Annotated in this window: 440 protein-coding genes, 7 tRNA genes, 3 rRNA genes and 6 pseudogenes (2 of these 456 only partly in view); 234 read left to right on the plus strand and 222 right to left on the minus strand. The window is 59.4% G+C overall.

Features of this window, described 5'->3' with window-relative positions:
* The 3 genes in view from SynPROSU1_RS10255 to SynPROSU1_RS10265 are tightly spaced (at most 56 nt apart) and all read right to left on the minus strand, a layout consistent with a single transcriptional unit that may run on beyond the window.
* A protein-coding gene (locus tag SynPROSU1_RS10255; RefSeq protein WP_186570417.1) for an NAD(P)H-binding protein crosses the window boundary here: on the minus strand, position 1 shows a 1-nt sliver of it. The gene continues 962 nt to the left of window position 1, outside the view; a 1-nt sliver of its 963-nt coding sequence is all that appears in the window; the start codon is cut by the window's left edge — 1 of its three bases falls inside, at position 1; the stop codon falls past the left edge of the window.
* Positions 2–57: 56 nt separating this feature from the next.
* Complete coding sequence (petM, locus tag SynPROSU1_RS10260; RefSeq protein WP_038553686.1) at positions 58–159, minus strand: cytochrome b6-f complex subunit PetM; 102 nt, start codon at positions 157–159, stop codon at positions 58–60.
* Positions 160–187: 28 nt separating this feature from the next.
* On the minus strand, positions 188–1,258 hold the full coding sequence (locus SynPROSU1_RS10265) for a N2,N2-dimethylguanosine tRNA methyltransferase (RefSeq protein WP_370586221.1): 1,071 nt from the start codon (positions 1,256–1,258) through the stop codon (positions 188–190).
* Between the two features lie 97 nt (positions 1,259–1,355).
* On the opposite strand from SynPROSU1_RS10265, the gene SynPROSU1_RS10270 reads away from it, so the two are divergent.
* Both SynPROSU1_RS10270 and ilvN read left to right on the plus strand, forming a co-directional pair.
* The gene (locus SynPROSU1_RS10270; RefSeq protein WP_186570419.1) at positions 1,356–2,321 is read left to right on the plus strand and encodes an alpha/beta fold hydrolase; all 966 of its coding nucleotides are present in this window, start codon (positions 1,356–1,358) and stop codon (positions 2,319–2,321) included.
* The gene (gene ilvN, locus SynPROSU1_RS10275) at positions 2,293–2,823 is read left to right on the plus strand and encodes an acetolactate synthase small subunit (protein ID WP_186570420.1); all 531 of its coding nucleotides are present in this window, start codon (positions 2,293–2,295) and stop codon (positions 2,821–2,823) included. Before SynPROSU1_RS10270 ends, ilvN begins: the two co-directional genes overlap by 29 nt.
* Before the next feature lie 2 nt (positions 2,824–2,825).
* Here the strand turns inward: ilvN and SynPROSU1_RS10280 are convergent, their stop codons facing one another.
* On the minus strand, positions 2,826–3,497 hold the full coding sequence (locus SynPROSU1_RS10280) for a peptidylprolyl isomerase (RefSeq protein ID WP_186570421.1): 672 nt from the start codon (positions 3,495–3,497) through the stop codon (positions 2,826–2,828).
* 4 nt (positions 3,498–3,501) lie between these two features.
* Positions 3,502–4,038, minus strand: a complete 537-nt coding sequence (locus SynPROSU1_RS10285; protein WP_186570422.1) for a photosystem I assembly protein Ycf4 — start codon at positions 4,036–4,038, stop codon at positions 3,502–3,504.
* A gap of 188 nt (positions 4,039–4,226) precedes the next feature.
* Here SynPROSU1_RS10285 and psbD (SynPROSU1_RS10290) point away from each other — a divergent pair, with 188 nt between their 5' ends.
* The 5 genes from psbD (SynPROSU1_RS10290) to cysK (SynPROSU1_RS10310) all read left to right on the plus strand — a co-directional run bounded on the left by psbD (SynPROSU1_RS10290) (position 4,227) and on the right by cysK (SynPROSU1_RS10310) (position 10,450).
* Positions 4,227–5,282 carry a photosystem II D2 protein (photosystem q(a) protein) gene (gene psbD, locus SynPROSU1_RS10290; protein WP_006851499.1) on the plus strand — a complete coding sequence of 352 codons (1,056 nt, stop codon included), beginning with the start codon at positions 4,227–4,229 and terminating at the stop codon, positions 5,280–5,282.
* The gene (gene psbC, locus SynPROSU1_RS10295; protein ID WP_186570423.1) at positions 5,266–6,654 is read left to right on the plus strand and encodes a photosystem II reaction center protein CP43; all 1,389 of its coding nucleotides are present in this window, start codon (positions 5,266–5,268) and stop codon (positions 6,652–6,654) included. Before psbD (SynPROSU1_RS10290) ends, psbC begins: the two co-directional genes overlap by 17 nt.
* Positions 6,655–6,769: 115 nt before the next feature.
* Positions 6,770–7,912, plus strand: a complete 1,143-nt coding sequence (locus tag SynPROSU1_RS10300) for a PLP-dependent aspartate aminotransferase family protein (protein ID WP_186570424.1) — start codon at positions 6,770–6,772, stop codon at positions 7,910–7,912.
* Positions 7,909–9,363 carry a PLP-dependent transferase gene (locus tag SynPROSU1_RS10305; RefSeq protein ID WP_186570425.1) on the plus strand — a complete coding sequence of 485 codons (1,455 nt, stop codon included), beginning with the start codon at positions 7,909–7,911 and terminating at the stop codon, positions 9,361–9,363. The genes SynPROSU1_RS10300 and SynPROSU1_RS10305 overlap by 4 nt, the downstream gene beginning before the upstream one ends.
* 100 nt (positions 9,364–9,463) lie before the next feature.
* A complete protein-coding gene (gene cysK / locus SynPROSU1_RS10310) occupies positions 9,464–10,450 on the plus strand; it encodes a cysteine synthase A (RefSeq protein ID WP_186570426.1) in 987 nt (328 codons plus the stop codon).
* Between the two features lie 140 nt (positions 10,451–10,590).
* Here the strand turns inward: cysK (SynPROSU1_RS10310) and SynPROSU1_RS10315 are convergent, their stop codons facing one another.
* The 6 genes from SynPROSU1_RS10315 to lipB form a co-directional block, all read right to left on the minus strand.
* A complete protein-coding gene (locus tag SynPROSU1_RS10315; RefSeq protein ID WP_186570427.1) occupies positions 10,591–11,280 on the minus strand; it encodes a DUF1345 domain-containing protein in 690 nt (229 codons plus the stop codon).
* A gap of 64 nt (positions 11,281–11,344) precedes the next feature.
* Positions 11,345–12,451, minus strand: a complete 1,107-nt coding sequence (queA, locus tag SynPROSU1_RS10320; RefSeq protein ID WP_186570428.1) for a tRNA preQ1(34) S-adenosylmethionine ribosyltransferase-isomerase QueA — start codon at positions 12,449–12,451, stop codon at positions 11,345–11,347.
* 12 nt (positions 12,452–12,463) lie between these two features.
* A complete protein-coding gene (locus tag SynPROSU1_RS10325; protein WP_186570429.1) occupies positions 12,464–13,783 on the minus strand; it encodes a dihydrolipoamide acetyltransferase family protein in 1,320 nt (439 codons plus the stop codon).
* A 56-nt stretch (positions 13,784–13,839) separates the two neighbouring features.
* Positions 13,840–14,283 carry a YlqD family protein gene (locus tag SynPROSU1_RS10330; RefSeq protein WP_186570430.1) on the minus strand — a complete coding sequence of 148 codons (444 nt, stop codon included), beginning with the start codon at positions 14,281–14,283 and terminating at the stop codon, positions 13,840–13,842.
* A 92-nt stretch (positions 14,284–14,375) separates the two neighbouring features.
* Complete coding sequence (locus SynPROSU1_RS10335) at positions 14,376–16,289, minus strand: AMP-binding protein (protein ID WP_186570431.1); 1,914 nt, start codon at positions 16,287–16,289, stop codon at positions 14,376–14,378.
* Positions 16,290–16,320: 31 nt separating this feature from the next.
* Positions 16,321–17,016 carry a lipoyl(octanoyl) transferase LipB gene (gene lipB, locus SynPROSU1_RS10340; protein ID WP_186570432.1) on the minus strand — a complete coding sequence of 232 codons (696 nt, stop codon included), beginning with the start codon at positions 17,014–17,016 and terminating at the stop codon, positions 16,321–16,323.
* 11 nt (positions 17,017–17,027) lie between these two features.
* Here lipB and hpf point away from each other — a divergent pair, with 11 nt between their 5' ends.
* Genes hpf through SynPROSU1_RS10365 form a run of 5 tightly spaced genes read left to right on the plus strand, consistent with a single transcriptional unit; the run spans position 17,028 to position 21,694 of the window.
* Positions 17,028–17,615, plus strand: a complete 588-nt coding sequence (gene hpf / locus SynPROSU1_RS10345; RefSeq protein WP_186570433.1) for a ribosome hibernation-promoting factor, HPF/YfiA family — start codon at positions 17,028–17,030, stop codon at positions 17,613–17,615.
* 14 nt (positions 17,616–17,629) lie between these two features.
* Entirely contained in the window at positions 17,630–18,310 is a 681-nt protein-coding gene (locus tag SynPROSU1_RS10350; protein ID WP_186570434.1) for a deoxyribose-phosphate aldolase, read from the plus strand.
* A complete protein-coding gene (recO, locus tag SynPROSU1_RS10355) occupies positions 18,311–19,084 on the plus strand; it encodes a DNA repair protein RecO (protein ID WP_186570435.1) in 774 nt (257 codons plus the stop codon). It begins immediately after the preceding gene.
* Positions 19,085–19,112: 28 nt separating this feature from the next.
* Positions 19,113–20,492 (plus strand): MFS transporter, encoded by a 1,380-nt coding sequence (locus SynPROSU1_RS10360; protein WP_186570436.1) that lies wholly within the window; start codon positions 19,113–19,115, stop codon positions 20,490–20,492.
* Positions 20,493–20,524: 32 nt separating this feature from the next.
* On the plus strand, positions 20,525–21,694 hold the full coding sequence (locus SynPROSU1_RS10365) for a glycosyltransferase family 4 protein (RefSeq protein ID WP_186570437.1): 1,170 nt from the start codon (positions 20,525–20,527) through the stop codon (positions 21,692–21,694).
* 180 nt (positions 21,695–21,874) lie between these two features.
* Here the strand turns inward: SynPROSU1_RS10365 and SynPROSU1_RS10370 are convergent, their stop codons facing one another.
* The 5 genes from SynPROSU1_RS10370 to SynPROSU1_RS10390 form a co-directional block, all read right to left on the minus strand.
* Positions 21,875–22,738, minus strand: a complete 864-nt coding sequence (locus tag SynPROSU1_RS10370; protein ID WP_186570438.1) for a hypothetical protein — start codon at positions 22,736–22,738, stop codon at positions 21,875–21,877.
* Positions 22,739–23,247: 509 nt separating this feature from the next.
* A complete protein-coding gene (locus tag SynPROSU1_RS10375) occupies positions 23,248–23,766 on the minus strand; it encodes an isoprenylcysteine carboxylmethyltransferase family protein (RefSeq protein WP_186570439.1) in 519 nt (172 codons plus the stop codon).
* Positions 23,767–24,252, minus strand: coding sequence for a L,D-transpeptidase (locus SynPROSU1_RS10380; RefSeq protein ID WP_255444637.1), 486 nt, complete (start codon positions 24,250–24,252; stop codon positions 23,767–23,769). It lies immediately after the preceding gene.
* Between the two features lie 175 nt (positions 24,253–24,427).
* Positions 24,428–24,817 (minus strand): hypothetical protein, encoded by a 390-nt coding sequence (locus SynPROSU1_RS10385; RefSeq protein ID WP_255444638.1) that lies wholly within the window; start codon positions 24,815–24,817, stop codon positions 24,428–24,430.
* A gap of 15 nt (positions 24,818–24,832) precedes the next feature.
* Entirely contained in the window at positions 24,833–25,393 is a 561-nt protein-coding gene (locus SynPROSU1_RS10390) for an acireductone dioxygenase (RefSeq protein WP_186570441.1), read from the minus strand.
* 68 nt (positions 25,394–25,461) lie between these two features.
* Between SynPROSU1_RS10390 and cobI the strand changes: the two genes are divergently transcribed.
* On the plus strand, positions 25,462–26,172 hold the full coding sequence (cobI, locus tag SynPROSU1_RS10395) for a precorrin-2 C(20)-methyltransferase (RefSeq protein ID WP_186570442.1): 711 nt from the start codon (positions 25,462–25,464) through the stop codon (positions 26,170–26,172).
* Here the strand turns inward: cobI and proC are convergent.
* From proC to der, 6 genes are all read right to left on the minus strand, one after another.
* Positions 26,169–26,945 (minus strand): pyrroline-5-carboxylate reductase, encoded by a 777-nt coding sequence (proC, locus tag SynPROSU1_RS10400; RefSeq protein ID WP_370586283.1) that lies wholly within the window; start codon positions 26,943–26,945, stop codon positions 26,169–26,171. The genes cobI and proC overlap by 4 nt on opposite strands.
* 44 nt (positions 26,946–26,989) lie before the next feature.
* Positions 26,990–27,556 (minus strand): cell division protein SepF, encoded by a 567-nt coding sequence (locus tag SynPROSU1_RS10405; RefSeq protein WP_186570444.1) that lies wholly within the window; start codon positions 27,554–27,556, stop codon positions 26,990–26,992.
* 75 nt (positions 27,557–27,631) lie between these two features.
* Positions 27,632–28,294, minus strand: a complete 663-nt coding sequence (locus tag SynPROSU1_RS10410) for a YggS family pyridoxal phosphate-dependent enzyme (protein ID WP_255444640.1) — start codon at positions 28,292–28,294, stop codon at positions 27,632–27,634.
* Positions 28,295–28,298: 4 nt separating this feature from the next.
* The gene (locus SynPROSU1_RS10415; protein WP_186570446.1) at positions 28,299–28,565 is read right to left on the minus strand and encodes a PipX family protein; all 267 of its coding nucleotides are present in this window, start codon (positions 28,563–28,565) and stop codon (positions 28,299–28,301) included.
* A gap of 24 nt (positions 28,566–28,589) precedes the next feature.
* Positions 28,590–29,498 carry an energy-coupling factor transporter transmembrane protein EcfT gene (locus SynPROSU1_RS10420; protein ID WP_186570447.1) on the minus strand — a complete coding sequence of 303 codons (909 nt, stop codon included), beginning with the start codon at positions 29,496–29,498 and terminating at the stop codon, positions 28,590–28,592.
* A gap of 3 nt (positions 29,499–29,501) precedes the next feature.
* Positions 29,502–30,869, minus strand: coding sequence for a ribosome biogenesis GTPase Der (der, locus tag SynPROSU1_RS10425; RefSeq protein WP_186570448.1), 1,368 nt, complete (start codon positions 30,867–30,869; stop codon positions 29,502–29,504).
* A 48-nt stretch (positions 30,870–30,917) separates the two neighbouring features.
* Between der and SynPROSU1_RS10430 the strand changes: the two genes are divergently transcribed.
* A complete protein-coding gene (locus tag SynPROSU1_RS10430) occupies positions 30,918–32,921 on the plus strand; it encodes a glycosyltransferase (protein ID WP_186570449.1) in 2,004 nt (667 codons plus the stop codon).
* A 45-nt stretch (positions 32,922–32,966) separates the two neighbouring features.
* Positions 32,967–33,350: a L,D-transpeptidase gene (locus tag SynPROSU1_RS10435; protein ID WP_186570450.1), complete on the plus strand. Its 384-nt coding sequence runs from the start codon at positions 32,967–32,969 to the stop codon at positions 33,348–33,350.
* Position 33,351: 1 nt separating this feature from the next.
* Here the strand turns inward: SynPROSU1_RS10435 and SynPROSU1_RS10440 are convergent, their stop codons facing one another.
* Positions 33,352–33,819 (minus strand): DUF1823 family protein, encoded by a 468-nt coding sequence (locus SynPROSU1_RS10440; protein WP_186570451.1) that lies wholly within the window; start codon positions 33,817–33,819, stop codon positions 33,352–33,354.
* Positions 33,820–33,825: 6 nt separating this feature from the next.
* Here SynPROSU1_RS10440 and dusB point away from each other — a divergent pair, with 6 nt between their 5' ends.
* The 7 genes from dusB to SynPROSU1_RS10475 are packed head-to-tail and all read left to right on the plus strand — an operon-like array spanning position 33,826 to position 44,905.
* The gene (gene dusB, locus SynPROSU1_RS10445; RefSeq protein ID WP_186570452.1) at positions 33,826–34,827 is read left to right on the plus strand and encodes a tRNA dihydrouridine synthase DusB; all 1,002 of its coding nucleotides are present in this window, start codon (positions 33,826–33,828) and stop codon (positions 34,825–34,827) included.
* The gene (locus SynPROSU1_RS10450; RefSeq protein WP_186570453.1) at positions 34,824–37,829 is read left to right on the plus strand and encodes a rhamnan synthesis F family protein; all 3,006 of its coding nucleotides are present in this window, start codon (positions 34,824–34,826) and stop codon (positions 37,827–37,829) included. Before dusB ends, SynPROSU1_RS10450 begins: the two co-directional genes overlap by 4 nt.
* A gap of 8 nt (positions 37,830–37,837) precedes the next feature.
* Positions 37,838–38,776, plus strand: coding sequence for a glucose-1-phosphate thymidylyltransferase RfbA (gene rfbA, locus SynPROSU1_RS10455; RefSeq protein ID WP_186570454.1), 939 nt, complete (start codon positions 37,838–37,840; stop codon positions 38,774–38,776).
* Positions 38,766–39,356, plus strand: a complete 591-nt coding sequence (gene rfbC, locus SynPROSU1_RS10460; protein ID WP_186570455.1) for a dTDP-4-dehydrorhamnose 3,5-epimerase — start codon at positions 38,766–38,768, stop codon at positions 39,354–39,356. The genes rfbA and rfbC overlap by 11 nt, the downstream gene beginning before the upstream one ends.
* The gene (gene rfbD, locus SynPROSU1_RS10465; protein WP_186570456.1) at positions 39,353–40,237 is read left to right on the plus strand and encodes a dTDP-4-dehydrorhamnose reductase; all 885 of its coding nucleotides are present in this window, start codon (positions 39,353–39,355) and stop codon (positions 40,235–40,237) included. Before rfbC ends, rfbD begins: the two co-directional genes overlap by 4 nt.
* Before the next feature lie 56 nt (positions 40,238–40,293).
* Positions 40,294–41,436 (plus strand): dTDP-glucose 4,6-dehydratase, encoded by a 1,143-nt coding sequence (gene rfbB / locus SynPROSU1_RS10470; RefSeq protein WP_186570457.1) that lies wholly within the window; start codon positions 40,294–40,296, stop codon positions 41,434–41,436.
* Entirely contained in the window at positions 41,429–44,905 is a 3,477-nt protein-coding gene (locus SynPROSU1_RS10475; RefSeq protein ID WP_255444641.1) for a rhamnan synthesis F family protein, read from the plus strand. Before rfbB ends, SynPROSU1_RS10475 begins: the two co-directional genes overlap by 8 nt.
* 28 nt (positions 44,906–44,933) lie before the next feature.
* On the opposite strand, the gene SynPROSU1_RS10480 is transcribed toward SynPROSU1_RS10475, so the two are convergent.
* The 4 genes from SynPROSU1_RS10480 to SynPROSU1_RS10495 form a co-directional block, all read right to left on the minus strand.
* Positions 44,934–46,187: a sugar ABC transporter gene (locus SynPROSU1_RS10480; RefSeq protein WP_255444642.1), complete on the minus strand. Its 1,254-nt coding sequence runs from the start codon at positions 46,185–46,187 to the stop codon at positions 44,934–44,936.
* A 3-nt stretch (positions 46,188–46,190) separates the two neighbouring features.
* Positions 46,191–46,949 (minus strand): ABC transporter permease, encoded by a 759-nt coding sequence (locus tag SynPROSU1_RS10485; protein ID WP_255444643.1) that lies wholly within the window; start codon positions 46,947–46,949, stop codon positions 46,191–46,193.
* Between the two features lie 90 nt (positions 46,950–47,039).
* The gene (locus SynPROSU1_RS10490) at positions 47,040–47,903 is read right to left on the minus strand and encodes a hypothetical protein (RefSeq protein WP_186570459.1); all 864 of its coding nucleotides are present in this window, start codon (positions 47,901–47,903) and stop codon (positions 47,040–47,042) included.
* A complete protein-coding gene (locus SynPROSU1_RS10495) occupies positions 47,887–48,411 on the minus strand; it encodes a DUF1997 domain-containing protein (RefSeq protein WP_255444644.1) in 525 nt (174 codons plus the stop codon). Before SynPROSU1_RS10495 ends, SynPROSU1_RS10490 begins: the two co-directional genes overlap by 17 nt.
* Before the next feature lie 50 nt (positions 48,412–48,461).
* Here SynPROSU1_RS10495 and SynPROSU1_RS10500 point away from each other — a divergent pair, with 50 nt between their 5' ends.
* Complete coding sequence (locus SynPROSU1_RS10500; protein ID WP_255444645.1) at positions 48,462–49,895, plus strand: class II fumarate hydratase; 1,434 nt, start codon at positions 48,462–48,464, stop codon at positions 49,893–49,895.
* Between the two features lie 2 nt (positions 49,896–49,897).
* Here the strand turns inward: SynPROSU1_RS10500 and SynPROSU1_RS10505 are convergent, their stop codons facing one another.
* On the minus strand, positions 49,898–52,672 hold the full coding sequence (locus SynPROSU1_RS10505; RefSeq protein ID WP_186570460.1) for an RNA helicase: 2,775 nt from the start codon (positions 52,670–52,672) through the stop codon (positions 49,898–49,900).
* A 246-nt stretch (positions 52,673–52,918) separates the two neighbouring features.
* Between SynPROSU1_RS10505 and SynPROSU1_RS10515 the strand changes: the two genes are divergently transcribed.
* Positions 52,919–53,149 (plus strand): hypothetical protein, encoded by a 231-nt coding sequence (locus tag SynPROSU1_RS10515; RefSeq protein ID WP_186570462.1) that lies wholly within the window; start codon positions 52,919–52,921, stop codon positions 53,147–53,149.
* Here SynPROSU1_RS10515 and SynPROSU1_RS10520 read toward each other — a convergent pair.
* On the minus strand, positions 53,146–54,087 hold the full coding sequence (locus tag SynPROSU1_RS10520) for a bile acid:sodium symporter family protein (RefSeq protein ID WP_186570463.1): 942 nt from the start codon (positions 54,085–54,087) through the stop codon (positions 53,146–53,148). The genes SynPROSU1_RS10515 and SynPROSU1_RS10520 overlap by 4 nt on opposite strands.
* Before the next feature lie 54 nt (positions 54,088–54,141).
* Between SynPROSU1_RS10520 and SynPROSU1_RS10525 the strand changes: the two genes are divergently transcribed.
* Genes SynPROSU1_RS10525 through SynPROSU1_RS10545 form a run of 5 tightly spaced genes read left to right on the plus strand, consistent with a single transcriptional unit; the run spans position 54,142 to position 57,533 of the window.
* Entirely contained in the window at positions 54,142–55,293 is a 1,152-nt protein-coding gene (locus tag SynPROSU1_RS10525; RefSeq protein ID WP_186570464.1) for an 8-amino-7-oxononanoate synthase, read from the plus strand.
* A complete protein-coding gene (locus SynPROSU1_RS10530; protein WP_186570465.1) occupies positions 55,290–55,979 on the plus strand; it encodes an alpha/beta hydrolase in 690 nt (229 codons plus the stop codon). The genes SynPROSU1_RS10525 and SynPROSU1_RS10530 overlap by 4 nt, the downstream gene beginning before the upstream one ends.
* On the plus strand, positions 55,961–56,725 hold the full coding sequence (locus tag SynPROSU1_RS10535) for a methyltransferase domain-containing protein (RefSeq protein WP_186570466.1): 765 nt from the start codon (positions 55,961–55,963) through the stop codon (positions 56,723–56,725). The genes SynPROSU1_RS10530 and SynPROSU1_RS10535 overlap by 19 nt, the downstream gene beginning before the upstream one ends.
* On the plus strand, positions 56,722–57,381 hold the full coding sequence (gene bioD, locus SynPROSU1_RS10540) for a dethiobiotin synthase (RefSeq protein ID WP_186570467.1): 660 nt from the start codon (positions 56,722–56,724) through the stop codon (positions 57,379–57,381). Before SynPROSU1_RS10535 ends, bioD begins: the two co-directional genes overlap by 4 nt.
* Positions 57,378–57,533 (plus strand): hypothetical protein, encoded by a 156-nt coding sequence (locus tag SynPROSU1_RS10545; RefSeq protein WP_186570468.1) that lies wholly within the window; start codon positions 57,378–57,380, stop codon positions 57,531–57,533. Before bioD ends, SynPROSU1_RS10545 begins: the two co-directional genes overlap by 4 nt.
* A 5-nt stretch (positions 57,534–57,538) precedes the next feature.
* On the opposite strand, the gene SynPROSU1_RS10550 is transcribed toward SynPROSU1_RS10545, so the two are convergent.
* Positions 57,539–57,823, minus strand: a complete 285-nt coding sequence (locus tag SynPROSU1_RS10550) for a hypothetical protein (protein WP_186570469.1) — start codon at positions 57,821–57,823, stop codon at positions 57,539–57,541.
* Between the two features lie 22 nt (positions 57,824–57,845).
* On the opposite strand from SynPROSU1_RS10550, the gene bioA reads away from it, so the two are divergent.
* Positions 57,846–59,144 (plus strand): adenosylmethionine--8-amino-7-oxononanoate transaminase, encoded by a 1,299-nt coding sequence (gene bioA, locus SynPROSU1_RS10555; RefSeq protein WP_186570470.1) that lies wholly within the window; start codon positions 57,846–57,848, stop codon positions 59,142–59,144.
* 12 nt (positions 59,145–59,156) lie between these two features.
* Here bioA and SynPROSU1_RS10560 read toward each other — a convergent pair whose 3' ends face one another.
* Positions 59,157–59,429, minus strand: a complete 273-nt coding sequence (locus SynPROSU1_RS10560) for a DUF3143 domain-containing protein (protein ID WP_255444646.1) — start codon at positions 59,427–59,429, stop codon at positions 59,157–59,159.
* On the minus strand, positions 59,371–59,904 hold the full coding sequence (locus SynPROSU1_RS10565) for a J domain-containing protein (protein WP_186570471.1): 534 nt from the start codon (positions 59,902–59,904) through the stop codon (positions 59,371–59,373). The genes SynPROSU1_RS10560 and SynPROSU1_RS10565 overlap by 59 nt, the downstream gene beginning before the upstream one ends.
* A gap of 25 nt (positions 59,905–59,929) precedes the next feature.
* Here SynPROSU1_RS10565 and rsmG point away from each other — a divergent pair, with 25 nt between their 5' ends.
* Positions 59,930–60,661: a 16S rRNA (guanine(527)-N(7))-methyltransferase RsmG gene (gene rsmG, locus SynPROSU1_RS10570; RefSeq protein WP_186570472.1), complete on the plus strand. Its 732-nt coding sequence runs from the start codon at positions 59,930–59,932 to the stop codon at positions 60,659–60,661.
* 9 nt (positions 60,662–60,670) lie between these two features.
* Here rsmG and SynPROSU1_RS10575 read toward each other — a convergent pair whose 3' ends face one another.
* From SynPROSU1_RS10575 to rpsT, 14 genes are all read right to left on the minus strand, one after another.
* Positions 60,671–61,870 carry an aldo/keto reductase gene (locus tag SynPROSU1_RS10575; protein WP_186570473.1) on the minus strand — a complete coding sequence of 400 codons (1,200 nt, stop codon included), beginning with the start codon at positions 61,868–61,870 and terminating at the stop codon, positions 60,671–60,673.
* Entirely contained in the window at positions 61,870–62,220 is a 351-nt protein-coding gene (locus tag SynPROSU1_RS10580; protein ID WP_255444907.1) for a ferredoxin, read from the minus strand. Before SynPROSU1_RS10580 ends, SynPROSU1_RS10575 begins: the two co-directional genes overlap by 1 nt.
* A 3-nt stretch (positions 62,221–62,223) precedes the next feature.
* Positions 62,224–62,616 (minus strand): DUF1257 domain-containing protein, encoded by a 393-nt coding sequence (locus SynPROSU1_RS10585; protein WP_186570475.1) that lies wholly within the window; start codon positions 62,614–62,616, stop codon positions 62,224–62,226.
* Positions 62,616–62,819, minus strand: coding sequence for a DUF2997 domain-containing protein (locus SynPROSU1_RS10590; RefSeq protein ID WP_186570476.1), 204 nt, complete (start codon positions 62,817–62,819; stop codon positions 62,616–62,618). Before SynPROSU1_RS10590 ends, SynPROSU1_RS10585 begins: the two co-directional genes overlap by 1 nt.
* A 74-nt stretch (positions 62,820–62,893) precedes the next feature.
* Positions 62,894–63,706 carry a HEAT repeat domain-containing protein gene (locus tag SynPROSU1_RS10595; protein ID WP_186570477.1) on the minus strand — a complete coding sequence of 271 codons (813 nt, stop codon included), beginning with the start codon at positions 63,704–63,706 and terminating at the stop codon, positions 62,894–62,896.
* A 30-nt stretch (positions 63,707–63,736) separates the two neighbouring features.
* On the minus strand, positions 63,737–63,862 hold the full coding sequence (locus SynPROSU1_RS14030; protein WP_255444647.1) for a hypothetical protein: 126 nt from the start codon (positions 63,860–63,862) through the stop codon (positions 63,737–63,739).
* Positions 63,863–63,892: 30 nt separating this feature from the next.
* A complete protein-coding gene (locus tag SynPROSU1_RS10600; protein ID WP_186570478.1) occupies positions 63,893–65,647 on the minus strand; it encodes a sodium:solute symporter family protein in 1,755 nt (584 codons plus the stop codon).
* Positions 65,648–65,701: 54 nt separating this feature from the next.
* A complete protein-coding gene (rlmN, locus tag SynPROSU1_RS10605) occupies positions 65,702–66,760 on the minus strand; it encodes a 23S rRNA (adenine(2503)-C(2))-methyltransferase RlmN (protein ID WP_186570479.1) in 1,059 nt (352 codons plus the stop codon).
* Positions 66,757–66,909 carry a high light inducible protein gene (locus tag SynPROSU1_RS10610; protein WP_186572360.1) on the minus strand — a complete coding sequence of 51 codons (153 nt, stop codon included), beginning with the start codon at positions 66,907–66,909 and terminating at the stop codon, positions 66,757–66,759. The genes rlmN and SynPROSU1_RS10610 overlap by 4 nt, the downstream gene beginning before the upstream one ends.
* A gap of 35 nt (positions 66,910–66,944) precedes the next feature.
* Complete coding sequence (locus tag SynPROSU1_RS10615) at positions 66,945–71,033, minus strand: DNA-directed RNA polymerase subunit beta' (RefSeq protein ID WP_186570480.1); 4,089 nt, start codon at positions 71,031–71,033, stop codon at positions 66,945–66,947.
* A gap of 46 nt (positions 71,034–71,079) precedes the next feature.
* Positions 71,080–72,984 (minus strand): DNA-directed RNA polymerase subunit gamma, encoded by a 1,905-nt coding sequence (locus SynPROSU1_RS10620; protein ID WP_186570481.1) that lies wholly within the window; start codon positions 72,982–72,984, stop codon positions 71,080–71,082.
* Between the two features lie 48 nt (positions 72,985–73,032).
* Positions 73,033–76,326 (minus strand): DNA-directed RNA polymerase subunit beta, encoded by a 3,294-nt coding sequence (gene rpoB / locus SynPROSU1_RS10625; protein WP_186570482.1) that lies wholly within the window; start codon positions 76,324–76,326, stop codon positions 73,033–73,035.
* Positions 76,327–76,607: 281 nt separating this feature from the next.
* Positions 76,608–77,396: a TatD family hydrolase gene (locus tag SynPROSU1_RS10630; protein ID WP_186570483.1), complete on the minus strand. Its 789-nt coding sequence runs from the start codon at positions 77,394–77,396 to the stop codon at positions 76,608–76,610.
* A 48-nt stretch (positions 77,397–77,444) separates the two neighbouring features.
* On the minus strand, positions 77,445–77,741 hold the full coding sequence (gene rpsT / locus SynPROSU1_RS10635) for a 30S ribosomal protein S20 (protein ID WP_115022238.1): 297 nt from the start codon (positions 77,739–77,741) through the stop codon (positions 77,445–77,447).
* A gap of 106 nt (positions 77,742–77,847) precedes the next feature.
* Here rpsT and hisD point away from each other — a divergent pair, with 106 nt between their 5' ends.
* A complete protein-coding gene (gene hisD / locus SynPROSU1_RS10640) occupies positions 77,848–79,155 on the plus strand; it encodes a histidinol dehydrogenase (RefSeq protein WP_186572361.1) in 1,308 nt (435 codons plus the stop codon).
* On the opposite strand, the gene rpiA is transcribed toward hisD, so the two are convergent.
* Positions 79,148–79,867 (minus strand): ribose-5-phosphate isomerase RpiA, encoded by a 720-nt coding sequence (rpiA, locus tag SynPROSU1_RS10645; protein ID WP_186570484.1) that lies wholly within the window; start codon positions 79,865–79,867, stop codon positions 79,148–79,150. The genes hisD and rpiA overlap by 8 nt on opposite strands.
* 38 nt (positions 79,868–79,905) lie before the next feature.
* Positions 79,906–80,964 carry a trypsin-like peptidase domain-containing protein gene (locus SynPROSU1_RS10650; RefSeq protein ID WP_186572362.1) on the minus strand — a complete coding sequence of 353 codons (1,059 nt, stop codon included), beginning with the start codon at positions 80,962–80,964 and terminating at the stop codon, positions 79,906–79,908.
* 190 nt (positions 80,965–81,154) lie between these two features.
* On the opposite strand from SynPROSU1_RS10650, the gene grrP reads away from it, so the two are divergent.
* The 5 genes and pseudogenes from grrP (at position 81,155) to SynPROSU1_RS10675 (ending at position 85,427) form a co-directional block, all read left to right on the plus strand.
* Positions 81,155–82,015, plus strand: a complete 861-nt coding sequence (gene grrP / locus SynPROSU1_RS10655) for an extracellular substrate binding-like orphan protein GrrP (protein ID WP_186570485.1) — start codon at positions 81,155–81,157, stop codon at positions 82,013–82,015.
* 40 nt (positions 82,016–82,055) lie between these two features.
* A complete protein-coding gene (gene grrA, locus SynPROSU1_RS10660; protein WP_186570486.1) occupies positions 82,056–82,457 on the plus strand; it encodes a GrrA/OscA1 family cyclophane-containing rSAM-modified RiPP in 402 nt (133 codons plus the stop codon).
* Positions 82,454–83,641 carry a cyclophane-forming radical SAM/SPASM peptide maturase GrrM/OscB gene (gene grrM / locus SynPROSU1_RS10665; RefSeq protein ID WP_186570487.1) on the plus strand — a complete coding sequence of 396 codons (1,188 nt, stop codon included), beginning with the start codon at positions 82,454–82,456 and terminating at the stop codon, positions 83,639–83,641. Before grrA ends, grrM begins: the two co-directional genes overlap by 4 nt.
* A 149-nt stretch (positions 83,642–83,790) precedes the next feature.
* Positions 83,791–83,964, plus strand: a pseudogene (locus SynPROSU1_RS10670) (glutaredoxin); the annotation flags it as partial.
* Complete coding sequence (locus SynPROSU1_RS10675) at positions 83,961–85,427, plus strand: multicopper oxidase family protein (protein ID WP_370586223.1); 1,467 nt, start codon at positions 83,961–83,963, stop codon at positions 85,425–85,427. The pseudogene SynPROSU1_RS10670 and the gene SynPROSU1_RS10675, both read left to right, overlap by 4 nt.
* Positions 85,428–85,451: 24 nt before the next feature.
* Here the strand turns inward: SynPROSU1_RS10675 and SynPROSU1_RS14035 are convergent, their stop codons facing one another.
* From SynPROSU1_RS14035 to SynPROSU1_RS10695, 5 genes and pseudogenes are all read right to left on the minus strand, one after another.
* Positions 85,452–85,643 carry a MerR family DNA-binding protein gene (locus tag SynPROSU1_RS14035; protein WP_255442426.1) on the minus strand — a complete coding sequence of 64 codons (192 nt, stop codon included), beginning with the start codon at positions 85,641–85,643 and terminating at the stop codon, positions 85,452–85,454.
* A gap of 224 nt (positions 85,644–85,867) precedes the next feature.
* Positions 85,868–86,281, minus strand: a pseudogene (locus SynPROSU1_RS14040) (EamA family transporter); the annotation flags it as partial.
* Positions 86,282–86,308: 27 nt separating this feature from the next.
* On the minus strand, positions 86,309–87,478 hold the full coding sequence (locus SynPROSU1_RS10685) for an efflux RND transporter periplasmic adaptor subunit (protein WP_115070378.1): 1,170 nt from the start codon (positions 87,476–87,478) through the stop codon (positions 86,309–86,311).
* A complete protein-coding gene (locus tag SynPROSU1_RS10690; protein ID WP_186515170.1) occupies positions 87,475–90,606 on the minus strand; it encodes an efflux RND transporter permease subunit in 3,132 nt (1,043 codons plus the stop codon). The genes SynPROSU1_RS10685 and SynPROSU1_RS10690 overlap by 4 nt, the downstream gene beginning before the upstream one ends.
* Positions 90,599–91,174, minus strand: a complete 576-nt coding sequence (locus tag SynPROSU1_RS10695; RefSeq protein WP_226424080.1) for a hypothetical protein — start codon at positions 91,172–91,174, stop codon at positions 90,599–90,601. The genes SynPROSU1_RS10690 and SynPROSU1_RS10695 overlap by 8 nt, the downstream gene beginning before the upstream one ends.
* 107 nt (positions 91,175–91,281) lie before the next feature.
* Between SynPROSU1_RS10695 and rppA the strand changes: the two genes are divergently transcribed.
* The 11 genes and pseudogenes from rppA to SynPROSU1_RS14055 all read left to right on the plus strand — a co-directional run.
* The gene (rppA, locus tag SynPROSU1_RS10700; protein ID WP_370586224.1) at positions 91,282–91,992 is read left to right on the plus strand and encodes a two-component system response regulator RppA; all 711 of its coding nucleotides are present in this window, start codon (positions 91,282–91,284) and stop codon (positions 91,990–91,992) included.
* The gene (locus SynPROSU1_RS10705) at positions 91,992–93,320 is read left to right on the plus strand and encodes a cell wall metabolism sensor histidine kinase WalK (RefSeq protein ID WP_186473046.1); all 1,329 of its coding nucleotides are present in this window, start codon (positions 91,992–91,994) and stop codon (positions 93,318–93,320) included. Before rppA ends, SynPROSU1_RS10705 begins: the two co-directional genes overlap by 1 nt.
* Positions 93,321–93,380: 60 nt before the next feature.
* Positions 93,381–93,791 (plus strand): DUF411 domain-containing protein, encoded by a 411-nt coding sequence (locus SynPROSU1_RS10710; RefSeq protein WP_115070381.1) that lies wholly within the window; start codon positions 93,381–93,383, stop codon positions 93,789–93,791.
* 31 nt (positions 93,792–93,822) lie between these two features.
* Positions 93,823–93,981 (plus strand): annotated as a pseudogene (locus SynPROSU1_RS14045) (glutaredoxin family protein); the annotation flags it as partial.
* A gap of 384 nt (positions 93,982–94,365) precedes the next feature.
* Positions 94,366–94,689 (plus strand): annotated as a pseudogene (locus SynPROSU1_RS14050) (hypothetical protein); the annotation flags it as partial.
* 58 nt (positions 94,690–94,747) lie between these two features.
* Positions 94,748–95,005: a hypothetical protein gene (locus SynPROSU1_RS10720; protein ID WP_370586225.1), complete on the plus strand. Its 258-nt coding sequence runs from the start codon at positions 94,748–94,750 to the stop codon at positions 95,003–95,005.
* Between the two features lie 109 nt (positions 95,006–95,114).
* Positions 95,115–95,582: a ribosome maturation factor RimP gene (gene rimP, locus SynPROSU1_RS10725; protein WP_186570489.1), complete on the plus strand. Its 468-nt coding sequence runs from the start codon at positions 95,115–95,117 to the stop codon at positions 95,580–95,582.
* A 53-nt stretch (positions 95,583–95,635) separates the two neighbouring features.
* Positions 95,636–97,126 (plus strand): transcription termination factor NusA, encoded by a 1,491-nt coding sequence (nusA, locus tag SynPROSU1_RS10730; protein WP_186570490.1) that lies wholly within the window; start codon positions 95,636–95,638, stop codon positions 97,124–97,126.
* Positions 97,123–97,401, plus strand: a complete 279-nt coding sequence (locus SynPROSU1_RS10735; RefSeq protein ID WP_186570491.1) for a YlxR family protein — start codon at positions 97,123–97,125, stop codon at positions 97,399–97,401. The genes nusA and SynPROSU1_RS10735 overlap by 4 nt, the downstream gene beginning before the upstream one ends.
* Positions 97,402–97,470: 69 nt before the next feature.
* Entirely contained in the window at positions 97,471–100,848 is a 3,378-nt protein-coding gene (gene infB, locus SynPROSU1_RS10740; protein WP_186570492.1) for a translation initiation factor IF-2, read from the plus strand.
* 14 nt (positions 100,849–100,862) lie between these two features.
* A pseudogene (locus SynPROSU1_RS14055) lies at positions 100,863–101,423 on the plus strand (low-complexity tail membrane protein); the annotation flags it as partial.
* A gap of 528 nt (positions 101,424–101,951) precedes the next feature.
* On the opposite strand, the gene SynPROSU1_RS10745 reads toward SynPROSU1_RS14055, so the two are convergent.
* Entirely contained in the window at positions 101,952–102,224 is a 273-nt protein-coding gene (locus SynPROSU1_RS10745; RefSeq protein WP_186570493.1) for a DUF3493 domain-containing protein, read from the minus strand.
* Positions 102,225–102,267: 43 nt separating this feature from the next.
* Between SynPROSU1_RS10745 and SynPROSU1_RS10750 the strand changes: the two genes are divergently transcribed.
* Positions 102,268–102,340 (plus strand) — tRNA-Thr (locus tag SynPROSU1_RS10750).
* A gap of 114 nt (positions 102,341–102,454) precedes the next feature.
* Here the strand turns inward: SynPROSU1_RS10750 and SynPROSU1_RS10755 are convergent.
* The gene (locus SynPROSU1_RS10755) at positions 102,455–103,513 is read right to left on the minus strand and encodes a hypothetical protein (RefSeq protein ID WP_186570494.1); all 1,059 of its coding nucleotides are present in this window, start codon (positions 103,511–103,513) and stop codon (positions 102,455–102,457) included.
* On the minus strand, positions 103,513–104,544 hold the full coding sequence (locus SynPROSU1_RS10760; RefSeq protein WP_255444650.1) for a hypothetical protein: 1,032 nt from the start codon (positions 104,542–104,544) through the stop codon (positions 103,513–103,515). Before SynPROSU1_RS10760 ends, SynPROSU1_RS10755 begins: the two co-directional genes overlap by 1 nt.
* Before the next feature lie 69 nt (positions 104,545–104,613).
* Here SynPROSU1_RS10760 and SynPROSU1_RS10765 point away from each other — a divergent pair, with 69 nt between their 5' ends.
* The 6 genes from SynPROSU1_RS10765 (at position 104,614) to SynPROSU1_RS10790 (ending at position 110,011) form a co-directional block, all read left to right on the plus strand.
* Positions 104,614–105,603, plus strand: a complete 990-nt coding sequence (locus SynPROSU1_RS10765; RefSeq protein WP_186570495.1) for a bestrophin family ion channel — start codon at positions 104,614–104,616, stop codon at positions 105,601–105,603.
* Positions 105,603–106,229 (plus strand): succinate dehydrogenase cytochrome b subunit, encoded by a 627-nt coding sequence (locus SynPROSU1_RS10770; protein WP_186570496.1) that lies wholly within the window; start codon positions 105,603–105,605, stop codon positions 106,227–106,229. The genes SynPROSU1_RS10765 and SynPROSU1_RS10770 overlap by 1 nt, the downstream gene beginning before the upstream one ends.
* Positions 106,226–108,145 (plus strand): fumarate reductase/succinate dehydrogenase flavoprotein subunit, encoded by a 1,920-nt coding sequence (locus tag SynPROSU1_RS10775; protein ID WP_186570497.1) that lies wholly within the window; start codon positions 106,226–106,228, stop codon positions 108,143–108,145. Before SynPROSU1_RS10770 ends, SynPROSU1_RS10775 begins: the two co-directional genes overlap by 4 nt.
* Positions 108,142–108,870, plus strand: a complete 729-nt coding sequence (locus SynPROSU1_RS10780) for a succinate dehydrogenase/fumarate reductase iron-sulfur subunit (RefSeq protein WP_186570498.1) — start codon at positions 108,142–108,144, stop codon at positions 108,868–108,870. The genes SynPROSU1_RS10775 and SynPROSU1_RS10780 overlap by 4 nt, the downstream gene beginning before the upstream one ends.
* 6 nt (positions 108,871–108,876) lie before the next feature.
* Positions 108,877–109,053 carry a hypothetical protein gene (locus SynPROSU1_RS10785; protein ID WP_186570499.1) on the plus strand — a complete coding sequence of 59 codons (177 nt, stop codon included), beginning with the start codon at positions 108,877–108,879 and terminating at the stop codon, positions 109,051–109,053.
* Between the two features lie 178 nt (positions 109,054–109,231).
* Entirely contained in the window at positions 109,232–110,011 is a 780-nt protein-coding gene (locus SynPROSU1_RS10790; protein ID WP_186570500.1) for a prohibitin family protein, read from the plus strand.
* A 9-nt stretch (positions 110,012–110,020) separates the two neighbouring features.
* On the opposite strand, the gene SynPROSU1_RS10795 is transcribed toward SynPROSU1_RS10790, so the two are convergent.
* The 4 genes from SynPROSU1_RS10795 to SynPROSU1_RS10810 form a co-directional block, all read right to left on the minus strand.
* Entirely contained in the window at positions 110,021–110,293 is a 273-nt protein-coding gene (locus SynPROSU1_RS10795) for a hypothetical protein (RefSeq protein ID WP_186570501.1), read from the minus strand.
* Between the two features lie 487 nt (positions 110,294–110,780).
* A complete protein-coding gene (gene gluQRS / locus SynPROSU1_RS10800; protein WP_186570502.1) occupies positions 110,781–111,662 on the minus strand; it encodes a tRNA glutamyl-Q(34) synthetase GluQRS in 882 nt (293 codons plus the stop codon).
* A gap of 50 nt (positions 111,663–111,712) precedes the next feature.
* Complete coding sequence (locus SynPROSU1_RS10805) at positions 111,713–111,988, minus strand: HU family DNA-binding protein (RefSeq protein ID WP_006850925.1); 276 nt, start codon at positions 111,986–111,988, stop codon at positions 111,713–111,715.
* 133 nt (positions 111,989–112,121) lie between these two features.
* Positions 112,122–112,781: an MBL fold metallo-hydrolase gene (locus SynPROSU1_RS10810; RefSeq protein WP_186570503.1), complete on the minus strand. Its 660-nt coding sequence runs from the start codon at positions 112,779–112,781 to the stop codon at positions 112,122–112,124.
* Between the two features lie 40 nt (positions 112,782–112,821).
* On the opposite strand from SynPROSU1_RS10810, the gene SynPROSU1_RS10815 reads away from it, so the two are divergent.
* Entirely contained in the window at positions 112,822–114,915 is a 2,094-nt protein-coding gene (locus tag SynPROSU1_RS10815; RefSeq protein ID WP_186570504.1) for a glycogen-debranching protein, read from the plus strand.
* Positions 114,916–114,919: 4 nt separating this feature from the next.
* On the opposite strand, the gene SynPROSU1_RS10820 is transcribed toward SynPROSU1_RS10815, so the two are convergent.
* Positions 114,920–114,990, minus strand: a tRNA-Gly gene (locus SynPROSU1_RS10820).
* Positions 114,991–115,232: 242 nt separating this feature from the next.
* On the opposite strand from SynPROSU1_RS10820, the gene SynPROSU1_RS10825 reads away from it, so the two are divergent.
* The 6 genes from SynPROSU1_RS10825 (at position 115,233) to plsY (ending at position 134,928) form a co-directional block, all read left to right on the plus strand.
* Positions 115,233–130,532 (plus strand): DUF4347 domain-containing protein, encoded by a 15,300-nt coding sequence (locus SynPROSU1_RS10825; protein ID WP_186570505.1) that lies wholly within the window; start codon positions 115,233–115,235, stop codon positions 130,530–130,532.
* A 197-nt stretch (positions 130,533–130,729) separates the two neighbouring features.
* On the plus strand, positions 130,730–132,058 hold the full coding sequence (locus SynPROSU1_RS10830) for an MFS transporter (RefSeq protein WP_186570506.1): 1,329 nt from the start codon (positions 130,730–130,732) through the stop codon (positions 132,056–132,058).
* Positions 132,055–132,804: an ABC transporter permease gene (locus tag SynPROSU1_RS10835; protein WP_186570507.1), complete on the plus strand. Its 750-nt coding sequence runs from the start codon at positions 132,055–132,057 to the stop codon at positions 132,802–132,804. The genes SynPROSU1_RS10830 and SynPROSU1_RS10835 overlap by 4 nt, the downstream gene beginning before the upstream one ends.
* Entirely contained in the window at positions 132,801–133,214 is a 414-nt protein-coding gene (locus tag SynPROSU1_RS10840; RefSeq protein ID WP_186570508.1) for a DUF3119 family protein, read from the plus strand. The genes SynPROSU1_RS10835 and SynPROSU1_RS10840 overlap by 4 nt, the downstream gene beginning before the upstream one ends.
* Positions 133,215–133,321: 107 nt before the next feature.
* Positions 133,322–134,329 (plus strand): DUF3086 domain-containing protein, encoded by a 1,008-nt coding sequence (locus SynPROSU1_RS10845; protein WP_186570509.1) that lies wholly within the window; start codon positions 133,322–133,324, stop codon positions 134,327–134,329.
* On the plus strand, positions 134,326–134,928 hold the full coding sequence (plsY, locus tag SynPROSU1_RS10850) for a glycerol-3-phosphate 1-O-acyltransferase PlsY (RefSeq protein WP_186570510.1): 603 nt from the start codon (positions 134,326–134,328) through the stop codon (positions 134,926–134,928). Before SynPROSU1_RS10845 ends, plsY begins: the two co-directional genes overlap by 4 nt.
* A gap of 4 nt (positions 134,929–134,932) precedes the next feature.
* Here plsY and SynPROSU1_RS10855 read toward each other — a convergent pair whose 3' ends face one another.
* A complete protein-coding gene (locus SynPROSU1_RS10855; RefSeq protein WP_186570511.1) occupies positions 134,933–141,040 on the minus strand; it encodes a DUF4347 domain-containing protein in 6,108 nt (2,035 codons plus the stop codon).
* 61 nt (positions 141,041–141,101) lie between these two features.
* Positions 141,102–152,006 (minus strand): DUF4347 domain-containing protein, encoded by a 10,905-nt coding sequence (locus SynPROSU1_RS10860; RefSeq protein WP_186570512.1) that lies wholly within the window; start codon positions 152,004–152,006, stop codon positions 141,102–141,104.
* Between the two features lie 282 nt (positions 152,007–152,288).
* Here SynPROSU1_RS10860 and SynPROSU1_RS10865 point away from each other — a divergent pair, with 282 nt between their 5' ends.
* Positions 152,289–153,737: an autotransporter outer membrane beta-barrel domain-containing protein gene (locus tag SynPROSU1_RS10865; protein ID WP_186570513.1), complete on the plus strand. Its 1,449-nt coding sequence runs from the start codon at positions 152,289–152,291 to the stop codon at positions 153,735–153,737.
* Here SynPROSU1_RS10865 and pyrF read toward each other — a convergent pair.
* Complete coding sequence (gene pyrF, locus SynPROSU1_RS10870) at positions 153,721–154,458, minus strand: orotidine-5'-phosphate decarboxylase (RefSeq protein ID WP_186570514.1); 738 nt, start codon at positions 154,456–154,458, stop codon at positions 153,721–153,723. The two genes, SynPROSU1_RS10865 and pyrF, sit on opposite strands and share 17 nt — an antisense overlap.
* A gap of 79 nt (positions 154,459–154,537) precedes the next feature.
* Here pyrF and SynPROSU1_RS10875 point away from each other — a divergent pair, with 79 nt between their 5' ends.
* Both SynPROSU1_RS10875 and SynPROSU1_RS10880 read left to right on the plus strand, forming a co-directional pair.
* Entirely contained in the window at positions 154,538–154,765 is a 228-nt protein-coding gene (locus SynPROSU1_RS10875) for a type II toxin-antitoxin system Phd/YefM family antitoxin (RefSeq protein WP_186570515.1), read from the plus strand.
* On the plus strand, positions 154,765–155,175 hold the full coding sequence (locus SynPROSU1_RS10880) for a type II toxin-antitoxin system VapC family toxin (protein WP_186570516.1): 411 nt from the start codon (positions 154,765–154,767) through the stop codon (positions 155,173–155,175). Before SynPROSU1_RS10875 ends, SynPROSU1_RS10880 begins: the two co-directional genes overlap by 1 nt.
* Here the strand turns inward: SynPROSU1_RS10880 and SynPROSU1_RS14060 are convergent.
* The 5 genes from SynPROSU1_RS14060 to SynPROSU1_RS10900 all read right to left on the minus strand — a co-directional run bounded on the left by SynPROSU1_RS14060 (position 155,164) and on the right by SynPROSU1_RS10900 (position 158,698).
* Positions 155,164–155,631 (minus strand): phosphotransferase, encoded by a 468-nt coding sequence (locus tag SynPROSU1_RS14060; RefSeq protein WP_255444653.1) that lies wholly within the window; start codon positions 155,629–155,631, stop codon positions 155,164–155,166. The two genes, SynPROSU1_RS10880 and SynPROSU1_RS14060, sit on opposite strands and share 12 nt — an antisense overlap.
* Positions 155,598–156,173, minus strand: coding sequence for a phosphotransferase family protein (locus SynPROSU1_RS14065; protein WP_255444654.1), 576 nt, complete (start codon positions 156,171–156,173; stop codon positions 155,598–155,600). Before SynPROSU1_RS14065 ends, SynPROSU1_RS14060 begins: the two co-directional genes overlap by 34 nt.
* Positions 156,174–156,223: 50 nt before the next feature.
* A complete protein-coding gene (gene tyrS / locus SynPROSU1_RS10890) occupies positions 156,224–157,471 on the minus strand; it encodes a tyrosine--tRNA ligase (protein ID WP_186570517.1) in 1,248 nt (415 codons plus the stop codon).
* Between the two features lie 59 nt (positions 157,472–157,530).
* Complete coding sequence (locus SynPROSU1_RS10895; protein ID WP_186570518.1) at positions 157,531–157,860, minus strand: DUF1825 family protein; 330 nt, start codon at positions 157,858–157,860, stop codon at positions 157,531–157,533.
* 109 nt (positions 157,861–157,969) lie between these two features.
* Entirely contained in the window at positions 157,970–158,698 is a 729-nt protein-coding gene (locus SynPROSU1_RS10900; RefSeq protein ID WP_186570519.1) for a sulfotransferase family 2 domain-containing protein, read from the minus strand.
* A 294-nt stretch (positions 158,699–158,992) separates the two neighbouring features.
* Between SynPROSU1_RS10900 and SynPROSU1_RS10905 the strand changes: the two genes are divergently transcribed.
* From SynPROSU1_RS10905 to SynPROSU1_RS10945, 9 genes are all read left to right on the plus strand, one after another.
* Complete coding sequence (locus SynPROSU1_RS10905; RefSeq protein ID WP_186570520.1) at positions 158,993–159,760, plus strand: hypothetical protein; 768 nt, start codon at positions 158,993–158,995, stop codon at positions 159,758–159,760.
* A gap of 57 nt (positions 159,761–159,817) precedes the next feature.
* Positions 159,818–160,510, plus strand: coding sequence for a sulfotransferase (locus tag SynPROSU1_RS10910; RefSeq protein ID WP_186570521.1), 693 nt, complete (start codon positions 159,818–159,820; stop codon positions 160,508–160,510).
* Positions 160,511–160,655: 145 nt separating this feature from the next.
* Positions 160,656–161,357, plus strand: coding sequence for a response regulator transcription factor (locus SynPROSU1_RS10915; protein ID WP_186570522.1), 702 nt, complete (start codon positions 160,656–160,658; stop codon positions 161,355–161,357).
* 44 nt (positions 161,358–161,401) lie between these two features.
* A complete protein-coding gene (locus tag SynPROSU1_RS10920; protein WP_186570523.1) occupies positions 161,402–161,716 on the plus strand; it encodes a hypothetical protein in 315 nt (104 codons plus the stop codon).
* 48 nt (positions 161,717–161,764) lie between these two features.
* A complete protein-coding gene (locus SynPROSU1_RS10925) occupies positions 161,765–162,334 on the plus strand; it encodes a hypothetical protein (RefSeq protein ID WP_186570524.1) in 570 nt (189 codons plus the stop codon).
* The gene (locus tag SynPROSU1_RS10930; protein WP_186570525.1) at positions 162,334–162,906 is read left to right on the plus strand and encodes a GIY-YIG nuclease family protein; all 573 of its coding nucleotides are present in this window, start codon (positions 162,334–162,336) and stop codon (positions 162,904–162,906) included. Before SynPROSU1_RS10925 ends, SynPROSU1_RS10930 begins: the two co-directional genes overlap by 1 nt.
* Positions 162,903–163,346 (plus strand): hypothetical protein, encoded by a 444-nt coding sequence (locus tag SynPROSU1_RS10935; protein ID WP_186570526.1) that lies wholly within the window; start codon positions 162,903–162,905, stop codon positions 163,344–163,346. The genes SynPROSU1_RS10930 and SynPROSU1_RS10935 overlap by 4 nt, the downstream gene beginning before the upstream one ends.
* A gap of 63 nt (positions 163,347–163,409) precedes the next feature.
* Positions 163,410–164,879, plus strand: a complete 1,470-nt coding sequence (locus SynPROSU1_RS10940; protein WP_186570527.1) for a leucyl aminopeptidase — start codon at positions 163,410–163,412, stop codon at positions 164,877–164,879.
* Complete coding sequence (locus SynPROSU1_RS10945; protein ID WP_186570528.1) at positions 164,876–165,112, plus strand: hypothetical protein; 237 nt, start codon at positions 164,876–164,878, stop codon at positions 165,110–165,112. Before SynPROSU1_RS10940 ends, SynPROSU1_RS10945 begins: the two co-directional genes overlap by 4 nt.
* 15 nt (positions 165,113–165,127) lie before the next feature.
* Here SynPROSU1_RS10945 and SynPROSU1_RS10950 read toward each other — a convergent pair whose 3' ends face one another.
* The 9 genes from SynPROSU1_RS10950 to SynPROSU1_RS10990 form a co-directional block, all read right to left on the minus strand.
* Complete coding sequence (locus SynPROSU1_RS10950; protein WP_186570529.1) at positions 165,128–165,310, minus strand: hypothetical protein; 183 nt, start codon at positions 165,308–165,310, stop codon at positions 165,128–165,130.
* Positions 165,311–165,475: 165 nt separating this feature from the next.
* On the minus strand, positions 165,476–166,096 hold the full coding sequence (msrA, locus tag SynPROSU1_RS10955) for a peptide-methionine (S)-S-oxide reductase MsrA (RefSeq protein WP_186570530.1): 621 nt from the start codon (positions 166,094–166,096) through the stop codon (positions 165,476–165,478).
* The gene (lpxB, locus tag SynPROSU1_RS10960) at positions 166,096–167,274 is read right to left on the minus strand and encodes a lipid-A-disaccharide synthase (protein WP_186570531.1); all 1,179 of its coding nucleotides are present in this window, start codon (positions 167,272–167,274) and stop codon (positions 166,096–166,098) included. The genes msrA and lpxB overlap by 1 nt, the downstream gene beginning before the upstream one ends.
* Positions 167,274–168,098, minus strand: a complete 825-nt coding sequence (lpxA, locus tag SynPROSU1_RS10965; RefSeq protein ID WP_186570532.1) for an acyl-ACP--UDP-N-acetylglucosamine O-acyltransferase — start codon at positions 168,096–168,098, stop codon at positions 167,274–167,276. Before lpxA ends, lpxB begins: the two co-directional genes overlap by 1 nt.
* Positions 168,099–168,103: 5 nt before the next feature.
* Positions 168,104–168,559 (minus strand): 3-hydroxyacyl-ACP dehydratase FabZ, encoded by a 456-nt coding sequence (gene fabZ, locus SynPROSU1_RS10970; RefSeq protein WP_186570533.1) that lies wholly within the window; start codon positions 168,557–168,559, stop codon positions 168,104–168,106.
* Positions 168,556–169,383: a UDP-3-O-acyl-N-acetylglucosamine deacetylase gene (gene lpxC / locus SynPROSU1_RS10975; protein WP_186570534.1), complete on the minus strand. Its 828-nt coding sequence runs from the start codon at positions 169,381–169,383 to the stop codon at positions 168,556–168,558. Before lpxC ends, fabZ begins: the two co-directional genes overlap by 4 nt.
* A complete protein-coding gene (locus SynPROSU1_RS10980; protein ID WP_186570535.1) occupies positions 169,383–171,593 on the minus strand; it encodes a BamA/TamA family outer membrane protein in 2,211 nt (736 codons plus the stop codon). Before SynPROSU1_RS10980 ends, lpxC begins: the two co-directional genes overlap by 1 nt.
* Before the next feature lie 43 nt (positions 171,594–171,636).
* Positions 171,637–172,389, minus strand: coding sequence for a phosphoribosylaminoimidazolesuccinocarboxamide synthase (gene purC, locus SynPROSU1_RS10985; protein WP_186570536.1), 753 nt, complete (start codon positions 172,387–172,389; stop codon positions 171,637–171,639).
* Entirely contained in the window at positions 172,386–173,279 is an 894-nt protein-coding gene (locus SynPROSU1_RS10990) for a hypothetical protein (RefSeq protein ID WP_186570537.1), read from the minus strand. Before SynPROSU1_RS10990 ends, purC begins: the two co-directional genes overlap by 4 nt.
* Positions 173,280–173,337: 58 nt before the next feature.
* Between SynPROSU1_RS10990 and purD the strand changes: the two genes are divergently transcribed.
* Entirely contained in the window at positions 173,338–174,645 is a 1,308-nt protein-coding gene (gene purD, locus SynPROSU1_RS10995; protein WP_186570538.1) for a phosphoribosylamine--glycine ligase, read from the plus strand.
* Positions 174,642–176,708, plus strand: a complete 2,067-nt coding sequence (locus SynPROSU1_RS11000) for an ATP-binding protein (RefSeq protein WP_186570539.1) — start codon at positions 174,642–174,644, stop codon at positions 176,706–176,708. Before purD ends, SynPROSU1_RS11000 begins: the two co-directional genes overlap by 4 nt.
* 1 nt (position 176,709) lies before the next feature.
* Here SynPROSU1_RS11000 and kaiC read toward each other — a convergent pair whose 3' ends face one another.
* The 3 genes from kaiC to SynPROSU1_RS11015 all read right to left on the minus strand — a co-directional run bounded on the left by kaiC (position 176,710) and on the right by SynPROSU1_RS11015 (position 179,560).
* Positions 176,710–178,248, minus strand: a complete 1,539-nt coding sequence (gene kaiC, locus SynPROSU1_RS11005) for a circadian clock protein KaiC (protein ID WP_186570540.1) — start codon at positions 178,246–178,248, stop codon at positions 176,710–176,712.
* 65 nt (positions 178,249–178,313) lie between these two features.
* Positions 178,314–178,679 (minus strand): circadian clock protein KaiB, encoded by a 366-nt coding sequence (gene kaiB / locus SynPROSU1_RS11010; protein ID WP_186570541.1) that lies wholly within the window; start codon positions 178,677–178,679, stop codon positions 178,314–178,316.
* Positions 178,676–179,560, minus strand: coding sequence for a circadian clock protein KaiA (locus tag SynPROSU1_RS11015; RefSeq protein WP_186570542.1), 885 nt, complete (start codon positions 179,558–179,560; stop codon positions 178,676–178,678). Before SynPROSU1_RS11015 ends, kaiB begins: the two co-directional genes overlap by 4 nt.
* 132 nt (positions 179,561–179,692) lie before the next feature.
* On the opposite strand from SynPROSU1_RS11015, the gene rplU reads away from it, so the two are divergent.
* Both rplU and rpmA read left to right on the plus strand, forming a co-directional pair.
* Positions 179,693–180,058 carry a 50S ribosomal protein L21 gene (gene rplU / locus SynPROSU1_RS11020; protein ID WP_186570543.1) on the plus strand — a complete coding sequence of 122 codons (366 nt, stop codon included), beginning with the start codon at positions 179,693–179,695 and terminating at the stop codon, positions 180,056–180,058.
* A gap of 46 nt (positions 180,059–180,104) precedes the next feature.
* The gene (gene rpmA, locus SynPROSU1_RS11025) at positions 180,105–180,371 is read left to right on the plus strand and encodes a 50S ribosomal protein L27 (protein ID WP_115022352.1); all 267 of its coding nucleotides are present in this window, start codon (positions 180,105–180,107) and stop codon (positions 180,369–180,371) included.
* A gap of 73 nt (positions 180,372–180,444) precedes the next feature.
* Here rpmA and SynPROSU1_RS11030 read toward each other — a convergent pair whose 3' ends face one another.
* A complete protein-coding gene (locus tag SynPROSU1_RS11030) occupies positions 180,445–181,197 on the minus strand; it encodes a bifunctional 2-polyprenyl-6-hydroxyphenol methylase/3-demethylubiquinol 3-O-methyltransferase UbiG (protein WP_186570544.1) in 753 nt (250 codons plus the stop codon).
* 41 nt (positions 181,198–181,238) lie between these two features.
* Here SynPROSU1_RS11030 and truB point away from each other — a divergent pair, with 41 nt between their 5' ends.
* The 7 genes from truB (at position 181,239) to SynPROSU1_RS11065 (ending at position 187,100) form a co-directional block, all read left to right on the plus strand.
* Complete coding sequence (gene truB, locus SynPROSU1_RS11035; RefSeq protein ID WP_186572367.1) at positions 181,239–182,147, plus strand: tRNA pseudouridine(55) synthase TruB; 909 nt, start codon at positions 181,239–181,241, stop codon at positions 182,145–182,147.
* 53 nt (positions 182,148–182,200) lie between these two features.
* Positions 182,201–182,953, plus strand: a complete 753-nt coding sequence (locus SynPROSU1_RS11040; RefSeq protein ID WP_186570545.1) for a YebC/PmpR family DNA-binding transcriptional regulator — start codon at positions 182,201–182,203, stop codon at positions 182,951–182,953.
* Between the two features lie 157 nt (positions 182,954–183,110).
* A complete protein-coding gene (locus SynPROSU1_RS11045; protein WP_186570546.1) occupies positions 183,111–183,317 on the plus strand; it encodes a hypothetical protein in 207 nt (68 codons plus the stop codon).
* A complete protein-coding gene (locus SynPROSU1_RS11050; RefSeq protein WP_186570547.1) occupies positions 183,318–184,724 on the plus strand; it encodes an MBL fold metallo-hydrolase in 1,407 nt (468 codons plus the stop codon).
* Positions 184,725–185,066: 342 nt separating this feature from the next.
* A complete protein-coding gene (locus tag SynPROSU1_RS11055) occupies positions 185,067–185,669 on the plus strand; it encodes a VOC family protein (RefSeq protein WP_186570548.1) in 603 nt (200 codons plus the stop codon).
* Between the two features lie 159 nt (positions 185,670–185,828).
* Positions 185,829–186,725 carry an SGNH/GDSL hydrolase family protein gene (locus SynPROSU1_RS11060; protein WP_186570549.1) on the plus strand — a complete coding sequence of 299 codons (897 nt, stop codon included), beginning with the start codon at positions 185,829–185,831 and terminating at the stop codon, positions 186,723–186,725.
* A gap of 204 nt (positions 186,726–186,929) precedes the next feature.
* Positions 186,930–187,100 (plus strand): Nif11 family protein, encoded by a 171-nt coding sequence (locus SynPROSU1_RS11065; RefSeq protein ID WP_115022356.1) that lies wholly within the window; start codon positions 186,930–186,932, stop codon positions 187,098–187,100.
* Positions 187,101–187,132: 32 nt separating this feature from the next.
* Here SynPROSU1_RS11065 and SynPROSU1_RS11070 read toward each other — a convergent pair whose 3' ends face one another.
* Genes SynPROSU1_RS11070 through SynPROSU1_RS11080 form a run of 3 tightly spaced genes read right to left on the minus strand, consistent with a single transcriptional unit; the run spans position 187,133 to position 189,648 of the window.
* Positions 187,133–187,396, minus strand: a complete 264-nt coding sequence (locus SynPROSU1_RS11070) for a hypothetical protein (protein WP_186570550.1) — start codon at positions 187,394–187,396, stop codon at positions 187,133–187,135.
* A gap of 37 nt (positions 187,397–187,433) precedes the next feature.
* Entirely contained in the window at positions 187,434–188,201 is a 768-nt protein-coding gene (locus SynPROSU1_RS11075; protein ID WP_186570551.1) for a glucosamine-6-phosphate deaminase, read from the minus strand.
* The gene (locus SynPROSU1_RS11080) at positions 188,161–189,648 is read right to left on the minus strand and encodes a SpoIID/LytB domain-containing protein (RefSeq protein WP_186570552.1); all 1,488 of its coding nucleotides are present in this window, start codon (positions 189,646–189,648) and stop codon (positions 188,161–188,163) included. Before SynPROSU1_RS11080 ends, SynPROSU1_RS11075 begins: the two co-directional genes overlap by 41 nt.
* Before the next feature lie 5 nt (positions 189,649–189,653).
* Between SynPROSU1_RS11080 and SynPROSU1_RS11085 the strand changes: the two genes are divergently transcribed.
* Positions 189,654–190,613 carry a ribonuclease Z gene (locus tag SynPROSU1_RS11085; protein ID WP_186570553.1) on the plus strand — a complete coding sequence of 320 codons (960 nt, stop codon included), beginning with the start codon at positions 189,654–189,656 and terminating at the stop codon, positions 190,611–190,613.
* 74 nt (positions 190,614–190,687) lie between these two features.
* Positions 190,688–191,200, plus strand: coding sequence for a photosystem II cytochrome c-550 (psbV, locus tag SynPROSU1_RS11090; protein WP_186570554.1), 513 nt, complete (start codon positions 190,688–190,690; stop codon positions 191,198–191,200).
* 51 nt (positions 191,201–191,251) lie between these two features.
* On the opposite strand, the gene SynPROSU1_RS11095 is transcribed toward psbV, so the two are convergent.
* The 4 genes from SynPROSU1_RS11095 to serA all read right to left on the minus strand — a co-directional run bounded on the left by SynPROSU1_RS11095 (position 191,252) and on the right by serA (position 194,667).
* The gene (locus tag SynPROSU1_RS11095) at positions 191,252–191,638 is read right to left on the minus strand and encodes a hypothetical protein (protein ID WP_186570555.1); all 387 of its coding nucleotides are present in this window, start codon (positions 191,636–191,638) and stop codon (positions 191,252–191,254) included.
* A 99-nt stretch (positions 191,639–191,737) separates the two neighbouring features.
* A complete protein-coding gene (locus SynPROSU1_RS11100; RefSeq protein ID WP_006043345.1) occupies positions 191,738–192,037 on the minus strand; it encodes a ferredoxin in 300 nt (99 codons plus the stop codon).
* A 150-nt stretch (positions 192,038–192,187) separates the two neighbouring features.
* Positions 192,188–193,081 (minus strand): 50S ribosomal protein L11 methyltransferase, encoded by an 894-nt coding sequence (gene prmA / locus SynPROSU1_RS11105; protein ID WP_186570556.1) that lies wholly within the window; start codon positions 193,079–193,081, stop codon positions 192,188–192,190.
* Complete coding sequence (serA, locus tag SynPROSU1_RS11110) at positions 193,081–194,667, minus strand: phosphoglycerate dehydrogenase (RefSeq protein WP_186570557.1); 1,587 nt, start codon at positions 194,665–194,667, stop codon at positions 193,081–193,083. The genes prmA and serA overlap by 1 nt, the downstream gene beginning before the upstream one ends.
* Before the next feature lie 106 nt (positions 194,668–194,773).
* Here serA and SynPROSU1_RS11115 point away from each other — a divergent pair, with 106 nt between their 5' ends.
* From SynPROSU1_RS11115 to SynPROSU1_RS11140, 6 genes are all read left to right on the plus strand, one after another.
* Positions 194,774–195,274, plus strand: coding sequence for a hypothetical protein (locus tag SynPROSU1_RS11115; RefSeq protein WP_186570558.1), 501 nt, complete (start codon positions 194,774–194,776; stop codon positions 195,272–195,274).
* Complete coding sequence (locus SynPROSU1_RS11120) at positions 195,274–196,050, plus strand: photosystem II S4 domain protein (RefSeq protein WP_186570559.1); 777 nt, start codon at positions 195,274–195,276, stop codon at positions 196,048–196,050. The genes SynPROSU1_RS11115 and SynPROSU1_RS11120 overlap by 1 nt, the downstream gene beginning before the upstream one ends.
* Before the next feature lie 76 nt (positions 196,051–196,126).
* Positions 196,127–196,198 (plus strand) — tRNA-Val (locus tag SynPROSU1_RS11125).
* Between the two features lie 42 nt (positions 196,199–196,240).
* On the plus strand, positions 196,241–197,626 hold the full coding sequence (gene murD / locus SynPROSU1_RS11130; RefSeq protein ID WP_186570560.1) for a UDP-N-acetylmuramoyl-L-alanine--D-glutamate ligase: 1,386 nt from the start codon (positions 196,241–196,243) through the stop codon (positions 197,624–197,626).
* A gap of 85 nt (positions 197,627–197,711) precedes the next feature.
* Positions 197,712–198,158 (plus strand): EVE domain-containing protein, encoded by a 447-nt coding sequence (locus SynPROSU1_RS11135; RefSeq protein ID WP_186570561.1) that lies wholly within the window; start codon positions 197,712–197,714, stop codon positions 198,156–198,158.
* On the plus strand, positions 198,142–198,870 hold the full coding sequence (locus SynPROSU1_RS11140) for a hypothetical protein (RefSeq protein ID WP_186570562.1): 729 nt from the start codon (positions 198,142–198,144) through the stop codon (positions 198,868–198,870). The genes SynPROSU1_RS11135 and SynPROSU1_RS11140 overlap by 17 nt, the downstream gene beginning before the upstream one ends.
* Here SynPROSU1_RS11140 and SynPROSU1_RS11145 read toward each other — a convergent pair.
* The 4 genes from SynPROSU1_RS11145 to SynPROSU1_RS11160 all read right to left on the minus strand — a co-directional run bounded on the left by SynPROSU1_RS11145 (position 198,822) and on the right by SynPROSU1_RS11160 (position 200,320).
* Complete coding sequence (locus SynPROSU1_RS11145) at positions 198,822–199,070, minus strand: DUF2811 domain-containing protein (RefSeq protein ID WP_186572368.1); 249 nt, start codon at positions 199,068–199,070, stop codon at positions 198,822–198,824. The genes SynPROSU1_RS11140 and SynPROSU1_RS11145 overlap by 49 nt on opposite strands.
* A 313-nt stretch (positions 199,071–199,383) precedes the next feature.
* The gene (locus SynPROSU1_RS11150; RefSeq protein ID WP_186570563.1) at positions 199,384–199,755 is read right to left on the minus strand and encodes a DUF1818 family protein; all 372 of its coding nucleotides are present in this window, start codon (positions 199,753–199,755) and stop codon (positions 199,384–199,386) included.
* Between the two features lie 10 nt (positions 199,756–199,765).
* On the minus strand, positions 199,766–199,993 hold the full coding sequence (locus SynPROSU1_RS11155; protein WP_186570564.1) for a DNA-directed RNA polymerase subunit omega: 228 nt from the start codon (positions 199,991–199,993) through the stop codon (positions 199,766–199,768).
* Positions 199,994–200,035: 42 nt separating this feature from the next.
* On the minus strand, positions 200,036–200,320 hold the full coding sequence (locus SynPROSU1_RS11160; protein ID WP_186570565.1) for a hypothetical protein: 285 nt from the start codon (positions 200,318–200,320) through the stop codon (positions 200,036–200,038).
* A 62-nt stretch (positions 200,321–200,382) separates the two neighbouring features.
* Here SynPROSU1_RS11160 and SynPROSU1_RS11165 point away from each other — a divergent pair, with 62 nt between their 5' ends.
* The 3 genes from SynPROSU1_RS11165 to SynPROSU1_RS11175 all read left to right on the plus strand — a co-directional run bounded on the left by SynPROSU1_RS11165 (position 200,383) and on the right by SynPROSU1_RS11175 (position 203,129).
* A complete protein-coding gene (locus tag SynPROSU1_RS11165; protein ID WP_186570566.1) occupies positions 200,383–201,957 on the plus strand; it encodes an Hsp70 family protein in 1,575 nt (524 codons plus the stop codon).
* Positions 201,958–202,031: 74 nt separating this feature from the next.
* Positions 202,032–202,877, plus strand: coding sequence for a hypothetical protein (locus SynPROSU1_RS11170; RefSeq protein WP_186570567.1), 846 nt, complete (start codon positions 202,032–202,034; stop codon positions 202,875–202,877).
* A 30-nt stretch (positions 202,878–202,907) separates the two neighbouring features.
* Complete coding sequence (locus SynPROSU1_RS11175; protein WP_186572369.1) at positions 202,908–203,129, plus strand: ferredoxin-thioredoxin reductase variable chain; 222 nt, start codon at positions 202,908–202,910, stop codon at positions 203,127–203,129.
* Here the strand turns inward: SynPROSU1_RS11175 and pyrR are convergent.
* Positions 203,113–203,664 carry a bifunctional pyr operon transcriptional regulator/uracil phosphoribosyltransferase PyrR gene (pyrR, locus tag SynPROSU1_RS11180; RefSeq protein WP_186570568.1) on the minus strand — a complete coding sequence of 184 codons (552 nt, stop codon included), beginning with the start codon at positions 203,662–203,664 and terminating at the stop codon, positions 203,113–203,115. The genes SynPROSU1_RS11175 and pyrR overlap by 17 nt on opposite strands.
* Before the next feature lie 113 nt (positions 203,665–203,777).
* On the opposite strand from pyrR, the gene gpmI reads away from it, so the two are divergent.
* Together gpmI and secG are read left to right on the plus strand one after the other, a co-directional pair.
* Complete coding sequence (gpmI, locus tag SynPROSU1_RS11185; protein ID WP_186570569.1) at positions 203,778–205,409, plus strand: 2,3-bisphosphoglycerate-independent phosphoglycerate mutase; 1,632 nt, start codon at positions 203,778–203,780, stop codon at positions 205,407–205,409.
* The gene (gene secG, locus SynPROSU1_RS11190; RefSeq protein ID WP_186570570.1) at positions 205,409–205,639 is read left to right on the plus strand and encodes a preprotein translocase subunit SecG; all 231 of its coding nucleotides are present in this window, start codon (positions 205,409–205,411) and stop codon (positions 205,637–205,639) included. The genes gpmI and secG overlap by 1 nt, the downstream gene beginning before the upstream one ends.
* Here the strand turns inward: secG and SynPROSU1_RS11195 are convergent.
* The gene (locus tag SynPROSU1_RS11195; RefSeq protein ID WP_186570571.1) at positions 205,636–206,604 is read right to left on the minus strand and encodes a hypothetical protein; all 969 of its coding nucleotides are present in this window, start codon (positions 206,602–206,604) and stop codon (positions 205,636–205,638) included. The two genes, secG and SynPROSU1_RS11195, sit on opposite strands and share 4 nt — an antisense overlap.
* A 297-nt stretch (positions 206,605–206,901) precedes the next feature.
* Here SynPROSU1_RS11195 and SynPROSU1_RS11200 point away from each other — a divergent pair, with 297 nt between their 5' ends.
* A complete protein-coding gene (locus tag SynPROSU1_RS11200; protein WP_186570572.1) occupies positions 206,902–208,062 on the plus strand; it encodes a hypothetical protein in 1,161 nt (386 codons plus the stop codon).
* Here the strand turns inward: SynPROSU1_RS11200 and SynPROSU1_RS11205 are convergent.
* Entirely contained in the window at positions 208,043–209,035 is a 993-nt protein-coding gene (locus tag SynPROSU1_RS11205; protein WP_222929881.1) for a hypothetical protein, read from the minus strand. The two genes, SynPROSU1_RS11200 and SynPROSU1_RS11205, sit on opposite strands and share 20 nt — an antisense overlap.
* 465 nt (positions 209,036–209,500) lie before the next feature.
* On the opposite strand from SynPROSU1_RS11205, the gene SynPROSU1_RS11210 reads away from it, so the two are divergent.
* Together SynPROSU1_RS11210 and SynPROSU1_RS11215 are read left to right on the plus strand one after the other, a co-directional pair.
* Positions 209,501–209,731: a hypothetical protein gene (locus SynPROSU1_RS11210; protein ID WP_222929882.1), complete on the plus strand. Its 231-nt coding sequence runs from the start codon at positions 209,501–209,503 to the stop codon at positions 209,729–209,731.
* 746 nt (positions 209,732–210,477) lie between these two features.
* Entirely contained in the window at positions 210,478–211,515 is a 1,038-nt protein-coding gene (locus tag SynPROSU1_RS11215) for a hypothetical protein (RefSeq protein ID WP_222929883.1), read from the plus strand.
* A 29-nt stretch (positions 211,516–211,544) separates the two neighbouring features.
* Here SynPROSU1_RS11215 and SynPROSU1_RS11220 read toward each other — a convergent pair whose 3' ends face one another.
* The 3 genes from SynPROSU1_RS11220 to groES form a co-directional block, all read right to left on the minus strand.
* Positions 211,545–211,997 carry a hypothetical protein gene (locus SynPROSU1_RS11220; protein WP_255444657.1) on the minus strand — a complete coding sequence of 151 codons (453 nt, stop codon included), beginning with the start codon at positions 211,995–211,997 and terminating at the stop codon, positions 211,545–211,547.
* Positions 211,998–212,135: 138 nt separating this feature from the next.
* Positions 212,136–213,770, minus strand: a complete 1,635-nt coding sequence (groL, locus tag SynPROSU1_RS11225; RefSeq protein ID WP_186570576.1) for a chaperonin GroEL — start codon at positions 213,768–213,770, stop codon at positions 212,136–212,138.
* A gap of 80 nt (positions 213,771–213,850) precedes the next feature.
* Positions 213,851–214,162 carry a co-chaperone GroES gene (gene groES, locus SynPROSU1_RS11230; protein WP_186570577.1) on the minus strand — a complete coding sequence of 104 codons (312 nt, stop codon included), beginning with the start codon at positions 214,160–214,162 and terminating at the stop codon, positions 213,851–213,853.
* Between the two features lie 243 nt (positions 214,163–214,405).
* Here groES and atpD point away from each other — a divergent pair, with 243 nt between their 5' ends.
* Entirely contained in the window at positions 214,406–215,869 is a 1,464-nt protein-coding gene (gene atpD, locus SynPROSU1_RS11235; protein ID WP_186570578.1) for a F0F1 ATP synthase subunit beta, read from the plus strand.
* Positions 215,870–215,943: 74 nt separating this feature from the next.
* Entirely contained in the window at positions 215,944–216,354 is a 411-nt protein-coding gene (atpC, locus tag SynPROSU1_RS11240; protein ID WP_186570579.1) for an ATP synthase F1 subunit epsilon, read from the plus strand.
* Between the two features lie 161 nt (positions 216,355–216,515).
* Here atpC and SynPROSU1_RS11245 read toward each other — a convergent pair whose 3' ends face one another.
* Positions 216,516–217,067 carry a 30S ribosomal protein PSRP-3 gene (locus tag SynPROSU1_RS11245; protein ID WP_186570580.1) on the minus strand — a complete coding sequence of 184 codons (552 nt, stop codon included), beginning with the start codon at positions 217,065–217,067 and terminating at the stop codon, positions 216,516–216,518.
* Positions 217,068–217,169: 102 nt separating this feature from the next.
* Between SynPROSU1_RS11245 and SynPROSU1_RS11250 the strand changes: the two genes are divergently transcribed.
* On the plus strand, positions 217,170–217,892 hold the full coding sequence (locus SynPROSU1_RS11250) for a TIGR01548 family HAD-type hydrolase (protein ID WP_255444658.1): 723 nt from the start codon (positions 217,170–217,172) through the stop codon (positions 217,890–217,892).
* Positions 217,889–219,052, plus strand: coding sequence for a calcium:proton antiporter (locus SynPROSU1_RS11255; protein WP_186570581.1), 1,164 nt, complete (start codon positions 217,889–217,891; stop codon positions 219,050–219,052). Before SynPROSU1_RS11250 ends, SynPROSU1_RS11255 begins: the two co-directional genes overlap by 4 nt.
* A 5-nt stretch (positions 219,053–219,057) precedes the next feature.
* Here SynPROSU1_RS11255 and SynPROSU1_RS11260 read toward each other — a convergent pair whose 3' ends face one another.
* Genes SynPROSU1_RS11260 through gmd form a run of 4 tightly spaced genes read right to left on the minus strand, consistent with a single transcriptional unit; the run spans position 219,058 to position 223,804 of the window.
* Complete coding sequence (locus SynPROSU1_RS11260) at positions 219,058–220,383, minus strand: aminopeptidase P N-terminal domain-containing protein (protein WP_186570582.1); 1,326 nt, start codon at positions 220,381–220,383, stop codon at positions 219,058–219,060.
* A gap of 55 nt (positions 220,384–220,438) precedes the next feature.
* Complete coding sequence (locus tag SynPROSU1_RS11265) at positions 220,439–221,713, minus strand: sulfotransferase (protein ID WP_186570583.1); 1,275 nt, start codon at positions 221,711–221,713, stop codon at positions 220,439–220,441.
* Positions 221,706–222,701, minus strand: a complete 996-nt coding sequence (locus tag SynPROSU1_RS11270) for a GDP-L-fucose synthase (protein WP_186570584.1) — start codon at positions 222,699–222,701, stop codon at positions 221,706–221,708. Before SynPROSU1_RS11270 ends, SynPROSU1_RS11265 begins: the two co-directional genes overlap by 8 nt.
* Entirely contained in the window at positions 222,698–223,804 is a 1,107-nt protein-coding gene (gmd, locus tag SynPROSU1_RS11275) for a GDP-mannose 4,6-dehydratase (RefSeq protein WP_255444659.1), read from the minus strand. The genes SynPROSU1_RS11270 and gmd overlap by 4 nt, the downstream gene beginning before the upstream one ends.
* A gap of 37 nt (positions 223,805–223,841) precedes the next feature.
* On the opposite strand from gmd, the gene SynPROSU1_RS11280 reads away from it, so the two are divergent.
* The 5 genes from SynPROSU1_RS11280 to ald all read left to right on the plus strand — a co-directional run bounded on the left by SynPROSU1_RS11280 (position 223,842) and on the right by ald (position 229,607).
* Positions 223,842–224,846 (plus strand): CNNM domain-containing protein, encoded by a 1,005-nt coding sequence (locus tag SynPROSU1_RS11280; RefSeq protein ID WP_186570585.1) that lies wholly within the window; start codon positions 223,842–223,844, stop codon positions 224,844–224,846.
* Complete coding sequence (locus SynPROSU1_RS11285) at positions 224,843–226,138, plus strand: GTP-binding protein (RefSeq protein WP_186572373.1); 1,296 nt, start codon at positions 224,843–224,845, stop codon at positions 226,136–226,138. The genes SynPROSU1_RS11280 and SynPROSU1_RS11285 overlap by 4 nt, the downstream gene beginning before the upstream one ends.
* Before the next feature lies 1 nt (position 226,139).
* Positions 226,140–226,721, plus strand: a complete 582-nt coding sequence (locus SynPROSU1_RS11290) for a nicotinate-nucleotide adenylyltransferase (RefSeq protein WP_186570586.1) — start codon at positions 226,140–226,142, stop codon at positions 226,719–226,721.
* Positions 226,721–228,394, plus strand: a complete 1,674-nt coding sequence (locus SynPROSU1_RS11295) for an NAD+ synthase (protein ID WP_186570587.1) — start codon at positions 226,721–226,723, stop codon at positions 228,392–228,394. The genes SynPROSU1_RS11290 and SynPROSU1_RS11295 overlap by 1 nt, the downstream gene beginning before the upstream one ends.
* Before the next feature lie 73 nt (positions 228,395–228,467).
* On the plus strand, positions 228,468–229,607 hold the full coding sequence (gene ald, locus SynPROSU1_RS11300; protein ID WP_186570588.1) for an alanine dehydrogenase: 1,140 nt from the start codon (positions 228,468–228,470) through the stop codon (positions 229,605–229,607).
* Here the strand turns inward: ald and SynPROSU1_RS11305 are convergent.
* The 5 genes from SynPROSU1_RS11305 to SynPROSU1_RS11325 are packed head-to-tail and all read right to left on the minus strand — an operon-like array spanning position 229,604 to position 232,331.
* Positions 229,604–230,032, minus strand: a complete 429-nt coding sequence (locus tag SynPROSU1_RS11305) for a YchJ family protein (RefSeq protein WP_186570589.1) — start codon at positions 230,030–230,032, stop codon at positions 229,604–229,606. The two genes, ald and SynPROSU1_RS11305, sit on opposite strands and share 4 nt — an antisense overlap.
* Entirely contained in the window at positions 230,032–231,084 is a 1,053-nt protein-coding gene (locus tag SynPROSU1_RS11310) for a DUF3326 domain-containing protein (RefSeq protein ID WP_186570590.1), read from the minus strand. The genes SynPROSU1_RS11305 and SynPROSU1_RS11310 overlap by 1 nt, the downstream gene beginning before the upstream one ends.
* Positions 231,081–231,221 (minus strand): hypothetical protein, encoded by a 141-nt coding sequence (locus SynPROSU1_RS11315; protein ID WP_255444660.1) that lies wholly within the window; start codon positions 231,219–231,221, stop codon positions 231,081–231,083. The genes SynPROSU1_RS11310 and SynPROSU1_RS11315 overlap by 4 nt, the downstream gene beginning before the upstream one ends.
* Before the next feature lie 41 nt (positions 231,222–231,262).
* Positions 231,263–231,592, minus strand: a complete 330-nt coding sequence (locus SynPROSU1_RS11320; protein ID WP_304623044.1) for a 2Fe-2S iron-sulfur cluster-binding protein — start codon at positions 231,590–231,592, stop codon at positions 231,263–231,265.
* Between the two features lie 49 nt (positions 231,593–231,641).
* Complete coding sequence (locus SynPROSU1_RS11325) at positions 231,642–232,331, minus strand: TIGR02466 family protein (RefSeq protein ID WP_186570592.1); 690 nt, start codon at positions 232,329–232,331, stop codon at positions 231,642–231,644.
* 154 nt (positions 232,332–232,485) lie between these two features.
* Between SynPROSU1_RS11325 and SynPROSU1_RS11330 the strand changes: the two genes are divergently transcribed.
* The gene (locus SynPROSU1_RS11330) at positions 232,486–234,876 is read left to right on the plus strand and encodes a DUF1254 domain-containing protein (protein ID WP_186570593.1); all 2,391 of its coding nucleotides are present in this window, start codon (positions 232,486–232,488) and stop codon (positions 234,874–234,876) included.
* A gap of 181 nt (positions 234,877–235,057) precedes the next feature.
* On the opposite strand, the gene SynPROSU1_RS11335 is transcribed toward SynPROSU1_RS11330, so the two are convergent.
* Positions 235,058–235,747, minus strand: coding sequence for a TIGR02466 family protein (locus tag SynPROSU1_RS11335; RefSeq protein WP_186570592.1), 690 nt, complete (start codon positions 235,745–235,747; stop codon positions 235,058–235,060).
* Positions 235,748–235,828: 81 nt separating this feature from the next.
* Here SynPROSU1_RS11335 and SynPROSU1_RS11340 point away from each other — a divergent pair, with 81 nt between their 5' ends.
* Positions 235,829–236,512: a hypothetical protein gene (locus tag SynPROSU1_RS11340; RefSeq protein ID WP_186570594.1), complete on the plus strand. Its 684-nt coding sequence runs from the start codon at positions 235,829–235,831 to the stop codon at positions 236,510–236,512.
* Positions 236,513–236,577: 65 nt separating this feature from the next.
* Here the strand turns inward: SynPROSU1_RS11340 and SynPROSU1_RS11345 are convergent, their stop codons facing one another.
* From SynPROSU1_RS11345 to SynPROSU1_RS11385, 9 genes are all read right to left on the minus strand, one after another.
* Positions 236,578–237,528, minus strand: coding sequence for a F0F1 ATP synthase subunit gamma (locus SynPROSU1_RS11345; RefSeq protein ID WP_186570595.1), 951 nt, complete (start codon positions 237,526–237,528; stop codon positions 236,578–236,580).
* A gap of 13 nt (positions 237,529–237,541) precedes the next feature.
* Positions 237,542–239,062, minus strand: a complete 1,521-nt coding sequence (atpA, locus tag SynPROSU1_RS11350) for a F0F1 ATP synthase subunit alpha (protein ID WP_186570596.1) — start codon at positions 239,060–239,062, stop codon at positions 237,542–237,544.
* 57 nt (positions 239,063–239,119) lie between these two features.
* Positions 239,120–239,668, minus strand: a complete 549-nt coding sequence (gene atpH, locus SynPROSU1_RS11355; protein WP_115093156.1) for an ATP synthase F1 subunit delta — start codon at positions 239,666–239,668, stop codon at positions 239,120–239,122.
* Positions 239,668–240,150: a F0F1 ATP synthase subunit B gene (locus tag SynPROSU1_RS11360; protein ID WP_186570597.1), complete on the minus strand. Its 483-nt coding sequence runs from the start codon at positions 240,148–240,150 to the stop codon at positions 239,668–239,670. The genes atpH and SynPROSU1_RS11360 overlap by 1 nt, the downstream gene beginning before the upstream one ends.
* A complete protein-coding gene (locus SynPROSU1_RS11365; protein ID WP_186570598.1) occupies positions 240,150–240,614 on the minus strand; it encodes a F0F1 ATP synthase subunit B' in 465 nt (154 codons plus the stop codon). Before SynPROSU1_RS11365 ends, SynPROSU1_RS11360 begins: the two co-directional genes overlap by 1 nt.
* 70 nt (positions 240,615–240,684) lie before the next feature.
* A complete protein-coding gene (atpE, locus tag SynPROSU1_RS11370; RefSeq protein WP_006851467.1) occupies positions 240,685–240,933 on the minus strand; it encodes an ATP synthase F0 subunit C in 249 nt (82 codons plus the stop codon).
* Between the two features lie 169 nt (positions 240,934–241,102).
* Positions 241,103–241,828, minus strand: a complete 726-nt coding sequence (gene atpB / locus SynPROSU1_RS11375) for a F0F1 ATP synthase subunit A (RefSeq protein WP_115022428.1) — start codon at positions 241,826–241,828, stop codon at positions 241,103–241,105.
* Between the two features lie 24 nt (positions 241,829–241,852).
* Entirely contained in the window at positions 241,853–242,191 is a 339-nt protein-coding gene (locus tag SynPROSU1_RS11380; protein ID WP_186570599.1) for a hypothetical protein, read from the minus strand.
* A gap of 43 nt (positions 242,192–242,234) precedes the next feature.
* Positions 242,235–243,404, minus strand: coding sequence for a bifunctional 2-polyprenyl-6-hydroxyphenol methylase/3-demethylubiquinol 3-O-methyltransferase UbiG (locus SynPROSU1_RS11385; RefSeq protein WP_186570600.1), 1,170 nt, complete (start codon positions 243,402–243,404; stop codon positions 242,235–242,237).
* A gap of 146 nt (positions 243,405–243,550) precedes the next feature.
* Here SynPROSU1_RS11385 and SynPROSU1_RS11390 point away from each other — a divergent pair, with 146 nt between their 5' ends.
* From SynPROSU1_RS11390 to SynPROSU1_RS11405, 4 genes are all read left to right on the plus strand, one after another.
* Positions 243,551–246,502: a phycobilisome rod-core linker polypeptide gene (locus tag SynPROSU1_RS11390; RefSeq protein ID WP_186570601.1), complete on the plus strand. Its 2,952-nt coding sequence runs from the start codon at positions 243,551–243,553 to the stop codon at positions 246,500–246,502.
* Positions 246,503–246,908: 406 nt separating this feature from the next.
* Positions 246,909–247,394, plus strand: coding sequence for an allophycocyanin subunit alpha (locus SynPROSU1_RS11395; RefSeq protein WP_006849995.1), 486 nt, complete (start codon positions 246,909–246,911; stop codon positions 247,392–247,394).
* A gap of 39 nt (positions 247,395–247,433) precedes the next feature.
* Positions 247,434–247,922 carry an allophycocyanin subunit beta gene (apcB, locus tag SynPROSU1_RS11400; RefSeq protein WP_006849956.1) on the plus strand — a complete coding sequence of 163 codons (489 nt, stop codon included), beginning with the start codon at positions 247,434–247,436 and terminating at the stop codon, positions 247,920–247,922.
* A gap of 5 nt (positions 247,923–247,927) precedes the next feature.
* Positions 247,928–248,128, plus strand: coding sequence for a phycobilisome linker polypeptide (locus SynPROSU1_RS11405; RefSeq protein WP_006851140.1), 201 nt, complete (start codon positions 247,928–247,930; stop codon positions 248,126–248,128).
* 56 nt (positions 248,129–248,184) lie between these two features.
* On the opposite strand, the gene SynPROSU1_RS11410 is transcribed toward SynPROSU1_RS11405, so the two are convergent.
* Positions 248,185–248,991: a TlyA family RNA methyltransferase gene (locus SynPROSU1_RS11410; protein ID WP_186570602.1), complete on the minus strand. Its 807-nt coding sequence runs from the start codon at positions 248,989–248,991 to the stop codon at positions 248,185–248,187.
* A 97-nt stretch (positions 248,992–249,088) separates the two neighbouring features.
* On the opposite strand from SynPROSU1_RS11410, the gene SynPROSU1_RS11415 reads away from it, so the two are divergent.
* From SynPROSU1_RS11415 to SynPROSU1_RS11430, 4 genes are all read left to right on the plus strand, one after another.
* Entirely contained in the window at positions 249,089–249,289 is a 201-nt protein-coding gene (locus SynPROSU1_RS11415) for a hypothetical protein (protein WP_186570603.1), read from the plus strand.
* 77 nt (positions 249,290–249,366) lie between these two features.
* A complete protein-coding gene (locus SynPROSU1_RS11420) occupies positions 249,367–250,590 on the plus strand; it encodes an FtsW/RodA/SpoVE family cell cycle protein (protein ID WP_370586226.1) in 1,224 nt (407 codons plus the stop codon).
* 54 nt (positions 250,591–250,644) lie between these two features.
* Positions 250,645–251,358 (plus strand): cytochrome c biogenesis CcdA family protein, encoded by a 714-nt coding sequence (locus tag SynPROSU1_RS11425; RefSeq protein ID WP_186570604.1) that lies wholly within the window; start codon positions 250,645–250,647, stop codon positions 251,356–251,358.
* Positions 251,359–251,363: 5 nt separating this feature from the next.
* Positions 251,364–252,677, plus strand: coding sequence for a cytochrome c biogenesis protein ResB (locus tag SynPROSU1_RS11430; protein ID WP_186572376.1), 1,314 nt, complete (start codon positions 251,364–251,366; stop codon positions 252,675–252,677).
* Here SynPROSU1_RS11430 and queF read toward each other — a convergent pair.
* Positions 252,665–253,054 (minus strand): preQ(1) synthase, encoded by a 390-nt coding sequence (gene queF / locus SynPROSU1_RS11435; protein ID WP_186570605.1) that lies wholly within the window; start codon positions 253,052–253,054, stop codon positions 252,665–252,667. The two genes, SynPROSU1_RS11430 and queF, sit on opposite strands and share 13 nt — an antisense overlap.
* A gap of 125 nt (positions 253,055–253,179) precedes the next feature.
* On the opposite strand from queF, the gene SynPROSU1_RS11440 reads away from it, so the two are divergent.
* On the plus strand, positions 253,180–253,518 hold the full coding sequence (locus tag SynPROSU1_RS11440) for a P-II family nitrogen regulator (RefSeq protein ID WP_006851285.1): 339 nt from the start codon (positions 253,180–253,182) through the stop codon (positions 253,516–253,518).
* 22 nt (positions 253,519–253,540) lie between these two features.
* On the opposite strand, the gene SynPROSU1_RS11445 is transcribed toward SynPROSU1_RS11440, so the two are convergent.
* The gene (locus tag SynPROSU1_RS11445) at positions 253,541–254,440 is read right to left on the minus strand and encodes an N-acetylmuramoyl-L-alanine amidase (RefSeq protein WP_186570606.1); all 900 of its coding nucleotides are present in this window, start codon (positions 254,438–254,440) and stop codon (positions 253,541–253,543) included.
* 107 nt (positions 254,441–254,547) lie between these two features.
* Between SynPROSU1_RS11445 and purB the strand changes: the two genes are divergently transcribed.
* The gene (purB, locus tag SynPROSU1_RS11450) at positions 254,548–255,843 is read left to right on the plus strand and encodes an adenylosuccinate lyase (protein ID WP_186570607.1); all 1,296 of its coding nucleotides are present in this window, start codon (positions 254,548–254,550) and stop codon (positions 255,841–255,843) included.
* Here purB and SynPROSU1_RS11455 read toward each other — a convergent pair whose 3' ends face one another.
* Positions 255,844–256,989: a polysaccharide biosynthesis/export family protein gene (locus SynPROSU1_RS11455; RefSeq protein ID WP_255444661.1), complete on the minus strand. Its 1,146-nt coding sequence runs from the start codon at positions 256,987–256,989 to the stop codon at positions 255,844–255,846.
* Between the two features lie 117 nt (positions 256,990–257,106).
* Here SynPROSU1_RS11455 and SynPROSU1_RS11460 point away from each other — a divergent pair, with 117 nt between their 5' ends.
* From SynPROSU1_RS11460 to SynPROSU1_RS11470, 3 genes are read left to right on the plus strand one after another with little or no spacing between them, the layout of a single operon-like run.
* Positions 257,107–258,048, plus strand: coding sequence for a GNAT family N-acyltransferase (locus tag SynPROSU1_RS11460; protein ID WP_186570609.1), 942 nt, complete (start codon positions 257,107–257,109; stop codon positions 258,046–258,048).
* Positions 258,049–258,090: 42 nt separating this feature from the next.
* Positions 258,091–258,375 (plus strand): acyl carrier protein, encoded by a 285-nt coding sequence (locus SynPROSU1_RS11465; protein ID WP_255444662.1) that lies wholly within the window; start codon positions 258,091–258,093, stop codon positions 258,373–258,375.
* A 2-nt stretch (positions 258,376–258,377) separates the two neighbouring features.
* On the plus strand, positions 258,378–259,658 hold the full coding sequence (locus tag SynPROSU1_RS11470) for a beta-ketoacyl-[acyl-carrier-protein] synthase family protein (protein ID WP_186570611.1): 1,281 nt from the start codon (positions 258,378–258,380) through the stop codon (positions 259,656–259,658).
* Here the strand turns inward: SynPROSU1_RS11470 and SynPROSU1_RS11475 are convergent.
* Together SynPROSU1_RS11475 and SynPROSU1_RS11480 are read right to left on the minus strand one after the other, a co-directional pair.
* A complete protein-coding gene (locus tag SynPROSU1_RS11475) occupies positions 259,609–261,759 on the minus strand; it encodes a capsular biosynthesis protein (RefSeq protein WP_186570612.1) in 2,151 nt (716 codons plus the stop codon). The two genes, SynPROSU1_RS11470 and SynPROSU1_RS11475, sit on opposite strands and share 50 nt — an antisense overlap.
* A complete protein-coding gene (locus tag SynPROSU1_RS11480; protein WP_186570613.1) occupies positions 261,668–263,665 on the minus strand; it encodes a capsular polysaccharide biosynthesis protein in 1,998 nt (665 codons plus the stop codon). The genes SynPROSU1_RS11475 and SynPROSU1_RS11480 overlap by 92 nt, the downstream gene beginning before the upstream one ends.
* Positions 263,666–263,697: 32 nt before the next feature.
* Here SynPROSU1_RS11480 and SynPROSU1_RS11485 point away from each other — a divergent pair, with 32 nt between their 5' ends.
* The 8 genes from SynPROSU1_RS11485 to SynPROSU1_RS11520 are packed head-to-tail and all read left to right on the plus strand — an operon-like array spanning position 263,698 to position 272,907.
* On the plus strand, positions 263,698–264,378 hold the full coding sequence (locus SynPROSU1_RS11485; protein ID WP_186570614.1) for a cytidylyltransferase domain-containing protein: 681 nt from the start codon (positions 263,698–263,700) through the stop codon (positions 264,376–264,378).
* A gap of 26 nt (positions 264,379–264,404) precedes the next feature.
* Positions 264,405–265,712 (plus strand): DUF6716 putative glycosyltransferase, encoded by a 1,308-nt coding sequence (locus SynPROSU1_RS11490; protein ID WP_186570615.1) that lies wholly within the window; start codon positions 264,405–264,407, stop codon positions 265,710–265,712.
* Positions 265,709–266,737: a DUF6716 putative glycosyltransferase gene (locus tag SynPROSU1_RS11495; RefSeq protein WP_186570616.1), complete on the plus strand. Its 1,029-nt coding sequence runs from the start codon at positions 265,709–265,711 to the stop codon at positions 266,735–266,737. Before SynPROSU1_RS11490 ends, SynPROSU1_RS11495 begins: the two co-directional genes overlap by 4 nt.
* The gene (locus SynPROSU1_RS11500; RefSeq protein WP_186570617.1) at positions 266,734–268,053 is read left to right on the plus strand and encodes a DUF6716 putative glycosyltransferase; all 1,320 of its coding nucleotides are present in this window, start codon (positions 266,734–266,736) and stop codon (positions 268,051–268,053) included. The genes SynPROSU1_RS11495 and SynPROSU1_RS11500 overlap by 4 nt, the downstream gene beginning before the upstream one ends.
* A gap of 39 nt (positions 268,054–268,092) precedes the next feature.
* On the plus strand, positions 268,093–270,378 hold the full coding sequence (locus tag SynPROSU1_RS11505; RefSeq protein ID WP_186570618.1) for an N-acetylneuraminate synthase family protein: 2,286 nt from the start codon (positions 268,093–268,095) through the stop codon (positions 270,376–270,378).
* A complete protein-coding gene (locus SynPROSU1_RS11510) occupies positions 270,375–271,292 on the plus strand; it encodes a hypothetical protein (protein ID WP_186570619.1) in 918 nt (305 codons plus the stop codon). The genes SynPROSU1_RS11505 and SynPROSU1_RS11510 overlap by 4 nt, the downstream gene beginning before the upstream one ends.
* Before the next feature lie 3 nt (positions 271,293–271,295).
* On the plus strand, positions 271,296–272,072 hold the full coding sequence (locus SynPROSU1_RS11515; RefSeq protein ID WP_186570620.1) for a sulfotransferase family protein: 777 nt from the start codon (positions 271,296–271,298) through the stop codon (positions 272,070–272,072).
* Positions 272,056–272,907 carry a sulfotransferase gene (locus SynPROSU1_RS11520; protein WP_186570621.1) on the plus strand — a complete coding sequence of 284 codons (852 nt, stop codon included), beginning with the start codon at positions 272,056–272,058 and terminating at the stop codon, positions 272,905–272,907. The genes SynPROSU1_RS11515 and SynPROSU1_RS11520 overlap by 17 nt, the downstream gene beginning before the upstream one ends.
* Before the next feature lie 12 nt (positions 272,908–272,919).
* Here the strand turns inward: SynPROSU1_RS11520 and SynPROSU1_RS11525 are convergent, their stop codons facing one another.
* A complete protein-coding gene (locus SynPROSU1_RS11525; protein WP_186570622.1) occupies positions 272,920–273,606 on the minus strand; it encodes an SDR family oxidoreductase in 687 nt (228 codons plus the stop codon).
* A gap of 83 nt (positions 273,607–273,689) precedes the next feature.
* Between SynPROSU1_RS11525 and SynPROSU1_RS11530 the strand changes: the two genes are divergently transcribed.
* The 3 genes from SynPROSU1_RS11530 to SynPROSU1_RS14070 all read left to right on the plus strand — a co-directional run bounded on the left by SynPROSU1_RS11530 (position 273,690) and on the right by SynPROSU1_RS14070 (position 274,672).
* Positions 273,690–273,905, plus strand: coding sequence for a Nif11-like leader peptide family natural product precursor (locus SynPROSU1_RS11530; RefSeq protein WP_186570623.1), 216 nt, complete (start codon positions 273,690–273,692; stop codon positions 273,903–273,905).
* Between the two features lie 51 nt (positions 273,906–273,956).
* Positions 273,957–274,469, plus strand: a complete 513-nt coding sequence (locus SynPROSU1_RS11535) for a PAP/fibrillin family protein (protein ID WP_186570624.1) — start codon at positions 273,957–273,959, stop codon at positions 274,467–274,469.
* A 68-nt stretch (positions 274,470–274,537) separates the two neighbouring features.
* On the plus strand, positions 274,538–274,672 hold the full coding sequence (locus SynPROSU1_RS14070; protein WP_255444663.1) for a hypothetical protein: 135 nt from the start codon (positions 274,538–274,540) through the stop codon (positions 274,670–274,672).
* 10 nt (positions 274,673–274,682) lie between these two features.
* On the opposite strand, the gene SynPROSU1_RS11540 is transcribed toward SynPROSU1_RS14070, so the two are convergent.
* On the minus strand, positions 274,683–275,183 hold the full coding sequence (locus tag SynPROSU1_RS11540) for a DUF2808 domain-containing protein (RefSeq protein ID WP_186570625.1): 501 nt from the start codon (positions 275,181–275,183) through the stop codon (positions 274,683–274,685).
* 108 nt (positions 275,184–275,291) lie between these two features.
* Here SynPROSU1_RS11540 and SynPROSU1_RS14075 point away from each other — a divergent pair, with 108 nt between their 5' ends.
* A complete protein-coding gene (locus SynPROSU1_RS14075; protein ID WP_255444664.1) occupies positions 275,292–275,414 on the plus strand; it encodes a hypothetical protein in 123 nt (40 codons plus the stop codon).
* Positions 275,415–275,447: 33 nt separating this feature from the next.
* On the opposite strand, the gene SynPROSU1_RS11545 is transcribed toward SynPROSU1_RS14075, so the two are convergent.
* The gene (locus SynPROSU1_RS11545) at positions 275,448–275,768 is read right to left on the minus strand and encodes a hypothetical protein (protein WP_186570626.1); all 321 of its coding nucleotides are present in this window, start codon (positions 275,766–275,768) and stop codon (positions 275,448–275,450) included.
* Between the two features lie 268 nt (positions 275,769–276,036).
* Here SynPROSU1_RS11545 and SynPROSU1_RS11550 point away from each other — a divergent pair, with 268 nt between their 5' ends.
* The gene (locus SynPROSU1_RS11550; RefSeq protein WP_186570627.1) at positions 276,037–276,522 is read left to right on the plus strand and encodes a hypothetical protein; all 486 of its coding nucleotides are present in this window, start codon (positions 276,037–276,039) and stop codon (positions 276,520–276,522) included.
* Between the two features lie 220 nt (positions 276,523–276,742).
* On the opposite strand, the gene SynPROSU1_RS11555 is transcribed toward SynPROSU1_RS11550, so the two are convergent.
* From SynPROSU1_RS11555 to SynPROSU1_RS11565, 3 genes are all read right to left on the minus strand, one after another.
* Positions 276,743–277,015 (minus strand): DUF3303 domain-containing protein, encoded by a 273-nt coding sequence (locus SynPROSU1_RS11555; RefSeq protein ID WP_186572377.1) that lies wholly within the window; start codon positions 277,013–277,015, stop codon positions 276,743–276,745.
* 859 nt (positions 277,016–277,874) lie between these two features.
* A complete protein-coding gene (locus SynPROSU1_RS11560; protein ID WP_370586227.1) occupies positions 277,875–278,192 on the minus strand; it encodes a ferredoxin in 318 nt (105 codons plus the stop codon).
* A 21-nt stretch (positions 278,193–278,213) separates the two neighbouring features.
* A complete protein-coding gene (locus tag SynPROSU1_RS11565; RefSeq protein ID WP_255444665.1) occupies positions 278,214–278,936 on the minus strand; it encodes a phycobilisome rod-core linker polypeptide in 723 nt (240 codons plus the stop codon).
* A gap of 229 nt (positions 278,937–279,165) precedes the next feature.
* Between SynPROSU1_RS11565 and SynPROSU1_RS11570 the strand changes: the two genes are divergently transcribed.
* On the plus strand, positions 279,166–279,504 hold the full coding sequence (locus tag SynPROSU1_RS11570; protein ID WP_186570629.1) for a hypothetical protein: 339 nt from the start codon (positions 279,166–279,168) through the stop codon (positions 279,502–279,504).
* A 284-nt stretch (positions 279,505–279,788) separates the two neighbouring features.
* Positions 279,789–280,157, plus strand: coding sequence for a hypothetical protein (locus SynPROSU1_RS11575; protein ID WP_186570630.1), 369 nt, complete (start codon positions 279,789–279,791; stop codon positions 280,155–280,157).
* Between the two features lie 547 nt (positions 280,158–280,704).
* Here the strand turns inward: SynPROSU1_RS11575 and SynPROSU1_RS11580 are convergent.
* The 3 genes from SynPROSU1_RS11580 to SynPROSU1_RS11595 form a co-directional block, all read right to left on the minus strand.
* Positions 280,705–280,863 carry a metallothionein gene (locus tag SynPROSU1_RS11580; RefSeq protein ID WP_186572379.1) on the minus strand — a complete coding sequence of 53 codons (159 nt, stop codon included), beginning with the start codon at positions 280,861–280,863 and terminating at the stop codon, positions 280,705–280,707.
* Positions 280,864–282,679: 1,816 nt separating this feature from the next.
* A complete protein-coding gene (locus SynPROSU1_RS11590; protein ID WP_186570632.1) occupies positions 282,680–284,086 on the minus strand; it encodes a hypothetical protein in 1,407 nt (468 codons plus the stop codon).
* Between the two features lie 168 nt (positions 284,087–284,254).
* Positions 284,255–285,340: a tyrosine-type recombinase/integrase gene (locus SynPROSU1_RS11595; protein ID WP_255444666.1), complete on the minus strand. Its 1,086-nt coding sequence runs from the start codon at positions 285,338–285,340 to the stop codon at positions 284,255–284,257.
* 287 nt (positions 285,341–285,627) lie between these two features.
* On the opposite strand from SynPROSU1_RS11595, the gene SynPROSU1_RS11605 reads away from it, so the two are divergent.
* Entirely contained in the window at positions 285,628–286,770 is a 1,143-nt protein-coding gene (locus SynPROSU1_RS11605; protein ID WP_186570633.1) for a class I SAM-dependent RNA methyltransferase, read from the plus strand.
* A 24-nt stretch (positions 286,771–286,794) separates the two neighbouring features.
* On the opposite strand, the gene SynPROSU1_RS11610 is transcribed toward SynPROSU1_RS11605, so the two are convergent.
* The 4 genes from SynPROSU1_RS11610 to SynPROSU1_RS11625 form a co-directional block, all read right to left on the minus strand.
* Positions 286,795–287,478: a hypothetical protein gene (locus tag SynPROSU1_RS11610; RefSeq protein ID WP_186570634.1), complete on the minus strand. Its 684-nt coding sequence runs from the start codon at positions 287,476–287,478 to the stop codon at positions 286,795–286,797.
* 208 nt (positions 287,479–287,686) lie between these two features.
* Positions 287,687–288,073, minus strand: a complete 387-nt coding sequence (locus SynPROSU1_RS11615) for a phage holin family protein (RefSeq protein ID WP_186570635.1) — start codon at positions 288,071–288,073, stop codon at positions 287,687–287,689.
* Positions 288,073–288,495: a YqjD family protein gene (locus SynPROSU1_RS11620; protein ID WP_186570636.1), complete on the minus strand. Its 423-nt coding sequence runs from the start codon at positions 288,493–288,495 to the stop codon at positions 288,073–288,075. Before SynPROSU1_RS11620 ends, SynPROSU1_RS11615 begins: the two co-directional genes overlap by 1 nt.
* Before the next feature lie 149 nt (positions 288,496–288,644).
* Positions 288,645–288,944, minus strand: a complete 300-nt coding sequence (locus SynPROSU1_RS11625; protein ID WP_186570637.1) for a hypothetical protein — start codon at positions 288,942–288,944, stop codon at positions 288,645–288,647.
* A gap of 163 nt (positions 288,945–289,107) precedes the next feature.
* Here SynPROSU1_RS11625 and SynPROSU1_RS11630 point away from each other — a divergent pair, with 163 nt between their 5' ends.
* The 4 genes from SynPROSU1_RS11630 (at position 289,108) to SynPROSU1_RS11645 (ending at position 294,964) form a co-directional block, all read left to right on the plus strand.
* Entirely contained in the window at positions 289,108–289,722 is a 615-nt protein-coding gene (locus SynPROSU1_RS11630; protein WP_186570638.1) for a hypothetical protein, read from the plus strand.
* A gap of 2 nt (positions 289,723–289,724) precedes the next feature.
* Positions 289,725–290,081: a hypothetical protein gene (locus SynPROSU1_RS11635; RefSeq protein WP_186570639.1), complete on the plus strand. Its 357-nt coding sequence runs from the start codon at positions 289,725–289,727 to the stop codon at positions 290,079–290,081.
* 50 nt (positions 290,082–290,131) lie between these two features.
* Positions 290,132–293,737 carry a chromosome segregation protein SMC gene (gene smc, locus SynPROSU1_RS11640; protein ID WP_186570640.1) on the plus strand — a complete coding sequence of 1,202 codons (3,606 nt, stop codon included), beginning with the start codon at positions 290,132–290,134 and terminating at the stop codon, positions 293,735–293,737.
* Between the two features lie 90 nt (positions 293,738–293,827).
* The gene (locus tag SynPROSU1_RS11645) at positions 293,828–294,964 is read left to right on the plus strand and encodes a PRC-barrel domain-containing protein (protein WP_186572381.1); all 1,137 of its coding nucleotides are present in this window, start codon (positions 293,828–293,830) and stop codon (positions 294,962–294,964) included.
* A gap of 12 nt (positions 294,965–294,976) precedes the next feature.
* Here the strand turns inward: SynPROSU1_RS11645 and msrB are convergent, their stop codons facing one another.
* From msrB to SynPROSU1_RS11660, 3 genes are all read right to left on the minus strand, one after another.
* Positions 294,977–295,378 (minus strand): peptide-methionine (R)-S-oxide reductase MsrB, encoded by a 402-nt coding sequence (msrB, locus tag SynPROSU1_RS11650; RefSeq protein WP_186570641.1) that lies wholly within the window; start codon positions 295,376–295,378, stop codon positions 294,977–294,979.
* A gap of 26 nt (positions 295,379–295,404) precedes the next feature.
* Complete coding sequence (locus SynPROSU1_RS11655; protein WP_186570642.1) at positions 295,405–296,688, minus strand: glycosyl transferase; 1,284 nt, start codon at positions 296,686–296,688, stop codon at positions 295,405–295,407.
* Between the two features lie 10 nt (positions 296,689–296,698).
* A tRNA-Leu gene (locus SynPROSU1_RS11660) sits at positions 296,699–296,780 on the minus strand.
* A 119-nt stretch (positions 296,781–296,899) separates the two neighbouring features.
* On the opposite strand from SynPROSU1_RS11660, the gene accC reads away from it, so the two are divergent.
* Positions 296,900–298,246: an acetyl-CoA carboxylase biotin carboxylase subunit gene (gene accC, locus SynPROSU1_RS11665; protein ID WP_186570643.1), complete on the plus strand. Its 1,347-nt coding sequence runs from the start codon at positions 296,900–296,902 to the stop codon at positions 298,244–298,246.
* Between the two features lie 27 nt (positions 298,247–298,273).
* Here the strand turns inward: accC and SynPROSU1_RS11670 are convergent, their stop codons facing one another.
* Positions 298,274–298,594 carry a YggT family protein gene (locus tag SynPROSU1_RS11670; protein ID WP_255444667.1) on the minus strand — a complete coding sequence of 107 codons (321 nt, stop codon included), beginning with the start codon at positions 298,592–298,594 and terminating at the stop codon, positions 298,274–298,276.
* An 89-nt stretch (positions 298,595–298,683) separates the two neighbouring features.
* Between SynPROSU1_RS11670 and psbX the strand changes: the two genes are divergently transcribed.
* The 4 genes from psbX to SynPROSU1_RS11690 are packed head-to-tail and all read left to right on the plus strand — an operon-like array spanning position 298,684 to position 300,794.
* The gene (psbX, locus tag SynPROSU1_RS11675; protein ID WP_115022502.1) at positions 298,684–298,806 is read left to right on the plus strand and encodes a photosystem II reaction center X protein; all 123 of its coding nucleotides are present in this window, start codon (positions 298,684–298,686) and stop codon (positions 298,804–298,806) included.
* A gap of 49 nt (positions 298,807–298,855) precedes the next feature.
* A complete protein-coding gene (locus SynPROSU1_RS11680; protein ID WP_186570645.1) occupies positions 298,856–299,782 on the plus strand; it encodes a Ycf66 family protein in 927 nt (308 codons plus the stop codon).
* A 5-nt stretch (positions 299,783–299,787) separates the two neighbouring features.
* Entirely contained in the window at positions 299,788–300,321 is a 534-nt protein-coding gene (locus SynPROSU1_RS11685) for a hypothetical protein (protein ID WP_186570646.1), read from the plus strand.
* Positions 300,318–300,794 carry a hypothetical protein gene (locus SynPROSU1_RS11690; protein ID WP_186570647.1) on the plus strand — a complete coding sequence of 159 codons (477 nt, stop codon included), beginning with the start codon at positions 300,318–300,320 and terminating at the stop codon, positions 300,792–300,794. The genes SynPROSU1_RS11685 and SynPROSU1_RS11690 overlap by 4 nt, the downstream gene beginning before the upstream one ends.
* Here SynPROSU1_RS11690 and SynPROSU1_RS11695 read toward each other — a convergent pair whose 3' ends face one another.
* From SynPROSU1_RS11695 to SynPROSU1_RS11705, 3 genes are read right to left on the minus strand one after another with little or no spacing between them, the layout of a single operon-like run.
* Positions 300,795–300,995, minus strand: coding sequence for a chlorophyll a/b-binding protein (locus SynPROSU1_RS11695; RefSeq protein WP_186570648.1), 201 nt, complete (start codon positions 300,993–300,995; stop codon positions 300,795–300,797). It lies immediately after the preceding gene.
* A gap of 9 nt (positions 300,996–301,004) precedes the next feature.
* Entirely contained in the window at positions 301,005–302,981 is a 1,977-nt protein-coding gene (locus SynPROSU1_RS11700; protein WP_186570649.1) for an ABC transporter ATP-binding protein/permease, read from the minus strand.
* 55 nt (positions 302,982–303,036) lie between these two features.
* On the minus strand, positions 303,037–303,378 hold the full coding sequence (locus SynPROSU1_RS11705) for a histidine triad nucleotide-binding protein (protein ID WP_115022512.1): 342 nt from the start codon (positions 303,376–303,378) through the stop codon (positions 303,037–303,039).
* 75 nt (positions 303,379–303,453) lie between these two features.
* Between SynPROSU1_RS11705 and SynPROSU1_RS11710 the strand changes: the two genes are divergently transcribed.
* Complete coding sequence (locus tag SynPROSU1_RS11710; RefSeq protein ID WP_186570650.1) at positions 303,454–305,001, plus strand: YifB family Mg chelatase-like AAA ATPase; 1,548 nt, start codon at positions 303,454–303,456, stop codon at positions 304,999–305,001.
* Here the strand turns inward: SynPROSU1_RS11710 and SynPROSU1_RS11715 are convergent.
* The 4 genes from SynPROSU1_RS11715 to def all read right to left on the minus strand — a co-directional run bounded on the left by SynPROSU1_RS11715 (position 304,995) and on the right by def (position 306,727).
* Entirely contained in the window at positions 304,995–305,144 is a 150-nt protein-coding gene (locus SynPROSU1_RS11715; protein WP_186570651.1) for a hypothetical protein, read from the minus strand. The two genes, SynPROSU1_RS11710 and SynPROSU1_RS11715, sit on opposite strands and share 7 nt — an antisense overlap.
* A gap of 81 nt (positions 305,145–305,225) precedes the next feature.
* A complete protein-coding gene (locus tag SynPROSU1_RS11720) occupies positions 305,226–305,870 on the minus strand; it encodes a DUF3747 domain-containing protein (protein ID WP_186570652.1) in 645 nt (214 codons plus the stop codon).
* A gap of 50 nt (positions 305,871–305,920) precedes the next feature.
* On the minus strand, positions 305,921–306,118 hold the full coding sequence (locus SynPROSU1_RS11725) for a hypothetical protein (RefSeq protein ID WP_186570653.1): 198 nt from the start codon (positions 306,116–306,118) through the stop codon (positions 305,921–305,923).
* A 3-nt stretch (positions 306,119–306,121) separates the two neighbouring features.
* Positions 306,122–306,727 carry a peptide deformylase gene (gene def / locus SynPROSU1_RS11730; RefSeq protein ID WP_186572382.1) on the minus strand — a complete coding sequence of 202 codons (606 nt, stop codon included), beginning with the start codon at positions 306,725–306,727 and terminating at the stop codon, positions 306,122–306,124.
* Between the two features lie 49 nt (positions 306,728–306,776).
* Here def and SynPROSU1_RS11735 point away from each other — a divergent pair, with 49 nt between their 5' ends.
* From SynPROSU1_RS11735 to SynPROSU1_RS11745, 3 genes are all read left to right on the plus strand, one after another.
* The gene (locus SynPROSU1_RS11735; protein ID WP_186570654.1) at positions 306,777–308,690 is read left to right on the plus strand and encodes a prolyl oligopeptidase family serine peptidase; all 1,914 of its coding nucleotides are present in this window, start codon (positions 306,777–306,779) and stop codon (positions 308,688–308,690) included.
* 95 nt (positions 308,691–308,785) lie between these two features.
* Positions 308,786–309,121 carry a large conductance mechanosensitive channel protein MscL gene (gene mscL / locus SynPROSU1_RS11740; RefSeq protein ID WP_186570655.1) on the plus strand — a complete coding sequence of 112 codons (336 nt, stop codon included), beginning with the start codon at positions 308,786–308,788 and terminating at the stop codon, positions 309,119–309,121.
* Positions 309,122–309,268: 147 nt separating this feature from the next.
* Positions 309,269–309,442, plus strand: a complete 174-nt coding sequence (locus SynPROSU1_RS11745; RefSeq protein WP_186570656.1) for a hypothetical protein — start codon at positions 309,269–309,271, stop codon at positions 309,440–309,442.
* Positions 309,443–309,448: 6 nt separating this feature from the next.
* Here the strand turns inward: SynPROSU1_RS11745 and SynPROSU1_RS11750 are convergent, their stop codons facing one another.
* From SynPROSU1_RS11750 to SynPROSU1_RS11770, 5 genes are read right to left on the minus strand one after another with little or no spacing between them, the layout of a single operon-like run.
* Entirely contained in the window at positions 309,449–310,729 is a 1,281-nt protein-coding gene (locus tag SynPROSU1_RS11750; RefSeq protein WP_186570657.1) for a SufS family cysteine desulfurase, read from the minus strand.
* Positions 310,726–311,904, minus strand: a complete 1,179-nt coding sequence (sufD, locus tag SynPROSU1_RS11755) for a Fe-S cluster assembly protein SufD (RefSeq protein ID WP_186570658.1) — start codon at positions 311,902–311,904, stop codon at positions 310,726–310,728. Before sufD ends, SynPROSU1_RS11750 begins: the two co-directional genes overlap by 4 nt.
* Before the next feature lie 2 nt (positions 311,905–311,906).
* On the minus strand, positions 311,907–312,695 hold the full coding sequence (gene sufC, locus SynPROSU1_RS11760; RefSeq protein ID WP_186570659.1) for a Fe-S cluster assembly ATPase SufC: 789 nt from the start codon (positions 312,693–312,695) through the stop codon (positions 311,907–311,909).
* Positions 312,696–312,737: 42 nt separating this feature from the next.
* The gene (gene sufB, locus SynPROSU1_RS11765) at positions 312,738–314,177 is read right to left on the minus strand and encodes a Fe-S cluster assembly protein SufB (RefSeq protein WP_186570660.1); all 1,440 of its coding nucleotides are present in this window, start codon (positions 314,175–314,177) and stop codon (positions 312,738–312,740) included.
* A 5-nt stretch (positions 314,178–314,182) separates the two neighbouring features.
* Positions 314,183–314,539 carry a ferredoxin-thioredoxin reductase catalytic domain-containing protein gene (locus tag SynPROSU1_RS11770; RefSeq protein ID WP_115022527.1) on the minus strand — a complete coding sequence of 119 codons (357 nt, stop codon included), beginning with the start codon at positions 314,537–314,539 and terminating at the stop codon, positions 314,183–314,185.
* A 158-nt stretch (positions 314,540–314,697) separates the two neighbouring features.
* On the opposite strand from SynPROSU1_RS11770, the gene SynPROSU1_RS11775 reads away from it, so the two are divergent.
* The 10 genes from SynPROSU1_RS11775 to SynPROSU1_RS11820 all read left to right on the plus strand — a co-directional run bounded on the left by SynPROSU1_RS11775 (position 314,698) and on the right by SynPROSU1_RS11820 (position 324,136).
* The gene (locus SynPROSU1_RS11775; protein WP_186570661.1) at positions 314,698–315,342 is read left to right on the plus strand and encodes a metalloregulator ArsR/SmtB family transcription factor; all 645 of its coding nucleotides are present in this window, start codon (positions 314,698–314,700) and stop codon (positions 315,340–315,342) included.
* Positions 315,342–315,680, plus strand: coding sequence for a hypothetical protein (locus SynPROSU1_RS11780; protein ID WP_186570662.1), 339 nt, complete (start codon positions 315,342–315,344; stop codon positions 315,678–315,680). Before SynPROSU1_RS11775 ends, SynPROSU1_RS11780 begins: the two co-directional genes overlap by 1 nt.
* A gap of 62 nt (positions 315,681–315,742) precedes the next feature.
* Positions 315,743–316,342, plus strand: coding sequence for a phycobiliprotein lyase (locus tag SynPROSU1_RS11785; protein WP_186570663.1), 600 nt, complete (start codon positions 315,743–315,745; stop codon positions 316,340–316,342).
* A gap of 108 nt (positions 316,343–316,450) precedes the next feature.
* Positions 316,451–317,221, plus strand: a complete 771-nt coding sequence (locus SynPROSU1_RS11790) for a phycobilisome rod-core linker polypeptide (protein WP_370586228.1) — start codon at positions 316,451–316,453, stop codon at positions 317,219–317,221.
* Between the two features lie 184 nt (positions 317,222–317,405).
* Positions 317,406–318,482 (plus strand): DUF4912 domain-containing protein, encoded by a 1,077-nt coding sequence (locus SynPROSU1_RS11795; protein ID WP_186570665.1) that lies wholly within the window; start codon positions 317,406–317,408, stop codon positions 318,480–318,482.
* On the plus strand, positions 318,473–318,679 hold the full coding sequence (locus SynPROSU1_RS11800) for a hypothetical protein (protein ID WP_186570666.1): 207 nt from the start codon (positions 318,473–318,475) through the stop codon (positions 318,677–318,679). The genes SynPROSU1_RS11795 and SynPROSU1_RS11800 overlap by 10 nt, the downstream gene beginning before the upstream one ends.
* Positions 318,680–318,791: 112 nt before the next feature.
* Positions 318,792–320,129, plus strand: coding sequence for a phosphatidylserine/phosphatidylglycerophosphate/cardiolipin synthase family protein (locus tag SynPROSU1_RS11805; protein ID WP_370586229.1), 1,338 nt, complete (start codon positions 318,792–318,794; stop codon positions 320,127–320,129).
* 100 nt (positions 320,130–320,229) lie between these two features.
* Positions 320,230–321,363, plus strand: coding sequence for a hypothetical protein (locus SynPROSU1_RS11810; protein ID WP_186570668.1), 1,134 nt, complete (start codon positions 320,230–320,232; stop codon positions 321,361–321,363).
* 65 nt (positions 321,364–321,428) lie between these two features.
* Entirely contained in the window at positions 321,429–323,552 is a 2,124-nt protein-coding gene (locus tag SynPROSU1_RS11815; RefSeq protein WP_255444670.1) for a class I SAM-dependent methyltransferase, read from the plus strand.
* Between the two features lie 212 nt (positions 323,553–323,764).
* The gene (locus SynPROSU1_RS11820; RefSeq protein WP_186570669.1) at positions 323,765–324,136 is read left to right on the plus strand and encodes a hypothetical protein; all 372 of its coding nucleotides are present in this window, start codon (positions 323,765–323,767) and stop codon (positions 324,134–324,136) included.
* A 9-nt stretch (positions 324,137–324,145) separates the two neighbouring features.
* Here SynPROSU1_RS11820 and SynPROSU1_RS11825 read toward each other — a convergent pair whose 3' ends face one another.
* Positions 324,146–324,385 (minus strand): hypothetical protein, encoded by a 240-nt coding sequence (locus tag SynPROSU1_RS11825; RefSeq protein ID WP_186570670.1) that lies wholly within the window; start codon positions 324,383–324,385, stop codon positions 324,146–324,148.
* Positions 324,386–324,402: 17 nt separating this feature from the next.
* On the minus strand, positions 324,403–324,753 hold the full coding sequence (locus tag SynPROSU1_RS11830) for a hypothetical protein (protein ID WP_186570671.1): 351 nt from the start codon (positions 324,751–324,753) through the stop codon (positions 324,403–324,405).
* 111 nt (positions 324,754–324,864) lie between these two features.
* Here SynPROSU1_RS11830 and SynPROSU1_RS11835 point away from each other — a divergent pair, with 111 nt between their 5' ends.
* The gene (locus SynPROSU1_RS11835) at positions 324,865–326,523 is read left to right on the plus strand and encodes an alpha-D-glucose phosphate-specific phosphoglucomutase (protein WP_186570672.1); all 1,659 of its coding nucleotides are present in this window, start codon (positions 324,865–324,867) and stop codon (positions 326,521–326,523) included.
* Between the two features lie 87 nt (positions 326,524–326,610).
* On the opposite strand, the gene SynPROSU1_RS11840 is transcribed toward SynPROSU1_RS11835, so the two are convergent.
* The 3 genes from SynPROSU1_RS11840 to SynPROSU1_RS11850 are packed head-to-tail and all read right to left on the minus strand — an operon-like array spanning position 326,611 to position 331,460.
* Complete coding sequence (locus SynPROSU1_RS11840) at positions 326,611–326,904, minus strand: hypothetical protein (RefSeq protein WP_186570673.1); 294 nt, start codon at positions 326,902–326,904, stop codon at positions 326,611–326,613.
* Positions 326,904–330,335 (minus strand): efflux RND transporter permease subunit, encoded by a 3,432-nt coding sequence (locus SynPROSU1_RS11845; protein WP_186570674.1) that lies wholly within the window; start codon positions 330,333–330,335, stop codon positions 326,904–326,906. Before SynPROSU1_RS11845 ends, SynPROSU1_RS11840 begins: the two co-directional genes overlap by 1 nt.
* A 9-nt stretch (positions 330,336–330,344) precedes the next feature.
* The gene (locus SynPROSU1_RS11850; protein ID WP_186570675.1) at positions 330,345–331,460 is read right to left on the minus strand and encodes an efflux RND transporter periplasmic adaptor subunit; all 1,116 of its coding nucleotides are present in this window, start codon (positions 331,458–331,460) and stop codon (positions 330,345–330,347) included.
* Positions 331,461–331,618: 158 nt separating this feature from the next.
* Between SynPROSU1_RS11850 and SynPROSU1_RS11855 the strand changes: the two genes are divergently transcribed.
* Positions 331,619–333,784 carry an AAA family ATPase gene (locus SynPROSU1_RS11855; RefSeq protein ID WP_186570676.1) on the plus strand — a complete coding sequence of 722 codons (2,166 nt, stop codon included), beginning with the start codon at positions 331,619–331,621 and terminating at the stop codon, positions 333,782–333,784.
* 49 nt (positions 333,785–333,833) lie between these two features.
* Here SynPROSU1_RS11855 and SynPROSU1_RS11860 read toward each other — a convergent pair whose 3' ends face one another.
* Positions 333,834–334,475 carry an alpha/beta hydrolase gene (locus SynPROSU1_RS11860; RefSeq protein WP_186570677.1) on the minus strand — a complete coding sequence of 214 codons (642 nt, stop codon included), beginning with the start codon at positions 334,473–334,475 and terminating at the stop codon, positions 333,834–333,836.
* 186 nt (positions 334,476–334,661) lie between these two features.
* Positions 334,662–335,159: a thymidylate synthase gene (locus SynPROSU1_RS11865; protein WP_186570678.1), complete on the minus strand. Its 498-nt coding sequence runs from the start codon at positions 335,157–335,159 to the stop codon at positions 334,662–334,664.
* A 108-nt stretch (positions 335,160–335,267) separates the two neighbouring features.
* Here SynPROSU1_RS11865 and bcp point away from each other — a divergent pair, with 108 nt between their 5' ends.
* Positions 335,268–335,735, plus strand: coding sequence for a thioredoxin-dependent thiol peroxidase (gene bcp / locus SynPROSU1_RS11870; RefSeq protein ID WP_186570679.1), 468 nt, complete (start codon positions 335,268–335,270; stop codon positions 335,733–335,735).
* On the opposite strand, the gene SynPROSU1_RS11875 is transcribed toward bcp, so the two are convergent.
* Together SynPROSU1_RS11875 and SynPROSU1_RS11880 are read right to left on the minus strand one after the other, a co-directional pair.
* Positions 335,722–336,432, minus strand: a complete 711-nt coding sequence (locus SynPROSU1_RS11875; protein WP_255444671.1) for a type III pantothenate kinase — start codon at positions 336,430–336,432, stop codon at positions 335,722–335,724. The two genes, bcp and SynPROSU1_RS11875, sit on opposite strands and share 14 nt — an antisense overlap.
* Before the next feature lie 6 nt (positions 336,433–336,438).
* Positions 336,439–337,206 carry a phosphoadenylyl-sulfate reductase gene (locus SynPROSU1_RS11880; protein WP_186572384.1) on the minus strand — a complete coding sequence of 256 codons (768 nt, stop codon included), beginning with the start codon at positions 337,204–337,206 and terminating at the stop codon, positions 336,439–336,441.
* Between the two features lie 67 nt (positions 337,207–337,273).
* On the opposite strand from SynPROSU1_RS11880, the gene SynPROSU1_RS11885 reads away from it, so the two are divergent.
* Genes SynPROSU1_RS11885 through SynPROSU1_RS11910 form a run of 6 tightly spaced genes read left to right on the plus strand, consistent with a single transcriptional unit; the run spans position 337,274 to position 345,215 of the window.
* A complete protein-coding gene (locus SynPROSU1_RS11885; RefSeq protein ID WP_186570681.1) occupies positions 337,274–338,419 on the plus strand; it encodes an NAD(P)/FAD-dependent oxidoreductase in 1,146 nt (381 codons plus the stop codon).
* Complete coding sequence (gene hflX, locus SynPROSU1_RS11890) at positions 338,416–340,092, plus strand: GTPase HflX (protein WP_186570682.1); 1,677 nt, start codon at positions 338,416–338,418, stop codon at positions 340,090–340,092. Before SynPROSU1_RS11885 ends, hflX begins: the two co-directional genes overlap by 4 nt.
* Positions 340,080–341,897, plus strand: coding sequence for an SLC13 family permease (locus tag SynPROSU1_RS11895; protein ID WP_186570683.1), 1,818 nt, complete (start codon positions 340,080–340,082; stop codon positions 341,895–341,897). The genes hflX and SynPROSU1_RS11895 overlap by 13 nt, the downstream gene beginning before the upstream one ends.
* A gap of 29 nt (positions 341,898–341,926) precedes the next feature.
* Positions 341,927–343,342 carry a TrkH family potassium uptake protein gene (locus SynPROSU1_RS11900; RefSeq protein ID WP_186570684.1) on the plus strand — a complete coding sequence of 472 codons (1,416 nt, stop codon included), beginning with the start codon at positions 341,927–341,929 and terminating at the stop codon, positions 343,340–343,342.
* Between the two features lie 24 nt (positions 343,343–343,366).
* Positions 343,367–344,071 carry a TrkA family potassium uptake protein gene (locus SynPROSU1_RS11905; protein ID WP_115022567.1) on the plus strand — a complete coding sequence of 235 codons (705 nt, stop codon included), beginning with the start codon at positions 343,367–343,369 and terminating at the stop codon, positions 344,069–344,071.
* A gap of 4 nt (positions 344,072–344,075) precedes the next feature.
* Positions 344,076–345,215 (plus strand): anhydro-N-acetylmuramic acid kinase, encoded by a 1,140-nt coding sequence (locus tag SynPROSU1_RS11910; protein ID WP_186570685.1) that lies wholly within the window; start codon positions 344,076–344,078, stop codon positions 345,213–345,215.
* Positions 345,216–345,231: 16 nt separating this feature from the next.
* On the opposite strand, the gene SynPROSU1_RS11915 is transcribed toward SynPROSU1_RS11910, so the two are convergent.
* Positions 345,232–345,525, minus strand: coding sequence for a hypothetical protein (locus SynPROSU1_RS11915; protein WP_186570686.1), 294 nt, complete (start codon positions 345,523–345,525; stop codon positions 345,232–345,234).
* Between the two features lie 105 nt (positions 345,526–345,630).
* On the opposite strand from SynPROSU1_RS11915, the gene SynPROSU1_RS11920 reads away from it, so the two are divergent.
* Both SynPROSU1_RS11920 and SynPROSU1_RS11925 read left to right on the plus strand, forming a co-directional pair.
* Positions 345,631–345,930 (plus strand): hypothetical protein, encoded by a 300-nt coding sequence (locus SynPROSU1_RS11920; RefSeq protein ID WP_186570687.1) that lies wholly within the window; start codon positions 345,631–345,633, stop codon positions 345,928–345,930.
* A gap of 47 nt (positions 345,931–345,977) precedes the next feature.
* Positions 345,978–346,208, plus strand: a complete 231-nt coding sequence (locus SynPROSU1_RS11925) for a hypothetical protein (protein WP_186570688.1) — start codon at positions 345,978–345,980, stop codon at positions 346,206–346,208.
* Here SynPROSU1_RS11925 and SynPROSU1_RS11930 read toward each other — a convergent pair.
* On the minus strand, positions 346,186–346,362 hold the full coding sequence (locus SynPROSU1_RS11930) for a hypothetical protein (protein ID WP_186570689.1): 177 nt from the start codon (positions 346,360–346,362) through the stop codon (positions 346,186–346,188). The genes SynPROSU1_RS11925 and SynPROSU1_RS11930 overlap by 23 nt on opposite strands.
* Positions 346,363–346,431: 69 nt before the next feature.
* Between SynPROSU1_RS11930 and SynPROSU1_RS11935 the strand changes: the two genes are divergently transcribed.
* Together SynPROSU1_RS11935 and SynPROSU1_RS11940 are read left to right on the plus strand one after the other, a co-directional pair.
* Positions 346,432–348,156 (plus strand): ABC-F family ATP-binding cassette domain-containing protein, encoded by a 1,725-nt coding sequence (locus SynPROSU1_RS11935; protein WP_186570690.1) that lies wholly within the window; start codon positions 346,432–346,434, stop codon positions 348,154–348,156.
* Positions 348,157–348,269: 113 nt separating this feature from the next.
* Positions 348,270–348,458: a hypothetical protein gene (locus SynPROSU1_RS11940; protein ID WP_186570691.1), complete on the plus strand. Its 189-nt coding sequence runs from the start codon at positions 348,270–348,272 to the stop codon at positions 348,456–348,458.
* 24 nt (positions 348,459–348,482) lie between these two features.
* Here SynPROSU1_RS11940 and SynPROSU1_RS11945 read toward each other — a convergent pair whose 3' ends face one another.
* Positions 348,483–349,616, minus strand: a complete 1,134-nt coding sequence (locus tag SynPROSU1_RS11945; protein ID WP_186570692.1) for a trypsin-like peptidase domain-containing protein — start codon at positions 349,614–349,616, stop codon at positions 348,483–348,485.
* 141 nt (positions 349,617–349,757) lie between these two features.
* Here SynPROSU1_RS11945 and SynPROSU1_RS11950 point away from each other — a divergent pair, with 141 nt between their 5' ends.
* The 8 genes from SynPROSU1_RS11950 to SynPROSU1_RS11985 all read left to right on the plus strand — a co-directional run bounded on the left by SynPROSU1_RS11950 (position 349,758) and on the right by SynPROSU1_RS11985 (position 355,465).
* Positions 349,758–350,030: a DUF2973 domain-containing protein gene (locus tag SynPROSU1_RS11950; protein ID WP_186570693.1), complete on the plus strand. Its 273-nt coding sequence runs from the start codon at positions 349,758–349,760 to the stop codon at positions 350,028–350,030.
* Between the two features lie 33 nt (positions 350,031–350,063).
* Entirely contained in the window at positions 350,064–350,447 is a 384-nt protein-coding gene (locus tag SynPROSU1_RS11955) for a hypothetical protein (RefSeq protein ID WP_115022581.1), read from the plus strand.
* A gap of 220 nt (positions 350,448–350,667) precedes the next feature.
* Positions 350,668–353,172 (plus strand): ATP-dependent helicase HrpB, encoded by a 2,505-nt coding sequence (gene hrpB, locus SynPROSU1_RS11960; RefSeq protein WP_186570694.1) that lies wholly within the window; start codon positions 350,668–350,670, stop codon positions 353,170–353,172.
* A gap of 96 nt (positions 353,173–353,268) precedes the next feature.
* On the plus strand, positions 353,269–353,409 hold the full coding sequence (locus tag SynPROSU1_RS11965; protein ID WP_011365253.1) for a chlorophyll a/b-binding protein: 141 nt from the start codon (positions 353,269–353,271) through the stop codon (positions 353,407–353,409).
* 111 nt (positions 353,410–353,520) lie between these two features.
* Positions 353,521–353,697 (plus strand): hypothetical protein, encoded by a 177-nt coding sequence (locus tag SynPROSU1_RS11970; protein ID WP_186570695.1) that lies wholly within the window; start codon positions 353,521–353,523, stop codon positions 353,695–353,697.
* Positions 353,687–354,850 carry an exodeoxyribonuclease VII large subunit gene (xseA, locus tag SynPROSU1_RS11975; protein ID WP_186570696.1) on the plus strand — a complete coding sequence of 388 codons (1,164 nt, stop codon included), beginning with the start codon at positions 353,687–353,689 and terminating at the stop codon, positions 354,848–354,850. Before SynPROSU1_RS11970 ends, xseA begins: the two co-directional genes overlap by 11 nt.
* Positions 354,850–355,119 carry an exodeoxyribonuclease VII small subunit gene (xseB, locus tag SynPROSU1_RS11980; RefSeq protein ID WP_186570697.1) on the plus strand — a complete coding sequence of 90 codons (270 nt, stop codon included), beginning with the start codon at positions 354,850–354,852 and terminating at the stop codon, positions 355,117–355,119. The genes xseA and xseB overlap by 1 nt, the downstream gene beginning before the upstream one ends.
* Complete coding sequence (locus tag SynPROSU1_RS11985) at positions 355,112–355,465, plus strand: DUF2834 domain-containing protein (protein ID WP_186570698.1); 354 nt, start codon at positions 355,112–355,114, stop codon at positions 355,463–355,465. Before xseB ends, SynPROSU1_RS11985 begins: the two co-directional genes overlap by 8 nt.
* Here SynPROSU1_RS11985 and SynPROSU1_RS11990 read toward each other — a convergent pair.
* The 11 genes from SynPROSU1_RS11990 to SynPROSU1_RS12040 all read right to left on the minus strand — a co-directional run bounded on the left by SynPROSU1_RS11990 (position 355,441) and on the right by SynPROSU1_RS12040 (position 367,808).
* Entirely contained in the window at positions 355,441–355,791 is a 351-nt protein-coding gene (locus SynPROSU1_RS11990; RefSeq protein WP_186570699.1) for a hypothetical protein, read from the minus strand. The two genes, SynPROSU1_RS11985 and SynPROSU1_RS11990, sit on opposite strands and share 25 nt — an antisense overlap.
* Before the next feature lie 53 nt (positions 355,792–355,844).
* A complete protein-coding gene (locus SynPROSU1_RS11995; protein WP_186572385.1) occupies positions 355,845–356,777 on the minus strand; it encodes a YihY/virulence factor BrkB family protein in 933 nt (310 codons plus the stop codon).
* A gap of 129 nt (positions 356,778–356,906) precedes the next feature.
* Positions 356,907–357,023 (minus strand): 5S ribosomal RNA (rrf, locus tag SynPROSU1_RS12000).
* Positions 357,024–357,134: 111 nt separating this feature from the next.
* Positions 357,135–360,002, minus strand: a 23S ribosomal RNA gene (locus SynPROSU1_RS12005).
* A gap of 451 nt (positions 360,003–360,453) precedes the next feature.
* Positions 360,454–360,526, minus strand: a tRNA-Ala gene (locus SynPROSU1_RS12010).
* Positions 360,527–360,535: 9 nt separating this feature from the next.
* Positions 360,536–360,609: transfer RNA gene (locus SynPROSU1_RS12015), tRNA-Ile, on the minus strand.
* 184 nt (positions 360,610–360,793) lie between these two features.
* Positions 360,794–362,279, minus strand: a 16S ribosomal RNA gene (locus tag SynPROSU1_RS12020).
* Together the 16S, 23S and 5S rRNA genes with 2 tRNA genes alongside form the textbook arrangement of a ribosomal RNA operon.
* A 608-nt stretch (positions 362,280–362,887) precedes the next feature.
* Positions 362,888–363,691 (minus strand): inositol monophosphatase family protein, encoded by an 804-nt coding sequence (locus tag SynPROSU1_RS12025; protein ID WP_186570700.1) that lies wholly within the window; start codon positions 363,689–363,691, stop codon positions 362,888–362,890.
* Positions 363,685–365,502 carry a TolC family protein gene (locus tag SynPROSU1_RS12030; RefSeq protein ID WP_186570701.1) on the minus strand — a complete coding sequence of 606 codons (1,818 nt, stop codon included), beginning with the start codon at positions 365,500–365,502 and terminating at the stop codon, positions 363,685–363,687. The genes SynPROSU1_RS12025 and SynPROSU1_RS12030 overlap by 7 nt, the downstream gene beginning before the upstream one ends.
* A 25-nt stretch (positions 365,503–365,527) precedes the next feature.
* The gene (locus SynPROSU1_RS12035) at positions 365,528–366,925 is read right to left on the minus strand and encodes a TIGR03279 family radical SAM protein (protein WP_186570702.1); all 1,398 of its coding nucleotides are present in this window, start codon (positions 366,923–366,925) and stop codon (positions 365,528–365,530) included.
* 19 nt (positions 366,926–366,944) lie between these two features.
* On the minus strand, positions 366,945–367,808 hold the full coding sequence (locus SynPROSU1_RS12040; RefSeq protein WP_186570703.1) for an undecaprenyl-diphosphate phosphatase: 864 nt from the start codon (positions 367,806–367,808) through the stop codon (positions 366,945–366,947).
* A 111-nt stretch (positions 367,809–367,919) separates the two neighbouring features.
* Between SynPROSU1_RS12040 and SynPROSU1_RS12045 the strand changes: the two genes are divergently transcribed.
* The 3 genes from SynPROSU1_RS12045 to nadB all read left to right on the plus strand — a co-directional run bounded on the left by SynPROSU1_RS12045 (position 367,920) and on the right by nadB (position 370,888).
* Complete coding sequence (locus tag SynPROSU1_RS12045) at positions 367,920–368,630, plus strand: DUF3120 domain-containing protein (protein WP_186570704.1); 711 nt, start codon at positions 367,920–367,922, stop codon at positions 368,628–368,630.
* Positions 368,631–368,751: 121 nt separating this feature from the next.
* The gene (gene psbU / locus SynPROSU1_RS12050; RefSeq protein WP_186570705.1) at positions 368,752–369,159 is read left to right on the plus strand and encodes a photosystem II complex extrinsic protein PsbU; all 408 of its coding nucleotides are present in this window, start codon (positions 368,752–368,754) and stop codon (positions 369,157–369,159) included.
* A gap of 70 nt (positions 369,160–369,229) precedes the next feature.
* A complete protein-coding gene (nadB, locus tag SynPROSU1_RS12055; protein WP_186570706.1) occupies positions 369,230–370,888 on the plus strand; it encodes an L-aspartate oxidase in 1,659 nt (552 codons plus the stop codon).
* A 1-nt stretch (position 370,889) separates the two neighbouring features.
* On the opposite strand, the gene SynPROSU1_RS12060 is transcribed toward nadB, so the two are convergent.
* Positions 370,890–371,816, minus strand: coding sequence for a vitamin K epoxide reductase family protein (locus SynPROSU1_RS12060; RefSeq protein WP_186570707.1), 927 nt, complete (start codon positions 371,814–371,816; stop codon positions 370,890–370,892).
* Positions 371,817–371,901: 85 nt separating this feature from the next.
* Between SynPROSU1_RS12060 and rimO the strand changes: the two genes are divergently transcribed.
* A complete protein-coding gene (gene rimO / locus SynPROSU1_RS12065; protein ID WP_186570708.1) occupies positions 371,902–373,278 on the plus strand; it encodes a 30S ribosomal protein S12 methylthiotransferase RimO in 1,377 nt (458 codons plus the stop codon).
* Positions 373,275–374,498: an MFS transporter gene (locus SynPROSU1_RS12070; RefSeq protein WP_186570709.1), complete on the plus strand. Its 1,224-nt coding sequence runs from the start codon at positions 373,275–373,277 to the stop codon at positions 374,496–374,498. Before rimO ends, SynPROSU1_RS12070 begins: the two co-directional genes overlap by 4 nt.
* On the opposite strand, the gene SynPROSU1_RS12075 is transcribed toward SynPROSU1_RS12070, so the two are convergent.
* Positions 374,491–374,583, minus strand: coding sequence for a cytochrome B6 (locus SynPROSU1_RS12075; RefSeq protein ID WP_115025429.1), 93 nt, complete (start codon positions 374,581–374,583; stop codon positions 374,491–374,493). The two genes, SynPROSU1_RS12070 and SynPROSU1_RS12075, sit on opposite strands and share 8 nt — an antisense overlap.
* A gap of 144 nt (positions 374,584–374,727) precedes the next feature.
* Here SynPROSU1_RS12075 and SynPROSU1_RS12080 point away from each other — a divergent pair, with 144 nt between their 5' ends.
* Positions 374,728–376,302 carry a B12-binding domain-containing radical SAM protein gene (locus SynPROSU1_RS12080; RefSeq protein ID WP_186570710.1) on the plus strand — a complete coding sequence of 525 codons (1,575 nt, stop codon included), beginning with the start codon at positions 374,728–374,730 and terminating at the stop codon, positions 376,300–376,302.
* 3 nt (positions 376,303–376,305) lie between these two features.
* Here the strand turns inward: SynPROSU1_RS12080 and SynPROSU1_RS12085 are convergent, their stop codons facing one another.
* From SynPROSU1_RS12085 to SynPROSU1_RS12105, 5 genes are all read right to left on the minus strand, one after another.
* Positions 376,306–376,713 carry a DUF4346 domain-containing protein gene (locus SynPROSU1_RS12085; protein ID WP_186570711.1) on the minus strand — a complete coding sequence of 136 codons (408 nt, stop codon included), beginning with the start codon at positions 376,711–376,713 and terminating at the stop codon, positions 376,306–376,308.
* Positions 376,714–376,722: 9 nt separating this feature from the next.
* Positions 376,723–377,898: a GNAT family N-acetyltransferase gene (locus SynPROSU1_RS12090; protein WP_186570712.1), complete on the minus strand. Its 1,176-nt coding sequence runs from the start codon at positions 377,896–377,898 to the stop codon at positions 376,723–376,725.
* A 49-nt stretch (positions 377,899–377,947) separates the two neighbouring features.
* A complete protein-coding gene (locus tag SynPROSU1_RS12095; protein ID WP_255444672.1) occupies positions 377,948–378,337 on the minus strand; it encodes a hypothetical protein in 390 nt (129 codons plus the stop codon).
* Positions 378,338–378,408: 71 nt separating this feature from the next.
* The gene (locus tag SynPROSU1_RS12100) at positions 378,409–379,092 is read right to left on the minus strand and encodes a RibD family protein (protein WP_186570713.1); all 684 of its coding nucleotides are present in this window, start codon (positions 379,090–379,092) and stop codon (positions 378,409–378,411) included.
* Positions 379,093–379,103: 11 nt separating this feature from the next.
* Positions 379,104–380,024 carry a 6-carboxytetrahydropterin synthase gene (locus SynPROSU1_RS12105; RefSeq protein ID WP_186570714.1) on the minus strand — a complete coding sequence of 307 codons (921 nt, stop codon included), beginning with the start codon at positions 380,022–380,024 and terminating at the stop codon, positions 379,104–379,106.
* 51 nt (positions 380,025–380,075) lie between these two features.
* Here SynPROSU1_RS12105 and SynPROSU1_RS12110 point away from each other — a divergent pair, with 51 nt between their 5' ends.
* A complete protein-coding gene (locus tag SynPROSU1_RS12110) occupies positions 380,076–380,651 on the plus strand; it encodes a shikimate kinase (RefSeq protein WP_186570715.1) in 576 nt (191 codons plus the stop codon).
* 2 nt (positions 380,652–380,653) lie between these two features.
* Here SynPROSU1_RS12110 and SynPROSU1_RS12115 read toward each other — a convergent pair whose 3' ends face one another.
* Positions 380,654–380,917, minus strand: a complete 264-nt coding sequence (locus SynPROSU1_RS12115) for a chlororespiratory reduction protein 7 (protein ID WP_115009308.1) — start codon at positions 380,915–380,917, stop codon at positions 380,654–380,656.
* On the opposite strand from SynPROSU1_RS12115, the gene SynPROSU1_RS12120 reads away from it, so the two are divergent.
* The gene (locus SynPROSU1_RS12120; protein ID WP_186570716.1) at positions 380,916–381,593 is read left to right on the plus strand and encodes a DUF6816 family protein; all 678 of its coding nucleotides are present in this window, start codon (positions 380,916–380,918) and stop codon (positions 381,591–381,593) included. The two genes, SynPROSU1_RS12115 and SynPROSU1_RS12120, sit on opposite strands and share 2 nt — an antisense overlap.
* Here the strand turns inward: SynPROSU1_RS12120 and SynPROSU1_RS12125 are convergent.
* A complete protein-coding gene (locus tag SynPROSU1_RS12125; RefSeq protein WP_186572387.1) occupies positions 381,559–382,284 on the minus strand; it encodes a glutathione S-transferase family protein in 726 nt (241 codons plus the stop codon). The two genes, SynPROSU1_RS12120 and SynPROSU1_RS12125, sit on opposite strands and share 35 nt — an antisense overlap.
* A 59-nt stretch (positions 382,285–382,343) precedes the next feature.
* Here SynPROSU1_RS12125 and SynPROSU1_RS12130 point away from each other — a divergent pair, with 59 nt between their 5' ends.
* The 5 genes from SynPROSU1_RS12130 (at position 382,344) to SynPROSU1_RS12150 (ending at position 386,649) form a co-directional block, all read left to right on the plus strand.
* Complete coding sequence (locus SynPROSU1_RS12130; RefSeq protein ID WP_186495423.1) at positions 382,344–382,550, plus strand: DUF751 family protein; 207 nt, start codon at positions 382,344–382,346, stop codon at positions 382,548–382,550.
* Positions 382,550–382,990: a 30S ribosome-binding factor RbfA gene (rbfA, locus tag SynPROSU1_RS12135; protein ID WP_186570717.1), complete on the plus strand. Its 441-nt coding sequence runs from the start codon at positions 382,550–382,552 to the stop codon at positions 382,988–382,990. Before SynPROSU1_RS12130 ends, rbfA begins: the two co-directional genes overlap by 1 nt.
* Positions 382,971–384,587: a glycoside hydrolase family 3 N-terminal domain-containing protein gene (locus SynPROSU1_RS12140; protein ID WP_186570718.1), complete on the plus strand. Its 1,617-nt coding sequence runs from the start codon at positions 382,971–382,973 to the stop codon at positions 384,585–384,587. The genes rbfA and SynPROSU1_RS12140 overlap by 20 nt, the downstream gene beginning before the upstream one ends.
* 65 nt (positions 384,588–384,652) lie before the next feature.
* The gene (locus SynPROSU1_RS12145; RefSeq protein ID WP_186570719.1) at positions 384,653–385,855 is read left to right on the plus strand and encodes a glycosyltransferase; all 1,203 of its coding nucleotides are present in this window, start codon (positions 384,653–384,655) and stop codon (positions 385,853–385,855) included.
* Positions 385,852–386,649, plus strand: a complete 798-nt coding sequence (locus tag SynPROSU1_RS12150) for a uroporphyrinogen-III synthase (RefSeq protein ID WP_186570720.1) — start codon at positions 385,852–385,854, stop codon at positions 386,647–386,649. Before SynPROSU1_RS12145 ends, SynPROSU1_RS12150 begins: the two co-directional genes overlap by 4 nt.
* Here the strand turns inward: SynPROSU1_RS12150 and SynPROSU1_RS12155 are convergent.
* The 3 genes from SynPROSU1_RS12155 to zds are packed head-to-tail and all read right to left on the minus strand — an operon-like array spanning position 386,625 to position 389,000.
* The gene (locus tag SynPROSU1_RS12155; RefSeq protein ID WP_222929884.1) at positions 386,625–387,122 is read right to left on the minus strand and encodes a hypothetical protein; all 498 of its coding nucleotides are present in this window, start codon (positions 387,120–387,122) and stop codon (positions 386,625–386,627) included. The two genes, SynPROSU1_RS12150 and SynPROSU1_RS12155, sit on opposite strands and share 25 nt — an antisense overlap.
* The gene (locus tag SynPROSU1_RS12160) at positions 387,097–387,534 is read right to left on the minus strand and encodes an SRPBCC family protein (protein ID WP_186570722.1); all 438 of its coding nucleotides are present in this window, start codon (positions 387,532–387,534) and stop codon (positions 387,097–387,099) included. Before SynPROSU1_RS12160 ends, SynPROSU1_RS12155 begins: the two co-directional genes overlap by 26 nt.
* Complete coding sequence (gene zds, locus SynPROSU1_RS12165) at positions 387,534–389,000, minus strand: 9,9'-di-cis-zeta-carotene desaturase (protein ID WP_186570723.1); 1,467 nt, start codon at positions 388,998–389,000, stop codon at positions 387,534–387,536. Before zds ends, SynPROSU1_RS12160 begins: the two co-directional genes overlap by 1 nt.
* Positions 389,001–389,070: 70 nt before the next feature.
* On the opposite strand from zds, the gene SynPROSU1_RS12170 reads away from it, so the two are divergent.
* Genes SynPROSU1_RS12170 through SynPROSU1_RS12190 form a run of 5 tightly spaced genes read left to right on the plus strand, consistent with a single transcriptional unit; the run spans position 389,071 to position 391,575 of the window.
* Positions 389,071–389,463, plus strand: a complete 393-nt coding sequence (locus SynPROSU1_RS12170) for an iron-sulfur cluster assembly accessory protein (protein ID WP_186570724.1) — start codon at positions 389,071–389,073, stop codon at positions 389,461–389,463.
* 49 nt (positions 389,464–389,512) lie between these two features.
* Positions 389,513–389,932 (plus strand): hypothetical protein, encoded by a 420-nt coding sequence (locus SynPROSU1_RS12175; RefSeq protein ID WP_186570725.1) that lies wholly within the window; start codon positions 389,513–389,515, stop codon positions 389,930–389,932.
* On the plus strand, positions 389,922–390,122 hold the full coding sequence (locus SynPROSU1_RS12180; protein WP_222929913.1) for a hypothetical protein: 201 nt from the start codon (positions 389,922–389,924) through the stop codon (positions 390,120–390,122). Before SynPROSU1_RS12175 ends, SynPROSU1_RS12180 begins: the two co-directional genes overlap by 11 nt.
* Positions 390,123–390,136: 14 nt before the next feature.
* A complete protein-coding gene (locus tag SynPROSU1_RS12185) occupies positions 390,137–391,306 on the plus strand; it encodes a lipid-A-disaccharide synthase-related protein (RefSeq protein WP_186570727.1) in 1,170 nt (389 codons plus the stop codon).
* Positions 391,303–391,575 (plus strand): hypothetical protein, encoded by a 273-nt coding sequence (locus SynPROSU1_RS12190; protein WP_186570728.1) that lies wholly within the window; start codon positions 391,303–391,305, stop codon positions 391,573–391,575. The genes SynPROSU1_RS12185 and SynPROSU1_RS12190 overlap by 4 nt, the downstream gene beginning before the upstream one ends.
* Here the strand turns inward: SynPROSU1_RS12190 and SynPROSU1_RS12195 are convergent.
* Entirely contained in the window at positions 391,523–392,452 is a 930-nt protein-coding gene (locus SynPROSU1_RS12195; RefSeq protein ID WP_186570729.1) for a TIGR01777 family oxidoreductase, read from the minus strand. The two genes, SynPROSU1_RS12190 and SynPROSU1_RS12195, sit on opposite strands and share 53 nt — an antisense overlap.
* 81 nt (positions 392,453–392,533) lie before the next feature.
* Here SynPROSU1_RS12195 and SynPROSU1_RS12200 point away from each other — a divergent pair, with 81 nt between their 5' ends.
* Positions 392,534–392,788 carry an NAD(P)H-quinone oxidoreductase subunit O gene (locus SynPROSU1_RS12200; protein ID WP_186570730.1) on the plus strand — a complete coding sequence of 85 codons (255 nt, stop codon included), beginning with the start codon at positions 392,534–392,536 and terminating at the stop codon, positions 392,786–392,788.
* On the opposite strand, the gene SynPROSU1_RS12205 is transcribed toward SynPROSU1_RS12200, so the two are convergent.
* The 5 genes from SynPROSU1_RS12205 to SynPROSU1_RS12225 form a co-directional block, all read right to left on the minus strand.
* Positions 392,767–394,833 (minus strand): glycosyltransferase family 39 protein, encoded by a 2,067-nt coding sequence (locus SynPROSU1_RS12205; protein ID WP_186570731.1) that lies wholly within the window; start codon positions 394,831–394,833, stop codon positions 392,767–392,769. The two genes, SynPROSU1_RS12200 and SynPROSU1_RS12205, sit on opposite strands and share 22 nt — an antisense overlap.
* Entirely contained in the window at positions 394,830–395,498 is a 669-nt protein-coding gene (locus tag SynPROSU1_RS12210) for a J domain-containing protein (protein ID WP_186570732.1), read from the minus strand. Before SynPROSU1_RS12210 ends, SynPROSU1_RS12205 begins: the two co-directional genes overlap by 4 nt.
* On the minus strand, positions 395,495–396,463 hold the full coding sequence (gene cysK, locus SynPROSU1_RS12215) for a cysteine synthase A (protein WP_186570733.1): 969 nt from the start codon (positions 396,461–396,463) through the stop codon (positions 395,495–395,497). The genes SynPROSU1_RS12210 and cysK (SynPROSU1_RS12215) overlap by 4 nt, the downstream gene beginning before the upstream one ends.
* A 109-nt stretch (positions 396,464–396,572) precedes the next feature.
* The gene (locus tag SynPROSU1_RS12220; protein WP_186570734.1) at positions 396,573–398,216 is read right to left on the minus strand and encodes an iron uptake porin; all 1,644 of its coding nucleotides are present in this window, start codon (positions 398,214–398,216) and stop codon (positions 396,573–396,575) included.
* Between the two features lie 221 nt (positions 398,217–398,437).
* Positions 398,438–399,937: an iron uptake porin gene (locus SynPROSU1_RS12225; protein ID WP_186570735.1), complete on the minus strand. Its 1,500-nt coding sequence runs from the start codon at positions 399,935–399,937 to the stop codon at positions 398,438–398,440.
* A 430-nt stretch (positions 399,938–400,367) separates the two neighbouring features.
* Here SynPROSU1_RS12225 and SynPROSU1_RS12230 point away from each other — a divergent pair, with 430 nt between their 5' ends.
* From SynPROSU1_RS12230 to SynPROSU1_RS12245, 4 genes are read left to right on the plus strand one after another with little or no spacing between them, the layout of a single operon-like run.
* A complete protein-coding gene (locus SynPROSU1_RS12230; RefSeq protein ID WP_186570736.1) occupies positions 400,368–401,969 on the plus strand; it encodes a glycosyltransferase family 39 protein in 1,602 nt (533 codons plus the stop codon).
* Positions 401,970–401,992: 23 nt separating this feature from the next.
* Positions 401,993–403,123 carry a glycosyltransferase family 2 protein gene (locus SynPROSU1_RS12235; RefSeq protein WP_186570737.1) on the plus strand — a complete coding sequence of 377 codons (1,131 nt, stop codon included), beginning with the start codon at positions 401,993–401,995 and terminating at the stop codon, positions 403,121–403,123.
* Entirely contained in the window at positions 403,086–404,621 is a 1,536-nt protein-coding gene (locus SynPROSU1_RS12240) for a glycosyltransferase family 39 protein (RefSeq protein ID WP_255444676.1), read from the plus strand. The genes SynPROSU1_RS12235 and SynPROSU1_RS12240 overlap by 38 nt, the downstream gene beginning before the upstream one ends.
* Positions 404,599–406,047, plus strand: a complete 1,449-nt coding sequence (locus tag SynPROSU1_RS12245; RefSeq protein ID WP_186570738.1) for a DUF2079 domain-containing protein — start codon at positions 404,599–404,601, stop codon at positions 406,045–406,047. The genes SynPROSU1_RS12240 and SynPROSU1_RS12245 overlap by 23 nt, the downstream gene beginning before the upstream one ends.
* A gap of 7 nt (positions 406,048–406,054) precedes the next feature.
* Here SynPROSU1_RS12245 and SynPROSU1_RS12250 read toward each other — a convergent pair.
* Together SynPROSU1_RS12250 and SynPROSU1_RS12255 are read right to left on the minus strand one after the other, a co-directional pair.
* Positions 406,055–407,545 (minus strand): annotated as a pseudogene (locus SynPROSU1_RS12250) (DUF2079 domain-containing protein); the annotation flags it as partial.
* 29 nt (positions 407,546–407,574) lie between these two features.
* Positions 407,575–408,510 carry a hypothetical protein gene (locus tag SynPROSU1_RS12255; RefSeq protein ID WP_186570739.1) on the minus strand — a complete coding sequence of 312 codons (936 nt, stop codon included), beginning with the start codon at positions 408,508–408,510 and terminating at the stop codon, positions 407,575–407,577.
* Between the two features lie 87 nt (positions 408,511–408,597).
* On the opposite strand from SynPROSU1_RS12255, the gene SynPROSU1_RS12260 reads away from it, so the two are divergent.
* Positions 408,598–409,338, plus strand: a complete 741-nt coding sequence (locus SynPROSU1_RS12260) for a hypothetical protein (protein ID WP_255444677.1) — start codon at positions 408,598–408,600, stop codon at positions 409,336–409,338.
* 48 nt (positions 409,339–409,386) lie between these two features.
* Here the strand turns inward: SynPROSU1_RS12260 and psbD (SynPROSU1_RS12265) are convergent, their stop codons facing one another.
* Positions 409,387–410,442: a photosystem II D2 protein (photosystem q(a) protein) gene (psbD, locus tag SynPROSU1_RS12265; protein WP_006851499.1), complete on the minus strand. Its 1,056-nt coding sequence runs from the start codon at positions 410,440–410,442 to the stop codon at positions 409,387–409,389.
* A 164-nt stretch (positions 410,443–410,606) separates the two neighbouring features.
* Between psbD (SynPROSU1_RS12265) and SynPROSU1_RS12270 the strand changes: the two genes are divergently transcribed.
* The 4 genes from SynPROSU1_RS12270 (at position 410,607) to SynPROSU1_RS12285 (ending at position 412,706) form a co-directional block, all read left to right on the plus strand.
* A complete protein-coding gene (locus SynPROSU1_RS12270) occupies positions 410,607–410,870 on the plus strand; it encodes a hypothetical protein (RefSeq protein WP_186572390.1) in 264 nt (87 codons plus the stop codon).
* Positions 410,860–411,549 carry an ABC transporter ATP-binding protein gene (locus tag SynPROSU1_RS12275; protein ID WP_255444913.1) on the plus strand — a complete coding sequence of 230 codons (690 nt, stop codon included), beginning with the start codon at positions 410,860–410,862 and terminating at the stop codon, positions 411,547–411,549. The genes SynPROSU1_RS12270 and SynPROSU1_RS12275 overlap by 11 nt, the downstream gene beginning before the upstream one ends.
* 16 nt (positions 411,550–411,565) lie before the next feature.
* A tRNA-Asn gene (locus SynPROSU1_RS12280) sits at positions 411,566–411,637 on the plus strand.
* Positions 411,638–411,917: 280 nt separating this feature from the next.
* A complete protein-coding gene (locus tag SynPROSU1_RS12285) occupies positions 411,918–412,706 on the plus strand; it encodes a response regulator transcription factor (protein WP_186570741.1) in 789 nt (262 codons plus the stop codon).
* An 8-nt stretch (positions 412,707–412,714) separates the two neighbouring features.
* Here the strand turns inward: SynPROSU1_RS12285 and holB are convergent, their stop codons facing one another.
* From holB to SynPROSU1_RS12300, 3 genes are read right to left on the minus strand one after another with little or no spacing between them, the layout of a single operon-like run.
* Positions 412,715–413,668, minus strand: coding sequence for a DNA polymerase III subunit delta' (gene holB / locus SynPROSU1_RS12290; RefSeq protein WP_186570742.1), 954 nt, complete (start codon positions 413,666–413,668; stop codon positions 412,715–412,717).
* Entirely contained in the window at positions 413,665–414,294 is a 630-nt protein-coding gene (tmk, locus tag SynPROSU1_RS12295) for a dTMP kinase (protein WP_186570743.1), read from the minus strand. Before tmk ends, holB begins: the two co-directional genes overlap by 4 nt.
* Positions 414,291–416,618: a cation-translocating P-type ATPase gene (locus SynPROSU1_RS12300; protein WP_186570744.1), complete on the minus strand. Its 2,328-nt coding sequence runs from the start codon at positions 416,616–416,618 to the stop codon at positions 414,291–414,293. Before SynPROSU1_RS12300 ends, tmk begins: the two co-directional genes overlap by 4 nt.
* An 85-nt stretch (positions 416,619–416,703) precedes the next feature.
* On the opposite strand from SynPROSU1_RS12300, the gene SynPROSU1_RS12305 reads away from it, so the two are divergent.
* Positions 416,704–417,225: a photosystem I assembly protein Ycf3 gene (locus tag SynPROSU1_RS12305; RefSeq protein ID WP_186570745.1), complete on the plus strand. Its 522-nt coding sequence runs from the start codon at positions 416,704–416,706 to the stop codon at positions 417,223–417,225.
* 1 nt (position 417,226) lies between these two features.
* Here the strand turns inward: SynPROSU1_RS12305 and radA are convergent, their stop codons facing one another.
* The gene (radA, locus tag SynPROSU1_RS12310) at positions 417,227–418,624 is read right to left on the minus strand and encodes a DNA repair protein RadA (RefSeq protein WP_186570746.1); all 1,398 of its coding nucleotides are present in this window, start codon (positions 418,622–418,624) and stop codon (positions 417,227–417,229) included.
* Between the two features lie 90 nt (positions 418,625–418,714).
* On the opposite strand from radA, the gene rpaB reads away from it, so the two are divergent.
* The 5 genes from rpaB to SynPROSU1_RS12335 are packed head-to-tail and all read left to right on the plus strand — an operon-like array spanning position 418,715 to position 423,385.
* The gene (gene rpaB / locus SynPROSU1_RS12315; protein WP_186570747.1) at positions 418,715–419,461 is read left to right on the plus strand and encodes a response regulator transcription factor RpaB; all 747 of its coding nucleotides are present in this window, start codon (positions 418,715–418,717) and stop codon (positions 419,459–419,461) included.
* Complete coding sequence (gene plsX, locus SynPROSU1_RS12320; protein ID WP_186570748.1) at positions 419,442–420,761, plus strand: phosphate acyltransferase PlsX; 1,320 nt, start codon at positions 419,442–419,444, stop codon at positions 420,759–420,761. The genes rpaB and plsX overlap by 20 nt, the downstream gene beginning before the upstream one ends.
* 29 nt (positions 420,762–420,790) lie before the next feature.
* Positions 420,791–421,810, plus strand: a complete 1,020-nt coding sequence (locus SynPROSU1_RS12325; RefSeq protein ID WP_186570749.1) for a beta-ketoacyl-ACP synthase III — start codon at positions 420,791–420,793, stop codon at positions 421,808–421,810.
* A gap of 28 nt (positions 421,811–421,838) precedes the next feature.
* Positions 421,839–422,735: an ACP S-malonyltransferase gene (gene fabD / locus SynPROSU1_RS12330; protein ID WP_186570750.1), complete on the plus strand. Its 897-nt coding sequence runs from the start codon at positions 421,839–421,841 to the stop codon at positions 422,733–422,735.
* A complete protein-coding gene (locus tag SynPROSU1_RS12335) occupies positions 422,732–423,385 on the plus strand; it encodes a 1-acyl-sn-glycerol-3-phosphate acyltransferase (protein WP_186570751.1) in 654 nt (217 codons plus the stop codon). The genes fabD and SynPROSU1_RS12335 overlap by 4 nt, the downstream gene beginning before the upstream one ends.
* On the opposite strand, the gene SynPROSU1_RS12340 is transcribed toward SynPROSU1_RS12335, so the two are convergent.
* From SynPROSU1_RS12340 to SynPROSU1_RS12350, 3 genes are read right to left on the minus strand one after another with little or no spacing between them, the layout of a single operon-like run.
* Positions 423,348–423,923, minus strand: a complete 576-nt coding sequence (locus SynPROSU1_RS12340) for a YdcF family protein (protein WP_186570752.1) — start codon at positions 423,921–423,923, stop codon at positions 423,348–423,350. The genes SynPROSU1_RS12335 and SynPROSU1_RS12340 overlap by 38 nt on opposite strands.
* On the minus strand, positions 423,923–424,582 hold the full coding sequence (gene tsaB / locus SynPROSU1_RS12345) for a tRNA (adenosine(37)-N6)-threonylcarbamoyltransferase complex dimerization subunit type 1 TsaB (protein WP_255444678.1): 660 nt from the start codon (positions 424,580–424,582) through the stop codon (positions 423,923–423,925). The genes SynPROSU1_RS12340 and tsaB overlap by 1 nt, the downstream gene beginning before the upstream one ends.
* Positions 424,543–424,794 (minus strand): Ycf34 family protein, encoded by a 252-nt coding sequence (locus SynPROSU1_RS12350; RefSeq protein ID WP_186572392.1) that lies wholly within the window; start codon positions 424,792–424,794, stop codon positions 424,543–424,545. Before SynPROSU1_RS12350 ends, tsaB begins: the two co-directional genes overlap by 40 nt.
* Positions 424,795–424,825: 31 nt before the next feature.
* Between SynPROSU1_RS12350 and SynPROSU1_RS12355 the strand changes: the two genes are divergently transcribed.
* On the plus strand, positions 424,826–426,019 hold the full coding sequence (locus SynPROSU1_RS12355) for a CCA tRNA nucleotidyltransferase (RefSeq protein WP_186570753.1): 1,194 nt from the start codon (positions 424,826–424,828) through the stop codon (positions 426,017–426,019).
* 61 nt (positions 426,020–426,080) lie between these two features.
* Positions 426,081–426,512 carry an RNA-binding protein gene (locus tag SynPROSU1_RS12360; protein ID WP_186570754.1) on the plus strand — a complete coding sequence of 144 codons (432 nt, stop codon included), beginning with the start codon at positions 426,081–426,083 and terminating at the stop codon, positions 426,510–426,512.
* Positions 426,513–426,593: 81 nt separating this feature from the next.
* Here SynPROSU1_RS12360 and SynPROSU1_RS12365 read toward each other — a convergent pair whose 3' ends face one another.
* Positions 426,594–427,502, minus strand: a complete 909-nt coding sequence (locus SynPROSU1_RS12365; protein WP_186570755.1) for a phytoene synthase — start codon at positions 427,500–427,502, stop codon at positions 426,594–426,596.
* A gap of 3 nt (positions 427,503–427,505) precedes the next feature.
* Positions 427,506–428,924 carry a 15-cis-phytoene desaturase gene (gene pds / locus SynPROSU1_RS12370; RefSeq protein WP_186570756.1) on the minus strand — a complete coding sequence of 473 codons (1,419 nt, stop codon included), beginning with the start codon at positions 428,922–428,924 and terminating at the stop codon, positions 427,506–427,508.
* 88 nt (positions 428,925–429,012) lie between these two features.
* Between pds and SynPROSU1_RS12375 the strand changes: the two genes are divergently transcribed.
* Together SynPROSU1_RS12375 and SynPROSU1_RS12380 are read left to right on the plus strand one after the other, a co-directional pair.
* A complete protein-coding gene (locus SynPROSU1_RS12375; protein ID WP_186570757.1) occupies positions 429,013–429,360 on the plus strand; it encodes an NAD(P)H-quinone oxidoreductase subunit M in 348 nt (115 codons plus the stop codon).
* Positions 429,357–429,995 carry a DUF3172 domain-containing protein gene (locus SynPROSU1_RS12380; protein ID WP_186570758.1) on the plus strand — a complete coding sequence of 213 codons (639 nt, stop codon included), beginning with the start codon at positions 429,357–429,359 and terminating at the stop codon, positions 429,993–429,995. Before SynPROSU1_RS12375 ends, SynPROSU1_RS12380 begins: the two co-directional genes overlap by 4 nt.
* Here the strand turns inward: SynPROSU1_RS12380 and SynPROSU1_RS12385 are convergent.
* The gene (locus tag SynPROSU1_RS12385; protein ID WP_186570759.1) at positions 429,986–430,975 is read right to left on the minus strand and encodes a LysR family transcriptional regulator; all 990 of its coding nucleotides are present in this window, start codon (positions 430,973–430,975) and stop codon (positions 429,986–429,988) included. The two genes, SynPROSU1_RS12380 and SynPROSU1_RS12385, sit on opposite strands and share 10 nt — an antisense overlap.
* Positions 430,976–431,056: 81 nt before the next feature.
* Here SynPROSU1_RS12385 and SynPROSU1_RS12390 point away from each other — a divergent pair, with 81 nt between their 5' ends.
* The 6 genes from SynPROSU1_RS12390 (at position 431,057) to SynPROSU1_RS12415 (ending at position 438,219) form a co-directional block, all read left to right on the plus strand.
* Positions 431,057–431,788: an NnrU family protein gene (locus tag SynPROSU1_RS12390; protein ID WP_186570760.1), complete on the plus strand. Its 732-nt coding sequence runs from the start codon at positions 431,057–431,059 to the stop codon at positions 431,786–431,788.
* A 34-nt stretch (positions 431,789–431,822) separates the two neighbouring features.
* Entirely contained in the window at positions 431,823–433,832 is a 2,010-nt protein-coding gene (locus SynPROSU1_RS12395) for an NAD(P)H-quinone oxidoreductase subunit 5 (RefSeq protein WP_186570761.1), read from the plus strand.
* Positions 433,833–433,925: 93 nt separating this feature from the next.
* A complete protein-coding gene (locus tag SynPROSU1_RS12400; RefSeq protein WP_186570762.1) occupies positions 433,926–435,563 on the plus strand; it encodes an NAD(P)H-quinone oxidoreductase subunit 4 in 1,638 nt (545 codons plus the stop codon).
* Positions 435,564–435,630: 67 nt separating this feature from the next.
* Entirely contained in the window at positions 435,631–436,032 is a 402-nt protein-coding gene (locus SynPROSU1_RS12405; RefSeq protein WP_186570763.1) for a lipopolysaccharide assembly protein LapA domain-containing protein, read from the plus strand.
* A 58-nt stretch (positions 436,033–436,090) separates the two neighbouring features.
* A complete protein-coding gene (locus tag SynPROSU1_RS12410) occupies positions 436,091–436,993 on the plus strand; it encodes a segregation/condensation protein A (RefSeq protein WP_186570764.1) in 903 nt (300 codons plus the stop codon).
* 47 nt (positions 436,994–437,040) lie between these two features.
* Positions 437,041–438,219 (plus strand): NDP-sugar synthase, encoded by a 1,179-nt coding sequence (locus SynPROSU1_RS12415; protein WP_186570765.1) that lies wholly within the window; start codon positions 437,041–437,043, stop codon positions 438,217–438,219.
* Here the strand turns inward: SynPROSU1_RS12415 and SynPROSU1_RS12420 are convergent.
* A complete protein-coding gene (locus SynPROSU1_RS12420; RefSeq protein WP_186570766.1) occupies positions 438,200–439,093 on the minus strand; it encodes a methylenetetrahydrofolate reductase in 894 nt (297 codons plus the stop codon). The two genes, SynPROSU1_RS12415 and SynPROSU1_RS12420, sit on opposite strands and share 20 nt — an antisense overlap.
* A gap of 79 nt (positions 439,094–439,172) precedes the next feature.
* Here SynPROSU1_RS12420 and SynPROSU1_RS12425 point away from each other — a divergent pair, with 79 nt between their 5' ends.
* Positions 439,173–439,451, plus strand: coding sequence for a helix-turn-helix transcriptional regulator (locus tag SynPROSU1_RS12425; RefSeq protein ID WP_186570767.1), 279 nt, complete (start codon positions 439,173–439,175; stop codon positions 439,449–439,451).
* Positions 439,452–439,659: 208 nt separating this feature from the next.
* On the opposite strand, the gene SynPROSU1_RS12430 is transcribed toward SynPROSU1_RS12425, so the two are convergent.
* Genes SynPROSU1_RS12430 through SynPROSU1_RS12470 form a run of 9 tightly spaced genes read right to left on the minus strand, consistent with a single transcriptional unit; the run spans position 439,660 to position 447,167 of the window.
* A complete protein-coding gene (locus SynPROSU1_RS12430; protein ID WP_186570768.1) occupies positions 439,660–440,166 on the minus strand; it encodes a CYTH domain-containing protein in 507 nt (168 codons plus the stop codon).
* A 3-nt stretch (positions 440,167–440,169) separates the two neighbouring features.
* Positions 440,170–441,120, minus strand: coding sequence for an NAD(+) kinase (locus SynPROSU1_RS12435; RefSeq protein WP_115024446.1), 951 nt, complete (start codon positions 441,118–441,120; stop codon positions 440,170–440,172).
* Between the two features lie 18 nt (positions 441,121–441,138).
* Positions 441,139–441,468 (minus strand): NADH-quinone oxidoreductase subunit NuoK, encoded by a 330-nt coding sequence (nuoK, locus tag SynPROSU1_RS12440; RefSeq protein ID WP_006851948.1) that lies wholly within the window; start codon positions 441,466–441,468, stop codon positions 441,139–441,141.
* The gene (locus tag SynPROSU1_RS12445) at positions 441,468–442,067 is read right to left on the minus strand and encodes an NADH-quinone oxidoreductase subunit J (protein ID WP_115024450.1); all 600 of its coding nucleotides are present in this window, start codon (positions 442,065–442,067) and stop codon (positions 441,468–441,470) included. The genes nuoK and SynPROSU1_RS12445 overlap by 1 nt, the downstream gene beginning before the upstream one ends.
* A complete protein-coding gene (gene ndhI / locus SynPROSU1_RS12450; RefSeq protein WP_186570769.1) occupies positions 442,064–442,711 on the minus strand; it encodes an NAD(P)H-quinone oxidoreductase subunit I in 648 nt (215 codons plus the stop codon). The genes SynPROSU1_RS12445 and ndhI overlap by 4 nt, the downstream gene beginning before the upstream one ends.
* A 59-nt stretch (positions 442,712–442,770) precedes the next feature.
* Positions 442,771–443,889 (minus strand): NADH-quinone oxidoreductase subunit NuoH, encoded by a 1,119-nt coding sequence (gene nuoH, locus SynPROSU1_RS12455; protein WP_186572393.1) that lies wholly within the window; start codon positions 443,887–443,889, stop codon positions 442,771–442,773.
* 27 nt (positions 443,890–443,916) lie between these two features.
* The gene (locus tag SynPROSU1_RS12460) at positions 443,917–445,107 is read right to left on the minus strand and encodes a citrate synthase (protein ID WP_186570770.1); all 1,191 of its coding nucleotides are present in this window, start codon (positions 445,105–445,107) and stop codon (positions 443,917–443,919) included.
* Between the two features lie 13 nt (positions 445,108–445,120).
* Positions 445,121–445,609, minus strand: coding sequence for a histidine phosphatase family protein (locus SynPROSU1_RS12465; protein ID WP_186570771.1), 489 nt, complete (start codon positions 445,607–445,609; stop codon positions 445,121–445,123).
* Positions 445,587–447,167, minus strand: coding sequence for a DUF3352 domain-containing protein (locus SynPROSU1_RS12470; RefSeq protein ID WP_255444679.1), 1,581 nt, complete (start codon positions 447,165–447,167; stop codon positions 445,587–445,589). The genes SynPROSU1_RS12465 and SynPROSU1_RS12470 overlap by 23 nt, the downstream gene beginning before the upstream one ends.
* 56 nt (positions 447,168–447,223) lie before the next feature.
* On the opposite strand from SynPROSU1_RS12470, the gene SynPROSU1_RS12475 reads away from it, so the two are divergent.
* Positions 447,224–447,577, plus strand: a complete 354-nt coding sequence (locus SynPROSU1_RS12475; protein ID WP_186570773.1) for a rhodanese-like domain-containing protein — start codon at positions 447,224–447,226, stop codon at positions 447,575–447,577.
* On the plus strand, positions 447,577–448,551 hold the full coding sequence (locus SynPROSU1_RS12480) for a heat-inducible transcriptional repressor HrcA (protein WP_186570774.1): 975 nt from the start codon (positions 447,577–447,579) through the stop codon (positions 448,549–448,551). The genes SynPROSU1_RS12475 and SynPROSU1_RS12480 overlap by 1 nt, the downstream gene beginning before the upstream one ends.
* A 10-nt stretch (positions 448,552–448,561) precedes the next feature.
* On the opposite strand, the gene trpB is transcribed toward SynPROSU1_RS12480, so the two are convergent.
* Together trpB and SynPROSU1_RS12490 are read right to left on the minus strand one after the other, a co-directional pair.
* On the minus strand, positions 448,562–449,818 hold the full coding sequence (gene trpB / locus SynPROSU1_RS12485) for a tryptophan synthase subunit beta (RefSeq protein ID WP_186570775.1): 1,257 nt from the start codon (positions 449,816–449,818) through the stop codon (positions 448,562–448,564).
* Positions 449,819–449,840: 22 nt separating this feature from the next.
* A complete protein-coding gene (locus SynPROSU1_RS12490; protein WP_186570776.1) occupies positions 449,841–450,812 on the minus strand; it encodes a class I SAM-dependent methyltransferase in 972 nt (323 codons plus the stop codon).
* A gap of 29 nt (positions 450,813–450,841) precedes the next feature.
* Here SynPROSU1_RS12490 and SynPROSU1_RS12495 point away from each other — a divergent pair, with 29 nt between their 5' ends.
* Positions 450,842–451,168 carry a translation initiation factor gene (locus SynPROSU1_RS12495; RefSeq protein ID WP_186570777.1) on the plus strand — a complete coding sequence of 109 codons (327 nt, stop codon included), beginning with the start codon at positions 450,842–450,844 and terminating at the stop codon, positions 451,166–451,168.
* Between the two features lie 31 nt (positions 451,169–451,199).
* A complete protein-coding gene (gene cysC, locus SynPROSU1_RS12500) occupies positions 451,200–451,844 on the plus strand; it encodes an adenylyl-sulfate kinase (protein ID WP_186570778.1) in 645 nt (214 codons plus the stop codon).
* On the opposite strand, the gene SynPROSU1_RS12505 is transcribed toward cysC, so the two are convergent.
* Positions 451,804–452,883 carry an AI-2E family transporter gene (locus tag SynPROSU1_RS12505; RefSeq protein WP_186570779.1) on the minus strand — a complete coding sequence of 360 codons (1,080 nt, stop codon included), beginning with the start codon at positions 452,881–452,883 and terminating at the stop codon, positions 451,804–451,806. The two genes, cysC and SynPROSU1_RS12505, sit on opposite strands and share 41 nt — an antisense overlap.
* A 21-nt stretch (positions 452,884–452,904) precedes the next feature.
* A protein-coding gene (locus SynPROSU1_RS12510) for an oxidoreductase (RefSeq protein WP_186570780.1) crosses the window boundary here: on the minus strand, positions 452,905–453,321 show its 3' portion. 213 nt of this gene lie beyond the right edge of the window; the window shows 417 of its 630 coding nt (coding positions 214–630); its start codon lies off the right edge, out of view — the gene reads right to left on this strand; it ends in the stop codon at positions 452,905–452,907.

Raw genomic sequence — 453,321 nt, forward strand, 5'->3', positions numbered from 1 at the left:
TCGACGCCTTCCTTGCGAAGGGAGGAGCCTAATAGCCCCCGCCTCAAAGCGACTGCTTCAGTCGTCTCCCTGCAATTTCAGCAGCAGAGCACCGCCAGCGAGGCCGATGGGAATCAACACCCAGAAGATCGCAGCAGTTCCAAAAATCTCAGCAGCCATGGTCAGGGCAAAGCGATCACCCGCCCATTTAAATCCCTTCCACCCGCAGGCTGGTGCAGATCTGTAACAGCTCTGGCAACTCCGCATCAGTTCGCACCTGCCCTGGCATGACGCCACTGGCACTGGCGCGATAGCCCGCGGCATGGAGCGCCCGCACCAGTCGACCAAGGGGCGGCGGTCCGCCCATACCCAGCCGCCGAGCCAACTCATCGGAGGGCCAGACCGTCGGGCAATCCCCGGGATCCGCCTGTAGACGCCGCAACAAGCGCAGGGTGATGGGGCTGATCTGCTGAGGAGCCAGGTCTTGGGCGTCGGCGATGAGCTGCCGTAACAAAGCTTCCTCCTGTAACGGACCGATCCACAGGGGGCCACTGATGCTCCACTTCCCATGCCCTTCTTCGCAATGGCAGGCCGGCCATCCGCTGAGCTTCAGCAGAGACTGCACCCGTTGTGCACCGCAGCGTTCACAACGGGCCACCAGCCCGAGCTGCTGCTCATCACCCGCCGGGATCTGTCGCCGCAGGCGCAGGGCGAGGCGAAAGGTGCGCCCTTCACTGAAGCTGAACAGGGGCTGCACGCCGCGCCCCAACAACCAGGCCTGCCGGGCGACCAGCCCGAGCTGTTGCCGCAAAGCCATTTCCCAGCTAGCTGGATGCACTCGGGCTGCAGCACCGAGACTTCGAATCGCGCCAACACGGTCATGACCGGTGGGGGAACGACCATCCGTCGACGCCAGAAACAACAGGCCGTCGAAGCGCAAGGCTTGAAGGGCCGGCTGAATTAAGGGGCCAGGAGCCCCAAAGGCATCGAGGTCGATGAAATCAAACCACTGACACTGAAGGATCGACCGGTGCAGAAGCACCTCTGCGGCATCGGCGCTGAGCTGCGTTGAACAGCCCAGCTTCTGAACATTGACCTGGATCAGCGGCAGGCGATCGGGATCACCATCGTTGATCCATAGCTCTGTCCCAGCGGCATGGGTGCCCAGCGCCTCCAGCCCCCAGCGCAGTGCCCTGATCCCGCAGCCGGACATCAGATCAAGCCAGCGGAGTGATTGCGTTGCGCGGATGCTCTGGTGGCGGGCCAGCAGAACCGACAAATCACGGGCCGGGCGTGACTCGGGCCTGAAAAAACCAGGCCCAAGGCTGAGCTCAGCCAGGCCTTCGCGATAGTGATGATCGATTGAGGTCAGAAGGGTGCCGTCTGCTGCTGTCCAGACTGCCGAGTGGGGAGTCCATAGCACCTGGCACTGGCGAGGCTGGGCCTGCCACTGGCGCGTCAGCGGCCATGAGGCGGCACCCGCTCTGCTGCTGTTGCACGGGTTCGGCGCCGCCAGCGGACACTGGCGCCACTGCGCGCCGGAACTGGCTGCTCAGGGCTGGCGGGTCTACAGCCTGGATCTTCTTGGCTTTGGCCAGTCAGCCCAGCCAGCGCGGCCGATGGACAACCGGCTCTGGGGGCAGCAGGTCTGCGCGTTCCTCGACCAAGTGGTTCAAGGGCCAGCAGTGGTGGTCGGCAACTCGCTGGGGGGCCTGACCGCACTCACCGCAGCGGTGCTGAGGCCCGACAGGGTACAGGCGGTGGTCGCCGCGCCACTGCCGGACCCCGCCCTGATCCAACCGCTGCCGAACCGTCGTTCGCCCTGGCAACGGCGCTGGCAACGACGGCTGCTCTGGCTGGTTCTGCACCTTTTGCCCCTTGAGCTTGTGGTGCCCTTGATTGCACGGACAGGTCTGCTCAAAGCAGGACTGCAAGGGGCCTACCGGCGTTCGATCCAATCCGATCAGGAACTGCTTCAGCTGATTGCCCGCCCGGCCCGTCGCCCCACAGCAGCCCAGGCCCTTCGGGGCATGAGCCTTGGCATGTCAAGGCGCCCCAGAGGAGCCACCGCACCCGCACTGCTCGAGCAACTCCGATCACCCATGCTCCTGATCTGGGGACGTCAGGATCGATTTGTGCCACTGGCCATTGGGGAATCTGTGGCAGCGATGCACTCAGAACTCGAGCTTCACGTGCTTGATCACTGCGGTCACTGCCCCCATGACGAAGCGCCCGAATGCTTTCTGGCTGTGTTGTTGCCCTGGCTAGACCGTAATTTGGGAAGATCAGACCGGCAGGGGACGACCAGCGGCGATGAAACACACCCTCTCGGTGGTGGTTGAGGACGAATCCGGAGCACTCAGCCGGATTGCAGGACTCTTCGCCCGACGCGGCTTCAACATCGACAGCCTCGCTGTCGGTCCAGCGGAGGCCGAAGGGCAGTCTCGACTGACCATGGTTGTTGAAGGCGATGACCAGACGCTCCAGCAGATGACCAAACAGCTGGACAAACTTGTGAACGTGCTGCAGGTCTTGGACCTGACCCAGCGCCCTGCTGTGGAACGCGAGCTGATGCTGCTCAAAGTCTCAGCACCGGCAACATCCCGGAGCGCTGTTTTCGAACTCGTTCAGGTCTTCAGAGCCAAGGTTGTGGACGTGGCCGATGAAGCCTTGACCCTTGAAGTGGTGGGAGATCCTGGAAAGCTGGTGGCCCTTGAGCGGTTAATGGCGCCCTTCGGAATTCTCGAAATTGCCCGTACCGGCAAGGTGGCTCTCGAGCGGGCCTCAGGGGTGAACACGGAGATGCTCAAGGTGTCTCCAAGTCAGAGCCGTGTACCAGCCTGAGATCACTCCTTCAACAGCGCCTTTGTGATGCGATCTCCCTGCTGAATAGCATCCACCACCTCCATGCCATCCACGACACGGCCGAAGACGGCATAGCGACCATCCAGTTCAGGCAACGGGCGTAAAGCCACATAAAACTGTGCACTGGCGGAATCTGGAGCCTGGGAACGGGCCATGGCGACGGCCCCGCGTTCATGGGTCAGCTCCAGATCATCGAGGTCTGCAGGGTTGGTGCTGACCCGGCTGTAACGGGGCTGCGACTCGGATCGAAACTTGATTTCGAGGGGAATCATTCGAGCCTGGCCGGTGGCGGGGTCAACAAAACTGCCCGTACCGAGTTGATTCAAGGGAACCGAACGATCGCTGGATTGAGGGTCACCCCCCTGCACAACGAAGGGAACAGGCTCACGTACAACGCGATGGAACATCGTTCCGTCGTACGTGCTTTGCCGCACCAGATCAACGAAATTGCCTGATGTGAGCGGAGCAGCATCACCGTTCACTTCAATCGTGAACTCACCGCGGTTCGTCTGCATGGTGATGGTGGCCAGACCCTGCAGACAGGCCGCCTGAGCATCAGCACAGCCTGTGACGACGGAGGCGCGAGGGGAAGGACTGCAACTCACCAATAAAGGGATGAAAAGCAGCAAGGCCCAGGAACGAAGGTGTCGCATCCGATCAAAGTCCTTCGAGATTGACACCTAAGAAGCGGGCCAACTCAGCGCCATCCTGCTCGAGCTGCGCAAGAGGAAGCGGTTCGCCGACGCGGGTGAGCGGCATGTCGCGTCGCCCCTGAATTCTCAAGGCAACCCGACGCCGTGCATTAAATCCATCACGCACCTCCACCTTCACTGCTTTCACATCTTTGAGTGGGATCTCCACCAGAACGGGTTTACGGAAACCGCGGCGGCTGATGGTCACCACACCAGCGTCTTTATCGAAACGGTTGCTGCCTCCTCCGACGTTCACTGCAATGACGTACCAGAGGTAAGTGGCCAGCAACGCCGCAGCAAGGCTGTACAACCCCATCACCAGACCCTGCGGCACGAACACCAGCGCGGCGGGATGGCCAAGGGGGAGAAGGTCACGACCGAGGTAACTCGAGAGCGAAGCCAGAAGGAAGCCCACACCGCCAATGCTGACGGCAGAAGCCACCAAATAATTTGAAAGACGACGGGAGCCGAGCACGGGTTGCTCGAGCACTGCTGCGGACATGACCCAGCCTGAACGAAGCGTCATTGTGACCGCAGAAAGGCCCTTGCGTCGAAATAGGAAAAAATCCCTAAGAAACAAAGCGATACGAGGGGTTTCAGCTCACACAACTCAGCCCCGCAGGACGCTTGAAGATTGTTAAGGTCGCGGCGTATCCCACAGCCTGCGGTTTTCCGCACCGTTCACCTCTCATGACGATCGCTGTAGGACGCGCGCCACAGCGGGGATGGTTCGACGTCCTCGATGACTGGCTCAAGCGCGACCGCTTCGTTTTTGTCGGCTGGTCCGGCATCCTTCTCCTTCCAACGGCCTACCTGGCCATCGGTGGCTGGCTGACAGGCACCACCTTTGTCACCTCCTGGTACACCCACGGCATTGCCTCCTCGTACCTGGAAGGTTGCAACTTCCTCACCGCAGCTGTTTCCACCCCCGCTGATGCGATGGGTCACAGCTTGCTCCTTCTCTGGGGTCCTGAAGCCCAGGGTGATTTCGTTCGCTGGTGTCAGCTCGGCGGCCTCTGGGCCTTCGTTGCCCTGCACGGCGCCTTCGCTCTGATCGGCTTCATGCTCCGCCAGTTCGAGATCGCTCGTCTGGTCGGCATTCGCCCCTACAACGCCATCGCCTTCTCCGGTCCGATCGCGGTGTTCGTCAGTGTCTTCCTGATGTACCCCCTCGGCCAGAGCAGCTGGTTCTTCGCCCCCTCCTTTGGTGTGGCAGCGATCTTCCGCTTCCTCCTCTTCCTCCAGGGCTTCCACAACTGGACCCTGAACCCCTTCCACATGATGGGCGTCGCCGGCATCCTCGGCGGTGCACTGCTCTGCGCCATTCACGGCGCCACTGTGGAAAACACCCTGTTTGAGGATGGTGAGCAGGCCAACACCTTCAAGGCGTTCGAGCCCACCCAGGAAGAAGAGACCTATTCCATGGTCACCGCCAACCGCTTCTGGAGTCAGATCTTCGGTATCGCCTTCTCCAACAAGCGCTGGCTGCACTTCTTCATGCTGTTCGTGCCTGTGATGGGCCTGTGGACCAGCTCCATCGGCATCATCGGTTTGGCCCTCAACCTGCGCGCCTACGACTTCGTGTCACAGGAAATCCGCGCTGCAGAAGATCCCGAATTTGAGACCTTCTACACCAAGAACATCCTTCTAAATGAAGGTCTGCGTGCCTGGATGGCACCGGCTGACCAGCCGCACGAAAACTTCGTCTTCCCTGAAGAGGTTCTGCCCCGTGGTAACGCTCTCTAATCCCGGTCTTGGCGCCACTGGCGGCAAAGACCTCAATTCCACCGGGTACGCCTGGTGGTCCGGCAACGCCCGTCTGATCAACCTGTCAGGCCGTCTGCTTGGCGCCCATGTGGCCCACGCTGGTCTGATGGTGTTCTGGGCAGGCGCGATGATGCTGTTCGAGGTGAGTCACTTCACCTTCGACAAGCCCATGTATGAGCAGGGCTTCATCTGCATGCCCCACGTTGCCACCCTTGGCTATGGCGTGGGACCCGGCGGTGAGGTCACTGATCTCTTCCCCTTCTTTGTAGTTGGTGTTCTTCACCTGATCAGCTCCGCCGTGCTTGGCCTCGGCGGCCTCTATCACGCGCTGCGTGGCCCGGAGATCTTGGAGAATTACTCCACCTTCTTCTCTCAGGATTGGCGTGACAAGAATCAGATGACCAACATCATTGGTTATCACCTGATTCTTCTCGGCGTCGGCTGCCTGCTGCTGGTCTTTAAGGCCATGTTCTTCGGGGGCGTTTACGACACCTGGGCCCCTGGCGGCGGTGATGTACGCCTGATCACCAACCCGACTCTCAATCCAGGGGTGATCTTCGGTTATCTGTTCCGCGCTCCCTTTGGTGGTGAGGGCTGGATCATCGGTGTGAACTCCATGGAGGACATCATCGGTGGACACATCTGGCTGGGCCTGACTCTGATCTTCGGTGGTATCTGGCACGCCATCACCAAGCCCTTCGGTTGGGTGCGTCGTGCCTTCATCTGGAACGGTGAGGCCTACCTGAGCTACAGCCTCGGCGCTTTGAGCTTCATGAGCTTCATCGCCTCGGCTTACATCTGGTTCAACAACACCGCCTATCCCTCTGAGTTCTGGGGCCCCACAAACGCTGAGGCTTCCCAGGCGCAGAGTTTCACCTTCCTGGTGCGCGACCAACGCCTTGGCGCGAACATCGGTTCCGCCATGGGCCCCACCGGACTTGGTAAGTACCTGATGCGCTCCCCCACCGGTGAAATCATCTTCGGTGGTGAAACCATGCGCTTCTGGGACTTCCGTGGTCCCTGGCTGGAGCCACTGCGTGGACCCAACGGTCTCAGCCTCGACAAGCTGCAGAACGACATTCAGCCCTGGCAGGTGCGCCGTGCCGCTGAATACATGACCCACGCTCCCAACGCGTCTCTCAACTCCGTGGGCGGCATCATCACCGAGCCCAACTCGGTGAACTACGTGAACCTCCGCCAATGGCTGGGTGCAGCGCAGTTCGTGCTCGCCTTCTTCTTCCTGGTTGGCCACCTCTGGCACGCCGGCCGCGCTCGCGCTGCTGCCGCTGGCTTCGAGAAAGGCATCAGCCGTGAGGCTGAGCCTGTGCTGGGCATGCCCGACCTCGACTGATCACTCCATCAGTCGAATGCAACAAGCGATTGTCATCACCCTCGCCGCAAGGCGGGGGTTTTTTATTGGGTTGGGGAAGACGATTTCTTAGCCTGTTCGGACCGATGGATCGTCCGTGAGCACAGGCCTGAACACCCGGGTGATTCACCACGGCGACAGCTACGCGGGAGACACCGGCACGGTGATGCCGCCGATTTTTCCCACCAGCACCTTTGCCCATGGCAACGCAGGAGGATTTGATTACACCCGTTCCGGCAACCCCAACTTCCGCATCCTCGATGGGGTGCTGGCCTCGGTTGAGGGCTGCGCCCATGCCACCGTCTTCGCCTCCGGTGTCAGCGCGATCACCGCTGTGGTCTCCCAGCTGAAACAGGGCGATCTGGTGCTCTGTGAAGAGAACCTCTACGGCTGCACCGTGCGCCTGTTCGAGCAGGTGTTCGCCAAGTTTGGGCTCAAAACCGCTTGGGTGGACTTCACCCAGCCGGAAGCACTGGAGACGATCCAATCCCAGAAGCCCGCAATGGTCTGGCTGGAGAGTCCCACCAACCCCCTGCTCAAGGTGATCGACCTTGAAGCTGTCTGCGCCATCACTCAACACCTCGGGATCCCCGTGGTTGTTGACAACACCTTTGCCACTGCCCTGGTGCAGCGCCCTCTGGATCTCGGCGCCACGCTCTCGCTTACCAGCACGACCAAATACATCAACGGCCACTCCGATGCCCTCGGTGGAGCCGTCTGCACCAACGATCCCGAGTGGCACCAGAAGATGGTGTTCTCCCAAAAGGCTTTGGGCCTGCAGCCATCACCCTTTGATTGCTGGCTGATCACGCGAGGCATCAAGACCCTGCCGCTTCGGCTGAAGCAGCAGATGGCCAATGCCGCGGCCCTGGCCGATCAACTGGCGGGGCACGCCAAGGTGAACTGGGTGCGTTACCCCCACCGCAGCGATCACCCCCAGCATCAGGTGGCAACCCGTCAGATGCGCGCCGGTGGCGCCATCGTGACGGTGAGCTTCAACGCCAGCCAGGAGCAGACCTATGCCCTCTGCAAACAACTGCGTTGGTTCACCATGGCCGAAAGCCTGGGCGGCATCGAAAGCCTGATCTGCCACCCCGCCACCATGACCCACGCCGCGGTGTCGGCCGAGGTGAAGGCCAAGCTGGGCATTGATGATGGCCTGGTGCGCTTCTCAGTGGGCTGTGAAGACCTCGCCGATCTTCAAGCTGATCTGGAGCAGGCCCTGGAGCTGCTGGCGTGAGTCCCCGCAATCTGCTCAACGATCCGGCCTGGCAGGGCTCTGATCTCGGCCAGCCCCTGCCGGACTTCCCCCATGCGGTGTCCGTTGCGCTGCCGCGCTGGCGCGATGTGATCGCCTACGAAGAGAAGGATCCGGCCTGCCGCGATGTCCTGCAAACCATCTATCCCCGCTTCGGCCTGCATCCGCTGATCCGAAAACTGGTCCAACCATCGGAGCTTGAAGGCACCACGGTTTGGCCCTACCCCACCGAAGCCGCAGCCCGGGCGGCTCTGGCCCACTGCCAACGCAAGGCACCAGACGACCACTGCGAGTTGATCGCCATTGCCGGCGTGTCCTGCCTGCGCAGCAACGCAGCGGCCAGCCCCCATGCCAAGGCGTTCTGGCAGCACACCGGCCTGGGCCTCTCCTCCCGCCAGGCCGCGATCGCCCTGGGTCAGGAAGCGCCTCCCACAAGCGAAGACGGCGAAGCAGCACGACGTGCCATTCGACAACGGCTAGCCGACATCCACGGTGTGGAGCCTGACCAGATCAGCCTTCATCCGGCCGGCATGGCAGGGCTCCATGCAGCCCTCACGGCGGTGCAAAGCCTGCGGCCAGGACGCAGCACATTGCAACTGGGCTTTCCTTACGTGGATGTGTTGAAGCAACCGCGGGTGGTCTTCCACGGCGGAGACCTGCTTCAACCGCAAGACCTGGCAGAGGTTGAAGCAGCGCTGGATCAACTGGAGCCCGCCGCCGTGATTGTGGAGCTTCCCAGCAACCCGCTCCTGCGCTGTGTTGATTTGCCGGCCGTATCGGCCATGGCCCGCGCCCGTGGCATCCCCGTGATCGCCGACGACACGATTGGCACCGGAATCAACCTCAATGCCTTGCCCTATGCGGATCTGATCTTCACCTCGCTGACCAAGAGCTTTGCTGGGCGTGGTGATGTGATGGCTGGCAGCTTGTTGGTGAGTCCCCAGTCGCCCTGGGCCAGAACGTTGCTCAACGCCGTCATCGAGGTGGCTGGTCTCGGCGATGCCGATGCCATCGCCCTGGACATCGCAAGCCGAGATGTAGAAGAACGGGCACCACAGCTGGATGCCCATGCGCTCGTTCTCGCCGAGCGGCTGGAAGCCCATCCAGCCGTCGAACGGGTGCTGCATCCCAAAGACTGTCCCAACTTCCGCACCTTGATGCGCAGCGGAGCCGGTCACGGCTGCCTGCTCTCGTTCGAACTGAAGCAAGGGCGTCAGCAGGCGCAGTTGGTGTACGACGCTTTACGCGTCAGCAAAGGGCCCAGCCTTGGCACCAATTTCACCTTGGCTTGTCCTTACACCCAACTCGCCCACTACGACGAACTGGCCTGGGCGGAGCGCTGCGGTGTCGCCGCTGATTTACTCAGGGTGTCGGTGGGTTTGGAAGACCCCGACGAACTTTGGATGCGCTTTCAGCAAGCTTTGGATAGCTAAGAGTCCGGTGAGACTCTGAAAAAGCCCTTAACAACGGAGGGGGGACCCGCTCATCATCATTAGTTTGTTTTCTTCGGGCCCCTCCCACAGCAGCAGCTCCATGTCCCGCATTTACGACGACAACAGCCAGGCCATCGGCAACACCCCGCTGGTGAAGCTGAACAACGTCACCAAGAATTGCAAGGCCACCGTGCTGGCCAAAATCGAAGGTCGCAACCCCGCGTACAGCGTCAAGTGCCGGATCGGCGCCAACATGATCTGGGACGCTGAAAAAAGCGGGAAGCTCAGCAAAGGCAAGGTGATTGTTGAACCCACCTCCGGCAACACCGGCATCGCCCTGGCCTTCACTGCGGCTGCCCGGGGTTACAAGCTGATCCTGACGATGCCTGAATCGATGTCGATCGAGCGTCGTCGGGTCATGGCGGTTCTCGGCGCCGAACTGATCCTCACGGAAGCCGCCAAGGGCATGCCTGGCGCCATCGCCAAGGCGAAAGAAATCGCCGATAGCGACACGGCGAAGTACTTCATGCCTGGTCAATTCGACAATCCCGCCAACCCTGAGATCCACTTCAAGACCACTGGTCCGGAGATCTGGAACGATTGCGATGGCGCCATCGATGTGCTGGTGGCCGGCGTTGGCACAGGCGGCACGATCACCGGCGTCTCCCGCTACATCAAAAATGAAGCCGGAAAAGCCATCGAATCTGTGGCTGTCGAGCCGACCAACAGCCCGGTGATTACCCAAACCATGAATGGTGAGGACGTCAAACCTGGCCCCCACAAGATTCAGGGCATCGGCGCCGGCTTCATCCCCAAAAACCTCGATCTTTCCGTGGTCGACAAGGTGGAGCAGGTAACCAACGAGGAATCCATCGCGATGGCCCTTCGTCTGGCTCAGGAGGAAGGGCTGCTCGTCGGCATTTCCTGCGGTGCCGCTGCAGCCGCGGCCATTCGTCTGGCGGAGAAAGATGAGTACGCCGGCAAAACCATCGTGGTCGTCTTGCCCGACCTGGCCGAGCGTTACCTTTCCTCTGTGATGTTCGCTGAGGTGCCGACCGGCATCATCGAGCAACCGGTGGCTGTCTGATCACCTGGCTGTCTGATCACCTGGCTGTCTGATCACCTGGCTGTCTGAGCTTCACACCATTGGTGGCCCAGCCAAGATCTCAAAAGCTCCGTCCCATGACGGAGCTTTTTTGTTGGGCACCCGTTCAAGCCATGGGCCTTTTACAGCGTGAACAGGCTGATGAAGGCAGAAATAGCAATCGTTGTATAGAGAAAAGCGAGCAGAGACTGCACAACAACAATCTTTCGAACCTCTGTGGTTCGTGCACCAACATCCGACATTTCAAATGTCATTCCAATGGTATAAGCGACGTAGACAAAGTCAAAAAAGACCGGCATATGGTCACCTGGAAATTCAAAAATTGATTCATCAGAACCATCATCCAACCCAGGTTCATGCCTGAAATGAAGACTTGCATAGTGCACAGCAAATCCGTGATGCAAAGCCATCCAGATCAACAAGACGGAGAAGAAAAAAATCAGGATTCTCAAATCTTTTGGCAAAACAGAGATATGGCCATGGGGCCCCAGATCACTGACACAAAGGCTAATGATTCCAAAACCCAGCAAGTTAAGACCAATTGTGCGTTCCACCAGATGATCAACCTTTTCCCGAAGCGTGGAAAAGAATTGCTTGGTCTGATGTTCATCCATCCGCCAGGCGGCTCTGCAAACCAGGCAAACATCCACACCCAGTGCGCCGAGCATCCCGATGGCCAACGCCTCTCGAGGACTGATCAACAAGACCAGCGGAAAACTGATCAAGACACCCACAACAAACGAGCGAAGCAGGCGATAGCGATCCAACAAAATCCAGCGCAAGCGAGCGCTCTGGGCCGTCACGACATTCATGAGCCTGATACCAGCGGCTTCAACATGGCAAGACGCAGATCAGTTCGTCTATCAATCAAGTCGATCAATCAAAGGAATGCGATGGGCGGGCATGGGGCTGCACCGCTGCAGCATCAATCCACATGGCATCGCCGTATGAGAAAAAGCGATACTCCTGGGCGATCGCATCGGCATACAGCGTTAACAACCTTGTCCGACCAATCAGGGCACTCACCAACAGAAGCAAGGAGCTTTTGGGCAAATGAAAGTTGGTGAGCAGGGCTTGAATCACCTTGAACTGGTACCCGGGCTGAATCACCAGATCCACCGGCCCCGTGTACGGCATCAGGACGCCGCCATGGGCCTGAGCGGCTCCCTCCAGGGCACGAACACTCGTTGTGCCCACAGCAATCACACGGCCTCGACAACCCTGCACTGCCTCCACCACAGCGGGGCTGACATCGACCCATTCACTGTGAAGCTCCAAGGCGGTGAGATCTTCCGTTTCAACAGGGCGAAAGGTGCCGAGGCCCACATGCAGGGTGATCCGAGCCAGATCCACCCCTTTCTGCTGCAAGCCCGCCAGCAGTTCATCACTGAAGTGCAGTCCAGCCGTCGGGGCAGCCACTGCACCGGGCCGATCGGCGTAACGGGTCTGATAACGCTCGGCATCACTGGGATCGTGCCGTTCGATGTAGGGCGGTAAAGGCACCTCACCCACGTCATTGAGCAAGGCCTCAATGGTTTCGGCATCCCTGCAATCACTGGGGAACTGCACCACCCGGCCACCGCTGGCGGGATCTTCAGCAAGCACCTTGAGGCGGATGGAGGTTCCATCAATCGTGAGGCTGTCGCCTGGCCGCATACGCTTGGCGGGACGGGCCAGACACAGCCAGCGTCCCTCCCCCCGCGGCTCGAGCACCAGCAATTCGGACAGACCGCCCCCGGAACGACGCACCGCCAATCGGGCCTTGAGCACCCGGGTGTCATTCACCACCAGCAGATCACCGGGCTGCAGCAGATCAAGCAGATCCCACACCTGTCGATGACCCGCCCGCAACGACGGCTCCCCCTGGGGAGGAACCGTCAACAACCGAGCACTGTGACGAGGCTCGACCGGCGCCTGAGCAATGCGCTCCGGCGGCAGCGGGTAGTCGTAGCTGCTGAGTTGATGGTCCCTGGGGTCAGGCACGCGGACGACGGGTCAGAGCGCCAGGCTTTCCGGACGGGTCTCAATCAGTTGAGCGAGATCCTTCAGGAATGCAGCGCCATCGGCGCCGTAAATCACCCGGTGATCCGCCGTTAGGTTGACCTGCATCTGACGCTTGACGGCGATGGAGCCGTCCTTGCCTGCCACCACCGTGGGACGTGATGCCGCCACAGCAAGGATCGCACCAGTGCCTGGGGGAAGGATCGCGTCGAAGCGATCGACGCCGAACATGCCGAGGTTGGAGAGGGTGAAGGTGCCCGTTGAATATTCCTCGGGCTGCAGCTGCTTGCTGCGGGACCGCTTGACCAGATCGCCCCACTGACGCGACATCTCATAGAGGTCGGTGCGATCGGCATTGCGCAGCACCGGTGTGATCAAGCCACCGTCTTCCATCGCCACCGCGACGGCGACGTTGACATCAGCGGGGTAGGCCATTCCAGCCGCAGTGGTGGCTGCATTCACCTGAGGGTGACGCGCCAGGGTGACGGCCACCGCCTTGGCAAGCAGCGCCGTCATCGTGACACCCTTCGGCTTCACCTGTTTGTAGAAGGCATCCAACTTGTCGGTGGTGATGGTGTAGCCGACGCGGAAGCAGGGAACCGCCAGGCTGGCCTCCATGTTTTTGTTCACCGCACCCTGCAGGGTGTTGAAGGCAACGGTTTCTCCGGGCCGACCAAAACTGTTGCCAGCGGGAGAAGCAGGGGCAGCTGAAGCGGCCTCCGGCTGTCCCGTAGCCGCTGGAGCCGAACCCTCTGCAACTCGGGGCACCGAAATGGGCTGCCCGGAGGCTTGCTGAACGTCTTCCGCCTGAATCCGTCCGTGGGGCCCGCTGCCACGCACCGTGGCCAGGTCCACGCCCATCTGGGAGGCGAGCTTTTTGGCCCGGGGGCTCGCCACGATGCGGCCATCATTCACAACCGGTGCTGACGGGGCGGGGGCGGCGACAGGGGCTGGTGAAGGCGCAGGGGTTGGTGCGGGCGCCTGGACCGCGGCGGGTGTCGGAGCCGGTGCAGGGGCGGGCGCCGCAGCAGGAGCGCTGGGGGCCTTGGCCTGCGCATCGGCGATCTCAGCTTCGGTTTCAACAATCAGGCCGATGGTTTCGCCCACCGGTGCTGTGCTGCCAGCAGGCATCAGCACGGCAGCCAAGTAGCCGTCCTGGAATGACTCAACGTCCATGTCCGCCTTGTCGGACTCCACGACAAGAACGGACTCACCCCGAGCCACCTTGTCGCCGGGCTGTTTCAGCCACTCCACGATTTTGCCCTCCGTCATGGTGGAGCTAAGGGCAGGCATGAAGATGTCTGTGGTCGCCAAAACCGTCTCCGAAAGGGCAGATCAGGGGAGTTTACGAGTCAGCAGAAGGGAGCCGATCAGGCCTCCTCAATCGACTGAACAACGCCGTCCTTCACAACGATGGCCACCTGCATCTTCTGAACAAGGTTGTCGCCAACGCTCAGCTCACAGGTGCTCTCCAGCTGTCCCTGCTCAACGATCTGATCCATCTCCAGTTCGCGGACCTGCGCCTGCTGCTGAAGCAGGTTGCGCTTTTGCTCCTCCAGCTCGGCTCGCTTCGCCGCCACCTGCTGTTGGATCTGCGCCACCTGTTCCTGTACCCGTGGATCGAGGGGATTGGCGCTCTGGCGACGCACCTGATCCACAACGTCCTGACCCTCCTGTTCCAGCTGCGCCAGCTGCTGGTCTGCCGTCGCAATGCCATTGCTGAGCTCGCGCTCTGCTTCTTCTTTCCAGGTGGGCGTCACCACGGCGCGGACGGTGATCGGACGCTTGATCGTCAAGGAGGTGGCGTCGGACATGGATTCTTGGGAGACGGCCAAAGCGTGTCAGCCCTTCCACGTGGGGTCAATCACCGGTAAACCGACCGCCTCCCAAGCGTCTTCAGCCGCGTTCAGCGGCCGTAGAGGGCATCAATCAAATGCTGATCACGACTGGTGATGCGATCACGGCGCTGCTTGAGGGTCTGGGTCAGGAGCCCGTTCTCAATGCTGAAGGGATCCACGAGAACCACCCCGTTCAAGCGCTCATCACCCCGGGATCCAACCCTCTGCTTGAGCAGCCTGTTGCATTCGCGCATCAACAGTTTGAGCAGCACCGGATCTCCAGGTTGACCACCCAGATCTTGAGCCACGCTCACGCCGGCTTCAGCCGCCCAGACAACGATCGCCTCCGCACGGGGAACGATCAAGCCACCGAGCTGGCGTTCGTCCTGACCCACCAGCATCACCTGCTCGATTAGGGGGCTGGCCACCAGAGCTTCTTCCAGGGGGCCGGGCTCGATGTTCTCACCACTGCTCAACACAATCGTGTCCTTGGCCCGGCCGGTGAGGGCCACGGAACCATCTGGCAGAAGCATGCCGAGATCACCGGTGTCAAACCACCCCTCTGCATCGAGAACCTTGGCGCTGGCCTCAGGTTTTCCGAGATACCCCACCATCACCTGGGGGCCTTTCACCATCACCCGACCCCGTTGCCTGAAGGCCAGGGGCTGACCGTTGTCGGGATCCACAATCCGGAATTCGGTCTGCGGCATGGGCAACCCCGAACTGCCGCGAATGTTGCGCCAAGGTCGTCTGCAACTCACCACAGGGCTGGTTTCCGTAAGGCCATAGCCCACCAACAGCTCAATGCCCACGGCTTCAAAAAAGGCATCGATGTGTGGCGCGATGGCACCGCCACCGCTGATCGGATAGGCAAGCTGGCCACCGCTGAGCTGCCGCCGCAGCTTCGGCCAGATCAAGGCCGATGCCAGAGCATGCAGGGGCCAGCGCAGCGCAGCGGAACCGAGGGCACGCAGCCGGCCGGAGGCTGACACCGGATCCAGAAGGAGGTTGCGCGCCGTTCGCCTGGCTTGGCGCTGGGCAGCACTGTTGGCCAAAGCCGCCCGGAGCAAGCGTTGTCGTGACGGGGGGAAGGTCTTGAGCACATCTTCAAAACCAGCTTGAACCGCCTCCCACAGCCGGGGGACGGTGGCCATCGCAATCGGCCGGACCCGCGGCAGATCCTTCTTCAGCTGCTTGATGGTTGTGTAGGTCTGCGTACAGCCGCAGGAGAAAAAGTAGTAACTGGCGCTGCGCTCATAGGCATGCCAGATGGGCAGCACACTCAGCACCGGAGCACCGGGCTCGGGATAGGCCACGCAAGCCAGTGAGCTCATCTGATGCAACAGGTTGGCGTGGGTCAATGGGACCCCCTTGGGCTGCCCGGTCGTCCCGGAGGTGTACAGAACAGTGGCGACGGCCTCTCGCCCCCCAGCCGAACGAACGGGATCACATCCCGCCCCCGACGACAGGAATGTCTCCCAGCCGATGGTCCCCTCGGCTGGCTCCCCTTCCAGCTGAAGCACAAAGCGCAACAGAGCCCGTTGTTCTGGCGGAAGGTCCAGACGACGCCACACCTCAGCGTTCTGAACAACAAGGGCTGTCGCCTGGCAATCCGTGAGGATGTAACGCAGCTCTTCCACAGGCGCAGAGGCTCCGCGCACGGCATCAGCGGCGCCGGCACGCATCAGGCCCTGATCAGCCACGAGCCAGCGGGGGCTGTTCTCAGCAAAAAGTGCCACCACATCCCCCTCCTTCACGCCGCGGACGCGAAAAGCAGCGGCGGCGGTGGCAATGCGCTCAGCCAGTTCGCCGAAATTGAATCGTTCGGGGTGAGCCGCATGGGGGGCATCCACCGCAGCAATCGCCCCATGGCGGTCGGCGAGCCATAGCCAAATGGCATCAACCCTCTGCAACGTCTGAACATGGGCATGACGCTGCAGAGCGTCTGTTTCGCGCGCCGTCGGGCTCCAGCTGGCCGTCATCCGATGCAAGGGTTCAAACAGCTCAGGCCTATCACGCTTCGACCTCCCAGACCAGACCAAAGCGAGCGGCGAGAGCCTGCCGCAACAGCGGCTGCACCTCTGCCACCGTCAGCCCTGGCAACCAGTCCGCTAGCCGCCCGACGGCACGACCGGTGAGACCACAGGGGGTGACCTGCTCAAACCCCTGCATCGAACAATCGACGTTTAAGGCCAGACCGTGCTGGGTGATCCAACGTCGACAGCCCACACCAATGGCGGCAACCTTGCGGTTGTCCATCCACAGGCCGGTCAATCCCGGCAGACGCTGTCCCTCCAACCCCAACTCCGCAAGAACATCCAGCACGACTTGCTCAAGCTGCCTGAGATACCAGTGCAAGTCGGGAGTTCGTCGCCGAAGGTCCAACACCGGATAAGCCACCAGCTGACCAGGAAGGTGATGGGTCACCTCGCCGCCCCGGTCAATCCGGAAAAGGGGTGAGGGTGGGCTCGAAGGATCGAAATGCAGGTGCTCCTCGCTCGCTCCACGGCCCAGGGTGTAGCAGGGCTTGTGCTGAAGGATCCAGACCGCCTCCGGCGCTGACGGATCATCAAGGAGGTTGCTCTGCCAGCGCTGCTGCGCCGACCAGGCCCCATCGAACCGAACCGGATGATCGGGCTCGAAAAGAAATGCACGTCGGGGGTGGGCCGAATCGTGCGCCGTATCTAGCTTGCCGATAACTACCGGCACAGGAACGAGGCATGAAGTTGCTGATCCATGGTCGCAACCTCGAGATCACGCCGGCTTTGCGGGACTACACCCAAACCAAACTGGAGCGGGTCACAGCGCACTTCGGGGGTGCTGTACGCGAAGCGGACGTCCACCTTTCGGTGGCACGCAATCCCAGGGTTCCGCAACAGACCGCAGAGGTGACGGTCTTTGCCAACGGGACCGTGATCCGAGCCCAGGAACGCAGTGAAAACCTCTACGCCAGCATCGATCTCGCCGCCGGCAAACTTGCCCGCCAGCTGCGCCGCTGGAAGGAACGCCACAGCGATCACCACCACAGCCATGGTCACAGCGCCAGCCACACCCCCAGCACGGATGTGGTCAACGACGACACCCCCGTTGAGGGCTCTCTACTGCATGGGAGAGAGGCGGAACTGCCGGACCCCGGTGTCCGACGGAAATATTTCGCCATGCCACCCATGAGCCTGGATGACGCTCGCCGCCAGTTGGATCTAATCGACCACGACTTTTATTTGTTCCGCGAAAAGGACAGTGATCAATTGCAGGTGATCTACCGACGCAACCACGGGGGATATGGCGTGATTCAGGCTCGTGACTGACCCCTTGGCCCGCCATGGCTGATCAAGCCCAAGAGCTTCCCGACCTACCTCCAAGGCTTGATCAAGCAATCCTGGATCCGTTGCTGACCCAGGACCAACTTCAGGCTCTCTGTGACTCCGGGGTGCAAGAGGGCGTACGTGCCATCTGCACCACACCGCGGCAGTTGCCACTGCTTCGAGATCGAGTCGGGGGCACCAAATCAGGTCCGCGTCTGGTGGCTGCCATCGGCTTCCCGTTCGGTGCGATTCCCGCCGATCTGAAGCTGGCCGAAGCGGAGTGGTGTGCTGCCCATGGCGCGCAAGAGCTTGATGTCGTGCCGGACTTCAGTGCCTTGGCGAACGGCGATTCAGGAGCGTATGCAGAAGAACTCTCAGCTCTCTGTGACCTGGGACTTCCGATGCGGGTCATCTTGGATATGGCACGTCTGGAAACGGAACAACTGGAGTTAGCCGTGGAGGCCGCGATTGATGCTGGCGCTGCAGGCCTTCAAACTGGCAATGGCTTTGGTCCGGCATGTCATCCCGACCAGATCCGTCAGTTGAAGCAACTGAGCCGAAAACGCTGCGCGATCAAAGCGGCAGGGGGCATTCACAGCCTCAGCCACGCAGGGGAGCTGCTGTTGGCGGGGGCCGATCTGCTGGGTACCAGCAGCGCCCCAGCACTGCTTCAGGCCCAACGCCGGCCAGCTGCCTAAATGGCAGAACGACGCCTCACAGGACTCGCTCTCAAAGTGGGCCCCCTGGGCGAGCATGACCGTCTCCTGAGCCTGCTCAGCGATGCCGAGGGCGTCAGCCGCTTCGCCGTTCCTGGAGCGCGCCGACCCAAAAGCAGTCTGGCCGCTGCAGCACCTCTCACGCTGTTGGAACTTCAGGTGGGAGGTCGCAGCGGTCTGGCCCGGGTGCGCCAATTGCGGGTGCTGCGGAGTTTCTCCGGCCTCGGACAGCAACTGGAAACCCTGGCTGCGGCGCAGGCCCTGTGTGATCTTTGCCTTCAGCTGGCCTCACAGGACCCCGTCGAGGGATTGCTGGCCACGGTGCAACTGCACCTGGAACGTCTGGAGGAGCATGGGACCGAACCGGAGCTAGTGCTGGCCGGCACGGTCCAGGCTTGCATCCATCTGCTCACCCTGGGCGGTTATGGATTGCCGCTCCAGACCTGCTGCATGACGGGCGAGCCCCTGGAACCACCGCTGGGTGAATGGGGCTGGCGCTGCAGCCTGCTACCGCAGGACGGCTTTGCCATCGACGAGCAACCTGGTGCGGCCATCCAGCTCAATCCCTCTGAATTGGCCCTGCTCCAGCGGCTGCTCCGTGCCGATCTGCCGCGACGCCGTGACGGTCAGCTGATGGGTCCCCCGGCGGTGTGGCGCCGACTGCTCAAGGTCGTCGACATTTGGAGCCGGACGCATCTCAACCGCCGCTGCAAAGCACTCGCCATGCTGCAGGAGACACTGCTGGAAGGAACGTGAGCCATCATGGCCGCGATGCAAATGCCCCTTGAGCGGACCCAGCCTCACCACCCCTGAACCCGCTCTGCCCACCGGCAGCAATCCCGAGGGAAAGCGAGGCTTAGAAGCCGTGCTGCGCCTCAACGATTTCCGCAAGCTGTGGCTGGGCCAGATCTTTTCCCAGCTGGCAGACAAGTTTTACATCGTGCTGATGGTCTTCCTGATCGATCAGCACCTGCTGCTGAAGGGTCAGGGAAGTGGCGTGCTGGCGGAGATGGCGTCGGATTACGGCCTGGACATCAGCACACGCACCCAGGTGATCACTTTGTTGGCCACAGGGATTTTTGTGGCCAACACCATTCCGGCCATGCTGCTGGGGACGGTGGCAGGGGTCTGGGCTGACCGCTGGCCCAAGCGTCGGGTGATGGTGGCCAGTAATGCCATCCGTGCCCTGTTGGTGGTGTTCGCACCGATCTGCCTGCTCCCAGGCCCCATTTGGCTCGGTCTCCCCTGGGGCTACTGGGGCCTTGTGGGAATGACCTTCCTTGAATCGATCCTGACCCAGTTCTTCGCCCCCTCAGAACAGGCCACCATTCCGGTCGTGGTGCCTGGGGAACACCTTCTGGCTGCCAACTCCCTATATCAGGCCACCAGCATGGGAGCCACGATCCTGGGCTTCGCCCTTGGCGAACCAATTCTTCGTGCGTTGCACAGCGGCCTGGCGTCCCTCGGCTTCGATGGCGGCGAATTTCTACTGCTTCCTCTCTGTTATGGCCTTGCGGCCCTCAGCCTGTCGCGCCTGAAACTTCAGGAAGCCCGCAAACCCGCATCCAACTCCTCGGTGTGGACGGAGATCGGTGAAGGGTTCCAGGTGCTGCGACGGGTTCCCTCCGTGCGCGGCGCCATGATTCATCTGGTGCTGCTCTACAGCCTGTTGGCGGCGTTGTACGTGCTCGCGCTTCAGCTCGCTGCTCTGATCGACAACCTGGGCCCCTCTGGGTTTGGAGCACTCCTGGCCATGAGCGGTCTGGGAATGGCAATCGGAGCCGTCTTGATTGCTCAGCTGGGGCATCGGTTCAGCCGTCGTCGACTCACAGCGACCGGCCTCGGAACCATTACCTGGACGTTGGTGCTGCTCAGCCAACTACGAGGGTCTCTGACCTTCACCCTGAGCCTCTGCGGCATTCTCGGAATTGGAGCAGCTCTGGTGGCGATTCCTGCTCAGACCACCATTCAGGAGGAAACACCCGAAACAGAGCGGGGACGAGTGTTTGGACTCCAGAACAACCTGATCAACATCGCTTTGAGTCTGCCGCTCGTTCTGGCAGGAACCCTGGTGAGCAGCATTGGCCTGCAACCGGTCCTGTTGCTGCTGGCTGGTTTGGCGCTGGTGGCGGCTTTGATCGAACGACCATGGCAACGCTGCTAACTTGCCGGTTCGCATGAAGAGGCCTAACCCGCTTGGCGCAGATTGCCTGGCTCGGCAAGAAGTCCCCCTTCTGCGGGAATGTGTCCTACGGGATCAGCACCACCGAAGCGCTGCGGCGTCGCGGACATCAGGTGCACTTCATCCATTTCGACAACCCGCGCAGCCCTGAGCGCGACAACACGTCACTGCTGGCCAACGACCCTGACGTCAGCCTTCCTTATCTGGTCAAATCGCAGGTTTATACGATTCCCTCCCCTGGAGCACAACGGGAGCTGAGGGAATCACTCGAACGGCTGCAACCCGATCTGGTGCACGCCAGCCTCACCCTGTCGCCTCTGGATTTTCGCCTGCCGGAGCTCTGCCAGCAGCTGGGCGTCCCCCTTGTCGCCACCTTTCACCCCCCCTTTGATGCGGGCCTGCGCAACCTGACGGCCGGAACCCAGCAGCTCAGCTACCAGCTGTATGCGCCGGCCTTGGCTCGCTACGACAGGGTGATCGTGTTTTCGCAGCTCCAGGCGGATTTTCTGGAGCGCCTTGGCGTTCCTGCAGACCGTCTAACTGTGATTCCCAATGGTGTGGATACCGACCGCTGGTGCCCCACGACCCCAGGCACCCTTTCGTTGAGGCATCAACAGGTTCGACAGCGCCTGGGTCGAGAGCGAATCGTGCTCTACATGGGGCGACTGGCGACGGAAAAGAACGTCGAGGCTCTGCTGCGGGCCTGGCGCCTTGTCGCACCGGAGGGCTGTCGACTGGTGATCGTCGGCGACGGCCCTCTTCGCAACAGCCTGATGAACCAGTTCAACGACGATGGAATCCTCTGGTGGGGCCATGAACCTGACCAGGACACCCGGGTTGCCCTACTCCAGTGCGCAGAGGTCTTTATCCTCCCGAGCCTTGTGGAGGGACTGTCGCTGGCTTTGCTGGAGGCGATGGCCAGCGGAACAGCCTGTGTTGCCACCGATGCTGGTGCGGACGGAGAAGTGCTGGAGCAGGGGGCGGGGATCGTGCTGAGCACGCAGGGCGTCACGACTCAATTGCGCACGCTGCTCCCCGTGCTCAGAGACCAACCGGTGCTGACGGCGGAACTGGGCAGAAAAGCCCGCGTGCGCGCCTTGGAGCGCTACACGATTTCACGCAACATCGATGCCCTCGAACAGCTCTACGCAGATCTCATGCTGACCAGCACAGTTGCCGCCTGAAGACATCATTGGGAACACTTCGTCAGAGCGAAAAGATCACCCGACTGATCACCAAAACGACAGAACATCAGACCAAGAGCCCGCCAGAGACAAGTCAGAGAAAAACCCAAAAGAAGATCGCCCCGAAGACACAAAACTATCCATATATTTAAAATCAAAACACTTAAGAGAATCACAGCTTCATGCCATCAAGCTCTTTCGAGAGACTGCAAATGCCAACACAACAAAGCCAAAACAAACAGCAAAGAGCGCAACATTCAGGCCCAAGACTTTACAAATAATTCCCAACACAATACTGCCAACCAAGCCACCTAAAGCGCTTGAATTCTGCAGCACCTGCCATCGGGAGGGCAGATCACCAAAAGATTCAAGTCTTTCAACAAGTGAAAAGTCAGATGCACCAACCAGAGCTCCTATCACTGAAAACATCAAGATTGAGATAAAGGGGATCGGGATCAGCTCAATCAACACCAACAGAAAAAATATGAGCGTGTAACGCAGTGACGCCTGCATTTTTGGAACAAATGCGACCAGCGATCGACCAACAGCATAAGCAACTAAAACCATTGCAAAATCAAAACACTTTCCACCGTCAATCTCTCTCACCCACAACGCCAACATGCCAAACAGAGAACCAAGAACCACGCCCTGCATCAAACACAAAGAATTTGATTCAGGCTTCTTTTTCACAGGAGTGGATGATTCCTGGACGCCTGAAGCCTGACTGGAGCGATGCAAAAAATGAGCCATAGGTAACATCAAAGCCAAAGCAGGTATGAACTGACGAACCGCCGGAAAGAGATTGGCAGTCATTAAATTCCCAAGCAGAACACCTATCTCTTGACCGATCTGCAACCGCCTTATACTGACACCACTACTGGCCATAATGCTTTTCTGGAGAGGGACAATTGAAACTTCTTGGCCAATCCCATGCATAAAAATGGTCAAGAAGCTTGAGATTATTAATGCAATTTTTGCAATTTGACTTTGACCATAAAAAACGAACAAATCAGCAGCAAAGAGACCCCAAGAAGCTGAAGCCAATAACCACTCTTCCGGAAGCCAAGATTCATCAGAGCCGGCAGAGCATCAACAGCCGGGAGCAACCCATTCAGGAAGGGTGAACTCGTCAACCCGCTAACCATCCACGCACTCGAAGCGAGCAGGAGGGTACTTCCAGCCTGAGAAGTTCCCCAAAGGATCGGAGCTACAAACCGAGACAGCGACTGACTCATCGAAAGGAGCGGCTCTCCAATCTCTCCATAGAATAGCCACAGAACTTCTTCAAGCCTTCGACCCAAATAAAGATAATTTCAGGAACCATCTCATCAAAAATGCAGGTCAAGATGAGTCATCTTGACCTGCACAAAAGCCATCACATATCCGATAGATACGACACTATTCGTCCTTACTTTCACAACATGTTCAACCAGAGGCATCCCATACCTACACAACACTTGCAAGCCATGGCGACAGCCCCATTCCTCAGGCTCGATTCAAAACTTGACTCGGTGCGAGCCAACAACCCCAAGCAAGCTCGACAGACCTGACAATCAGCGCCAGTCCAGACCAGGAACCCAGCCCACTATCGCCGGAGTGGCGGCGGCGTACTGCGAGTAATTCGGATGCACCGCCCGTAAACCCTTCTCCTCAAAGCGGGCTTTCCCTCGCAGGACCACCGCCAAACTGAGCAAGAGCAAAAGATGAAGCAGGCTGGCCGTGGCAAGGACAACACCTGCTGAACAAAGCAACACGGCCCGGTACAGCGGATGCCGACAGATGGCATAGGAGCCGGTGGCGATCAGCTGATTCGAAGGCTTGGGTGCCGGAAGCGGAGAGAGGCTGGCCCCAAGGCAGCGAAACGCCTCAACGGCCCGAAACAGACCGAAAGCCAGCATCAACAGGCCCACTCCAAACAAGGGCAAGGGCCAAATCGGCACACCAAAACTGGCCGGAGATGGCCAGACAGGAAGCAGATGGGCCGTGATCAGTAGCAGCTGGGCCAGCAGCCACCACTCACCCCGGCGGTTGTCCAACCAGCCGCCCCAACTAAAGCCCCAATCCGAGAACATTCACTCGCTCACCACCAATGTTCGGACGTTACGGCGCTGCACAAGACCCGCCAGGGACTGCATGTCCTCCCAACGAATCAAACCCACACAGCCCAACGTGCCGCTGTTGGCATTGCGGTTAGCGCTCGGATCGAGATGAATGCCCAGATGTCCTCGTCCTGTCGGGAACTGCGGTTCAATCCCGATCCAGATCGGCCCGAGCTCGCTTGGATCAGCAGGACCCAAGGCTTCAACCGGTCCAAGGCTGTAGCGACCGGCAGGAAGCGGCGCACGGGTGCCGGAACGATGGCGGTCAGCGTTCTGACGGTGGGCGCGACCGCTAACGGCATCAAAATCCTCAACGGGCTTGCCAGGGGTTTCCAAGCGAAGACTCCAGATGGGATCGCCCGTGCGTGAAAGCGATCGCATGGTGCGGTTCAGCACCAGGACTGACTCGCCGGTCAATGGAGAGGTGGAGGGGGAGGTCGAGGCCGAGGCGAGATCCATCTCAGCCGCAGAACAGGGCACAGACAACAGCGCCAGCAGATTCAAGGCGAGACAAGACCGAACGACCACAGCAGTCAGACAAAGAGGGCGGAACCCTATGGGCGGTTTTTATTCGCCGAGGAAATAAAAGCCAGCCATCTCACTGTCCCCCTCTGAGACCCACCACGAGAAGAGATCAGAGTTCGTTTTCGGCCAGCTGTAGGGCTTCAGCCTCCTGACCGGGGCCCAGAGCACAGCTGTCGTCCAGCAGGCGCTGCAGGCGTGGACTCACAGCCACCACGAGAGGGTTCACCAGCACGCCCCGGCTGATGCCCAACTCTTCAAGCGTGTTGGCTAGGGCTTGGTCGGCCTGGCTGCGCTGAAGACGTCCCTTCTCCACGAGGCAGTCGCTGCTGGCCTTGGCCATTGCGGCGTAACCCCGAATCCTGCGGGCCAACACCACCACAGCGACCCGCCGTTGAACCTCGGGAGCTAGCGGTGCATCCTCAGCGACAACAGCCGATGCTGATGCCAGAGGCAGCCCCAGCAGCAGTGCAGCAAGGGTGCGTTGAAAGCCCATCAGCATCTCTGGAAAACCCACTCAGTCAAGCCTGGGAAAACGCTGGGCGATGCTGCTGCCGGTGTACTGAGCCACCCATCCCTCAGGGTTATTGAACCAACGGACTGCACAGAACCGAGGGCGCTGGCCCATGTCAAACCAGTGACGGGTCCCTGCTGGAACGCGAATCAGGTCGCCCCTTTCACACAGCATGCTGAGCACCTCGGAACCGATGTGCAAGACAAACAAGCCGCACCCTTCCACAAAAAAGCGCACCTCGTCTTCAGCGTGGGTGTGCTCCTCCAGGAACTTCTGGCGAAGCGTCTCGCGATCGGGGTGATCCGGGGTCATCCGAATCGCATCGACCGTGGCGTAGCCGCCATCGCGCTGAACTCGGTCAATAGCTTCCGAATAAACCTCGAGGATGGCGGCCGCTTCAGCGCCCTCAGGGAGGTGCCGATGGGCGGGCCATTGCTCAAAACCGATTCCACGACGACTGAGCTCCGCCTGAATCACAGCTGAATCACAGCTCTCCAGCTCGGGAACAAGTCCATCCGTTAGCTCTGATGTGGTTTCGTCTGGAAAGATGCTGAGACGACTCATCGTCTGGACCCCGGGCGCATCGACTGCTGACCATCATCGATCCCACCTCGACTGGGGGTCTCACGCTGGTGGGAGTCGGCCCTGGCGATCCATCTCTACTGACTCTGGCCGCCGTTGAGGCCATCCGCCGCGCGCAGGTGGTGGCGTATCCGGTCGGACGCCCAGGGGGCGACAGCATGGCCGCCCGAATCGCCGCCTCCTGGATCCGCAGCGACCATCAGCGCCTGCCGCTGTTGTTCCCCATGGTGGACGCCGCCGAACCACGTCGTGCCGCCTGGGGATCGGCGGCGCAACAACTTCAAAACGCAATCCGTTCCGGCCAGCAGGTGGCGCTGCTCTGCGAGGGAGATGCATCTCTGTTTGCGAGCTGCAGCTACGTGCTGCTGGCCATTCGCCAAGAGTGGCCCGACTGTCCCATCACCGTCATCCCGGGAATCACCTCATGCTCCGCTGCAGCTGCTGCCGGCCTCTGGCCCCTTGCCCTCCAACAGGATCAACTGCTGGTGCGCCCCTGCCCCGACACCTCTGAGGAATTGGAGCTGGTTCTGAACACCGCCGCCACCACAGGTCAAGTGCTCGCCCTGTTGAAGCTGGGGCGACGCTGGAGTTGGGTGCAACCCCTGCTGAAGCAACGCAGCCTGCTGAAGCAAGCGCTGTTTGCCGAGCGGGTCGGTTGGCCTGAACAACGCATCTGTCCAGCGGATGCAGTTGATGCCGAACCGCGCCCCTACTTCTCACTACTGCTCATTCGTCAGGGATGGCCTGAGGTGTTGCCCTAAGCCAGCTCCCGACTTCGTTCGGCAGCCGCGATGACGGCTTCGATTAAGGCGGAGCGCAGACCGATGCGTTCCAAGGCACGGACGCCGGCGATCGTGGTTCCCGCCGGCGAGGTGACCATGTCCTTGAGCTGGGCAGGGTGCAGATCACGACGGTCCAGCAACTCAGCCGTTCCAGCCAGGGTTCGGTGGCTCAGACGCAACGCCAGATCCCTGGGAAGACCGGCAGCCACCGCACCGTCAGCCATGGCTTCCGCCACCAAAGCCACAAAGGCAGGACCAGAGGAGGTCAAGGCCAAAAAGGGATCAAGCTTGGCCTCAGCCAGTTCGAGCACTTCTCCCACATCAGCGAACAGCTGCAGCACCTGGTCCCGTTGCTCTTGAGCGATCCCTTCACCCCAGGCCAGACCCGTCAGACCGGCTCCCACCAGAGCGGGTGTATTCGGCACCGCCCTCACACAACGGTGGCCAGGAAACAGATGTTGCAAGCGAGCCAAAGACACTCCCGCCAACACAGAGATCAGCAATGGCTGACCCGTGACGGGTGGAGCTGCTGCTGCAACGGAATCCAGTTGCTGCGGCTTAACCGCAAGCAACTGGACCGGTGCGGTCCAAACCTTGGGAGCTGAAGGATCGTCGGCAGCCACCAATCCGACACCAGCCGGCAACGCCGAACGGCGTTGCTCCAGGGAGCCGCTCCCCCCAACAACGGCCAGCAGCTGATGAGCTGGAATCCGACCACTCTCAAGCAGAGGAAGCACAAGGGCCTGAGCCATGCGGCCCAGGCCGATCACACCGAAAGCGGGCTGCACAGGAAAATTCAGAGAGCAGCGGCTCCCCAAGCGGGCGACGGGGCGCTGGAGGCTTCCCCAGCATCGGCAACATCGGCTTCACGGCTCACCACTGTTGGAGCTGAGGTCTCGTCCTGACCCGTGTTGGTGACGGTGACGCAACTTGGGGCGAACAGGAAAATACTCTCGCCAACGCGCTCTTGATGCCCATCAATCGCGAAGGTGCCGCCGGCCACGAAGTCGACAGCACGCTGCGCCTGATCAGGCTCCATCATCGTGAGATTGAGGATGACCGTCTTGCGCTCGCGCAGAGCCTGAATCGCCCGAGGCATTTCGTCGAAGCTGCGGGGCTCCATCACATTCACTTCCGCCGCCGCGGTGCTGATGCCAGGCATTCCGATCACATTGGATCCAGGAAGGTCACTGCCTAGATCAAAGGGGTTGGTGTCACCAATGGTTGCCAAGGCACCGCCATCAGCCTGCATGGCGCGCTGGTCTTGGTCATCTTGCTCGTCGTCATAGGCGAAATCATCCAATTCGCCATCGAGGTAGTCGTCGCCAGCGACGACAGCACGGAGACGGGAGATCAGCGACACCTTGGGATTCCTCTAGGTCTGAACGTGGTTCGAAAACCATGTCCCTGGATACCGTTTTCACTGCTGCGGGGCAAGTCAATTCGCCGAGTCTGTTGACAGCAATCTCGGGCCGAAGAGTGCGGAGCCGATTCTGAGCCAGGTGCTGCCCGCATCTGCAGCCTCTTTCCAGTCGGTGCTCATCCCCATCGAGCACTCCACCAACTTGAGCCGATCCGCCAGGGCACGGCACTCGGCAAACAACTCCCTGCGCTGCATGGAGCCCATTTCGAGTGGAGCCATGGTCATCAGACCCGAAATCTGCAAGCCAGGCAACGCTTGAAGATCCGACCAGATGGCGCAGAGTTCATCGGCAGACAGCCCCCCCTTGCTGGGATCTGCTCGGAGTTTCACCTGTAGCAGCACGTCGGGCCGCCGCGCCTCCTCCAACGCGATGCGCGACACCCGTTCGGCCAGCAACAAGGAATCCACAGAGTGAATGACATCAAAGGCCTTCACCACCGGCCGCACTTTGTTGCTCTGCAGGCGCCCGATGAAATGCCAATGCAAGTGCAGATCGATCAGCTCCTTTTGTTTGGGCAGAGCCTCCTGAACGCGGCTTTCCCCGAAATCACACTGACCAAGCTCGGCAACGCAACGCACAGCCGATGCAGGATGACCCTTGCTAACGGCAAGAAGCCTGGCGGAGGGAGGACGATCGATATGGAGCGCCTGCCAACGCGCAGCGAGTGAATCTGTCAAGAGTTCAAATGAACGTCTGATCGAACAGCTGAGTCCAGGAGGCCAGCTCCTGCGATCCATCCCGCCGGCAACGGCTCAGATGGACCTCGGCGTGGTGCCGCGCGTCGCCGTAGGGGATCACTTCGAACTGGGCACCGCGGGGCTGCAGGGTGACCAGGAAGAACATTCTCTGGGCATACAACGTGGCGTAAACGTCACGACCCTCGCCTGCCGGAGCCACTCGATAGAGCATCCCGAAGGTGGGGTGATTGAGATATCGCTCGGACGCCATGCCGTGATCAGCCGTGATCAGAGGTCATAGGGCACCGTACTGACCCCGGAGCCCGATCACCAACACAAGAATGGCAATTGCCAGGCCATTGAGCAGTGGTGCAGGACGATCGGGAGCCATGCGGAAGTATGAAGGGCCAAGAATCTGACCACCACGGGCCACCAGGGCATCCGCTCCCTGCTCAGCTCTCAGAAGGATGTTGGCCAGCAGCCGCTCACCAACGGCCAGCACCAGTCCGAAGCCGGCCTTGAATCCCAGCTGGCGCAGATTGACGGCACGACTGGCGAGAGATCGCAGGAGATTCTGGAGTTCTTCCTGAACGAGCGGCAGGAAACGAAGCGCGAGCAACAGCTGAAACCCCAGTCGCTCCACAGGACACCCCAGCCACTTCAACGGAGCCAGACACCAACTGAGGGCCCAGACCAAATCCTCCGGGGGGGTTGTGATCAACATCAGATTGACACTGTGGATCACGGTGAAGATCAAGGTCGACGTCCGCAGCCCCAGCACCGCAGAGGCCCGATCCACCACCAGAGGCCCCAGCTTCAGACCACCCAACTGCAAGGGGCCTAGGCGCAGCAGATCCCAGGAAGGCCCCTCCGTTGCGAGCCCCGAAAGCTCGGCCGGATTGCGGAGGGGGAAGGCCGCAGGGGGATCAACAGCCGGCAACAGCATCGACAACAGACCTACCGCAACCGCCAACGCCGTGAGCAGAAGGACAGACCGCCACCACAGCGATCGGGCCAGGCCACTGCAAAGGGTGATCACCACCAACGCCATCACCAGCGCCACACGCCACAGGGGACCCGCCAAAACGGGGGTGAGTAAAAAAACAAGGGACCAGGCCAGCTTCAGACGAGGGTCCAACCGCCTGAGCCAACCACTGGAGCCATCGACGTATTGGCCCATGGGGACCTGGCGCAACCAGTCCATGGATCAGCCTTTACGACTCTGTTGTCGGGCCAAATCGCGTTCAGCATCGCGCTGTTGCTTACCGCGCCAGAAGAGGCGCAAGGGGCTTCCATCGAAGCCCAGGCCCTCGCGGATCTGGCGCTCGACATAGCGCCGGTAGGTCTCTCCAAACAATTTGGGGTCGTTAACGAACAGGGTGAAGCTGGGGGGGCGGCTGGCCACCTGCGTGCCGTAATACAACTTGCCCTGACGCCCTCCACGGGTAGTAGGTGGACTGCGCCAGCTAAGGGCTTCCTTCAGCACCTCATTCACAACGGAGGTGCTAACGCGGCGCCGGTGCTGTTCGACCGCCAAAGCGGCCAGAGCAAAGATGCTGTCCACCCGTTGGCCGGTGAGGGCCGATGTGAACAGCATCGGAGCCCAATCAAGGAAATAGAGCTTGGAGCGCAGCTCCTTTTCCATCGCCGTCATGGTGTGGCTGTCCTTCTCCACGGCATCCCATTTGTTGACAACCACCACACAGGCTCGTCCGTCTTCCTCAATGCGGCCAGCCAGGCGCTGATCCTGCTCGGTCACGCCATCCAGGGCATCGATCACGAGCACACAGACATCGCTGCGTTCGATCGCCTTGAAACTTCGGTTGATCCCGAAAAACTCCGGCCCGTAATTCACACTGCGCCGACGACGAATGCCCGCAGTGTCCACCAGACGCCAGGGACGATTCTCACGAATGATGCTGGTATCAATCGTGTCGCGCGTGGTGCCGCGAATCGGGCTAACAATCGCCCGCTGCTCACCGCAGATGGCATTTAAAAGACTGGATTTTCCGACATTCGGCCGTCCGATGATGGCCATCTGAATCGGTTCCTCTTCCTCACCTTCCTGATCCTTGGGTGGGAGAAAGGTGAGCACCTGATCCAAAAGCTCACCGGTGCCGGCCCCATGGATGGCCGAGATCGGATGGGGTTCACCCAGCCCGAGACTCCAAAATTCGCCGGCCATGGCCAAACCCTGTTCCGGAGACTCGCACTTGTTCACCGCCAGAAGCGAGGGACAGCGATGACTGCGCAGAAATTCAGCAATGGATTCGTCAGCTGCCGTCAGCCCCTGCTGACCATCCACGATCACCAGCGCAACACTGGCTTCTTCGAGCGCAAGAGCCGCTTGCTCCCGGATCTCCGGCAGGAATTCACTGTCGTCATCGAACACCAGGCCACCGGTGTCAACGACCTTGAATTCCCGATCGCCCCAATACCCGTCTTGGTAGGTGCGATCACGTGTCACACCGGGCTCATCGTGAACGATGGCTTCTCGGCTGCGACACAACCGGTTCACAAGGGTCGACTTACCGACATTGGGGCGTCCGATAATTGCGACGACGGGACGCGCCAAGGGTCTGTTCAGGCCAATCATTCACCCTACAGAGATGCCTTGACGTCCATGAGCCTGCTGCTTTTGTTGTGGCCTCTGCTGCTGACGCGGCGCCCTGAACAAGCATCACCGATCTGGGCCCGGCGCAGCCTGATCCTGCTGGTCACCCTGCTGACAGTCCGCTACCTGCACTGGCGCTGCACCGCCAGTCTCAACCTCGACACAAGCCTGTCCGCACTGATGAGCCTGGTCCTGCTCCTGGCGGAAGGCTGGTTGCTGCTGACGGGCCTCGTACCGCTCTGGCTGGCATGGCGGGTGTACCCCGACCGACGCGAGCAAGCTCTGCAGCAACGGCACGATTGGCTGGCCAGCCCCTGGCGCCCCGCCGTGGACATCCTCGTTCCCACCTACGGCGAACCGACCGCAGTGCTGGAACGCAGCCTCAAAGCGTGCCGCCGCCAGACCTACCCCAACACCACCGTTTGGGTGCTGGACGACAGCGGAAGGGCACAGGTGAAGCAGCTTGCCCGTTCCCTGGGATGCCGCTACAGGCACCGACCGGAACGGGCAAACGCGAAAGCAGGCAATCTGAATGACGGCCTGCGCATCAGCGACGGAGAACTGGTCGCCGTCTTCGACGCTGACTTCATCCCCCAGGCGCAGTTCCTTGAAACCACGATCGGCCTGCTCATGGATCCTGAAGTCGGACTGGTGCAGACCCCCCAGCACTGCATCAATGCCGATCCAGTGATGCGCAACCTGGCGATGGAACGCTGGCTGCTGCCCGATGAAGAGAGCTTTTATCGCTGGATCGAACCGGTGCGCGATGGCTGGGGTGCCGTGGTCTGCGCAGGCACCTCATTTCTGGTGCGACGTCAGGCCCTCGAATCGGTTGGAGGTTTTGCGAACAAGGCCCTGTCGGAAGACTTCGTCACCGGTATCGCCCTGCGGGAACAAGGATGGCGCCTGATCTACCTGCAGCAGAAACTCAGCGCCGGACTGGCCGCCGAACGCATGCTGGATTTCGTGCGCCAGCGCCAGCGTTGGGCCCGTGGGACCCTGCAGAGCCTGCAGCTGCCCCACGGGCCACTGCGGGCCCGCAATCTCAGCTGGGGCGTACGCCTGGCCTATTTGGAAGGAGTGATCCATTGGATCAACAACCTGCCCAGGCTCCTGCTGATGCTGATGCCCCTGAGCATCGGCCTGTTGGGGATCGTGCCGATCAACATCTCCTCAACAGCTCTGGTTGAGCTGCTCCTGCCGCTGTGGGGAACCGTGCTGCTCAGCATCGGATGGCTGAACCGGGGCAGCCGAGCCGCTCTGCTCAGTGAACTCACCGGCTGGGTTATGACGGTGCCTCTGGTAAGCACGCTCCTACTGCGGCCCAAAGGATTTCGCGTCACCCCAAAGCACCAGCCGCAATTCCAGGGAGGTTGGGCATGGTCCCTGGCTCTGCCCCTGCTGATCTTGGTTGGCCTCAATGCGGCCAACCTGGTGGGAATCCTCCGCGAGTGGGGCAACCCCGACCGCCTGAGTTCGGAGGGCTGGGGTCTGGGTCTCATTTGGGGCGGGCTCAACCTGCTGGGCACCCTGGTTGCCCTGCGCGCCTGCTGGGATCCTCCGCAGGAGGATCCAACACCTTGGTTTGCCGTGCAGACAACGGGATCCATCAGCCATGGGGGAACTAAAACGATGAGCTGCCGGATCTCAGCAATCAGCGAAAACGGCGCTGAACTGGAGCTGCAACCAGGCCCAGAATTTTTATCGTGGGACCACACATCACTGCGCTGGGACGGACAACCGACGCATCTCCGGATTCGGCCGATGGCACGGCAGGGATCCAGAATCTGCGTCGCCTGGCAAGACCCATCCCCCGCTGAGCGGGAGGCGCTTGAGCATTGGCTTTATCAACGCCAGGACTGCTGGGTCGATCGCCAAGCGCCGCCGGAATGGCGCGCCCTGCTGGCGCTTCTGAAGCGCACGCTGCTGGGACATCCACCTCCGGCACCGCTGCAGCGCAGCCTGGTGCCGATCGCCAGCGGAACCGGAATTCTTTCCGGGCGAGACAAATGAGTCTCAACTGAGACAGCTAGTGCGAGTGCAGTGTGTTCCCTCGCCATGCTCGAGCTCGTCGCCAGCCTTGTGGTCGATCTCTCCGACCAGCGCCTGACGGTTTACAACAGCCAACAGGAAGTGGTCCGCGTGATTCCTGTCAGCACCGGCAAAGCATCAACGCCCACACCGATTTTCGACAGCAAAGTCTTTACGAAGTACCGCTCCACCACGATGTACGGACGCACCTACACCGTTCCAGGCGTGCCTTACACGATGTGCGTGAGTGCCAACGAAGCCATCTGCCTCCACGCAGCACCCTGGCAGGAGAGTGCCGGGCAACCCTTCGGTGTCCCCCGCAGCCATGGTTGCGTGCGCATGCCGATGACCCACGCCCGCTGGTTGTTCCACAACACCCCGAAGGGCACGCCGATCACCATTCAGGCCTGAGTCACCGCACCGGCAAATCGCCGGGGTGCCCCTCTACCGGATCCACTGGAGTCGGAAGCTCCGGCCCTAAAGGCCCCTGCTCCGCCAGGGGCTCCTCCTGCTGCGCCAGCCAGGCCAACAGCCAGTTCACCGCTGTAGCTCGCCGGGTGCGGCGGGGGTACAGCTCACCGATCCGATAGCCCGCAAAGCTGAGCTGTTGCTTCAGCAACTGCTTGTGTTCCTTGGGAATCGAGCGGGTCAAGCGAACCGAGGCCGGCCGCTCGGCGATCAACTCGGGAGCCCGCGGGAAAGCTTCCGCCCAATCCGGCGGCGTGTCGGGCCCGGCGCACCAGTGCGGTTCGGCAGGCTGATAACCCAGACGTTCCCAGATTCTTTCGCAAACAAATCGATCGCTGCAGCGGTCTTCGAGAATCTGCAACAGCAACATTCGACTGAGCGGCCAGGGCATGTCGATTGCGTTGTGCAGCATGGATCCATGATTGCTTTGTCCCCCCTTCAGCTTCCCGGCAACGGAACCGCGCGTCAGCTGCGGTGCCGCGTTCTGCAGTCGCCGTTGGCAGGGGTAAGCGATCGGGTGTTTCGTGGCCTGGTGCGGCGCTGGGCTCCAGATGCCCTGCTGTTCACCGAAATGGTGAATGCCACCAGCCTCGAGATGGGGCATGGTCGCGGCAAGGTGGAATCACTTGTCGAAGAGTCCGGTCCCATCGGTGTGCAACTTTTCGACCATCGCCCCCAAGCCATGGCCGATGCGGCACGGCGGGCCGAAGCGAGTGGAGCCTTCCTGATCGATATCAATATGGGATGTCCCGTCCGGAAGATCGCCCGCAAGGGGGGTGGCTCCGGGTTGATCCGTGATCCCGAACTGGCCATCCGGATCGTTGAAGCGGTGGCGGATGCCGTGGCGTTGCCCGTCACAGTGAAGACTCGACTGGGTTGGTGTGGAAGTGATGCTGATCCGGTGCACTGGTGCCAGCAGCTGGAAGGGGCAGGAGCACAACTGCTCACGCTGCATGGCCGCACCCGCGACCAGGGTTTCAAAGGCGCTGCCGACTGGAGTGCCATCACCCAAGTCCGTGAGGTCCTCGCGATCCCCCTGATCGCGAACGGCGACATCAATACCCCCGAAGATGCCCTGCGCTGCCTGAATCAGACCGGCGCAGCGGGCGTGATGGTGGGTCGAGGAACCATGGGTTCCCCCTGGCTTGTGGGACAAATCGATGCAGCACTGACTGGTCGTGCGATCCCCTCCACGCCGAACCCGACAGCACGGCTTGCGCTGGCGAGGGATCAACTGGACGGACTGGTGAAGGATCGCGGCGACCATGGGCTGCTGATCGCCAGAAAACACATGGGCTGGACCTGCACGGGCTTCCCCGGAGCATCACGACTGCGTCATGACCTGATGCGGGCCCCCACGCCCGCCCATGCCCGAGACCTGCTGAATCAGCAGATCGATGCGCTTGCCGCGTCCGCTTGACTGGACGCCCCGACGGTCAGGGCGTGGAGCCTTCAAGCGGCAAGGACAACACCACGCTTGATGCCCAGGCCTGGCAGCGCTGGCAATCTGGCCTCGCCAGCGTGGAAGAGATCCAGCGCTGGCAGCAGCAGCTCAGCCAGCACCTGCCCCAGCTGCCGAAGGAGATGCTGGATCCATCTCTGCTGCCCATCGCCCTGTTGCGCGAGGCATCCCAATGGGCCCCCGAAGACAGCGGGCTGGATCCCGTCGATCTTCTGGCATCACACAGGGATCTCGCTACCGCCAACCAGCTGCTGAGTAGCGGTCGCCTGCGCGAGATCGCCCTGGGTCAGCGCAGCCTGTTCGCGGATCTGCCGCCGGTGCACCTCCAGGCCTACCGGGATGGGCTGCGACCAGCCGCACATCAGGGCTTTCTCAGTGCTCTGGAGCACTTGGCCGGCATCGGGCGCGAACGCTTCCAGCGGGGACTGCCCCTCGGCATGGATCTCGATCGCTATCAGCCCCCGGCCCCGGACCCAGCACCAACCGGACCCATCACCTCAGCGGCTTCGATCTTGGTGGTTCTCCACCCAACACAGGCGGAGGCCGAAGCGGGCCGCGAGCCACCAAGAGAGGGATGGAGACAGATCCAGCACGCCTCACTGGAACATCTTTCTGGATGGATCGGAGCACCGCCCCCTGACGACGACACCCTGATCAGCTTCTGCCATGTCAGTGATCAGCTGGATCCTCAGGCGGCCCTGCGCATCGCCCACTGTGCAGGGCAACACCCTGCAGCAGTTTTTCTAACCAGCGATGAGACGCTGCAGTGGAGCGACGACCCAGGCATTCCGGCAGGGAACCGCCAGAACCGAACAGAGATCACACCGTTTCGTCTGCTCTGCCGGGGATGCCTCGGAGGCCTGGTGACGATCCGCTGGTCCACGCTGCGACAGCTGACGCTCCCGGCGTCCACCGGTTCACTCCATGCCCTGCTGCTGGATCTGGCGCTGCAGGTTTGCCGACGAGGCGACGCCGTCGCCCACTGTTCAGAGGTGTTGCTGCAGCGATCCATTCAGGCGAACCCGACCGTGCCCGACGTGGCCTCGCCGGCCGACCGCCATTGCTGGCGCCCTGAGCTCAGCGCTGAGATCCTGGCGATCACCCAGAGACACAGCCCAAGCTTTCTGGTGCCCGGTGGGCATCTCAGTCCCGTTGATTCGCTGAGCGCCTGCCATCAGCTGCAGCTCCGCACCGACACCACTGTTCTGGTGTCGGTTCTGATCCCGTTTCGCGACCGGGTCGAGCTCACCCAAAGCTGCGTCGCCTCCCTGCGCCGCTCTGCCGGCGCTGTGGCCTACGAGCTGATCTTGATCGACAACGGCAGTGAGGAATCCGCCACCCAGGCTTGGCTCAACGACCAAGCGCAGCTCGACGACGTGTGCGTGGTGCGGGTGGACGAACCGTTCAACTATTCGCGTCTCAACAACATCGGCCGACGCCATACCCGTGGCAGCCATTTGTTGCTGCTGAACAACGACATCGAATTCCGATCAGCTGAGGTGCTTCAGGCCCTGCTGGACCCGTTCGCGTACCGCGGCACCAGAGCCGTGGGCGCGAAGCTGCATTACCCCGACGGGAGCATCCAGCATCAAGGGGTCGCGCTGGTGAAGGGGGAACGGCGCTGCGTGGTGGAGCCCGGCAAACACCTGCACAGTGCTCCTGTGCTGGCCACGCTCACCCCCCTGCTGGTGCAAGAGGAGTTCACCGCAGCGACAGGGGCCTGCCTGATGCTCCGCTGCAGCGATTTCGATCGCATCCAAGGGTTCGATGAAGATCTTGCCGTGGTGTTCAACGATGTTGATCTCTGCCTGCGCCTCAGGCAGAGCGGTGGTTCGGTCGCCGTGACCCCCTTTGTGGAGATCGTTCATCACGAATCGATCAGTCGCGGCAAAGACCGCGAAGGCACCGCTCTGGCCAGGCATCAACGGGAGTCGGGGCTTCTACGGGCCAAGCACGCCCCGCTGTTTGCCACGGGCGATCCCCTCACGAGCCAGTGCATTCACCCCCACAGCAATCGCTATCAACCCCGGGAGCAGGCACCGCAATCGAAAGGACCGGTTGCCAACGCTGTGCTGATGCACTGGAGGAATCCCAACTTCCAGCCCAGCCGTCAACGACCAATCGTTCTGCTGGCGCACTTTTCATCCAACAATCGCGTCCGGGACGACCTCTTCCCCCTCATCGATGAATACCAACGCTTCGCGGATGTGATCGTTGTGTCATCGGCCAGCGGCCTGCGCAGGCACCCGCGCACGCTGCACCAGCTGCGCCAACGCTGTGCCGCCATCGTGATCCGACGCAATCAGGGGTACGACTTCGGCAGTTGGAAGGCGGGTCTGACCCTGCATCGGCGGGACATTGATCAGGCGGCATTCCTGGTGCTCACCAACGACAGCTTCTGGGGACCGGTTACTCCCCTCGACGACCTATTCCAACGTCTTCACACCAGTTCAGCGGACGTGATTGGGCTGACGGACGATCTGATGTACGAGCCCCATCTCTCGTCGGCCTTCGCCGCCTACAAGCCCAAGGCATTGCAGTGCCCAGCCTTTAACCGCTTCTGGGATGCCCTGCAGATCTGGCCCCGCAAACGGGACCTGGTCAAACATTGCGAAGTGGGCCTGCCGGTGCAGTTGCGGGCAGCGGGGCTGAAGCTCGAGAGCCTCTACACCCACAACGCCAACGGCAATGTTCTGCACTACGACTGGAAGTACTTGATTGAGCAACGCGGCTTCCCCTTCCTCAAGGTGAGCCTGCTGCGGGACAACCCGACGCGACAACCCATCGACACCTGGCCAGACGTGATTGGCCAACGCAACCCTCAACTGGCAGCGAGCATCAAGCGCCAACTGCGACCCAAACCAGGGTTGCAGCGGCTGTGGCAACGGCTTCACCGTCGACTGAACGGAAGTGAGCGCAAGGGGTCTCGTGCTGTAATAACGCCGACTTCACGCCGGTGAACCAGCCGATGAGCACCGCATCCAAGCGACGGGGAATCATCCTTGCTGGCGGAAGCGGCACGCGGCTGCATCCGATCACCCAGGCCGTCAGCAAACAGCTGTTGCCGGTTTACGACAAGCCGATGATCTATTACCCGCTCAGCACCCTGATGCTGGCGGGAATCCGCGAGGTGCTGATCATCACCACCCCCCACGACAAGGAGGCCTTCCAACGCTTGCTCGGCGATGGCAGCCGTTGGGGCATGACGATCGAGTACGCCGTGCAACCGAGCCCGGACGGATTGGCCCAGGCTTTTCTGATCGGTGCCGACTTCCTGGCGGGCCACCCCGCTGCTCTGGTGTTGGGAGACAACCTCTTCCATGGGCACGATCTGGTGCCGCAATTGGTGCAGAGCAACAAACAGGCCGAAGGGGCGACGGTCTTTGCCTATCCCGTCAGTGATCCTGAGCGGTACGGCGTGGCCGAGTTCGATGCCGAAGGCCGCGTGCTGAGCCTGGAGGAAAAACCCAAACAGCCCAAGAGCCGCTATGCGGTCACGGGGTTGTACTTCTACGACGACTCCGTGGTCGAACGGGCCCACCAGGTGAAGCCTTCAGCCCGAGGGGAGCTGGAGATCACCGATCTCAATCAGATGTACCTGGACGAGGGGCTGTTGCGGGTGGAGCTAATGGGCCGCGGCATGGCCTGGCTCGACACCGGCACCTGCGACTCCCTCAACGATGCGGGCAGCTACATCCGCACCCTGGAACATCGCCAAGGGCTCAAGGTGGGATGCCCTGAGGAAGTCGCCTGGCGCCAGGGCTGGATCACTGCCGAGCAACTCAATCAGCTGGCGCAGCCCTTGAAGAAGAGTGGCTATGGCTCCTATCTCCTCCAGATGCTTGAGGAGAGCGTGAGCGATCACGCCGCACTGCAAAACAGTCTGGAGGTGAGACATGCAGCTTGACCAACTGACAACCCCGTCCGGCACGACTCTGCAGGGCCCCCTGCTGATCACGCCCCCAGCCTTCGGCGATGACCGGGGCTGGTTCTACGAAAGCTGGAACCAGCGCAAGTTCGATGAAGCCGTGGGCGAATCCGTGCTGTTCTCCCAGGACAACCACTCCCGCTCGATTCAGGGTGTGCTTCGGGGGTTGCACTACCAGCTCGCCCCAGAAGCTCAGGCGAAGTTGGTGCGTGCCACTGCCGGAGCGATCTACGACGTCGCCGTCGACATTCGGCGCGGCTCGCCCACCTTCGGCGCCTGGGTTGGCGCTGAACTCAGTGCTGAGAACAAGGCCCAGCTGTGGATTCCAGAAGGTTTTGCCCACGGCTTTCTTACCCTCAGCAGCGTTGCTGAAGTGCAGTACAAGGCGCGGGGGTTCTGGAACAAATCCTGCGAGCGGGCCATCGTCTGGAACGATGCGGATCTGGCCATCGCCTGGCCGATTGAGCGGCTGGAGGGAGCGGAAGTCAGCCTGTCAGGCAAAGATGCCGAAGCTCCCGGCTTCCAAGCAGCAGCCAGCGCAGGAGATGTCTTTCCGTGAAAGTTCTGCTCACCGGAGCTGGCGGACAACTGGGACAGGCCCTGATCGCCTCCGCCCCCGAGGAACTCGATCTAGTGGCCACCAGCCGCAAGGAACTCGACCTCTCCAACCCCGAGGCCTGCCGTGCGGCCGTGCGGCAGCTTCAGCCTGACTGGGTGCTGAATGCAGGGGCTTACACCGCCGTCGACAAAGCAGAGTCGGAACCCGAGTTGGCCCATGCCGTCAATGCCGGAGCACCGGAAGCCTTTGCTCATGCGCTGGATCAACAGGGGGGACGCCTGCTGCAGATCAGCACCGACTTTGTCTTCAACGGAACCCAGGGAACGCCCTATCAACCGGAGCAGGCCCGCGAACCTCTCGGGGTTTATGGCGCCAGCAAAGCTGCTGGAGAAGCGGCGATTCAACGCGTTTTCGGAACGGAGCGCCGGGGGTTGATCCTGCGCACCAGCTGGGTGATCGGGCCCGTCGGCAAGAACTTCGCCCTCACCATGCTGCGCCTTCATCGCGAGCGGGATCAACTGGGCGTTGTGGCCGATCAGGTGGGCTGTCCCACCAGCACCCTGACCCTGGCTCAAGCCTGTTGGAGAACGCTCCAGATCGCTGACAAGAGCGAGCTTCCGGCGGTGATGCACTGGAGTGACGCCGGGGCCGCCAGCTGGTACGACGTAGCGGTGGCAGTGGGCCGGATCGGGGCTGAGTTAGGCCTCATCGACACGCCCGCTGAAGTTCAACCGATCACAACAGCGGACTACCCAACGCCAGCAGAGCGCCCGGCCTATTCCCTTCTGGATTGCACGGGCACCAGAGCCGCCTTGCAACTGAACGGGCAGCATTGGCAGCACGCCCTGAGGGAAGTGTTGCAGCAGGCCAAAACCCAATGAATCTGCTCTGAGTTCACAACCCACCACCCCACAACGCCTCTCCCCAACCCTGACCAATGGTTTCTTCCATGCCCTCCGCCTCTGACCTGCTGGGAGATCGCCGCAGAGTTCTGGTCACTGGAGGTGCCGGGTTCATCGGAGGTGCCGTGATCCGCAGGCTGCTGCGGGAGAGCACGGTAACCGTGTTCAATCTGGACAAGATGGGATACGCCAGCGACCTGTCGTCAATTGAGGAGGTGCTGCACGAGCTGGGCGACGCAGCGACAGATCGGCACAGGCTCCAGCAGGTGGATCTGAGCGATGCAGCTGCCGTGGAGGCGGCGGTGAAGGAGGCCGACCCGGATCTGGTGATGCACCTGGCGGCCGAAAGCCACGTGGATCGATCCATTTCCGGACCTGGCGTGTTCATCGAGAGCAATATCACCGGCACCTACAACCTGCTGCAGGCAGTGCGAGGGCACTTTGAGGGCTTGCGTGCTGAACGCCGGGACGCCTTCCGAATGCACCACATCAGTACAGACGAGGTGTTCGGCTCGCTTGGATCCGAGGGACGCTTCTCAGAAACAACGCCCTATGACCCACGTAGCCCCTACTCCGCCAGCAAAGCGGCAAGCGATCACCTCGTTCAGGCCTGGCACCACACCTTCGGTCTTCCGGTGGTGCTGACCAACTGCTCCAACAACTACGGCCCCTGGCAGTTCCCGGAAAAGCTGATTCCAGTGGTGACCTTGAAAGCAGCCGGAGGAGAGTCGATCCCTCTCTACGGCGATGGGATGAACGTGAGGGATTGGTTGTACGTGGAAGACCACGTCGATGCCCTGCTTCTCGCAGCCTGCAAGGGTGAATCCGGCCGCAGTTACTGCGTGGGCGGCCAGGGTGAACGCACCAACAAAGAGGTCGTTCACGCAATTTGCCAGCAGTTGGATCAGAGCTGCCCCGCATCAGCTCCCCACACGGATTTGATCACGCCGGTGACCGACCGTCCAGGCCATGACCGCCGCTACGCGATTGACCCGAGCCGCATCAGCTCCGAGCTGGGCTGGAGTCCACGCCACAATGTGGAACAAGGTTTGGCAGAAACCGTTCGCTGGTACCTGTCCCATCAGGAGTGGTGCGACAAAGTGCGAGAGCGCGCGGGATATGACGGCAGCAGGCTGGGAATGAAAACACAAACCAAGGCAGATTCGGGGAATGCCTAAACAACGACGCTCGCTATCGGCGCTGTCCAACACAGCGCGGCAGCTGTTCAAAGACTCTGCGTCGGCGCTGGGAGAGCAAAAAATATTGCCCAAGGCACTGCGAAAGCGCCTGAATCGACTAGGGCAGCCCGCCCCCTCAAGCCCACCGGACAACAGACGCAAGAAAACCTCACCTGAACTGCAGGATTACATCAAAGAGCTGCAAAACAACAAAGTAGAGAAACAAATAATTCGCGACTTTCGAGAACTAGCGCATTACGCCTATGTCTTTGATATCGAACATTATAAATCACAACTCGAGCCAAAAATAGCGAATGCACTACAAAGCATCGGTGACGTCATTTTTCACTACTGCTCCTCAGGGAGCCACAATGGAATTGACCCCAGCGAACTATTCGACACAGACAATTATTTCAGCAAATACCCCGACATCAAAGAGAGTGGACTCAATCCGATGGTCCACTTCTTCAAGTTTGGCATCCATGAAAATCGCTATTCAATGGATGACATCCACTACATGCGAAAGATGGCCGACATCAAAAGGCCAGACACAGATGCGATAGATCAAACGAAAGAAGATCTTCATGCCAAGAAAGTTGGCGTATTTCTTCACATCTTTTACCCGGAACTTGCGGAGACAATCGCCGCCTACCTAGAAAACATACCGTGCGAAATTGATATCTTTATTTCCACCACAAAAGATGCAACCCAGGCACTACAAAACGTCTTTGGAAAGGTCAATAATGCCCAAAAAGTTGAAGTCAGACACTTTAAAAATATTGGGCGTGACGTCGCACCTTTCATTGTTGGATTCGGGGATCAGATCCTCAACTACGACCTTATTCTCAAGCTGCATTCCAAAAAGAGCCCCCACAGCAATGCCCTAAGTGGCTGGTTTCTGCATTGCCTCGACAACCTGATTGGCAGCAAAGACGTCACTGCAACCAACCTAAAGGCACTACAATCGACAGAGACAGGCATCGTCTATCCAGTTGAAAATTACGCCCTCAGCCTTGGGATCAAACACGATTCATGCTGGGGACATGAAGATGGCAACTACAAAAAAGCCAATTCTTTCCTGACTCAATTCAACCTCAGTCATATCAAAAGAGACAGTCAGTTCCGATTCCCGACTGGAACCATGTTTTGGTGCAAGCCAGACCTACTCAAGCCGATTCTCGACTGGGATCTGGATTGGCAGGACTTTGATGAAGAAGGGGGTCAGATCGATGGAACAATCGCCCATAGCATCGAACGACTCATTGGCCTATCAACAACCGAAATACACAATCAAAAACTACAAACAACCTACTGCGGATATTCCCTTTCAAAACAGCACCTCACCGACAAATCTGTCATCGAAGGTCGCAATAAACTAAAAATCGATGGCTTCGAGAAGGTCATCCACTTCAAACCCCAACCGCTTGAGCCCAACTGGTCACTACAGAACAACATTAATTATCAGTCACTCCACATTCACTGGGTGATCCCCAACTTTACGCCAGGTCTCGGTGGCCACATGACCATTTTCAGAGCAATCGACTTTCTCGAGCGCTGTGGCCACAAATGCACGATCTGGGTGCATTCCGAAATGAAGGGAGACAAGCCGAGTCGCCTAAGCTATTTGCATAAACGTGTCATCGATCAATACTTCATACCGCTAAAAACTGACCAGGTTTTCATGCTGGGCAACAGCCAGGACGACCTGGATCTTGTCAGTGGAGACGTGGTCATCGCGACTGACCGAATGAGCACCTATCCAGTTCTTGGAATGCGCAAGTTTCAGAAAAGATTCTATTTTGTTCAAGACTACGAACCATACTTTTTTGCAAGAGGAAGTTCAAGCATCCTTACTGAACAATCCTACGCATCACACAATGATTTCTTCTGCATTTGTGCAAGCCCATGGCTGAAAAAACGGATGGAAAGCTTTGGCAATTCAGCGATGTCTTTTCCACTCGCTGTTGATCACAGTGTTTACCACCACGACGTAGAGGAGCAGCGTAGTCGTAACACAATTGCCTTTTATGTGAGACGCAGCACGCCTAGACGACTCTACGAACTGGGACTTCTCGCCTTGAGGGCTTTGTTTGATCTGGGAGACAATTTTGAAATCATTACCTTCGGAGAGAAAGATCTACCAGACCTTGGCATCCCTGTGAAAGTCAAACACGCAGGAATTCTGGATGCCAGTGCCTTGGCCAATCTGTATCGCGAATGCACGATTGGATTCGTCCTTTCAGGAACCAACTACTCCTTGGTCCCCAATGAAATGATGGCCTGCGGGCTGCCCGTTGTTGATATCGATGCTGAGCACACACGTCTTTCCTACCAACCAGGAACAGCAGTCTTGGCCGAAGCCTCACCAGCTGGCCTGGCATGTGCCTTAAGTCGCTTGTTGAATGATGCAACGTTCAGAGAAAACACCGCAAGTGCGGGACGCGCAGCCACCGCAAACCTCCACTGGGATGCCTCCAACAAGCGAATTGAAAGCTTTATTCAGGAAGCGCTGCCAGCAACAACAGCAGGATCTTCGCGTTCCAACCCCTCGAATCCCTTGGTCACCGTGGTCATTCCCGTTTACAACGGGGGAACGATGCTGAAATCCGTCGTTGAGTCCTGTCTCGAGCAGGATCTTGATAAGGATTTCGAGGTGTTGTTGATCGACAGTGCCTCAAACGATGGATGCCTGGATGCACTGCCTCAGGACGCGCGGCTCCGCTATCACAGGATTCGAAAAGAAGACTTTGGCCATGGGCGCACACGCAACCTCGGGGTTGAGCTCGCCCGAGGGACCTACGTCGCCTTCATTACCCAGGATGCGATTCCAGCGAATCGCATGTGGCTGATGAATCTGATCGCTCCACTAAGAAAAGATCCGAGTGTTGCTGGTGTTTTCGGCTGCCACATCGCCCATTCCGATCATGGACAACTCACCGCCCATGACCTTGACCAGCACTTCAACCGTTGGATTTTTAGAAGCCATCGCCAACCGATTGAACTGGATGCCGGGAGACAAAGCGTCAATGGCGTTGTCTCAACCCATGAACGCTTCTACTCCGACAACAATTCTTGCCTAAGAAAATCTATTTGGAAGACTCTTCCACTCCCTGACGTCGTGTATGGAGAGGATCAATTGTGGGCGCGTGAAATCCTCAGGAAAGGTTACAAAAAAGCCTATGCCTCAACAGCAGTGGTTCGTCATTCCCATGAATACGGTTTCCGTGAAACAGTTCTACGTGCCAACACAGAATGGCACTTCTATGACCAAATGCTTGGTGAAAGATTGCCTTCCACTAAACAAGAGGTGCTGAATATGGTTGAAACGGCTTGCGCCAATGATCGTAAGGCCAAGGATTTCTATCCAAATATCAGCGACAATGACCTGAGTCGACGTCGTCGGCTCCATTTTGCACGGGCTTGCGGCTACTACTTGGCCAGCAAAGGTCGTGGTGACATACGCCCTTGATCCCCCGAATGGTGCTGTGATCGCAGTCTCAACTCTTTCGCATTGCATTAAGGAGGAAACCACCCACACCCCAGGCCACGATAACAATGCCAACAGAAGCAAGAAACGCCTGCCACCGCCAGTTCGGATCAGGTGCAACAGGCATTTGGGGTTGGCTGAGAACAACCACAAATTTCAACTGTCGTTGGCTCTCGCGACGACTGTTATCTACAGCAAGGCGTGCTGATTGCAGCGCTTGCGAAGCAAATTCAACATCCGATCTCAACCCAGTCTCTTCAATGGCAAGAGTATTCAAATCTCGACCATTCTCACTGACAGCACGATCTCTCTCTTTACGAATTTGAGCTTCCAGTTCCTTCACCTGGTCGGCAACAAATGAGACTTCCGGTGCATTGGGATCTCTGTACTGGCGACGTAACGCAGCCTCTTCAACCTTCAATTCAACAAGTTGTGATTCAAGGCCAGAGATGAAGGAACTGGTTGCAGCCTGCTCAGTCTCAACACTGAGATTTCCATGCTTTTCCTGGAAAAGTTCAAACTTTTTAGTAGCTTCTTTAAGATTGGCTTCAGCTATAAGGACCTCTTTTCTTGCGAATTGATTCTGATCAGCATTGATGGATTGATTCACCTCGTTCACGAAACGACGAGACTGCTTCAGCAACTCGTTGTTGAGTTTGAAAGACTGCTCAGGATTAAATCCAGATGTGGTGAGAATCACAGACCCGCTTAAGGGCTGAGGGGCCACAGACAACTGCTTTCTGTAGAAGGAAAGCTGTGCAGGAGAAGAACTATCAGCTGGCAAGCCAGCCCGAAGATCAGGGAGCACAGGGCGGTAATCCTGCTCGAGCTTCTTCGCATCTGGGAAGAGGCGAGTCTTGACATCAGACGAAGCGAGATAGACCTGGAGATACTGACCATCCACAAGCGAGGTCAACACCTGGGGAGCAGCCGCTGCTCCCGCCAAAACCGAAGCAGATGATGTATTGAGAGGTGCTGCCTGTTGAATAACAAATTCAGAGACAGTCGTGTATCGATCCCGCCCGATCACAAAACAGTAAAAAGCTGATGTTGCTAAAAATGCTGAGATCAGAACCCGCGGCCTGGCAATCCTGTTTAATTGCTCGCGCCAGAGTGGCCTCGACTGATCTGGTGCCAGAGACTTGGGGATTCGGAACGACGACGGAGATTCCTTCTGGAGAGGAGTTGAGGAGCTGCTGGAGGGGGGAATTGATTCAGGCATGACTAAAAAATAAATAAAGACAAGCGACTGGACAGCGAGCAAGAGCTAGTCGTCATTAGCCTCAAGGAGTAGTGACTCGTTTGTCCGGTAGAGAATCAAGGAAAAACCAATAAGGAGCATAGAACATGAGATCAAATACCCAAGAGAAATATCTGGAATTGGATAATCGTTGTTCATTGAGTACCTGAAAAGCTCCACCGCGTGAAGGATTGGATTCCAGGTCACGAACGGACGTGTGTATTCAGGCAACTCAAAGGTCGCAAAAAATACCCCCGATGTAAAAATAATAGTCCTATTAAGGAGACGTTTAATAACTTTGGCGATATACTTATTTACTCCCGATAAAAAGACAACGCACAACCCGAATCCCATCGCCATAACAATGGTAAAGACATAAACACTTATCGCCAAGCCAGGACTGTCCAGCCTGAAGCTCCAGGTAGCCAACCAAACAATGCCAATTCCCGCTAAAGAAAGAGTTGCAAGAGCCCTAAAATCATTAATAGATATAGCCATTAAAATATCCAATGGCTTCACGCGAGGATAATAAAGCGGGGCCCTTAATTTCAAGCCAGAAAGAGCCTTCATCGCCACGTTTCTAAATAGAAAAGCGAGAGAGAATCCAGATACAATAAAAACAACAATGTTAAAGTACATATCTGTTGAGCCACCTGCCGCAAATCTGTTCGTCCCCCTCAGATAACTAAAACCTACCCGCATAGCGATGAAGAACAACATCATATTCATTGGCTCAATAACCCCTTGCCAATTGCCGATCGAACTCTGTGTGGATTTGCGATCCATGTCATAGTCCGAAATTGCCAAAACAACAGCAACCTGACGACGGATGGCAGCTAGAAGTCGTTTTAAAAACCTCATTATTGATAGCACTCCTCAGAAATCATCAGCTTGGTCATCGGAAGATTCCGAATTACGTAAATCCATACCCAACTCAAGTTGCTCATCATCTGACTCTGACATGTCTGATTTCTCAAGATTCTGATCGGACCACTGGATTGCGTCTGAAAGTCCGCCCGCAAACAGAATTTCGCCAAAGGATCCCAGCACAAGTCCATCAGTACAGAATTCGCGACGAAACCGACTGTTTGTCGACGTTGTCAAAAGAGTCTTCCCCTCGAGCTGCCTCTGCAACAGCGCTCGAAGCGGCTTGGCAGCCCTGGACATTAAAAACTTTGTCTTGGAGATTAAATAGCAATCAAACGAAAAGAGGACAGACACGGATAAAAAGAAGAAGTCTTTTTGATCCCTCGAAAGCTCTTTGATAATTAGCCCTGGATAAATGTTCATATCTGACAATAGCCCCCAGAATTCATCCAAAGTGACACGAGATTTTTCTAGACAATCGCTATAAACTGTTGAGAGAAAGTTGAATGCATGAGAGATTCTTAGTTTGCTATCCAACCCTCCTTCACCACCAACAGGCCAACCGATTACACCACCACCAAGGATCTCACCGGAAACTGGAGGAACAAGGCCTGCAAGGGCTGCGATTAACTGATAACGCAAAAATGAACTGGTTGTAATCACGGCGATTTTTCTTCCATGCTCAAGATCCCAGTTCCAAGGAATCTGGAAAGAAATACTGGGGTCCGATTTGTTGCAGCGAAGAGAGAAATTCCGAAATGTCAACACCGACATGGCAGAACCCGTCGAATTCAACACAACACCAGCCGGAGAAACTTGCAAGGCCGTGACGATACCACCGCGAAATGAAGCAGGTTTAAGGGTGACGTGCAACCCAATCCTGAGCTCCTTTGAGCAGCCCGGTGCGACATCGCTTTTCCAGGCGATCCGTCACCAAGTCCAGAGCCAGGCGCCCCGTGCGACGAATCAGCGGCTTCGGTAAAAGTGCCCCTGCTCCGCCCGGAGACAGTTCAAGGCTGAGATCAGCCTTCGCCATGAGGCGTTCCGACTCTGGGCGGATCCATGCTTGGCACTGAAACTGCACCAGATTCTGCAACTGCCCCAGCCCATGAATCGTGCAGTGTTCAAACACAATGGTGAGTTCATCACCATTCCAAGAGGATTGGAAGATCACCTCGGGCTGCAGCTGAAAACTCAGTAATTGATAAGGCCGTGAGGCATAGAGAAAACGGTCGTCATCCATCTGCTGGACTTTTTTCCGGTTCAACAGAGCCTTCATGGGACGCCCAGGCTTCGACAGATACTCCCGGAGCTGAGCCTGGGACGCATGGGGCAGCTGCAGCGCGATGCCATGGGAGCGGTGAACCTGCACCGGAACCACCGAAACAGTTGAAGCGGAACGATGGCACGTCCAACGGAAGGTGATCACAGATGATCGATGCAACGCCCGATCGCGCCAAGATCCCGATGACGCAGCCGTTCAGGATTGAAACCGACAGCCTGGGTGGCATTGAAGTGGCGTCAGCGGCGCTCTGGGGGGCCCAGACCCAGCGGTCGCTCCAGAACTTCGCGATCAGCAATGAACGGATCCCCCTCGAAATCATCCAAGCCCTGGCCTGGATCAAGCGCTCCTGCGCCACGGTGAATGGTCAGCATGAACTTCTGAGCCATCAACAGGTTGAGCTGATCTGCAAAGCGGCCGATGCCATTGCCGACGGCCAGCACAACGATCAGTTCCCGCTTCGGGTCTGGCAAACCGGAAGCGGGACCCAGACCAACATGAACATCAACGAGGTGATCAGCAATCTGGCCTCCCAGGCATCGGGCACTCCCCTCGGCAGTCACCGGCCGGTTCATCCCAATGACCACGTCAATCGGTCGCAATCCACCAATGATGTGTTCCCCGCTGCCATCCATGTCGCCGCGGCCAAGCAACTGAAGGAGGCTCTGCTCCCGGCCCTCGATGCCCTGGCGAATGCCTTCGATGCCAAAGGTCAGGCCTGGATGCCGATCGTCAAGATCGGCCGCACCCACTTACAGGACGCGGTTCCTCTACGTCTTGGCGATGAAGTCGCCGCATGGCGGGATCAACTCAAACAATCCCAGGGCTGGCTTGAGGAATGCCTGAACAGCCTGGGCGACCTCCCCCTTGGAGGTACAGCAGTGGGCACGGGGCTGAACACCCCTCCCGGCTTCCGCCTTGCCGTGGCTGACGAGCTGAGCCGGGTCGCTGGAGTCCAGGTTCGTCCTGCGGCGAATCTGTTCGCCGTCATGGCCGGCCATGACGCCCTCGTCCATGCGATGGGTCAGCTGCGTCTTCTGGCCGTGGCCCTGCTCCGCATCTCCAACGACATTCGTCTGCTTGGATGCGGCCCCCGAGCGGGATTAGGGGAGCTGCGGCTGCCGGCCAATGAACCGGGAAGTTCGATCATGCCCGGGAAAATCAATCCCACCCAATGCGAGGCCATGGCCATGGTCTGCACCCAGGTGATCGGACTCGATGGCGCCGTTGCGGCTGCCGGCGCAGGAGGGCATTTGCAGATGAATGTGTACAAACCCCTGATCGGATACAACCTGCTGCAGTCGATTCGGATGCTCAAGGACGCCATGACCAGCTTCCGCCAGAACCTGGTGGAGGGATTGGAGCCGGATCTGGAGCAGATTCAAGGGTTCGTCGACCGCTCTCTGATGCTGGTCACCGCCTTGACCCCAAGCATTGGTTACGAGAAAGCCAGCGCCATCGCGCAGCATGCCCACCACCGTGGCCTAACACTGAAGCAGGCAGCCCTGGAGCTTGGCCATATCACGGAAGCGGACTTCGATCGACAGGTGGATCCCGGCGCCATGGCCGCTCCTGAAGCCTGAGATCAGGCCGCCCGCTCGGTTGCCGGGTTGAGAGCAGCGGTGGCTGGAGCCAAATCCTCAGCCTCAGCCACCGGGAAGCGATTGATGGCTTTCAGAGCCTGGCGAGCATGGCTGCGCAGCTGCTCGCTGATGGCCTCGCAATAGGGCACCTGGGCCAGAAGATCCACGGTGCGGCGCATGATTCGCACCACATCGCCCTCGTCCAATGACGTGTTGGCAATCAGATCGGACCAGGATGTTCCCCGCGCCCAAGCATCCACCAATCCCATGAGCTCGGGTTCCCACCAGGCCGGCACCACGACACCGGCACGTTCCTGAGCCCGCAGCAACTCGCGACGAAGACCCGTCAGATCCTGGAGGGCCTCCTCTGCGGCAGGTGGCGGCGGAAAGCCACTCCAAAGGTCAGGGCGGTTGACCTCCGTACTAATCGCCTCAAACACCGCCGCCAGGTCCGGGGGAGTGAGGTCATCCAGATGCCCACTCATCAGAGCCAACCCCAGCCACAGCTCGTTGTCGCCCCGCAACGCGGCAACGGTGCGGCCAATCTCCGTGGGATCCAGCTCATCGAGACATCCGAACTGCTGCAGGATGTCCATCAGGGCCAGGAAGGTCTCCCAATGACGGTTGGCCCGTTGATGCAGCACCTGCTGACGTTCAGCGATCTCTAGCTCCAGGTCCTCCATGCGGCGGCGGTGCTTCTTGAGCTGCTTGCGATCCCCCCAGCGATGCGCTGGATGTTGCTCCTGCTCCTGCTCTAGATCCCGCACCAGCCTTGCTTGGGTCAACACTTCTCCAGCCAGGTCATATTGCGGGGTGGTCATGTCATGGCGCCGAGCCATGTGGGCCACCGCCAAGGCCAGCCCACCACTGGCCTGATCGCCATGGCGCAACTCGCCGGAACGGGTCAACTCCGGTGCCTCCAGCCCATCCACTTGAAGACAACTGAGCTCTGCATGGATGCTCACCACCGCCTGACAGGGAAGCAGCACCCAGACGTTCTCATCGGTCAGACAGAGCAGCAGCGGGAACTGGCCGGGACCCTTCACCTTCTCGACAATCACCGCTGGCGCGACGCGCCCTCGTAGCTGTGGCGACTTCAAACTGACCAATGTGCCGGTGCTGGCGAACTGCAGAGCCATCGTCAGCTCATTGGCCAGGGTCTCCTCAGCCTGCTGCTGAAGGATGCGAAGCAAGCGCCGCTCTTCGCGGAGCCGGCCACGCATTTTCTCGTAGTCCTCGAAGTCCTCCCAGGGGATATCGCCAGCAACACCCTCCAGCTGGCTGAGCTGCAAACGCAGTTGCGACAGATTTTCCTCGTCCTCCACGAGGTCGAGCCCCGCCAGGTAGCGGCCAAAACTGCGTTCCACGAGCTCCCTGGCCTTGGCCAGATCGTGGCGCTGGAGCAGGTTTAAAACCATGCCGTAACTGGGGGTGAACTGGCTCACCAGGGGGTCGGCAGGACTCGTCGCCAGCTGTCCAGCTTCACGAACGCCCTCAAAACGGCTCTGCACCGTGACGACATAGCCCTGGGAATCGAGACCACGGCGCCCGGCACGACCGGCCATCTGCAGGAACTCACTGCCCATCAGCGGGCGATGCCCACGTTCGGTTCGCTTGGACATGGAAGCGATCACCGTGCTGCGAGCGGGCATATTGATGCCGGCCGCAAGGGTCTCCGTTGCGAAGACCACTTTCACCAGCCCCTGCTGAAACAGCTCCTCGATCAATTCCTTCCAGGCGGGCAGCACACCGGCGTGGTGGGCAGCGATGCCCCGCAGGAGAGCATCCGCGTGAATTCCATCCCTGACCGCCTCGGGGTTGTCGTTGCTATAGGCCTTCAATCGCTCCTTGATCCGCGCCTGCTCCTGCTGGGTGACCAAGCACTGCACACCGAGATCCCGAACCGCCTTGTCACATCCCCGTCGGCTGAAGATGAAATAGATGGCTGGGAGCATCTGCCGCTCGGCCATCTGGGCCACAACAAAGCTGATCGGCGGTGGTTCCGGTTGCGGTGGTTTCTGGGAACGTCCCTTGCGCTTGTTCCCCTTGGGCGCCCGCCAGACCTTGCAGTTGGGATGTAACCCCGTACCTGCATCATTCAGCAATGGGTGCAATCCCTTGGCGCTGCAGAAACTGAATTGAAGAGGAACCGGCCGGTGATCACTCATCACCAGGGTTGACGGGCCATGGACCTTCTCAATCCAGTCGGTCAGCTGCCCAGCATTCGCCACCGTGGCGGAGAGAGCAACGAGCTGCACCGTCGGAGGGCAGTGGATGATCGACTCCTCCCAGACCGTGCCGCGCTGGGAATCATTCATGTAATGGCACTCATCGAGCACCACCGCTTCCACATCGGCAATTGGATCATCGTGCTCATCCGCCTCGGCGTAGAGCATGTTGCGAAAGATCTCCGTGGTCATCACCACGATGGAAGCCTCGCGATTCACGCTGAGGTCACCAGTCATCAGCCCCACGTTCTCAACGCCGAACTGATCTCGGAAATCCCGCAGTTTTTGATTGGAAAGGGCCTTCAGCGGTGTTGTGTAAAAGACCTTCTGGCCATGGGAAAGGGCGCGATAAATGGCGTATTCCCCGATCAGCGTTTTGCCTGATCCAGTTGGTGCACTCACCACAACTGAGTGCCCCTGGTTCAGGGCATCCATGGCCTCCAGCTGGAAATCATCCAGCGGGAAGGGAAAGATCTCTGAGGGATTCAGTGGGGCACAGGGATCGACATCGGGCTCTTGAGGGGGCGTAGCCGGTGTCGATTGGTTCATTGAACGATCTTAAGGAGGCCTATTGAGCCGTTCCTTCAAGCGAGCGATAAGCCACGCCAATGCCATCAATCAGATGTGCCGACATCCTTTGACGGAATCAAGCCAAATCATGAAAAATGTTGAAGAGAATGCATCGAGCCTTGGTGAGCCCACCGAGGCTTTTTTTGTGCCAGAACAGCAAGATTCGCGAGGGTGACAGAGGCACTCCGCCAGTGCCATGACAGAGGAGAACGAAAGCACCTCCCCGTGACCACTACTCAGCTCACCAAGCCGCGGCCAGCTGAAGACACGCTGATCGATGCCCTGCGGGGCTGCCAAAACGTTCGAGAGCTGAAGGCCCTCGAACGGCGCCTGGCATCCACCACAGATGCCCCTCCGCTGTTCACCTGGATCTGTGATCTGCTCGTTGCACGACGCATCTCCCGTGGACTCGCCGCCCGGCTGCTGTTCGAACTCCACGATGGGGTCTCGACCTAGAACTGCTGAGGCAGCGAAGGGGTGGGGCGGCGCCGCCAGAAAGCTGCTAGAGCACTGCCGATCAAGCAGTGAATGACGGCAGAAATGGCGCCCGGCAACGCCGTGAGGGGACTGGCGAACCCGCCACTGCGGGCGAGCACGACTGCCAATCCTGAGTTCTGCATGCCCACCTCGATGCTGATGGTCCGCTGGGCTTCCACGCTCTGCCCCGCCAGCCGGGGAATCAGCCAGCCGAGCAGGAAGCCGCCGCCATGCAGCAACAGGCAAGCCAGGATCAGCACGGGCCCCTGCTGACGCAGCACAGCCGTCTGGCTGCCGACGATGCTGGAGACGATCATCACGATGGCCATCACCGCCAGGGGAGGCATCACCGGCTCAATCCGTTGGGCCACTCTGGGCAGACCACGCTTAAGCACCACCCCAACGGTGACGGGCAGCAGCACCACCTGAAGCACGGCCAGGAAAAGGGCCCAACCGTCCACCGGCACATACTGGCTGGCCAACACCTGCGTGAGCCGCGGGGTCAAAACCACCGCCGCCAGGGTGCTGATCGTGGTCATGACCACCGAAAGCGCCACATCACCACGGCCGATCAAAGCCACCACATTGCTAGCGGTCCCCCCCGGGCAGCAGCCCACAAGAATCAATCCCACCGCCAGGGGCGCCGGCAAGTGCAGGGCCGCCGCGATAGCAGCAGCGAGGATCGGCATCACCAGGAACTGCGCCATCACCCCCAGCAGCAGGGCACGGGGTCGTCGACCAACCCGCAGAAAATCAGCCGGTGTCAGCCCGACGCCCATGCCCAGCATGATCACGCCGAGCCCTAGGGCGATCAGAGGCCCCTTGAACCAGATGAACAGCGGGGGATACAGCAGCGCCAGCAGAGCACCCAGCAACGTCCAAAGCGGAAACAGCAGCGTGAAACGCTCCCAGGTCATGACGATCACAGGACTACGGCCATCCTTGATCAGGGCGGATTCCAGACTGTTGTGATGCGGGACCACGCCTCTCCCATCCCTCCAGCGCGCCGCCGCCGTTTGCGGAGCTGGAGCTCCGGCCAAGAGCCCTGGCAGCTGCAGGATCCCGCCGGAAGGCAACAGCTGCTTGATTTAGCCAGCAACGACTACCTCGGCCTCAGCCGTCATCCCGATGTTCTCGCCGCGGCGACGGAAGCCATGGCCTCCGATGGGGTCGGTGCCGGTGGATCTCGTCTGATCACCGGCACCAGGCCACGCCATCTGGAGCTGGAGGAAGCCCTCGCCGCCTGGCTGGGTCGGGACCGGGTGCTGCTGTTCCCCAGCGGATTTCAAGCCAACATCGCCGCAGTAACAGCACTGAGTGACAGGCACACCACCGTGTTGGTGGACCGGCTGATTCACCACTCGCTGCTGACCGGCGTGCGCACCAGTGGAGCGCGACTGCAACGCTTTGCCCACAATGATCTTAAGGATCTCGACCAGCGGCTGCAACGGCTCAAGGCTGCAACGACACAACCAACGACACCCCCCCTGGTGGTGACCGAAAGCCTGTTCAGCATGGAAGGAACCAGTCCCGATCTGAACGGGATCGCCGACCTATGCGCCCATCACGGAGCCCAGCTGCTGGTGGACGAAGCCCATGGCCTGGGGGTGCTGGGGCCAGGAGGCTGCGGGCTTTGCCATGGACTTCAACAGCCTGTGGCCTTGGTGTGCGGGACCTTCGGCAAGGCCTTCGGCAGCGGAGGTGCATTTCTGGCTGGGGATCACACCACGATGGAGCGGCTGCTACAAACCAGTGGGGCCTTCCGCTACACCACGGCCCTAGCACCACCGTTGGTGGCTGCAGCGCAGGCAGCCCTGCACTTGATCCAGACCAACCCAACCTGGGGAACCGAGCTGAGCCAACGGTCCAAACGCTGGAGGACAGCCCTGACGAAACAGGGCTGGGCGGAACCACCAGGGCGCGGCCCCGTTCTCCCTTTGCTCATCGGAGACGACCAGGACGCTCTCGACCTCCAGCAACGGCTTGAGAAAGCCGGTCTTTTGTCGGTGGCGATCCGACCACCAACGGTTCCGGAAGGAACCGCCCGGTTGCGCCTGGTGCTGCGGCGGGACTTGCCGGACGGCACCTTGGAGCAACTGCTCACAGCCCTCTGCGCTCGATGATGCAGATCCTTGCGATGCACGGCTGGGCAGGTCACGCCGGCGCTTGGTCCCACTGGCGGAAGTGCTTCGAACAAAGGGGGGCCACCTGGAACTCCGCAGACCAGGGCTATGGCGGAGGGGAGCCCGTTCCCAAGGCATGGGTCCAGGATCCGGCACGAAAGGTGCTGATCGCTCATTCTCTGGGGCTCCATCTGCTGCCTGAATCCGTCCTGGAGCAGGCAACGGCGGCGGTGCTGCTGGGCAGCTTCAGCGCGTTTGTGCCGGACGGGCGAGCGGGGCGAGCTGTCGCGGTTGCTCTGCAGGGGATGCAGGCGGCCCTGGGCACAGACCAGGAACTCCCGATGCTGGAACGCTTCCTCGACAAAGGCGCGTCCCCCCATCCCCGCAGCGCCCTGCCCCCCACACCCCTGCTGCAAGGCCTGACGGTTTTAGGGCGCCAGCGTCTCCAGCAGGATCTGGACCTTCTGGCGCACTGCCAGACGCTGCCGAGGGGATGGCCGCGCAACATTCCAGCTTTGGTGGTGCAGGGCGAACGGGATGCTGTGGTGCCTGCAGCTTCAGCGCAACGGCTCATCGATGACCTGGGTCATCAACCGCTGACCCTCCATCGTGAACCGGAGTGGGGTCATGCTCTGATCACGCCAACGGTGCTCTCGATGGTGCAGCGATGGCTGGAGGGCCTGTGATTCGCTCAGAGCAGGTTCTGGAGCGGTTCAGTCGCGCAGCGCCGACCTACGCGGCCGACACCCTGCTGCAACAGGCGATGGCCTGGCGCCTGGCCCAAATCAGCCGACGCTTCTCGATCCGGCGCGGCCTCTGGGCTGACCTGGGCAGCGGAACCGGTCATCTCGCCGCAGCACTCGAAGCGTGTCACACCGAACAGCAGGTGATGCGTATCGATGGGAGTGCCGCCATGTTGAGCAGCCATCCCAACGGGGCCCACACCCTGCGGCATGACTTGAGCAGCGGGCTGCCGAACTGGCCTGAGCCACCGCAACTGCTGGCTTCCAGCTTCGTTCTGCATTGGTTGCCGGATCCGGCCCAGCAACTGCGGTCCTGGGTGGATGCGCTGCCGGAGCGGGGCTGGCTGGCCTTGGCGGTGCCGATTCATGGCAGTTTTCCGCAATGGCATCAGGCCGCCCGGGAGGCCGGCCAGGCTTGCACCGCCTTGACCATGCCGGTGCGGGAGCAACTGATTGCGGCCCTTCCCGATGGCGTGGTGCAACTGGAACAGTGCCTGAGCTTCAGCCAACACGCCGCCAATCCGCTACGGCTGCTGCGACCGATGAGCAGCATTGGTGCTTCCGTGACCAATGGCGGCCAACTCTCCCCAGGTCAGTGGAGGGCCGTCTTCCGGGCTTGGCCCCCATCAGATCAGTCGCCACGGTTCAGCCTGACCTGGAAGATGTTGATCCTGATGGTGAAGCGATGAACGGCAGCGTCAGTCGCCTGGTGGTGTGCGGGACCGACACGGACGTGGGCAAAACCGTGGTGAGTGCATGGCTGGTGCAGGGGCTTCAGGCCAGCTATTGGAAACCGGTGCAAAGCGGACTGGACGGCGGCGGTGACCGCGAACGGGTGCGGCAGCTGTTGAACCTCCCGCCGAAACGGATGCTGCCCGAGGCCTATGCCTTCCGAGAGCCGGTCTCCCCCCACTGGGCTGCCGAACTGGACGCCACTGTTCTCGACCCGGCCAAGCTCCAGATTCCCGACCATCAGGGGCCCCTGGTGATAGAGACGGCTGGAGGTCTGATGGTTCCCCTCACCCGCAGCTGGCTCCAGATCGATCAACTCGTGCGATGGCAATTGCCGATCGTTCTGGTCGCCCGGAGTGGACTGGGCACCCTCAATCACACCCTGCTCAGCCTGGAAGCATTGAAATCACGCAATCTCACAGTGCTGGGCCTGATCCTGAACGGACCTCTGCATGGGGACAATCCCAGCACACTGGAACAGTTCGGTGATGTGCGGGTTCTGGCGCAACTCCCACCACAAGTCTCCCTCTCAGCAACAGTTCTGGAACGGCTTTGGCAGGAGCAGGATCTCAGCACTACATTCCGACAGGTGCTGAACCGAACTTCCCCGTGACTTCACGTCAAACCCTGGCGACTCTGGCTGTTTCAGCACTGTGCGTAGGCATTCTGGTGCTGTTCACCGATATCGAAGTGCAGCTGGTGCGCTGGGTGAACTGCGGTGCCATCGCCACAGAGGCGGAAAAGAACAGCGATGTTTGCCGCTGAGCGGCTCAGCCCAGGGATTTCGAACCCCTGGGGCAGGTTCCCAACCGCAATGCGGCATGGCGAACCGCGATCCGTAGCGGCCAGCCCTGACGAAGTTCAGCCTGGATCACGTCCAACTGGGAGGACGACCAGCCCCGCAACTCGAGATCACTGCGGATCGTCTGCCAATCACCCTCCGGAACGACAAGACGACGGGTCGTAGGGCTTCGCACTGCAGACGGCTCCGGTCTGCTTTGAGCAACAAAACGCTTCGACTGACGACGGGTGCGTGGGGCAGCCATCCAGGACATCAGTAACAGCTCCAGGATCAATATGGCAAAAGCTGCAGCTGCTGCCATGGGTTCAATCCGACATCCGAATCTGTGGCCCCCCTTTACCCAAATGGCCAGCGCAGCCAGCTCCCAACGGGTGGTCTCGGGAGACGGCGCTCTGCTGATCCGCGAGGAAGGGGAGCCCCTGATCGATGCCATCAGCAGCTGGTGGGTCACCCTGCATGGCCATGCCAATCCTGTGTTGGCCAAGGCCATCGCCGATCAGGCCGCCCGGCTCGAGCAGGTGATTTTTGCCGACTTCACCCATGAGCCCGCGGAGCAGCTGGCCGTACGTCTGAGCGGACTCTGTGGTTTGCAACGCCTGTTCTTCTCCGACAATGGCTCCACAGCGGTGGAAGTGGCCCTCAAGATCGCTTGCCAGTGGTGGGCCAACCGGGGGCAACCGCGACACCAGATCGTCGCCTTCGACGGTGCCTACCACGGTGACACCTTCGGAGCGATGGCCGTTGGTGAACGCAACCTGTTCAGCGCGCCCTTCGAAGACAAACTCTTCCCCGTGGCCCGTGTTCCTTGGCCAGCCACCTGGTGGGACGACGACGCCGTTGAAGCTAAAGAAACGGCGGCGCTCGAGGTGCTTGAGCGCGTGCTTGAGACGCCAACAGCTGCAGTCATTCTGGAGCCACTGCTGCAGGGAGCCGGCGGGATGGCCATGGTGCGGCCCGAGTTTCTGCGACAGGTGGAGGCACGAACACGCCAGGCAGGGGCGCTGCTGATCGCCGACGAGGTACTGACCGGCTTCGGACGCTGCGGAGACTGGTTCGCCAGCCGGCGTGCAGGAATCAAGCCGGATCTGATGGCCCTCTCCAAGGGCTTGACGGGTGGATGTCTACCAATGGGCGTGACGATGGCCAGTGAAGCGGTGTTCGAAGCCTTCATCGGCGACGACCCCTGCTTGACCCTCTGGCACGGCCACAGCTTCACGGCCAATCCGCTGGGGTGTGCCGCAGCCAACGCCAGCCTCGATCTACTGGAGCAGAACCCCACGGCCTTTCAAGAGTTCGAACAACGGCATCGACCGCATCTGGAGCGGCTGGCACGCCATCCGCGGGTGCAGCACCCCCGACTGACCGGGACTGTCGCCGGCTTCGATCTCGTCGTGGATGGGACCTCCGGCTACCTGAACCCGGCGGGTCCGAAATTGAAGCGGCTGGCCATGGAGAACGGCGTCTTTCTGCGGCCTCTGGGCCAGGTGGTCTACCTCCTGCCGCCGCTCTGCATCAGCGATGCCCAGTTGGAACAGTGCTATGCGGTCCTCGCGATGGCCCTCGACCAGCTCTGAGCGCTCTTGGCCTCATGGACCCGCCTGAATCGCCGCTTCGACATCGGCACGCGAGAGGCCATAGGGCAGCGAACACTGCACCATGGCTTCCAGCGAACCGGGGTGCCAGATCACTTTGAGATCCTCCCGCTCCAGCAGCAGCAGGGCCCTCCACGCAGAGCGCTCAAGCATCCACTGGCAAGGGTTGTCGTCCATGCGAATGGCACCCAGTTGCTGGAGCCAGGCCTCAAGCGCTCGGAGAGAGTGCTGATTCAGCGGGGTGCTCTCCGGGGGCAGGGCGGCCATCAGGTTGCGAACGCACGGATGTGTCCTGAGTCTGCTCATCCGTCAGCCAACTCGGTGACACCTGCCAATCGCGCCCCTGAGCCAAAGCGACCCCCAAACCCAGCACCAGGCTGAGCAAGAGCGCGATGCTCAACAGCACCAGGGAGAACCATTCGCCTCCCGACAGGGGCCTTCGTTCACCGATGCCCTGCCAGGCATCCTGGCGGGACTGGCTCTGCGGGGGCGATGGCGGCGTCTGTGCCGCCAGATTGAGGGGTGATTGGCTCTGGCGCAGCAGAACGTCGTAGGACTCCTTGAGCTGCTGAAAGGCAACGCTGGCCTGCTCGGGCGGCAGTTCCGTTGTGTCGGGATGCAGAGCCTTGGACTGGCGGCGAAAAGCCTGCCGCAGGGTTTCAGCATCGACCCCGGGGCGCACGCCAAGCCGTTCGTGATGGCTAGGGCGGGCTTCAGACACAAGGGACGGTCGGTCCTTCATCCTAAGAAGAGTTGTTGGTGCAGCCATGGCCGCCACCACGCCTGAACCGGCGTTCTGGGACGCCCTGGGATGGCAGCCATCGCAAGCGCAGCGCGACCAACTGGTTGAACTTCAGGGCTTGCTGCAGAGCTGGAATGAACGGGTCAACCTCACGCGCCTGGTGGACGGCGATGATTTCTGGGTGGGTCAGGTCTTTGACAGCCTCTGGCCACTGGCGGAGGAACTCCAGTCACCCGAGGCGCCGCTGAACTGGATTGATGTGGGCACCGGGGGAGGATTCCCCGGGCTGGCCATCGCCATTGCCCTGCCTCAGGCACAGGTGACCCTGCTGGATTCCGTCGGGCGCAAAACAGCCGCCGTGGAAGCCATGGCCAGCACCCTGGGGCTGGCCGATCGGGTGCGGGTCCGCACCGAGCGGATCGAGACCACAGGTCGCGATGGCACATTCCGCGGCAGCTTCGATCGGGCCGTGGCCCGGGCCGTGGCGGCAGCCCCAGTGGTGGCGGAATACCTCATCCCCCTGCTGAAGAAGGATGGTCAGGCCCTGCTCTATCGCGGGCAGTGGAATGACACCGATGCCGTGCCGTTCAACCGGGCACTACGGCTGCTGCAGGCCCGTCTTGTGGAGGTTCAGCACCGGCAGCTCCCCAGCGATCGCGGCACCCGCCACCTGCTGCGGGTGCAGCCGACCGGTCCCTGCCCGCGCAGCTACCCAAGGGCCGTGGGAACGCCGAGCCGTGATCCCCTGGGGGCATAAGTCGAGCGGTCAGACGCTCGAAAGTCGCATCTGGGTTGCCCCTTTGAGCCGGTGTTTGAGGGTGCGCAGAATGTCGGGAATTCGCCTTCGCCATGGGCTGGCCTGCAAGACGGTCTGCAGATCCTCCTCACCGACGTCTCCATCGAAGCCGTCAGCATTGGCACCGGCGAACCAGTGCCCGCCGGACCCCAACAACCCATAACGGGCCCTGGCATAACTCTCAAGGTCCCAGGCCTCAAGCAGGTTGTACAGCCAAAGCAACACCGGCAGATTGATCTCCCCCGGCGTCGCATACCAAGGCGGCAGCCCGACGGACCAGGTCGCCATCCACTCAGACCCCAGCGCTTCATCGGCCGCCCGCCGCAGCCGTTGGTCCACCGGGGCAATCAACGCTGCCGCATCCGGCAACAGTTGCAGCGCCTCCAGATGAAGGTCGAGATCCTCCGGCCGTGCTGCTCCAACACTGATGGTGTGCACCCGCGAATCCTGGAGACAGAACAGGTCGTTAAACACGATGGGATGGAGCGGTGCACACAGCTCCAACAGCTGTTGAGACGGGGTGTGCAGATGACCGCCTTTGTCGGTGGGACTGATGATGAACACCCCCATGTCCTGACGGCGGGCTGCATCCAAGGCGGGGCCATTGTCCTGGCGGATGTAGTACCAGTGCAGATTCACGTAGTCGAAGGCACCGGAGGCGCAGGCCTCAACAATCAACGCCGTGGGGCCGTGGGTTGAAAAGCCGACATGGCCGATTCGGCCATCCGCCTGCCAGCGACGCACCACCTCCATGCATCCCCCTGGCTGCAGAGTCTGGTCGAGATGCTCCGGCAGGTTGATGCCATGGATGGCGAGCAGATCCAGGCGATCACAGCCCAACCGCTCAAAGCTGAGCTCCAGTTCCGTTTCAAACGCAGCGGGATCGGGCCGGGGAGGCACCTTGCTCTGAAGCAGACGTAAAGGGTCGGGCGTGCGCGGAAGGGCCCAACCCAGTTGACGCTCGGAACTGCCGTAGTGCCGCGCCGTTTCAACGTGATGAAAGCCCAGATCAACCGCTCGCTTTAGGGTCATTTCGACCTGGGTCTGGGAGGCGGACGAGATTTCATCTGCGGGGAGGTCAGTCCAGCTCTGCTGAAACCGCATTCCACCCAGAGACAACAGAGGAATCTCGAGCTCTGTTCGGCCGAATCGACGGGTTGGCAGCGCCATCAACCCTGGGGACGAGGTTGAAGATTCTGGCGAATCAAATTCAGCTTCAGCGTTTCCAGAGACTCGAAGGGCACCCAATGAATGCAATCCACGGGGCAGGTATCGATGGCCTCCTGAATGCACTCCGTGGAGTCGCCATCTTGACGGATCGCCCTGGAGCGTCCCAAGTGCTGTTCCACAACAAACGTGTTGACCGCCACGTGGGCGCAGTAACGGCAACCGATGCAGACGGCCTCGTCCACCCAAACAGCCTGATCCCGCATATCTCCGCCAAGCAGGGGCTCTCTCCCCGTGGCTTGCTCCTGCGGACGGGCAGGAGCTGAAAAAGCATGAGAAGAGGGATCAGCCAGGTTTCAAGCGTCCCAACGGGTCACCACGAGTTCAATCGAACCATCTTCAGCCTGGGTCTGTTCAGCGACCTGGAAACCTTCCTTGGTGGTAGCTGCCAGAACAGTGTTCAAGGCGTAGCGCTGGGTGAGCTTGGAGAGGAAGCGTTCCACAGGAATCTGCTGCTTCCAAAGGTCAAGGTCTGTGACCAGCTCATAAGACTGAGAAGTTCCGTTCCAGCGGAAGCCAATGTCGCCACCCTCCTGGACTGCGATGGCTAAGTCAGCCGTGACGGTTTGGCCGCGATAGCCACGTACGGGGCGCTCCCCCTGATCAGGGGCATAGCCCATGTCTTCCAAGGCTTTGACCAGGGGCTCAAGCTGACGCAGTTCGGTTTTGACGGTGCTGAAATGCGACATCAGTTCGTATGAGCGGGAAGAAACTGGGACTGGACTTCAGGCTGCAAAAACGCTTCGGATGTGGACTCCTGACGTACAACCGTTCCAAGAGCAGCTTCGACTTCTTCAGTGAGCTGCTGGCACGCCTCACCTGCAACACCCTCAACCCGTTCTTCCACCCGACCATCGGGCCGAATGGTGAAACGCATGGTCTTCTGGGGCATTGAGGCGGCGTGATTTGCGCAGCAATCTAGTGGGGGTCACCGCTGATTGTTGCCTTCCCCGTTACATAGACCTGTTACAGGATGAATCCGTCGTTGATCAACGTCTGCAGACGTTCCAGCACCAGCGGATCTTCCAGCTGTTCAAGAGCGGTTCTGGCCTCATCACGCACGGAAATCTCACCGTCGTGGAGCAGGGAACTCACCAGAGCTTCAACGATCTCCGCTTGCCGCGGTTGCACCAGCTGATCCATCAAACGGCCCAGGGCCCAGATGCAGTTGCTGCGCACCACCGCTTCACTGTCGATACGCAGGCTCACAAGCAGTTGCCCCGCAGCGGGGTCTGCCTTCACCGGAGAGCGGCTGCCGGCCTCAGCCAACGAGCCAGGGCACCACAAGCGAACAGCAGCGACATCCGTCTGTAGGGCACGGATGAGGGGATTGAGAACCGGCGCATCAGGGAAATTGCCCAGGCTCCAAGCCGCTGCCTTGCGGACATAGGCATTGGCATCCTGCTGCAGCAGCTGCAGCAGTGGTTCAACGGCCGGAGGCGATGGATTGCGGCCCAACGCATAGACAGCACTCATCCGTTCCACTGGACAGGAGTTCTGCAACAAGGGCAGGAGCAGGGCGATCGCCCGGGGATCCCGGTGCTCACAGAACACTTGCAAACCCTGCAGACGTTCTCCGTGTTTTCCACGCAACCAGATCAGGCCCTGATCACAGGCCCGGGCGATCTCCAGGGAGGAATCCTGATCAGTGTCGTCGAGTTGGATCGCATCAAGCGGATCCACGTCCTCTTCCGCCGCCAGCTCGCGCGCCAGAAGTTCAGGATCCACGGAAAGGTTGGAGAGTCCTTGGTCCTTCTGTTGGCTGCGATCGTCAGTCATGGATCGATGCTACGGGAGGCATTCCAGGGCTCAACCCATCGGAGCTGGAGCCAGCATGTCACCGGGAAGCCAGATGCGCGCACTGACGGCCACCAACGCCAGTGCAAAAAGAAGAACAATCAGAGCCGGCAGAAGGGTGGAACGAAAAAACGACACCGGAACACTGCAATCAAGACGCCATTCTGCTCAAGACGGCACGGCAATGACACGCCGCCGCAGTTGCCAGATCGAGAGGACCAGAACCGACAGACCAATCCAGCCAGTCCACTGCTGATGCAACAGAAAACCACCTGTGCCGAGCAAACCGCCAAACAGCACACCGCAAGCGAGAACGAAGCGACGCAACATCGCAGGCAAAGACTCCATCGGCATGACGCCAAAGCGCTGGCGAAGGCGTGACCAACCGGGGCCCGGAGGACGAACCGTTCGCACAAACTGCTCCAAAACAGCATCCGATTCCGGTGGCGTATTCAGCATCACCGCCAACCAGACCACCGCAGAGAGGCCGGTGATCACCGCAATGCGAACCCCGTAATCCTCGATCCGAACCAGGGGCACCACCGAAGTGAACACACCCACAAAAAAGCCGCAAAGCATGGCCGATAGCTCAGCGGCTGCGTTGACCCGCCACCAGAACCAGCGCAGCACCAGGACCACACCAGGACCTGAACCGATGGCGATCACAAGGCGGAACACCGCACCGATGCTGTCGCTGATTAGAGCTGTAATCACCCCAAGAACGAGCAGCAAAACAGTGGTGAGTTGCCCCACAAGCAAGAGCTCCCGCGGAGTGGCGGCAGGACGAACAAACCTCTGATAGAGGTCATGGGTGAGGTAGCTGGCCCCCCAATTCACCGATGTACTCACGGTGCTCATGAACGCCGCCACCAGCGAGATCACCACCAGGCCGAGCGCCACGGGGGGCAGCAGTTGCACGGCAAGGGCTGGATAGCCCAGCTCCAGATCAGAGCCGGCCGGCAACAGCACCAAAGCCGCCAGCGCGACCACGATCCAGAGCCAGCTGCGCACGAGGTAATTCACCACCAGGAAGACCCACCCCGCCAGCCGTGCCTGCTGCTCATCACGGGTGGCCAGCATCCGCTGGATGAACTCGCCACCCCCATCGCTGCGGCGAAAACTCCACCACTGCACAGCGATGTAGGCCGTAAACATCGGGATGCTGATGCCACTGCCCTGCAACCAGCTGAAGCCAGATTCATCCCAGCTCCAGGGCACCAGAGACAGCAGCTCAGGCCGCTGCAGGGCTTGCAGTTGTTCCAGGAGAGAATCCATTCCGCCTGCGGCATGCAAGGCAGCCGCGGCCACGGCCAGAGCACCCGCCAGGGCCAGCACAAGCTGAACGAGATCAGTGACGACAACAGCCCAAAGGCCACCAGCCACCGTGTAACTCATCACGAGCAGGGCCACGACCATCAACAGCCAGACCGTGTCTGTGAGCCCCAGTGCAGCGGGTTGACCGGACACAAGGCCAAGGGCTTCCACCACCTTGCGAAGCGCAAGGAAGGCATAGCCGATGCCAATGCAGTTGACCGGCACGGCCAGGAGGAAGGCCTTGATGCCCCGGAGCCACGCCGCAGCCGCACCGCCATAACGCAGCTCGGTAAACGCGGCGTCAGTCAACACACCGCTCCGTCGCCAGAGGGGCGCAAACACAACAGCCATGGCCACATGGGCCAAACCAAAACTCCACCACTCCCAGTTGCCAGCCAGTCCGCGGGCGCCCACGAGGCCAGCGACGTACAGAGGAGTGTCGATGGAGAAGGTGGTGGCGGCCATCGATGCACCAGCCAGCCAACCGTTGAGACGACGACCGGCAACGAAATAATCGGCTTCACCGCTGTTGCGGCGAGCAAGCCACAACCCCAGCACCAGGGTGAGAGCGAGGTAGGCAACGAGAAGCAGCCAGTCGATTGCTGTCATTCGAAGACCCTCTTCAGCAGCAGTCTGCTGAGGAACAGGCCATCAGCCCACCCTTCAGATGCCCGAGGACTTCGGGGCCATCTGCTGACGCCGAAGCTGGCCGCATGCAGCATTTTGATCAAGCCCCCGGCTCGCCCGGAGGCTGACGGCGACACCACGTCGTTCCAGAACGCGACGAAATGCCTCAATCCGCTGCGGCGTCGGACGTTTGAATTCCTCTTCCTCAATCGGGTTGTAGGCGATCAAGTTCACATGGCTCTGGAACCCACCAACGCGATCCGCCAGCTCTGCGGCGTGGTGGGGCTGGTCGTTGAGTTCACCGAGAAGGATGTATTCAAAACTCACCCGTCGACCGGTGACATCCAAATAGTGACGGCAGTCTTCAAGCAGAGCCTCAAAGGGATAGGCATGGGCCGTGGGGATGAGTTCCTCCCGCAGCCTCTGATTGGGCGCATGGAGACTCACAGCAAGGGTGAATTGAGCCCGGCCCAATCGCTGCATGGCCAATTCCGCCAATTGCGGCAAGGTCTTCGGCACACCCACCGTGCTGACGGTGATGCGCCGTTGGCCGATGCCGAGATCATCATTGAGACAGCGAATGGCCTCCAGCACCGCTTCACTGTTCAACAGGGGCTCTCCCATGCCCATAAACACAATGTGAGACGGACGTCGGTCCATCGCCTCACGCACACTCAGCACTTGATCCACGATTTCGTGGGTCCGCAGCGAACGCTGGAGGCCCCCCTTGCCGGTGGCACAGAAGCGGCAGGCCATGGGACAGCCCACCTGGCTTGACACACAGACCGTGAGCCGCTGGTTGGTGGGAATACCGACGGTTTCAATGGTCTCGCCGTCCTCTGTCGAGAGCAGAAGCTTGGTAGTGGCGTCGGACGCCACTGAACGATGCACTTCCTTCAGGCGGCCGACATCAATGCCGTCCGCGAGTAAGGCAGCACGCCAGGTCTTGGGGAAGACGGTGATATCACCAAGGGAATGGGCCCCCTTGGCATAGATCCAGTCGTGGAGCTGACGGCCACGGAACGCCTTCTGACCCTGGGCAACCGCCCAGTCCTGCAGGTCGGCCGCGCTGCGACCCAGCAGAGCCTGGGTCACCAGATCAGCAGACCATGGCCCAGCTTGATCTCCACCGCCATCAGAGCGATGAAGCCAAGCATGGCGAGGCGTCCATTCAGCCGTTCGGTATGGGTATGAAACCCATATTTGGGCAGGCGTCTCGTGGGGATCTCAGTGGGCTCAAGCATGGAAGGGTCTGCGACGGTGAACAATTGAGCGGAGCTCATTCGTCAGAGAGCAGGCCTTCCTCCTGAAGACCTTCAACGGCTTCAGCATCAACCACCTGCTCTTCCTTCAGCTCATTGTCGGCGTCCGGACGGGTGAACGCGGCGAAATTACTCGCCGAAGGGTCGATGTTATGGCGTGTGCGGGTGGCCTCGAGATCGGCATCGCTGGGGTCATCCAGCACTGCACTGGCGCTGGCCGCAGGAGGCATATCAACGGTGTAGTCGGGACGCAGGTTCTGCATGCGGCGGTAACCAGCGGGGTCCTCCGACAGGATGTCGGGGTGGGGACCAGCCTCTTTCTGCAGCTCCTCTTCGAAACCACTGAAGCCTGTACCGGCAGGGATCAAGCGACCGATGATCACGTTCTCCTTGAGACCGCGCAGCCAGTCGCTCTTGCCTTCGATGGCGGCTTCCGTCAGCACCCGGGTCGTCTCCTGGAAGGAGGCGGCGGAGATGAAGCTGTCGGTGTTGAGCGACGCCTTAGTGATACCCAGCAGAACCGGCGTGAATTCGGCGGGAGCACCGCCCGTGATCGCCATTGCCTGGTTGGTGTCCTCCACCTGACGCAGTTCGATCAATTCACCCGGCAACAGAGTGGTGTCACCGGCATCCTCCACCCGCACCTTGCTGGTCATCTGACGCACAATCACTTCGATGTGCTTGTCGTCGATCGACACGCCCTGGGACTTGTAAACGTTCTGAACCTCAGTCACCAGGCGGTGCTGCAGGTTGGCGATCGCTTCCTGGGCTGCATCCATCAGAGGCTTGCGGCTGCGCAGATCCTCGAAGTAGCACTCGAGAAGCTCATGCGGGTTGATCGGGCCATCCGTCAGCAGTTCAGCAGCCGTGACCTGCTGTCCATCGCTCACCATGATGTTGCGGCCGAGCAGGATCGGATATTCAGCGATGGCGTCATCGGATTCGATCACATTGACGACGAGCGAATCGTCGTCTTCACCCTGCTTGATCTCAACGGTTCCGGGTTTCTTGCAGAGAATCGCGGATTCGCGGGGGCGACGGGCCTCTAGCAATTCTTCGATTCGGGGCAGACCCTGAACGATGTCACCCGTCTTCTGCCGCTCAAACACCAGCAGGGCCAGACCATCACCCCGTTGCACCAGGTCGCCATCGCGCACGTGCAGGACGGAGTCCGGCGACACCATGTAGGGGCGTCCCAGACGCAGGGTGACGCTGTTACCGGAAACAGCCTCGATCTCACCGCAGCAGCTGGCAGTTTCCCCTTCGGCGAGGGGGTCGCCGTCGACAATCCGCTGGCCGACGCTCACCACCGGCTTGCCGGAGGTGCTGAGGGTGGTGGTGTCTTCGGGGCGCTCGACGATCATCCGACGCACCGGGTCGGCTTCCGTCGCTTCTGGCAACTGCGCCAGACCAGCCTGTTTGCAAAGGATTTGAGTGGTGGCAACAACATCGCCAGCCTTGACGGAGATACCGTCCTCAACCTGCAGCTCGGTGTGGGTCGAACCGTGGCTGGAGTCAGACATGGTGTCGCGACGCACAAGGATCGACTCCAAGATCACGAGTCGCAGACGGGAAATGGTCTTGGCACGCTTGTCGGGAGCCTTCTCCACATCCACCGTCATCTGAGGGGTGGTGTCGAAGGTCTCCAGAAGCAGCTGCGTCTTCAGCAGCTCCACACCCTCGACTGACTTGACCAGCTCGTTGTCCTTGAAGGCCAGACGCTGGGTGGCCTTGATTCCGAGGTGAGGGCCATTGGCCTGCTTCACATGGGACAACTCAGGCAGCTGGGCCTCATTGGGGATGGTGTATTCCTCAACCGGACGCAGCAGCAGGCCTTTGCCTTCGGGCGTCTCGACGGTCTGCACATACTTCATGCCCTCAACGGACAGCCCCTTGGCGACGTCCTCGCCGGGGTTGACCATCTGGCCATCACCCTCGAAGCGTTCCAACGCCTTGGCATCGGTGCAGAGGTGGAACTCACCACTGCGGACGATGATTTCCCGCAGGATGTCGTTCTTCTGGGTAACAGTGACGATGCCGGCGGTCTGACTAAAGATGTCTTTGACAACCTCGGTGCCGGCCTCGATCCACTGACCGTCGGTGATCATCAACAGGGAGATGTCCTTGTTGATCTCGTGGGTTTCCTGGGGGATCCACAGCAGGGTGCCGCCCTTGTTGACTTCGTAGCCGTTCTTGGCGGAACGGGCCTTCTTGATCGCCAGACCGGGTGCGAACTTCACCAAGCCACCGGTGCCGGTGCGGAAGCGATCATCCGCCAGTTCGGCAATGACCTCACCGGAACCGATCTTGCTGCCGGGGATGGTGTTGAGGCGATATCGGGTGCCGTCCTTGGCCTCGAGATTCCAGATCTCACCGGAGTGGGTGGACTCCTCAAGCAGCTTGAAGTCCTTGAGCGTCATCGCCGTGGTGACGATCTGCACCTCGCGGGAATCACCGATGGAATCGCGCAGGCGAACTTCACCGCCGTACTCACTGCGCTGGCTTGCCTCAGCCAGTACCTGACCCTCGGTGACTTGGGTCTCACCACCAACGACGGGCTGTGCGTTGGGCGGCAGGTTGTAAACATCGCCCGAAAGCACCCACATCCGGCCGAGGCGCTGAGCCTTCAGGGTGATGTTGCCCTGGCGGTCGGTGACTTCGCGGGGCTGAATCGCCTCTTCGTAGCGGACCTGGCCGGCCAGATCGCAGATCACATCCTTGGTGGCCTTCTCAACACTCTTCTTGACCGCACCAGCAGCGATCTGAGCCACCGTCACGTCGGCATCAATGTCGGCACCGTTATCGACGAACAGCAGGGAGCCGTTGGTGATCTCGATCTTCTGCGCCTTTCCTTTCCCGGAAGGCTTGATCGTGAGATTGAAGTCAACCTCAGCCTGCTGGGCGTTCACACCATGGGGCGTGCGGTAGGGGCGCACCCGCGCCTTGCTGCCGAACTCAACGGTGCCTGCAACTTTCGAGCGGACCACACCGGTTTCAGCCGTGGACACACCACCGGTGTGGAAGGTCCGCATGGTGAGCTGGGTTCCAGGCTCACCGATCGACTGGGCAGCGATGATGCCGACGGCTTCACCCAGATCGACCAGTTCGTTGTGGGCCAGTGCCCAGCCGTAGCACTTACGGCAGACAGAACGGTTGGCTTCGCAGGTGAGCGGCGAGCGCACACTCACCGCGTTCACCCCAGCTGCCTCAAAGGCTTTGGACAGAGGCGGATCGATTTCGGTGTCGCGCTCAGCAAGCACCTCGCCATCTGCGTTCACCACCTGGGCGGCCGTCAGGCGACCCACAAGCCGGCTGCGGAACTTGCCATTCTCGGCCTCCACCACGATGTGTCGGGTGGTTCCGCAGTCGTCCTCACGGACGATCACATCCTGAGCCACGTCCACCAGTCGGCGGGTGAGGTATCCCGAGTCGGCGGTGCGAAGCGCCGTATCCACCAGACCCTTACGGGCGCCATAGGAGGAGATGACGTATTCGGTGACCGTCAGACCCTCACGGAAGTTGGTGCGGATCGGAAGGTCAATAATTTCGCCCTGTGGGTTGGCCATCAGACCGCGCATGCCCACCAGCTGACGCACCTGGGACATGTTTCCCCGGGCACCGGAGTTGGCCATCATCCACACCGAGTTCAACGGTGCGTTCTCGTCAAAGTTCTTCTTGACCGCATCCACCAGACGCTCATTGGTCTCGGTCCAGGTGTCGATCACCTTGGTGTGGCGCTCCACTTCGGTGATTTCCCCAAGCCGGTAGCGCTCTTCAGTCGCGGTGATCTGTTCCTCGGCCTGGCCCAGCAGATCCTTCTTCGCCTCAGGAACCTTGAGGTCATCCACCGAAATCGACACCGCAGCCTGGGTGGCGTATTTGAAGCCGAGATCCTTGAGGTTGTCGGCCATGGAGGACGTCACCGCCGTGCCGTGGTTTTTGTAAGACCAAGCAACGAGCTGTTTGAGGGCTCGCTTATCAATGATCTGATTGCGGAACGGTGGCGGGGTCTTGGAGAGAGGACGGGATGCGCTCACAGGAGCTTCCTTGGCGGCCTTGGAAGCTTTGCTGGATTTGGACTTGCGGGATTTCGAGGAAGAGGTCATGGCTGCGCGCGGATCAGGAATGGAAGAAAAGGGCGTCTGGCTCGATTCAGGCGGCGGCCACCGCGTCGATGATCGTGTGATTCATCACCACGCGGCCCACGGTGGTGAGGATGTAGCGGCTGATCAAGGCACCGTCTTCATCGAAGCGATCGCGGCGGAAGCTCCACTGCTCAATGCGCGTGCCATCACTCAGTGACTCGCTCTTGATGGGCTCCTCAAGCTCATCATCGTCTTGAACCTCGCCATTGAACCGGACCCAAACCCAGTCATGCAGTCCAATCCGGGTGTCCTCGAAGGCGTGGATGACATCCTCCAGACCCGCAAAGGTGCAGCTGCGGTCTCCGAACTCAGGCTTGGTCGCACCAGGCTGAAGCGCCGTCAGGTAGTAGGAGCCGAGCACCATGTCCTGAGACGGGGTAATGATCGGCTCGCCTGTGGCGGGCGACAGGATGTTGTTGCTGGCCAACATCAGCATGCGTGCTTCGGTCTGAGCCTCGATGGCCAGAGGCACGTGAACCGCCATCTGGTCACCGTCAAAGTCAGCGTTGAAGGCTGGGCAGACCAGGGGGTGCAGCTGAATGGCGCGGCCATCCACAAGCTTGGGTTCGAAGGCCTGAATGCCGAGACGGTGCAGGGTTGGTGCACGGTTCAACAGGATCGGGTGACCGTCGATCACCTCCTGCAGCACCTGCATCACTTCATCGTCTGCCCGCTGAATCAGCTTCTTGGCCGCCTTGATGTTGTTGACGATGTTCTGGCGGATCAGGCGGTGGATCACGAAGGGCTGGAACAGCTCGATCGCCATCTCCTTAGGCAGACCGCACTGGTGCATCTTCAGCTTCGGACCCACCACGATCACGGAACGACCGGAGTAGTCGACCCGCTTACCCAACAGGTTCTGACGGAACCGGCCCTGCTTGCCTTCAATAATGTCGCTCAGTGACTTGAGCGGGCGGTTGTTGGCGCCCACCACGGTGCGACCGCGGCGGCCGTTGTCGATCAGGGCATCGACGGCTTCCTGGAGCATCCGCTTTTCGTTGCGGACGATGATTTCAGGGGCCAGGATTTCCTGCAGCCTTGCCAGACGGTTGTTGCGGTTGATCACCCGCCGGTAGAGATCGTTGAGATCACTGGTGGCGAAGCGACCGCCGTCGAGCTGCACCATGGGGCGCAGGTCGGGCGGAATCACCGGGATCACATCCAGCACCATCCACTCAGGACGGGCATTGGTGGCAATGAAGTTGTCGATCACGCGCAGACGCTTGATCAACTTGGCGCGCTTCTGACCCTTGCTGCCGTTGATCTCCTCGCGCAGCTGCTCAGCCACTTCATCGAGGGTGAGATCTTCCAGCAGCTGCTTGAGGGCCTCGGCACCGATGCCCACCACGGGCTCATTCTCAATCTCGGAATCTTCGGCGTAGATCTCGTCTTCAATTTCCAGCCACTCGTCTTCAGTGAGCAGCTGCTTGTACTTCAGGTCCTTGTGGTCGCCGGGATCCAGCACCACATAGCAGTTGAAGTAAACGATCTGCTCCACATCCCGCAGGGGCATGTCCAGCAGGATGGCCACGTAGCTGGGGATCCCCTTCAGGTACCAAACGTGGGAGACGGGTGCCGCCAGCTTGATAAAGCCCATGCGGTGACGACGCACGCGGCTCTCGGTGACCTCCACACCGCAGCGTTCACAAACGATGCCCCGGTGACGCACCCGTTTGTACTTGCCGCAATGGCATTCCCAGTCTTTGGAAGGGCCAAAGATCTTTTCGCAGAACAGCCCGTCCATCTCGGGCTTGAGGGTGCGGTAGTTGATGGTCTCCGGCTTGGTGACCTCACCGACGACCTGGCCGTTGGGCAGGGTGCGCTGCCCCCACTCCATCACCCGATCGGGTGAGGCGAGGGTGATCTTGACGTAATCGAAGTGGTTCTCAGTGCGGAGGTTGCTGTTGGTCATTGACGGTTAAGGAAGAAGGAGCGGGGAATCGGTTCGTTCGTTGATCCGTCAGTCCTCGTCGTAATCCGCGACGCCGAGGGATTCGTAAGTGGGCCTGCTGGGGGTGCTGCGACGTGGGTTCACGTCCTGCATAAGGTCCACTTCCTTGCCTTCGTCGGTATAGACGGCGATGTCCAGACCCAGGGACTGAAGCTCGCGCATCAGCACCTTGAAGGATTCCGGCGTACCGGGGCGGGGGATCGGCTTGCCCTTGACGATGGCGTTGAGGGCCTCGTTGCGGCCCTGCATGTCGTCGGACTTGACCGTGAGCAATTCCTGCAGGGTGTAGGCGGCGCCGTAGGCCTCGAGTGCCCACACCTCCATCTCACCCAGACGCTGACCGCCTTGCTGTGCTTTACCGCCCAGGGGCTGCTGGGTGACCAAGGAGTAGGGGCCGGTGGAACGGGCGTGGATCTTGTCGTCCACCAGGTGAACCAGCTTGAGGAAGTGGGAATAACCCACAGCCACGGGCTGGTCAAAGGGCAGACCGGTGCGGCCATCGCGCAGCTGCAGCTTGCCGGGGTCCTCTGGGTCATACACCCAACCCTTGCCGGGCTGCTTGGCGGCTTCCTTGAGGAAGGTCTCGACGGTCTGCTGCGACTTCTCAGCCCCGTACATCTCATCGAAGGGAACGATGCGCACACGGCAATCCAGGTTGGACGCCGCCCAACCCATCAGCAACTCGAACACCTGACCGACATTCATCCGGCTCGGCACACCCAGGGGGTTGAGCACGATGTCGACCGGGGTGCCGTCGGGCAGATAGGGCATGTCCTCCCGGGGAAGGATGCGGCTGATGATGCCTTTGTTGCCGTGGCGGCCGGCCATCTTGTCGCCGACCTGGATCTTGCGGCGCTGGGCCACATAAACCCTCACCACCATGTTCGCGCCGGGGGGCAGCTCATCACCCTGTTCACGGGTGTAGATGCGCACATCCACTACGCGGCCACGCTCGGTGCCAGGCACACGCAGGGAGTTGTCGCGCACATCGCGGGCCTTCTCACCGAAGATCGCGCGAAGCAGCTTTTCTTCCGGCGGCTGATCGGATTCGCCCTTGGGCGTCACTTTGCCGACCAGGATGTCACCGCTTTCAACGAAAGCACCAACGCGGATGATGCCCATCTCGTCGAGGTTGCCGAGACTTTCCTCAGCGACGTTGGGAATCTCGCGGGTGATTTCCTCGGGTCCGAGTTTGGTCTGGCGCGCTTCGATCTCGTACTTCTCGATGTGCACCGAGGTGTAGAGGTCGTCGGTGACCAGACGCTCGCTGACCAGCAGCGCGTCCTCGTAGTTGTAACCCTCCCAGGGCATGTAAGCGATCAGGACGTTCTGACCCAGGGCGATCTCACCGCCTTCACAGGCCGAGCCATCCGCCATCACCTGACCGACGATCACAGGATCGCCACAACGGACGATCGGGCGCTGGTTCAGGCAGGTGTCCTGGTTAGAGCGCTGATACTTCTGGAGGAAGTGGGTGTGCTCATTGCCGTCCTCGTCTTGAACAACGATGGCGTTGGCATCCACATAGACGACGGTGCCATTCACCCGAGAGATCGGCACCATGCCGGAGTCGCGGGCCACCTGGGTCTCCAGGCCAGTACCCACCAGGGCACGCTCGGGGCGCAGCAAGGGCACGGCCTGACGCTGCATGTTGGAGCCCATCAGGGCGCGGTTGGCGTCGTCGTGCTCCAGGAAGGGGATCAGGGACGTTGCCACGGAGATCACCTGCACCGGCGATAGGGCGACGTAGTCGACCTGCTCAGGGGGAACCTTCTCAAAATCCTGGCGATAGCGAACAGGAATCAGATCCGCGGAGATCCTGCCGTCGTCCTCGGTCGCCACGTCACCAGGAGCGACACGCACTTCGTCTTCACGGTCCGCAGACAGGTAGATCGGATCTCCTTCTTTGAGGACAACACCGTTCTCCACCTTCCAGAACGGAGTTTCGATGAAGCCATATTCGTTGACCCGGGCGTGGGTTGCCAGGGAATTGATCAGACCGGCGTTAGGCCCCTCAGGCGTCTCAATGGGGCAGAGACGACCGTAGTGAGAGGGATGAATGTCGCGAACGGCAAAGCCAGCACGCTCACGGGTGAGACCGCCCGGTCCAAGAGCCGAGATACGGCGCTTGTGGGTCAGCTCGGCCAAAGGATTCGTCTGATCCATGAACTGGCTCAGCTGGCTGGAGCCGAAGAACTCCTTGATCGCCGCCACCAGAGGCTTGGGATTCACCAACTGCGCTGGCGTCAGGGAATCGGTTTCGCCAACGGTCATCCGTTCCTTGATGATCCGCTCCAGGCGGTTCAGACCAACGCGAACCTGGTTCTGCAGCAGTTCCCCCACGGAACGCACGCGGCGGTTACCGAGGTGGTCAATGTCATCAAGGCTGGCGCCGCCAACATCCAGCTCCAGGTTGATCAGGTAATCAAGGGTGGAGAGCACGTCCTCATGGGTGAGGGTACGCACCGTGTCGGGAATGGTGAGGCGCAGCTTCTTGTTGATCTTGTAGCGGCCGACCCGACCGAGGTCGTAACGCTTGGGATCAAAGAAACGGGTCTGCAGCAGCTGCTGACCGCCACTCACAGAGGGAGGTTCACCTGGACGCAGCTTCTTGTAGAGCTCGAGCAGCGCCTGATCCTCGGAACTGATGCCCTCGTCATTGGCGGCATCAATTGACTTTTTATAGAACTCAGGGTGACGCAGCTTGTCGAGCACGTCGTTGTCAGACAGACCCATGGCACGCATGAGCACGTGCGCGTTGATCTTGCGGGTCTTGTCCACACGGACGTGCAGTAGGTCGTTCTTATCCGTCTCAAACTTCAGCCAGGCACCACGGTTGGGGATAACGCTGGCGTTGTAGGTGCGCCTGCCGTTCTTGTCCATTTCATCCTTGAAATAGACACCAGGGCTGCGCACGATCTGGTTCACGATCACCCGCTCAGCACCATTGATGATGAAGGTGCCTCGCTCGGTCATCAGCGGCAGTTCACCGATGAAGACCTCCTGCTCCTTGATCTCACCGGTCTCCTTGTTGACCAGCCGGCAGGTGACATACATCTGGGACGCAAAAGTCGCGTCGCGACGCTTCGCCTCTTCCACATCGTGGCGGGGGCGCTTTAAGCGGTACTCGCTACCGATGAAGTGGAGCTCAAGCTTGCCGGTGTAATCCGTGATCGGAGAGAAGCTTTCCAGCTCCTCGATCAGACCTTGATCCAAAAACCACTTAAAGCTGGCCCGCTGCACCTCCACCAGATCAGGGAGGTAGGTGGCGGTCTTGGCGACCTGAATCGCGCTGCTGCTCATGCGGGGACCGGCAGAGAGGACGAAGGAACTAAGAAGGACTGGATTGGCGGCGAAAGCTCAACCGACAGAACGATTCCACACAGCAGCGGCACTGACGGATTCCAGAACGGAACCGACAGAGCCGCTGCTGCTGTTCAGAAATCGCGGGTCAGATCAGCTGACGACGACAAGTTCACCGGAAGGAAATGGACGCTTCAGGCACCACACGCAAGAACGAATCCCGCGCATGGCCAGGCCAATACAACATCTTACATATCGAGTCGACAGTCTTGGAAGACCAGTTAAGGGAGTCCGAACAAACGGCGGGCGTTGGCGGTACTGCTGAAGGCCACGCTCTCGAGATCCACACCCCGCAACTCGGCCACCCGCGAAGCAACCGAAGCCACAAAGGCCGGCTCGTTGCGCTTGCCACGACGCGGCACAGGAGCCAGGAAGGGGCAATCGGTTTCAACCAGGAAACGATCCTCTGGCACCTGACGGGCGCAATCGTGGGTGGGCTCCGCCTTGGGGAAGGTGACGGTGCCGCTGAAGCTGATGTAAAAACCAAGCTCCAGAAACTGATGCATTTCTTCGGGGGTACCGCCCCAGCAATGCATCACGCCTGCAGGGCAGCGGCCCTCCGCCTGACGGGCCCGAAGTTCAACCAGCATCGGCTCGGCGGCATCTCGGCAGTGAATGATCACCGGAAGGTTCAGCTCCACCGCCAAATCCAACTGCGGACGCAGCACAGCAAGCTGCTCCTCAAGATTCTTGTCGCGAAAGAGATCGAGCCCGAGTTCACCGATAGCGACCACCCGGTCATCCTCCAAAGCCGCCCGACGCAGCACCGCCACCGTGTCGTCAGCCCAATGCTGGGTATCTAAAGGATGAACACCAACGGAATACCGCATTTCAGGGAACCGATCAGCCAGTGCCCGGATCGCCGGAATTTCGGATGGTTCGACGCAGGCATGCAACAGAGCACCTACACCGGCTTCGCGCCAACGTGAGGCCACGTCCTCGAGGTCCTCGTCAAAATTGCGAAAGACGATGTGACAGTGACTGTCAATCAGCGTCGGAGTGGGAGACACAGCTGGGCCGAAACGCGCTTTCGGCCCATTCTGCCGGTTGGAAGCGAATCAGCTGGCGGGCTCGAGAACCTTGCGCACCGCTGCACTGAGACGGGACTTCTGATTGGCGCCATTGTTGCGGTGAAGGACACCGACCTTCACTGCTTTGTCGATCTTGCTGAAGGCAGCACGCATCGAACTCTGCACCGTGGTCTTGGCTTCGTCGCCAGGCGTTGCGCTGTAAGCGTCACAGGCGGTGAAGCAGCGCTTCATCAGCGTGCGCAGGGACGACTTGTAGGTGCGATTGCGAAGACGGTTGCGCTCAGCAATCTCAATCCGCTTCTTGGCTGACTTGTTATTGGCCACTGAGGCTTCAACGTTGCGAACAATCCAGCACCTTACTCCGTGACCAGACCGCTCCCCTTCATTGTCGAGTCCTAACTTGACTTCACCTTCCACCATTCCTTTGTCTGTGAGCCAACCGGCCGTCGCTCCCCTGCGCATCGTGCGGGATCCGGAACAGGCCCAGACAGAACTGCAGCGCCTATCAAGTCGCACGGCTCAGTCGCAGCAAAGCGAAGCCAGAGAGCGGGTCGACGCGATTCTTGCGGCGGTGCGCGACCGCGGCGATGCGGCGATTTCAGATTTCACGGAACGCTTCGATGGCTTTCGGCCTGTGCCAATGGCGGTTCCCCAGACGGCGCTCGAACAAGCATGGATCACGCTGCCGACCAACCTGCGTGATGCTCTGGAGCTGGCCCATCGCCGCATCACCGATTTCCACCAACGCCAACGTCCCGCCGATTTGGCGGTAACGGGCCCCCACGGCGAGCAGCTCGGACGGCGCTGGCGACCAGTGCAGCGGGCGGGCCTCTACGTCCCCGGCGGACGCGCGGCCTACCCCAGCACCGTGCTGATGAATGCCGTGCCAGCCCGTGTCGCCGGGGTGAAAGAGCTGGTGATCTGTTCCCCCGCCGGACGGGATGGCGAGGTCAACCCTGTGGTTCTTGCAGCGGCGCACCTCGCGGGCGTCAAGACAGTGTTCCGCCTTGGGGGCGCCCAGGCCATTGCCGCCATGGCCTACGGCAGCGAAAGCGTGCCCAAAGTGGATGTCATCAGCGGCCCAGGCAACCTGTACGTCACCCTGGCCAAACAGGCGGTTTACGGCCAGGTGGCCATCGACTCCCTGGCGGGTCCGAGCGAGGTTCTGGTAATCGCCGACCACTCCGCAAAGCCGGATCAGGTGGCGGCGGATCTGTTGGCGCAGGCTGAGCATGACCCTCTGGCGGCAGCGGTGCTGATCACCACCGACAGCGCTCTCGCCGACGGCATCAACGCCGCGGTCGAAGAGCAACTGGTCAACCACCCCCGTCACGAGATCTGCGAAGCCTCTCTGCGGGACTGGGGCCTTGTGGTGGTGTGCGACGACCTCGAGAGCTGTGCCCGCCTCAGTGACAGCTTCGCGCCTGAACACCTTGAGCTCCTGGTCGAACGACCCGAACCCCTGGCGGATCGGATTCAGAACGCCGGAGCCATCTTCCTGGGCCCCTGGTCTCCGGAGGCTGTGGGGGATTACCTGGCAGGCCCGAACCACACCCTGCCCACCTGTGGAGCCGCGCGCTTCAGCGGGGCCCTGAGCGTTGAAACCTTCATGCGCCACACCTCCCTGATCGGTTTCAACCGGGCTGCGCTCGAGGCGACGGGTTCAGCTGTGCAGGAGCTAGCCACCAGTGAAGGCCTGCACAGCCACGCCGAATCCGTGCGGCGGCGCCTCAGCTAGGCCGCTTCTCCAGGCTGCGGACACCCGCCACGCCATCCGCAATTTCGCCAACCAACACCTCATCGGTGATGTTGACGAACAGTCCGTTCTCCAACACGCCGGGGATGTTGTTGATGGTCTGCTCCAGGGCCGCCGGATCAGTGATGCCGCCGTTGAGCTTGGCGTCCAGCACCAGGTTGCCCTGGTCGGTGACCACCGGTCCGGCCTTGCGCTGGGCCATCCGCAGTTCAGCGCTGCCTCCGAGGGCTTCCAGCTGCTGCTTCACCTGGCGCCAGGCGCCAGGAAGAACTTCAACCGGCAGCAGAAAACTGAGGTTGAGACGATCCACAAGTTTCGTGGAATCCACAACCACTACAAAACGATCGGCCCGTGCCGCCACTAGTTTTTCCTGCACGTGGCAAGCACCACCACCCTTGATCAACTGAAAGCCAGGGTCGACTTCATCGGCACCGTCGATGGCCAGATCAATACGACTGACGGCATTGAGGCTGAGCAGGGGGATGTTCAGATCTGCAGCCAGCACCTCGCCCTGAAAAGAGGTGGTGACACCAACAATGTCTTTGAGTTCGCCACTGGCAAGTTTGGCGCCCAGGCCTTGAATCATTAGTGCGGCAGTCGATCCTGATCCCAGCCCCAGCACCATGCCGTCTTTGATCTGTTCAACAGCGGCATCGGCCACCGCCTGCTTCATCTGGGTCTGAAGATCAGCCATCAGGTCTCGTCCTTGTGGGCGGGACCGTAGCAAGAGTTTCAAGCCATTCCAGGCAGGGGCTCAGGTTTGACTGACAGGGTCAACTCGCGACCCGCCCGCAGCACCTTCAAGGGCAGTGGAGCATCGATGGCAGCGGCATCAACAACCTCCAAAAGCACCTGAGGATCTGGGATGTCGCGCTCATCAACGGTGATCAAAAGATCACCGCGGCGCAGGCCTGCTTTTTCGGCCGGGCCATCGGGAAGCACCGCTTGAACCAGGGCACCGCTGCGTTCCGGCAGCTGCACCAGGGCATTGGGGTCCTTGTTGTGCTCGCGCGCGATGCGGGGCGTGAGCGCAACGAGTTGCAGGCCGATATAAGGATGCACAACCTCACCCTGCTGCTGCAGTTGATCAGCCACCCGGCGGGCCAGGTTGATCGGAATGGCAAAACCGAGGCCGGCACCGGGGCCCGAACGCACCAAGGTGTTGATCCCAATCACCTGACCGTCACCGTTCACCAAGGGGCCGCCTGAATTACCGGGGTTGATGGCGGCGTCGGTCTGAATCAGTTCCAGCCGTTTGTCGGCGAAGCCAAGGCTGTTGATATTGCGGTGCAGACTGCTGACGATGCCGAGGGTCACCGTGCGTTCCAAGCCGAACGGGGTGCCGAGGGCAATCGCCCAATCGCCCACCTGCATGGCTTCGGAATCACCCAGGGGAGCCCGCGGCGGCAGTTGATCCCCCTCGAGACGCACCAGGGCCAGATCCGTCACCGCATCGGTGCCCACCACCTGGCCATCGCGCTGTTCCCCGTCGGCCAGGGTGACGCTGACGGACTCCACCCGATCCACCACATGGGCGTTGGTGAGCACCAGCCCCTTGGCATCGATCACCACACCGGAGCCTTGGCCCCGTTCCCGCCCCGGACCAGTGGGGGGGTCGCCAAGCAGATCCCGCAGCAGGGGATCGAGCAGCGTGGGATCAAAGGGCTGGCGTTCCACGGTGCGCTCGGTGTCGATCCGAACCACCGCCGGAGCCACCCGCTGAACGGCATCGGCCACAAAGCTGTGCTCCAGGGCCTGAACGGACGCTGCTTCACCGACCAAGACAGCCATGGCCACCAGCACAGCCAAGAGTTGACGCAGGGCGTACCGCAAGACAAGACCCAGGAATTGCCTTCTTTTTATCGGATCCAGCCGCAGAAACGGGCCTTGGTCCAAATCGATCGCAATCTCACAACCCCCATAGCAATGCGCGGACAAGCGTGGAAATCCCAGCTAAGAGTCGAGGAAACGCAGTTTTCACATGCGTGCACTTCTGGCTCCAGCGGCAGCCCTGCTTGCCCTGGCTGGCCCGGTTGCCCTCACCCCTCAAGCCTCCGCGGAAAGCACAACGCTCAAAGCGGTGATTTTTGAGGAGGTCAAGCCTCTGTATCAAAAGACGGATGCCGGCTACGAGGGCCTCGGGGTTGATGTTCTTGAGCAGATCCGAATCCAGGCCAAACGCCGCAAGGTGGACTACCGGGTAGCGACGTCGGTGAATGACGGCATTGGCGCTGTGATCACCGGCAAAGCCGACATCGCCTGCGGTGTGGCCTTCACCTGGGGCCGCTCCACGCAAGTCACCTACAGCCTTCCCTTCGGCATCGGTGGCACCAGAGTGCTGATGGCCAGCGACACCACCATGGATGGAACCCCTGCCTCGTTGGAAGGAACAATCATCGGGGTGGTCAAGGACTCTCAGTCCGCCAAGGTGCTGAAAAGCGTGGTACCCGGTGCCACACTGAAGAGCTACGACACCCCGATCGAAGCGTTGAACGCCTTCTATTCGGGTGACGTTCCCATGCTAGGTGGCGGCACACTGTGGTTGGCCGCCAACAGCCGCATCGACAAAACGGCGCTGCTGCCCTTCCGCCCTTATGGCCGCTCCGGCATCAGCTGCATCGTCAAACAAGACAACGGCAAGCTGCTCTCCTCCACCAACATCGCCTTAGGCCAGATGATGCAGGCGTATATGGATGGGGATGCCGGCACCCGCCGCATGATCAACCGTTGGATTGGTCCCGGCAGCGATGTGGGCCTGAGCCAAGAGTCAATCCGCTCCTTGTACGGCTTGATCCTCAGCGTCACAGCAGAAATCAACACCCCAGCGACACCGGGAATCTGACTGCTCCTCGATTGCTTTCCTTCTTTATCCATCAACAGCCATGAAGCGTTCTCTTATTGCCTTTCAAGCACTGCTGGCCTCCAGCGCAGTGCTCTGCCAAACCGCCCAAGCCAGCTCCAGCTACAGCGCGCCTGAGCAGCTGAACGGGCAGGCCAAAGCCAACAGCATCGAAGCCCGAATCGAAGCGGTTCGGAACACCGACTGGGGCAGCCTTCTCAAGGATCCCGAAATCGAAGGTGAGCTTGTTGCCAAGAGCAAATGGAAAAACGGCAAGGGCAAAAAGTTCGGCAACAGCCGTGGAAAAGGCAAGTGGGGCAATGGAAAGAGCGGCAACAAGTGGGGCAATAGCCGCAACACCTGGGGCAACGGTGGCTACGGCGGTGGCTGGCGCAACGGTGGCGGTGGCTGGAAGAACGGTGGCGGCGGATTCGTGAACTGGTGATTGTTTCTTCTCCCAACGTCGGGCCCGACCTCAACCGGTTCGGGCCCATCGGGCTCGTGGTTGTGCAGTCCACATCGCTGTGCAACCTCGATTGTTCTTATTGCTATCTGCCCGATCGGCAAAAGAAGCGGGTCTTTGACCTCGCCCTCTTGCCGCTGTTGATGCAGCGAATTCTGGAAAGCCCCTATGCCGGGCCGGAGTTCGGTCTGGTGTGGCATGCCGGAGAACCCCTCACCCTGCCCACCAGTTGGTACGACGAGGCGACAGCGATCCTGTATCGCAGCCTCGAGCAGTTCAATGCTCAGGGGCTGGACTTCACCCAGCACGTTCAGACCAACGCCACGTTGATCAACGATGCCTGGTGCGACTGCTTCCGCCGCAACCGCATCGTGGTGGGTATCAGTGTGGATGGCCCTGAAGACATCCACGACGCCCACCGGCGCTTCCGCAACGGACGCGGCTCTCACGCCATGGCGATGAAGGGGATTGAAGCCCTGCACCGCAACGATGTTCCTTTCCACTGCATCTCGGTGGTCACCGCCGATGCCATGGAGCAGCCGGAGCGGATGTACCGCTTCTTCCGCGACAACGGCATCAGTGATGTGGGCTTCAACGTTGAGGAGCAGGAGGGGATCAACACCAGCTCCTCAATGCAAGGCTCTGCCATGGAGGAGAAGTATCGCGACTTCCTGCGGGCGTTCTGGAGACTCAGCGAGCAGGACGGCTATCCCGTGGTGCTGCGGGAATTTGAACAGGTGATCAGCCTGATTCAAGGCAACGAGCGGATGACCCAGAACGAGCTCAATCGCCCGTTCTCGATTCTCAGCGTGGATTGGGAGGGGAATTTCTCCACCTTCGACCCCGAGCTGCTGTCGGTGGCCAGCGACCGCTACGGCAGCTTCAACCTCGGCAACCTGCGTGATCTGTCGTTGGTGGAGTCCACCCACACCGATCAGTTCCGACGCCTCATGGCCGACATGACCAGCGGCGTGGACACCTGCCACAAGAGCTGTGAATACTTCGGCCTCTGTGGCGGAGGCAACGGCAGCAACAAGTTCTGGGAGCACGGCAGCCTCGCGGCCAGCGAAACCAACGCCTGCCGCTTCGGCACCAAGATTCCTGTTCAGGTGCTGCTGGAGCGGTTTGAAGAGGGTCCTCCCCTGACCCCCCTTACATCCAATTGATCTGGTTCTCGATGCGATCCGTTGCTGTTCTGCACGTCCTGGGCTTGCTGCTCATCCCGATGCAGGCCAGTGCCGCCTGCAGCTTTCTGCCTCCTGTGGGAGGTGGCGACCCCATCGTGAAAAAGAAGGTGGAGCGTCCCAAGGGACTGCTCGGCAAAGCCGTGTTCGTCGATCACCTGGCACTGAACTGTGCCTGCGTGGGCGGCAACTCCCGCACACCGCTGGGGGTGGTGAGCTTCGCTGAGAATCTGATCATGGGGCTGATGGGTTTGGCGATGTTGATTCAGCCAGTGATGGCTCTTGCTTCTGGGGGTGCGTTGTGATCAGCCGGCGCTCCTTTCTCGCCCTGGCAGCCGGTGGCACTGCAGCAGCCTCAGTCGCGGCTCTGCGCCATGGCTGCCATGGCTGGGCCGCAGATCCACGGAGGAGCATCAACGCGGCGGCGACGTCGCCAGTGCGCTCTCAAGCTGGCCTGCTGGAGCTGGATCTGGTAGCGCAGGAAACGTCCATCAGCATCCCTGGCACATCAGGACGGGCACTCACCTACAACGGCTTACTCCCTGGCCCCCAGCTTGAACTGCAGCCTGGTGATGCGGTGCGGATCCAGCTGCACAACCGCCTGACTCAGCCAACGAATCTGCACTACCACGGCCTGCACATTCCACCCAGCGGAGCAGCCGACAATGTGTTCCTGAGGGTTGCTCCTGGCCAGCGACAGAGCTGCAGCTTCTCCTTGCCGGACAATCACCCGGCGGGCCTCTTCTACTACCACCCCCATCACCATGGAACGGTGGCTGACCAGGTGTTTGGTGGCCTGGGTGGTGCGCTGCTGGTGAGAGGCGATCTCGATCGCATCCCTGAAGTGCAGGCGGCCCAGGAAGAAGTGCTTGTGCTCAAGGATCTTCCAGCCGCCAACCAGCGCTCCGGTTCTGGTGTGATGCTTGGCCGAGAAGGCTCGATTCTGAGCGTGAACGGCCAGGTGAAGCCCGAGCTGCAGGTTGCAGCCGGCGGCTTGCTGCGCCTACGCCTTCTCAACGCCTCCAATGCCCGCTTCTGGCGACTGGCGCTGGAGGGTCACACCATGCATCTGATTGCCACTGATGGTGGTGCACTGGAGCAACCACTGCCGTTGCAGGAGTTGCTGCTGGTGCCCGGCGAGCGTGCCGATGTGTTGGTGCAGGTGGCTCCCGAAGGTGGTCGGTTTCGCTTGAACAACCTCCCCTACAGGCGCCTGGGGCGCCCAATGATGGGCGGCATGGGTATGGGCATGGGTATGGGTATGGGCATGGGGAGAGCGGTGTCTGGCCAGGAACAAGCTGATGTCATCGCAACGGTGAGCACCAATGGCGTTGTAGCGCCGCAGCCTCTGCCGCAGCAGCTCTTAGCGGTGGAGGAGCTCCCCAGCCCGCTGCGTACGCGCCGATTTGTGATGAATCACGGCATGGCACCAGGCATGGGCATGGCCTTTTTGATCAACGGCCAGAGCTACAACCATGGGCGCATTGACACGCGCGTGCAATTGGGAGACACAGAGGACTGGGAGCTGCTGAACACAGGCGTGATGGATCACCCCTTCCATCTGCATGTGAATCCGATGCAGGTGATCAGCCGCAATGGCAGGCCTGAGCCCTACCGGGCCTGGCGGGATGTGGTGCTGGTGCGCCCTGGCGAAACCGTGCGCGTGCGCACCCGCTTCAGCGACTTTGCTGGCAAGAGCGTGTATCACTGCCACATCCTCGATCACGAGGAGCTCGGCATGATGGGCAACATCTTGATCGAAGCCTGAGCACTGCGCTGATCGCGCAACGCATCAACGGCCGCCGCAGCGCTCCCAGGTGTTCAGCATCGTGTTGAGTTCGGCTTCCAGGCTCTGTAGTTCGTGGACGCGCTGCTGAATCTCGGTGAGCTTGCCGCGGATCGTGGCCTGGAGATCGTTGCAGGTGCAATTCCCGGATCGCCGTGCACCCAGCACAGTGCCAACCGTCGCCAGCGGTAGATCCATGGCCCGCAGACGGCGGCAGGTGGAAAGGGATGCCCCAGGACCCAGGCAAGAACGAGCATGGGCAGCGATGCACCCAGTGCCTTGACGGTGGCAATCTGAATCGGATCGCGCAGACTCAGGCGTTGGCTGAGGTTGTTGTCGATCCCCCAGGCCAGGGTCGCCAGAGCGATCAGGGCAGCTCCGGTGGCATTGACACCGCCGAGTGATCCATCCGAAAGAACGATGGCCCCAGCGATGGTGAGCGCTGCTGCCGCAGCGCCGCGTTTGCCGAGATGTTCACGCCCCACCAGAACAGCGATGGCCAGGGTGAAGACGGTCTCAAGGTTGAGCAACAGTGAACTCGATGCGGCTGGTAACCGCGCCAGGCCGTGAACCAGGGCAACGGGCCCGACGATCCCGCCCAGAAGGATCAACCCAGCCAAGGCAGGCGCATCACGCCGTTGGAGGGGGCTTTCATCCTGGGTTCGGCCTTTCATCAGCCGAACAATCGCCAGAGCCAGAGTCGTCCCTGCGTAGAGCAACCCGGCAATGCTCAGGGACGAACCGCTGGCCGTGAACGTACTGATCAGTGGGGCGCTGCATCCGAACAGCACGGCCGCAGCGAAGCCAGAGAGTTGACCGCATCTCAAGGATGCCATCGGTTTGATCGGGTTGCTGAACTTCACTCAGTTCTGGCTGCTGTCCTTGGAAGCATCCAGTGCGTTGCGCAACATCTGCGTGTTGCCTCTCAGGAGCACATCACCTTGACGAACACCCTGAAGGATTTCCGCTTGCCCCGCCGTTTGCTGGGCCACCACCACAGCAACCTGTTCCACAGCCCCCCGTTGATAGCGAAAGACCACCGGTGATCCATTGATCAGGGCAATGGAATCCTGCGGAACAATGAACCGTTGCTCGGAGGATGGGATCTGCACAAAGGCCGTGATAGCTGTTCCGATCGGTGGGAGTTGAGCATCAATAGGTTGCGCGCGGAGCAGCATCACGCGCCCGGCGGTTTGCGCATCAGGTGCCACAGCGATCACCCGTGCCTGCAGCGTCTGAGCTCCCGCTCGAACGCGCAGCAGCTGTCCGGTCCTGATGTTCGTGGCGAGTCCCGGTGACACGAGGAAGCGAAGCTCACCCCCTGTGACATCACTGATCTGGGCCACGTCTTCCCCCACAGACAGGACGGCACCGGGTGAGGTGCTCACAGCAGTGACCTGACCGGCAATTGGACTGCGAATCAACAGACGCCCTGAATCATCAGGCTTCCCTAGCGCTGAAGCCTTGGCAGCGGCTGCCCTGGCTGTCGTCGCGGCTGTAACGCTGGCGATGCGGCGGCTTTCCAGCTCCTGGGTCGAGAGTGCACCTTGCCGTGCCATGGGTTCGGCAAGGCGGTACAGGTATGCGAGCGAGTGCGCCGTGGCCTGCGCTGCATCGGCATCGGCGCGTACAGCAGCCGCATCAGCGCTTTGGACTTCTGCGATCGGTTCGCCAGCACGAACACGGGTGCCCGGTGACACCATCAGACGTAAAACACGTCCCGCCACAGGCATCCCCACGCTTGAGCGCGACGATGTTGCTGCTTCAACAAAACCAGTGATCGGACGTTCCGTGCCCGAGCTCAGTTCGGGGCGAACAGTGGTCAATCCCAATCGCCGAAGCTGGTCTTCGCTGAGAGCCACGCTGCCATTGGCATCCGCACGGTCCATCGCCGCAACCGATGGCGCAGAGACCGGCCGGCTGCTCTGGCGACCCACACCGATTCCAACCAGCAGAGATGCGGAGATCGCCAGAGGAAGAAGCACGCCGGGTTGGCGCAGGTGATGCGTGAGGTGGTTAAGGCTCAGGTTCATGACGGGAGAGAGGCAAGAGACGACGCCGAACCGTCGCGGGCGGGCAGCAGCCAATGGCCAAAGCGTGCATAGAGCGCCGGGAGCACCAGCAGGGTCAGGGCCGTGGAGGTGGTCAATCCACCGAGCACCACCACAGCCAACGGTTGCAGGATTTCATTCCCGGCCCCGAAAGCGAGTGCAAGAGGCAAGGCTCCGAGTGCCGAGGAGAGGGCTGTCATCAGGATGGCGTTGAGGCGCTCCAGGCTTCCCTCACGGATCACCTCGCCCAGGGGTTGCCCTGCGCCGTGGCGGCGGTTGTAGTTGTCCACCAGCAACAACCCATTGCGCACGGCGATGCCAAACAGCGTGATGAAGCCGATCAACGAGGCGATCGATAGCACTCCTCCCGTGAGCAACACCGCCACCACACCTCCGATCAGGGCCAGGGGCAGGTTGAGCATGATCGCCACTGTGGCGGGCACTGATTTCACCGAAATCACCATCAGCACACCGATCACCACTGCGGCAACAGCGCTGTAGAAGACCAGAGACGCGGTTGCCCGTTCTTCTGATTCGAACTGGCCGCCGTAGCGGATCGTGTAGCCCTGAGGCAGTGGCACCTCACGGGCAATGGTGCGCTGGATGTCTTTGACGACAGTGCCGAGGGGCCGGCCGCTGACGTTGGTGGAGACCACGATCATGCGGGAAACATCTTCTCGGTTGACGATGTTGGCCCCCAGACCTTCCTCAACCCAGGCAACACTGCCGAGAGGAACGGTCATGCCATTGCTGAAGGCCACCGGCAACGAGCGGATGGCCTCCAGGTTCTGGCGAGCATTCTCCTGAAGCTGCACGAGCACATCGCTGCGCACACCCCCTTCCACCACGTGGCCCACCACCTTGCCGTTGAGCGCGATCTCCACTGCTTGCGACAGCTCCTCCACCGTGAGCCCCAGCGCCGCCGCAAGCGGGCGGTCGTAGTGGATCTGCACCTGGGGAATCGGCAGCTGCGGTTCCAACTGCAGATCCACCACTCCATCAATGGGTTTGATGGCCTTCTCCACCGCCTCACCGATGCGGCGCAGTTCGCCTAAATCGGTGCCGTAGATCTTGATTGCAATCGCGCTGCGCACCCCCGAGAGCACCTCATCCATGCGATGCGAGATGAAGCCGCCGATGTTGGGCGCCACACCGGGCAGCTTTAAAAAAGCCTGCCGCAGCTCGGCAATGGCAGCGGGCCGATTGGCCATGGCTTGATCGCTCAGTTCCACATCCACGTGAGCTAGGTTCACGCCGGCCCCATCGGCATCACCGGGGGCGCGGCCCGTGCGCACCTGCACCCATGCAAACAACGGGTTGTTCTGCAGCGAACGGGTCAGTGCAAGCCCCGCTCGGTTGGTCATCTCCAGTGACACCCCGGGGTAGAGCACCATCGAACTCACCAGCGATTGTTCGCGGAATTCCGGTAGAAACACCCGGCCCAGTGCCGGCAGGATCGTTGTGGTGGCGACGATCAGCGCCAGAGCGATGGCCAGCACGCGCTGCGGTGATCTCAGCGCTAGATCCAAGATTGGCCGGTAGAGCCGCTCAGCCCGGTTAGCCAGCCAGGTGTTCTCCTCTGGCAGCTCCGCAGGCGCAAGCAAGATGGCGCACAACGCGGGAGAGAGCGTTACCGCTACGAGGGTGGAGGCCGCGATCGACAGCAGGTAGGCCAGGCCCATCGGCGCAAAGATGCGCCCTTCTACGCCGGTGAGCGAAAAGATCGGCGCAAACACCACCACGATGATCACGGTGGAGAACAGCACGGGCTGGCGCACCTCTACCGAGGTGTCGAACACCACCTGCAGGGGCGATTTGGGCGTGTCGCTGGCCCGGTTGCGGCGCAGCCCCCGATAGCAGTTCTCCATGTCGACGATCGAGTCGTCGACCACCGAACCGATCGCCACCACCAGCCCACCCAGGGTCATGGTGTTGATGCCCAGGCCCAGGCTCTTCATCAACATCAGGCCAATCAGCAGTGACAGCGGAATGGCGCTGAGGCTGATCACGGCGGCGCGCCAGTTCATGAGAAACAGCACGATCACCACCGAAACGATCACCACCCCCTGGAGCAGCGACTCGCTCACATTGCGGATGGCACTATCGATGAAATTACTCTGACGAAATGTGGTCTGGACCTGCACATCGCTCGGCAGCGTGCGGTTCAGCTCGGCCAAGCGCTGCTCCACTGCCCGGGACACCGTGGGGGTGTCCACATCGGGCTGCTTGGTCACCATCAGCACCACAGCTGGCTTGCCGTTGAAGCTGGCGTCACCGCGTTTGAGCGCTGCACCGCGCTTCACTTCTCCCAGTGTTGAGAGCAGCACCGATCGTCCCTGCTCGCTCTTCACCGCCGCATCCGCCAGATCGCTCACCTGTGTGACCTGAGCCAAGGGGCGAATCAACCGCTCCTGGCCACCCCCGATCAGAAAGCCTCCAGGGCTGGTGGCCATCGCCGAGCCAACACCCTCCATCACCGCCTTGAGCGAGACAGCCTGAGCCTGCAGCTCCTGGGGATCAAGGAGCACCTGAAATTGCTGCTCATCGCCGCCGTAGATCGTCACCTGGGCGACGCCGGGCACCGCCAGGATCGACTGGCGATAGGAGCGCAACACCAGCTGCTGCAGATCCATCAGCGATGTGGCGCCATCGCCGTTCACGGTGAAGGCGACCTGCAGGATTGTGCCCAGAGGCGACACCAGCGGGGAGAGCTCGGGGGGATCTGCATTGGTAGGCAGCTGGGCGCTCACCTGTTGCAGCCGCTCCGCCACGGATTGGCGGGCGCGGTAGATGTCGGCGTTCTGGTTGAACACCACCTGCACCATCGACAAACCCGGCTTGGAGGAGGAGCGCACGGTCTCCACCCCGGCAATGCCATTCACTGCCGATTCGATCGGCAGCGTGATGCGGGTTTCCACTTCTTCCGGTGAGAGCCCAGCGGCGCTGGTTTGCACATCCACCTGCGGCGGCGCGAAGGGGGGAAACACATCCAGGGGCATCTGGCTCACCGCCAGCAGGCCCCAGAGGCTGATCACCACCGCGGCGGCAACGATCAGCCAGCGGCGTGCGATCGAAAACCGCAGCGTTGTGTTGAGCAACCGCTCAAGCATCCGTCTTCCTGCGGCGGTTCAGCCAGATAGCCCCAGCGGTGAGTACGACAACCGCGCCAGCTGCCAGGGCGGGAATGGGTAGAGCGGACGGGCTCGCCGTCGCGCTGTCCTGTGGCGCAGCGGCTTTGTTATCTGCTGCCGGCTCAGCCTGTGGTGTCTTCTTCGATTCGGCGTACAGCGAGAGGGCGCCAGAGATCACCACCTCGTCGGTGGGATCAAGGCCCTCGGTGATCACAACCCGGTCACCCTGTCTGGAACCCGTCACCACGAGAACAGGGTCGTAGGTGGTCTGGGTTTGCACGAACAGCAGTGGCTTGCCATTCGCATCGACTAGAGCAGTGGAGGGAACCGAGAGCCCATCCGGCCCGTCTTCCGGCGTTGCCGTGGCCACCCCCAACAGGGCATCGGTTTCGGCGTTGCGGCGCACCTGGCGTGCGTCGCCCTGCTGCTGAAACTCATCGCCATGGCCCACATGCGCCAGGGCCAGGGGCGTGGCGATGGGCGCTGCGAGTAAGGCTGTGGCAGCAAGGCTGGCGCTGGCCGCCAGCTGCAGGATTCGGGGAAGCAAAGGCCTGGGGAAGCACTGGATAGGCGGAAGTTGGCACAACCGGGATGAAAAACAGATGAAATCCACTGCCCTCACTAAGATCTGTGCCCTGTTGATCCGCCACGCCGATGCCCATGCGGATCCTGTTGGTGGAGGACGAGATGGATCTAGCGCGATCCATCCAGGCAGCCCTGGAGGGCCAGGGCCATGTGGTGGATCACTGCGTCAGCGGTCAGGACGGCTGGGTGCTTCTGGGGAGTGATCAGGCCCACTACGACCTGGGAATTCTTGATTGGATGCTCCCGGAGCTCAGCGGCCTCGATCTGTGCAGGCGAACGCGATCGCGGGGCCTGGCGCTACCGCTCTTGCTGCTCACGGCCCGTAACGAAACAGCCGACCGGGTTGAGGGCCTGGATGCCGGCGCGGACGACTATCTGAGCAAGCCCTTCGCGATGGAGGAGCTGCTCGCACGGGTACGGGCGTTGCAGCGGCGACAGCCCAGCTATCGGGCGCCGCTCCTGGAAGCCGGTTGCTTCCGGCTGGATCTCGCCGCGGGGCAGTTGCTCGTGGCAACAGCCGCAGCTGAGGTTTGCATTGAGCTCTCCACGAAAGAGCAGCAACTGATGAGCTATTTCCTGGAACACCCCGGTGAGGTGATTTCCGGCTCACGCTTGCGCAACCAACTGTGGAATCTGCAGCAGGATCCCATCAGCAATGTTGTTGCCGCCCAGGTGCGATTGCTGCGGCGCAAGCTTGCTTCTCATGGGCTTGCTTCTCCGATTGAAACCATACCGAGTAAGGGGTATCGGCTGAACCCGCATGCTGCGGTGTTGCTGTGATGACCATCCAAACGCCAGCGCATCGCCTGTTATTTCAAGCTCGATTGAGACTGGCGGGACTCTCCTTGCTGGTGATGGGTGCACTCCTTTACGGCGCGGGGTTCGCGATGGGACGGCTGTTGCTGCAGAGCCAGGACAGCGCCATCCGGCGTGAACTGCAAGCTCTTGCCGGCACCCTGCACGACAGTCTCAAGCCTGTCCTGCTGCCGCAGGCGGCCCGGCCCACGCCCGCACTTGTTTCGGTTCTACCGGGCCTCTGTATTGCAGGAGAGCCTTGCAAGGCACCGGATTCATTGGTTGAACGCCATGCCATCAGTGCCACCGATTCCGACCGCTACAAGCTGCGTGTTCTCGATCCCAACGGTGCTCTGCTGGCCAGCTCCCCCGGGGCTCCGATCCTGCTCCCGCCAGCGGCTGATCAAGGTTGGCAGCTCACGCAAGAACCCGCTGGCCGGCGCTGGCTCACCTACTCCATTCATCTGCATCACTCCAACAGCAACAGAGAACCCGTCTGGGGATTCCTTCAGATTTCACACAGCCTGAACGATCTGGACCGGGAAGCACAACAGCTGGTGTGGTTGGGACATGCTGTCTTCCTCGTTGCGCTGCTGGCCATGGGCGCTGCCAGCTGGTGGCTGGCTGGATTGGCGATGGCACCATTACTGGAGGCCTATCAGCGACAGGAGCAGTTCAGCGCCGATGTGGCCCACGAATTACGCACCCCGCTGGCCAACTTGATGGCAGTGGTGGAGACAGGACGCTGGGATCGGGTGCTGGCCCAGGGCCGGCGCCTGCAGAACCTGATCGGCGACCTGTTGTTGCTCGCCAGCCTTGAACGACCCTGCGAGCGGGAGCCGGCAACGGTGTGTGATCTCGCCGAGATCACGGCCGATGTGATGGAGGATTTTTCAGAGACAGCTGCGGCTGCTCAGGTGAGCCTGATTCACACGTCATGGATGTCCAGTGCCAAGGTGCTTGGGGCGGAGACAGAACTCAGCCGGCTTGTGATCAATCTGCTGAGCAACGCGATGCAGCACAGCCCAGCAGGTGGCGCGATCGACGTCTCCCTGAAGCACCAGGGTCGCCATTTCCAGCTTTCAATCACCGACAACGGACCTGGCATCGCTGAGGAGATGCAGGGCCGAATCTTTGATCGCTTCACGCGACTGGATCCGTCTCGCTCACGCCTCCAGGGTGGCAGTGGGCTGGGGCTGGCCATCGCGCAAGCCATCGCCGTCCGCCATCGCGCAGCAATCCAGGTGCACTCCAGGACTGGATGCGGCAGCTGCTTCTCCCTGGAGATTCCGGCGGCTGAGCCACCCCATTGACTCTCCACCGACTGGAGTGTTTACGGTGGAAGCAGTCGCCGCCCTCCTGTGCCTCTGTTGATGCCTCCAGTCGCCGCCATACCTGTGCCTGCGGTGGTTTCCGCCTATCGCTCCCCAAGCTGTGGCTGCTGCAAAGGCTGGCTGGACCACCTCAGGCAAGCCGGCTTCACAGTGAAGGACTACGTGACGAGCAACCTTGCGAGCATCAAGCAGCGCTACGGCGTTCCACCTCAGCTGCAGTCCTGTCACACCGCCCGGATTGGGGGTTACACGGTTGAGGGTCATATTCCAGTGTCGGCGATTCAGCGGCTGCTGAAGGAACGCCCACAGGTGGCCGGAATTGCCGTACCCGGTATGCCGCTCGGTTCGCCCGGCATGGAATCACCGTTCAAGACAGAGAGCTACACGGTGTTCACCTTCACCGAATCCGGCCGGACCCAAGCCTTCCAGACGGTGGAGGGTGATGGCTAAGCCGGAACTCAGCGCTGTGCGTCTCTACAGGATGGAGACGCCCGAGCATGCCTGTCCGTGGGGGCAGCGCGCGCTTCAGCTCCTGCGCGCCCAGGGGATTCCGTTTGAGGATCATCCTCTGCGCAGCCAGGCGGAGGTGGAAGCCTTCAAGCATGCCCACGGTGTGACCACCACGCCGCAGGTGTTTGCCGGCGCGGAGCGCATTGGGGGCTACACCGAGCTGGCGAAACGGCTTGGTGTCACCGCGGAAACAGCAGAGGTGTCCTACGCACCAGTGATCGCTGTGTTCCTGAGCGCTCTGTTGATCAACCTGGCATTAGGGGGCGAAATCCGGGGCTACATGGGCCTGGCGATCTGCCTGTTGGCGATGCTCAAGCTGATGGATATTGCGGCATTCGCTGCAAGCTTCCGCAAATATGACCTGCTCACGCAGCGTTGGCAGGCCTGGGGAAAACTGTATCCCGCTGTTGAGCTATTGGTGGGACTTGGGATGCTGCAATCGGCCGAGAGTATGGGCCTTGAAGCTGTGATTGGCGTGACAGCAGTGCTTCTCGGTGTGATGGGCATGGTCTCCGTCGGCAAAGCCGTCGGCCGCACCAACTGGAACACCGATTTCGTTGTGGATCAGCCCTACCGCAGTTTCAAGCTGTTTTTCACCGCTGATTCCAGCGACCCCAGCAGCTACCCGATCCAGGCCTTCCTCAAATTCAGCGATGGCAGCAACCTCAAAGTGGCCGATGAACAACTGCAGCCCCCCGTAGGCACGGGCCGGATGTTCGGACCCTTCCAGCAGGTAGCTGGCAAGAGCGTCAGCCAGGTGAATTTCCGGATCGGGGCCAACAAAGACCCACAAGCCACTGGATTCAGCTACCGCATTTCGGTGCAGGGCTGCCACTGATCGCACAGCAGGACGTGCTTCTGCTGCTTAAGGTCAGGCCGTTTTGTGATCTTCACCCTTGAGCACATCCGCTGCGTCACAACGCTGTGAGCTCTGCCAGGTCATGATCGAAGACCGGCCTGGCCTTCCCGATTTGGTGACGTTCAGCAATGGTCCCCAGGGCAGCCGCAGCAAACTCTGGAGTCGCGTTTGTCAGTACGTGACTGACCCGGAGCGTCAGCGCCTCTGCATCAATCAGGATTCCGACGGTCGCGGCACCGAACAGCCGGGGGATGCCTTCCCCGACGCACCGCCCATCGATCTGGGCAATGCCTGACGGCGGGTAGACGGTCCCGTACATTGATGGTGTGTCCGACGGGCATCTCCCTGCGGAGATCGGTCACAACTGAAATGCACGTCGGACCGACGTCCGCCCTCAGTTCGCGTTGCCTCATCCTCTGCTTCCAGATCTTGAATCGCTGGCCACTGACGTGGCCGCCAGCAAAGGCTTTGCGCTTTGCAGCATTCAGCTGCTCACCCACATGAGCCCAATGATTCTGGAAGTGCAGATCCGCCATAGCAGCGGAGCAGATGTGAGCCTCGACGACTGCGCGGGTTTCAGCGGAGTGCTTGGCGATGCCCTTGAGGCCTCGACCCTGCTCACTGACGCGTATGTTCTGGAGATCAGCAGTCCTGGGATCGGCGAGCAGCTGTCCAGTGATCGCGACTTTGAGACCTTCCGCGGCTTCCCCGTGGAGGTGCTTCACCGCGACAAGGACGACAGCGAGCAACGTCTGGAGGGCCTTTTGCTCGAACGCGACGCCGACACGCTGCAGATCAACATCCGCGGGCGCATCAAACGGATTCCCCGGGATGGCGTGATCGGTGTCCGTCTCACCAGTCCAGGCAGCTGAACCCAGCTTTCACCCCCTGAAAACGCTCAACTCTTCCCCCCTAACCCAACGCGATGGCTCTCGTCCTTCTTCCCGGTCTCAGCAACCTGATCGATGACATCAGTGAAGAGAAGAAGCTGCCACCTCAGGTGGTGGAAGCGGCCCTGCGCGAGGCCTTGCTGAAGGGCTACGAGCGCTACCGGCGCACCCTGTACCTCGGGATCAGTGAAGACCCCTTTGATGAGGAGTACTTCAGCAATTTCGACGTCGGCCTCGACCTAGAGGAAGAGGGCTACCGAGTTCTCGCCAGCAAGATCATTGTTGATGAGGTGGAGAGCGAAGACCACCAGATCGCCATCGCCGAGGTGATGCAAGTGGCCGATGACGCCCAGGTGGGCGACACGGTGGTGCTGGATGTCACCCCAGAGAAAGAGGATTTCGGCCGCATGGCCGCCGCCACCACCAAACAGGTGCTGGCCCAGAAGCTGCGGGATCAGCAGCGCCGCATGATCCAGGAGGAATTCGCTGATCTGGAGGATCCGGTGCTGACGGCCCGAGTGATCCGCTTCGAGCGCCAGTCCGTGATCATGGCGGTCAGCTCAGGCCTGGGACGCCCGGAAGTCGAAGCGGAACTTCCCCGGCGCGACCAGCTGCCCAACGACAACTATCGCGCCAACGCCACCTTCAAGGTCTTCCTCAAAGAGGTAAGCGAAGTTCCCCGGCGGGGACCCCAGCTGTTCGTCAGCAGATCCAATGCCGGTTTGGTGGTTTACCTGTTCGAGAACGAAGTTCCCGAAATTCAGGAAGGATCGGTTCGGATCGTGGCCGTGGCACGCGAAGCGAATCCTCCCTCCCGTTCCGTGGGACCCCGCACCAAGGTGGCCGTCGACAGCATCGAGCGTGAAGTCGATCCCGTCGGCGCCTGCATTGGCGCCCGCGGTTCCCGGATTCAGCAGGTGGTGAATGAACTGCGCGGAGAAAAAATCGACGTCATCCGCTGGTCTCACGATCCGGGCCAGTACATCGCCAATTCCCTCAGCCCCGCTCGGGTGGAAATGGTGCGCCTCGTTGATCCCGTTGGCCAGCATGCCCACGTGCTGGTTCCCCCCGATCAGCTGAGCTTGGCCATCGGCCGTGAAGGCCAAAATGTGCGTCTTGCCGCACGACTCACCGGCTGGAAGATCGACATCAAGAACTCCACCGAGTACGACCAGGCCGCTGAGGACGCCGTCGTAGCCGAGTTGATCTCCCAACGGGAAGAAGAGGAAGCCCTGCAACAGCAAGCCGAGGAACGCCTGGCCGCGGAACAGGCTGCTCGGGCCGAAGAGGATGCACGCCTGCGGGAGCTTTACCCGCTGCCGGAAGACGAAGAGGAGTACGGCGAGGAGCAGCCGGGGCAGGAGTTCGCGGACGAGCAGCCCGCTGAGTTTGAGGAAGCTGAGCTAGAGGGTGAAGCCGGCACAGAAGCAGAACCGGAAGCAGAAGCAGAACCGGAAGCAGAAGCAGAACCAGACGACACCGACGCAGCGGTTGATGCCGATCCAGACCAGGAGCAGGTCCGGTGAGTGAGCGACCCGTCCTGCGTCGCTGCGTGGCCTGCCGCCAGCTCTTGGATCGCCGCCAGCTCTGGAGGGTGATCCGCGACCATCAGGACGGAGTTCTCCTCGATGCAGGGATGGGCCGATCGGCCTATCTCTGTCCCGAGGAAAACTGCCTTGAGGAGGCAACCCGCCGCAAACGCCTGCAGAAAGCCCTGCGTTGTCAGGTGCCGGAAACAGTGCTCGCGGTGTTGAAACAGCGGCTTAATCAGACCAATGGTGAATCCGCTGAGGCAGACTGAACATTGGCCCCGCTGTGTGCGTGGCCACCGCGGCATTCCATGCCCGGACCGATCGGAGACCCGAACTGAATGACCAGCAGCGGCAAAGTCAGAATTTACGAGCTGTCCAAGGACCTCGGCCTTGAGAACAAGGACGTGCTGGACGCGGCTGAAAAGCTCTCAATCGCTGCGAAGAGCCACAGCAGCTCGATCAGTGACGCTGAAGCCGGCAAGATCCGTTCGCTGCTTAGCAAGGGCGGGAATGGGGCCAAGCCCACTGCGACGGCTCCTGCCAAGCCCACTGCGGGTAAAGCCATCCTGTCGGTGAAAAAAGCAGCTCCTGCCGCACCGAGCCAACCCACTCCGGCCGTCAGTAAGCCTGTCGTGGCGAAGCCGGTGGCAGCCAAGCCCCAGGTAGCAGCCAAGCCCCAGGTGGCCGCCAAGCCGCAAGCGGCCCCGAGGCCACCGGCAGCAGCAACACCGAAACCGGTGATCAGCAAGCCCACGCCGGCTCCCGCGACATCGTCGGCACCCCCAGCACGACCCTCCACCCCGCAAAAGCCGCCTGCAGCGCCAGCGCGACCCACGGCTTCGAAACCCGTGCCGCGGCCTGCCGCATCACCCGCACCGCGAGCAGCGTCCAAGCCACAGCCCGTCAGCAAGCCACCAGTGGGCAAGCCGGAACTGGTGAGCAAACCCAAGGCTGCCGCCAAACCAACGGCACCAATACCGCGACCCACAGCGTCTCGGCCGACGCCTCGCCCCGCAGGGGCTGGAAGTCCAGCTCGCCCCACCCCTGGACAGGGCCAGCCCAAACCACAGATCATCCGCGCTGGAGCCCCGACACGGCCCGGTGCTCCGGCCCGTGCAGGTGCCCCCGCAAAACCAGGCGCAGCACCGTCACGGCCAACACCTAAGCCCGAACTCGTCGGCAAACCGGTGCCGCGCCGCCCCGCCGGCACCGGCGTGCCCCAACGCCAGGGAAGCCCGAGCCGCCCTGGCGCACCAGCGCGACAGAGTCGCCCCGGGATGCCTCAACGCTCCGGCAACACACTGGAGCTGGTCGGAAAGCCGATTCGTCGCGATGGCAGCACGGCCGGCAGTGGACGCCCTGGCGCACCCACCCGTCCGGGAGCTCCTGGACGTCCGGGAATGCCAGCTGGGATGCGCAAACCGGTGGCTCCCGGTGAGCTCATGCAGCTGCAGAAGCCGGTTGGCCGACCCACGGCACCGGCCCCGCGCCGACCCGATGCACCTGCCAAAACCGGTGCAGGCACTGCCACACCACCCGTGGCACGTCCGACCGCTCCATCGGCCCCCCGTCGACCCAGCTTCCGTCCTGGCGGACCCGGTGGCCAGCGGCGACCTGGCCGGCCGGATTGGGATGACAGCGCCAAGCTGGAGGCCCTGCGTAGCCGCTCGCCGCAGAAGCAGCGCCAGAAGGTGCACATCATCGGCGAAAACGATGATTCGTTGGCGGCACAAACCGGCGGCTTCGCCGGCGAACAGGAGAACATGGTTCTCTCGGCGAGCTTGGCTCGTCCCGCTAAGCCGAAATCACAGCAGCGCACGGCACCGAAACCGGTTGCTGCGATACGCAAGCGCAAGAAGGAAACCGCCCGTCAGCGTCAGCGCCGGCGTGCCATGGAGCTGCGAGCAGCCCGGGAAGCCAAACAGGTGCGTCCCGAAATGATCGTGGTGCCGGAGGACAACCTCACGGTGCAGGAACTGGCGGACATGCTGAGCGTCGAAAGCTCGGAGATCATCAAATCCCTGTTCTTCAAGGGGATCATCGCCACGGTCACCCAGACCCTGGACATGCCGACGATCGAAGCCGTCGCCGACGAATTTGGTGTGCCAGTCCTCCAGGACGACGTGGAGGAGGCGGCGAAGAAGACCGTCGAAATGATCGAGGAAACCGACAAGGCTCACCTGATCCGACGTCCTCCCGTGGTCACCGTCATGGGCCACGTCGACCACGGCAAAACCAGCCTGCTGGATGCCATCCGCCAGGCCCGCGTCGCTGCGGGAGAGGCCGGAGGCATTACCCAGCACATCGGTGCTTATCAGGTTGAGGTCGAGCACAACAACGAGCCACGCAAACTCACCTTCCTGGACACCCCAGGCCACGAAGCGTTCACCGCGATGCGGGCTCGCGGCACCAAGGTGACCGACGTGGCTGTGCTGGTGGTAGCCGCTGATGACGGCGTCCGCCCTCAGACCCTGGAAGCCATCAGCCATGCCAGGGCGGCTGAAGTGCCGATCGTGGTGGCGATCAACAAGATCGACAAAGAAGGTTCATCGCCCGAGCGGGTAAAGCAGGAGCTGTCCGAGCAAAACCTGCTGGCGGAAGACTGGGGTGGCGATGTGGTGATGGTTCCGGTGAGTGCCATCAAAGGCGAGAACATCGACAAGCTCCTGGAGATGCTTCTGCTGGTCACCGAAGTGGAAGACCTGCAAGCCAACCCGGATCGCCTGGCCCGCGGCACCGTGATCGAGGCACACCTCGACAAGGCCAAAGGCCCCGTCGCCACGCTCCTGGTGCAAAACGGCACCCTCAAGACTGGCGACGTGGTCGCCGCTGGTCCGGTGCTGGGCAAGGTGCGAGCCATGGTGGACGACAACCGTCAACGGCTCAAGGCTGCTGGTCCATCCTTTGCCGTGGAAGCGCTGGGCTTCAGCGAGGTCCCAACTGCTGGTGATGAGTTTGAGGTGTATCCCGATGAGAAGTCAGCCCGGGCTGTTGTGGGCGATCGCGCCTCCGATGCCCGCGCCACGCGTCTTGCCCAGCAGATGGCGTCGCGCCGGGTTTCACTCACCGCCATGTCGGGCCAGGCCAATGATGGCGAGCTCAAGGAGCTCAACCTGATTCTGAAGGCGGATGTTCAAGGCTCTGTGGAAGCCATCCTCGGATCGCTCGAACAGTTGCCCAAGGATGAGGTTCAGGTCCGCGTTCTGCTCTCCGCACCCGGCGAAGTCACGGAAACCGACGTGGATCTGGCCGCCGCATCCGGCGCTGTGATCGTGGGCTTCAACACATCCATGGCCTCAGGAGCCAAGAAGGCTGCCGATGCCACCGGGGTGGATGTCCGCGATTACGACGTGATCTACAAGCTGCTGGAAGACATCCAGATGGCGATGGAAGGTCTGCTGGAGCCGGAGCTGGTGGAGGAAGCCCTGGGCGAAGCCGAGGTGCGCGCCGTGTTCACCATCGGCAAGAGCGCCGTTGCGGGCTGTTATGTCACCACCGGCAAGTTGCATCGCAACTGCCGGGTGCGGGTGCACCGCGGCAAGCAGGTGGTCTACGAAGGCGACCTCGACTCCTTGCGCCGGAACAAGGACGACGTCAAGGAAGTGGCCACAGGCTTCGAGTGCGGTGTCGGCACCGATCGGTTCGCCAACTGGGAGGAAGGCGATCGTATTGAAGCCTTCAAGATGGTCACCCAGCGCCGCAAACTCACCACCTGACCCCGCAAGCGACCGTGCAGCCCCGCAGCGAGCCACTGCTTTGGCTTCAGTGCCTTGCTCTAGGAGCCATCCCCCTAGAGCTGCTGCTGATTCGCCTGGTTCTGGCCGGCGCGGATCCAGGGCCTGTTCCTGGTGTGGAGAGATTTCTGATCTGGGGCGTCGGGGTGCTGGGCCCGGCTGTGGCGTTATGGCGACGCCCCGCCGATTGGGGATCCCTGGTGCTGGTGCGTCAGCCTCTGACCAGCCGCAGCAACGATCAACTCCGCATCAGTGCATCCCAGAACGGACTCAGCGGGCGCGTTGCAGTGGTCATGGCTGCGCTCATCTTGCTGCCAGTCCTCTGGTGGCTTGATGACTCAGCGGTGCTGGCGAATGAGTTTTCCCTGGTCTCGGGGCAATCTCGCCTGGTCACGCTGCTGCTTGTCTGCCCATTGCTGGCGCTGATCGTCTGGCAGCTGCAGCAGCTGGCTCAAGCTGTAACCCTGTTGTTTGGTTCGGCCGCAAGGGTCGCGCCTGCCGATTCAACCTTCCGTGCTGATGCTGTTGCAACACAGCGCACCAGCCTTGGCTTGCAGCTGCTCAACCTGCCCAGACTGGAGTGGCCGGAGGCTGCAGTGCCAGCAGTGACCGAGCCGGCAGGGTCCGAGCTAGCGGCAGACCAAAGCACAGAAGAAAGTGGTGAGGGCCCTGTTGCCGGTGAAGCCGAGGAACCAGATCAAGGCGAGGCGGCTGCAGACGTCGATGCCTCTGCCAGCGATGACGACGACCAAAAGGAAGGCGAAAAAGACAACAATCCGCCCAACAACGAGGGACCCAAGGACGACAGGGGCTCTGAGGATCCCTCGGGGCCTGAAATGGAGGACAGCACCGACCAAAACGGCTCAAACATCAACCTGTCGATGTCTGAGCAGTCGGATCACCCTGAGACAGCGGAGGCTGACGAGCTGGAGCCAGACGACGAAACCCAGGCCAGCAGCACCGACGTCGCAGCGAATGTCGACAGTTCTGAGGACAAGGATGCTGAAGGGGAAGGTGCTGATGAGAGAGGAGAGGGTGAAGCCGACGCAGAAGACGAGGACGTCAACCCAGCGGCGCCCCTTGAATCATTCGCCGCTACTGCCGCTTCTCTCCCGGTCGAACCAGAGCAGCCCGGAGAAGAGGAGGAGAGCTCCGCCCTGGATCCCGACATCGGCCAAGGCGAGACTGCCGCCGGCGGAAGCACGGAAGGCCATGGTGAACAGGCCGAGCCCGGCGGACGCAAAAAGAGCGAACCAGAGCAATCGCCGGAGACCCCGCCAGGGAGTCTGTGACTCTTTGAGCAACCGTTCCCGCAACGCAGGGTCCAGGCTGGATTTAGGGCGCTGATTATCGGACAAACGTCCCTGTGGGATTCAGAGCAAATGTTAAATTGCCAAGGACGCCGATGTAGCTCAGCCGGTAGAGCAACGCTTTCGTAAAGCGTGGGTCGCCTGTTCAAGTCAGGTCATCGGCTTCACATCATGCTCGCAGTGGTTTCAGCACTGGTTGGTTGCATTTTTCAGTGATGCTCCTGCAGATTGAATCAATCCACCTGGTGGCAACACATCAGGCAGCATGGCCGAATGGGCTAATTGCAAAGTGCAGCAAGGCCAGGAATGATGCATAGCTGTTCACCCGTCTGCACTGTTCCATCAGCCAGCAATCCCCAAGGAACGATCCAATCCTGAGGAGATACAACATCCAGAACCCCATGGGCTTCGGGATTGGGAATAAAGATCACGCGCCTTTGCTTGAGCTTCAGACGATCACGCAGCCAGGAGGTATACACCTGAGATTCGAGTAGTTGCTGATAGGACCCATCACGAATAATTTCCTCAAAGCCCTTTGCCACAGCATCAGCCAGTTTTTTGTTATTTGGGCTGACATAAAAGAAACCCGCAAATGGATAAGCCACCAGGACATTGGGATCAAGAACCAGTTCATCGGAAAAGCGACTCACAACAGACTGTTCACCTTCAATTTCCGCCACACCACGCAGCAGTAGATCCACCCTCTGCTGATCAACCAGTCGAAATAAATTGTCTCCTGCTGTTTCAAACGTTCTCAGCCCAGCCGCATCAAAAATATCCAGCTCACTCCATCCGTGGCCTTGCAGCAGGGTCAGTTCCCGTAAGTCGATCAAGTTGTCGACAGAAGCCAACTTGGGCAAGCGCTTGTCGTGGGTCCAACCGACGCGAAGGCCCAAGACTCCTCCGGTAATAGGAATCGGTATCGCCCGCAGACGCCTATTCAATGCTCGACCTGCGCCATAGGCACCGATGGTGATGGCGTGGGGGTTCTTATCTCCCACCAGCTGACCAGACGCCAAAGCATCAATGGCTGCATCTTGCGATAGATCTTCAGCGGTTAAGCCAAAGTCAAAGTCCACACCGCTGCGCTCCATGATCAAGCGCAACAGCTGCGTTTTAAATTCACGCTCCGTATCGCCGAGATCACGACCAAGAACAACCGGAAGAACACCATCGGGAATGGCCTGCACTTCGATCGGCGTCAACAAATGTTTGTTATCGAGACGAAGACGGCCTTCCGAAAATTTAGGACGGATGGCTAGAAATGCCGCCACCACCACCAACAGACTGATGCCAACCGAAGCGAGTGTTTGCGAGCCAAAGCGAGGCAAGGACATCAGCTTGAGGGGATGATCAAGTAGACACCAAACAAGGTAAAGGCCAAATAGCTTGGCAACAGAAAACGCCGCAGAATCCCAGACACACGCTGCGAGTACTGGCACAAGTGATTGTCAATAACCTCATCCGCACCAACCACATAAAGGATACCAAGAAAAATAATAATCTGAAGATTGCCGATAAATCCACTCATGGCTGTCACAGGCAATTTTCCAGCAATAAAGACGTAATTACCACCTGCGGAAACAACCGCCGCAAGGATTAGATCATCGCGACTGCGACTGATCAGCAAAGCCATGCAGCACAGACCAACAGCAAGAATGTATCCAAGAAAATCAGGTGTAAACCACAGCAGGCTCACCCGTTCCAAATGCATCTGAAACACCACCGTGCGCTGGCGAATCAAAGACAATCCGGTCTCAATCTGAGAGCCAAGATCACTCATCAATGCCACCTGGGAGGGGAAGGCCTCGGCATCATGCAGCAACCATCCAGGAAGAAATAAACCTGGACTCAGAGAAAAGCCATTGAACGGCACCACCTCCAAAGTTGTTTGGTTCAGTGGATCAAGAAAGCCAACCTCAACCTTTAAATGCTGGTTATCAAAGGGGTAGCGACTCAACTGCCAGCGCTGAACCACCTGGGTGCGAATGCGGTACAGACTCCAGACACGCCCATCATCACGGGCCTCTCGGCGCACCAGTTCAAAACGCTGCACATCGCCGTCATAAATGCCATTCAGTACGGTCAGGGAATCACTGGGATTCTGCTCAGCAGGACCAGACCAAATCGACCACAAAAAAAGTTGTACGGAAAATCGATTTTCCAGAAGATCAATATCAGTCAGATTCGTAATGTAAGCGCCAACTTGCAACACTCCTGGCGGCCCAAACTGATCTTCAGGCACATCAACCAGTGTTTGAGACAGCCTGTCCCAGTCAAAAACCGGAGGGGATGTCGTTGCAGGCAGCGACGAAGACTTATTCAGAAATGGGTGGAACAACATGCTCATCACAAGAGCCGCTGCCACCAATGGGATCAACCAGCGAATGCGACGGGACGAGACACGCACGTCCGGCTTCAGAGAACTCAATGCACGATGACAAGGGCAATACTTGAAAACCAGCGCCGTGCACGTTCTGTGATCCTTTCCTCAAGAGGCCCGGTCTTCGAAACAGGCAGCTACGGGAACCCAGCCGCCACCAACCAACGCGACTACTGGCGGGTGGCGTTGCAGCTGGTGAAACGGGCGAAATGGGATTTAGGGATGTTGGTGCTGTTGAGTGCCGTGCTGATCCCGCTCGATCTTCACCTCAAAGACTGGTTGCTGAGCACAAAGGCCGTGGCTGTTCTGGGCATCGCCATGTCGATCTTCATCGGTTTCCGCAACACGCAGGCCATCAGCCGTTGGTGGGAGGCACGAACCCTATGGGGATCCGTTGTGAACAAAAGCCGCCTCTGGGCAGACGGCCTGCGCGGGTTGCTGAACGAGCAGCAATGGCACAGTTCACGAACGCAGCACTTGGTGCAGCTTCAGGTTGCCATCGTCTGGCAACTGAATTTTCAGTTGCGCAACTTCTGGTACCCCGATCTCCATTCGATGCGTCAACAGCTGCTGCTGCAGCTTGGCCTCCCTGCCAACAGCACGGTTCGCAGCCTGTCGGTTCATCGGGTGACAGCTATTCAGCAACTGGCTGAGGAGCAGTGGATCAGCGAGCGGGGCCGCATCCACTTGCTGGAGATCAGTGATGCGATGACCGACGCCGTTGGTGGTCTCGAACGCATCCGCAATACCCCCATACCACCGCCGTACGACCTCTTTGTTCGGGTGATCAATTGGGTGTTCGGAACGCAGTTGCTGCTTTCCTTCAAAAGCCAGGGTTCACCAACCACTGGAATCCTCCTCTTTTTGGGATTCCTGATTGCCGAGCGGATTGGCGCCTACGTGGAAGGGCCCTTCGATCAGGACGGCAGCAGCTTTTCGATGCCACTGAATACGCTCAGTGTGGGAATCAGTGAAGATCTGATGCCAGGCGAACTCGACTACGGCAGGTATCGTCCAAGCCGAAATCCTGTGTTCTGGGATTGATGCAGGACCCAACCCTGATGCGCATCGGATCAGCCCTCAGTGGGTTGCTGATGGTGCTGTTCCTGGTGGTTCATCTGGCCGGTCTATTCCCCGCCCTGATCGCACCGGCGCAGTTCGAGCTGTACGCCACGGCCCTGCATCACCAGCCATGGCTTCCCATCCTGGAGGTCAGCTTGGCCACCACTGCAGCCGTTCATCTGATCTTCACCGCTGCCAAAACGCTGCGGAATCGTCGCGCTGGCAATACAGCTGTGCTGCGCAGCCGTCGCGGTCGACCGATCGAGGCGCTCGCCAGCCGTAGCAAAGTTGCTGCAGGAGTGATCACGCTCGGCTTCCTGACCCTGCACCTGCAACAACTCCGCTGGCCCCGCCCTGTTGATGGTCTCGAGAGAGAGGTGCTGATGAAGGTGCTGCATCAACCCACCAGCCTGCTGGTCTATGGCCTTGGCAGCCTGGCCATCGGGTTGCACCTGCTGCACGGTGCTGAAGCAGCTCACCGCAACCTCGGTTTCCTGACACCGGTCAACGGCCCCAGCATTCGCTGGGGAGGTCGCCTGCTGGCGACCGTGATCGGAGGAGGCTTCCTGCTGATCAGCCTTGGGCTGGCCCTTGGAGAAATTGCATGACTCGAGGTTTGCCTGACCCAAGGATTCCCTCCGGTCCGCTCGCCGATGCCTGGCGACGCACCCGGGAGGGACTGCCTCTGATCAGCCCCTTACGCAAAGGGCAGATGGATGTGCTGGTTGTGGGCACAGGCCTGGCAGGCGCTTCTGCCGCTGCGACGCTTGCGCAGCAGGGCTACCGGGTCAAAGTGCTCAGCTTCCATGACAGTCCAAGGCGGGCTCATTCGGTGGCGGCCCAGGGCGGCATCAATGCCGCGCGTTCCGTGGCGGTCGATGGAGACAGCATCAGCCGCCTGTTCGCCGACACCCTCAAGGGGGGCGATTTCCGAGCGCGGGAAGCGGGGTGCCAGCGACTGGCGGAAATCAGCAGCGGCATCATCGACCAGTGCGTGGCCCAGGGGGTGCCGTTCGCGCGCGAATACGGCGGCAGCCTGGCCACCCGCAGTTTCGGCGGTGCGCTGGTGAGCCGCACCTTCTACGCCCGTGGGCAAACCGGCCAGCAATTGCTCTACGGCGCCTACCAGGCCTTGATGCGGCAGGTGGAGCTGGGTCGCGTCCAACTGCTCACCCGCCGGGATGTGCTCGAGCTGATCACCGTGGATGGAGTCGCCCGCGGGGTGGTGGCGCGCCATCTGCTGAGCGGTGAACTGGAGGTGCACACCGCCCGCACAGTTCTGCTCTGCACCGGTGGCTACAGCAACGTCTACTTCCTCTCCACCAATGCGCTGAAGTCCAACACCAGTGCGATCTGGCAAGCCCACAGGAAAGGTGCGCTGTTCGCCAATCCCTGCTTCACCCAGATTCATCCCACCTGCATACCCAGTGGCGATGTTTTCCAGAGCAAGCTGACGCTGATGAGCGAAAGCCTGCGTAACGACGGGCGGGTCTGGCTGCCGAAACATCCGGATGAGACACGTCCTCCCGATGCGATTCCGGAAAAGGAGCGCGACTACTTCCTGGAACGCCTGTATCCCACCTACGGCAACATGACGCCACGCGACGTCGCCTCCAGGCGGGCCAGGGAACTGTGCAACGCGGGGCGGGGCGTTGGCCCCGGGGGTCGATCGGTGTACCTCGACCTCACGGACGCCATCAAGGCCGAAGGCAAAGGCGCCATTGCTGCGCGCTACGGCAACTTGATGACGATGTATGAGCGGATCAGCGGCGACGACCCCTACAGCAAGCCGATGCGGATCTATCCAGCCCCCCACTACACGATGGGAGGCCTCTGGGTTGACTACCAGCTGATGAGTTCCATTCCGGGCCTCTTCGTGCTGGGAGAAGCGAATTACTCCGAACATGGCGCCAACCGGCTTGGCGCCAGCGCCCTGATGCAAGGACTCGCCGATGGCTACTTCATCGCACCCTCCACGGTCACGGCCTGGCTGGCGGGGACACCAGCGGAGGATGTCCCGACGGACCACCAGGCCTGCCGCGAGGCCCTGGAGAGCACGCGCACCCGAATCAACCAGTTGATCAACAACAACGGCAGCACTTCGGTGGACAGCTTCCACCGGGAGCTGGGGAGCGTGATGATCGACTGCTGCGGTATCAGTCGACATGCCGATGGTCTGCGGGAGGGGCTGAAGCAGGTGAAGGCGCTGGAACAGCGGTTCGATGCCGAGGTGCGGGTGCCCGGCGACGCCTGCGGCCCCAATGCCGAGCTGGAGAAAGCCCTACGGGTCAAAGACTTCTTCGGGCTGGCCCAACTGATGCTGCGGGATGCCCTGGCCCGTGAGGAATCGTGCGGGGCCCACTTCCGCGAAGAGCATCAGAGCGAAGACGGCGAAGCCCGGCGCGACGACGTCAACTTCGCCCACATCGCGGCCTGGGAGCACAACAGCGGCGGCGTGCCGACCCGCCACAGCGAACCACTGCAGTTCACCGCGCTGCAACCCAGCACCCGCAGCTACAAATGAAACTCACCCTGCGCATCTGGCGGCAGACCAGCTCCGACCAACCCGGTGAATACCAGAGCCATCTGCTGGACGACGTCTCCCCCAACCTCTCCCTTCTGGAAGCTCTCGACCAGCTCAACGAACAACTGATCAGCGCTGGCGAGCGGCCGGTGAGCTTTGACCACGACTGCCGCGAAGGCATCTGCGGCAGCTGCGGCTTCCTGGTGAATGGGCAGGCCCATGGACCACGGGCCGCCACATCGGTGTGTCAGCTTTACCTGCGGGAATTCCGGGATGCCACGGTGTTGACGCTGGATCCCTGGAGAGCCCGGGCCTTTCCTCCAATCCAGGACCTCATGGTGGACCGCTCCGCCTTCGACCGATTGATCGCCGCCGGGGGGTACTGCTCCACAGGCACCGGCCAGGCCCCGGATGGCAACGCTCTACCTATCGGAAGGGATCAGGCCACCAGTGCCTTCAGCACAGCCACCTGCATCGGATGTGGTGCCTGCGTCGCCAGCTGCCGCAATGCCTCGGCGAGCCTGTTCGTTGCGGCGAAACTGGCACACCTGGGTCAGCTGCCGCAGGGGCAACCGGAACGGAGCCGCCGAGCCGACGCCATGCAACGCCAGATGGAAGCAGAGGGTTTCGGCAGCTGCAGCAGCAACCTCGAATGCGAGGCTGTCTGTCCGCAGGAGATTTCCGCAGACTGGATCAGCTGGATGCACCGCGAGCAGAGGAGCTGAAGCCGCATGAATGCCCTCACCCGCGCCGGTCTGATCAGCCTGATGATCCTGGCGGTTGCCACAGGGATCTGGCTGAACCGCACCGCCTGGCGGAACCGACGTTTGATCTGGCAGCTGCAGGCTGCAGTCATCGCTGGCGGCGTCGGCTTCATCGCCGGTCGTGTGACCGCTGGCAAGAACTGATCTTGAAGAGCACAAACCATCCAGCCTGACAGCAGATAACGGAGCAGCTAACACTGCCCTTCACTTCAATGCCCCAACAACAATCGCAGCAGGTCTAAAACGATAAATCATCAGAATATTTTTCCTAAGACCCAAAGACGAATCTCTACTGTTTTAAGTATTGATTACAGCCACCACCATGCAAGCCAAGCCTCAACCGGAGCAGATCACCAAAACAGTGGTCGGCATCACGACGGTCTTCATTGGTGGCATCGCCCTTTTATCAACAGTTTTCGTTGTTCCGGCTGGCGAAGTTGGTGTCATGACGACCCTTGGCAAAGTCTCCAATACCCCTCGGGAGCCTGGCCTGAACCTCAAGATTCCTTTTATTCAGTCGGCCCATAATTTCAGCGTCAGGACGCAGGTCATCCCCGAAAAATTTTCGACACTCACAAAAGACCTACAGGTAATCGAAGCCACAGCCACTGTGAAATATGCAGTCAAACCTGGAGAGGCACCCAGGATCTACAGCACAATCGCCACCGACGACTCTGCAATTTATGCAAGGGTCATTCAGCCATCACTGCTGAAATCGCTGAAGTCAGTTTTTTCGAAGTATGAACTCGACACTATTGCCACCGACTGGAACAACATTTCCACCCTTGTGCAAGAAAGCGTCTCCAATGAACTGAGCAAATTCGACTATGTGGCTGTCAAAGGCCTGGACATCACTGGCCTCAAGATCGCCGAGGAATACCGAGCGGCCATTGAACAGAAGCAAATCGCACAACAGCAACTTCTGCGCGCCAAAACAGAAGTTCAAATCGCCGAGCAAGAAGCTCTGAAGTTTCAGACCTTGACCAAGTCGCTGAATGACAGCGTTCTCTACAAGCTCTTCCTCGACAAGTGGGACGGAAAAACAAAGGTGGTTCCACCGATCCGAGGCGGAAATACACCGCCGGTGATTGTTGGGCAATAACGGGATGGATCAGAGCCCAGCGCAGCCGCGGACAGCAGCATGCAGATCCGCAACGGCCTGAGCTCCGCGACCAGCCTTCAACTGTTGCATGACCAGGTCCGCCTGCACGCCCAAGAGCAGCGTCTGACAGGGATAAGCACTGCGAGCGGAAGCCCGCCGCTGCAGAGCTTCCGCCTCGAGCAAGGCCTGTTCACAGAGCTGCTGGTGGCTCGCTTCAAGGCAACGCTGCGCCCGGGCCTGAAAAGCGGCGAGGGACGAGGCCTGGACCGCTGGGGCCGCCATGCCAAGAGCAATCAAGACTGTGACGGAGCGCGCAACCAGGGCTCATGGGGGCGATTTGCTGAGATGATGCCGCAATATCGATCGATCACACCGCCGTGTACACCGACTGGTCCGCCATTGCCCTGCTGCTGTTCACCGCGGTGCCTCTGTTGATCGTCGTGGCGACAGCGACTTACTTCGTGATCCAGAACGACCAGAAAACTCCCTTGGGCTGAGATTCAGCCCCCACGTCTTACTTCGCGGCCCTGGCTGGACAACTCAGCTTGGCCAGTCCTGGACTGTTAAGCGGCTGGTGATTTAGTGGTGCGGATTGCACGGCGGAACTGAGCTGACCGGTTCCGAGACAGACGATGCAGGTTCGGAAGCGATCACCCGAAACACGCTGCATTCCACTGCCACCACAGACGGTGCATGTGCACATGACCCGAAGGATCTGACGATCCAAACAGTGTGGGGCGAAAACCCCTGACCGATCCCGAAGTGATCCTTAAGAAAGGACCGCATTGATCTCTTGATGCGTCAAGTGTTCGAGCAACTCTGTTGCACTGAGCCGCGCATCGGGATCCACCAGCTGGAGCCCCGAGGCCAGGCGTCCGATCACCATGGCTGCATCCATCCCCGCGGCACGGAGCGAGTCCAGACCTGAACTGGCCTCACGTTTGGAGAGTTTCTGGCCACGGGCATCGCGCAGCAACGGCCCATGGCGGAACTGGGGCGGGCGTTGCCCAAGGGCCGCGAACAGAGTGCGCTGGGCCGGCAGTGCTTCCCGCAGATCAGCACCACGAACCACATCAGTGACGCCGAAACTGAGTTCGTCGATCACGGTGGCGAGCTGGTAGGCGATGAACCCATCGGCGCGGCGAAGCACCACATCACCACTCCCATGGGGGTCGTCATCAGCGACCCGCAACCGCCAACTCGGGAGCCGCTGCTGCTGCCATCCCCAGTCATGCCCCGCCTGCCTGCAGATGCCGGGATAGATCGGTTGATCAGCCAGCTCCCGCCGGGAGCAGCGACAGGCGAACAGCCGACCGGAGCGACGCAACCAGGACAACCAGGAGTGATAGACACCACGCCGTTCGCTTTGCACAACGGGAGGTCCATCCCAACGCAGACCCAACCAAAGCAAATCCTTCTGGATTGCCTCGCTCGCACCGACGCGATTGCGCGGCGTGTCGAGGTCATCAATGCGCAGCAACCAGGCACCACCGGCCTGACGTGCCGCCAGCCAGGACAGCAGGGCGGTTTGAAGATTGCCCAGATGCAGCACCCCGGTTGGCGACGGAGCAAAGCGTCCGCGATACCCGCCAGCGGCAGACAAGGCGCGGCCAATCTCCAGATGATGCTTGAGATGGTCCGGAACGGACATCAAAAAAGGCGACCCAACGGGCCGCCCGGACAACAAAGGACGGCTGCAGATCAGCCCTGGACGCGATCTTTGAACATCTTGCCGGCAGTGAAAGCGGGGACACGCTTGGCGGGAATCGCGATCTTTTCGCCGGTCTTGGGGTTCAGACCCTGACGGGCGGAACGCTCACGGGGCTCAAAAGAGCCGAAACCCAGGATGGAAACCTTTTTGCCCTCAACCACGGAGTCGATGATTGTGTCGATGGCGGCGTCAACAACCATGGAGACGTCGGTCTTGGTGAGCTCGGTGCGAGCAGCCACCAGATTCACCAGATCAGCTTTGTTCATTTGAAGGAGAGAGTCGGGGGGCGGGAGACGGCTCAGATACGGCGTAGTGGTCTCGCCGCTGCCTTCCCCAAGCGGCCCAATCGTATGGAGACCAACCGGTTGCTGCAAGCGAAACGTCCTGTGCCGCAACGCTTTAGCAGCTCTGCGCAACATCACTCCACCCACTGAAGGGCACAAGACGCTCCCCACGCAGGGCACCAAGAGCAGCCCCAGAAAGCAGATAGGGACTGGCATCTGGGGGAATCCAGCCCCTGAGTTTGGCCAGACTGTTGAGCTGTCTGGGCCAGTGAAAGGTCCGGGCATGGCGCATGGGTGCGAGCTGTCCTTGAGCCCATGGCGTCAGCAAACGCCCGCAGAACAACAGCTCGTTGGGCGCCGGAGCAAACACCACACAGCTGCCCGGCGTTGGACCTGGCGTCCACAACAGACGCAAACCACTAACGGTGGTGTGCTGGTCGGAGAAGGTGTCCAAAGGCTGAACATTGGGCAATAAATAGGCCTCCTGTTCCTGCACCAGCACCGGCCATCCCAGGCGCTCCTGCAGGCGGCGCAGGCGCCCATGACCTTCACGACTGGTCAGGAGAATCCGCGGGCTTCGCGTTCCCGCCAACTGGCGCAGCGCAGTGAGGCTGGCCTCCGTCAACGGCGGGCAGTCCACCAGCACCGGTTCGGGCTCCAGATCCAGCCACCAGGCGCTGCCGCCCTGGCTGTCGCGGTTGGGTGGAAACAACCAGAGGTCGTCGCGCAGCTGCTGCGGTGGCCGACCGGCCTCAAGTGTGGTGGTCATCGCCATTGGTTCAAACAACGGACCAAACCACTAGTTTGAAGTTGAGATGCCCCAACAGGCCTTGAGTGGCATTCACCCTGGTTCCCCCTGGCCCCTCGGCAGCAGCCTCACCAGCAGGGGGGTGAACTTCGTGTTGGCGGCACCCGGGGCCGACCGGATCGAACTGCTGCTTTACAGCAACGGCAAGGACCGCAGCCCAGAGCGGGTGATCGAACTGGATGGTCGACGTCACCGCTCTGGCGACTACTGGCATGTCGAGGTGGAAGGGCTTGGCGAGGGCTGCTGTTACGGCTATCGCGTCTTCGGCCCGCTGGCTCCGGGAGGCCACGGCTTCCGCCCCTCCAAGGTGCTACTGGACCCCGCCGCCCGTGCTATCAGTGGCTGGGATGTCTATGACCGGGTGCTAGCCACCGGCCCCTCACCCAACGCCCACGCCTGCCTCAAGGCGGTGGTCTGCGAACGGGATCTGTTCGATTTCCAGGCCCATCCCAGGCCGCGCCAGAGCTGGCAACGCACGGTGATCTATGAGCTGCATGTGGGGGGCTTCACCAGCCGCGAGGATGCAGGAGTTGCCGTCGAGCACCGCGGAACATACCTCGGACTGATCGCGAAGCTGCCCTACCTCAAAGAGCTTGGCATCACAGCTGTTGAGCTGTTGCCGGTGTTCTGTTTTGACCCTGCCGATGCTCCTCCCGGGCGCGACAACGTGTGGGGCTACAGCCCCCTGAACTGGTTCACACCCCACCACGGCTACTGCACCAGTGGCGACCCGCTGCAGGCCCGACATGAAGTGCGCCAACTGGTGGCCGCCTGCCATGACGCGGGCATCGAAGTGCTGCTGGATGTGGTCTACAACCACACCACCGAAGGCAACCTCCATGGCCCGACGTTGAGCTGGCGCGGCTGCGCCGACAACCTCTACTACCACCAGAACGAAGTTGGCGATTATCACGACGTGAGCGGCTGCGGCAACTCGATCGCCGCCAATGCACCCATCAGCACCCAGCTGATCCTCGAGTCGATGCGCTGCTGGGCTCTGGAGCTGGGGGTGGATGGCTTCCGCTTCGACCTGGGCATCGCCCTGAGCCGCGGCGATCAACTCAAACCCCTCAATGAACCGCCCCTGTTTGCGGCGATGGAGGCCGACCCGCACCTGAGCGACCTCAAATTGGTCAGTGAACCTTGGGACTGCGGCGGCCTGTATCGACTGGAAGACTTTCCCGCCGAGCGGATCGGCACCTGGAACGGCCATTTCCGCGATGGGGTACGGCGCTTCTGGAAAGGGGACGACCACAGCACCTGGACCCTGGCCCAGCGGTTCAAGGGCAGCCCCGATCTGTATGACGGCAAGCCCGTCGCCTTAGGGCGTTCGGTGAACTTCATCACGGCCCATGACGGCTTCACTCTGGCGGATCTGGTCAGCTACAACCGCAAACACAACCTGGCCAACGGCGAAGACAACCGCGACGGCGAGAACCACAACAACAGCTGGAACCACGGCATCGAAGGCCCCAGCAGCAATCCCCTGGTGCAAACCCTGCGTCGACGCCAGCAACGCAACCTGCTCAGCACCCTGCTGCTGGCCCGTGGCGTACCGATGCTGCTGATGGGCGACGAAGTGGGGCGCAGCCAGGGGGGAAACAACAACAGCTGGTGCCAGAACAGCCCGCTCGGCTGGATGGTCTGGGATGAAGACCACTGCGACCTGGACCTCAAGCAGTTTCTGCAGCGCCTGCTGCGCCTGCGCCAGGCCCTGCCGCAGCTGTTCAATCCTCTGGTAGCGCCGCGGGAAAATCACCGCAAATCAGCGCAGCAGCAGAGCGATCTTTGGCGTCAATGGCACGGGGTCAGCCTGGCCAAACCGGATTGGGCGGCCTGGAGCCGCACCACGGCCACAAGTCTCCACAGCGCCAGCCGCGGCGCCCTGCTCTGGATGGGCTTCAACGCTTACAAGGAGAGCCTCAGTTTCGAGTTGCCGATCCCGGCATCCCCCTGGAAGCGGGTGATCGACACCTCTTTGCCCAGTCCAAAGGATTTCCCAAACCAGCCCGCCAGCTTCAGCGGCGTGGAAATTCCTTTGCAGAGCAGGAGCTTCATGCTGTTGCTTGCCGAGGAGGAAACCTCTGGGCTTCGTTTGTGAGCAGAGCGGGTGACGGGAATCGAACCCGTGTCATCAGCTTGGAAGGCTGAGGTCTTACCATTACACAACACCCGCAAGAAATCTTTAAAGATTTCGTATGCAGAGCTTTGCTTTGCTGGTCGATGCTAGCAGCTCGACCTCCCAAAACATGCATTGGATCTTCACAGCATCAAGCAAAGCCTGATCAATCGTTTTCTTGGCTTCAAAATTATTTACGCCGCACAAGAATCCATAAAAAATTAAGGCGGGAAAAGTTTAGTCAAGCAAGCCCTAGCTGGGATCATCACGAAGATAATAGAGTTAGATGCAGTCGATCCATGCCGCTCAGCGCAGCACGCAAGACGAAAAAAATACTGGAAAACGACGATACTTCGCTAGCAACTACCAGGCAAGAACACATATTCATTGATACCAAATTAAGCATTGAACTCGATTTAGAGGCAAACCTTAAAAAGGGGAAATACAAAATCACTCGAGTCGACGAAAATACAAACCCAAACCGCCTAAGAGAAAAGATAAAAAAATGCGCCAACGGAAAGGCCAATAAAATCCATCTCATTGCCCATGGCTCGCCGGGACACCTCAAACTCGGCTTGGGATTAACACTTCAGAACCTGGAAGAACTAACAGATTGGATTGATGCCAGCAATCCTAGATCGAAGAAAACAATAATTGCATGGGGATGCAAAATCGGAAAACAAGCAAGAAAAAGGCAATCCACGAACACAACCTTAATAACGTCATCAACAGATCTTGGACAACAAAAAACTCTCCCCGGTCATGGACCACTTACCAAGCTTATCTACCAAACAGACACAATCCTTTCATCGCCCAATTGGTCATCCAAAGGGAACAGCTTCAGAGCAGACAAAAAACCTACAAGGGATCCATCAAACAACAACCTTTGGTCAATAGGTCCCAAACAAGGAGCACGCTTTTGGGGGAAGATAAATGCACCAGGCATTCAGCTCCCTAGAAGGACATTGTCAAAAGTAGAAATAACATCACCAACTCGTAACTTCGAAGAGTGGAGCATAAAATTTAATCCGCAAAAAGATGATATCCAAGTCAATCTTCCAACAAGCCTCATCAAGGCGGGAACACAAGACCTCCAAGTCATAATTAGCGGAAAAAACAAGAAGATCGACTCATGGGAAGCAACTATAAAGCCACAACAAAGCGCCATACCACTCCTTAATTGGCGCAACAAAATAAAAGTTAATTACGACAGAATAGCAAAAAGCTATGGCCTGCAAGGCCATTACCTAGTCCCAGGGATTCTTAAAGGGAAGGGGGCAATCGAAGGGATAAAGATAAAAAACAGAAACGTCAACAATCCACTGCAGAAATGGAGCATTACTGGAAATTACCTTCAAAACATAGAAGACCTTGGGCTATCAAGCGCTAAAAAGATTGGCATCAACTACTCGAACGAAGAAAACACACTATCCCTCCCAAAAATCAGCACAAAATCCAGCTCGGACTCATCAATTTTTGGCGGAAGAGTAGGGATTCAAGACCTTATTTTAGAACAAGAATTGAAAAATGGTTGGACGCCAAAATCATGGATTGCCAGAGGAGAACTAAATTTCAAACCACAAGGCTTTGGAACCAATCCCGATGTAGCCATCAGATACCAAGCTGGGAATGGAGCAACAGAAGCAAGCTATATCGTCGAGACATTCAATTTTAATGCAACATCTAACAGCCTTTTCTCGGGAAACGTCAGCATTAGCGATCTTCAACTCGCCAAAGGGAAAGACAATAATTGGGGCGCACAATCATGGGAAGGAGCTGGAACACTTTCAGTCAAAACCCCTGGAATCAGCTTACAGGCAAATACAAACATCAGATTTCAGAGCGATTCGAGCGAGTTTGAAAATAAAGATATTATCATCATTGAATCAGCTAATCTTCAAGCAGGCAGCAATGATTTACTAAAAGCGGGAGCAAAAGTCAAAGACCTCATTATCACCAAGGAACCCAATAATTCCTGGCAGATCGAGGGATGGAACGCGACAGGAAATCCAAACCTTAATTCGGAAGGGATTAAAATTACCGGCGAAGTTAATATAGATTACAGGAGATTTGACGAGAATGGCAACTCCTCATACACCATATCTGAGGCCAGCATTGATCAATCAGCGCCAAATGGCTTAATGCAAGCTGGCGCCAAAGCAATTGATGTCGTAATCACAAAGAACAAGAAAAATGGCTGGGATTTACAGCAATGGGTTGCCGTCGGCAAACTAAATGTACCCATCCAGGGCATAAATCTCGCCGGAAGCGCAGAGGTCGCTTTCAAAAAATCTGATACAGCAAAACAACCAAGTCAATTCACAGTCAAAGAGGCAACAATCAAAAGCTCGAAAGATGGAATCTTTAAAGCTGGAGCAACAATTAATAATCTACAACTGACGACTGGAACCTCTCGTCAGTGGATCCCCCAAAGCTGGCAGGCCTTTGGAGAACTGGCTTTCACCACACCAAGCCTTGCCCTAACAGGTGATGTCAACGTAAGTTACTCAAACGACGAAGATTTAGGTGCACGGTATCAAATCAATCAAGCAAACATCGCACTTGACAAATCAGAACAGCAAACCATCCTGTCCGGAAATATTCTATTAGATAATGCAGTATTAGTTCCTGATGGCAAAAGTTGGACTTTCAACCAATGGCAAGCTCAAGGCAACCTAACAACTGCACCTGAGGGATTGGGCTTAAGCACTGAAGTCAATATCGACTACTTCAGGAAGGGTATCAAGAGAAATTCACAGTCAAAGCCTTACCCTAACGACACAGCAATCGTCAAAGACGCCAACTTCAGCGCAACAGGAGTTGACTCCATCTTTCAAGGGAGAATTGATCTAACTGAATTACAGATCACCAAAGATGAAAACAACCAATGGAATTCACAATACTGGCTTGCAACTGGTTTTCTCAATCTTGATCTATCGGCCCTAAGCCTAGACACATCATCTGAAATAGATGCTCGGTACTACCGAGAAAAGACACCAAAGACAGATGTCCCCAGATGGGAGGCCGATCAGCTCAGCGTCGCTTCTGACACCTCAAAAGATCCAACACCTGTTGCATCAGGCACCTTCCTGAAAGACACCGTTTATGCCAAAGGCAACTTTGCTGTTGGATCCGGCTCCATCTTCTCTGGGAATATTGAACTTGCCGAGATGCAAGTCACCAAAGATGAATCTGGTGAATGGTCTCCCCAATATTGGCTCGCGGCTGGTTCCCTTGATCTGGGCCTCTCTGCCCTTGGACTGAAAGCCTCCAGCACAGTTAAAGCCGCCTATTACCGCGCTGAAACCAAGAAGAAAAATGTTCCGCTCTGGGCATCACAACCCATCCAGGTGGCCTCTGACACCTCGAAAGATCCAACACCTGTTGCATCAGGCACCTTCCTGAAAGACACCGTTTACGCCAAAGGCAACTTTGCCGTTGAATCCGGCTCCATCTTCTCTGGGAATATTGAACTTGCCGAGATGCAAGTCACCAAAGATGAATCTGGTGAATGGTCTCCCCAATATTGGCTCGCGGCTGGTTCCCTTGATCTGGGCCTCTCTGCCCTTGGACTGAAAGCCTCCAGCACAGTTAAAGCCGCCTATTACCGCGCTGAAACCAAGAAGAAAAATGTTCCGCTCTGGGCATCACAACCCATCCAGGTGGCCTCTGACACCTCGAAAGATCCAACACCTGTTGCATCAGGCACCTTCCTGAAAGACACCGTTTACGCCAAAGGCAACTTTGCCGTTGAATCCGGCTCCATCTTCTCTGGGAATATTGAACTTGCCGAGATGCAAGTCACCAAAGATGAATCTGGTGAATGGTCTCCCCAATATTGGCTCGCGGCTGGTTCCCTTGATCTGGGCCTCTCTGCCCTTGGACTGAAAGCCTCCAGCACAGTTAAAGCCGCCTATTACCGCGCTGAAACCAAGAAGAAAAATGTTCCGCTCTGGGCATCACAACCCATCCAGGTGGCCTCTGACACCTCGAAAGATCCAACACCTGTTGCATCAGGCACCTTCCTGAAAGACACCGTTTACGCCAAAGGCAACTTTGCTGTTGAATCCGGCTCCATCTTCTCTGGGAATATTGAACTTGCCGAGATGCAAGTCACCAAAGATGAATCTGGTGAATGGTCTCCCCAATATTGGCTCGCGGCTGGTTCCCTTGATCTGGGCCTCTCTGCCCTTGGACTGAAAGCCTCCAGCACAGTTAAAGCCGCCTATTACCGCGCTGAAACCAAGAAGAAAAATGTTCCGCTCTGGGCATCACAACCCATCCAGGTGGCCTCTGACACCTCGAAAGATCCAACACCTGTTGCATCAGGCACCTTCCTGAAAGACACCGTTTACGCCAAAGGCAACTTTGCTGTTGAATCCGGCTCCATCTTCTCTGGGAATATTGAACTTGCCGAGATGCAAGTCACCAAAGATGAATCTGGTGAATGGTCTCCCCAATATTGGCTCGCGGCTGGTTCCCTTGATCTGGGCCTCTCTGCCCTTGGACTGAAAGCCTCCAGCACAGTTAAAGCCGCCTATTACCGCGCTGAAACCAAGAAGAAAAATGTTCCGCTCTGGGCATCACAACCCATCCAGGTGGCCTCTGACACCTCGAAAGATCCAACACCTGTTGCATCAGGCACCTTCCTGAAAGACACCGTTTACGCCAAAGGCAACTTTGCTGTTGAATCCGGCTCCATCTTCTCTGGGAATATTGAACTTGCCGAGATGCAAGTCACCAAAGATGAATCTGGTGAATGGTCTCCCCAATATTGGCTCGCGGCTGGTTCCCTTGATCTGGGCCTCTCTGCCCTTGGACTGAAAGCCTCCAGCACAGTTAAAGCCGCCTATTACCGCGCTGAAACCAAGAAGAAAAATGTTCCGCTCTGGGCATCACAACCCATCCAGGTGGCCTCTGACACCTCGAAAGATCCAACACCTGTTGCATCAGGCACCTTCCTGAAAGACACCGTTTACGCCAAAGGCAACTTTGCTGTTGAATCCGGCTCCATCTTCTCTGGGAATATTGAACTTGCCGAGATGCAAGTCACCAAAGATGAATCTGGTGAATGGTCTCCCCAATATTGGCTCGCGGCTGGTTCCCTTGATCTGGGCCTCTCTGCCCTTGGACTGAAAGCCTCCAGCACAGTTAAAGCCGCCTATTACCGCGCTGAAACCAAGAAGAAAAATGTTCCGCTCTGGGCATCACAACCCATCCAGGTGGCCTCTGACACCTCGAAAGATCCAACACCTGTTGCATCAGGCACCTTCCTGAAAGACACCGTTTACGCCAAAGGCAACTTTGCTGTTGAATCCGGCTCCATCTTCTCTGGGAATATTGAACTTGCCGAGATGCAAGTCACCAAAGATGAATCTGGTGAATGGTCTCCCCAATATTGGCTCGCGGCTGGTTCCCTTGATCTGGGCCTCTCTGCCCTTGGACTGAAAGCCTCCAGCACAGTTAAAGCCGCCTATTACCGCGCTGAAACCAAGAAGAAAAATGTTCCGCTCTGGGCATCACAACCCATCCAGGTGGCCTCTGACACCTCGAAAGATCCAACACCTGTTGCATCAGGCACCTTCCTGAAAGACACCGTTTACGCCAAAGGCAACTTTGCTGTTGAATCCGGCTCCATCTTCTCTGGGAATATTGAACTTGCCGAGATGCAAGTCACCAAAGATGAATCTGGTGAATGGTCTCCCCAATATTGGCTCGCGGCTGGTTCCCTTGATCTGGGCCTCTCTGCCCTTGGACTGAAAGCCTCCAGCACAGTTAAAGCCGCCTATTACCGCGCTGAAACCAAGAAGAAAAATGTTCCGCTCTGGGCATCACAACCCATCCAGGTGGCCTCTGACACCTCGAAAGATCCAACACCTGTTGCATCAGGCACCTTCCTGAAAGACACCGTTTACGCCAAAGGCAACTTTGCTGTTGAATCCGGCTCCATCTTCTCTGGGAATATTGAACTTGCCGAGATGCAAGTCACCAAAGATGAATCTGGTGAATGGTCTCCCCAATATTGGCTCGCGGCTGGTTCCCTTGATCTGGGCCTCTCTGCCCTTGGACTGAAAGCCTCCAGCACAGTTAAAGCCGCCTATTACCGCGCTGAAACCAAGAAGAAAAATGTTCCGCTCTGGGCATCACAACCCATCCAGGTGGCCTCTGACACCTCGAAAGATCCAACACCTGTTGCATCAGGCACCTTCCTGAAAGACACCGTTTACGCCAAAGGCAACTTTGCTGTTGAATCCGGCTCCATCTTCTCTGGGAATATTGAACTTGCCGAGATGCAAGTCACCAAAGATGAATCTGGTGAATGGTCTCCCCAATATTGGCTCGCGGCTGGTTCCCTTGATCTGGGCCTCTCTGCCCTTGGACTGAAAGCCTCCAGCACAGTTAAAGCCGCCTATTACCGCGCTGAAACCAAGAAGAAAAATGTTCCGCTCTGGGCATCACAACCCATCCAGGTGGCCTCTGACACCTCGAAAGATCCAACACCTGTTGCATCAGGCACCTTCCTGAAAGACACCGTTTACGCCAAAGGCAACTTTGCTGTTGAATCCGGCTCCATCTTCTCTGGGAATATTGAACTTGCCGAGATGCAAGTCACCAAAGATGAATCTGGTGAATGGTCTCCCCAATATTGGCTCGCGGCTGGTTCCCTTGATCTGGGCCTCTCTGCCCTTGGACTGAAAGCCTCCAGCACAGTTAAAGCCGCCTATTACCGCGCTGAAACCAAGAAGAAAAATGTTCCGCTCTGGGCATCACAACCCATCCAGGTGGCCTCTGACACCTCGAAAGATCCAACACCTGTTGCATCAGGCACCTTCCTGAAAGACACCGTTTACGCCAAAGGCAACTTTGCTGTTGAATCCGGCTCCATCTTCTCTGGGAATATTGAACTTGCCGAGATGCAAGTCACCAAAGATGAATCTGGTGAATGGTCTCCCCAATATTGGCTCGCGGCTGGTTCCCTTGATCTGGGCCTCTCTGCCCTTGGACTGAAAGCCTCCAGCACAGTTAAAGCCGCCTATTACCGCGCTGAAACCAAGAAGAAAAATGTTCCGCTCTGGGCATCACAACCCATCCAGGTGGCCTCTGACACCTCGAAAGATCCAACACCTGTTGCATCAGGCACCTTCCTGAAAGACACCGTTTACGCCAAAGGCAACTTTGCTGTTGAATCCGGCTCCATCTTCTCTGGGAATATTGAACTTGCCGAGATGCAAGTCACCAAAGATGAATCTGGTGAATGGTCTCCCCAATATTGGCTCGCAGCTGGTTCCCTTGATCTGGGCCTCTCTGCCCTTGGACTGAAAGCCTCCAGCACAGTTAAAGCCGCCTATTACCGCGCTGAAACCAAGAAGAAAAATGTTCCGCTCTGGGCATCACAACCCATCCAGGTGGCCTCTGACACCTCGAAAGATCCAACACCTGTTGCATCAGGCACCTTCCTGAAAGACACCGTTTACGCCAAAGGCAACTTTGCTGTTGAATCCGGCTCCATCTTCTCTGGGAATATTGAACTTGCCGAGATGCAAGTCACCAAAGATGAATCTGGTGAATGGTCTCCCCAATATTGGCTCGCAGCTGGTTCCCTTGATCTGGGCCTCTCTGCCCTTGGACTGAAAGCCTCCAGCACAGTTAAAGCCGCCTATTACCGCGCTGAAACCAAGAAGAAAAATGTTCCGCTCTGGGCATCACAACCCATCCAGGTGGCCTCTGACACCTCGAAAGATCCAACACCTGTTGCATCAGGCACCTTCCTGAAAGACACCGTTTACGCCAAAGGCAACTTTGCTGTTGAATCCGGCTCCATCTTCTCTGGGAATATTGAACTTGCCGAGATGCAAGTCACCAAAGATGAATCTGGTGAATGGTCTCCCCAATATTGGCTCGCGGCTGGTTCCCTTGATCTAGGCCTCTCTGCCCTTGGACTGAAAGCCTCCAGCACAGTTAAAGCCGCCTACTACCGCGGTGGAACACCAATCAATGATGTCCCGGCATGGACAGCCAATCAGTCAGATAATGTGACTGCATCTTCCTCAATTTCATCTACAGGTAACTCGGATGAAATTTTGGACGACACTGTCTTTGCAAAAGGAAGCTTTGAAGCTGAAGACTCATCGATCTTCAAAGGAACCATAGATCTCAACGAGTTGCAACTAACCAAAGACGATGCAGGAGACTGGTCGCCTAGATACTGGAATGCTGGCGGTGAATTTGGAATCAATATTAGTGGACTTGAATTAGCTGGAAAGGCGCAAGCAATCTTCTACAGAAATGGAGAAGAAATACATGGTGATCAAGAAATTAAAAATGATACCGAGCAAAGTCGTGTTGCAGAGACAGATACTGTAATTGCATCTGGATCACTGGAAGCAACAGCAGGAATTTTCGCCGGAGGTATTGATCTGCACAACATGCAGATCAACCAAAACAAAGCCGGAAAATGGACACCTTCCTTGTGGAATGCAACCGGCTCACTCGATCTTGAGATCGACGTGCTTAATCTCAAGACAAAAGTCAATGCAGAATATTATAAGTCAGGAACAAATAAAGATTACGAAAATGATGTAGTCATCGTGTCGGCAGAGCCATACAAAATCACAGGAGAAAATTCATTATTCAAGGCGGGAAGTGAAGTAACTCTCCAGAACCTCGTCCTGGAACGAAATAACTCAGGAGACTGGGAAGCAACAGAGTGGAAGGCAACGGGTGAAGGTCAACTTGGGGCCGGATCACTATCCTTTGACGGATCAATAACAGTTGGGTATGAGAAGGGAGGGGAAAGAAATAACGACAGTGGCAAAAGCAGTGAGGCACACAACGATGAAACATATTTCGTTGAAAAGGCAGAATTCTCGGCGGAGGGGCAAGACATATTTAAAGCCAATATAGAGGCGAGAGATATTATTCTCAAGAAAAATTCGAACAACAAATGGCAGGCTGAAAGCTGGCAAGCAGATGCAAAGCTGGCACTGCCAGGGCTGCCGATCAAAACCAATGCTTCAGCAGAGATTTTATTTAACAGAGATCAGGATAATGAGATTTTTACGGTCAACAATGCGAATGTAGACATAAGCCTTGCCGGTATTGATCTGGAAGGAAATACAGCAATGAGGTATATCAAAAATGACGCATCAAAGATTTCATACTGGGACTACATCGTTGGAAATTTAAAAGCGGAAAGCGGGGTAAATGTTGGCAGCCTGAATTTCAAGACCAATGGGAATTTAGGATTCTCGTATGGAGAGTTAGAACCAGTTGGCGGTGTCAAAAGGAGTATCTATGGAATCAACGGATCACTAGCATTTGATCAACTTGGTGGTCCCCTGAAATATCTTGAGATTAATGCTGGGGGGAAGGAACTTAGCAGCAACGAAGCGGCTATAGAGACAATTCTAAAGCTGAAAGAGCGAGAAAATTTTGATCAACTATCTGATGAACAATTAGCCAAAGATACCTGGCATTTTGGAAACATCGCTGCAGAAGCTGGACCACTCAATCTTGGCTTCGTAGAGGTAGGCAGTTTTGGAGCAAAGGTCAGTGGTAGCGTCGGAAAAACAGACATGCCCTATGGGCTCTTTAAATACAACGATGAAGGTGTAAATCTAAATTCAACAAAAGGAACAGAACGAGCACTGGAGATATTTGCCAAAGATGTAACATTGGAGATGGGAAGTTTTGCGAATACAATTGCTCCTATTGCTCAGGGAATTAATGCATTTACAAAAGAGGCGAAAACGCCCCTAAACCAACTGACACAAAAGATTTCAGCATTCAATCAAATACCCACGGGGAAACCGGTATTAGATCTCCAAGGAGATTTTATCCGTTTTGTCAAAGATTTTCCAAACAATCCTCGCAAAGGAAGTTCAGACGTCCTGGTAATTGAGTTGATGGATAAAGTGATTTATTTGGCGTCATTACGATCTGATTATGACTTCTATCCGATGACTCCAGTCGTCACAAAAGCAAAAGAATTTGTCGACAATATTGATCTACTTTCAAATGCAGAAGGATCAAGATCGCCTTCCATCAAACTACCAGACTTACAATATTCATTAAATATGTTGAATGAAACAAGTTCGGAGTTTCTGCAGAAGGAAGATATACCACAGCAAGCAACTGATCCAACAACACTTGCTAATGTATACGGTATTCCCACAATGGCGGGCAATACTGCAGCACGAACAGCAAGTACGAGCAATAGCAGCTATGCGAACTTGACTTTCCCCGTGATGAATGACGTTGGGGGCTTACTTAAAAAGGTATTTTTGACACCTGAGGAACCAATTGATATTGCTGAGATTGATATGGGCCTAAAGGTTGGCGCCAAAGCTGAGGGTCAAACACCAGGAATATTATCTGCCAATTTCAAGGTTGATACTGAACTAAGCATGAATACGGCACTTCAAGCAAGCATTTCCATGAACGACGCATATAGTTTTATAGAGCAACCAGAGGATTTTGCCACTAATTTTGGTAATTTAATCCTTAAGGGTTCTTCAATAGATTTAAAGCAGACCAACTTAAATGTCAAAGCTGGTGTGACCATTGGAGCAGGTATCAATGTAATGAGTGCTGGATGCCTAGACCTATGGTTCACAAAGATATGCAGCCCAGGTGTTGGTGCAAGTGTTGATTTAGGCGTTCACGGCAATATCGACGTTAAACCTGTTCTCAGGAATCCTGATGGAGATACAGCAACAAATCAAACCCTAAATCTATACAACCTGCTGAATACGAGTTCGGCAAGAAATCTATTCAAACCAAACCATAAAGCAAGAACAAATAAATCACAAGAATGGAAAGGCCAAGATCAAGTTTCTATTGGAGATGGTCTAAGTGGGGATATACGATCAAGATTGGTTGATTACGAGGCAATAATAGATGTTGATTTCAAAAATTATCTCAACAATCTTTCAACAGGTCTCAAAGAAGAAGAGTACCTCAATGTAAATATTGAGTTTTCAAATCCATTGTATGTTAACAAGAAGACACTAAGTGTTTCACGGATACCTGGCAAGCCGAATTCATCCATTCCGATCAAACAAACTGGGTGGCTAACTACTCCATACTCCCTTGCATCCATTGCAAAAAGCTATCAAGACAATAAAAAAGACAACACAACGTACAAACAATACCTACGGTTCAACAATTCCTTTACTGTCAATCAGTACCAGCAAACCTTCAAAGAGGAATTGTATAAGAGCCTAAACAATCAACCGGGACTTAAAAGTAGAATTAGGCGTAATATACACACAATTGTAAATCGCGTTATTGCAAGTGCTTCGCCAGAAAAAATTAATGTCGCACTTGCAAATCGTCATGCCGAGACACTGATCAGCGATCGTTCCGAACAAGAAAAAAATGTAGATATTAAAATCTACAAAAATGGCGAGGAGATAGAAGTAGCTGCTTTAAGCGATGAAGAACAACATGATTTATCTAAATACACTATTGTTGACAACAGCAGTTCATCAAACAATCCCCCAGGTGTCTCAATAGAATACGCCCAATTGAATTTAATGGAAGGGGAGAATCTACAATCAAGTTTTGATATTGGCAGCCAGGCTTCTGATCCAATGTCTGACTTGCACCTAGAAATTATCGATTCCAAGGAAAACACGATTGCGAATCTTGGTTCACTTAAAGAATTAACTGGTGGGAAAGTACAAGAAATTAGTGAGCCAATTTACCAACCTATCGATAGTGATGCGGAAGGAATTGTAGAGTATGAAAAAATTGAATTCGAAACAAATTCTCTCTTCAACGTCGGCGTTAATGTAACCAAGCTAAATTCAGATCAATTAGATCGCCACAAGGTAAATCTTATTGTTGTTGAGCCTTCAAATCTTAACGCATCCTCCCTTAATAAACTATCTGGTAAAATCAATCCAGAGAATTTTTCGACAGGAGATTATCGATGGAAGATATCCAACAAAAGCGAAGATTCAAATCAAATCGGTCTAGCCAATTTCTCTAATAATACTGGTTTCAATGATTTCGATAAAAGTATTTCCGAAATAGTAGGCGAGGAGCCTTCTATTTTTATTGATAACATACAACTTAAGACTAGAGAATCATATGACTCATTCAGTGATTTACTCAAAGATGTATGGGCAAAAAGGCCAATAAGAAATCAGTTACTTGGATCAATTATGGCCAATGTACCTGAACAAAATGCATCATTAAAAATGCTCAGATCTGCAATTGACGAAAAATACTCAATCATTAATTATGAAAATCATCTGAATACTTCCTCGCTTGCAGGCCGAGAAAAACTAAATAGCAAGCAATCTCTACTTCTAGGATTAGAATCAAAAAACCCCACTAAGTGGTCTGATTTTCAAGCAGAAAATACATTTTCTAAATATATCCATCCCAGCAAAAGAACTTCCGATTACTACGATCTTGATATCGACATTAATGCCAATATCTACCTCACAATAGGGGGGACTGTTCGTCTTGGTGTTACTAAGGAGAGTGGAACCTGGGCTACATTTGACATATGGGAAAACACAACGCCAGTTAAAATTGGCCGGGTCAATAATCCACCAACTCAAAAAATGAGGGGTGAATTTACGGTGCTAAATACGGATAATGAGAATAGTCTATTCATCTTCTCAGCAGATCCCTTGGAAGGCCTTGGTTCCTCCTCACTGAGCTATGCAGTAAGTTCACGCCAATTGGATCAATACAGCGTTTCCAGCACAGATCTCGAAATCAACGAGATCAGCACCTTATATGCAGTCGAGCCCATCGCAAATAACAAAGTAATCGCAGAGTTCACTAATAAATCGAGGAAGATAGAAAAGCTAATTCAAGGCTCGTTGATTAAGCCAAATGTTGCCAACGGCCTACGCTTTGGCTCCTCTATTAATCACTACATCTATACAAACGACATCGATGATCATAATAAGATTGAAATTCTAGCATCGATCAGCCAATTTAATTCATTGCTCAACAATCTACAAGCAATTATTCATGATTCGATCAAAACACAAAAGATTAATCTGAGTGAGGATGATAAGTATCAAATTGTCAATGGCAAAAAGCGTAAGAGACTGCATGATCAACGGCAAATTTCCGCTATGGATTGGGCATACAATGCATTCATCGGGTACATGTATTTACTGCACAAAGGGGAAGTTAAAGATTACAATAATGGCATAGCAAAAGCACTTAATGATTACCTCCAAGCTGAGAATAGGCAGCTTGCCAAAATAGACTTTAGCGACCCACGATTCCTCAAGGACTTCCTAACATTTTCCAATATCCTATTGAGTAATTACACAAACTCTGTTCCAAACTCTTCCGGATCCGTCTCAAAGCAAGTTCAGCACAATTTATTGAATGACAGTATAATTGATACTCTGTCTAAATCATTGTCAATTTATAGTAGACAATTAGCACATAATGTGGAGTCCTTGGCTTATCAAGCTTCAAACAAGGCAAGCCTAGCCTATGGTATGGCTGGCTTGAAGAATATAGACGATAAAGCCAGGGAAAAGGTAATCAATTACGTTCATCATCAAAACAAAAAAGGGGCAATTCAGTCAGTACAAAATGTAGAGACTATTGTTGATGATATTACATCTATTTTTGATCAAACTCATACGTTACAAGTAGGAAAATCAACTTTTGAGTTGGGAAATCGTGTTTTGCTCGAAGCCGATAAGGCTTCAAGTATGCGTCGAGACAAAAGTGCATATATCAATATTTCCACACTCAGAGAATCAGACTCGCAAGACACCTTAATACCGATTACGGTATCTACAACTCTTCAGTATGGAAAAGACAAAGACTTTTACTTCCAAGGGAATCCGTATCGTCCACCAAGTAATATCAATATTAAAAAGCAAACAACGAACGAAAACCTAATAATTAAGAAGGGAAAAAATGCTGACAATATTGAGAATGGCAAAATTACGGTTCAAATCGAACAACCTCTAGGTCAAATTTTAAGGGCCGGCAATCGTAATCTGACATACGAGTTGAGCAATGGTAAATTTTCCACACTGGGTGACAATTTAACCCCATTAGTAGCTAGAAATAGCACTAATAAAAACTCCTCTATTAACTCGCTTAATCATGGTAAAAGTTACGAAGGCTATACAACCAATGGAGGGGAGCTAACTGCATCTGACTCAGAGCATCTTGGCCTGGCTTCATATAATTCTTCCAAAAAAATGACCAAGGCTATACATGAATTCTCAAAAATATCAGGCAAAACCGCTAAGTTTTCTCGAAGCTACTACACAATCAACGAAAGCAAAATAGAAGAACTCATCAGTGATCCAAACTACATACTTATATCATCGAGCTTGTATTATGTATCAGAAAAAGCAGGGAAAGATTTAAGCCCTGTTTACCAATTTACCCACAAAGACGACAAATACCATGCTATATATTCCCTGAATAAATTAGTACCCAATAAAAACTTTGAACGCTCAGGAATTGCCTGGTATACCAAAAAAATGCCTAACTCTTTGCTGCCAACATGCTCCACCGAAGGCAGTATCCAAGAATTAGGAGAGGATACAGTTAATATTCTAGATAAAAAAGTAAGCGATAAAAATCTTTCAATATATATCAACTTGAATAAAGTTGATGGAAACAATCTGCGTCTTAATGTCGACAATCTGAGCACCACTCTTGACTTGAATGGATTCAGCAATAATCACGAAATCACATTTTTAAATTACAACACTGAACCATTGAGAATTCAATTAGAAGGAAACTCAATTGTTATCAATGATGAGAAGGTGGTGAGGCTTTGGGGTGATGGTAAGCCAACGCCCAATGCAAGTCAGTCGACCACTCCGAATATCAACTGCCAGGAAAAAGGTGACCCATTTCTTTTCATACCTTCTGAACATATGAAAACACTTAATATTAATGAGTCCAGCGAAGTGAAAGCATTTAAAAGCAAAATATCTGGAGAGACTCAATATACCTCCAACCCTCAAATAGCTTCAAAATTGCATCAAAATTACTCTCAATTTGAATACAATGGAGTAGCATTTTCCACTGCCAGCGAAGATCCAGGCAAACACAAAGATATCTTTAAATTCACCAATAATTCAACGGGGCAATCATTCTACTCGCCCAAATTCAGCAAGAATTTGATGCCAAAATCTGATCTTGAACGCAGTGAATTTCCTGCGTTCAATGCATCAACAAATCCTGCAGATGGTCTTGAAGGTTATCGTCAGATCAGAAATATTCTTCGAGGTACAACACAGTTGGTCAATGAAAATGACTTGATTTTCAATAATATTCAGAGCAATCAGGCTATGGCTGATGACGGGGTCATCTTTTATGCGAAGCCTCTACTTCCGAGAAACAATACGCTATCGAGTGCCGATCAAATTGAAGTTCATGAATACGCCAGAAAGCAGAACAATTCAAGTCACATCAAAACCTCAGCAGAGCCACTAGCAATCAATCAAAATTATGTCGAAATTATTGATACAAATATTGTAAACAACCAGGACAACTTAGCCTTGAATGGCAAGAATAGTGAGCAGAAAATTAACGATATTATTGAACATCTAATGATGGCACACCAACAGCAGCCAAGCTGAACACAAGAACACATCTTTTCGATTGATAGAAATAAGCATTGAGATCATCGCCTTCTAATTGATGTTGGTTCTGGTGATATAGATCTCACGACAACGCTGGTTCCATCCCGCCAAAATAATGTTTAATAACGGCATTTCACATCCATCAGCTTCTGTCTCGCCATAGCTCTACTCAGCCTGAATCCCGCCGCAGGCTGATGCTTGCCTACGGCCTGGGCGACGCCGGCACTGGACTTGCGGCAACCCAGCTGGGCTTCTATCTCTTCCCCTTTTTCATCTGCGCTGCAGGCCTGCCAGCCTTCATCGCCGGCTCCCTGCTCACGGTGAGCAAGGTCTGGGACGCCCTGAATGACCCGTTGATCGGCTGGCTCAGCGATCACACCCGCAGCCGCTGGGGCCCGCGTCTGCCCTGGATGCTGTCTGCAGCCTTACCCCTTGGCATCAGCTTGACGGCGATGTGGTGGGTGCCCCCGGGCGACACCTGGCAGCGCACGACCTACTACGCCGTGATGGCGGTCCTGCTGATGACCGCCTACACCAGCGTCAACCTCCCCTACGCCGCCCTCAGCACCGAACTGACGCCCGACACCGCCATTCGCACCCGCCTCAATGCGGCGCGGTTCACCGGATCGATCCTGGCCGGCCTGAGTGGGCTGATCGTGGCGTCGGTGGTGCTCACCGATGGAGGCGGGGGCTACCTGGCCATGGGCCGAATCACCGGCAGCATCGCCGCCACCACCACGCTGCTCTGCTGCTGGGGCCTGGCCCCCTACGCCAAGCGAGCCCAGCGCCCCGTGCCCAACAACGAAGCGCCGATGCAGCAGCTGAAACGGGTGCTGGCCAACCCCCGCTTTCGCCAAGTGCTGGGGCTGTACCTGCTGCTCTGGTTTGGCCTGCAACTGATGCAGGTGGTGGCCTTGATCTGGCTGGTGCAAGTGGTGCATGTGCCCGCCAGCCTCTCCACCTGGATCCTGCTGCCCTTCCAAATCGCTGCCCTGCTGGGCCTTCAGCTTTGGAGCAACCTCAGCAACCGCATCGGCAGGGTGGCCACCCTGCGCTGGGGAGCGGGGCTGTGGATCGCGGCCTGCCTGCTGTCGATGGTGTTCCCGCCCCTACCGATGGATCCCGGCCTGCCGCACCTGCTGCCCCTGGCAGGCCTGATTGCCCTGGTGGGGGTGGGGGCCGCCACCGCCTATCTGATCCCCTGGTCGCTGCTGCCCGATGCGATCGACGCTGACCCGAGCAAACCGGCCGGGCTTTACACGGCCTGGATGGTGTTCGGCCAGAAGCTGATCATCGGCCTCACCATGTCGGTGTTCGGCAGCCTGCTCTCACTCACGGGCTACATCTCCGCAAAGGGGGGCAACTGCAGTGGGGCGCTGAGTTTCATCGAACAGCCGGATTCAGCCCTGCTGGCGATCCGCCTCTGCATGGGCCTGTTTCCCGCCATCCTTGTGTTCTTCGGACTTGTAGTGATGCGAGGCTGGCCAGACCGTGGAGCCCATCTGCAGAAGGCCGCAGGATGAACACGCCCCGCTCGATCAAACGCCTGGGCTCCAGCCTGATGATCGGAGGCCAGGCCGTGACAGCCACGCTGCGCGGCCGCATCAATCGCGGGGAGCTGGTCGATCAACTGCTGGAAGCTGGACCCGGCAGCGTTCTGATCGTGCTGATCATCTCCGTGGCTGCCGGCTCGGTATTCAACATTCAGGTGGCCGCGGAACTCACCCGACAGGGAGCGGGCTCAACGGTGGGCGGCATCCTGGCGATCGGTCTAGCCCGGGAGATCGCCCCCTTGCTCACCTCCTGCCTGCTGGCCGGCAAGGTGGCCACCGCCTATGCGGCCCAGCTGGGCACGATGAAGGTGACGGAACAGATCGACGCCATCACGATGCTGCGCACTGATCCAGTGGAGTATCTGGTGGTGCCCCGGATGATCGCCATGCTGGTCATGGCACCGGTGCAGTGCTTCTTCTTCTTCCTCATGGCGGTGTGGTCGGGGCAACTGACCAGCACAGCCCTCTACAACATCCCGCCGGCGGTGTTTTGGACTTCGGTGCGCACCTGGATGGACCCACTGGACCTGCCGTTCATGCTGGTGAAGGCCTTGGTTTTCGGGCTGATCATCGCGACAGTGGCCTGCGGCTGGGGATTGACCACCCGCGGTGGCCCGAAGGAAGTGGGCACCAGCACCACCGGGGCAGTAGTGATGATCCTGATCCTGGTGGCTCTAATGGATGTCGTTCTCACCCAGGTGCTGTTCGGAGCATGAGTTCACCCCCCGCCGCCGTCACCCTGAAGCCGGATGTGCGGCTGCCGCTTCTGGTGGTGGGCCTCGGCCTGGCACTGCTGCCGCTACCGCTGACCCCCTGGCCCACCTTGGTGGTGGTGCTGTTCGGCCTATTTCTGCTGATCCAGAGCGCCAGCCTGCGCCTGGAATTCAAGGAAGAGGCTCTGATCGTCTGGCAGAACGGCCGTGAGCTGCGGCGCTTTCCCTACAACCAATGGCTCAGCTGGCGACTGTTCGCCCCCTGGCTGCCGGGGCTGTTCTACTTCCGCGAAACCCAGAGCATTCACTTCCTGCCGATCCTGTTCAGCCCCAAAGAGCTGCGGGAACAACTGGAGCTGCGGGTTGGAGACCTGGAAGTGCCCAAAAAAGACACAACATCACCCCAGCAATAGGGCGATACCGTGTCAATACAGTAAATAAATTTGCACGACATCGTGCTTCAGGCGTCTAATTTCGACGCCATCTTTTTTTCTTGGGTTCCTTCGGCTGGAATGGAGGGATGGAGAGCACGGCAGCTGACGCAATGCCCGACGACACCGACCTAACCCCCCAGGAGCCTGAAACGGAGCAGGCCCCTGCTGAATCCACCGGCGACCCCACCAGCGAAATCAGCGACGAGCCAACCGCCGCAGAGGTCAACCCTGTGGTGGAGCTGGCCCTCAAGGATCTGCAGGGCCGCCGCGATGCCCTGCAGGCCGAGATCACCGCACTCACCTCCCGCAAGGAGCAACTCGAGAGCGAGCTCAAGGCCAACTTCGCCGGCCAGTCGGACGCCATCGCCCGCCGGGTGAAGGGCTTTCAGGAGTACCTGGGCGGCGCCCTGCAAGACCTGGTGCAGAGCGTGGAAAACCTGGAGCTGGTGGTGCAGCCGATGGTGGTGCAGCCCTCCCCTTTGGATCAGGCCGCAGGCAACGCGGCTGCAGCGGCCAGCGCCGATGACGGCACACCGCCTCCCGCGGTGGCGGACACCTTCCGCCCCGACGAAACCCTGATCCGCCAAACCCTGGAGCGGTTCCTCAAGCAACCCGACGTCTACGCCGACCCCTGGACCCTGCGGCGCAGCATCGACGACCGTGACACGGCACTGCTGGAGGACTGGTTCTTCAATCAAGGCGGTCGTGGTGCCCAGCCCAGCCGTGGCACCCGACCGCGCAACATCCTGGTAAGTGCAGCACTGATCGCCGTGATCGGCGAGCTGTACGGCGATCAGTTCCAGTGTCTGGTGCTGGCTGGGGGACCGGAACGGCTCGGGGAATGGCGGCGGGGCCTGCAAGATGCCCTCGGCCTGGGCCGGGAAGACTTCGGCCCCAGCAGTGGCATCGTGCTGTTCGAACGCCCCGAAGCCCTAGTGGAACGGGCCGACCGACTGGAGGAGCGAGGGGAAGTGCCGCTGATCCTTATCGATGCTGCCGAGCGCAGCGTCGACATCCCCGTGCTTCAGTTCCCCCTCTGGCTGGCCTTCGCGGCCGGACCGGCTGAACGCCTCGACGACGACGACCTGCTGTGATCCTCACTGCCCTGCTGCTCCTGGCCATCGGCTATCTGCTGGGAGCCACCCCCAGTGGATATCTCGCCGGCCGCTGGCTCAAGGGGATCGACCTCCGCGACTGCGGCTCCGGCAGCACCGGCGCCACCAACGTGCTGCGCAATGTGGGCAAAGGCCCCGCTCTGGTGGTGTTTTTGCTGGATGTGGGCAAGGGCGCCCTGGCGGTGCTCCTCGCCAAAAGCGTTGGCTTGAACGACTGGGTGCAGGTGCTGGCAGGCCTAGCCGCGTTGGCCGGTCACATCTGGCCGGTGTGGCTGGGCTGGAAAGGCGGCAAGGCGGTGGCCACTGGGTTCGGCATGTTTCTCGGGCTGGCCTGGCCGGTGGGGCTGGCCTGCTTCGGCCTGTTCATGGCGGCGATCAGCCTGAGCCGGATCGTGTCGCTCTCCAGCGTGGTAGCCGCCATCAGCCTGCCGGTGCTGATGATGCTCTCCGGCGAAAGCAGCGCCTATGTGGTGGTGTCGTTGGTAGCGAGCCTGATGGTGCTCTGGCGGCACCGCAGCAACATCGAACGGCTGATCGCCGGCACGGAACCCAAGATCGGCCAGAAACAGAAGACCTGAGGTCTCAACCCAAAAACTCCGGCAGGCCGTAGCTGGGATAGAACTCGTAGGTCCAGGTGCTGTCGCTGTTATCGAATGTTTTGGTGGTGAACAGATCGGAATAAATGCGTTCGTAGTCCACCCCGACGTCGTCTCCAAGACCAATCGCCTCCACCTGCAACTGAAGCGATGGGTCGATTAATTGCTCCGCGAGTTGATCCAGGGTGTTGTTGAGCCGCTTGCGGGTTTTGGGCCACTGGCGCACACCATCGTTATCACGCACATAACGCCAATCCCCCTTGTTGTCGTAGAGAAGACCTGAGGCAGTAATCGCATCACCGCCCAAAGATTGCGGCAAAGGAATGGCCAGACCGTCATCCTTCCCATCGCGGTTGTCCCACCAGGGGCGACGTTCGGGACGACCATCGGTGGTCATCACCACAAAGGTGGTGCTTTCCTCATCAACATCACCACTCCGCAGGCGACGCTTCAGGAGCGTCTCCAGACCATCGAGTGCACCGAGCATCTCCGTGCCTGAATAGAGGTTCGAGGCCTCCGTCCCTTTGCCTTTGAACAGATCCTTGTCGTCGGGGTTTGGCAGATCACGCTCAGTCCAGGTCGTGTTGCCATCAATGCTGTCGCCATAAATCTTGTTCGGCGTCGTGGTGAGCAAAATGCGTTCAGCGATCGCCGATCCCTGCACCGGCGCATGGCCAATGCCTTCCGAGCTGATCAGCGTTTCATCCTCATCCACCACATACCCGAAGCTGATCTGATTCACAATCAGATCACCGGCCTGACGACCGTCGTTGGGGTTGTCGACCAACTCGTATTGGCCCAGGGTCTTCGCCAGAGAGCGGGTGGAGTTGTTCAGGATCGCGTCGGTCGAGACATCACCAAAGCTCTGGAAGGTCGCATCTCCCTTGCGACGGAATCCGTATCCGGCCCGATCGGCTGCTTGCTCAAAGGCATAGAAGGCAATGCGGTTCTGAGCTTCAAGCCGGGAGGTCTCCGATGCAGCCTGGGTGGAGGGATCGCTGCCCAACATCGACGTTGAATTGTCCATCAACAGCAAAAGGCTGGAGTCTGGGAACTGCGGGATGCAGTCTTCCGTGGACAGCAGCGCTGTGGCCTCAGCACTGGAGGGCCCACTCTTGTCATCGATGGTGAGGGTGAGTGCTTCGGTCTCATCGATCACGGCATCAGCGGTGAACGACACATCGATGTTGAGCTCAGACACCCCTTCACCGACCCGAATCACGCCCTGAGAGCGATTCCGGTCGAGATCGGGGGAGACCACGTCTCCATCCGTTGAGCTGTACACGATCTGAATGTCGTAGTCGTCGGCCTCAAAACCAGCTGCGTTGAAGGCATAGCGATAGGAATGACGCCCGGAAGGATCCGGATCCAGCGTCACCTCGTAGCTGAAGTCAGCTTTCACCCCATCGTCACCGGCATCAAAGCTGCAGGAGGTCACCGCCTCCACGTCGACCACGCCAGGTTCACAACGTCCGCTTTCATCGGCAGCCGACACGCTTCCGCTCACTCCTGTGCCAGGAGCCACACCACCGCCTGGATCGGGCTCACCGACAGTGAGGATGAGCGACTCTTCCCCAGTGAGCGCACCATCGGTCAGAACGTTGAATGTCGCCAAGGCTTTCTCAACACCCTCGCCGACAAGAACAGTTCCTGCGCCGGTACTCCCACGTATCACCTCCACATCAACCGCATCACCATTCATGTCGGTGATGGCAAGGGGCTGGATGGAGTAATCGGCCAGCAGTGAGATGTTCTCCACACCCAGCTCGTAGCCATAGAGGGTTGGAGATCCAGGATCAAAGGTCACAGCAAAGGTGAACTCCAGGTTGGTCTCAGCATCTTTATCAACAAGCTCGCAATAGCCGAGGCCATCGACAGCCAACACGGAGGAAGGGCTATCACAATCATTGGTCTCGAGACTGGCTACACCAGTCGCTTTCGACGTGTCGTTGCCTACCTTCAGCTTCAACGCTTCCTCACCAGTGAGGCGATCGTCCGACTGAACTGTGACGGTGATGGAGAAATCATCAACACCAGCCCCTACCGCAATCGTTCCACGAGCTAGGTCTGAGTTGTTGTTGAGCACATCAACCTCAGACGATGGGCTGAGATCGACATCAATGATGGAGTAGCCCTGTGCGGAACCAAAACCAGAAGCCTTGAAGCTGTAGTCGTACAGCTGATGAACACTCGCCGGGAAAAGGTCGACGTCGAACGTGAATGTCGCCTGGTTGCGCTCCAAAAGCCCCTCGCCTTCGCAGGCTGCAGTGCCTGTCACAGATTCAACATCCCCGAGAACTGTTCCACAGTCGTTCTCAGCAAGGACAGCATCCCCTGTGGCTCGACTGTCTTGATTGCTCACCGTCAATTCAAGACCTTCTTCCCCAGTCAGCACATCCGCCGACTTGACAACAATATCCAGCTCAAAATCCTTCACACCTCCTGGAACATTCAACGTCCCGGATTGGCCACCATTAATCGTCGATTCAACGGTGACGCCATTGGTCAATTCAATGTTCTGAACCTTGTAACCAGCCTGATTGAGAGCACCCAGCGCCGCAAAGTCGTATTGATAGGCCTGGCTCAGATCTCCCGAAGGATAAAAACTCACATTGAACGAGAAGACCGCGTCTTTTTTGCTCGGCGTCCCCTCAATTTCACAGGCGGCATCCCCTTCCACCGCAGCAACCTTGCCTAGCGTCGTGGCACATGCCTCCTCATTAAGAACAGCATCCCCTGTGGCTCGACTGTCTTGATTGCTCACCATCAATTCAAGACCTTCTTCCCCAGTCAGCACATCCACCGACTTGACAACAATATCCAGCTCAAAATCTTTTACACCTCCCGGAACATTCAACGTCCCGGATTGACCACCATTCTTCGACGATTCAACGGTGACGCCATTGGTCAATTCAATGTTCTGAACCTTGTAACCGCTTTGATTCAGAACCCCCAGCGCCGCAAAGTCGTATTGATAGACCTGGCTCAGATCTCCCGAAGGATCAAAACTCACATTGAATGAGAAGACCGCGTCTTTTTTGCTCGGCGTCCCCTCAATTTCACAGGCGGCATCTCCTTCCACCGCATCAACCTTGCCTAGCGTCGTGGCACATGCCTCCTCATTAAGAACAGCATCCCCTGAGGCTCGACTGTCTTGATTGCTCACCGTCAATTCAAGACCTTCTTTGCCAGTCAGCACATCCGCCGACTTCACAACAATATCCAGCTCAAAATCCTTCACACCTCCTGGAACATTCAACGTCCCGGATTGGCCACCATTCTCCGACGATTCAACGGTGACGCCATTGGTCAATTCAACCCTCTGAACTTTGTAACCGCTTTGATTCAGAGCCCCCAGCGCCGCAAAGTCATATTGATAGACCTGGATTAGATCTCCCGAAGGATCAAAACTCACATCAAAGGAGAAGAGCACATCTTTCTTACTTGGCGTTCCTTCAATTTCACAGGCAGCATCGCCTTCTACCCGAGCAACATTTCCAATCTTCGGCACTGGAATCTCACAATCGTCTCCATTCAAATCAGCCTCTCCAGTCACTTCAGTGACAGGGATAATCTCAACTTTATCGTTGTATTCATAGACATTTGCAAGAGACAACGTCATCAGCTCAATGCCAGTAAAGTCACTGCTTACCATTTGGAGATCAACATCAAATGAAGCGACATGTCCTTCCACTTCAATAAGTCCCGACGCTTGAACATCGGGATCAACCACAACGACACCCTTTTCAACCTTCTCCCCATTACGATTGAATGCGACAATATCGGCACGCTTAAACTCATAACCTTCAGTCACCCCTCCAGCACTTAATTGATACCGATAAAGCTGAGAATCTTCGGTAACAGACCTGGAGACATCAAACGAAAACTGGGCGGCTTCCTTTTCATCGTTAAATCCAACCTCCAGACACTCAGCCGAACCTTTAATTGCAACAATAGAACCGGGAAAACAATCCTTTGGCGAAGACAACTCAGAAGACGCCGACTTCTCCTCACCAGTCTCCGCCAAAACCAATTGCAAATCAACCTGCTCATCCCCAACAAAAGTCGAACCTTCAGCCGCCCTAATATTTGCAAAAATTGAAAATGTTCCATCATCAACGGCATTCGATTCAGATGACTGAACCTCAATCAATGCAGGATCAACAAAGAAACGAATCTCACCATCATCAGTTCGTTCATCAAATTCTTGGCCATCAGGGCTACCTACATGAATGGATTCAACAAAATAATCATCACTCTCTTCTGAGAGCAAACTCGTAACGTCGAAACCCGCAAAAAAAGGCCCATACGACCCAAAGCCCTCATCATTATCGAGAAAAACTCGATCCCAAATAGCAATATCTTCAAGAGTAATGTTGTATTGAAACTTTGCCATCGTTCCACTCCAATTTTCCTCACAGTGCTCTGTCCCCGCAACATCAAAATCTGGTGGCAGAGGATCGGCAGGCTCGTCTGTTGAGCCGCCTAAATCACGAAAACCAGACCCAATATCAGCATCCCAGCCAGGTGCCTGATACAACGGAGGTGATGCCTGAACAGAATTATCACCAGGGGAAATGTTGTAGTAGACACCCGAATACGACTTGTTATTCGGCTCGTATGTTTGCCCCCAGAGCAAGCTGCTGTCATTACTGAACGTCAGTTGAAGAGCTTTTGTCTCTTGAATGCCAGGTGGATCTACTGGTTCAAGCTCTAAATTGGCCGAAAGCTGCTGATAAACAAATGAATACTTACCGTTCTGATTGTTTTGCTTATCAAGCTTTTTAAGATCCACTCGAAGCCTCACTTCTCCTGAATTATCAGCAGGAGGCACAACTTGATCCAATAGCACACTTAGATTGAGCTTGAAAAAGCGCCCAGACTGTTGTGAGCCGTATAGAATCAGCTCACTCTCATCTCCATATTCTTCTTCGCGTATAGCCAGATCACCATAGCTTCCGTTTTTGTACAAATTATCCAGTTCGTAATTGACTAACTCTTTCGCGAAAGGCCGACCTTGATCGTCGTACTCAAGCTTCAGACGATAAAGGTTTCGATTGCCATCCCCAAAGTACCAGATTGATTCACCATGAAAGACAGCATTTGCTGGGCTATCTTGATTAACCTTATCACCAAATCCACCCTGAATACCATCCGCCCATTCAACCCAATTCCAGCCTTCCTGCGCAGCATGGATATTCCACCAAACAATATTAAACTTACGTTTTGCGCCCATTGATAAAGGCACCTTTCCAGGCGCCGATGCATCATTGGCAGCTTCAATTTTATTTTTAGATGCCGTATTTTTAGCAGTGTAATAAAAGAAGAATAAATCATCTCTCTCTTTGTCAAAGGCGATCCCGTTCGATGCCTTTTGATTCGTTAATTTTGTATCACCCACCAAAGGATCATAGAGCCTTAAAGCCTTCATGAATGGCTGGCCAACACCTTCTAAGTCATTAAATGTAGGGTTGACCTGCCAGACATCATTATCATCATCGACACCGAAAAATGTGTCACCACTCTTGAATGGCAAAGCACTTTGCTTCTTCTTCTTACGGCGACCTAGTTCAAACTCGAGTGGACAGGAATGGAATACATCACACAGAGTGCAAGGTGATTGAAGCCGCAAACCTCGCTTGCTTTGTTGATGGAGCAGAAATCTGACTTCATGCCCCCGACGCCCCAACCAACCTTGGCTGGCATGAACAACAGCACCAGTGAGCTCCTCCAGCAAGGCAATGAAGCCGCCGTCTACTCCCACAGAGCAACTCCATAGGGCGATCTCCTTCAAACCCCAGCTGGCCAAGGCTTGCGCGTTCGCCAGCAATGCGGATCGATCAATCGACTGATCACCCATCCACAACACGCCCGGGGCTCCATGGACCACCAGATGCAGATTGCAAACCTCTTTGCCACTAGCGCGCTGCTCTCGCAAGGCTTCGCTGATCGACTCAAGCGGGCTAAGCGCTGGGTTCAGCGGCAATGCTGGCAGCCTTGAAGCAGCAAGGAGTTGCCTGATCTCCAGACAACTTGCATCACCCAAGATCAGGGCGTTGTCACAACAGCGAGGCCTGCGGCTATCGATCGGCAAGGGGAAAACCAAGCGCTAGCTTCAACCTAGTAATGGCAACTGATTACGGCAGTCGACTGGATTAGCCCGCGAACTCCGGCAGGCCGTAGCTGGTGAGGTACTCGTAGCTCCAGCCACCTTTGCGGTTATCAAAAGTGCGCTCGCCGAAGAGATCGGCGTAGATCGCCGGAAAATCGGCGTCAGTGCCATCCCCCATGCCCATCACCTCCACCTGCACCGCGCTGGCTGAGTTATCAGCCTTGGCTGCGATGCGATCCAGTACAGCGTTGAGCTCACGCTGCATCTTGCGCCAAGGCTTGGTGCCGTTGTTGTCCTTGAGGAATTGATGGTTGCCGTCCTTGTCGTAAATCAGGCCTGATGTGGTGATGGCATCACCACCGAGGCGATCCGGCAGGGGAATCGAAGCGCCGATGATCGAATCAGATCCGGGACCTTCGCGGGTATCCCACCAGGCGCGGCGTTCTGGCCGGCCATCAGTGACCATCGAGATCATGGTGGTGGGCTGGTCGTTGCCATCACTGGCAACCTGATCCTGCAGCAGGTGTTCCAGGCCTGTAAGAGCCCCCAGCATTTCGGTGCCGGAATAGAGGTTGGAGGTCAACCGTCCATCGGCCTGGTAGCGATCATTCGCCGTGGGCTTGGGCAAGTCGCGGGTTTTCCAGAGGCTGTTGCCTTTGATGGAGTTGCCATAGAGCTCATTCGGCGTGCTCACAGCCAAGATCGCCTTGGCTGCCGTTAGAGCCTTCTCTGTATTGCCGGCTTTAAAGCTCACCTTGCCGTAGTCAACGGCGTAGCCATAGCTGATCAGATGCACCTTCATCGGCTGCGGTCGATCAGCCTTATCAGGATCGACGATCACCTCGAAGCCATCGAGGGTCGAGAACAGATCATCAGACGAGATGTTGATCAGGGCGTCCCGGAAGTCTTCACTGCTCAAAACCTTTCCGGTGCCTTCACGGCTGAAGCCATAGCCCGCATTAGCCAGCGCCTGCTGATAGGCATAAAGCGCGACACGCCCCTGGGCTTCCATTCGATTGGCACTGGATGCCTCCTCGGTGGAGGGATCGGGCAACAACATCGAGGTGGAATTGTCCATCAGCAGGTACAAGGCCACCTCGGATGTTTCATCCAAATCCGGAGGGCAATCATCAAAGTTGGCGATCACTGCCTTCGCACTGGGTGAATCCTGCGTCAGGCCTGCAGGGGTAGCGGTGTTATCGAGCGTCAACCTCAGCGCTTCTGTGCCATCCAACTGCCCGGCGGCTTGCACATCCACCTGGATCTTCAAGTCGGAAACAGACGTAAAGCTGTTCGAGGGAATCTCAAATGAACCTTGCTTCGCTGGAACATCCTGCTTTTCATCATTCACATAAAACGCGGTGATTTCATAACCATCGGCCAATGCCTTATTGGAATCAAAGCGATAGGAAAAAACCTGGCCTCGGTTGTTGTATCCCGAATCAAGTTGCACCTCGAAAGCGAATGTTGCTTTATTCATTTCACCATCAGCAATACAGGCTCCCATTGCCTCAACGTTCTGCACCAATCCATCAATTGCGCAGTCATCGAAATTCGCGATCTTCGCTGTTGCACTCTCCGTCTCCGATGGCTTTAACATCGGCTCGTCCGAAATCTTCATCTCCAGCGCTTCATCTCCCTTCAGCTGGCCCTTGGCTTTAATACCTACCTCGACGGTAAATTCATCAGCTGCTTCCGTCAGTTGGCCCTCGGCAATCACAAATGATCCGCTCTTATCATCCTTATTGACTTGTTTCGCCTTCTCGCCATTCACATAAATCCAACTCACCTCATATTCATCTAAATTCTTATTCCCATTGAATTCGTAGTAGTACGTCTGATCCTGTTTATACGATCCAGACAAACGCACCTGATACGCAAACAACGCTTTATTCGCATTCCCATCATCAACACACGCTCCCGTTGCCTCAATCTCAAAATTGTTCGGCACCCCAGGCACGGGATCCGGACAATCCTCCGCTGCAACCGACGCCGTCGCACTATCCATATACCGGCCGCTCTGCACCACCAGCTGCAGCGCTTCTCCTCCACTCACCTTCTCCGTTGCTGTTGCTTCCGCCCACACCTCAACACTCTTCGTTCCTTCTTCCGCTGTGAACGTCCCACTCACATGGCCGTTCCCATCCACACTCGGAGACTCTTCCAGCAGCGCTCCATTCACATAAATCCTTAATTCCTCATAACTTCCATCCCCAGCAAATCCTTCCCCTACAAACGCATAATCCAATACCTGTTCTTCCTTTATTGCCTTATCAAATTTCACCTCAAAACTAAACCTCACATCATTCTTTTTACCCGTCGCATCATTCAGACACGCTCCCGTTGCCTCAATCTCAAAATTGTTCGGCACCCCAGGCACGGGATCCGGACAATCCTCCGCTGCAACCGACGCCGTCGCACTATCCATATACCGGCCGCTCTGCACCACCAGCTGCAGCGCTTCTCCTCCACTCACCTTCTCCGTTGCTGTTGCTTCCGCCCACACCTCAACACTCTTCGTTCCTTCTTCCGCTGTGAACGTCCCACTCACATGGCCGTTCCCATCCACACTCGGAGACTCTTCCAGCAGCGCTCCATTCACATAAATCCTTAATTCCTCATAACTTCCATCCCCAGCAAATCCTTCCCCTACAAACGCATAATCCAATACCTGTTCTTCCTTTATTGCCTTATCAAATTTCACCTCAAAACTAAACCTCACATCATTCTTTTTACCCGTCGCATCATTCAGACACGCTCCCGTTGCCTCAATCTCAAAATTGTTCGGCACCCCAGGCACGGGATCCGGACAATCCTCCGCTGCAACCGACGCCGTCGCACTATCCATATACCGGCCGCTCTGCACCACCAGCTGCAGCGCTTCTCCTCCACTCACCTTCTCCGTTGCTGTTGCTTCCGCCCACACCTCAACACTCTTCGTTCCTTCTTCCGCTGTGAACGTCCCACTCACATGGCCGTTCCCATCCACACTCGGAGACTCTTCCAGCAGCGCTCCATTCACATAAATCCTTAATTCCTCATAACTTCCATCCCCAGCAAATCCTTCCCCTACAAACGCATAATCCAATACCTGTTCTTCCTTTATTGCCTTATCAAATTTCACCTCAAAACTAAACCTCACATCATTCTTTTTACCCGTCGCATCATTCAGACACGCTCCCGTTGCCTCAATCTCAAAATTGTTCGGCACCCCAGGCACGGGATCCGGACAATCCTCCGCTGCAACCGACGCCGTCGCACTATCCATATACCGGCCGCTCTGCACCACCAGCTGCAGCGCTTCTCCTCCACTCACCTTCTCCGTTGCTGTTGCTTCCGCCCACACCTCAACACTCTTCGTTCCTTCTTCCGCTGTGAACGTCCCACTCACATGGCCGTTCCCATCCACACTCGGAGACTCTTCCAGCAGCGCTCCATTCACATAAATCCTTAATTCCTCATAACTTCCATCCCCAGCAAATCCTTCCCCTACAAACGCATAATCCAATACCTGTTCTTCCTTTATTGCCTTATCAAATTTCACCTCAAAACTAAACCTCACATCATTCTTTTTACCCGTCGCATCATTCAGACACGCTCCCGTTGCCTCAATCTCAAAATTGTTCGGCACCCCAGGCACGGGATCCGGACAATCCTCCGCTGCAACCGACGCCGTCGCACTATCCATATACCGGCCGCTCTGCACCACCAGCTGCAGCGCTTCTCCTCCACTCACCTTCTCCGTTGCTGTTGCTTCCGCCCACACCTCAACACTCTTCGTTCCTTCTTCCGCTGTGAACGTCCCACTCACATGGCCGTTCCCATCCACACTCGGAGACTCTTCCAGCAGCGCTCCATTCACATAAATCCTTAATTCCTCATAACTTCCATCCCCAGCAAATCCTTCCCCTACAAACGCATAATCCAATACCTGTTCTTCCTTTATTGCCTTATCAAATTTCACCTCAAAACTAAACCTCACATCATTCTTTTTACCCGTCGCATCATTCAGACACGCTCCCGTTGCCTCAATCTCAAAATTGTTCGGCACCCCAGGCACGGGATCCGGACAATCCTCCGCTGCAACCGACGCCGTCGCACTATCCATATACCGGCCGCTCTGCACCACCAGCTGCAGCGCTTCTCCTCCACTCACCTTCTCCGTTGCTGTTGCTTCCGCCCACACCTCAACACTCTTCGTTCCTTCTTCCGCTGTGAACGTCCCACTCACATGGCCGTTCCCATCCACACTCGGAGACTCTTCCAGCAGCGCTCCATTCACATAAATCCTTAATTCCTCATAACTTCCATCCCCAGCAAATCCTTCCCCTACAAACGCATAATCCAATACCTGTTCTTCCTTTATTGCCTTATCAAATTTCACCTCAAAACTAAACCTCACATCATTCTTTTTACCCGTCGCATCATTCAGACACGCTCCCGTTGCCTCAATCTCAAAATTGTTCGGCACCCCAGGCACGGGATCCGGACAATCCTCCGCTGCAACCGACGCCGTCGCACTATCCATATACCGGCCGCTCTGCACCACCAGCTGCAGCGCTTCTCCTCCACTCACCTTCTCCGTTGCTGTTGCTTCCGCCCACACCTCAACACTCTTCGTTCCTTCTTCCGCTGTGAACGTCCCACTCACATGGCCGTTCCCATCCACACTCGGAGACTCTTCCAGCAGCGCTCCATTCACATAAATCCTTAATTCCTCATAACTTCCATCCCCAGCAAATCCTTCCCCTACAAACGCATAATCCAATACCTGTTCTTCCTTTATTGCCTTATCAAATTTCACCTCAAAACTAAACCTCACATCATTCTTTTTACCCGTCGCATCATTCAGACACGCTCCCGTTGCCTCAATCTCAAAATTGTTCGGCACCCCAGGCACGGGATCCGGACAATCCTCCGCTGCAACCGACGCCGTCGCACTATCCATATACCGGCCGCTCTGCACCACCAGCTGCAGCGCTTCTCCTCCACTCACCTTCTCCGTTGCTGTTGCTTCCGCCCACACCTCAACACTCTTCGTTCCTTCTTCCGCTGTGAACGTCCCACTCACATGGCCGTTCCCATCCACACTCGGAGACTCTTCCAGCAGCGCTCCATTCACATAAATCCTTAATTCCTCATAACTTCCATCCCCAGCAAATCCTTCCCCTACAAACGCATAATCCAATACCTGTTCTTCCTTTATTGCCTTATCAAATTTCACCTCAAAACTAAACCTCACATCATTCTTTTTACCCGTCGCATCATTCAGACACGCTCCCGTTGCCTCAATCTCAAAATTGTTCGGCACCCCAGGCACGGGATCCGGACAATCCTCCGCTGCAACCGACGCCGTCGCACTATCCATATACCGGCCGCTCTGCACCACCAGCTGCAGCGCTTCTCCTCCACTCACCTTCTCCGTTGCTGTTGCTTCCGCCCACACCTCAACACTCTTCGTTCCTTCTTCCGCTGTGAACGTCCCACTCACATGGCCGTTCCCATCCACACTCGGAGACTCTTCCAGCAGCGCTCCATTCACATAAATCCTTAATTCCTCATAACTTCCATCCCCAGCAAATCCTTCCCCTACAAACGCATAATCCAATACCTGTTCTTCCTTTATTGCCTTATCAAATTTCACCTCAAAACTAAACCTCACATCATTCTTTTTACCCGTCGCATCATTCAGACACGCTCCCGTTGCCTCAATCTCAAAATTGTTCGGCACCCCAGGCACGGGATCCGGACAATCCTCCGCTGCAACCGACGCCGTCGCACTATCCATATACCGGCCGCTCTGCACCACCAGCTGCAGCGCTTCTCCTCCACTCACCTTCTCCGTTGCTGTTGCTTCCGCCCACACCTCAACACTCTTCGTTCCTTCTTCCGCTGTGAACGTCCCACTCACATGGCCGTTCCCATCCACACTCGGAGACTCTTCCAGCAGCGCTCCATTCACATAAATCCTTAATTCCTCATAACTTCCATCCCCAGCAAATCCTTCCCCTACAAACGCATAATCCAATACCTGTTCTTCCTTTATTGCCTTATCAAATTTCACCTCAAAACTAAACCTCACATCATTCTTTTTACCCGTCGCATCATTCAGACACGCTCCCGTTGCCTCAATCTCAAAAGCAATTGGACAATCAACCTCAATCGTAGCCTCATCTTCAATCGGAGTTAGCTCAGGAGGCTCCAAACCCTCTGAAACAATCGTATCTCCAAGTGCAACAGAAAATAAACGGCCATTAGTTGGGCTTCCATCGCCGAAATTTTTACCGTGCACACCATAGGAAAATTTTAATGACGTTTTTGGCTGGAAAAAATTAATAGCAGCCGAGTAATCTTCTTCTCGTGGGTCACCCTCACACAAACCATTGCATCTACCAGCCCGGCCTTTTACTCGCGTCCATTGTGATTTCAAGTTGTAAGGAGAAATATCCCTAGGATCCAACGTATCGCTTAAGAAACTTTTCGGAGAATAGGTAATCTCATTAACACCTTCCTCTAAGTCAACATCAAAGAACTCTCGCTTTCCATTTGAATCCCCATCTAAATCAATTGGATTCATCCAAAAACGACCAAGAGCAACAGGTTGATCAAACTTATCGACCAGTCCATCATTGCCTACATAAACAAAACTCCAGATGAAATCAACAGTTCCTCCCTCATCATTATTACCATTGGTTGCAAGAATAGGCTGAAACCTATTTTCAGAACCTTTGCCATTCCTTTCCCAATAATCAAATCGAAGTTTTTTAATTCCTTCTGAAGCTTTCCACTCAACTTTTGCACCAACGATACTACCATTATGATTTAAAATGTTATCGTAATAATATATCCCACTTTTTTTTGACTGGAGAGCTGTAGGAGAAACCATTCCAGGACCTGGCCGAGCATCTTTAATTTTTAATTGTCGATAATTCACATCAACAATCGGAACATCTGGCTGATCAATTAAAATTTCCTGGACTCGAAGCGTGACATCAGAGGGATTCCCCAATCCATTATTTTTCAAATCTTGAATATCAACTCGTGCTCGAAGAGATCCACCATCATCCAGATTGACTGCTGATCCTGTTTTATAAGTTTCCCAATCTCCAGCCGCATCTCCATCGTTAGTCTCAAGATAATTAGAGTAGTTTTTAGGATTAGTTTCCGTCATATCCGAATCATCGATTACTTTATTTTCGCCAATTAATTCCAGCAACACATTCATCCCTTGCTGTTTAGGGTCTGCCTTAATGTCATATTCCAAATAGTCTTTATCACATTCATAACTACCTTCAACAATCAAGTCACCTGAATTCGACTCAGCAGATGTGCAAAATTCCGGATTTAAAAAAGCTTGCGCGCTTACCTCGCGCTCATCCGTCCCTTCCAAACCCTTTAATTGCAATCCCAATGACTCATTGCCTGTTAGCTTATTTTTCGCCTTAATATCCACATTAATTGTAAACTGGCTAACACCAGCGCCAATATCTAAAGTTCCTGATATATTTTTTGAATTGGCAACTTCTTGATCTACACCATCAATCAAGCCACCTTTAACATCCTTTATTTCGACCACGACGTCGTATCCACCACCAGACAAGGTCTCACCATCAGGCGTAAATAGATATTCATAGGTTTGATCCTTTCCGTAGTTTGGATCAAGGGTAACGACATACTGAAATCGAGCATCTTTTTTCGTCTTTGTCTCCTCAATTTCACAAGCGGCTTTGGCGTCAATCTCCAAAATCGAAGCTGAACCTGCACAATCCTCAGATAGTTGCGCTGTTTCAACAACGGCATTCGCTTCATCCCTTGGTAGAGCAAGGGATAGTGTTAGCTGTTCATTACCCGTAAGCTTTTTATCAGCAGTTGCATAAATAGCGAGTTTGAAATTGTCAATCCCCTTAACTACCTGAATTCTCCCTGTACTGCCATTATTACTTTGATCAGGCAGATATGTGACAACATCAGATTCTCCAGCATTAAATATATAATCTTGAGCTTTACCTCCTGATCCTTCAAGACTATAGATATATTCTTGTGGGGTCGTATTCGGTTGATCTAAAGAAACTTCAAATATAAATACACAATCCTTTTGGCTTCTTGTCAGTTCAAGCTGGCAGGAGGCGCCTGGTTCAATTGATTGAATCTGACCAACTACTTCTATCGGCTCTGGCTTTGGTCCTGGCGAAGATCCCGGCACGCAATCATCGCCTTTAATATAATCGTCAAAATCATAATCTGCTTGCTTAATCGTTATAAATGGCTTCCCGTCGCTACCATGCTCCCATCTTTCAATATCTACGGCAGTTAAATATTGCTCTTGGCTATGGCTTGGCGAAATCAAGACATTAAACTGTATAGGACCCCGATAATCCTTGCTGAGCTCAATTCTTGCTCCATTATTGACAACCAACCCTGAATTCGCGTCTTTTCCAGATAGGGTTATTTCACTCCCTCGAGGGAATTCAAGAACAGGGCGATTTGATTGCTTAAGCGAAACAATTTTAATCTTATCGTTCACATTACTAGATGAGAGCCGTATAGAAATATTGTTCAACAATCCCATATTTTTAGCATCATATGCAATCGTGTCATCACCACTTCCTCCATACAAAGTACCGCCAGAAATAAACGGAGAACTAACATTGATATCATCATTGCCTGGGCCTGCGTCTACAAACGTTCCATCAAATTTATTATTTCCTGAGAGCGTAATGATGATATCATCATCACCTGAGCCGGCTGCAACAGTTGAATTAACAAAATTATTACCGGCCTTAAGCTTAATTAAATCATCGATTGATTCACCCCCATAAATCGAGGAGCCAGCAATACTTCCGTTGCCACTCGCTTTTACATCGATATCGGAACCACTTATGCGCAACTTATCGACATCATTGCCAACAATTAAGTCAACTTTTTCGCCACAAAGCGATGATTTTATGGCCTGATTATCGCCATCCAACTTAACATCAATTGCCTCAGAATTGATGTTCATTTTTATAAGAGATTGCCCTCTCCACTTAACGGAATCTTGACCCTCGCCCCCGTCAATAAAAGAATCAGAACTCTGCACCCAATCAACATTTATATCGATAACATCATCACCACCATTTCCATTGATTGTCACATTATTAAAGCCATACTGCCAATCCATTTTTGCCTTAAAATTATCTTTCTCGTCACAACCATCCCAGCTTTTATTTTCTCCGGGGAACTTTGATTGTTTAGTAATGCATGTGTTGCTAGCACCTCCATACGCCGCGACGGACATCCCAGCCAGATAATCCTTCAGCGCTTCTTTTTCTTGCTTGGAAAAGATCGAACCCAATTGCCCAGCTGAGACCTCCCGGCCATTCAGCAGCTGCTTCACCTCCGTGAGCAGCACCTGCTTCTGCTCAGCGGTGATCTGGCTCAAGGCATCGTCTGAGACGAGTGGTTGGCGCTTCATCACCGAGCGCAACGATCGCAGCAAGCCCTTTTTCTGGTCTTTGCTGAGCTCATCACCAATGGCACCCGCATCCACAGCCTTGCCTGCCAGCAAGCGACGGAACGCCGCCCGCAGATCGTCACGTTGGGTATCCGTCAACGGGCTCTTCTCAAGGCGCGCATCAATACGCACCAACGAATCAGCCACCGCGTCCACGGTGGAATTCAGCACCCGGGTCTGCTGATCCCCCCGGCTGATCAGCACATCGTCGCCGTCTTGCTCAAGGCTCAGATCCTTGTAGCTGCGCACCGAAATCACATCGGTGCTGTCCTCGAAATCGAGGATCACATCGGTGCCTTCCGAAAGCTCAAAGTCGTCCTGGCCCGCACCACCGGTGAGGCTGTCGTCGCCCTTGCCGCCATCCAGGGCGTCATCCCCTTGCCCACCGCTTAAGTCATCAGAACCAGCACCACCATCAAGGGCATCAATGCCCTTGCCGCCATCCAGGTCATCGGCACCTGCGCCCCCGTCTAGATCGTCATCACCCTTGCCACCAGAGGACGGGGGAAGTTCAGCCTCCACCTGCTGGAGGCTGACGCCTTCAATGCGATACGTGGACTCACCTTGAAGGATGAGCACATCATTACCGTCCTCCTTCAATCTGAAGGGCGCATCGGAATTCAGCTGAAGGCTGTCGACACCTGGCCTGAAATCCAGCACCACATCGTTGCCAGGCCCGAGCAGGAACGTGTCTGCACCACGGCCTCCTTCGAGGACATCGTCGCCTTGACCGCCATCCAAGACGTCATCACCCCTGCCGCCATCCAAAACGTCATCACCCCTACCGCCCTCGATGTCATCCGCACCAGCTCCCCCATCCAAAGCGTCATCACCACTGCCGCCGTCTAACGCGTCGTCTCCGGCACCACCATCGACGTCGTCATCTCCAGCTCCGGCATCCACCTGATCGGCCTGATCCGATCCGATCAGCTCGTCATCCTCCAGACGGAACTGTGCAGGCCAGGCCGAAGGCTCCACCAGATCGCTCAGATGCCAATGCCCCAGCTGCAGCTGTTCGTTGGAACCATCTCGCCCCAGCCAATCGGGACTGGCCAGCACCCGTGCGCCAGTGAGCTCCGCCAACAGCGCCACAAAGCCGGCATCAGCCCCTGCATGGCAACTCCACAGGGCAATCGTCTCCACACCCCAGCGCGCCAACTCACTGGCATGGGCCTTCAAGGCTTCGGCATCAATCCACCGATCGCCGATCCGGAACGCTCCCGGCCGGCCATGGGCGATCAGGTGCAGGGTACGGACGGGCTGCCCAGCCTCGCGCTGTTGGCGTAGCCCTTCGCTGATCCAATCAAGAGGATGGCCGTCTTGCACTCCGTCCAACAGCTTCAGCTGCGCCCCTGCCACCAAGGCCTGGATCTGCGAACAGTGGAGGCCGGCGACCAGCAGATGGTCGACCATCTGAGCCTTGACGGAGTCCACGGCAAAACAGGAAAGCGGCATGACGCTGCTGAAGGGCAGTGATCTCCTTCTATTAGCGACTTTTCAGGCTGTTCTCACTCCCCCATTTGGGGGAGATGCATCAATGAGTTCGATCAGCCCTGTTGGGCACAGGATTGGTACAAAAAAAACATTTTTTTCTCTGGCATTTTATTTCCCACTTCAATTGCAATAACTGGTGTTAAGGCCATTGCTGCGAAGGACGATCCCTGAAGCGGCGGCATCGCTATGCCGAAGCTGCTGACGCTTCACAGAATTCGTTGATATCCATCTGTTGACGCTGCGATGCGATCCCTCACCTCTCTGCTGCGGACCCTGCTGTTGCTGCCCAGCAGTGCTGTCGTTCTGCTGACATTGATGGTGATGTCTCCAGAAGCCGCGAAAGCCGAGGCCTGCACCGTCGATCCCTACGGCGCTGAAGTGTGTCTGCCGGAGGAGAAACCTGATAAACCCGACAAGCCCGACAAGCCCGACAAGCCCGACAAGCCCGACAAGCCCGACAAGCCGAACAAGTCTGAAAAACCAAACAAGCCAAATGCTCCTCTGGTGATCATTCCCACCTGCTTCGGGCCCTGCAACCAGTTCCCCCCCGCACCTCCCTACCGCCAGTTCGAGGAGGCGGGTGCGCCAGCACCAGAGCCCGAGCCCATCCCAGAACCTCCAACGGAGCCCGAAGCGATGCCGGAACCGATCCGGCCGCTCTGGTTCAAGAGCGATGCCCTTGATCACGCCACCGCCGAGGCCTACCTCGAGCGCACCCTGCGCCACGTTCACCTGGCCCAGGCCAGCACCAGCAGCCTCGACAGTGCGGCCGCACCGATCGTGCGCGTCGACGGCATGCGCTACGTGGAAGTGCTCGAGCCCAACACCGTGCTGATCAGCCGAACGGTGAATGAGCCCGGCATCAATGTGTGGGTGCGGGGCTTCGGGGGCAGCAACTCCCATGGGGCAAGCTCCGGCCGCTACGCCGACATCGACAACGCCGGCGCCCAGCTCGGCTTCGACATTCCCCTCAGCAACACCACCCGGGTGGGCCTGTTCGGCACCTACGCCGTCATGGACGCTGACGACGGCTCCCGCGGCAGCTGGGACGCCGACGGTTGGGGTGGGGGCGGTTACGCCGAGTACTGGACCAACAACTTCTACCTGCGCGGCATGATCAGCGCTGGCGGCTACGACGGCGACCACCGCCGCAAGGTGAACAGCAACAACACCGCCAGCGGCAACCGCAGCGGCAACTCCTGGACCGGGGTGGTGAGCCTTGGCGCACCGTTCGATTCCGGCGACTGGATCCTCGAACCCCAGGCCCTGGTGAGCTACACCAACACCAGCCTGGACCGCTTCAGCGAAGGAGGCGTGAAGCACTCCAAACGGCTCCGTTACCACGAGATGGAGATCGACAACGTCGATACCGAGCTGTCGATGAAGTTCACCTACCCAATTCGCGATGGCCAGCGCTCGCTGTTCATGCCCTCCCTGCGCTTGGGCTGGGCCGCCGACTGGGGCAACAGCGGCGACAACCAGAAGGTGAGCTATGTCGACTCCGGCGACGCCTACCGGATCGGCATCAACGGCGATGCCGACCACGGTGCCCTGATCGAGCTGGGCCTCGACTACACCAGCTTCAACTTCAACGACACCTCCATGGGCGTGTATGCCCGCACCGGTGTGGTGATCTGGGGCGACCGGGGCACCTCCTGGCAGGTGCAGGGCGGTCTCAACTTCCGCTTCTGAGCTCCCTGCAGCACTGCGCAAACGCGGCGCTGGGGTCATCAGCTTTGGTGATCGGCCGACCGATCACCAGCTGGCTGGCACCAGCAGCCAGCGCCTCAGCTGGTCCCATCACCCGGGCTTGATCGCCTACTGCGGTGCCTTTGGGGCGAATGCCCGGCGTCACCAATGCGAAGGGCTCGGGGTGCAGGGCCCGCAATGCCGCGGCCTCCAGCGGTGAGCAGACACAACCGCCGATACCGGCAGTTGCCGACAACTGCGCCAATGCCGGCACCCGTTCGGCGATGCCCTGGGCAATGGCGAGTTCCCGTTGCAGCCGTTGCTCCTCCCAGCTGGTGAGCACCGTCACCGCCAGCAGGGTAGGAGCGGGTTGCCCACTGCTTTGCGCCCCATCCACCGCCGCGGCCTGGGCTGCCTGCAGCGCTTCGCTGCCGGCACAGGCATGCACCGTGATCAATTCCGCCCCCAGCGCCGCCGCCCGGCGGCAAGCCCCCGCCATGGTGGCCGGGATGTCGTGAAATTTGAGGTCGAGGAACACCCGCAGGCCCTGCTCGCGCAGCTGAGCCACCACCGGTGGGCCCGCCTGCACGAACAGCTCCAGGCCCACCTTCACCCAGCACAGCCCCTGCACCTGAGCGGCAAAGCGCAGCGCTTGATCAGGCGCCATGCCATCGAGGGCCACGATGATCCGATCGGCGGGGTCAGCGGAGAGCGACGGAGCCAAGGCAAGCGGGGGGTCTGGCGTCCATCCTGTCGCGCCGGCTCTGGGGTGACTTAGCCGGCAGCCCGGCTAAGTTGACGTCATGCAGGTGAATCTTCACGACGCCAAGACCAACCTCTCCCGGTATGTGGAGCAGGCCCTTGATGGGGATGATGTGGTGATCGCTCGGGCCGGCAAACCGCTTGTCAAGCTCGTGCCTGTGGATACCACGCCGCGCCGGCGACAACTGGGGTTCATGCGCAGCCAGGGCGTCGCCACCGCTGATGTGAAAGGCGACTTCATTGATGACATCAACGCCATGTTCAGCTGATGACCAGCCGAACAACCCCGCCGCGCCTGCTCGATACGCAGCTGCTGATCTGGATGGCCTTTGCACCAGAACAGCTCCCATCCAAGCTGATCCCAGATCTGGAAGACCGTCAACAACGCTTTTTCGTGAGTGTTGTCAGCCTCTGGGAAGCAGCGATCAAACGCTCGCTTAACCGGCCCGTCTTTCAGTTTGACGCTGCCGAACTGCGACAACAACTTCAACGGGAGGGATTTGAAGAGTTGCCCATCCGAGCCGAGCACTGCTTAGCCGTTCAGAACCTGCCCTGGCATCACAAGGATCCCTTTGATCGATTGCTGATCGCTCAGGCTCAGCAGGAACAGATCCAGCTGCTGAGTTGCGATCAGAGCCTGAGCCAATACGGAGCCTGCGTGACCCTGCTAAGGCGGTGACAACCTGAGGCCTGTTGCTTGCTCAATAAAACTCAGATAGTCGCGCTGCGATTCAGGCTTTCGCATGAATTCGAGGCCAACACCAGTGGCACCGGCAGTGAAGACTCCGAAGAGGTGAAACACACGACAGGCCTTGATGTGCTCGTGATTTAGGGGCCTGATGGATTGATAAGCCTTGAGAGCCCCATCCATGATCTGATCCCACAAATGAGGCGACATCGTCGGATCAATCTGGCGCGCGAAAACCAGATAATCATTCATTGTATGAGCCAGATCCACAGCGGGATCAGAAATAGAAAACCACCAGTCCAGAACCCCTGAGACAGAGCCATTATCAAACATCAGATTATTCCCGTGATAGTCACCATGAATCACAGCGAGATCCCTCCCATCAAGAGGCAAATGGGTGCGCAACCAACCAATCAATTCAGAAGCCCATGGGTGCGCTTCTTCCAAAGAATCCAACGCCTTTTGATGACTAAGGGACTCAAATACAGCTCATCAGGGACATCAGACTGCCTGAAGGCTTCAACGATGGGCCTCACATCCATCTCGTGCAAGGTGGCCATCGACTCACCCAAGACCTTGGCATGAAGCTCTGGAGCCAGCTCAAATACAGTTCGGCCGGGCAAGAGATCCATGACCGCAAAGACCCCACCCAAAATAGATTTATCTCCACAAACATGATGAATCACAGGAATCTTGAGGCCCTGCTGATTCAGGGTCTGATACACAAACTGTTGATACAGAAGCTCCTCCTCTTTGCGCTCAGGACGCTGAATGCGGAGGACCCGTGGCTCCTGATCAACAAGCTGGTAGCGATACAGCCGAGCATCGAAGCCTCCAGTCAGTCGCGTCGGCTCCACCTCATACGCAACAGGATCCTCAAATTTCGATTGCAGGTAAGACAAGAAATCAGCAGCAATTTGCTGATCGGATCTGAATTCAGTTTCAAGGGCTAGCGCTGGCATTGCTCCTCGCTCGGATGAACTCACCATCGCGCCAGTTCTCTCTTAGCGGATCCCCCAAAAGGGGGAATGCTTCCGGCTCAGGCAGTGAGCCGCCGGAAGGTTTTCTTGCCCAGCTGCAGCACCTTGCCCTCCAGCTCCGCCGCTGATGCGAACTCCTGGTTGGGGTCGGTGATCTTCTCCCCCTCCAGACGCGCCGCACCTCCCTTGATCTGGCGGCGGGCCTCACTGCTGCTGGCGCAGATGCCCACAGCACTGAACAGATAAAAGGCCTTCGCCGGGAAGTTCACCTCCGCCAGCGACGCCTCGGGCACATCGGCACCAGCATCTCCACTGCCCGCCACCAGGGTGGCGGCATCGCTTTGGGCCTTCTCCGCCGCGGCCAAACCATGGCGGCTCGCGGTCACCGCCAGGGCCATCGCCTTCTGCTTCTCGCGCGGGTTCTCCGGCAACGCCGACAGATCCAGATCGGTGAGCAACGTCACGTAGTCGTCGATCGCCGCATCGCCGACTTTCTCCAGCTTGGAGTACATCGAGAGCGGATCCTCCTCCAGACCCACCACATTGCCGAGGCTCTTGCTCATCTTCTGAACGCCATCGAGCCCCACCAGGATCGGCAGCAGCAGCCCGAACTGGGTGCCCTTGTCGAAGTGGCGCTGCAGATCGCGGCCCATGGCCACGTTGAACTTCTGATCAGTACCGCCCAGCTCCACATCGGCATTCACCGCCACCGAGTCGTAGCCCTGAAGCAGCGGGTAGAGGAATTCATGCAGGGCAATCGGAGTGCCACTGCCGTAGCGCTTGGAGAAGTCGTCTTTGGCCAGCATCTGGCCCACGGTGCCGGTGCCGAGCAACCCGATCACCGCCGGCAGGTCCATCCCCTCCAGCCACTCGGAGTTGTATCTCACCTCCAAGCGACCGGGGGTCTCGAAATCGAGCAGCGCCGTCTGCTTGGGCTGGTCCTGCCCCAGCTGGCGCAGATAGGTAGAGGCGTTGGCCGCCACCTGCTCTTTGCTCAGCTGCACCCGGGTGGCGCTTTTGCCGGTGGGATCGCCGATCCGTGCCGTGAAATCGCCAATGATCAGCACCGCCGTGTGGCCCGCGTCCTGAAAGGCACGCAGCTTGCGGAACAGGATGCTGTGGCCCAGATGAATGTTGCTGCCCGTGGGATCGATGCCCAGCTTCACCCGCAGCGGACGGCTCTCCTTCTCGGCCTGGGCCAGCCGGGCCGCCAACGCCTGATCGGCATCACTGGGATCCCCGGCCGGGAATAGGTCGGCCATGCCCCGCGACAGCCAATCCGGCAACGACGGGATGGGGTCCGGCATGGGGACGTGCAGTGAGCGGGCGCTGGCGATCGTACGAGTCCTGGCTCAAGCCAGCTTGTTCAAGTCGACGGGGGCTGCTCGATCTGGGCCTTCATCCGCTCAAGGGTGGAATTCATCTGCTCGAACATCTGCTCGGGAGTGATCCCGAACTGGCTGAGCTGGGTGCGCAACTGCTCCACGGTGAGCTTGGCCTGGAAATCCTCCGAGAGCTCAAATCGCTTCATGAACACCCGATAGCGGCCCATCAGCTCTTCCATCGTCTCGATGAACTTCTTTTTGCCCTCGCGGTCGAACTTGCCGTACTCACTGCCCAGCTGCATCAGCTGCTGGTAATCGCTGAACAGGCGCTTGGCTTCGTCCTGAACGATGTCGGAATCGAAGAAGGCCATCAGGAGCAGGGGAAAGCGAGAGGTTTTTCACCATTAGAACTGGATCAGCGGTTCCCGGGGGCTGTTGATCACCGAACATCACCCGTTCGGTTGGAAGCTTGAGCTGGCTTCAGGCCAAATCATTGACGGACTGGCAGCGCTTGTAATTTCCCCAAACGAACCAATCGGCGAAGCGACGGTTGACAAGCTCAAGCGTTGGCGCGGAGTAATAATCGCAAAGTTGAAGGCTCGATGACGAACGATCGGTTTTCTTGAATTCAGGCACGCTGGAAATGATGTGTGTTGAAACATCGACCGGCACCTTCAACGCATCCAAAACCATAAAAAGATCATTAGCAAAATCTTCCATCCTAATGAACTCATCGATCACCATCTCCGATCGAAAACAAAAATGGCCTTTGCCGTCATAGTTATCTTCTGACAGAAATTCGGCGAATTGTTGCTTCAATTCAGCCAACCCGCCCTCTTCCTTCAAGCGAAGGCACTCCGCAAGATCCTTTTTGCCTTTGAAGTGAAATGCAGAGACGCACCGATCATAGGGATTGCGGATGCTGGATATCTTGGTGGCTGCATGAAACGCATCGGCACCGATCAAATCCTTGATCTTCTTGAGCGTCGCGTGATGCTTGATGAAAGCAGGCGTATTAAAATGCGGATCATTCTTGGCATTACTTCTTCCCCGACGCCCAATCCTTGATCCGTCGGGATAAACCATTGAATCCGTATAGTGCGGACCAATTTCGCCCCTGATAAGATACTCAAGCGCCGCTTCAGCAGACGTTGATGCAGCCTTCACAGACTTTGAGTAAATGAAATTATATTTAGCGGAATAAAGCACTGGCCAAGCCAAGATTTTTTAAGCCTATAACATGAATACTTTGCATACAAAGATCGCCGCTTCAATGCCTCTAAGGCTGGAATAAGAGCTGATCACTCCATGCGATGCATGCCTGCATCCGAACAATGCGTTCAAATCGCCAAGAGTGTTAAGACGGAACATCAAAGAACGCTGAGCAAGGCTGCATTGATCGAATGCGTTTTCGGCAAGCCCTTTTGAGTAGCCGCTTGGAGCCAATAACCACAGGCAGCGTATAGTAGGTGCTCTCTAGCCTTGAATGCGCAAACCATAAGCATGGAAACCACAAAGAAATCAGCAAACGTATTCCTCCTGACTCACAAGTGTGGCAATCACTATTATAAATCTGTGTTCAAGAATGGCTCCACATCAGTTCAATTTCAAGCCAATGATTTGAGGAGCGAGATGCCAGGGACGAACGTTCAAACCATCCCCGACATCGAGGAAAAGTTTCTGAATATTCGATGCAGAAACTTTGACACCAAGACGATCGCAGCACTTCTCGAACAAGTTGACCTCAAGAACTCAAAATTTTTTCTTTTCACACGCCATCCAGCCTCGTTCTTCCGGTCGGCCACCACTTACCACTTGAGAGGTGGAGAAAAATGGGCCACCAAAAATCGATATTCCTATCTCAACAATCAAACTCTGCACCAAGCACTAAATGCCACCCATCACGATGATGAGAAGTTGATCATTTCAATGAAGCATTTCGGCCTTGCATGGAATTTGATCGACCGTTGGATTCAAAACCACCGCTTTCTGCTCTCGATCGGAGCCGAACTGCATGTGATCAAAACCGAAGACCTTTTTTCAACCACTGACGAAAGCTATTTCGACGATTTCTCTCAGAAACTGTCGCATTCGTCCTATGCCATCAGCGCCGACACCCTCAAGCTCGCCTCTCCAGCCTTCATGGATGAATTACCCAAACATTCCACAGGGGAATTCAAAAAGTCGTCCTTCCATGGCTATGGGGAGCTGGCAAAGCGCTTTTATTCCGAAAACTTTGCCTACGCACAGCACTATTTTTATGGTTCATGAACCAGCCAGCAGTTGGTTGATTCATCCGGAACGCATGAGCCACAGAATCAGCGAACGATGAATCCAAACATCGTTTATTTCCCGTTCGGCCGCGAAGCCAAACTTCAGCAGTTCATCAAACAGGTCGAGCTCAAGCCAGCCTCTTACCACCCCACAGAGGCCTCCACCACAATCATCTTCGGTGTGGCCCGGGGCGGCACCACCATGGCGGCACGGGTGGTTAGCAGCCTGGGGATTGACCTGGCCGAGGGCAGCAACATCAATTTCGAAGATGAAGAGTTCAACCTGCAGAAGCTCGGGCTCCATCCCAAAAGGGATGAACAACAGCTCACCTCCCATCTGCTGAACCGGATGGAGCAGCGCAACAACCAGCACAGCCGCTGGGGGTGGAAGTATCCCAATGCGGCGGCCTACCTGCCGTTGATCCTCGAGCGTGTACGCAACCCCCGTCTCATCTGCATCCTTCGCGATCCCCTGGCGTCGTCTTCGCGAGAGCTTCGCGCCGACGCCGTCAACCAACGGGGCAACGAAGAACGGCGGCTGCGGCAGGCGATTCGTGCCATCGAAACCAACATCGCCCTGGTCCATCAGACCGATGCCCCCACCCTGATGGTCAGTTACGAGAAAGCGATCCAGAGCCCCGCCCCGTTTGTGCGCGCACTGGCGCTGTTCCTGGGGATCGACACCACACCCGAGGCCATCGCAGCGGCCCTGGCCCAGATCAAACCCGGGGGCTATCTCCAGGCCTAAAGGAAGGCAAGAGCCTGCGCAGGTTTTCTGCCTTGAAGGATTTTTGTACTGTCTTGCTGACCGGCGCAGCCCTCATCCGGCATCGGGTTCATGGTGAGTTTCGGGCTGCATTCAGGATGTGAACTTCACCCCTCAGCTGGCTGCGATGCGTGAGCTTCCCCAGCGACACCGCCCCCTGCTGGAAGGGCGTCGCCTGGTCGTCGCCTCCGCCGATCGGATCATGATCAGCGGACTCCTACACAGCCTCGATGGCATCGGCTCCATCGTGGGCGCCGCCAGCACCGAGGCGGAAGCACTGGCCTGTCTCAGCAGCACGGCAGCCGATCTGCTGATTTGCAGTGATCGGCTCGAACGCGGCAGCGGCCCCTCCCTGGTGGCAGCAGCCAAGGCTCGCCAGCCCTCGCTGCGCTGCCTGATGCTGATTCAACGGCCTTTGCTCAGCACCATTCGCGCGGCTGCAGCGGCCGATTGCGATGGTCTCTGCAGCCATGAGCGCATCGGCAACGGCGGTTTGCTCAGCGTTCTGCGCGCCATGGAAAGCGATGGCAGCCACATGGACCCGGTGATTTCCGGCGTGGCCCATCACGACCGCGGCTCTGCTGGAGGCGGCCATCCCCTCAGCGACGTGCTGAGCCTGCGGGAAGAGGACGTGCTGCGGGGTCTTTGCAAAGGCCTCAGCAATCAGGAGATTGCCGATCAACTGCACATCTCCATCGAAACCACCAAGCACTGCATCACCGCGCTGCTGCGCAAACTGAATGCGAAGAACCGCACTCAGGCCGTGCTGATGGCCTTTCAGCACAACCTGGTAGACCCACCAATGCCGATCCCCCGCTGGACCCCCTAGCCCTGAAGGGACCATCCTGAGAGGAGTCCACCGGTCCAAACGCCATGGTTCAACGCGCCGCCACCGCAACCCTGGTCGTTTTGGGGCTCAACAGCCTTGGACTGCCAGCGATGCATGCCTCAAGCGAACGCACGACTGCCCTGGTGACCATCGCCGAGGCCAATGCCCGCTGCCTGATCAAAACCAAACGGATGAAGGCAGCCCCAGCCCGCGACATCGCCAACCGATTTCTGCTCAGCAAAGGGGTCAGCGCCGCCGAGCGCGAGGAGGTGCAAAACGCTCCCGGTTACGACGATCTGATGCGCCGCTACATCGACGAACAGGGGGGCTGCGAGGACCTTGTGCGCAACCTGCGCTGACGCATCCCTGGCACCCTCGTTAAGGTCACCCCATCTCTGCTGAGCAGCATGCCCCGCAGCCACTGGTTGGATCCCCTGGCCAGGCGGGTGCTGCAGGCCACCGGGCAGCTGCCAGCGCCAGCCCGCCCGGCCCCCCCTCAGCCATTGCCGGTCGAGCCCGAGCCTCCGGCCTGGGTGATGGATGTGAACCGGGCCAGCCGCGATGAATGGCTGCAACTGCCGGGCTGCAGCCAGGACACAGCCGACCTGCTCGTGCGCCTGCAACAGGGAGGTGTGCAATTTGCCTGCGCGGATGATCTGTTTCGGCTGCTGGAGCTGCCGGCTGATCTCACCAGGCTATGGACACCCCATCTCGTTTTCCACTGGCACGGCGATGCTCCGTTGCAGCCATCGGCCTCTCCCCTGGACCTGAACAACGCCAGTACCGATCAGCTCGCGCTGCTCTGCTGGCCGGAGCAACGGCTGGCCAGCCTGCTGCGAGAGCGGCGCCGCTGCGGTTTCAAAGACTTGGCTGATCTGCAGGAGCGGCTCTGCCTGCCCGCCAGCACCGTGGAAGCCCTGATCGGCCGGGTTAGTTTCGGCAGCCGCCGCGCCGGCCCAAGCCTGCCGCTGCACTGATGCAGGGGAATCTCTTCTCCACCGGTGCGCTGGCCTTCAGCAACGGGCCTGACCTACCGCTGCAACGGGAGCAGCTGCTCGCCTGGCAACAGCGCCTGCATGACCACCAGGCACCGCTGTTCCGCGGGGAAACAGCACACACCGCCCAGGGGGATCTGTTCGGTTCCACCCCCGATGACGCTGCCGCAGCGCTGGATCCCTTGACGCTGACTCCCCTGGCGATGAGTTTCTGGCGCTGGCCGGAACCCTCCCATCGCGGTGCGGCGATCTACCTGGTGATGGACCGACCGGCCCAGCTGGAGCAGCCGCTTCTGCTTTATGTGGGCGAAACCCTTGCAGCCGAGCGCCGCTGGAAGGGCGATCACGATTGCAAGGCTTACCTCGCCGCCTACGGCGAAGCCCTGCAGCGCTGTGACCTCAGCGCCCAGCTGAGCATTCGCTTCAGCTCCGATGTGCCCCGGGCCACCCGCGCACGCCGAAGCCTCGAACAACAACTGATCCAACGCTGGTGGCCGCCCTTCAACAAGGAAACCCGTCAACGCTGGGCCACCCCCTTCACGGCAGATCCATGACTCCGATGCGAGCAGCTCTGGCCCTCCTGCTGATGATCCTGCCGGCATCGGCTGCCGATCTGGAACAGCTGCAGCGCAGCCTGCTGCACCACGGCTTCACAATCGACGTCCGTCAGCCCCCAGGCCAGGCCTACGGACGCTTCATCCCGGCGGAGAAACGACTGGAGATTTCGCCGCTGGTGCGGGAACTCGGCATCACTCGCGCTGTTCTGCTGCATGAAGCGGTGCATGCCGCCCAGAGCTGCCCGAACGGGGCGCTCTCGCTGATCGGCGTGCAACGAAAAGTGGATCCTGCGGTGAGCAGCCGGATCCGTTACATCCTAGGCAACCACTACAAAGCCAACAAAACTGCACTGGAACAGGAAGCCTTCGTGATCCAGAGCCAACCGGACGCCGAACAGCTGATCATCACCGCCCTGAACCAACGCTGTTCGCTCTGATCAGCATCGGCAAAACCCGTCGCGCAGGATCGCTACGCTCGTTCTTTGACGCTGCGTTCACCCATGCGCTTCTCCCTGTCTTCCTCAGGCCTGCAGGAGTGGAACGGCGATGTGCTGGCGGTTGGGCTGCCCCAAGGCGATGCCAATGACACCGCAACGGCCTTGGAACAGCGCTTTGCAGGGATCACCGAAACCCTGAAGCAACAGGAGTTCAAGGGGAAGCCAGGTGACCAGCTGGTGATCACACCGCTGGGTGCGGGTCTGCAGCGCCTGGTGGTGCTGGGCTTGGGCGACACCGATGCGATCGATACCGACAGCCTGCGCGGCGCCGCAGCGCGGGCGGCCAAGGCAGCGATCGGCTGTGAGGGCAGCCTCGGCCTGCTGTTGCCCTGGGCCGGAACAGATGCAGCCGAGGCAGCTCGCATCAGTGCTGAAGCCGTACGGCTCTGCCTCTACAAAGACCAGCGCTTCCGCAAGGACGCCGACCCGCGCCGGATCCCCGAAGCCCTAGACCTGATCGGCCTCGACCCCGCCGCCGTCAGCGGCTTTGCCGCGGTCAACGCCACCTGCGCCGGCGTGGAGCTGGCCCGGGAACTGGTGGCCGCCCCCCCGAATGTGGTCACCCCCGCTGCCCTGGCGGAGACGGCCGCCGGCATCGCCAGCGACCACGGCCTTGAGCTCAAGGTGCTCGAGCGCAGCGATTGCGAAGCCAAGGGCATGGGTGCCTTCCTGGCTGTGAGCCAGGGCTCGGATCTGCCGCCCAAGTTCATTCACTTGATCTACCGCCCCGCGGGCGAGGTGAAGCGCCGCATTGCCCTGGTGGGCAAGGGCCTCACCTTCGACTCCGGCGGTTACAACCTCAAGGTGGGTGCGGCCCAGATCGACATGATGAAGTTCGACATGGGTGGCAGCGCCGCCGTGCTGGGCGCCATGCGCAGCATCGCTGAACTCAAGCCGAGCGATGTTGAGGTGCACATGGTGGTGGCCTCCTGCGAAAACATGGTGAACGGCTCTGCCGTTCACCCCGGCGACATCGTCACAGCAGCCAACGGCATGACGATCGAGATCAACAACACCGATGCCGAGGGCCGCCTCACCCTCGCCGATGCCCTGCTCTACGCCTGTGAGCAAGAGCCCGATGCAGTGGTAGACCTAGCCACCCTCACCGGCGCCTGCGTCATTGCCCTGGGTGATGAAATGGCCGGTTTGTGGTCCAACAACGACGACCTGGCGGAGGCTCTTGATGCCGCTGCCCAGACGGGCGGTGAAGGCCTCTGGCGCATGCCGCTGCGGCAGTCGTACAAGGACGGACTGAAGTCGTTGCTGGCCGACATGAAGAACACTGGCCCGCGGCCAGGGGGCTCGATTACGGCCGCCCTGTTCCTCAAGGAATTCGTGGCCAAGGACACCGCATGGGCCCACATCGACATCGCCGGTCCGGTCTGGAGCGACAAAGGCAAAGGCGTCAATCCCGCTGGGGCAACAGGCTACGGGGTGCGCACCCTGGTGAACTGGGTGCTGGCGCAGTCATGAGCCGATCCCCCGTGCGCTGGTACATCAAGGCGCAGCTCGGAGTGCTTTTGCTCCCAGTCGGCCTTTGCCTGTTCGGCGAAGCCATCAGCCGCAAAGTGGTTCAGATGCTCGGCAAGGACGGTGGCCCCTGGTTCTGGTACGGAACCCTCAGCCTGATCTGCATCAATGCCGGCATTGGTCTGATGATCGACAGCGGTCTCACCCGTGGCTTTCCAGGGCGACGTCAAGGTTGATCAGGATGCAACCAATCAGGACGCGACAGCCTGAAGCTCCAGGGAGCGGTTGGGGGTTTCCAGCGCATGGATCTGCCACCGTGCCCTCTCGGAGCAGGATTCCAGCACCCGATCCAAATCATCCGACGCATGCTTCGGCGACGGATATGGACCGATATGACGGGTGCCAAGACCATCCTTAATGGTCAGCAGATACATACATTCCTCCACTACCGACTGATCGTAAGCATGGCCGCAAGCTTGGTCTATCGCTGGAAACCCGTCTGTTCACTGAGAACTTGCTGAATTAATCAGGTTGCCGCGCTTAATCTTTTCAACAGGTTGGTTGTCTGTTTCTTAAGGAACTTGACCGAATTCAGTGGATTAACGCCATGACTTACCAGTGCGCGCCTGATCACCCCAAACCGCATCCAAGCGACGATCGCGACCGCAACTGAACCGATAGAAGTTGTATTTGACGGCATTGTTCTCTGCGTAGTTCTGGTGGTAGCCCTCGGCAGGCCAAAACCGAGCCGCCTCCCGGAGCTCCACTTTCAGCGCGGAACGCGGTTGCGAGAGCTCGCGAGCCGCCGCTTCAGCACTGGCTTCAGCGGCATGGGCCTGGGCCGCTGAAGCCGTGAAAATCACCGGCCGGTAGGAATCGCCGCGGTCACAGAACTGCCCGCCCCCATCGAGGGGATCCACATTCCGCCAGTAGCTGCGCAGCAACTCGGCGTAACTGATCTGCTCGGGATCAAAACGCACCTGCACCGCTTCTTGATGCCCCGTGGTCTCGCTACTCACCTGCCGATACGTGGGGCGTTCCACATGCCCGCCGCTGTAGCCGCTCACGGCATCACTCACTCCGGGCAGATCTTCCAGGTCATGCTCCAGACACCAGAAACAACCACCGGCAAAAACCGCCGTCTCCAGCTCAGCCACGGCGCTTTGAGGCCAGCAAAGCAGCATCAGGCAGGTGACCAGGAGCAGCAGCGTTCGTTTCATCAGATCACTTGATCAAAAATGGCCTTGGCAGCCCGGCCAGTCACCCCGGGAGCGCCCAAGGTGGCGCGCAGCCGCTCATATCCCTCCAGCATGGCCGTGCGTTCCGGTGTAGCGGACAACAGGGGTAGAGCTCTCTCCACCAGGGCTTCAGCGGTGAGTTCATCCTGCAGCAGCTCAGGCACCAACCGCTGCTTGAGCAACAGATTCACCGGCGAGATGTGGTCCACCTGGAACCGCAGAACATGGCGAGCAACCCAGGCGGTCAGTCGGCTCACGCGATACCCCACCACCTGCGGCACCCCCTGCAACGCCAGTTCCAGATTCACCGTGCCGGATTTCCCTAGGGCGAGATCCGCCGCCGCACAAAGGGTGGTCTTGAGCCCATCCGCTTCAGCGGCAGGAATCACCCGGTAGTTGCTCACGCCGGCCTCCTCAAGGGCAGCTGCCAGGGGCTGTTCGAACTGCTCGAGCCCAGCGGGAAGCAACACCTGAAGATCAGGGTGGCGCTGCTGCAGAAGCGCCGCCGCCTGGGCCAACGGTGGCATCAGGTAACGCAACTCCTGGGGCCGGGATGCCGGCAGCAACAACAGCACCGGCGCCTCAGGATCCAATCCCAGCTGGCGGCGCGAGCTGGCACGGTCGGGCAAGTTCTGGAAGCTGTCCAGCAATGGATGGCCCACCCAGCTCACGTCCGCACCGCGGGCGGCATAGAACTCGGCCTCCGCCGGGAAAATCGCCAGGATCTTGTCGGTGAACTCCAGCAGACGGGTGGTACTTCCATCACCAAAGCGCCAGGCCCACTCCTGGGGGGCGATGTAATACGTGATCGGAAGGTGGGGCCGCTGCCGCCTCAGCCGTGTTCCCAGCCGCACATTGGCACCGACATAGTCGATCAGCACCACCCCATCGAGGGGCCGTTCCTCCAGCAACGCATCCACCCGAGCCTGCAGACGCAGCGTGGGAAGAATCAACGGGACGGCCTCCCACAGACCGATCGCCCCCATCGGCGCGGTATCAGCGATCAACGCAGCACCCGCCGCCTCCATGCGCGGTCCGCCGAGGGCCAGCACCTCGAGCTCCAGTCCACGCCGTTCCGCCTCCGACCTCAGAGCCCGAATCAACAGGCTGCCCTGCAGATCACCGGACACTTCCCCGGTGCTGATCAGCAGCCGCACCATCAGCGGCCCTGCACCGGCATCGGACCCCGTCGGCCCTGAGCGATGGAAGCTTCGAGGAACCGGCAGAAGTGCTCGGCGGCTGGCAGCAACGTCTGGGTGCGGGCCTGCTGGAGCGCATCGGCAATCACCAGATCAGAGCGATACATCAGGGTCCAGATCTCCTGCAGCTGCTTGAGTTCAGCGCCGTCGTGATTGCCAGCCATGCCACTGCGACGCAGGCCCACCCGGTTCAGACCCCGCACACGGCCCGGATGACCTTCCACCAGGCAATACGGCGGAACATCCCGATCCACGCGGGTCATCCCCCCCACCATCGCCATTCCACCGATATGGACGAACTGGTGAATGCCAAGACAGCCACCGATCACGGCACGGTCTTCGATCACCACATGGCCCGCCACCTGAATGGCATTGGACATCACGATGTTGTTGCCCAGTTCACAGTTGTGGCCCAGATGGCAATAAGCCATCAAGAGGTTGCCGTTGCCGATCCGGGTCACCTCGCCCTCTTCGGTGGCGCGGTTGATCGTCACGCATTCCCGCAGCGTGTTTCCATCGCCGATCACCACATCGGTCTCGGCACCCCGATACTTGAGATCCTGCGGCGGCAGACCAAGGCACGCGCCAGGAAACACCTTGTTGTCACGCCCGAGGGTCAACCGACCATCCAGCACGGCGTGGGGACCGATCCAGGTGTTTTCTCCAATCACCACCCGGGGACCGACCACCGCACCAGGGCCGATCACAACACCTGAAGCCAGCTCGGCCTTTGGGTCCACCACAGCCGTGGGGTGGATCTGCTTTGACGCCGTTTGCTGCGACATCGAGCTCAGTCCACCAGGGAGAACATCAGCTCACCGGAGCAGACCAGATCTCCCTCCACGGTGGCTTCCGCCTTGACCTTGCCAAAGCGTTTGCGCTTAAGGCTGAGCAGTTCACAGTGGATCACCAGCTGATCTCCAGGAACCACAGGGCGCCGGAAGCGTACCCCGTCAATGCCGGCAAAAACGAACAAACCCTTCGGCAGATCGGGCATCTGGGTGACGATCAGCCCACCCACCTGCGCCATTGCCTCCACAATCAGCACCCCAGGCATCAGCGGGCGGCCTGGGAAATGCCCCTGAAACTGGGGCTCATTCATGGTCACGTTTTTGATCGCCGTGGCCGAGACACCGGGCTCGTGGGCAATGACCCGGTCCACCAAAGCGAAGGGATAACGATGCGGGAGCAAACCAGCGATCTGTTCGCTGGTGAGCACGACGTCTGGGGTGGTGGATTCAGTCACAAAGCGGCTGCGAGATCGGTGTGAAGACCATGGGATCCCTTGTACACAAGAACCTGTGCCTGGGGAAAACCGACGAGTGCCAGGTCGCCGATTAGGTCCAAGAGCTTATGGCGCACCGGTTCATCTTCGAAGCGCAGCGGCGGATTCATCCACTGATCACCGTCACAAACAAGGGCGTTGTCCAGCGCCCCGCCCTGGATCAAACCGGCGGCGCGCAGTTGCTCCACCTGCTCCCGAAAGCCGAACGTGCGTGCCGGAGCAATTTCATCGACAAACCGCTGGGGCGTGAGTTCAAGCGCGAACTGCTGACGGCCAATCGCCGCTTGCGGGAAATCGATGATGCCCACCACACCGAAGCGGTCCGACGGAGTGGCTGTGATCACGCTGCTCCCGCGGCTCCGCAGCAGCGGCTCGTTCAGCCGCGGTGGAGCCAGCCGGGGCGTCGCTGCAGGGGCCAAACCAGCCGTAGCGATGGCATCCACCCAGCCGAGCGCTGAGCCATCCAGCAGGGGCACTTCATGACCAGTGAGCACGATCTCCACGTGACTGAGTCCGCAACCCGCCAGGGCCGCCAGCAGATGCTCAACCGTGGCCACCTTGCTAGGGCCCAGATCCAGGGTGGTGCACAACTGGCTGTCACGCACCTGATCCGGCCGAAGCTGGATCGGTTGCTTCATTCCGGGCAGGCACATCTGGAACCCCGGCTGATCCGTTGGCCGAAGCTGCACCGTGGCCTCAGCCCCACTGTGGAGGCCGACGCCTGAGCGAGATGTATCCGCTGCCAGTGTCCAGGCAGCGGTGTAATCCTGAGGCCAGCTGGTCACTAAAACTTCCAGCCCACTCCCAGATTGAAGCGCCAGTCGGAAGCGAAGTCCTTGCTGGCCACCTCCAGACGAATCGGGCCGACGGGGGTCGTGACGATCACGCCCGTACCAAGCGAAACGCCGGAGCCATCCTTGTCGAGCAGAAGACCAGGCTTACCGGGCACATCCTTCTGGGTACCGAAATCGGTGCCGGCATCCATGAACACCTCGCCGGACAAGATGCTGATCAGGGGGAAGCGATACTCAATCGTGAGCTCGCTGAATGCTTTGGACACAGCCAGGTCGCAGTCGTACCAGCCCCGAATCGAGTTGGAACCGCCCATGCAGAACGCCTCATAAGGGGGCGCTTCACCCATGATGGCGCCGCCTTTGACCTGCACACCGATCGCTTGCGGGCAATCGGCCTCCTCACCGGGTTTGGGGCGGCAGCCTTTATGAATTTTGAGCCAGTTCACAGGGAAGAACTGGGTGTAACTGGCCCGAAGCCGATTGAAGGTAGGGGAATCGTTGTTAATCCCGATGAACTGCTCAGTGCCGGCGGTAAAGAAATTGCCGCTGGTGGGATTGCGGGGGTTGTTGAAGTTGTTGTAGGTGGTGGCGAATCGCATTCCCACCAGGGTGTTGCTGTCTGCGCAGTTGTACGACACGCAGATAACGTCATCGTTTCTGACCTTGCCATTGCGGAACTTGTTGGTGGAAACGCCGTAGGGCCTTGAATCACCGGCGAAGTTGATCGGCCGCACCTCAGCGAAAGACATGCCGGCCAGCACATTCCACTTGCTGTCCTTGTAAGGATCACCACCATTCAAGGGACGAGCAAAAGAGAAGCTACCGCCGGTTTTGCGCAGCACCACCGTGTCTCCCTCGTAGTCAAACCAACTCCTGTTGGAGTACTCGTTATCGGCCTTATTGACACTGCCCGGAGCCTTGTCTCCGTCGGTGAACCCGTATCGTCGGCCCGTCTCATAGGCCTTGTTGGAGTCGTTATCGGCGAAGTCTTTCGCCGTGCGGATGTTGCCATTGTCTTCACTCTGGAAGACCTGAGGCACCTGCTGACTCAGGAACACAGACGTTCTGAAGCTGGTGCGGTGCTGGTCGCCGTAGATCCAGGGATCCGAGAAGTTGAGGTTGGCCAGTCCGCCGTACTGGCCGTAGGTGATGTTCAGGCCCAGATTCCAGGCGCGACCAAAGAGGTTGGTCTCCTGCACCTGCACCTGACCGAACACACCTTGGCTCTGGCTATAGCCGAGGCCACCGGAGAGCTGACCAGTGGACTGCTCAACGATGCCGAGCACGATCACCACATCCCCAGGTTCCTCGGGCACGGGCCGCAGAGTCACCTTCACATCACTGAACAGCTGCGTTCCGTACAACCGTTTGATGTCCCGCTCCAGCTGGTTGCGGTTGAACGGGTCTCCGGGCTGAATCGAAACCTCCCGCGTGATCACCCACTCTTTGGTCTTGCCACCGATGGGATTGCCCTTCTCATCCGTGTCATCCCCCTCCTTGGTGAGGAATTTGACCTCAACACCAGACACACTGCCCTGGAGCAGTTTCAAGGTCACCACACCTTCGGGGCTGACCCGTTCCGGACCGGACACCCGAGCCAGGGAGTAACCCTCATTGGACATCCAGGTCTGCAGGGTCTTCATCCGCTGCTGCAGGTCGTTGAGGTTGAGGGTCCGGCCGTAGTCCGACGCAAACGTCTCTTCCACCACAGCATCAGGCAGAAGATCCTCGTCATCGGCGTTGATCTCCACTGCACTGAGCGAAGGGAAGGGCGCCACCTGAACGATCACCTGCACACCAAGCGGTCCGTTCTGGGGAACGATCCGCACATCCGAGAACCAGCCCGTGGCCTGAATGCCATTCAGGTCGTTCTGCAGCTCCTCCCGCGTCACACGCATCCCCGGACGCACCTGCATGGCGTCGTAGGTGGAAATTTGAAGGCGTTCCTCCTCGGGGTGGCCCTCAATGCCCTCAATCACCACCTCGGAGATCAGAACCCTGGGCTGTTCAACGACCGGCTGTACAAGAACAGGTTCCTCAACAACCGTCTCTTCGACCATCTCTTCCACCTCGGCGGGCTGGTCAGAGGGCGGGGCCTCCTGCGCCAGCACCGGCGGGCCGATCAGGGGGATGCCCAGCATCAGACCCAGCACAGTGCGGCGAACAGCAACCGAGGAGCGGCGGGACGAACTGCGGGTCATCGAAGCGCAGGCTGGGCCGAAGCCACAAAAAGGTGCGCCGACCTTACAGGCAGTTGCGGGGGTTCGGGCAGTTGCCTTGGACCCGTTTGAGGACCTCCCCGTAGGCCTCCATCACCCCACCGAGGTCTTGACGGAAACGGTCCTTGTCCAGAATCCGGTCCTGAGCATTGGCCTTGCGGCGGTCCCAGAGCCTGCAGGTGTCAGGGCTGATCTCGTCAGCAAGCAAGAGGGTTCCATCCGATGCCAGTCCCAACTCCAGCTTGAAATCCACCAGCTGAAGGTCAAGTTCTTCAAAAAAAGGCAACAGCACCGCATTCACGCGGCGGGCCAGTTGTTCAATTGCTGACAGTCGCGCTGGGTCCGCCACCCCCAGCAATTGCACGCGCGCCTCGGTCAACAGAGGATCTCCGAGGGCATCGTCCTTGTAATACAGATCCAACAGGGCTGGATCAATAGAGGTTCCCTCAGCGATCGGGGTCTGACGGCAAAGGGATCCGGTGGCGGTGTTGCGGAGAACCACCTCCAAGGGAATGATCTCCACCCGTCGCACCAGCATCCACGTCTGCCCTGCCAGACCGCAGTAGTGGGTCGGCACCCCCTCGCCCTCCAGCACCTCGAACAGCCGCGCCGAGATCTGACAGTTCAGCCGACCCTTGTCGTCCAGCTGGGCTTTCTTCTGGGCATTGAAGGCCGTGGCGTCATTTTTGAACTCCACCAGCACCCGGTCGGGATCCGCGCTCGCAAACACCCGCTTCGCCTTGCCTTCGTACAGCAGCTCTCCGTGATCGGGCGTCATGGCGACGGTGCAACGGCAGACGGTCTTACATCAGCATGGCCTCCGGGATCCCGCGGTGAACGCAACAGGGGATCAGGGTCGTTCTCCGGTTGCAGTTGTTGAAGCGCATAGCGGTCGTCAAGAACAGCCGCCAAGCGCTGCATCCGCTGCCGCGGCCGGGCGCCATCGCCCCCAGCGGCCAGCTGCAGTTGCAACTGTTGACGCAAGAGATCCATGGCCAATCCCCAAGCCTCCGCCGCCGCCGCCTGATCCAAGGCGGTTTCCAGCAGTTGATCCGCTTGCTCAAACTGCTCGGCACCGAGCCATTGCGCCGCCCGGGCCAATCGCCTCGCCCCCTGCACATCCGACAGATCCCCCTGCAGCTGCACCTCCACCGCCACAGCTTCTCGGCCTTGGGCTGCCTCGTGCAGAGCCAATTGATCCAGGCCATTGGCCTCACCTGGCAACAGCGGCGCGTCGAGGGCGGTCAGGTTGCCGGCCACCAAACGCCGCAGGGCCAAGGCCGCCTGACGGTGATCGAGAGCCCCTGCTGCTGCACGCCAGCGCAGCAACAGCCACTGCCGCCGTTCATCCCCAGCCTGCGGGAGATAACGATTGAGCACCACAGCCGCGGCTTCGGGAGCGCCACAACTCATCAAGGCTTCAGCGTTCGCCAGCACCAACGCCAACGAATCGATCACGGGATGCAGCGCCAAAAGCCGATCGCGCAAGGCCTGGCGACGGCGATCGGAATCAGCAATGAGCGGGTCTTGGCAGGCCTGTGCCGCCGCGGCCACATCCATGCCAGCGAGAACGGTCTGAAAACGTTCCTCGCGCATCACCTGCGGATCGGGTGCCGCCGTGACAGCAGCCAGAAGGGTGAGGGCGAAGGGGAAGAGGGGGGTCCCCATGACGGGCTGCGTTCTACAAAGGAAAACCTAAGAGGCCCAAACCGTTCCTTCCGCAACCATGGCCATCTCGTCCACCCGTCCCAGCGCTCTGCCCGCGCTTCAACGTGCTCTCATCGTCGGCGGCGGCGGCAGGGAACAGGCCCTGGCCTGGGCCCTGGGCCGTTGCCCCGGCCTGGACACCGTCTGGATCACCCCCGGCAACGGGGGCATTGAAGGGAACGCTCTGGCCGTGGCCGAAACCGATAGCGCTGCATTGATCGCGCTTTGCCAACAAAACGCAGTCGACCTGGTGGTGGTGGGTCCGGAAGCTCCGCTGGCCGCTGGTGTTGCCGATGCCCTGCGCGATGCAGGCATCGCCGTGTTCGGCCCTGGAGCAGAAGGCGCCCAACTGGAAGCCAGCAAAGCCTGGGCCAAGCAACTGATGCAAGAGGCCGGCGTCCCCACGGCAGGCCACTGGGCGGTGGCCAGTGAGGCGGAGGCAATGGCGGTGTTGCGTGAGGTGCAACGCCCCCTGGTGGTCAAAGCCGATGGGTTGGCCGCCGGCAAGGGCGTCACCGTGGCGGAGACGGTGGAGGAGTCGGAAGCCGCCATCCGCGAGGCCTTCGAGGGGCGCTTCGGTGCTGCCGGCTCCCAGCTGGTGCTGGAGGAGCGCATGGAAGGCCCTGAAGTGTCGGTGTTCGCCCTGTGCGATGGAGAGCGGATGGTGCTGCTGCCACCGGCGCAGGACCACAAGCGTCTCAACGAAGGTGATCGCGGCCCCAACACCGGCGGCATGGGTGCCTATGCCCCCGCTCCGCTTCTGGATGCCGATGGCCTCGACACAGTGCGCCGCATCGTGCTCGAGCCCACCCTGAAGGCCCTGCGCCAACGCGGTATCGACTATCGAGGAGTGATTTATGCCGGCCTGATGCTGACGGCCGATGGCCCCCAGGTGATCGAATTCAACTGTCGCTTCGGCGATCCCGAATGCCAAACGTTGATGCCCCTGCTCGGCCCTGAGATCGCCGCTGTGCTTCAGGCCTGTGCCCTGGGCCGCCTCGATCTAGCCCCGCAGCTAAGTATCGCGGAGCGTTGCAGTGCTTGTGTTGTGGCTGCAGCAGAGGGCTACCCGGAGGCTCCACGCAAAGGTGATGCGATCCGCATCGATCTCTCCCCCAGCCCCGACCATCAGCTGTTCCACGCCGGCACCCGCCGCGACAGCTCCGGGGCACTGCTCACGGCGGGGGGCCGAGTCCTCGCCGTGGTAGCTCAGGGCGATGACTTCGATGCAGCGTTTGCTGGGGCCTACAACGGTCTCAACCAGCTGGATTACGCCGGAATCACTTACCGTCGAGATATCGGCTATCAAGTGCGCTCGGGCGGATGAGCAGCAGCAGCGGAGCAGCAATCGCTGATTGGGCTCTCCCCCCCAATGGCAAACCCCCGGGGGATGACCAGAACCTGTGGGACCGCATCAACGCCTGGTGGGCGGAATTCACCCTCCAGACCAAGCTGCTGGCGATTGCCACCCTGGTGGTGAGCCTGATGATGACTGGCATCACCTTCTTCGCGCTGAACGGGATTCAGCGCGATGCTGTGATGAGCGACACGCGCTACGCCCGGGACCTGGGCTTGCTGCTGGCCGGCAACGTCACCGAATTGGTGGCCCAGGGGCAGGACCGTGAGCTCGCCAACGTCGCCGAGAAGTTCTGGCGCTCCAGTCGGAGCGTTCGCTACATCTTCTTCGCTGATCCCGAAGGCGTCGTTTATCTGGGGATCCCCATCAGCGCCACCCCCAGCAGTGGCGATGGGGAACTGCGCCTCAACCGACGGCTGGAACTGCCTGACGAGCTGCGTCGACGCCCCCAGAACCCCTTGGTGCGGCAACACCTGACCCCCCAGGGGGCTGTCACTGATGTCTTTGTTCCCCTGATTCGGGGAGGCCAGTACTACGGCGTTCTCGGCCTCGGGGTGAACCCCAATGAGACGGCCCTCGCCAGTGCGGCCCTCACCCGTGAAGTCACCGTGGCTGTGTTCATTTCGATCTGGGTGCTGGTGATCCTGGGAGCGGTGTTCAACGCCCTCACCATCACCCGCCCGGTGAAGGAACTGCTGCGGGGAGTGCGCTCCGTCGCCTCAGGAAACTTCGGAGCCCGGGTTGACCTGCCAGTGGGCGGGGAACTGGGGGAATTGCTGACCGGCTTCAACGCCATGGCCTCCCAGCTCGAGGCCTATGACGAAGCCAACATCGAAGAGCTCACAGCCGCTCAGGTGAAGCAACAGTCGTTGATCGCCACCATGGCCGATGGCGCGATGCTGCTGGATGCCGACGGGCGGATTGTGCTGGCCAATCCCACTGCGCGGCGCCTGTTCCGCTGGGAAGGGCGCAGCCTGGAAGGCCAGGAGTTGGTGGGAGAACTGCCCGAACTCCTGGCGATCGAATTGCACAGCCCCCTCGATGCCCTGCTCGGAGGAGCTTCAGACAGTGAAGACCTGCGCTGCAGCGTGGGGGAACCGGCCCGCACCCTGCGCATCGTTCTGCAGGCGGTACGTGATGCCAGCGGAGAAAGCCTCAAAGGCATTGCCGTCACCATCCAAGACCTCACGCGAGAGGTGGAGCTGAATGCGGCCCAGAGCCGTTTCATCAGCAACGTCTCCCATGAACTGCGCACCCCGCTGTTCAACATCAAAAGCTACGTCGAAACCCTGCACGACCTCGGCGACCAGCTCAGCCCTGAAGAACATAAGGAGTTTCTCGGTGTTGCCAACGATGAGACCGATCGGCTCACACGGCTTGTCAATGATGTGCTGGATCTCTCCCGGCTGGAGTCAGGTCGGTCGCTGCAGTTCGAACCGATCAGCCTGCGCCCGGCGATGGAGCAGACCCTGCGCACCTATCGGCTGAATGCAGAGGATCGTCAGGTGGAGCTGGTGCTGGATGTTCCGGAAGACTTGCCAGAAGTGCTGGGCAACTGGGACCTTCTGCTGCAGGTTCTCGACAACCTATTGGGCAATGCCCTCAAGTTCAGCCGCCCCGGTGGCCCCCTGGCGCTGCGGGCCTACCCCTGGCCCGACACCTGTTCAGTGCAGGGGACGGCAATCACCAACAGTGACGGCCCCACATGCGCTCTCACCTCACCGCTGCCCAAGCTGAGGGTGGAGATCGCCGACACGGGATGCGGGATCAGCAACTCCGATCAGGAACGCATCTTCGATCGCTTCTTCCGGGTTGAAAATGCCGTTCACACCGAAGTCGGCACTGGACTGGGTCTCTCGATCGTGCGGGGCATCCTCGAGAAACATGGTGCTCAGGTGCAGATGGTCAGTGAGCCCGAGGTTGGAACAACCTTCTGGTTTGACCTGCCCTTGGCGGAAGCCGATAAAGATGAGCTGCAACTGCAGGCAGAGCGCCGCAGTCGCACTGCCATCACCGAGGCGATCGAGCTTTAAGTCAATCCTCGCTGGAGACGCCCCGGGCAATGCGCGACAACTCACTGCGCTCGTCTGTGGTGACCCGATGGGGCACACCGGAAATAATCCGCTCGAAGTTGGAGAAGGAATCCTTGATCTGCGGACCATTGCCCGTGATCACGAATTCACGGATGCCCTTGTCATGCCAGGAGCCGCGCATCTTGAACACGTTCAAGGCACGTGCCATCTCACCGCGGATCTCCACGTACTGCAGCAGCAGGATCGTGTCGGTGATGGTGGAAATGTGGGAATCAGTGATCGAATGGCTGCCCATGAACTCCTCAGAGGTGTTCGTGAAGAAGCCGGCGATCTCCTCCTGCTTGGCGTAGCCAGTCACTCCGATCACAAACTGACGGAAGGCGTTGTGGCTCACACCACGCGCCAAGGCTGAGAGGGAGTCGATCGCCATCCGCGACGGCTTGAACTGGCTGATCTCCGTCTTAATGATCTGCAGGTGATCTTCGAGACCGGTCGACTCGGGGTAGGCGCAGATGATCTTGAGCAGACCGTCCTGCTCCATCTGCTCAAAATCGATGCCCCAGCTGGTGCCGTTGCGCAGCAGCTGAGCGCGCGACTCCTCATAGGCAAAGAGGATGGCGCGTTCTTTGTTGCGGCAGGCGTCTTCGATGAATTTGGAGACGAGCATTGTCTTGCCCGTGCCGGTGGCACCCGTGGCCAGGATGATCGAGTCCTTGAAGAAACCACCGCCACACATGTCGTCCAGACGGGGCACACCGGAGCTGACCCGAACGTTGGACGACCGCTGGGTGAGGCGCATGGCCCCAAGCGGAAAGATGCTGATGCCGTGGGTTCCCATGGTGAAGGGGAACTCGCCCTTCATGTGGGTGGTGCCCCGCAGCTTGAGAATCTCAACGGTTCGCCGACGCCGCTCTCCCTCGAGCACGTTGCGCAGGATCACCACGTTGTCAGAGACAAATTCCTCAACGCCATAGCGAGCGATTGGGCCGTACTCGTCAATGCGCTCGGTGGTCATCACCGTGGTGACGCCGATTTCCTTGAGCCGAGCGATCAACCGAAAGATCTCACGGCGCACCACGAACACAGCGTCGTACTGCTGGAACACAGCCGTGATCGAATCAATGGCGACGCGCTTGGCTTTGTATTTGCGGATGGCGTAGTTGATCCGCTCAATCAAACCGGAGAGATCAAAACTTCCGGCCACGTCCTGACCATCAGGATCCGGTGAGGCATCGAGAATGAACAGCTTGTCCTGCTCGACCATCTCCTGCAGGTTCCAACCGAAACTGGCGGCGTTGCGCAGGATGTCGAGGGGCGATTCCTCGAAGGTGACGAAGATGCCGGGTTCGTCGAAGTCCTTAATGCCGTTGTGGAGGAAATGCAGAGAGAACACCGTCTTACCGGTACCTGACGTCCCGCTGATCAATGTGCTGCGGCCGATCGGCAGGCCGCCCTGGCACACATCATCAAAGCCCTCGATCCCCGTCGGGAGCTTTTGCACCTGCATCTGAGGCTGACTGCTGGTCGGAGGGAACTGCATAGCAAAGACCTATGACTTGACCGTAGTGAGCAGGACGTGAACCGTGCTGGAGAGCACCATGTCGCTTAAGGATCCGACGTGATCGTCGTGTCGGTCTCCCCATCGACAGCGTCGATCAAACTCGAGTTGAGCGCCGTATCGGAAAGCTCGTCGTAAAGAAGATCCAGGCCGATCAGAACCCGCTCCCGATCGGAGAGATCGCCGATGATGCGCCGCACCGGCGGGGGAAGAATCTTGGACAACGTCGGTGTTGCCAGGATTTTGTCCTCCTCCGCCAGTTGCGGATTTTTGAGCACATCAATCACCTTGAGGGCATAAACACCACGGAATTCGGTTTCAAGAATGTTGCGCAGGGTTTTCAGCGCCCGCATCGAATTGGGCGTGTTGCCCGCCACGTAGAGCTTGAGGATGTAGGTCTTGCGGGGACTCATGACGACTCCTCCGAGGCATTGAGCTGATTCATCGGGCGACGTACACGGCTGGAGGCCGTGCCCGATAAAGGAAGGTCCGGCGGAATGGAACGCCGGTACATCTCACACAGATGCGCCATCACGTCGAGAAGAGCAAGGCGGTAATCCTGAAGAAAGTCATGTTTGTGGCCCTCCAAACTCAGCTGTTTCCAAAATTCATCGATCAGATTCACGTGGATCTCAACGGTTCGGGTGATGGGTAGATCGCTGAAGAAAGCCGTGTTGACGAAGCTTTCCAGCGCCTGATTCGCTGCGGCAGGATCGCTGAAGTAACTCACCAGCAGATCCCGGTAGGTGCGTTGGAGCGACAGCAGCAGATCACGGCGTTCCTCGGGGGGCAGGCTTCCCAGGAAGCGGGATGGATCCCGTTTGTAGAAGACCCCCAGGTAGCCAAGCCGTTCCTGCAGGCGTTGGGAGAGGTTGCTGACGGCGCGGGATGAGGAGCTGTTGTCCTCCTGGCGTCCATCGGCGCGGCCCTGGCGCAGAAAGCGGGAAATCGCCGCGTCCACGTTGTATCCCAGCTGGGCAAGCTGGTCGTCGGGCAGATGCAACTCCTCGGGGTGGTAGTCCACTTGCCCCTTCACCTCGCCAACGATGACGGCAGGGAAAAGCAATCCTGCCGCCTGCAGCTGCTCCTTGACCTCCACGTTCAAAAGGGTCTGTTCAAGCACCACGGCATCGAAGTCCTCCTGCCTGGGGCCGAGAACAGTCTCCAGAGCCTCACCGGCGTCAACTGTTAAGACAACAGACTCGTAACGGTTGGGCGGCAGCCACTGGCGGCAGGACTCCACCAAAGCGGGGCTGCTCAGGACGAGAGCAACAGTGAGGGCCGGCCTGGCCATCCGGGCATCCGAAGCATCGAGGTACCTGAATCTTGACGAGGGGGCGCGTGAGAGACGAAGATCTTTGTTTGTCTTTCGATTGCGGGTCAGGCCTAAATCGGTACGCCGAGCCTGAACGCGTCTTTTCACCCTATGGCCGACACCAAACCAGCCGCGGAGCAGAGCGGGACTTACGCCATCGTTGAGGCGTCTGGCACCCAGATCTGGTTGCAGCCCAACCGTTATTACGACATCGATCGGCTGCAGGCCGAGGTGGACGACACGATCAAGCTGGAGAACGTTCTCCTGGTGAAGGACGGCCAGGGCACCACCCTGGGCCAGCCCTACGTCAAAGACGCCACCGTGTCCCTCAAGGTGATGGCCCATCGCCGCGGACCCAAGGTAATTGTGTACAAAATGCGCCCCAAAAAGAAAACCCGGCGCAAGAATGGTCATCGGCAGGAACTCACCCGGGTGATGGTTGAGTCCATCTCCGTGGGCGGCAAGGCCATCAGCTGACCTCTCCCACCCGCTTCATCAACCGCCCTCACCACCATCCCTCCTCATGGCACATAAAAAAGGCACAGGTTCAACACGTAACGGCCGCGACTCGAACGCCAAACGCCTTGGTGTGAAGGCCTACGGCGGCGAAACCGTCACAGCTGGGTCCATCTTGATCCGCCAGCGCGGCACCTCCGTTCTCCCCGGCGTCAATGTCGGCAAAGGCAAAGACGACACTCTGTTCGCCCTCACCGATGGAGTGGTGAAGTTCGAATCCATCCGCCGCGGCCTGCGCAATCGCAAGCGCATCAACATCACCGCAGCGGTGTGATCGCCTGATTCGATCCCCAAATCTTCAGCCCCAGCCCTCCGCGGTGCTGGGGTTTTTTATTGAGCGCCTGCGCTCAGGGACGGCGGTACAGCCGGGCCGTGATCAGCAAGGGATGAAACACCTCCAGGAACTGGGCCTGCAGGGTGCGGAAAAATTCATCCACGAGGGCCGGGTCATCGAAATGGAAGGGGTACTCCCCCTGGTGGCCCTTGAAGAAATACCAGTTCAGAAGGGCAATGCCACCTGGAACCATGCGCTGGTAAAACTCCAGCAACTGCGCCGAGGGATCCGGCAGGTGTTCCAGCACATCAAGGCAGACCACCGCATCAAAACGCACGTCACCCGTGCTGCAGAGGTCCCGATGCACCGAAAGCTTGTCCGCCAGGCCCAAGCTTTCGGCCCTTTGCTGCACAAAGGCCTGGTTGTGGGGGTTGAGATCGACAAACCAGACGTGGTCCACCGCATCCAGCGCCGCCGCCGACAGGGCATGGGTGCCGATCCCACCACCGAAATCCAACACCTGACCCTGCACGGCCATGCCCTGCAGTCGCAATGTGTCCGCGATGTAGTCCGCACTGGAGAGATGCCAGGCCGCCAGCTCCAGCAGGTGGCCCGTACCCACCGTGTCCTCGTAGAAGGCGGTGGCGTCCTCTGGCCGGAAAGCGCCGGGATGCAGGTCCGCGAGGTCGTCAGTGCTGCTGGGCAGACGCTTCTCCAGCAGCTCCGGCGTCAGCTCAAGATAACGGCTGAGATGTTGCTTGATGCCTAGACCATCCGCCAGAAAAGCGGAGACGTCCACATCCGTGCTGCTGCGGAGCTGGGGCATGGATGAGCATCAGGGCGCGGCCAACCTACGCAGCCGGCGGAATGCAACAGTCAGACCATCCCGCTCCAGCCCCGGTGAACGGCCCCTTCGGCTTCGTGGTGATCGACAAGCCCGCAGGCCTCACCTCCCACGCCTGCGTCAGCCGACTACGCCGCAGCTACGGCCTCAAGCGCGTGGGCCATGGCGGCACCCTCGACCCTGCCGTCACAGGGGTTCTGCCCATCGCTCTGGGGCCGGCCACCCGACTGCTTCCCTACCTCCCTGGGGACAAGACGTACACGGGCGTCATCCAACTGGGGACGCGCACCAACAGCGACGACCTGGAGGGAGACCTGCTGGCCCAGCAAGCCTGGCCGTCCTTAAGCGAAGCCGAACTCAACAGCGCCCTGGAGCCATTCCGCGGCGCGATTGAGCAGCGTCCGCCGCAGGTCTCCGCCGTCCATGTGGATGGCGAACGGGCCCATGCCAGGGCCCGGCGCGGTGAAGCCATGGATCTCCCGCCGAGGGCCGTCACGGTGCACCGGCTGAAGCTGTTGCACTGGGATCCCGCCCAAGGGCAACTGAGCATCGAGGTGCACTGCTCCGCCGGCACCTACATCCGCTCAATCGCCCGGGATCTTGGGGCCAGCATTGGGTGTGGAGGCTGTCTGGCCTCGCTGCGGCGCACCCAGGCCCTCGGCTTCCATGCGCACCAAGCGCATCCCCTTCCGGAGCGAGATGCCCTGCCGCCAGATCCCCTGTCTCCACTGCTGGCCCTGGGAGGCTTGCCCCGGCGGGATCTCAGCGAAGCGGAACAGAACGATTGGCGCTGCGGCCGGCGGATCACGATGGAGCCGGGTGCTGGGGAGGCTGTGGTGGTGTGCAACGCAAATGGAAGCATGGCCGGGATCGGCCACCGGGAGAAGGAGGGTCTGTTGCGCCCCAAGGTGGTGTTCGATGCAGCAGGCTGAAGTCACTCAGTCGGTCAGTACCCTCCGACCGCATTCCGCTCTGCCCTGACGCGATGGCTGGCCACAGCAAATGGTCCCAGATCAAACGCACCAAGGCCGTCGTGGACGCCAAACGGGGTGCGGTGTTCACCCGCCTGGGGCGCGAGATCATGGTGGCGGCCCGTGCCGGAGCCGATCCCGCCGGGAATTTCCAGTTGCGCACGGCCATCAGCAAAGCCCGCGCCGCGGGGGTTCCTGCCTCCAACATCGAACGCGCCATCGCCAAGGGGTCTGGCCAGGGGGGCGAGGGGGCTCAGCTGGAGGAGGTGCGCTACGAGGGCTATGGCCCCGGAGGCATGGCGGTGCTGGTGGAAGCACTCACCGACAACCGCAACCGCACCGCAGCGGACCTGCGCCTGGCCTTCAGCAAGAACGGGGGCAACCTGGGGGAACACGGCTGCGTGGCCTATCTGTTTGAACATCGCAGCGAGGTGATCCTCAATGCGGGGCTCGCAGACGAGGAACGGCTGCTGGAAAGCCTCCTCGAGCTGGATGCCGATGGCTATGAGCTCTTGGACGAGGCTGTCCTGGTGCACGGACCGTTCGAAGCTTTAGAGAGCCTTCAGGACGGCTTGCGCAGCGCTAACTGGGATGTGCGGGAGTGGGGACACCAGTGGTCTGCACAGACCAGCGTCGATATCAGTGCCCCCGACACGGCCCGCAGCTGCCTGAAGCTGCTGGATGCCCTCGATGCACTCGATGATGTGCGCAGCGTCAGCGCCAACCTCGATCTCCCCGACGAGCTGGACATTGATGGCGAGACGTGAACCCAAGAGGACACACAACCGACACCAACATCGAAAGATGGTCGATCACCCTGAACAACGCGTGTAGCGAGGCAGGAGCCGGACTATCGAATCACGACTCCTGCGAGATTGAGGAGCCGGTGGAGAAACCTCAAAACTGAATCACCCCAGGGAGTGCATGAAAACGAAAAATCACGCCGAAGAAGAAGAGTTCAAAACTCCTCCGTTAGCAAAAATCGAAAATGAGCTCCGAACACATTCGACATGGCAAATGGAGCGCGCCAAACTCGACGACAAACAACATCAAATTATTGTTTTTGGTATTCAAAAGCACAATCGGCATCAAATAATCGACACTAAGCTAATTACTAAATCAGCTGCATGAATGTCCGACAATCATCAGCACAATAACGACAAAAGGCACTCCGATTCAGATGCTCTTCATGTTGGATGCGGAGCACAACCTCCTACAGGCGCAGAAGATCAAACGCCTTTCCGATGGAACCCTCAAGAGAGGATCAAACACCCTGGGCTTGGCAAGTGGAAGCTTAGCCTTTACAACGCCGAACGCTTCCATGCAGGCAACGTAACCCTTCTCCAGCGCGGGGGAAAGTTCATTGTCATTGATAGCGGCTGCTCTCGAAACTATACATTAATCAACAAAAAGCTTGCAAGAAAGAAGAATAAATCGTTCTTCTTAATCAATACGCATGCGCATCCTGATCACACCGGGGGCAATGAACAAATGGCGCGCCGTGGCGCAATCGTGGTGTCACATCGGAATGCTCGCGAACACATGATTCGCTATGAAATTCCAAAAAGGCCCGGGCTTCCCGTTGTCACTTTTGGCAAGCAAATTGAGCTGCATGCGGGCAACCAGAAAATTGATTTAATTGGCCTTCCCCCAGGCCACACATCTGGGGATATAGCGGTGTGGATACCAGGGCTCAACATTCTTCACACCGGCGACACATTCATGAGCGATGATTACCCTCTGATTGACCTGAAAACAGACGGCACGATCAACGGCCTCATTCGCTCTGCATCGATCATGATCAAGCGAATTAATGCAGATACAACTGTTATTCCAGGCCATGGAAACTTGGCCAACAAGAATGATTTAAAGCAGTATCGGAGAATGCTGCGAAACGTACGCTCTGAGGTAGAGAAATACAAAAATGAAGGATTGGACGTCGAAGCTGTTAAAGATCTTGACCTAACCCAAAAATATGATCACCGCTGGGGCAAGGGTCACCTCATTTCCGGACGCCAATTTGTTGAGCGCGTCTACAAGTCACTACCCGAGGATGCAAGCAGCCGATCAACCTCTGCTCTACGCCCCAAGCAAAGAACACCAAGCACCAACAAAATATCTTCCGACTTTGACTTTTACACCGACCATATTCATGCCAGAACAACCAAAAGAGGCGACGCTCTTATTCGTTGGACAGTGGATGATCAATCAGATCTTCAAACAGAAAAATCCAACGATGGCGTTCTAACAGGAGCTGAAAAAATTGGCACAATCGCCAAACAAATTTCCGATGGCTTAATCGAGTGCAAGCCACGTCTTTCGATCAAGCCCATGTCCCGATCAGAGGGCGCTAGCGAGAGCCCCAAGACTCTTGACATGACTCTTGCGATGAAGTCGATGCGTTACCAGAACAATCGGGTGATCATCAAAGCTGAGCCATTGCTGGCAAGCGATCAGGGGTCAGCCTTCAGCACTGAGGGATTCGATGACATTGCGGGCAACACCACGATCTCGATCGGGTGGCCGGATTGCGCATGAACACTGGTTGGGGCAACGACATGAACAAGACAAGGGCATGCAGCGGAAGAACATTTGGATTGGAGCGAATGGAGATGGATTCATATCGCAACAAAACCCTGGCCCACTGTCACGACCCAAGCCCCTGTCCATGCCATACGCACTGAGCTGTGCTGATGGGCTCCAACATGCTCATGCATTTCAGCAAAAACCAAATGCAGGCCAAGCGAACAAAAGACTTTTGTATTAAAAACTACAGAGAACTGTCGCAGACTTTTCGTAGTAAATAACACATCATTGCCGGCCAAAGACCAACAAGATATTTGAAGCTTTACGTCCGCTTGCTTTAGCGCCGATCCCATCATGTCCTTGCGTAACTTTCTTGCCGAAGAAGCAATTCAGCACGTTGGCGTCAATGTTGACGACATGCAACTTTCAAAAGAATTTTACATCAATATCCTTGGCGGTGTCTTCATTGCCGAAATAACTGGCATCGATGGGGAAGAATGGACCACTATTTTGAATGCTGACGTGAAGACAGCGCCGCAGCTTGGTGCTGGAGATGCATTGGATGTTTGTTTTATTTCCTTTGGCAATTCCGCCGTCGAGTTACTCCGTTACTACAACAAAGGATCAGGATTAACTCACAATGCCAATGTCAGTGTAGATGCAAATGAGCAAGGTGTTGCTGGCAAACACATCTCCTTCAACCTAGCCGCTGACATCAACACCAAAGAATTTTTTGACAAGCTCTGTGATGCAACCGCAAGCATGCCTTGTGTTTCGCTGAATAAAGGAGATGTACATCAGCTCGGCCCAGATGGTCCTTTGGGTGGTTGGAACTGTTTTTTCATGTCTGGCCCGAACGGAGAGCGTATCGAATTCAATCAAATCCCCAAAGGCAGATGCAATGCAGATGCAAACTTCTCAAAAGCCGCCGAGCATTTTCGCAAAGCAGCCTCTTAAAACTACCTAGCACTCTTGCACCCCCTAAGCACCAGCAAAAGGGCTGATGGGTAATTGACAAGGAAGCCTGTCTTTTCCAAGATGCAACTTTTGACTATTACAGACATCATTAAGCTGATGTAGTGTCTTAGCACTATCAAAATAAATTCAATAATCCGCATGACTTCGACTCTGGTTGTTCTTGGCGATAGCCTTATGGATGCTGGAAATATCTCTGGACTACTTGGTCTTATCGGCCAAGAGCCGTTTTCCGATTCCATCTATGTCAAGGGAAATAATGTGAAGGCTTCTGATGGATTAGTCTTGAGTGAACACACCATCCGATGGATGGGTGGCGATGTTAAAAACACTCAGAACTTCAATATTTTATCTGCCGAGCCAGCCCGTCCAGCAGACATCCACAACTATGCGCATGGCGGAGCCCTATCGGGGAAGGGTCCCGCCCAATCATTTCTTGGAATGAGTATTGATATTGGCCTCTCAAACCAAGTCAAAAAGATGCGAGAGCGTTCATCTTTTTATCGCAAACAATCAGACGTTGATGTATTGCTATCAGCTGGCGGGAATGATCTTCTAGAGGCCACGGTGAACAACGACCAATTCAGGAACATCCTTTTAACGCGGTCCAAAGTCGACAACCGCAAGTACGGACGCTCTATCAGCCAAACCGTTGCTGGCAATATCGTCAAAGCCGTGGATCAGATTACTGGTCTTGTCGATGAGGTGGTTGTGTACGGAGCACTCCCCGTGAGCAAAACGCCCAGGCTTAAAACATGGATTAAATCAATGAAGAGCGAGAATTCTTCTGACGCAACGAAGTTGCTCGACAACATCTCGACAAAAATCAATCGAAAGCTTTCGACACACTTCAACAATGATCCATCGGTCGCATTAATCGATAGCAGCTCGCTTTGGAAGCAGACAATGAAGCCAAAGTTTGTTGACGATATCCACCCAACATCTCGCACAAGCCGTCGCGTAGCAAAACTCGCCGTTTCAACGGCAACACGTCAACTGAAGAGCTTTGGATTTATCACAACCAGCTTGGCTAAGTGAATAAGATTATCCTGGAAAGGCGGAAATATCGCTAGCTGGAGTGCAGCATCAAGGCCAACGTGATCTCTTGATTTTGACGTAAAGCTGAGGATCGACTGACGCCTCCTTGAAGATTTCCGTCAGCAAATCCGCACCAAAGCTTGTGTCCCTGAGCCCCGTCCAACCCCAGAGCTAAGCCGAAGGGATCCCTTCTGGAGGATCGCCATGTCCATGAAACAGCTGGAGACGTTCATGTCGCGGGTTCAGAGCAACGACTCCCTGCGCGACGAGGTGCAGCGCTGCGGCAAGGACAACTCCTGCGTGGTCAAGGTTGGTGCCAAACACGGCCACAAGTTCTCGCCAGCTCTGCTGACCCGCTGGCAGCGCGAACACTGAGCACCGGAAGACTGCTGGCGGCGGGGTTCCCCTCAGGGGGCGCCTGTCGCCTCCTCCTCTTTGGCATCGGGTTGCTGACGAATCATCTTCGCCAGCATCTCCAACTTGGTATTTTCAGATTCAGAGGCCCGGGTGGCCATCCAGGCACTAGCCGCCTTCTGCTGGGCTAGCTGCTGCACCAGCGCTAAGGCCGTCTCTCGCAACTGTTCGAGGTCCTGACAGTCCTGGATGAATCGCGTCCAGCGTTCCTGCTCAAAACTCTGCTCAAGACGCCGTTCCACGGGGTCAATGCTCATCGCCAAAGATCTCGGCTGTTCAAGCTAAAGCCACAATTCAGGCAAGAGCCGCTGCATCGCACCACAGCCAGACATTGGGGTGGTTTAACAGCCAACTGGCGGGCAGCGAGGGGTCCGGTTTCGTCAGGGCCAGCAAGCGTTTGAGGATTCCTGCCTTGGCGGCGCCGGTGACCACCAGATGAATCTCGGCAGCCTCAAGGATCTCTTGCAGGCCGAGGGTGATGGCGCGCTGGGGCACAGCCTCCAGGCAACCATCGAACAGCACAGCGTTCTGATGCCGCGTTGCGGGCGTCAGCACCACTTCATGGCAGTGCTGGTCGGGGGGGCAGGGCGGCTCGTTAAAGCCAACATGACCATTGCTGCCCAATCCCAAGAGCTGCAGCCCGATGCCACCGCAGCGCGAGAGCTGCTCGCCGTAGTGGCGTGCGGCTGCCTGTCCGTCAGCAGCGGTGCTGTCGGGGAGGTGCACCGCTGAGGGGGGCAACCCCAGCGGTGCCGCGAGGTGGTGAGTCATGTAGGCCCTGTACCCCCTGGGATCCTCCGCAGACAGCCCGAGATATTCGTCCAGATTGAAACTGCACCACCGGGCACGCAGCGCCTCCAGCTCATCCGAAGACCACGACAGCAGTCGTTCCACCAGGGTCCGGTAGAGCGGCTCCATCGTGCGTCCCGTGGCCAGGCCCAACGGCTTCAGGGGGTGAGGTCCCTGCCAACTGCGCAGATGGTGTTCCAAATGCGCTGCCAGCACAGCGCAGAGATCCTTGTCACTGGAGTGGCGCTGCAGATGACAGGGAAACCGTGCCAAAGGGCAAAACCTGAGCTCCTCTCCAGAGTGGCTTCGTCGGGGGCTTCAGCGCCAGCGATGGGTCGTAGTGCGGTTGATAGGGAACAACCTCAGCACCGCGGTAGTAGTGCTGAAGGATCGAGCGGAAGCCGGCCCCCTGCTCCGCCAGACCATGGGCCCCCCACTGGCTCATGCCGACGCCATGGCCGTAGCCCTGGCCCTTGACCAGCAGCTGAAGGCCCTGGCTGGACCAACGACGCGTCGCAGTCTTGCTGACCAGGGACGGAGGAGGTGCCACCAACAACGGCAGCCGGCCTTGCCCCTGGCGGGCCACCGACGCCGTGATCCGATCGATGCGGGATCCACGCTTAACGGTTGTTATCACCCCTCGCACCGGAAGTTCCACGGGCGGCCTTTGCCCGCCCGTGACCATCTCGAAGCTCACCAGGGTGCTTTTGAGACCCAAACGTTTGCGCAGCTCGCCCCCACTGAGCACCAGCGATCCACGCGGACCGCGCAACCGGGCTTGCCGCACACGACCGCTGCCGGACCGGCTGATCACCTCAACGGCCTGAAGTCCACCGGTCTCCGGCAGGCGCTGGCGCAGACCCGCTGGATCAAACCATTGCTCCCAGCGATGCACCGGGCTGTGCTGGTCGTGGTCAGGAACGCTGACCAGGTAGGGATGCTGCCGGCGCCAGACCATCCCGCTCGCCTCGGTCAGCCCGCCGGAACTGCTGTGGAACACAGCATCGATCAGGCGACCGCCATGAACGAGCACCAGGGAACGGGTGCTGACCACCGCCTGGCGGGTGCTGGGGGTTTCCGACTCCACACCGCGGTACACCTGACTTGCGACGGTGGCTTTCACATCCCAGGCCCCACCGCGGCTGCGTTGTTTGAGGGCATAGGTGCGGGCCGCCACCGCCTGGGCCTGCAGAGCGGCCAGAGGCCAGCGGTGGGGCATTTCACTGCCCACAACACTGGCGAGATAGGTCTCGATGCCAAGGCTGTTCACCACCCGCAGGCGACCGCCCCGCCCGCTGATGCGCAATACACCGCGATACCGACGGGATCCCAGCCAGATGCCCCGTGGGTCATCGTTCTGAACCGTCAAGAGCGTGCTGGGCGCCAACGCCATCGAATGGCCGTCAACACTGGCGTTCAGGCGCGATCCCTGGAGGCTGAGCCGCAGCCGCTGGGGCCGTCGCTCGCCGCCAGGGAGGCCCTGCACTCGCATCGGCTGTGCACCATCCGAGCGCAGGCTGAGCTGGGTGTTTTCCAGAAGCAGGACGCGCATCTGTGGCTCCCGGCCGCGGGCCAGCGCCACGGGTGCTGGAGCAATCACAGCGACGAGCACCAGCCCGACGACAACGGAGGCGCGGCGCACGCTGAAGATCAAAAGGCGTCCCAGTGTGCCGTCTGATCCCAAGTTCAGCCAGATGGCAGCATGAGCCCTGAGGCGCACCGGCCTTGCAGGTCACTTTTCTCGGTACGAGTTCTGGCGTGCCCACCCGGGCCCGCAACGTCTCAGCGGTGGCCCTGCGCTTGCCGCAGCGTTCGGAGATGTGGCTGTTTGACTGCGGAGAAGGCACGCAGCATCAATTTCTGCGCAGTGATCTGCGCCTGTCACAGCTGCGCAGGGTGTTCATCACCCACATGCATGGCGACCATGTCTTCGGCCTTCCGGGGCTCCTGGCAAGCCTCGGACTCGCCGGCAGCAGCCCCGCGGGGGTTGATCTGTACGGCCCAGACCCGCTCGAGAGTTACCTCAACGGGGTGCTGCGAACCAGCTCCACCCGGATCGGCTATCCCCTGAAGCTGCATCGGGTCAAAACAGCGGCAGAACAGGGCTCGCTGCTGTTCGAGGACAGCGACTTCACCGTGCGCTGCACCCCGCTCACCCACCGCGTGCCGGCCTATGCCTATCGCATTGAGCAGAAGCCCCTCGCCGGTCGGTTCGACATCCAAAAAGCACGGGAGCTCAACATCCCGCCAGGCCCGATCTACGCCCGGTTGAAGCGGGGCGAAACGGTGACGCTGGAAGACGGTCGCAGCATCGACGGCACCAGCCTCTGCGGTGAGGAACGACCGGGCGTGAGCGTCGTTTATTGCACAGACACCGTGTTTTGTGAGGCCGCTGTGGAGCTCGCCCGCGGCGCGGACCTGCTGATCCACGAATCCACCTTTGCCCATGGGGAGGCGGAGATGGCCTTCCAGAAACAGCACTCCACCAGCACCATGGCCGCCCAGACGGCCGCTGAAGCAGGTGTGGGGCAGTTGGCGCTGACCCACCTCAGCCCCCGCTATGCACCGGGCAATCCGGTGACCCCCCAAGACCTGCTGGACGAAGCCAAGGCGATCTTTCCCAACACCCTGCTAGCCAAGGACTTGCTCAGTATTGACGTCAAACCACGCTGCAACAGTTTGTGATCCGGCCTCAGAGGGTCACTTCCCCGTGATACAAGAGCTTGGTGCGGTGATTGCGTCACACCCCCCCAACCTTCATGGCCTCTGTGTTCTCTTCCTTGCGACGGTCCCTGAAGGGCCTTTTGGTCCTCATTCCGGTGCTGATCGGTCTTGCCGTCATCTCTCCGGCTCAGGCGGCCCAGTGGGACGCCGAGACCCTGACGGTTCCAGCGGACCCTTCAGGCACAGAGGTGACCTTCAGCGATCGTGAAATCGATGCTGGCCGGAAGGTGTTCAACACCAGCTGCGGCACCTGCCATGCCGGCGGCATCACCAAGACCAATCACAACGTGGGCTTGGATCCTGAAACCCTGGCCCTAGCCACACCAGCCCGCGACAACGTCGAGGCCCTGGTCGACTACATGAAGGACCCGACCTCCTACGACGGCGAATACAGCATTGCCGACTTGCACCCCAGCATGCGCGACGCTGAGCTCTACCCCGCGATGCGTGACCTCGATGATGAGGACCTGCGCCTGATGGCCGGCTACATCCTGGTGTCACCCAAAGTCCAAGGCACTGCCTGGGGTGGCGGCAAGATCTACTTCTGATCGGCGGCGTCCGATCAAGAACGATCGAAACATTGTTTGTCCCCGGCGGCCTCAGGTCGTCGGGGTTTTTTGTTGGGGGCTTACACGGTCAGGGTCCATGGAGTTGGGATGGCGGCTGTACCACCACTCCTGCAGATCCCGGCTGAAGCGCACCGAGAACAGAGTCAGCACCGTGGGCGTGGGCCGTCCTCCCGGCTGAAGCAGCTCCACCGCATAGGAGGGGCAACGCCGGGCCGCCAGATCAGGCACAAACCTCCGTCCGATCCGCCGCCAGCTCGGCTCCTTGCTCCGCCACGCCAGACGACAGCAGGGCCAGGGCAGCTCTTCGCGATCAAACAGCCGGCAACAGGGCCCGATGACACGGAAGCTGTATTGGCCGCCGGGGCTGGTGTGGACACTGCCGGGCTCCAGAAGATCATCGACTTCGGGGCGGCTCACGGCAGGTGCAGACAAGGGACACGCATGGAAGACGACCAGACCAAAAAAAACCACCCCCGCAGGGGTGGCTGACAACACGTCCAGTTGAAGGACAGAGGCTCAATAGAGCTCTTCTTCGGCGTGGGTCTTGATGGTGCAGTCGGAGGTGGGGTAGGCGACGCAGGTCAGAACGAAACCAGCTTCGATCTGGTCATCGTCCAGGAAGCTCTGGTCGGACTGGTCAACGGTGCCAGCGGTGATCTTGCCGGCGCAGGTGGAGCAAGCGCCAGCACGGCAGGAGTAGGGGAGGTCGATGCCCTGCTCTTCAGCAGCGTCGAGGATGTACTGATCGTCGGGCACTTCGATGGTCTTGTTCAGACCTTCGCTCTCGGAGACCAGGGTGACCTTGTAGGAAGCCATGACTTAGTGAATGCGTACAGGGCTCCGGAAAATCCGGTCCTGCAGGACAGCACTTTTTTACTTCAAATAGGTGCTCAACCAAACGATTCCTGCCTGACTGGGGAGAAGGACCAATCGGAGGCCCTCCTCTGATAAGAATGGCTTATATGGCTAGGGCTGCCGTCGACGGATCTCCAGGAGCCCCCAGCGGCCCTGTTCCGCTTCCGCAGTAACCACCCAACCCAATGCCCCCAGAACGTCCTTCAGGCGCGGTGCTTGATCCACCAGGAGCCCGCTGAGCAGGGCGCGTCCATCCGGCTGGAGCAGCGCCTCGAACCCAGGCGAGAGGGCCTCGATCACCGGAGCCAGGATGTTGCACAGCAGCAGATCAGCGCGGCGGGGCGCGAGCAACTCGGTCAGTCGGTCCACGGAGCCGAGGGCCACCTGAAGCTCGGCTTCGGATCGGTCATTGAGGCTGCGGTTGCCGGCTGTGGCCCGCACCGCCAGAGAGTCGGTGTCAGCGGCCACCACCGCCTGCGCCCCCAATCCCAGTGCAGCGAGCCCCAACACACCGCTTCCGCAACCCAGGTCGGCCACCAGAGACCCCACAGGAGGCAACTGCTCCAACGCTTCCAGGCAAAGCCGGGTGGTGGGGTGGCTGCCGGTGCCAAAGGCACTGCCCGGATCCATCCGAATCACCAGGCGGTCCGCATGCTCCGGAGGGACCTTCAGCCAGGCCGGGAGGATCAACATCCCCCTGCCGACCGGATCCGCCTGCCAGTGCTGTTTCCAGCTGAGGCTCCAATCCTCGTCGGCCACATCATCCCAACGCCCTTCGGGCAGGCTGAGGCCAAAGGGCTCTGCCAGCGGCTGCAGGCTGGCGATCAGCTCACGCCGTTGAGGCTCCGGCCACTCCGGCTGGGGCAACCAAACCAGCAGCGTCTTGCGGTCAGGCGTTTCCGGCGCATGCTGCACCGCATGGCGATGCAATCCCAGATCCGTCAGCTTCCACACCAGCGATTCCTCCAGCTCTGGAGGGCACGGCAGTGTCAGACGCCACCACATCAGAGCGTGACCGGGTGAGCTTCCTGGATGCCCTCGATCGCCGTGATCGTCTGCAGCAGGTCGGCAGGAATCGGATCATCAATGCTGAGCACCATCACCGCGTCCCCGCGCACGATCTTTCGACCCACCTGCATCGCGGCGATGTTGACGTTGTGTTCACCCAGCAAGGACCCCAGGTGACCAATGATTCCAGGCATGTCCCGGTGCCGGGTGAACAGCATGTGGCTGCTCGGCGTCACATTGACCGGGAAAGCATCAATGCTGGTGATGCGCAGATCGCCATCGGCGAAAACAGCTCCGGTGACGCTGCGGCTGCCCTGATCGCCACGGGTGGTGATCTGAAGCGAGCCGCCGGCGAAATCACGACTGCTTTCATCCTTCACCTCCAGCACCTGAATGCCGCGGGCCTTGGCCTCCAGGGAGGCATTCACGAAGTTGATGCTGTCGCCAAGGCCGGCACTCAGCAGACCCTTCAGGGCCGCGATCACCAGAGGCTGAGACGGGTGGCTGGCGAATTCACCTTGAAGCCGCAGTTCCATTTCCTTCACATGGCCGCCGGCCAGCTGACTGACGAGCAGACCAACGGTCTCTGCGAGCTGCAGGTGGGGCTTGAGCCGCTCCATGATCTCTGCGCTGAGGCCGGGGATGTTGACCGCACTGCGAGCCGGTAGACCCAGCAGCACATCACGGATCTGCTCGGCCACATCGATCGCCACATTTTCCTGGGCCTCCTCCGTCGAGGCACCGAGATGGGGCGTCAGCACGAGCCCCCGCTCCACCGCCCGCAGAGGGGAGTCTTCTGCCAAAGGCTCACTGGCATACACATCCAGCCCTGCCCCGGCGATCACACCGTTGTTGATGGCTTCAGAGATGGCCGCCTCATCCACCACGCCTCCGCGGGCACAGTTGACGATGCGGGCGGTGGGTTTCATCGTCCGCAGCAGCTCCGCATTCACAAGGTTTTCGGTGTCCTTGGTGCGCGGGATGTGCAGGGTGACGTAGTCGGCGGAGCGGAACAGCTCATCAAGCTCGGAGAGCTTCACTTGCATCCGCTGGGCGCGGTCAGCCGCGATGAACGGGTCGTAGGCAATCACTTCCATCCCCATGGCCTGGGCGACCCGGGCAACGTGGGAGCCGATCTTGCCGAGACCGACCACGCCAAGCGTTTTCTTATAGAGCTCGTTGCCGACGTACTTCTTGCGGTCCCACTTGCCGGCCCGCATGCCGGCATGGGCCTGGGGGATATGACGCGACAGCGTCAACATCATGGCCAGGGCGTGTTCCGCTGCAGCAATGGTGTTGCCCTCAGGGGAATTCACCACCAGAACTCCCCGCTGGGTTGCCGCAGGGACGTCCACGTTGTCGACACCGACTCCCGCACGGCCAATGATCTTGAGCCGGCTTGCCGCAGCAATCACCGCGGCGGTCACCTGGGTGCCGGAACGGATCATCAATCCGTCGTACTCACCGATGATGCCGATCAGCTCATCCTCGGAGAGACCGGTGCGCTGATCCACCTGCGCCACTTGGCCGAGGATGTCGATCCCGGCCTGGTCGATCGGATCAGAGACAAGAACTTTCGTCATCGAAAGGCGCAGAACTGCCGCCGTGAACTGTAGAGATCAACATCCACCACCCCCTCCAGTTCGAAGCACAGGGTTCAGAATTCAGCGCATTAGATCTGAATGACCCATGCCCGTCTGTGTGATGGTGATGGCCGATGCCCCATCGGCAGAAGGCCTGACCCAGCGACTCCGGGACACCGATCTGCCGCTGCTGAAATGTTTAACGATCCCTCCTGACGGGGATGCCATCGACAAGGTCGCCCTGCTGAACCCCGACCTGACCCGCCAGCAGCGGCAGCAGAGCATGGCCCGCTGGCTGATGCCCTTCGGCTTCCTTGCAGGGGTCACCTTTACCAAAATCACCACCCTCACCACCTTCGCCAGCTTTGGCCCCTGGGGTGAAACCCTGATCGGCGGCCTACTGGGCATGGGCTCCGGCCTGATGGGGAGCTACGCCGCGGCCGCCAGCGTGGACTCAGACAACGATGCGGGCGTACGGATTCTGCGCAACCGACGCGACGAAGGACGCTGGCTGGTGCTCCTGGAAACCCCCAACGGCATCGAGGCGCCGTGGCAGGTGATTCAACGGTCGCGCCCACAACAGGTGGTTCGCCTCGACGACCTGTGATGTTGCCCCGGGAGGATTTGCTGGACGGAGCCCAAGACCCCGGCGGGCTGACCGTGCTGATCGATCTAGCGGAGCAGGTCCTACGCACCTGGCAACCGGCATGGAGTCCCTTCCTCAGCGCACCACTCTGTGAGGAAACCCTGGCTCGGCTTGGCAGCCTGAGTGAATTGACCTGGGTGGCTGACGGTGGCTATCCAGGGGCCGAACGCCAACGGCTGCTCTGCCATCGACGCGATGACACCCCCGATGCGGCGGCACCCGTCCAAGGTGTGCTGATCGAAGGCAATTTCCTCTTCGACCCCCTCTCCCCCGACGACCTGCGCAAAGCGTTGCAGGACATGGGCATGGACGAATCCAGCCTTGGTGACCTCTGGGTGCGGGGCGATCGAGGCGGGCAAGGGATCTGCACCCCCAGCGCTGCTGAAGCCCTTCATGGACGCTTGGGTGCCGTCCGCGATGTGGAGATCCGCTGCGAATCTCGTCCCTTGGAACAGCTGCAGCCGCCCGTGCAACGCAGCGTCCGCACCCTGCAGACGGTGGAGGCGTCCTGCCGCCTGGATGCGATCGCATCAGCAGGGTTCGGACTGTCTCGGGCCAAGATCGTGACCCACGTCAAAGCTGGACGCCTGAGGCTCAACTGGGAGAGCGTGCGGCAAGCGAGCCGTGAACTGGTGGTGGGGGACCGCCTGCAGCTGCAGGACCGCGGTTCAGTGGAAGTTCTCTCGCTCACACGCACAAAACGGGAGCGTTGGCGCGTTGAACTGCGCCGCAGCTGAGTTGAACATCCCCATCGGCTGCTAATGTTCTGCCTCGATCGAGGGAATCACGAGATTCCAAATTCGATCATTTGACGGGCGATTAGCTCAGGGGTAGAGCACTACATTGACATTGTAGGAGTCACTGGTTCAAATCCAGTATCGCCCACTTCCCTGAAAGGGACTGCGTTTTCAAGCTTCAAACCTTGCGATGACACGCACGATTGTCGTTGGCATGGGGCGCTCAGGTTTGGGTGCTGCACGTTTGCTCAAGCAGCAGAATCGTGACGTTGTTGTTTTCGAGCGGGGCGACAACGATGCCCTGCAACAAATCGCGAAAACGCTGGGTCAAGAAGGAATTCAGGTTGCCTTAGGGCAGCCCTTGACCCCAGAGAGCTTCCAGACCTGGCGAGATGGCCTGGATGCTGTGGTGATCGGCCCTGGAATTCCCTGGGATCACCCAACCCTGCTCCAACTGCGATCAGATGGCATCCAGGTTCGTGGCGAGATGGACCTGGCCTGGGATGCCCTCCGCCAGATCCCCTGGATCGGCATCACGGGAACCAACGGCAAAACCACGGTCACGCATCTGCTGAGCCATGTGTTGGAGAGCTCGGGCCTCAAGGCCCCCATGGGGGGGAACATGGGCCTCTCCGCTGCGGAACTGGCCTGTCAGATCGCTTCCGGGGCCACGCCACAGCCGGATTGGCTCGTGATGGAGCTAAGCAGTTATCAGATTGAGGCAGCGCCCACAGTTGCCCCCAAGATCGGGATCTGGACAACGCTGACGCCTGATCATCTTGAGCGCCACGGCAGCCTGGAGGCCTATCGAGCCATCAAACGTGGGCTGCTCGAACGCTCACAGTGCGCCCTCTTCAATGCCGATGATCCGGATCTGCGCCAGCAACGAAGCAGCTGGCAGCACGGCACATGGGTGAGCGGTGAAGGGGCAAGACCGGATGGCCAGCCAGCCGATCTCTGGATTGATGCCGAAGGCATGGTGCGGAACAGCACCACCACGCTGTTCGCTGCTGATGTCCTGGCGATGCCGGGCAGCCACAATCGGCAAAACCTCCTGCTGGTTACCGCTGCAGCATTGGCGGTCGGCCTCTCCCCCCAGCAGATCGCGGCCTCCCTAAGCACGTTTCCGGGCGTCCCTCATCGGCTCGAACACCTCGGAACCCTGGCAGGAGCGAACGTTTTCAACGACAGCAAAGCCACCAATTACGACGCTGCTGAGGTCGGCTTGAAAGCCATGCAGGGACCGGTGGTGGTGCTGGCCGGGGGGCAAACCAAACGTGGCGATGCCAGTGGATGGATGAAGACGCTCGAAACCAGGGCCTGCAGCCTGATCCTGTTCGGAACAGGGGCTGAAGAACTGGCCAACCTGGCCAAGGCGGCTGGCTATCCAGGCGAACTCCTGCAATGCCAGGAGCTCGAAACCGCTGTCAATCTGGCTGCGGTGGCCGTGCAGCGGCAGGGTGCCTCCGCACTGTTGCTGTCACCAGCCTGCGCCAGTTTTGACCAATACCGGGATTTCGAAGCGCGAGGCGAGCACTTCCGCGCCCTGGTCCAACCCTTTCTGGACGCCGCCTGAGACAAAACGAACGCAATGGGATGCATCCGGGCCGGACGGTCCGATGATGGAGGTAAGCAAGCCGTGTGACGTGGCCTTCTGGTTGATGAAAAGCGAACCCGACGCCTACGGGATCGATGATCTTCGTCGAGAAGAAACCACGCTGTGGGACGGCATCAGGAATTACCAGGCCCGCAATTTTATGCGAAGCATGGAGGTTGGCGACCAGGCTTTTTTCTACCACTCCAATTGCAAACCACCAGGGATCATCGGGCTGATGGAGGTGATGGAGACCGGCCTCGTAGACCCCACCCAGTTTGATCCGGCAGCCAAGTACTACGACCCCAAATCAACGCCAGAAAAACCACGCTGGGACTGTGCTCGGCTGCGATTTCTCGGAGAATTTGAAGCCCTACTGAGTCTCGATCAGCTGCGTGAGCTCTACAGCGAAGAACAGCTGCCCGTGATCAAACGAGGGAACAGGCTGTCGATCCTTCCTGTTCCCGCCAAAACCGCCAACGACCTCCTCTCACGGCTTGGCCAGCTCCACTGAGATCCCACTGTTCACCCTGCTGCCTCGGGCCTGGATCGGGTTCAGCCGCGGGCCTTGGCGTTGTGTTGGCTTGGCTGCGTTGGTCCTGATCAGCACCAGCGGCCCAGCAGTGGTCGGGCATGACCTGCGCCTGGCGGGATCCCCATGGCTGAACCGACTGGGGGACTTGTCAGTACTGGCCAGCCTGGTGCTTCCCCTGTTTCCCCTCCTGGCCTTGCTGCGGCTGACGGATGGCCTGCTCCCTGATCGGCGTGTCGACCCTCCCAAGCAGAGCTGGCAACAGCTCCTGCGTCAGGCCTTCACCTTGGTGTTGCTTGAACTGCTGCTCCTTCTGGGGGGGCTCGGACTGATTCAGTCGTTGAGTTGGATGCTCGGACGCTGGAGCACCGCCCTGGCCAGCCTCAGCGTGCTGCTGGGCGGACTGGTACTGCTGAGCTGGCTGTTTAGCCAGATCATGGCGTTGCCCCTGCTGGTGCACGAGCGCTGCCGTGCCCTTCAGGCGATGGACCACAGCCGCCAGCTGGTGCATCGCAACGGCCTCAAGGTGCTTGCTCTGCTCGGAATGCTGCTGGGGATCAACCTGCTGGGACTGATCGGAGCCACCCTGGGGTTACTCCTCAGCCTTCCCTTCAGCGCTCTGGTGTTGATGGCCTGCTGCCGTCCTCAGACACCATTAAGCAGTGACTCCCGGCGGAACATGTTTCCGACGTAAACCCGCGTGATTTCACGAGAGGGCTTGCCGTTCTGCACCAGGAATCCTGCCAGCGCAGCCTGAACCAGACGGTATTGATCCCAATTCGGATGACCTTCGATGAATTGGGTCATGGCCTGCTGAAGGGGCTGCGGCAAATCCGATTGGAAACTCACAACACTGCACTCAGCCGTGGAAGCTTGCTCAAGGCCTTCCGGCATCTTTTGTTTTTTCGAACGAACACCAGTTCTCCACACCAAGGCGCCACCGTCAAGGGCTGCCAACACAACACCATTCTCATTCGTCTCCATACGAGATCCCTGCCTGGAGGCCGCTCTGGCACTGGCAGAGCACCAGAGCAGACGGATCCGCACAGACCATCACCAACGTCAAGCAGAAAGAACAAAAACCACGGCTTTTCCACAGCAGCCCACCACAACGGCATTAACAGCGCATGGGCTGTGGAAAAGCTGTGCAGAGCCTTCGGCGAAGGGCGGGGGAAATCAATGCCGCAAAAACGATTAGCTGCATTAATCAATGCTGCGAGTCCCAGAGGGTTCTCATCGCAGCCACCACTGCCGCTGCAGCGGGGGCTGGCCATTCACCCTCTGCAGCACGCCCCTTCAGCGGCGTGAGCAGGATGCGCAGCTCCCACTGGCTGCAATCACCGCTCAGGCAACCCCACCAGACGCCACGATCCAGCTCTAGCTCAATCGTTTCGTCCGGCATCAGTTGGTCAACCAGACCCTGGTGCTGCTGCTCCAAGGTCTCCACGAGATCAACCAGATCTCGCCACTCCGGCTCAGTCAACTCAAAAGCCCAGCGTTCTCCCCCCACAAGAACGCAGTACTGACCACGGGAGGGATCCCGCGACAAACGCCATCCAGCTCCCTCCTGCTGAATCACACCCGGAGGATCAACCAGGCAGCAGATCGGGCTGATCTTGCTCGTCGCTCAATTCAACGATGGCCCGTTGAACTGGCTTGACACTGGACTCCTCCAGCAGGCCATCGAAGTCATCGAAGCGCCGCTGTTTGGCGCGGAAGGCAATCCGCACCGTCGTCAGATAGCGGTTGCTTGATTGACGGATCAAGCTTTCGCCACGCTTGGCGAGATCTGTGGAATCAACTCCGGCCGAAAGCACAGGTTTCTAAATCAAACAGCTTCAGATTAAGTGGTGACCTTCTCAGGCCAGCTGATCGGTGTGAAAGGGCACGTGCATGGGGTAAGCACGCTGACGAGAGCCGGGCACACGCAACACGATCTGCCGTCCCAGCCCCAGGGCGGCAAGAGGCAAACGCAGATACACGACCAAACCACTCAGCTCCTCGAGATGTGCATCGTCAACACACTCGATGCGGATGCTGCCCCAGCTGCGATGCATGCGACAGCTCCGCAGCGGCTCCAGCCTGTCCTGCAGTTCTGGATCTTCCCGGTAAAAGGAGAAGATCAGCTGTTGCAATCGATCCATCGCCTCCAGTCCCCTTAGTCTCATCCTGACTTCACCGTGCCCCGAGCACGGTCAGAGATCGCGTGGGCGAAGAAAAGCTTCAACATTCAGAACAGCGGGGCGGAACACTCGCCATCGACCTGGGCAGCACAACAACGGTGGTGGCGTATCAGGGTTCGACATCAACCACAGCCGATCTACTGAACCTTCCAGCCATCTGCAGCCGAGCTGGTGAGATTCCAAGCCTGGTGTGGGACGCAAAGCAACAACCCCTGATTGGTCGGCAGGTGCTCGAGTCCGGGCTCAATGACTCCAGTGACATCCGTCTGCATCGCGACTTCAAGGGCAGGATCGGTGAAACGGACGCCCCGAATCAGGAGGCTGCTCGCTGGGCCGGAGAGCAGCTGATTCAGCAGATCTGGAGCCGTCTGCCTCCAGATCTTGCGATTGAGCGGCTGGTGCTCACTGCCCCCGTTGAGTGCTATCGGGCCTACCGCAGCTGGTTGCTGCAGGCCTGCACCACGCTGCCAGTGGCCGAGATTGCCCTTGTCGATGAACCCACTGCTGCAGCCATGGGGGCAGGACTCCCGGCTGGATCCACGCTGCTGGTGGTGGACCTGGGGGGAAGCACCCTGGATCTGGCCTTGGTGGCGTTGGAAGGAGGGGAAGGTCGTGCCGCACCTATCGCGCAACTGCTGCGTCTTGGTGGACGCAGCCTGGGGGACAACAGCCGCCAGATGCTCCGCACAGCCATGGTTCTGGGAAAAGCAGGCCTTCGCCTTGGTGGCCGCGACATCGATCGCTGGATTGTCGACCGCTGTTGCCCAGGACAACCCGCCAGCTCCGCCCTGCTCAATGCCGCCGAACGACTCAAATGTCGCTTAAGCGACACCACACTGGCCGAACGCGAGCAGCTGATGGAATTAGCGGTGGATGAGCAGGAGCATGTTCTCCGCCTGTCGCGCAGCGAGCTCAACACACTGCTGCTGGAGCGCGGATTCGGGGATGCACTCGAACAACTGCTGGAGACCTGTCTGGCCGGTGGTCGCCGCAACAACTGCACCCTGGAGGATCTGGAGGGAGTCGTGGCCGTCGGGGGTGGTGCCCAGCTGCCCCTCCTGCGCCAATGGCTTGCCGACAACACGGCGCCAGCCCGCTTGCTCACCCCGCCACCGGTGGAAGCGGTGGCCCTCGGTGCCCTGCAACTCACACCAGGAGTGGCCATCAGGGATGTTCTCCAACACGGCGTTTCGCTGCGCTTCTGGGATCAGCGCAGCAACAGCCACCGCTGGCATCCCCTGTTTGTTGCAGGGCAGCCCTGGCCGAGCCCAGCCCCCCTGGATCTCGTTCTTGCCGCAAGCCAGAACGAACAACACAGCCTTGAGCTCGTGCTGGGGGAACCGATCTCCCAGGGCAGCCACAGCGTGGTTTTTGTCGATGGATTACCAACCCTGCAGGAGCAAGCCGCTGGCGAGGTCAGCCATCAGCCCTGGCCCAGCGACGCTCTGGTGTTGCCGCTGGAACCGCCAGGCGAACAGGGCGAAGACTGCCTGAGGCTGCGCTGGAGCATTGATGCTGAAGCGCAGCTGCAGCTGGAGATCAACGATCTGCGCTCCGGACAAGTCTGGTCCCACCCAACGCTGGGGGCTGTCCGATAACACGTCCGTCCACAGACCCTTGGAACAGTGGCTGTCAATCCATAAAACAGAATCAGCTCACGGCTCATTGGTTCTTGGCGGCTCCGCGCCATCTGTTGTTGCGGCTCTGGGGTCTTGGAACCCTGGGGATGGTTCTGTCGATCGCGACGGGAGCCTACTGGTGGGAAAAACAGCTTCCTCAGCAACTCCAAAGCGCCATCAATGCCAGCGACTACGAGGCCTGCATCCGAACCAGTGAGCAATTAGCTGCCCTGCGTTGGTTGGGCGACGGGGCGCCTGAAGAACAGGCCCTCTGCCGCCAGAAGCACGCCGCACAGCTCTGGGAAGAAGGCCACACCATCGCCGCTCTTGCGTTGCAGCAGCAACTGATCGCATCAGGCCATGGCGACCTTGACATCCATCGTCAAACCCTCGATCGCTGGCAACAATCCCTCAAGGATCAGGCTGTCGCACTGTTTCGTGAAGGTGAACTTCAGAAAGCACTCGACCTGCTGGACCCCCTGAAAGGCCACGCACGCAGTTCGGTGAGCCAACTCAGTGCAACGCTGATGGAGATCTGGAACCGCAATCAGCTGGAACAGCTCCGGCTGGTCCAGCTGGTCGAGCAGGAACGCTGGTGGGAAGCGCTGGACAGCCTCAACAAGCTCGACCATCCCTGGTGGCAACAGGAGGCCCGTGCCACCCGACAACAGGTCGAGAATGCGATTCAGGCCCTCGACGCTGCCCAGGAACACCAACAGCATCCAGCGGTGCATGCCGACGTGATCAGCGGTGACGCGCTGGATGCCGCCGTCCAGGACCAACTGCGCCAAGGCCTTGATCCTTGGACAGCTTTTTCCACGGGGTGCAGCCATCTCGGCGGACGGGTCGAGGAAGACGGACCCGAAAGTTTCTGTCGGCGTACATCCCCGAGCCCGTGACAAAATGATTCGGTGGATGACTCAGGTGCAATGCAGGCGGGCGACAGGGTGACGGTTGAGGCATCCGTCGTGGTGTTCAACCATCCCGAACACCGGGGTCAGGCCTTTGACATGAAAGGCCAAAGCGGTGACGTGGTGAACGTCCTGAACGACTGGAAGGGGCGTGTGATCAGCCCGACGCTTCCGGTGATCGTTGCCTTCGGCCGCTACAAGGCCCATTTTCGCGCCGACGAGCTCACGCCGGCGGACTGAGCCGGCTGAGGAACACCCCCTCCTCGCCATCCAAATCCTGCAGGCGCAGTTCGATTGTTTCGCTGCGTCGGGTTGGAACAACGCGGCCACAGAAATCAGGCTGGATGGGCAGCTCGCGATGTCCTCGGTCCACCATGGCCAGCAGCATCACCCGTTGAGGCCGCCCCCAGCTCTGGAGAGCTTCCAGCGCTGCACGAACCGTCCGCCCGGTGAAAATCACATCATCCACAAGGATGACCTGTCGATCTTCAATGCTGTTCGGCAGGGTCGTCAGTTGCGGCAAGCGGGTTCCGATGCGCTCTAGGTCATCGCGATGGAATGTGGGATCGATCGAACCCTGAGAGATGGCGTGGCCCGTCAGCCTCTCCAACTCAGCCGCCAGCACCTTGGACAGCTGAACACCTCGTGTCGGAATGCCCAGCAACATCAGCCTGCGGCTGTCCTCAGCACTCTCCAGCACCTGAGAAGCCAAGCGCGTCAGGGTGAAACCAAGCTCGCGCTCCGAGAGAATTTCAATCCTGTCAGGGTCAGCCATGGGAGATAAACGGTGCAGCAGTGTGGTGATTGGGTGAAACTGAAGCCTGAGTGCTGGCGGAGCGTTAGGTTGATTCTGCAAAAGTCCTTAAGAACCGTCGGTCGCGGGTAAACGTGGGGAAAAGCACTACCAACGGCTCAGAACGCTCCGGCACAGTGTCACCGCTGGTTCTTGCCATTCTTGATGGCTGGGGCCACAGGGACGACAGTGCGCACAACGCCATCCAACAAAGCGGCACTCCGGTGATGGATGCCCTTTGGCATGCCTATCCCCACACGCTGATTGAAGCCAGCGGCTCCCACGTGGGCCTGCCCGATCAGCAGATGGGGAATTCAGAGGTGGGCCACCTGACCATCGGAGCCGGCCGAATCATCCGCCAAGAGTTGGTGCGGATCAGCGAGACCGTTGGCAGCAACCAACTGGGAGAGACGCCCGCTCTCAAGGCGCTGGTGGAACGGATCAAACAGCGGGGAGGCACCTTGCATCTGCTCGGCCTCTGCTCCGATGGCGGCGTCCACAGCCATGTCAACCATCTCTGTGGACTGATCCAGTGGGCCGCCGAGAACGGCCTCTCCGATCTCTCTGTTCATGCCGTTACCGATGGTCGAGACACTCCAACCCAAAGCGCGCCGAACTACATCAGCCAGGTGGAGACGGCCCTGACCCAGAGCGGCGTTGGACAACTCGCCAGTCTCTGCGGTCGGTACTGGGCAATGGACCGTGACCAGCGCTGGGACAGAACCGAAAAGGCCTACAACCTCTACACCGATCCAGAGATCGCCGTTGACAGCCGAACGCCTGAGCAAGTGCTGGCTGCCAGTTATTCCGATGGAATCACCGATGAATTCCTCGAACCGGTCCGCCTGCGGAACAGCGTCATCAAAGACGGCGACAGTGTTCTGGTCTTCAACTTCCGACCTGATCGCGCCCGTCAGATCGTCCAAGCGCTCTGCCTTCCAGACTTTGACGCGTTCGAGCGAAGCCATGTTCCAACGTTGGATGTGGTGACCTTCACCCAGGTGGAACAGGACCTGCCCGTCCACGTTGCTTTTCCACCAGAGCCGCTCGACCAACTGCTGGGTCAGGTGGTTGCTGAGGCAGGACTGAAGCAGTACCGAACCGCCGAAACGGAAAAATATCCCCACGTCACTTACTTCATGAACGGCGGTATCGAACAGCCGCTGGCCGGAGAAGACCGACACTTGGTGCCGTCTCCGAGGGTCGCCACCTACGACCTGTCACCAGCGATGTCAGCCGAACAGCTCACCGACAGCTGCATTGCTGCCATCGAGAAGGCTGACTACTCGTTGATTGTCATCAACTATGCCAATCCCGACATGGTGGGTCATACCGGTGTGATGGACGCCGCCAAGGAGGCGATCCAAACCGTGGATGGTTGCATTGGTCGGCTGTTGGATGCGGTAGGCCGTCAGGGAGGAACCATGCTGATCACAGCCGATCACGGCAATGCAGAGTTAATGCAGGGCCCGGACGGACAGGCATGGACAGCCCACACCACCAATCCAGTCCCGGTCATCCTGATCGAGGGAGAGAGGCGCAAGCTGCCTGGCCACGGCAATGCGATCACACTCCGCGATAACGGAGGCCTCGCCGATATCGCGCCAACACTGCTTCAGATTCTCAACCTGCCGCAACCCGAGGCCATGACAGGCCTCAGCCTGGTTGCACCCATGTCCAACATGGACACCACGCCCATGACTGCTCGCCTACCTCTTTCCGTCTGATGCTCACCTCAATTCTGTCCTGGAGCTGGATCGGCACAGGAATCCTGCTGATTGTGCTTGTGCTGCTTCACAGTCCCAAAGGCGATGGCATGGGTGGATTGGCAGCGAGCGGAAGCTCCATGTTCAGCAGCGCCAGCAGCGCGGAAGCAACGCTGAACCGGCTGACATGGACATGCCTGGCTTTATTCCTTTCCTTGGCCGTCATTCTCAGTGCTGGTTGGCTGAATTAAGTGCTGATAATCTCCTTCCTTGCGGCACTGAAACAGGCACTTTGAACTGAGCGATTAAATGCTTCAATCGCCTTTAGTCGACGCTCATCGGCCATTTCGGAAGCAAAATCCTTGAGTTCATCAGCTGTTTTTGACAAAGCATCAGGCAACGGCTGAAAATAGCGCTCATCCACAGACATGAGCTCGCAATAGTCTTTGTTATCAACAGCAGTTCTGCTATCCAGGTGATTTAGCAAACAACGCTCAAAAGCCGGCGAAAATAACGTTTCAAATTCATTCATTACATCCACTTCACCGGCCAGCCGGTCGCAAACACGGAACAACCAACGATTACCCTCGTGAGGACCAGGAAAAAAAGATTGACAACCTAGAGGAAGGTCACTGGAGAAATTTGAGACACCATGGATAACGGCAGGATGGAACGATTGATTCTTACGAACATCCATTGACGCAAGATCATCAATCGCAAGATCCAGACCAGTCGACTCCACAAAATGCTGCAGGAGTGAATAGGGAATCTGGCGCGTGGGAATGTGACAACTCACCACACGAACACGACCAGAGAGATGCTTTACCCCAGCAATAAAACGCCTATAGTTTGCACACCAATTTCGATCCTTACCCGCAAAAGCTAGCGCAAACAAGCTTCTTTCTTGGGCCGTAAACTTGCGCCAAGGCAAACCCAATTCCTTGAAAACCTTAATATCCGAAAGCAGCTTTTTGCGATCACGAAAATACCACTGAGCAAACGATGAAACATGATAATTTGACTGCAATCTCGTATAGCCACTGATAACAACACGATCAAACGAGAACATGTTCAAGGCGCGCTCTGCGATGGCACTCACCAAAGCAGGGCGGTTACCAAGCATTTCATGGCTGATCACAACCTGATCGGCCGTTTGACCGGAGAGCACTTGGTCGACATAGCCGAAGGCGCTGACCTTCTGCTTGGAAATGGCCAAGTCAGTCGAGCGCAATTGCGCTGGATTCAGAAAACAAAACCCAAAACGACCATTCAGGGCTTGATGCACAAGCCTCAACGATGCCTGCAGAGACGAGGAGGCGCACTTTTGCGCCCCCACATGGATGACCAAGCTCCGCAACATCCAACAACCTCAATGCATCACAGATCAGCCAAGACTATGACAACAAGGTTCAACAGGGCAATGCAAAGGATGGAGAAGAAATCCCGGCCACAGCAAACAGACAGAGAGCGACAGAAATCGAAATGCTAAAATTGAATCAATAATGCGATAGCGGTGGCAAAAACAAAGATTGTTCTGCACGCAGGCCACGGCAAAACAGGAACTTCCGCGATTCAATCAGCGCTCGCAATTTCCGCAGAGGCTCTACTTAAGAACGGAATCAATTATCCGATTGATCCCAATGAAAGGCAACGTGCTGCACGCTTCGAAATCACATCCGGGAACTGGAAACACAATCCGACAAACAGCTTGAGCCAGCAATGCATTCAGCTTGCCGCTTCAAACATTCCTGGGTATACCGTTGTTTTGAGCTCAGAGTCTCTCTTCTGGCATCTACCTGAATTTATCGATCAAAAAGATCAATGGAATGATGCCGTCGAGGTCCACGTGATTCTTGCTGTTCGTGAGCTAGAAGAAATGTTGTCTTCTGAATATCAGCAGAGGGTGAAGAGGCACGGAGAGAGTAAACCCTTTGAACAGTTTCTCAAACGGCGCCATTTCATCTCTTCACACCACAAAAAGGCCGCTGAAGTTCTAACGCAGCTTTCCCGGCACAACATTCCAATCACACTCCTCAATTATTCACGGCACAAAAAAACGATATCCCAACGAGTTTTTGATGCCATTGGATGCAGCGATTTGTTTCCAAGCAAACAGATGAGCGACCTGGTCATCAACCGAAGCTTGAGCCAGAAAGAACTGCAGATGCTAATGATGATTAATGCTCTTTATTATGACCAGTTCCCTTGGATCAGTGCAAGGCTTTCGGATGCTCTTGCGAAAAGCTTACCCAATACAGAAACACAACGCAGCCGGATTTCTCCACAAAGCCTCGAAAAGCTCTACGAAAAGAATGATCCATACCTTCAAATCATCAACAGCTATCTAAGAGCAGAAGAGCCTTTGACTGTTCATCAAACACTCGAGAAAGATCTCAAAACAAACAATCCAGCCAAGCGACTTCAGAAAATCAGACAAGAAGAAGAACAGTCGGTCAAACTGATCAGCCAAACTCTCTTGGAAGCACTGGTCAATAATCCAGCACAACGGCTCTGCAATGAGACCATCGACACACTGATCAAAACAAGTCAGGCTGATGACACCCCAGTGCATGTTGAGGTTGAACTTTTAGAAATCGCCAAAATCAATCGCCCTCAAGGACAACGTCTGGGGCAATTACTGGAACGAGCTCAGATCAAGAAACAGCAGAGTTAAGCGTCGTGAATCGGCACAAGTCGGTGATGACGTTAGAAATCTCATCCACGGAAAGCTCCTCAGAAACAGAATCATCGGCCAAAATAAATTCCTCCGAGAGCAGATCCACCATCGACTGATTGGATCGCATCAATTGATTCTCCAGCAGGCCGACCTCTCTCCTCGTTAGTCTGAATTTACCTGTGGAATCTAAATCCTCTTTCAGACGAAAGTGATCGGCATTGAGCTGTTTGCTTTGATCAAACACCGGCCAGCGCTTGTTGATCAAATTTTGGAGACGAACCCATCCATTGCTCTTGGATTCCTGGCTGCTCTGGAATTTGATCAACTCCAGCTGAGAGATGCCACAGAACTCCTCCAGCAAATACCCGACAGGCCCTTTGGGATGAGCACAAGCCCGTCGAAACGGCACAAGCTCCAGTTGCTGACCAAAGACAGACATCAGCGTCGACAACTCACGCTGACCATCGGGAATCGTCAAACGCTTCATCGGCTGGGGCAACAGCAATGGACCACACCCAACCAACTCCAAATGCTGACCACCGCGAATCAATTGCTGCGCAATCGAGTGGGCATAGTCCAACGGTGATCGAACGAGAGCCAAGGGTCGAATCGCAAACCCCCTGCCCCGAATCCGTTCCGTCAGTTGCGACAAGGCTTTAACACTCAGCAGTGACAAGCCCTCACCACTGAGAATGATGGATGTGTCGCTCGCTAATGCTGCAGAAAGCTGACCATCGTAATCCTGGATCACCTCATCAAGGCGAGTAATTTTCCAGCGCTTATTTATATGATAATTACGAGGATTTTGTTCATAAAGACAGCGCAAAGGAACCGAATGATTATTGATTTTTAAGCGTTTTGGGCGAGAGTATTCACAGGCAAACAATGGATAGTGAAGGCCTTGCTTGCCAAGAAACTTACGATTTGAGGCGCATGTCTGCTGAAACGAAGAGGATGCTGTTTTATGCAAGCCCAGATGGAGAAAGCACGTCTTCACGCCTGCCGAAGCATCATTAGATCACTTTAAACGATCAGGCCAGCAGCGGCCAAAAAAATGGAGCGAACAGAATAAAGACGACTAAACATCATTCTTCACACGAAAATCATCGAGAAATCAAAACAGCAACAACATTCCCAACAAAGACAGTAAACTTTAAAGCCTCTAAACAACAATAAATTCACGCCAAAACCATGCAAAGCGAAAGGCATTGAAGCAGACACCTCATTGTATAATCCTTAACAAGAAAATAAAGTAATGTTTTCCAAGAATTAACGGCTGAAGCTTAATATCGAGGAACGAACAAAAATAAGCTTGAATTTTTATTATTTACATTCCAAAAAATGTATCGTAACCTGGTCACAGAAATGTGCCTGTACGGCACTATCTCATTGGATCAAGCATTCATTTGATGAAGGGCAAGCATGCCAAAAGGCGATGTCCATGCGCACTTATCTTGCCAAAGCAGGCCACAACTTCAAAGACATCAATAAATTAAAATCGTTAACCACCACTGAGCAGCCAAAAGCCAACAAGATCGTTGTTTCTTACCGGGATCCAGCCAGCCGGATCACAAGCAGCTTTATCAATAAGTTCCATATTTACGAGAATCGAACAATCTTTGACGGAAAGAAAAAATCCAGGAATTCTCCCAAGAATTCTCAATAGCCATTACTCAAAGCCTAAATCAAAAATGCGAAGGAACCCGAAATGAGGGCGACTTTTCGCTTCGAGAAATGATTCTTTTTTTATGGGAATGCAAAGTCAATGGGTCCCTCGAAGCGATAAATCCGCACTTCACGCCGCAGCTAATCAGCAAAGAACATTTGAATGTCATAAAGTTATGCAGCGCAAGCACAAGACTATTTCCACTAAAGGTTGAATCCCTTCGGGACGACTTGGAATATATTAATAATGCTTTGAGATTTAACTATATACCCCCTCATATGAATTCGACATCAAAACCTGGGAAGAACTGGGGCTTTAGTGATTCAGCAAACCTTGTTGATCTACCCTTATCCAAACTCTATGCCAAGAAGGTAATACCTAAATCAAACAGCCTTCGCAAAGCACTCGAGCAAGATCAAGACTTTAATAAAAAATACATGGAAGTATTTCAACATGATTATGAACTCCTCCGCTGGATGGATGAATTGCGACATACAGGGAGAAATCAAAAAAGTATCATTGTTCGTTCTTCAAAACAGGGATGCAATGCCTAAAAGGTTTGCTTCTGGATGTTGAGTTTGATAAAACAACCACCTCCCATCACAAGCTGAGAGCCCAGGCTTTCGGGCATCCGGTCACTAGACCCCCTGAACCCCCTCAAGCTTTGCTGTCGAGCTCTCCTCCCGACGACCAAAGGCTTGGAATCCTCCCAAGATGTTCACGCTCTGATAAATTACCCATAGCAATTGTGCGATTCCAATAAATCATCAATGATAAAACGTTGCTTCTTGCATGTAGGCTTCCACAAAACAGCCACTACATCTTTCCAGCTCACCCTGCAACACAATCGCAAACTGCTCGAGCAGGAAGAAATTTTTCTCCCAAAATTTCGTGGTAAAAAGCAAAAGTTTTCTGCCAATCATTCCGGTCAGATTCGAGATGTGTTTGATGAGAAGGCGCAGCATCTCTGGGATGGCAGTGGTCAATCCAACCCGTCAACAGACAAAAAACAACAAACTGTTTATAACCACTGCCAAAGCCTGAGCCGGTTACTGGATCAAGACCACAACATCTTGATCAGTGGTGAAGGGATATCGACCATGCCTGAGCAATCCTTGGTCAGACTGAAGACAAAGCTCGAACAGCATGGCTTCCTGATTGAACCATTTGCCTTGGTTCGCTCGCCCTACGCCTTCATTACCTCTGCACTGCAGCAAACAATCAAAAATGGGAAATACAATCCCCTGATTGGCCTGATAGCAGGCCAAGGCAGTGCATCTGATAAAGCCTTCAAAATCCCCAGTACATCCAAGTCGATCAGCACACTCAATCGCATTTTTGGGGAAAGAATGAATTATGTCCCGTTCAAAACGGCAACGAACCATCCGGGTGGGCCGGTTCTCTTCCTTCTGCAGAACGTGCTTCGCCTCAAGCAAACCGATCAATACCAACTCATCAATGCCAACGAATCAAAAAGCAATGTAAGCATACGCCTCAAAAACTTCCTCAACCAGCAACACCCCCATGCCGATCAAGGCAAATTGAGAAGTTTATTCAAAACGATCTCGCTCCAATCAAAGCAGACCAAATTCCTGCTCACCGAGCAGGAGTTCGAAGGGATTCAAAACGATTTCAAAAAAGTGAAGCGGGAGATGAAGCGCAAGCTTGGCAAAACATTTGTGGAAGAAAAGATCGCTTTTTCATCGGAATTCTCAGCGGATGAAACCAACCAACTCCTCTCTCAACTCAGCCAAAAACTGTATGAGTTTGCCATCAAGGCATAGTGGAGAGTGGTGTCTTGCACGCAATGAAATCAGCTAGGACTTTGTAAGCCAGATTTCAAAAAAGCGAGCTCTTTATAGACCCGATCCAGCTCATACAACATTTTTACGTCCTTCTTTTCCAGAAGTTCGACCCGTTTAAGCAGGTCTTCGAGCAGCTTGTTCTGCAATGTTTCCACCTGCACCTGACGCTTCTGAACGCCTTGAGTTGTGGCAACGGGAGCACCAGGGGCAGACCACCGATCAGCTAACACAGCACCGTTGGTCTCGATGTAGAGCACCGCTAGGCGCTCCAACACCTTTGAATAAGCCTTGTCCTGCTGTCGACAGAGGTCCTTGAAACGCTGGAGCGTCTCCGGGGCAAACTGTGCCGCAAAGGCACCGGGGCGCTGAGGCATTTGTCCCGACATAACCATACCAAGCAATACATTAAGCCCGCATGCTTTGGCACCACCAAAGATTCCAGCCTGCAGATGACGCTGCACCTCTGCAGCCACATGTCTTGATAGGTCTAGACGCGTCAAGAGAATTGCGGAAGCCAAAAAAAGAGGTCCCGCAGGACCTCTTGATATGACTGGAATTTGAGTGAAGCGGGTGATCTGCAGACCACCCACTGCGAGACATCAATAGTCGAAGTCGCCGCCGCCCATGCCGCCGCCGGCAGGAGCTGCTTCCTTCTTCTCGGGCAGATCAGCCACGATGCACTCGGTGGTCAGAACCATGCCTGCAATCGAGGCGGCATTCTGCAGACCGGAACGGGTCACCTTGGCGGGGTCAACGATGCCGGCAGCCAGCATGTCGACATACTCGCCGGAAGCAGCGTTGAAGCCTTCGGCACCAGCGCGAGCCTTGACGTTCTCGGCCACGACAGCGCCGTTAGCACCTGCATTTTCAGCGATGCGCATCAGTGGAGCGGTGAGAGCGGCAGCCACGATGTTGGCGCCGATCAGCTCCTCGCCGGAGAGGCTGGAAGCGGCCCACTGCTCCAGAGCCGGAGCCAAGTGAGCCAGGGTGGTCCCACCACCAGGAACGATGCCTTCCTCAACAGCCGCCTTGGTGGCGTTGATGGCATCTTCGAGACGGAGTTTCTTGTCCTTCATCTCGGTTTCGGTGGCCGCACCCACTTTCACCACAGCCACGCCTCCAGCCAGTTTGGCCAGACGCTCCTGCAGCTTCTCCTTGTCGTAGGTGGAGTCAGTCTCGTCCATCTGCTTTTTGATCTGTTCGCAGCGGGCGCCGACAGCCGCCTCGTTGCCCTCAGCAACGATGGTGGTGGTGTCCTTGTTGATGGTGATGCGACGGGCGGTGCCCAGCATCTCCAGCTTGGCGTTCTCAAGCTTGAGGCCGGCGTCCTCGGTGATCAGCTGACCGTTGGTCAAAACAGCCATGTCTTCCAACATGGCCTTACGGCGATCGCCAAAACCAGGAGCCTTCACGGCGGCCACATTCAGCACGCCGCGCAGACGGTTCACCACCAGGGTGGCGAGGGCTTCTTTCTCGATGTCCTCAGCAATGATCAGCAGCGGCTTGCCGGTGCGAGCGATCTGCTCCAGCACAGGCACGAGATCCTGCACAAGACCGATCTTCTTGTCGGTGAGCAGGATGTAGGGCTCGTCGAGGACGGCTTCCATCCGCTCCGTGTCAGTCGCGAAATAAGGGGAGATGTAGCCCTTGTCGAAACGCATGCCCTCGGTGACCTCGAGCTCGGTCTCCATGGACTTGCCCTCTTCGAGGGAAATCACACCTTCCTTGCCAACTTTGTCCATGGCATCGGCAATCATCTTGCCGACTTCTTCGTCGTTGCCGGCGGAGATGGTGCCGACCTGGGCGATGGCGTTGCTATCAGCGATGGGCTTCGCCATTTCCTGGATCTTGCTGACCAGGAAATCAGAGGCCTTGTCGATGCCTTTTTTCAGAGTGATGGCATTAGCACCGGCAGCCACGTTGCGAAGACCCGCCTTGACCATGGCGTGGGCCAGGACGGTGGCAGTGGTGGTGCCGTCGCCAGCAGCATCGTTGGTTTTGGAGGCGGCCTGACGGATCAGGGCAACACCAGTGTTCTCGATGTGGTCTTCGAGCTCGATCTCTTTGGCGATGGTGACACCGTCATTGATGATCTGGGGAGCACCGAACTTTTTCTCCAACACCACGTTGCGGCCCTTGGGGCCCAGGGTCACCGCAACGGATTCGGCAAGGATGTCGATGCCTTTCTCGAGAGCGCGACGGGCGTTCTCGTTGTAGATGATGCGCTTTGCCATGGAAGGCGGTTCCTAATGAAGAAGAGGTTGGATAAAGAAGGCTGAACCGAGTCGGAATCCGAGGCTCAGTGGAGCTGATCTCAGTTGACGACAGCCAGGATGTCCTTCTCGGACAACAGCACGTATTCATCGCTGCCGAGCTTGATGTCGGTGCCGGCGTACTTGCTGTAGAGGACCTTGTCGCCCACACCGACTTCGGGAGCTTGGCGGCTGCCATCGTCGTTGCGCTTACCAGGGCCCACTTGAACCACTTCGCCCACCTGGGGCTTTTCCTTGGCGGTATCGGGCAAAAGGATGCCGCCGGCGGTCTTCTCTTCGGATTCAGAGACCTTGACGAACACGCGGTCGCTCAGGGGTTTGACGGTCGAGACGCTGAGGGAAACAGCAGCCATGGGTATTTGCAGGAACAGGGACAGGGCGCAATGCGCCACGCATCGACGCGAGTTGGCACTCGATGCCGATGAGTGCCAACGTATGCAACCGAGCCCCCCTTGGACCAGACCTGAACCTGTGCGGGTGACCGAACCAGGAGCGAAAGAGCTCTGGTCTTAGGGCAGCCCCCACGACAGTGGTATGGTTGCGCCGCTCTGAATGGGTGCGAGCGCGCTGCGCCTGTTCCCGCAACTCTCCTTCCTATGGTCGCTTCTGCTCCTGCAACTGCTGGCACCAAGGGTGTGATCCGTCAGGTGATCGGCCCGGTTCTGGACGTGGAATTTCCCGCAGGGAAATTGCCCAAGATCTATAACGCCCTGCGCATTGAGGGGAAGAACCCCGCAGGTGATGACGTCGCTCTGACGGCTGAAGTTCAACAGCTGCTGGGTGACCACCGTGTTCGCGCCGTTGCCATGAGTGGCACCGACGGACTCGTTCGCGGCATGGCAGCCGTTGACACCGGTGCACCGATCTCAGTGCCCGTCGGCGAAGCAACTCTGGGCAGGATCTTCAACGTTCTCGGCGAGCCCGTTGACGAGCAAGGCCCCGTCAACACCACAACGACGGCTCCCATTCACCGTGAGGCGCCCAACCTCACCGAACTGGAAACGAAGCCCAAGGTTTTCGAAACCGGCATCAAGGTGATCGATCTGCTGGCTCCTTACCGCCAAGGCGGAAAGGTGGGCCTGTTCGGTGGTGCCGGCGTGGGCAAAACCGTGCTGATTCAGGAGCTGATCAACAACATCGCCAAAGAGCATGGCGGTGTGTCTGTCTTTGGTGGCGTGGGCGAGCGCACCCGCGAAGGCAACGATCTCTACGAGGAATTCAAAGAGTCGGGCGTGATCAACGCTGACGACCTTTCCAAGTCGAAAGTGGCTCTTTGCTACGGCCAGATGAACGAGCCCCCCGGCGCCCGGATGCGCGTGGGTCTCTCCGCTCTGACCATGGCGGAGCACTTCCGCGACGTGAACAAGCAGGACGTTCTGCTGTTCGTGGACAACATCTTCCGCTTCGTGCAGGCCGGTTCCGAAGTGTCCGCACTTCTCGGTCGCATGCCTTCCGCTGTGGGCTACCAGCCCACCCTCGGCACCGACGTGGGTGCTCTTCAAGAGCGTGTTGCCTCAACCGTTGAAGGTTCGATCACCTCGATTCAGGCTGTTTACGTCCCTGCTGACGACCTGACCGACCCCGCTCCTGCGACCACCTTTGCTCACCTCGATGCCACCACGGTGCTGAACCGTGCCCTGGCCTCCAAAGGCATCTACCCCGCTGTGGATCCTCTTGATTCCACCAGCACCATGCTGCAGCCAGCCGTGGTGGGTGATGAGCACTACCGCACCGCTCGCGCCGTGCAGTCCACCCTCCAGCGCTACAAGGAACTCCAGGACATCATCGCGATTCTGGGTCTCGACGAACTGTCGGAAGACGACCGTCGCACCGTGGATCGTGCCCGCAAGGTGGAGAAATTCCTCTCCCAGCCCTTCTTCGTGGCTGAGATCTTTACCGGCATGCCCGGTAAGTACGTGAAGCTGGACGACACCATCGCCGGTTTCAACCAGATCCTCTCCGGTGAGCTGGACAGCCTCCCCGAAGCTGCCTTCTACCTGGTGGGCAACATCGAGGAAGTGAAAGCCAAGGCCGAGAAGATCGCCGCCGAAACCAAGTGATCGTTCCGGGGGTGTGATTCACACCCCCGATCACGTGTTTCTCGACAGTCCGTTCTTTTTCCGAACCAAGGTTCATGTCCCTCACCCTCCGCGTGCTGGCAACAGACCAGAACGTCTTTGATGGCAGCGCCGACGAGGTGATCCTGCCAAGTACCACCGGTCAACTCGGCATCCTGCCCGGCCACATTTCGCTGCTCACCGCCATTGACATCGGTGTTCTGCGCGTGCGAGCCAACGGTGCCTGGAACTCCATCGCTCTGATGGGGGGTTTCGCCGAGGTGGACGCTGATGAAGTCACCGTTTTGGTCAACAAGGCCGAACTGGGCAATTCCATAGATGCCGGTGCCGCCGAAGCCGCCTTCCAGAAGGCCTCCACCGTGGTAGCTGGCATGGAAGGCCAACCGGCTTCTCCGGAAAAGCTCAAGGCACAGCAAGAGCTGAATGAAGCTCGGGCCCGCCTGCAAGCCAGCAAAACTGCCGACTAAATTCATCCGAAATCAGATGAATTCCAAAGCGCCAGGGGCTCCGTCCCTGGCTTTTTTTATGGTGGACCTTGTGAAGGGTGATCCGATCACTCCACTCATCGGGAAGGCATAAAAAAACCTGCCCGAAGGCAGGTTTGAATCGACAATCAAACGAACCGAAATCAAGCGGTACCGCAGAAAGTGACATCGGGGAACTTGACCTTGGCCTCGTCGAGGCTCTTGCCTTTGCCTTCTTCCTGCCAGTAGTTGATCACTTCAGTGGCCTGGTTCAGCACTTCAACCCGCTCGTTGTCGGTGATCCAGCTCTTGCCTTCCAGCTCAGTCTTCAAACTTTCCCAGGCGTCCTCACGGGGCCAGAAGAAATAGGAGGTGAGTGGACTCGGGCCACCGCCAACAATCTGATCAACCGCAAGGGCGACGTTGTCGGGAAGCCAGAGGATCTTCAGAAGGAAGCGGCCCTCATCGGCCTTGGGGGTGTAGCCAGAGGGGACACCATCGGCATCAATGGTGGCCGTGGCCAGAGCCGCGGCCGCACCCTTCAGTACAGGACGACCTTCACCCTCGCTGGCTTCAGGCTTTTCAGTGGCCTCAGGCTTTTCAGTGGCTTCTGGCTTTTCAGTGGTTTCAGCTGCCTGGGTGGCGCCTTCAGCCGCGTCGGCGGACGGAGTCGCGACCTCCTGGTCGGTGGGGGCAGCGCCTTCGGTGACCGTCATGGTGTCAGCGCTCAAGACAGAAATACAAACAACTAACCTACCAGCCGCTCACCATCAGACGTTCTGGGATCTCCAACCATCCTGCTGTTCGACATCGATGGTGTGATCCGCGATGTCTCTGGCAGTTACCGACGGGCCCTCCAATGCACCGTGCAGCACTACTGCGGTTGGCAGCCCAGCGCCGATGCCATCGATGCGCTGAAGGCCGAAGGCGCCTGGAACAACGACTGGGACTGCAGCCTTGAACTGCTGCGTCGCCATGGTGCCGAGCTACCGGATCGGACCGCGCTGATTGATGTGTTCAGCGGCTTCTACTTCGGGGGAGATCCGGAGGGAGACCCCAGCCAGTGGACTGGGTTCATCGGCGATGAGCCCCTACTGGTGAACGCCAGCCTCTTCACCACGCTTTCCCAGCAGAAGGTGCGCTGGGGGTTCGTGAGCGGTGCTGAGCCGGCCTCGGCACGCTTCGTCCTTCAGCAACGCCTTGGGCTCCAGGATCCGCCCTTGATCGCCATGGGCGATGCCCCCGACAAACCAGACCCGACAGGGTTGATCCACCTGGCCAAGGCCCTGGGAGCAGACACCGAGGAAGCGCAGGTGGCTTATCTCGGTGACACCGTGGCCGATGTGCACACCGTGGTTCAAGCCCGAAAACGCTGGCCAGAACAACAGTTCGTCAGTCTTGCGGTGGTGCCACCTCACCTGCAAAGCGAAGAGCAGGCACCGGCGCGCACGATCTATGAACAACAGCTGATGGAGGCCGGCGCTGATCTTGTGCTGAACAGCACCGCAGCGCTGCTGAACTGGGAGGGAGTCACGCCATGAGGACGGCCGTCTTCCGCGAAACTCCTCTCCTGATTGGGATCGTGGCCCTGATTGGCCTCGAGACCACAACAGTCCTCGACTGGCTACTGCTGCAGCCCGCCCTACCCGTCCTCACGGGCCTCGGGCTGCTCAGTGTGCTGGTGCTGTTGATGGCGCGGGGGGTGGCGCACCATGCCGATCAACTGGCAGAGCGGCTCGGGGAGCCCCTGGGGACCCTTGTGCTGACAGGGTCCGTGATCGTGATTGAACTGGCCTTGATCGCCTCCACGATGCTGACGGGAGACAGCAACCCGACCCTGGCCCGCGACTCGATGTTCTCGGTGCTGATGATCGTGCTCACGGGGGTCAAAGGCGTGACAGTGATCGTGGCCGCCAGGGTTCAGAGACAGGGGCGAACCCAACCCATGCAGCCGGAAGACCTAGCGGCGGTGAACCAGAGCGGTTCAAGTGCCTACATCAACCTGATCACCACCATGAGCGTTCTTGCGCTGGTGCTTCCCAACTTCAGTCAAGACAGCCTCGAAGCCAACTACTCCCTGCCGATCAATTGGCTGCTGACGTTCGTTTCGATCAGCCTCTACGCGATTTTTCTGCGCGGCCAGGTTGGCCGTTACCGCAACCTGTTTCTCGATACCGCTCAGCAACAAACCTCCGGGTCCCTCTCCCTCGCGGACAGCACTGCGGAGGCCCCCACTCCCCCGGACGAAGCCGAGGGATCGATCCTGAAGAACGGAGCTCTAATGGCGGCTGGGCTGCTGGTGCTGGTGCTGATCGCGGAATCGATGGGGACGCTGATCGAAACAGGGATCAACGATCTTGGTTTGCCCAGTTCCCTCGGCGGCCTGCTCGTGGGCTTGCTGGTGGTCGCACCGGAAGCGCTCAATGCTTTTCAGGCCGCTGGGAAAGGAGAGTTGCAGCGTTCACTCAACACTCTCTATGGGTCGTCCCTCTCGACCCTCTGTCTCACGGTGCCGGCGGTTCTGGCAATCGGCGAATTCACAAACACTGATGTGATCCTCGGGCTGGATCCACTCGAATCGGTGCTGCTGGTGCTGACGCTGATTCTGGTGCGGCCGATCAGCGGCCGCGTCAGCGAACTGGACGGTCTGATGCTGCTCACCGTCGGCGTGGTCTGGGTGGCCTTGCAGGTGGTGAGCTGACAGGGTCAGCGTTCCATCGCAGCAACGCTTTTTAGGGCGTCTGAGGTGAGCACCTCATGGCCGGTCTCGCTGACGGCGACATCGTCCTCGATGCGGATGCCGATGCCTTTCCAGCGATCGTCGATCTCCGGCTGACCCTCCGGCACGCTGAGGCGATCACTGACGTAAAGGCCAGGCTCCACCGTGAGCACCATGCCCGGCTCCAGCGGAGCGGGTTGCTCACCGAGCCGATAAGCCCCCACGTCATGCACATCCAATCCCAACCAATGGCCGGTGCGATGCATGTACAGATGCCGATAGTCGCCCCGATCGATAATTCCGTCCACGTCCCCGATCAGCAGGCCCAGATCCACCAGCCCTTCCACAAGCACGCGCAGGGCTTTGGCGTGAACCGCCTCCGCGGTGCCTCCTGGGGCCACGACAGCAACCGCGGCTTGCTGCGCTTCCAGCACAAGGCTGTAAAGCTCCCGCTGTTCCGCCGTGAAACGGCCATTCACGGGGAAGGTGCGGGTGATGTCGCCGTTGTAGTAATCCTCCAGCGAACAGCCAGCATCGATCAGGAGCAAATCGCCGTCCTGAAGCGGAGCCGTGTTGGCGGTGTAGTGCAGCACGCAGGCGTTATCGCCGCCGGCCACGATGGAGCCATAGGCGGGGCCGCGGGCCCCATGGCTACGGAAGTGCGCCTCCATCGCCGCCTGCACCTCGGCCTCGTTCATGCCAGGGCGGGTGATGGATCGCGCAAGCTCGTGGGCTTCGGCGGAGATCCGGCAGGCTTCCCGTAGACGCTCCAGCTCGTGGGGCTCCTTGCGCAGGCGCAGGCGATGCAGGATCGGGGTTGGTGCCACCAGACCCAGGGCCGCCGTCCCCGTGCGGGCATAGGTGTCGAGCTGTCGCCCCCAGGCCGAGAGAACCAGCGACTCCACAGATGGATGGCGGCCCACACGGAAGGCAATCGCTTCAGCACCAGCGAGGTACTCCGGCAGCTTTTCGCCCAGCCGATCCAGAGGATGGGCCATGTCCGCCCCATAGCGCTCAACCGCTCCCTCGGTCCCCCAGCGGAAGCCGGTCCATACTTCGGCCGCCGGATCCTTGGGCTGCACAAACAGCACAAAGCGCTCGCCCTCGGGCCGATGCGGCAGGAGCAAGGCCACCGCATCCGGTTCATCAAACCCCGTGAGGTAGAAGAAATCGCTGTCCTGCCGGAAGGGCCACTCGCAGTCGGCGTGATGGGTCGCCAGCGCCGCAGCAGGAATCACCGCAGCGGCTGCACCGAGTTGCTCCAGGAACCGCTCGCGGCGGGCAGCGAACAGCTCAACTTCAAAGCAACTCATCAGCCGACAAATCAACGCCTAGAAACTCTAAAAAACCATTAGCTCAAAAGCCGACTCAGAACAGATCCAAAACATCCATGGATTGCCAGAGGGCCTGCTTCATGGGTCGAAGCATTCTTGAATAATTCCGCCAAAGCTCAAGCGATTGAGAACCGATCGGACGGCGAACCTGAACACGACTTGCAGTCTGAGTGACCAAACCTGACCGATGGTGACCAAGAAAATCATCAGTCCAGGGCAACTCAAGCCACTCAACAAGATCACGCAAAACAGATGATGGATCAGAAACCATTTCCTCATATTTGAGAGGAAAAATCCTGCCTGGAAACTTTTCCGAAAAAACAGAGACCAACCTTCTTTCGTAAATAATCATTTCCGCTATATCCTCCAAGCTTGAAGAAAATGTACTTCCAGGAAAAATATTTGCTCGATAAAGGGACAACGCATGAGCAAAAGGATTTCTCCTGCAATGAATGATCTTTGCCCGCGGGAAGCATTGCGCAATCAAATCAATATTAATGAAATTAAAAAGACTTTTATCAACCAAATACTTGTCTTGCCGACGCTTTCTTACTGCCTCGAGGTAGTCCTTTCCAAGTAATTTGAGACTATTCTCCCCCCAACCCAAATGAATTCTGACGGCAACGGCTTTCTCGAACTCCGAACACTCCCCAAGGTCACCCACCTTCTCTGACATGCAAAGGATGGCATCCAGAAGAGTCGAACCGCAACGCGGAAGACCCACCACAAAAATCAATCCGCGGCCTTCATCAAGGCCTGGCTCATGACCATCGACGGGACATTGACTCACCAAGCCCGCTCGAAAATCACCAATAGCTTGGGTTTGGCGAAGGTCAGAACCAGCCTCCAAAAGCCTCAGCCCATTACCACGCTCCAGCCAGCAAGCAGAAGCTTCATAATCACCATACTGATGAAAAAGATTTGATTTGGCAAAGCAAATCTTAATTCGATCTTCATAGCTTACGTACGATTCAGCATCAATACCCTTGAGCCTCTCAGCCAGAAAAGGATATTCTTGATACCTAATTTGCTTGGAGAGCGTGTAGTGCGACGAAGCATGCGAACCATCAATGTGCAACGCACAGAGGAGAGATCGCAAGGAACAATCAAGTCGCCCACAAAATTGATAAAGAAGGCCAAGATTCCGAAAACAGTCGACTCCTAAATCCTCTCTGAGGCATAGCCTTCTGAGGCTGACCAGTGCTCCGTTGAAATCCTCTAAAAGCAAGCAGGATTCGAAATCCTCCTGACAAGAAATCAACGCATCAACATTTTGACGTCCAACACTTTGACCGAATTGTTCAGCCACGCAAGCGATTGGTTTCAAGTGTCTTGCAGTAATCCTTGTAAGCGAGCGCAAGTCCAAGATTCAAAGGAATTCTTGATTCCCATCCCATAGCGCGCAGCCGACTCACCTCGAGTTGCTTCTTAGGCGTTCCATCCGGCTTGGTGGTATCCCACACAAGCTCCCCTTCAAACCCAACCGTGGCCCCAACTTTTTCCGCCAGCTCACGAATGGAGAGATCGATACCCGTGCCCACATTCAGAAAAGCCAGAGGCTGCCCGGAATCGTCGCAAGGGGCATCCTCCGCCAAGGCACTCCAGTGCTCCAAAGCGAACACACAGGCTGCACCCAAGTCATCGGCGTGCAAAAACTCCCGCAGCGGAGTGCCGCTGCCCCAACAGGTCACCGACGCATCGCCGCGGGTCTTGGCCTCATGGAAGCGGCGCAGCAGGGCCGGAAGCACATGGCTGTTGGTGGGGTGGTAGTTGTCCCCCGTGCCGTAAAGATTGGTCGGCATCAGGCTGATGGCGTCGAAGCCGTGCTGGCGACGCAGGGCCTCACACAGCTTGATGCCGCTGATCTTGGCGATGGCATACCACTCATTGGTGGGCTCGAGTGGCCCTGTAAGCAGCGCCTCTTCGCGAATCGGTTGGTCTGCGAACTTCGGATAGATGCAACTGCTACCCAGAAACAGCAGCCGCCGCGCAGCGGTGGCCCAAGCCGCCTCGATCACATTGGTTTGGATCTTGAGGTTGTCCAGCAGGAAATCAGCCGGAAAGTTGTTGTTGGCCTGAATACCGCCAACCCGAGCTGCGGCCAAAACCACCACATCCGGATTGTGGTGATGCATCCAGCGCTCGACCGCTTCACGATTGAGGCAATCAAGCTCAACGCGTGAAGGCGTGAGGAGCTGTCGATAGCCACGGGCTTGCAATGTGCGACAAATGGCGCTCCCGGCCATGCCGCGGCTACCAAACACCGCAATTCGATCCTCCGCGGAGATCAGCATCATTCGTGGGCTCCGACCACATCGAAACCCTTGCGTCGCAGATAAGCCTCTTTTTGTGCTTCCTGCCGGTCGTTGTCCACCATGTCGGCCACCAGCTCTTCCAAGGTTGTGGTGGGGGTCCACCCCAGCTTCTCCTTGGCCTTGGTGGGATCACCTAAGAGCGTCTCCACTTCCGCCGGTCTGAAATAGCGGGGATCGATCCGCACGACAACATCATTGGTATCGGCCCGGCGACCGATCTCTTCGACACCGTCGCCATCCCAGTCGATACCGCCCCAACCGATCTTTTCAGCCGTGAGTTCAATGAACCGCCGCACGGTTTCCTGACGCCCCGTGGCGATCACAAAATCCTCGGGGCTGTCCTGCTGGAGCATCCGCCACTGCATCTCCACGTAGTCCCGCGCGTGGCCCCAGTCCCTTTTGGAATCAAGGTTGCCCATGTGGATGCACTGCTCCAAACCCGCATCAATTCGGCAGAGACCGCGGGTGATCTTGCGGGTCACGAATGTTTCACCACGACGCGGACTTTCGTGATTGAACAGAACGCCATTGCAGGCATACATGCCATAAGACTCGCGGTAATTCACCGTGATCCAATAGGCGTACAACTTCGCAACGCCGTAAGGGCTGCGGGGATAGAAAGGCGTTGATTCCTTCTGAGGAGTTTCCTGAACCAGGCCATAAAGCTCACTCGTGCTGGCCTGATAAATCCGAGTTTTTTCAGTCAAACCCAAAATTCGAACAGCCTCGAGGATCCGAAGCGTTCCCAGAGCATCACTATTGGCGGTGTATTCCGGAGCTTCGAAACTCACCGCCACATGACTCTGAGCCCCGAGGTTATAAATCTCGTCAGGCTGAACCTGCTGAATAATCCGGATCAGATTGGTGCTGTCGGTGAGATCGCCGTAGTGAAGAACCAGCCTGGGGTCAGCCTCATGGGGATCTTGATACAGATGATCAATCCGGCTGGTATTGAAACTGCTAGCTCGACGTTTGATGCCATGCACTTCATATCCCTTCTCGAGGAGAAGCTCAGCCAAATAGCTTCCGTCCTGGCCCGTGATCCCAGTAATCAAGGCCTTTTTCACGGCTGGAATGTCCTGCAAGCATCGATAGAGTAAGTCGACTGGAGGATCCCGCCGGATGGCGCCCAACTCGGACCTACTGGTGCTGTCGCTGCTTGTTTTGGTGGTGCTGTTGGGCTCAGCTCTCTGTTCGGGCGTGGAAGCCGCACTCCTCACGGTGAGTCCAATTCGCGTGCATGAGCTAGCCGCACGAGAAAGGCCTATTCCAGGTGCGCGACGCCTTGCGCAATTGCGGCAGCGCCTCGGCCGAACCCTCTCCGCCTTGGTCATCGCCAACAACGGTTTCAATATTTTCGGAAGCCTGATGCTGGGCGGTTATGCCGCCTGGGTGTTCGAGCAACGCAACATCAGCGGCGCCGCCCTACCGGTGTTCTCAGTCGGCCTCACCGTGCTGGTGATCCTGCTGGGGGAAATTCTGCCCAAAGCTCTTGGCAGCCGCCTGGCTCTGCCGGTGGCCCTGACCAGTGCGCCACTGCTGCATTGGCTCGGATTGGCCCTGCGACCATTGGTGCTGCTGCTGGAGCGCATGCTGCCGGCCATTACCGCGGAAGCGGAACTGAGCACCAACGAAGAGGAGATCCGTCTGCTGGCTCGCCTTGGCTCGCAAAAGGGAGAAATTGAAGCCGACGAAGCCGCGATGATCGGCAAGGTGTTTCAGCTGAACGATCTCACCGCCCGTGACCTGATGACGCCGCGGGTTGCGGCTCCCACCCTGGACGGGAGCCTGAGTATCGAAGCCCAGCGGGCCCAACTGATGAGCAACAACGACCCCTGGTGGGTGGTCCTCGGCGATCAGGTGGACAAGGTGCTCGGGGTAGCAAGCCGCGAACGGATGCTCACCGCTCTGCTGGAAAACCGTGGACTGCTCACCCCCGTCGACCTCTGCGAAGCGGTGGAGTATGTGCCAGAAATGATCCGGGCCGATCGGCTGCTGACGGGGTTCCGGCGCGACAGCGGCGGCGTGCGCGTGGTTGTGGATGAATTCGGAGGATTTGTCGGCGTGATCGGCGCCGAATCGGTGCTGGCGGTGCTGGCCGGCTGGTGGCGCAAGCCGGCAGCATGAGCGGGATGGAAGCCACCCCGCCCCACACCGTTGGACGCTGCCAGCTGCTGCTCGAGCACTGGCGCAGCCAGCTGCAGCTGAGCGCCCGGGAACAGGGACTGCTCGGGGGTGAATTACAGCTTCTGGATCGTCAGCTGCATCGACTCCAGCAACGGCGCCTGCGCATCGCCCTGTTTGGTCGCGTGGGAGTCGGCAAGTCCAGCCTGATCAATGCCTTGATCCAACGCCCGCTGCTGGAGACGGATGTCGCCCACGGCAGCACCCGGCGTCAACAGGCGGTGGCCTGGCCGGTTGAGATTGCAGGGCTCACAAAGGTGGAGCTGGTGGACACACCCGGCATTGATGAAATCAATGCCGCCGGACGGGCTCGTTTGGCCTCCCGCGTGGCCATGGGAGCCGACCTGGTTCTGCTGGTGGTAGACAGCGACCTGACCCGGGGCGACCTGGAAGCCTTGACCACACTTCTGGCCACCGGAAAGCCCCTGCAGGTGGTGCTGAACCGCAGCGACCGCTGGCCGGAACAAGAGCGCACTGCGCTGCTCCGCAGCATCCGTGCCCGCCTGCCGGTGAATCTCCCGATCACCGCTGCGGCGGCTGCACCTCGCAGCCCTCAGATCCAAGCCGATGGCCGGGTTCGCAGCACGATCACGACACCACAAGTGCAGAACCTGCGAGAGCAGCTCTGCCAGCAGCTGGAGAACGAAGGCAGCCTGTTGCTGGCCATTCAGTCGCTGCGGCAGGCCGACCGCTTCCAGGGAGCCTGCCAACAGCTCCGGCTGCAACAGCACCGCCGCACGGCCCAGAGCCTGATCGGCCGCTACGCGGCCGCCAAAGCCACCGGTGTGGCCGTCAACCCTGTACTGGCTCTGGATATGGCGGGAGGCATGGCCTGCGACACCGCCCTAGTGCTGCAGCTCAGCCGCCTTTACAACCTGCCGATGACGCCAGCGGCCGCACGACTGCTGCTCACCCGACTCTCCAGCCATAACGCCCTCCTGGGCGGTGTTCAGCTCGGCCTAGCGGCTCTCAAGCAGGCACTCCTGCTCCTGATGCCCGTCAGCGGGGGCGGGAGTCTGGCCCCGGCCGCCCCCGTGGCCCTCGCCCAAGCGGCCCTTGCGGTTCATGCCAGCCGCCGAACAGGACGGCTGGTGGCGCAGCAATTGCTGCGGCACCGCGGCGGTCAACCCGGGGCCCTGCTGCGACGCCTAGCCGACCGGGATCCCGTGGTGCATCACTGGCTGTTGCGCTGGCCGAAAGCCCTGGAGCAGGATCCCCAACCGCTGCTGCCCTGAGATGACTGCTGCTGCCATCGCCTTGCTGGGCACCAGTGCCGATCCACCCACCCGGGGCCATCAGGTGCTGCTGGAGGGGCTGCTGAACCGCTACGGGCAGGTGGCGACCTGGGCCAGCGATAACCCCCTGAAACAGCACGATGCTCCCCTCACCTTGCGAGCGATGCTGCTCGGCCAGCTGGTGGAGCAACTGCAGGACGAACGGCTGGAGCTGGCCCAGCATCTGAGCAGCCCATACACCTTGATCACCTTGCAGCGGGCCGCCCAGCATTGGCCCGATCGGGAGCTGGTGTTTGTGGTGGGCAGCGATCTTGCCGGCCAGATTCCCCGTTGGAAACAGAGCGATGACTGGCTGCCGCAGTGCCGCTTGGCGATCGCCCCACGCAAGGGCTGGCCGATCGAAAACGCCAATCTGCAGGCGCTGCGGGATCTCGGCGGACGGGTGGAGCTGCTGGATCTAAAGGTTCCCGCCACCGCCAGTTCACAACTGCGCCGTCAACCCAACGTGGCTGAAATCCCGGAATCAGTCTGGCCGCTGTTGCTCCAGCACAATCTCTATGGCCTCTCGGGAAGCCTCTGCTGATGCGCATCGCCCTGGCCCAACTCAACCCCGTTGTCGGGGACTTCAACGGGAATGCTGCACGGATCCTTGATGCCGTGCGGAAGGCGGAACAACAGAACGCAGAACTGGTGCTCACACCGGAACTCTCCCTCTGGGGCTATCCCCCCCGGGACCAGTTGCTCGAGCCCAGCCGCATCCAGCAGCAGGAGTCGGTCCTGCAGTGGCTGGTGAACCAACTCAGCAGCAGCGTCACGCTTTTGGTGGGTGCAGCACTACCAGTCGCAGATGCCCGCAGCCCGCGGCTGCTGAACGGTGTGGTGCTCGTCAATCGCCTGGGCTGGCGGCCGATTGCCCACAAACAACTACTTCCCACTTACGACGTCTTTGATGAGCGTCGCTACTTCCGTCCTGGCGACGGACCCTGTCTCTTAACCCTGCCGGGCGGTGAGCGGCTGGGGCTCACCATCTGCGAAGACCTCTGGGTGGATGACGGCTTGCAGCGCGAGCGCCTGGCCGGACCGGACCCCATTGATCAATTGATCCCCGAACAGCCAGATCTGCTGATCAATCTGGCGGCCTCCCCCTTCGATGCCGCCAAGCCCGCCCTGCGCCAACAGTTAGCGACGGCGGCGGCGCAGCGACTCAACTGCCCACTCATCTATCTCAATCAAGTGGGGGGCAACGACGAGCTGGTCTTCGACGGGGCCAGTTTTGTGGTGGGGGCCGATGGCGCTGTGCAGCTCGAGCTTCCCGTCTGTGAGGAGCATCTCGCGCTTTGGGACAGCGATCATCCCGCCCCGATCAAGGTCCAGCCAATGAGTGCCCTGGAGCGGCTGTTCCGAGCTCTTGTGCTCGGCGTGCGCGACTATGCCCAAAAATGCGGTTTCAAACGCGCATTGCTCGGGTTAAGCGGCGGGATCGACTCAGCGCTGGTGGCAGTGATCGCCACAGCGGCCCTGGGGAACGAAGCGGTGTCGGCACTGCTGATGCCCTCCCCATGGAGTTCCGCCGGATCCATCGACGATGCCTTGGCCTTGGCCCAACGGTTGGGCCTGCAGACCAACACGGTGCCCATCGCCGGCCTGATGGAGGGCTACGACCAAGCCCTGAGGGCGCCGCTGGGGGAGGACCCCCAGGGGGTGACAGCGGAAAATCTGCAATCCCGGATTCGCGGCACCCTGCTGATGGCCGTGGCCAATCAACAGGGCCAATTGCTGCTCACCACCGGCAATAAATCAGAGCTAGCCGTTGGCTATTGCACCCTCTACGGCGACATGAACGGCGGGCTAGCGGTGATTGGCGATCTCTACAAAACCAGCGTATTTGCTCTGTGCGACTGGCTCGACAGCGACGCAGCCCGGGGCTGCCGTAAGGCACTGGGGCTACCGACGCACGGGGAGCTGGTGGGGGAAGCGATTCGACGCAAACCCCCCAGCGCCGAGCTACGGCCCAACCAAAAAGACAGCGACTCTTTGCCCGATTACGACGCCCTGGATGCACTGCTCAAGGCCATAATCCAGGAGCGCCACTCCTGCGCAACCCTGGTGGCCGCCGGCCACGATCCAGGCCTGGTGGAGCGGGTTGAACGGCTGCTGAAACGGGCCGAATTCAAGCGGCGGCAAGCGGCACCGTTGCTCAAGGTGAGCCCCCAGGCCTTCGGCAGCGGCTGGCGGTTGCCGATTGCCGCGGCCTAAAGCAGTCGCGCCATTGAGCTGTGGCGGGTTGCGCGTGGCGGAGCCACATTGAAGGGATCCCCTTGAAGCCGCCATGGCACCCTCCGTCCTCTCGGCCCCGATGGCCAGCATCGGTGTGCCGAAGGAGATCAAGCTCGATGAGCAGCGCGTGGCGCTGACCCCCGATGCCGTGAGGGAGCTGGTGAGCCAGGGCTTGGAGGTGCGCATCGAAACCGGAGCCGGGGCTGGAGCGGGAATCGGGGATGAAGCCTTCGCCGCCGCAGGTGCACAGATGGTGAGCCGCGAGGAGGCCTGGGGCGCCCATTTGGTGGTGAAGGTGAAGGAACCACAGGCGGAGGAATTTGCCTACCTGCGGCAGGACATGGTTCTGTTCACTTACCTGCACCTGGCGGCATACCCAAGCGTCGGGGAAGCTCTGCTGGAAGCGGGCACCACCGCCATCGCCTACGAAACCGTTCAGCTGGAGAACGGCAGCCTGCCGTTGCTGGCACCGATGAGCGAAATCGCGGGGCGCTTGGCCGCCCAGGTGGGCGCCCACCTGCTGGAAAAACCTCACGGTGGGAGGGGCGTTCTAATGGGGGGCTGCACCGGTGTGCAACCGGCACGGGTGGTGGTGCTTGGCGCCGGCACCGTGGGCTGGAACGCCGCACGCACGGCCGCTGCCATGGATGCGGAAGTGCTGCTGCTCGATCGCTCGCCCCAACGGCTGCGCAGCCTGGAGGCGGATCGGCGCGGCCGGTTGATGAGTGTGGTGAGCAGCCGCGGCCTGCTGGAGCGCTTGGTGCCGACGGCCGATCTGGTGATCGGGGCAGTGCTCACCCCCGGCGGTCGGGCCCCCACCCTGGTGGATGAGGGAATGGTGCAGCAGATGCGCCCGGGGTCCGTGATCGTCGATGTGGCGATCGACCAGGGGGGCTGCATCGCCACCAGCCAGGAAACCACCCATCGCGATCCCACCGTCACCATTCACGGTGTGCAGCACTACGCCGTGGGCAACATGCCCGGTGCCGTGCCCTTCACCTCAACCGAAGCCCTGGTGAGCGTGACCCTCCCTTACATCCTGGGCATCGCAGGCCGGGGCCTGGAAGAAGCCGTGACAGAACGGCCGGAACTGCTCTCTGGGCTGAACACCGTGCAGGGATCGGTGTGCCACCCCGGCGTGGCCAAAGCCCTTGGGGTGCCACCACGGCATCCGATGGCTTGCCTGCGTTAACCCTGCAGCTTGAGCGCGCCCACATAGAGCCATGGGCCATCGACCTCACCATCTCGACGTCGAAACAGAGATGTTTCCTTGAGCACCCCACCGCGGTAGCCGGCCTCGAACTGCACCGTTCCCTCCAGATCCCCTGGTCCACCTGCGCTGACCGCAAGCACGGTCAAGCCGAGCCAATGGGTCTGACGGCAACTCCGCTCGAGGGCCCGACGCCGCTGCTGCTCTGGAACATTCGGCTCGGGATGGGTGGCCAGCAGGTAATCCACCTCCCTGCGGGCAAAGGCTGAATAGCGCGAGCGCATCAACTGTTCAGCCGTTTCAGCACGCTGATCACCGCGATGCAATGGCTCACAGCAGCTGCGATAGACCCCACCCCCACAGGGGCATGGGCTCTGATCAAGAGTTCCCCCGAAACCGCCAGGCATCAATCCAACCGTTGCAACGCAGGCAATGGGCGGCCCAGGGATGCCGGATTCAATCCTTCCCGCAGCGCTGTTAACAAGCCAGCCGCTTCGGCGTAGCTGCGCGCTTGCAGAACAGACCCGCCAAGCCCCAACCGCTCGGCCGTGACCGACAGCACCGATGGGTTCTCCACCGTGATCAGCGGAACATTCCGTGCCAGACAAGCCAGCACCGCTTCTCCCCCCAAGGCCCCATCGGGCACCACAACCGCCCCCAACTGCGCCGCATCGAGATCTCCAGGCTGCCTATCGCCGATCACCAGATCCGGTGCCCGGCTCAGCCCCACCAGCACACAGGCCAGGAAGGTGTAGCCGAGCTCCTCACCCGCCGCTCTCGGATCCAGCTGCGGATCCAAGGGCAACGGGTCCAAAGCTGGCGCATGGGCACAGGGGATCTGCAATTGCTTCACCAGCAGGTGGCTGATCACCGCTTCAGCACCAGCCAATGCATCCACACCACTGCCCTGGCGATAGGCGGCCAGCTCTTCACTCTCCGGATCCTCCGGGAAGCGAGCCACCACGGCGATCGCCGTCGCCCCCGCCTGCTTCAACCGTTCACCGGCCCGCAGCAAGGCATCAGGACAACCCAATCGCCCCCAGCTGGCGCCACTGGCACCGCGCTCGAGCGTCACCTCGAGCGGTGTATCCGTTGAAATCACCGGGCCGATGTCCAAACCCAAGCTGGCGCGGCAGCCCTCAGCCACCTGAATCTGACGCTGGGCCAGCTCCGCTTCAATCCCGGCATCCAGGAGCAAACCGATCCGCTGCCGCCGCACCGGTCGCAGGACCCACTCACCCACGGCGAAACGATCGATGCCGTAGCCCTCCACATAGTGCACGCGGGAATCGCTCCAATAGAGCGAAGCCCCATTCATCACGTTGGGATGGGTGATCAGGCAGCCGCTCGCTGCAGCCAGCAACCGTGCTGAGGGCAGAGCATCGCCGGCATAGCCTCCGATGTCGCAACCGATGCCCGTGGGCACCAGCATCAGCGTTGGCATCGGCGGCGAGATCATGCGCTGATCACCGCCTCAACCTGGATCGTTCGGCCTCCATCGGCATCGTCAGAGACCGCGGTGAGGGCCCAACGCAGCAAGTCACCCTCTGCCGCTAGCTGCTGTCGAATCCAACCGCGCAGATCCTTCAACGGCATCTCAGCAGGCCAGGAGAACTTCCGCTGCAGGCGGATCAATCTCACTTCTGATATTGGCCGAACTGGGCTTCATAGAGGGCATCTTCCTGACCCGCCTTCAGGGTGAGATCAGCGCGCGGGAAGGCCACACACAACAGGCTGTAGCCCTGCTGCTGCAGCTCCCCTTTCACGCCCATGGCATCGGGCTGTTCAACGCTGCCTTCACTGACCACCGCAGCACAGGTGGTGCAGACGCCGGAGCAGCAGGAGCTGGGGAGCATGACGCCAGCTGCTTCCGCTGCATTGAGCACCGTTTGGTCAGCGCGGCAAGAGAAGACATGACTCTCGCCTTCGAACTCGGCGCGGACGGTGTAAGTGGCCACGTCGGACATGTCCGGTGTCAACAGAGAAGAGGTCGCATTCTCTCAGGCAAAGGGGTCCTCACTGAGATGCCCATTGGCTGGGGTGAGGTGCCAAGTACTCCGGAGAACCACCCTGCTCGGGAGCTGTCAGCACGAAATCAAAACTGATCGAACAACGCAGCTCATCGGGGTCGGCATTCGGCAACACACTGTGGTGAAGGCTCGATGGAAAGAGCACGAGCAAACCCGGTCGTGGAGCCAGATCCCAGTGGGACTGGTTCATCGGGTGGTCTTCAACAATCGGACCGCCGTAGCCCACCGCCAAGCCAGACACCAACTCATTCGGTTGATGCATCGCATGCAAACGAAGTGCACCCTCCGCACCTGAACCACTGCCTGTGAGATAGAGCACAGCACTCAGATGGGCATTCGGATGATGGTGCCGCCCGATCGCCTGATCCCATTCACTGATCACTGGCCAGCAACGCTGCAAATGCAGCGCAACTTGGTCCTTTGCAAATCCAGTTTCATCGAGATACGTCCTGGCATGGAGCGCCACCTGTTGCGCTAGCGCCGAAAAAGATGGATGCCGATGCAGCTGCCACACACCATGGAGATCTCCTGTCCAAGCACATCCATCGCTGGGATTGCCTTCAGCATCACCACGCAAAGCCAACAGCTCCTTAAGCACGATGGCTTGCTGCAGAGGATCGATCGACAGCTGAGCCGTGGAGACCACCGTGGGAAACAACCGATGATGCTGAAGCACGCACCACAAAGCAGTCGCTTAAATCAAGCCAAACGGCTAATCCAAAACCACAATCGTTAGCAATACGAAAACAAAGAAAATATGAAGCACCTGGCAATAGATTGCCACTCACAGCGAAAAAAATAAAATTCTTGAATCAAGCATTTACAAACCAATGCCAAGCGCACCGGCCCCGCTCACAGGAGGACAAGCGGCAAACAGCTCTATACCAACCTTCTACAAAGCAATCTACACATCGTCAAAGCAAATTTTAGGTCCATACAATCCTCTCCCAAGAATCCAAAAGGCATCAAACAGCTATATCGCAAGCGTATGCGCCTACGTTTGGGGGCTGCCACTGCAACAATTCTGGGAGAAACAGGGGCTTTACACCACACAAACCGCGGAGGGCGGAAAACCAATCAATACGTTTTTTATCGGCAATTCGATTAACCAGACATCGACGATTGTCACCCCTAATACACAGGTGTTGTACACCAATGCCTTTCTAGATTTATCCAATCAGATTCTGGAGGTCGAATACCCAACACCAGAAGACGGAACATACACACTGATTCAGGTCATCGACCCATACACGAATGTGCAATTCAGCGATGGATCGGCTTACCAGACATCACCCGAAGGCACATCATCTCAGACGTTTTTCTGGTCGGGGGCCGGCGACATCATCCTGGAAAAGGCCAAAACCATTGATGGAGCAATTGGAATCGCCAGCCCCCAAGCGTGGATTCTGGGACGAACTGAAGTGGATCCATACCAAACCCCTGACGGCGAGACAGAAGCAGTAACGCCATACCAACAGACAAACATGGGTGCTGGCTTGGATCTTGCATCGAGCTATGCAATCAACAAGTCATTCGACATCACAACTGTCGTCAAAGATGAATCGACATACACAATCCCAACATCACTCGTCAGCCAGGAAGAAAACAGCGCAAATGACTTCTTCACCCAACTCTCCAACGCCGTTTACAGCAACAGCACAAACACCTACTACTCAGGCATCACCAATGGTGAACTAAACACCTCGGGCACTCTCTACGACCAATCAGCCCTTTTTAACCAGTTCGGAGCTGGTACCTATTCCATCGGCCTAACAGCAGCAGCCGACAACTCTGGCTTCAAAGCAGCGTCAACAGACATCAGAAATGGATATCGAGATGCCAAAGATGTCGCGAGTAGAATCAGCAGCGCTAACACAGACGAATCTACAAATTACTGGTTAATCAACACGACCCTGGGGCAATACAAACCAACATATGCTCTTCGAGGCAGCAACTGGCTGACCGGCGCCGCCGTAGCCGCTGTTGGCCTCGGCGCAAACATCGCAGCGGATGGCACCTATCCCCAAACCTATCAAGACGGAGAAGGCAACCTTCTCGACGGCTCTGAGGATTACAGCATCAGTTTTGAACAATCCTCTCTACCTCCTATCAACACTCCGGGATCGTGGTCAATCACGGCATACAACAGCAACAATGAAATTATTACTGACACAAACAACTCATTTTACATCGAAGCAAACGATCCAAGCGCAACCATCGCCAACAATGTCTATGCACTGGGATCTGTTCAATTCCCTGAATTAAACGAAACGAACAGCACGTCTTTCGCACTCACACTTTCATCCAGCTCACCCACAACAGCGTCAAGCGAACAAAACAGACTGCCCACACCAAACAGCGGAACGTTCAACCTGGTGATGCGGCTCTACAACCCAAAACCTGCTAACACCGCAGCACCATCAAATTCAATCTTAAGCCAAAATAATCCATGGATCCCTCCTTCCGTGGAACATCTCACGACTACAACAAATGGGCCATTACGTCACAGCCGAATCCATCTCGACAAAAATGGAGACCTTCAACCTTCCATGCAAGAACCTGGATTGACCAGCGATCAAAATGGTCAATACGCCAGCAGCCAGCTCGGAGGCCGTGGAACACTTGTTCTCAAGGGCGGCATGGATCAACTGACGGGAGAAAAGCTGAAGGGGAGGTTGCTAGCAACAGGTAATGCGGAGGTAATTTCCCCAGCAACAACAGTGGATTGGGGGCTTAAGCAAGCAGGATTCACAAAGAAGAGACGAGATCAACTCATGGACCAATTGATCGGAAACATTCACAATGAAATAACAGGCGAATCATTCACACGAAAATCAAAACGACAGCATCGATCAACGGAGATAGCGCCACACCAAGTCGCTCGAAGCGACCACAAGCAGGCTGTTGCGCTCGCCAAGTCCATGGCAATCGCCAATGCCTATCTAGGCGAAGCCTTGAGCATGCAGTGGAAAGCCTGCAAAAGAGAACCTAACAATAGACCAACAACCATGCAATATGCCAAGAAAGTAATCAAATTCAGCAAAAAACTAGAAGAAAATCTCAGCCAGCATCCCGACCAATTAACGGAAATTTTACTCAATAATTCTCTACCTTTGCACAACACAAAACTGAAGGCAAATCTAATCGATTCAAGCAATCACTCCACATCAATGGACTACTATGAACTCATCAATTTTATCGCCGAATCGTCCACAAGCTAAAGCAAAACAGCAAGAAATAGGCGACAACAATTGCAATCCAAAATCAAAGATTCCACCATGAACCAACACACATCTCCCCTGTATTTTGGCCCGTGGCCAACAAGTTCTGGGGCCCGAAAACAAGACGAGGCATACATCAGGGCTGGAACAGCCTTTTACGCGGGAGCCAGGAGGGATACCCTCACTGAGATGCCCATTGGCTGGGGTGAGGTGCCAAGTACTCCGGAGAACCACCCTGCTCGGGAGCTGTCAGCACGAAATCAAAACTGATCGAACAACGCAGCTCATCGGGGTCGGCATTCGGCAACACACTGTGGTGAAGGCTCGATGGAAAGAGCACGAGCAAACCCGGTCGTGGAGCCAGATCCCAGTGGGACTGGTTCATCGGGTGGTCTTCAACAATCGGACCGCCGTAGCCCACCGCCAAGCCAGACACCAACTCATTCGGTTGATGCATCGCATGCAAACGAAGTGCACCCTCCGCACCTGAACCACTGCCTGTGAGATAGAGCACAGCACTCAGATGGGCATTCGGATGATGGTGCCGCCCGATCGCCTGATCCCATTCACTGATCACTGGCCAGCAACGCTGCAAATGCAGCGCAACTTGGTCCTTTGCAAATCCAGTTTCATCGAGATACGTCCTGGCATGGAGCGCCACCTGTTGCGCTAGCGCCGAAAAAGATGGATGCCGATGCAGCTGCCACACACCATGGAGATCTCCTGTCCAAGCACATCCATCGCTGGGATTGCCTTCAGCATCACCACGCAAAGCCAACAGCTCCTTAAGCACGATGGCTTGCTGCAGAGGATCGATCGACAGCTGAGCCGTGGAGACCACCGTGGGAAACAACCGATGATGCTGAAGCACGCAATGCCAAAAACAAACCCCTCATCCCAAACGTAGTCAGCAGGAGCGAGCAACACTATTGAGAGAAACCAACTCAGTGCAATGCAACCCATTGATTTCGGGCCTTACACCACACAGCTGGGCACCAAGAAGAAAGACAAGCTGAACTGCGCAGGAGGCCAAGGTTTTTACACGGGCGGGGGGAATGACATCCTGACCAATGCAAGCTTCACTGCCGACGATCCGAAAGCCCCAGGGGGTTACTCCACCTATCCCTCAGTGATGTCGGGAGGCAAAGGCAACGACACCTATAAGTTTAAAACTGATGGCTGGGCTTTCATTGCTGATGGCGGCGGCGGGAAAGACACCGTTTCTTTCGGCAAGGACCACGCATTCAATCCAAAATTCTGGTACCCAGACATTGTTATAAACAGCGTATTAATCAACAACCGCGACGTCCTTCTTTCAACCACCGACCTGACGAATGGAGGACGCGCCAATGGCATTGTTTTCGCCGATGCCTTTGGCAAATACAACAAGGCCAATAAGATCGAAAAAGTGAGGTTCGGAAAAACCAACTACAGCTTCAAAAAACTCTTCAATAAATTAAAGAAGTCAGCAGCAAGCACCAAAGAGTGGGGAGACAACTACACATTCAGCACAGCTACTTTTGAAGAGCTTGGCAAAGCTGGCGCCCTAAATCTGTCGGCATTTAGCGACATTTCACAGCTCGAGAGCGGCGCCTATCTAGACATCGCAACCTACAACAATAGCCTCATAGTTTAAAGACAACGCAACAAAAAAGCCGGCCCCATTGGGCCGGCTTTTGAGCATTTTGTGAACTGAACGAATCAGCCAACAGCGGCGGCACCACCTGCAACTTCCAGGATCTCCTGGGTAATTGCAGCCTGACGTGCCTTGTTGTAGTCAAGGGTGAGGGTCTTGGCCAACTCCTTGGCATTGTCACTGGCGTTGTTCATGGCCGTCATCCGGCTGGCCAGTTCAGAGGCTGCTGATTCCTGCAGGGAACGCAGCATCTGGTTTTGCAGATACAGAGGAAGCAGTGCATTCAGCAGCTGTTCAGGTGTCTGCTCAAACACAATGTCCGAAGGAATCTTCGGCTCGGTGTTAGCAGGGCCAGCACCGGGCTCGACCGTCAACAAGCCGTCCTTTGTGGTGAGACGGAAGATCTCGTCCTCAGGATCAGCAATGTCCTGAGGATCCAAGGGCAACAGAGTCTGCACCACGGGCTTGCAGCTCACCAGGTTGATGAACTTGGTGAAGATCAACTCCACTCGATCGGTGCTCTCAGCTAGGAATTCAGCCAGCAGATCCGTGGAGATCGTGTTGGCCTCATCGGCGGTGGGCACCTGCTCAAGACCAGAGAAAGTGGCCTGGATCGGATAGTCACGACGGGTGAAATAGCCGATCGCTTTAGTGCCAACCAGCAGCAGCTTCACATCAAAGCCTTTGCCCTTCAGTTCAGCGAAACGTTGTTCCGTGCGCTTAATGATGTTGGCGTTGTAGCCACCACACAGACCGCGATCACCAGTGATCGCCACCAGGGTGATGGTCTCCACATCGCGCTGCTGCATCAGGGGAGATGCTGCATCTTCGAAACGCATGCGGGACTGGAGATTTTCCAGGATTCGCGCCAGCCGATCCGCGAAGGGACGGCTGCGGAGCACTTGCTCCTGGGCGCGGCGCACCTTGGCCGCAGCCACCAGGCGCATGGCCTCGGTGATCTTGCGGGTGTTTTTGACCGACTTAATTCGGTCGCGGATTTCTTTGAGATTCGCCATGTCGGCAGCTCCGTCAGGCCGCAGAAGCGACCATGGTGGACACGACTTCGGTGATGGCATCCTTGAGGATGGCCTCAGCCTCAGGGCTCATCACCTTCTTCTCCTGGATTTCGGAGATGAACTCAGCCTTGTTGGACTTGAGGTACTCACGAAGTTCTCGGGAGAAGTCGACCACCTTGTCGACGGGGACGGCATCGATCAGGCCCTTCACACCCGCATAAACGATGGCGACCTGCTCAGCCAGGATCAGGGGGCTGAACTGAGGCTGCTTGAGCAGTTCACGCAAGCGCTTGCCACGCTCGAGCTGCTGCTGGGTGGAGGCATCCAGGTCAGAGGCGAACTGCGAGAAGGCAGCCAGCTCGTCGAACTGAGCAAGCTCCAGCTTCAGGGTGCCGGCAATCTTTTTGATGGCCTTGGTCTGGGCAGCACCACCCACCCGGCTCACGGAGATACCAACGTTGATAGCTGGGCGTAGACCGGAGTTGAACAGGTCAGAGCTGAGGAAGATCTGTCCGTCCGTGATGGAAATCACGTTAGTGGGGATGTAAGCCGAAACGTCGCCGGCCTGAGTCTCGATGATCGGCAGAGCGGTCATCGAACCCTTGCCCATCGCGTCAGACAACTTGGCAGCGCGCTCCAGCAAACGGCTGTGGCAGTAGAAGACGTCACCGGGGTAAGCCTCACGACCGGGCGGACGACGCAGCAAGAGCGACATCTGGCGATAGGCGGCAGCCTGCTTGGAAAGATCGTCGTAGATCACCAAGGTGGCCTTGCCCTTGTACATGAAGTACTCGGCGATGGTGGCACCTGTGTAAGGAGCCAGGTACTGCAGTGCAGCGGGCTCAGAAGCGTTCGCAGCCACGATCACGGTGTAGTCGAGGGCACCGCGCTCACGCAGCACCTCAACAACGTTGGCCACGGAGGCAGCCTTTTGCCCCACCGCGACGTAGACGCAGATCATGTCCTGATCCGACTGGTTCAGGATCGTGTCGATCGCGATGGCAGTTTTACCGGTCTGACGGTCACCAATGATCAGCTCGCGCTGACCTCGGCCAACGGGGATCATTGCGTCGATCGCGGTGATGCCGGTCTGCATCGGCTCGTGCACCGATTTGCGCTGAATGATGCCGGGCGCCATGGACTCGATCAGGCGCGTTTCGCTGGTGGGGATTTCACCCTTGCCGTCGATGGCGCGACCCAGGGAGTTCACCACGCGGCCCAACAGGGCTTCACCGACAGGAACAGAGGCAATCTTGCCGGTTGCCTTGACCGTGCTGCCTTCCTGAATGCCGTATCCCTCACCCATCAGCACCGCGCCGACGTTGTCGTCTTCGAGGTTCAGGGCGATGCCTTCGGTGCCGTCCTCAAATTCAATGAGTTCGCCAGCCATGGCTTGCTGCAGGCCGTAGACGCGGGCGATGCCGTCGCCCACAGTCAGAACGGTACCGACATTGCTGACGGAAACCGACTTGTCATAGTCCTCAATTTGCTGTTTGAGGATGGCGCTGATCTCGTCAGGACGGATGGAAACCATGGCGTGTGATCCCAGGTGGGAGTTGGGGAGGAAGGAGCGTTGGAGGAAAGAGTGAGGTCAGCTCGCCTTGGCGAGTGCCAGACCAAGGCGACGAACCTGGCCAGACAAACTGGCGTCGATCACCTGAGATCCGAGACTCACGACGAAGCCGCCAATTAAGGACGGATCCACACTGAGGTCGATGTCGACCTTGTTGGTGCCGGCCATGGCCTGCACCTTCTTAGACAGTGCCGCCTGTTGATCCTCGGTGAGGCTTTGAGCAGAACGGACCTGGGCCAGCGTGATGCCTTGCTGTTCGCGGTAGAGCTCGAGGTAGCGGAGCATGACCGCATCAAAAGCAATGAGACGTTGGCGATCAGCCAGCACCTTCAGCAAATTGAAAACTGAAGGAGTGACATCCTCACCAACAAGAGCTTTGAGAGCTTTCTTTTTGGCGTCGGGCTCAAGAACCGGAGACACCATGGCGTCACGGAAGTCCTCGGAATCGTTCCAGATCTCAAGCAGTTGCTTGCATTGATCCGCAACGGTTTCAGACTCGCCACGGGCCTCTGTGACCTGAAGCAATGCTTCGGCGTAAGGGGTGGCGAGGGAGTTAAGGAGAGGCATCAGGCGTTCTCCAGATTTTTGATGGTGGAATCGATCAACTTGGCCTGAGCTTTGGCATCGAGACGGCCGGGTAGTTCGGCAAGAACCTTGTCGATCGAAGCAAGAGCGGCCTCACGACGAAGGCTGTCTTTGATTCGAGCGGCATCAGCCTCAGCATCAGCATCGGCACCGGCCTTGATGGCAGCCATCACGGAGATGGTCCGCTTCTCGCCTTCGGCACGGATACCTGCGGCGCGGGTCTGGCCGTCAGCACGAATCTTTTCGGCTTTCTGCTGGGCAGCAGCCAATTCGGACTGGGCCTTGCTCAGGTTTTCGCTGGCAGTCTTCAGGCGGGACTCAGCATCCTGCAGCTCCTGAAGGATGTCAGCTCGGCGGCGTTCCAGGATTCCTCCCAGGAACCCACGTAGGAACCAAACCAGGACACCGATCACAATGACCAGGTTGACCAGATTGGTCTCAAGCGGATTGAAATTGAGAGTCATCACGCGGTCAGCAAACGGTTGATGATCGTGGTGCTCAGCTGATCCACCTGACCCTTCAATTGGGATCGGGCGGATTCACGCTCGGCCTCGATGGCGCGACGGCTTTCCTCTTTCGTGCGGTTGGCTTCGGCTTCCGCCTGTGCCAGTGCTTCGCGGTAAAGCCGATCGACTTCTTGTTCCGCCTCAACGATCACGGCCTGAGCGGCCTGACGGGCACCTTTCAGCTGTTCAGCCAGATCAGCTTCCAGGCGTTCAACCTGGGCAAGCTTCTGCTTGGCGTCAGCACGACTGGTGGAGATGTAGCCCTCACGATCTTCCACGACCTTGCCGACCGGACGGAAGAAGAGAACATTGAGCAGGAAGGTGAGGAGAACCACCTGAACCGCCATTAGCGGAAGGGTGGCATCGAGGTCAAAAAGACCTCCCTCCGGAACACCTGCTTCAGCGAGCAGAAGCCAGGTCATGGAAAGGTGCGCTGGAAAGGAATCGAAACAAGGAGTTCAGAAGGGGGGATCAACGATCCCCCAGCACTGATCAGCCGGCGAAGGGGTTGGCGAACAGGAGCACCAGAGCCACCACCAGGCCGTAGATGGTCAGCGATTCCATGAACGCCAGGGACAGCAGCAGGGTGCCGCGGATCTTGCCTTCGGCTTCGGGCTGACGGGCGATGCCCTCAACAGCGCCGCCGGACGCGGTGCCCTGACCGATACCAGGGCCGATGGCGGCGAGGCCGACTGCCAGGCCAGCGGCCACAACGGAAGCGGCGGAGGTGATGGAATCCATGTTGAGTGGTGTAAGGGGAAGCGCTGGGAAGCGCTGTACGGAATGGACTTGGGGATCGGTTCCCCCCGCGCAGGGACATTCCCGAAGGAACGGGCCCGGGTGCAATGCCGGACCTGCGCGCGGATGTGTTTAGCAGATCGCCGATCGAAGGCGAAAGAAAAAGGGGGCCTTAGTGGGCTTCGTGGAGACCTTCACCGATATAGAAGGCGGTGAGGGTCGCAAAGATCAAAGCCTGAATGGCACTGGTGAACAGACCAAGCAGCATCACGGGGAGAGGCACCAAAAGCGGAACCAGGTAAACCAGCACACCCACCGCCAATTCGTCGGCAAGGATGTTTCCGAACAAACGGAACGAGAGCGAAAGAGGCTTGGTGAATTCCTCGATGATCTTGAACGGGAGCATGATCGGCGTCGGCTCCACGTACAGCTCGAAGAACCGCAGACCTTTGCGGCTCAGACCGGCATAGAAGTAGGCCAGCGACACCAGCAGAGCCATCGCCACAGTGGTGTTGATGTCTGCTGTGGGAGCGCCGAGTTCACCCTCTGGAAGTTCAAAGATCTTCCAGGGGATCAGGGCACCGCCCCAGTTGCTCACAAAGATGAACAGGAACAAGGTGCCGATGAATGGCAGCCAATCGCGGTAATACTTCTCGCCGATGTTGTCGCGGGCGATGTCGCGGATGAAGTTCCAGAGGAACTCCATCAGGTTCTGCAGACCCAAAGGGTCGCGCTGCATGTTGCGGGTGCCAGCCAGCACCAGGGCGAGAAGGATGCCAATCAGGATCCAGGAGCTCAGGAAGACCTGGCCATGGAGGTACAGATCGCCGATCTGCCAATACAGGTGGTGGCCCACTTCCAGTTCAGCGAACGGAAGTGGTAGGGGCAGCAAAGCCATGGGTGCAGAGAGAAGTGCTCAGCTTCAGCGGTCGTCGAAAACGTGCTGAAGAATCAGGGCGGGCTTGTAGAGAAGAAATCCCAGGAATGCCGGCAACAGATCGAGCTGGGGCAGCTTGGCCGAACCAACCACAAGCAAGGTCGGAACGATGAGCTGAAAACGCCCCAGTCCACGGGACTGGTCACTGAGCCGGGCCACACTGCGGGCGAGCAGGCGCACGTACAAAAGTCCGGCGCAAGAACCCACAAAAACACTGCCAGCCACCGAAACGTTCATGGTGAGAGCCACGATCGGAACCGTGACCAGGGACACCAGAACGGTGGCCAACAGCAGACGACGCTGAAGACGGTAGAAATCCTCCAAGCGCTGCCTGAAATGGCGCGCGGAATCTATCACGCGCATTTCCTTAACCCTGCAGTAACACCAGCCGCCGATCCACAAGGCGGCGAATCACCGACGGCTCGGCCAGGCTTCCCAGCGGAGCCTCAGGCTGCTCTTGCAGGGTCTGCAGCAACGCCCGCTCCTCACTCGACAGCTGCAACGGTTCCATGTTGGTGCCAAGAATCGGATCCGGCTCCCCCCAAAGGCAGGGCTGGCGCAACCCATGGGACTGCAGCAAGGCCTCATCGGTCAGTACTGCCGGTTCGATCGGCTGAGCGGAAAGGAAGAACTCGAAGTGGCTGATGTCGGGATCCAGCTGCTCCACAAGCTCCCATTGCTGAGAAAGGGGCAAGGCCTGGGCACGCTCCAACAACTCGCCGTTCAACAGGCGTGCCGGATCCCAGACCTCCGGATTCGAGAAGCCGGCGAAATGCAGGCCTGCCGTGGCGATGTATTGGAACAGCCGCTCGAGGTTGTAGCTGGTCTCCTGCGGATGCAGGTACATATCCGCGAAGTTGGCATCCGCAGCACAGTCCACGGCCCAGCGTTCGCGGTGATGACGGGCGAGGCGATTGGTGTCGGGAAGGGTCTCGAACAGCTCACGGCCCAAGCGCAGCCCTTCAGCCCCGATGCCGGCCTGCAAGAGGTTCAGCGCTTTCTGGGTCCGGTGAATTTCCCAGCGCCCCGCATCGGCATACAGAAAGAGATGGAGCAAGCCATGGGGGGCCAACAACCCGCTCAAGGCACGCAGGCCCGCTTCCGGTTGATCAAGGTGATGCAACACCCCCACAGAGTTGATGTAGTCGAAGGGGCCTTCGTCAGCCAGATCCAGAAGACTGCGCTGCTCCTGACGCAGAGAGGTCACCTGCTGGGCCGCCCCGGAGCGCTGACACCGTTCCTGCGCCACCGCCAGGGCCCCATCACTGATATCCACCCCGAGCACATCCGCACCCGGATTGAGATGGCAGAGATAGTCAGTGCTGACGCCGGTGCCACAGCCGGCATCAAGAATCCGCGGCCGCTCCATCCCCGATGGGATCCGTCCGTGGACGGCGGCCAGAACGCTGCGGTGACACCACCGCCAGTTGTATCCGGGGGGCGGTCCGTCCTGAAGCGGGTCGCCCGGGAAAGGGAAGCGGTCATAGAACGCACTCACCACGGGGGTCGCAGCATCACTGGGCTTTGGGTGGGCCATGGAGTGCAGATTCGGCGCCTGCGAGCTTTTCACGTCACACCCAGCGAGTCACTCCGACACCGCAGGGCCTGCAAACATTTGTTCATGGGGCCGCGGAGCACCATCCCAACAGCCGTAACGTGGCGCGATCCGGCTTGCTTTCGTCGATGACAGTGACCGCCAGCAGCGGCAGCCCGCGCGTGTCTCCCCAACTGTTCGACACGCTGCCGCTCTCCAGCGTCCGTCAGGCAGAGCAGCAGGACCGTTTCCCTGACAACGGGGAACTGAACAGTCTTGTGACCTTCTTCCGGACTGGTCAAGACCGGATCGAAGCGTCCAGGATCATTGCGGCGAATGCCGAGGCCATCGTGGCCCGCGCCGCCAACAGAATTTTTGTGGGGGGCACGCCCCTCTCCTTCCTTGAATCGCCGCTAACAACAGGCGAGACCGGACGCAGTAGTAGTCAGGGCGGCACACCACTGGCGGCAGACCAAGCCGCCTTTGAACAGTCGGTACGCACCTTCACCGGCGACAGCGGCAGCACAAAGAGAGGCAACTTTCTGACCCGTCTTTTGGAAGGAGCCGGTGGGGATGCTGATATTCGTGTGGTGCTTCCGACAGGCTTCAACGCCATCAGTGTGGCCAAGTACGGCCCGGCGTTCATGCGCAAGTCGGTGCGCGATATGGGCTGGTTCCTGCGTTATGTGGGTTACGCCCTCGTGGCTGGTGACCCCAGCATCCTCGCGGTGAACACCCGCGGCCTGCGAGACATCCTCCTGGAAAACTGCTCCCTGGCTGCCACCAACGTGGCCCTTCAGGAGATGCGGGCAGCCTCCGCCGAACTGCTACGGGACCGTCCTGAAGCCCGTCAGATGACCATCGACTGCTTCAACGTGCTGTTGCAGGAGCTGGCTATACCCACCCCCAGCACCAAGCAGCGGCAGGGGAGTGCAGTTCAACAAGGCTTGCAACTCCCGGCGATCTACGCCCTTGCCTCAGAAGGCCGCCAGCTTTTTGAGATGCGGCCGGGCCTCTCCGGAGCAGAAAAAGCAGAAATCATTCGCGCCGCTTACCGCCAGGTGTTTGAGCGCGACATCGCCAAGGGTTACTCCCAGACCCCCTGCGCAGACAAAGCCAGCGCCGTGGCCCAGGGCCAGATCTCGATGCGCGAATTCGTTCGCGCCCTCGGCCGCAGCAAGGAATATCGCCAGCAGTTCCACGACGGTTTCGTCAACAGCCGTGTTGTGGAACTGGCCTATCGCCACTTCCTCGGACGGGGCATCAGCTCCCTCGAGGAATTCCGAAAGTCGTTCGCCATCCTCAGTGACCAGGGCCTGAATGGCCTCGTGGATGTGCTGGTGAATTCCTCGGAATACGCCCAGGCCTTTGGTGAAGAAACAGTTCCCTACCTGCGGGATCTCGGCACGGAAGCCCAGGAAAGCGCCGGCTGGGGATCCAACCGAAAGCTGTTCAACTTCAGTGCCCCCTTTGATGGCGCACCGCAATACGTCACCCTCTACGCCTCCTACCGCCAACCGTTTGCCGACCAGCACGTCTACGGCGGTGGCAATGATCCGGTGGCCAACAAATTCGGAGCCATCTTCCCGAGCGGCACAGCTTCCGTGGCCACCCGACCGGCCCCTTACGGCTACGACAGCCGCCGCCTGCTCGTGAGCAATGGGCTCAACAGCCCCGGCCAGCTAGACAGCGACAGTTTCCGCAAGAGCCGCCCACGCAAGAGTGGTCCGCGCGTCATGCGACTTCAGCAGATCGCCACGGGTGGCACTGTGAATCCAGGCCGTGGTGGTCAGCCCAGCGTGCGCACAACTGAGGCCAGCACCCAAGCCGTGATCAAGGCGGTTTACGTGCAAGTGCTCGGCAACGGCGGCTATGCGGGAGAGCGAATGAGCTCTGATGAAGCCCGCCTCGAAAACGGGGATATTCCGCTCAAGGATTTTGTTCGGGCCGTCGCCAAATCCGATGCTTTCCGACGCCGCTACTGGAGCGGCCTTTACATCGTGAAGGCGATCGAAGTGATGCATCGCCGTTTGCTTGGCCGACCCACCTTCGGACGCTGGGAAATCGATGCCCTTTTCGATACAGCCGCACGGCACGGTTTCTATGGAGTGGTGGACGCACTGATCGACAGCAAGGAATACAGCCAAGCGTTTGGAGCCGACACAGTCCCCTACGAACGTTTCATCACACCCGGTGATGTGACCGCTCGCCGTGCTCCCGGCTGGTCACGCCCTCTCAAGCTTGAAGCTGCCGCTGATCTGACCCTTGGCAGCCGTCCTGAAACACAGCGATCCGAAGCATTCCGCGGCAGTGGCGAAGTAACACCACGCAACCTGCCTGACACGCAAAAGGAAACCAGCCAAGACTTCACGACAACAACCAGCGCAAACGCCGCAGGGCCCAGTTGGCTGTCGGTGGTGCGTCGACAAGGTCTTGCATCCAACAAGACTGGCTTCCCAATGCGTCGAGCCAGCAACTCAACGCCGACCAGCATCGGTGGTCGCACTTGGAGCGTTGAGCTCATTTCTTCCAATGCGCGGAGTGGACAAGCACTCCCACGCATGGGAATGGCCCTTATCACGGAAGGAGCTTCGGGGTTCCGCTTGCGAGGTGGACTTCCCGCGATGCTCGAGCTGAAACAGCCTTGCAGCGAAGATGAGCTCCAGACGGTTCTCGATGCGACTTACAAGCAGCTGCTCAACCGTGTCCCCACCGGAAATGAGCGTCTGATCAGCGCGGAGTCACGTCTGCGCAATCAGGACATCGACCTGGCTGATTTCATCGCTGAAGTGGCGATGAGCGAGGCGTTCCAGAACCGGATCTCCTCGATGGCACCGCTTCGGGCCGCTTCCGCTGCTGGTTTAGCCCTGCTGGGACGAGCGACCACACCTGCTGAGACCAGCCGCTTCCTGATCACACGAGCCCAGGCAGGCCATGGTGCTGCGGTGACCGAATTGCTGGCAGATCGCATCGGCACAGCGGTGCCTCGCGTTGATGGCATGAACACCACATCAGGGGTTCCACAGGCCACAATTCAGCGGACAGCATCGCTGTACAGCGGAAACGCAGGCATGAATCCCACCTCGGGCGAGGCGATCTAAGCCGTACAGCCCATTTCAGTGACAAACAACCGCCACATTCGCGACGGTTGTTCTCATTCGATCCCGGTGAAGTACAGCTTCCTCGGGATCATTTTGTGCGTCTTAGACGCATCCGGAGCAAAGTCGCAGATCGCAGTCATGCCAGCACTTTTCTGCGCAACAAATTAGCCATGAAGAACTGTTACCCGGTCAAAACTCCCCGGCCATGGTCAGCGCAGAATGCCTCAGCCGAATCCAACGGAGCGAGCTCACCGCGGTCAGTGTTGACCGATGTGAACAAGTCTCACTCCCGACGCTTCGACCCCCTGTCCCAGCCTTTAGTCTGAGACTCGATCCTTCGGGATCACCCCTTATTCACCGGATACCGGTCTCCTACGGGTGGCCGCTTGTTTCGAGGCAGAACTGCATGAGCATCGTCTCCAACTCGATCATCAACGCGGACGCCGAAGCCCGCTACCTCAGCCCTGGCGAACTCGACCAGATCAAAGCCTTCGTCACCGGCGGTCAACGCCGTCTGCGCGTGGCTCAGGTCTTGTGCGAGAGCCGCGAGCGCATCGTCAAGCAGGCTGGAGGTCAGCTGTTCCAGAAGCGTCCCGACGTCATCTCCCCTGGCGGTAACGCCTACGGCGAGGAGATGACCGCCACATGTCTGCGCGACATGGATTACTACCTCCGCCTTGTCACCTACGGCATCGTTGCCGGTGACGTCACTCCGATCGAAGAGATCGGTGTGATCGGCGCAAAAGAGCTTTATCGCTCCCTGGGAACTCCTCTGGAAGCATTGGCTGAATCCGTGCGCGAGATGAAGATCGTCGCCATGGGCCTCCTCACAGGAGCCGACGCAGAGGAAGCCGGCACCTACTTCGACTACGTGGTTGGCGCCCTCGCCTGAACCGCTCGCTGATTTTCCCTCTCGTCTCCTCACGGATCCATGCAAGACGCCATCACCAACGTCATCAACAAGTCGGACGTCCAGGGCCTGTACCTGGACACGGCTTCGATGGGCAGCCTCGAGTCGTATTTCGCCAGCGGTGAACTGCGCGTGCGCGCTGCCGCCACCATCAGCGCTAACGCTTCGGCCATCATTCGTGATGCCGTCGCCAAGGCGTTGCTGTACTCGGACATCACCCGTCCCGGCGGCAACATGTACACCACTCGCCGCTACGCCGCCTGCATCCGCGACCTGGATTACTACCTGCGGTATTCCACCTACGCCATGCTCGCCGGCGACACTTCCATCCTCGACGAGAGGGTGCTTAACGGTCTCAAGGAGACCTACAACTCCCTCGGTGTTCCCATCGGTGCCACCGTTCAGGCCATCCAAGCCATGAAAGAAGTCACCGCAGGACTGGTCGGACCTGACGCCGGCAAGGAAATGGGTGTCTACTTCGACTACATCTGCTCCGGCCTCGGCAACTGAGCCCCATGCGGTTGTTCAAAGTCACCGCCTGTATCCCCAGTCCTGAAAAGGTGCGGACGCAGCGCGAATTGCAGAACACCTTCTTCACCAAATGGGTTCCCTATGACAGCTGGTTCGCTGAGCAACAGCGCATCCAGAAACAGGGGGGACGCATTATCAAGGTGGAACTCTGCACCGGGGGTCAGCAGGTCAACGTCGGCAACTGAACTCCGTTCCAATTCAAGGCCAAGCCCGGTTCAACACCGGGCTTTTTTATGGCCCATCAACCATTCAGCGTCTTCGCAACCAGAAGCTCTAGATCCGGCAAATCAGCCGCGTCGGCCTCAGCCAACCAGAGCACGTACTCGTGGTTGCCGGCGGGGCCTGTGAGCGGCGAGGCCACGAGGCCCTGCGGCTGCCAACCCGACTCCCCAGCTGCTGTGATCACGGATTCGATGGCATCACGGTGGGCCGCCGGATCACGAACCACACCCCCCTTGCCGACCCTGTTCTTACCGACCTCAAACTGCGGCTTCACCAGCACCAGCGCCTCGGTTCCTGGACCCTGCAACAGCCGGCGCAAGGCAGGAAGGATCAGACGCAGCGAAATGAACGACACATCGGTGACCGCAAGACTGGGCCAGGGGTCATCTGCCGTGTAGAGAACCTCGGGTTGGAGGTGGCGCAGATTGGTCCGTTCACGCAGCACCACCCTGGGATCAGTGCGCAGACTCCAGGCCGTTTGGCCATAGCCCACATCGACGCCATAGACACGGCTGGCACCATGCTGCAGCAGGCAATCGGTGAAGCCGCCCGTGGAAATGCCGCCATCCAGGCAGACCCGATCCTCCACACGCACAGCAAAAGCCTTCAAGCCCGCCAACAGTTTTTCGCCACCACGGGAGACGAAGCGGGGGGGCTGCTCGACCCTCAATTCCCGCTCGGCCGTGACTTCCGTTCCGGGCTTATCGAGCAGCATGCCTGCCCCATCACGCACCTTCCCAGCACGGATTAGCTGCTGCGCCTGTTGCCGTGAACTGACCAAGCCACGGGTCAGGAGTTCAAGATCAAGACGCTGTTTGGACGCCATTGCGACATAAAAGCAGACCGATCCCGAAGAAAACCCGGGATCCTGTGGCTGGAGACGGTTCTGCCGGGAGGATTTCCATCAATCCGTACAGAGGGACGTGTCCACCCACCGCCCCCAAACTTCCAAGGTGGTGCCGCTGTTGCGACCGGGCAGCTTCGTGCGGCTCGACAACCAGCCGTCCGACCTCCCACCCTTTCAGGTTCTGCACTGCCGCGGGGGCCGCTGCTGGGTGCGCCAGCAATCCTGGGGTTCACATGTTCAATGGGAAGTTGAGCATGAGCGCCTCAGCGCCGCCTGAACAACAGCACCTTTGGCTTGGCAAAGTTCCGCTTTCGCGGCTCAATGGAGCATCGATAACCCCCTCGCTCTGCCTCGGTGAACGCCACTGCGCCCAAGTCCAAGCCTGCCAGGCGTGAAACGAGCGAAGGACGCAAAAGCGGACTGTTTCAGCGGCTGCTCCCCTTGCCCTGGCAGCTCTGGCCGGCAGAGGCCCGCCTGCTGACGGGATTGGCAGGGTTCTGGAGTGTGGCAGGACTGGTGGTATTGGCGTCGGCCAGCTGGTGGGTGGCCCTGCGGGAAATGGGGGACGGCGGCTTTTATCTGAAACGGCAGGCGATCTGGCTGTTGGCCAGCTGGAGCCTGCTCGGGATCACAATCTCCACCAACCTGCGGCGCTGGCTGCGTTGGTCGGGACCGGGGCTGTGGATGGGCTGCCTGCTGATCGCCGCCACCCTGGTGATGGGCACCACCGTCAACGGCGCCAGCCGCTGGCTGGTGATTGGGCCCCTGCAGGTGCAGCCCTCGGAGCTGGTGAAACCCTTTGTGGTGCTGCAGGCCGCCAATCTGTTTGCCCCCTGGAGCCGAATGAGCCTCGACCAAAAGCTGCTCTGGCTCGGCAGCTTTGGCGGACTGCTGCTGCTGATTCTCAAGCAGCCCAACCTCTCCACCGCCGCCTTGATGGGACTCACCCTCTGGATGGTGGCCATGGCGGCCGGCCTGCGCTGGCGCAGCCTGCTCGGCACAGCCCTGGCGGGATCGCTGCTGGGCACCGCCAGCATCCTGATCAATGAATACCAACGGATCCGGGTGGTGTCGTTCCTGGATCCCTGGAACGACCCCATGGGGGATGGCTATCAGCTGGTGCAGAGCCTGCTGGCGATCGGATCCGGCGGTTGGATGGGTCAGGGCTATGGCCTCTCCACCCAAAAGCTCCAATACCTCCCGATCCAAAGCACTGACTTCATCTATGCAGTGTTCGCTGAGGAATTCGGCTTTGTGGGCTCGCTGCTGCTGCTGTTGTTCCTGATGCTGGTGACCTGGGTGGGGCTGCGGGTGGCCCTGCGCTGCCGCAGCAACCAGGCACGCCTTGTTGCCATCGGATGCTCAACAATCCTTGTGGGCCAGTCGATCCTGAACATCGCAGTGGCTTCTGGCGCGATGCCCACGACCGGTCTTCCCCTGCCCTTGATCAGCTATGGGGGCAACTCTCTGATGTCGAGTTTGGTGATTCTTGGGCTGCTGATCCGCTGTTCTCTGGAGTCCACCGGTTTGATTGGCGGTCGTTCGAACAGCCGACCACGAGCAGCACGCCAACGATGAGGCAGGCAGTCCACCCGACTTGCCTGGATAGGCTTTGAACACTTAAGGGCACCTGTGGACCTGCTGCTGCTCTCCGATCTGGCCCAGAGCAGCGAACAGCTGTTGCGACGTGCCCTTGCGGATCCCGGACCGCTGACTGTGGCGCTGGTCTTCGGTGGCGGCGCCCTCACCAGCCTGGGGCCCTGTTCTCTGTCGTTGCTGCCGGTGACGCTGGCCTATCTGGCGGGGTTTGAGGATGCCCAACCGGCGTGGCGGCGCAGCTTGGCCTTCTGCAGCGGCATCGTGGGGGCCCTCGTGGTCCTGGGCAGCGTCAGTGGGCTGCTGGGCCGGATCTATGGACAGGTACCGGCGTTGGTTCCCACGCTGGTGGCGATCCTCGCTGTGGTGATGGGATTGAACCTTCTTGGGCTGCTGCGGATTCCGCTTCCCAGTGGTCCGGATCCGGAACTTTGGCGTCAGAAAGTGCCAGCTCCATTGGCTCCTGTCGCCGCCGGCCTGGCCTTCGGGCTGGCGGCCTCCCCATGCACCACACCGGTACTGGCGGTGCTGCTGGGCTGGATCGCCCAGAGCGGTCGTCCCCTGGCGGGGGTGGTTCTGCTGAGCAGCTTCGGCATTGGCCAGGTGCTGCCCCTGCTGCTGGCCGGCACGTTTGCAGCAGCCATTCCAAAACTTCTGGCGTTACGGGGCATCAGCCGCTGGGTGCCGCCGGCGAGTGGCGTCATCCTGCTCACGAGTGGCCTGCTCACCCTGCTGGCCCGCTGGAGCTGATGGGGATGGCGCTACTGAAACGCATGGCGGCCTGGCTCAGCGATCTACGGCTGGCCATCGTGTTGCTGCTGATGATTGCCCTGGCAAGTGCCGTGGGCACCGCAATCCCCCAGGGAGACCCACCCGCCAGCTATGTCGATGCCTATGCCAGCAGCCCGTGGCTGGGTCTGCTCCACGGCGAGCAGGTGCTGCAGCTGCAACTCGATCATGTGTATTCCAGCGGCTGGTTTCTGGCCTTGCTGGCCTGGCTGGGCCTGGCCCTGATCCTGTGCAGCTGGCGACGCCAATGGCCGGCCCTGATGGCGGCCCGGCGCTGGATCGACTACCGCACCCAGCGCCAATTGAGCAAGCTGGCCATTGCCGAAAGCCAGCCCTGCCCTGATTCCAGTCAATGCCTGACTCAGCTAGAGACAGTGCTACGGGCCAATGGCTGGCAAGTGCAACGCAAGCCGCAACGGCTGGCGGCTCGGCGTGGCGCCATCGGCCGGGTTGGGCCCTTGCTCGTGCACACCGGTCTTGTCCTGCTGATGCTGGGCGCAGCCTGGGGCGCCCTAGCCGGCAACCGCCTGGAGCGATTCCTGGCCCCCGGCCGCAGCCTCGACCTTCTGGATCGCGACGGCACCAGCCAATTGACCATCACGCTGAATCGCTTTGCCATCGATCGGGATCCAGCCGGACGCACGGAACAGTTCCGCTCCGCTCTGCAGCTGCAAGGCGCCAATCAGACGTTGGATGCGGAGATCAGCGTCAATCACCCGCTGCGCCATCGAGGCATCACGATTTACCAGGCGGATTGGTCGTTGGCGACGATCAGCCTGCAAATCGGGCGCAGCCCCGTGCTGGAACTTCCCTTGCAGACCTATCCAGAGCTTGGGGATCAGGTGTGGGGCCTGGTGCTGCCGACCCGGCCGGATGGCAGCCAACCGGTCTTTCTGAGTCTGGAGAGTGAACAAGGGCCCGCGACAGTGTTCGATGCCGACGGCCAGCAGGTTGCCCGACTGCGGCCAGGGGGACCAGCAGTAGAGGTGAAAGGCTTGCCGATGCGGGTGGACGCAGTGATGCCGGCCAGCGGCCTGCTGCTCAAACGGGATCCCGGAGTACCGCTGGTGTATTTGGGCTTCGCGATCCTGCTGGTGGGGGGGGGGTTAAGCCTGGTGGCCACCCGGCAGATGTGGGCCATCGCTGCTGATGGAACCCTCAGCCTCGGCGGCCTTTGCAACCGCAACCTCGCCGCCTTTGCGAACGAATTGCCCCAGCTGTTGCAGCAGGTGGTCGGTGCTGCGGCCAATCCTGGGGAACAAAGCGATCAGCAGGGCTGACGGCTGCCATGAGTGACCCTCACCACCGTGTGGACGTTGCCACGGGGGTTGAAATCGGCTTCCAACTGCATCCAAACCGGATCAGTCGCCGCCACCAGATCGTCGAGGATGCGATTGGTCACCTCTTCATGGGAAATCGACTGGTCGCGAAAGCTGTTCACATAGAGCTTGATCGCCTTGAGCTCCACCACGCGGGGCCCCGGTTGGTAGATCAGGCGCAGCACGGCGAAATCGGGATAGCCGGAGAAGGGGCACTTGCAGGTGAACTCCGGCAGCTCGATCGACACCTCATATGGACGGCCGGGCCGGGGATTGTCAAAGCAGATCAGCTCGGCTTCGGCGATGGCGCGTTCGCCATAGAGGGGAGTCTGGGTCAAAGGGCTGAAGTGGCCAGTTCTGATGAGCGACCCTAGGAAGTCAAGCTTCGGCAGCGTTCTGTAACAGCGGTCACGCACGGCTGTTGGAACCGCGGCATCCTTGAGACAAGATCAGTACTCCCCCCATGAAAAAGGTCGAAGCGATCATTCGTCCTTTCAAGCTGGAAGACGTCAAGGTGGCGCTGGTGGAGGCCGGCATCATCGGCATGACCGTGAGCGAAGTGCGAGGCTTCGGCCGCCAGAAAGGTCAGGTGGAGCGCTACCGCGGTTCGGAGTTCACCGTTGAATTTCTGCAGAAACTAAAGATCGAAGTGGTGGTCGAGGACGACCGAGTGGAAGAGGTGGTCAAGTCGATCGCTGATGCTGCCCGCACCGGTGAAATCGGTGACGGCAAGATCTTCATCAGCCCTGTGGAATCGGTGGTGCGCATCCGCACCGGCGACCGCGACAGCACAGCGCTCTGAGCTCACAACGCAAGAACAGCCCCTATCCACCGCGGCGTTCTCCCAGCCAGAGCGGATCAAAACCTACAGAGATGCCGAATTCCTCGGCGAATTCCACCACCCGACACCAGGCCCGGTCCCCATCGGCTCCGGATCGAAGAATGCCTCGAAGGATCACCGGGGCTGAGCCACTCTGAAGCGACATCTCAAACAACGGCCATCCCACTTCAGCCTGAACGCCGTCTTCCCGGAAGGTCGGACTCACATCCATGGCTCCGATGAGCAACCGACGGTGGCTTGCATCCCAGGCGAAAGGCAGCTCATAACGCTCCAAGAGATCGGAGGCCAAGGCCCAGGAGCGGCCTAAGGAATCCAACTGAACCGAGAGCTCACGGCCTCGGGCCTGAATTGTCGTGATGCCCCGAAAGGCAAGCAGCTCCTGCTCAGGCCGCGCATCCGACTCCCGCAACAGCGCCTGAATGCGGTGCCGCAGCTGCTCCCCTCCATCGGTGGCACCGTTCTTGGACAGCTGCAGCAGATCCCAGCGCTCCCCCGTCCCGCCCCAGATCACCGGGCCGTAGTTGTCGTGCATCCAACGACCATCGCGGTTGGAGGCTGCCTCGGCATGGGTCATCACCCGCTCCACCGTGATCTGATCCGCACCCCAGCCCAAGCTTCGGGCAACGGCAGCGGCCTCGGAGCAGAGGCTGCTGAGCTGAGCGTCCGTGGGGGGCTGTGTCCAGGGATCGGGCACACCGCCCATGCAGGCACAGGACAGCGCGATGCTGTTGCGGTTGCGGCCGTAGGTGTGAGCCGGCAGATCCACGTTGTAATCGTGCAACCGGTGCACACGGCCATCACCGCTGATGATCGAGTGATAGTGCCCAGGACGGATCCAGTCGTAGGGCGTTGCCGTCCAGTGCAGGTAAAGCGTTGGGGTCATCGGCCAAGGATGGCGGCGATCCTGAGCTGGCACGACGACTCATCAGCTTTGGCTGTCGCGCGGGGGCGGCCCCATAGATTCGTTGGGTTGTTCAACCGAGCGCGCCGGTGATTGAGCGTTACACCCTTCCTGAGATGGGAGCCGTCTGGAGTGAGCAGGCGAAATTCCAGAGCTGGCTGGATGTGGAGATCGCCGCCACCGAAGCCAACTGCCGGCTTGGCCGCGTGCCCCAGGAGGCCCTCGACACCATCAAGGCCAAGGCCAGCTTCGAGGTGGAACGGATCCTCGAGATCGAAGCCGAGGTGCGTCATGACGTGATCGCCTTCCTCACCAACGTGAACGAGCACGTCGGCGATGCCGGTCGCCACATCCATGTCGGCATGACCAGCAGTGACGTGCTGGATACGGGCGTGGCCCTGCAGCTGAAACGCTCCGTTGCCCTGTTGCGAAAGGAACTGGATGACCTTGCAGCAGCGCTGCGGGAACTGGCCCGAGCCCACAAGAGCACCGAAATGATCGGCCGCTCCCATGCCATACACGGCGAACCGATCACCTTCGGATTCAAGGTGGCCGGCTGGCTGGCCGAAACCGAGCGCAACCGCACCCGGCTGGAGCGGCTGGGACAGGATGTGGCCGTGGGCCAGGTCAGCGGTGCCATGGGCACCTACGCCAACACCGACCCCCAAGTGGAAGCGATCGCCTGCGAGATCCTCGGCCTCACTCCAGACACCGCCAGCACCCAGGTGATCTCCCGCGATCGTCATGCCGATTACGTGCAGACCCTCGCCCTGGTGGGCGCCTCCCTGGAGCGCTTCTCCACCGAAATCCGCAACCTTCAGCGCACCGATGTGCTGGAAGTGGAGGAAAACTTCGCCAAGGGCCAAAAGGGCAGCTCCGCCATGCCCCACAAACGCAACCCGATCCGCAGCGAGCGGATCAGCGGTCTGGCCCGAGTGCTGCGCAGCTACACCATTGCGGCCCTCGAGAACGTGGCCCTCTGGCACGAACGCGACATCAGCCATAGCTCAACCGAGCGAATGATGCTCCCCGATTGCTCGGTCACCCTGCACTTCATGCTGCGTGAGATGACCAGCGTCGTGAAGGGTCTTGGGATCTACCCCGAGAACATGCGTCGCAACATGAATGTGTATGGCGGAGTGGTGTTCAGCCAGCGGGTGCTGCTCGCCCTTGTGGGTACGGGCATGAGTCGGGAGGAGGCTTATCAGGTCGTCCAGCGCAATGCCCACACCGCCTGGAACACCGCCGGCGGCGACTTCCGCGCCAACCTCGAAGCGGATGGCGATGTCAGCAGCCGGCTCTCCGCAGCCGAGCTGGCCGACTGCTTTAGCACCGCGCTACACCAAGAGAACCTTGGTGTGATCTGGGAGCGGCTAGGAATCTGATCAACGGCTGCGAGAAGATGAACCGACCCCGGTGGGCAGCCCCAGCAGCCGGAAAATCGACGCCGCATTCACGATCGGCGTCAGCGGCTGCAGGGCGTCATTCATCCCGTCGGTGAACCTGGTGAGGTTGTTGCGGTCCACCACCACCACATCGCCATTGCGCATCGGCGGGTTGTTCGTGCTGCTGAGCACGGCATTCGGGTCGTAGCGCAACTGCTTCACCGTGGTACGGCCCTGACCATCCATGCGGATCAAATCAACCCGCGTCACGCTGCCGCGGCGGGTGACTCCACCCGAGGCAAGGATGGCGCGCGACAAAGGAGCGTTGGAACTGATTTGAACAACTCCTGGAGCAAAGACCTCGCCAGCGACTTGCACGTTGATCGTTGCCGGGGCGAAGTTCGACGCAGCAGTTGTCAGCAGGTCGACATTGACCGGCGATATCGTCTTGTAGACCCGGATGCTGTCGCCGTCATAGATCAGCGGATTGGGGGCAAACCCTCCGTTTTTCAGCACGGTGAGGTAGTCAAAGACGTAACTCTGAGTTGATCCACCTGGCGTTGGAGAGGGGCGCAGCAGTTCCAGACGAGCCAGATCCCCAGTGGCGGAAATCCCACCAGCTTTCTGGATCACATCAACCATGGTCGGCCATCCACCACCGCCACCGCCGACACCACCAAGTTCGACGCCCCCGCCCACGGATCCCTGACTGTTCACAGGCAGGGTGAAAACGCCAGGACGCAAGACCTGCCCCGTCACCGTCACCCGGATCGGACGCTGCTCGACCAAGTCGAGATACACCAGAGGTCGCCGCAGAAATTGGCTGTAGCCATTGGTGATCCGCTGCCGCGCTTCCTCAAGGGTCAGGCCCCACACCTCAACCGTGCCGAGCCGCGGCAGGTTGATGGTGCCATCGCTCAACACCTGAACCTGCGCTTCGTAACCCTCGATCTTGAACACCGATGTCACCAGCCGGTCTCCTGGGGCCAGGCGGTAGCGGTAGGTCTGTGGCGGCAGGCTGGGCGGCGGTGGTAACTGCGGAGGGGCCAGCAGCGGTGCAGTGGCCTTGACCGGCGTTTTGAGCCAGTTGATCCTCTCTTCAGCCCTCAGTCCTCCACCAAAAGACAGTGGAGCCGAGAGCACCATCGCTGCAGCAACACCTGCGGATAGACCGGTCCTTGAGGGCACAACCATGGGTGGAACTGAGGCGGCAGCCGATGAGACGCCAATCTTCCCGCATAATGCGGGTCAGGCATATGGCCCATGACGCAGACCGGACCAGCAGCTCAGGATGACGTTCTTCTTCCTCAGGGCTGGAGCGAAGCCAACCAGGCCACCAGCCTGCTGTTCAGCATCGACGGTCTCGAGCTGCATCTGATCCCCGGATCGCGATTCGATGCCGTCGCTGACGCCGTCGGCACGTTGCGGGAATCCACCTACCGCCAACAGCTCTCCGGCTCCGGCAGCACCCGTGACCTTGACGGACGCGATGCGTCCTATGACCATTTGATTCTGCTGGAACCCCGCAGCGGGGCCCTGGCCGGTTCTGCCCGGCTGCAGTTCATTCCCCAGTTCACAGCGTCTGAACATCTTCCTGGCAGCCAGCAGTCCTACCTGGAGCACGTCTATCCGGGCATCAAGGCGATGCTGGCTGAGCAAACCCACCACGTGGAGATCGGTCGGGTGGCGTTAGCCCACCGCTTTCAGCGCCAACCGCATTCCCTGATGGCCCTGTTCCGAGGGGGGCTCCTGATCGCAGCCCGTTCGGGCTTCAGCATCCTGCACGGACTTGTCTCCTACAACCACTTCGCCTACAGCGATGCTGTCAACACGGCCTTCCTCAGTGCGTTAATGCGGCCTCCTTATCGCAGGACCCGCCCGACCCTGCCGCCACCGCGTCACCCGATCAGCGCGATCCAGCCCGACGACAGCATCCACCCGATCGGCAACGTTCAGGCTCTGGAAGTGGCGATCCGACAAGACCACAACGACGACTTCCGTCTGCCGGTGTTGTTGCGTCAATACTTCAATCTGATGGAAGCCAAGGTCTGTGACCTGTCTCTCGCGAGAGATTTCAACCGAATCACCGAGATCCTGATGGCAGCCGACCTCTCAAGCCTGCCAAAAGATCGCCTAGCGTTCTTTATTGATGTTGATCACCAACCGGTCTACCAGCAATTCAGCTGGTACCGCGGCGAAAGATAAACGAAGCGGCGCTGGTACTTTGGCTTGATTAGATGGTTATAGGTGTTGGCCGAGGGAACCCCCGATAAGCAGCAGCTAGAGGGACGCCTTGTCGAGATCCTGCATCGCATCTCCGGTGCGGATCCTGCCGTGATCACCTCTGATGCACGCCTGATGGAGGACATTGGGATTGACTCCCTCGGCTTCTACGAAATTCTGATCGAAGCCGACACCTGTTTCGGCATCCGCATCCAAGAAGAGCAGCTGCTGCAGTTCAAGACTGTGGGTGATATCCAAACTCATTTGGAATCACTCGAGATCGATCCAACCAACTCAAAGACCGCCTGACCGTGTCAGTTCGTCAGCGGTGCGCCCAACGTGTTTCGATCGTGGGCTGGGGTTCTGTCTCTCCCCTTGGCTGTGACGCAAGATCAACATGGGACGCGGTGCTGGCTGGCCGCTCTGGCATCAGCGCTCTGACGGCACCATGGAGCGACGATCTGCCGGTGCGCATCGCAGGCTGCGTACCGGAAGCTGCCACAAGCTCCCTTGAACCACTGCTCCTGCGGCGGTCCGACCGCTGTGCTCAGCTCGGGCTCCTGGCGGCTCGGGAGGCGTGGACCATGGCCAGCGATCTCACCTCAGGTCTTGATCCAGCCCGGGTGGCCGTGGTGCTGGGAACAGGCATCGGTGGACTCCACACAATGCATGAACAGCACAACCAGCTGACCGCCGGAGGCCCCACGCGGGTCAATCCCCTGACCGTTCCGATGCTGATCCCCGATGCTGCGGCCGGCCAAGTCGCGATCGATCTGGGGCTGCATGGTGGTGCTCACACACCGGTCTCAGCCTGTGCATCTGGAGCCGAGGCAATGATGCTTGCCCAGATGCTGCTTAACGATGAACGGGTCGATCTCGTGTTGGCGGGTGGCACTGAAGCACCGGTGAACCGGCTGGGGCTCGTGGGCTTTTCCGCGATGCGGGCCCTGTCGTCCCGCAACGACGCCCCTGAGCAAGCCTCGCGGCCCTACAGCCAAGACCGGGACGGTTTTGTGCTCTCCGAAGGGGCCGGAGTGCTGGCGATGATGCGAGAGGAGGACACCCCCAGGGGCGCTGCACTGGGTTGGCAACTGGCCTGCGGCAGCAGCAGCGACGGCCATCACATCGTGGCGCCTGAACCCCAGGGCACCCAGGCCAGCCTGGCGATCGAAGATGCCCTGCGGCGAGCTGGGGTGGAACCCGGCGATCTCTGCGCCGTCCAGGCCCATGCCACCGGCACCAGCCTGGGGGACCTCGCGGAAGCGAGGGCGCTACGCCGCAGCTTGGGTGCTGCCGCCGATCAGATTCCCGTCTTTGCCCCCAAGGGGCAACTCGGGCATCTGCTGGGTGCTGCGGGAGCCGTGGAGGCGATTCTTGGCCTACAGGCGCTACAGCAAGGGACGCTGCCCCGCAGTATCAATGCAGATCCCCTCGACCCGGAGGTGGAGCTCGCTGTGACCAACCAAGGGTCCGTCGAACTGTCCACCTCAGGCTCCGAACGGCTGATGCTCAAGAACGCCTTTGGCTTCGGCGGTCACAACATCAGCCTTGTGCTGTCTGCTCCCGGTAGTACTGCTGAACAGCAACGCTGAATCCGTCACGATCGCGGGGATCCGTCGGCAACTGGAGATCATCCGCCCGACCACGGCGGCAATGAATCGTGCCCAATGGAGCTGTCAAACGACCCAGCAACAGGGGCAGCGGTTTGTAGCGTGCACCGACGGCACCCTCCAATCCGTCGTAGCTGAAGAACCAGGGCACCACCCGGCCGCCGTAGTGCTGGGCCAGCATCCAGGCACTCGGCGACACCCGCTCCTCAATCGGCGTCACCAGCGAACCGTTGGGGGCAATCATGATTTCGCCGTGGTCCCGCAGCAGGGTGGAGGCACTCATCATTCCGGCGAGGCGCGACTGGGGCTGGCGGTGGTCCAGCACCGCCGAGCCTGCATTGCGTGCAGCGGCGGCATAGCCGGGCAGCACCCAGCGCAGATGCAGCTGAGCAGTGGTCAACCCCGGCAAGCGCAGAACCCCTTGAATCACCAGGCCATCACAGGGGCTGCGGTGATTGAAGATGTGCACCAGGGGCATCTCGGACGGTTCCGAGGGTTGACTGTCATCCACCACCACCTGAATCCCCAGGGCCCGCAGAGCCACTGAGGAGGCCATGGTCATGAGTGCTGCGGCCCAGTCCGGTCTCCTCAGCAGCATGGCCGGCAACTGCAAACCGTAGAGCGTGAAACCCAAGAAGGCCCAAGCCAGCCGAGCCATCACCCGCCCCACCAGCAGCACAGGATTGCGCAGCGTCCCCGATTTCGGGATCGGCAGTCTGGGACTGGGAGGGAGCTGACGGGCCTCCGGACCGATCGGGAAGGTGGTGCGGAAAGGGAAATCTCCATCGAAATTTCCATTCACCTGCGTGGTGAGCACCAAATGGTTGTAAAACCGGTAGAAAAGTGCTCGATCGCTGGGCTGAGGATCACACCAGAAGGCATCAAGCGGCTTCTGATCGGTCAGTCCCTCCAGGTTGTAGAAGGTGTTTCCCATCGTCTTGGTGGGCACCGCATGGAACAAGGCCTGCAGCCCAACAGTGCTGTTCACAGTGATCACCCCACGGCAGGTGCGCAGATAGCGGCTGAGGGGACCGTCGTGGAAGTAATGCACCCGGCCGGAGACGCCGTACTGCTTGGCGAGGAGCCGGATCAGCGAGGCATAGTTGTTGTACCCCCGATCCCGGGGATGGTGCTTGAAAGCCAGATGGTCGGACGCGTGGGCATGGCCAGCGAAGGACCGGATGACGTCTTCGATGAAGTCATGCATGCCGCGATAAGGCGACCCCATCTGGATCTGTGAATCACTGGAGACCTGCAGAACAGACAGGAAAAAAGAGAAGTGTTCCAGCAACCGCTGCTTCACCGCCCGCTCCTGCCAGCGGTAAAGCCAGTAACGCCAAGTGCCCCGAACCTGACACCAAAGGAAGCGTGGTGACGGCTGAAGCTTGTGCTCTCCCTCAATAATTGGGTAACGGGTGAAGGCGTGCTGGATGAACGTCGGCGCCTTCAAGGCCTTGCGCCAGCGCCAACCCGGATCAAGCACGATGTTTTGCGGGAGCTGATCGCACGGCGGCAGCACCCGATAAAAGGCCGCTGGCTGGTTGAGGTTGGAACGGGCATTGACCCGGTCCCGTTCCAACGTCACGTAATTCGGGCGCAGATACCCCAGCTCAAACACCCAGGCCTCGACACCAAGATCGCGGGCTTCTTCAATCGCGATCCGGTGGGGAATGATGAAGTCGCCATACATAAAGATGTGGCGAATTCCGCGTTCTTCAATCAGCCGCCGCAGGAAGGGACGCCACGAGTCCATCCCCTTGCTGTAGGGCACACAGACATCAGCCGGGAAGCCGAATTCCCGCAGGGGGAACGCCACCTTGGTGACCGGAATGCCACACCCCTGCAGGTAGCGGCAGAAGCGAGCGAAGAAAAGACCAATCGGACCCATCAACAGCAGAACCGGTCCGTCGATCCGCACCTGTACGAGAGCTGGCGCCCGTCCCCTGCCCAAACTGCATCCCGCCCATGAATAGGCAAAATCCTGACACGCCTCAACGGCGCCGCAGCCGGCCCCAGTGGCGGAACAGGGCCTGCACAAGCGTCCGCCGCTGCGGCGGAGCCGCTCGCCAGGCCACCAGCTCATCGATGGCCTGCTCTGGGGTGATGAACCAACCGCTGTCGCGGCTGACGTAGCGGGGATAGTCGATTAGGGCGGCATGGACCAGCTCATCCAGCGACAGCTGCCGCTGTCGGCGGTCGCAACGCTCGCGGTCGTGGGTGAGTCCCCAGCCGGCATAGAACGGCAAGCCCCAGCAATGCACCTCCAGGCCACGCAGCAACGCCTCAAACCCCGCCAGGGAGGTGAGCACGTGCAGGGCATCAATTTGAGTGAACAGCTGCTGGATCGAACCCTGCGGCAGCACCGCATCGCAGAGCTCAGCGGCATCGTCTTCGCCCGCACCGGCACGGCAGAGCCCGGCCACCACATCGGGATGCGGCTTGTACACCAGATAAGCCTCTGGCTCCGCCGCGCGCACCGCCGCCAGCAAGGCGCGGTTGCTGCGCAGACCCGGGGCGCCGTAGCGGATCGAGGCATCGCTTTCCACCTGACCGATCACGAGCACCACCCGCCTCTGGCCGACAGGGCGGATCCAGGGCTCCGCCTGGAGGTTGTATTTGGTGATCGCCTCCTCCACCAACCGCTGACGCAAGGCCGCGGCCCTCTGCTGTTGGGCCGGCGTCCACTGCCCCGTCGCCAGGCGTGTTTCAAGATCGCTGGGTCGAGTGGCGTCGTAATAGACGCCCTGGTGATCCACCACCCAGGACACTGGATCCACCAGATCAGCCCCAAGTCCGACCGAACGCAGAAAACCGTCCTCCACCTGCACCACCGGCAGCTGACGCCGGGCCGCGGCCTCAAGCAACCGCGGCTTGGCGCGACGGCCCCAGACCACCACGGCATCAACGCCCTGCGGAATCCGCCGCCATGGGGCGCGAAAGCGCAGCTGACTGCCCGCCAGGAAGCGGCGCAGATTGCGCTGTTTCCAGGGGGTGAAGCCGTAGGCCACACACCGCCGCGGCTGCTGGGCCTGCAGGCGCCGCTGCAGGCCGATCGCACGCATCAACGTTTCCATGCTGCAGGGCTGATGCCGGTGCGGGTCGATGCAGCGGCAGGCCCCCACCAGTGCGGCATGCACCAGGGCCTCCAGGCTGGCGCGCTGGCGTCGCCGGACCGGGGCCTTGCATCGGTCGTGGGTTAGCCCCCAGCCGCTATAGAACGGCACGCCAAAACAGTGGACAGGGCGACCCCAAAGCAGGGCCTCAAAGCCCATCTGAGAGGTGACCACATACACCGCCCTGGCCCGCTCGAGCAGCTGCGCCGGATGACCACCATCAGCACTCAAACGAACGCGGGGCTCAGCCAGATCCCTGGCATTGAAATGGCCTCGGGCGCGCCCAGAGATCACATCCGGATGCACCTTCAACACCACCGTGCAGTCGGGATGTTCGTCCAAAGCGGCCTGAAGCATCTGCTGAAAACAGCTGGCATCCGCCAGTCCAAGCGCGATCGATCGATCCCCCGCGGATTGATCGACCACCAGCACAAACGGGTCTTGGGGCGCCGCCGCCTCCGCAGGGGGGTTCACCTTGCTGAGCCGCTGCTCGCGCCACAGCATCCCCAGCGCACGGGCGCGATCAGCCTCAGCCGCCGTGATCGGCGCCGCAATCAACTGCTCCATCCGGCTGGGGGCTGTGGCATCGAAATGCACCCCCAGTTCATCCACCAGAAGAGCAAGCGGTGGATGATTCCTGCCCTTAGCCAACGAGCGCAGCAAACCGTCCTCGAGATGCCAGACCGGCAGATCCCAACGGCGGGCGAGGCGTTCGACACGAAGCGCACTGGGCCGCCGCCCCCAGGCCAGTAGCGCATCCACATCACGCCTCCGGCCCGGCACCAACAAGTGCGGTGCCATGAGCTGCGGAAGTGTGCGGTGCGTCAGCATCCCCCGGGCCGGAACACCGAGCCGCAGAGCAGCAGGCCTGGTCATCGGGTAAGACAGGTCGCACTGAATCCTCACCGATGGCAGTCCCCCGTGGTGCGCTGGCCCTAATCCCCGCCCGCGGTGGATCGAAGGGCATTCCAGGAAAGAACCTGCAAGAGGTGGGCGGTGTGCCACTGGTCTGCCGCAGCATCCATGCCGCCCAGGCCAGCAACAGCGTTGGCCGAGTGGTGGTGAGCACCGACGATGACGCCATCGCGGCAGCTGCCGAAGGCGAGGGCGCCGGCGTAATTCGGCGCCCCGAGGCCATCTCCGGGGACACGGCCAGTTCGGAATCGGCACTGCTGCATGCTCTCGACGTGCTGGAGGAGCAGGGACCACTCGAAGCCGAGCTGGTGTTCCTGCAATGCACCTCCCCCTTCACCAACGGAGATCAGATCGATGCGGTACTTGCTGCCCTGAATCCAGAACACTGCAACAGCAGCTTCGCCGTCACCCCTTGGCACGGCTTTCTTTGGCGCGCCGATGGGCGGGGCATCAACCACGACCCTGAGCTGCCCCGCCAACGCCGCCAGGAGCTGGAACCAGCATTTTTGGAAACAGGAGCGATTTACGCCATGGACCTCGCGGCCTTCCGGCGCTGCGGCAGTCGCTTCTGCCCACCGTCGAGTCCGGTAGTCCTGGAACAGGTAGGGCCGGAAATCGACACGCCCGACGATCTGGCCCTCTGCCGCAACATCGCTGGACAGAAAGCCGAGTAATTTTGCCCAGCAAAGACTCGGAGTCGATGGCGCTCGCAGAATCAAAGCGCCTCGTCGGCCGCAAGGTCACCGCCGTCGCCTGTTTCGACTCCTTTGGGAAGCTGGCGATGACCATGCTGGCTGCTTGCCGGAGGGAAGGCGCCGAGACCACCCTGCTGCTGCTGCAGCTGAACAACCGGGCTCTCTCTCGCCGGCAACGCCTTGAAATTCGGCGGATCGACCCCAAGACCCGCATCGAAAAACACAACTGGAATGATCTGCGCCAGCTCTGTGGCGACATGGCGGGGGATATCGATGCCCTGATCCTGGGTCTGGATGGCCAGCGCAGCCGCGATGCCCTGCTGCAATTGCAAAACATCTGGGCGAATCAACAGCAACGTCCACGGCTGATCAGCGCGTACCCGGGAATCCTGTTCCGGTTCGGCCTCGAAGGGATGATGGACCGCTCCGGCGTCGACCTGCTCTGCCTCAACAGTGCCGACGATCTGGCCTTGTATGGCCGAGGCCGCAAGGCTCTGGGCCTGGACAGCAGCAATGCCGTCGTCACAGGTCTACCGATTCTCTGGCGCACAAAACAGCGCCAGGCAGTTCTGGAGAACCCGTCGATCGTGTTCTTCGAACAACCCTCGATTCCAGTGCATCCACTGCAACGCCGGTTCCTTTGCGACCAGATCAAGGAGCTGGCCGCGGCCTGGCCCGATCACCCCGTGATTTTTAAGCCGCGGACATCGAGCATCGAGAGCACTCTGCATCGGCGCCATGGGGAAATGGCCAGCGTCATCGACAAGATGACGCGCGATCAGCCGAATCTGCGCCTGAGTTTCAAACCCGCCACTCTGCTGCTCCGCCAGTGCGGTTGTGCCATCACCGTCTCATCAACCGCCGCCATGGAATCGATGGCGATGGGCATCAGCACCCGCATCGTCGGTGACCTGGGCGTGACCGAAACCCTCGGCAACCACTTCTTTGCCAGTTCAGGTGCCATCGCCAGCTTCGCCGCGATCAAGGCGACCCCGTTCGAAGTCATCCATGACGCTCAATGGCTTGAGCAGCAAGGTTTACACCGGGACGGTGAAGACCGCTTCATCACGGCACTCATGGAGCGGCTCAACAGCCCCGCCACTCCGCTCGGGGAATCAAACCATGGTCCCCTGAGCTGGGGTAGCAGTGCCTGGCAGAAGGCCGCCTTGCGCAACGGGGGCCGGCGGATGCTGAGCAGTGGTGGCGCCCGCTCCAGCCAGCGCAAACGCCACCGCACCCGTCGCATGCTGCGCAGCCTGCGAGACAGCGTGGTGGGATTCGGCTGGCTCTCGAAACTGCTGCGGGAACGATGACCCTCCTGCTGGTCAGCGACGGAGGGCTGGAGCGTTCCGCCTGCTTGCTGATGGCAGAGGCGCTGGAACAGCAGGGTCAGCGCTGCATCACAGCTGGGCCAAAGCTTCAGGGACACCAGCCCCTGGCCATACCTCCACAGCAGCTGAACATCGAGCTACAGCATCTGGCCGCACATCCCTTGGTGGATCAGGTCTCAGCCATTGGCCTCTTCCTGCAGAACCCGGATCAGATCCAGCCCTTCATCCAGGCCCATCAAAGCCTCTGCAGCGCGCGCGGACGGCCCGCAGCAACGGTGTTCAGCGGCCCCCTCGTGCCCTTGGTGGGCGATGCACTGATCCGCGATCTCACCCTGCGCATGGGCTGTGATCTGCTGCTTGTGAGCGGCGAACATCAGCGCCGACAGCTGCAATCACTCACCTTCAACTGGCCCGCAAGCCTGCCGGTGCCACCTGTGATCAGCACAGGCTTCTGGTTTGCGAAGACAGCACCCTGCGCACCCGCCCAGCAGCCACTCCTGCTCGCGTTGATCCAGGAGCGGATCCCCACCCACATCGGAGCCCGGGATCAACTGCTGCGCCAACTCAACTCCTGGGCACAGCAACGGCCGACCTGGACCGTGATGCTGCAACGTGACCACAGCTGGAGTTCGCCCAGGGCACTGCTGCCCAGCGACGCGCCCCGGGCCAACAATTTGGTCGAGGCTCCCCCCGAGCAACTGCTGCCGCTGCTGGGATCCTGCACCGCCTGCCTCTCGGTGAGTTCGCCCTGGAGCCTGGCGGCCATGGCCTGGGGCCGCATCCCGATCATGGTGGGCGACTACGGCATCCACGATGAACAGAACACGACAGGGTTCTTCGGGTGCGGCGCGATGCATCGCCTGCGCAGCATCCCCAACCTCGATGCGGTGTCAGAGCTGCCGATGAGCAACCGAGCCTGGCTGGACGGCATGGGCGCTGAAATCACTGACGGACCTGATCGCCTGCTCCGCGCACTGAAACAAATTGCCCGTCGAAACGAGCGATGACAGCGACACCGACCAGGCCCACGCTCAACATCCTGTTCATCGCTGACAGCGACAGCCAACTGCTGGCCTGCGAGGCCCTTTGCAGCGCTCCGAGCGAACTGAGCGTGCACTGGAGCATCAACGTGATTCCACGGGATGGAACACCCCAGGCGCTGCTGCAACGTCTGAGCCAGAAAGCAACCCTGCGCCATCAAAGCCTGGCTCAGCTGCTGCGCGACAGGCGTTTGCAGAGCTTTGATGCCATCGGGGTGTTTCTAACGGGCAGCAAGCTCAATGACATCCGTCTCGCTCTGCAACGTGAGGGCCCACGACCATTGCTCTTCTGTGGTTTCAACGGCGTGGTGCTGGAGCACTTCATCGAAGGGGTGAGCTGGCGGCTGGGCTACGACCTGATCTGCCTCAGCGGTCCCCGGGACCAAGAGGCCCTGAGCCAGCTCGTGGCGGGAACCCCGTTTGACCAGCAGCGCACTGTGCTGACCGGTCTGCGGCGCAACGCCCCCTGTCCAGGCCTGGTTCCCGTCGCCCAGCGTCCACGACGCCTTGTCTTTGCCGAGCAGGTGATCATGCCTGCATCGAGCACCGAACGGGCCCGGCTGGTTCGCCTCCTCAGCGATCTGGCCAGCCGCTCTCCCAACTGGGAAGTGCTGATCAAACCCCGAATCGCACCCGGAGACGCCACCTTCCATGACGTCGACACCCACATCAGCACAACCCTGAAGCAAACCCTGGGCATACCGCCCGCCAATCTGCGGCTGGACTATCGCCCCCTGCCAGTCCTGTTATCGCAGGCCAGGCTGCTAGCCACCCTCTCATCGACAGCCTTCTTCGACGCCCTCGACTTCGGCTGCCGGGCCATTGCCATCAGTGATCTGGGCCTGCAGCCGGACTACGGAGGCCACGTTTATGCCGGCAGCGGCGTCTGGCGCTCCCTGGAGTCCATCCCCAACCTGGATGCTCTTGATGCTGAAGGACCGTCACCGGATCCCCATTGGCTGGAGTGGATGGGCTACGCGCAACGGTTCAGCCCCTCAACCCTGCTGGACGCCCTGCACGAACAAAAACGACAGCCACCATCGGGTCTCCCGAGCACCATCGGCTATCCGGGCAATGCCCAATCCAGCTTCAACCAACTCCGCTTGGGAGCGGAAGCCGCCATGGCCAGTGGCGACTGGAGCAATGCCCGGGAGCTGCTCTGCCAGGCGGCCCTGATGCGCCCCCAGCACCGCGGCGTCGCCCGGCGATATTGGGCTGTCCGCCAGACCAACCCACTGCTGCGGCAGCTCGCCCTGCTGATCTCCTACAGAGATCTGAAGTAAGTTCATTCTCTGACTCAACCCGGGCGGCCGAACAGAACGGTGAGAGGCATCCTGATTGAGCGGAATTTCACCCAGTTCGTTGTCTTCGCGGAAGACAGCATCCTCTCGGCGCTCAGCAAGATCACGGCCAACCAATCCCGCCTGATCTTCGTTGTCTCGGAAAGCGGCATCCTCCAGGGCGTTCTCACCGACGGCGACTTCCGCCGCTGGATTGCCAGTTGCGGCGAGATCGACCTCAACCGGCCGGTCACCGCCGCCATGAACGCCACTTGCCGCTCGGCCGCCGAGGGCACCAGCGCCAGTGATCTCAGCGCCCTGCTCAATTCGCGCATCATTGCCCTGCCGCTGCTCGACAGCCATGGCCGCATCGTCGCGGTGGCACGACGGGCCACCGATGGGCTCCAGATCGGCTCCCACCGCATCGGCGATGACGCCCCCTGTTTCCTGATCGCCGAGATCGGCAACAACCACAACGGCGATCTCGACACCGCTCTCCAGCTCATCGATGCCGCCCACGCCGCAGGAGCGGACTGCGCCAAGTTCCAGATGCGGGACATGAGCCGGCTGTATCGCAATGCCGGCGACAGCAATGACATGGCTTCCGATCTGGGAACTCAGTACACCCTGGATCTGCTCGAGCGCTTCCAGCTCAGCGACGATGAGCTGTTCCGCTGCTTCGACCACGCTGCCGGCAAAGGTCTGGTGCCCCTCTGCACCCCTTGGGATGAAGCCAGCCTCGACAAGCTCAACCGCTGGGGGATGGAAGGCTTCAAGGTGGCGTCAGCGGATTTCACCAACCATGCTCTGCTCTCGAGCCTGGCTGCCACCGGCAAGCCCCTGATCTGCTCGACCGGCATGGCATCTGAGGTGGAGATCCGCTCGGGCATCCGTCATCTCCAGAACGAGGGTGCGGGCTACGTGCTGCTCCACTGCAATTCCACCTATCCCACTCCGTTCAAGGACGTCAACCTGCGCTACCTCGAGCGGCTGCGCGACCTGGCCGAGGCTCCCGTGGGCTACTCCGGCCATGAGCGGGGCATCGAGGTGCCGATTGCCGCCGCCGCCCTCGGTGCTGTGGTGATCGAGAAACACATCACCCTTGATCGCTCCATGGAGGGCAACGACCACAAGGTGAGCCTGTTGCCCGATGAATTCGCCCAGATGATCCACGGCATTCGCCGGGTGGAGGAATCGATGGGCAGCAGCGGCGAACGCAGCATCAGCCAAGGCGAAATGATGAACCGCGAAGTGCTGGCCAAGAGCCTCGTTGCCACTTGCGATGTCCCCGCCGGCACGGAGATCACCGAGGCGATGGTGGGCATCCAGAGCCCGGGGCAAGGGCTGCAGCCCAACCGCCTGGCCGACCTGCTCGGCAAGACATTGCCGGTGAGCAAAACCGCCGGCGACTTCTTCTTCCCCTCCGACCTCGAGACCCCGGCCGCCAGCCCGCGCGCCTACCGCTTCCAACATCGCTTTGGCGTTCCGGTTCGGTATCACGACATCGAGAGCTTTGCCGCCACCAGCAATCTCGACCTGGTGGAAATCCACCTCAGCTACAAAGATCTCGAGGTCAATCTCGATCAGGTGCTGCCGACGCAGCAAGAGATGGGTCTGGTGGTCCACGCCCCCGAACTCTTTGCCGGCGATCACACCCTCGATCTCTGCAGCGCGGATCACGATTATCAGCGCCACTCGGTGCAGGAACTGCAGCGCGTGGTCGACATTTCCCGTGACCTGCGCCGTCGCTTCCGCTGCCCCGAGCCCGTCCTTCTGGTGACGAACGTCGGCGGCTTCTCCGAGCACCACCATCTCGAGCGCACGGAGTTGCAACCGCTGCGCCAGCGCCTGATCGAGAGCCTTGAGCAGATCAACACCGCCGGCGAAGTGGAGATCATTCCCCAGACCATGCCCCCCTTCCCCTGGCACTTCGGCGGGCAGCGTTATCACAACCTGTTTGTCGATACCGCCTTCATCCAGGAGTTCTGCAACGACACCGGCATGCGCGTCTGCCTGGATGTATCCCACTCGAAGCTCGCCTGCACCCACCTCAAGGCCTCCTTCAGTGCCTTCCTCAAGGCGATCCTTCCCTTCACAGCGCACCTGCATCTCGCCGATGCCTCAGGTGTGGATGGTGAAGGCCTGCAGATCCACGACGGCGACATCGATTGGGTTCAGCTGTTTGCCCTAATGGACCAACTCGCCCCGCAGGCGACCTTCATTCCAGAGATCTGGCAGGGCCACAAAAACAACGGCGAAGGCGCCTGGCTTGCCCTCGAACGCCTGGAAAGCTGTATCGAATCCAGCCCGCAACGGCAGGTCGCGTGAGTCAGCTCAAACCGGAACGGATTGTGCTGCATTGCGGGCTGCACAAAACCGGCAGCACCTACATCCAGCGGAACCTGCAGACCAACCGTGAGCAGCTGCTGAAGCAGGGGGTGCTCTACCTCGGACCCAACACGTTCAAAAAGCGTTGCTCCGAGTTGTGGCGTCACCTGCAATGGGGCCGCTGGGACCGCAAAACGTCCAAACGCCTGAAATCACAAACCAGAACAACTCTGATGGAGTTGGCGGGGGAGCATCCGCAAAGCATTCACACCATCGTTCTGTCGTTCGAAGCCATTTTCGGCACACTGCGCAACGGCCTGGCGGAGCCACCCCGCAGAACAACTCCCAACAAGGAACGCAAGACGGGCTTGTATCGGTATGCCAAGTCCCGCACCAAACGGCTGATGATCGGGCTGGAAGACAGCCTTCAACATCAATCGATTGCCTGGACCGTCCTGTTTGCCAGCAGAGATCCAGAGGCGTTTGTTCGCTCCTGCCACACCCAACTGCTCAAGGAAGGGCGGCACACACCCGAAACCAGCAACTTCGGCACGTTCCGACAAACGGCCGATTTCTCCCACACCGATCCCCAACAGCTTGAGCAGACCCTCAGGAAACTGGGGGGCAAACGCGACCTGAAAGTCGTGAGCATCAACTATGACCAAGCCAGCGATCCCCAGGAGCCCAGCACCTTTTTATGGAATGTGCTGAAGCAGGCGCTGCCCCAGCAAGACGACCTGCTCAGGCAGCAGCTGGAAGCGAACACTGACAACGACAACCTGAACAAAACCACCAATCCGGGCCTGAACGAACGGGGGCTTGAACTGGCGATCCAGGCGCGACCGCTGTTCAGCCGCAGCGAATGGAAGCTATTTCGCAAATTCCTCGAAAAAAATTTCGCCAAAAGCCGCTAATCCATGGCCCAACCGCATCACTTCATCCGGATGAAGCGCCACAACCTGCTCTATGGGCGGGTTCCCAAGGCGGCGAATTCGTCGATCAAAGCGGCCCTATGTCGCCTGCTCAGCGAAAGACCTCCCAAAGGGACCAAAACGACATCTGACAAGTTCTGGCAGCACGAAACCAATCAGGAAACGGAACTGATCACCCTGCGCCGTGCCCGCAAGTACCGGCGCAGCCATTTCAGCTTCAGCTTCGTTCGAAACCCGTTCGACCGCCTGATCGCGGCGTACAACAACAAAGTGATCGAGATCGAGGCGCCACCTCTACCGATGCAGAACATGGGAATCACCCATGGCATGTCGTTTGACGCCTTCCTCGATGTCCTCATCGAGACACCGTTCAAGCACTACGACGTTCACGTTCTGCCCCAGAACCAATTGCTTTGCATCGGCAATCAGATCGTGCCGAAGTTTGTGGGACGCGTTGAACAGATCGACGACCACTGGGCGGAACTACGCGACATCCTGGCCCGCCGCGGCATCGATGTGATGGCGTCGTTGCCGCAGAAAAATGTACGGCGCAGTGATCGCGGCGGGCTGCAGAGTCACTTCACAAGCGATGCTCTGATCGAGAAAACAATGCAGATCTACGGCGACGATGTACGCCTTTTTTACAACGATGTGTCTGTGGATCACTTGATCCAGAACGCCCCCCTGCCGGGGATCAACCCCCTGCACAGCACGGGATTGAAGCTGTCGAACTGGCTCCGGTCCCATGGCTTCGGACGCTGATCACTCAAGCTGGCTGGAGGCCTGGCGTTGCCGTTCTCAGATCAACCGCAGCCTGCAGGGACGGCACGACCGGATCGCGGCGGTCTTCCGCTCTCAGTTGCCCACCTTCATCATCATTGGGGCGGCCAAGTCGGCCACAACAAGCCTTGCCACGGCACTGAGACGCCATCCCCAGATCCAGATCAGCAGGTCGATGGAGCCGAAATTCTTCGGCCGGCACTATCCACGCGGCTGGGAGTGGTACGCCAATCAATTTGAAGCGGATCCGCGGCGGCCCCTGCGGGGCGAAGCCAGCACGATGTACACCTCGTCCTATGGCTCCTACGTCAGAACGCCGGAGCTGATCCACCATCACCTCGGCCCCATTCCTCTGATCTACCTGGTGCGCCATCCCCTGCGACGGATTGAATCCCACTGGCGGCACTGGCGCGGACGCATCAAGGACTGCCCGTCATTTGATCGCCTCCTCAGCTCGCCCCGCCTGAGACAACGCGTTGTGGAGGCCTCGCTGTATCACCAGCAATGGCAGCGCTACGGGCGCTGGTTTCCGCAGCAGTCGATGCTGAGCATCACCACCGAGGAACTCAGCACGCACCCCCAAACCAGCCTGCGACGCATCCTGAGCTTCATCGGCGCAGCACCGGATTGCTCTGGGCTGCTGGAGAAGGGCGAATTACCGCGGATGAATCCGGCAGGATCGAAAGGGCGGCAGGACGTGGCAGCGCCGAGCTGGAGTGACGACCTCAAACAAGAAACGATTGAATTGATTCGCCCCGACAGCGAACGGTTTCTGGCGAGCACAGGCCGCCCCAGCACCACATGGGCCTGGGACTGAATCGCCCTGGAATCAACCGAGCTGATCCAGCAACTGGTCCAACGGCTGCTGGGGCTGCGCCGGGGAGCTGGTGATTTCCAGGATGCGACCACAGGCACGCGGCTGCTCCAAAGCATCCAGACAAACCTGCGCCACGAGACGCCGTGGAATGCTGTTGCTCTGTTGTTGATCCGCCGCCGTCACCAGCACGCCCTCCGTGGTGCAGCGGCTGTCGTCTTCACTGAGACCTCCCGGCCGGACCACGGTCCAATCCAGACCGCTCCGCTCCAGGCAGCGCTCACCCACCCGCTTCCAGATCAAGATCAAGCCAAACAGGTTGAGGGGATGCAGCCACCGACCGGCACAAAGGGAGCTCACCAGCACCACACGCTGCACCCCCATGGAGCGGCAAGCCTGAACCTGGGCCTGCACCCCCCAGGCATCCACCTGCAACGGCCCCGCCAGGTTGATCGAGGGTCGAGCCCCGGTGGCGATCACCAACGCTGTGCAACCTTGCAGCGCATGGAGCAACGCTTCGGCCGTGTCCAGCTCCAACCGATGCACCTCGAGGCGCCCCTCTTGCTCGGCCTGGGCCAGGGCAGGCGGCAGAACGGAAGCGGGGCGAACAATCGCTCGAACCGATCGACCACGCTGGAGAGCCTCCTCCGCGACCCGCCATCCGGTTTTGCCGGAAGCACCTGACACCGCCAGTTGCGTCATCCCATCAAGCCTCATCTCCGCACCAGTCAACAGGCCAGGGGCAAGGCCAGACCGTTCAGAATCAGCAGGACAGTTCCAGCAGCATGAGTACGGACCAACTCCGGCAATTTTTTGCTCACATCGCCCGAGATCCCGCGTTGAAGCAGCAGGTGTTGCAGGCTGTCAGTGCCGATGCTGCGGCCCTGATCGCCCAACAGCTGGGCTACGAAGTCTCTGGCGATGAACTGCTGCGGTTCTCCGGCAAAAGCGCATCGGGCGTCAGCGTCACCAAGATTCAGCACCCTGGCGAATACCACTAGAACGGCTGGAGCAACCCAGACCATCCCGTGGGGCATCACCGCGACCAACTGATGCAACTGCTTCGGGAGAAGCCGAGCGATCCCAGCCTGCAGGAGCTGATCAACCGGGTGGAAGAGGAGCAGCCCGCCGACCTCAACTGTTCAGCAGGCTTGTTGCGTGGAGTGTGGGAATTGCGCTGGAGCAGCTCCCAGCAACCCTGGCTGAGACACACCGCCGGGCTGGAGAACCTGCAGGCCCTTGATCCAGAACAAGGGTGCGGCTGCAATCTGCTGCGGTTGCGCGCCCCCTTCGCTGCCCTTGGGGGCATCAGCGTGCAGGCCGAGCTGCAGATCGCAGGACGCCAGCGCGTGGAGGTGCGCTTTCGACGAGGAGGCTGGATAGGACCCTCCCGAGCGGAGCATCAGCAGTTGAGCTGGATGCGTCAGGTTCAGCAGAGCACCCCGGCCTGGCTCGACATCACCGTGCTGGACGAGCAGCTGCGGGTCTGCCGGGGCAACGCCGGCACAACCTTCGCGCTGCTGAGGCGCAACGACCTCAACTTGAACGATCTCTTGGGCGTATGAGGAGTCGCAAACAAGGCTGGAATTTGCCAAGCACCTGAGCCAGAACCGAAGGGCTTGCATTCCTTCTGATGGCACGCCTTCTTCAGCTTCTGCAGGGGTCCAGCACCAATGCCGATCTCGCGGCATGGACGGCCGTGGTCTTTGCCTCAATCACAGCCCTGGTGGTCTGGGGTGTGTTCAACGCCTACCCCAACATGCTCTAGGGGCTCACACCTAGCGAAAAGGATCCTGCTCGTAAACGGTCAATCGCAGGGTGGGGCCCACATAACGCACGGGCTCTTCACCTTCCGCCAGCAGTTCTGTGGACCATTGATAAATGCTGGACTCGGGATTAAAGCCCCGGAACACAACATTTACGGTTTGCCCCGGCTGAACCGCTGGAGTGAGCTTGATGCTCACCAGCCCGTCGGAATCGGAGACAACAGCGGAAGCCAATCCGCTTGCTCCTTTCCTGCGCAGTGAATAGTCGCCGAAATAAACCTGAGGTTGGGAGCGTCCCCAGTCCCACTGATCAATGTTGGGCAGCTGTCGCAAGACAATTGATCCCAGGGCATTGCCTGCATCCTCAGGAACAACAACAGTAATTGTGGTGCGATTGCGCAGCCCTTCTGTTGCTTCGGGGTTATGAATCACCACCCGCGTCGGGGGACGATCAAACAACGATCGCGCCAACGAAGGCGCCTCCAACAACAGCATCGGAGCCAGTAAAAGCATCGAAAGCCACTGTCGCTTCACCCGATTGTTCCGACGGATAAGAAAACAATAGCCATGGCCTTCGGAACAACATGAGGCCACAGGCTCATCACTGAACCGGCGTCAGCAATGCCTTGCCGACAAGGATTCGACCATGCCGGCTTGGCCCTGAAGGGCATAGGCCTCAACTTCGCGACGGCGCTGCAGCGGCCCCAGAGACCGGGTGACATGCAGGACATGATCCGCCGTTGACGGGTTGAGGTGATGAGCAAAAAACTTGTCGACCTAAGCAGGGCTGAAGCCACCCTGCGCCTGCAACATCAAACTGATGGTGGACGAGGTCGGCGTGTCCAAACCATCCAGACAGTCCTGAACCACATGGATGGCCTCATGGGTCAACAAATCCAACTGAAACCCTGGCTCATCGCGCAGCCCCTGGGACATACACAATCGATTCACACCCATGTTGTATGCAGCTCGTTCGGCCCCGGGCCCACAACGCTCAAGCCGGTCAATAACAACACCAAGGCTCTGTAAACGGTTGATCAGACGGTCGGTCCGAACTGACAGGGACGCCAATGAGGCCGGAGCCACCCAAATGAGCATCAGCAGCGCAATGGGAAAGAAAACAGGGCAGACCAAAAACTGCGACGCACAAGACCCAGGGCAAGCCTAGGCCGCTAGCTGCGCCCACTCCCAACCGAGCCAGGACACACTTGCACGGCAAAACCTCAATCAACAGGCCATGACAGGCAGAAGAGGAGCGGGCCGCCACACAAGCCAACAAGGCAGCGCGACAGCAACCTGAGAATTCACCAAGAACACTTGCCACACAGGCAAACCACAGCTAGATAAAGAAAAAATCCGGCCAACTATGCCCAGGAAAGCCTCTAACGTCTTCTCAAAAATCATCAACGTCATCGGGGCCTTTGACGACCTCAATCTAGTAGACAATTCAGATACATTAATAGGCAATTTCAGGGCCAGAAGCAGAACAAATAAAAAAGGGATTAGCAATGTCAAAGCGGTTTTCACCTTCAAAGATGATGCCGTCAGCGGACTCGGCTTTAAGAAAGTGATATTCAAAGACAAGATAACAAATAGCTTTTTCGGCGACGCAGAAAACGCTAGAACAGTGAAATCTGGAAACAAAAAATTTGATTACCTTGATAAAGGCAAAAAAATAGTAGAGCTCTCAATAGAACCAGAATTCATTAATGAGTTTGAAAACGGCAAAAAGCTCAAAGGCTTCTTCCGCGCAAGCCTCGAAGATAACTTTATTGCCATGTCGACAGGCCAAAAAGAACAATTTCAGGACAATAAGTTTTTAACTGCCGATTTTGAGGAGCCTCTCATCTGAACTCTCCGAGCATCCTCAAGGGAACATACGTATCGAAAGAGATGTGATTGGCCGAAGCTCAATGCACAACGCCTCTATTGCCACGAACCAGTCGTGGTGCATCTCAGCCCTAAGACCTATCGTTGAGGTGTGAGAGGGAGACCTCTTCAGGCGTGGTTGCTTGATTTGGTGGGTGGTGTCACGACCTACTGCCTCTCTCACACCTCATCCAAGGCAATAATCAGCTGTAGGCCTTGGCGATCAGAGGGCCAGCCTGATCGTCTGTCAGCACTGGGGTGACCTCCCAATCGAGGCATTCGGCCCATTCCGCAGCGTGTTCATAGCAAGCGTCAGCGTTCTCAGCCTCCACGAGAATCCAACCTTCTACAGAGCCGGGGCCATGGAAACGCTTCCAGGACTTGCACTCGGGAAAGGGCGCACCGGTCGCCAGGAACTTCTTGGCAGCAATTTCGTGATAGCCGGTCTTGAAAGACCAATGCATCAAAAAGGTCATTAGAGCTGTTGTAACCACCAAAGACTCCCACACATCTGAAATCTGGTCTGCAGCTCCGATCACATCACCGCACAGATAATGAACAACGCCGCCAGCCTGCTTCAGCATCACCTAGCTCTGTTGTGACCAGCTCCCAAGCCAAGACCAGGGGGGAATCCACGAGGTGATGAACGAGCCATCGGTCTGGGGCAAGATCAAAACCACAACAACCGCGATAGCTGTACGACGTGGGTTCTCGGTCATTGGTGCAGGACGTGCGCAAACTCCTGCGGCACAACATTGCTGCGGCACATTTGATCACTGCCTTTAACTCATCTGAACCGACCTGAACCCATGGTCGATGTGATGGTATTAGTGGAGTTTCCACACCTCCATCCAATGGTCCCTGCATGACCATTGGGCGCTGAATGCCGTCTGACTTCTTTCTCAACCGGAGGAGTCAGAACAGCGTGACGCACGCAACGGCCTGACTCCTCTGTTTCAGGGGAGGAGTCAGATCAGCGTTATCTGGCTGGAGACAAACATCAACGCCACCCCATTTTCATTATCTCGTCGTCAGCCAAAATGGCGTCGTGGCGAGCCGCTCGCCAATGGGCCATGGCTGAATTGGGCTTGAGCAGAGAGGCTGCGGATGGATAGCAATCCATATCACGCTTTTCTAAATATCGTCAGGCGAGTTTGTTGATCAACAACACATCTTCAATTACACACCTTCCGAAGTTGCACTTTTCCCAGTCCATCGCCACAAAATTAACAGAAGCCAGAGCTCCAACAACATTTGAGCTTCTGATTCACCAACCGTAGTCTATTTTAATCGAAGCAGGTGGCAAGACTGACTAGCGAAGCAAACAGGAATGCCCTAGTCCAAATCATCAAAATCGACCCAATGAATGCAATCGACAGGGCAGGTATCAATCGCTTCCTGTATTCGATCCATTGAATCGCCGTCCTGGCGAATAGCGCGACAACGACCGGTTTCTGGAACCATCACAAAAGTATTCGAAGCCACATGTGCACAATAACGACAGCCAATACAGTCAACTTCCTCAACCCAAACTGCCTTTTCGCGCAGAGAACCACCTAAAGACGGTTCGGATCCCGTACGAGAGTCAATAGACTGTCTAGGACGAGCCAAGAAAGCTGCATCAACTGGTTTTTCTGGCACATACATAAGCATCAAACCGACGCAAAAACTACATCAAATAGTGAACATTTGACGGAAGATCAAAAGAACCAAAGAAACACTTCCAGCACCACCAACAATCAACAAGAGGATCCAAAACTTGAGAAGACGCCCCTCAGGCTTCTCGTAGATAAGACGGGCTACAGTCATTGGACGACCAATTTTATTAAAGGCATCTATAGACATCATCAATCCATCGCGAATCAAACGTTCGCGCCAACTCTCCCCATAGCGAGGCAGTCGCTGATAGATAGGCAAGTCTCCCTGAGAACGACCTGGCAAGATTCGATTGACTTGTTCAGGTATCTCATCATTACCAAACCTCTCATAGTATTCAGGAGAGTTAAGTATGGAGTCGGCAAAAGCCGGGAATCCTTGCTCAGCAATAACAATCGACCAAGATCTTTTTTCATCAGCGCCATAAACAGGACGACCTAAAACTCGCCCCACAACCTGCTCTACAATCCGATCATTACTGTTGCAGGCAATATAGCCATTATAAAAACGCTCTGAAAGGAGCAAACCTCTTATAAAATCCCTCACCGTGATGCTTCCAGACTTAAATTGTGACTCAAGCGAAAGATCACGATCAGAAGACATCGCATGAAAAAAAATCTGGCGATAGCACTTTTCGATCATTTCAGATGCTAATTCTGCAGTTAAATCTGACCGGCGCCGAGGCAAATCGCCTGGTATGCCGTCAACCCTGGAATTTTGACTTGATGGATTGAATGGCAAGCGAGCCCTGGAAGAAAGGGAAGCCAATTAATTTGAATTGCTGTAGAATCTAGATGTATCATTGAGAAAACAGGGATCAAAACAATAAACAACAGTCACTCGAAAAATCAAAACACTGGCCACGCCAAAAAGAGACAAAAATTAGGCCATTTGTTACTTGCCAATGGTAATTTTGAGATCTGATTCAATTGCAGCGCAGTGATACGATCAGAAATCATTAAAATGAAAGATGGCATTAAGCGGATTTGAAGTTGCTATTGGTGGGATTACTTCGATCCCCGTGATAAGCGGCCTGATCTTTCTAGGCTACAAGTCGTTTGGCGAAAACTCTTTGGATGCAAGTAAGCTCAAATCCAAAAAGAAATCAGCAGCCAAAAAAGAAACATCTATATCTGAGAAAAAATCCCCTGCTTCAAAGAGTGAAACCTTAAAAACCAATACGAAGCCCCAGGTAATCATGAAGGAACGTAGGATTCCGACCAAGCAATCAACTCCAGAAAACGAAGCGATACCTACATCAAGCAAAAAGCAGCCAAAAAACGAAACAACAACTCCAACAACCGATTAAACAATTTTAAGAACAAACAAATTAGAGGCATCATCCGCAAGGATGATCCACAAATTATGGACAGAAAGCCCCCCCTTACAGTATTTCAACCAGGGAAATGCAACGATCCACCAAATAACATCAAACCAAGTCTGCCCTCAAAGTAAAAGAGCGTATATCCGAATGTATCCTTTCTTGCCTGGCTTGAATAATTTCAATCATGGAAAAGTTCAATAAATCAGCGTGACCACAATCAAAACAATGCCTACTCAAGAAATCAACAGGCAAGATGTAATTTTAGGCCAATGGACTTTCTGAACATCCTTGCTTGCATCACAGCAATCTTCTGGATTGCGATTGGCATCAGAATACACAGCAACTGGATCCAAACTGTATTTCTCAATGAGAGTAAAAAAATCAAGCAGCAAGCAGCATTGATTAGTGAGTTTGGCTATGGCTCGCTAAACACCCGCAACAAGCTTGCAGCGAAGAAGGGGCTGGTTTTCGCCTATTGGGATACACCCTTGCAGCAACAAAAAAATGAAAAATATTCTGACCATTTAAGGAGCCCAATCATTTTCCAGTTGGTCAATCTTAATCTGATAGCTGGAACGTCTATTCTGCTATTAATATTTCTGAGCAAAGGTCTTTTCGCAGGCATGGGGCTTATTTAAATACTGCTGGCTCAGGTCAAAGCAAATGTTCAATGGCAGCATCGCATTCTCCCCATCTGGGCGGATGATGGTACATAACTTTGATGACCATAGGGATAGTGCGAAAAGCGGCAACATTGCTACAGCTCTTTTGGTCAGTGCCATCGACTCATCGGAACGGCAGTGGACCCATAGACGGAGTGATAGTGGTCTTCGAAATTCTTTAATCAGACTTTCATCCAATGGTTAACCCTTGCCATTAGGCGCTGTGATCCCAATGACTCCACGGGTTTAAGATCTCTGGTGAGTCATTCAGCGTTAATCAGCTCTCTAGATTTTCTTATTGCTTGTGGCCACACCTAACGAACTTCAATATGTTGAGCTCTTGAATTACACTAATGCCAATGGTGAAGAGCTAGTTGGGCTCGCTGTGGAATTAGCTGAAGACCCCAGTGGAGGTATTCAAGTACGGGTACTTAGGGATTCAAATGTCGTTAGCTGTGTAACAGTGGTCCCCTTGAAAGAATGCAGAGTGGCCACCTCTCAACAATGCGACTGCTGCGAATAATCAGCAGCAATCACAACTAGAGCAACATTGGTCATCCCCGGCATGACCATCCGCACATGGCTGGGAGCAATAAATCTTTCCTTCTTTTTCGAAGGCTTTTTCAGGGGAAACACTGCAGCCACAGGGCTCACAAGCGCATTTCTGGTTTGCATTTTGCATGGAGTCGTCGATCAACTCCCCTCGTTTTAGGTCGAAAAAACAAGCAGCGCATCCCTCAACCGAGTGAGTTAAACCTCATCGCACCGGTCGAAAGAAAAACTACAACGTTGCCGCAGTTCATTTGGTTACTGCTGTTGCCTCATCGGAACGGCAATGAACTCATGACTGAGGTGAGAGTGTTGATGGAGGCCCACCTCCATCCGATGGCCCCTGCATGACCATTGGGCGCTGGGGACTGTTCCTGACTCCCTTCTGGCGATGCGGGGAGTCAGTCCAGCGTTTCATCCGTCAGTTGAGATTGCCATCGATGCAACGGAGTCGAGCCTGAAGTCCGAAAACCCCGATTGCGTTGGAGTGCTGTTTGCAGTCCATGTCCGCATGGGCAATTAGACGCAGTCCGAGCAAGCAAAAACCCCGGTTTAGCCGGGGTTTTCACTGACCTTGGACGGGTATTTATTTATAGAACCAACCGAGGCGTAACGCGAGGCTAAAAACAAAAGTTACTTAATCAGTGATACAGGGGCCATCCTCTCTCTCGCTAAGTCAACGAAAGAGAAGAGTGCATCGGCCCGTCGATCCCGTCCAAGGACGACAAATCCATCTTGGACCAAAAGGGCTCTTATTGATAGTGATAAACATTCTCAATTAGTGCAAATCCGTCACTAAGTATAAATACTTACGAAGGTTCAAGTGCCACCTTCCAGGGAATTCGCTCTACTGATCAGTTCGAAGTGACCTGGCGGATAGTGAGCACCGTCGCCAGCCTGTTTTCAGCATCTTGTTCTGCGCCTCAATGGCGTTGTGCCGCACGCAGATATGCACCAAGCAACGACCTGGCTCCTCTGTTTCAGGGGATGAGCCAGATCAGCGAAATTTCACCTCGTACCTCTCCCAGGTTCATTTGACACGCGACTCCGCGTCATCTGTAGCCCACGATCCCCTGGCCTGAACCGATTCTATTTTCGGAAGTTCCATCGCAGGAAACCTCCATCCAATGGTCACTGAAGGGGCCATTGGGCGCTGGTAACACCACTGACTCCCTTCTGACGATGCGGGGAGTCAGATCAGCGTTCAAAGCTCTCAAGATCGCCTCACCGCAATGGTGGCAAAGGGCTCAATTGGTATCAAATTTCGCTGAATCGCCTGGTGTCACTGACTTATTTGTGTCGTGTTCCGGTCCTTTTGAGAAGCTCGGGACGCGGACCCATGTCAGCGGCAACTGCTGGGTCCGTTTGTCTTGGCGAAAAGAAGGGCGACCACCCAGTCCACGTGAGAGAACTGAACGGTCATCCCCCCTCTCGTCGGGCGTTGCCTTCTCCGACCGTCAGGGTTTCGCAGACCTGACAACCCAATCCTGAGCCCAAAAGTACGCGTCTGCACTTGGTATGCAGTATCCGCATGGCAGCGACAGCCTTGGTTCTGAGGCGGGGGATTGGTGGCGCGGTCCTTGTTCGGCATGGGGTGAAATCTGGCCAGCACCGTCGCCAAACTGAAGCGTTGCCATCGAATGCCCGTGCCGGGAACCGCCACGACCAACGTCGAGATGACATGTCTTCAGGGTCTGGCGGATTTGGAAAGGCTGGAGGGGCCATGGCTTGATGGCCTGGCCACCGGTGACCCCGAAGTGGCGGCCACCACGGTGCGCTTGCTGCTGGCCCACATGACCTGGAACAGCAAGCGACTGCTGGGGGCGATGGTGCTGGCGACCAGTTCACTAGTGATCAGGAACCACTCTTTTCGCGTTGCTGACCGGGGCCAATCAACGAGGCCTCAAGGATTAACCCTTCAGAGCAGATGTAGTCGAGGATATTTGCCATTACATCTGAACAATCGATTGTGTCGAATTAAATGAACTGAACTCAGTTCCGACCAGAAGTAAAGATCCAATATCGGTATTGATCAATAGATCCGAACCCTGAGCCTGGATCGCATAGTTAACACCTGGTCGAATCGCAATTCTATCGCCCTCATTGGCCTCAAAATCCATCACACGGTCAGAGCCTCTTGAGAGGTTGAACACATCAGCATCATGGTTTCCGTAGAGCACGTCATCCCCCTGACCACCATGAAGCCAGTCGTTGGATCTACCTCCATAGATCACATCATCACCAAGATTTCCATAAAGTCGATCATCCCCCTGACCACCATGAAGCCAGTCGTTGGATCTACCTCCATAGATCACATCATCACCAAGATTTCCATAAAGTTGATCATCTCCCTGGCCACCGTGCTGCCAGTCATTTGATTTGCCGCCATAAATCAGGTCATCTCCAAGATTTCCGTAGAGACGGTCTTCGTCTTGGTTACCATAAATGTAATCAGCATCCTTGCCGCCATACAAAATATCTTCTCCAAAACCACCTGTAATGGTGTCTAAGCCTTGATTGCCATAAATCAGATCATCACCAGCACCGGCGTTAATTACGTCATCGCCTCTAAGTGCATAAAATGTGTCACCGCTTGATTCCCCACTCATATTATCATTACCATCTGAGCCGTAGTCATTTTCAATACCCCAAATGCTTTGAAGTGCTTGGATGTCTAGATCACTGAACCAGGTATCCCAGCCATCGGGGCTAATGTTGTACGACATGATTGTGTCGTCGGTGTTCCAATTGCTATTCCATGGATCCTCGTAAGGGTGAGATAGACCCAATGCGTGGCCAATCTGGTGAACAATTGTATTGGCATTAAAGCTATTCAAAGAGCTGCTTCCTGTATTTTTCCAATAGATATCCCAATAGGATTCAGAGCCTGACCCGTGATCATTGACCTCACCAACATCGCTACTGCCCCACTCACTGTAAGAATCAAGAGAATAAATATCGAACGTCGAACCACTCCAAGTACTTGATTCATTAAAATCCAAATCAATATATTCATCTACGCGATTAAAAATACTTTTTACGAAATCGCGTTCTTCCGAAGAATGCCCCAGAGAGTCTCCGTATGTATAGTCGTCAAAGACAGTATAGCCAGTCTCATTATGTATGTAGTACTCAAGACTTTCACCTCCGCTTGCATTTAAAGCATTTTTAGTATGAGCGCCAAAAGTAGAGCTTATTAAACCATCAATCGTTAAATCACCTCCTCGCTCTTGGTAATCATTAACTTGCTGGCCATTTGCACATTTAAGCCTGCAAGAATCACAGCCACAACTTCTATCATGAGATAGATGACTTGCAATGTCTAACGAATCAGAGAGAATATTTTCTGAATGCATTCTCTATATTAATTGAATACACATTAAGATATCATTGAAAACCGCAAGAAGCACCCTCTCTCAAGGAATCAAATACGAACTCTAGATTTCTTTTATGGTGGGCTTTCGCGTAGAGAGATAGAAAATTAGCCTACTGGCGCCACAGCATCAATAACGACAGGGCCATGGTTAGCCAAGCCGAAGAGAAGAACTGTCCCGAGGATTGCTAGCGACGTAATGACCAGTCGTCGCGCTCGATGAATGTCCAAGGGTGGCTTGAAGCGTGAATACGTCCACGCCCCTCTGCACAGCATGTGTGGCATTGCTTTGCCTCAGCTGGTGTGGGTGAACGTGGAACCCTGCGGCGCGTCCCCACTTCCGGCAAACATCTCCAATTGCTTGGCGTGTGAGATGCCCATCCCGCCTGGGACTAGGGAAGACGAACTCTTCATCAGTGCCGCGGCCAAGTCCTTGAAAGAGGCCAAGCGTTGCTTTCAATATACGAATAGTGCGCCGCTTGGATCCTTTGCCAAAGAGGCGAATCTGGCCTCCGTCATCGAGAGCCTCGATGTCTTTCCAACGGATAACCGCGATCTCCGAGACCCTGCATCCGAGCAAGTACGCACCTTTGATGAGCACGTAGTCGCGTTGGGCTTTGGGGTCGAGATGAGCTGCCCTGGTTATGGCTGCCATCAACAGCCCGAACTGCTCAGGAGTCAGCGGCCTTGTGCTCTTCTCAGCGTGGAGAAGCGATCGAGGTGGCATCGGATTGCGAGGCACGCCTGTCACTGCTGACCGACTGGGCTCAGACGCCCAGCGGTAGAGCGAAGTGATGGCAGCAATCCTGCGGTTGAAGGTTCGAGGCTTCATGAGTCCTGCCTCGACTTGTTCCCGCAGTTGGGACACCCAGTCCTGGCAGAACGCGGGATTGATCTCCCGCAAATGCAGATGGGGATGGTGGCGATCCCGCCAACGAGTGAACTCGCGGATCTCGAAGCGGTAGCCGTCTTGTGTCGCCTTGCTGCCGGTGCGGCTGCACTGGCTGATGAACCGCTTGATCAGCAGAGCGTCGCCCCAAAGGACGGCACCTGCTTCTGCGGCATCAAATAGTCGGGAGACGTATGCGAGCGCCTCTGCCTTGTCCATGCCGTCCAAGACGGGCGGCAGTGGTTTGCGTGCAGATTTGCGTGCAAGACCATCTGGAGCCTCCGTCTTAATTTCGGAGATCCCAGTGGTGGGAGTGTTTGAGGGGGCCTTCCAGCCCCCGCGAGTCATTTGGGTGATAAGGCTGACTTCACCCCATCTCCCCTAAGGGTCAGGCAGCAACAGGGGCTGCTTGACGGGAGAAACGAACGATGTTGTTCGCAGTTACGGGTTTGCTCTCACCGAGCAGGCTTCAGTCACCCTCCTCATGCCCCGTCGAAACCATTGCAGCCCCATAAAAGGGGAAATGGAGCTGAGCGGAATCGAACCGCTGTCCGAAACACTGGTGTGGATCACCTAGTCCGACAAAGCCGGACCCTGTCATTCTGACAGGAGTGGTGGCCTGGAGCACAACGCCCTTGGGTCGAACAAACCGGCTATCTGCTGTTGCAGTTGTTCCCCAGGGCCTGGAGGCGGCCGGCAGCGAAGAGCTGACCGACCTCGGGGCCCATTCCGTGAAGCCCGGCAGGCGTGCCGTCAGCTTCGACGCCGACATGGCCTGCCTCTACAGGATGCATTTGCAGGCACGGCTACCTTTCCGGCTGTTGCGTCAAGTGGCCTGCTTCCCCTGCCAAGGCCGCGACGACCTTTACGACGGCATCCGCCAAGCCCTCGACTGGGAACGCTGGCTGCATCCCTCCATGAGCTTCCGAGTGGATGTGACCGGAACGGCGCCGGGGCTGAACCACAGCCATTTCACGGCCTTGCAAGTCAAAAACGCCCTTGTGGATGCGCAACGGGATCTTTGGGGGGAACGCTCCTCCATTGATCTCGACGACCCCGACCTCTCCTTGCATCTCCACCTTGGCCGCGGAGACGCACAACTGAGCCTCGATGGCAGTGGCGGCAGCCTGCACCGCCGCGGCTACAGAGCCGCCATGGGGGTCGCACCCTTGAAGGAAAATCTGGCTGCCGGGCTGATCCGCCTGACGGGCTGGGATGGAACCAGCCCCCTGGTGGACCCCTGCTGTGGATCCGGAATTCTCCTGATCGAAGCAGCACTGGCAGCGTTGCAGCAAGCCCCTGGATTGGGGCGACGCTTTGCCCTCGAGGGTTGGGCTGATTTCCAGCCCGAACTCTGGGCACAGGAGCTCCATCGCGCCAGGCAACGCCGCAGAGGAGATCTCACGCTTCCCCTGCTGTTGGGAATCGAAGCGGATCCCGCTACTGCCGATCAGGCCCGCGCCAATGTGGAAGCCGCAGGCCTCAGTGGAATCATTCGCATCTGCACCGGCCCGTTCGAAGCCGAATCCCTGCCCGACGGCCCTGGAGTGTTGGTCTGCAACCCGCCCTACGGCCAGCGCATCGGAACCGAACAGGAACTCGATGCGCTTTACAGCGCGCTTGGACAATTTGTGCGCCGAGAAGCCTCCGGGTGGCAGCTCTGGCTGTTGAGTGGCAATCCGAAGCTCACGGGTGCACTTCGGCTCAAAGCATCGCGACGGATTCCTGTGAGCAATGGCGGCATCGATTGCCGCTGGCTGCACTACGACATTCGCTGATGCGTCAACACCAATGCACCGGTCTCAGCAGCCGTAGGCAATGAAGCTGCCGTTCAGGGAAAAGCCTGCATCGGAGTCAACCTTGATCGAGACATCAACGACGGGTGCCATGCGGACCAACGCGCTAGCCCAGCAGCGATAGATCTCGGCATGAATCGCCCGGGCGACGGGATCGGGGGCAGAAAAGTATTTCAACCATTGACCACTGGAACCACCCTTGCGCGCCGTCAACTGAGCTGCATTGCGCTCGAAGCCGCAATGCACCGTCGCCACAGCAATGCGATTGAACCGTTGGAACAATTTTTTGGCAAAAAAAGCCTGCATCATCCGATCGTTTTGACGAGGTTTGAGCAGATCCTCAAAGGAGCGTTTCGGCAATGGATCAGACGCATCCCCAAGGCGCTGGGCCTTTCGTTTCAGCCCTTTGGGCCAGTAGGACGCATCAATTCCCCGCAGGATTTGATAAAGATCAAGATGAAGCAAAAGGGCCGATGGCAGGGTCGACTCCCGCGACAACCGTTTCACATGGCTGGACTGAAAACAGGACTGCCGCTCCAAAGCAAGGTTGTAATCATCAACTTCACAGCCGGATCGATCCAACACCGACCCTCTGAATTCAGCCCTCAGATCATCACCGAACAAAGCAAGATCAGCCTGAACTGCTGTCTTGATAACGGACGACTTTCCAGAACCACAGGGGCCCGCCACCAGGAAGAGTGTCGGCTGTCTTGAGCCAAGATCAACACCTGAAGCACTTTGCTGATCAGGAAGCAGAGCCTGCCGAAAGCTTGGCCCAAACGGAAAACGCAACGATCACGGAACGACAACCCAAGCCAAGTTAAACGGGAGTTAATCAATCATTAACTCTTCTCTAGCTCTTGATTGGATGTCCAGACAGCCCACAAGCTCGAGTCGGTCAGACCCGCCCCATCACCGCACGCACGGTTTTCATCAACCCCTCCAGCGTCTGGGGCAGGAACGGCCCCTTCAAAACCTGCCCGCCGATGCGCAAACTGATGCCGGCAAGCAACAGATTGGCAACGGAGAGCGTCAGCAATGCCCGCGTTAAATCCAGGTCCCACTGGGCCTGAATCCAGAGCAACAACGACGCTTCAGCCGCGAGCAACGCCAGGAACATGGCTGTTCCTCCGATGGCGAGGAACAAACCTCCGCTGATCAGTCGGCGTTTTTCCCGATCCACCTCCTGCAGGGCAATCCGCACATGCAGGTCCATCACCGACGCCGCCAGAGCCGTCACCCGAGCCGCTGCTCCAAATCCACGCGGAGAGTTCTGGTCAGCCATCAGGAGCGCCGCCCTCCGCGAAGCATGCTGCCCAGCAGCAAACCAACGCCAAGGGCAACACCAACGGCCAGAAGCGGTCGCTGACGAACAGGCGCCTCGATCTTCGGACGCAGGGTGCTGTTCAATTCATCGAGCAGCTGCTCCAGTTGCTCTTCTAGGGGGTCAAGGCTGTCGGCCCAGTCACGACTGCGATCGCCAGCGCTATGCAGCAGCTCCTCCAGTTGCTCACGAACCCCTTGAGGCGTCAGACCGGTGTTGCGTTCGATCAAGCGCACCAACTCATCCACACTCCCCCTGGTGGCCTCGAGCGTGTGCTCAGCAAGATCTGGCCAGCGCTCCTGAATCGTGGGGAGCAGGCTGTCGAACCGCTCACGGAAGTGGTGCTCGAATCTGCCGTTGGACTGCGACGGTGTCGAGGCCATCAAAAGCCCGTTAAATCATTCCTTTCATCGTAATCAGATTTCTTACCGCTGCCTCCATAATCCTGAAATAGAAATTAAATCCAGAGGATAATGAAAATCAAAGGGATTTTCAAGAAACTAGCCAACGCCAAAGGGCTTTCGATCCAGCTTCAAACAACTGACGGCGAAATCATCGGGAAAACAAACAAAACCAAAAAGAATAAATTCAACTTCTCTATCAAGACGCCAAACAGAAACGAGGAAAAAATCGGGACCATCAACGTGGTCATTTCCGACAAAAACGGAAACGAAGCCAACTTCAAGAGCAAGGGCAAACCAGCCGACTTATCCCCTGACCAGCAAACCTTCGCGTTCAACGTCAATTTCAGCAAGAAGAAAGCCAAGTTGAAGATGAAGCCCGACACAGAACCAGCAGGGAAACCAGAAGCAACCTGGCAACTGGGAGACATCCGTAGCCTCAAGACGGCAGGTGTCAGTCCACATATTGAGGCATCAGACAACGGCTACAAACTCGCCTACCCATCAGGCGGCTTCACCAATATTGACGATCTGAGCCCTGGCTTTCAGCTGACCAGGCGAGGAACACTTGATCGAATTTCAGATCTAACAGTCGTGACATCTGGCGACGGAGTGCGACGTGGTTATTACGTCGAACTCAATCCATCAACCAATGAAAAAGAAATTTTCACCGCTGAGATTTCAGACGACTGGTTAACCCTCAGCAACCCAGTTTCCACCGGCTTCACGGATGGTGGATCGATGGCTTGGGGCGTTCCCGATGCCGTCCTACTTCCCAATGGAAACGTCAGGTTGTACTGGGTTGAAGATCCACCGGCAGGTGGTCGGGAACACCGCGAATGGATTGTGAGCGCAACATCCACCGACAGCAGTGGAACCTCATTCAAAAAGGATCCAGGCCAACGCACCACAGGCGGTTATGTCGACTTTGAGGTGCTCCAGGCCAAGGCAGGCGACTGGATTGCCGTGATGTCGTCCACACCGGAGACCCTGCCGAGCCAACCCCAGGGACTGTTCGTTGGCACCTCGAAGGACGGGCTGGGCTGGGATGTAAATCCCGAAAATCTGGCACCCAAATCGATGAGTTATCTCGATCCCACGGGGGTCGCCATTGGCCCCAATCAGTGGCAACTGGTGCTCGCTAGGAGCAGCAACAGTCTTGGCGATCGGGACTACACCCTGGTGGAGACCACCCTCACGATGAGTTAGCTGTGCCGCGATACGCCCTCCTGCGTCACACCGGAGCACCGGACGACCCCAATGGATGCCACATCGATCTGCTGCTTGAGGATGGAGACACCTGCCGCACCTGGCGGCTCGCGACCGTGCCGCAGCTGAATGAAGAGGCCCAACCGGCGGTTCCCCTGCCACCACATCGGCGGGTCTGGCTGGAACCGCGCCGTGCCGCCGTTTCGGGCAACCGGGGCTGGGCTGAACGGATCCATGCCGGGAGTTACAGCGGCGACCTCCCGACCGCCACGGATGCAGACGTGACCCTGGAGCTCCAGGGCGACCTGTGCGGCTTTCTTCGCATCACCAATGGATATTGCTTTCTATCGAACCCTTGAGCTTTTCGTGAGCTCCGCTAGTTTCGACCTGCTGACAGCCCCAGATCCTGTTGGTTCATATCAATCAGGTTGGGCTCACGCACTTCAAGTCGTTCGGTGGAGCGATGACCATCCCTCTTGAAGAGGGATTCACCGTTGTGACCGGCCCTAATGGCTCCGGCAAGAGCAACATTCTCGACGGCGTTCTGTTCTGCCTGGGTCTGGCCACCAGCCGCGGCATGCGGGCCGACCGTCTGCCAGATCTGGTCAACAGCGGCATGCTCAAGGCCGGCAAGGCCGCCGAAACCACAGTCAGTGTTCGCTTCGATCTCAGCGACTGGACACCCGACGCCGCCGAGGAGGGCCTGGATGCCCCGGCAGAAGGCCCCTGGATTCAACAGGGACAAACCGAATGGACGGTGACCCGCAAGCTGCGGGTGATGCCTGGGGGCTCCTACAGCTCCAGCTACAGCGCTGATGGGGTGCCCTGCAATCTGCAGCAGCTGCAAACCCAGCTGCGCCGACTCCGGATCGATCCTGAGGGCAGCAATGTAGTGATGCAGGGGGATGTCACCCGCATCGTCTCGATGAGCAACCGCGACCGCCGCGGCCTCATCGATGAGCTGGCTGGGGTTGCCCTGTTCGATACCCGGATCGAACAGACCCGCCGCAAGCTCGATGACGTGCAGGAACGTCAGGACCGCTGCCGGATCATTGAGCAGGAATTGCTGGCGAGCCGCCAACGGCTGGAGAAGGACTGCGCCAAGGCCCGCCAGTACCAGGAGTTAAGGGAACGGCTGCAGCTGGGACGCCGCCAGGAAATGGTGCTGGCCTTCGAGGCAGCCCAGCAGGCCCTGAAGGATCTGGCCACCCGCCAACAGGCTCTGGAAGCCCAGGAGCAGCGGGACGCTGCAGCCATCGCCAGCGGGCGGGAGCAACTGAGCAAGGCTGTGGCCGAACTGGAGCTGCTGCAGGAGCAGGTCAAAGCCCTGGGAGAAGACCAGCTGTTGGCGGTTCAGGCGGAACTGGCTGGCCTGGACACCAGCAGCCGCGAGCTGGAACGCCAGGCCAGCCTCCACCAGGACGAAGGCCAGAAACTGCAGGGACAGCGCCATGACCTCGCCACCCGTCGCCAGCAGTGGCAGCAGCAGTCCCGGGAGCTGGAACACGACCCCAACCAGGACGCCCTGAGCGCCGCTGAAGACAACTGCAAAGCAGCGGAAGCGGCTGTTGAGATGTCCCGCCGCCGGCTGTCGGATGTCGCCGGCCGCTCCGGCGCCTGGGTGGAAGAACAGAAGCGGCGCAGCGGACGCCGCCAGGAGTTACAAAGCAGCGTTGCTCCCCTGCTGGAGGAGCAGCAGCAGCTGCAGGAACGGCTGCGTCAGGAACAGGAACGGCTGGAGGAACTCACCCAAGAACAGCAACAAGACGGCGCCGACGGTGCCGCTGTGCAACAGCAGCTCGAAACCCTGGAGGAGACCTGGCAAACCCTTCTTCAAGCCATTGCCGATGGCAAACAGGAGCTCCAACAGACGGCCGACTCCCTGGCCATCCAACAGCGCACCCGCAGCCGGCTTGAGCAGGAACAGACCCGTTTGGAACGGGAAATCGCGCGTCTGGAAAGCCGTCGTGATGCGCTTCAGGAAAGCCGCGGCACCGGTGCCCTTCGCCTGCTGCTGGAGGCCGGCCTCGATGGCATCCATGGCCCTGTGGCCCAGCTGGGGGAAGTGGAGGATCGCCATCGTCTCGCCCTGGAAGTGGCGGCTGGGGCCCGTCTCGGCCAGGTGGTGGTCGACGACGACCGCATCGCTGCCCGCGCCATCGAACTGCTCAAGAGCCGTCGTGCCGGCCGGCTCACCTTCCTGCCCCTGAACAAGATCCGCGCGCCAGGGGGGGGTGGATCGGCCGCCTTCGCCCGAGGGGCACGCCCTGGGGGGGACAGTGGCGCGGGACTGATCGGCCGGGCCGTGGAACTGGTGCGATACGAGCCGGTGTACGACCAGGTGTTCGCTTACGTTTTCGGCGACACGTTGGTGTTCGCCGACCTGGCCAGCGCACGCCAGCAGCTGGGCCGCTCCAGGGCAGTCACCCTCGATGGAGAGCTGCTGGAGAAAAGCGGCGCCATGACCGGCGGCAGCTTCTCCCAGCGGAACTCCAGCCTCAGCTTCGGTCGCAGCAGCGATCAAGACGAGGCTGAACCTCTACGGCGTCGCCTGCTGGAACTCGGGGAATCCCTGGTGGCATGCCGAAGGGAGGAGTCGAAGCTGGCGCAACGGATGGAGCAGCAGAAACCTCAGCTCCGGCAGCTGGAACAGCAGCAGGCCGCCCTGATCGCCGAGCGGAATGCAGCCCGGCGCAACCACGGCCCCCTGCTCGAGCGCAGCCGCCAAAGGGCCGAACGGCTCAGCAAACTGCAGCAGGACCAGACCGAACAACAGCAGCGGCTCGAAGCGATCAGCACTGCGCTCATCCCCCTAACCGCAGAGCTTCAGACCCTGGATGAGGCGGAGCGCAACAGCGGCAACAACGACGATGCCGCGGCATGGGCCCAACTGCAGAAGGAACAGGAAGCCGCAGACCAACGCCTGGAGACGACCCGCAGCGAGCGCGACCAGCTGCTGAACGCCCGTCGCGAGCGGCAGCTGGCAATCGAACGAATGGGGGATCAGGAGAAGGCCCTGGCCGCCGAGGAGACCCGGCTGCAGGAGGCGGTGAAGGCCCTGGCCAGCGCCCATGGCGCCTGGCGTCAGCAGCAGAGTGATCTCCAGGAAAAGCGGCAACAGCTGGAACAGCAGCAGAGTGACCTGCAGGAACGCTTCGGCAGCCAGCGCCGGGCCCGGGATGCCGCGGAAGCCGAGGTGGGCCGGCAGCGCCAAGCCCTGCAGCAAGCCGAGTGGAATCTGGAACGGCTCAAGGAAGACCGCGAAGGCCTGATCGAAGAACAGCGCAGCGGTGGTGTGCGTCTCCAGGAGATGGAACAGACCCTGCCCGACCCCAGACCGGAGATCCCTGAGGCCTTGCGACTGGAGGGTCTGGAGGCACTACAGGCCGATCTGCAGGCGATCCAGCAACGGATGGAAGCGCTGGAACCCGTCAACATGCTTGCGCTGGAGGAGCTGGAAGCCCTCGAACAGCGCCTCAACGAATTGAACGAACGACTCGATGTGCTCAACAGCGAGCGGGAAGAGCTGCTGTTGCGGATCGAAACCGTGGCCACCCTGCGCCAGGACGCTTTTATGGAAGCGTTCACCGCCGTGGATGGTCATTTCCGCGAGATTTTTGCCTCGCTCTCCGATGGTGATGGCCACCTGCAGCTGGAGAACACGGACGAGCCCCTGGAAGGCGGCCTCACCCTGGTGGCGCATCCCAAGGGCAAAACCGTGCGGCGTTTGGCCTCGATGTCGGGGGGCGAGAAATCACTCACCGCACTGAGCTTCCTGTTCGCCCTGCAACGCTTCCGACCCTCGCCGTTCTATGCCCTCGATGAGGTGGACAGCTTCCTTGACGGCGTCAATGTGGAGCGCCTCGCGGCCCTAATCGCGCGTCAGGCCGAGGCAGCACAGTTCATGGTGGTCAGCCACCGCCGGCCAATGATCGGTGCGGCCCAGCGCACCATTGGCGTGACGCAGGCCCGCGGCGCGCACACCCAGGTGGTGGGTTTGCCGGATGCCGCCTGAACGATCGGGGTTTTCGCTGTGCAATCTGAACGTGACAGGCGGAACCCCTGCGCCACAATGGCCTGAATGTCCATGGCCGAGGGCCCGCGCTTGACCCCGACCCCTTCCCCGACTGACGCCATCACCACTGGCGTACCCAGCGATCGCCTCTGGTTGCGCTCCGAACTGATGGGCACCCAGGTGATCACCCGCGACACCGGCCGCCGACTTGGAGTGGTCGGTGAAGTGATTGTGGATATCGACAGGCGTGAGGTGGTCGCCGTCGGTCTGCGGGACAACCCGCTGACCCGTTTCCTCCCCGGTCTGCCGCGCTGGATGCCGCTGGACCGAATCCGTCAGGTGGGAGACGTGATCCTGGTGGATTCCGCCGACTCCCTGAGTGAGAACTTCAATCCCGAGCGCTACAGCCGGGTGATCAACTGCCAGGTGATCACCGAGTCCGGTGAACAACTGGGTCGGGTGCTCGGCTTCGCTTTTGACATCGAAACCGGAGAGCTAACCACCCTTGTGATGGGAGCCCTCGGCGTGCCCCTTCTTGGGGAGGGAGTGCTGAGCACCTGGGAAATGCCGGTGGAGGAGATCGTCAGCAGTGGCCCGGATCGGATCATTGTTTACGAGGGAGCTGAAGACAAGCTCAAACAGCTGAACAGCGGTGTACTCGAAAAACTGGGGGTGGGAGGTCCCAGCTGGGAAGAGCAAGAGCGGGAGCGTTACAGAGTCAACTTGGTGCCCGTGGAAAACCAGCTCACTTCCGGACAACCGCAGGAGCAGGAACAACGGCGTCTCCAGGCCTCGGAGGCCGAACGGTTTGAGGCTGATGCGGAACTGGAATACGTGGAACTGGAGGATCGGCGTCAGGAGGCGATGCAGCAACGTCGCTATCTCGATGAGCCCCAGCGGTATGACGAGCAGCGCTACGAGGAGCGTTCTCGCTTCGAAGAGCAAGAAAACACCAGAAATGAGCGACCACGGCCTTACAACGAGGAGCGCTCCCCCGCCTACAAGGAGCCAGCGCCATACGAAGAACCAGCGCCATACGAAGAACCAGCGCCATACGAAGAACCAGCGCCATACGAAGAACCAGCGCCATACGAAGAACAGCCTCCAAGGCGGGCCATGCCCGCCTCACGCCGTGCGGTTCAGCAGTCCGGCGAACCCCTAGATGTGGAGCCGATGGAAGACGCAGCTCCTCAGCGCCGGAGCCAAGATCTCGACGACCCCTGGTGAGCGGCCAGGCGTTCAGGACGCCTTGAAATCCAGAGATGCGCTGTTAACGCAGTAACGCTGACCTGTGGGAGCGGGGCCATCGGAGAACACATGCCCGAGATGGGCATCGCAACGGGCGCAATTGATTTCGGTGCGCACCATTCCATGGGTCAGATCCCGTTTGGTGGTGATCGCGTCGGAACTCACACCGTCCCAGAAGCTGGGCCAGCCGGTGCCCGAATCAAACTTGGCATCAGAACTGAACAGTGGCGATCCACAGCAGATGCAGTGGTACATCCCGGTGGCCTTGTTGTTCCAATAAGCCCCGGTAAAAGCACGCTCGGTGCCCCCGCAACGGGCCACCTGGAACTGCTCCGGCGTGAGGGATTGCTTCCACTCCTCTGCGCTGCGTTCGACCGAATTGGACGGGGTCATGGTCGTCGGAACCAGGGTTATGCAGCCTAGGAAGAGCTGAGTTCACGGGGGAGCAACGCCCTCACCTCTGCAGCCAGGGCAGCCACTGCCCCTGGATCCCCCCGCAACGCCTGGAGGTCCTTCCGCTGACCCTCCAGCCGCTCGGGGGCGTTGAGCCAGTCGCATGCTTCCTGCGCGATCTCATCCGGCGTGATCGCCCCCACCCGCTCGGGAACCACGAGGCGGCCCGCACTGATGTTGGGCCAGGCCATCAGACCGTTGTTGCGCAGACGCCAGAGGGTCAGGAGGACCCCAATCAGACGCCTCAAGCCCGGTAAGCGCGCCAGCAGTCCAAGCCCACCATCCCAGGCCTGCATCACCTCAAGGTGCTGGGTGGGAACAATCACGATCATCGGCACAGCGAGTGCTCCGAGCTCGGCCGTGTTGGCACCGACCGTTGTCAGGGCAAGGGAGCACTGGCTCAGGGCCCCGTGGGCCGGATGCTGCCGTAAGAGACGAATCCGCGTCCCCGCCGCCGTCACCAACTCCGTCACCAATTCATCCTGGTCAACCGACGCGACGGAGGCGTTGTAGCGGGCAGCAATGGGATTGGACCCACTGGCAAACCTGAGCAGCTCCGCCACGTCTGTGGTGGGAGCCAACGGCAGCAGAAAGCGGCATTCGGGTTGCAATCGAGCCAAACGGTCTGCGGTGTCGAGCAGAAAAGGCATGCCCACACACAGCTTGGCCTGCTTGGAACCCGGCAGCAGGGCCACCCACTGACCTTCAGGCAGGGGATCCTCCTGGCGAGCGAATGACGACAAATCCGCCATTAGATCCCCAACCACACGGCATCGGGATTGATAACGAGCAGGAAGCTGGCGTTGAACCGCCTCCGACATGGCCGCGATCCGATCGTTCCAGCCCGGCCAACGTGCCACCCATTCGGCATAGGTGATATGGCGATACCCGAGACGAGCCGAGAGCAGAACGGTCCAGAACTGGTCCCCCCCCAAGAACACCACGACACCCCGCTGGGGCCAGGGCCCATACCGCTGAGGGCGCAACAGCAGGGACCAAAATCGCCGTGCCGGAACGATGCGCTCAAACAAGCCCCAGGGCTCCGCCGCCACGCGCTCCTGCCCGGTGGCATTGGGGCAGGGGACGAGGACCAGATGCAAGGCCGCCTGGGCGGTCGTGGACCGGGGACGCAAACGGAGGCAGGCGTGCAACCGTTCCGCCAGCGGGCGAACCCAGGTGGTCAGCTCACCAGGACCATTCGAGACAAGAACAACGGCCGGTCCAGGTTCTGCTGCGCGGGGGCGGGCCAAGAGAAAAAAATGCGGATGGCGAGACTTGAACTCGCAAGGCCGAAGCCACACGCCCCTCAAACGTGCGTGTCTACCAATTCCACCACATCCGCGTGGTCGACTTCACCACTCGGGTGTTGTCGAGGAAAGATCATACCGGGCGGGGTCTTTGCTTTCGGCCTGATCGGTCGGCGCTGATACGATCCGGCGTCAGGCCTGAAGATGCTGCGGGATGCCCATCGGCAAAGTGCTGATCGCCAACCGCGGCGAGATTGCCCTCCGGATCATTCGGAGCTGCAGAGAGCTCGGCATCGCAACGATCGCGGTCTACAGCTCAGTCGACAAAGATGCGCTCCACGTCCAGCTCGCGGATGAGGCGGTGTGCGTGGGGGAAGCGCTGAGCAGCAAGAGCTACCTCAACATTCCCAACATCCTGGCGGCCGCCACGTCCCGGGGCGCTGACGCCATCCATCCCGGTTACGGCTTCCTGGCCGAAAACGACAAGTTCGCCGAGATGTGCCGTGATCACGGCCTCACCTTCGTTGGACCATCACCCCACGCGATTCGCTCGATGGGGGACAAGTCCACCGCCAAAACGACCATGCAGTCGGTCGGCGTTCCCACGGTGCCCGGTAGCGAAGGCCTGCTCAGCAGCACGAGCGAGGCGGCCGCCCTCGCCCAGGAGATGGGCTACCCCGTGATGATCAAGGCCACCGCCGGCGGCGGTGGACGGGGTATGCGGCTGGTTCCAGATTCAAGTCAGCTGGAGAGCCTGTACAAAGCGGCACAGGGCGAAGCGGAAGCCGCCTTCGGTAACCCCGGCCTGTACATGGAGAAATTCATCGACCGGCCCCGCCACGTGGAAGTTCAGGTGCTAGCCGATCGCCACGGCAATGTGGTGCACCTTGGGGAACGGGACTGCTCCATTCAGCGCCGTCACCAGAAACTGCTGGAGGAGGCCCCCAGCCCAGCACTGGATCCCGAATTGCGTCGCCGCATGGGCGATGCAGCTGTTGCCGCCGCCCGAAGCATCAATTACGAGGGCGCCGGAACGGTGGAATTCCTGCTGGATCGCAGCGGGGGCTTCTACTTCATGGAGATGAACACCCGCATCCAGGTGGAACATCCGGTGACCGAAATGGTCACAGGCGTTGATCTGATCGCTGAGCAGTTACGCATCGCCGGTGGCGAATCCATCAGCGTGCAGCAAGAGGAGATCCAGCTCACCGGCCATGCAATCGAATGCCGGATCAACGCGGAGGATGCACGCCACAACTTCCGGCCCGCCCCTGGACGAATCACTGGATGGCTGCCCCCCGGAGGACCAGGCGTGCGGGTCGATAGCCACGTCTACACGGGCTACGACATCCCTCCCTTCTACGACTCCCTGATCGGCAAGCTGATCGTCTGGGGCAAAGACCGCGCCCACGCCATGACCCGGATGAAGCGCGCCCTGAACGAATGTGCCGTGACCGGCATTCCGACAACGGTGGAATTTCATCTGGAGATGCTGGATCGACCGGAATTCATTAACGGCGATGTCCACACCAAGTTCGTCGAGCAGGAAATGCTCCCCTGAAGCAGGCCAGAGGGAACCAGATCCCTCTCAGGCTATGGCCTTTGCGTGCATCATCAGTTGGGACAGCAGCCCTTGCTGACCGACAAGCAATTCACGCAAGAGACTGATCAAACCGACCCAGATCACCGGGGTGACATCGACCCCACCGATCGGGGCGATCACGCGGCGACTGACCGCCAGCACAGGCTCTGTCGGCCAAGCCACCACAGGCCAGGCGCCCTGACTCAAATCAACCTGGGGGTACCAGGTGAGCACGATGCGAAGCAGGAACGCCAGGGTCCAGGCTGCCAACAGCAGACCAAGGAGAAGATGAACAACTGGCAGGACCTGCAGCAGCAGCGGCGTCACAAAGCTCAAAGCAAATCGCCCTGTCATCGTAGAAAGCCGACATCGCTCCTTAGGATCAGCGCGGCTTTGATGCAGACAGCAGCAACCCCATGACCCCCTCCCTCTCCAACTTCCTGAGCAGCCTCGTTTGGGGAGGTGTGATCGTCGTGGTTCCTGCGACCATCGCACTGATCCTGCTGAGCCAGACCGACCGCCTCGACCGCAAGCTCTGACCTGCCCCTGGCGGCACTCGTAGACTGAGCCCCAAGCGGGAGCAGAGTTTTGGTTAACGCCAGTCTCAACTGGGCCAGCATCGTCGGCATTGTGCTGGCCGTCGGCGGTGCTCTGCTCTATTTCATGCGGTCGTTCAAACCCGCGCTGGCCCGGGATTACGACGTGTTCTTTGCAGCCATTGGGCTGCTTTGTGGCGGCATCCTTTTTTTCCAGGGATGGCGCCTCGACCCGATTCTTCAATTCGGCCAGTTCCTGCTGGCGGGCACAACGGTGTTCTTCGCCTACGAAAGCGTGCGCTTGCGAGGCGTCGCGACGGAGCAAGCCCGGCGATCCGCTTATTTCGATGACGAACCCGCCCCGGCCCGCGGCGGCGGTTCCGGCGGACTGCGCGGCGGCTGGGATGACGGTTACGACCGTTTAGATGAACCTCAACCGCTGCGGCGACGCTTCTCAGCCCGCGATGACGCCCGCGACGACGACACCGAAGAGCGGCCTGAGGAAGACTTTTACCGACCGCGCCGCACCAGCCGCGCCGCCATCCCCGAGGAAGCGGCCAGCCGCCGCTCCTCGGGCCCGGACCAGGCCGGTTCTGGCTGGGACGAAGGAGATGAGCGCTCCCGCCGCATGGCCCGCTTCCGAGCCGGCGAAGCCCGTGAAGAGCGGCGTCCCGATTTTGGATCCAGACGAACGGAACGGAACGACCAACGCCGCGGCAGCCGCCCCATGGGCCGCTCTGACCGCCCTGCGGGCGAACCCGCCCCGTCCGGTGCCGAAGATGCCGCCTTCAGCCCCAGCCGCAGCGCATCACTGAACCGAGGGCGCCCCGGCACCAACCCGGTTGCAACGACAGAATCCAGGCTTTCCGGTGAACCGCCGCTGGCCTCGAACCGCCCCACGAGTAGCCGTCAACCCCCCCGCAGCTCCAGGCCATCCTCGAGCAGCCCTCGGGACAACAGCTCCCGCTTTGACGACTGAGTCACTTGCGTCGCCCGCTGCTCATCCTGCTGGCCAGCCTGGCGCTGGCCGGCTGCAACGGTCGCAGTGAACGGGCCGGAGGCGCCCTCCTGTTCGGCAGCAGCCAGCAGGCACCAGCCCTGAGTGGAAGTGGTGAATGGCTGGCGGTCGTCAGCGATCGCCGCGGACGTCCCACGGTGCAGCTTCGCCGCCTCAGCGACGGAGCCGTTGTGACTGTTCCGCAGCTGAGCCGTCACCAGCCCCACAGTTCCCCCTCCCTGAGCTGGAACGGTCGCTACCTGGCCGTGATCACCCAGCGCGGTCGCCGCAGACTCGCGGTCATAACCGACCGACTGAATGGACGGATGCACCCCCTGCCACTGCCTGGGGGACGGGAGCCGGTGCTGCTCAGCCTGGCGCCAGATGCACAGCAAATCGCCCTTCAGGTGACAGATCAGGGCCGGTGGCGCGTGGAGCTGTTGGATCTGAGTGATCTTCTCGAGCCGGACCGGCCACCGGGGCAAAGCCTCTCCACGCCAGCGCTGTCTTCAGAACCATGATCCGCATCGCTCTGATCTGCAGCCTGGTGCTGGTGACGGGCTGCAGCAGTCCAAGACCGACACCCCGACCCGACCTCAACGGCATGCTGCGCCAGTCGATGAACAGCCGACGGGACCCATCGCTGGGGGGACGCTGGTTGGCCAGCCTGGGGCAACGCAATGGGCGAGAACGGGTCGAGCTGATTGACTTACGGGATCGCAGCCCCGTCCCGCTGCCGGGGCTCAACCGTGCCGACGCCCAGCCGATCAGCGTCAGCGTCAGTGCCGATGGGCAGCGCTTGGCCGTCGTCCAGCAACGGGAAGACCGCACGGAGCTGGTGCTCTATCGCCGCAACGTGGGGGCAACACAACGGCTGCCTCTGGATCCACCGGGCGTGCCCCGCAGCGTCAGTCTTGACGGTTCAGGCCGGCGTCTGGCGGTGCAGGTGAGCCGAAACGGACGCTGGGATGTGGATCTGATTCGTCTGCCCTGATCAGGGCAGCAGCCCCGCCCAATGCAGAAAGGTGTCGCCGCTGAGGGCCTCGATCAAGAGCACAGCAACAAATCCAACCATGGCGAAACGGCCATTCACCCGCTCCGCATAGCCACTCCAACCGAAAGCGGGCACGTCATTGGTGGTGGCGGACGTCTCCGGAACAGACGTGGGATCAGGCGTCTCGCTTGTGGAGGTCATCCGGCCGGTTCAGGAACGTTCGAAGTCATAGCTGGTCGCCGGGATCAGCCGCCAGTCGCGATCTCCACTCAACTCGAGAACGGTGTCATGGAACTCCTTCAAGGTCGGCCGGTGACCAACGCTGATGAAAGCCACCTCGCGTTCGCGCAGCAGCGCATAAAGACGGGATTCAGTGTCGACATCCAAGGCACTGGTGGCTTCATCAAGCACCACGACCTTGGGGGAATTCAGCAGCAACCTGGCAAATGCCAGCCGCTGCTGTTCTCCCAAAGAGAGCAACCGCGGCCAGTCCTGCTTGATGTCGAGATCGGGATAACGCTGCATCAATTTGCCCAGCATCACCTGATCCAAGACGGCCCGCAGCTGTTCATCGCTGAAACGGGCCTGATCCAATGGGTAACAGAGCTGTTCGCGGAGCGATCCCAGAGCCATATAAGGCTTCTGCGGAATGAACAGAAGGTCCCCCTGCCCTGGGGAATACACAGTGCCTGTGGGTGACCCCCATAACCCACTCACAACCCGCAGCAATGAGGTCTTGCCACAGCCAGAGGGCCCGACCACAAGCAAGCCTTCAGAGGTGTCGAGCGAAAAGCTGAGATCGCGCACCAGCACGTTGTCGGTCCGCGGTGTTTTGACCGTGACCCCTTGAAGCGCCAAACGGTCGGACGGCACAATCCGCGGAGCGAAATCACTCCACTCCTCACGATCCAGGTTCGAGATATTCGACTGGAAACCTTCCAGCCGGTTAATTGATGCCGAGAATCGGGCCAGCGCTTCGATGTTGTAGATGATGAAGAACAGTGATCCCTCAACCAGGTTGTAAGCAACATTCGCCTGAGCGAAGCCGCCGTAATCCATCTCACCCGCCAAAATCGGCGTAGCAAGAATCAGATAAGGGATGAAATTACTGGCGTAGATGCTGGAACGCTGCAACACACGCAGCAACACCTCCCAGACGATCAGAAGATTAAAGTTCTCAACAACAGTGGCCAAGCGACGCGTCACCTCCTTGGCTTCCTGCTGTTCACCTGCATAGAAAGCAATCGATTCGGCGTTATCCCTTACCCGAACAAGGCCGTAGCGGTAATCCGCTTCGAAACGCAACTGAAAATTGTTCAGACGCACCAGCTTGCGACCGGCAACAATCATCAAGACCGAAATAGCAGCGGCATAGGCCAACAGAGCGAAGGTCAAACCCTCACTCACCGAATAAAGGATGAGGATATTGAGAGAAAAGGTGAGAATTGAATCGAAGATATTGAGCGCGAAGCCAAGGGCTTGAGCCGTGAAATCACGAACATCCTCTGAAATGCGCTGATCAGGGTTATCAACGTTGGTCGCCGCCTCATCGTTGGGGTTGAGGACGTAATACGCCCGATCCCGGAGGTAGTCGTCCACCAAACTCAGCGACAACCATTCCCGCCAGAACAGACCCAGCTTCTGGGTGAAATAAAACTGCAGACTGCGAATCGGCAGGGCAACCGCAAAACAGGCGCCATACACCCAGAGATTGCGGTAGGACGCATCCCCGTCCTTGGAGATCAACGCATTGGTGAGATCCCTAGCGATGAATGTGATGCCGGCATTGATGCCGTTCACACTCAACAGCATCAGGATGATCAAACCGAGAAACAGCCAAGGCAGCCAGCGGCGGTGCCGCAGCTGGCCCCGCACGGAGGCGAACACCACAGCCCCCAGCACGAACAGGGCACTGATGCCCGTCCCCCATCCACGGGACCAGAGCATGGCCAGGGAGGACTGGACGCCACCGAGGTACTGACCGGTCAACTGCGGCAGCAGCCAGGACAGCCCATTCATCAGTCCGGTGACCAGGAACAGCACGATCCCGGCCACACAGAACAGCAGGCTCACCAGAAGTCCGATGAACTGCCAACCGTTGTCTTCGGTGTATGGAAAGAAGTAGGGCTGCGAAAGTCGACGCAGCTTGGCGGCCTGATCCCGCAGGTTCTGAAGCTGGTGGGTCATGCCACTGCTGAACTGTGCTCAGTCTGGCGGCCATTGCGCTGCTTCGCCGTCAGCATCAGCCGGGGGGCCAGGCCAGAGAACGCCCACCGATCACATGCACATGAAGGTGAAACACCGTCTGGCCAGCACCGGCACCGCTGTTGATCACCGTGCGGAAGTCGTCCAGCCCCTCCTGTTTGGCGACCCGAGCAGCGACCAGCAGCAGATGGCCCAGCAGGGGAGCATCCTCTGCAGCACCGGAGCGCAGGCTCTCGATCGGCTTGCGGGGAATCACCAGCACATGAACCGGTGCCTGGGGGGCGACATCCCGAAAGGCCAGGCACTGCTCATCGCTATAGACCTCATCGCACGGGATCTCGCCGCGAAGGATCTTCCCGAAGATCGTGTCGTCTGCCATGGGCCTTGAGAACGAAGGAACAGCCATACCGGTGTGACAGCAAGGGCATGAATCTCCTGCGTCACCCACTTCAGAATGCTGGCACGTTGTCTCAGTCCATCCCTACAAGGTCTGGAGGCCAGGCCTGTGGTGGTGGAAGTGGATCTCGCCCCAGGCCTGCCGGGCGTCCAGCTGGTGGGTCTGCCAGACAAGGCCATTCAGGAGTCGCGGGAGCGCGTCCGCTCCGCCCTACGCAACAGCGGCTTCCGCGGCCCCCTGGTTCGCGTGGTGATCAACCTTGCTCCGGCCGATCTACGCAAGGAAGGCCCCTCCTTTGATCTCCCGATTGCCTTGGCGCTGTTGGTTGCCAGCGGGCAGCTCGCCCGCCCTCAGCTGGAAGGCCTCTGGTGTGCTGGCGAACTGGGGCTCGACGGCAGCCTCAGGCCCTGTCGCGGGGTGATCGCCCTCGCCGACCAGGCCCATCAGCAGCAGGCCCGAGCCCTGGTGATCCCTCCCGCCAATGCCAGCGAAGCCAGCTTGATTGAGGGGCTGCCAATCCACACCGCGCCCAACCTGCGGGAGCTGGTTCGGCAACTCAAAGGAGAGCAACCCTGGCCCGTCATCGGTTGCAGCGGCTCCCGAGCATCAGGCCGCATCAACAGCCCGGAGCCCTTGCCATCCATTGAGACAAGCCTGGCTTCACGGGGCTTGGCCCTTTCCGCTGCAGGCGGCCACCATCTCCTGCTGGTGGGTCCCCCCGGCTGCGGCAAGACCCGCCTGGCCCATCACTTGCCACACCTGCTGCCGCCCCTGAGCCGGAAGGAAGCGCTCACCATCACACGCATCCATTCGATCGCCGGACATCTCCATGGCATCGATCAACTGCAGCAGCAACGCCCCTTTCGATCGCCCCATCACAGTTGCTCCGCAGCCGCCTTGCTGGGGGGAGGACGCTCGCCCCGTCCAGGCGAACTCAGCCTGGCCCACGGTGGTGTGCTCTTTCTCGATGAGCTAGCGGAATTTCCGCGAACAGTGCTGGATCAGTTGCGGCAGCCCCTGGAGGAAGGCGCCGTACAGATCAGCCGCTCCCAGCACAGCACTGTCTTCCCCGCCTTGATCACCTTGGTGGGAGCTACCAATCCCTGCCCCTGCGGATGGCATGGCGACCGCGACCATGGCTGTCGCTGCAGCATCAGCCAGCGCCAGCGGTACTGGCAGCGGCTCTCAGGCCCGCTTCTGGATCGGCTCGACCTACAACTGCGGCTCGAACGGCGCTCCGCCAAGGAGATGGCGAACGTGCTGAATCCTCACGGCCCATCGAAAGTCTCCGAGTCCTGGTGCAGCCCGGCACGGATTCAACGGGCCCGCCAGCGGATGCAGAGCCGCAATCCCGCCGGCTGCCGCAATGGCCGACTGTCGGCAAAAGCGCTGCGGCAGAGCGGAGCAATCGAGACTGCAGCGCTGGATCTATGGGAACAATTGATCCAACAACGCGGCCTGAGCACCCGCAGCAGTCTTCAGCTGTTGCGGGTGGCACGGACCATTGCTGATCTGAACGATCAGTCATCTGTTAGCCGCAATGCCGTGGCGGAAGCGAGCTGCTACCGCTGCACCGATCTGCTGAGGGGATCTGAACCTCAGTAATTGCGCGCCCGCTTGTCCGGTGTATCCCGGTAGGGCTGGGTGCCGATCGGCGGGGGCTGGAGATGGCGGTCGTTGAGCGACCCCAACGCATGGGTCATCGCTTCACCAAACCAGTTGAACCATTGAACTACCGTCGATTTCATCACAGCCTCCTGGGTCTTCCTTCAGTGTGAGTTCACTGACAGGTCTCGACAACAGGTGTTTTGACCGGTTCTGCGCCCAGCTCAATACGACGGAGTCGGTGCACTCTCGATCTGTTCAGTCTCCGCCGGTGCACTGCTTGGGCTGGAACTGACTGCCGGTGCAGTGACTGACGGTGCACTGTCCCGATAGACGTAGAGATGACCCAGGCTTTTCTTGCCGTAGGCCCGTCGCTTCAAGGTCCAGCCGGGCTCCAGCTTCAGCTGAACAAAGCCACTGGCGGCCCCACCCGCCCTGGCAACAAGCAGGGTCGGCTGAGAGGGATTGCGGGTCGGTGTGGCCAGCAACTCGATATCCCTGCCGGTGTTCACCACGCTGAGCCTGTAACGGGTGCCGAGGTCATCACCACCGATGCGCAGGGAATAACCGTTGCCATCGATATAGCGGTTGCAGACCCCGGTGAAATCGAACTTGGACAGCAGAGGATCGACCATGGCCGGCGACCCAGTGCCGACTGCAAAACACGGGCGTTTCGTGGTCCGCTGCTCATAGATGTTCAACTGCGAGCGTTCGCCCTGGCCAATGGGGGCCGACACCAGAACGAAGTTGCTCAACTCCACGGGCACCGCCGTGAACAGCGAGCCCTGAGCCAGGGCTGCTGGTACCGAGGTCGCCGCAAAAGCAAGGGCAGCAGCGGCCACGGTTCGAAAGCGTGCCATCACGTCCATGGAGGAACTGAGCGGATCGTAAAAGTGATGCCTGGATCGGTCGCCCCCGATCAGGCCGGTTTGTTTAGGCGAATGGCGACCAGCAGCGTGCCAACAGTTCCGGGGGCAGCCAGGGCCAGGATCCAGCTGGTGGTTCTGACCCCAAGGTCGGGATCGCCATATGCCAATTCAAAGACACAACCGGTGCTGGCAATTCCGAGGACACAGGCAAGGGCCAGGAAAACGCCGGCGAGGGGTTTCATCGGCATGGATCAGGCGACGCTCCGAACGTGCTGGTGCTCGAAGCCCTTCTCTTTGAGCTCCTTCTGCAGACCGGCTTCATCGGTGACGCGATCGACGAACAACACACCATTGAGATGGTCCATCTCATGCTGAATGCAGCGGGCCATCAAGCCATCGGCTTTCATCTTGCGGGGCCGACCCATCTCATCGCGAAAACTCACTTCAATCGCGGTCGGGCGAACCACATCGAGGTAGACCCCAGGAATGCTGAGACAGCCTTCTTCATAAGTGTCGAGCCCGGCGCTGGCCGAACTGATTTCCGGGTTGATCAACACCAATGGCGGTGTAGCCGCATTCTCCAGATCAAGATCAATCACGAGCAGCTGCTGGTGAATTCCCACCTGGGGAGCCGCCAAGCCGATGCCCTTGGCGGTGTACATGCTGCGCAGCATGTCTCGGGCCAGCTCCCGCACCTGCTCATTCACCTTGCCGATACGACGCGCCGACTGGCGCAGCACCTCATCGCCCAGGGTGTGAATCTCCAACGGCGGCGTCTCAAGAGCGGTTTTGGGGACCAGCATCGTGTCCCGCGCCTGGTCGGCCTGACGGGCCAACTCTGCAAAGCTTCCTGCCAAGGCCAACGCTGCGTTGATACAGCATGGTAAGCGGCCTGAATCAGCCGCCATGGGAGCCGTTCCGTTATCCGCGCAGCATGCCGTCGGCCGTTTGCCGGGGCTCAAGGAACCGGCACTGGTCAGCGGGCCCAACGCAACGGTGTGGCTGATCTGGCTGGAACAGCGCCCCCAGGAGCGCGGCCGCACCACAGCCTTGATTCGCCGTTTCGGTGATTCAGAAGCGGAGCCCAAGGAACTGACACGGGCCCCAAGCAATCTGCGCAGTCGCGTGCATGACTACGGCGGCGGTGTGCTCGCTGCCGCGGTGGATCAAGACAGGCTGATCCTGGCCTGGATCGACAGCGGCTGTCTCTGGCGTCAGGACTGGCACCTGCCGCAGAACGGAACAGACCAACCCGCTCCGATGGAACCAGCCCAACGGCTCAGCCGGGAGGGCGACTGGGAGCTGGCGGATGGCGTGCTCGATTTGCCGCGGCAGCGGTGGATTGGCATCCGTGAAATCGAGGGTCGTGACCAGCTGGTGAGCCTGGCGCTGAACAAGGCCGATCAGACCCCGCTGCCACTGCATCAACCGGCGGACTTTGCCGGCTACGGCTGCATGAGCCCCGATGGCCAGCGTTTCGCCTGGGTGGAATGGCAGCAACCCGCCATGCCATGGGACTGCAGCAGTCTTTGGTGCGCGGAGTTGAGCAACACGGGCGACCTGATCCAACCTCGACAGCTGGCCGGGGGCAACGGCGTCTCGGTGTTTCAACCCCAATGGCTGCCCAACGGACAACTGCTCGTGGCGGAGGACAGCACGGGTTGGTGGAATCTGATGATCCAGCCCCATACCGATGCCGCCTGGCAACGGCCCTGGCCGATGGCAGCTGAAACGGCCATGCCCCAATGGATTTATGGGATGAGCACCACGGCCTGGGATGGCGAACAGCTGATCGCAGCCGTGTGCAGCCGCGGGACCTGGTCATTGCAGCAGCTCAGCTTGGATGGAACCGTGCAGCCGTTGATGCAGCCGTTTGATGATCTCGCGGGGTTAAGCGCCTGCAACGGTCGCGCCGTGGCCGTGGCCAGCAACAGCACCAGCGTCGCTGGGCTGCTGGAAATCGACCTGCGACCAGCCACCCCGCTCTGGAGCCACAGCCCGGCCATGCCCGCACCTTTGGCGGTTGAGGACATCAGCGTGGCCGAACCGCTCTGGTTTAACGGCTACCGAGACGAACGCACCCATGCCTGGTACTACCCCCCCAGCGGCAACACGCCAGGGGCCGCCCCACTCCTGGTGAAAAGTCACAGCGGACCAACGGCCATGGCCCGCCGCGGCCTCAGCCTGGCGATCCAGTACTGGACATCCCGTGGCTGGGGAGTGGTGGATGTGAATTACGGCGGTTCAACAGGATTTGGCAGGGATTACCGGGAGCGGCTCAACGGTGGCTGGGGGGTAGTGGATGTCGAAGACTGCGCAGCAGCAGCCCGGGCCTTGATCGCGACGGGTCGCGCCGATCCCGACAAGATCGCCATCGAAGGCGGCAGTGCAGGTGGCTTCACCACCCTGGCGGCCCTTTGTTTCACCGATGTGTTCCGGGCGGGTGCCTGCCGCTATGCGGTGTGTGATCTCACAGCCATGGCCGAAGACACCCACCGGTTCGAAGCGCGCTACGTCGATGGCCTGGTGGGTCCATGGCCCCAAGAGCGCACGCTCTATGAGCAACGATCACCTCTGCATCACGCAAATCAAATCCGCTGCCCGGTGCTGTTTTTCCAGGGGTTAAAAGACAAGGTGGTGCCTCCGGAACAGACCGAACGCATGGCCGAGGCCCTGCGTAACAACGGAATCCCGGTGGAGGTGCGGCTGTTCGAAGACGAAGGCCATGGGTTCCGGAACCAAGCCACCCAGATCGAGGTTCTGAAAGAGACCGAGGCCTTTTTCCGACATCAACTGGGCCTTGCAGAACAGCGCATCTGAACACCAAAGAACGCACGCAAATCACGACAGATCAAGACAAACAAACAACCAATTACAAACTCCCCATAAGATCAAAATGCTTCGATATTCAGACCATGCTTCAGCGGTGGCGCAGAGAATTTGTTGAGTTCTTCTTCACCAAGGGCAATGCTCTAAGCGTTGCCATCGCATTCATTGTGGGCCAGCAATTCACAAGAATCGTCGACTCAATCACCAAAGACCTCTTCATGCCGCTGTTGAACCCATTGGTCTCCAGCGGAAGCTTCAAAGACCTCAAGATTGCCTATTTCGGGGGGGCGATTGAAGTTGGGAACTTAATTGACACGGTGATTGAAGCTCTGTTGGTGGCCTGGGTGCTGTTCCTGATCCTCAAGGGGATCAAAAGGATGGAACGACAAAGCGCGGCCGAGCCCGAAGCCAGCGAAAGCTGAATTACCAGATGGTTACAACCCACACAACCGGGTTCAGCAAATGTGATGGCTTAAGCGAGCAACCAACAGGAACGTTCAACCTGTGCCCCATGGAACGGATGAGACTGAAGCGGGTCTGAGATGGTGAGCAAAGCTTCCTGAGTATTAATGCGGATCCTGCGCTATCGCGGCAACAGCTACGCCAGCCCTGAACCCATCCAGGCTGCCCCCCGCCCCGGCGCACGCTCCTATCGCTGGGTGCAATACGCCATCAAGGCCAACGACGTTGTAGCCATGCAGCAACGCGAAGCAGGGTCGAGCAACCATCACCTCGCCGCCTGAGCCTGATCAGCTGTGCTCGCGCAGGAAGGCGACCGTGGAGGCGAGTTCCTCGCTGAAGCGGTCGATCTCCTCAAAAGTGCTGGTAAAGCTCAAGCTGGCGCGCGCTGATGCGGAGACGTCATACAAGCGGTGCAAGGGCTGACAGCAGTGATGACCACTGCGGATGCAAATTCCAGACGCATCAATCAGTGCGGCAATGTCATTGGCATGAACGCCATCCACAAGGAATGTGGCGAGGGCACCGCGTTCAGGCTGCTGATCCGGCGTGGGCCCTAGCACCCGGACGCCATCAATCGCCTGCAGCCGGTTGAACAGATGCCGGGTGAGCTGCGCTTCCCAGGCCTGAATCGCCTCCAGACCCACCGCCTGCAGATAGCGAATCGCGGCCCCCATCCCCACCGCTTCTCCAATAGCAGGGGTCCCCGCTTCGAACTTGTGGGGCAGCACCGCCCAGGTGCTGTGATCGAGGAAAACGTCTTGGATCATCTCCCCGCCGCCCAGGAAAGGAGGCATCGCCTCCAGCAGAGACTCCCGCGCCCAGAGGAAGCCCATACCGGTGGGGCCGCAGAGCTTGTGGGACGAGCCGACCAGAAAATCGGCATCGAGAGCCGCAACATCAATCGGCTTGTGAGCCAGGCTCTGGCAGGCATCGACAAGCACACAGGCGCCAACGGCATGGGCCGCGGGGATCACCTGATCAAGAGGATTGCAGCAGCCCAGTGCATTGCTGATGTGCACCAGGCTCACCAGCCGGGTGCGCTGGCTGAGCTGGGCCTGGAAATCTTCCAGATCCAGCTCGCCAGATTCAGTGATGCCGACATGCCGCAACACACAGCCCGTGCGCTGAGCCAGCAGTTGCCAGGGCACCAGGTTGCTGTGGTGCTCCATCACCGTGAGGAGGATTTCGTCTCCTTCCTTCAGGTTGGCGTCACCCCAAGTGCGCGCCACGAGGTTGATCGCTTCACTGGCATTGCGGGTAAAGACGATTTCCCGGGCACTGGCGGCACCGACGAAGGCCGCAGCCGTGCTGCGGGCTGCCTCAAAAGCATCGGTGGCACGGGCACTGAGCTGGTGGGCGCCGCGATGCACGTTGGCGTTGTCGCAGCTGTAGTACTGCTGCAGCGCCTCCAGCACCTGGCGGGGCTTCTGACTGGTGGCGGCGTGATCGAGATAAATCAGCGGCCGGCCGTCGGGAGCCAGCTGCTCAAGAATCGGGAAGTCGGAACGGTATCGAGAGGATAAATCCACGAAATCCACACCAGATCGTGCTTTTGCGGTGATTGTCATCGGGCAAGGCTGCCCATCACGCGCTCCAGGGGACGCCAGGCCTGCGCAGCAGCAGGAAGCTGCTCGATCACCTCCTGGCAGGCCCCGCGCAACAGCAGCGCGGTCGCCTCCGCCGCGGCGATCCCGCGACTCTGGAGATAGAACAACTGATCGTCCTGGAGCTGAGACACGGTGGCGCCGTGGGCGCAGCGCACATCGTCCGCCACGATTTCCAGCTCGGGCTTGGTGTCGACCCGGGCGCGATCAGACAGCAGCAGGTTGCGGCTCAACTGCGCCGCATTGGTGCGCTGGGCATCGCGGGGAACACTGATGGCACCGTTGAAAATCGCGTGGGATTGGCCACCGGCCAGGCATTTCTGCAACTGATCCAACTCCCCTTCAGGCCCGTCAAAACGCACAGCGGTATGGGTGGCCAGCTGCTCTTCGGCGCCGGTCACCGCCAAGCCCTTGAGCACGGTCTGCGCTTGTCCATCCACCTGCACCACCCTGGGCTCCACCCGTCCAAAGCTCCAGCCCTGAACGACCGAGGTGAGGGCATAGGAGCTGCGGGGCTCCTGCTCAACCGCCAGATGCGCCATCAACGACGAAGCGCCATCAGCCGTAGCCAGCACCCCATGCCGCAGTTGCGCCTCCTGCCCCAAATGCACTTCCAGCACGTGGCTGTGGGCGGACGCACCCTCCGCCAACAACACCTGCAGCAACTCAAGCTCCGCCTTTTCCTCGAGCAGCAGTAGCACCCGGGTGGCGTTCAACCCGGCACCCGCCGCGAGGACCAGTTCCAGCGAACCCACGCGCCCCCGCACCCTGAGGGCCAGGATCTGCTGCGCTTTGGCGTGGTTGAACTCCACCGGCCAGGCCTGGGCGCAACCGCAGCAATCAAGGGTGTGACCGAGGGCCTGCTTCAGCTCATCAGCATTGAGGACCGTGATCCCCTCCGGGAGGAGCTGCCCTGCCAAGGGATCGTCAGAACCGTTGAGCACCAGACGGGTCACCCCCTCCAAGCTGGGCGGAAGTGGTGCTGAAATCTTTGACGCACTGGTCGGCAACGCCGACACAGCCGCAAGACGCTTGAGGTCGGTGAGCCGCCAGGACTCTTCCCGGCGGCTGGGCAGACCGAGGTGCTCCAACGCGGCGCGACCGCGCTCCTGCACCGGCGCCAGCACACTGCTCCCCATGATCAAGCAGCCCCCTGAGTGGCCAGCTCCTGATCCACCCAGTCATATCCGGTCTTCTCCAGCTCAAGGGCCAGTTCCCGTCCGCCAGTGCGCAGGATCTGGCCCGCAGCCATCACATGGACATAGTCCGGGGTGATCTCATCAAGAAGACGCTGGTAGTGAGTAATTAACAGCGTGGCGTTGTCTTCCGTCGCCAATTGGTTCACGCCGCCGGCAACGATGCGCAGGGCGTCGATATCGAGACCCGAATCGGTTTCATCGAGAATCGCCACCACAGGCTCGAGCAAGGCCATCTGCAGGATCTCGTTGCGCTTTTTCTCACCACCGGAGAACCCTTCATTCACACTCCGCTCGAGGAAGGCGGGGTCCATCTGCACCACCTTGAGCTTGTCATGCACGTGATCCTCAAAGGCAAACGTGTCGAGCTCCTCCTCCCCCTGTTTCTCCCGCCGAGCATTGGTGGACACCCGTAGGAACTCCAGGTTGCTGACGCCGGGGATCTCAACCGGGTACTGAAATCCGAGAAACACCCCCAAACGCGCCCGTTCTTCGGGCTCCAGGTCAAACAGATCCTGACCGCGGTAGCGAACGGTGCCGCCCGTGACGCGATACGCCGGATGCCCAGCCAACACCTTGGAGAGCGTGCTCTTGCCACTGCCGTTGCGGCCCATCACGGCATGGATCTCACCAGCCCGCACCTGCAGATTCACCCCCTTGAGGATGGGCTTGTCCTCGACGGAGGCATGCAGGTCTTGGATGTCGAGCAGCAGCTCAGCGTCAGGGCGAATCACGGAAGGAGGCGTTGGAAAACAGAGACAGGGTGGAGACAGGGATCAGCCCACGGATCCCTCGAGTTTGAGGGCCAACAATTTGTCAGCCTCAGCGGCGAACTCCATGGGCAGCTGGTTGAAGACGTCGCGGCAGAAGCCACTGACCATCATTGAGACGGCTTCTTCAAAACCGATGCCACGGCTCTGGAGATAGAAGAGCTGGTCTTCGGAGATGCGACAGGTGCTGGCCTCGTGCTCGATGGCCGCCTGCGGCTGCTGAGAACGGATATAGGGGTATGTGTTCGCAGCAGCCTGATCGCCAATCAGCATCGAATCGCACTGGCTGTAGTTCCGTGCGCCCTTGGCATTGGGCCCCATCTGCACGAGGCCGCGATAGCTGTTGCTGGAGCGTCCAGCGCTGATGCCTTTGCTCACAATGGTGGAGCGGGTGCGCGGTCCGACATGGACCATTTTCGTTCCGGTATCGGCCTGCTGGCAGTTGTTGGTGAGTGCCACGGAATAGAACTCACCCACCGAATCAGCACCCTGCAGCACGCAACTGGGGTATTTCCAGGTGATGGCCGAACCGGTCTCGACCTGTGTCCAGCTGATGCGGCTGCGAGCGCCGCGGCACTGGCCGCGCTTGGTCACGAAGTTGTAGATCCCGCCGACACCGTTTTCATCGCCGGCATACCAGTTCTGAACCGTGGAGTACTTGATGGAGGCATCGTCGAGGGTGACCAGTTCCACCACAGCCGCATGAAGCTGGTTGGTGTCAAACATCGGGGCGGTGCAGCCCTCGAGGTAACTCACCGAGGCACCTTCTTCGGCCACGATCAGGGTTCGCTCGAACTGACCGGTGTCCCCAGAATTGATCCTGAAATAGGTGGACAACTCCATTGGGCACTCCACCCCCTTCGGGATGAAAACAAAGGATCCGTCGCTGAACACCGCTGAGTTCAGAGCGGCGAAGTAATTGTCGTTACTGGAGACAACCGTGCCGAGGTAACGCTCGATCAGCTCGGGGTGCTCTTTCACCGCTTCACTGAAAGAACAGAACACCACGCCGTGTTCCGCCAGCTTCTCTTTGTAGGTGGTGGCGATCGACACGCTGTCGAAAACAGCATCCACAGCGACATTGCTAAGGCGCTTCTGTTCGCTCAACGGGATGCCGAGCTTGTCGAAGGTCTCCAGGAGCTTCGGATCCACCTCATCAAGGCTGGCCTTCTTGTCCTGCTGCTTGGGCGCGGCGTAATAAACGATGTCTTGGTAGTCGATCTCGGGATAACCGAGGGCAGCCCAATCAGGCTCCTCCAGGGTGAGCCAGTGGCGGAAGGCCTTGAGCCGAAACTGCAGCAGAAACTCCGGCTCTTCCTTCTTGGCCGAAATCAGACGAACGACCTCCTCGCTGAGACCCTTGGCGATTTTGTCGGTCTCGATCTCGGTGACAAAGCCGTACTTGTACGGCTGACTGACGAGATCCCGTGTGGAGGTACTGGTCATTCAGTTCAGCCGACGGTGGCGTTAATCGTTTCAGTGGAGATGGACTGCGTCTTGTCAGGGCAGGCGAAAGGATTGTCCTCAGTGAGGAAGAGCATGCAGTGGCATTCCTTGCGTTCACGCATCGGAACACAGGGGCAGTTCCAAAACGCCTGGGAGACCTCGGCCTCTTTGTCGTCGTAGTGCCGGCAGGGGCACAGAGCGCCTCCGAGGTCGTCCTTGTGACGCGCGAGACCTTTCAGAACAACAGCGGTGACACTGGGATCAGCACAGAAGTAGGTGCCTGTCCGCTGCGCGTAGGTTTGAGCGAACTTGCGGATCACCTCCAGGCTTTCTGCTGTCGGCTCTTGAGGGGCGTCGGACATGGAAGTGGAGGGAGCGGCGAATTACGAAACCCCGCGGTTTCCTTATGGGAAGCCTAGGCCAACAGGCCTCCGGTCAGCGGGCTTCCCATTGTGACCCGCAACCCGGCCGACATCCCGAGGCAATTCGATGGCATCGTGTGGGAAGGTTTCGCTTCTTCATGAGCGCCTCGGCCCCTGCCAGCACCCGCGACGCCGTGCTCTCCCTGCTGATGGAGCGCGGAGAGGAAGACGCTGGCAATCTGGCCGGCACCGTGGGTATTTCCGTGCAGGCCATGCGCCGGCACCTGCGTTCTCTCGCCGAAAGTGGCTTGGTGCGCGCCAGCAGCAACTCCAGCGGCCCGGGACGTCCCAGCAACCGCTGGTGTCTTACCGACCAGGGACGGGCCCAGTTCCCAGACGGCAGTGACCGCTTCGCCCTGGGGCTACTGGATTCGATGCGCAGCCATCTCCCCGAAGCGACCGTGCGTCAGCTGCTGAACCAGCAGGCCGAGTCGAAAGCCAGCCAATACCGAGAAAGCCTGGGCGATGCCTCCCTTGAGGCTCGCCTCGAACATCTGGCACGGCTGCGGCGCGACGAGGGCTACGTCACCGTTTGCAGCAGAGATGACGACGGCGTCAGCTGGCGACTCGAAGAGGCCCACTGTTCGGTGCAACGCATCGCCGAGGAATTTCCTGCGGTATGCGACCAAGAATTACTACTGATCCGGCAGACCGTGCCGGACTGTCGAGTCGAACGCGTGCATTGGCGGCTTGAGGGCGGTCACGCCTGCGGCTTCCGGATCACTCCACTTTCCGAGGGCTGATGGCCATCGACCGGGCGACGATTGAACAGATCGATGCAACCTTGCTACCCCAGCTGGATCGCCATCACCTACGGGTTCTAAGCCACTGTCTTGACAGCTTTCAGGCGATGGCAGGACACGAGGCCACAGGCGCGATCCCCGACGAAGACCAACAGCGCCTCTGGTGCAGGCAGCAACCCCTCGTCGCGGACGACCCCGCCTTTCTCGAGACCCTGCTTGAGCAGCTCAGGGCTGCCGCCAATCAGCTCGATCAGCTGGCGATTGAACTGGGCAAGCCACCCTTGGCGCTGACCCTCGACGATCTGATCAACGCCGCCGAAGCCCGCTGCCGTGGCTGACATGGCTGTCGTGACTGTCGTCGTCGAGCTGCCATCATCAATTCATCTGTTTAACGCGGGCGATGCTTGATATCTCTGACGCCCTCAGCTTCTTTCGCCTGAGCTGTGGCCGGTGGACCTCCCAGCGCAGCCAGCATCATCTGCTGCATCGCCGCGCCGAAGCCGGAGCCTCCTTCATCGTCGTGGAAGAACTGCTGAAGGGAGACGAGCGACTCGCTGAGATCGCCGAGCGAAATAACGAGAGCGTTGAGCGAATCGTCGGCGGCTGCTGGGTGCGCTGGAGCGGATCAATGGCCTGGGACCGCGCCGGTGAATCCCACGAGGACCAGACCATGTTCGGACTGATCCCCGAGGACGAGACGGGGCGACGCGGACTATTGCTACGGGATCGCGGCTACGCCGAAAAAGCGCCGGTAGCTGGCCAGTTCCGCATGGATGACGAAAACGGCCTGATCCTCACCACCGATTACGAAATGATGAGCTCCCTCGAGCGCTTCTGGTTCGCGGGACCGAACCTGCGGCTGCGCACCAGCACGGTTCAGGGGCTCTCCAACAACGCCTCCTTCTGCATGGAGACCCGGCAGCTGGATAACGCGCCGGAGTCCAGCCATACCGCTGAAGCTGCCATCAGTGCAGCAGGCCTCGCCCCGTTCGGCTGGTAAGCAGAAATACTTAGAAGAAGTATTACGGCATGTAATCGCTGCAACACCTGCTGAAGGGGGCAAGACCGAGCACTTCTACGATCCCGAACAGTGGATGCTGTAGCTCGCGTGGCCATTCCTCTTCTGGAGTACGCACCGATCACCCAAAACTCCCTCAGGAGTGGTGTTCCAAACATTCGCGTTGGCTCCGAGGAAGGATCAAGGGCCTACTCCATTGAGATTGCCGACGACCGGGACAACTTCGACACGGTGGTTGAGAGCGGCTACCGCCAAATCTTTTTCCACGCCTTCGAGACAGATCGGGACGTCAACCTTGAGTCCCAGCTCAAGGATGGCCAAATCACCGTTCGTGATTTCATCCGCGGCCTGGTGCTCTCCGACACCTTCAAGCGCACCTTCTACGGCTTCAACAGCAACTACAAAGTTGTCCGTCACCTTTGCGAACGGATCCTTGGTCGCAAAGTCAACGGGAAAGGCGAGGAGCTGTCTTGGTCGATCGTGATTGCGACCAAGGGCCTCGAGGGTCTGGTTGACGTTCTCCTCGACAGCACTGAATACCTCGACACCTTCGGCTACGACACTGTTCCGTACCAGCGGAACCGTGTGCTTCCCGGCCGCGAGCTCGGTGACACTCCCTTCAACATCACCACCCCTCGCTACGACGAGTACTACCGCGGAATCCTGGGCTTCCCTCAGCTCATCTTCACCGGTGGTCCTGCCAAGAAATTGCCGGAACGCGCAAAGATCCGGAAGGGTGGTTCCCCTTCGGACTACATGGCCTGGGTCAGCGAAATCGGCAGTCCACGTCGGGTGGGTGGGAGCACCAGTGCAGACATCGACTACCTGGCCAAGGTTCCTTATCGCACCCTCGGCCGCTGAGTCCGGAACCAAGCACAATCAAAAAAGCGGGGCTGAAGCCCCGCTTTTTTTGTGTCAGTGACTGTGATCCCCGGGATCGGAGCCCAACAAGTGGTCAGGATCCACTGACCCTTGGGCCATTGCCGGCTCGAAAAGGAATTTTTCAGATCACAATGATCCCAAACGAAACCTGGAGTTTTTAGGCGTGTCTCAAACACTGTCATCACTGGCACGTCTCACCCTTCGTCAACTGCGTCAGATCGCCAGTGATCTGGGAGTGCCGCTCTACAGCCGCAAGAGCAAAGAGACCCTCGTTGACGAAGTTGCCCTGCGTCAGCAAAAGCGTGGTGGAGACCTGAAAGCCATCGAAGCGGAGCTCAACGCACCGGCCGTGAGCACGAGCGATACCCGCGTTGTGTTCCTGCCCCGTGATCCCCAATGGGCTTATGTGTTCTGGGAGATCTCAGAAGCCGATCGCAAGGTTGCTCAAAAGGAAGGAGCCAGCCGTCTTTGCCTCCGCCTCGCCGACGTCACCGGCATGGAGGACGGCAACGCGCATCCACACACCCTTCAGGAAGTACCTGTCGACAGCCACAGCACCGAGTGGTATCTACCTGTACCTCTCTGCGACCGGGATTACAGGGTCGAACTCGGCTACCGCATCGGCACCACCTGGATGTCGCTGGCGTTCTCATCAGTGGCCCGCGTGCCGGCTCTCCACCCCAGCGAGCAGATCCTCGATCAGTTCGTTCCCTTCAGCCTTGATGCTGCCCCCGCCGAACCGGCAGCCGCCGCCCCCGTCGCACCAACTGAGTCGAGCAACAGTGGCCTGCACGAGCGGCTTTACCAGAGCGCGACTGTTCACTTCCGCAGGCGTCGGGTCGGCTCCGAAGAATTCCAGGAAGGTTTCGATACCTCTGGCGACAGCGCCGGCTTGAACGACTCCGGTGCTGGTCTCTGGGCCAGCGGCCGCAATGAGTCCGGCTTGGGTGGCGTGGCACCTCGCCAACGCTCGTTCTGGCTGGTGGCCGACGCCGAACTGATCGTGTACGGCGCCACTGACCCTTCGGCTCGTCTCACCATCGGAGGTGAGGAAGTTCCTCTCTCCACCGACGGCACCTTCCGAATTCAGGTCCCCTTCCGGGATGGCGAACAGATGTATGCCATCGAGGCCACAGCCTCTGATCGAGAGCAGAAGCGGAACATCACGCTCAATTTCAAGCGTGAGACCCCTGAAGACAACAGCAACCCCGCTAGCGAAGCTCGCGCCGAGTGGTTCTGAACCCTTCTGATCCCAAAGCTCCAGCCTCCCTGCGCTGGTTCGTAGCCATCACCCCCCTCGCGGGGGCGATGGTTTTTCCATTGGTCGTGCCTTTGGTCATGGCACGGGTGAGTATCGGAGCAGGGGTCGGTGTGGCCCTGGTTCTGAGCGGGATCTGGTTTGTTGCGATGCTGAAGACATCGGAGATGCCCCACTGAAACCCGGGGAACTCTGATCAAGGCAAAAGGCTTGATCAGGATGCTGTATCTCAGATTGGGGCTGATCACGACGATCTTGTTCTGCAGTGGCTGCAGCCAGGCAGGGTCTGTCATGGGCGAGGGCCCAACACGACTGGCCTTGCCGGAGAAGATCGATGTGGTCTTCAACCACAACACCAGATCGCGCTACCGCTCACCCCTCACAGGCAACTGGCGAGATGGTGACGACCTGGAGCAGTGGCTGATCTCAGCCATTGATGCCTCTAATCAAGAAGTGCTGGTGGCTGTTCAAGAGCTCTCCTTGCCAAGACTTGGCAAGGCACTGATTGCTGCAAAAAAACGCGGTGTGCACGTGGCAGTGGTGCTGGAGAACAATTACAGCTCAGCCTGGAGCGAGCAACGGCCGAGCCGATTGAACCAGCGCGAACGGCAGCGTTGGCATCGGTTGAACCGGCTGGCCGATCGCAATGGAGATGGCACAACCAGCCCTGAGGAAGCCTTTCAAGGTGATGCCGTAGCCCTGCTCAAGGCGGCCGGGATTTCTCTCCTTGATGACACCGAAGACGGCAGCAGCGGCAGCGGCCTGATGCACCACAAGTTTCTGGTGATCGACCAAACATTGGTGATCACAGGAAGTGCCAATTTCACCAGTTCTGGTGTGCATGGGGATGCGGGCCAGCCATCCAGCCGCGGCAATGTGAATCACCTGCTTCGGTTCAACAGCCCTGAGCTGGCATCGGTGTTCCGCAAGCAGTTCACCCAGATGTGGGGGGATGGCCCTGGCGGCAAGCAAGACAGTCGCTTTGGACTGCAAAAAGAAAGCGAGGGCACTCAAAACGTGCGGGTCGGCAACACCCAGGTGAACGTGCTGTTCGCACCTCATCCCAAAAGGAACCAGGAGCACGGGCTCAACCTGCTGGCTGAACAGCTGAGGCGCGCAAAAAAGAGCATCGACATGGCCCTGTTTGTGTTCTCCGCACAGCAATTGACGAACGTGCTGCGGCACCAGATCGAACAAGGGGTTGAGATTCGGCTGGTCGCCGATCCCGGATTTGCCAGCCGCCCTTTCTCTGAAGTTTTGGATCTACTGGGAGTCACCCTTCCGGATCACACCTGCAAAGTAGAAGCGGGCAACCAACCCTTGGCTCAAGGCCTTAAAGGCATCGGCACCCCACGCCTCGCCCGCGGCGACAAGCTGCATCACAAGTTCGCCGTAATCGATCACCGCACAGTGATTACAGGATCCTTCAACTGGTCACCCTCTGCGGCACACACCAACGACGAAACCCTGCTGGTGATTCATTCACCCCAACTTGCCAAACACTTCACCCGCGAAATGGATCGCCTCTGGGACACCGCAGAGCTGGGGATCACTCCGCACATCCAACGCAAACTCGACCGTCAAAAGATCAGATGTGGGGATGGGGTGGAGAGGGGGTTAAAGGACTGAGAGGAGGGGAGAATGGCTTGAGAGGTGGCTTAGGTGTTATGCAAAAGCATGCTCAAACCCAGAAGAAGATGGCGTATAATAAACTAACAAAATAAAATTCATGGCAAGAATAATTGTCAATTCAGACCCCTCATATCAAAGAGGAGATGTAAAAGAAAATCGATCACATCCAGGAACCAACGGCGACGATAAATTCATAATCTCCTCAGACAGCCATGGCTACCCACAAGCAAATGACGACGAACAACTCTCTGGGGGAAGAGACACCTTCTACCTAAATACAGACATCAAAGCAAAGAACAAGACCCCACATCCATACCAAGAAGGGGGAGGAATAGCCTTTATAAAAAATTTCGGAACAGATGACCAAATCGTCATCCCGAAAAACACATCCTTCGACAATATCCTCATATTTGGGTATGGATATTCGCATAGACCATATGTGAATACTTACACAACGGGTTTTGAAATTGTGCATGACCCTCACGGCTTGTATTGGTCAATATTCGGTGGTGAAAGCATGTATGACATGAGCTGGCTAGAGGGCAATACTCGAATAATCGGACTAACCTCTCGAAATACTGCCTGGCATGGTCCACCAGATCCGGAACCCGATCCAGAGCATGGAGATTCAAGAGCCATAAGCGCAAAACTAAATCAACTCAGAAATCCAGAAGAATGGGAAGCGATCAAAAAAACTCGCCAAGAAGAGCTCAAGCAGTCAGAATTATTCAAATCTGGCAGGCATATATATGCAGCTGACCGGCTCGCAGAGATAGAGACAGTTTCATCGACAGAAAAACCTGCACTAAGAACAGTCATGAAGCAAATTATCGACACGCAGGGAACAAGCCTTTATGAATATGCATTCAACAATAAATCCAAGTCAAACCATAATGATACAGATAGCCGAAAATTAAATCCAATACATGCCCCTAAAAAATTCAACAAAAAATCAGCGGACAAAATCTCCAATTTCAATCCATCAACTGACACTCTAGAAATTGGTGCCGATAGCTTCGGGATCGATAGCTCTGCCAAATTTGCTGCTGCTAAGAACAAAAGGAAGATCAAGAAGCTAGCCAAGAAAGACTTCGACTTTCTCTATAACCAGAAAAAGGGTGGGCTTTACTTCAAAGAAAATGGCGCAGACAGAGGTTTTGGTGACGGTGGCATCATTGCCATCCTTAAAGGTGCTCCTGAGCTGACTGCCAGTAACTTGGAGTTCATCTGAGTCACTTAGCCACCCCTCTCCGCACCTCTAACGCAAACTCGACCGCCAATGGACCCGCTGCGGGGATGGGGTGGAGATATGAAGAAAATCGCTGGAGTACCACTAAACTCCAACAAGTACAGACAAGCGAAGTGACTGGATTTGGCGGGCCAGCAAAAGGGAAGGCAAATAAATCCTCAAGAAAGCCGCAGCTGAATTTTCAAAAATGGTTCAACCAAGCCATTTTTTCTCATCAAACAGGACGACTCAGAGAGGCTGAGTCGATTTACAAAAAAATGATCGATGCAGGGACATCCGATCCCGCCGTTTATTGCAACCTTGGAATTATATGTAAAAACAGCGGAAGAATCCAAGAAGCCCTTAAATATTACGAGCACGCTTCAGAGCACGAGCCAGACGACCCAAAAATTTTTAGCAATATCGGAAATCTATACCGAGAAACTGGCGAGCTTGATCAAGCACTTAGATACACCTTAAAGGCACTTGAGCTCGATCAAAAGTCATCGACCATCCAAATGAATTTGGGCGGGATTTATCGGGACCTTGGAGAGACAGATCAAGCCCTAGGAGCCACCATCGCATCCATCGAGCTTGATGCAACCAATATCGAGGCAGTGCAGAACCTTAAAAGCCTTGCCAGCAATATCAAGATCAGCTCAGCGAATAAAAATTCAGCCAGAAAAGCCTACGAAATACTGCTCAATCGCGATGACTTCTCCCACCGCAAGCTATGCCCACTGTTCATTCAACAATACCTTGCAAACATCCAAAGAGCTGCTCAGTTAAATCCCATCATTTCAGATCAAAATCAGGCTTTTCATGAGCTTGCCTCTGAATGGAGATTCAGAAAGTCACTGACACTAATGATCCCGCCCCATCAGGAGATTGAAGAATTTCTCACTCGCCTAAGGAAGGAATTTCTGGTTTACATCCAAAACAATGGTGCCATACCCAAAAAATTAAAACCTCTCCTTGAGGCACTGGCAACACAATGCTTCCTCAACGAGTATGTCTATTGGCAATCAGATGAAGAACAACAATGGGTCAAGGGTCTGATCGGCGAAATTAGAAAAAGCAAGGAGAAATTTAATCAATACTTACCCATCATTGGCTGTTATACACCAATCCATAGCATCACCGCTCGAGGAGAAGACTTAAACAATTACCCCATCAATAGTGATGAAGGCAGAGCTTTTATCGAAACCCAGTACAGAGAATATGAGGGAGAGAAGGCCATCAAAGCCCAGCTCAGCGCAGGCCAAGAAATAACCGATACGGTCTCACTTGCAGTCCAGCAAATGTACGAAGAAAACCCTTACCCCCGATACCAATACGCAGACCACACTCAACCCCATTTAGCAAAATCAACGATTGAGTTCATATCACTCGAAACAACAATCGCAAATCCCCCGTTCACGACTGAGATCTCGGCACCCAATGCAAAGCCAAATATTCTGATTGCTGGATGCGGATCGGGGAACCAAATTATCAATGCCAGCCGCTATAAAAATGCACACATTACTGCCATTGACATCAGCAAGAATAGCCTGGCCTACGCAGCACGTAAGTGCCAGGAGTACAATATGCACAATATTCAGCTCCAGCAACTCGACATTCTGGATGTAAACCAGCTACAGGATGTCTATGACTTAATTGAGTGCAGCGGAGTCCTGCATCACATGCACGATCCTGCCAAGGGCCTGGCGGCTCTCAACAGCAAGCTCAAGCCCGGCGGCTATATCAAGATTGGCCTTTACAGCAAACTTGCCAGACAGAAAGTCTCATCAGCACGCGCCCTGATCCGAAACCTGGGCATTCAAAGCACGCCCGAAGGGATCAGAAGCTTTCGAAAGCAAATATTTAACGACGGTCAGCATGAACTAAAAACCATATCAACTCTCGTAAATGATTTTTACACGCTCTCCGAATGTCGCGACCTTTGTTTTCACATTCAAGAGCATCAATTTACAACGGCATCACTTCAAAACCTTTTGAGCCCCGAACATCTAGTTTTTTGCGGGTTCATGCTTCCAGAGTCAATCAAGATGGCTTACCAGCATCAGTTTCCTGACGACAGCGATGGAACCTCTCTTGGCAATTGGGGAGAATTCGAAGAGCACAATCCATCAACCTTTCAGAGCATGTATCAATTCTGGGCCTACAAGCCGTCGCAGAGTTCTTTCCCTTAATGCACTCGCATCAAGACAATCAAGAAAAAACAAAGAAACCGCCAGCAAAGAAGACTTCACCATCTTCTATTCCCAAAACAAAATAAGCCTTGACCCCAATCAAAGCTGCTCATGCAAAGGCTTTCAAAAACAAGCCATCATCAAACGAACTCTTGACCTATTGTTGGAAAAATCTTGACATTGACTACACAAAAGTAAGTCAGAATGATCACATGACATCCAAGATCACACGCGTCCTGCTGCTGCTCTGCATCACCAGCCCTGCGATCGCTACAGAGCCCTACGTGCCCTGGCCCAGCAAGGACCAGTTGCAGGGCATCGAACGTGCCGCTTACACCTGTTCACGCGACAACACAACCGAAGCCTGCGCACGCGTCCGCCAGCTTGCTGATCCTCTGATGGATCATCCAAGGCTGCCCGGGCTCTGCAAAGACGTGCTGTGGTCCTTAATGGACGAAGCCAAGGCCGCCAGCACCAACGACTACCGCCGCAAAGACACCATTACCAACACAGCCCGGCGCATCCCCAGGGTCTGCGCCGAACCGGTCAAGAAAAAGGAGAAGCCCAAATCACGTCAAGCGTGAGCGACGGCTTCAATCAAAGTCAAAGCTGAACCGCTGACCCTGCATCAGCGTGGCCACTTCTCCCCGAATGGCATCGAGAAGCTCAACGCTCACGTCGGGGTGCTTCTTGATCTCGTCCACAAACATCTGCACATCCGCAGCGGTGAGACCGTGGCTGGAGATTCGTGAGTCCACCTTGCTGCGGAACGTCTCCAAAAGACTTTGTTGATCAGCGTCGAGTGGCTTGGAACCGGGATGGGTGACGTCCATCGAAGAAACAGAGACAATCAGTTCGATGTCGCCGGATCACCGAGCAGATCAAGCAACGCCTCCGATGTGGCGAGCATCTCGCCCATGCTGAGTTCGCTTTCCTGACCGGCAATTTTCGAGGCCAACTCGCACGCCGTGGAGGAGTGGCCGGAGACATCGCAACTGTTGGACAACCGCACGATGGCATTGGAAAGCTTGCCGCGCAGGCATTCCTCAGAACCTGACTGATTGATTACAGCATTGGCGGCCGTGAGCGCCTGCTGAGACGCCTCAGGCAGGGGCAGAGCCCGCTTCCAGCTCTGCGATGCACCGACAGAAGGCCCCATCCAAGCGGTACTGACGATAAACAGCAGCAGAAGGCGATGCATGGTCGTCGGCATTGGTGCGTGGCTCAGGGTAGCGATGTCAACTGGTCGCGCCCGACGCAATGTGAATGGATTTCCGTGTTTAGGTTCCGCATAGAGCCCCCATCCGTCGTGATGACCACCTCGGCCCCTGCGGAACCGACCCAACGCCAGGTGCACCTGGACGCCCCCTTCACCGACCAGAAGCCAGGCACCTCAGGCCTGCGCAAGAGCAGCAACCAGTTCGAGGAACCTCATTACCTGGAGAGCTTCATCGAGGCATCGTTGCGCACTCTTCCAGGCGTGCAGGGAGGAACCCTGGTGCTGGGTGGCGATGGACGTTATGGCAACCGCCGAGCCATCGACGTGATTCTGCGAATGGGCGCAGCCCATGGTCTGAGCAAGGTGATCGTCACCACCGGCGGCATCCTCTCCACACCGGCCGCCTCCAACCTGATCAGGCAACGCCAAGCCATCGGCGGCATCATCCTGTCCGCCAGCCATAACCCTGGCGGTCCAGAAGGCGACTTCGGCGTGAAGGTCAACGGCGCTAATGGTGGCCCCACCCCTGCCTCCTTCACCGATGCGGTCTACGAGTGCACCAAGACCCTGGCGCAATACACGATTGTTGAGGCCGCAGCGATCTCCCTCGATGCACCGGGTCTGCACAGCATCGGTGCCATGCAAGTGGAGGTGATCGACGGCGTCGACGATTTCGTCACGCTGATGCAGGAGCTGTTCAACTTTGATGAGATCCGCGATCTGCTCCGCAGCGACTTCCCGCTGGCCTTTGACGCCATGCATGCCGTCACCGGGCCCTACGCCACCCGATTGTTCGAAGGATTGCTCGACGCACCGGCGGGGAGCGTGCGCAACGGCGTTCCCCTAGAGGACTTCGGCAAAGGCCACCCCGACCCCAACCTCACCTACGCCCACGAGCTGGCTGAACTGCTGCTCGAAGGCGACGACTACCGCTTCGGTGCCGCCTGCGATGGCGATGGCGATCGCAACATGATCCTGGGCCAGCGCTGCTTTGTGAATCCCAGCGACAGCCTCGCGGTGCTGACCGCCAACGCCACGCTGGCTCCGGCCTATGCCTCCGGCTTGGCGGGTGTGGCCCGTTCCATGCCCACCAGCGCAGCGGTGGATGTGGTGGCCAAGGAACTGGGGATTGACTGCTTCGAAACCCCAACGGGCTGGAAATTCTTCGGCAACCTGCTGGATGCCGGCAAAATCACCCTCTGTGGTGAAGAGAGCTTCGGCACCGGCAGCAACCACGTGCGCGAAAAGGACGGCCTCTGGGCCGTGCTGTTCTGGCTGCAGATCCTGGCCGAACGCCGCTGCAGCGTCGCCGAGATCATGGCGGAGCACTGGAAGCGCTTTGGACGCCACTACTACTCGCGCCACGACTACGAAGCCGTTGCCAGCGACGCCGCCCATGGTCTCTACGACCGCCTGGAGTCAATGCTGCCCAGCCTTGTGGGCCAGGCCTTTGCCGGACGCACCATCAACGCAGCCGACAACTTCAGCTACACCGACCCCGTTGATGGTTCCGTGACCACGGGCCAGGGACTGCGCATCCTGTTGGATGACGGCAGCCGCGTGGTGGTGCGCCTCTCCGGCACAGGCACCAAGGGCGCGACGATCCGCGTTTACCTGGAGAGCTACGTGCCCAACAGCGGCGACCTCAACCAGGATCCCCAGGTCGCCCTCGCCGACATGATCAGCGCGATCAACGACCTGGCGGAGATCAAGCAACGCACGGGCATGGATCAGCCCACTGTGATCACCTGAAGCCGGTGATCACCTGAAGCGGACCAACACAACCGAGAACCAAAAAAGCCACCCGTTGGGTGGCTTTTTTAGGGATTGCTGAACGGCTCAGCGACGACGACCGCGATGGGAGTTGTAGTGGCGATAGGCCGGATCGGTGGCCTCTTCCTGCAGCTGACGCATTGTTTCGATCGCAAAGCCACCCAAGCCTCCCGAGGTGATCACCATCAGATAGAAAAGACGCAAGCGGCTTAAATCGATCTCGGCCGGGCTGTTGTCGATCAGCACCTTGAGGAAATAGGCCACAGCCAAGCCAAGCCCTGCGCCAATGGCCACCGCAATCAGGACGCGCATGCCACTGAAGGGCTTGCGCTGATTCAGCTCAGGCTTCTGCTCAGACATCAGCTTGGTTGCGGGGTGGGAGTAGAGCCATCCTCAGGAGGCTTGGCATCGGCTTGTCCCAACAAGGTCTTCATCACCACGTAGAAGACGGGAACCACCAAGGTGGAGAGGAAGGTGGCCACGAGCAAACCTCCAAACACGACCAAACCCAAGGACGACTGACTCTGGGCACCAGCTCCTTTGGCCAACATCAATGGCAAAAAACCGGTGAGGGAGGAAATCGCCGTCATCAGGATGGGCCGCAGGCGCGACTTGGCCGAGAACGTTGCCGCCTCCATTGCTGAGGCCCCTTCTCCCATCTTCTGGTTGGCCAGGTCAACGATGAGAATCGCGTTGCCACCTGCAAGACCAATCAACATCACCAGTCCCACCTGGGCATAGATGTTGAGCACCTGACCGGCCGCCCCTAGGAACACAAGAGCTCCCAGCAGGGCCGTGGGCACCGTCAGCAGGATGATGATTGGATCGGTGTAGCTCTCGTACTGGGCGGAGAGCACCAGAAACACCGCCAGGATGCCCAGGGCGAAGATCACAACGGCAAGAGATCCAGCCTTCACTTCCTCTCGGGAGATGCCGGTCCAGTCGAAGCCAAGGCCTTGATAGGTGCCCGCGTTGAAGATCTGCTTCATCGCCCCGATCGCCTGACCCGAGCTGTTGCCCTCCTTGGGGGTGCCGTCAATCTTGATCGAGCGATAAAGGTTGAAGTGGGGAATAACGCTGGGGCCCACCGTCTGCTTCACGGTGAAAAATTCCGAGAGAGGAATCTGTTCACCCTTCCCATTGGCGACATAGATGGCAGACAACCGCTGTGGGGTGGCCCGGCTCACCTCATCCGCCTGCACATAAACCCTCCGCACCTTGCCTTCCTGGAAGGTGTCGTTCACATAGCGACCACCGAAGTTGATGCTGAAGGTCGACATGGCCGAACCGAAGTCGACACCGAGGGATGCCATCTGCTCCCGGTCGACATCAATCTTGTATTGCGGCGCCTGCGGCGAGAACAATGAATAGACCTGATTGAGGACGGGATCGGTGTTGGCCGTCTGAATGATCTGCTGGGCAGACCCGAAAAACTCATTCAGGGAATACACGCCGCTGCTCTGATCCAGCAGCTGGAACTCGAAGCCGCCACCAGTGCCGTAGCCGGGGATCGATGGGGGCTCGACCACAAAGACTCGACCGCCATCAATCGCGCCATACAACTTGGCGTTGAGACGCTTCACCACAGCACCCACGGTGTGGTCATTACCGGGACGTTCATCCCAATGCTTCATCCCGATGAAGAACAGACCCTTGTTGGGGGCGTTGCCATCGAGGCTGGCTCCACTGAACAAAGCAGCTGATGAGATGTCTTCTTCCGAGCGCATCACTTCGGCCACCTGACGGTTGATCTCAAGGGTTTTCGCGTTGGAGACCCCATCAGGAGCCTGCACGAAACCGATGGCATAGCCCTGGTCTTCAATCGGCACAAAACCACCGGGAATGCGGGTAAAGGCGAATCCCGTCAACAGGATGCCCGCCGCCAGGGCCGCCATCACAATCGGACGAGCCTTCAGCACGCCATCGAGGATCGTGGCGTAGCGCTTCTCAAAGCCGCCATAGAGACGGTTGAAGTTGGTGAAGATCAGGGGAACGAAGTAGCCCACAACGCCACCGATGGCGGTGAACAACACCACAGGAATCGGATTGGTGAAGATCACCCCGGTGGTGATCACGCCCACTGCAGCACCACCCGCGGTGAAGGGAAGACGCAGCGGCAGGCTGGTGATCTTGCCGGCGATGAAGCCGATTACAGCACCGATCACCGCGGGGATCAGAGCGGCGGCGGCTCCATTGCCAGCACTGAGCAGGCCGTAGATGAAGCCAAGAACAACACCGGCCGTGGCGTACTGATTGCGGCTGAGCTCCTTGGTCTCGCGGGACAGCAGCAGGGCCGAGAGCATCGGCGAGAACGTCAACGCGTTGAAGGTGGAGATACCAATCGAGAAGAGGATCGTGGCGGCGAACTGCTTGTAGATCGTGCCGGTGGCACCGGGGAAAAACAGCACCGGCAGGAACACCGCCATCTTCACCAGAGACGTGGCGATCACAGCACCGAACAGCTCATCCATGGTTTCCATGGCCGCCTGCACGGATGTCATGCCCTCCGCTTTCTTGGCCGAGGTGTCTTCCACCACCGTGATGGCGTCGTCCACCACCAGACCGGTAGCCAGCACCAGACCAAACAGGGTCAGCTGGTTGAGCGAGAAGCCGAAGGCCAGCACCAGGGCGAAGGTACCGATCAAGGCCACTGGAATCGCAATGGCGGGAACAAGCGTGGCCTTCCAGTTCTGAAGGAACAGGAACAGAATCAGCACCACCAGAATCACCGCATCCCGCAGGGAGTTGGTCACACCTTTGATCGACTGGTTGATGAAGTCGGTGGTGTCGTAGATCTTCTGCACCCCGAGGCCAACAGGCAGGGTTTTCTCGAACTCGCCCAGCACCTCCTTCACACCGTTGGACACCTCAATGGCGTTACTGCCGGAGAGCTGGTAGATGGCAATACCCACCGAAGGCGTGCCGTTGAGATCCATGGCATCGATGCCGTAGGTCTCACCACCGAGCTCCACACGGCCCACATCCTTGAGCCGAACAAGACCACCGGCATCAGTGGTTCTCAGAATGATGTTCTCGAATTCCTGGGTGCTGGTCAGGCGACCCTGCAGCTGAACGGTGAAGGTGAATTCCTGACCTTCAGGAGCAGGAGCACCGCCGATCTGGCCGGCAGGAACCAGGCGGTTCTGACTTTGCAGCTTATTGACCACATCGGTGGCCGACAGGTTGTTAGCAGTCAGTTTTTCTGGATCAAGCCAGAGACGAAAGGCGATCTTCCTGTTGCCGAAGTAGGTGACGTCGCCGACACCCTTCACCCGCTTGACGTTATCGGTGAGGTTCTTATCGAGATATCCACTGATCGTCTCCACCGAATATTCGGTCTTGGAGGGGTCTTCGTTGACGAAGTTGTAGACGAGCAGAATCGAGTTGGAGGCCTTGTTGACCGTCACACCCGACTTGCGCACCTCCTCGGGCAACTGCGGCTCCGCCAGGGAGACGCGGTTCTGCACGTTCACCTGGTTGATGTTGCCGTCAGTGCCGCTTGCAAACGACACCGAGATCGAACTCACACCGTCCGACGAGCTGTTGGAGGTGATGAAGTCCATGTTTTCCACCCCGTTGATCTGCTGCTCGAGAACGGAGGTCACCCCCTGCTCAACAGCAACCGCATCGGCGCCCACGTAGGTGGACTGCACCTTCACCGTTGGCGGAGCAATGTCTGGAAGGTTTTCGATCGGCAGGATCGGAATCGCGATCAAACCGACGATCACGATCAACAGGCTGCAGACCGTGCTGAGAACCGGCCTGGTGATGAAGTTATTGGAAGCAGACATCGTTCAACCTCAGTTCGCCTTGGCGGGTTGCACCTGCACGGGCATGCCGTGTTTCAGGTTGAGCAGATTGGTGGTGACCACCATCTGATTGGCTTCAAGACCTTTGGTGATCGGGTAGAGCTGGTTCTCCAACTCGCCCACCGTGACCGGCGTTTGCAGGGCGAACTTGGCATCAGCGGGCAGCTTGCCGGCCTTGATTCCCTTCTCCAGGGTCGCTATGTCGGCTTTGCCGGGATTCTCCTTGAGCTCCTCAAACGTGCCAAGGCGGAACACGAAGCTTTGGCCCGAGGTCTGGGTGACAGCGGCAAAGGGAACGGCAAGTTGCTCCTCGGCCTTGATCTGAACCCGAGTGCGAAGACGTTGACCATCCCGCAGCTTTCCATCCTCATTGGGGAAGACCGCCTTCACCAACAATCCCTGGGTCTGCTTGTTGACCCGGGGGTCGATCGAGCCCACCTCTCCGGTCGCCAGCAGGTCGTAACTGCCCGGCGCACTGAGCAGCACCGGCTGCCCAAGGGACAGACGAGAGGAGAACACTGCGGGCACCTCGACTCGTGCTTCGAGTTCGTTGTTCTGGACCAGGCTGGTGAACACCTGGCCCTGCTGAATCACATCGCCCACCTTGACGGTCACGTCAGCCACCATCCCCGGCGAGGGAGCAATCAGGTTGTTGTAGTTCAGCGTTGCTTCGGTGGATTTCACCTTCTCCTCAGCAGCGATGTACTGAGTCCGGTAGCGGTCGAGCTCCTTCTGGGAAGCCGCTCCGGTTTGGGCCAGATATTGATATCGCTCGTAATTCACCTTGGCGCTACCTGCCTTGGCCTTGTCTTCGGCAAGCCGGGCACGTTGCTGCTCTTGGTCGAGAACCACCAACAACTGGCCGGCTTCGACTTCGTCACCCTGGCGAATTTTCAGATCAAGGATTCGGCCTCCCGACTGAGCAGCAAGCTCGACGAGATTGCTGGCTTCCAGCGTGCTGACGGTGTCGACTCCCTCGGTGAATTCAGCCATCTGGGTTGAGACGGCCTGAACCTTCGGCGGCGGCGGCTTCGGGGCTTCGCTCTTGCAGGAACTGACCGTGATCAGGGCGGCGAGGGTGAGCAGGAGTCGCTGCGGGTGACGCACGGCAAAAAGGCTTTGCCCCGGATTATGGAGTGTTCCTGACAGCCTGGCCGCGAAGGGTTTGCAGCTCTGGAAACCGGATCGAACAAAAGCGTTCGATTCGGACCAGCTCCTGCGCTGATTCAGGACGTCAGGGACACTGGGTCAACGCCGATTGTCCGTTGGGTCAGGACCTCTTCGCTTTTCACGGTGAGCAGCAACGGCGGCGGCTGGCCCCCTTGGCCGACCGAATGCGTCCGCGCACGCTGGAGGAATTTGAGGGTCAGAGCGGGATCCTGGCGGACGGACGGCTCCTGCGCCGCGCCATCAAGGCCGATCGGGTTGGCAACCTGATCCTGCATGGACCGCCGGGGGTCGGCAAGACCACTCTGGCGCGGATCATTGCCAACCACACCCGCGCTCACTTCAGCAGCCTCAATGCCGTGCTCGCAGGCGTGAAGGACCTGCGGATCGAAGTGGATGCTGCACGCCAACGGCTGGAACGGCATGGATTGCGCACGATCCTGTTCATCGACGAGGTGCACCGCTTCAACAGTGCCCAGCAGGATGCCCTGTTGCCGTGGGTGGAGAACGGAACCGTCACCCTGATCGGTGCCACCACGGAGAACCCCTATTTCGAAGTCAACAAGGCGCTGGTCAGCCGCTCACGGCTGTTCCGTCTGTTGCCACTGGAGCCGGAGGATTTAAAGCGGCTGCTGCAACGCGCCCTTGCTGATGGCGAACGGGGCTACGGCGACCGGTCAATCTTCATCAGCAGTGATGCCGCCGACCACCTCGTGGACGTGGCGGGCGGCGACGCCCGCAGCCTGCTCAACGCCCTTGAACTGGCGGTGGAAAGTTCGGAGCCCGATGGCGAGGGCGTGATTCAGATCAATCTGGCCATCGCCGAGGAATCGATCCAGCAGCGGGCGGTGCTCTACGACAAGCACGGCGATGCCCACTACGACACCATCAGTGCCTTCATCAAATCGCTGCGGGGCTCAGATGCCGATGCGGCGATGTTCTGGCTGGCGCGCATGGTGGAGGCGGGCGAGAACCCGCGCTTCATTTTCCGGCGGATGCTGATCGCAGCGGGGGAAGACATCGGCCTGGCCGACCCACAGGCCATCGTTGTGGTGGAAGCCTGTGCCGCTGCCTTCGAACGGGTGGGACTGCCGGAAGGGCTCTATCCGCTGGCCCAGGCTGCCCTTTACCTGGCGGGTACAGAAAAGAGCAACAGCGTTCTGGGCTTCTTTGATGCCCTGAAAACGGTCCGCGACGCCCGACAGCAGGACGTTCCCGGGCATTTGCGCGATGCCAACCGGGACGGAGACGCCTTTGGCGACGGCGCGGGCTACCGCTACCCCCACGCCTATGCCGAACACTGGGTGGAGCAGCAATACCTCCCTGCTGCACTGCAAGGGGAGGTGTTCTGGCAACCCGGCCAACTGGGATGGGAGGGGGAACGGCGCGACCGGATGGCGGAACGCCGGGCGGCACAACTCGCCGCGGCCGCGGAACTGGCGGCCGACCAGCCCTTGCTGCTCAGCAGCGGGCCCGACCGTCCCGGTGTGGACCGCTGGGTGCAACGCCAACTTGGCCAGGAAGGGGAACGACTGCAGCGCCTGCGCGAGCGGCTCTGGCGCGACATCCCCTGGACCCGCAGGGATCGGGTGCTGCTGTTGGGGATGCGATCGCTGATCTGGGCCATCGATCCCTTAAGGGCCGCGCCAGAAGGTGGCGTGACCGTGCTCTGCGACAACGAAGCGGACCGCAACCGATTGGACGCACAGCTGAATCTGCTCGAACCGGAGCATCGACCTCAACTGCTGACTGGCAACCTCGATGCCCTGCCCGCAAGCCAAGCCTTCGACTGGATCGGCGGAAGGCTCGCTGCAGCTGACCTGCAAGCACCGAACTGGACAACGCTGTTGGAGGGGATCAACCGGCATGCCCAACCGACGACGGGGTTGCGGCTGCTGCTGAGCCGTGCAGAACTGGGTCCGGCCGGTGCTCTCCGACAGAGCGGAGGCGCAGCGGAGCTCTTGAGCCCTCTTGTGGAGCAGGAACAACGCTGGCTCGAACTCCAGCAGCGCCCTGAAGAGCTCTTGGCAAACGCAGGCTGGCAGCTCAGTTGCGACGCTTGGCTGGAACATCTGACCTTGCCGGGGAGCACAGATCTTGCGGACCGATGGCTTGCCGAGGGGTCGCCTTACCGGCAGGCCATGGGCGAGATCAAAACGGAGGTGCTTGCAGAATTGCGCCGGACGTTGAACGGCCTTGGCGACGGCGGCCTGCGACTGCCCATGCGCCATCAACTGATCAAAGGCAACCGAATCACGCCATAAAAAAAACCCCGGCCGTAGCCGGGGCAATGAAACAGGGCTCAGGGCCTGATCACCAGAGGGGACGGGCAGGAGCGACGTAAGCGGGACGAGCAGCGGGCTCGGGCAGCACGGAGTTGGCCTGCACGCAAGCGGGCAGGAAGACGTACCAGGACAGCAGGGAGGTGCACTGGGCGTCGCCTTCGCACTTGTCGGGGGCGCAGACGTTCTGGATGCCGTCGTAGGTGCCGCAGGTGTCAGCCAGGCGGAAGTCCACAGGCAGCTCAGCCATGATGCTGGCGGAGGAGATTTCACCGTCGATGGAGTCGGCGATGATCGCGGAGCGCAGGGCCACCACGGAGGTGGACTTCATCTTCCAGTAAGGGAAGTAGGAACGGGTCTGATCCTTCAGGAACTTGACGCCGTCGTCGGAGTACAGGAAGCGGGACACACCGACGATGTCGACGGCGTAGGTCTTGGTCATGCCTTCCTGGATTTCTTCGGCAGTCCAACCGGAGTTGTTGATGCCGGCATCCAGAGCACGGTCGGTGACTTCACCGGTGGTCAAGAAAGTCTTGAACTCAGAAGAGGTGGTGGTCCACACAGCACCGCCGGTGTTCCAGCGGACGGGACGCTTGGTTCCTGCTTCAGCAGGAACTGCCAGAGCGGCGAGGGAGGCACCGGCCAGAAGGCCAGCGGCGAGACGAGAAAACACGGACGACAAAGAGAGCACGTCAATTCAAAAAATAGCTCCCAAAAGAAAAATCGCCAACAAGAACAAGCCCCTTAAAAGGCCAGCACCACACGAATAACCGGGATTTCGCGAGAACAGTCTCGCGAGACTCAATATTTCAGGTCGATTTGTACCTTCTCCTCGCCAAACGAAAGCAGAAATCTCTGGTCAATTCAAGTGAATCCTTTGCCATCCGTCCGGGCAGCTGTCTTCATGCACCAGACCCACGCCATCCCGTTCACCGCGGCAGTGACGCATCCGAAGGCGACCGCCCCAGCGCTCCACCTCGGCCAGGTAAGCCTCCGTGCCGTGATGAGGCTGAATCCAAAGACGGGTTCGAACGGCATCACCCTCCACCGTTGCAACCAGCTGTGGACCGGCAGAAAGGCCAAGATCCTGCAAGGAGCCTGCGAATTCACCCCAGTAGTGGCGTGTCATCTGAGCACGGGTGAAATCCATCAGCAGTGTTTCGGCTTCACTGCGTTGATGCAAAGTGATTTCGCGCTGTAACAACCTTCGGCTGAGGTTCACCTGCGACGGCCGTGGAACGGCTTGATCCAAGGAAAGACCATGACGAGGGGCGACGAGCGCACTCACCCCGATGGCCAACAGACCGAGAGCAGCCAGGGAACGTCCGATTTGATTGGTTCGGGTCCGCGACTCCATGGCCGACCAACTGCAAGTTGGTTGCAACGTAGGCAGCACAAACAGTCTTGTCCCGACCCGGGCTTGTCCGGAACGCCGTACGCTGCCGCCACTGCCAAAGCCCAGTCTGTGAGCCTGCAAATCGGCGACGCCGCCCCTGACTTCACCCTTCCCGATCAAAACGGTGATTCCGTCAGCCTCGCTTCACTGCGCGGACAGAAAGTTGTTCTGTATTTCTATCCAAAGGACGACACCCCTGGATGCACCAAAGAGGCCTGCAACTTCCGCGATCGCTGGGATCAACTGAAGGCCAACAACATCACCGTTCTGGGCATCAGCAAAGACGGAGCCACCTCCCACGGCAAATTCATCAGCAAACACGAGCTCCCCTTCACGCTGCTCACCGATGTGGAGCCCTGTGCCGTCGCCAGCCTTTATGAGAGCTATGGGCTGAAGAAATTCATGGGGCGCGAATACATGGGGATGATGCGCCACACCTTTTTGATTGATGAAAACGGCAAGCTCGAGCGGATTTATCTCAAGGTCAAAGCAGCGACCATGGCCGACACCCTGATCAGCGATCTCAACTTGAGCTGATGCCCGCGGCCAGATCCAACAGCGCTTGCAGCTGAAGATCACCCTCCACCTGCAACAACTCAGAGGCACCTCTCCAATGCGTCTGCAACAGGTTGGCGTCACCGCCGCAGATCCACACCAACCCTCTCGAGTGTTGCTGGGCTTCCGCGATGGAGGCCAGCAAGGCCTGCAGCACACCACGCTGCATGGCCGCCACCGTCTCTTGTGGAAAGACGTCTTGGGGGAAGACGTCTTCAGCAAACTCCGAAGTTGATGGAAGGCCGACAGTTCCCTCCGCCATGGCCCTGAGCTGAAGCCGATACCCCGGAATCAGCTGCCCTCCGGCAAAACAACCATCTGCATCCAACCGGGTAAGGCTCAACACGGTGCCTGCATCCACCAGAAGCAGACCCCTGGAACAGTCGAGCTGTCGCTCCTGGCTGCATCGCCAGGCCATCCAGGCCCCGAGAGCTCGATCCACACCCAACCAGGGCGGTGCTTTCAGCAACGGAACATCCTCCAGAAGAATGCGCAGGTCCTGGTGAGCCCTGAGCTGCTCGGGCACCGGCCCCACCGCCGCCCAGATCGGAGGCTCGATGCCAATGCGCTCGGGGTCTGGGGCCCCGTGGTCAACCTGGACTCCGTTCTGATTGCGCTGGGCCCAGTGCCAGCGACTGTTGCCAATCAGAAGAGCGCGGCCGCCGCCCCGTTCAGACACCTTCACTCAGATGCCTTCACCCATCAGCCCTTCAACGGCGTCCTGGGGGAGATGGATTCCACACTCCTGCTTCAGCCCCCCGAATCGCGTGTCGCGGCCACTCAGATCGCCCACGTCTGGGCCACTGGAATGCCAGTCCCCCACGGTGGAATAGCCCTGCTCGAACAACGGATGCTGAGGGAGATTGTTCGATTGCATGTAGTAATAGACATCGCGCTGGGTCCACTCGAGCAAGGGTCTTAAGGACCAACGCTCCCGAATCCGGTCCAACGCCGTCATCGAGCGGCGGTGATCGGTCTGACCACGCCGCACGCCGCTGGCCCAGCAGCGCGTATCGAGGTCATTCAGCGCCTGCTCCAGAGGTTCCACCTTGCGGATCCGGTGGTATGTCTCCATGTCGTCGACGCTGCCGGACTCCCAGAGCCGGCCATGCAGGGCCTCCATCCGTGCCGGAGACATCTTGCTCTGACTGACCACCAGACGAATCTTCAACTGATGGGTGAGCTGGTCGGCGTAGGCGTAGGTCTCCGCGGGGAGATATCCGGTGTCAATCCAAATCACCGGAACAGCGTCACCCCCCTTAAGCGCGCTCAGCATGTGCAGGAGCACAGCCGATTGAATCCCGAAACTGGTGGTGAGTGCAAAGCGATCACCAAACTGATCCAACCCCCAGGCAAGACGCTGCTGCGGCTCCATGGTCTCCAGCAGCTTGCGCCCATTACGCAAGTCGTTTTGCACCGCCATGGGCACCATTGCGTCGGGGGCCTCCGTCATCACGCCATCTTCCCCTGTCGAGGGCCCGGGTGTGCTTCCTATCGTCTTGAAACCAGCGGCCTCTTTCATGCGTTCACCCTCGTCCACGTCGGATGCCGTGGTGATCGTTGGCGGTGGATTCGGGGGACTGTTCACAGCTCTTGCACTTCAGCGACGGCAGCCCGGCTGCCCCATCGTTCTGATCGAACCGCGCGATCGGTTTCTGTTTCAACCGCTGCTCTACGAACTGCTCAGTGATGAACTTCAAACCTGGGAGGTCGCTCCCCGCTACGACCAGCTGCTGAACAACGGCATCTGCTGGATTCAAGACACCGTTGTTCGCATCGAGCAAACCTGCCAGACCATCGAACTCGCCTCGGGCGACCGGTTGGGCTGGGCCCAACTGGTGCTGGCGACGGGCTCCAGACCGAATGATTTCGGCATTCCAGGCGTGCAGGCGCACAGCTCTGGCTTCCGTGATCTGAAGGATGTCGGCCGCCTGAAGCAATGGCTCAACAGTCTGGGCCAACAGCGTGATGGAAACGCGGGTCTGATCGTTGTTGGCGCTGGTCCCACCGGCGTGGAACTGGCGTGCAAGATGGCTGACCTCATCGATGGGGCTGCCAGCGTTCGGTTGGTGGAAATGGGCGATGAAATCCTGCCCAGCAGCACGGCGTTCAACCGGGAGAGGGCCCAGGCAGGGCTCGAACGCAAAGGGGTGGTGGTCCAACTGAACACCAGCGTGAGCGAAGTGACGTCCAGCACTGCCGTTCTGGCGAATGGTTCCGTGCTGCGTCACTCCGGATTGATCTGGACTGCAGGGAGCAACCCCTCCATACCAGCGATTTCACCCACACCTGTGCTGGAACGGGGGCGTCTCGCCGTTGACGCGGACCTGCGCATGGTGGGCAGCACCAACAGCTTTGCTCTTGGGGATATTTCAGCCCGGCCAGGCAGCCCGTGGCCCGCCAGCGCCCAGGTGGCCATGCAACAGGGAGATGCCACCGCCGCAGCCATCGCGAGCCTGCGGATAGGGGAGGAACCGCAACCCTTCCAATTTGAAGATCGTGGCGAAATGCTCAGCCTCGGCGTCGGTGACGCCACCCTGACGGGCATGGGGCTCACCCTGGCCGGCCCGCTGGCGTTTCAGTTGCGCCGGGCCACGTACCTGACCCGCTTGCCTGGGCTCTCCCTGGGACTGCGCTCAGCAGGCGCCTGGTTGCTGAGCCGTTGAAGCAATCCCACCTCGGCGGGCGCTGCCGCGGTCTGCGCCCCAGCCAGCAACACCAGCTGGAGCGATTGAGCCATCGCCGTCATCCCGAAGACTGTGGCGCCGACCTGCTGAGCCTCGAACGACTTGCGGATCTGGTGCTTGATTTAGAGATGCCACTGCACCTGGTGCTCGATGGACGTGGCCTCTGCCGCCTGCTCTGGCTGGGCCCCCTCACCGGAAGCGATTCCCCGCTGCAGCACCTGCCAGCAACGCCGCGGCGCAGCAGCGGCGGGTGGCGCCTGATCAGCTGCCCCTTCTCCCGCAAAGGGCTTCACCAAGATCCCCGCGACGCCGTGGTCGCCCTCGACCTTGCCCCCAGGCACTGGCTGCGCTTTGCGCCATGCCCCGCGGCCGATGGCGGCCGCCCGGCCGAACTGCTCATCCCTGATCCACTGCAGCCCGATGGCTGGAGGGAGTTCGAGCAGGGCGACCTGCGCGACCTGTGCACGCTCACCCCAGACGAGCCCCAACATCCAACCGTCAAAGCCGCGGCCGGAGAGGAACGGGTGCTGCTGCTCACGTTGATCAGTGGCGATGAGCAGCGCGACCAGCGGGATCTGGCTGAGCTGGAAGGGCTGGTGCGCAGTGCCGGCGCCGTCCCGGTGGCCCGGACCAGCCAGCGCCGGGGCCAGGCCAATCCCCAGACACTCTGGGGATCCGGAAAACTCCAGGAAGCCGCCCTCGAGATCCGCCGCTGCCAGGCCTCCCTAGTGATCACCGACCGGGAGCTCACCCCGGTGCAGGCTCGCAATCTGGAACGGCTGCTCAGCTGCCCGGTCTCCGACCGCAGTGAGCTGATCCTGGACATCTTTGCCCAGCGGGCCGGCAGTGCGGCAGGGCGGCTCCAGGTGGAACTGGCCCAACTGCGCTATCGGTTACCGCGGCTGCTGGGGCGTGGAAGCAGCCTGTCGCGACAGGGCGGTGGCATCGGCACCCGCGGCCCGGGGGAAACTCAGCTGGAAAAAGACCGTCGTGCCATCAGCCGTCGCATCGAACGGCTGCTGCGGGACCAGCGCCAACTTCAATCCCACCGCAGCCGACTGCGGGATCAGCGGCGTGGTCTGCCGCGGGTGGCCCTGGTCGGTTATACGAACGCTGGCAAATCCAGCCTGCTCAATGCCTTGTGTGGCAAGCGGGCCAGTGATCGCGTGCTGGCGGAGAACAAGTTGTTCGCCACCCTGGATCCCACCACGCGCAAACTCGACCTGCCCTGCCCTGGGGCGCGCCCCCAACGGCTACTGCTCACCGACACGGTGGGCTTCATTCGCGATCTCCCCGCCCCATTGGTGGAAGCCTTCCGCGCCACGCTCGAAGAGGCACTGGACGCGGATGTACTGCTTTTGGTTCTGGATCTCGCCGACCCCGACTGGCAAGGCCACCTGGACACCGTGCATCGCCTGCTCGATGACCTCGGCAGCACCGCCCTGCGCCGGGTCATCGCCAATCAAATCGACCGTTGCGAGGCAACTGCCATCGAAGCGATTCATGAGCGGGAGCCCGATGCCCTGTTCCTCTCCGCCGCTCGGGGGGACGGGCTGAAGGGGCTGCAGCAGTGGCTGCGCGAGCAATTTTTTGATCCCGGGGCAGAATCCCCGCAATTGACGACCGGCGAGACGCCGCCATGGCCGAGCTGATCAACGTTCTTCAGAACCCACAGGCGTTGATCACGCTGGCCGTGCTGGCTCTGGCGGTGGTGTTGTTCATCACCGGGGTGATTGCTCCTGAGCTCACAGGACTGCTGAGCCTAAGCCTATTAATCGCAACTGGAGTGCTCAACCCACAGGAGGCCCTGGCGGGGTTTGGCAGCCCTGCGCTGATCACCCTGTTGGGCCTGTTTCCTGTCTCCGCTGCACTGTTCAAAAGCGGGGCCCTGGATCGACTTCGGGCCCTCATCGCCTCGGAACGGATCCGTTCGTCGCGCCGTCTGATCGCCCTGATGGCCTTCGTTATTGCCCCGGTCTCAGGGGTTGTGCCCAACACGCCCGTGGTGGCATCCCTGCTTCCCGTCGTCGAAGGCTGGTGCCAGCGGCGTGGCATTTCGCCATCCCGGGTGTTGCTGCCGTTGTCGTTTTCAACGGTTCTGGGGGGCACCCTGACGCTGCTGGGCAGCTCGGTGAACCTGTTGGTGAGCGACATCAGTCAACAACTTGGATATGGCTCGCTCGATCTGTTCAGCTTCACTTTGATCAGCTTGCCGGTCTGGCTGGCAGGGGCGATTTATTTGGTGTTGGCTCCAAGGGTCCTGCTGCCGGACCGTGGTGCCAGCACGGATGACCTCGGTGGCGATCCCAAGGACAGCAGCTATTGCACTGAAGTGCGCATCCCTTCCGACTCTGAGCTCGTGGGGCGCTCTCTGCTGAACAGTCGACTCCAACGTCGGTTCGACGTTGATGTGCTGGAACTGCAGCGCGGTGGAGAGCGACTGCTGCCACCTCTGGCGGACCGTCGTCTTGAGGCCGGCGATCATCTGCTCTTGCGCGTCACCCGCCCGGATCTGCTGCGGCTACAGCAGGATCACACGGTTCAGCTCACGACCCAGGGCAAAAACGCGGGTTTCAGCCTGAACACCGAAGAAGCCAGTGGTCAGAAAACCGTGGAGGTGTTGTTACCGGCTGGCTCCACCCTGGCTGGCGCCAGCCTGCGGGAATTGCGATTCCGGCAACGCCACAACGCGACAGTGCTGGCCCTGCGCCGCGGCCAGGAGACCGTCCAGGAGCGCCTGGGGCAGGTCATCCTGCGCGAAGGAGATGTGCTGCTGCTTCAGGCACCAATCGACTCCATCCGCGGCCTGCAAGCCAGCAATGACTTGTTGGTCCTGGATCGACTGGAAGATGACCTCCCCACGGTGCGGCGCAAGCCCGTGGCGGTGAGCATCGCCATCGCGATGCTGCTGCTGCCCAGCCTGACCCCGATCCCTTTGGTGGCCGCTGTGCTGTTGGCCATGGTGAGCGTGGTGGCCACAGGCTGTCTGCGCCTCGGAGAACTGCAGCGCTCGATCCGGCTGGATGTGATTCTGCTGCTGGGCTCTCTCACAAGCTTCAGCGTTGCCATGCAGAGCACGGGCCTTGCGGACGCCATGGCTCTGGTGCTCCAGCAGGGGCTGGCGGGCTGGCCGAGCTACGCCGCCCTCATGGTGATCTTCATTGGCACCACACTGTTGACCCAGGTGATGAGCAATGCAGCCTCGGTGGCGCTGTTGGCACCTGTGGCTGTGCAACTGGCGCCGTCCCTGCAGATGTCCCCCACCGCACTCCTGATCACGGTGCTGTTCGGGGCCAGTCAGTCGTTTCTCACCCCCGTCGGGTATCAGACCAATCTGATGGTGTTTGGTCCTGGCCGGTATCGCTTCTTGGACGTCACCCGCTATGGCCTCGGCCTGACGGCGATCATGACCTTTTTGGTGCCGGCCTTGATCCTCTGGCATTACGGCGGATCCTGAACAACACTGGGCAGATCCCACATACGCCTGTGCCGATCGGAAGGGCCATTGAACGCAGCCAGGGCTGGCATCGTCGGCTCACGGTTCCCCAGTTCACCGTGGTGACCGGTTTGCTGGTGGTGCTGATCGGCACGCTGCTTCTGGCCACTCCGCTCTGCTCCTCAAGCAGCGTTGGGCTCTGGGAAGCGCTGTTCACAGCCACGTCCGCCATCACGGTGACGGGACTGTCGATCATCGACATCGGCACGGACCTGACGACCTTCGGTCAGGCGGTGCTGGCCCTGATGATCCTGGCCGGGGGGCTTGGCCTCATGGCCATCACCACCTTTCTGCAGGGCTTTGTGGTGCAGGGGACTGCTCTGCGCCGCCGCCTGGACCGGGGCCAAGCCCTCGATGAATTCGGCGTGGGGGGCGTTGGTCGCACCTTTCGCGGCATTGCCCTGACGGCAACGCTGGTGATCCTGCTGGGTGCCGTGATCCTCTATCACTTCGGCTTCGACGACATTCCCAACCAAGGAGAACGTCTATGGGCCGCCGTTTTTCACAGCATCTCGGCCTACAACAACGCAGGGTTCGGGCTCTGGAGCGACAGCCTCGAGCGCTACCGCAGCAATGGTGTGGTGAATGCCGTCGTAATGCTGCTGATCGTGACGGGGGGCCTGGGTTGGCGGGTCACCAGCGATCTGAGCACGCAGCTCCTGCGCAGAGGGCGAGGACGACGTCGTCTAAGCCTGCACTCCCGCCTGGTGCTCCGCACCAGCTTGCTGCTCATTGCCTTCGGAGCAGGAGGTCTGGCCCTGACCGAATGGTTGAACCAGGGCGAAATCTTCACGGGCATGCCCTGGCCTGAGCGCTGGCTGACGGCCCTGTTCGAATCCGTCACGGCGCGTACGGCTGGCTTCACCACCGTTCCGCTCTCGCTGGAAAGCGTGACCGAATCCAGCCTGCTGTTGCTGATGGTGTTGATGTTCATCGGGGCCAGCCCCGGCGGCACCGGTGGAGGGATCAAGACCACCACTGTGGCCGCCTTGATGGCGGCCACGCGCTCCACCCTGCGGGGCCGGGAAGCGGTGGTGATCCGCAACAGAACCATCGGCGACAAGGTCGTTCTGCGGGCCGTCGGCATCACGGTGGGCTCCCTGCTGTTCGTGATGGCCATGGCTCTGCTGATCAGCATCGCCAGCAATTTGAACGGCAAGGATTCATTCACCTTTATGGAAATGCTGTTCACCTGCGTCTCCGCCTTTGCCACGGTGGGCCTGGATCTCGGGGTAACCATTGAGCTTCCCCGTTTCGGCCAGGCTGTGCTGATGGTGGGAATGTTTGTGGGACGACTGGGAATCCTGCTGCTGCTCAGTGCGATCTGGGAAGCGATGACCCAGGAACAAATCCACATGCATCGCCAGAATCGAATCGGTTATCCCAACGAGGATCTGTATGTCTGAAGGCTTTCAGCGGGGGATCCGGCGATGAAGGAGTGGTGGCAGTGGAGCCCGATCCAGGGCAGCGATCGCCTGGGCTTCGCGATCATCGGCGTCGGCCGTTTCGGCATTGCTGTTTGCCGGGAGCTGCTTCAGAACGGCGCGGATGTTCTGGCCGTGGACCGCTCGGAACGGGCGGTGGATGAATTGCGTCAAGTGGAGCCCAGCGTGGAGGCCCGCGTTGTCGACTGCACCGACGAAGAGGCCCTTCGGGAGGCCGGCGTGCTCGAGATGGGAACCGTGGTGGTAGCGATCAGCGAGCCGATCGAGGCGAGCATCACCGCAACGTTGATCGCCAAAGACAGTGAAGGAAGCCGGGTTCGCCAGGTAATCGCGAGGGCGACAAGCGACCTCCACGAAAAAATGCTGAAACGGGTGGGTGCCGACAGGGTGATCTTCCCCTCGCGTATGCAGGGAGAACGCCTCGGGCTTGAACTGGTGCGCCCCAACCTGATGGAGCGCTTGGCCCTGGATGAACAGCACTGCATCGAGGAGATCAAGGTTCCGGAACCGTTTGTGGGCCGGTCGCTCCGGGATCTGAATCTGCGCAAGAACTTCCGGGTCAACGTGCTGGCGGCTGGACCACAAAGCAGCTTGATGGTGAACCCACCGGCGTCCCATGTGCTGGAGGAGGGTCACCTACTGGTGGTGATGGGGCTAGTGGACGATCTGCAACGCCTGCCCAAGATCTGAGCCGATGCACTGCCTCGGGCTGATGAGCGGAACCAGTGCTGACGGTGTCGATGCCGTGCTGGCACGCTTCGAGGGCACGGCCCAGCATCCGCAATGGTCCTTGCTTCACCACCACCATCAGCCCTACCCAGCTGAGCTGCATCAGCAGGTGGTGGCTGCCGGCCAAGGCAACCCGATGTCAGCGTCCCTCTGGCTGGACCTGGCGGAAGCGATCACGATGGTGCAGGCGGAAGCGGTGCAGGCGTGCGATCCAGTCGGCAAAGCGGAAGTGATCGGCTGCCATGGTCAGACCGTCTGGCACCGTCCCCCGGCCGATGGAAGGCGGGGAGCTAGCTGGCAGATGCTGCAAGCACCGCTGCTGGCCCACCTGCTGCAACGGCCTGTGATCCATGACTTCCGGGCCGCTGATCTGGCCCTTGGCGGCCAGGGAGCACCCCTTGTGCCTCGGGCTGATGCGGCGCTGGTGGGGCGCACAGAGGGCTGGCGGGCGCTGCTGAACCTCGGCGGAATTGCCAACCTCACCCTGATCCCCCCCCGCAGTGGGGCAGACCGCCATGCCGCAGTTTTGGGATGGGACTGCGGGCCAGCAAACAGCCTGATCGACCTGGGCATGCTCCGCTTCACCGACGGGGCCCAAAACTTCGACAAGGGAGGCGCAATGGCCGCTCGGGGCCGTGCGGACGAGGCCTGGATCCAACGCTGGCTCCAGGAGGAGTATTTCCAGCTGGCACCGCCGAAATCCACCGGACGGGAGTGCTTCGGGAAGGAGGACCTCAACCGACGGCTGCATCAGCTGGATGCAGCCTCAGCCCCCGACGCCATGGCAACCCTGACAGCCTTTTCCGCCGCTGTTGTCGCGCAGGATCTGGAGCAGCTACGCCAGACAAGCGGCATTGCACCAATCGAACTGTTCACCGCAGGAGGTGGCAGCCAAAACCCGATGTTGATCAACGAATTGCGCCGGCGCTGCCGTGGTGCCCAGGTGGATGAGAGCAGCACTCTCGGGGTACCGGCAGATGCAAGAGAGGCCCTGGTCTTCGCGCTGCTGGCCTGGTGGCACGAGCGGAACCACCCCGGCAATGTGCCTGCGGTGACAGGGGCCAGTCGCGAGACCGTGCTTGGCGTGCGGGTGAATCCAGCCTGACCAGAACGACCTAGATCTAACCAGGCCGATGAAGACGCAATCGCCGTGGGGCTCCCCGCAGACGGCGGGGCTGTTGCGATTCCAGAGCCGACCGCAAGCGTTCCTCGCGGGTCGGAACCGGAGCGGACGCTTCCAGCTCCTGCTCATGGCGCTGCACTCCCTGCTGGATCAGCACCCGCGCCATGTTGCTCACCGTGCGGGATTCCAGCTCAGCCATGGCGGTCAAGCGGGCGCAGAGATCTTCAGGCAGAACAACCTGAATTCTCGGGGACTTGGGCTTCCCGCTGGATGAGGTCTGACGGGTGGGCACGACCGGATCCCCAGAAAGAGGCTCAGCTACTTAAAAGTGTACAGAGGTGGTCAAGGGTAGTATCCATGACTATGGTGGGGGCACTGGTCCTCCTCGGAGTACCCCATGACACAAGCCACATCTCGCTCCCGTCGCAGCCCAGCCGGATCACGCGCTCGGTCTCGACGCCCCCGTCGCAGTGCTGAAAACAGCGACGTGCTGGTTTCAGCTGTGGTCAGCACTTACCTGCTGACACACCTGCACCACGTGTTGCAACGGGCCGAATACAGCGCCTCCCAGGAAGGACGCAACACCCAGGCGGCCAACTATGCGCAGTTGCGCAAGGTGCTCTGCATGGATGCCCGCAGCATGGAAGACGCTTCGGCCCTGGGGCAGCACGATGACGGGATCGAACAGGCCGCCTGACAAGACCTTCGGCTCTGAATAGCGTTTGAGCAGTTGCTCAGAGCGCGATGACTTCCAACGCCGCATCGCTGTACGCCCGCATCAGCAGCAATTCAGAGCAGACCCAGGCATTGTTCCGCCAGGCCCTGCAGGATCCCAACGGCGCCATGGCCAGCATCTGCAGCTTGGGCGACGAACTGGGGCTGCCGGTCACGGCCCAAGAGGTGCGGGAGCATTTGGCCAGCCTCGACGATGAAGACAGCACGCGCTGGCTGGTTAAAGCGAGAGGCGGTCTTTGAGCTCGGGCGCGTCGGATGTCAGGAACGCCTGGGGCTCGGCGCGCTGACGGCGTTCGTAACCACCACCGCCGGCCCAACTGAAGAAAAGCAAATAACTCACAACCGCCAGGCCTGCAGCCACCACAAGGGCGGCCAGCTGCTCCAGTTTCAGCATGGCGACCACCCCTTGAAAACGCCCCTAGTTTGCCGACAGGGATGATGGGGAGCAGGACGCCTTCCGCCGGTGCTGCGACTCGAAAACGTCAGCAAGATTTACCCCACTGGGGAAGTGCTTCGCGCGGTGACCTGGGAGGTCAAACCTGGGGACAGGATTGGACTGGTGGGGGTCAACGGCGCCGGTAAATCCACCCAAATGCGTCTCATCGCCGGTCACGAGGAACCGACCAGTGGCCAGGTGGTGCGTCAGGGAGAACCCCGCATTGCTTACCTCCAGCAGGAATTTGACGTGGACCTGGAGCGCACCGTGCGCCAGGAGCTCTTTCAGGCCTTCGGCGAAGCAGCCGAGGTGATGAACCGGCAAAAGCAGGTGGAGGAGGCCATGGGGTCGGAACGCGCTGCGGAAGATCCCGAGCATCTCGATCAGCTGATCCAGCAACTCGGACAGCTGCAAAGCCGTTTCGAAGCGCTGCATGGCTACGAACTCGATGCCCGGATCGACAAGCTTCTGCCCACGATCGGCTTCACAGCTGAGGGGGCTGAGCTTCAGGTGAAGGACTATTCCGGGGGGTGGCAAATGCGCATCGCCCTGGGGAAAATCCTTCTGCAGGAGCCGGATCTACTGCTGCTGGACGAACCGACGAACCATCTGGATGTGGAGACCATCCAATGGCTGGAGACCTACCTGCTGGAGCAGAGTGCCGCTCTCGTGGTGATCAGCCACGACCGCACCTTCCTCGACCGGGTCTGCAATCAGATCGTCTCCACCGAGCGTGGCGTGTCCCGCAGCTATCTGGGGAACTACACCGCCCACCTGGAGCAGAAACAGATGGAACGGGAGGCCACGCAGGCGGCCTTCGAACGCCAGCAGAAAGACATCGCCACCCAACAGGCCTACATCGATCGTTTTCGCGCCAGCGCTACGCGCAGCACCCAGGCCAAGAGCCGTGAGAAGCAACTGGACAAAGTGGAACGGGTGGAGGCACCGATCGAATCCGTGGCGGGGCCGAGTTTCCAGTTCCCGCCCGCTCCGCGCTCAGGGGCGCAGGTTGCCCTGATCGACAACGTCACCCACAGCTATGGAGACAAGATCCTGTTTCTGGGGGCTGAACTGGAGGTCCAGCGGGGAGACCGCATCGCCTTCGTGGGTCCCAACGGCGCAGGCAAGTCAACCCTGCTGCGCCTGGTCATGGGGGTGGAACCCCCCGATGAAGGCAGTGCCCGACTGGGGGAGCACAACGTCATTGCGGGCTACTTCGAACAGAACCAAGCCGAAGCACTGGATCTATCGAAGACCGTGATCGACACGATGTACGAAGCGGTCCCCGACTGGACCCAGACCCAGGTTCGTTCGCTGCTGGGCAGTTTCTGCTTCAGCAACGACTCGGTGTTCAAGGAGGTCGGGAAGCTCAGCGGAGGAGAAAAAGCCCGCCTGGCACTGGCGCTGATGTTGCTCACCCCCTGCAACCTGCTGGTCTTGGATGAGCCCACCAATCACCTCGACATTCCGGCCAAGCAGATGCTCGAGGACGCCTTGATGGCCTACGAAGGAGCTGCGCTACTGGTCTCCCACGACCGTTATTTCATCTCCCGCGTGGCCAACCGGATCGTCGAACTGCGAGAGGGCGAGCTGGTCCTGTATCGGGGTGATTACAACTACTACCTCGAGAAAAAAGAGGAGGAAAGGGCTGCTGCCAAGGAGAAAGAACTGGCTGCAGAGCGAGAGTCCAAGCGGAAAGCCAACAAGGAGAAGCAGAAAGCACGCGACGCCCGCCGCAAAAAGGCGGCCTGACGAGCATCGGGCCGCCCCAGCAAAAACTTCATACAGCCTTAGGCAGGAAGACTTATTTCTCTTTACCTGTTGTTTTCGTCTGCATAGGCTGACAAAACTGATCCCCAACCCCAATGAGCATGGTTCCCGGCCAAGGCAGCACCGAACCCGTTGGCGGTTCATCAGACCCGGGCCCGGTACCCCATGAGCAGACCTGGGACGCCGTGGAAACCTATTTCCAGTGCATCACCACCTGTTCGCTCGACGATGGCGAATGCATCACCCAATGCGTTGAACAACTGCGGGACGCGGACGACGCTTGACGCCTGACGCCTGGATGCAAGGCTTCAACTTGAGGCCAAGGCCGACAAATCGACAGGCTTGACTTCGATCGTGATCTGCTCCTGACCACGTCGCACTCCCAACACAACCGTGGCCCCCACACCACGGCGGTCGATGGCACTGACCACGGCTGCAGGGTCAGCGACAGGCTTGCCGTCGAACGTCGTGATCACGTCATCCACTTTGAGCCCGGCGCGGTCCGCCGGTCCCCCAGGCTGGACAGAGCGAATCACGGCTCCGGGCGGCACTTGGGATGTCGGTGTGGGGCGGGGCACCGGGGACAGACGAATGCCGATCACCGGGTGACGGGCCTTGCCGCGGGTCACCAACTGGTCCGCAATGGCACGGGCACGATTGACGGGGATGGCAAAACCCAGACCCGCCCCAGGCCCTGATCGCACCAGAGTGTTGATCCCGATCACCTCGCCATCGGCATTGAGCAGCGGCCCCCCGGAGTTGCCGGGATTGATCGCTGCATCGGTCTGGATCAGATACAGACGCTTGCCAGAAATCCCGAGCTGAGCAACGTTGCGGTTGAGATTGCTGATGATCCCCAGGGTCACCGTGCTCTCCAGCCCATAGGGGTTGCCCACTGCAATCGCCCAGTCGCCCACACTGAGTCGATCGGAATCGCCCAGATCAGCGACAGGCCAAGGGCCGGGACCTTCAAGACGGACCACTGCGAGATCAGTGAGGCTGTCTTTACCCACCACCCGGGCAGGCACCCTTCTCCCATCGGACAGGCCCACAGTGAGTTGATCCGCCCCCTCCACCACGTGAGCATTAGTCAGGAGTAGGCCCTTGGCATCGAAGATGACTCCACTTCCTTGACCACGTTGAACCCTGGAGCGCGGACCCGCAGAGCGTGGAATCCCGAAGAAGTGGCGAAACATGGGATCCCGCATGAGCGCCGGGGGCACACCCGCAGCACCGGACTGCTTCACGGTCCGAGCCGTCTCCAGGGTGACCACAGCCGGACCACTGCGTTTGACGGCGGCAGCGACAAACGAGTCGCGACGGATCGCAGGGCGCGCCTCAGCCTGCTGAGGACCAACAAGCAAGGGAATCGACGAAACTCCGGCCACCAGCAATCCCCCCGCCAGAGCGGAAGCGGCAAGCGAGCGGGACTGGAACGTCATCACAGCTGCACGGCGATCGGCTGTCTCAACGCTACGAAGAGCCGATGCAAAAACAGCCAAGATCCATGTCAAAGCTGTGACCGCATGCAACCGGGCTCCCGATAGCGTGAGAATGCATAGATTCAGTTGAATGGGAGGGTCATGCTCGGTTCGCTGTTTCCGCTTCTCTATGGGGCCTTGTTCGTGGCCCTTCTCTGGCAGGCCTTCCGTGTCATGAGCAAGGGTTTTCGTGCTGCCAGTGGTCCGATCAGCGGTGGCCCCATCAGCGATCCCAAGGACCGCACTGGCCAGGTCACCATCCACCCGGAACTGCTGGACAGCGAGGGACGCATCACCGAAGAAGACCTGCTGACGGTGCGCTTCGGCGGTGACGATGACGAGACCTCGACGGCCGCTGGACCCGGCACTGAATAAATTGGGCGCTTGGAGTCGACAGGGGTCGCCTGAGTGGATCAGAGAACACGCATCGTTGCCGCGGTCATCAAGGGCATCAAGCTGCCCCCCCGGTTTCGGCTTCGGCTGATGAAAGAAGATCCGGTTCGCTTGGAATTGAGCCTGACTCCCGCTTACGGAAAGGACCCCATCACCGTGGGACTTGTCGAATCTCTTGATCTGGTGGCCCGTCGTGACCGGGAAGGCAGGATCCCCCGCGACCTTCAGGGCACCTGGGACTGGACCGTCCGTCACGGCCAGGTGAGCACCGGTGGCTGGAACCCTTATCTCAAGGAGGCGCTGCAAACCATGTTCGAGACCGGCCTTCCGGCGATCGTGTTCGAAGAACTCACCGGCGAGGAGTACCACCCCGTGGACGGAACCCGCCACGTGCGTTGATCGAGGCACAGCGTGTGTAAAGGCGTGCGAATGAATGCAGCGAGGCGAAAACCAAGGGGCTAGACCGGAATCAATTCGGCCTTTAAGAAAGTCTTTATGGCCTCCCTCGTTGTTTCCATCGGGCCCCTTGTGCGGTTGCTGGCCGCTGTTGGCGCCATCAGCAGCCTGCTTCTGTTGGGCCTGATGAATCTCGTCCCATGAATCGAGCGGCAGCACCGGTTTGAGCCAGTTCCCGATCGACGCCCTGCTGGCGCGGATCTGCTCTGAAGTTCGCCCGGGACAAACAGTTCTGCTGCAGGCGCCACCCGGGGCAGGCAAGACCACACGGGTTCCCTTAGCGCTGATCGGGGCCCTGACGGAAGGGCCGGGGGTCTTCGCAGGGAAGCAAAAAATCTGGATGATTGAGCCGCGGCGGCTGGCCACCAAGGCCGCCGCCGCCCGCCTCGCCGCCAGCCTCGGAGAAGACGTGGGTGGCCGCATCGGCTATGCCGTACGCGGGGAACAGAAACGATCCAGCCGCACCCAGGTGGAGGTGATCACCGACGGCCTCTTCCTGCGGCGCCTGCAGAGCGACCCCTCACTGGATGGGGTGGGCTGCGTAATTTTCGATGAATTTCATGAGAGGGGGCGTGATGCGGATCTGGCCCTCGCGCTGCTGCGCGAAGCGCGTCCGCTGCTGAATCCAGACCTGGCGTTGATGTTGATGTCCGCCACGCTGGATCTGTCCGACCTGAGAGAACGCCTGCCCGAAGCGACAGTGCTGGAAAGCCCAGGCCGCTGTTACCCGGTGGAGACCCATCACCAAGCGCCACGACCGGACGAACCCCTGCCTCGACAGGTGTTACGCGCCATTGAGCACCATGCCCTCGAGCAACCTCAGGGAAGCGGTGTACTGGTCTTCCTGCCTGGGCTCGCAGAGATTGAACGCTGCAGGCAGACCCTGACCGAAGCAGCGGCTCTGCAGAACTGGCGCATTCAAGTGCTGCATGGGCAACTCCCACTGCAACAACAGAGTTCAGCCCTCCAGCGCTGCGATCCGAACCAGGACGGCAGCATCATCCTGGCCAGTGCCATTGCGGAAAGCTCCCTCACAATCGATGGTGTGCGGCTGGTGATTGACAGCGGCCTCAGCCGTCAACTGCGCTACGACCCCAACACCCAAATGGAAGGCCTGGAGACGACCGCCTCCAGCCTGGCCAGTGCGGAGCAGCGCAAGGGCCGAGCCGGCCGCCAATGCCCAGGCAGCTGCATCCGCCTCTGGTCGCCCGCGGAGCAACAGCGACGACCACGCTTCCACCCCCCCGAACTACTGCTGGCGGATCCCCAGCCCGTATTGATGGAACTGGCCCAGTGGGGAGCTGGACTGGGGGATGAGCTGCCATGGCTGGACCCACCACCTGCAGCCGCCATGCAGGAGGGACAGCACGGCCTGCAACAGCTCGGCCTGCTGGAGCAAGACGGCCGCATCAGCAGGCGGGGACGGTTGATCGGCGGCCTGGGCGTTCACCCCCGTCTCGGCATGCTGCTGCTGGAGGCCCATGAACAGGGCGCCCCCCAGCTGGGGTGTGATTTGGCGGCAATCCTCAGCGAAAGGGATCCCTTCGATCGCCGCCAAATCGGTAGCGATCTCGAGGCCCGGCTCAACAGCATCCAGCGCCATCCATCACTGCGAACGCTCAGCCAGCAGCTCCGCCGCCAACTGAATCGACTTGGCCCGTCACCCCAGAACCAGGGATCGTCCGTCAGCGCCGGCGATCTGATCCTGGCGGCCTTTCCGGAATGGCTAGCGCAAGAGCGACCGGACCAGACCGGTCGCTATCAGTTGCGCCAGGGACGCGGCGCCGTGCTGCTTCCCTGGGATCCGCTTCAGGGGAGCCCGGCCCTGGCCGTCGCCAGGGTCGACATGGGCGACAGAGACACCCGCATCCAGATGGCAGTGGCCCTGAGCCAGAGCACCCTGCTGACCATCGCTGAGCAAGACGGCCATTGGCAGGACTTAGTCAGCTGGGATCCTGAACGCCAGAGGATCCGCGCCGAACGACTGCTGAAACTGGGTGAATTGGTGGTGCGCCGCACGCCACAGCCTTCGCCAGCAGCGCCGCTATGCCGGAGCCTGCTCATCGAACAGCTGCAGAAGAACTCCAGCCTTGACGCACTGCCCTGGACGGACAGCAGCCATCAACTGCGCCAACGGCTGGAATGGATGCATCAGCAGGTGGGCAGCCCATGGCCGGCAAGGGATCTCACGACGCTGCTGGAGCAGGCTGACACCTGGCTTGGTCCAACCCTGGAGGGCTGCCTGGGTTGGGGCGACATCAGCACAGCAGCACTGGAAGAAGCGCTCTGGGGCGATCTGGACTGGAGCCTCAGACAACAGCTGGATGGGCTGTTGCCGCGTCGCGTCCCGATCCCAGCCGGCCGGCAGGCCACACTGCTTTACACGGGCGACGAGGTCATCCTTGCCGTGAAATTGCAGGAGATGTTCGGATGTGACGACGGGCCCCACGTGCTGAATGGTCGTATCCCCGTCACCCTGGAACTGCTCTCACCGGCAGGTCGTCCCCTGCAACGCACCCGGGATCTCAAAGGCTTCTGGCAAGGTAGCTATCAGGACGTGCGCCGCGAGATGCGAGGGCGCTACCCCAAGCACCCCTGGCCCGACGACCCCCGCCAGGCACTGCCGACCGCCCGCACGAAACGCAGGTCAAGCGGAGGGCAGGCGTAAACAATGCAAATGGATCCCCCTTCCTGTAGCCGTTAGCACTCGCAACAAAACTCCAACCTTTGTTACATTGTTACCAAACCAAATCGGTCCTCCCCCATGTCTGACAACGCACGCTTCGGTTTCGTCAACTTCGCTGAGACCTGGAACGGTCGTCTGGCCATGCTGGGCATCGTGATCGGTCTCGGCACCGAGCTCCTGACCGGCCAGGGCATCCTGTCCCAGATCGGCCTCGGCTGAGTTCCGCACCGCGGAATCTGAGAACCCCTCGGCTGACCGGGGGGTTTTTTGTTGCCTCGCCGACTGTCATCACTGATGCATCAAAGTGGGTGCATTCCATTGAGACAGTCGTTGGCACCGCTTTACGTTCAGAACAGACGCGACGGATCAAGGCTGCTCAGCAGTGCCTTGGTGATCTGCACGATCGGTGCCACCCAGATTCACCAGCACTGGGGGGTTCTTGTCACCAGCATCTCCGCCGTTGTCTGCATCTACTGGGGTTACGCCTACAGCCGCCTTGAGCGTTGATCGTCTTCCGACTTACTCCGTTGCTGAACTGAACACAGCCATCGGAAGCCTGCTGGAACGTGGCTTCGCGCCCCGTTTTTTGTTGGAGGCAACGGTCTCAAGGCCCCAGCTGAAAAAAGGCCATCTATGGCTGACCCTCACCGACGGCGCCGCCAGCATTTCCGGTGTGGTGTGGGCCTCAAAACTGGCCCAGCTCAGCTACCGACCTGAGGACGGTGACGGCGTCACGGTGGTGGGGAAGCTGAATTTCTGGGCCGCGAGGGCCAGCCTCACCGTTCAGGCACTGGACATCCGCCCCAGCCTGAGCACCGTGCTCAGGGACTTCGAACGGGTGCGTCAGCTGCTGGAACAGCAAGGGGTGATCGACCCCAACCGTCAGCGGCGACTGCCGAGCCAACCATCGACCATTGCGGTGCTCACCAGTGTGCCCAGTTCCGCCCTGGCCGACATGCTGCGCACCGCGGCTGAACGCTGGCCCATGACGCAACTGATCGTGGTACCGATTCCAGTGCAAGGCGCAGTGGCCTCCACGATCATCGGCACCCTGGAGGGTTTGGCAGAACGGACTTCTGAACTAGGAATTCAAGCCCTGGTGCTGGCACGCGGTGGCGGAAGCCGGGAAGACCTGGCGGTGTTCGATGACGAGGCGCTCTGCCGCGTTCTGGCGAGCTATCCAGTGCCTGTGGTGACGGGCCTCGGCCACGAGGATGATCTGACGGTCGCAGATCTGGTCGCGGACCATCGCGCGGCCACCCCCACGGCAGCGATCGTGGCGCTGCTGCCCGACCGCGATGCGGCGCGTCAGGGGCTTGTGCAACGACAGAGCCGATTGAGAGAAGCGCTGCTGGGGCGAATCCTTCGCGAGCGCCAGCGGCTCCAGGATCGGGCCTTTGTGCTTGAACAACAATCTCCCCTCGAGCGAATCAGGCGCCACCGCCATGAGCTGGCGCAGAAACAGCTGTTGCTGAAGGCGCTTTCGCCGGAACGCTGGCTGAAACGCGGGCTTGCCCTTATCAGCAACACCGCCGGCGACACCATCCCAGACCTTCAATCCGTCAATATCGGAGACCAGCTCAACATTCGGATGAGCGACGGAACGCTTGAGACACGGGTCGATCAGATCCAACGCAATTCGCCAAAAACCACCTCCTGATGAGCAAGCGCCAACCCAGCAAAGAGTTACGCGATCGCATCGAAGGCTGGCGCAAAGATGCCGCTGGCCTGAACTACGAGGAAGCAATGCAGGCCCTTGATCTGCTCCTCGCTGAGCTGCAGAACGACAGCGTGCCTCTGGCGGAATTGCAGCAACGGGTTCTCCACGGTGAGGTTTACCTCAGCCGTTGCCAGAGCCTGCTCGACAGCGTTGAACAATCGATTGTCGAACTCGATCCCAAAAGCCTTGAGGCCACAAACAATGCGTAAGGCACTGCCCTGGATCTATCTGCTTCTGGCACTTCTTGGAGCAATCTTGCCGTGGAAAGCCAATCTTGAGTTCATTGCTGAAGGTGGTGGCCAAGCCTTCGATCTGGCGCGGTTCATTGCCGATGCCAACAGCACAGCGGCCGCACGCTCATTGAGCGCCGACCTGCTGGTGGGGGCCAGTGCCGTCACGCTCTGGATCTGTGTGGAAGGTCCGCGTCAGAAAATCAAAGGATGGTGGTTGGCCATTCCCTTGAGCTTCGGCGTGGCATTTGCTTGTGCTGCACCGTTTTTTCTCTTTCTTCGGGAACGTCAGCTGCAAGCTCAGGAATCGGAATCGACATCCTGAGCGATGACATCAATCGTGAGATCGCTGGCCGGCGTGGACTGGGACGCTGAAACGCCAGCATCGTCTCCAGCGTTGCCATAGGGCGTGCCACAGACAGCACAAAGGTCAGCTCCCTTAAAGCCTGTGGCACCGCAGGCGGTGCAGCTGATCATCCTGGACTGCAGCACCTTCCAACCAATCCAACCCAGACCGGAGAGGATCAACGGAAGCGCCAGGAGCGTGAGGAGCAGACCACCGGCAAGATCCAGCAACAGACGGCCTGCGGCTGTTGGCACCAGCAGAAGCAGAACAACTGCAATCCACAACACTGCTGGTGGTCGATTCATTTGCTTCAACGGAAAAGGTCCGTTGGTTCAGCTTCGCAGAGTTGAAACGAAGTTCAAGGTGTCAGGTTGTTCGGTTCCCCGAGCCGAAGCTTGCCAAGACGAACCGCCGCTAATTCCACACTTAAACATTGGCCAAAATAGAGAATGACACCCACCAACCAAACCCAGAGCGTTAAAACCAAAACGCCACCGATAACGCCATAAGCCTGATAACGATTGCCAAGAGAAACAATACTTAAGCTGAGTATTTTATTGAGAAAGGCCAAACCAAAACCAATCAACAAGGCACCAGGAATCAAGGGCGCTCTTGGAACACGGCGGCTAGGCAGCACCACCTGAAGCAGCAACGCCATCAGCGACAGAATCAGGGCTGGAACAAGAATCCGCCCGAGCGGAAGAATGGGGCTGGATCGCACAAGAGCCATCAACCCTGGAATAAAACCATCAAGAACGCCAAGGATGTCTTCCGGAAGCTGTCGGATGCTGAGCACCAATTGCTGAAAGACGATCAGTACTGATATCGCAAAGACCGTCAAAAAAGCCTCTATGCGCGTCCTGCAGAACTGCACCACTTGCTTCCACCAAGGCAGGCCGATTTCAGGCTCTGGAAGAATGTCCGACCAAAGCCGATCAGCTCCACGCTGCAGGGTCAGATACGCATTACTCGCTGTAAGGAGCAGAACAACCACACCGAGAATTCCAGCACCAAAGCCTTGGTTCACCAACCCACGCAAGGTGGAATCCACCAGGTTGGTTGCTGAAGGCGGCAAGACCTGGGTGACCGACGCCAAAACATTATCCAAACTGTTAGTTTCGCCAAACACCCTGGCCGCAACTGACAACGCGATCAGCAAGAGTGGGAAAAAAGACTGCAGCACAAAGTAGGCAAAAGCAGCACTCAAATCCACACATTCAGCATTATTCCAGCGCTGACAGGCTTGCCATATCTGCCCCCCTACCTTTCGAACAAACGAACGTCTTGGCACAGATTGGCGCAAAAGACTTCTAAAACCTTACAACAAAAAAGCCACCTCACATGGAGGCGGCTTCTTCGTGGGTGGTGATGGTGATTGCTTCAACAACCAGCCAATCATCAACCTATAAGAGAATGTTTTACCTGGCATCGAGCTATTTTCTCAGGGGGCTACCCCCCAAATATCGTCGCCGCTGATGCGTTTCACAACCGAGTTCGAGATGGATCGGTGTGGGACCACATCGCTATGGACACCAGGATAGTTATAAACATTCTCAAGGGATGAACCCTGAGAACTGCATAGGATCTGCAGCTTGCGCTACACGTCTGAATCAACAAAGAAATGAGTCTTCAGGCAAGAACCAAAATGTTGGTCAAGCCCTCGGTCTATTAGTACTCCTCCGCTGCATCCATTACTGGACTTCCACGTAGAGCCTATCAACGGGTGTTCTTCCCGTGACCTTACTGGGTTACCCCATGGGAACACTCATCTTGAGGTGGGCTTCCCACTTAGATGCTTTCAGCGGTTATCCACTCCGCACATGGCTACCCAGCGTTTACCGTTGGCACGATAACTGGTACACCAGAGGTGCGTTCCTCCCGGTCCTCTCGTACTAGGGAGAAATCCTCTCAATGTTCCTGCGCGTACACCGGATATGGACCGAACTGTCTCACGACGTTCTGAACCCAGCTCGCGTACCGCTTTAATGGGCGAACAGCCCAACCCTTGGGACCGACTTCAGCCCCAGGTTGCGATGAGCCGACATCGAGGTGCCAAACCTCCCCGTCGATGTGAACTCTTGGGGGAGATCAGCCTGTTATCCCTAGAGTAACTTTTATCCGTTGAGCGACGGCCCTTCCACTCAGAACCGTCGGATCACTAAAGCCGACTTTCGTCCCTGTTCGACTTGTAGGTCTCACAGTCAAGCTTCCTTCTGCTTTTGCACTCGTCAGCTGATTTCCAACCAGCCTGAGGAAACCTTTGCGCGCCTCCGTTACCTTTTAGGAGGCGACCGCCCCAGTCAAACTGCCCACCTGATACTGTCCGCTCCCCGGATAACGGGTGAACGTTAGAACCCTAGCTCTGAAAGAGTGGTATCTCACCAGTGACTAACTCATACCCACGAGCATGAGATCAACGTCTCCCACCTATCCTGCGCATTCAGAGCCCGGGCACAATACCAAGCTACAGTAAAGCTTCATAGGGTCTTTCTGTCCAGGTGTACGTAGTCCGCATCTTCACAGACAATTCTATTTCGCCGAGCCTCTCTCCGAGACAGCGCCCTGATCGTTACGCCTTTCGTGCGGGTCGGAACTTACCCGACAAGGAATTTCGCTACCTTAGGACCGTTATAGTTACGGCCGCCGTTCACCGGGGCTTCAGTCGCCAGCTTCGCTTACGCTGACCGGCTTCCTTAACCTTCCGGCACTGGGCAGGCGTCAGCCCCCATACATCGTCTTGCGACTTAGCGGAGACCTGTGTTTTTGGTAAACAGTCGCCAGGGCCTCTTCACTGCGACCACCTTGCGGTGGCACCCCTTCTCCCGAAGTTACGGGGCCATTTTGCCGAGTTCCTTAGAGAGAGTTACCTCGCGCACCTCGGTATTCTCTACCACCCCACCTGTGTCGGTTTCGGGTACTGGCAGTCATGCCTTAACGGGTATAGAGCTTTTCTTGGAAGCTTGACGTCACCAACTTCGCTGCCGTAGCAGCTCGTACTCACGCCTCAGCTCGGAACGTTTTCACCGCTCCTCAACGCCTCGAACGCTTGAACCAGTAACCAACGTCTGGCTTGGCTAGCCTTCTCCGTCCCTCTTCCCAAAACATGACCGGTACAGGAATGTTGACCTGTTGTCCATCGACTACGCCTTTCGGCCTCGCCTTAGGTCCAGACTAACCCTCCGCGGACGAGCCTGCCGGAGGAACCCTTAGGGTTTCGGTGCATGGGATTCTCACCCATGTTTTCGCTACTCAAGCCGACATTCTCACTTCTATGCAGTCCACGCCCGCTCACGCTAACGCTTCGCCCCACATAGAACGCTCCCCTACCATAAAAATCCGCAGCTTCGGTACAACACTTAGCCCCGTTCATTTTCGGCGCAGGATCGCTCGACCAGTGAGCTATTACGCACTCCTTTGAGGATGGCTGCTTCTAGGCAAACCTCCTGGTTGTCTATGCAATCCCACCTCCTTTATCACTTAGTGTTGATTTGGGGACCTTAGCTGGCGGTCTGGGCTGTTTCCCTCTCGACCATGGAGCTTATCCCCCACAGTCTGACTGCCTCGCTACACACAGGGTATTCAGAGTTCATCTCGATTTGGTACCGCTCTCGCAGCCCGCACCGAAATGGTGGCTTTACCCCCCTGCTGGAGCACGAGACGCTACGCCTCAACGTATTTCGGGGAGAACCAGCTAGCTCCGGGTTCGATTGGCATTTCACCCCTAACCACAGCTCATCCGCTGACTTTTCAACGTCAGTCGGTTCGGACCTCCACTTGGTATCACCCAAGCTTCATCCTGGCCATGGTTAGATCACCCGGGTTCGGGTCTATAAACACTGACAAACGCCCTATTCAGACTCGCTTTCGCTATGGCTCCACCATTTCCGGTTTAACCCGCCAGTGCCTATAAGTCGCCGGCTCATTCTTCAACAGGCACACGGTCACCCTATAAGTAGGGCTCCCATTGCTTGTAGGCTCACGGTTTCATGTTCTATTTCACTCCCCTCCCGGGGTTCTTTTCACCTTTCCCTCGCGGTACTGTTTCGCTATCGGTCACACAGTAGTACTTAGCCTTACGAGGTGGTCCTCGCGGATTCACACGGAATTTCACGTGCTCCGTGCTACTCGGGATACAGCTAGCTCAGTTCAGTTTTCGGTTACGGGGCTTTCACCCTCTGTGGCGTGCCATTCAAGCACTTCTCCTAACATTCCTGATACACGTTGCTGTCCCACAACCCCGATACTCGAAAGCATCGGTTTAGGCTCTTCCCCGTTCGCTCGCCGCTACTTAGGGAGTCGTTTTTACTTTCCTTTCCTCCAGCTACTAAGATGTTTCAGTTCGCTGGGTTGGCTCGTGCCAGCCTATGGATTCAGCTGGCCGTATTAAGGGTTGCCCCATTCGGAAATTCCCGGATCAAAGCGTGCTTCCAGCTCCCCGAGACTTATCGCAGGTAACCACGTCCTTCATCGCCTCTGTGTGCCAAGGTATCCGCCGTGAGCCCTTTGTAGCTTGACCAATTAACCTCTTAAACGCTTACCGCCGTTGAAAGCAGATTCTCAAGTTTTAATCATCAACTTTCGTTGACTCCTAAAACAAGATCAAACTCTGATTCGCTCGACACGAATCAAAGAACATTCAAGAGTCTCGGCTCTTGCTCAAAAGAATTTTCATTGTTCTGGTTCTAATCTTCCTTTCAGAAGATCAGACTCAAAACAATGCATCTGTAAGATGCTTTGTTTTTCCAGACTTCACCTATGCAGTTGTCAAGGTTCTGCTAGAACTTCAAATCAAATCATCAATTGCTTGATTACTTGATCCGAGCCCAGCATCTTATCAACCAAATTCAAAGCTTTCCACTTAAAAACTTGGAATGACAGGAAGCTGGGGTCATCCAGCGGACACATCTAAATCACACTCCAATCGAGCTCAACTCCATAACTTGGAGATGGGGATAAAGTTCGGTCAGTGGAGGTTAGGAGACTCGAACTCCTGACATCCTGCTTGCAAAGCAGGCGCTCTACCAACTGAGCTAAACCCCCAACACCGAATGGGCCATCCTGGACTTGAACCAGGGACCTCACCCTTATCAGGGGTGCGCTCTAACCACCTGAGCTAATGGCCCAGGAGTCTCATCCCTTTTGGGGTGTGACCTAGACAAAGTTTAGGAACTGAAAATCTCCATCAAGCACAACACATTGCTGCATTATCTTGATTTCAAATCTGAGGTACCGATCGACCTAAGGTGACAGGATTTCGGCCTAAGAATAAAAGTACTCAGGCATCAAAATCATTGTGTTGTCTCCCTGTTAGGAGGCGATCCATCCGCACCTTCCGGTACGGATACCTTGTTACGACTTCACCCCAGTCATCAGCCCCACCTTCGACGTCCTCCTCCACAAGGGTTGGAGTAACGGCTTCGGGCGTGGCCAACTTCCATGGTGTGACGGGCGGTGTGTACAAGGCCCGGGAACGTATTCACCGCAGTATGCTGACCTGCGATTACTAGCGATTCCTCCTTCACGTAGGCGAGTTGCAGCCTACGATCTGAACTGAGCCACGGTTTATGGGATTTGCTTGTCCTCGCGAACTTGCTGCCCTTTGTCCGTAGCATTGTAGTACGTGTGTAGCCCAGGATGTAAGGGGCATGATGACTTGACGTCATCCACACCTTCCTCCGGTTTATCACCGGCGGTCTCTCTAGAGTGCCCAACTAAATGCTGGCAACTAAAGACGTGGGTTGCGCTCGTTGCGGGACTTAACCCAACATCTCACGACACGAGCTGACGACAGCCATGCACCACCTGTCACTGCGCTCCCGAAGGCACTCTCTCGTTTCCAAGAGATTCGCAGGATGTCAAACCCTGGTAAGGTTCTTCGCGTTGCATCGAATTAAACCACATACTCCACCGCTTGTGCGGGCCCCCGTCAATTCCTTTGAGTTTCACACTTGCGTGCGTACTCCCCAGGCGGAACACTTAACGCGTTGGCTACGACACCGAGGGGGTCGATTCCCCCGACACCTAGTGTTCATCGTTTACGGCCAGGACTACAGGGGTATCTAATCCCTTTCGCTCCCCTGGCTTTCGTCCATGAGCGTCAGTGATGGCCCAGCAGAGCGCCTTCGCCACTGGTGTTCTTCCCGATATCTACGCATTTCACCGCTACACCGGGAATTCCCTCTGCCCCTACCACACTCAAGCCCAACAGTTTCCACTGCCATGATGGAGTTAAGCTCCACTTTTTAACAGCAGACTTGAAGGGCCGCCTGCGGACGCTTTACGCCCAATAATTCCGGATAACGCTTGCCACTCCCGTATTACCGCGGCTGCTGGCACGGAATTAGCCGTGGCTTATTCATCAAGTACCGTCAGATCTTCTTCCTTGATAAAAGAGGTTTACAGCCCAGAGGCCTTCATCCCTCACGCGGCGTTGCTCCGTCAGGCTTTCGCCCATTGCGGAAAATTCCCCACTGCTGCCTCCCGTAGGAGTCTGGGCCGTGTCTCAGTCCCAGTGTGGCTGATCATCCTCTCAGACCAGCTACTGATCGATGCCTTGGTGAGCCATTACCTACACCAACTAGCTAATCAGACGCGAGCTCATCCTCAGGCGAAATTCATTTCACCTCGCGGCATATGGGGTATTAGCGGCCGTTTCCAACCGTTATCCCCCTCCTGAGGGCAGATTCTCACGCGTTACTCACCCGTCCGCCACTAACCCGAAGGTTCGTTCGACTTGCATGTGTTAAGCACGCCGCCAGCGTTCATCCTGAGCCAGGATCAAACTCTCCGTTGTAGATCATTTCCTTTTAAGAGCTTTCGCTCCCTCAAAATGATTTGCGTCACCCATTGCTCAGATCATTCTGGCAACAGTTGAGGCCTCCTCTTCGCTGACACAAAAAGGGTTCTTAAGAGTGCATCTCTAGATTTCTCTTTCAATGACTTTCCGGGATCTCAGATCCGGTTGTTGCTCCACAATTCGCACACCGACAACAAGAAGGTTCGTGAAAACCCTCTCGTTGCAGCGAATTGCTTCGACGCAACGAAATTTTTTGACGGGACCTCACACCTTCATCGCTCTTTCATTCGGCTCCTCACCTCACCTTGCGGCTCAGCTCAAAACCAAACGCGATGAAAGCGTCAGTTCCTAAACTTTTCGGTTGTCCAGGTGCGACCAAACCTCGCTGCACTCCCTCTCAGGAGTTCACTTGGCTGGTCATCGCGGCCTTCGCGGCCGCTTGAAGAACTTACAACACCGTGGGATCGCTCCCTCTTGGTTTTGTAAGTCGCCTCAGACACATCAATGCTTTCGCCTTCAGCGCTTCGGCTTGCGCGCTCGCCTCTCGGCTCCCGCGCAAGACAAAACCATAACACCACAACTCACACTCACGCAACCAACACGCTTCAGCGCTGGACCAGAGCCTCTCCCCAGGGAAGAAAACGCGCCAAATGGGCCCATGAACCGGCCGCCAGCATGGGAAAACCGCGTTCAGCAACGTCCACTCCTGGAGAGAGCTGGGCTGGATCCGCATCCAACCAGCGAATCGGACAACCCAACTCGTCCAGCACCAACCAGGCTGCCGCCAAATCCCAGATTTTGGGAGTGGCCTCCAATGCAGCGATGGTCTGCCCCATCGCCACACTCACCAGATTGAGGCTGGCGACACCAAGCAAACGAATCTTTCCGGGAAAACGCTGATCGGGTTTGCGCTGCAGCACCCGAATCGATCGGCTGCAGAGGGAAACACAGGCACTGGTTGCCAAGGCTCTGGTCTCTGCCGTCAGCGGCTGGTTGTTGCGCGTGGCACCGCGGCCACGCAGGGCGACAAAACGTTGCCCCAGCGCTGGCACATCGAGAAAGACCTCACTGGGACGGCCATCCACGAAGCGCGCCACGGAAATCGCCCAATAAGGGATGCCGGCCGCAAAATTGGTGGTCCCATCCAGGGGATCCACCACCCAATAGGCCCGCGTGGCTGGGACTGTTTTGGATCCTTCCTCGCTGAGGACACCCTCCCCTGGGGCAATGCTGGCCAACCCCTCCACCAGAGCGGCATCACTCCAGCGATCGCAGTCGGTGATCAAAGAACCATCCGGCTTCACATCGGAACCGATCTGACCAAAATCCTGCAACTGACGAGCACGAATGCGATCCAGCAGCAAATGAACGGAGCTCAGTTGATCGTCACTGAGCACCAAGGTCACCACAGAGGCTGAACAGGACTGCTCTCAGTCTGATTCACCGTCGAACCTGAGGAAGCTATAGATGGACAGGCGGACTTGAGCGGCGTTGGCTCAATGGGAATCGGTGCTTGATCGGGTTCCGGCTCCGTTGCAGGCAGAGAAACCGCATTGCAGGCAACCAACGCATCCAAACCTGTGCGGCGCTGGAGCTCCGCCAGGCTGGTGTTGTATTCACGGATGGCCTGGGCATATTTCAGCTCTGCCTGGGTGAGATCACGCTGGTTGTTGACCACCTCTCTCTGGGTGCTGACGCCGGCCTGGACCCGCAGATTGGACAGGCGGAGGGATTCTCGGGATGAGAGAACCTCGCTGGATGTGGTGTCGATCTTCTGAATCGCCGATCGCAGGCCGATAAAGCTTCGCTCAACCTCGAGGCGAATCTGATCACGGGTGTTGGCGAAATTGAAGCGGCTCTCTTCAGCTGCTTGCTTGGAGCGACGGTAATTAGCGCGGGCACGACCACCATCAAACAAGCGCCAGCTCGCCGTCAGCGCTGTGCTGTTTTGAACTCCGTAGGTGAAATCGCCCATATCAATGTCACTGAGCGACGTCTGACCGCTTTGCCCCTCCGATCGCGAGACCGAGGTGGAGTTGACAAACCTGAGAACTGGCTGAACAGCTGCCAGGGCCGAATTGGCCCGGCTGTTGTTGATGGAGATCTCGAGAATCAGTTGGTCCAGCTCTTCGCGGTAGTTGTAAGCAGAGATGATGCTTTCCTGCAATGAGGGTTCCCATAGACCCAGGGGTCGGGCAGGAGTCGCGGCAGTTGGGGTGACGTCCTGGGGTAGGTCCAGCAGCGAGGCGAGATCGCGACGCGCCAAATCCTGCCTGCCGAGGTTGGTCGTCAGGATGTTGCGGTCACGAGCCAATTGGGTCTCCGCTTCCAACACCTCCAGCTTCGTGTTCACACCAGCGTTGAAGCGAGCTCGCGCATCCCGCAGGCTGACCAAGGAAGCTTTGACAGAATCCTGGCCAATACGAACCCCCTCATCGGCCTCCTGGAGGATGAAGTAAGTCGAGGCCGCTTCCAAACGAAGGTCTCGCAAAGCAATCAAGTAGGAATCGCCGGCTCGCTCAAAGGTGTCCCGAGCAGCAGCAATATCGGGAACCCGGGCAGGATTGATCAGATCCCAGCTCACCTGCAGGCTCACGTTGACCCGCCACTCGCGGCCATACCTCTCATTGAATCCATCCCTTGTCACAGGGCGGGTGTACTCCTCTCCGGTATTGGGGTTGACCTTCGTCTCCTCACCGGTGATGGGATTGACCCGAGGTGAGGGTTTCTGAACGACCCGATCCGGAACGAAGTCGGGATTTCGATAGGAGTACGACTTGAAATATTCGGGGAGCCCACTGGCCGAGAGGTCAACAGTGGGGTACCAAGCTGCGATTGCTGCGCGCAGCGCAGACTTGGCCTGATCCACCTGGCTGGCCGCAGCCTTCAACCTCGGGCTGTTGAATTCAGCCAGCTGCAGAGCTTCCTCCAACGTGAGAGGTCGCAACTCATGAATGCGCACCTGAGACGGCGCGTTGGGGAGCGCCAGGCTGGGGGGGGCCACCAACGGCTCAAGGGATGGGGGCAGAACATCTGCCGCTGGAGCAACGACGGATGGATCAGCTTTGGGGCGTGCTCCCTTCAGATCAATTGCATCGGGCAGCGTGGTTTGATCCACCAACGCAGAAACTTCCGATGCTGTTTCCTGGCTGAGCGCAGAGGGAACAACGGTGGAAACAACGCCCGCAACGAGACAAATACCCGCGGTGATCCGGCGCACAGCAAACAAAAACCTTTGACGGAGCTTAGGGACTTTTTCCTACGGCTCTCAAAACTGAGGCCACGACGTCAGCCGCCCCATGCACGATCCGGATGGGAACCGGCAACTGCGCGGCCAGGGCCTCCAAAGTCATGTCATCCAGGAACACGGGCTGACCCTGCCGCAACATCACCGATGGCAGCAGAAGTTCATCGCCGAGATCTTGCCCCTGCAAGCCACTGAGCAGATCCTGCCCTGTCAGCAGTCCGGTCACCACTTGGTCCTGCCCCCAATACGGGCTCGGCAATCCGATCAGATGAAACTCGACTCCATCAACGCCATTCAACCGTTCCGCCACGGGCTGCAAGGCCTGGGAAACGATCTGACCGACCACCCAACTGCAACGACGGGGCTGGGGCACCGCGCTGGGCAAATCTTCGGTGGCGGCATCGAGCGCTTCAAGGAAGGCGCGAATGCTGCCCACGCCATTCTCTTGCTGCGGAAGATCCTCATAGTCATCCCGCGGGGGCAACGGCAACCCGGCCATCAAGTACCACTCATCCGAGAGCCAGGCAAAGCGGGTGCCCAATGCGGCCTGGAAGCGCTGTTGCATCGGTTCCACCTGGGCAATCACACGACGGGCACAGGCCGGATCCACAGGAACAAGGCCGTCTTCAGCGGGCCTGAACCGCGTCAGCCCCACCGGCACCACCGCTGCAGACAACACCGCTGGCCAGGGGCCAGACGCGAAGGACGCCAAGTCGTTGAGCGTTCTCTCAAGGGCCGGGCCGTCGTTGAGCCCCGGGCAGACCACCACCTGAGCGTGAACCTGTAGATCGCGCTGATCAAACCAGGCGAGCTGATCCATCACCTGGGCAGCACGGGGGTTCACCAGCAGACGGGAGCGCAGATCGGGCTCCGTGGCATGAACCGAAACAAACAGGGGCGATAAACGCTGCTCTTCAATCCGCTGCCAGTCGCCTTCGCCGAGGTTGGTGAGGGTCAGATAGGAGCCATAGAGAAAGCTCAGCCGGTAGTCGTCATCTTTCAAATAAAGGCTGTCGCGGCGGCCTGGGGGCTGCTGATCGATGAAACAGAACGGACAGTTGTTATTGCACTGGCGCAAGCCATCAAACAGGGCCTCGGTGAAGGCCAGGCCAAGGCCGTCATCAGCCTCCTTTTCCAATTCCACCCGATGCAGCGCACCCGCTGCATCACGCACCTCAAGGCAAAGCTCCTCGTCCACGCAGAGGTAGCGGTAATCGATCAGATCTCGCGGACGAATGCCATTGATGCTGAGCAACTGATCACCCGGCTCGAAACCCAGCTCCTCCCCAATCGATCCCGCCTCAACTGACGCCACCACCGCCGGCTGCGGTTGGCGGCCACTGCTGGTTGGATCCAGAGCTGCGACTGCAACCCCGGCGGATGGCTCATTCCACACAAGCCGGCCTCATCTGCTTTCAGTGTGCGCCGTAAACGCCCCACCAGACCAGCAGCAGCATCCCAAACAGCAGCCGGTAGGCCACAAAGATCCAAGTGCTGTTGCGCTGCAGGAACTTCAGCAACCAATCGATCGCCAGCCACGACACCACCGCAGCTGAAACGATTCCGACAAGCAACGGCAGGGGGCCGGTGCCAGCGGTCGCGGCCAGGGCATCCTTGAGTTCCACCAGCCCCGCAATGGTGATGGCTGGAATGCCGAGAAGAAAAGAAAATCGCGCGGCATCGGCACGCTGCCAGCCGTCGAACAGAGCAGCGGTGAGGGTGCTGCCGGAACGGGAGACCCCTGGAATCAAGGCCAAGGCCTGCGCCAAACCCACCACCAGGCCATCACGTCCTGAAACGTCCGACAGCTTCTTGCGACGCACTCCATTCCGTTCCGCCAGAGCAAGCAACAACGCCATCACGATCGAAACGATGGCAATGGAAGGAACACTTCGCAGAGGCGACTGTTCGTAACCCTGAGCCCAAAACAGTTTGATCCCCAACCCAATCAGCAGAATCGGCAGGGTGCCAACTGCCATTGCGATGCCAAGGCGCGCCTCGGGTTCACGCCACTGGCCATGGCGAATGGCTCGACTGATCCCCCGCAGCACCTTGTTGAGATCGGCGCGGAAATAGGCAATCACGGCAACGATGCTGCCCAGCTGAATCGCGGCAGTGACAGAGACGCCAGGGTCACCCCAACCCAGGAGCACGGGCACCACCTTCAAATGGGCGGTGCTGCTGATCGGCAAAAATTCAGTAAGACCCTGAACCACTCCCAGTACGAGATCACGCCAGCAGGCCTCAAGCAGGGTGAGGGATGCAGAAGGGTCCGCCATCGACACAACAGATGTCGCTTTGACGGTATCTCCAGTGCGACAGGCAAAGATGTCGGCCGCGTCACTTGAAGATGTCTTCTAAGGTTCCGTGACTTTCTTCACAAAAGGGATTTGATCGGCGGCACCTGGCAAACCTCAGCCCCCGCTCGGTCGTGGTCCTTTCCGGTGGCACGGATCGCCGCAGCGATGGTGGTGCTGCCGGTGTTTCTCCAGGCTCCTTGGGTTCGCCTGGATCCGTTTTCGGCCACCTTGTTCACGGGTGTTCTGGTGGCAGCCGGGCTGGTGTTGCATCAAAGCCGCTCGCAGACAGCATCCGATCTGGGATCGCTGCTGGTTGGTTTCAGCGGCAGCTGGCTTGCAGGGTGCATTTTCTGGGGATGGTTGCGAGCCCATCCCGTGTTGCACCTTCCGGTGGAAGCTTTCGCTGTGCCTGTGGCCTTGGGCGGCTTGCAAGGCCGCTGGAGACTGGCAGCGACCTTCTACCTCTCATCCCTCGTGGGTACAGCCTGTACTGACCTGGCCATGGCAGCCACCGGCGTGATGCGGTTCTGGCCCGAAGTGGTGACGGCGTCCCTGAATCAGGCTCCACTGCTGCTCCATCAGGCGGGGCTGCATCTGCTACAGCCCCTGCCCCTCCTAACCCTGGTGGTTGCAGCTGCATTGGTGCTCATGGCCGGACGTCGCCTCAACCTGAGCAGCGCCGGATCCAACGGTGACGCCGGAGCCATGGCCTCTGCTGTCTTGATCACAACCCTCTGGGTGGATGGCTTGTTCCTGCTCACGGCGCTACTCCAGCCCGGGCTGAGTGGCCTTATCGAATGAATCGAGTGAAACGAACTGCAAAAGCTCCCACGATCCAGGGGCTTGATCGGCGCAACGACTTGTAGTCTTCCCGAGCCGGCTCCGCCGGTCGACCCGTTCTGACCCCTGATCGAGAGTTGAGATGAAGCGGCTTCTGAGCTGGCTGACTGGCGCACTGCTGATGGCAAGTCTGATGGCAGGCCTTGTGCTTCCCAGCAGCGTCTATGCCGACGACGACCTTCGCAGCAAGTATTCCGGCAACGAGATCCGCAACGTTGTCGACGACAAGATCGCTGAAAGTGAAGGCAAGGTGGACCTGAACAATTCCTCCGTGCGTCGCTTCCAGCAATTCCCTGGCATGTACCCAACCATGGCCGGAAAGATCGTTCTGGGTGGTCCCTACAACAGCGTTGACGACGTGCTGTCTCTTGACCTGACAGACCGCCAGCAGGAGCTGTTCGCCAAGTACCGGGACAATTTCATCGTCACGCCTCCTTCAATTGCTCTGAACGAGGGAGACGACCGCATCAATGACGGTCAATACCGCTGATTTCTAACCCCGTCACAATGTCTGTGACTGCTTGAACCGCCGGACCACCGGCGGTTTTTTTGTCCCCGTGATGGCCCAGCCCCGTAGCTCTAACCCCATCCCCTCAGGTCCCTGGGACGTGGTGGTAATTGGTGCCGGGGCAGCGGGGTTGATGACTTGCCTTGATCTGCCGCCAGGGCTCAAGGTGTTGCTTCTCAACCGCAACACAGGGCGGCGTTCCTCAAGCCGCTGGGCCCAGGGCGGCATCGCAGCGGTGACCCGCAAGGAGGACAGTGCCGATAGCCATGCCGAGGACACGGTTCTGGCTGGAGCCGGCCTCTGCGATGGCGATGCGGTACGCCTGCTGGTGCAGGAGGCGCCCCATTGCGTCGAGCGTCTGGGACAACTGGGCATGGCCTTTGACCGGGATCAGAACGGTCTTGCCACCACCCTCGAAGCAGCCCATAGCCACAGGCGGGTGCTGCATGTACAAGACCGCACCGGGCGCGCCCTGGTGGATGTGCTGCGGGATTGTGTTGAGCAACGGCCTGGGTTGCTGCACCGCCGAGGCGTACGGGTGACGCAGCTGCTGGTGCGCGATGGGCGCTGCTGCGGCGTGCAGGTTCTGGATGGAGCGCATCTTCATGGCATCGAAGCCCGCGCCGTGGTGCTGGCCAGCGGCGGCGGCGGCCATCTGTTCGCCAACACCACCAACCCCGCCCAGGCCTGCGGTGAAGGCATTGCCCTGGCTTGGCAAGCCGGTGCTGCAGTGGAAGATCTGGAATTCGTGCAATTCCATCCCACGGCCATCCGTCTGGATGATGCCCCCTGTTTTCTGATCTCCGAGGCCGTTCGCGGTGAAGGTGGCGTGCTGGTGGATTCCCTCGGGGGAAGCCCTGTGGCCCATCTGCGCCAACGCGACCTCTCCCCGCGGGATCAGGTGAGCCGCGCCTTGATGCAAGCCATGCAGCGGCAGCAGGTGAAACAGATGTGGCTGGACTTCGCCGCCATCCCGCGCGACCAGGCGGAGCGACGCTTCCCAACGATCCTGGACCGCTGCGATGAACTCGGGCTAAACCCGTTGGAACGACCGATCCCGGTAGCTCCGGCCGCCCACTACTGGATGGGAGGGGTCGCCACGGATCTGCAGGCCGCCACAACACTGCCAGGGCTCTTTGCCGTGGGGGAGGTGGCCTGCACCGGCCTGCATGGAGCCAACCGTTTGGCCAGCAACTCTCTGATGGAGTGCCTGGTGTTCGCCCATCGCCTCAAGGAGATCGAACTCGGCCCTACCCCACAGGCCCTGACCACAGGCAAAGCCCAACCACTCGAACTGGACCTGGACGGCAGCAGCAGTTCGCAGTTGATCGACGCGATCGAGCAGCTGCGACAGCTCTGCTGGCGGCGGGCGGGTGTGGAGCGATCCGCCACCGGACTGAGCCATGCCCTCACCAAGGTTAAAGAGGACATGCAGCATCTTGAGCAGCAGGCTCTGCTTCAGGCCTTGCTGCGGCAGGACCCATGTGCCGCACGTCTGCTGGCGGAAAGCAGCCGACGCGATCTGAACCTGTTGCTGGATCTGCACCACCGGCTATTGACCAGCCGTCTGATGCTGGAAGCCTGCCTGTTTCGCGGCGAAAGCCGAGGCGGTCATTACCGCAGCGATGCTCCGGCTCCGCTGCCGCAATGGCGGCAGCATTCCAGGCAGCAACGAGAGCAGGGCATCTTCACCCGAGCCGTGCGCCCCTGATTTAGAAGTCGGTGTCGCCCTCGTAGCCGCTGAGTTCCGCCAGGGTGTCGAGCCCTTTCACGCCGGAATCGATGCTGCCATTGATCTCCCAGCTGGGGAAGCCCTCCAATCCTTTGCTGCGGCAGAGATCGGCCTGGTTGTTTTCACCATCCGGAGCGCACTCAACCACCTGGAGCTGATCGGAAGCCTGCTTGCCAAACAGCTCCTTCTGTTCGTGGCAGTGGGGGCACCAGTAAGCGGAATACATCACCGCACCACTGCTGGTGAGGTGCTCGGCCAAAGCGATTGACGCAGGCGTGCTCTCGGTCGTGACGACCGGAGCAACAGTGCCGCTGACCACGGCCTCGGGCCGATTCGGATCCACCACCGACGCCCAGATCAAGCCCCCCAGAAGCACGGCAAGGGCCAGGAGCACACCACGGAACAGCAACTGACCCAGGTCTTCCCAGCCACCGCCGACGATGGAGAGGATCAAGAGTGCGAGTGATAACCCGGCTGAGAGGACGCAGAAGAAGCAGAAGGCCTGGATTTTGAGCAGCATCACCCCCAGCAGCACACCGCTGAAGACAGCCATGGCCAGGGACACCGTGAAGAGGCCCCACCAGGTGCGGCGCGACAGGTCGCTCTTGTTCTCCTGCAAACCGGGCAACAGCGGCAGCAATGCCATCAGCAGAACGGCGCCGTAGGCCAGCACCCCCACAAACGACAACGGGATCCCAGCGAAGACCGTCCCCCAGGCGCTGTTCAGCACCTTGTCGCAGCCGTCGGCCCCCATCGGACACGTGAGGTTGCCGAGCAAACCCCAGCGCTTGAGGGTGATCGAACCGGTGTCGATCAGCCCCGCGGTGGCCAGCACCGCCATGGCGATGCGGGCCCATTTGGCACCGGAATCCTGGCGGCGACGGCTGACGAGACGGGTGGTGCCCATCCTTGATCTTCAAGTGTTCGAATTCTGTCAGTTCCGGCGTGATCAGGCCGCTTCGTAGGCTGATCCTTGGCCTGCCGGTGACGTGATGACAAGCACTCCGACGAAACCGACGGTCGCGTTTGCCCACCTGGGGTGCGAGAAGAATCGGGTGGACACCGAGCACATGGTGGGGTTGCTGGCAGAAGCGGGCTACGGCGTCAGCACCGATGAAAGTGATGCCGCCGTCGTGGTGGTGAACACCTGCAGCTTCATCCAGGACGCCCGAGAAGAATCGGTGAGAACCCTTGTGGGACTTGCGGAACAGGGCAAGGAACTGATCATCGCGGGATGCCTGGCCCAGCATTTCCAGGAGGAATTGCTGGAGTCAATTCCAGAAGCCAAAGCCATCGTGGGTACCGGCGATTACCAGCACATCGTTGACGTGCTGCAGCGGGTGGAAGCAGGAGAGCGGGTCAACCAAGTGAGCACCGTGCCCACCTTCGTGGGCGATGAACACCTGCCGCGCCAGCGCACCACCGACCAGGCCGTGGCCTTCCTCAAGGTGGCTGAGGGCTGCGACTACCGCTGCGCTTTCTGCATCATTCCGAAACTGCGGGGGGATCAGCGCAGCCGGCCGATTGAATCGATCGTGGCCGAAGCCCAGCAACTGGCGGAACAGGGGGTGCAGGAGCTGATCCTGATCAGCCAGATCACCACCAACTACGGCCTCGACCTCTACGGCAAACCCAAACTGGCGGAACTGCTGCGGGCTCTTGGAGAGGTGGAGATCCCCTGGATTCGGGTGCACTACGCCTATCCCACTGGCCTGACGCCGGATGTCCTAGCGGCTTACCGGGACGTGCCGAATGTCGTGCCTTATCTCGATCTTCCGCTGCAGCACAGCCATCCGGAGGTTCTGCGGGCGATGAACCGCCCCTGGCAAGCCGATGTGAACGACCGCCTGCTGGATCAAATCCGCGAGCAACTCCCAGACGCTGTGCTGCGCACCACGCTGATTGTGGGATTCCCCGGCGAAACCGAGGAGCATTTCCAGCATCTGATGGCCTTCCTTGAGCACCAGCGCTTCGATCATGTGGGGGTGTTCACGTTCTCGCCGGAAGACGGAACTGCAGCAGCCGACCTCCCCGATCACGTCGACCCCGAGGTGGCCCAGGCCCGCAAGGATGCCCTGATGGCACTGCAGCAGCCGATTTCAGCAGAACGCAACAGCCGCTGGGTGGGCCGCACCGTGGATGTGCTGATCGAACAGCACAACCCCCAGACCGGCGAAATGATCGGCCGCTGCGCCCGCTTTGCTCCAGAGGTGGATGGCGAAGTCCGGGTCCAACCCGGAGAGGACGGACAGCAGGCCGCACCAGGCAGCCTGGTGCCGGTGGAGATCACCGGAGCTGACATCTATGACCTCAGCGGGCGGGTTGTGGGTGCCCGCGCCATGGTGGCCGCAGCGAGACGACAGGGTTGACCCTTTTCAAACTGGATGCCGAACAGCAACGCAAGCTTTTTCTGATCGCCTCAGGCGTGAGCACGGCTGGGTCTTTTGCCGGCATCACCGCTAAGGGCTGGATCCTGATGAAGGGGGGAGTTGATCCCTTTGTGCTGGCGCTGAACTTCGCCGCACTGTCACTGCCCAGCCTGCTGGTGAGCGGTCCGGCGGGGGTGCGCACCGACTGCGTGGGCTGTGAACGGGTGCTGGTGCAAGCGCAGTGGGCGCTGCTGGCCGCCTCGGGGCTGGGGGCCCTCGCCATTCCCCTCTTGGAGGGCACACCACAGGTGCTGCTGTTGCTCTGCAGCACCCTGCTGGTGGGCATCGCCGGCGCCTATGAGCTGACGGCCCGAAACAAGTACTGCTCGATCCTGGTGGAACGACCGGAACAGCTGGCGGGCTACCTCACGAGCTTTTCGGTGGTGTTCAACGTTGGCAAGCTGGTGGGCCCCCCGATCGGCGGCTGGTTGCTGGCGGCCACTGGCCCGGCCTGGGCCCTCGGGATTGATGCGGCCAGCTATCTGCTGCCAATTGCCAGTTTGATGTTTCTTCTGCGCCCAAATCGGGATCAGGAAGTGCGCAGCAGCGGCGGCGAGGATGCCAGCCTGCTCAACGCCTGGCGGCACTGCGGCAGCACCCTGCAAGGGGTGCTCAGTTTCACCGCGGTTCTCTGTCTGATCGGGTTTTATCACCCGGGGCTGACCCCCTTGATCGCCTTTGAACAGCTAGGGGCCAAGCCCACAGATCTGGGCCTTTTCACCAGCGTGCTGGCGGGCGGCAGCATCCTTGGCGGCGTGGTGTTGCAGCGCAACAGTCAGCGTTTCTGCCGTCGCCCGTTCCTCACCCTGGGGGGCTTTGGCCTGATCACAGCTGTGGCTCAGTTGGGGATGGCCCGCACATCGGGGCCGGGCTTCAGCCTGGCCATGGCCTTCCTGATCGGCGCCGGCACAGCCGGCCTGTTAAGCAGTTGCAATCTGATCAGTCAGATCGGCTCTCCTCAGGTCATGCGCGGGCGAATGGCCGGTCTGAGCCAAATCGCCTTCCTCGGAGGTGGCGGGCTCAGTGGGCTGATCGTGGCTGTGCTGGTCATGAGCACCAGCCTGTCCACGGCCTTCGCACTCACCGGTGGCCTCAGTGCCGTGGTGGCAGTGCTCTGGATGCGAAAACGAGGAGCAAAACGTCTGGAACCGCTCAGATGAGCTTGATTCCCTTGAGGATTTTGGTGAGCACAAAAGCCGTCACCAGACCGGAACCAACCAGGCCGAGATAGATGCCGACGCCCATGTGCAAGTAAGGAGGTGACCACTATTAGATCAGACATCGGCCTTGGTTCAGGCCATTCCGCTTAGGGTTTGTGAACAGCTGATACCTAAGTAGAGGTATCTCCAACCGGGCCAACCGGACGTCCATCCACCAACGCCCGACGCCATGCGCACCCTGTTCGTTTACCCCGAGTTCCCGAAGACCTTCTGGAGTTACGAGAAGATCCTCGAGCTGGTGAACCGAAAAGTGCTGCTGCCCCCTCTGGGGATGGTGACTGTTGCTGCTCTTCTGCCCCAGGACTGGGAAATGAAGTTGGTGGACCGCAACGTGCGGGAGGTGACTGAGGAGGAGTGGGATTGGGCTGAACTGGTGATCATCTCGGGGATGATCGTCCAGAAAGACGACATGGCCGTGCAGATCGGCAAGGCCAAAGAGCGAGGCCTGCCGGTGGCCATTGGAGGCCCGTTCGCCAGTTCCACTCCGGATGCACCCGAACTTGATCAAGCGGATTTCAAGATCCTGGATGAAGGAGAAATCACCCTGCCGATGTTCCTGGAGGCCCTTGAACGCGGCGAAACCAGTGGACGTTTCACCTCCGAGGGAGACAAGCCGGATGTCACTGCCACACCGATCCCCCGCTTCGATCTGCTTCAACTAGACGCCTATGACTCGATGAGCGTTCAGTTTTCGCGGGGCTGCCCGTTCAACTGCGAGTTCTGCGACATCATTGTTCTGTACGGCCGCAAACCCAGAACAAAAACTCCCGAGCAATTGGTAGCGGAGTTGCAGTACCTCTACGACCTCGGGTGGCGACGATCGATCTTTCTGGTGGACGACAACTTCATCGGCAACAAGCGCAACGCCAAACTGCTGTTGCCAGAGATCCGCACGTGGCAGGAGGAGCGGGGTTACCCCTTCAGCTTCGCTACCGAGGCCTCCGTCGACCTGGCCGACGACGACGAGATGATGCGGATGATGCACGACGCCCGCTTTGAAAGCGTCTTCCTTGGCATCGAGACCCCCGATGAGGCCAGCCTAGAAACGGCCCGCAAGGTGCAAAACACACGGAACCCTCTTGATGCCGCCGTTGATCGGATCACAGCGAACGGCATCCGAGTGATGGCCGGCTTCATCATTGGCTTTGACGGCGAAAAGGATGGTGCAGGACGCAGAATCGTGGACTTTGTGACTCGCACTGGCATCCCCGCCGCAATGATGGGAATGCTGCAGGCTCTGCCGAAGACGGCACTGTGGGCACGATTGGAGCGAGAGGGTCGCCTGATTCAGGGGGAAGAAGCCGCCAAGGGCGTCAACCAGACCAACCTGCTGAACTTCGAACCCACCCGACCGATCCGGGACATCGCCAACGAGTACGTGGAAGCCTTCTGCGCTCTGTACGAACCCAATGCCTACATGGATCGGGTTTACAGCTATTACCTGAAGATGGGCGCTCCACGCTGGAAGGCTGCCGCCAAACTTCCGACTTGGATTGATATCAAGGCGTTGAGCACCGTGGTCTGGCGTCAGGGAATCAAGCGCAACACCCGCAGCCGCTTCTGGAAGTACATGTTTGGCATGGCCCGTCAAAACCCTGCTCTGCTGGAGCAGTTCTTAGTGGTCTTGGCCCACAACGAACACTTCCTCGAATACCGCTCGATTGTGCAGCGGGAAATCCGCGAACAGCTGGAATCCCTACCGCCGGAAGAGCCCACAACCCCGAAAGAATTGCAGCCCGTCTAACACTCAGTCCTGCACGTAAGACGTGTCGTTTCTCAGACACTGCTCGGCCTTCTGCAACTCCCTACCCAAATACAGGGCATGGTCGAGTCGGCTCAGTGCGTGAGGGCCGTCTCCTTCAGTGAGCTGAATGCCCAGCTGTTTGGCTGTACGACCGCGATAAATCGCTGAGGGGCGCCGGGGGGCATTGACACCGTCACAACGCAACACGTCGCCGGTCTCTGAATCACGGGCCAGCCCTTTGTCATCAATGGTGTTGCCGTAGTGCTCCAGCACCAGTTCGGCCGCATCGCGATCCAGCTTGATCAGGAAATAGCCACTCGGATCCAAGGCGATGAAGCGCTGGGAGAGGCGCTGATCCAGAGCATCCATCGCCGCGGCTGTGGATGCCGGTGCTTCTGGGGTTGTGGTCATGCCTTCAACCTACAAAGCCAAGGCCGGAGGTTCTGCTTTGAAGGGCAGCTCCGCATTGATGGAGTCGATCTCTTCCAGCATCAAGCCGTTCACCTTGGGCAGCCAGGTGCGAATCAACTGATCCATCTGGGGCTGATACCACCGGTGCAGGCTGGCGTGGGGCCGTGCGACGAAGCCTCGACGACGTTTGTGACTACCCCCAGCCCCTGGGTCAAAGCTGTTGATTCCCTGCTGCAGGGCCCATTCGATCGGGGCGTAGTAGCAGACCTCGAAGTGAAGACAATCAATCTCCTCGTGGCTTCCCCAGTAGCGGCCCCATAGCTGACGGCCGTCCTGCACGCACATCGACATCCCCACAGGATCGCGCGGGTCACCGCGGTGGGCGGAAAAAAGAACCAGCTGATCGCGATGCCGCTGGGCCAGTGCTTCAAAGAAACCCTCCTCCAGGTATTTGCTGCCCCAGGGCCCCCAGCGGGCACAGTGCTGCTCATAAAAGCGATGCATCGTCTGAAGCAGGGCGAGGTCGAGCTGGTCGCCGCTGAGGGGCGTCACCGTGATGCCTGCCTTCGCTACGGCCTTGCGTTCCCGCTTGATGTTGCGGCGCTGGTTGGCGTTAAAGCCCTTGAGGTAGTCCTCAAAGCTCTGGTCGTCGCCGCGGCTCCAGAGGCTCTGCTGGTTCAGCCAGGCGGCACAGCCCGCCGCCTCCGCCAGGGGCCGCCAATGCGGATCCACATAGAGAAAATTGCAGCTGAGAATGCCGTTCTGTTCGCAGAAGCGATCGATCGCCCGCAGCAGCTCCCGGGTGAGCAGCGCCTCGTCTTCCCCAGATCGCACATGGAAGCGGTAGCCCAGCACAGGGCTGACCGGGCTCATGCCAAGGAGTTTGGGGTAGTAGCGCAAACCCAGATCAGCCGCCAGACGAGCAAAGGTCTGGTCAAAGACAAACTCGCCGTAGCTGTGACCCTTCAGAAACAGCGGGGCGACAGCAATCGCACAGTCATCCCGCCAAAGCACCAGATGCAGCGGCTGCCAGCCCTGATCAGGGACCGTGCTGCCGGAGCTTTCCAAGGCCTCCAGCCAACTCCAGCGGTAAAAGGGGATCGTTCCCTCCCCCATCAGGCTGTTCCACTGCTGCTCAGGGATCTCGGTGATGGAACGATGCCAGCGGGCAATCAAAGACGACATTCAGGCGGTGCCGCTGGCCAACACCGCCCGACCCTAACCAGAGAGACGATCAAGCCATCGGATCAGCACTCATGGTGATCACCGCCTCATCGAAGTCAATGTTCAGATCACCAGCATCAACTCCCTTCACCACGGCTTTCACGTCGTCTCCCTTGACGATCCAGGCGTTCTTGCCGCGCTGCTCAATCCGCGTGGATGCGCATCCGCAGAAGGTGATCGTGTCACCAGCTTCGAAATCCATGATCTTCATGTATCCCTTGCCGCCGTTGAGCGTCTTGAAGGTGTCGTTGTCTTCGCCACCCCAGACTTTGAAACGGCCCTCAGGGGTGGAAATGATGTCGTCGCCGCCGCGCCCATAAATCAGTCTCTTTCGGCTGGTCCCCGTTAGTTCGTCGGCGCCGTTTGTTCCACGCAGTTTGTTCCGCCTGTTTTTCGCCATTGACACTGGGATTTCCCTAACGCTAGGGAGTGGATTCAGTCGTGCACTCCCCCAATTGGGGGATTTAGCGCTCAACCGATGCCGACGCGCTTCCTTCGGTAACGCAGCAACCACTCTCCATCTCCCAGAGGTTCCGCCCCTTCCGAACACCAGGCATCTCGTTCTGCCAAACACTCCGTCGAGGCATCAAAGGTTGATGGCAACCAGGTGTTGGCACCTCCCAGCAACTTCGGCACGAGGGTGAGCTGCAGGGCATCAACGCAGTCTGCCGACAACAGATCCGCCACCAGGTGAGCCCCACCAAGCAGCACCAACCGTTCCATGCCCGCCGAGCCAAGGGCCTCCAATCGCTGGAGCCAGGAGTCCCCCAGGGGGATCCAACGTTCAAATCCAGCCTCCACCGGAGCCGGAGCCAACAACCACCGCCGCAGCGGTTGTTGAAAAAACAGCCAATCCTGAGAGAAGTCAGGCGATCGGCTCACCACCACAGCGGCCGGCTGCTCAGGGCGGCCGTCCCTCCGGCGTTGCTCCAACAGCTCAGGGTTGCGGATCAGGCAGGTGCACTGATGGGCCCGCAAGGTCCCAGCACCGATCAAACAGGCATCCGCCCAGACGAGGGCCTGCTCCAAGGCGCGCCGGTCTCCCTTTCCTCCCAATTGGGCCGCACCACCTTCAGGCGGCGCCAAACGGCCATCAAGGCTGATGGCCAGCACCAACCTCACTGAGGGGCGTTGAACCGTGGGACGTTGGGGCATCAAGCCATCACTCAGACAGCCGCGACTGCATCAAGAGCCGCAGGAGACATCTCCAACTGCGGTGCTTCGGCATAGACCTCAGCCGCGTTGTTCGGGCTTTCCTGCAAGCGCACCTTGTGCAGGCTGGCACCGATGGCCTTGATCGGGCTGGAGAGCCGGTCGGCGATGTGCAGGGCGATGTTCTCGGCTGTGGGCACGCACTCTTCGAAGAAAGGAACGTCCTTGTTGAGGAAGGTGTGGTCGAAGGGCTCCACCACCAGATCATCCACAAGCCGCTGCAGGGCCGACAGGTCGCAGACCATGCCGGTGCGGGGATCGATCTCACCGCGCACGGTCACATCCACCAGATAGTTGTGGCCATGGCCATGGGGGCGGGCGCACTTGCCGTAGATCGCTTCGTTCTCCTCCTGGCTGAGCTCCGGTCGAGCCAGTCGGTGGGCAGCAGCGAAGTGGGTGCGGATGGTGAGGAAGGCGTCCATGGGATGTCCGAGATAGTCGGCCCAAAGGCCCGGTTGTTCGTAGAGGCGCAGGGCCGTGATCGGCAGATGCGGGCTGAGGCGCTGCCAGATCACTCGCACCAGGGCCTCAGTGGTGGGAAGGCAGCCGGAAGGACCAGACACATCGAATTCCGGCCAGGCCTCATTGAGGAAGCGGAAGTCGAGCTGGCCAGTGACCTCGTTACGGATGGCGTGCTTTACCTCCGAGAGGTTGAGCACCATGCCGTCAGCATCCAGACCACCGGCCATGGACACGATCAGCTCGTAGTTATGGCCATGGCCAGGAGCCAACGCGCAGGGCCCGAAACGGGCAGCGTTGTCATCGGCGGATAGTTCGGGCAGCCAATAGCGATGGCTGGCACTGAAACAGGCCCTCCGGGTGATGACACAACCACGACCTTGGCCGTGCCGTGCTGGTGACTTCATTTCAGTCATGTGACGTTCCGGCCGCGAGGCATCCTAATGAGCTAATGCCGATTCCGAGTCATGGCGGATTCCACCCCCAACCTCAAGCAACGTCTTGGCGGGCGCAGCCTTTACCTGGTGGGAATGATGGGCAGCGGCAAGACCAGCACGGGCCGCCCCTTGGCCGAACGCCTGGGCTACGGCTTTGTGGATGCCGATGCTGTGATCGAACAGGCGGCGGGCTGCAGCATTCCGGAGATCTTTGATCGTGATGGCGAAGCGGGCTTCCGCGGCCTGGAAAGCCAGGTGCTCAGCGCGATCAGCCAACGCCACTCCCTGGTGGTAGCCACCGGGGGCGGTGTGGTGACCCAACCGGAGAACTGGGGAGTGCTGCACAGCGGCATCGTGATCTGGCTCGATGTGGTTCCCGATCAGTTGCTGCAACGACTGAAAGCGGACAGAACCGTGCGGCCGCTTTTGAAGACCGCCGACCCTGAAGCGGTTCTCGACCAACTGCTGAATGAGCGCCGGCCCCTTTACGGCGAAGCCGATCTCACGGTGGTGATCAACGATGAAACCCCTGACGTGGTGGCCGATGGGATTCTGCAGCTGCTTCCGAGCCTGCTGAAAGATCCGACCCAACGCCGCACCGACTGAAATCAAGCCGTTGGCGGCTCCAAGCGCACCGCAAACCACTGCAGGGTCACTCCGGGACTGATCTCCAGATCACAGGCGGTATCGATCAACCGCTGCGCCGCTGCGTCCACATCGGGTTGATCCGCCAGATCGGCCGGCAACTGATCAAGGCTGCGCAACCAACCGCTCAGCCATGTCAACGTGTCGGCAGCGCTGAGCAGCTGTTCCGGCTTGCCGGGCTCCAGCACCACATAGTCATCAAGGGCACGGATCAGGGGATCAGACATGGAACGGCGGATGTGGATGCTGCTGATCGGCCTCACCATCCTGCTCAGTGGTGGTCCCGTCTGGGCTCAGGGAAGCCTCGAACAACGTTTGAACAATTGGCCCGACTGGAGCCTTCCGGCACCGTTGCCGCGGCCCTCAAATCGGGATGACCTGATTTATCCCGACTGGTTTGCCGGGCTTTGGCAAGTGGAAAGCATGGATCTCGATGCCCCAGACGATCCAGCTCTGCTGCATCAGGCACGCTTCCAAACCGACCGGCGCGGTCGCCTGATCGGCGATCGCAGCTTCAATGCCACTGCCATCGGTCGCGCCCTGCTCGGCGACCAATTGCTTGGGGTAGAGGAGGACCCCGACTCCGCCAACCGCCAGATCGCCCGACTCAAAGGAGATCTCTATCTCGAAACCACGGTGACGGGCCGCCGCCAGGAGAGCCCCAACACCGACACCTTCCTTGCCGATGAATTGGTGCTGCAGATCCTGCATGCCCCCGGCCCGCCGCGGCTGAGCCGGATCGAAACCCTGAGCCGCTACAGCCGCTGCGGGGAAGCCATCTGCGCTGAGCAGTGGCAGGGCCGCTACGCCTCACCGGGCGAGAGCCTGCGGGATCAGGCCATCGCCCAGCACCACTACCAACTGCGCTTCACACCTCTTCCAGGGTCCGCTCCATCAATTTGAGTTCAAGCTGGTCACGCCATTGGAACAGCGGCTGCAGCTTGGGGTGATCGCTCAACCCGGGCACACCCTTGCCAGCCAGAGCCGCCCCCGCGGACGAGGGGAAGCGAAGCAGCGACAGCTGAGCGGCCACAGCGATATCGGCCAGGGTGAGGCTGTCGCCGACCAACCAGGGGCTGGCCTGCACCGAGGCGGCGAGCTGCTCCAGGCTGGCCAGAAGCTCGGTGCGTTCCTTCTGGTTCACCAGCTCGGTGATGTTGCTGACCCAACCGCCAGGGATCACGCCCATCACCGAACGCACGGGATCAGGAAGATCGTCGGGGAGCAGGGCAACACGCAGCTCGGGGTCTAGCGCCGCGGCCTGCACCAGGGACGAGCGACCGGCCATCGCAAGGGTGCTGTCGGCCCAGTCCTCCAAGAGATGCACCTGGGCAGCCTGGCGTGGATCAGCCGGAATCAAAGCGGGGTCGGGTTCACGCCGATTCAGGTGCAGCGCAATGGCGCTGGAGTCAGCAATCACCTGCTCCCCATCCACCAGCACTGGCACCTGGCGTTGCCCGGACAGCCGGAACACGGCCACCTGGCCAACGCCAGGGGTCACCTCCACGGTGCGGAAACTCAGCCCTTTGGCCTGTAGCACCATCCGCACCTTGAGGCAGAAGGCGGAATGGCGGAATTGATGCAGCTCCAGCATGTCCAAAACAGCCATTGGCCCGGCAGAGTAGCCAGCACATTCCCAAGCTCGCCAGATCCATGCGGGAGTTTTTCCTCAACGTCTCCCGTTACCCCCGCTACCTGGTGGCCTTCACCCTCGGGGTGATGAATTCCGTCGCCGAACCCCTAGCCGCGCGCCGGAGCAATCCGGTCACGGCCGTTGCCTTGATCGGCGCCCTGATCAGCGGCGGAATCAGCCTCACCCTGGTGTTGCGTGCCATGGTGAATTCAGCACCGATGGCGTGATGGCACAGGGGCGTCGAGTGGAGCGGGTTGCCGCGCTCATCCGAAAGGAAGTCAGTGAACTCTTGATCAACGGCATTCGTGATGAACGGGTGCATCAGGGCATGGTGAGCATCACCGAAGTGGAAGTGTCTGGCGATCTGCAGCACTGCAAAATCTTTGTGAGCGTCTTCGGAGAGGCCCAGGAGCGCGACCAGGTGCTCGAAGGTCTTCAGGCCGCCAGCGGTTTCCTGCGGGGGGAACTGGGGCGGCGGTTGCAGATGCGTCGCTCCCCCGAGGTGGTGTTCCAGCTGGATCGCGGCCTGGAACGCGGCACCTCCGTGCTGGGGCTGCTGAATCGCCTTGAGGATGAACGGCAGCAACGGGGAGAGGTTCCACCAGGTAGTGATGAAGAGCCTGGCGGTGATGAACAGATCGGCAGCGATGAACAGCCAAACGGCTGACCACCCGGTGCCCGACAGCCTGCGGCGCCGGGTGGCTGAACTGCTGGTGCTGCGGGCCAGTGGTCATCTCAGTGACCAGCAGCGCCGCTACCCGCAATGGGAACTGCCCAACAGCGAGCTGCAGCGTTTGCTGCAGGACGGGATCGGCGGCGTGATCCTGCTGGGGGGCAGCGCCGTTGAGCTGCAGCAGCGCACCCAGCAACTGCAGGGCTGGAGTGATCAGCGGTTGCTGTTCTGCGCCGACGTGGAGGAGGGCGTGGGCCAGCGCTTCGAAGGCGCCAGCTGGCTGGTGCCGCCCCTCGCCCTCGGGCGCCTCTACCAACGGGACCCCGAGCTGGCCTTGGATCTGAGTGAACGTTATGGCCGCTGCACCGGCGAACAGGCCCGCCGCTGCGGCCTGAACTGGGTGCTGGGACCGGTGTGCGACGTCAACAACAACCCCGAGAACCCAGTGATCAATGTGCGGGCCTGGGGGGAGGATCCCAACAGTGGAGGCGCCCTGGCCGTTGCCTTCCTGAAAGGGCTGAGGCAAGCGGGTGTTCTCGGTTGCGCCAAGCACTTCCCCGGCCACGGCGACACCGCCAGCGACTCCCATCTGGACTTGCCGGTGCTGCCCCACAGCCGCGAACGTCTGGAGCAAGTGGAACTTCCGCCGTTCAGCGCCGCCATTACCGCCGGCGTGGAGAGCGTGATGACGGCCCACCTGGTGCTGCCGGAGCTGGATCCGCAGCAGCCAGCCACCCTCTCCAAAGCCGTGCTCACCGACCTGCTGCGAGACCAGATGGGCTTCAACGGTCTGGTGGTGACCGATGCCCTGGTCATGGAGGCGATCAGCGCACGGCATGGTGCAGCAGAAGCCGCCGTGCTGGCGTTTGAAGCCGGAGCCGACCTGATCCTGATGCCCGCGGATGCCGATGCCGCCATCGATGGCCTCTGCGCGGGCTTCAACAGCGGACGACTGCCCCTCGAGCGGTTGGAGGAAAGCCTTCAACGTCGTGCCGATGCCCTGGCCTCGATCCCAACCGGTGCCCCTTCTGGTCCGATCGTCACAGCAGCCGACCGGGCCCTGGAAGCGGAGCTGGTGCGCCACAGCGTGAGCATCCGTGGTGAAACAGTGCAGGCGAATGCGGGAATCAACCTGGTGCGCGTGGATGCGCTGCTCCCTGGCGCAGCCGCCCTCAGCGGCTGGTCACCGGCCCTGCGTATCCCCGAAACCCAGGGATTTCGCTCGGTGGTGCTGCATGGCGAAGGGCTATCGCCCTGGAGCGGCCAGCCGAACGCCCCTCTAGCGCTGGACCGTCTCGGGGACGGAGCGGTGCTGCTGCAACTGTTCCTGCGGGGCAACCCCTTCCGCGCCGGGCGGGACGCCCGGGAGCCCTGGGCCGCAGCCATCCAACAACTCGTCGCCCTCAACCGCCTGGCGGGGGTGGTGATCTATGGCAGCCCCTACCTCTGGGAGAGCCTGCAGGCCGTTCTGCCCAGCGGCTGCCCGGCCGCCTATTCCGCTGGCCAGATGCAGGAGGCCCAGCACCAGGTGCTCACCGCTCTGTTCCCCACCGCTTCGCCAGCGGGCAGCGGCGGTGCATTCACCGACTGACCACCGCCAACCAACTGCAATGGCCAACCGCATCTAACCTCGCGCCAACTTCCAGCCGGCCGGCCATGCTCAGCCTCTCGATGATCGTGCGCGATGAAGAGGCGCGTCTCGGGGAGTGTCTGCGCTCCGTCCAGGGCTTTGCCGACGAGCTGGTGGTGGTGGACACCGGATCCACTGATGCAACGGTGTCCATCGCCGAGGCCGCCGGAGCTCGGGTGGAACGCATCACCTGGCCTGGCGACTTCGCACCGGCCCGCAACCAGGCCCTGGACTTTCTCAACGGTGACTGGGTGCTGGTGCTGGACGCCGATGAGCAGCTGCGCCCCGAGGCCATCCCGGCTCTGAAGGCACTGATGGCCCAGCCGGATGTGCTGGTGATCAACCTGCTGCGCTACGAGGTGGGAGCCGCCATGGCCCCCTATTCCAGCGTCAGTCGCCTGTTCCGCCGCCACCCCTCGATCCAGTGGAGCCGGCCCTACCACTCGATGATCGACGACAGCGTTCGCACCCTGCTGGAGACGGAACCCCAATGGCGCATCGCCGATTGCAGTGAGCCGGCGATCCTCCACGACGGCTACCGACCGGAACTGCTGGCGGGCAGCGACAAGGCGGATCGGCTGCGGCAGGCCATGGAAGACGACCTGCGCGAGCGCCCCGGTGATCCCTACGCCAGCGCCAAGCTCGGGGGGCTGCTGATCAGCGAAGGCAAGACCGACCAAGCCATCCCCCTGCTGCAGAGCGGTCTGAACCAATGCGATACGGCCAATGCCGAACGCTATGAGCTGCTGCTGCACCTGGGATTGGCCCTGACCCCCAGCGATCCCACCCAAGCGGTGCGCTGCTACCGGCAAGCCCTGGAGATTCCCCTCGACACCCGGGTGAGTCTGGGCGCCCGGCTCAACCTGGCGGCCCGACTGATGGAACAGGGCGACCTGGAGGAAGCCATCAGCCTCACCCAGACCGCCGCACAGCGGGCCCCGGAAGTGGCCCTGGCCTGGTACAACCTGGGACTGATGCAACGGCGGCGCGGCGATCTCGCCGCGGCCCTCGAGGCCTACGGCCGCGCCCTCGCCCTGGATCCCAACAACGCCGCCTGCCATCAAAACAACGCAGTGGCGCAATTGCTCGGCGGCAACATCGATGCCGCACGCAGCAGCTTCATCCGCGCCATCAGCCTGCTTCAGGCGCAGGGGCAGTCTGACGCGGCCGAACAGCTCCGGGAGAAAGTGCAGGGAGTTGTGAAGCTGAACGGGGAGGCTGTCGCTTGAGCCATCCCTTGCAGGGCCGCACGGTGATCGTCACCCGCGCGGCCGACCAACAGGGGGCCGCACGCCAGCTGCTGGAGCAACGGGGTGCCACGGTGCTCGACCTTCCGGCCTTGGTGATTGGCCCGCCCGACCACTGGGGGCCCCTGGATGACGCCCTCGAGGAGCTGGAGAGTTTTCACTGGCTGGTGTTCTCCAGCGCCAACGGCGTGCAGGCCGTGGAGCAGCGGCTACAGCGCCTGGGCCGTTGCCTGGCCCGGCGCCCCTCCAGCCTCAAGATTGCGGCGGTGGGTCGCAAGACGGCGCAGGTGCTGGAAGAGCTGGGGGCGTCCGCGGATTTCGTGCCCCCGAGCTTCGTGGCCGACAGCTTGATCGATCACTTCCCGGTGTCGGGCTGGGGCCTCAAGATGCTGTTGCCACGGGTGCAGAGCGGTGGTCGCACCCTGCTGGCGGATGCCTTTGGGGAGGCCGGGGTGCGGGTGGTGGAGGTGGCGGCCTACGACTCCGGATGTCCCTCCGCAATGCCGGAGCACACCGCCGCCGCCCTGGAGGAGGGCAGCGTCGATGCCATCGCTTTCAGCAGCGGCAAAACTGCGCAACACACTGCACAGCTGCTGGAACAACGCTTCGGCCAAAACTGGGCCAAACGGCTGGAGGGCGTGAAAGTGATTTCGATCGGCCCGCAGACCAGCCGCACCTGCCGGCAATGCTTCGGCCGGGTGGATGGCGAGGCCGACCCCCATGATCTCGAAGGACTAGCCGACGCCTGCGCTCAGGCGATGCAGACGGAATCCTGAGGCTCACCGTTGAGCGCCAAGCGAATGCAGCCGCGATCCACATCGATGCTGAGTACAGACCATCCCGTTGGAAGAATCACCGGAGCGTCAGCACTGCAGCGGCCATCGGAACCCACACAGATCACACCGGTGCCGCTAGGGGTGGCAACCAGGGCCCGCTGCTGACTCCCCACCACCAGAACGCCCGTAAGGGTGAGTTCGGAGGCGGAGTCCTGACCATCCACACCGGAGAGGCGAGCGAAGGGATCCGCCCGTCCTCCCGGAGCAGCCTTCTGAACCTCTTCCGCAGAGGGCAGTGGGGTCAGGCCGATCGCTGGCACTGCGGGAGCTGATGTTTCCGACGACGTCGCAGTCTTTGCTGCAGCGGATGGGGGTGCAGTGCCCGATGGCATATCGCCACCACAGCCACCCACCAACAGCAGCACAACAACCGGAAGCAGCCAGCGCTCAGCCGCCTGCTTCCACCAGGTCACGGAAACGGTCAAGATTGGCCTGGAGCTCCTTGGTCACGATGCCCCCCAGGATGCTGGGCTCCATCAACGGTGCCAACACCCGCGGCAATTCGTAGGTCACGCTCAACTTGACCACCGTGCGGTCGTCGGCTTCTGAATAGAAGCGCACCGCACCCTTGGTGGGCAGACCACCCACAGATTCCCAATGCAGTTGCTGGGCTTCGACCCGCTGCGTGATGCGGGCTTTCCAGCTGAAGCGAAAGCCCTGGGCCGCCAGGGTCCAATCGGTGAGATCGGGATCCTCCAGGGGCTTGACCGACTCAATCCAACGCATCCAGCGAGGCATCGCCTCGAGATCACTCCAGACCTCCCAGACCTTAGCGGCCGGTGCCTGCACCTCGGTGGTGACCGTGTGTTCGAGCCAGCGTCCCATCAGGCCACCGCCGCGTTAGTGGCCAGCTTCACAGGCCGATCGAGAATGGCCGCCGCCGCCAGATGGCCGCTCATCGTGGCCCCCTCCATCGAATCGATGTAGTCCTGGCGGGTGTAGCTGCCGGCAAGGAAGAAATTAGAGATCGGTGTGCGTTGCTCGGGGCGGTAGGGCTCCATGCCCGGGGCTTCCCGGTACAACGACTGGGCCAGCTTCACCACGTTGCTCCAGGTGAGCTTGAGGTTGCGGGCTGAGGGGAATAACTCCCGCACCTGACGGTCGGTGTGGGCCACGATCTCGTCGACCGACTTGGGAATCCAGGGATCCCCCGGAGTCAGCACACATTGCAGCAGTGAACCCTCTCCCTCCTTGCGGTAGTCCTCCGGACTCGCCAGAGCCAGATCGGCGAAGCAGCTGAAATCAGCATCGGCGGTGTATAGAAGATTGTTCAGACCTGTGGGAGTCGCCACGTCCCGACGCTGGGCCTCCTGGGAATCCCCCAGTTCAGTCACCCAGCCGTCGTAACGGAGCTGAACCGTGGCCACTGGCACGGCCTCCAGATGATGAATCGCCTCGAACTGCGGGTAACGGTTCCACGCTTCGGGCAACAGCTTCTGAATCCCCGGCACGTCACAGGCCGCCAGATAGGCATCGGCCTCAACGCGAATGTCTCCCTCAGGCGTTCCGAGCTGAAGGCCGGTGATCTCGGGCACCTCGCCCTCGCTGAATTCCACCTGCTTCACACGGTGGCGCAGATGCAGCTTGCCCCCACGCTGCTGGATGTAGTCAAAAATCGGCCCGGTGAGCCAGCGGTGGGGGGATCCCTTCAGCAGGTTGAGCTTGGAGGCCTCTGTCTTAGCCGCAAACATCATGAAGATGGTGAGCATGCAGCGGGCGGAGATGGCATCGCAGTCGATGAAACCAAGGGCGTAGGCGACAGGGTTCCACATCCGCCGGATGCTTTCCGGGCTGCCGCCATGGCCCACAAACCAATCCTGGAAGCTGACGGAGTCGAGGGCACGAATGGTGCGCATCGCTCCCTCGTAATCCACCAAACCACGCACGATCGGGCTGGTGCCCAGGGCCAGAGCATTGCGCAGCTTGTCGATCCAGCTCAGCTGCGGCGTGGTGAAGAAGGCCTTGAGGCCATTGAACGGCGCACCGATGGGGAAGCGGAAATCCAGCTCCCGCAGATCACCACCCTTGTTCACGAACAGGTGCGTGTGCTGCTTGGGCAGCAGATTCTCGAAGGCCCCAACCTTGCGCATCAAGGCGAAGAGGTTGGCGTAATTGAAGAAGAAAACGTGCAACCCCATCTCGATGTGGTTACCGCCCTCATCCACCCAGCTGCCCACCTTGCCGCCCATGAACGGACGTGCTTCGTAGAGATTCACCTCATGGCCTGCATCCACGAGGTCAACAGCAGCGGAGAGGCCGGCGAGGCCGGAACCAACAATCGCGACCCGCACAAGATCTGGACAACTATGGCGACTCTATGTATGAGCGTTCATAGAGTGAGAGCACGAGCCTGCGTCCACCATGACTTCCACCCCCGATACTGCGCCGGCCCATACCGCCAAAGACGGCAAGGGCATCCTGATCACCGAACCGGCGATGCAGCAGTTGGCGAAGCTGTGTGGAGAACAAGGCGACAACCAGGTGCTGCGCGTCGGCGTCCGATCCGGGGGCTGCAGCGGCATGAGCTACACGATGGATTTCGTACCCGCCTCAGACACCCTCGACGACGACGAGACCTACGAGTACGTGGCCGCGGATGGCCAGAACTTCCGGGTGATCTGCGATCCGAAAAGCCTGCTCTACATCTACGGAATGCAGCTGGACTTCAGCACAGCCCTGATTGGTGGCGGCTTCAACTTCACCAACCCCAACGCCAGCCAGACCTGTGGCTGCGGCAGTTCCTTTGCGGTGTGAGAGAAGCCACGTGGGACTCTGAGAAGAGATCACTGCCCTCTCCCTGTTGATGGAGACTTCCCAGGACAACCTGTTCGAGCAGGCGATGGCCCGTTACCAAAGCGGCGCTGCTGCCGATGAGGTGCTGCCTGATTTCGCCCGCATCGTCGAAGCCGCCCCGCGCCAGTCGGCAGGGTGGACCTGTCTGGCCTGGCTGCAGCTGCTCTGCGATCAGCCGGAGGAAGCGCTGCGATCAGCACGCTTTGCCGTGAAGCTCAACGGCCAGGACCCCCAGGCCAGGATCAATTTGAGCCTGGCGCTGCTGGAGACGCAATCCAAGGGCGTACGTGACCACATCCAGGTGGTGCAGCAGGTGATGACCCTGGCCCCGGAAGTGTCCAGCGAACTCAAGGCCTCAATCGCCGATGGCCTCGAGCGCAAACCAGGATGGAAGGCTCTCGAGAAAGTGAAAGCCTGGCTTGAGCTCTGACTCTGAGTTCAACCGCCTGCTCGTCCAGAACCCGGATGCGCCCTCTGCCTGCATGACAGCCACCTGGACCATTACACGTCTGCCATCCCAAGTCCGCGTCCGCCCTCAGGCGGACCGGTCGGGGACGTTGCGGCGGCAGCTGGCACGACGCGCCAAGGGCATTCCTGATCCGAGCACCTGGATGTGGTGAGAGAGAACCCTTCAATGGCACGCATCCTTCTGCTGAGCAATGGCCATGGCGAAGACCTCTCCGGCGCCCTGCTAGCCCAGGGCCTTCAGCAACAAGGGCACAGCGTGCAGGCGCTGCCCCTGGCAGGACTCGGCAGCGCCTACCGCAAAGCCGACGTGCCGCTGCTGGGACGCAGCCATGAATTCAGCACTGGCGGCATCGGCTACACCAGCCTTCGGGGTCGCCTGACAGAACTGCTGCAGGGGCAGGTGCTGTATCTGCTCAGACGCCTGATCCGACTGCTGCGCCACCGGCATCGCTTTGATCTGATCCTGGTGGTGGGGGATGTCATTCCCGTGATCGCGGCATGGCTCAGTCACCGCCCCGTTGCGACCTACCTGGTGGCCTACTCCAGCCACTACGAAGGAACGCTGCGCCTGCCCTGGCCCTGCGGTGCACTGCTGAAAAGCAACCGGTTCAAAGCCGTGTACAGCCGCGATCAACGCACCGCTGAAGACCTCAGTCAGCAACTGCGGCGACCGGTGACCTTCCTGGGCAATCCCTTCATGGATTCGGTGCTGACAGCAGCAACCCCACCACCAACCAGCACACAGCGCATCGGTCTGCTGCCAGGCAGCCGCCGACCGGAACTGGAGCAGAACCTGCTGTTGCTGCTTCAGCTGATGGAGCTGCTGCCCTCCAAACCACCCTGCGATGTGGATCTGGCCTTGGTGCCCAGCCTGGATGACGACAGTCTGCAGCGGCTGAGCAACAGGATCGGCTGGCGGTTGGAGAACGGCGTGCTGCAGCGCGATGGAGCCGTATCGATCAACGTGCGCCGCGGAGCCTTCGGTGCCGTGCTGCAGAACAGCGACCTGGTGATCGGCATGGCGGGCACCGCCATCGAGCAGGCCGTTGGCTTGGCCAAACCGGTGCTGCAGGTTCCAGGGCAAGGGCCGCAATTCACAGCGGCGTTCGCAGAAGCCCAGCGGCGCCTGCTGGGCCCCACGGTGTTCTGCGCCCCAGGTGAAAGCGGCAGCCATGAGGCCCTCGAAGCCTCAGCGGAGCTGGCCATGGCGCTGCTGGATCGCTGCCATGGAGATCCCGCCTTCCAACAGCAATGCCAGGTGGAAGCCCAACGACGCATCGGAGAACCGGGCGGAGGACCGAGAATGGCTGCAGCCATCAGTGCACTGCTGCCATGAGTGCCCCCACAGAACCGGCCTGGAAACGCTGGCTGGACCGCCTGCTGATGGTGAATGTGCTGCTGGTGTTTGTCGGAGCCGGTGTCTTCGCGGTGGCAGTGGTGACCCAAAGCCAGGGCGATGACCGGCTGATGGACCAGGTTCAGGTGCTCTGGCAACCCCTCTTCGCACCGGCGATCAGCCTGCTGATCATGGCGGCCCTGGTGAGCGGCATTTTCAGCTGGTGGCAGCGGCGAGTGCTGAAGCCAGATCGGGATAGCGGAAGCTGAAGTTCAGGCTGTCAAGCCGCTCCGAAGCGACCTGCTGGCCCTCCAGCACCACCTTGGCGCCATCCCCCAAGAGCACCTGGAGCACCGGTCCAGGCACGGGTAAAAGGCTGGGGCGTCCCAGGCTGCGTCCCAGCTGCTTGGAGAAGGCCGCCATCGAAACCGGCTCCGGAGCAACGGCATTGATCACGCCACTCCAGCTCTCATCCGCGAGGGATTGAAGGATCAGAGCACAGAGGTCACTGCGATGGATCCAGCTCATCCACTGCCGGCCACTGCCGATCGGACCGCCGAAGCCCGTGCGGAACACCGGCAGCATTTTCCCGAGCGCGCCGCCATCGGCGGCCAGCACAATGCCGATCCGCAGGGTCACTTGCCGCACGGAGGACGGAACCGCCGCTGCAGCCTCTTCCCAGCGTTGGCAGAGGCTGGCGAGAAAATCATTGCCTGGTTTGCTCGATTCGAGAAAACGCTGCTCCAGGCTGGAGCCGTAGAAACCAACCGCCGAAGCGTTGACCAGCACCTTTGGCGGAGTTGCACAGGCCTCGATCGCTTTCACCAGCTGGGAGGTCGTCTCCAGACGGCTGGTTTCCAGGAGCTGCCGGTGGGCAGGGGTCCAACGCTTCTCAGCAATCGGTTCCCCCGCCAGGTTGACCACCGCATCGGCCTGGTTGAGGGCATCCAACAAACCGGCATCGGCCCAGGTGCTGCTGCTGGAAGGGTCGAGCTGCATCCAGATCAGGCGTCCATCCGCCCGTTCAGTGTTGTAGCCACGGGCCAGCCGACGGCTGACCACGGTGAGCTGATGGCCGGCCTGGAGCAAGAGCGGCAGAAGCTCACGGCCAACGAAACCAGTGCAGCCGAACAGCAGCAGACGCATGAAAGCGAGGGTGGGGCGGCTGGGAGGCTAAGGGGTTCGTCGGCGATTGGTTTTAGCCTGGTGCCATCACCATTTCTTGTCATGGCCGAATCCGACGCCGCTGCCCCCGCCAAGGCCAAGCCTGCTGCGCTGCGGAAAGGTGCGTTGGTCAGGGTGAACAAGGCCGCCTACAGCGCCAGCCTTGAAGCCGCTGCCAGCGACCCGACGGCACCGGATTACATCTTCGAAGGCCCCGGAGAGCTGCTGTTGGTCAAAGGGGACTACGGCCAGGTGCGTTGGAACCGTCCGGTGCCCGATGTGTGGTTGCGGATGGATCAGCTGGAAGCCTGCTCCTGATCCCGCTCTTGATTGGAGGCGGGGTCCAGGGCTTCCTCCACGGCCGTGACGGCCGCAGGGACGGAATTCATGGCTGAGGGGATGCGCCAAACGGCCCCCGACAGCACGCCGCTGAGATCCCCCAGGGCCGCCAGAACGGGATTCGAGACGCTTGCCCCATCAGCAGCAGCGGCGGCCTGCCAGGGATTCCAGCCCGCCAGGTTGACCACACTGCGGTAAGCCGCTGGCCAGGGGTTCTCGGGCAACAGGCGTTGCAAGGCCTCGAACTGTTCCGACGCCTGCCCCGGACGGTTTTCCAGCACCGCCAGCAGAGCCAGGCTCCAACGCGGCTGAACCGCCTCCGGATCGTTGGCCAAGGCCTCTAGGGCCCTTGAGCGCACGGGCTCCCGATAGCTGAAATGACCATCGAGCATGTGCTCCCGCCCCACCGCTGCGAACACCGGATCCAGCCCCACCGGCCCGGCCGCCAGCCCGGCGGCGAGACGTGGGAAGCGCTCGGCAAAGGATGGGCCTGCAATGGGGTGCGTCGTGCTGCGACGCCAGAGGGAATAACTGCCCCCCCTGGGACGCTGAAACTGATCCACCAGATCAAACACACCGCTGCTGCGCACGGCTTGATCCAAGCGCCGTGCAGCCTTGCGCACCGATCCCTGGTTCCCTTCCGCCAGCACAACCCATTCCGACCGCGCCAACACAGGCTCACGGTCCCGGCGGCTTCCACCCAACTGGCGTCCGACGGTCTGCCCCCCATGGCGACGGCCGTAGAAGCTGACGTTGTGCTGGTTGAGATCAGACGTGCTGGGCACCACGATCAAGGTGGCAGGAGGGTTGCTGGGATCCGCACCGCCTGCTGCTTGCACCAGAGCCTCCACCGGTCCGCGGGGCCGGTCCTCAAACCGATGCAGCTGATGGGCCCAACCGGCTGGGACACAGGCCAGCACGCCTGCTCCAAACAAAGGCCATACCAGCTTTGAACGCCTGGCCAGCAACCAATGGCCCCACTGCCACCACCCACGGGCCAGCAGCAATAGCAGGAAGGGAATCAGGGGGGCGATGTAGCGGTCGCCTTTGTTGGGGCTCAAGGTGGTGAGCACCCAGGCCGCGACGAGATTGATGAGCAGCCAGCGCCAGGACCAGGCGTGATCGGTGGAAACCTGCTGGCGCTGCCAGCACCAGAGCAGCACCCCCGAAAGACCAACCAAAAGCAGCACACTGCCCAGCTGCTCTGGCAACAGCCGCGGGTACCACAGCCAACTGGCCAGGCTGAGCACTCCGGGATCCCCTTCCCGGGCCGCCGACTCGAACACAGCACGGTTGGTACCGCCGAGGCTGGTGATCCAGTTGTGACGCAACCAGGGGCCAACAAGCGCGGCCGTGAGGAAGGGCAACAGCAGGGCCTGACGCAACCAGGCGCCACCCCGCCGCATCGCCATCCCGGCGGCCCAGACACCGGCGGGCACAAGCACCAGCAAAGCGCTCTGCTTCACCAGCACCGCCGCCAGAGCCGCCACGGTGCATCCCCAGGCCTGACCCCAACGGCCACCGCTCTGGGGATCACACCAGACTCCCAGGCGCCAGATCGCCAGACTGCAACTGGCCACAAGGGCCATCTCAAGCACGTAATCCGTCCGCAGATCCAGGAAGGCCGGCGTCAACGCCGCCAAAAGGCAGGCGATCAGGGCCAGGCCCTCCCCCTGCAGCCGCCTCCCCCAGCCCGCCATCACCACCAGAAGCAACCCGTGCCAGAGGCTGAGGCTCCAGGCCGCCTGCTCCGGGGCATCGCCACTCAACGCCATCACACTGCCGTTCACCAACGAGGCCAGGGGCGGAATCTTCGGGGAAAGATCCAGCAACGCCTGCCAACCCTGCCAACCGCCACCTGGCAGCAACCCCAAGGCGCGGCCGTGGTCCATGGCGCTATTGAGGTAATCGGCCTGATCCCAGGCGGGGACGCCGGTCTGCAGGGTCCACCAGAGCCGATCCACAAGGGTGGACAGCACCCAGATCAGGCCAACCCAGGCCCAAAAACGCCAGCGCTGTTTCACACGATCTCCAACCGACGCCGTTCATCCTGGAGCCGCTTGCGTCGCTGCTTGGCCTCCCGCAGCATCTCGCGACCATCGTGGAGGTAACCATCCACGTAGCCCATGGTGTAGCGCTCCAGCTCCGCCAGAGCGTCCTCCACTTCCGAGAGACAGTGATAAAGGCTGAGGCCGAAACCGCGCGCCGAGGCCGGCGTGGGCAACGACTGGAACAGTTGTTTGACCTTGTCCATCCGGCGTCCGCTCGCCTCGAGATAGCTACAGAACGCCTCCATCAGCTCGTCGTCATAGGGATCAGCCGACAGTGCTTTGAGTTGCTTGGGGAAAGGATTGATCACCTCCCCGAGCATGCGATCGATCGGGGCGTAGACCCGCCGCAGCCACTCCACCAGCGCATCGTCGGCCGCTACAGAGCGCTCGTGGGCACGGCTGGCGCGGCGCAGATCCGCCGGAGATGCGGCACGCCCCGGCTGGGGCCGCGTGCGATCAAAGGCCTTACGGCGCTCGACATCGCCAAGCACTTCCCAGGCGGCATTGAGGGCCAGCATCTGCTGATCGTCTCCACCGGCATCGGGATGGTGCTGCTTCACCAACTGGCGATAGGCCGCTTTGATCTCAGCGTTGCTGGCGGTGCTGCTGACGCCAAGCACGGCATAGGGGTCGCTCACAGCTGGCCATCCCTCCGGGCGGGAAGCCGCGAAGCGGCACTGAACATCGGAGTGGAGAGGTAGCGCTCGCCATAACTAGCCAGCATCACCACCAGCCGTTTGCCTGCCATGGCGGGGTCCTGGCCGACCCGCAGGGCCGCTGCCATGGCGGCTCCACTGCTGATGCCGTAGAGCAGACCTTCCTCCCGGGCCAACCGCCGGCCCACCTGCATCGCCTCCTCATCGCTCACCGTGAGGATCGAATCAATCCGATCCAGTTCCAAAACCGCAGGAACAAAACCGGCCCCGATCCCCTGAATGCGATGGGCTCCTGGAGGCTTCCCAGACAGCACGGCACTGGCCTCGGGCTCAACGGCAATCACCTGGAGCTGCGGCTGGCGCTCTTTCAGCAGCCGGGCACAGCCGGTGATCGTGCCACCGGTCCCCACCCCTGCCACAAAGGCATCGATCTGGCCCTCCGTATCGCGCCAAATCTCCTCGGCCGTGGTGCGTTCATGCACGGCTGGATTGGCGGGGTTGTCGAACTGCTGGAGCAGATAAGCGTTAGGGATCTCCGCCACCAACTCCTTGGCCAGGGCAATCGCGCCATTCATGCCCTGGGCACCGTCGGTGAGCTGCAGCTCAGCGCCATAGGCCCGCAGCATCGCCCGACGCTCGGTGCTCATCGTGTCCGGCATGGTGAGAATCAGCCGGTACCCCCGGGCCGCCGCCACCATGGCAAGGGCGATCCCGGTGTTGCCGCTGGTGGGTTCCACCAGCACCGTTTGTCCGGGAACGATCGTGCCCGCCTGCTCAGCCTCCAGCACCATCGCGCTGGCGATGCGGTCTTTGACCGAGGCCGAGGGATTGAAGCTCTCCAATTTGGCCAGGATCTCGGCCTTGCAGCCGCAGGCCTGAGGCAGGCGGTTCAACCGCACCAGAGGCGTGCCGCCAATCAAGGCCGTGATGTCAGGAGCAATGCTCATGGGTGCAGCTTGCCCGCGGAACAACCATAAAAAAAGCCCTCCTCAGGGGAGGGCTTGATGTGTGTGAGGGAAGCTGTTCTGATGGCCCAACCAAGGTCAGGCCAAGAGATCAGAACTTGAAGGTGGTCTGAACCAGGCCACCGAAGACGCCGAGTGACTTGTAGTCGCCGTTGACGTTCTGGGTGTCGTTACCGTAGGGACGGCTCAGCCAGTAGATGGCTGGGGTGATCTGGATGTTGTCGGTGACCTGGAAGCTGTACCAGAGCTCCATGGCATAACCGGCATCGGCCACGTCACCACGTTCGACTTCATAGACGAACTGGGGTTGACCCACGGCATAACCGAGGGCGTTGCCTTCGAGGAAAACGTCGTTCCAGGTCAGACCCACCATCCAGCTGGCCATGGCCCGCTTGTTGGTGTTGTCATCCCAGTCGTCGTTGCCATTGAGGTACGACTTACCAACACCAGCGCTGATGGAAGGCATCCAACCGGAATCTTCCGGACGCCAGAAGCCATGGAAGGACCAGCTGTGGCTATCGGCGTTGCTGCGGTCGTCAGCGTCACCAACGGTGCAAGGGGTGCCGAACTTGTCGCCAACGGCGTACTCGGTACCGGTACGGAACTTGGCGCCGCACTGGCCGTAGCGGTAACCGGCGGCAAAGCCCCACTGCTTGTTGCCGTAGGCAATCTGAGTGGTGATGTTGCCTTCGGAGTTGTCGGTCATGAAGCCACCCGTGTTGGGGTTGCTGTCATTGGCCTCACCGGAATCAGCAACGTAGTTAGCAGCGACGGTGAAGTAGGGGTTGCCCTTCTCCACTTGCTTCTTGTTGCTGTAGATGGCACCGAAGCCACCACCGGTCTCCTTGTTCCAGACGCCGGGGGTGCCCAGGGAACCACCGAAGAAGTCGAGAATCTTGGTGCCACCCTTGGCATAGGCCGTGGCCTTGTAGCCCATCATCTCGGTGTTCCGGGTCAGAGGACCGACCTGAACGGTGAAGCTGTCGCCGACGGGGAAGCGGTAGTAAATACGATCAACCTCGACGATGTTGCCGCCGGGGGCAGCGGTGTCGAGTTTGTTCAGGCTGACGCCGTTGCCATCCCACACACTGGTGTCGCCCATGTTGCCCGCGCGCAGGCGGGTGTAGAGCAGATCCTTACCGGTGAAGGAGGTCTTCAGGCCGAGACGGAGGTCGTAGCTGAAGGAGAAGCCGCCGTACTGAGCGTTGTAGGCATCACGTGCACCCTTCTCGCCACCGGTGTTGTAGTTATCACCTTTAGCGCGCGTCGCACCAGCGACCCAGACGGTTTTGGCTTTCAGCTTGGTGGTGGTGGAGAACTGGGTTGCTTCCAGTTCGCCAACACGGGCCTCGAGGCCGTCAACGCGACCCTTGAGGATGGCCAGCTCGGTTTCGAATTCCTTGAGCAGGCGACGCAGCTCGTCGGTCACTTCAGTGATCCGGTCGAGGCAGGCGTTCAGCAGGGCAGCCGCTTCGTAGCGGGTCATGGCCCGGTTGCCACGGAAGGTGCCGTTGGGGTAGCCGGCCACGCAGCCGTACTGCTCCACCAGGTTCGCCAGAGCCTGATAGGCCCAGTCGGTGGGGTAGACGTCAGAGAACTGGGTGACGCTGGTCACCTGATCAGCGGACGAGGCGTAATCAGAGACGCCGTTGATGTTGAGCTCGGCGGCATTAGCGCCACTGGCCAGAAGGCCAAGGGCAGCAGGAGCCACCAGCAGTTGCTGGAAAAGCTTCATTTGGGTTCTCACACCAAGAGAAAAGTGCCGGCAAGACATGCCAGCGGCCTCACGCTATGGGCCCGACTTCACCCTGGCGGTAAGCGCAACTCAAGAGTTGTTTAGGTATCGGTTAAGACCATCCAGCAACCGCGTCGCGCACAAAAAAAGCCCTCCACCGAGGTGGAGAGCTGAAACTTCTGAAAAGGATGAGACCCCAGAAGGGGCCTCAAAACCAGCGATCAGAACTTGAACTGGGTCTTGATCAGACCGCTCATGGCGTTCATGCCATTGGAGTCCTGAGAAGGGAAGGGCTTGCTCAGGTAAGTGATGGCAGGAGTCACGCTGATGTTGTCGGTGACCTGGAACTTGTAGAAGAATTCCCAGGCATAGCCGGCGCCATCTTCGACAGCGTCGCCGTCAACGGAAGCCACGAAGGTGGGCTGACCAACGGCCATACCGAAGGAGTTGCCTTCCAGGAAGACGTCGTCCCACTCGAGGCCCACGTACCAAGACGCGGAATAGCCATCAGTGCCACTGCCATCGAACCAGGTGGTGCCGACGCCGGTGCTGATGGAAGGAATCCAGCCGGAATCCTCAGGGGTCCACCAGGCGCTCAGGCCAGCGGAGTTGGTCTGACTACCAAGCCCAGAAGCGATCACGCCCTGAGGGTTGGCGTTGCCGATGTAGAGCTTCTCGTTGTTACCGGAAGCCTTGGTGTAGCCAGCAGCAATACCCCAGTTCTCAGGTGCATAAGCGATCTGAGTGGTGGCACTGAAGTCGGCACCATCGGTACCGATACCACCCGTGTTGGGATCGCTCGAGTTGCCGTTGGTGGAGAGGTAGCTGGTGGAGATGCTGAAGTCATCAGACTTCCAATACACACCAGCACCAGCGCCGAGGGCCAGGTTATAGACACCAGGTGCACCGGCGTAGGTGAAGAAGTCGTACGTCATTGCAGACGGATAGGCACTAGGCCACACCGGCAGCATGTCGTCCATACGAACCATCGGGCCACCAACCACGGTGAAGTTCTCACCGATGGGGAAGCTGTACCACATACGGTTGACAACCACGGCATTGCCGGAGTCGAAGCCGTACTCCTGAGAGAACAAGCCGGTGTAGACGTTGTTCATGTTGCCCGCACGCAGGCGGGTGTAGAGCAGATCCTTACCGGTGAAGCTGGTTTCCAGGTTCAGAGCCAGGTTGTAGCTGAAGGAAGTACCACCGGCTTCGGATTCAAAAGCACTGCTGCCGCGGCCGTGGGCCTTAGCTGCACCGAAGACCCAGTCGGCCTTACCTTTCAGCTTGGTGGTGGTGGAGAACTGGGTTGCTTCCAGTTCGCCAACACGGGCCTCGAGGCCGTCAACGCGACCCTTGAGGATGGCAAGCTCGGTTTCGAATTCCTTGAGCAGGCGACGCAGCTCGTCGGTCACTTCAGTGATCCGGTCGAGGCAGGCGTTCAGCAGGGCAGCCGCTTCGTAGCGGGTCATGGCCCGGTTGCCACGGAAGGTGCCGTTGGGGTAGCCGGCCACGCAGCCGTACTGCTCCACCAGGTTCGCCAGAGCCTGATAGGCCCAGTCGGTGGGGTAGACGTCGGAGAACTGGGTGACGCTGGTCACCTGATCAGCAGACGAGGCGTAATCAGAGACGCCGTTGATGTTGAGCTCGGCGGCATTAGCGCCACTGGCCAGAAGGCCAAGGGCGGCAGGAGCCACCAGCAGTTGCTGGAAAAGCTTCATTTAGGTTCCTCACACAGGAAATAGGCGCAACTACGCCATTTCCAGATTTTGAGAGGTGGACATCCAATATCCAAGTGGATATGTGCCGGTCCATACATCGACATGTATCAGCGAATACCGTTTAGCTCATCGGAAGACTTCCAAAAACGATGCCCCCGCCCGGAAAACCGGACGGGGGCTCTCGCCGGGTCCGCTCATGCCGCGGAACCGGATGATCAGTCAGAAGGCGCCGTTCAGCCGGCGTTCTCCGCGATCAGCAGACCCTGAATCAAACAACTGGAAATCATGGACACCTCCTCCTGAAGGATTGTGAATGCCGGCAACGCATTCGGAGTCATGCTTGCTTCCCGGAGGAAGCAATCACTTCTCCACGTCACTGCATCCTGAACACTCGGACCATACTCAGTTTTTGATGCGATGAGGAGCACCCATGCGCTCCGGCTCAGCTCCTGGCCCAGCTCCCTGGATCGCATTGGTGGGTCTCGGCTTTGTCGCTGCCGGCCTGGCCCTGATCGGGCTCGGTGATCTCCCCCTGCGGGACTTCGATGAGGCCACCGTGGCCCGGGTGGCTCTCGAACTTCGCCACGGACTCGGGGAAGCCCCGTTGCTGCCCACCCTCTGGGACGGGCCATACCTCAACAAAGCACCAGGACTTCACAGCCTGATCGCGCTGGTGATCAGTGCGACAACGCAGCCCGACCAGCTCCCATCGGAATGGACCATCCGACTGGCACCGGCCTTGCTGTCCTGTCTGGTGGTCCCGCTTGGAGGCTGGCTGCAATGGACCCTGCGGCCGGGAGATCGCTCCAGCGCCATCGCCACCAGCCTGATCCTGCTGACGCTGCTGCCGGTGGCCCGGCACGGACGTCTAGCCATGCTGGATGGCGCCCAGCTGACGGCCATGGCTCTGCTCTGGCTGGCCTTGCTGCAGCTCAACCGCCGCCATTACAGCGGCCTCTGGGGAGCGGTCGCCGGCCTAATGGCCAGCGCAATGCTCCTGCTCAAGGCGCCCTTGCTGGTGCCCTCGGCCGTGGCCGCCGGCCTGGCGCTGGTCTGGAGCAAGGAATGGAAAAACTGGAACCATGCCAAGGCTTGCACCGGAATGCTGCTGGGCCTGGCACCGGGGATGGGATGGCATCTCTGGCATGCCCACATCCGGGGGAGCGAGGCGCTCTGGCTCTGGGGTGGCGATGGCGCCGGGAGGGTTTTGCTGGATGCCGGTGAAGGCAGTGATCTGGGTTGGCGGGTTCCCATCATCGAAGTGCTCGAGGGGGGCTGGCCCTGGCTGCCTCTGGTGCCCTTCGCACTGGCCTTCGCCTGGCGGTATCGCAAAAGCCGATGGGGGCAGTGGTCGGTGGCCAGCCTGCTCACCCTGGCGGGGGCCATTCTTCCGCTGCGCACCCAGCTCCCCTGGTACAGCCATCCGCTCTGGCTGCCGATCGCCCTTCTCTGCGCTCCTCTGCTGGTCTGGCTGGTGGAGCAACCCTCCTCCTCTACCCCATCTTTGGAGTCACCTGACAGTCCAAGGCCACCCGGCCGCTGGCTGCTGTTGCGCCTTCCCATGTTCTGGAGCGGACTCGGACTCCTGCTGCTGCTGCTGTGGCTGGGCAGCTTCAGCCGCATCGGCAGCAGCCTTGCGCCCTATCGCAGCCTGGCGGCTGTGCTGGGTCTCGGCTGGTGTTTCGGCGGCTGGTGGCTGCGATCTGACGCACCAAGGCAACGGCGCCTTGGCTTGATCAGCCTCACCTGCGGCAATGTCGCCACGCTGGCCCTGTTGTTTCACTCACCGCTGTGGTTGTGGGAATTGAATGAAACCTGGCCGGTACAACCCGTTGCTGCCTTGGCCAGGAAAAGCCCCGGGGCAGGGCTAACGCTGAAGGGCTACGACGAACGTCCCAGCCTGAACTGGTATGCCGAACAACGAATCCCACGTTTCAAAGGAGACGCAGGTCGGCGTCTTAGCGACAAGCCCCAGGAAGGCTGCCTAATCGAGGGCCAATCAGGGCGGTGGATCCTGGCCGACTGTCGGTAGCCTGAGCCCGACTGCAGCGCATTGTGTCATCCACCGCGGAACGTGAAGGACAGGCGACCCACAGCGGCCTATCCATCGTGCTGCCAACGTTTAACGAAGGCGGATCGATCCGCCAGGTGATCGAATCCCTGCTTCGTCTGAAGACCGAACATCCGCTCGAGATCCTGGTTGTCGATGACGATTCCCGCGATGGCACCCCTGATTTGGTCCGCGCCTTAGCCCGCCAGGACCCCAGGATCAGGATCATTCAACGGGTGGGACGCTCCGGACTGGCCAGCGCAATCAAGGAAGGCCTGATCGCAGCTCTCTATCCCCTCGCCGTAGTGATGGACAGCGATGGCCAGCATGAGCCCACCTCCGTTAGGGAGGCCGTCCTGGTCCTGCAACGTGAGTCCCTGGACGTGGTTGCGGGGAGCCGCTTCCTGGACAACTCCGAAATCCGTGGCCTCAGTGGTCGACGCACCGATGGTTCCACGCTCGCCAACCGGCTGGCCCGTTGGAGTCTTCCAAGGTCGTATCAGCACCTGAGCGATTGCATGAGCGGCTTCATCGTGCTGCGCCTCGATCGCTGTCTGCCCATGGTCCGCCAGGTGGACGTCAACGGCTTCAAATTTTTCTACGAGCTCCTGGCCATCAGCCGCGGCCGCCTGCAGGTGGGGGAAATCCCGCTGAGCTTTCAGCCGCGCCTGCATGGCAGCTCCAAGCTCGATCTCGCCATCCTCTGGGACTTCGTGGTGTCCCTGATTCACACCGCAACCCTGCGGCTGCTGCCACGGCGGGCAATCAGCTTCGGACTTGTTGGCGCCTCAGGTGTAGTGGTTCAGCTGATGTCGACCGCACTCCTCATGGGCCTGCTCAACCTCTCCTTTCAGCAGGCGCTTCCGGTGGCCGTGATCACCGCTGCAAGTTCGAATTATCTGGTGAACAATGCCCTCACCTTCCGCGATCGGCGCCAGAGCGGACGACAGCTGATCAAAGGGTTGCTGAAGTTCCTCCTGGTTGCCTCCCTCCCCGCACTTGCCAACGTCGGTCTGGCCACCAGTTTCTACACCCTGATCCAGGCCCATGCGCTCTGGGCCCAACTGGCGGGCATTGTTGTCGTCTACGTCTGGAACTATGCGGCCTCATCCCGCTTTGTCTGGAATAGCCCCTAAGCCGGCCTGGCTGCCCATCGGCCTGGGAAGCCTGCTGCGGCTGGTGCAGATCTGGATGCCAGTGCTTGGTGTCCATAGTTGGCGGCAGGCTGACACCGCGGCCATGGCCAGGCATTTCAGCCAAGCGGGCACACCGATCTGGCTGCCGCAAATCGACTGGGGAGGCGCGAGTGCGGGCTTTGTGGAGTCGGAATTTCCCCTCTACCCCTTTCTGATCAGCCGTCTTTACGGCCTCATGGGCGTGCAGGAATGGCTGGGGCGTGGTCTATCGGTGCTCTGCAGCGGGCTGACCATCTGGCTCGTGATGCGCCTCGGCAGGCGTTGGTTCAACCCCCAAGCCGGTTGGTGGGCGGGCCTGGCCTTTGCCATCGCACCGTTGGGGGTGTATTTCGGTCGCGCCTTCCAGGCCGAAGCCCTGTTGCTGCTTTGTGCCGCAGGGGCCCTGGAAAGCCTGAGCCTCTGGCGTGAGCGACGGTTGGCCTGGGCCCTGGCCCTGAGCTGGCTGGGCTTCACCACAGCTGGCCTGATCAAGGTGATTCCGCTGCTTTGGCTGGGGCTGCCCATGCTGATGGTGCACCTCACCTCCAACCCTCAAGGCGAGGCCCCACCCATGCGGTCCCTGCCCGGTCGCGTGCTTCGCCTGATGGGGAGCCCGGGGTTCTGGCTTTACATCGGTACCAGTCTTGCGGCGATCATCGGCTGGTTCTGGCATGCCCATCATCTAGGACTGGCCAGTGGACTGAGCTTCGGGTTCTGGGGGTCGGGGGCCGATCGCAGCAGCCTCAGTCTTCTATTGGACCTCAACAGCTGGACCAATCTGATGCTGCGGGTTGGCCTGCGTCTCCTGGCGCTGGTGGGGGTGCCTTTCCTGCTGATTGGCCTCAGGGCCAGCTGGCGCAGCGGTGGTGGGCAGATCGCGATCAGCGGTCTGCTGGGGGTTCTGCTCTGCACGGTCGCCACGATGCGCTCGAGCACGATCCATGAGTACTACCAACTGCCCCTGCTGCTGTTCAGCTCTCCACTGATCGGCTTGGGCTGGCAGACCTGGCAACAAAAACGCAGCCGCTGGCAGCCTCGGCTTTTGATCGGCCTTGCCCTGGTGGTGAGCCTCACGGTGCTCTCGGTGGATTACTGGGCCGTGGAGCATCGCCACCGTCAGGCGTGGATGCCCCTGGCCCTCACCATCCGCAGGGACTTACCAATCGACGCGAGGATCGTGAGTGTCACCAGCACCGATCCAACCCTGCTCAACCTGGCCCGCCGTCAGGGCTGGCTGATCTCCAGCAAGCAACTCACACCGGAACGGCTCCAGCGCTGGAAGAGCGCCGGAGCCAGCCATCTGGCCGGCAGCTTTGTGTGGGACAAGACCTACCGACCGATGCCTGAGAAGCGGCAACGGATTCTGCGGGAGATGGTGGGCGCCAGCCCCAACGCCTGGGTGGACACAAACAGCCAGACCTACCTGATTCCAATCGATGACCTCCAGTCCCAGCGCTGAATCCCGGCCATCGCCCCCCAAGGGCTTCCCCCCGCTGCTGTTGGTGCTTGCTGCAGGGATTGGCCTGCTGCTCTGGGGCGTCGCGGCGGCACGCCATGGCCTGCTGCAAAGCAATGCCTACGACCTGGGGCTGTTCGATCAGTGGGCCTGGCTGATCGGCTCCGGAACCGCACCGATCTCCTCGATGGAGCAGGTGCATGTGCTGGCCGACCACGGGGCCTGGATGCTCTATTTAGCGGGTGCGGCCTATTGGATCCTGCCCAGCCTGCAGTGGCTGCTGGCAAGTCAGGCGCTGGCCCTGAGCTGCACCGCGCTGCCGATCTGGTGGCTGGCGGAGCAAGCGGGACTGACCCGTCGACGCTGCTGGCTGGTCTGCGGCCTCTGGTGGCTGCAGCCGGTGGTATTCAACGCCGCCCTCTTCGATTTCCACCCCGAAACCTGGGTGATGCCTGCCTTCGCTCTGGCCCTCTGGGCCGAGCGACGCAATCGCCCCTGGCTGTGGTTTTCGCTGCTGCTTCTGATGCTGGGCTGCCGCGATGGCCTCGTGCTGATCACGGCAGGAATGGCCATCGATCTTGCTTGGCGCCGGCGTTGGCGATGGAGCCTTGCGGCGGGGGGAATCAGCATCGGATGGCTGCTGATGCTTAGTCGTTGGCTTTATCCACTGCTTCGGGATGGCAACGGGCCGAAGGCCGCATCGCGGATGTTCAGCCATTTGAACGGCGATCCGCTCACGGTTCTCAGTGGCCTGGATTGGGGCGGAGGATCGGAATATCTGCTGCTGCTTTGCCTGCCCTGCATCCCCCTGTGGCGACGGGCCTCCCTCAGCACGTTGCTGATCGGGCTGCCGTTGGTACTGGTGAATCTGCTCTCAGCCTCCGCCAGCTATCGCACCCTGGTGCATCACTACAGCCTGCCCCTGGCGGTGGTGGCCGTGGTGGCCTGCGTCGATGGTCTGCGGCGGCAACCCCAACCCCAGCGAAGCTTTCCCTGGATGCTGTGCTGGGCCGTGGCCTGCTGGCTCGCGCTGGCCAAGCCCTGGTTCTTTTCCGGCCCCTACCTGGCCCGGCTGCCCCAGATGCAAGCCGTTCAAGCGGCCCGGGCCCTGATTCAACCGCAAGACGCCGTGCTGACCACCAGCTATCTGGTGCCACAGCTCAGCCAGCGCACCACGGTCGGCTTCCCCAAGAACAAACAGAGCTCGCTCCTCGACGCAGGGCCCTGGAACGTGCTGCTGCTCAATCCCCGTGACCCGGGCTGGGGATCAACCCGACAGGTGCAGCAGAGCCTGCTTACTGAAGCCAGGGACAGGAGCTGGACCTGTCAGAGATGGGCATCTGGCCTGGAGCTGTGTCGAGCCCCTGCCGCCGCAACACCACAGCGCCGTCCCGACAGTGCACCAGCTGATAGCGCCCCGATCCTGTGAGTTCGGCCAATTCCTGACGAATCGCACGCTGTTGCTTGCGCTCACGCCGAAACAACGGCGCCAGAGGTGTGTAATAACCGGGGAAGGTCACCACCCAGTCGACCTCCCGCACGGTTCCCGCACGGTCGTTGTACTCGACATGCTTTGGGAAACGGATCAGCGCCTCACGCTCCGCCAGCTTGGGGAGCAAAGGGGTGTCAGCGGCAACGCTGGCCTGCGGTGGAACCAGAGCCATGGCGTTCAACGCTGCCTGGCGGCGTTGCAGCATCTGCTGGGGCGGGACATGAATCCAAGGCGAAAAGCTGTCTGGGATGAGAGCGGAGAGAGTGCGATGAGGGTTCCCCACCAGCGTGAGCACAAGGCCAAGGGAGATGGCAGCGGTCCAAGCGCTGCGCACCCACAGCCTCGACCAGGCCGCCGGATGCCGTTCCCACCAGAGCACAGCACCGAGATAGAGCCCTGGCACCAGAGCGAGCACATAGCGCAGCGTCACCGACAAGGCCGATCGCCCTTGCGAGAGCAGCGCAATGAGCAATGGAGCAGCCATCAGCAAAGCGGCATCCACCGAGAGCAGGGGAACAAACACCAGCGGCAGGCTCAATGCCAGCAGAAAGCCGAGTGTTGCCCCTGGCGGTGATACCAACGCTTGCAACAGAGCCCAAGGCCGGCGCAGCATGGCCAGCAGCACGGCCAGCGTTCCTCCGGAGGAATCCTCCGCCAAATGGCCAAACTTCTCCTGCAGGAATCGATCCGACAGGGAAGAGTCGACCAGCGGCTGCAGCCATCCCGTAACCAGCAGCACCCAGACAAAGGAGACCAGCATCAGAACGGCACCGGTGAGGCGTTGATCGGGACGGCGGACCAGGGCCCAGAGACCGAGTGAAAACAGCAACAGACCGCTGTCTTCACGAACCAGCAACAGCAACGCCCCGAACAGCAGCACCCGCCACAGGCAGGCGTCTAACAGACCACCCACGACAAGGAATGCCAGCAATGGCAACCACACCAGATCATGAAAGTTCTCCAGGACGGGGCCGATCACTGCACCGCTAAGGAAGTAGGCCAGGGTGATGCGCTCGGCCACGGGTCGGGGCAGCCTGGAATCCGCCAAACGCCACAGCACCAAACCAGCTGCAGCAAGCAAGCTGACCTGAACCAGGGGAAGTGCCCACATCCCCAGGAGAGCCACCAACGGAGAAAGCGACAGGGTCAAAAAATTGGCGTGTTGCCCCAGATGCAAATATCCAATTGAAGGGAGACCACCGTCGACAGCGACGGCACCTGACAGGACCGACGACAAACTGCTCTCAAAAGGTCGCCCCTGAGCCGTCGCCCAGAGCTCCTGGAGAAACAGGGCCTGGTCGTAGCTCGCGCTGAAACTGAACAGCCGCCAGGCCTGAAGCGCGAAACAGATCAGGGCAAACAGGCCTGCCATCACCAGCACGTTGCGTGGCCACCGTGGTGTGGAGGGCGCATCAGTGCCGAGGGGTCGACGCATACAGCCGTCCTGGATGGGTTTTGGGCAGATTACGGAGCGTCCTGCACGGGACCAAGAAGCACGCGCGTGCGCAGCAAGAGGAAATAGATGGATGTGTACAGAACCAGCTCACCCCACTCCTGATCGCGATTGAGGATCACATCGGAAAAGCTTCGGGTGGCAATGCAGAACGCCAGTGCGGAAACCGCAAGGAACAACGGCCAGCTGTAGAAAGCGGGAGTGAGAGCCTGGTTCACGGCCGCCATCGGCTCTGAACACCGTTTGGTCAGAGCTCGCATCCAGCGAGGGGCCAGAACCACAACAGCCAGGACACCAAGAGTCGCGAAGAACGTACCCATATCCAATCGATCCTGAAACCAGCCGATGTTGTGGAGGGTCGTCTCGTTCTGGGCGTTGATCTCGTTCAACAAGGGCGGGGTCCGCCAACTGAAGATCACCTGCCCCCAGGCGAGTTCCTCCATCAAAACCAGAGCCAGGCATCCTGCGCCGATCTGGAACAGACGCCCGGGTCGGCGCTCCTCAAGACGTGCGTTCAAATCGGTGCCAATCAACCAGGCCGCTCGGGTGGCGAGCACAAGGACAAGCACTTGGCTCCACTCGACCAGCCCCCCCTCGCCAAACACCAGGTTTTTGTAGGCGTCACGATCCGTAGAGCCGGTCTTCAGGCCCACAACAAGCAGAACCACCAGGGCCAGCAGACCCCACACCGCGCGCGCGCGACCCTGATGGGCCAAGGGATCGGCAACCGACAGCAACCGCAACAGCCACTGGGATCGAGTTGCCCAAATCGCCAATGCCGTGCTCACACCAGCCAGAACACCCCATCCGGGATCCAAAGCAGATCCGCCAGACACGGCAATCACCAGTTGCACCACCAACGTGAGAAGAGACGCAGCCGCAACCACCACACACAAGCCGGTGATGGCGGTCTTCAGGGCGCAACCACGTGTGTAGATCACTGCCACCAACTCGTCCCTAGCGCAAAGCGCAGGTTAAGCAAAGGTTTAGAAACGGATACGGGGGCCTGCGTTCAACCTCCGCACCATCCAACCGTGACTCAGCAATCCAGAGCAGCGGACCAAAGCCAGGCCTGGATCGTCCCCCTCACTCCAGGGTCTGTCCGCAACGTTCTGACAGTGATCACCGCAGGGTTTTTGGTAGCCCATTGCATCGTGCAAGTGGGCATTTACGGCTTCGGTAAGGAGAAATATTGGCTCGACAGCCTCAACATGGACAGAGAGCTCAATTTGCCCACCCTGTTCAGCAGCGCGCTGTTGCTGATGGCGGCTTTATTGATGCAGCGACTGGGGCAGAGCAACGATCGCATCGCTGCACGGGACTGGCGTTTGCTGTCGAAGATTTTCATCTTTCTGGCGCTTGACGAAGCCCTGCAGATCCACGAGATCCTGATCATTCCGGGGCTAAGGCACCAAGTGCACCCAGCCCTGGCATCCACCTGGGTGATCCCCTACACCGCCCTCGCCCTGGTCATGCTGTGGCGATTTCGCGGCTTCCTTGGGTCGATCCCAAGAGCCACGGCAGCACGGTTGCTGCGCTCAGGTGCCGTCTACATCGGCGGCGCCATCGGCATGGAAATGGTTGGCAGCTTCGCCGTTCGATCCAGCCTGATCCGCCTGCATAGCCCCTGGTATGGCGCCATCACAGGCCTGGAGGAAGCCTTGGAGCTGCTTGGCATCATTTTGCTGATCGATGCACTGCTGCGAGCGCTGCTCGATCAACACAACGGCATTGATCTCACCTTGCGTCTGGGCGCTAATTCAGACGAAAACTGAACAAAAAAAACCGCCCAGTTGGGCGGTTTAAGGAAACATCGGACCTGATCAAAGAGCGTTGCCGCGAGGCAGAACCTCTTCAGGGAAGACGAAGTTTTCGTGCGGCTGGTCAGCCGGTGCCATCCAGGCACGCAGACCTTCATTTAGAAGGATGTTCTTGGTGTAGAAGGTCTCAAATTCGGGATCTTCTGCAGCGCGGATTTCCTGTGACACGAAGTCGTAGGCGCGCAGGTTGAGGGCCAAACCGATGATGCCGATGGAGCTGGTCCACAGGCCCATCACAGGCACGAACAGCATGAAGAAGTGCAGCCAGCGCTTGTTGGAGAAGGCGATACCGAAGATCTGACTCCAGAAGCGGTTGGCGGTGACCATGGAATAGGTCTCTTCTTCCTGGGTGGGCTCGAACGCCTTGAAGGTGTTGGCCTGCTCACCATCCTCAAACAGGGTGTTTTCCACAGTGGCGCCGTGAATGGCGCAGAGCAGTGCACCGCCGAGGATGCCGGCGACGCCCATCATGTGGAAGGGGTTCAGGGTCCAGTTGTGGAAGCCCTGGAGGAAGAGGAGGAAGCGGAAGATCGCTGCCACACCAAAGGAGGGGGCGAAGAACCAGCTGCTCTGGCCGAGGGGGTACATCAGGAAGACACTGACGAACACCGCGATCGGACCGGAGAAGGCGATGGCGTTGTAGGGGCGAATGCCGACCAGACGAGCGATCTCGAACTGGCGGAGCATGAAGCCGATCAGAGCGAAGGCGCCGTGCAGGGCAACGAAGGCCCAGAGGCCGCCGAGCTGACACCAGCGAACGAAATCACCCTGGGCTTCAGGACCCCAGAGAAGGAGCAAGCTGTGACCCATCGCATCAGCGGGGGTGGAAACAGCTGCGGTGAGGAAGTTGCAACCTTCCAGGTACGAGGAGGCAATGCCGTGGGTGTACCAGGAGGTGACAAAGGTGGTGCCTGTCAGCCAGCCACCGATGGCCAGGTAGGCCGTTGGAAGGAGAAGGATGCCGGACCAGCCGACAAAAACGAAGCGGTCGCGCTTGAGCCAGTCATCGAGGACGTCGAACCATCCCCGCTGTGGCGCACGTCCTACAGCGATCGTCATGAGAAGTGCTTCATGATCCGTTACACGAAGGAGCCTAGGGGCTGATCACGGAAATGGGGCGGCTCCCCGCACCCATTTCGAAGGGATGAGTAGAAATGCGCATTTCTGGACCGACGGGATGCCGCCCCCTCCGCGAAGATGGCGCATCGATCTCTTTTAAAGCTTTGTACGTCATCGAACTGGCCCTGCGCATGAGTCCTCTCCCGGTGTCTGTTCAGCGCAAAGAACTTGCGGATGCTGATGCGCTGTATCAGCAGATCCGCCAGGCCATCGACCACGGCCAACCCCGCCTTCTGGAGCTCACCTGCGAGAAAGTGGACGGCAAGAAAGTGACGCTGCTGGTCAGTGAAGTTCTCGCCGTTCAGCTTTATGAAAAGGCTTCGGCAACGGGTGGCAGCAAGCGTCCCGGCTTTTCCTTTGATTCCTGACACCGCCACCGCTGAACTCAGTGTTGAGGGCGTCAGCCATCGATGGCCGAACGGCAATCAAGCCCTCGACCACTGCAACCTTGTGATCCCAGGCCCTGGTCTGTGGATGCTGGTGGGGAGCAACGGCAGCGGCAAAAGCACCCTGTTCCGCCTGATGTCCGGACTCTTGGAACCTCAGAGCGGGCGCATTCACTGCCGGACCAAAACAGCTCTGGTGTTTCAAAACCCAGACCATCAACTGTTGCTCCCCAGTTGCGGCAGTGATCTGATGCTTGGCATGGACCCCCAAGAACCAGGGAAGCAACGCCAAAGCACGGTGCGAGACCTACTGAAACAGTTCGGCCTGGTTCAGATGGAGCAGCGACCCATTCACAGCCTCAGCGGCGGCCAGAAACAACGTCTGGCCATCGCCGGAGCCCTGGCGAGTGATGCCGGACTGCTGCTGCTGGATGAGCCGACCGCCCTGTTGGACCCCGACAGTCAGACCACGGTGCTGCACACCGTGCAACGCCTGTGCAAAGACCCCGTCAAACCGATCACGGCCCTGTGGATCACCCACAGATTGGGGGAGTTGGCCTTCGCCGATGGTGCGGCCCGTATGCACGATGGCCGCATCGGCCCATGGACCAGCGGCATGGAACTGCAACGACGCTTGCAGGGCGGCGCATTCGAGAGGTAAGGTCTCCGGGAGCCATTCCTCGGTAGCTCAGCGGTAGAGCGGTCGACTGTTAATCGATTGGTCGCAGGTTCGAATCCCGCCCGGGGAGCTTTAAAGCCACAGCATTTGCTGTGGCTTTTTTATTGACAAAAAAAGGAATTTCGTGACGGGTGATTGCCCGAAGCGGAAGACTTCCTAAACAGCCGATCGAGAAACAAAACTAAAAAAGCCTTCACATCGCTGTCACTGCAGACGATCTCCTGCAAACAAGCCCATCACTGACTCGCCACCCAAAATCTGCAGACACTTGAAAAGCTTGAGAGAATCTGCTCAGCGTTACTCCCGACAGACAAGCGCTCCTTTTTCTCCAGCCGCATTGCCGCTAAACCATGAAGCCTTGCATCCTGCTAATCGAAGATGACCAGGACATGCGCGACCTGGTGAGCGGTCACCTGGAGCACAGTGGTTTCGACGTGCAGCGCGCCGACGACGGCATTAAAGGTCAGGCCCTTGCTCTCCAGTACACCCCTGATCTGATCCTGCTGGATCTAATGCTGCCGAAGGTTGACGGCCTCACCCTCTGTCAGCGCCTGCGGCGTGACGACCGCACAGCGGGCATTCCGATCCTGATGCTTACAGCTCTAGGAGGCACAAAGGACAAAGTCAGCGGTTTCAACTCCGGTGCAGATGACTACCTGACCAAACCCTTTGATCTGGAAGAGCTTCAGGTCAGGATCAAGGCTTTGTTGCGTCGCAGTGATCGTGCACCTGTCGGGTCCACGAATCACAACGAAATCCTCAGCTATGGGCCCCTCACCCTGGTGCCCGAACGCTTTGAGGCCATCTGGTTCGATCAACCGGTGAGGCTCACACACCTGGAGTTCGAACTGCTCCACTGCCTGCTCCAACGTCACGGACAGACCGTGGCGCCATCGTTGATCCTCAAAGAGGTTTGGGGCTACGAACCGGATGACGACATTGAGACCATTCGGGTGCATGTCAGGCACCTGCGTACCAAGCTGGAACCCGATCCCCGCAAGCCGCGGTTCATCAAAACGGTGTACGGAGCGGGCTATTGCCTGGAGCTCCCCACCAGCGCTCAGATGGATGGCCTTGAGGACGTGGTGGCCATGGCCCGCGAGGAACGCAAGCAGCAAGGCGATCGGGCCTCGGCCTGATCGCCGCTCTAGGCGGCCTTTGTGACGGATGGGGTGAGGTCCAGCAGCGCCACCTCCCAGGCCAATCGAGGCTGAACGAAGCAGAGCAGCTGGCTACGCAGCGTCTCTAGGCGCTTGAGCATGACGGCAGAGCTGCCATTGCGCCAGAGCCGGTGCTGCCACCAGCTGATCAACCACAGCTGCTGCTCGCCATCCAGGGCTTCGCAGAGATCGCGGGCCAGCGCCAGCGCCTCCATCGGAATGGCGGGGAGGGCATCGAGGCGCTGAACCAACTCCGCAGGAACACTCGCCAGACTGCGGCGATGGTCGATCAGGGCACCTGGAGAACCTGCGGCCAACGCCAACAGTTCTGGAGCGTCCTGAGCTTGTGCACCGGCGCGCTCAAGAACCTGTTCCATGGCGTCGGGGTTGAGGCGGAGGAAACGAATCAACTGACAACGGGAACGAATCGTGCTGAGCAGCCGCTCTGGGGCTGACGTCAACAGGATCAGCACCCCATGGCCTGGTTCCTCAAGCGTTTTGAGCAGGGCATTGGCCGCTGACTCCGCCATTGCTTCAGCGGCTTCAATCACCACCATCCCTCGCTTCGCCTCCACCGGCTGGCGTGCCAGACAGCGGCCGATGTCTCGGATCTGCTCCAACCGCAACTGTGGCGGAGTGCGGCGGCTGAGTCCCGCCTCCTCAGCTTCAGCACGGGTCAACAGACGGCCCTGGTGCTGATAGGTGGGCTCCACCCAGAGCAGGTCAGGGTGATTGCGCTCCAGCAAGCGTCGACGCTGCCGAGCCGAAGGCTGAGCATCGGCCAGCAGCCCCTCCAGAAAACGCACCGCCGCCAGTTGACGTCCCACCCCCTCCGGACCGGCGAAGAGGTAGGCCGGGGCCACGCGTCCCTGGGCCAGGGCTGCCGACAGCAGATCAACGGCGAGGTGCTGGCCGATCAGATCCTCAAACAGCGCGCTCAAGCCAGATGCTCCCGAATCTGATGTTCCAGAGCCGCACGGACAGCTCCGGCTGACTGGTCCGCAGCGACGGAGCACCAGGAGCGCTGCTGGGCCAACTGCGCAAACCCCTGCGCAACCCGTTCGAGAAACGCAGCTCCCTCCGCTTCGATGCGGTCCTGCTTGTCCCCGAGGCGCCTCTGGAGACTGTCTTCAATAGAAAGGCTCAGCCAGAGGGTGAGATCGGGCTGCAGGCCCGTAGTGGCGATTTGTTCCAGGCGCTGAATCAAGTCGCCATTCAAACCACGGCCATAGCCCTGATACGCCAGGGTTGATCCCGAAAAGCGATCGCTGATCACCCAGTCGCCGCGCTCCAGAGCCGGTCGGATCAACGTTTCAACATGCTGAGCTCGATCGGCGGCATACAGCAGAAGTTCGGCGGTGGGAGCTGGCGCCTCCTGGTCTGCCGTATGCAGCAGCAGTTCACGAATTGAGCGCCCGAGGAGAGTCCCTCCGGGCTCACGGGTGCACACAAGAGCAGCACCCTTGGGCATCAGACCGCTGTTGGGCAACCACTCGACCAGATGCCGGATCTGCGTGGTCTTGCCGCAACCATCAATGCCCTCCAAAACAATGAAGCGTCCGGTCATGGCAAGCGAAGAGCCAGGGCATTCATCACCACGGTGATCGAACTCAAGGCCATCAGCAGCGCCGCCAGAGGAGGCGAGAGCAGCACCCCATGGCTGGGGAGAAGGGCACCCGCGGCAACCGGGAGAACGATGAGGTTGTAACCGAAGGCCCAGAAAAGGTTCTGCCGCACCTTCACCAGAGTGCGGCGGGCCAGGCTGAGGGCTTCGGGAAGGTTGTCGAGCCGATCTCCCAGCAGCACCAGACCAGCAGAGTCCTGAGCGATCTGCGTGCCCGTACCGATGGCAATCCCAAGATCAGCCGCGGCCAAAGCCGGCGCATCATTGATGCCGTCACCCACCATGGCCACCCTCTGCCCATGACGCAGCTGCTCGAGGCGTTGCAGCTTCTGCTCCGGAAGCATTTGCCAGCCCAGATCCTGAGCAGCGAAACCCAACTGCTGACCAAGGCGCTGAACGGCTGCCTCCCGATCTCCACTGAACACCGAAAGGGCCAGACCGTGAGAGCGCAGGCGTTGCAGCGCAGGAGCGACATCCGGGCGCATCTGATCCTCGATCTGAACCAGTCCCAACAGGTGATCACCCACAGCAACCGCCACCACCGAGCCTTCGGCGGCAGCGAGCCAGCCCTGGGCGGCGGCGGCAATGCCAACTCCCTGCGCCAGCAACCAGTCCGGCTTGCCCACACGAACTCGGTCCGGTGCACCCTCCACATGGCCCTCCAGCCCCTGGCCAGACACCGTGCGCACGTCGTGGCACTCCAGAAGAGGGAGCTCCCGGCCCTGGGCCTCTTGGAGCAGGGCGTAGGCCAAGGGGTGCCTGCTGCTTTGCTCCAGGCTGGCTGCGAGCTGCAACAGACGATCCGGGTCGTCCCCATGCACATCGGTCACGAGGGGGCGACCCAAGGTGAGGGTGCCGGTCTTGTCGAACACCACATGGTCCAAACCTGCAGCGGTCTCGATCACATCGCCACCGCGGAACAGCCAGCCGCGCCGTGCCGCCAGGCCGGTGGCCACGGTGATCACCGTTGGAGTGGCCAGACCGAGGGCGCAGGGGCAAGCGACCACAAGGACCGCAATTGACAGTTGCAGGGCCAGACCAACCGGCGTGCTGGCTCCACTGCCCAATCCCCCGTGATGCATCCCATGGGCAGGATCCATCGCATGGGTCATCGCATGGTCATGGGGCATCCCTGGCGCTGAAGCCTGGAGGACCTGGGGCCAATAACCGGCACCAAACAACCACCAGAAGAGAAACGTGGCGACAGCCAGGCCGATGACGCCGTAGCAAAAGCGGCCCGCCACACGATCGGCCAGGCCCTGGATGGGCGCCCGACGGGCCTGCGCCTGCTCCACCAAGCGGATGATGCGGGCCAGGGCGGTTTCGGCACCAACCCGAGTGACCTCAAACACCAGGGTTGCCTCCAGATTGAGGCTGCCGGAGGCCAACTCAGTGCCGGATTCCGCCTGCAACGGCAAAGGCTCACCGGTGAGGCTTGAGACGTCAACAGCCGAGGCCCCCTCAAGCACCACGCCATCCACCGGGACGCGATCACCGGCCAGCAGCTGCACTGTTTCACCGGGCCGGAGAGCGCCAACGCGCACCTCACGAATCGCTCCGTCGGGCAACAGCAGGCGGGCGGTGTCGGGCTGGAGCCGAGCAAGTTGCTGCAACGCCTGCCCTGTCCGAAAACGGGCCCGTTCCTCGAGAAAACGCCCCAGCAGGACGAACCCCAGCAGCATCACCGGTTCATTGAAGAAACAGGGCCAACCCACCTGGGGCCAAACCAAGGCAACCAGGCTGGCCACATAGGCACTGCTCACGCCAAGGCCAACAAGGGAATCCATGCTGGGAGCCCCTGCACGGGCCGCCACAACACCACCCATCAAAATCGGACGGCCCGGTCCCAGCAGAGCCACCGTTGCGAGCGTGGCGTGAAAGGGCAGGGTGCCGATCAGGGGAAGCGACAGATGCCCTGCCTCGCTGAGATGGCCAAGCACGGACAGCAACAGCAGCACCAGGGCAACCATCAGCTGTCGCCATTGCTGCCACCAGCCCGGCAACGCTTGCCCGGAAGCCGCCGTACCGATCGGGTCATCCAAAGGGCGCTCTTTGGCCGGGAACCCCCTGTCTGCGAGGGCTTTCAACACCCCAGCTACATCGTTTTCACCCGCGGTGAGATCGAGCCAAGCCGAGCGGCTGACCAGATTCACATCGGCACGCTGGACCCCAGGCTGATCCAGCAGGGTGGTTTCAACAGCGCGAACGCAACCGCCGCATTTCATCCCTTCAACATCCAGGACGACGGTCTGAACCGCAGGGCTCACAGGTGTTTACGCAACAGGGATCATTACGAGCAGGCTAGGTCGGGCTCCGGTCCCGTCAGGATGGGGGCCCGTCCGCCGGAGCGCCGTGCCCCGCAGCAACCGCAACGACAACTTCATTGACAAGAGCTTCACGGTGATGGCGGACCTGATCGTCAAGCTGTTGCCGATCAATGCCCGCTCGAAGGAGGCCTACGTCTATTACCGCGACGGCCTCTCGGCCCAGAACGACGGTGATTACGCCGAGGCGCTGGAGAACTACGAGGAAGCCCTGAAGCTTGAGGAGAACTCCACAGACCGGAGTGAAACCCTCAAGAACATGGCCATCATCTACATGTCCAACGGCGAGGAGGAGCGGGCGATCGAGACCTACCAGCAGGCTCTCGAAGAAAACCCAAAGCAACCCTCCTGCCTTAAGAACATGGGGCTGATCTACGAGAAACGGGGGCGAATCGCCGAGGAAGGCGGTCGGCAAGACGAAGCCGATCGCTGGTTTGACCAGGCGGCCGACGTCTGGACCCAGGCGGTGCGCCTCAATCCCGGCGGGTATCTCGATATCGAGAACTGGTTGAAGTCAACGGGCCGCAGCAACGTCGACGTCTACTTCTGAATCAGGCCTGATCAGGCTGCACAGCGTCACCAAGCGCCAGCACCAAGGCCTCGGTGACGCTATCGGCCTCCAGAAGAGCCAAATCCAAACCCGACGCCAGATCTCCGAGGCCGCTGCCCCGGGGCACGACAGCCCTTCGGAATCCCAGCCGTGCCGCTTCCTGGAGCCGCAGCTCCAGCTGGCCCACAGGACGCAGCTGCCCCCCCAGGCCCAGCTCGCCGATCAACACCGTCCCCGCGGGCAGGGTGAGGTCTCTGAAGCTGGCGACCACCGCCGCAGCAACCCCCAGATCCGCCGCCGGCTCCTCCACCTCCAGACCACCGGCGACGGCGAGGTAGCAATCAAAGCGGGACAGCGGCAGCCCCATGTGCTTCTCCAGCACCGCAAGGATCTGGTGCAAGCGGTTTGTGCCAATCCCTGTGGCCGTACGACGGGGGCTGGCATAGCTGGTGACATTCACCAGGGCCTGCAGATCCACCACCAGTGATCGTGTGCCCTCACAGGCCACGATCGTGGCAACACCGGAGGCACGGGCATCGCTCAGGAACAGCTCACTGGGGTTGCCCACCTCGGCCAAGCCACCGCTCTGCATCTCGAACAAGCCCAACTCATGGGTGGCGCCGAAGCGGTTCTTGACGGCGCGCAGCAGGCGGTGACTGGCGAAGCGGTCTCCTTCGAAGGTGAGCACCGCATCCACAAGGTGTTCCAACACCTTCGGGCCCGCCAGCATGCCTTCCTTGGTGACGTGACCCACCAACAGCAGGGAGATGTTCTGGCGTTTGGCCAGCCGTTGCAGCGCGGCCGCACATTCACGAACCTGGCCGACCGACCCCGGAGCACTGGTGAGGTTGGCGTCATGCAACGCCTGAATGCTGTCGATGATCGCCACAGCGGGACGCAGCGCCTCCAGCTCCTCCAGCACCAGCTCCAGATCGGTTTCGGCAAGCAACTGCAGCTCCGAAGCCCCTCCGGCAAGCCGCTGCCACCGCAGCTTCACCTGCTGCGCCGATTCCTCAGCACTCACATAAAGCACCGATGCACCGGCCGCCATTGCCGAGGCGCTCTGCAGCAACAATGTGCTCTTCCCGATCCCCGGATCGCCGCCCACGAGCACCAGCGAACCCGGCACAAGGCCGCCACCCAGAACACGGTCAAATTCAGCGGAGCCGGTTGCCAGGCGCCGCAGCGGTTGATCCTCCAGCGAGGCCATGGCCGTGGAACGTCTCGGTGCAGCAGCCACCTCTGGATCCGGGGCACTGCGGCGGCGACGGCCATCGGCTGGAGGCTGGGATTGCTCCACCAGGGAATTCCAGCTGCCGCACTCGGGGCAACGGCCAAAAAACTGTCGAGCACGGGCTCCGCAGACCTGACAGATGAAAACAGCGGTGGACTTGGGCACTGCGAACTGTGAAGAAAGTTGCCGTTGAATGAACGAAACAGGGGGATGCCCTTTTATTTGTGGCGAGAAGTGACTAATGCCTCGGTGCCCATGACGGCCACGGCTCCTACCAAGGAAACGATCCTCGTGGTCGACGACGAGGCATCGATCCGACGGATCTTGGAAACCCGGTTATCCATGATCGGGTACAACGTGGTGACCGCCTGCGACGGCACCGAAGCCCTGGAATTGTTCCCCACCTGCGCGCCAGACCTCGTGGTGCTGGACGTGATGATGCCGAAGCTGGACGGCTACGGCGTCTGCCAGGAGCTGCGCAAGGAATCGGACGTTCCCATCGTGATGCTGACAGCCCTCGGTGACGTCGCCGACAGGATCACGGGGCTTGAGCTCGGGGCCGATGACTATGTGGTGAAGCCCTTCAGCCCCAAGGAGCTGGAAGCCCGCATCCGCTGCGTGCTGCGACGGGTTGAGAAGGAGCAGGTTGCAGGCATCCCCAACTCCGGCGTCATTCAGGTGATCGACCTGCGGATCGACACCAACAAACGCCAGGTGTTCCGTGGCGATGAACGGATCCGGCTGACAGGGATGGAATTCAGCCTGCTGGAACTGCTGGTGAGCCGTTCCGGTGAACCGTTCAACCGCGGCGAGATCCTCAAAGAGGTTTGGGGGTACACCCCTGAACGCCACGTGGATACCCGGGTGGTGGATGTTCATATCTCCCGCCTGCGCTCCAAGCTGGAGGATGATCCAGCAAATCCCGAGTTGATCCTCACAGCTCGGGGAACCGGCTACCTGTTCCAGCGCATCGTCGATTCCGTTGCCTCCGAAGGTCCCTGATCCCACCCCGGCCCCTCAGCCGCGGAACAAGACCAACCGTCCTCGGGCGATCCGTCGCCTGGTGATCTGGTATCGGCGTAACGCCGCCGTCACAACCATCGTTGATGGTGCTGCCAATTCAGCAACGGCAGCTGGATCGATGGCGGGAAACGTGGCGGAAACCGTGGTGTCTGGAGCCGGCACGGTGGCCAGCAGTGTTCTCCAACCTCTGGTGTTCGACCCCCTGCGCTGGCTGCAGGGGGGCACCGACACCGACGGAATTGACGATGCGGAGCGTCTCTGGGTCGCCGTCGACGGCATGGGCGGTGACCATGCGCCAGGGCCGATTCTCGAGGGATGTCTGGACGCCATTGACCGGCTGCCCCTGAAGATCCGCTTCGTGGGGGAAATCGAGCGGGTGATGGCCGCCGCCAACAGCCTCGGCCTACGCGAATCCCTGGAAAGTGCACGGGCAGCAGGGCATCTGGACCTGGTGGCCAGTGGCCCCTCCATCGGCATGGATGACGAGGCCACGGCGGTGCGGCGCAAACGGGACGCCAGCATCAATGTGGCGATGGACCTCGTGAAGAAAGGAGAGGCCCTGGCGGTGTATTCAGCCGGGAATTCCGGCGCCGTGATGGCCTCGGCGATATTTCGTCTGGGACGGCTGAAGGGGATCGACCGACCAGCCATCGGTGCGTTGTTCCCGACCAAGGATCCCGGCCAGCCCGTTTTGGTGCTGGACGTCGGCGCCAACATGGATTGCAAACCCACCTATCTGCATCAATTCGCCCTGCTCGGGAACATCTACAGCCGGGATGTTCTTCAAGTGAGCAAGCCTCGGATCGGCCTGCTCAACATCGGTGAGGAGGAATGCAAAGGAAACGATCTTTCCTTGAAAACCCACGAACTGCTGCGGGACGAATCGAGGCTGCACTTCGCTGGCAACTGCGAAGGGCGCGATGTGCTTTCAGGAGACTTCGATGTGGTGGTCTGCGATGGATTCACCGGCAATGTGCTGCTGAAGTTCCTCGAATCCGTTGGCAGCGTTCTGCTGGGGGTGCTGCGGGCTGAATTGCCCCGGGGCCGTCGCGGCAAGGTGGGTTCGGCCTTCCTGCGGAGCAACCTCAAGCGCATCAAGAAGCGGCTGGACCATGCCGAACACGGTGGAGCCTTGCTTCTGGGCGTCAACGGCATTTCCGTGATCGGCCACGGCAGCAGCCGTGCCCTCTCGGTGGTCAGTGCCCTGCGCATTGCCCACTCCGCTGCGAGCCATGGCGTGATGGACGATCTCGCAACACTGCATCAGGGTTGTGATTGACTGACGCGACACGTCCTTCAACCTCCGCCTTGGTCGAGCCGCTCAGCACAACCAGGGGGGTGTTGTTCCGGGGGTCTGGCAGCGCGACGCCCAGCCGCTCGATTAGCAACGCTGAACTCGGCCAGCGGGTTGAAACCAGCGATTCATGGATACGGAGTCGCACCGGGATTGCGGCGCGTCGGGTGATCGATGCGGATGAATCCCTCACCGAACTGAGCGGATTGGCAGCGGAACGGGCTCTGGCCATGGCCGGTTGGTCGGCCGACAGCCTGGACCTGATTTTGTTGGCCACCTCCACCCCAGACGACCTGTTCGGCTCGGCACCACGGCTGCAGGCTCGCCTCGGTGCCACCAATGCCGTGGCCTTTGATCTCACAGCTGCCTGCAGCGGCTTTTTGTTTGCCACGGTGACCGCCGCCCAATACCTGCGCAGTGGGGCAATGCGCCGCATCCTCGTGGTGGGAGCCGATCAACTGAGCCGCTGGGTGAACTGGGACGACCGACGCTCCTGTGTTCTGTTCGGTGATGCGGCCGGCGCCGTGGTGCTGGAGGCATCAAAAAATGGCCAAGACAATCTGGAGGGATTCCTGCTGCGCTCTGATGGCAGCCGAGGCGAGGTGCTCCAGCTTCCCCAGGTCAGCGAGCGCAAGTCCCTTGTGGGGGACGCCAGCCATCAGTGCGGCGGCTTCGAACCCATTCAGATGAACGGGCAGGAGGTCTACAAATTCGCGGTGCGCGAAGTGCCAGCCATTCTCGAGCAACTGCTCGAACAGAAAAGCGTCGCCGCAGATGCCGTGGACTGGCTGCTGCTGCATCAGGCCAACCAGCGAATCCTTGATGCAGTGGCAGATCGCTTCTCTGTCCCATCCGAGAAAGTGCTCAGCAACCTGGCGCACTACGGCAACACATCAGCGGCCACCATTCCCTTGATGCTGGACGAAGCCGTGCGCGATGGGCGCATCCAACCCGGACACCGCATCGCCAGCAGTGGCTTCGGAGCGGGATTGAGCTGGGGTGCAGCACTCTTCCGCTGGAGCGGGCCCGCCTAATCTCCGGCACGGTCAGCAGAAAACAGCAATGGCGATCGCCTGGGTCTTTCCCGGTCAGGGCTCTCAAAAAGTGGGCATGGCAGAAGTGCTGCTCAGCATCGATGGCACCCGCGAGCGTTTCGCCATGGCTTCCGAGCTGCTAGGGCGCGATCTGCTGGCGATCTGCCAGGGCGACAACGGCGGCGGTGAGGGACCGGATGATCTCAACGACACCCGCAACACCCAGCCGGCCCTGTTCGTGATCGAATCGCTGCTGGCCGACAACCTTCATCAGCAGGGCCGCGAGCCTGCGCTGGTGGCTGGCCACAGCCTGGGCGAGCTGGTCGCCCTCTACAGCGCTGGAGTGTTTGGGCTGGAAACAGGTCTTCAGCTGATGAAAACCCGCTCAGAACTGATGGCGAGCGCTGGAGGCGGTGCCATGACGGCCGTGATCGGCTTTGATCGCGGTCAGCTGGATGAGCTGGTAGCCGCCACGGACGGCGTCAACATTGCCAACGACAACAGCGATGCCCAGGTGGTCATCTCCGGCTCTCCAGAGGCCGTGCAGACCGTAAGTGGGGCCCTGAAATGCAAGCGCGCGATCCCTCTGGCCGTCTCCGGAGCCTTCCACTCCCCATTCATGGCGAAAGCTGCTGAGCGCTTCGCCGCTGTACTGGACAACGTGCCGTTTCAGGATGGCCGCGTTCCGGTGCTCAGCAACAGCGCCGCCAGTGCCAGCACCAGCGCGAACGAGCTTAAAGAGCGTCTAAAGCAGCAGATGACGACTGGGGTTCGCTGGCGCGAAACCATGGCTGCCATGACCGACAGCGGTGTGGACACCCTGGTGGAAATCGGACCGGGCAATGTGCTTAGTGGCCTGGCGAAACGCAGCATGAGCGGCGTGACCACCGCTCAGATCGCCGGGGCAGGAGATCTCGGACAGTGAGTCAATCCAGCCTCGTCCGCACCCCCAAGCCGAGCTTCACCTATCGGCTGGTCAGCAACCTGCTGGTTTTCCCGGTGTTTCGATTGCTGTTCCGCGGCTCGACCGCTGGCAACAACCGTGTGCCGATGCAAGGGCCTCTCGTGGTGGTAGCCAACCACGGCTCCCATCTGGACCCCCCCCTGTTGGGCCATGCCCTGGGCCGCCCCGTTGCCTTCATGGCCAAGGCGGAATTGTTCAGCATCCCGCTGCTGGGACCAATCATTCGGGCCTGCGGTGCCTACCCCGTTCGGCGGGGCGCCAGCGATCGCGAAGCGATCCGCACCGCAACAGCACGGCTCGAGGAGGGTTGGGCCACCGGTGTTTTTCTGGACGGCACGCGACAAAGCGACGGTCGGATCAACAACCCACTCCCAGGTGCAGCCCTTCTGGCAGCTCGCACTGGAGCCCCCCTGCTGCCTGTCGCCATCCATAACAGCCACCGCGCCTTGGGAACAGGTCGCAACTGGCCGCGCCTGGTGCCCATCCAACTGCGGATCGGTGATCCCATCCCAGCACCAGCCAGCCGCCGCAGGCCCGATCTGGATGCCACCACAGCCCTGCTGCAGGAACGCATCAATGCTTTGTTGGACCAGGGTCCGCAGCATCCCTGAGGTCTCGGCCCGTCAGCACCCAGGCCACAGCGCGCAACCAGTCACTCCACTGCTTCACGCGACCCTCCTGTGTGCAATCCGTTCGACAGGCCACGGGAACTCCCGTGAGCTGAATTCCACGGCTGCCAGCCACCACCTGCCCTACCGCCATCGATCGGGGCAGGTGGTCCTCGCTGGTCACCAGCAACACGTGACGGACGCCATCCGCCTGCAGCTCATCCACGACGGACGTGAAGTTGCTGAGGGTGTCGCGGGCCCGGTAATCAAGGGTGACGCGGTCTGGATTGAAGCGCTCCTCACTGAGCATCCATTCGGCGTACTCAGGATTGCTACCGCCGCTGACCAGGAGCGGCAGATCAAGCTGACGCGCCAAACGGGCTCCCATCCGTTCCCGGTCAACATCCCCTCCGAGCACCAACACCAATTGCGGGGGGCTGCGGTCCAGAAGAGCCTGTCGATAGGGCGACAGCGGTCCGGGCCCAAGCAACCAGGCCATGAGACCAGCACCCAGCAGCAGACCTGCACGCAGTCCCGCCATCAGACCGTCCCAACCGGAGAGGTGGGATAGATCGGCAACACGGTGGGCCAGGGCAGCGCTGCACCAGCCGCATGGCTGCGCTGCAACAACTGCAGCAATCGCGCCACATCCTCAGCCACATCAAGTTCAGCCACAAGAGCTGGTTGGGGAGACGAGCCCTCCGGCAACAACGCCGGCAAGCTGAGTTCGTGAACCCGCCCTGAACTGATCTGGTACTGGCCACCGACCACCCCGCGGCGGGGCAACTCCTGGGTGATCCAGAACGGTTGCTCCTGCATCGATCCCGGCAGTTGCTTCACCAGGCGGGGCGCCATCAAGGCATAACTGCTCACCCCGAGCAGGGGGCAACCCAGCTGTTGCGCCAGGGTGCGCGCCATCACCACCGTCAGTCGGGTACCGGTGAACCCCCCCGGTCCCGTTGCCACGGCAAGGCCCTGCAACTGGGGCCAACGCTCAGGGGGGAGGAGCGCCTGAACACGCGAAATCAGACTGTTGGAGAGTCCCCGTCCATCCGGATGGACCTGCACTACAGACCCTGCTTGAGGCTGCTCAGGGTCCTGCAGCGCCATGCCGAAACGATCCGAGCAGCTGTGCAGAGCGAGCAGCAGCGGCAAGGCCGTCATCGGGGAAGCTCCTGCCCAGGACAGCAACGCTGCCATCGACCAGGGTCAGCCTTGAAGCTGGAGCACGAACGAACATCCCACTCAATTCCGGCCTTGCCGTCGGGGAGATCCATCACCGAAATATGAATCTTCGGTGCATCTGGCTCAAAATCGGGGGTCTCCGCTAGATGCGGAACGCCATGCTGACGCTCAACTGCGTGATAGGCCTGACAACGGTCGACCCAGCTGCAATCCACGCAGATGCACATGCCGCCAAAGGCAGTTCGCTCTCCCATTCTGATGGCCCAAGGTTCTGGCGACGCACTGCTTGACCAGCTTCGAGCGCGACTGGCACCAGCCGAGTGGCCGCTTCCCCTGGAACGGCTCCCCAAAGGGACGGCGCTGGTTGGCGGAGCGGTGCGGGATGGATTGCTCGACCGGCTCCAGGATCAACCCGATCTTGACCTCGTGGTCCCGACGGATGCCATCGCCCTGACCCGATCCTTGGCCCAGGACCTGCGTGGCACGTGTGTGGTGCTGGATGCGGAGCGGAGCATTGCCCGGCTGGTGGTTGGTGGCTGGACAGTCGACATCGCCCGACAGGACGGTGCCGATATCGAAGATGACCTCTGGCGCCGCGACTTCCGACTGAATGCCATCGCTGTTTCTCTCCAACCCTGGGGGCAGCTGTGGGACCCCACTGGTGGTCTGACGGACATCCAGAAGGGGTCCCTGACAGCTGTCTCGGAAGCCAACCTCACCGACGATCCCTTGCGGCTGCTGCGGGGCTTGCGGCTGGTGGCGGAGATCCCGCTCATGATCTCCAGCCAGACGATGGGCTGGATTGAACGTCATGCCGCACGGTTGCCGGAGGCAGCACCGGAGCGCATCTTGACGGAACTGCAGCGGTTGGTGCGGGGCGAACACGCCGATGCAGCGATCGCAACCCTGAAGAACGTGCCGTTGCTGCGCCCCTGGGCCGCCGAGGGGCAACCACCAGCGCCAGCAGACACCGAAGGACTGAGCAAGGAGGAAGCCGCCGTCGCTCTGCCCTTGGCGCGGCTGACAGCCCTGATCAGTGATGACGGGATGGTTCAACTTCGAGCGAGTCGCGCCCTACGCCAGCGCTGCGAACGCCTGCGGTTCTGGCAGCTGCGTACCGGCCAAACACCTGAGTCGCTGCAAGAGCACGAACGGATGCGGTTGCATGACGAGCTGGGACAGGATCTCCCCGCCATAGCGCTTCAATTGCCGATGGCTGAGAAAGGGATCTGGCTGCGTCGGTGGCGCGACGCTGATGACCCCCTGTTCCACCCCAGAGCACCCATCGATGGCAACAGCATCCTCAAGACCCTAGAGATCGAACCCGGGCCCCTTCTCGGACGACTGCTGCATCATCTAAAGCTTGAACATGCCTTCGGGCGACTCAAGACCCCATCAGAGGCTGTTGAGGAAGCCAAACGTTTCTTGACACGTGAAAGCGACGCTCTGTGATTAACTTTGCAGGTGTCAATGATGACGGTCAGACACCGACAGATCGCATTTTCTTTCTTTCATGAGCATCCGCCTGTACATCGGCAACCTGCCGCAGACCTTTGAAGAACAGGAGCTGGTGGCTCTGCTCAAGTCAGTGGGAGAGGGGATTCGGTTCAAGTCGGTTCTCGACCGCGAAACCGGCAGCTGCCGGGGATTCGGCTTTGCCAATGTCGACGACCCCAAGCTCGCCGATGCAGTGATCGAACAGCTGAACGGGAAGGAGTTCGGTGGCAGCTCCCTGCGGATCGAGCGTTCCGAACGACGGGACAACAACGCTGGTGGCAACCGTCGTGGGGCCCCCAACGCAGCAGGCCAGCCTCAGGTGGCCCGCAAAGCGGTCAACAAGGTGGTTCACAGTGACGAGAAGAGCGAAGGTGCTCCTGATCCCCGCTGGGCCGGTGAGCTGTCCAAGCTCAAGGATCTGCTTGCCGACCAGAAGACTGCGGTCTGATCGATCAGCGATCTGGTTGAGCGAAACGCCTCTTGCCCCCTGCCCGTTTCACCGGCAGGGGGCTTTTTGATGACTCAAACCTCAGCGTGCCTGGGCCAGGAGGAAGGACCGCGGCAGATCCAGCAGCTTGTTGACCTTGGCCACGTAGGCACGGTGATTGAACACGTCGTAGTCGACCCGTTCAATTTCATCCAGGATGCCCCGATAGAGCCGCAACGATGTCCACACCGGCCAGCGCGCATCGGCAGACAGCCAGCGGACCCCGGCTTCAGAACGCGCGAACCAATCACGAGCCCGCTCCAACTGGAATCGCATCAATGCCCGCCAGGAATTATTGAGGGTTCCCGCCATCAGCTCATCCTCTGAATAGCCGAAGCGCTCAAGATCTTCCTGGGGCAAATAGATGCGGCCGCGTCCACGATCTTCACCAACATCCCGAAGGATGTTGGTGAGCTGATTGGCAATTCCGAGGGCAACGGCCGCATCAGATGTGTCTGGACAGTCACTCCAGGGGGCTGAGGTGTAAGCCTGATCCACACCCATGACCCCCTGGGTCATCAAGCCAACGGTCCCCGCAACGCGATAGCAGTAGAGCTTGAGGTCCTCAAAGCGGGGGTAGCGGGTCCAGGTGAGGTCCATCCGCTGGCCTTCAATCATGTCGAGATAAGGCTGGATGCCCTGAGGGAACCGCTCCAGGGTGTCGACCATCACCGCATCCAGGTCGTCCTCCACCCGTCCAGCGAACAAGGCACGGGTCTTTTCCTCCCAGCGGTCGAGCCGCTCAGCCAGCTCCTCTACCGGACGCGCCTGGGCCTCCGGGCTATCCATCAACTCATCTGTACGACGGCACCAGACATAAATCGCCCAGATGGCACGCCGCTTCTCTGGGGGCAAAAGCAACGTACCGATATAGAACGTCTTGGCCCACTCAGCGGTCTCGCGACGGCAGGCCTCGAAGGCTGCGTCGAGATCCGGGGAGGCGAGGGGCATGGTTCAGGCCGTCACGGGCTCACTGGAAGAGGTCGATGATGCCAGCTGACCTGTCTTGCGGTCCACTGCACCGGCGCAGAGCTTGCCACTGAGGACAGCACCTTCCATCGAAGCGAGATAGCGCTGCATCGTGTAGTCCCCTGCCAGGAAGAAGTTCTTGATTGGGGTGGTCTGATCTGGACGCAACTGCTGACAACCGGGGGTCGTTTTGTAGACGGACAAGGGTGTCTTCACGACCTTGTATTTACGCAGGGTGGCGGGGCTATCACCACCAAAATGCATCGGGAACAGCTTCGTGAGCTCGCCCATGGTGGCCTCGATGATCTCTTCATCGGGACGACCGATCCAGTCCTTGGCTGGCGCGAACACCAACTCGAGCATCGACTTGTCGGGGTCTTCGTACTCCCTGCACGTGATGCTCATATCGGCGTAGACGCTGAGCAGGGGCGACCGGCTGAACAAGAGGTGGTCAATATCGGTGAGCTTGCGATCGAACCAGAGGTGCAGGTTGATCACGGGCACACCGCGGAGTCCATCCAGCTTGCTGAAGACCTCCATCTGCTTCCAGGGCTCAGGCAGCAGCAGCTTGAAGGGATCCACCGGCAAGGCACTGACATAAGCATCGGCCGTGAGATCAAAGCTCTCCTTGCCCTTCACACCTCCGATATGGAAGGCCGCCACCGAACCATCGTCATTGAGCTTGATCTCGCGCAGGGGGCTGTCGAGGTGCACTTCACCTCCAAGTGATTCGATGTGCTCGACCACCGGCTGGCAAAGCCGCTCCGGGGGCGCCCCATCGAGGAAAGCCATCTTGGAACCGTTCTTCTCCTGCAGGAAACGATTGAGCGCTGTAAGCACAACCGTGGCAGAGATTTCATCGGGATCGATGAAATTCAGCGCCTTGCTCATCGCTAAGAACACTTCATCGTTCACCCGTTCGGGAATGTTGTGGACCCGCAGCCACTCGGTCCAGGAATATTTGTCGCACTCTTCGACATATCCCTGACCCCGGAGCATCGCAGGCACAAGGCCCAGGCCGAAGCTGATTTTCTCAGGCCAGCTCAGCATGTCGTTATTTCCCAGGATCGCGGCCACTCCATTCACAGGTGCTGGCAGATCAGGAAAATCAAAGCGGCTGTAGGTGCCTGGTTCATCCTGCTGATTGAAGATCATCGAATGGCTCTTCCACTGCAGCCGGTCTTCGATGTTCAGCTCTTTGAACAGCTGCAACATGTTCGGGTAAGCACCAAAAAAGATGTGGAGGCCGGTCTCGTACCAGTCGCCGTCCTCGTCTTTCCAGGCTGCGACCTTGCCGCCGAGAACATCCCTGGCTTCGACAACGATCGGCGTGTGGCCGGCATCCGCCAGATATTTGGCACAGGAGAGTCCTGCAAGACCAGCTCCGGCAATAGCGACGCGCATGCGGCCGTCTCGAAAGTGAAAGCAACCTTAAAAGAGCTTGCCCCCCGTTCGCTTCTTAAAGTCGTGACAGCTTTCCCGTGGGCGCGTCTTGGCTGACACCCTTCTCAAGTGCACCACCCGCCACGTGCGCCTGTTCACAGCAGCCCTCCAGGAGGAGGATCTCGTCCCTTCGGACGACCAGCTCACCTTGGATCTGGATCCCGACAACGAATTCCTGTGGGACGACGCCAGCCTCGCCAAGGTGCAAGGACGCTTCAAGGAGCTGGTGGATGGCGCTGCCGGCGGTGAGCTGAGTGACTACACCCTGCGCCGGATCGGCACCGACCTTGAGGGATTCATCCGACAGCTGCTCCAGGCCGGAGAACTCAGCTACAACCCGGATGGCCGTGTGCAGAACTTCTCCATGGGCCTGCCCCGCACCCCTGAACTGTTGTGACCGGCTCGCGCTACGACCGCGGCGGCGGCCGCCGACCTCGGGATGGCCGCTATGACCGCGGTGAGCGTGATCGTTACGACGCTCCGCCCCGTGGCGGATACGGCCGTCCTCCCGGCCCACCGCCAGGCGGTGGAGGAGGCCAAGGCCCCTTTCAATTCAGCACCCTCACCGTTGCCGTCTTGGCGGGCGTTCTTGTGGTGGGGATCGGCATTGGAAGCGCTGTCACCAGCACCACCCAGGGCGATCAGGGCAACATCGCCAGTTCCCAGCAACTGGACATGGCCGTTCCCGACCCGGAATTCTGCCGGCAATGGGGGGCGAGCGCCTTCGTCATGGACATCGAGATGTACACCACGCTCAACCCCTCCAGCAGCTTTGTAACCCAGCCAACGCTGCAACCGGGCTGCGTGATCCGTCGGGAAAACTGGTCGGTGCTGCGCAAGGAAGGGGCGATCACCTCCGAACAGGAGCGGGAATGCAAACAACGGATGAACACCTTTGCCTACATCGGCTCCGTTCGGGACAAACCCGTCGTTCGCTGCGTGTACCAAACCGATATCAGCCAGAACAAATTCCTGACCCGCGGCGTGGCTGACGACTCGGTCGGCTTGACGCCAGAGGCCGATCAGTTCTGAAGCAATTGCTCCGCCATCGCCTCAGGCACTGCTTTCGGTGCCTGGCGAATGGGGCTATCGGCACTGGCAAAAACCGGCAAGACGTCATTGCGAAACGCCACTGAGGCGCGCGAGCAGTAGCGGGCTGGATGGGTGATCAGCTTGAGCTGACGGCGCACCTGCAGATCGGCCACCTGAGGGCGGTGAATCGTTCCCGCAGATAACTCCCGCTCAATCGACACCACGGGAACAAAGGCGGCACCGAGACCCGCCTGAACTGCGTTTTTAATCGCTTCCAGCGAATTCAGCTCCATGTCAATGCGCAGGCGTTGCACATCCAGGCCGGAACGGGCCAGAAGCTGGTCGACCATCTTCCGGGTGGTCGATTGCGCATCGAGGCAGACAAAGCCCAGGCGATACAGGTCTTCCTTAGTGAGTTCAGCCAGTCGAGCCAACGGGTGCTTCACCGGCAACACCAGCGCCAACTCGTCACTGGCATAGGGAACCACCTGCAGCAGCTCATTGAGTTCCGCCGGCAATTCACCGCCGATGATGGCCAGGTCGATTTGGCCATTGGCCACACTCCAGCCCGTGCGTCGGGTGCTGTGGACCTGGAGCTGCACCGACACCTCCGGATACTTCTGGCGGAACAAGCCGATCATCCGGGGCATCAAGTAAGTGCCGGTGGTCTGACTCGCACCGACAATCAGGGAGCCACCTTTGAGGTTGTGGAGATCATCCAGAGCCCGGCAGGCTTCATGGCATTGGCTGAGGATCCTGTCGCAATAACTCAGCAGCAGATGGCCTGCTTCGGTGAGCTGAGCCTTCCGCCCGCCGCGATCGAACAGCGACACCTCCAGTTGCTTCTCCAAGTTCTGGATCTGAAGGCTGACGGCGGGCTGGGTGACGTAAAGGCTGTCGGCGGCTTTCTTGAAGCTGCCCTCACTCACAATCGCGCGAAGAATCCGCAGCTGGTCGAGGGTGAACGGCAGATCAGCCACCGCGGAACACCCGGGGGAACGCCTGAAATCTAGGACTGCCGGGTCCACCAGCCAGAATCACGCCCTCCCAACCCAGCGGCCATGGCCTCGACTCACCACAGCAGCATCGTGATGCTGCTGCTGCTGATCCTGTTTGCGGTGATTCACAGCGGTGGGGCAGCCCTGCGCACCCGCGCTGAGGCCGTGATCGGAGCACGGGCTTGGCGGCTGATCTTCGCGGCAGCCAGCATTCCCTCGGCCGTGGTAGTGATCGGATGGTTTCTGGCCCATCGCTACGACGGGGTGCGGCTTTGGAATCTGCAGGGCGTCCCGGGCGTGATTCCGCTCGTGTGGATTGGAACAGCCATCAGCTTTCTGTTCCTCTATCCAGCCACTTACAACCTGCTGGAAATCCCGGCAGTGCTGAAACCACAAGTGCGTCTTTACGCCACAGGGATCATCCGCATCAGCCGGCATCCTCAGGCCATCGGACAAATTCTGTGGTGCCTCACCCACGCCCTCTGGATCGGCAGCAGCTTCATGCTCCTGACCTGCGTGGGATTGATCGGCCATCACCTCTTCGCCGTCTGGCATGGCGATCGGCGTTTGAAGGTTCGCTTTGGCGAGGCCTTTGACGAGCTCAAGGCCAGCACCTCCATCGTGCCCTTCGCCGCAGTTCTGGATGGACGGCAGCAGCTGCAGTGGCAGGAATTCATCCGGCCCGCGCAACTCGGCATCGCCATCGCCGTCGGCGTCTTCTGGTGGGCGCATCGCTTCATTCCGACTGCTGCAGGGTTGATGCGCAATTCAGCACTCGAGAACCTGCTGGGCTGAGCTGCCTACACTCGCTTCAACCTGCTGCTTGCGGATGCCCTCGGCCGAGGAACTCGCCTGGCTCATTCCAGTTCTGCCCCTGTTCGGAGCCGTGCTGACCGGGTTGGGGTTGATCAGTTTCAACCGAACCATCAACCGATTGCGCAAACCTGTTGCGCTGCTGTTGATTTCCTGTGTCGGGGCAGCTGCGGTACTGAGCTACAGCATCCTGTTCAACCAACTCAGCGGCGCCCCACCGGTCGAGCATCTGTTCGTCTGGGCCAGTGCTGGCAGCTTCATTCTGCCGATGGGTTATGTGGTGGATCCACTTGGGGCAGTGATGCTCGCACTGGTCACCACCATCGCCTTGCTGGTGCTCGTGTATTCCCATGGCTACATGGCCCATGACAAGGGCTATGTGCGCTTCTTCACCTACCTCGCTCTATTCAGCAGCTCGATGTTGGGGCTGATCATCAGTCCCAATCTCCTTGAGATCTACGTCTTCTGGGAGCTGGTTGGCATGTGCTCCTACCTACTGGTGGGTTTCTGGTACGACCGCGATGGTGCCGCCCATGCCGCCCAGAAAGCCTTTGTGGTGAACCGGGTCGGTGACTTCGGCCTGCTGCTGGGCATCCTTGGTCTCTTCTGGGCCACCGGCAGTTTCGATTTTCAGGGGATCGCCGATGGTCTGCAGAACGGCCTGGCCACCGGAACCGTGGCTCCATGGGCAGCGCTGCTGCTCTGCCTGCTGGTGTTCATGGGTCCCATGGCCAAGTCGGCCCAGTTCCCTCTTCACGTCTGGCTGCCGGATGCCATGGAAGGGCCGACACCCATTTCAGCCCTGATTCACGCCGCAACGATGGTGGCAGCAGGGGTGTTCCTGGTGGCACGCCTTGATCCCCTGTATGCCCAGTTCCCGGTCGTTCAGACCGTGATCGCCGTTGTCGGCACGATCACCTGCTTCCTTGGGGCCTCCATCGCCCTCACCCAGATGGATCTCAAAAAGGGGCTGGCCTACAGCACTGTCTCCCAGCTCGGCTACATGATGCTGGCCATGGGTTGTGGCGCCCCGGTCGCCGGCATCTTTCACCTGGTGACGCATGCCTTCTTCAAAGCCATGCTGTTCCTGGGCTCCGGCTCCGTCATCCACGCCATGGAAGAGGTCGTGGGTCACGAGCCGGTGCTCGCCCAAGACATGCGTCTGATGGGCGGCCTACGCAAAAAGATGCCCGTCACCTCAATCACCTTCTTCATCGGCTGCATTGCCATCAGTGGCATTCCGCCCTTAGCGGGCTTCTGGAGCAAAGACGAAATTCTTGGTCAGGCCTTCAACAGTTACCCCCTGCTCTGGGTGGTGGGCTTCCTGACGGCGGGCATGACGGCCTTTTACATGTTCCGCCTTTACTTCCTCACCTTCGAAGGTGAATTCCGCGGCAACGACACCGCCATGCAGACCCAACTTCTCACCGCAGCCGGCAAGGATCCTTCGGAGCACCACCCCCATGGCGGCAGCGTGCACGAGTCCGCCTGGCCCATGGCGGCACCCTTGGCGGTGCTGGCAGTGCCGTCGGTGCTAATTGGTCTTCTTGGAACGCCCTGGAACAGCCGCTTCGCAGGACTGCTGAACCCTGAGGAAGCTCTCGAGATGGCAGAACAGTTCAGCTGGGGGGACTTCCTCCCACTGGCGGGCGCATCGGTGGCCATCTCTGTCACGGGCATCACCATCGCTGTTCTGGCCTATGCACTGCACCGGATCGATCTGGGGGAGATGGTCGCCGCCCGCTTCCCAACGGTGAATGCCTTCCTTGCCAACAAGTGGTATCTCGATGTGGTCAACGAGAAGTTGTTTGTGCGAGGCAGCCGCAAACTGGCGCGGGAGGTTCTCGAAGTGGACGCGAAAGTGGTTGATGGTGTTGTCAACCTCACCGGACTGCTCACCCTCGGAAGCGGTGAGGGACTGAAGTATCTCGAGACCGGACGCGCGCAGTTCTATGCCCTGATCGTGTTCGCTGGCGTGATCGGTCTGGTGGTGTTGTTCGGTGTGATTGGCGGACCGATCTCTTAAGCCCTGATCAGACATGTGTGTCATCGCCTATCGAGGTGATGACACAGCGGCCATGATTTCTACGATCCAACCAGTAAAGGTCGGATTCACAGCGTGTTCGAATTCGCAGTCGCCGGACTTGGCGAGCCGGTGCAGGCCACGGTGCCATGGCTGAGCCTATCGATCCTGGTGCCGATCGTGGGTGCTCTTCTGGTTCCCCTCGTTCCCGACGAAGGGGACGGGAAGAAGGTGCGCTGGTATGCCCTGATCGTGACGTTGATCACCTTTCTGATCACCGTTGCGGCCTACCTGACCGGCTATGACCCCAGCCTGAGTGGCCTGCAGCTGTCCGAACGGGTGAGCTGGCTTCCCGATCTGGGGCTCACCTGGGCGGTGGGAGCGGATGGGCTTTCGATGCCGCTGATTCTGCTCACCAGCTTCATCACAACCCTGGCGTGCCTAGCTGCGTGGCCGGTGAGTTTCAAGCCGCGCTTGTTTTATTTCCTGCTCCTGGCCATGGATGGCGGCCAGATCGCCGTCTTCGCGGTGCAAGACATGCTGCTGTTCTTCCTGGCCTGGGAGTTGGAACTGATCCCGGTGTATCTGCTGTTGGCTATCTGGGGAGGAAAGAAACGCCAGTACGCAGCGACCAAATTCATTCTCTACACAGCTGGCAGCTCTCTCTTCATCCTCTTGGCTGCCCTGGCCATGGGCTTTTTCGGAGGAGGCGCCCCCAGTTTTGAATACACCGCTCTTGCAGCCAAAGACTTCGGCACGGGCTTTCAACTGCTCTGCTACGCCGGGCTCTTGATCGCCTTTGGTGTGAAACTGCCAATCGTGCCCCTGCACACCTGGCTGCCGGACGCCCATGGCGAAGCCACAGCACCGGTGCACATGCTCTTGGCCGGCATCCTGCTGAAGATGGGGGGCTATGCCCTGCTGCGCTTCAACTGTGAACTGCTGCCAGCGGCTCACTCCCAGTTCGCACCGCTCCTGATTGTTCTGGGGGTCGTGAACATCATCTATGCCGCCCTTACATCCTTTGCCCAGCGCAACCTGAAGCGGAAGATCGCCTACAGCTCGATCAGCCACATGGGTTTTGTGCTGATCGGTGTGGGCAGTTTCAGCGCACTCGGCACCAGTGGCGCCATGCTGCAGATGATCAGCCACGGCTTGATCGGGGCCAGTCTGTTCTTCCTCGTGGGTGCCACCTACGACCGCACCCACACCCTTCAGCTGGATGAGATGGGGGGCATTGGCCAGAAGATGCGGATCATGTTCGCGCTCTGGACCGTGTGTGCCCTGGCCTCCCTAGCCCTTCCGGGCATGAGCGGATTCGTCAGTGAATTGATGGTGTTTGCCGGATTCGCCACGGATGAGGCCTACACCCTTCCTTTCCGGGTGGTGATCTGCGGTCTGGCCGCTGTTGGCGTGATTCTCACGCCGATCTATCTGCTCTCGATGCTGCGGGAGATCTTCTTCGGCAAGGAAAAGGAGGAGCTGGTGTCCCACACCAACCTTGTGGATGCGGAACCGCGGGAGGTTTACATCATTGGTTGCCTGCTGGTGCCGATCATCGGGATCGGGCTCTACCCCAAGTTGATGACCGACAGCTACCGCAGCTCGATTGAAGCCCTTGTAAATCGAAACCTGGGCGCCATGGAGCAGGTCATGTCTCCAACGGCCCCCTTGATTCGAGGCCAGGCCCCGGTTCCTGCCGTGATCCAGGCCCCAGCCGTGGGCGCGTCATAAATCACGTATCGATTCTTGTTCGGGAGCGACCAACTGTCCGTAAGTTCAAGTATCGCTCCCCCAGACCATGCGCCAGATCAACTTCGGCCTGATCTTCAGCTTCGGACTGATCACCGTGTTCTTCACGCTGGCGAACACCAACGCCACCACCGTGCATGTGTTGCCAGGCATGGAATACACCCTGCCCCTTGCAGGTTTGTTGCTTCTTGTGGCTGGATTCGGTGCAGTAGCAGCCTGGTTTTTTGCCGCCTGGACGGGGATGCTCAACAACGTTGAACAGTTCAGCAAGGCGAACGAATACGAAGCACAGCAAGTGCGCATCCAGGAACTGGAAACCGACCTCAACCGGTATCGCTCCACCGTTGAAACCCAGTTGGGTCTGCTTCCCGCCACCACCGTCAGCGCGAGCAGTGCAGAGGGCGACGATAGCGACGATTCAGAGGCCACCGATAGCAGCAGTGCAGCCTGAGACAGCACTGGCGGCAACGGTTGGGGCCCGATACCTTGCCGGAAGAGGGTGAATTGACTTGCTCCAGGTGGCCCCCAACGACGGCGCTGACGCTGGAGCCCGCCTTGCGATCCGGCTTTTGCAAGATGCAGCGGAACGAGGGGATCTCGATCCCTGGGATGTGGATGTGATCGCTGTCATCGACGGCTTTCTGGATCAACTCAGGCAACGCATTGAGGTTCCCGGTCGGGTAGCAGCCGTCTTGGCCGGACGGGGCGGCAGTTACGAACGGGACCTTGCCGAAAGCAGCGAAGCCTTCCTTGCCGCCTCCGTGCTGGTGGGGCTCAAGGCTGAGATGCTCGAAACCAGCATGCTGCCCCCCCCACCTGAAGTCGAAGACCACTTCGATGCGGACTTCGATGAGCAGGGCTGGCTCGATCCCGCCTTCGATCTGCCCCGACGGCCGGAACGTCATCTGCAGAGGCGGCCCGTGGCTCCACCCCCATTAAGACGCCCCGTCACCCTTGGGGAGCTGATCGAACAACTGGAATCGATCGCTGAGCAACTGGAATCGGACGAACTGGAAGCGCGACGCCGAAAACGGCAAAAGCGCTACAGCAATCGCGAAGCCATTGCCCAGGTCGCCGGACTGGCCCACCGCGAAAAACTCCCGGAAACCACCGCAGCCCTGGGTGTGTTTCTCAACGGTTGGGAGACTGCACTGGAGTGGGTGGGCTTCGATCAGCTCGTGGAGAGATGGGAGGTCGCCGCAGCCGCTGACCTTGACCGGGACCGCGTCGGGGTGTTCTGGGCTCTGCTGTTTCTCTCTTCCCAGGGCAGGGTGGAACTGGAGCAAGAGGGCTGGCTTCACGGCCCACTGCGGTTGAAGTTCATCCCTGCAAGTGGCACCGCGACACAACTGCCGATCCGCAGCCTTCAGGTGCCAGATCCATCGCCGACCCGGACAGTCGTGGCGGCTTAAGACCGGGTCTATGGTCACTACCCTGTAATGACCCCCGTGAAACGCCAATGAAGGCGATGATTCTGGCGGCTGGCAAGGGGACGCGGGTTCAACCGATCACGCATGTGATCCCCAAGCCGATGATTCCAATCCTGCAGAAGCCGGTGATGGAATTTCTGCTGGAACTGCTCAAGGAGCACGGTTTCACCGAGGTGATGGTGAACGTCTCTCACCTCGCCGAAGAGATTGAAAATTACTTTCGGGATGGTCAGCGTTTCGGGGTTGAAATTGCGTACAGCTTTGAAGGGCGGATTGAAGACGGCGAACTGATCGGCAATGCGATGGGATCCGCCGGCGGACTTAAAAAAATCCAGGATTTCCAACACTTCTTCGACGACACCTTCGTGGTGCTCTGCGGAGATGCCTTGATCGATCTCGATCTCAGCGAAGCTCTGCGTCTGCACCGTGAGAAGGGTGCCATTGCAAGCCTGGTCACCAAGCGGGTCCCCAAGGACCAGGTGAGCAGCTACGGCGTTGTGGTCACAGATGACCAGAACAGAATTTCAAGCTTTCAGGAAAAGCCCAGCGTCGACGAAGCCCTCAGCGACACAATCAACACCGGTATTTACATCTTCGAACCGGAGATTTTCGACCACATCCCCTCGGGGCAATCGTTTGACATCGGGTCTGACCTGTTCCCGAAACTGGCCGAGCTGGGTGCACCCTTCTATGCCATTCCGATGGATTTCGAATGGGTGGATATCGGCAAGGTTCCCGACTACTGGCAAGCCATCCGCAGTGTGTTGATGGGTGATGTGCGCCAGGTGGGAATTCCCGGTAAAGAGGTTCGCCCAGGGGTTTATACCGGCCTAAATGTGGCCGCCAACTGGGACAAAATCAACGTTACCGGTCCCGTTTACGTGGGCGGGATGACCAAGATCGAAGACGGTGCAACGATCATCGGCCCCACCATGATCGGGCCGAGTTGCCACATCTGCGAGGGCGCCACGGTGGATAACTCGATCATTTTTGACTACTCGCGCATCGGTGCAGGCGTGCAGCTGCTGGAGAAACTGGTGTTCGGGCGCTACTGCGTGGGCAAGGACGGTGACCACTTCGACCTGCAGGAAGCATCCCTTGACTGGCTGATCACCGACGCCCGGCGTCAGGACCTGGTGGAACCGTCCCCCCAGCAGAAAGCCATGGCTGAGCTTCTGGGCACGGATCTCACCCAGGCAGCGAGCTGAGTCCTGCCCGCTCCAAGATCATCGGAATTCGCTCCTCAGCCTTAATCGCCATTAAGTGCACCCCGCGCACGATGCCGAGGTAACGCTTCACCTGTTCAGCGGCGATCTCCACGCCCTCCATCGCTGGGTTCTCCGAGGACTCAAGCCGTTCGATCAACGCATCGGGGATGCAGGCTCCCGGAACAACACGATTGATGAACCGGGCATTTTTGGCTGACTTCAGCAAAAACACACCAGCCAGCACAGGAAGGTCCAGGGGACCGGCCAACTCATGCTGAAAGCGCTCAAGCGCTGAAGGATCCATCACCATCTGGGTTTGAACGAAGCGGGCTCCCGCGGCTTGCTTGCGCTGCAACCGGCGCTGTAAGCCGCTCCAGCTCCTGGATTGTGGATCTGCGGCACAGCCAGCGAACAGCGTGGTCTCCCCATCTGGAAGGGTGCCCTGAACGGGATCGACACCCCGGTTGAGAGCCTGCACCTGCTGCAACAGCTTCACAGACTCAAATTCATTCACCGGCCGCGCATCCGCCTGATCTCCAGCCCGCACCGGATCTCCGGTGAGACACAACAGGTTGCCGATCCCCAATGCATGAGCCCCAAGGAGATCAGCCTGCAGGGCAATGCGATTGCGATCCCGACAGGCCATCTGCAAGACGGGCTCCAAACCGGCTTCAAGCAGCAACTTGCAGGACGCCAGACTGCTCATCCGCATCACGGCCCGGCTGCCATCGGTCACGTTCACCGCATGAACGCAGCCCCGCAGGATTTCTGCCATGGCCAGCATGTGCGATGGATCGCCACCGCGGGGAGGCATCACCTCGGCCGTGACCACATGATCCCCGGTCTCAATCGCGCGCTGCAGCGCCGTCCTCAAATCTCAATCCGTTTCACCGGCCCACTATGCAGGATCAGAGCAACGGTCCGGACTAGCATGACTCCAACGGTGGTCAGTCATGTCCTCCCTCGATGGAATTGATCCTCTCGGGATCTCCCTCTCTGCCAGGGAGATCGAGATCATCGAGCTCGTGGCAGAGGGACTGACCAATCAGGAAATTGCTGATCGTCTCACCATCAGCAAACGAACGGTCGACAACCATGTGAGCAACGTGTTCACCAAAACCGGTTCAAAGAACAGGGTGGCTCTGCTCAACTGGGCGATGGACAACGGCAAGATCTGCCGCGATGGCTTCAACTGTTGCGTCCTTCCAGAAAACGATGCCCCTTCACCCTGATGGTTGAGGAGACAGGTTCCGGCAGGCTTTGCAAGGAGCTGGGACCAACGGGAATCTGAAACAGCATTGCGTATTCGAGGCAAGCCTCCAAGCTGGATCCCGCAAAGCGCAGCATTCCAGTTGTGTCGTAGAGACCCACCACTGGAAACGACCACCAATAAGGATCTCTCAAAGCTAAAGGAAATCTGAAGATAAATCCAGTCCGCCCTTAAGCCCAACCAAAACGACGCCGAGCTTCCACCGGCCAAGCCTGAACCGGATGCTGCGCCAGCACCGCATTGCTCCAGCGGGACTCTCCGGTGATCTCCTCTCCACACCAGGGTGGAATCGTCAAATCGACCTGGGCCGACGCCAGCTCCACCTCCGCCAGCACCAATGGGGCGTTTTCTCCCTGAAAGAAATCCACCACCCAGTCACCACCAGGCCAATCCAACGCGTAGCGGACTTTGTCCAGGCGGTGCGGTGCCAGATCCCAAAGGGCCTCAGCATCCGCCACCGGAATCGGATACTCGAACTCGTGTCGCACCAGGCCAACGGCATCAGCAGCCGCCTTGAGGGTGAGCCAGGCCTGATCCGTGCCGCGCAGGCGGATCCGCACTGTCATCCCCTCTGCACTTGCGGCCAGGTACCCCTGTCGTAGGGCCTGTCCGGGGCCGGCACTGCTGCGCCAGGCGTCAGAGCGCACCAGAAAACGTCGTTCAATCTCCAGAGCCATGGATCAATTCTGGGACGGCTGCGCCGCCTGCAGGCTTCCCGCCCAGTGAAGCTTGTGCGACAGCGTTCTGTAATACGAGGGACTTTGATTCAGCAACACCATCAGGGCATGGTGACGCGCCTGCTGAACGACACAGCACTCACCTGGTTCCAGAACTGTGCAGCCCACACCGTCCTTCCAGAGCTTGATCCGGTGATCGCCGGCACCCAAGGGCCAGATCGCCAACCTGGCCCGCGGCGGCACCACCAGCGTTCGGCTGGAAAGACTCATCGGGCAGATCGGGGCGACGATGATGGCATCAATGCCGGGATGCAGGATCGGCCCCCCCGCCGCCAGGGCGTAACCGGTGGATCCGGTGGGCGTGGAGAGAATCAGGCCATCTCCACGCACCTGGTCGACCACTTCTCCATCAATCTCCAACTCCAGGGTGCAGGTGGGCGAAATCTCATCGCGATAGGCCCTCAGATAGAAGTCGTTGAAGGCCCAGTGGTGCTCTTCGTCATCTTCCAGATCCGGCTGTTGCAACAGGCCAGGGGATGCCGTTCGTTCTTCAGCGGAGCGGCGATCGACCATGGCCTGAAGCATCATGCGCCGTTCGATCGCGAACTGATCGTCCTGAAGTCGCTGCCAGATCTGATCGCCACGCAACACCCGGCGATCGTGGGTGAGAAAGCCCAGATGGCCTCCCACATTGATGCTCAGGATCGGGATGTCATGCACCGCAAGATGGCGGGCAGCCCCAAGAACCGTGCCATCCCCCCCCAGCACCAGAGCGAGGTCGGGCAAGGCGTCTTCAACAGCCAGCAAGCCTGGGAAAGGGTTCACCCTCGGCCCTGACATCGCAGTCACAACATGCGTTCCAAGGGCTTTCAGCTCCTTGGCGCATTGGCGAGCTTCCCTCTGAGCAGGCTGACTATCGGCCCGATAGATCACCCAGACCCGATCGAGACGCATGATCCAGGTGTGCGGGAATTACCAGCGCAGCAGGTTGAACTGCTCCATGTCGACGGTAACGCGATTGCGATAAAGCGACAGCAGGATGGCCAGACCGACTGCTGCCTCAGCGGCAGCCACCGTGATCACAAACACAGCGAACACCTGGCCGCGGATCAGATCGCCATCCACAAAGGAGGAGAAGGCCATCAGATTGATGTTCACCGCATTCAGCATCAGCTCGATGCTCATCAGCACCCGCACCGCATTGCGGCTGTTGATCAGTCCCCAGACGCCGATGCAAAACAGCATGGCGGCCACCAGGAGGTAGGCCTGAAGGGAGGGAAGCGTGGCTAGTAAATCGCTCATCAGTCCGCTCGGTTCATCAGCAGGGGGGTACGGGCCTTCTCGATCAGGCCCTGGTCAGCCACTTCACCGGTGACCACATCGGTGGCCAGCACGTCGCGACGGGCAAGAACGATGGCGCCGATCATGGCCATTAGCAGCAGCACTGAAGCCACCTCGAACGGCAAGAGGTAATCAGTGAACAGGTGTTCACCAATGCGCGCGGTGGCCTCCTCACCCACGGCGGCGGGACCTGGAAGCGACCAGGGGGTGGTGACCACAACGCGAACCAAGAGAGCCAGGAGGCCGGCGCAGACGCCGGCCGATACCACCCGTCGGGTGGTGAGGTTGGCGATGGCCTTCAAATCCTCCCGTTTGTTCACGAGCATGATCGCGAACAGGATCAGCACATTGATTGCGCCGACGTACACCAGGATCTGGGCCGCAGCCACGAAGCTCGCATTCAGCAATAGATAGAGACCTGCAACGGCTGTGAACACACCGCCCAGCAGAAAGGCGGAATAGACGATGTTGCTGAGCAGCACCACACCTAGGGCGCCAACCACCACAACGGCAGACAGCACCAGAAAACAGATCAGCTCGGTGGTGGTCGCGATGGTCATGCGTCGCCCTCCTTGTCCTCACTGGAGGATTGTCCCTCATTCTTGGCAGCAGGCTTCGCCGGCGGGGGCAACGTCTCGAGGACCTCGGAAGGAAGCTTGCCTGCCCGAGGCCGATCGGCAGGCACGGTATGGGGATCAAACTCTCCTGCAGGGAGATACACCAGCTCGCGCAACGGCACGACGGAAGGATCGGTGGTGACGCTGGTGGGAAGCCGTCCAAGGGCGACGTTGTCGTAATTGAGGCTGTGGCGATCAAACGCCGCCAGCTCGTACTCCTCCGTCATCGAAAGGCAGTTGGTGGGGCAGTACTCCACGCAGTTGCCACAGAAAATGCAGACACCGAAATCGATGGAGTAGTTGCGAAGCTCCTTCTTCTTGGTGGCCTTGTTCATCACCCAATCCACCACGGGCAGGTTGATCGGGCACACCCTGACGCACACCTCACAGGCGATGCACTTGTCGAATTCGTAGTGAATTCGGCCCCGATAACGCTCGGAAGGAATGAGCTTCTCGTAGGGGTACTGCACCGTGACCGGACGGCGCTGCATGTGGTCAAACGTGACCGCAAAGCCTTGGGCCAGATTCCGAGCTGCATCGACTGCATCCCGGGTGTAATCACCGACCTGTTTGAGGAAGCCGAACATGGTCTGAAGGGGAGAGAACGAAGCGGAGACGGAAACGAGGAAATCCTAGGTAGGAAAACCTAGCCGCCGAATGCAACGGGGAACGCCAGCTTGAGGGCTGCTGTCACCAGAAGATTCACCAGGGACAGGGGCAGCAGGAACTTCCAGCCCAGGTCAAGCAGCTGGTCAATGCGGACGCGGGGGGTGGTCCAGCGCAGCAGGATGGCCACAAACACAAGCAGATAGGCCTTCAACACCGTCATCACGATGCCAACGGTGCCCGTGATCACCTGCACCACAGGTGCATCGATGGGCTGGTTCAACCAGCCGGCCAGCCACTCCACAGGGATCGGGAAGCCCCAGCCACCGAGATACAGAACGCTTACCAGGACGGCCGAGAGCACCAGGTTGATGTAACCCGCCAGGTAGAAGAGGGCGAACTTCATGCCCGCGTACTCGGTCTGGTAGCCAGCGACCAACTCTTCTTCTGCTTCAGGGAGGTCGAACGGGAGCCGCTCGCACTCGGCCAGTGCACAGATCCAGAAAATCAGGAAGCCCACCGGCTGACGCCAGATGTTCCAACTCAAAATGCCGGCACCGGTCTGCTGGCCCACGATGTCGACCGTGCTCAGCGAGTTGCTCATCATCACGATGGCAAGAACCGCCAGAGCCAGGGGAATTTCGTAGCTGATCGATTGAGCAGCGGCCCGCAGTCCCCCGAGCAGCGAGTACTTGTTGTTAGAGGCATAGCCGCTCATCAACAAGCCGATCGGCTGAATGCTGCTGAAGGAGATCCAAAGAAAGATCCCAACGCCCACGTTGCTGATCAGCAGGTTCTGACCAAAGGGAATGATCAGCCAAGAAATGATCACCGGCACCACCACCAGCACCGGGCCGAGGGTGAAGAGCAGGCTGTCGGCCCGCGCCGGAATGATGTCTTCCTTGACCAGCAGCTTGAGGCCGTCGGCCAAGGGCTGAAGCACACCAAGAGCGCCGGCATATTCCGGACCGATCCGCTGCTGAACGGCGGCGGAAATCTTGCGTTCCAGCCAGACCGAAACCAGCACACCCACAACTGCAGCCACCAGGACCAGCAGCATGGGCAGCGGCAACCAAAGCAGCCTCGCCACTTCTGGAGAGAGGCCTAAGCCTTGCAGCGCCTGGCTAAAGCTCAATTCCAGGTCAAGTCCCGGACTCACCATGGTGTCGACGGAAGTGGGTGCAACTTAGGCGGCCGGAGCCGAAACTCGCTCCTCGATGGGCATCCAGGAGCGTGGCTGTGACCCGGAGTAGATCTGCGAGGGCCGAAAAATCCGGTTCGCCCCCAGCTGCTCACGCCAATGGGCCAGCCAGCCGGCGACCCTGGCGATCGCGAAGACAGGCGTGAACAGATCCCTGGGAATCCCGAGCTTGCGGTAAACGAGCCCGGAATAGAAATCCACGTTGGGATAGATGCCTTTCGGGCCGAGACGGGACTCCGCTTCCTGCTCAATCGCTCGGGCCACGTCGTAGAGGTCGTCATGGCCAAAGCTGTCGAACATTTCCTCAACCAGCGACTGCAGGATCACAGCGCGGGGATCTTTGACCTTGTACTCGCGGTGGCCGAAACCCATAACCTTCCGCTTGGACGCGACGGCATCGTCGAGGAAGGCACCAGCGTTCTCGGGGCTTCCCACTTGCTCCAGCATGGCGAGAACATCTTCATTGGCTCCGCCGTGGAGCGGCCCTGCCAGGGTGCCGACTGCAGAGGCCACCACGGCATAGGGATCCGTCAGGGTGCTGGCGGTGACACGGGCACTGAAGGTGCTCGCATTGAGGCTGTGCTCGGCATGAAGCATCAAACAGCGATCAAAAATGCGCGCCGCCAGGGGATCAGGCTCCCGCTCCGTGAGCATGTACAGGAAGTTGGCGGAGTAGGCCAGATCATCCCGAGGCTGAATCGGATCTTGGCCTTTGCGAATCAGCTGAAACGCCGCCACCATCGTCGGGATCTTGGCAATCAGCCGCACTACCGCGTCATAGATGTATTGCGGGTCGTCAATGGCCCGGCGGGAATAGAACAGGCCGAGGGATGCTGCACTCGATTGCAGGGCATCCATCGGATGGCCGCTGGCCGGGAAGCACTTCATCATGTCCCGCACCCGGAAACTGACACGTCGGTGCATTTGCACAGCGTGTTCAAACTCAACCAACTCTTCGCGATTGGGGAGCTCTCCCCAGATCAGCAGGAAAGCCGTCTCAAGGAAGCTGCTGTTCGCCGCCAAATCCTGCATCGGATAGCCGCGATAGGTGAGCAAGCCCTGGTCTCCATCGATATCGCAAATGGCTGACTGGGTCGCAGGAACACCATCGAGGCCTGGCCGCAGCTCGATCCCGGTCCGCGCATGACGCAGGTCTCCTGTCTGCTGCTGGGCCACCGCCTGATTGCCTCTAACAGCAACCTAAATCGTCAATCAACAGTGCCGGTCGGAGCAAGGCCTGCAACTGCCACTTTCCCGCAGAACGACGCAGCTGAATCACGCCAGCTTTCTTCAACACCAGGCCACCAGGGGGACACCCCAGAAGCGTGCAGGCCAGATCCCCCAGATCCGGCTCATGGCCCACCAGGCCGACCCGTCCATCGAAGGAGGTCACCAACGTTTCGAGGGCTCCTCCTGGCTTGAGGCGTTCGTCAAGAGCAAGGCCTGAGGCGAGCCCAGCCCCCAGGGCCAGTTCAGCCGTTTGCCGTGCTCGGAGGTAAGGACTGGAGAGCAGGCGATCCAGCCTCAGCCCCCGTCGCACCAGGGACGCCATCACCAGCTGCGTACGCTGACGCCCGGCTGCGGTGAGGCGACGATCCGGATGATCCAGCCCCGCCAGGCGGGGTTCAGCGATGCCATGCCGCAGCAGGACCAGTTCAGCCGAGTTCGAGGCGGGCATGCAAAGGAATCTCGGTGCCGCCCTGCTCCTGGCGATCAGCATCGACGGCGACTGCCAGGCCCCGGACCTGGTCCTGCAGGGGCCGTCCAGCCATCACCTGAAGCAGCCCCCATGGCCGCCATTGCCCCAACAGTGATCGAGCCGGGGCATCCGCCAGAAGAAGAGCCTCCACGGGTTGGGAGGCCGATGCGAGCTCCTGCCACTGGTTCACGAGAGGCTGAAGGGCACGTCCGTTCTGACGCTGCGCCAGAGCCATCAACGACTCACCCCACCAGTTCAGAGAAGAGGAGCCGACCTGGGCCACGGCCAACTGGGCATCCACTCCAGGCTGGCGTCCCCGCTGACGCACCAGACGCGTCCACACACTCAAGACCTCGCCATCGCCATCCAGCTCAGAGCGGGTTAGGCCCTGAGTTTGAAGACGCTCATCCACAACATCCCTGGAAGGACTTTGCGGGCGGGTGGCCAAAAGCCAGCCCTCGGGCTGGTCCTGCCAGAGAAGAGGTCCGTCATCCGACTGAACAACAGCATCTGCAGCAGGCTGGCCCCGTAACTGCTGCGCCAGAACCGGGCCGAACCACTGGGCCAGTGGATGGCTTTCGTCGGGATCCAGCAGGCGTGCTGGACTCTGCAGCTGGGCCAGCCAGCGGCCATGTCCACCAGCCGAAGCGGTGAGATCCCTCAGTTCAGTCCATGGGGCCGAGGCAATCGCTTGCTGAAACCCAAGTCGCCCATCCACCGCCAGGGTCGAGCCCTCCGGCCGAAGCGAAGCCACCAGTCCACTCAGATCGTCGCGCTGGGCCAACACCTCAGGGAGCTGCAACCAATGCTGAAGGGCATGGGGAGACGCCGTCAGCACAGCCACTCCCTCCCCGAGGTCAGCCACCTGACGGAGCAAACGTTCATCCCCCAGTTGATGCTGATCCGGGAGCTGGGAAACATCGAGGGCTTGCTCCAGCACGCCTCGCCCAGAGGCCACCAGGAGCAGATCGTCATCAATTAAGGCGGTGGCCAGGGGGTGGGGTTCACGCCCCACCAAGGCCCCCTGACCGCTAATAACGCCGATGCCTCGGTAACTGCTGATCTGCAGATCGGTACCCGCCAGGCTGCGGGTCTGCCAGAACCGTTGCAAAAAGCGCCTGGCGCCATCGTCATCCCGACTGGTCAAAGCCAAAACCCAGCCAGCATTGGCAGCCCCATCGGTGAGGGTGAGACTGACTTCCTTGCCGAGCCAGGGCTCCAGCTCAAGACCAAACTGCAGGCCCGCCAACGCGAAAACCCCTTCCCGCCACTGCCGTGCACCATCACGGGCATCGCGACGTTCCGACGCAGGCGCGACCGCCTGGACATAAGAGGGCAGACGCCCGGGATCGGTCAGCCAGTGCAGGGACAAATCGGCATCCCTCGGCACAAAGCGGGCCGCCCGGGGCAGATGCAACGGCTGCTCCGCCAGATGCAGGGGGCTCTGGCGATCCATGGTCCAGAGCAGACCACCCGCCAGAAGAATCAGCGTCAGCAGCACAGCGCCGACAGCGCTGAGGAAGGAGCGGGCCTTCATGGGCCGGCGTTCACAGGTCGCCCCATCATCTTTGTCCATCACCGCAGAATGGCGCCATGGGCCAATCCCAACCACAACCAATCCAAGCCTCCGAACTGCAGCAGTGGCTGCAAAGTGAGCGGCTTTCACCCCAGCTGGTGGATGTGCGTGAGGCGGCTGAACTCGCAATCGCACCCTTCCCCAGTGCGGTGCTGCATCGACCCCTGAGCCAATCCAATGAATGGCTCGCAACGCTGCAGTCCGACCTCCAACCGGGTCAAGCGGTGGTTGTGGTTTGCCATGCAGGCGTTCGCAGCTACCACTTCGGCCTGTGGCTGCTGGACCAGCCCTGGGGCCTCGAGGTATGGAACCTTGAAGGAGGAATTGATGCCTGGAGCCTGCAGGTGGATCCCAGCGTTCCCCGCTACTAATGAGCAAGCCCCTGTCCCTTCGGCAAGAACAGGTGCTTCAGGCGACGGTGCACCACTACGTTGACACCATGGAGCCGGTGGGCAGCCGCACCCTGGTCCAACGCTTTGGCATCCCAGCCAGCTCAGCCACCGTTCGATCTGCCATGGGGGTGCTCGAACGTCGTGGTCTGCTGCATCAACCGCACACGTCAGCCGGACGCATTCCCAGTCCGATGGGATATCGGCACTACGTCAATGCTCTGCTGCCGGAACCCGGCGTTGCCGTTCAGCACCTGGAACGGGAGCTCACCGGCCTCAGCCTGCGTTGGGCAGGTCTGGATGACCTGCTGATGCATGTGGCCAGGCGGCTGACGGATTTCACTGGTCTGATGAGCCTGATCACCCAGCCGCAGCAGGAGAACCGCCAACTGGAGACGATCCGTCTGGTGCCGAGTGGTGATCGACTGCTGGTGATGCTGGTGGAAGCCAATGGTTGCGCCAGCCATCTCAATCTGCGCCTCCCGCACGGGGCCGAAGACGAGCTCACCGCAATGGAGCGCTGGGCGTCAGCACAGCTCGATCAAGGCGACCTGAACTGGGATGCCCTACCCAGGCAACTGCAACGCAGCGGCGCTGTGCTGCGCAACGCCCTCGATCAGCCCACTCCCACCAATCCCACGTCGGTGGTGGTCCATGGTCTCTCAAGACTGGTGAGCGAACCAGAATTTGAGAGCACGGCAAGTTTGAAGCCGTTGCTGGAACTGATCGACGACCAACCCAGCACCTTGATCAGTCGCGGCGCATCCGCACGGGTATGGATCGGCGACGAACATCCCCAGCCAGCGTTGGAGGCCTGTGCCGTGGTTCAGGCCCCATACCGCTGCAACGAGGGACTGGGCCATGTGGCCCTGGTAGGCCCGATGCGAATGGCGTACGCCACGGCACGCGCTGCCGTGCAACGCGTGGCCCGACACTTGGAATTGCTACTGGCTTGATGCCTGAGGCTCAGAGCTGATCCCCCAGCTTCTCCGCCACGGTGTTGACGTCCTTGTCCCCGCGGCCCGAGCAGTTGATCACCACTTCCGTGCCATCGCCAAGGGTGGGGCAGAGCTGCTCGAGCCAAGCGAAGGCGTGGGCGGTTTCCAGGGCCGGAATGATTCCCTCGAGTTCACTCACCAGACGCAGAGCATCCAGGGCCTGCTGATCGGTGACGGCGGCATATTCCGCTCGGCCGATTTCGCGCAGATAGCTGTGCTCAGGGCCGACGCCGGGGTAGTCAAGGCCTGCACTGATGGAGTGGGCTTCCTGCACCTGACCGTCGCTGTCCTGAAGCAACAGGCTCATGGCCCCGTGCAGGACGCCGGCACGGCCTTCCGTGATCGTCGCGGCGTGACGGCCGGTCGCCACACCATCGCCGGCGGCCTCAACGCCAATCAAACGAACGGACGTGTCCTGGACGAAGGGATGGAACAGGCCCATGGCATTGGAGCCACCACCCACACAGGCCATCAACACATCGGGCAGTCGGCCGAAGGCCTCCTGACACTGCTGCTTGGACTCTTCGCCGATCACGGCATGAAAATCCCGCACCAGCATCGGATAGGGGTGCGGGCCAGCGACGGATCCAAGGATGTAGTGGGTGGTCTCGACGTTGGTCACCCAGTCGCGGATGGCTTCGCTGGTGGCATCCTTGAGGGTGGCTGTTCCCGCCGTCACCGGTTGCACCTTGGCGCCCAACAAACGCATGCGAAACACATTGAGGGCCTGGCGGCGCATGTCTTCCGCGCCCATGTAGATCACGCAGTCCAGACCGAAGCGGGCACAGACCGTGGCCGTGGCGACGCCGTGCTGCCCCGCACCGGTCTCGGCGATGATCCGCTTCTTGCCCATGCGCAGCGCCAGCAGGGCCTGCCCCAGGGCGTTGTTGATCTTGTGTGCCCCGGTGTGATTGAGATCTTCCCGCTTCAGCCAGATGCGGGGGCCGCCGTCGGCGCGGCGGTAATGGGCGGTGAGACGCTCCGCTTCGTATAGAGGTGTGGCCCTACCGACGTAATTCTTGAGCAGACGATTCAGCTCAGTGGTGAAGGCCGGATCGTTCCAGGCCTGGGCCGCCGCCTGTTCCAGCTCTGCTAGCGCCGGCATCAGGGTCTCGGGAACGTACTGGCCACCGAAGCGACCAAAGCGACCATGGGCGCCGGGACGGACCGCTGGCTGCAGGCTCGAGGGATCCGGGGTGCTGGCGTTGGGCAGGGTGCTGGTCACGGATCCACGTTGGAGCGTCGGCTCAGCGTAAGCAGGCGATCACACGGTGCCGTGGGTCGCAGGCACGGATGCTGGGATTCCGGAACCCGGCCTCCTCCAGCGCTGCGGGCAAATCCAGGGCGAAATACTGCTCGAGGAAGGGCTCTGTGCTCTTGAGCAATGTGGCCACCGGCGCCGGCAAACGCTGCAGCACGGACGAGCCAGGGTCCTGATCCACCATCAGCAGAACACCACCGGGGCGCAGCAGCCGGAACGCTTCGGCCAAAACAGCGCGGGTCGCGGCCTGGGGGAGCTCATGACAGACGAACTGCAGGCTGATCAGATCCACCGAAGCTGTGGCCAGGCCGGTGGATTCCGCGGCGGCATGGCGCCAGTCGTGCACCAGCCCCTGGGGATCGCGCACGCGGGCCACCGACAACATCTCGGGCGACAGATCCAAGCCGATCAACGTCGGAGGGAGAACAGCATTCGCGGCGGCACGGGCGTTCAACCAACGGGCCAAGGCCTGGGTGCTCACCCCCACGGAACAGCCCAGATCCACCACGCAATCGATCGAAGCAGGCAGCAACGGATCCGCCACGGCATGGATGGCATCACGAAGCCGGGTCTGCGCCTCAGCGGGCTGCAGCGGGTCATCTGGCCAGACCCGCAGGGCCATGGCATCCGTGGCTTGCTCGGCTTCAGCAGCAGCCTGCCAACAGAGATTGCCCTGTTCGTAGGCATGAAATCGGGACAGGTAATAGGCCGGCGGGGTGAGACCAACCGTGGTGCTGGCAGCCAGCAGCGGTTCTGCCGCCTGCTGCAGCTCCCGGCGTCGGGCCCGCCAGGGAATGCCGTTGCGCTCTGCCGTGCGAATGATCAGCTGCCGTGCCTGAAAAAACAGTGGACGCCTGAGCAGACCGATGCCGATTAACCCTTCGATAAAGCGACCAAGGCCGCGGCTGGAATCAGCCCAGCGGGGCGTGGAGGCTTCAGGGGGCGTGGCGGTGGTCATCGACAATGCAACTCGGTTGCGAGGGGTGGATGCCGAAGGGAGGCTGGCAGGAATTCAGCAGTGCCGACAGTCTGCAGCGACCGAGCGGGCCTGCGGCGGAGCCCACAGCAAAGTCTCAGCAAATGGTGCGGGTGCAGCCCACCCGCGGCGGCAAGGGGGGGAAGACCGTGACGGTGATCCGTGGCTTGGAACTTGATCCAGCCGGCTTCAAGACCCTGCTGAAGAAGCTCAAAACACGCATCGGCAGTGGCGGCACCGCCAAGGACGGCGTGATCGAACTTCAAGGGGATCAGGTGGATCTGGCGCTCGAGCTGCTCAGCAAGGAGGGGTATCGACCGAAACGGGCTGGGGGTTAGGGGAGAATGGCCGCCAATTCTTGCCTTGGCCATGACCGCCAGCCCCACCTACGGAGAACTCACCAACCAGGGTGCGTCCACCAACATCGCCTGGCACGAAGCCTCCGTCGGCCGAGACGAGCGGTCGAAACAGCGCGGCCACCGCAGCGCCATCCTCTGGTTCACGGGACTTTCCGGTTCCGGCAAGAGCACCCTGGCCAATGCTGTGAACGCAGCTCTGTTTGAACGGGGGCTCGCCACCTATGTGCTGGATGGGGACAACATCCGCCATGGCCTCTGCAAGGACCTGGGCTTCTCCGATGCTGACCGTGAAGAGAACATCCGTCGCATCGGTGAAGTAGCCAAGTTGTTCCTGGATGCCGGCGTCATCGTGCTGACCGCCTTCGTCTCCCCCTTCCGCGCTGATCGCGACAAAGCCCGTGACCTTGTGGAAGACGGTGACTTCCTTGAGGTGTACTGCGCCGCCGATCTCGATGTCTGCGAATCCCGCGATCCCAAAGGCCTCTACGCCAAAGCACGGGCGGGTCAAATCAAGGAATTCACAGGCATCTCCAGCCCCTACGAGGCACCGGAGACGCCCGAGCTGAAGATCGATACCGGCAAACAGGATCTGTCCGACTCCGTAGACCTGGTAATCAAAGCGCTCCAGGAGCGGGGGGTGATTCCGGCAGCCTGAGGTCACCGGCCCTGGCGGCATCGGCCAGGGTTTTGATGCAACTGGCCACAGGGACTGCCAGCAGCAGTCCCAGCAGATCACCCACACCGGTGATGGCTCCCACCCGGGCGCCGATCGGCAAGGCGATCAGCAGCCAGGCCGGTTGCAAGCCCACGATGCTTCCCATCAGCCGCGGCTGGATCACTTGATCCACGATCTGACCGACGACGATCGCCGCGGCGAGTAGCTCGAGGCCCGTGCGGGGATCCTGGACCGCCAGGACTGCACTGACAGAGACGATCGACACGGCACTGGCGTAGGGCACCAGGGTGGTCAAACCGATCAACACGGCGAACAACACGCCGTAGGGAATCTTCAGGGCGGTGAACACCAGGAGCTGTCCGCCACTGAGGATCAAGGCCAGCACCACCTGTCCGGCGAAGTAACCGCGAAAGGTGCGCTCCAAGGTCGTCTGCACCAGATTCCGCCAGCGGTCCGGCAACCATCGGACCAAACCATCAACGATCGGATCCGCCCCGAGCAGCAGGAAGACCGCCAGCACCAGCACGATCACCACATTGATCGTGGTACCGACCGTTGCCCCTAACAGACCCAACAAGCGCTGACTCAGCTGCGTGGCCAGACGACTGAACTGGGACACCAGATCACTGCTGAGATCCGCGAAATCGGCGGGCAGGCCATGGTCCACCGCCCAAAGCTGACCCCGGTCGATCCACTGCTCTGCTGCCGTCAGCAGAGACGGCGATGCACTGATCAATTGGCTGAGCTGTTCAATCAGCAGCGGCACCAGGGCCACGGCCGCCCAAACCAAGAGCCCCAAGGTCAACAGAACCACGCTGACGATGGCCCAGCCGCGGGCAAGACCCCGTTGCGCGAGCCAGCGGCAGGGCAAGTCCAACAAAAAGGCGATCAAAGCCGCGGTGAGGAACAGCCCGGGGAAGGGTGCGAACTGCACCAGCAAACGCTTGATCACAAAGGCGTTCAAACCCAGAACAGGCAGCAGAAGGCCGAGACGCAGCCAGGCCGGCCAGGGAGTCATGGCAACGATGAGGCGTGTCGATCAGTGCGGCTCAAGGGAAGACGGCTTGGAGGCGGCACTGACGTAATGGCACCAAAAACTGAGCCAGGACGCAATCCCGAGGAACTTGAATCCCTCCTCAAAAACCTGCACCGTCTCGTAGGAGTTCGGCCACAGCCCCTGAAGGGCATCGGTCAGAACCGACAGACCCAACAGCACAACGGATATCAAAAAGGTGTCACCACCGAAGCGCCGCAGGGGGCCACGGAAGCGGAACAAGAGCAGTCCTGTAAAGAAGGCGTAGGTGATGTAGAGGAACGCCTCACCGAGATAGCGGTCATGCACCAGGAACATGTCGTCGAGGCAAAGCCACAGTGAGAAACCACCACCGCAGAAGGCGAATTGGCGGTTCAGAACGGAGCCCTGGATCTGCCGGGTGGATGCCGCAAACAAGGCAAT

Origin of the sequence: Synechococcus sp. PROS-U-1, assembly GCF_014279755.1 — a bacterium.
GTDB lineage: Bacteria > Cyanobacteriota > Cyanobacteriia > PCC-6307 > Cyanobiaceae > Parasynechococcus.

What these genes read in the sequence shown, in the direction of transcription:
- petM (WP_038553686.1), bottom strand. Translation starts at nt 159, where the DNA reads ATGGCTGCTGAGATTTTTGGAACTGCTGCGATCTTCTGGGTGTTGATT.
- ilvN (WP_186570420.1), top strand. Translation starts at nt 2,293, where the DNA reads ATGAAACACACCCTCTCGGTGGTGGTTGAGGACGAATCCGGAGCACTC.
- SynPROSU1_RS10280 (WP_186570421.1), bottom strand. Translation starts at nt 3,497, where the DNA reads ATGCGACACCTTCGTTCCTGGGCCTTGCTGCTTTTCATCCCTTTATTG.
- SynPROSU1_RS10285 (WP_186570422.1), bottom strand. Translation starts at nt 4,038, where the DNA reads ATGTCCGCAGCAGTGCTCGAGCAACCCGTGCTCGGCTCCCGTCGTCTT.
- psbD (WP_006851499.1), top strand. Translation starts at nt 4,227, where the DNA reads ATGACGATCGCTGTAGGACGCGCGCCACAGCGGGGATGGTTCGACGTC.
- cysK (WP_186570426.1), top strand. Translation starts at nt 9,464, where the DNA reads ATGTCCCGCATTTACGACGACAACAGCCAGGCCATCGGCAACACCCCG.
- SynPROSU1_RS10315 (WP_186570427.1), bottom strand. Translation starts at nt 11,280, where the DNA reads ATGAATGTCGTGACGGCCCAGAGCGCTCGCTTGCGCTGGATTTTGTTG.
- SynPROSU1_RS10330 (WP_186570430.1), bottom strand. Translation starts at nt 14,283, where the DNA reads ATGTCCGACGCCACCTCCTTGACGATCAAGCGTCCGATCACCGTCCGC.
- SynPROSU1_RS10335 (WP_186570431.1), bottom strand. Translation starts at nt 16,289, where the DNA reads ATGACGGCCAGCTGGAGCCCGACGGCGCGCGAAACAGACGCTCTGCAG.
- hpf (WP_186570433.1), top strand. Translation starts at nt 17,028, where the DNA reads ATGAAGTTGCTGATCCATGGTCGCAACCTCGAGATCACGCCGGCTTTG.
- SynPROSU1_RS10350 (WP_186570434.1), top strand. Translation starts at nt 17,630, where the DNA reads ATGGCTGATCAAGCCCAAGAGCTTCCCGACCTACCTCCAAGGCTTGAT.
- recO (WP_186570435.1), top strand. Translation starts at nt 18,311, where the DNA reads ATGGCAGAACGACGCCTCACAGGACTCGCTCTCAAAGTGGGCCCCCTG.
- SynPROSU1_RS10375 (WP_186570439.1), bottom strand. Translation starts at nt 23,766, where the DNA reads ATGTTCTCGGATTGGGGCTTTAGTTGGGGCGGCTGGTTGGACAACCGC.
- SynPROSU1_RS10380 (WP_255444637.1), bottom strand. Translation starts at nt 24,252, where the DNA reads ATGGATCTCGCCTCGGCCTCGACCTCCCCCTCCACCTCTCCATTGACC.
- SynPROSU1_RS10385 (WP_255444638.1), bottom strand. Translation starts at nt 24,817, where the DNA reads ATGCTGATGGGCTTTCAACGCACCCTTGCTGCACTGCTGCTGGGGCTG.
- SynPROSU1_RS10390 (WP_186570441.1), bottom strand. Translation starts at nt 25,393, where the DNA reads ATGAGTCGTCTCAGCATCTTTCCAGACGAAACCACATCAGAGCTAACG.
- proC (WP_370586283.1), bottom strand. Translation starts at nt 26,945, where the DNA reads ATGGCTCAGGCCCTTGTGCTTCCTCTGCTTGAGAGTGGTCGGATTCCA.
- SynPROSU1_RS10415 (WP_186570446.1), bottom strand. Translation starts at nt 28,565, where the DNA reads ATGGCGTCCGAGCGATATCTCAATCACCCCACCTTCGGGATGCTCTAT.
- SynPROSU1_RS10420 (WP_186570447.1), bottom strand. Translation starts at nt 29,498, where the DNA reads ATGGACTGGTTGCGCCAGGTCCCCATGGGCCAATACGTCGATGGCTCC.
- SynPROSU1_RS10430 (WP_186570449.1), top strand. Translation starts at nt 30,918, where the DNA reads ATGAGCCTGCTGCTTTTGTTGTGGCCTCTGCTGCTGACGCGGCGCCCT.
- SynPROSU1_RS10435 (WP_186570450.1), top strand. Translation starts at nt 32,967, where the DNA reads ATGCTCGAGCTCGTCGCCAGCCTTGTGGTCGATCTCTCCGACCAGCGC.
- SynPROSU1_RS10440 (WP_186570451.1), bottom strand. Translation starts at nt 33,819, where the DNA reads ATGCTGCACAACGCAATCGACATGCCCTGGCCGCTCAGTCGAATGTTG.
- dusB (WP_186570452.1), top strand. Translation starts at nt 33,826, where the DNA reads ATGATTGCTTTGTCCCCCCTTCAGCTTCCCGGCAACGGAACCGCGCGT.
- rfbA (WP_186570454.1), top strand. Translation starts at nt 37,838, where the DNA reads ATGAGCACCGCATCCAAGCGACGGGGAATCATCCTTGCTGGCGGAAGC.
- rfbC (WP_186570455.1), top strand. Translation starts at nt 38,766, where the DNA reads ATGCAGCTTGACCAACTGACAACCCCGTCCGGCACGACTCTGCAGGGC.
- rfbB (WP_186570457.1), top strand. Translation starts at nt 40,294, where the DNA reads ATGGTTTCTTCCATGCCCTCCGCCTCTGACCTGCTGGGAGATCGCCGC.
- SynPROSU1_RS10475 (WP_255444641.1), top strand. Translation starts at nt 41,429, where the DNA reads ATGCCTAAACAACGACGCTCGCTATCGGCGCTGTCCAACACAGCGCGG.
- SynPROSU1_RS10485 (WP_255444643.1), bottom strand. Translation starts at nt 46,949, where the DNA reads ATGGATCGCAAATCCACACAGAGTTCGATCGGCAATTGGCAAGGGGTT.
- SynPROSU1_RS10500 (WP_255444645.1), top strand. Translation starts at nt 48,462, where the DNA reads ATGATCGATGCAACGCCCGATCGCGCCAAGATCCCGATGACGCAGCCG.
- SynPROSU1_RS10505 (WP_186570460.1), bottom strand. Translation starts at nt 52,672, where the DNA reads ATGAACCAATCGACACCGGCTACGCCCCCTCAAGAGCCCGATGTCGAT.
- SynPROSU1_RS10520 (WP_186570463.1), bottom strand. Translation starts at nt 54,087, where the DNA reads ATGACCTGGGAGCGTTTCACGCTGCTGTTTCCGCTTTGGACGTTGCTG.
- SynPROSU1_RS10525 (WP_186570464.1), top strand. Translation starts at nt 54,142, where the DNA reads ATGCGGGACCACGCCTCTCCCATCCCTCCAGCGCGCCGCCGCCGTTTG.
- SynPROSU1_RS10530 (WP_186570465.1), top strand. Translation starts at nt 55,290, where the DNA reads ATGATGCAGATCCTTGCGATGCACGGCTGGGCAGGTCACGCCGGCGCT.
- SynPROSU1_RS10535 (WP_186570466.1), top strand. Translation starts at nt 55,961, where the DNA reads ATGGCTGGAGGGCCTGTGATTCGCTCAGAGCAGGTTCTGGAGCGGTTC.
- bioD (WP_186570467.1), top strand. Translation starts at nt 56,722, where the DNA reads ATGAACGGCAGCGTCAGTCGCCTGGTGGTGTGCGGGACCGACACGGAC.
- SynPROSU1_RS10550 (WP_186570469.1), bottom strand. Translation starts at nt 57,823, where the DNA reads ATGTCCTGGATGGCTGCCCCACGCACCCGTCGTCAGTCGAAGCGTTTT.
- bioA (WP_186570470.1), top strand. Translation starts at nt 57,846, where the DNA reads ATGGCAAAAGCTGCAGCTGCTGCCATGGGTTCAATCCGACATCCGAAT.
- SynPROSU1_RS10560 (WP_255444646.1), bottom strand. Translation starts at nt 59,429, where the DNA reads ATGGCCGCCCTGCCCCCGGAGAGCACCCCGCTGAATCAGCACTCTCTC.
- SynPROSU1_RS10565 (WP_186570471.1), bottom strand. Translation starts at nt 59,904, where the DNA reads ATGAAGGACCGACCGTCCCTTGTGTCTGAAGCCCGCCCTAGCCATCAC.
- rsmG (WP_186570472.1), top strand. Translation starts at nt 59,930, where the DNA reads ATGGCCGCCACCACGCCTGAACCGGCGTTCTGGGACGCCCTGGGATGG.
- SynPROSU1_RS10575 (WP_186570473.1), bottom strand. Translation starts at nt 61,870, where the DNA reads ATGGCGCTGCCAACCCGTCGATTCGGCCGAACAGAGCTCGAGATTCCT.
- SynPROSU1_RS10585 (WP_186570475.1), bottom strand. Translation starts at nt 62,616, where the DNA reads ATGTCGCATTTCAGCACCGTCAAAACCGAACTGCGTCAGCTTGAGCCC.
- SynPROSU1_RS10590 (WP_186570476.1), bottom strand. Translation starts at nt 62,819, where the DNA reads ATGCCCCAGAAGACCATGCGTTTCACCATTCGGCCCGATGGTCGGGTG.
- SynPROSU1_RS10595 (WP_186570477.1), bottom strand. Translation starts at nt 63,706, where the DNA reads ATGACTGACGATCGCAGCCAACAGAAGGACCAAGGACTCTCCAACCTT.
- SynPROSU1_RS10600 (WP_186570478.1), bottom strand. Translation starts at nt 65,647, where the DNA reads ATGACAGCAATCGACTGGCTGCTTCTCGTTGCCTACCTCGCTCTCACC.
- SynPROSU1_RS10610 (WP_186572360.1), bottom strand. Translation starts at nt 66,909, where the DNA reads ATGCTTGAGCCCACTGAGATCCCCACGAGACGCCTGCCCAAATATGGG.
- SynPROSU1_RS10615 (WP_186570480.1), bottom strand. Translation starts at nt 71,033, where the DNA reads ATGACCTCTTCCTCGAAATCCCGCAAGTCCAAATCCAGCAAAGCTTCC.
- SynPROSU1_RS10620 (WP_186570481.1), bottom strand. Translation starts at nt 72,984, where the DNA reads ATGACCAACAGCAACCTCCGCACTGAGAACCACTTCGATTACGTCAAG.
- rpoB (WP_186570482.1), bottom strand. Translation starts at nt 76,326, where the DNA reads ATGAGCAGCAGCGCGATTCAGGTCGCCAAGACCGCCACCTACCTCCCT.
- rpiA (WP_186570484.1), bottom strand. Translation starts at nt 79,867, where the DNA reads ATGGCTGATCTTCAGACCCAGATGAAGCAGGCGGTGGCCGATGCCGCT.
- SynPROSU1_RS10650 (WP_186572362.1), bottom strand. Translation starts at nt 80,964, where the DNA reads ATGGCTGTCTTGGTCGGTGAAGCAGCGTCCGTTCAGGCCCTGGAGCAC.
- grrP (WP_186570485.1), top strand. Translation starts at nt 81,155, where the DNA reads ATGCGTGCACTTCTGGCTCCAGCGGCAGCCCTGCTTGCCCTGGCTGGC.
- grrA (WP_186570486.1), top strand. Translation starts at nt 82,056, where the DNA reads ATGAAGCGTTCTCTTATTGCCTTTCAAGCACTGCTGGCCTCCAGCGCA.
- SynPROSU1_RS14035 (WP_255442426.1), bottom strand. Translation starts at nt 85,643, where the DNA reads ATGGATCTACCGCTGGCGACGGTTGGCACTGTGCTGGGTGCACGGCGA.
- SynPROSU1_RS10685 (WP_115070378.1), bottom strand. Translation starts at nt 87,478, where the DNA reads ATGAACCTGAGCCTTAACCACCTCACGCATCACCTGCGCCAACCCGGC.
- SynPROSU1_RS10690 (WP_186515170.1), bottom strand. Translation starts at nt 90,606, where the DNA reads ATGCTTGAGCGGTTGCTCAACACAACGCTGCGGTTTTCGATCGCACGC.
- rppA (WP_370586224.1), top strand. Translation starts at nt 91,282, where the DNA reads ATGCCCATGCGGATCCTGTTGGTGGAGGACGAGATGGATCTAGCGCGA.
- SynPROSU1_RS10705 (WP_186473046.1), top strand. Translation starts at nt 91,992, where the DNA reads ATGACCATCCAAACGCCAGCGCATCGCCTGTTATTTCAAGCTCGATTG.
- SynPROSU1_RS10710 (WP_115070381.1), top strand. Translation starts at nt 93,381, where the DNA reads ATGCCTCCAGTCGCCGCCATACCTGTGCCTGCGGTGGTTTCCGCCTAT.
- nusA (WP_186570490.1), top strand. Translation starts at nt 95,636, where the DNA reads ATGGCTCTCGTCCTTCTTCCCGGTCTCAGCAACCTGATCGATGACATC.
- infB (WP_186570492.1), top strand. Translation starts at nt 97,471, where the DNA reads ATGACCAGCAGCGGCAAAGTCAGAATTTACGAGCTGTCCAAGGACCTC.
- SynPROSU1_RS10755 (WP_186570494.1), bottom strand. Translation starts at nt 103,513, where the DNA reads ATGTCCTTGCCTCGCTTTGGCTCGCAAACACTCGCTTCGGTTGGCATC.
- SynPROSU1_RS10765 (WP_186570495.1), top strand. Translation starts at nt 104,614, where the DNA reads ATGACAAGGGCAATACTTGAAAACCAGCGCCGTGCACGTTCTGTGATC.
- SynPROSU1_RS10770 (WP_186570496.1), top strand. Translation starts at nt 105,603, where the DNA reads ATGCAGGACCCAACCCTGATGCGCATCGGATCAGCCCTCAGTGGGTTG.
- SynPROSU1_RS10775 (WP_186570497.1), top strand. Translation starts at nt 106,226, where the DNA reads ATGACTCGAGGTTTGCCTGACCCAAGGATTCCCTCCGGTCCGCTCGCC.
- SynPROSU1_RS10780 (WP_186570498.1), top strand. Translation starts at nt 108,142, where the DNA reads ATGAAACTCACCCTGCGCATCTGGCGGCAGACCAGCTCCGACCAACCC.
- SynPROSU1_RS10785 (WP_186570499.1), top strand. Translation starts at nt 108,877, where the DNA reads ATGAATGCCCTCACCCGCGCCGGTCTGATCAGCCTGATGATCCTGGCG.
- SynPROSU1_RS10790 (WP_186570500.1), top strand. Translation starts at nt 109,232, where the DNA reads ATGCAAGCCAAGCCTCAACCGGAGCAGATCACCAAAACAGTGGTCGGC.
- SynPROSU1_RS10795 (WP_186570501.1), bottom strand. Translation starts at nt 110,293, where the DNA reads ATGGCGGCCCCAGCGGTCCAGGCCTCGTCCCTCGCCGCTTTTCAGGCC.
- gluQRS (WP_186570502.1), bottom strand. Translation starts at nt 111,662, where the DNA reads ATGTCCGTTCCGGACCATCTCAAGCATCATCTGGAGATTGGCCGCGCC.
- SynPROSU1_RS10805 (WP_006850925.1), bottom strand. Translation starts at nt 111,988, where the DNA reads ATGAACAAAGCTGATCTGGTGAATCTGGTGGCTGCTCGCACCGAGCTC.
- SynPROSU1_RS10810 (WP_186570503.1), bottom strand. Translation starts at nt 112,781, where the DNA reads ATGGCGATGACCACCACACTTGAGGCCGGTCGGCCACCGCAGCAGCTG.
- SynPROSU1_RS10815 (WP_186570504.1), top strand. Translation starts at nt 112,822, where the DNA reads ATGCCCCAACAGGCCTTGAGTGGCATTCACCCTGGTTCCCCCTGGCCC.
- SynPROSU1_RS10825 (WP_186570505.1), top strand. Translation starts at nt 115,233, where the DNA reads ATGCCGCTCAGCGCAGCACGCAAGACGAAAAAAATACTGGAAAACGAC.
- SynPROSU1_RS10830 (WP_186570506.1), top strand. Translation starts at nt 130,730, where the DNA reads ATGCTTGCCTACGGCCTGGGCGACGCCGGCACTGGACTTGCGGCAACC.
- SynPROSU1_RS10835 (WP_186570507.1), top strand. Translation starts at nt 132,055, where the DNA reads ATGAACACGCCCCGCTCGATCAAACGCCTGGGCTCCAGCCTGATGATC.
- SynPROSU1_RS10840 (WP_186570508.1), top strand. Translation starts at nt 132,801, where the DNA reads ATGAGTTCACCCCCCGCCGCCGTCACCCTGAAGCCGGATGTGCGGCTG.
- SynPROSU1_RS10845 (WP_186570509.1), top strand. Translation starts at nt 133,322, where the DNA reads ATGGAGAGCACGGCAGCTGACGCAATGCCCGACGACACCGACCTAACC.
- SynPROSU1_RS10860 (WP_186570512.1), bottom strand. Translation starts at nt 152,006, where the DNA reads ATGCCGCTTTCCTGTTTTGCCGTGGACTCCGTCAAGGCTCAGATGGTC.
- SynPROSU1_RS10865 (WP_186570513.1), top strand. Translation starts at nt 152,289, where the DNA reads ATGCGATCCCTCACCTCTCTGCTGCGGACCCTGCTGTTGCTGCCCAGC.
- SynPROSU1_RS10875 (WP_186570515.1), top strand. Translation starts at nt 154,538, where the DNA reads ATGCAGGTGAATCTTCACGACGCCAAGACCAACCTCTCCCGGTATGTG.
- SynPROSU1_RS10880 (WP_186570516.1), top strand. Translation starts at nt 154,765, where the DNA reads ATGACCAGCCGAACAACCCCGCCGCGCCTGCTCGATACGCAGCTGCTG.
- SynPROSU1_RS14065 (WP_255444654.1), bottom strand. Translation starts at nt 156,173, where the DNA reads ATGGTGAGTTCATCCGAGCGAGGAGCAATGCCAGCGCTAGCCCTTGAA.
- tyrS (WP_186570517.1), bottom strand. Translation starts at nt 157,471, where the DNA reads ATGCCGGACCCCATCCCGTCGTTGCCGGATTGGCTGTCGCGGGGCATG.
- SynPROSU1_RS10895 (WP_186570518.1), bottom strand. Translation starts at nt 157,860, where the DNA reads ATGGCCTTCTTCGATTCCGACATCGTTCAGGACGAAGCCAAGCGCCTG.
- SynPROSU1_RS10905 (WP_186570520.1), top strand. Translation starts at nt 158,993, where the DNA reads ATGGAAACCACAAAGAAATCAGCAAACGTATTCCTCCTGACTCACAAG.
- SynPROSU1_RS10910 (WP_186570521.1), top strand. Translation starts at nt 159,818, where the DNA reads ATGAATCCAAACATCGTTTATTTCCCGTTCGGCCGCGAAGCCAAACTT.
- SynPROSU1_RS10915 (WP_186570522.1), top strand. Translation starts at nt 160,656, where the DNA reads ATGCGTGAGCTTCCCCAGCGACACCGCCCCCTGCTGGAAGGGCGTCGC.
- SynPROSU1_RS10920 (WP_186570523.1), top strand. Translation starts at nt 161,402, where the DNA reads ATGGTTCAACGCGCCGCCACCGCAACCCTGGTCGTTTTGGGGCTCAAC.
- SynPROSU1_RS10925 (WP_186570524.1), top strand. Translation starts at nt 161,765, where the DNA reads ATGCCCCGCAGCCACTGGTTGGATCCCCTGGCCAGGCGGGTGCTGCAG.
- SynPROSU1_RS10930 (WP_186570525.1), top strand. Translation starts at nt 162,334, where the DNA reads ATGCAGGGGAATCTCTTCTCCACCGGTGCGCTGGCCTTCAGCAACGGG.
- SynPROSU1_RS10935 (WP_186570526.1), top strand. Translation starts at nt 162,903, where the DNA reads ATGACTCCGATGCGAGCAGCTCTGGCCCTCCTGCTGATGATCCTGCCG.
- SynPROSU1_RS10940 (WP_186570527.1), top strand. Translation starts at nt 163,410, where the DNA reads ATGCGCTTCTCCCTGTCTTCCTCAGGCCTGCAGGAGTGGAACGGCGAT.
- SynPROSU1_RS10945 (WP_186570528.1), top strand. Translation starts at nt 164,876, where the DNA reads ATGAGCCGATCCCCCGTGCGCTGGTACATCAAGGCGCAGCTCGGAGTG.
- SynPROSU1_RS10950 (WP_186570529.1), bottom strand. Translation starts at nt 165,310, where the DNA reads ATGTATCTGCTGACCATTAAGGATGGTCTTGGCACCCGTCATATCGGT.
- msrA (WP_186570530.1), bottom strand. Translation starts at nt 166,096, where the DNA reads ATGAAACGAACGCTGCTGCTCCTGGTCACCTGCCTGATGCTGCTTTGC.
- lpxB (WP_186570531.1), bottom strand. Translation starts at nt 167,274, where the DNA reads ATGGTGCGGCTGCTGATCAGCACCGGGGAAGTGTCCGGTGATCTGCAG.
- lpxA (WP_186570532.1), bottom strand. Translation starts at nt 168,098, where the DNA reads ATGTCGCAGCAAACGGCGTCAAAGCAGATCCACCCCACGGCTGTGGTG.
- SynPROSU1_RS10980 (WP_186570535.1), bottom strand. Translation starts at nt 171,593, where the DNA reads ATGACCCGCAGTTCGTCCCGCCGCTCCTCGGTTGCTGTTCGCCGCACT.
- purC (WP_186570536.1), bottom strand. Translation starts at nt 172,389, where the DNA reads ATGACGCCCGATCACGGAGAGCTGCTGTACGAAGGCAAGGCGAAGCGG.
- SynPROSU1_RS10990 (WP_186570537.1), bottom strand. Translation starts at nt 173,279, where the DNA reads ATGGGGACCCCCCTCTTCCCCTTCGCCCTCACCCTTCTGGCTGCTGTC.
- purD (WP_186570538.1), top strand. Translation starts at nt 173,338, where the DNA reads ATGGCCATCTCGTCCACCCGTCCCAGCGCTCTGCCCGCGCTTCAACGT.
- SynPROSU1_RS11000 (WP_186570539.1), top strand. Translation starts at nt 174,642, where the DNA reads ATGAGCAGCAGCAGCGGAGCAGCAATCGCTGATTGGGCTCTCCCCCCC.
- kaiC (WP_186570540.1), bottom strand. Translation starts at nt 178,248, where the DNA reads ATGCAGTTCCCTCCGACCAGCAGTCAGCCTCAGATGCAGGTGCAAAAG.
- kaiB (WP_186570541.1), bottom strand. Translation starts at nt 178,679, where the DNA reads ATGAGTCCCCGCAAGACCTACATCCTCAAGCTCTACGTGGCGGGCAAC.
- SynPROSU1_RS11015 (WP_186570542.1), bottom strand. Translation starts at nt 179,560, where the DNA reads ATGGCCAGGCCGGCCCTCACTGTTGCTCTCGTCCTGAGCAGCCCCGCT.
- rplU (WP_186570543.1), top strand. Translation starts at nt 179,693, where the DNA reads ATGGCCGACACCAAACCAGCCGCGGAGCAGAGCGGGACTTACGCCATC.
- rpmA (WP_115022352.1), top strand. Translation starts at nt 180,105, where the DNA reads ATGGCACATAAAAAAGGCACAGGTTCAACACGTAACGGCCGCGACTCG.
- SynPROSU1_RS11030 (WP_186570544.1), bottom strand. Translation starts at nt 181,197, where the DNA reads ATGCCCCAGCTCCGCAGCAGCACGGATGTGGACGTCTCCGCTTTTCTG.
- truB (WP_186572367.1), top strand. Translation starts at nt 181,239, where the DNA reads ATGCAACAGTCAGACCATCCCGCTCCAGCCCCGGTGAACGGCCCCTTC.
- SynPROSU1_RS11040 (WP_186570545.1), top strand. Translation starts at nt 182,201, where the DNA reads ATGGCTGGCCACAGCAAATGGTCCCAGATCAAACGCACCAAGGCCGTC.
- SynPROSU1_RS11045 (WP_186570546.1), top strand. Translation starts at nt 183,111, where the DNA reads ATGAAAACGAAAAATCACGCCGAAGAAGAAGAGTTCAAAACTCCTCCG.
- SynPROSU1_RS11050 (WP_186570547.1), top strand. Translation starts at nt 183,318, where the DNA reads ATGTCCGACAATCATCAGCACAATAACGACAAAAGGCACTCCGATTCA.
- SynPROSU1_RS11055 (WP_186570548.1), top strand. Translation starts at nt 185,067, where the DNA reads ATGTCCTTGCGTAACTTTCTTGCCGAAGAAGCAATTCAGCACGTTGGC.
- SynPROSU1_RS11060 (WP_186570549.1), top strand. Translation starts at nt 185,829, where the DNA reads ATGACTTCGACTCTGGTTGTTCTTGGCGATAGCCTTATGGATGCTGGA.
- SynPROSU1_RS11065 (WP_115022356.1), top strand. Translation starts at nt 186,930, where the DNA reads ATGTCCATGAAACAGCTGGAGACGTTCATGTCGCGGGTTCAGAGCAAC.
- SynPROSU1_RS11070 (WP_186570550.1), bottom strand. Translation starts at nt 187,396, where the DNA reads ATGAGCATTGACCCCGTGGAACGGCGTCTTGAGCAGAGTTTTGAGCAG.
- psbV (WP_186570554.1), top strand. Translation starts at nt 190,688, where the DNA reads ATGGCCTCTGTGTTCTCTTCCTTGCGACGGTCCCTGAAGGGCCTTTTG.
- SynPROSU1_RS11100 (WP_006043345.1), bottom strand. Translation starts at nt 192,037, where the DNA reads ATGGCTTCCTACAAGGTCACCCTGGTCTCCGAGAGCGAAGGTCTGAAC.
- prmA (WP_186570556.1), bottom strand. Translation starts at nt 193,081, where the DNA reads ATGTGGTGGCGTCTGACACTGCCGTGCCCTCCAGAGCTGGAGGAATCG.
- serA (WP_186570557.1), bottom strand. Translation starts at nt 194,667, where the DNA reads ATGACGAAAGTTCTTGTCTCTGATCCGATCGACCAGGCCGGGATCGAC.
- SynPROSU1_RS11115 (WP_186570558.1), top strand. Translation starts at nt 194,774, where the DNA reads ATGCCCGTCTGTGTGATGGTGATGGCCGATGCCCCATCGGCAGAAGGC.
- SynPROSU1_RS11120 (WP_186570559.1), top strand. Translation starts at nt 195,274, where the DNA reads ATGTTGCCCCGGGAGGATTTGCTGGACGGAGCCCAAGACCCCGGCGGG.
- murD (WP_186570560.1), top strand. Translation starts at nt 196,241, where the DNA reads ATGACACGCACGATTGTCGTTGGCATGGGGCGCTCAGGTTTGGGTGCT.
- SynPROSU1_RS11135 (WP_186570561.1), top strand. Translation starts at nt 197,712, where the DNA reads ATGAAAAGCGAACCCGACGCCTACGGGATCGATGATCTTCGTCGAGAA.
- SynPROSU1_RS11145 (WP_186572368.1), bottom strand. Translation starts at nt 199,070, where the DNA reads ATGCCGGAAGGCCTTGAGCAAGCTTCCACGGCTGAGTGCAGTGTTGTG.
- SynPROSU1_RS11160 (WP_186570565.1), bottom strand. Translation starts at nt 200,320, where the DNA reads ATGGATCGATTGCAACAGCTGATCTTCTCCTTTTACCGGGAAGATCCA.
- SynPROSU1_RS11175 (WP_186572369.1), top strand. Translation starts at nt 202,908, where the DNA reads ATGCAGGCGGGCGACAGGGTGACGGTTGAGGCATCCGTCGTGGTGTTC.
- pyrR (WP_186570568.1), bottom strand. Translation starts at nt 203,664, where the DNA reads ATGGCTGACCCTGACAGGATTGAAATTCTCTCGGAGCGCGAGCTTGGT.
- secG (WP_186570570.1), top strand. Translation starts at nt 205,409, where the DNA reads ATGCTCACCTCAATTCTGTCCTGGAGCTGGATCGGCACAGGAATCCTG.
- SynPROSU1_RS11210 (WP_222929882.1), top strand. Translation starts at nt 209,501, where the DNA reads ATGTCCATGCGCACTTATCTTGCCAAAGCAGGCCACAACTTCAAAGAC.
- groL (WP_186570576.1), bottom strand. Translation starts at nt 213,770, where the DNA reads ATGGCAAAGCGCATCATCTACAACGAGAACGCCCGTCGCGCTCTCGAG.
- groES (WP_186570577.1), bottom strand. Translation starts at nt 214,162, where the DNA reads ATGGCTGCTGTTTCCCTCAGCGTCTCGACCGTCAAACCCCTGAGCGAC.
- atpD (WP_186570578.1), top strand. Translation starts at nt 214,406, where the DNA reads ATGGTCGCTTCTGCTCCTGCAACTGCTGGCACCAAGGGTGTGATCCGT.
- atpC (WP_186570579.1), top strand. Translation starts at nt 215,944, where the DNA reads ATGTCCCTCACCCTCCGCGTGCTGGCAACAGACCAGAACGTCTTTGAT.
- SynPROSU1_RS11245 (WP_186570580.1), bottom strand. Translation starts at nt 217,067, where the DNA reads ATGACGGTCACCGAAGGCGCTGCCCCCACCGACCAGGAGGTCGCGACT.
- SynPROSU1_RS11255 (WP_186570581.1), top strand. Translation starts at nt 217,889, where the DNA reads ATGAGGACGGCCGTCTTCCGCGAAACTCCTCTCCTGATTGGGATCGTG.
- SynPROSU1_RS11260 (WP_186570582.1), bottom strand. Translation starts at nt 220,383, where the DNA reads ATGAGTTGCTTTGAAGTTGAGCTGTTCGCTGCCCGCCGCGAGCGGTTC.
- SynPROSU1_RS11270 (WP_186570584.1), bottom strand. Translation starts at nt 222,701, where the DNA reads ATGATGCTGATCTCCGCGGAGGATCGAATTGCGGTGTTTGGTAGCCGC.
- SynPROSU1_RS11280 (WP_186570585.1), top strand. Translation starts at nt 223,842, where the DNA reads ATGGCGCCCAACTCGGACCTACTGGTGCTGTCGCTGCTTGTTTTGGTG.
- SynPROSU1_RS11285 (WP_186572373.1), top strand. Translation starts at nt 224,843, where the DNA reads ATGAGCGGGATGGAAGCCACCCCGCCCCACACCGTTGGACGCTGCCAG.
- SynPROSU1_RS11290 (WP_186570586.1), top strand. Translation starts at nt 226,140, where the DNA reads ATGACTGCTGCTGCCATCGCCTTGCTGGGCACCAGTGCCGATCCACCC.
- SynPROSU1_RS11295 (WP_186570587.1), top strand. Translation starts at nt 226,721, where the DNA reads ATGCGCATCGCCCTGGCCCAACTCAACCCCGTTGTCGGGGACTTCAAC.
- ald (WP_186570588.1), top strand. Translation starts at nt 228,468, where the DNA reads ATGGCACCCTCCGTCCTCTCGGCCCCGATGGCCAGCATCGGTGTGCCG.
- SynPROSU1_RS11305 (WP_186570589.1), bottom strand. Translation starts at nt 230,032, where the DNA reads ATGCCTGGCGGTTTCGGGGGAACTCTTGATCAGAGCCCATGCCCCTGT.
- SynPROSU1_RS11310 (WP_186570590.1), bottom strand. Translation starts at nt 231,084, where the DNA reads ATGATCTCGCCGCCGATGCCAACGCTGATGCTGGTGCCCACGGGCATC.
- SynPROSU1_RS11315 (WP_255444660.1), bottom strand. Translation starts at nt 231,221, where the DNA reads ATGCCGTTGAAGGATCTGCGCGGTTGGATTCGACAGCAGCTAGCGGCA.
- SynPROSU1_RS11320 (WP_304623044.1), bottom strand. Translation starts at nt 231,592, where the DNA reads ATGTCCGACGTGGCCACTTACACCGTCCGCGCCGAGTTCGAAGGCGAG.
- SynPROSU1_RS11330 (WP_186570593.1), top strand. Translation starts at nt 232,486, where the DNA reads ATGCCAAGCGCACCGGCCCCGCTCACAGGAGGACAAGCGGCAAACAGC.
- SynPROSU1_RS11340 (WP_186570594.1), top strand. Translation starts at nt 235,829, where the DNA reads ATGCAACCCATTGATTTCGGGCCTTACACCACACAGCTGGGCACCAAG.
- SynPROSU1_RS11345 (WP_186570595.1), bottom strand. Translation starts at nt 237,528, where the DNA reads ATGGCGAATCTCAAAGAAATCCGCGACCGAATTAAGTCGGTCAAAAAC.
- atpA (WP_186570596.1), bottom strand. Translation starts at nt 239,062, where the DNA reads ATGGTTTCCATCCGTCCTGACGAGATCAGCGCCATCCTCAAACAGCAA.
- atpH (WP_115093156.1), bottom strand. Translation starts at nt 239,668, where the DNA reads ATGCCTCTCCTTAACTCCCTCGCCACCCCTTACGCCGAAGCATTGCTT.
- SynPROSU1_RS11360 (WP_186570597.1), bottom strand. Translation starts at nt 240,150, where the DNA reads ATGACTCTCAATTTCAATCCGCTTGAGACCAATCTGGTCAACCTGGTC.
- SynPROSU1_RS11365 (WP_186570598.1), bottom strand. Translation starts at nt 240,614, where the DNA reads ATGACCTGGCTTCTGCTCGCTGAAGCAGGTGTTCCGGAGGGAGGTCTT.
- atpE (WP_006851467.1), bottom strand. Translation starts at nt 240,933, where the DNA reads ATGGATTCCATCACCTCCGCCGCTTCCGTTGTGGCCGCTGGCCTGGCA.
- atpB (WP_115022428.1), bottom strand. Translation starts at nt 241,828, where the DNA reads ATGGCTTTGCTGCCCCTACCACTTCCGTTCGCTGAACTGGAAGTGGGC.
- SynPROSU1_RS11385 (WP_186570600.1), bottom strand. Translation starts at nt 243,404, where the DNA reads ATGGCCCACCCAAAGCCCAGTGATGCTGCGACCCCCGTGGTGAGTGCG.
- SynPROSU1_RS11390 (WP_186570601.1), top strand. Translation starts at nt 243,551, where the DNA reads ATGACAGTGACCGCCAGCAGCGGCAGCCCGCGCGTGTCTCCCCAACTG.
- SynPROSU1_RS11395 (WP_006849995.1), top strand. Translation starts at nt 246,909, where the DNA reads ATGAGCATCGTCTCCAACTCGATCATCAACGCGGACGCCGAAGCCCGC.
- apcB (WP_006849956.1), top strand. Translation starts at nt 247,434, where the DNA reads ATGCAAGACGCCATCACCAACGTCATCAACAAGTCGGACGTCCAGGGC.
- SynPROSU1_RS11405 (WP_006851140.1), top strand. Translation starts at nt 247,928, where the DNA reads ATGCGGTTGTTCAAAGTCACCGCCTGTATCCCCAGTCCTGAAAAGGTG.
- SynPROSU1_RS11410 (WP_186570602.1), bottom strand. Translation starts at nt 248,991, where the DNA reads ATGGCGTCCAAACAGCGTCTTGATCTTGAACTCCTGACCCGTGGCTTG.
- SynPROSU1_RS11430 (WP_186572376.1), top strand. Translation starts at nt 251,364, where the DNA reads ATGGCGCTACTGAAACGCATGGCGGCCTGGCTCAGCGATCTACGGCTG.
- SynPROSU1_RS11440 (WP_006851285.1), top strand. Translation starts at nt 253,180, where the DNA reads ATGAAAAAGGTCGAAGCGATCATTCGTCCTTTCAAGCTGGAAGACGTC.
- SynPROSU1_RS11445 (WP_186570606.1), bottom strand. Translation starts at nt 254,440, where the DNA reads ATGACCCCAACGCTTTACCTGCACTGGACGGCAACGCCCTACGACTGG.
- SynPROSU1_RS11455 (WP_255444661.1), bottom strand. Translation starts at nt 256,989, where the DNA reads ATGGTGCTCTCGGCTCCACTGTCTTTTGGTGGAGGACTGAGGGCTGAA.
- SynPROSU1_RS11460 (WP_186570609.1), top strand. Translation starts at nt 257,107, where the DNA reads ATGACGCAGACCGGACCAGCAGCTCAGGATGACGTTCTTCTTCCTCAG.
- SynPROSU1_RS11475 (WP_186570612.1), bottom strand. Translation starts at nt 261,759, where the DNA reads ATGAGCTGGTGGCCTGGCGAGCGGCTCCGCCGCAGCGGCGGACGCTTG.
- SynPROSU1_RS11480 (WP_186570613.1), bottom strand. Translation starts at nt 263,665, where the DNA reads ATGACCAGGCCTGCTGCTCTGCGGCTCGGTGTTCCGGCCCGGGGGATG.
- SynPROSU1_RS11485 (WP_186570614.1), top strand. Translation starts at nt 263,698, where the DNA reads ATGGCAGTCCCCCGTGGTGCGCTGGCCCTAATCCCCGCCCGCGGTGGA.
- SynPROSU1_RS11490 (WP_186570615.1), top strand. Translation starts at nt 264,405, where the DNA reads ATGGCGCTCGCAGAATCAAAGCGCCTCGTCGGCCGCAAGGTCACCGCC.
- SynPROSU1_RS11495 (WP_186570616.1), top strand. Translation starts at nt 265,709, where the DNA reads ATGACCCTCCTGCTGGTCAGCGACGGAGGGCTGGAGCGTTCCGCCTGC.
- SynPROSU1_RS11500 (WP_186570617.1), top strand. Translation starts at nt 266,734, where the DNA reads ATGACAGCGACACCGACCAGGCCCACGCTCAACATCCTGTTCATCGCT.
- SynPROSU1_RS11515 (WP_186570620.1), top strand. Translation starts at nt 271,296, where the DNA reads ATGGCCCAACCGCATCACTTCATCCGGATGAAGCGCCACAACCTGCTC.
- SynPROSU1_RS11520 (WP_186570621.1), top strand. Translation starts at nt 272,056, where the DNA reads ATGGCTTCGGACGCTGATCACTCAAGCTGGCTGGAGGCCTGGCGTTGC.
- SynPROSU1_RS11525 (WP_186570622.1), bottom strand. Translation starts at nt 273,606, where the DNA reads ATGACGCAACTGGCGGTGTCAGGTGCTTCCGGCAAAACCGGATGGCGG.
- SynPROSU1_RS11530 (WP_186570623.1), top strand. Translation starts at nt 273,690, where the DNA reads ATGAGTACGGACCAACTCCGGCAATTTTTTGCTCACATCGCCCGAGAT.
- SynPROSU1_RS11535 (WP_186570624.1), top strand. Translation starts at nt 273,957, where the DNA reads ATGCAACTGCTTCGGGAGAAGCCGAGCGATCCCAGCCTGCAGGAGCTG.
- SynPROSU1_RS14070 (WP_255444663.1), top strand. Translation starts at nt 274,538, where the DNA reads ATGGCACGCCTTCTTCAGCTTCTGCAGGGGTCCAGCACCAATGCCGAT.
- SynPROSU1_RS11540 (WP_186570625.1), bottom strand. Translation starts at nt 275,183, where the DNA reads ATGCTTTTACTGGCTCCGATGCTGTTGTTGGAGGCGCCTTCGTTGGCG.
- SynPROSU1_RS14075 (WP_255444664.1), top strand. Translation starts at nt 275,292, where the DNA reads ATGCCTTGCCGACAAGGATTCGACCATGCCGGCTTGGCCCTGAAGGGC.
- SynPROSU1_RS11545 (WP_186570626.1), bottom strand. Translation starts at nt 275,768, where the DNA reads ATGCTCATTTGGGTGGCTCCGGCCTCATTGGCGTCCCTGTCAGTTCGG.
- SynPROSU1_RS11550 (WP_186570627.1), top strand. Translation starts at nt 276,037, where the DNA reads ATGCCCAGGAAAGCCTCTAACGTCTTCTCAAAAATCATCAACGTCATC.
- SynPROSU1_RS11555 (WP_186572377.1), bottom strand. Translation starts at nt 277,015, where the DNA reads ATGACCTTTTTGATGCATTGGTCTTTCAAGACCGGCTATCACGAAATT.
- SynPROSU1_RS11560 (WP_370586227.1), bottom strand. Translation starts at nt 278,192, where the DNA reads ATGCTTATGTATGTGCCAGAAAAACCAGTTGATGCAGCTTTCTTGGCT.
- SynPROSU1_RS11570 (WP_186570629.1), top strand. Translation starts at nt 279,166, where the DNA reads ATGGCATTAAGCGGATTTGAAGTTGCTATTGGTGGGATTACTTCGATC.
- SynPROSU1_RS11575 (WP_186570630.1), top strand. Translation starts at nt 279,789, where the DNA reads ATGGACTTTCTGAACATCCTTGCTTGCATCACAGCAATCTTCTGGATT.
- SynPROSU1_RS11580 (WP_186572379.1), bottom strand. Translation starts at nt 280,863, where the DNA reads ATGCAAAATGCAAACCAGAAATGCGCTTGTGAGCCCTGTGGCTGCAGT.
- SynPROSU1_RS11590 (WP_186570632.1), bottom strand. Translation starts at nt 284,086, where the DNA reads ATGCATTCAGAAAATATTCTCTCTGATTCGTTAGACATTGCAAGTCAT.
- SynPROSU1_RS11595 (WP_255444666.1), bottom strand. Translation starts at nt 285,340, where the DNA reads ATGACTCGCGGGGGCTGGAAGGCCCCCTCAAACACTCCCACCACTGGG.
- SynPROSU1_RS11615 (WP_186570635.1), bottom strand. Translation starts at nt 288,073, where the DNA reads ATGGCTGACCAGAACTCTCCGCGTGGATTTGGAGCAGCGGCTCGGGTG.
- SynPROSU1_RS11620 (WP_186570636.1), bottom strand. Translation starts at nt 288,495, where the DNA reads ATGGCCTCGACACCGTCGCAGTCCAACGGCAGATTCGAGCACCACTTC.
- SynPROSU1_RS11625 (WP_186570637.1), bottom strand. Translation starts at nt 288,944, where the DNA reads ATGTCTCCCAGTTGCCAGGTTGCTTCTGGTTTCCCTGCTGGTTCTGTG.
- msrB (WP_186570641.1), bottom strand. Translation starts at nt 295,378, where the DNA reads ATGACCCCGTCCAATTCGGTCGAACGCAGCGCAGAGGAGTGGAAGCAA.
- accC (WP_186570643.1), top strand. Translation starts at nt 296,900, where the DNA reads ATGCCCATCGGCAAAGTGCTGATCGCCAACCGCGGCGAGATTGCCCTC.
- psbX (WP_115022502.1), top strand. Translation starts at nt 298,684, where the DNA reads ATGACCCCCTCCCTCTCCAACTTCCTGAGCAGCCTCGTTTGGGGAGGT.
- SynPROSU1_RS11690 (WP_186570647.1), top strand. Translation starts at nt 300,318, where the DNA reads ATGATCCGCATCGCTCTGATCTGCAGCCTGGTGCTGGTGACGGGCTGC.
- SynPROSU1_RS11695 (WP_186570648.1), bottom strand. Translation starts at nt 300,995, where the DNA reads ATGACCTCCACAAGCGAGACGCCTGATCCCACGTCTGTTCCGGAGACG.
- SynPROSU1_RS11700 (WP_186570649.1), bottom strand. Translation starts at nt 302,981, where the DNA reads ATGACCCACCAGCTTCAGAACCTGCGGGATCAGGCCGCCAAGCTGCGT.
- SynPROSU1_RS11705 (WP_115022512.1), bottom strand. Translation starts at nt 303,378, where the DNA reads ATGGCAGACGACACGATCTTCGGGAAGATCCTTCGCGGCGAGATCCCG.
- SynPROSU1_RS11710 (WP_186570650.1), top strand. Translation starts at nt 303,454, where the DNA reads ATGCTGGCACGTTGTCTCAGTCCATCCCTACAAGGTCTGGAGGCCAGG.
- SynPROSU1_RS11715 (WP_186570651.1), bottom strand. Translation starts at nt 305,144, where the DNA reads ATGAAATCGACGGTAGTTCAATGGTTCAACTGGTTTGGTGAAGCGATG.
- SynPROSU1_RS11720 (WP_186570652.1), bottom strand. Translation starts at nt 305,870, where the DNA reads ATGGACGTGATGGCACGCTTTCGAACCGTGGCCGCTGCTGCCCTTGCT.
- SynPROSU1_RS11725 (WP_186570653.1), bottom strand. Translation starts at nt 306,118, where the DNA reads ATGCCGATGAAACCCCTCGCCGGCGTTTTCCTGGCCCTTGCCTGTGTC.
- SynPROSU1_RS11735 (WP_186570654.1), top strand. Translation starts at nt 306,777, where the DNA reads ATGGGAGCCGTTCCGTTATCCGCGCAGCATGCCGTCGGCCGTTTGCCG.
- mscL (WP_186570655.1), top strand. Translation starts at nt 308,786, where the DNA reads ATGCTTCAGCGGTGGCGCAGAGAATTTGTTGAGTTCTTCTTCACCAAG.
- SynPROSU1_RS11745 (WP_186570656.1), top strand. Translation starts at nt 309,269, where the DNA reads ATGCGGATCCTGCGCTATCGCGGCAACAGCTACGCCAGCCCTGAACCC.
- SynPROSU1_RS11750 (WP_186570657.1), bottom strand. Translation starts at nt 310,729, where the DNA reads ATGACAATCACCGCAAAAGCACGATCTGGTGTGGATTTCGTGGATTTA.
- sufD (WP_186570658.1), bottom strand. Translation starts at nt 311,904, where the DNA reads ATGGGGAGCAGTGTGCTGGCGCCGGTGCAGGAGCGCGGTCGCGCCGCG.
- sufB (WP_186570660.1), bottom strand. Translation starts at nt 314,177, where the DNA reads ATGACCAGTACCTCCACACGGGATCTCGTCAGTCAGCCGTACAAGTAC.
- SynPROSU1_RS11770 (WP_115022527.1), bottom strand. Translation starts at nt 314,539, where the DNA reads ATGTCCGACGCCCCTCAAGAGCCGACAGCAGAAAGCCTGGAGGTGATC.
- SynPROSU1_RS11775 (WP_186570661.1), top strand. Translation starts at nt 314,698, where the DNA reads ATGAGCGCCTCGGCCCCTGCCAGCACCCGCGACGCCGTGCTCTCCCTG.
- SynPROSU1_RS11780 (WP_186570662.1), top strand. Translation starts at nt 315,342, where the DNA reads ATGGCCATCGACCGGGCGACGATTGAACAGATCGATGCAACCTTGCTA.
- SynPROSU1_RS11785 (WP_186570663.1), top strand. Translation starts at nt 315,743, where the DNA reads ATGCTTGATATCTCTGACGCCCTCAGCTTCTTTCGCCTGAGCTGTGGC.
- SynPROSU1_RS11805 (WP_370586229.1), top strand. Translation starts at nt 318,792, where the DNA reads ATGGGCGAGGGCCCAACACGACTGGCCTTGCCGGAGAAGATCGATGTG.
- SynPROSU1_RS11810 (WP_186570668.1), top strand. Translation starts at nt 320,230, where the DNA reads ATGGCAAGAATAATTGTCAATTCAGACCCCTCATATCAAAGAGGAGAT.
- SynPROSU1_RS11815 (WP_255444670.1), top strand. Translation starts at nt 321,429, where the DNA reads ATGGGGTGGAGATATGAAGAAAATCGCTGGAGTACCACTAAACTCCAA.
- SynPROSU1_RS11820 (WP_186570669.1), top strand. Translation starts at nt 323,765, where the DNA reads ATGACATCCAAGATCACACGCGTCCTGCTGCTGCTCTGCATCACCAGC.
- SynPROSU1_RS11825 (WP_186570670.1), bottom strand. Translation starts at nt 324,385, where the DNA reads ATGGACGTCACCCATCCCGGTTCCAAGCCACTCGACGCTGATCAACAA.
- SynPROSU1_RS11830 (WP_186570671.1), bottom strand. Translation starts at nt 324,753, where the DNA reads ATGCATCGCCTTCTGCTGCTGTTTATCGTCAGTACCGCTTGGATGGGG.
- SynPROSU1_RS11835 (WP_186570672.1), top strand. Translation starts at nt 324,865, where the DNA reads ATGACCACCTCGGCCCCTGCGGAACCGACCCAACGCCAGGTGCACCTG.
- SynPROSU1_RS11840 (WP_186570673.1), bottom strand. Translation starts at nt 326,904, where the DNA reads ATGTCTGAGCAGAAGCCTGAGCTGAATCAGCGCAAGCCCTTCAGTGGC.
- SynPROSU1_RS11845 (WP_186570674.1), bottom strand. Translation starts at nt 330,335, where the DNA reads ATGTCTGCTTCCAATAACTTCATCACCAGGCCGGTTCTCAGCACGGTC.
- SynPROSU1_RS11865 (WP_186570678.1), bottom strand. Translation starts at nt 335,159, where the DNA reads ATGGAGTCGCGGACCCGAACCAATCAAATCGGACGTTCCCTGGCTGCT.
- SynPROSU1_RS11880 (WP_186572384.1), bottom strand. Translation starts at nt 337,206, where the DNA reads ATGACGGAGGCCCCCGACGCAATGGTGCCCATGGCGGTGCAAAACGAC.
- SynPROSU1_RS11885 (WP_186570681.1), top strand. Translation starts at nt 337,274, where the DNA reads ATGCGTTCACCCTCGTCCACGTCGGATGCCGTGGTGATCGTTGGCGGT.
- SynPROSU1_RS11895 (WP_186570683.1), top strand. Translation starts at nt 340,080, where the DNA reads ATGGCCGAGCTGATCAACGTTCTTCAGAACCCACAGGCGTTGATCACG.
- SynPROSU1_RS11905 (WP_115022567.1), top strand. Translation starts at nt 343,367, where the DNA reads ATGAAGGAGTGGTGGCAGTGGAGCCCGATCCAGGGCAGCGATCGCCTG.
- SynPROSU1_RS11910 (WP_186570685.1), top strand. Translation starts at nt 344,076, where the DNA reads ATGCACTGCCTCGGGCTGATGAGCGGAACCAGTGCTGACGGTGTCGAT.
- SynPROSU1_RS11920 (WP_186570687.1), top strand. Translation starts at nt 345,631, where the DNA reads ATGACACAAGCCACATCTCGCTCCCGTCGCAGCCCAGCCGGATCACGC.
- SynPROSU1_RS11925 (WP_186570688.1), top strand. Translation starts at nt 345,978, where the DNA reads ATGACTTCCAACGCCGCATCGCTGTACGCCCGCATCAGCAGCAATTCA.
- SynPROSU1_RS11930 (WP_186570689.1), bottom strand. Translation starts at nt 346,362, where the DNA reads ATGCTGAAACTGGAGCAGCTGGCCGCCCTTGTGGTGGCTGCAGGCCTG.
- SynPROSU1_RS11940 (WP_186570691.1), top strand. Translation starts at nt 348,270, where the DNA reads ATGAGCATGGTTCCCGGCCAAGGCAGCACCGAACCCGTTGGCGGTTCA.
- SynPROSU1_RS11945 (WP_186570692.1), bottom strand. Translation starts at nt 349,616, where the DNA reads ATGACGTTCCAGTCCCGCTCGCTTGCCGCTTCCGCTCTGGCGGGGGGA.
- SynPROSU1_RS11950 (WP_186570693.1), top strand. Translation starts at nt 349,758, where the DNA reads ATGCTCGGTTCGCTGTTTCCGCTTCTCTATGGGGCCTTGTTCGTGGCC.
- SynPROSU1_RS11965 (WP_011365253.1), top strand. Translation starts at nt 353,269, where the DNA reads ATGTCTGACAACGCACGCTTCGGTTTCGTCAACTTCGCTGAGACCTGG.
- xseB (WP_186570697.1), top strand. Translation starts at nt 354,850, where the DNA reads ATGAGCAAGCGCCAACCCAGCAAAGAGTTACGCGATCGCATCGAAGGC.
- SynPROSU1_RS11985 (WP_186570698.1), top strand. Translation starts at nt 355,112, where the DNA reads ATGCGTAAGGCACTGCCCTGGATCTATCTGCTTCTGGCACTTCTTGGA.
- SynPROSU1_RS11990 (WP_186570699.1), bottom strand. Translation starts at nt 355,791, where the DNA reads ATGAATCGACCACCAGCAGTGTTGTGGATTGCAGTTGTTCTGCTTCTG.
- SynPROSU1_RS12040 (WP_186570703.1), bottom strand. Translation starts at nt 367,808, where the DNA reads ATGGCGGACCCTTCTGCATCCCTCACCCTGCTTGAGGCCTGCTGGCGT.
- psbU (WP_186570705.1), top strand. Translation starts at nt 368,752, where the DNA reads ATGAAGCGGCTTCTGAGCTGGCTGACTGGCGCACTGCTGATGGCAAGT.
- nadB (WP_186570706.1), top strand. Translation starts at nt 369,230, where the DNA reads ATGGCCCAGCCCCGTAGCTCTAACCCCATCCCCTCAGGTCCCTGGGAC.
- SynPROSU1_RS12060 (WP_186570707.1), bottom strand. Translation starts at nt 371,816, where the DNA reads ATGGGCACCACCCGTCTCGTCAGCCGTCGCCGCCAGGATTCCGGTGCC.
- rimO (WP_186570708.1), top strand. Translation starts at nt 371,902, where the DNA reads ATGACAAGCACTCCGACGAAACCGACGGTCGCGTTTGCCCACCTGGGG.
- SynPROSU1_RS12075 (WP_115025429.1), bottom strand. Translation starts at nt 374,583, where the DNA reads ATGGGCGTCGGCATCTATCTCGGCCTGGTTGGTTCCGGTCTGGTGACG.
- SynPROSU1_RS12080 (WP_186570710.1), top strand. Translation starts at nt 374,728, where the DNA reads ATGCGCACCCTGTTCGTTTACCCCGAGTTCCCGAAGACCTTCTGGAGT.
- SynPROSU1_RS12085 (WP_186570711.1), bottom strand. Translation starts at nt 376,713, where the DNA reads ATGACCACAACCCCAGAAGCACCGGCATCCACAGCCGCGGCGATGGAT.
- SynPROSU1_RS12090 (WP_186570712.1), bottom strand. Translation starts at nt 377,898, where the DNA reads ATGTCGTCTTTGATTGCCCGCTGGCATCGTTCCATCACCGAGATCCCT.
- SynPROSU1_RS12095 (WP_255444672.1), bottom strand. Translation starts at nt 378,337, where the DNA reads ATGGCGAAAAACAGGCGGAACAAACTGCGTGGAACAAACGGCGCCGAC.
- SynPROSU1_RS12100 (WP_186570713.1), bottom strand. Translation starts at nt 379,092, where the DNA reads ATGCCCCAACGTCCCACGGTTCAACGCCCCTCAGTGAGGTTGGTGCTG.
- SynPROSU1_RS12105 (WP_186570714.1), bottom strand. Translation starts at nt 380,024, where the DNA reads ATGACTGAAATGAAGTCACCAGCACGGCACGGCCAAGGTCGTGGTTGT.
- SynPROSU1_RS12110 (WP_186570715.1), top strand. Translation starts at nt 380,076, where the DNA reads ATGGCGGATTCCACCCCCAACCTCAAGCAACGTCTTGGCGGGCGCAGC.
- SynPROSU1_RS12120 (WP_186570716.1), top strand. Translation starts at nt 380,916, where the DNA reads ATGGAACGGCGGATGTGGATGCTGCTGATCGGCCTCACCATCCTGCTC.
- SynPROSU1_RS12115 (WP_115009308.1), bottom strand. Translation starts at nt 380,917, where the DNA reads ATGTCTGATCCCCTGATCCGTGCCCTTGATGACTATGTGGTGCTGGAG.
- SynPROSU1_RS12125 (WP_186572387.1), bottom strand. Translation starts at nt 382,284, where the DNA reads ATGCTGGAGCTGCATCAATTCCGCCATTCCGCCTTCTGCCTCAAGGTG.
- SynPROSU1_RS12130 (WP_186495423.1), top strand. Translation starts at nt 382,344, where the DNA reads ATGCGGGAGTTTTTCCTCAACGTCTCCCGTTACCCCCGCTACCTGGTG.
- rbfA (WP_186570717.1), top strand. Translation starts at nt 382,550, where the DNA reads ATGGCACAGGGGCGTCGAGTGGAGCGGGTTGCCGCGCTCATCCGAAAG.
- SynPROSU1_RS12140 (WP_186570718.1), top strand. Translation starts at nt 382,971, where the DNA reads ATGAACAGCCAAACGGCTGACCACCCGGTGCCCGACAGCCTGCGGCGC.
- SynPROSU1_RS12145 (WP_186570719.1), top strand. Translation starts at nt 384,653, where the DNA reads ATGCTCAGCCTCTCGATGATCGTGCGCGATGAAGAGGCGCGTCTCGGG.
- SynPROSU1_RS12160 (WP_186570722.1), bottom strand. Translation starts at nt 387,534, where the DNA reads ATGGGACGCTGGCTCGAACACACGGTCACCACCGAGGTGCAGGCACCG.
- SynPROSU1_RS12170 (WP_186570724.1), top strand. Translation starts at nt 389,071, where the DNA reads ATGACTTCCACCCCCGATACTGCGCCGGCCCATACCGCCAAAGACGGC.
- SynPROSU1_RS12175 (WP_186570725.1), top strand. Translation starts at nt 389,513, where the DNA reads ATGGAGACTTCCCAGGACAACCTGTTCGAGCAGGCGATGGCCCGTTAC.
- SynPROSU1_RS12185 (WP_186570727.1), top strand. Translation starts at nt 390,137, where the DNA reads ATGGCACGCATCCTTCTGCTGAGCAATGGCCATGGCGAAGACCTCTCC.
- SynPROSU1_RS12190 (WP_186570728.1), top strand. Translation starts at nt 391,303, where the DNA reads ATGAGTGCCCCCACAGAACCGGCCTGGAAACGCTGGCTGGACCGCCTG.
- SynPROSU1_RS12195 (WP_186570729.1), bottom strand. Translation starts at nt 392,452, where the DNA reads ATGCGTCTGCTGCTGTTCGGCTGCACTGGTTTCGTTGGCCGTGAGCTT.
- SynPROSU1_RS12200 (WP_186570730.1), top strand. Translation starts at nt 392,534, where the DNA reads ATGGCCGAATCCGACGCCGCTGCCCCCGCCAAGGCCAAGCCTGCTGCG.
- cysK (WP_186570733.1), bottom strand. Translation starts at nt 396,463, where the DNA reads ATGAGCATTGCTCCTGACATCACGGCCTTGATTGGCGGCACGCCTCTG.
- SynPROSU1_RS12220 (WP_186570734.1), bottom strand. Translation starts at nt 398,216, where the DNA reads ATGAAGCTTTTCCAGCAACTGCTGGTGGCTCCTGCTGCCCTTGGCCTT.
- SynPROSU1_RS12225 (WP_186570735.1), bottom strand. Translation starts at nt 399,937, where the DNA reads ATGAAGCTTTTCCAGCAACTGCTGGTGGCTCCTGCCGCCCTTGGCCTT.
- SynPROSU1_RS12230 (WP_186570736.1), top strand. Translation starts at nt 400,368, where the DNA reads ATGCGCTCCGGCTCAGCTCCTGGCCCAGCTCCCTGGATCGCATTGGTG.
- SynPROSU1_RS12240 (WP_255444676.1), top strand. Translation starts at nt 403,086, where the DNA reads ATGCGGCCTCATCCCGCTTTGTCTGGAATAGCCCCTAAGCCGGCCTGG.
- SynPROSU1_RS12245 (WP_186570738.1), top strand. Translation starts at nt 404,599, where the DNA reads ATGACCTCCAGTCCCAGCGCTGAATCCCGGCCATCGCCCCCCAAGGGC.
- psbD (WP_006851499.1), bottom strand. Translation starts at nt 410,442, where the DNA reads ATGACGATCGCTGTAGGACGTGCGCCACAGCGGGGATGGTTCGACGTC.
- SynPROSU1_RS12285 (WP_186570741.1), top strand. Translation starts at nt 411,918, where the DNA reads ATGAAGCCTTGCATCCTGCTAATCGAAGATGACCAGGACATGCGCGAC.
- tmk (WP_186570743.1), bottom strand. Translation starts at nt 414,294, where the DNA reads ATGACCGGACGCTTCATTGTTTTGGAGGGCATTGATGGTTGCGGCAAG.
- rpaB (WP_186570747.1), top strand. Translation starts at nt 418,715, where the DNA reads ATGACGGCCACGGCTCCTACCAAGGAAACGATCCTCGTGGTCGACGAC.
- fabD (WP_186570750.1), top strand. Translation starts at nt 421,839, where the DNA reads ATGGCGATCGCCTGGGTCTTTCCCGGTCAGGGCTCTCAAAAAGTGGGC.
- SynPROSU1_RS12340 (WP_186570752.1), bottom strand. Translation starts at nt 423,923, where the DNA reads ATGGCGGGACTGCGTGCAGGTCTGCTGCTGGGTGCTGGTCTCATGGCC.
- tsaB (WP_255444678.1), bottom strand. Translation starts at nt 424,582, where the DNA reads ATGGCAGCGTTGCTGTCCTGGGCAGGAGCTTCCCCGATGACGGCCTTG.
- SynPROSU1_RS12350 (WP_186572392.1), bottom strand. Translation starts at nt 424,794, where the DNA reads ATGTGCATCTGCGTGGATTGCAGCTGGGTCGACCGTTGTCAGGCCTAT.
- SynPROSU1_RS12355 (WP_186570753.1), top strand. Translation starts at nt 424,826, where the DNA reads ATGGCCCAAGGTTCTGGCGACGCACTGCTTGACCAGCTTCGAGCGCGA.
- SynPROSU1_RS12360 (WP_186570754.1), top strand. Translation starts at nt 426,081, where the DNA reads ATGAGCATCCGCCTGTACATCGGCAACCTGCCGCAGACCTTTGAAGAA.
- SynPROSU1_RS12365 (WP_186570755.1), bottom strand. Translation starts at nt 427,502, where the DNA reads ATGCCCCTCGCCTCCCCGGATCTCGACGCAGCCTTCGAGGCCTGCCGT.
- pds (WP_186570756.1), bottom strand. Translation starts at nt 428,924, where the DNA reads ATGCGCGTCGCTATTGCCGGAGCTGGTCTTGCAGGACTCTCCTGTGCC.
- SynPROSU1_RS12390 (WP_186570760.1), top strand. Translation starts at nt 431,057, where the DNA reads ATGGCCTCGACTCACCACAGCAGCATCGTGATGCTGCTGCTGCTGATC.
- SynPROSU1_RS12395 (WP_186570761.1), top strand. Translation starts at nt 431,823, where the DNA reads ATGCCCTCGGCCGAGGAACTCGCCTGGCTCATTCCAGTTCTGCCCCTG.
- SynPROSU1_RS12405 (WP_186570763.1), top strand. Translation starts at nt 435,631, where the DNA reads ATGCGCCAGATCAACTTCGGCCTGATCTTCAGCTTCGGACTGATCACC.
- SynPROSU1_RS12415 (WP_186570765.1), top strand. Translation starts at nt 437,041, where the DNA reads ATGAAGGCGATGATTCTGGCGGCTGGCAAGGGGACGCGGGTTCAACCG.
- SynPROSU1_RS12425 (WP_186570767.1), top strand. Translation starts at nt 439,173, where the DNA reads ATGTCCTCCCTCGATGGAATTGATCCTCTCGGGATCTCCCTCTCTGCC.
- SynPROSU1_RS12430 (WP_186570768.1), bottom strand. Translation starts at nt 440,166, where the DNA reads ATGGCTCTGGAGATTGAACGACGTTTTCTGGTGCGCTCTGACGCCTGG.
- SynPROSU1_RS12435 (WP_115024446.1), bottom strand. Translation starts at nt 441,120, where the DNA reads ATGCGTCTCGATCGGGTCTGGGTGATCTATCGGGCCGATAGTCAGCCT.
- nuoK (WP_006851948.1), bottom strand. Translation starts at nt 441,468, where the DNA reads ATGAGCGATTTACTAGCCACGCTTCCCTCCCTTCAGGCCTACCTCCTG.
- SynPROSU1_RS12445 (WP_115024450.1), bottom strand. Translation starts at nt 442,067, where the DNA reads ATGACCATCGCGACCACCACCGAGCTGATCTGTTTTCTGGTGCTGTCT.
- ndhI (WP_186570769.1), bottom strand. Translation starts at nt 442,711, where the DNA reads ATGTTCGGCTTCCTCAAACAGGTCGGTGATTACACCCGGGATGCAGTC.
- SynPROSU1_RS12465 (WP_186570771.1), bottom strand. Translation starts at nt 445,609, where the DNA reads ATGCCCGCCTCGAACTCGGCTGAACTGGTCCTGCTGCGGCATGGCATC.
- SynPROSU1_RS12470 (WP_255444679.1), bottom strand. Translation starts at nt 447,167, where the DNA reads ATGAAGGCCCGCTCCTTCCTCAGCGCTGTCGGCGCTGTGCTGCTGACG.
- SynPROSU1_RS12475 (WP_186570773.1), top strand. Translation starts at nt 447,224, where the DNA reads ATGGGCCAATCCCAACCACAACCAATCCAAGCCTCCGAACTGCAGCAG.
- SynPROSU1_RS12480 (WP_186570774.1), top strand. Translation starts at nt 447,577, where the DNA reads ATGAGCAAGCCCCTGTCCCTTCGGCAAGAACAGGTGCTTCAGGCGACG.
- SynPROSU1_RS12490 (WP_186570776.1), bottom strand. Translation starts at nt 450,812, where the DNA reads ATGACCACCGCCACGCCCCCTGAAGCCTCCACGCCCCGCTGGGCTGAT.
- SynPROSU1_RS12495 (WP_186570777.1), top strand. Translation starts at nt 450,842, where the DNA reads ATGCCGAAGGGAGGCTGGCAGGAATTCAGCAGTGCCGACAGTCTGCAG.
- cysC (WP_186570778.1), top strand. Translation starts at nt 451,200, where the DNA reads ATGACCGCCAGCCCCACCTACGGAGAACTCACCAACCAGGGTGCGTCC.
- SynPROSU1_RS12505 (WP_186570779.1), bottom strand. Translation starts at nt 452,883, where the DNA reads ATGACTCCCTGGCCGGCCTGGCTGCGTCTCGGCCTTCTGCTGCCTGTT.